General features: G+C 67.6%; 406 protein-coding genes, 4 tRNA genes, 3 rRNA genes, 23 pseudogenes and 1 riboswitch (2 of these 437 running past the window's edge). Of the genes and pseudogenes, 165 read left to right on the plus strand and 271 right to left on the minus strand.

Going from position 1 to position 461,373, the window contains the following annotated elements; translation table 11 throughout:
* A pseudogene (locus F1D05_RS06135) lies at window positions 1–531 on the plus strand (carbohydrate ABC transporter permease) (it extends 298 nt beyond the left edge of the window).
* Here F1D05_RS06135 and F1D05_RS06140 read toward each other — a convergent pair.
* Together F1D05_RS06140 and F1D05_RS06145 are read right to left on the minus strand one after the other, a co-directional pair.
* Entirely contained in the window at window positions 497–3,724 is a 3,228-nt protein-coding gene (locus F1D05_RS06140) for a caspase family protein (RefSeq protein WP_185446390.1), read from the minus strand. The pseudogene F1D05_RS06135 and the gene F1D05_RS06140 sit on opposite strands and share 35 nt — an antisense overlap.
* 1 nt (window position 3,725) lies before the next feature.
* Window positions 3,726–4,103, minus strand: coding sequence for a hypothetical protein (locus tag F1D05_RS06145; RefSeq protein WP_185446391.1), 378 nt, complete (start codon window positions 4,101–4,103; stop codon window positions 3,726–3,728).
* Between the two features lie 131 nt (window positions 4,104–4,234).
* On the opposite strand from F1D05_RS06145, the gene F1D05_RS06150 reads away from it, so the two are divergent.
* From F1D05_RS06150 to F1D05_RS06160, 3 genes are all read left to right on the plus strand, one after another.
* A complete protein-coding gene (locus F1D05_RS06150) occupies window positions 4,235–4,429 on the plus strand; it encodes a hypothetical protein (protein WP_185446392.1) in 195 nt (64 codons plus the stop codon).
* Between the two features lie 41 nt (window positions 4,430–4,470).
* On the plus strand, window positions 4,471–5,820 hold the full coding sequence (locus F1D05_RS06155) for a flotillin family protein (RefSeq protein ID WP_185446393.1): 1,350 nt from the start codon (window positions 4,471–4,473) through the stop codon (window positions 5,818–5,820).
* 140 nt (window positions 5,821–5,960) lie between these two features.
* Window positions 5,961–6,746: a M23 family metallopeptidase gene (locus tag F1D05_RS06160; protein WP_246486461.1), complete on the plus strand. Its 786-nt coding sequence runs from the start codon at window positions 5,961–5,963 to the stop codon at window positions 6,744–6,746.
* 65 nt (window positions 6,747–6,811) lie between these two features.
* On the opposite strand, the gene F1D05_RS39820 is transcribed toward F1D05_RS06160, so the two are convergent.
* From F1D05_RS39820 to ffh, 9 genes and pseudogenes are all read right to left on the minus strand, one after another.
* A complete protein-coding gene (locus F1D05_RS39820) occupies window positions 6,812–7,318 on the minus strand; it encodes a S1 family peptidase (RefSeq protein ID WP_246486462.1) in 507 nt (168 codons plus the stop codon).
* Window positions 7,206–7,943 (minus strand): alpha-lytic protease prodomain-containing protein, encoded by a 738-nt coding sequence (locus tag F1D05_RS39825; protein ID WP_343066574.1) that lies wholly within the window; start codon window positions 7,941–7,943, stop codon window positions 7,206–7,208. Before F1D05_RS39825 ends, F1D05_RS39820 begins: the two co-directional genes overlap by 113 nt.
* A 160-nt stretch (window positions 7,944–8,103) precedes the next feature.
* Complete coding sequence (locus tag F1D05_RS06170) at window positions 8,104–8,742, minus strand: response regulator (RefSeq protein ID WP_185446394.1); 639 nt, start codon at window positions 8,740–8,742, stop codon at window positions 8,104–8,106.
* Window positions 8,733–9,965, minus strand: coding sequence for a sensor histidine kinase (locus tag F1D05_RS06175; protein ID WP_185446395.1), 1,233 nt, complete (start codon window positions 9,963–9,965; stop codon window positions 8,733–8,735). Before F1D05_RS06175 ends, F1D05_RS06170 begins: the two co-directional genes overlap by 10 nt.
* A 159-nt stretch (window positions 9,966–10,124) precedes the next feature.
* Window positions 10,125–11,501 carry an N-acetylmuramoyl-L-alanine amidase gene (locus tag F1D05_RS06180; protein WP_185446396.1) on the minus strand — a complete coding sequence of 459 codons (1,377 nt, stop codon included), beginning with the start codon at window positions 11,499–11,501 and terminating at the stop codon, window positions 10,125–10,127.
* A 187-nt stretch (window positions 11,502–11,688) separates the two neighbouring features.
* Window positions 11,689–12,783: an amidohydrolase family protein gene (locus tag F1D05_RS06185; protein ID WP_185446397.1), complete on the minus strand. Its 1,095-nt coding sequence runs from the start codon at window positions 12,781–12,783 to the stop codon at window positions 11,689–11,691.
* 25 nt (window positions 12,784–12,808) lie between these two features.
* The gene (locus F1D05_RS06190; protein WP_246486463.1) at window positions 12,809–13,948 is read right to left on the minus strand and encodes a lytic transglycosylase domain-containing protein; all 1,140 of its coding nucleotides are present in this window, start codon (window positions 13,946–13,948) and stop codon (window positions 12,809–12,811) included.
* A 297-nt stretch (window positions 13,949–14,245) separates the two neighbouring features.
* On the minus strand, window positions 14,246–15,619 hold the full coding sequence (locus F1D05_RS06195; protein WP_185446399.1) for a lytic transglycosylase domain-containing protein: 1,374 nt from the start codon (window positions 15,617–15,619) through the stop codon (window positions 14,246–14,248).
* 183 nt (window positions 15,620–15,802) lie between these two features.
* Window positions 15,803–17,366: pseudogene (gene ffh / locus F1D05_RS06200) on the minus strand (signal recognition particle protein).
* A 166-nt stretch (window positions 17,367–17,532) separates the two neighbouring features.
* Here ffh and F1D05_RS06205 point away from each other — a divergent pair.
* The 9 genes from F1D05_RS06205 (at window position 17,533) to F1D05_RS06245 (ending at window position 24,667) form a co-directional block, all read left to right on the plus strand.
* On the plus strand, window positions 17,533–17,973 hold the full coding sequence (locus tag F1D05_RS06205) for a hypothetical protein (protein ID WP_185446400.1): 441 nt from the start codon (window positions 17,533–17,535) through the stop codon (window positions 17,971–17,973).
* A gap of 3 nt (window positions 17,974–17,976) precedes the next feature.
* Window positions 17,977–19,224 (plus strand): hypothetical protein, encoded by a 1,248-nt coding sequence (locus F1D05_RS06210; RefSeq protein ID WP_185446401.1) that lies wholly within the window; start codon window positions 17,977–17,979, stop codon window positions 19,222–19,224.
* Window positions 19,225–19,409: 185 nt separating this feature from the next.
* A complete protein-coding gene (locus F1D05_RS06215) occupies window positions 19,410–19,859 on the plus strand; it encodes a hypothetical protein (RefSeq protein WP_185446402.1) in 450 nt (149 codons plus the stop codon).
* Between the two features lie 3 nt (window positions 19,860–19,862).
* Window positions 19,863–20,915, plus strand: coding sequence for a hypothetical protein (locus F1D05_RS06220; protein ID WP_185446403.1), 1,053 nt, complete (start codon window positions 19,863–19,865; stop codon window positions 20,913–20,915).
* Window positions 20,916–21,031: 116 nt separating this feature from the next.
* Window positions 21,032–21,472: a hypothetical protein gene (locus F1D05_RS06225; protein ID WP_185446404.1), complete on the plus strand. Its 441-nt coding sequence runs from the start codon at window positions 21,032–21,034 to the stop codon at window positions 21,470–21,472.
* A 730-nt stretch (window positions 21,473–22,202) separates the two neighbouring features.
* A complete protein-coding gene (locus F1D05_RS06230) occupies window positions 22,203–22,652 on the plus strand; it encodes a hypothetical protein (protein WP_185446405.1) in 450 nt (149 codons plus the stop codon).
* Between the two features lie 3 nt (window positions 22,653–22,655).
* Complete coding sequence (locus F1D05_RS06235; RefSeq protein ID WP_185446406.1) at window positions 22,656–22,793, plus strand: hypothetical protein; 138 nt, start codon at window positions 22,656–22,658, stop codon at window positions 22,791–22,793.
* Between the two features lie 129 nt (window positions 22,794–22,922).
* Complete coding sequence (locus F1D05_RS06240; protein WP_185446407.1) at window positions 22,923–23,705, plus strand: hypothetical protein; 783 nt, start codon at window positions 22,923–22,925, stop codon at window positions 23,703–23,705.
* A gap of 266 nt (window positions 23,706–23,971) precedes the next feature.
* Window positions 23,972–24,667: an arginase family protein gene (locus tag F1D05_RS06245; RefSeq protein ID WP_246486464.1), complete on the plus strand. Its 696-nt coding sequence runs from the start codon at window positions 23,972–23,974 to the stop codon at window positions 24,665–24,667.
* A 58-nt stretch (window positions 24,668–24,725) separates the two neighbouring features.
* On the opposite strand, the gene F1D05_RS06250 is transcribed toward F1D05_RS06245, so the two are convergent.
* From F1D05_RS06250 to F1D05_RS42840, 4 genes and pseudogenes are all read right to left on the minus strand, one after another.
* Window positions 24,726–25,760 carry a DUF2332 domain-containing protein gene (locus tag F1D05_RS06250; protein ID WP_185446408.1) on the minus strand — a complete coding sequence of 345 codons (1,035 nt, stop codon included), beginning with the start codon at window positions 25,758–25,760 and terminating at the stop codon, window positions 24,726–24,728.
* A gap of 9 nt (window positions 25,761–25,769) precedes the next feature.
* A complete protein-coding gene (locus tag F1D05_RS06255) occupies window positions 25,770–28,025 on the minus strand; it encodes a [protein-PII] uridylyltransferase (protein ID WP_185446409.1) in 2,256 nt (751 codons plus the stop codon).
* Window positions 28,026–28,364: a P-II family nitrogen regulator gene (locus F1D05_RS06260; RefSeq protein ID WP_185446410.1), complete on the minus strand. Its 339-nt coding sequence runs from the start codon at window positions 28,362–28,364 to the stop codon at window positions 28,026–28,028.
* Window positions 28,361–29,714: pseudogene (locus tag F1D05_RS42840) on the minus strand (ammonium transporter). Before F1D05_RS42840 ends, F1D05_RS06260 begins: the two are co-directional and overlap by 4 nt.
* Window positions 29,715–29,967: 253 nt before the next feature.
* Between F1D05_RS42840 and F1D05_RS06270 the strand changes: the two are divergent.
* Window positions 29,968–30,564, plus strand: a complete 597-nt coding sequence (locus F1D05_RS06270; protein WP_185446411.1) for a TetR/AcrR family transcriptional regulator — start codon at window positions 29,968–29,970, stop codon at window positions 30,562–30,564.
* Window position 30,565: 1 nt separating this feature from the next.
* Here F1D05_RS06270 and F1D05_RS06275 read toward each other — a convergent pair whose 3' ends face one another.
* From F1D05_RS06275 to F1D05_RS06285, 3 genes are read right to left on the minus strand one after another with little or no spacing between them, the layout of a single operon-like run.
* Window positions 30,566–31,813, minus strand: coding sequence for a hypothetical protein (locus F1D05_RS06275; RefSeq protein ID WP_185446412.1), 1,248 nt, complete (start codon window positions 31,811–31,813; stop codon window positions 30,566–30,568).
* Window positions 31,810–32,277, minus strand: coding sequence for an RNA polymerase sigma factor (locus F1D05_RS06280; RefSeq protein WP_185446413.1), 468 nt, complete (start codon window positions 32,275–32,277; stop codon window positions 31,810–31,812). The genes F1D05_RS06275 and F1D05_RS06280 overlap by 4 nt, the downstream gene beginning before the upstream one ends.
* A 26-nt stretch (window positions 32,278–32,303) precedes the next feature.
* Window positions 32,304–33,251 carry an NAD(P)/FAD-dependent oxidoreductase gene (locus F1D05_RS06285; RefSeq protein WP_185446414.1) on the minus strand — a complete coding sequence of 316 codons (948 nt, stop codon included), beginning with the start codon at window positions 33,249–33,251 and terminating at the stop codon, window positions 32,304–32,306.
* Window positions 33,252–33,331: 80 nt separating this feature from the next.
* On the opposite strand from F1D05_RS06285, the gene F1D05_RS06290 reads away from it, so the two are divergent.
* Together F1D05_RS06290 and F1D05_RS06295 are read left to right on the plus strand one after the other, a co-directional pair.
* Window positions 33,332–33,910, plus strand: a complete 579-nt coding sequence (locus tag F1D05_RS06290) for a helix-turn-helix domain-containing protein (protein ID WP_185446415.1) — start codon at window positions 33,332–33,334, stop codon at window positions 33,908–33,910.
* 44 nt (window positions 33,911–33,954) lie between these two features.
* Window positions 33,955–34,938, plus strand: coding sequence for an asparaginase (locus F1D05_RS06295; protein ID WP_185446416.1), 984 nt, complete (start codon window positions 33,955–33,957; stop codon window positions 34,936–34,938).
* 17 nt (window positions 34,939–34,955) lie between these two features.
* On the opposite strand, the gene ftsY is transcribed toward F1D05_RS06295, so the two are convergent.
* From ftsY to F1D05_RS06320, 5 genes are all read right to left on the minus strand, one after another.
* Window positions 34,956–36,143, minus strand: coding sequence for a signal recognition particle-docking protein FtsY (gene ftsY, locus F1D05_RS06300; protein ID WP_185446417.1), 1,188 nt, complete (start codon window positions 36,141–36,143; stop codon window positions 34,956–34,958).
* A 174-nt stretch (window positions 36,144–36,317) separates the two neighbouring features.
* Entirely contained in the window at window positions 36,318–37,994 is a 1,677-nt protein-coding gene (gene cydC, locus F1D05_RS06305) for a thiol reductant ABC exporter subunit CydC (protein WP_246486465.1), read from the minus strand.
* Window positions 37,991–39,616, minus strand: coding sequence for a thiol reductant ABC exporter subunit CydD (gene cydD, locus F1D05_RS06310; RefSeq protein ID WP_185446418.1), 1,626 nt, complete (start codon window positions 39,614–39,616; stop codon window positions 37,991–37,993). Before cydD ends, cydC begins: the two co-directional genes overlap by 4 nt.
* Complete coding sequence (gene cydB, locus F1D05_RS06315; RefSeq protein WP_185446419.1) at window positions 39,613–40,605, minus strand: cytochrome d ubiquinol oxidase subunit II; 993 nt, start codon at window positions 40,603–40,605, stop codon at window positions 39,613–39,615. Before cydB ends, cydD begins: the two co-directional genes overlap by 4 nt.
* A gap of 13 nt (window positions 40,606–40,618) precedes the next feature.
* Window positions 40,619–42,025 carry a cytochrome ubiquinol oxidase subunit I gene (locus F1D05_RS06320; protein ID WP_185446420.1) on the minus strand — a complete coding sequence of 469 codons (1,407 nt, stop codon included), beginning with the start codon at window positions 42,023–42,025 and terminating at the stop codon, window positions 40,619–40,621.
* An 80-nt stretch (window positions 42,026–42,105) separates the two neighbouring features.
* Between F1D05_RS06320 and F1D05_RS41835 the strand changes: the two genes are divergently transcribed.
* Genes F1D05_RS41835 through F1D05_RS06330 form a run of 3 tightly spaced genes read left to right on the plus strand, consistent with a single transcriptional unit; the run spans window position 42,106 to window position 43,413 of the window.
* Window positions 42,106–42,231, plus strand: a complete 126-nt coding sequence (locus F1D05_RS41835; RefSeq protein WP_281388916.1) for a hypothetical protein — start codon at window positions 42,106–42,108, stop codon at window positions 42,229–42,231.
* Window positions 42,224–42,511: a BlaI/MecI/CopY family transcriptional regulator gene (locus F1D05_RS06325; RefSeq protein WP_281388917.1), complete on the plus strand. Its 288-nt coding sequence runs from the start codon at window positions 42,224–42,226 to the stop codon at window positions 42,509–42,511. The genes F1D05_RS41835 and F1D05_RS06325 overlap by 8 nt, the downstream gene beginning before the upstream one ends.
* Window positions 42,508–43,413, plus strand: a complete 906-nt coding sequence (locus tag F1D05_RS06330) for a M56 family metallopeptidase (RefSeq protein ID WP_185446421.1) — start codon at window positions 42,508–42,510, stop codon at window positions 43,411–43,413. Before F1D05_RS06325 ends, F1D05_RS06330 begins: the two co-directional genes overlap by 4 nt.
* 172 nt (window positions 43,414–43,585) lie before the next feature.
* Here the strand turns inward: F1D05_RS06330 and F1D05_RS06335 are convergent, their stop codons facing one another.
* From F1D05_RS06335 to F1D05_RS42495, 8 genes and pseudogenes are all read right to left on the minus strand, one after another.
* The gene (locus F1D05_RS06335; protein WP_246486466.1) at window positions 43,586–44,680 is read right to left on the minus strand and encodes a threonine aldolase family protein; all 1,095 of its coding nucleotides are present in this window, start codon (window positions 44,678–44,680) and stop codon (window positions 43,586–43,588) included.
* A gap of 44 nt (window positions 44,681–44,724) precedes the next feature.
* Window positions 44,725–45,054 (minus strand): hypothetical protein, encoded by a 330-nt coding sequence (locus F1D05_RS39830; RefSeq protein ID WP_246486467.1) that lies wholly within the window; start codon window positions 45,052–45,054, stop codon window positions 44,725–44,727.
* Between the two features lie 313 nt (window positions 45,055–45,367).
* A pseudogene (locus F1D05_RS42845) lies at window positions 45,368–45,436 on the minus strand (anti-sigma factor); the annotation flags it as partial.
* Window positions 45,433–45,963 (minus strand): sigma-70 family RNA polymerase sigma factor, encoded by a 531-nt coding sequence (locus F1D05_RS06350; protein WP_185446425.1) that lies wholly within the window; start codon window positions 45,961–45,963, stop codon window positions 45,433–45,435. The pseudogene F1D05_RS42845 and the gene F1D05_RS06350, both read right to left, overlap by 4 nt.
* Window positions 45,964–46,084: 121 nt before the next feature.
* On the minus strand, window positions 46,085–46,606 hold the full coding sequence (locus tag F1D05_RS06355) for a hypothetical protein (protein ID WP_185446426.1): 522 nt from the start codon (window positions 46,604–46,606) through the stop codon (window positions 46,085–46,087).
* Window positions 46,607–47,052: 446 nt separating this feature from the next.
* Window positions 47,053–47,595, minus strand: coding sequence for a GNAT family N-acetyltransferase (locus F1D05_RS06360; protein WP_185446427.1), 543 nt, complete (start codon window positions 47,593–47,595; stop codon window positions 47,053–47,055).
* A 480-nt stretch (window positions 47,596–48,075) separates the two neighbouring features.
* On the minus strand, window positions 48,076–50,460 hold the full coding sequence (locus F1D05_RS06365) for an AAA family ATPase (RefSeq protein WP_343066576.1): 2,385 nt from the start codon (window positions 50,458–50,460) through the stop codon (window positions 48,076–48,078).
* Complete coding sequence (locus tag F1D05_RS42495) at window positions 50,384–51,634, minus strand: chromosome segregation SMC family protein (RefSeq protein ID WP_343066577.1); 1,251 nt, start codon at window positions 51,632–51,634, stop codon at window positions 50,384–50,386. The genes F1D05_RS06365 and F1D05_RS42495 overlap by 77 nt, the downstream gene beginning before the upstream one ends.
* 181 nt (window positions 51,635–51,815) lie before the next feature.
* Between F1D05_RS42495 and F1D05_RS06370 the strand changes: the two genes are divergently transcribed.
* Window positions 51,816–52,067 carry a hypothetical protein gene (locus F1D05_RS06370; RefSeq protein WP_185446428.1) on the plus strand — a complete coding sequence of 84 codons (252 nt, stop codon included), beginning with the start codon at window positions 51,816–51,818 and terminating at the stop codon, window positions 52,065–52,067.
* A 158-nt stretch (window positions 52,068–52,225) separates the two neighbouring features.
* On the opposite strand, the gene mutM is transcribed toward F1D05_RS06370, so the two are convergent.
* The 8 genes from mutM to F1D05_RS06410 form a co-directional block, all read right to left on the minus strand.
* On the minus strand, window positions 52,226–53,080 hold the full coding sequence (gene mutM, locus F1D05_RS06375) for a bifunctional DNA-formamidopyrimidine glycosylase/DNA-(apurinic or apyrimidinic site) lyase (protein ID WP_185446429.1): 855 nt from the start codon (window positions 53,078–53,080) through the stop codon (window positions 52,226–52,228).
* A gap of 3 nt (window positions 53,081–53,083) precedes the next feature.
* Window positions 53,084–53,830, minus strand: coding sequence for a ribonuclease III (rnc, locus tag F1D05_RS06380; RefSeq protein ID WP_185446430.1), 747 nt, complete (start codon window positions 53,828–53,830; stop codon window positions 53,084–53,086).
* A 15-nt stretch (window positions 53,831–53,845) separates the two neighbouring features.
* Window positions 53,846–54,037 carry a 50S ribosomal protein L32 gene (gene rpmF / locus F1D05_RS06385; protein ID WP_164600366.1) on the minus strand — a complete coding sequence of 64 codons (192 nt, stop codon included), beginning with the start codon at window positions 54,035–54,037 and terminating at the stop codon, window positions 53,846–53,848.
* 69 nt (window positions 54,038–54,106) lie between these two features.
* Entirely contained in the window at window positions 54,107–54,619 is a 513-nt protein-coding gene (locus F1D05_RS06390; protein WP_206686098.1) for a YceD family protein, read from the minus strand.
* Between the two features lie 138 nt (window positions 54,620–54,757).
* Complete coding sequence (gene coaD, locus F1D05_RS06395) at window positions 54,758–55,246, minus strand: pantetheine-phosphate adenylyltransferase (RefSeq protein ID WP_185446432.1); 489 nt, start codon at window positions 55,244–55,246, stop codon at window positions 54,758–54,760.
* Window positions 55,243–55,836, minus strand: a complete 594-nt coding sequence (rsmD, locus tag F1D05_RS06400; protein WP_185446433.1) for a 16S rRNA (guanine(966)-N(2))-methyltransferase RsmD — start codon at window positions 55,834–55,836, stop codon at window positions 55,243–55,245. Before rsmD ends, coaD begins: the two co-directional genes overlap by 4 nt.
* Entirely contained in the window at window positions 55,833–58,073 is a 2,241-nt protein-coding gene (gene recG, locus F1D05_RS06405; RefSeq protein WP_185446434.1) for an ATP-dependent DNA helicase RecG, read from the minus strand. The genes rsmD and recG overlap by 4 nt, the downstream gene beginning before the upstream one ends.
* Window positions 58,070–59,791 carry a DAK2 domain-containing protein gene (locus F1D05_RS06410; protein ID WP_185446435.1) on the minus strand — a complete coding sequence of 574 codons (1,722 nt, stop codon included), beginning with the start codon at window positions 59,789–59,791 and terminating at the stop codon, window positions 58,070–58,072. The genes recG and F1D05_RS06410 overlap by 4 nt, the downstream gene beginning before the upstream one ends.
* A 213-nt stretch (window positions 59,792–60,004) precedes the next feature.
* Here F1D05_RS06410 and F1D05_RS06415 point away from each other — a divergent pair, with 213 nt between their 5' ends.
* Window positions 60,005–61,006 (plus strand): SAM-dependent methyltransferase, encoded by a 1,002-nt coding sequence (locus F1D05_RS06415; protein WP_246486469.1) that lies wholly within the window; start codon window positions 60,005–60,007, stop codon window positions 61,004–61,006.
* A gap of 89 nt (window positions 61,007–61,095) precedes the next feature.
* Here the strand turns inward: F1D05_RS06415 and rpmB are convergent, their stop codons facing one another.
* The 5 genes from rpmB to F1D05_RS06440 form a co-directional block, all read right to left on the minus strand.
* On the minus strand, window positions 61,096–61,317 hold the full coding sequence (gene rpmB / locus F1D05_RS06420) for a 50S ribosomal protein L28 (protein ID WP_185446436.1): 222 nt from the start codon (window positions 61,315–61,317) through the stop codon (window positions 61,096–61,098).
* An 82-nt stretch (window positions 61,318–61,399) separates the two neighbouring features.
* Window positions 61,400–63,385, minus strand: a complete 1,986-nt coding sequence (locus tag F1D05_RS06425) for an aldo/keto reductase (RefSeq protein ID WP_185446437.1) — start codon at window positions 63,383–63,385, stop codon at window positions 61,400–61,402.
* A 46-nt stretch (window positions 63,386–63,431) separates the two neighbouring features.
* A complete protein-coding gene (locus F1D05_RS06430; protein WP_185446438.1) occupies window positions 63,432–64,259 on the minus strand; it encodes a carbohydrate ABC transporter permease in 828 nt (275 codons plus the stop codon).
* Complete coding sequence (locus F1D05_RS06435) at window positions 64,249–65,262, minus strand: carbohydrate ABC transporter permease (RefSeq protein ID WP_246486470.1); 1,014 nt, start codon at window positions 65,260–65,262, stop codon at window positions 64,249–64,251. Before F1D05_RS06435 ends, F1D05_RS06430 begins: the two co-directional genes overlap by 11 nt.
* Window positions 65,263–65,302: 40 nt before the next feature.
* Complete coding sequence (locus tag F1D05_RS06440; protein WP_185446440.1) at window positions 65,303–66,583, minus strand: extracellular solute-binding protein; 1,281 nt, start codon at window positions 66,581–66,583, stop codon at window positions 65,303–65,305.
* Between the two features lie 200 nt (window positions 66,584–66,783).
* Between F1D05_RS06440 and F1D05_RS06445 the strand changes: the two genes are divergently transcribed.
* On the plus strand, window positions 66,784–67,410 hold the full coding sequence (locus F1D05_RS06445; protein ID WP_185446441.1) for an HAD family hydrolase: 627 nt from the start codon (window positions 66,784–66,786) through the stop codon (window positions 67,408–67,410).
* Here the strand turns inward: F1D05_RS06445 and F1D05_RS06450 are convergent.
* Together F1D05_RS06450 and F1D05_RS06455 are read right to left on the minus strand one after the other, a co-directional pair.
* Window positions 67,402–68,541, minus strand: coding sequence for a hypothetical protein (locus F1D05_RS06450; protein WP_246486471.1), 1,140 nt, complete (start codon window positions 68,539–68,541; stop codon window positions 67,402–67,404). The two genes, F1D05_RS06445 and F1D05_RS06450, sit on opposite strands and share 9 nt — an antisense overlap.
* On the minus strand, window positions 68,534–69,160 hold the full coding sequence (locus tag F1D05_RS06455; RefSeq protein WP_185446442.1) for an HAD-IA family hydrolase: 627 nt from the start codon (window positions 69,158–69,160) through the stop codon (window positions 68,534–68,536). The genes F1D05_RS06450 and F1D05_RS06455 overlap by 8 nt, the downstream gene beginning before the upstream one ends.
* Before the next feature lie 312 nt (window positions 69,161–69,472).
* Between F1D05_RS06455 and F1D05_RS06460 the strand changes: the two genes are divergently transcribed.
* Entirely contained in the window at window positions 69,473–70,387 is a 915-nt protein-coding gene (locus F1D05_RS06460) for an ROK family protein (RefSeq protein WP_246486472.1), read from the plus strand.
* Between the two features lie 7 nt (window positions 70,388–70,394).
* On the opposite strand, the gene F1D05_RS41840 is transcribed toward F1D05_RS06460, so the two are convergent.
* The 3 genes from F1D05_RS41840 to F1D05_RS06475 all read right to left on the minus strand — a co-directional run bounded on the left by F1D05_RS41840 (window position 70,395) and on the right by F1D05_RS06475 (window position 73,025).
* Window positions 70,395–71,198, minus strand: coding sequence for a DinB family protein (locus F1D05_RS41840; RefSeq protein WP_281388918.1), 804 nt, complete (start codon window positions 71,196–71,198; stop codon window positions 70,395–70,397).
* Window positions 71,195–72,001 (minus strand): bifunctional hydroxymethylpyrimidine kinase/phosphomethylpyrimidine kinase, encoded by an 807-nt coding sequence (gene thiD / locus F1D05_RS06470; RefSeq protein WP_185446444.1) that lies wholly within the window; start codon window positions 71,999–72,001, stop codon window positions 71,195–71,197. The genes F1D05_RS41840 and thiD overlap by 4 nt, the downstream gene beginning before the upstream one ends.
* A 61-nt stretch (window positions 72,002–72,062) precedes the next feature.
* Entirely contained in the window at window positions 72,063–73,025 is a 963-nt protein-coding gene (locus tag F1D05_RS06475; RefSeq protein WP_185446445.1) for a thiamine-phosphate kinase, read from the minus strand.
* Window positions 73,026–73,152: 127 nt separating this feature from the next.
* Between F1D05_RS06475 and F1D05_RS06480 the strand changes: the two genes are divergently transcribed.
* The 4 genes from F1D05_RS06480 to F1D05_RS06495 all read left to right on the plus strand — a co-directional run bounded on the left by F1D05_RS06480 (window position 73,153) and on the right by F1D05_RS06495 (window position 75,680).
* Window positions 73,153–73,389, plus strand: coding sequence for an Lrp/AsnC family transcriptional regulator (locus F1D05_RS06480; RefSeq protein WP_246486833.1), 237 nt, complete (start codon window positions 73,153–73,155; stop codon window positions 73,387–73,389).
* A gap of 59 nt (window positions 73,390–73,448) precedes the next feature.
* Window positions 73,449–73,904, plus strand: coding sequence for a DUF3515 domain-containing protein (locus F1D05_RS06485; RefSeq protein WP_246486473.1), 456 nt, complete (start codon window positions 73,449–73,451; stop codon window positions 73,902–73,904).
* Window positions 73,905–74,040: 136 nt separating this feature from the next.
* Window positions 74,041–74,457 carry a YciI family protein gene (locus F1D05_RS06490; RefSeq protein WP_185446447.1) on the plus strand — a complete coding sequence of 139 codons (417 nt, stop codon included), beginning with the start codon at window positions 74,041–74,043 and terminating at the stop codon, window positions 74,455–74,457.
* On the plus strand, window positions 74,457–75,680 hold the full coding sequence (locus F1D05_RS06495) for an RNA polymerase sigma factor (protein WP_185446448.1): 1,224 nt from the start codon (window positions 74,457–74,459) through the stop codon (window positions 75,678–75,680). The genes F1D05_RS06490 and F1D05_RS06495 overlap by 1 nt, the downstream gene beginning before the upstream one ends.
* 55 nt (window positions 75,681–75,735) lie before the next feature.
* On the opposite strand, the gene F1D05_RS06500 is transcribed toward F1D05_RS06495, so the two are convergent.
* Window positions 75,736–76,857 (minus strand): D-alanine--D-alanine ligase family protein, encoded by a 1,122-nt coding sequence (locus F1D05_RS06500; protein WP_185446449.1) that lies wholly within the window; start codon window positions 76,855–76,857, stop codon window positions 75,736–75,738.
* 45 nt (window positions 76,858–76,902) lie between these two features.
* On the minus strand, window positions 76,903–77,046 hold the full coding sequence (locus F1D05_RS06505; protein ID WP_246486474.1) for a ferredoxin: 144 nt from the start codon (window positions 77,044–77,046) through the stop codon (window positions 76,903–76,905).
* 62 nt (window positions 77,047–77,108) lie between these two features.
* Between F1D05_RS06505 and F1D05_RS06510 the strand changes: the two genes are divergently transcribed.
* The 3 genes and pseudogenes from F1D05_RS06510 to F1D05_RS06520 form a co-directional block, all read left to right on the plus strand.
* Window positions 77,109–77,321, plus strand: coding sequence for a hypothetical protein (locus F1D05_RS06510; RefSeq protein ID WP_185449870.1), 213 nt, complete (start codon window positions 77,109–77,111; stop codon window positions 77,319–77,321).
* Complete coding sequence (locus F1D05_RS06515; protein ID WP_185446450.1) at window positions 77,311–78,417, plus strand: trans-sulfuration enzyme family protein; 1,107 nt, start codon at window positions 77,311–77,313, stop codon at window positions 78,415–78,417. The genes F1D05_RS06510 and F1D05_RS06515 overlap by 11 nt, the downstream gene beginning before the upstream one ends.
* A gap of 26 nt (window positions 78,418–78,443) precedes the next feature.
* Window positions 78,444–79,004, plus strand: a pseudogene (locus F1D05_RS06520) (nucleoside deaminase); the annotation flags it as partial.
* Here the strand turns inward: F1D05_RS06520 and F1D05_RS06525 are convergent.
* The 3 genes and pseudogenes from F1D05_RS06525 to F1D05_RS41850 all read right to left on the minus strand — a co-directional run.
* Window positions 78,977–80,191, minus strand: coding sequence for an MFS transporter (locus tag F1D05_RS06525; RefSeq protein ID WP_185446451.1), 1,215 nt, complete (start codon window positions 80,189–80,191; stop codon window positions 78,977–78,979). The pseudogene F1D05_RS06520 and the gene F1D05_RS06525 overlap by 28 nt on opposite strands.
* The gene (locus F1D05_RS41845) at window positions 80,188–80,571 is read right to left on the minus strand and encodes a hypothetical protein (RefSeq protein WP_281388965.1); all 384 of its coding nucleotides are present in this window, start codon (window positions 80,569–80,571) and stop codon (window positions 80,188–80,190) included. Before F1D05_RS41845 ends, F1D05_RS06525 begins: the two co-directional genes overlap by 4 nt.
* A 76-nt stretch (window positions 80,572–80,647) precedes the next feature.
* Window positions 80,648–81,022 (minus strand): annotated as a pseudogene (locus F1D05_RS41850) (DeoR family transcriptional regulator); the annotation flags it as partial.
* Window positions 81,023–81,112: 90 nt separating this feature from the next.
* Here F1D05_RS41850 and F1D05_RS06535 point away from each other — a divergent pair.
* The gene (locus F1D05_RS06535; RefSeq protein WP_246486476.1) at window positions 81,113–82,306 is read left to right on the plus strand and encodes an MFS transporter; all 1,194 of its coding nucleotides are present in this window, start codon (window positions 81,113–81,115) and stop codon (window positions 82,304–82,306) included.
* 67 nt (window positions 82,307–82,373) lie between these two features.
* Here the strand turns inward: F1D05_RS06535 and F1D05_RS06540 are convergent, their stop codons facing one another.
* From F1D05_RS06540 to F1D05_RS06555, 4 genes are all read right to left on the minus strand, one after another.
* Window positions 82,374–83,201, minus strand: coding sequence for an SMP-30/gluconolactonase/LRE family protein (locus tag F1D05_RS06540; protein ID WP_185446452.1), 828 nt, complete (start codon window positions 83,199–83,201; stop codon window positions 82,374–82,376).
* A gap of 185 nt (window positions 83,202–83,386) precedes the next feature.
* Window positions 83,387–84,241: a class I SAM-dependent methyltransferase gene (locus tag F1D05_RS06545; protein WP_343066578.1), complete on the minus strand. Its 855-nt coding sequence runs from the start codon at window positions 84,239–84,241 to the stop codon at window positions 83,387–83,389.
* Between the two features lie 458 nt (window positions 84,242–84,699).
* Window positions 84,700–85,839 carry a sugar phosphate isomerase/epimerase family protein gene (locus tag F1D05_RS42850; RefSeq protein ID WP_428995002.1) on the minus strand — a complete coding sequence of 380 codons (1,140 nt, stop codon included), beginning with the start codon at window positions 85,837–85,839 and terminating at the stop codon, window positions 84,700–84,702.
* Between the two features lie 10 nt (window positions 85,840–85,849).
* Window positions 85,850–86,944, minus strand: coding sequence for a Gfo/Idh/MocA family protein (locus tag F1D05_RS06555; RefSeq protein ID WP_185446454.1), 1,095 nt, complete (start codon window positions 86,942–86,944; stop codon window positions 85,850–85,852).
* A gap of 70 nt (window positions 86,945–87,014) precedes the next feature.
* On the opposite strand from F1D05_RS06555, the gene F1D05_RS06560 reads away from it, so the two are divergent.
* On the plus strand, window positions 87,015–88,145 hold the full coding sequence (locus tag F1D05_RS06560; RefSeq protein WP_185446455.1) for an ROK family protein: 1,131 nt from the start codon (window positions 87,015–87,017) through the stop codon (window positions 88,143–88,145).
* Window positions 88,146–88,159: 14 nt separating this feature from the next.
* Here the strand turns inward: F1D05_RS06560 and F1D05_RS06565 are convergent.
* A pseudogene (locus F1D05_RS06565) lies at window positions 88,160–89,165 on the minus strand (NAD(P)H-dependent glycerol-3-phosphate dehydrogenase).
* Window positions 89,162–89,950 (minus strand): lysophospholipid acyltransferase family protein, encoded by a 789-nt coding sequence (locus F1D05_RS06570; protein WP_185446456.1) that lies wholly within the window; start codon window positions 89,948–89,950, stop codon window positions 89,162–89,164. Before F1D05_RS06570 ends, F1D05_RS06565 begins: the two are co-directional and overlap by 4 nt.
* A gap of 16 nt (window positions 89,951–89,966) precedes the next feature.
* On the opposite strand from F1D05_RS06570, the gene cofC reads away from it, so the two are divergent.
* On the plus strand, window positions 89,967–90,638 hold the full coding sequence (gene cofC, locus F1D05_RS06575; RefSeq protein ID WP_185446457.1) for a 2-phospho-L-lactate guanylyltransferase: 672 nt from the start codon (window positions 89,967–89,969) through the stop codon (window positions 90,636–90,638).
* Between the two features lie 14 nt (window positions 90,639–90,652).
* The gene (locus F1D05_RS06580) at window positions 90,653–90,859 is read left to right on the plus strand and encodes a hypothetical protein (protein ID WP_185446458.1); all 207 of its coding nucleotides are present in this window, start codon (window positions 90,653–90,655) and stop codon (window positions 90,857–90,859) included.
* A 78-nt stretch (window positions 90,860–90,937) separates the two neighbouring features.
* Here F1D05_RS06580 and F1D05_RS06585 read toward each other — a convergent pair whose 3' ends face one another.
* The 5 genes from F1D05_RS06585 to leuC form a co-directional block, all read right to left on the minus strand.
* Window positions 90,938–91,516: an HU family DNA-binding protein gene (locus F1D05_RS06585; protein WP_185446459.1), complete on the minus strand. Its 579-nt coding sequence runs from the start codon at window positions 91,514–91,516 to the stop codon at window positions 90,938–90,940.
* A gap of 224 nt (window positions 91,517–91,740) precedes the next feature.
* The gene (locus tag F1D05_RS06590; RefSeq protein WP_185446460.1) at window positions 91,741–91,926 is read right to left on the minus strand and encodes a hypothetical protein; all 186 of its coding nucleotides are present in this window, start codon (window positions 91,924–91,926) and stop codon (window positions 91,741–91,743) included.
* Between the two features lie 59 nt (window positions 91,927–91,985).
* Window positions 91,986–93,152, minus strand: coding sequence for a magnesium/cobalt transporter CorA (corA, locus tag F1D05_RS06595; protein WP_185446461.1), 1,167 nt, complete (start codon window positions 93,150–93,152; stop codon window positions 91,986–91,988).
* A 454-nt stretch (window positions 93,153–93,606) separates the two neighbouring features.
* Window positions 93,607–94,206, minus strand: a complete 600-nt coding sequence (gene leuD, locus F1D05_RS06600) for a 3-isopropylmalate dehydratase small subunit (protein WP_185446462.1) — start codon at window positions 94,204–94,206, stop codon at window positions 93,607–93,609.
* 13 nt (window positions 94,207–94,219) lie between these two features.
* Window positions 94,220–95,650: a 3-isopropylmalate dehydratase large subunit gene (leuC, locus tag F1D05_RS06605; RefSeq protein WP_185446463.1), complete on the minus strand. Its 1,431-nt coding sequence runs from the start codon at window positions 95,648–95,650 to the stop codon at window positions 94,220–94,222.
* A 110-nt stretch (window positions 95,651–95,760) separates the two neighbouring features.
* On the opposite strand from leuC, the pseudogene F1D05_RS06610 reads away from it, so the two are divergent.
* Together F1D05_RS06610 and F1D05_RS06615 are read left to right on the plus strand one after the other, a co-directional pair.
* A pseudogene (locus F1D05_RS06610) lies at window positions 95,761–96,481 on the plus strand (IclR family transcriptional regulator).
* A 48-nt stretch (window positions 96,482–96,529) separates the two neighbouring features.
* Complete coding sequence (locus tag F1D05_RS06615) at window positions 96,530–96,778, plus strand: hypothetical protein (protein ID WP_185446464.1); 249 nt, start codon at window positions 96,530–96,532, stop codon at window positions 96,776–96,778.
* Window positions 96,779–96,852: 74 nt separating this feature from the next.
* On the opposite strand, the gene F1D05_RS06620 is transcribed toward F1D05_RS06615, so the two are convergent.
* From F1D05_RS06620 to F1D05_RS06640, 5 genes are all read right to left on the minus strand, one after another.
* Window positions 96,853–96,928: transfer RNA gene (locus F1D05_RS06620), tRNA-Glu, on the minus strand.
* A 79-nt stretch (window positions 96,929–97,007) separates the two neighbouring features.
* Window positions 97,008–97,079: transfer RNA gene (locus tag F1D05_RS06625), tRNA-Gln, on the minus strand.
* Between the two features lie 116 nt (window positions 97,080–97,195).
* Entirely contained in the window at window positions 97,196–98,143 is a 948-nt protein-coding gene (locus tag F1D05_RS06630; protein ID WP_185446465.1) for a CPBP family intramembrane glutamic endopeptidase, read from the minus strand.
* A 4-nt stretch (window positions 98,144–98,147) separates the two neighbouring features.
* On the minus strand, window positions 98,148–99,686 hold the full coding sequence (gltX, locus tag F1D05_RS06635; RefSeq protein ID WP_185446466.1) for a glutamate--tRNA ligase: 1,539 nt from the start codon (window positions 99,684–99,686) through the stop codon (window positions 98,148–98,150).
* Window positions 99,679–100,467 (minus strand): fumarylacetoacetate hydrolase family protein, encoded by a 789-nt coding sequence (locus tag F1D05_RS06640; protein ID WP_185446467.1) that lies wholly within the window; start codon window positions 100,465–100,467, stop codon window positions 99,679–99,681. Before F1D05_RS06640 ends, gltX begins: the two co-directional genes overlap by 8 nt.
* 76 nt (window positions 100,468–100,543) lie before the next feature.
* Between F1D05_RS06640 and F1D05_RS06645 the strand changes: the two genes are divergently transcribed.
* On the plus strand, window positions 100,544–101,083 hold the full coding sequence (locus F1D05_RS06645) for a GNAT family N-acetyltransferase (RefSeq protein WP_185446468.1): 540 nt from the start codon (window positions 100,544–100,546) through the stop codon (window positions 101,081–101,083).
* The gene (locus F1D05_RS06650; RefSeq protein WP_185446469.1) at window positions 101,080–101,931 is read left to right on the plus strand and encodes a 3-methyladenine DNA glycosylase; all 852 of its coding nucleotides are present in this window, start codon (window positions 101,080–101,082) and stop codon (window positions 101,929–101,931) included. Before F1D05_RS06645 ends, F1D05_RS06650 begins: the two co-directional genes overlap by 4 nt.
* A gap of 122 nt (window positions 101,932–102,053) precedes the next feature.
* On the opposite strand, the gene F1D05_RS06655 is transcribed toward F1D05_RS06650, so the two are convergent.
* Both F1D05_RS06655 and F1D05_RS06660 read right to left on the minus strand, forming a co-directional pair.
* On the minus strand, window positions 102,054–102,881 hold the full coding sequence (locus tag F1D05_RS06655) for a class I SAM-dependent methyltransferase (protein ID WP_206686100.1): 828 nt from the start codon (window positions 102,879–102,881) through the stop codon (window positions 102,054–102,056).
* Window positions 102,882–103,001: 120 nt separating this feature from the next.
* On the minus strand, window positions 103,002–103,505 hold the full coding sequence (locus F1D05_RS06660) for an FxLYD domain-containing protein (RefSeq protein ID WP_185446470.1): 504 nt from the start codon (window positions 103,503–103,505) through the stop codon (window positions 103,002–103,004).
* A 254-nt stretch (window positions 103,506–103,759) separates the two neighbouring features.
* On the opposite strand from F1D05_RS06660, the gene F1D05_RS38675 reads away from it, so the two are divergent.
* From F1D05_RS38675 to F1D05_RS06685, 6 genes and pseudogenes are all read left to right on the plus strand, one after another.
* Window positions 103,760–104,077, plus strand: a complete 318-nt coding sequence (locus tag F1D05_RS38675) for a Fic/DOC family N-terminal domain-containing protein (protein WP_206686101.1) — start codon at window positions 103,760–103,762, stop codon at window positions 104,075–104,077.
* A 61-nt stretch (window positions 104,078–104,138) separates the two neighbouring features.
* Window positions 104,139–105,029 (plus strand): Fic family protein, encoded by an 891-nt coding sequence (locus tag F1D05_RS06665; protein WP_206686102.1) that lies wholly within the window; start codon window positions 104,139–104,141, stop codon window positions 105,027–105,029.
* Window positions 105,030–105,295: 266 nt separating this feature from the next.
* Window positions 105,296–105,797, plus strand: a pseudogene (locus F1D05_RS06670) (DinB family protein).
* A gap of 309 nt (window positions 105,798–106,106) precedes the next feature.
* Window positions 106,107–106,244: riboswitch (cobalamin riboswitch) on the plus strand.
* A gap of 234 nt (window positions 106,245–106,478) precedes the next feature.
* Window positions 106,479–106,805, plus strand: a pseudogene (locus tag F1D05_RS39845) (ATP cone domain-containing protein); the annotation flags it as partial.
* 418 nt (window positions 106,806–107,223) lie between these two features.
* Window positions 107,224–109,461, plus strand: coding sequence for a ribonucleoside-diphosphate reductase subunit alpha (locus F1D05_RS06680; RefSeq protein ID WP_246486477.1), 2,238 nt, complete (start codon window positions 107,224–107,226; stop codon window positions 109,459–109,461).
* Window positions 109,458–110,537 (plus strand): ribonucleotide-diphosphate reductase subunit beta, encoded by a 1,080-nt coding sequence (locus F1D05_RS06685; protein WP_185446471.1) that lies wholly within the window; start codon window positions 109,458–109,460, stop codon window positions 110,535–110,537. The genes F1D05_RS06680 and F1D05_RS06685 overlap by 4 nt, the downstream gene beginning before the upstream one ends.
* A 251-nt stretch (window positions 110,538–110,788) precedes the next feature.
* Here the strand turns inward: F1D05_RS06685 and F1D05_RS06690 are convergent, their stop codons facing one another.
* The 3 genes from F1D05_RS06690 to F1D05_RS06700 all read right to left on the minus strand — a co-directional run bounded on the left by F1D05_RS06690 (window position 110,789) and on the right by F1D05_RS06700 (window position 113,942).
* Window positions 110,789–111,061: a hypothetical protein gene (locus F1D05_RS06690; RefSeq protein WP_185446472.1), complete on the minus strand. Its 273-nt coding sequence runs from the start codon at window positions 111,059–111,061 to the stop codon at window positions 110,789–110,791.
* Complete coding sequence (gene cimA, locus F1D05_RS06695; protein WP_185446473.1) at window positions 111,058–112,656, minus strand: citramalate synthase; 1,599 nt, start codon at window positions 112,654–112,656, stop codon at window positions 111,058–111,060. The genes F1D05_RS06690 and cimA overlap by 4 nt, the downstream gene beginning before the upstream one ends.
* 236 nt (window positions 112,657–112,892) lie before the next feature.
* Window positions 112,893–113,942 (minus strand): LacI family DNA-binding transcriptional regulator, encoded by a 1,050-nt coding sequence (locus tag F1D05_RS06700; RefSeq protein ID WP_185446474.1) that lies wholly within the window; start codon window positions 113,940–113,942, stop codon window positions 112,893–112,895.
* A gap of 147 nt (window positions 113,943–114,089) precedes the next feature.
* Between F1D05_RS06700 and F1D05_RS06705 the strand changes: the two genes are divergently transcribed.
* The 9 genes from F1D05_RS06705 to F1D05_RS06745 all read left to right on the plus strand — a co-directional run bounded on the left by F1D05_RS06705 (window position 114,090) and on the right by F1D05_RS06745 (window position 124,384).
* The gene (locus F1D05_RS06705; protein ID WP_206686103.1) at window positions 114,090–115,403 is read left to right on the plus strand and encodes an ABC transporter substrate-binding protein; all 1,314 of its coding nucleotides are present in this window, start codon (window positions 114,090–114,092) and stop codon (window positions 115,401–115,403) included.
* Window positions 115,400–116,371: a carbohydrate ABC transporter permease gene (locus F1D05_RS06710; protein ID WP_206686104.1), complete on the plus strand. Its 972-nt coding sequence runs from the start codon at window positions 115,400–115,402 to the stop codon at window positions 116,369–116,371. Before F1D05_RS06705 ends, F1D05_RS06710 begins: the two co-directional genes overlap by 4 nt.
* Window positions 116,358–117,218 carry a carbohydrate ABC transporter permease gene (locus F1D05_RS06715; RefSeq protein ID WP_185446475.1) on the plus strand — a complete coding sequence of 287 codons (861 nt, stop codon included), beginning with the start codon at window positions 116,358–116,360 and terminating at the stop codon, window positions 117,216–117,218. Before F1D05_RS06710 ends, F1D05_RS06715 begins: the two co-directional genes overlap by 14 nt.
* 10 nt (window positions 117,219–117,228) lie before the next feature.
* Window positions 117,229–117,996 (plus strand): SDR family NAD(P)-dependent oxidoreductase, encoded by a 768-nt coding sequence (locus tag F1D05_RS06720; RefSeq protein ID WP_185446476.1) that lies wholly within the window; start codon window positions 117,229–117,231, stop codon window positions 117,994–117,996.
* Window positions 117,996–119,462, plus strand: coding sequence for a heparinase II/III domain-containing protein (locus F1D05_RS06725; protein WP_246486835.1), 1,467 nt, complete (start codon window positions 117,996–117,998; stop codon window positions 119,460–119,462). The genes F1D05_RS06720 and F1D05_RS06725 overlap by 1 nt, the downstream gene beginning before the upstream one ends.
* Window positions 119,453–121,444, plus strand: a complete 1,992-nt coding sequence (locus tag F1D05_RS06730; protein ID WP_185446478.1) for a DUF4962 domain-containing protein — start codon at window positions 119,453–119,455, stop codon at window positions 121,442–121,444. The genes F1D05_RS06725 and F1D05_RS06730 overlap by 10 nt, the downstream gene beginning before the upstream one ends.
* Window positions 121,445–121,539: 95 nt before the next feature.
* Window positions 121,540–122,130: a DUF624 domain-containing protein gene (locus tag F1D05_RS06735; RefSeq protein ID WP_185446479.1), complete on the plus strand. Its 591-nt coding sequence runs from the start codon at window positions 121,540–121,542 to the stop codon at window positions 122,128–122,130.
* 7 nt (window positions 122,131–122,137) lie between these two features.
* On the plus strand, window positions 122,138–123,196 hold the full coding sequence (locus tag F1D05_RS06740) for a DUF1565 domain-containing protein (protein WP_185446480.1): 1,059 nt from the start codon (window positions 122,138–122,140) through the stop codon (window positions 123,194–123,196).
* Between the two features lie 9 nt (window positions 123,197–123,205).
* A complete protein-coding gene (locus F1D05_RS06745) occupies window positions 123,206–124,384 on the plus strand; it encodes a polysaccharide lyase family 7 protein (protein WP_185446481.1) in 1,179 nt (392 codons plus the stop codon).
* 70 nt (window positions 124,385–124,454) lie between these two features.
* Here the strand turns inward: F1D05_RS06745 and F1D05_RS06750 are convergent, their stop codons facing one another.
* The 3 genes from F1D05_RS06750 to F1D05_RS06760 form a co-directional block, all read right to left on the minus strand.
* Complete coding sequence (locus tag F1D05_RS06750) at window positions 124,455–125,546, minus strand: branched-chain amino acid aminotransferase (RefSeq protein ID WP_185446482.1); 1,092 nt, start codon at window positions 125,544–125,546, stop codon at window positions 124,455–124,457.
* A 206-nt stretch (window positions 125,547–125,752) separates the two neighbouring features.
* The gene (locus F1D05_RS06755; protein WP_185446483.1) at window positions 125,753–126,817 is read right to left on the minus strand and encodes a 3-isopropylmalate dehydrogenase; all 1,065 of its coding nucleotides are present in this window, start codon (window positions 126,815–126,817) and stop codon (window positions 125,753–125,755) included.
* On the minus strand, window positions 126,814–126,966 hold the full coding sequence (locus F1D05_RS06760; protein ID WP_020392829.1) for a hypothetical protein: 153 nt from the start codon (window positions 126,964–126,966) through the stop codon (window positions 126,814–126,816). The genes F1D05_RS06755 and F1D05_RS06760 overlap by 4 nt, the downstream gene beginning before the upstream one ends.
* 273 nt (window positions 126,967–127,239) lie before the next feature.
* Between F1D05_RS06760 and F1D05_RS06765 the strand changes: the two genes are divergently transcribed.
* Window positions 127,240–127,806, plus strand: a complete 567-nt coding sequence (locus F1D05_RS06765) for an O-methyltransferase (protein ID WP_246486478.1) — start codon at window positions 127,240–127,242, stop codon at window positions 127,804–127,806.
* A 192-nt stretch (window positions 127,807–127,998) separates the two neighbouring features.
* Here the strand turns inward: F1D05_RS06765 and F1D05_RS06770 are convergent, their stop codons facing one another.
* Genes F1D05_RS06770 through F1D05_RS06785 form a run of 4 tightly spaced genes read right to left on the minus strand, consistent with a single transcriptional unit; the run spans window position 127,999 to window position 130,619 of the window.
* Window positions 127,999–128,949, minus strand: coding sequence for a YihY/virulence factor BrkB family protein (locus tag F1D05_RS06770; protein WP_185446485.1), 951 nt, complete (start codon window positions 128,947–128,949; stop codon window positions 127,999–128,001).
* Entirely contained in the window at window positions 128,949–129,569 is a 621-nt protein-coding gene (locus F1D05_RS06775; protein ID WP_185446486.1) for a DUF3618 domain-containing protein, read from the minus strand. The genes F1D05_RS06770 and F1D05_RS06775 overlap by 1 nt, the downstream gene beginning before the upstream one ends.
* Entirely contained in the window at window positions 129,545–129,970 is a 426-nt protein-coding gene (locus F1D05_RS06780; RefSeq protein ID WP_185446487.1) for a phage holin family protein, read from the minus strand. The genes F1D05_RS06775 and F1D05_RS06780 overlap by 25 nt, the downstream gene beginning before the upstream one ends.
* Window position 129,971: 1 nt before the next feature.
* Entirely contained in the window at window positions 129,972–130,619 is a 648-nt protein-coding gene (locus F1D05_RS06785; protein WP_185446488.1) for a hypothetical protein, read from the minus strand.
* Window positions 130,620–131,018: 399 nt separating this feature from the next.
* On the opposite strand from F1D05_RS06785, the gene F1D05_RS06790 reads away from it, so the two are divergent.
* Window positions 131,019–131,846 (plus strand): aldo/keto reductase, encoded by an 828-nt coding sequence (locus F1D05_RS06790; protein WP_185446489.1) that lies wholly within the window; start codon window positions 131,019–131,021, stop codon window positions 131,844–131,846.
* Window positions 131,847–131,964: 118 nt separating this feature from the next.
* On the opposite strand, the gene F1D05_RS06795 is transcribed toward F1D05_RS06790, so the two are convergent.
* From F1D05_RS06795 to F1D05_RS06840, 11 genes and pseudogenes are all read right to left on the minus strand, one after another.
* On the minus strand, window positions 131,965–133,521 hold the full coding sequence (locus tag F1D05_RS06795) for an alpha-L-arabinofuranosidase B (RefSeq protein ID WP_185446490.1): 1,557 nt from the start codon (window positions 133,519–133,521) through the stop codon (window positions 131,965–131,967).
* 609 nt (window positions 133,522–134,130) lie between these two features.
* Window positions 134,131–135,177, minus strand: a complete 1,047-nt coding sequence (locus tag F1D05_RS06800; protein ID WP_246486479.1) for an NAD(P)-dependent oxidoreductase — start codon at window positions 135,175–135,177, stop codon at window positions 134,131–134,133.
* A gap of 76 nt (window positions 135,178–135,253) precedes the next feature.
* Window positions 135,254–135,730, minus strand: a pseudogene (locus F1D05_RS39850) (NAD(P)-dependent oxidoreductase); the annotation flags it as partial.
* Window positions 135,731–135,880: 150 nt separating this feature from the next.
* Window positions 135,881–137,110: a S1 family peptidase gene (locus tag F1D05_RS06805; protein ID WP_185446491.1), complete on the minus strand. Its 1,230-nt coding sequence runs from the start codon at window positions 137,108–137,110 to the stop codon at window positions 135,881–135,883.
* A gap of 136 nt (window positions 137,111–137,246) precedes the next feature.
* Window positions 137,247–138,267 (minus strand): annotated as a pseudogene (gene ilvC / locus F1D05_RS06810) (ketol-acid reductoisomerase).
* 95 nt (window positions 138,268–138,362) lie between these two features.
* A complete protein-coding gene (gene ilvN, locus F1D05_RS06815) occupies window positions 138,363–139,025 on the minus strand; it encodes an acetolactate synthase small subunit (protein WP_185446492.1) in 663 nt (220 codons plus the stop codon).
* A 79-nt stretch (window positions 139,026–139,104) separates the two neighbouring features.
* Complete coding sequence (locus F1D05_RS06820; protein ID WP_219732995.1) at window positions 139,105–140,853, minus strand: acetolactate synthase large subunit; 1,749 nt, start codon at window positions 140,851–140,853, stop codon at window positions 139,105–139,107.
* A 460-nt stretch (window positions 140,854–141,313) separates the two neighbouring features.
* A complete protein-coding gene (gene ilvD / locus F1D05_RS06825) occupies window positions 141,314–143,002 on the minus strand; it encodes a dihydroxy-acid dehydratase (RefSeq protein WP_185446493.1) in 1,689 nt (562 codons plus the stop codon).
* Window positions 143,003–143,227: 225 nt separating this feature from the next.
* Window positions 143,228–143,509: a ubiquitin-like small modifier protein 1 gene (locus tag F1D05_RS06830; RefSeq protein ID WP_185446494.1), complete on the minus strand. Its 282-nt coding sequence runs from the start codon at window positions 143,507–143,509 to the stop codon at window positions 143,228–143,230.
* 4 nt (window positions 143,510–143,513) lie between these two features.
* Complete coding sequence (locus tag F1D05_RS06835) at window positions 143,514–144,605, minus strand: WD40/YVTN/BNR-like repeat-containing protein (RefSeq protein ID WP_185446495.1); 1,092 nt, start codon at window positions 144,603–144,605, stop codon at window positions 143,514–143,516.
* Between the two features lie 63 nt (window positions 144,606–144,668).
* Window positions 144,669–145,601 carry a 2-hydroxyacid dehydrogenase gene (locus F1D05_RS06840; RefSeq protein WP_185446496.1) on the minus strand — a complete coding sequence of 311 codons (933 nt, stop codon included), beginning with the start codon at window positions 145,599–145,601 and terminating at the stop codon, window positions 144,669–144,671.
* A gap of 357 nt (window positions 145,602–145,958) precedes the next feature.
* Here F1D05_RS06840 and F1D05_RS06845 point away from each other — a divergent pair, with 357 nt between their 5' ends.
* Both F1D05_RS06845 and F1D05_RS06850 read left to right on the plus strand, forming a co-directional pair.
* Window positions 145,959–147,338, plus strand: coding sequence for an FAD-binding protein (locus tag F1D05_RS06845; protein WP_246486480.1), 1,380 nt, complete (start codon window positions 145,959–145,961; stop codon window positions 147,336–147,338).
* Window positions 147,335–148,624 carry an SAM-dependent methyltransferase gene (locus F1D05_RS06850; protein WP_185446497.1) on the plus strand — a complete coding sequence of 430 codons (1,290 nt, stop codon included), beginning with the start codon at window positions 147,335–147,337 and terminating at the stop codon, window positions 148,622–148,624. Before F1D05_RS06845 ends, F1D05_RS06850 begins: the two co-directional genes overlap by 4 nt.
* A 94-nt stretch (window positions 148,625–148,718) precedes the next feature.
* Here the strand turns inward: F1D05_RS06850 and F1D05_RS06855 are convergent, their stop codons facing one another.
* Complete coding sequence (locus F1D05_RS06855; RefSeq protein ID WP_185446498.1) at window positions 148,719–149,240, minus strand: hypothetical protein; 522 nt, start codon at window positions 149,238–149,240, stop codon at window positions 148,719–148,721.
* A gap of 349 nt (window positions 149,241–149,589) precedes the next feature.
* Here F1D05_RS06855 and F1D05_RS06860 point away from each other — a divergent pair, with 349 nt between their 5' ends.
* Window positions 149,590–150,720 (plus strand): PQQ-dependent sugar dehydrogenase, encoded by a 1,131-nt coding sequence (locus tag F1D05_RS06860; protein WP_428995003.1) that lies wholly within the window; start codon window positions 149,590–149,592, stop codon window positions 150,718–150,720.
* Between the two features lie 619 nt (window positions 150,721–151,339).
* Here the strand turns inward: F1D05_RS06860 and F1D05_RS06865 are convergent.
* Both F1D05_RS06865 and F1D05_RS06870 read right to left on the minus strand, forming a co-directional pair.
* A pseudogene (locus F1D05_RS06865) lies at window positions 151,340–152,727 on the minus strand (IS1380 family transposase); the annotation flags it as partial.
* A gap of 266 nt (window positions 152,728–152,993) precedes the next feature.
* Window positions 152,994–153,479 carry a general stress protein gene (locus tag F1D05_RS06870; protein WP_185446500.1) on the minus strand — a complete coding sequence of 162 codons (486 nt, stop codon included), beginning with the start codon at window positions 153,477–153,479 and terminating at the stop codon, window positions 152,994–152,996.
* 735 nt (window positions 153,480–154,214) lie between these two features.
* On the opposite strand from F1D05_RS06870, the gene F1D05_RS06875 reads away from it, so the two are divergent.
* Entirely contained in the window at window positions 154,215–154,505 is a 291-nt protein-coding gene (locus F1D05_RS06875; protein WP_185446501.1) for a hypothetical protein, read from the plus strand.
* Between the two features lie 670 nt (window positions 154,506–155,175).
* Here the strand turns inward: F1D05_RS06875 and gatB are convergent.
* From gatB to gatC, 3 genes are all read right to left on the minus strand, one after another.
* Window positions 155,176–156,678, minus strand: a complete 1,503-nt coding sequence (gatB, locus tag F1D05_RS06880; protein ID WP_185446502.1) for an Asp-tRNA(Asn)/Glu-tRNA(Gln) amidotransferase subunit GatB — start codon at window positions 156,676–156,678, stop codon at window positions 155,176–155,178.
* The gene (gene gatA / locus F1D05_RS06885) at window positions 156,675–158,180 is read right to left on the minus strand and encodes an Asp-tRNA(Asn)/Glu-tRNA(Gln) amidotransferase subunit GatA (protein WP_185446503.1); all 1,506 of its coding nucleotides are present in this window, start codon (window positions 158,178–158,180) and stop codon (window positions 156,675–156,677) included. Before gatA ends, gatB begins: the two co-directional genes overlap by 4 nt.
* Before the next feature lie 82 nt (window positions 158,181–158,262).
* Window positions 158,263–158,562, minus strand: a complete 300-nt coding sequence (gene gatC / locus F1D05_RS06890; protein ID WP_185446504.1) for an Asp-tRNA(Asn)/Glu-tRNA(Gln) amidotransferase subunit GatC — start codon at window positions 158,560–158,562, stop codon at window positions 158,263–158,265.
* A 226-nt stretch (window positions 158,563–158,788) separates the two neighbouring features.
* On the opposite strand from gatC, the gene F1D05_RS06895 reads away from it, so the two are divergent.
* On the plus strand, window positions 158,789–159,433 hold the full coding sequence (locus tag F1D05_RS06895; RefSeq protein WP_185446505.1) for an ACT domain-containing protein: 645 nt from the start codon (window positions 158,789–158,791) through the stop codon (window positions 159,431–159,433).
* A gap of 81 nt (window positions 159,434–159,514) precedes the next feature.
* Here F1D05_RS06895 and F1D05_RS06900 read toward each other — a convergent pair whose 3' ends face one another.
* The 7 genes from F1D05_RS06900 to F1D05_RS06930 form a co-directional block, all read right to left on the minus strand.
* The gene (locus F1D05_RS06900; RefSeq protein WP_185446506.1) at window positions 159,515–159,739 is read right to left on the minus strand and encodes a hypothetical protein; all 225 of its coding nucleotides are present in this window, start codon (window positions 159,737–159,739) and stop codon (window positions 159,515–159,517) included.
* A gap of 40 nt (window positions 159,740–159,779) precedes the next feature.
* Window positions 159,780–161,252, minus strand: coding sequence for a hypothetical protein (locus F1D05_RS06905; protein WP_185446507.1), 1,473 nt, complete (start codon window positions 161,250–161,252; stop codon window positions 159,780–159,782).
* A 111-nt stretch (window positions 161,253–161,363) separates the two neighbouring features.
* Complete coding sequence (gene ligA / locus F1D05_RS06910) at window positions 161,364–163,493, minus strand: NAD-dependent DNA ligase LigA (RefSeq protein ID WP_185446508.1); 2,130 nt, start codon at window positions 163,491–163,493, stop codon at window positions 161,364–161,366.
* 121 nt (window positions 163,494–163,614) lie between these two features.
* Entirely contained in the window at window positions 163,615–164,622 is a 1,008-nt protein-coding gene (locus tag F1D05_RS06915; protein ID WP_246486481.1) for a methionine synthase vitamin-B12 independent, read from the minus strand.
* Between the two features lie 10 nt (window positions 164,623–164,632).
* Window positions 164,633–165,727 (minus strand): tRNA 2-thiouridine(34) synthase MnmA, encoded by a 1,095-nt coding sequence (gene mnmA, locus F1D05_RS06920; RefSeq protein ID WP_185446509.1) that lies wholly within the window; start codon window positions 165,725–165,727, stop codon window positions 164,633–164,635.
* Window positions 165,727–166,929 (minus strand): cysteine desulfurase family protein, encoded by a 1,203-nt coding sequence (locus F1D05_RS06925; RefSeq protein WP_185446510.1) that lies wholly within the window; start codon window positions 166,927–166,929, stop codon window positions 165,727–165,729. Before F1D05_RS06925 ends, mnmA begins: the two co-directional genes overlap by 1 nt.
* A gap of 753 nt (window positions 166,930–167,682) precedes the next feature.
* Entirely contained in the window at window positions 167,683–168,345 is a 663-nt protein-coding gene (locus F1D05_RS06930) for a nucleotidyltransferase domain-containing protein (RefSeq protein WP_185446511.1), read from the minus strand.
* Between the two features lie 142 nt (window positions 168,346–168,487).
* Here F1D05_RS06930 and F1D05_RS06935 point away from each other — a divergent pair, with 142 nt between their 5' ends.
* The 10 genes from F1D05_RS06935 (at window position 168,488) to F1D05_RS06980 (ending at window position 183,667) form a co-directional block, all read left to right on the plus strand.
* A complete protein-coding gene (locus F1D05_RS06935; protein ID WP_185446512.1) occupies window positions 168,488–169,876 on the plus strand; it encodes a serine hydrolase domain-containing protein in 1,389 nt (462 codons plus the stop codon).
* 25 nt (window positions 169,877–169,901) lie between these two features.
* Window positions 169,902–171,488: an ABC transporter substrate-binding protein gene (locus tag F1D05_RS06940; RefSeq protein WP_185446513.1), complete on the plus strand. Its 1,587-nt coding sequence runs from the start codon at window positions 169,902–169,904 to the stop codon at window positions 171,486–171,488.
* A complete protein-coding gene (locus F1D05_RS06945; RefSeq protein ID WP_185446514.1) occupies window positions 171,488–172,480 on the plus strand; it encodes an ABC transporter permease in 993 nt (330 codons plus the stop codon). The genes F1D05_RS06940 and F1D05_RS06945 overlap by 1 nt, the downstream gene beginning before the upstream one ends.
* On the plus strand, window positions 172,480–174,393 hold the full coding sequence (locus tag F1D05_RS06950) for a dipeptide/oligopeptide/nickel ABC transporter permease/ATP-binding protein (protein ID WP_185446515.1): 1,914 nt from the start codon (window positions 172,480–172,482) through the stop codon (window positions 174,391–174,393). Before F1D05_RS06945 ends, F1D05_RS06950 begins: the two co-directional genes overlap by 1 nt.
* Complete coding sequence (locus F1D05_RS06955) at window positions 174,390–175,178, plus strand: ABC transporter ATP-binding protein (RefSeq protein ID WP_185446516.1); 789 nt, start codon at window positions 174,390–174,392, stop codon at window positions 175,176–175,178. Before F1D05_RS06950 ends, F1D05_RS06955 begins: the two co-directional genes overlap by 4 nt.
* Entirely contained in the window at window positions 175,175–178,507 is a 3,333-nt protein-coding gene (locus tag F1D05_RS06960) for an LpqB family beta-propeller domain-containing protein (RefSeq protein ID WP_185446517.1), read from the plus strand. The genes F1D05_RS06955 and F1D05_RS06960 overlap by 4 nt, the downstream gene beginning before the upstream one ends.
* Window positions 178,507–179,628 carry a M20/M25/M40 family metallo-hydrolase gene (locus F1D05_RS06965; RefSeq protein WP_185446518.1) on the plus strand — a complete coding sequence of 374 codons (1,122 nt, stop codon included), beginning with the start codon at window positions 178,507–178,509 and terminating at the stop codon, window positions 179,626–179,628. The genes F1D05_RS06960 and F1D05_RS06965 overlap by 1 nt, the downstream gene beginning before the upstream one ends.
* A gap of 111 nt (window positions 179,629–179,739) precedes the next feature.
* On the plus strand, window positions 179,740–180,513 hold the full coding sequence (locus F1D05_RS06970) for a GNAT family N-acetyltransferase (RefSeq protein ID WP_428995023.1): 774 nt from the start codon (window positions 179,740–179,742) through the stop codon (window positions 180,511–180,513).
* Window positions 180,513–181,616: an o-succinylbenzoate synthase gene (gene menC / locus F1D05_RS06975; RefSeq protein WP_185446519.1), complete on the plus strand. Its 1,104-nt coding sequence runs from the start codon at window positions 180,513–180,515 to the stop codon at window positions 181,614–181,616. The genes F1D05_RS06970 and menC overlap by 1 nt, the downstream gene beginning before the upstream one ends.
* A 386-nt stretch (window positions 181,617–182,002) precedes the next feature.
* Complete coding sequence (locus tag F1D05_RS06980) at window positions 182,003–183,667, plus strand: PucR family transcriptional regulator (protein ID WP_246486482.1); 1,665 nt, start codon at window positions 182,003–182,005, stop codon at window positions 183,665–183,667.
* 163 nt (window positions 183,668–183,830) lie between these two features.
* Here the strand turns inward: F1D05_RS06980 and F1D05_RS06985 are convergent, their stop codons facing one another.
* Both F1D05_RS06985 and F1D05_RS06990 read right to left on the minus strand, forming a co-directional pair.
* Window positions 183,831–184,778: an electron transfer flavoprotein subunit alpha/FixB family protein gene (locus tag F1D05_RS06985; protein WP_185446521.1), complete on the minus strand. Its 948-nt coding sequence runs from the start codon at window positions 184,776–184,778 to the stop codon at window positions 183,831–183,833.
* Window positions 184,779–184,792: 14 nt separating this feature from the next.
* A complete protein-coding gene (locus F1D05_RS06990) occupies window positions 184,793–185,554 on the minus strand; it encodes an electron transfer flavoprotein subunit beta/FixA family protein (RefSeq protein WP_246486483.1) in 762 nt (253 codons plus the stop codon).
* 173 nt (window positions 185,555–185,727) lie between these two features.
* Here F1D05_RS06990 and F1D05_RS06995 point away from each other — a divergent pair, with 173 nt between their 5' ends.
* Together F1D05_RS06995 and F1D05_RS07000 are read left to right on the plus strand one after the other, a co-directional pair.
* Window positions 185,728–186,462, plus strand: coding sequence for a class I SAM-dependent methyltransferase (locus tag F1D05_RS06995; protein ID WP_185446522.1), 735 nt, complete (start codon window positions 185,728–185,730; stop codon window positions 186,460–186,462).
* Window positions 186,463–186,645: 183 nt separating this feature from the next.
* Window positions 186,646–187,908, plus strand: a complete 1,263-nt coding sequence (locus tag F1D05_RS07000; protein WP_185446523.1) for a hypothetical protein — start codon at window positions 186,646–186,648, stop codon at window positions 187,906–187,908.
* Window positions 187,909–187,988: 80 nt separating this feature from the next.
* On the opposite strand, the gene F1D05_RS07005 is transcribed toward F1D05_RS07000, so the two are convergent.
* The 9 genes from F1D05_RS07005 to F1D05_RS07045 all read right to left on the minus strand — a co-directional run bounded on the left by F1D05_RS07005 (window position 187,989) and on the right by F1D05_RS07045 (window position 197,205).
* Window positions 187,989–188,954, minus strand: a complete 966-nt coding sequence (locus F1D05_RS07005) for a hypothetical protein (protein ID WP_246486484.1) — start codon at window positions 188,952–188,954, stop codon at window positions 187,989–187,991.
* A complete protein-coding gene (locus tag F1D05_RS07010) occupies window positions 188,947–189,861 on the minus strand; it encodes an acyltransferase (RefSeq protein WP_185446525.1) in 915 nt (304 codons plus the stop codon). Before F1D05_RS07010 ends, F1D05_RS07005 begins: the two co-directional genes overlap by 8 nt.
* A gap of 20 nt (window positions 189,862–189,881) precedes the next feature.
* Complete coding sequence (locus F1D05_RS07015; RefSeq protein ID WP_185446526.1) at window positions 189,882–190,829, minus strand: class I SAM-dependent methyltransferase; 948 nt, start codon at window positions 190,827–190,829, stop codon at window positions 189,882–189,884.
* On the minus strand, window positions 190,829–191,608 hold the full coding sequence (locus tag F1D05_RS07020; protein ID WP_185446527.1) for an enoyl-CoA hydratase/isomerase family protein: 780 nt from the start codon (window positions 191,606–191,608) through the stop codon (window positions 190,829–190,831). Before F1D05_RS07020 ends, F1D05_RS07015 begins: the two co-directional genes overlap by 1 nt.
* Window positions 191,609–192,070: 462 nt before the next feature.
* Window positions 192,071–193,108, minus strand: coding sequence for a Gfo/Idh/MocA family protein (locus F1D05_RS07025; RefSeq protein WP_185446528.1), 1,038 nt, complete (start codon window positions 193,106–193,108; stop codon window positions 192,071–192,073).
* Window positions 193,105–194,163, minus strand: a complete 1,059-nt coding sequence (locus F1D05_RS07030) for a Gfo/Idh/MocA family protein (protein ID WP_185446529.1) — start codon at window positions 194,161–194,163, stop codon at window positions 193,105–193,107. Before F1D05_RS07030 ends, F1D05_RS07025 begins: the two co-directional genes overlap by 4 nt.
* Before the next feature lie 24 nt (window positions 194,164–194,187).
* Window positions 194,188–195,027 (minus strand): carbohydrate ABC transporter permease, encoded by an 840-nt coding sequence (locus F1D05_RS07035; protein WP_185446530.1) that lies wholly within the window; start codon window positions 195,025–195,027, stop codon window positions 194,188–194,190.
* Window positions 195,020–195,904 (minus strand): carbohydrate ABC transporter permease, encoded by an 885-nt coding sequence (locus F1D05_RS07040; RefSeq protein WP_185446531.1) that lies wholly within the window; start codon window positions 195,902–195,904, stop codon window positions 195,020–195,022. The genes F1D05_RS07035 and F1D05_RS07040 overlap by 8 nt, the downstream gene beginning before the upstream one ends.
* Window positions 195,901–197,205 carry an ABC transporter substrate-binding protein gene (locus F1D05_RS07045; RefSeq protein WP_185446532.1) on the minus strand — a complete coding sequence of 435 codons (1,305 nt, stop codon included), beginning with the start codon at window positions 197,203–197,205 and terminating at the stop codon, window positions 195,901–195,903. The genes F1D05_RS07040 and F1D05_RS07045 overlap by 4 nt, the downstream gene beginning before the upstream one ends.
* Window positions 197,206–197,421: 216 nt before the next feature.
* Here F1D05_RS07045 and glgX point away from each other — a divergent pair, with 216 nt between their 5' ends.
* The gene (glgX, locus tag F1D05_RS07050) at window positions 197,422–199,518 is read left to right on the plus strand and encodes a glycogen debranching protein GlgX (protein WP_428995004.1); all 2,097 of its coding nucleotides are present in this window, start codon (window positions 197,422–197,424) and stop codon (window positions 199,516–199,518) included.
* A gap of 142 nt (window positions 199,519–199,660) precedes the next feature.
* Window positions 199,661–200,461, plus strand: coding sequence for an SGNH/GDSL hydrolase family protein (locus F1D05_RS07055; RefSeq protein WP_185446534.1), 801 nt, complete (start codon window positions 199,661–199,663; stop codon window positions 200,459–200,461).
* Between the two features lie 263 nt (window positions 200,462–200,724).
* On the opposite strand, the gene F1D05_RS07060 is transcribed toward F1D05_RS07055, so the two are convergent.
* The 4 genes from F1D05_RS07060 to F1D05_RS07075 form a co-directional block, all read right to left on the minus strand.
* Entirely contained in the window at window positions 200,725–201,198 is a 474-nt protein-coding gene (locus F1D05_RS07060) for a hypothetical protein (RefSeq protein ID WP_185446535.1), read from the minus strand.
* Entirely contained in the window at window positions 201,195–201,692 is a 498-nt protein-coding gene (locus F1D05_RS07065) for an RNA polymerase sigma factor (protein WP_246486485.1), read from the minus strand. The genes F1D05_RS07060 and F1D05_RS07065 overlap by 4 nt, the downstream gene beginning before the upstream one ends.
* Window positions 201,693–201,726: 34 nt before the next feature.
* Window positions 201,727–202,173 carry a DUF3995 domain-containing protein gene (locus tag F1D05_RS07070; RefSeq protein WP_185446536.1) on the minus strand — a complete coding sequence of 149 codons (447 nt, stop codon included), beginning with the start codon at window positions 202,171–202,173 and terminating at the stop codon, window positions 201,727–201,729.
* A 79-nt stretch (window positions 202,174–202,252) separates the two neighbouring features.
* Window positions 202,253–202,672, minus strand: coding sequence for a PadR family transcriptional regulator (locus F1D05_RS07075; protein ID WP_206686105.1), 420 nt, complete (start codon window positions 202,670–202,672; stop codon window positions 202,253–202,255).
* 331 nt (window positions 202,673–203,003) lie between these two features.
* On the opposite strand from F1D05_RS07075, the gene F1D05_RS07080 reads away from it, so the two are divergent.
* Window positions 203,004–203,855 (plus strand): MerR family transcriptional regulator, encoded by an 852-nt coding sequence (locus tag F1D05_RS07080; RefSeq protein ID WP_185446538.1) that lies wholly within the window; start codon window positions 203,004–203,006, stop codon window positions 203,853–203,855.
* Entirely contained in the window at window positions 203,852–204,739 is an 888-nt protein-coding gene (locus tag F1D05_RS07085) for a transglutaminase-like domain-containing protein (protein WP_185446539.1), read from the plus strand. The genes F1D05_RS07080 and F1D05_RS07085 overlap by 4 nt, the downstream gene beginning before the upstream one ends.
* 193 nt (window positions 204,740–204,932) lie before the next feature.
* Here the strand turns inward: F1D05_RS07085 and F1D05_RS07090 are convergent, their stop codons facing one another.
* From F1D05_RS07090 to glgP, 3 genes are all read right to left on the minus strand, one after another.
* On the minus strand, window positions 204,933–205,868 hold the full coding sequence (locus tag F1D05_RS07090) for a DMT family transporter (protein ID WP_185446540.1): 936 nt from the start codon (window positions 205,866–205,868) through the stop codon (window positions 204,933–204,935).
* A 34-nt stretch (window positions 205,869–205,902) separates the two neighbouring features.
* Window positions 205,903–206,226 (minus strand): dihydrofolate reductase family protein, encoded by a 324-nt coding sequence (locus F1D05_RS41865; RefSeq protein WP_281388920.1) that lies wholly within the window; start codon window positions 206,224–206,226, stop codon window positions 205,903–205,905.
* 224 nt (window positions 206,227–206,450) lie between these two features.
* Window positions 206,451–209,048, minus strand: coding sequence for an alpha-glucan family phosphorylase (gene glgP, locus F1D05_RS07100; protein ID WP_185446541.1), 2,598 nt, complete (start codon window positions 209,046–209,048; stop codon window positions 206,451–206,453).
* 261 nt (window positions 209,049–209,309) lie between these two features.
* On the opposite strand from glgP, the gene F1D05_RS07105 reads away from it, so the two are divergent.
* Window positions 209,310–211,298, plus strand: coding sequence for an alpha-1,4-glucan--maltose-1-phosphate maltosyltransferase (locus F1D05_RS07105; protein WP_185446542.1), 1,989 nt, complete (start codon window positions 209,310–209,312; stop codon window positions 211,296–211,298).
* A gap of 61 nt (window positions 211,299–211,359) precedes the next feature.
* Here the strand turns inward: F1D05_RS07105 and F1D05_RS07110 are convergent, their stop codons facing one another.
* Window positions 211,360–212,535, minus strand: a complete 1,176-nt coding sequence (locus tag F1D05_RS07110; protein ID WP_185446543.1) for a threonine synthase — start codon at window positions 212,533–212,535, stop codon at window positions 211,360–211,362.
* 83 nt (window positions 212,536–212,618) lie between these two features.
* The gene (locus tag F1D05_RS07115; protein WP_185446544.1) at window positions 212,619–213,239 is read right to left on the minus strand and encodes a winged helix-turn-helix domain-containing protein; all 621 of its coding nucleotides are present in this window, start codon (window positions 213,237–213,239) and stop codon (window positions 212,619–212,621) included.
* A 330-nt stretch (window positions 213,240–213,569) separates the two neighbouring features.
* Between F1D05_RS07115 and F1D05_RS07120 the strand changes: the two genes are divergently transcribed.
* Window positions 213,570–217,943, plus strand: coding sequence for a S8 family serine peptidase (locus tag F1D05_RS07120; RefSeq protein WP_246486487.1), 4,374 nt, complete (start codon window positions 213,570–213,572; stop codon window positions 217,941–217,943).
* 264 nt (window positions 217,944–218,207) lie between these two features.
* Here the strand turns inward: F1D05_RS07120 and F1D05_RS07125 are convergent, their stop codons facing one another.
* The 3 genes from F1D05_RS07125 to F1D05_RS07135 all read right to left on the minus strand — a co-directional run bounded on the left by F1D05_RS07125 (window position 218,208) and on the right by F1D05_RS07135 (window position 221,417).
* Window positions 218,208–219,074, minus strand: coding sequence for a phosphotransferase family protein (locus tag F1D05_RS07125; RefSeq protein WP_185446546.1), 867 nt, complete (start codon window positions 219,072–219,074; stop codon window positions 218,208–218,210).
* Between the two features lie 38 nt (window positions 219,075–219,112).
* Window positions 219,113–219,790, minus strand: a complete 678-nt coding sequence (locus tag F1D05_RS07130; protein ID WP_185446547.1) for a winged helix-turn-helix domain-containing protein — start codon at window positions 219,788–219,790, stop codon at window positions 219,113–219,115.
* Window positions 219,791–220,124: 334 nt separating this feature from the next.
* Entirely contained in the window at window positions 220,125–221,417 is a 1,293-nt protein-coding gene (locus tag F1D05_RS07135; protein WP_185446548.1) for a glycoside hydrolase family 18 protein, read from the minus strand.
* 233 nt (window positions 221,418–221,650) lie between these two features.
* On the opposite strand from F1D05_RS07135, the gene F1D05_RS07140 reads away from it, so the two are divergent.
* Both F1D05_RS07140 and F1D05_RS39860 read left to right on the plus strand, forming a co-directional pair.
* Window positions 221,651–222,655 (plus strand): hypothetical protein, encoded by a 1,005-nt coding sequence (locus F1D05_RS07140; protein WP_246486488.1) that lies wholly within the window; start codon window positions 221,651–221,653, stop codon window positions 222,653–222,655.
* Entirely contained in the window at window positions 222,597–222,884 is a 288-nt protein-coding gene (locus tag F1D05_RS39860; protein WP_246486489.1) for an OmpA family protein, read from the plus strand. Before F1D05_RS07140 ends, F1D05_RS39860 begins: the two co-directional genes overlap by 59 nt.
* Window positions 222,885–222,893: 9 nt before the next feature.
* Here the strand turns inward: F1D05_RS39860 and F1D05_RS07145 are convergent, their stop codons facing one another.
* Window positions 222,894–224,426 carry an ArnT family glycosyltransferase gene (locus F1D05_RS07145; protein WP_185446549.1) on the minus strand — a complete coding sequence of 511 codons (1,533 nt, stop codon included), beginning with the start codon at window positions 224,424–224,426 and terminating at the stop codon, window positions 222,894–222,896.
* A gap of 545 nt (window positions 224,427–224,971) precedes the next feature.
* On the opposite strand from F1D05_RS07145, the gene F1D05_RS42855 reads away from it, so the two are divergent.
* From F1D05_RS42855 to F1D05_RS07170, 5 genes are all read left to right on the plus strand, one after another.
* Window positions 224,972–225,286 (plus strand): hypothetical protein, encoded by a 315-nt coding sequence (locus F1D05_RS42855; RefSeq protein WP_185446550.1) that lies wholly within the window; start codon window positions 224,972–224,974, stop codon window positions 225,284–225,286.
* 368 nt (window positions 225,287–225,654) lie between these two features.
* Window positions 225,655–227,355: a maltose alpha-D-glucosyltransferase gene (gene treS, locus F1D05_RS07155; RefSeq protein WP_185449030.1), complete on the plus strand. Its 1,701-nt coding sequence runs from the start codon at window positions 225,655–225,657 to the stop codon at window positions 227,353–227,355.
* Entirely contained in the window at window positions 227,352–228,764 is a 1,413-nt protein-coding gene (locus F1D05_RS07160; RefSeq protein WP_185446551.1) for a maltokinase N-terminal cap-like domain-containing protein, read from the plus strand. The genes treS and F1D05_RS07160 overlap by 4 nt, the downstream gene beginning before the upstream one ends.
* A 157-nt stretch (window positions 228,765–228,921) precedes the next feature.
* Entirely contained in the window at window positions 228,922–231,216 is a 2,295-nt protein-coding gene (gene glgB, locus F1D05_RS07165; protein WP_185446552.1) for a 1,4-alpha-glucan branching protein GlgB, read from the plus strand.
* Between the two features lie 264 nt (window positions 231,217–231,480).
* Entirely contained in the window at window positions 231,481–232,509 is a 1,029-nt protein-coding gene (locus F1D05_RS07170; RefSeq protein ID WP_246486490.1) for an NUDIX hydrolase, read from the plus strand.
* Window positions 232,510–232,524: 15 nt separating this feature from the next.
* Here the strand turns inward: F1D05_RS07170 and F1D05_RS07175 are convergent, their stop codons facing one another.
* The 4 genes from F1D05_RS07175 to F1D05_RS07190 all read right to left on the minus strand — a co-directional run bounded on the left by F1D05_RS07175 (window position 232,525) and on the right by F1D05_RS07190 (window position 236,137).
* Entirely contained in the window at window positions 232,525–233,619 is a 1,095-nt protein-coding gene (locus F1D05_RS07175) for a phosphotransferase family protein (protein WP_185446553.1), read from the minus strand.
* Window positions 233,620–233,622: 3 nt separating this feature from the next.
* Complete coding sequence (locus F1D05_RS07180; protein ID WP_185446554.1) at window positions 233,623–234,174, minus strand: GNAT family N-acetyltransferase; 552 nt, start codon at window positions 234,172–234,174, stop codon at window positions 233,623–233,625.
* A 200-nt stretch (window positions 234,175–234,374) separates the two neighbouring features.
* Window positions 234,375–235,616, minus strand: a complete 1,242-nt coding sequence (locus F1D05_RS07185) for an RNA polymerase sigma factor (protein WP_185446555.1) — start codon at window positions 235,614–235,616, stop codon at window positions 234,375–234,377.
* 152 nt (window positions 235,617–235,768) lie between these two features.
* On the minus strand, window positions 235,769–236,137 hold the full coding sequence (locus F1D05_RS07190; protein ID WP_185446556.1) for a YciI family protein: 369 nt from the start codon (window positions 236,135–236,137) through the stop codon (window positions 235,769–235,771).
* 235 nt (window positions 236,138–236,372) lie between these two features.
* Between F1D05_RS07190 and F1D05_RS07195 the strand changes: the two genes are divergently transcribed.
* Complete coding sequence (locus F1D05_RS07195; RefSeq protein ID WP_246486491.1) at window positions 236,373–237,788, plus strand: flavin-containing monooxygenase; 1,416 nt, start codon at window positions 236,373–236,375, stop codon at window positions 237,786–237,788.
* 180 nt (window positions 237,789–237,968) lie between these two features.
* On the opposite strand, the gene F1D05_RS07200 is transcribed toward F1D05_RS07195, so the two are convergent.
* A complete protein-coding gene (locus tag F1D05_RS07200; protein ID WP_185446557.1) occupies window positions 237,969–239,135 on the minus strand; it encodes a citrate/2-methylcitrate synthase in 1,167 nt (388 codons plus the stop codon).
* 75 nt (window positions 239,136–239,210) lie between these two features.
* Here F1D05_RS07200 and F1D05_RS07205 point away from each other — a divergent pair, with 75 nt between their 5' ends.
* Window positions 239,211–240,374, plus strand: a complete 1,164-nt coding sequence (locus F1D05_RS07205) for a citrate/2-methylcitrate synthase (RefSeq protein ID WP_185446558.1) — start codon at window positions 239,211–239,213, stop codon at window positions 240,372–240,374.
* 1 nt (window position 240,375) lies between these two features.
* Here F1D05_RS07205 and F1D05_RS07210 read toward each other — a convergent pair whose 3' ends face one another.
* Window positions 240,376–241,245 (minus strand): MurR/RpiR family transcriptional regulator, encoded by an 870-nt coding sequence (locus tag F1D05_RS07210; RefSeq protein WP_185446559.1) that lies wholly within the window; start codon window positions 241,243–241,245, stop codon window positions 240,376–240,378.
* Window positions 241,246–241,337: 92 nt separating this feature from the next.
* Window positions 241,338–242,336: an SMP-30/gluconolactonase/LRE family protein gene (locus F1D05_RS07215; RefSeq protein WP_185446560.1), complete on the minus strand. Its 999-nt coding sequence runs from the start codon at window positions 242,334–242,336 to the stop codon at window positions 241,338–241,340.
* 95 nt (window positions 242,337–242,431) lie between these two features.
* Here F1D05_RS07215 and F1D05_RS07220 point away from each other — a divergent pair, with 95 nt between their 5' ends.
* The gene (locus tag F1D05_RS07220; protein WP_206686106.1) at window positions 242,432–242,878 is read left to right on the plus strand and encodes a MarR family winged helix-turn-helix transcriptional regulator; all 447 of its coding nucleotides are present in this window, start codon (window positions 242,432–242,434) and stop codon (window positions 242,876–242,878) included.
* Window positions 242,879–242,927: 49 nt separating this feature from the next.
* Here the strand turns inward: F1D05_RS07220 and F1D05_RS07225 are convergent, their stop codons facing one another.
* The 3 genes from F1D05_RS07225 to F1D05_RS07235 form a co-directional block, all read right to left on the minus strand.
* The gene (locus tag F1D05_RS07225) at window positions 242,928–243,875 is read right to left on the minus strand and encodes a tetratricopeptide repeat protein (protein WP_185446561.1); all 948 of its coding nucleotides are present in this window, start codon (window positions 243,873–243,875) and stop codon (window positions 242,928–242,930) included.
* Window positions 243,876–243,912: 37 nt separating this feature from the next.
* A complete protein-coding gene (locus F1D05_RS07230) occupies window positions 243,913–245,577 on the minus strand; it encodes an NAD-binding protein (RefSeq protein WP_246486492.1) in 1,665 nt (554 codons plus the stop codon).
* A gap of 88 nt (window positions 245,578–245,665) precedes the next feature.
* Window positions 245,666–247,339, minus strand: a complete 1,674-nt coding sequence (locus tag F1D05_RS07235; protein WP_185446563.1) for an acyl-CoA mutase large subunit family protein — start codon at window positions 247,337–247,339, stop codon at window positions 245,666–245,668.
* A 107-nt stretch (window positions 247,340–247,446) separates the two neighbouring features.
* Between F1D05_RS07235 and F1D05_RS07240 the strand changes: the two genes are divergently transcribed.
* Window positions 247,447–247,950, plus strand: coding sequence for a MarR family winged helix-turn-helix transcriptional regulator (locus F1D05_RS07240; protein WP_185446564.1), 504 nt, complete (start codon window positions 247,447–247,449; stop codon window positions 247,948–247,950).
* A 69-nt stretch (window positions 247,951–248,019) separates the two neighbouring features.
* A complete protein-coding gene (locus tag F1D05_RS07245; RefSeq protein WP_185446565.1) occupies window positions 248,020–248,766 on the plus strand; it encodes a maleylpyruvate isomerase family mycothiol-dependent enzyme in 747 nt (248 codons plus the stop codon).
* Between the two features lie 62 nt (window positions 248,767–248,828).
* Here F1D05_RS07245 and F1D05_RS07250 read toward each other — a convergent pair whose 3' ends face one another.
* The 5 genes from F1D05_RS07250 to F1D05_RS07270 form a co-directional block, all read right to left on the minus strand.
* On the minus strand, window positions 248,829–249,431 hold the full coding sequence (locus F1D05_RS07250) for a dienelactone hydrolase family protein (protein WP_281388921.1): 603 nt from the start codon (window positions 249,429–249,431) through the stop codon (window positions 248,829–248,831).
* 119 nt (window positions 249,432–249,550) lie between these two features.
* A complete protein-coding gene (locus F1D05_RS07255; RefSeq protein WP_185446567.1) occupies window positions 249,551–250,279 on the minus strand; it encodes a PH domain-containing protein in 729 nt (242 codons plus the stop codon).
* Between the two features lie 120 nt (window positions 250,280–250,399).
* Complete coding sequence (locus tag F1D05_RS07260; RefSeq protein ID WP_166678885.1) at window positions 250,400–250,558, minus strand: hypothetical protein; 159 nt, start codon at window positions 250,556–250,558, stop codon at window positions 250,400–250,402.
* Window positions 250,559–250,836: 278 nt separating this feature from the next.
* On the minus strand, window positions 250,837–251,793 hold the full coding sequence (gene meaB, locus F1D05_RS07265) for a methylmalonyl Co-A mutase-associated GTPase MeaB (protein ID WP_185446568.1): 957 nt from the start codon (window positions 251,791–251,793) through the stop codon (window positions 250,837–250,839).
* Window positions 251,794–251,823: 30 nt separating this feature from the next.
* Window positions 251,824–253,038, minus strand: coding sequence for an acetyl-CoA C-acetyltransferase (locus F1D05_RS07270; protein ID WP_185446569.1), 1,215 nt, complete (start codon window positions 253,036–253,038; stop codon window positions 251,824–251,826).
* A gap of 93 nt (window positions 253,039–253,131) precedes the next feature.
* Between F1D05_RS07270 and mce the strand changes: the two genes are divergently transcribed.
* From mce to F1D05_RS39870, 7 genes and pseudogenes are all read left to right on the plus strand, one after another.
* A complete protein-coding gene (gene mce / locus F1D05_RS07275) occupies window positions 253,132–253,581 on the plus strand; it encodes a methylmalonyl-CoA epimerase (protein WP_185446570.1) in 450 nt (149 codons plus the stop codon).
* A 135-nt stretch (window positions 253,582–253,716) separates the two neighbouring features.
* Window positions 253,717–254,628, plus strand: coding sequence for a sensor histidine kinase (locus tag F1D05_RS07280; protein WP_185446571.1), 912 nt, complete (start codon window positions 253,717–253,719; stop codon window positions 254,626–254,628).
* Between the two features lie 175 nt (window positions 254,629–254,803).
* The gene (ccrA, locus tag F1D05_RS07285) at window positions 254,804–256,135 is read left to right on the plus strand and encodes a crotonyl-CoA carboxylase/reductase (RefSeq protein WP_185446572.1); all 1,332 of its coding nucleotides are present in this window, start codon (window positions 254,804–254,806) and stop codon (window positions 256,133–256,135) included.
* 179 nt (window positions 256,136–256,314) lie between these two features.
* Window positions 256,315–257,550 carry a hypothetical protein gene (locus F1D05_RS07290; protein ID WP_246486493.1) on the plus strand — a complete coding sequence of 412 codons (1,236 nt, stop codon included), beginning with the start codon at window positions 256,315–256,317 and terminating at the stop codon, window positions 257,548–257,550.
* Between the two features lie 813 nt (window positions 257,551–258,363).
* A pseudogene (locus tag F1D05_RS41870) lies at window positions 258,364–258,897 on the plus strand (AI-2E family transporter); the annotation flags it as partial.
* Window positions 258,898–258,955: 58 nt separating this feature from the next.
* Window positions 258,956–259,414 carry an AI-2E family transporter gene (locus tag F1D05_RS41875; protein ID WP_281388969.1) on the plus strand — a complete coding sequence of 153 codons (459 nt, stop codon included), beginning with the start codon at window positions 258,956–258,958 and terminating at the stop codon, window positions 259,412–259,414.
* A 67-nt stretch (window positions 259,415–259,481) separates the two neighbouring features.
* Window positions 259,482–260,585, plus strand: a complete 1,104-nt coding sequence (locus tag F1D05_RS39870) for a GNAT family N-acetyltransferase (RefSeq protein WP_246486495.1) — start codon at window positions 259,482–259,484, stop codon at window positions 260,583–260,585.
* Window positions 260,586–260,700: 115 nt separating this feature from the next.
* Here F1D05_RS39870 and F1D05_RS07305 read toward each other — a convergent pair whose 3' ends face one another.
* The 3 genes from F1D05_RS07305 to F1D05_RS07315 form a co-directional block, all read right to left on the minus strand.
* On the minus strand, window positions 260,701–261,465 hold the full coding sequence (locus F1D05_RS07305; RefSeq protein ID WP_185446573.1) for an alpha/beta fold hydrolase: 765 nt from the start codon (window positions 261,463–261,465) through the stop codon (window positions 260,701–260,703).
* Window positions 261,466–261,641: 176 nt separating this feature from the next.
* On the minus strand, window positions 261,642–261,824 hold the full coding sequence (locus F1D05_RS39875; RefSeq protein WP_246486496.1) for a hypothetical protein: 183 nt from the start codon (window positions 261,822–261,824) through the stop codon (window positions 261,642–261,644).
* A gap of 329 nt (window positions 261,825–262,153) precedes the next feature.
* Window positions 262,154–263,224 carry a fatty acid desaturase family protein gene (locus F1D05_RS07315; RefSeq protein WP_185446575.1) on the minus strand — a complete coding sequence of 357 codons (1,071 nt, stop codon included), beginning with the start codon at window positions 263,222–263,224 and terminating at the stop codon, window positions 262,154–262,156.
* Between the two features lie 248 nt (window positions 263,225–263,472).
* Between F1D05_RS07315 and F1D05_RS07320 the strand changes: the two genes are divergently transcribed.
* Window positions 263,473–264,771 carry a sensor histidine kinase gene (locus F1D05_RS07320; RefSeq protein ID WP_185446576.1) on the plus strand — a complete coding sequence of 433 codons (1,299 nt, stop codon included), beginning with the start codon at window positions 263,473–263,475 and terminating at the stop codon, window positions 264,769–264,771.
* Entirely contained in the window at window positions 264,723–265,370 is a 648-nt protein-coding gene (locus F1D05_RS07325; RefSeq protein ID WP_185446577.1) for a response regulator, read from the plus strand. Before F1D05_RS07320 ends, F1D05_RS07325 begins: the two co-directional genes overlap by 49 nt.
* 6 nt (window positions 265,371–265,376) lie before the next feature.
* Here the strand turns inward: F1D05_RS07325 and F1D05_RS07330 are convergent, their stop codons facing one another.
* Window positions 265,377–266,147 carry a hypothetical protein gene (locus F1D05_RS07330; RefSeq protein ID WP_185446578.1) on the minus strand — a complete coding sequence of 257 codons (771 nt, stop codon included), beginning with the start codon at window positions 266,145–266,147 and terminating at the stop codon, window positions 265,377–265,379.
* Window positions 266,148–266,330: 183 nt separating this feature from the next.
* Here F1D05_RS07330 and F1D05_RS07335 point away from each other — a divergent pair, with 183 nt between their 5' ends.
* Window positions 266,331–267,215, plus strand: a complete 885-nt coding sequence (locus F1D05_RS07335) for a DUF559 domain-containing protein (RefSeq protein ID WP_246486497.1) — start codon at window positions 266,331–266,333, stop codon at window positions 267,213–267,215.
* An 83-nt stretch (window positions 267,216–267,298) separates the two neighbouring features.
* Here F1D05_RS07335 and F1D05_RS07340 read toward each other — a convergent pair whose 3' ends face one another.
* The 4 genes from F1D05_RS07340 to F1D05_RS07355 form a co-directional block, all read right to left on the minus strand.
* Window positions 267,299–268,030 carry an amino acid ABC transporter ATP-binding protein gene (locus F1D05_RS07340; RefSeq protein WP_185446579.1) on the minus strand — a complete coding sequence of 244 codons (732 nt, stop codon included), beginning with the start codon at window positions 268,028–268,030 and terminating at the stop codon, window positions 267,299–267,301.
* Window positions 268,027–268,890, minus strand: a complete 864-nt coding sequence (locus tag F1D05_RS07345; RefSeq protein WP_185446580.1) for an amino acid ABC transporter permease — start codon at window positions 268,888–268,890, stop codon at window positions 268,027–268,029. Before F1D05_RS07345 ends, F1D05_RS07340 begins: the two co-directional genes overlap by 4 nt.
* Complete coding sequence (locus F1D05_RS07350) at window positions 268,887–269,747, minus strand: ABC transporter substrate-binding protein (protein WP_185446581.1); 861 nt, start codon at window positions 269,745–269,747, stop codon at window positions 268,887–268,889. Before F1D05_RS07350 ends, F1D05_RS07345 begins: the two co-directional genes overlap by 4 nt.
* Before the next feature lie 125 nt (window positions 269,748–269,872).
* The gene (locus F1D05_RS07355) at window positions 269,873–270,691 is read right to left on the minus strand and encodes a helix-turn-helix domain-containing protein (protein WP_185446582.1); all 819 of its coding nucleotides are present in this window, start codon (window positions 270,689–270,691) and stop codon (window positions 269,873–269,875) included.
* A gap of 49 nt (window positions 270,692–270,740) precedes the next feature.
* Here F1D05_RS07355 and F1D05_RS07360 point away from each other — a divergent pair, with 49 nt between their 5' ends.
* Window positions 270,741–271,529 (plus strand): phytanoyl-CoA dioxygenase family protein, encoded by a 789-nt coding sequence (locus F1D05_RS07360; protein WP_185446583.1) that lies wholly within the window; start codon window positions 270,741–270,743, stop codon window positions 271,527–271,529.
* Here the strand turns inward: F1D05_RS07360 and F1D05_RS07365 are convergent.
* The 7 genes from F1D05_RS07365 to F1D05_RS07395 form a co-directional block, all read right to left on the minus strand.
* A complete protein-coding gene (locus F1D05_RS07365) occupies window positions 271,508–272,689 on the minus strand; it encodes a hypothetical protein (protein WP_185446584.1) in 1,182 nt (393 codons plus the stop codon). The genes F1D05_RS07360 and F1D05_RS07365 overlap by 22 nt on opposite strands.
* 20 nt (window positions 272,690–272,709) lie before the next feature.
* Window positions 272,710–273,336, minus strand: a complete 627-nt coding sequence (locus F1D05_RS07370; RefSeq protein ID WP_185446585.1) for a dihydrofolate reductase family protein — start codon at window positions 273,334–273,336, stop codon at window positions 272,710–272,712.
* A complete protein-coding gene (locus tag F1D05_RS07375; RefSeq protein ID WP_219732996.1) occupies window positions 273,333–273,770 on the minus strand; it encodes an SRPBCC domain-containing protein in 438 nt (145 codons plus the stop codon). The genes F1D05_RS07370 and F1D05_RS07375 overlap by 4 nt, the downstream gene beginning before the upstream one ends.
* 36 nt (window positions 273,771–273,806) lie before the next feature.
* Window positions 273,807–274,145: an ArsR/SmtB family transcription factor gene (locus F1D05_RS07380; RefSeq protein ID WP_185446586.1), complete on the minus strand. Its 339-nt coding sequence runs from the start codon at window positions 274,143–274,145 to the stop codon at window positions 273,807–273,809.
* 57 nt (window positions 274,146–274,202) lie between these two features.
* A complete protein-coding gene (locus F1D05_RS07385) occupies window positions 274,203–275,981 on the minus strand; it encodes a 3-hydroxyacyl-CoA dehydrogenase family protein (protein WP_185446587.1) in 1,779 nt (592 codons plus the stop codon).
* A gap of 308 nt (window positions 275,982–276,289) precedes the next feature.
* Window positions 276,290–277,183, minus strand: coding sequence for a class I SAM-dependent methyltransferase (locus F1D05_RS07390; RefSeq protein ID WP_185446588.1), 894 nt, complete (start codon window positions 277,181–277,183; stop codon window positions 276,290–276,292).
* Entirely contained in the window at window positions 277,180–277,503 is a 324-nt protein-coding gene (locus F1D05_RS07395) for a hypothetical protein (RefSeq protein ID WP_185446589.1), read from the minus strand. Before F1D05_RS07395 ends, F1D05_RS07390 begins: the two co-directional genes overlap by 4 nt.
* Before the next feature lie 73 nt (window positions 277,504–277,576).
* Between F1D05_RS07395 and nucS the strand changes: the two genes are divergently transcribed.
* The 4 genes from nucS to F1D05_RS07415 all read left to right on the plus strand — a co-directional run bounded on the left by nucS (window position 277,577) and on the right by F1D05_RS07415 (window position 281,279).
* Complete coding sequence (gene nucS, locus F1D05_RS07400) at window positions 277,577–278,236, plus strand: endonuclease NucS (protein ID WP_185446590.1); 660 nt, start codon at window positions 277,577–277,579, stop codon at window positions 278,234–278,236.
* A 90-nt stretch (window positions 278,237–278,326) separates the two neighbouring features.
* Window positions 278,327–278,602: a hypothetical protein gene (locus tag F1D05_RS07405; protein ID WP_185446591.1), complete on the plus strand. Its 276-nt coding sequence runs from the start codon at window positions 278,327–278,329 to the stop codon at window positions 278,600–278,602.
* Between the two features lie 43 nt (window positions 278,603–278,645).
* On the plus strand, window positions 278,646–280,466 hold the full coding sequence (gene glmS, locus F1D05_RS07410) for a glutamine--fructose-6-phosphate transaminase (isomerizing) (RefSeq protein ID WP_185446592.1): 1,821 nt from the start codon (window positions 278,646–278,648) through the stop codon (window positions 280,464–280,466).
* A 27-nt stretch (window positions 280,467–280,493) separates the two neighbouring features.
* On the plus strand, window positions 280,494–281,279 hold the full coding sequence (locus tag F1D05_RS07415) for a class I SAM-dependent methyltransferase (protein WP_185446593.1): 786 nt from the start codon (window positions 280,494–280,496) through the stop codon (window positions 281,277–281,279).
* 90 nt (window positions 281,280–281,369) lie between these two features.
* Here the strand turns inward: F1D05_RS07415 and glsA are convergent, their stop codons facing one another.
* Window positions 281,370–282,755: a glutaminase A gene (gene glsA, locus F1D05_RS07420; RefSeq protein ID WP_185446594.1), complete on the minus strand. Its 1,386-nt coding sequence runs from the start codon at window positions 282,753–282,755 to the stop codon at window positions 281,370–281,372.
* 240 nt (window positions 282,756–282,995) lie between these two features.
* On the opposite strand from glsA, the gene F1D05_RS07425 reads away from it, so the two are divergent.
* Both F1D05_RS07425 and mmuM read left to right on the plus strand, forming a co-directional pair.
* A complete protein-coding gene (locus F1D05_RS07425; RefSeq protein ID WP_185446595.1) occupies window positions 282,996–283,922 on the plus strand; it encodes an FAD-dependent oxidoreductase in 927 nt (308 codons plus the stop codon).
* Window positions 283,923–283,925: 3 nt separating this feature from the next.
* Window positions 283,926–284,798: a homocysteine S-methyltransferase gene (gene mmuM / locus F1D05_RS07430; protein WP_185446596.1), complete on the plus strand. Its 873-nt coding sequence runs from the start codon at window positions 283,926–283,928 to the stop codon at window positions 284,796–284,798.
* 13 nt (window positions 284,799–284,811) lie between these two features.
* Here mmuM and F1D05_RS07435 read toward each other — a convergent pair whose 3' ends face one another.
* Complete coding sequence (locus tag F1D05_RS07435) at window positions 284,812–286,215, minus strand: PLP-dependent aminotransferase family protein (protein WP_185446597.1); 1,404 nt, start codon at window positions 286,213–286,215, stop codon at window positions 284,812–284,814.
* 47 nt (window positions 286,216–286,262) lie between these two features.
* Here F1D05_RS07435 and F1D05_RS39880 point away from each other — a divergent pair, with 47 nt between their 5' ends.
* Window positions 286,263–287,576: an isocitrate lyase/phosphoenolpyruvate mutase family protein gene (locus F1D05_RS39880; RefSeq protein WP_246486498.1), complete on the plus strand. Its 1,314-nt coding sequence runs from the start codon at window positions 286,263–286,265 to the stop codon at window positions 287,574–287,576.
* 10 nt (window positions 287,577–287,586) lie between these two features.
* Here F1D05_RS39880 and F1D05_RS07450 read toward each other — a convergent pair whose 3' ends face one another.
* On the minus strand, window positions 287,587–288,288 hold the full coding sequence (locus tag F1D05_RS07450; RefSeq protein ID WP_185446599.1) for a TetR/AcrR family transcriptional regulator: 702 nt from the start codon (window positions 288,286–288,288) through the stop codon (window positions 287,587–287,589).
* A 104-nt stretch (window positions 288,289–288,392) separates the two neighbouring features.
* On the opposite strand from F1D05_RS07450, the gene F1D05_RS07455 reads away from it, so the two are divergent.
* Entirely contained in the window at window positions 288,393–289,796 is a 1,404-nt protein-coding gene (locus F1D05_RS07455) for an MFS transporter (protein ID WP_185446600.1), read from the plus strand.
* Here F1D05_RS07455 and F1D05_RS07460 read toward each other — a convergent pair.
* Entirely contained in the window at window positions 289,779–290,645 is an 867-nt protein-coding gene (locus tag F1D05_RS07460) for an alpha/beta hydrolase family protein (protein WP_185446601.1), read from the minus strand. The two genes, F1D05_RS07455 and F1D05_RS07460, sit on opposite strands and share 18 nt — an antisense overlap.
* 50 nt (window positions 290,646–290,695) lie before the next feature.
* Between F1D05_RS07460 and F1D05_RS07465 the strand changes: the two genes are divergently transcribed.
* On the plus strand, window positions 290,696–291,604 hold the full coding sequence (locus F1D05_RS07465) for a cyclase family protein (RefSeq protein ID WP_185446602.1): 909 nt from the start codon (window positions 290,696–290,698) through the stop codon (window positions 291,602–291,604).
* A gap of 43 nt (window positions 291,605–291,647) precedes the next feature.
* Here the strand turns inward: F1D05_RS07465 and F1D05_RS07470 are convergent, their stop codons facing one another.
* The 3 genes from F1D05_RS07470 to F1D05_RS07480 form a co-directional block, all read right to left on the minus strand.
* Entirely contained in the window at window positions 291,648–297,713 is a 6,066-nt protein-coding gene (locus F1D05_RS07470) for a DNRLRE domain-containing protein (RefSeq protein ID WP_185446603.1), read from the minus strand.
* A gap of 217 nt (window positions 297,714–297,930) precedes the next feature.
* The gene (locus tag F1D05_RS07475) at window positions 297,931–298,929 is read right to left on the minus strand and encodes a helix-turn-helix domain-containing protein (protein ID WP_185446604.1); all 999 of its coding nucleotides are present in this window, start codon (window positions 298,927–298,929) and stop codon (window positions 297,931–297,933) included.
* A gap of 120 nt (window positions 298,930–299,049) precedes the next feature.
* Window positions 299,050–300,954 carry a hypothetical protein gene (locus tag F1D05_RS07480; RefSeq protein ID WP_185446605.1) on the minus strand — a complete coding sequence of 635 codons (1,905 nt, stop codon included), beginning with the start codon at window positions 300,952–300,954 and terminating at the stop codon, window positions 299,050–299,052.
* A gap of 105 nt (window positions 300,955–301,059) precedes the next feature.
* Between F1D05_RS07480 and F1D05_RS07485 the strand changes: the two genes are divergently transcribed.
* Window positions 301,060–301,542, plus strand: coding sequence for a pyridoxamine 5'-phosphate oxidase family protein (locus tag F1D05_RS07485; RefSeq protein WP_185446606.1), 483 nt, complete (start codon window positions 301,060–301,062; stop codon window positions 301,540–301,542).
* Here the strand turns inward: F1D05_RS07485 and F1D05_RS07490 are convergent.
* Both F1D05_RS07490 and F1D05_RS07495 read right to left on the minus strand, forming a co-directional pair.
* On the minus strand, window positions 301,539–303,548 hold the full coding sequence (locus tag F1D05_RS07490; protein ID WP_185446607.1) for a protein meaA: 2,010 nt from the start codon (window positions 303,546–303,548) through the stop codon (window positions 301,539–301,541). The two genes, F1D05_RS07485 and F1D05_RS07490, sit on opposite strands and share 4 nt — an antisense overlap.
* A 100-nt stretch (window positions 303,549–303,648) precedes the next feature.
* Complete coding sequence (locus F1D05_RS07495) at window positions 303,649–303,981, minus strand: STAS domain-containing protein (protein ID WP_185446608.1); 333 nt, start codon at window positions 303,979–303,981, stop codon at window positions 303,649–303,651.
* A 148-nt stretch (window positions 303,982–304,129) separates the two neighbouring features.
* Between F1D05_RS07495 and F1D05_RS07500 the strand changes: the two genes are divergently transcribed.
* From F1D05_RS07500 to F1D05_RS07535, 8 genes and pseudogenes are all read left to right on the plus strand, one after another.
* Complete coding sequence (locus F1D05_RS07500) at window positions 304,130–304,462, plus strand: hypothetical protein (RefSeq protein ID WP_185449035.1); 333 nt, start codon at window positions 304,130–304,132, stop codon at window positions 304,460–304,462.
* 234 nt (window positions 304,463–304,696) lie between these two features.
* Entirely contained in the window at window positions 304,697–305,365 is a 669-nt protein-coding gene (locus tag F1D05_RS07505) for an RNA polymerase sigma factor (RefSeq protein WP_185446609.1), read from the plus strand.
* Entirely contained in the window at window positions 305,358–306,527 is a 1,170-nt protein-coding gene (locus tag F1D05_RS07510) for a CU044_5270 family protein (RefSeq protein ID WP_185446610.1), read from the plus strand. Before F1D05_RS07505 ends, F1D05_RS07510 begins: the two co-directional genes overlap by 8 nt.
* 94 nt (window positions 306,528–306,621) lie before the next feature.
* Window positions 306,622–307,089, plus strand: a complete 468-nt coding sequence (locus F1D05_RS07515) for a hypothetical protein (RefSeq protein ID WP_185446611.1) — start codon at window positions 306,622–306,624, stop codon at window positions 307,087–307,089.
* Between the two features lie 227 nt (window positions 307,090–307,316).
* A pseudogene (locus F1D05_RS07520) lies at window positions 307,317–307,879 on the plus strand (S8 family serine peptidase); the annotation flags it as partial.
* 233 nt (window positions 307,880–308,112) lie between these two features.
* A complete protein-coding gene (locus F1D05_RS07525) occupies window positions 308,113–309,066 on the plus strand; it encodes a hypothetical protein (protein WP_185446613.1) in 954 nt (317 codons plus the stop codon).
* Between the two features lie 491 nt (window positions 309,067–309,557).
* Complete coding sequence (locus tag F1D05_RS07530; protein ID WP_185446614.1) at window positions 309,558–311,558, plus strand: hypothetical protein; 2,001 nt, start codon at window positions 309,558–309,560, stop codon at window positions 311,556–311,558.
* 87 nt (window positions 311,559–311,645) lie between these two features.
* A pseudogene (locus tag F1D05_RS07535) lies at window positions 311,646–314,148 on the plus strand (DEAD/DEAH box helicase).
* 56 nt (window positions 314,149–314,204) lie between these two features.
* On the opposite strand, the gene fabV reads toward F1D05_RS07535, so the two are convergent.
* The gene (gene fabV / locus F1D05_RS07540; protein WP_185446615.1) at window positions 314,205–315,383 is read right to left on the minus strand and encodes an enoyl-[acyl-carrier-protein] reductase FabV; all 1,179 of its coding nucleotides are present in this window, start codon (window positions 315,381–315,383) and stop codon (window positions 314,205–314,207) included.
* 118 nt (window positions 315,384–315,501) lie between these two features.
* Window positions 315,502–316,788 (minus strand): UDP-N-acetylglucosamine 1-carboxyvinyltransferase, encoded by a 1,287-nt coding sequence (gene murA, locus F1D05_RS07545; protein WP_185446616.1) that lies wholly within the window; start codon window positions 316,786–316,788, stop codon window positions 315,502–315,504.
* A gap of 137 nt (window positions 316,789–316,925) precedes the next feature.
* Here murA and F1D05_RS07550 point away from each other — a divergent pair, with 137 nt between their 5' ends.
* Window positions 316,926–317,510 carry a cob(I)yrinic acid a,c-diamide adenosyltransferase gene (locus F1D05_RS07550; protein ID WP_185446617.1) on the plus strand — a complete coding sequence of 195 codons (585 nt, stop codon included), beginning with the start codon at window positions 316,926–316,928 and terminating at the stop codon, window positions 317,508–317,510.
* Here F1D05_RS07550 and F1D05_RS07555 read toward each other — a convergent pair.
* Window positions 317,505–318,404 (minus strand): AraC family transcriptional regulator, encoded by a 900-nt coding sequence (locus F1D05_RS07555; RefSeq protein ID WP_185446618.1) that lies wholly within the window; start codon window positions 318,402–318,404, stop codon window positions 317,505–317,507. The genes F1D05_RS07550 and F1D05_RS07555 overlap by 6 nt on opposite strands.
* A gap of 70 nt (window positions 318,405–318,474) precedes the next feature.
* Here F1D05_RS07555 and F1D05_RS07560 point away from each other — a divergent pair, with 70 nt between their 5' ends.
* Complete coding sequence (locus F1D05_RS07560) at window positions 318,475–319,236, plus strand: phytanoyl-CoA dioxygenase family protein (RefSeq protein ID WP_185446619.1); 762 nt, start codon at window positions 318,475–318,477, stop codon at window positions 319,234–319,236.
* Between the two features lie 56 nt (window positions 319,237–319,292).
* On the opposite strand, the gene sppA is transcribed toward F1D05_RS07560, so the two are convergent.
* The 16 genes and pseudogenes from sppA to F1D05_RS07635 all read right to left on the minus strand — a co-directional run bounded on the left by sppA (window position 319,293) and on the right by F1D05_RS07635 (window position 335,148).
* Window positions 319,293–320,984, minus strand: coding sequence for a signal peptide peptidase SppA (gene sppA, locus F1D05_RS07565; RefSeq protein ID WP_185446620.1), 1,692 nt, complete (start codon window positions 320,982–320,984; stop codon window positions 319,293–319,295).
* A 30-nt stretch (window positions 320,985–321,014) separates the two neighbouring features.
* A complete protein-coding gene (locus tag F1D05_RS07570; RefSeq protein ID WP_206686108.1) occupies window positions 321,015–324,323 on the minus strand; it encodes an SNF2-related protein in 3,309 nt (1,102 codons plus the stop codon).
* Between the two features lie 45 nt (window positions 324,324–324,368).
* Window positions 324,369–324,800 (minus strand): DUF2550 domain-containing protein, encoded by a 432-nt coding sequence (locus F1D05_RS07575; protein ID WP_185446621.1) that lies wholly within the window; start codon window positions 324,798–324,800, stop codon window positions 324,369–324,371.
* Window positions 324,801–324,910: 110 nt separating this feature from the next.
* Entirely contained in the window at window positions 324,911–325,315 is a 405-nt protein-coding gene (locus F1D05_RS07580; RefSeq protein WP_185446622.1) for a F0F1 ATP synthase subunit epsilon, read from the minus strand.
* A gap of 1 nt (window position 325,316) precedes the next feature.
* The gene (gene atpD / locus F1D05_RS07585) at window positions 325,317–326,771 is read right to left on the minus strand and encodes a F0F1 ATP synthase subunit beta (RefSeq protein WP_185446623.1); all 1,455 of its coding nucleotides are present in this window, start codon (window positions 326,769–326,771) and stop codon (window positions 325,317–325,319) included.
* A 5-nt stretch (window positions 326,772–326,776) separates the two neighbouring features.
* Window positions 326,777–327,688 carry a F0F1 ATP synthase subunit gamma gene (locus F1D05_RS07590; protein WP_185446624.1) on the minus strand — a complete coding sequence of 304 codons (912 nt, stop codon included), beginning with the start codon at window positions 327,686–327,688 and terminating at the stop codon, window positions 326,777–326,779.
* 6 nt (window positions 327,689–327,694) lie between these two features.
* A pseudogene (atpA, locus tag F1D05_RS07595) lies at window positions 327,695–329,333 on the minus strand (F0F1 ATP synthase subunit alpha).
* 91 nt (window positions 329,334–329,424) lie between these two features.
* On the minus strand, window positions 329,425–330,222 hold the full coding sequence (locus F1D05_RS07600; protein WP_185446625.1) for a F0F1 ATP synthase subunit delta: 798 nt from the start codon (window positions 330,220–330,222) through the stop codon (window positions 329,425–329,427).
* Complete coding sequence (locus tag F1D05_RS07605; RefSeq protein ID WP_185446626.1) at window positions 330,222–330,794, minus strand: F0F1 ATP synthase subunit B; 573 nt, start codon at window positions 330,792–330,794, stop codon at window positions 330,222–330,224. Before F1D05_RS07605 ends, F1D05_RS07600 begins: the two co-directional genes overlap by 1 nt.
* A gap of 29 nt (window positions 330,795–330,823) precedes the next feature.
* A complete protein-coding gene (gene atpE, locus F1D05_RS07610) occupies window positions 330,824–331,051 on the minus strand; it encodes an ATP synthase F0 subunit C (protein ID WP_185446627.1) in 228 nt (75 codons plus the stop codon).
* 82 nt (window positions 331,052–331,133) lie between these two features.
* Window positions 331,134–331,448 carry a F0F1 ATP synthase subunit A gene (locus tag F1D05_RS41880; RefSeq protein ID WP_281388922.1) on the minus strand — a complete coding sequence of 105 codons (315 nt, stop codon included), beginning with the start codon at window positions 331,446–331,448 and terminating at the stop codon, window positions 331,134–331,136.
* Window positions 331,449–331,515: 67 nt separating this feature from the next.
* Window positions 331,516–331,914 (minus strand): annotated as a pseudogene (locus tag F1D05_RS41885) (F0F1 ATP synthase subunit A); the annotation flags it as partial.
* Window positions 331,915–332,011: 97 nt separating this feature from the next.
* A complete protein-coding gene (locus F1D05_RS07620; protein WP_185446628.1) occupies window positions 332,012–332,227 on the minus strand; it encodes an AtpZ/AtpI family protein in 216 nt (71 codons plus the stop codon).
* Between the two features lie 114 nt (window positions 332,228–332,341).
* A complete protein-coding gene (locus F1D05_RS07625; RefSeq protein ID WP_185446629.1) occupies window positions 332,342–332,806 on the minus strand; it encodes a hypothetical protein in 465 nt (154 codons plus the stop codon).
* 252 nt (window positions 332,807–333,058) lie between these two features.
* Window positions 333,059–334,177, minus strand: coding sequence for a glycosyltransferase family 4 protein (locus tag F1D05_RS07630; protein ID WP_185446630.1), 1,119 nt, complete (start codon window positions 334,175–334,177; stop codon window positions 333,059–333,061).
* Window positions 334,177–335,148 carry an L-threonylcarbamoyladenylate synthase gene (locus F1D05_RS07635; RefSeq protein WP_246486499.1) on the minus strand — a complete coding sequence of 324 codons (972 nt, stop codon included), beginning with the start codon at window positions 335,146–335,148 and terminating at the stop codon, window positions 334,177–334,179. The genes F1D05_RS07630 and F1D05_RS07635 overlap by 1 nt, the downstream gene beginning before the upstream one ends.
* Before the next feature lie 130 nt (window positions 335,149–335,278).
* Here F1D05_RS07635 and F1D05_RS07640 point away from each other — a divergent pair, with 130 nt between their 5' ends.
* From F1D05_RS07640 to F1D05_RS07650, 3 genes are all read left to right on the plus strand, one after another.
* Complete coding sequence (locus F1D05_RS07640) at window positions 335,279–336,298, plus strand: adenosine deaminase (RefSeq protein WP_185446631.1); 1,020 nt, start codon at window positions 335,279–335,281, stop codon at window positions 336,296–336,298.
* 181 nt (window positions 336,299–336,479) lie between these two features.
* Window positions 336,480–336,662, plus strand: coding sequence for a hypothetical protein (locus tag F1D05_RS07645; protein ID WP_185446632.1), 183 nt, complete (start codon window positions 336,480–336,482; stop codon window positions 336,660–336,662).
* 140 nt (window positions 336,663–336,802) lie between these two features.
* The gene (locus F1D05_RS07650; RefSeq protein WP_246486500.1) at window positions 336,803–337,834 is read left to right on the plus strand and encodes a hypothetical protein; all 1,032 of its coding nucleotides are present in this window, start codon (window positions 336,803–336,805) and stop codon (window positions 337,832–337,834) included.
* Here the strand turns inward: F1D05_RS07650 and prmC are convergent.
* The 15 genes and pseudogenes from prmC to F1D05_RS07720 all read right to left on the minus strand — a co-directional run bounded on the left by prmC (window position 337,825) and on the right by F1D05_RS07720 (window position 351,313).
* Entirely contained in the window at window positions 337,825–338,664 is an 840-nt protein-coding gene (gene prmC, locus F1D05_RS07655; protein WP_185446633.1) for a peptide chain release factor N(5)-glutamine methyltransferase, read from the minus strand. The two genes, F1D05_RS07650 and prmC, sit on opposite strands and share 10 nt — an antisense overlap.
* Entirely contained in the window at window positions 338,661–339,737 is a 1,077-nt protein-coding gene (prfA, locus tag F1D05_RS07660) for a peptide chain release factor 1 (RefSeq protein WP_185446634.1), read from the minus strand. Before prfA ends, prmC begins: the two co-directional genes overlap by 4 nt.
* A 151-nt stretch (window positions 339,738–339,888) precedes the next feature.
* Entirely contained in the window at window positions 339,889–340,095 is a 207-nt protein-coding gene (rpmE, locus tag F1D05_RS07665; RefSeq protein WP_185446635.1) for a 50S ribosomal protein L31, read from the minus strand.
* A gap of 149 nt (window positions 340,096–340,244) precedes the next feature.
* Complete coding sequence (gene rho, locus F1D05_RS42860) at window positions 340,245–341,651, minus strand: transcription termination factor Rho (RefSeq protein ID WP_428995005.1); 1,407 nt, start codon at window positions 341,649–341,651, stop codon at window positions 340,245–340,247.
* Window positions 341,652–342,345: 694 nt separating this feature from the next.
* Window positions 342,346–342,513: pseudogene (locus F1D05_RS42865) on the minus strand (hypothetical protein); the annotation flags it as partial.
* A 304-nt stretch (window positions 342,514–342,817) separates the two neighbouring features.
* Entirely contained in the window at window positions 342,818–343,732 is a 915-nt protein-coding gene (thrB, locus tag F1D05_RS07675; protein ID WP_246486501.1) for a homoserine kinase, read from the minus strand.
* A 26-nt stretch (window positions 343,733–343,758) separates the two neighbouring features.
* Entirely contained in the window at window positions 343,759–344,841 is a 1,083-nt protein-coding gene (gene thrC / locus F1D05_RS07680; RefSeq protein WP_185446637.1) for a threonine synthase, read from the minus strand.
* Window positions 344,842–344,843: 2 nt separating this feature from the next.
* The gene (locus F1D05_RS07685; protein ID WP_185446638.1) at window positions 344,844–346,133 is read right to left on the minus strand and encodes a homoserine dehydrogenase; all 1,290 of its coding nucleotides are present in this window, start codon (window positions 346,131–346,133) and stop codon (window positions 344,844–344,846) included.
* Complete coding sequence (gene lysA / locus F1D05_RS07690) at window positions 346,130–347,536, minus strand: diaminopimelate decarboxylase (protein ID WP_185446639.1); 1,407 nt, start codon at window positions 347,534–347,536, stop codon at window positions 346,130–346,132. The genes F1D05_RS07685 and lysA overlap by 4 nt, the downstream gene beginning before the upstream one ends.
* Complete coding sequence (argS, locus tag F1D05_RS07695) at window positions 347,533–349,194, minus strand: arginine--tRNA ligase (RefSeq protein WP_185446640.1); 1,662 nt, start codon at window positions 349,192–349,194, stop codon at window positions 347,533–347,535. The genes lysA and argS overlap by 4 nt, the downstream gene beginning before the upstream one ends.
* A 63-nt stretch (window positions 349,195–349,257) precedes the next feature.
* The gene (locus F1D05_RS07700) at window positions 349,258–349,674 is read right to left on the minus strand and encodes a type II toxin-antitoxin system VapC family toxin (RefSeq protein WP_246486502.1); all 417 of its coding nucleotides are present in this window, start codon (window positions 349,672–349,674) and stop codon (window positions 349,258–349,260) included.
* Window positions 349,671–349,934, minus strand: coding sequence for a FitA-like ribbon-helix-helix domain-containing protein (locus F1D05_RS42870; RefSeq protein ID WP_428995006.1), 264 nt, complete (start codon window positions 349,932–349,934; stop codon window positions 349,671–349,673). Before F1D05_RS42870 ends, F1D05_RS07700 begins: the two co-directional genes overlap by 4 nt.
* Window positions 349,935–349,961: 27 nt before the next feature.
* Entirely contained in the window at window positions 349,962–350,381 is a 420-nt protein-coding gene (locus F1D05_RS07710) for a hypothetical protein (protein ID WP_185446641.1), read from the minus strand.
* A 180-nt stretch (window positions 350,382–350,561) separates the two neighbouring features.
* A complete protein-coding gene (locus F1D05_RS07715) occupies window positions 350,562–351,077 on the minus strand; it encodes a hypothetical protein (protein ID WP_185446642.1) in 516 nt (171 codons plus the stop codon).
* Between the two features lie 50 nt (window positions 351,078–351,127).
* The gene (locus F1D05_RS07720) at window positions 351,128–351,313 is read right to left on the minus strand and encodes a PspC domain-containing protein (RefSeq protein ID WP_185446643.1); all 186 of its coding nucleotides are present in this window, start codon (window positions 351,311–351,313) and stop codon (window positions 351,128–351,130) included.
* Between the two features lie 247 nt (window positions 351,314–351,560).
* On the opposite strand from F1D05_RS07720, the gene F1D05_RS07725 reads away from it, so the two are divergent.
* Window positions 351,561–351,632: transfer RNA gene (locus tag F1D05_RS07725), tRNA-Arg, on the plus strand.
* 112 nt (window positions 351,633–351,744) lie between these two features.
* On the opposite strand, the gene F1D05_RS38680 is transcribed toward F1D05_RS07725, so the two are convergent.
* A complete protein-coding gene (locus tag F1D05_RS38680; protein WP_206686110.1) occupies window positions 351,745–352,047 on the minus strand; it encodes a hypothetical protein in 303 nt (100 codons plus the stop codon).
* A 91-nt stretch (window positions 352,048–352,138) separates the two neighbouring features.
* Here F1D05_RS38680 and F1D05_RS42875 point away from each other — a divergent pair, with 91 nt between their 5' ends.
* The 3 genes and pseudogenes from F1D05_RS42875 to F1D05_RS07740 all read left to right on the plus strand — a co-directional run.
* Window positions 352,139–352,861 carry a DUF1932 domain-containing protein gene (locus tag F1D05_RS42875; protein WP_428995007.1) on the plus strand — a complete coding sequence of 241 codons (723 nt, stop codon included), beginning with the start codon at window positions 352,139–352,141 and terminating at the stop codon, window positions 352,859–352,861.
* 160 nt (window positions 352,862–353,021) lie between these two features.
* Window positions 353,022–353,762, plus strand: a complete 741-nt coding sequence (locus tag F1D05_RS07735; protein WP_185446644.1) for a hypothetical protein — start codon at window positions 353,022–353,024, stop codon at window positions 353,760–353,762.
* A gap of 225 nt (window positions 353,763–353,987) precedes the next feature.
* Window positions 353,988–354,700, plus strand: a pseudogene (locus F1D05_RS07740) (IS701 family transposase); the annotation flags it as partial.
* A gap of 46 nt (window positions 354,701–354,746) precedes the next feature.
* On the opposite strand, the gene F1D05_RS07745 reads toward F1D05_RS07740, so the two are convergent.
* The 3 genes from F1D05_RS07745 to F1D05_RS07755 all read right to left on the minus strand — a co-directional run bounded on the left by F1D05_RS07745 (window position 354,747) and on the right by F1D05_RS07755 (window position 357,196).
* The gene (locus tag F1D05_RS07745) at window positions 354,747–355,412 is read right to left on the minus strand and encodes a Pr6Pr family membrane protein (RefSeq protein WP_185446646.1); all 666 of its coding nucleotides are present in this window, start codon (window positions 355,410–355,412) and stop codon (window positions 354,747–354,749) included.
* Between the two features lie 651 nt (window positions 355,413–356,063).
* On the minus strand, window positions 356,064–356,234 hold the full coding sequence (locus F1D05_RS07750) for a hypothetical protein (protein WP_185446647.1): 171 nt from the start codon (window positions 356,232–356,234) through the stop codon (window positions 356,064–356,066).
* A gap of 605 nt (window positions 356,235–356,839) precedes the next feature.
* Window positions 356,840–357,196 (minus strand): DUF7668 domain-containing protein, encoded by a 357-nt coding sequence (locus F1D05_RS07755; protein WP_185446648.1) that lies wholly within the window; start codon window positions 357,194–357,196, stop codon window positions 356,840–356,842.
* A 221-nt stretch (window positions 357,197–357,417) separates the two neighbouring features.
* On the opposite strand from F1D05_RS07755, the gene F1D05_RS07760 reads away from it, so the two are divergent.
* A tRNA-OTHER gene (locus F1D05_RS07760) sits at window positions 357,418–357,479 on the plus strand.
* A 228-nt stretch (window positions 357,480–357,707) separates the two neighbouring features.
* Here F1D05_RS07760 and F1D05_RS07765 read toward each other — a convergent pair.
* Both F1D05_RS07765 and F1D05_RS07770 read right to left on the minus strand, forming a co-directional pair.
* Window positions 357,708–358,541 (minus strand): hypothetical protein, encoded by an 834-nt coding sequence (locus F1D05_RS07765; RefSeq protein ID WP_185446649.1) that lies wholly within the window; start codon window positions 358,539–358,541, stop codon window positions 357,708–357,710.
* Window positions 358,542–358,616: 75 nt separating this feature from the next.
* On the minus strand, window positions 358,617–359,165 hold the full coding sequence (locus tag F1D05_RS07770) for a helix-turn-helix domain-containing protein (RefSeq protein WP_185446650.1): 549 nt from the start codon (window positions 359,163–359,165) through the stop codon (window positions 358,617–358,619).
* A 107-nt stretch (window positions 359,166–359,272) separates the two neighbouring features.
* On the opposite strand from F1D05_RS07770, the gene F1D05_RS38685 reads away from it, so the two are divergent.
* Both F1D05_RS38685 and F1D05_RS38690 read left to right on the plus strand, forming a co-directional pair.
* The gene (locus F1D05_RS38685) at window positions 359,273–360,235 is read left to right on the plus strand and encodes a serine hydrolase domain-containing protein (protein WP_206686111.1); all 963 of its coding nucleotides are present in this window, start codon (window positions 359,273–359,275) and stop codon (window positions 360,233–360,235) included.
* Window positions 360,190–360,828 carry a hypothetical protein gene (locus F1D05_RS38690; RefSeq protein WP_206686112.1) on the plus strand — a complete coding sequence of 213 codons (639 nt, stop codon included), beginning with the start codon at window positions 360,190–360,192 and terminating at the stop codon, window positions 360,826–360,828. The genes F1D05_RS38685 and F1D05_RS38690 overlap by 46 nt, the downstream gene beginning before the upstream one ends.
* Window positions 360,829–360,934: 106 nt before the next feature.
* On the opposite strand, the gene F1D05_RS07780 is transcribed toward F1D05_RS38690, so the two are convergent.
* From F1D05_RS07780 to F1D05_RS07790, 3 genes are read right to left on the minus strand one after another with little or no spacing between them, the layout of a single operon-like run.
* Entirely contained in the window at window positions 360,935–361,570 is a 636-nt protein-coding gene (locus tag F1D05_RS07780; RefSeq protein ID WP_185446651.1) for a maleylpyruvate isomerase family mycothiol-dependent enzyme, read from the minus strand.
* A 36-nt stretch (window positions 361,571–361,606) separates the two neighbouring features.
* A complete protein-coding gene (locus tag F1D05_RS07785) occupies window positions 361,607–362,809 on the minus strand; it encodes an RNA polymerase sigma factor (RefSeq protein WP_206686113.1) in 1,203 nt (400 codons plus the stop codon).
* Window positions 362,806–363,246, minus strand: a complete 441-nt coding sequence (locus F1D05_RS07790) for a YciI family protein (protein WP_185446652.1) — start codon at window positions 363,244–363,246, stop codon at window positions 362,806–362,808. Before F1D05_RS07790 ends, F1D05_RS07785 begins: the two co-directional genes overlap by 4 nt.
* Window positions 363,247–363,393: 147 nt before the next feature.
* Here F1D05_RS07790 and F1D05_RS07795 point away from each other — a divergent pair, with 147 nt between their 5' ends.
* The 3 genes and pseudogenes from F1D05_RS07795 (at window position 363,394) to F1D05_RS42505 (ending at window position 366,077) form a co-directional block, all read left to right on the plus strand.
* Entirely contained in the window at window positions 363,394–364,488 is a 1,095-nt protein-coding gene (locus F1D05_RS07795; protein ID WP_185446653.1) for a serine hydrolase domain-containing protein, read from the plus strand.
* Window positions 364,489–364,573: 85 nt separating this feature from the next.
* Window positions 364,574–365,129 (plus strand): annotated as a pseudogene (locus tag F1D05_RS42500) (glucose-6-phosphate dehydrogenase); the annotation flags it as partial.
* A gap of 117 nt (window positions 365,130–365,246) precedes the next feature.
* Window positions 365,247–366,077: a hypothetical protein gene (locus F1D05_RS42505; protein WP_343066625.1), complete on the plus strand. Its 831-nt coding sequence runs from the start codon at window positions 365,247–365,249 to the stop codon at window positions 366,075–366,077.
* Window positions 366,078–366,126: 49 nt separating this feature from the next.
* Here the strand turns inward: F1D05_RS42505 and F1D05_RS07805 are convergent, their stop codons facing one another.
* From F1D05_RS07805 to F1D05_RS07815, 3 genes are all read right to left on the minus strand, one after another.
* A complete protein-coding gene (locus F1D05_RS07805) occupies window positions 366,127–366,507 on the minus strand; it encodes a VOC family protein (RefSeq protein WP_185446654.1) in 381 nt (126 codons plus the stop codon).
* A gap of 49 nt (window positions 366,508–366,556) precedes the next feature.
* Window positions 366,557–367,429 carry an LLM class F420-dependent oxidoreductase gene (locus F1D05_RS07810; protein ID WP_185446655.1) on the minus strand — a complete coding sequence of 291 codons (873 nt, stop codon included), beginning with the start codon at window positions 367,427–367,429 and terminating at the stop codon, window positions 366,557–366,559.
* 99 nt (window positions 367,430–367,528) lie between these two features.
* Window positions 367,529–368,149 carry a TetR/AcrR family transcriptional regulator gene (locus F1D05_RS07815; protein WP_185446656.1) on the minus strand — a complete coding sequence of 207 codons (621 nt, stop codon included), beginning with the start codon at window positions 368,147–368,149 and terminating at the stop codon, window positions 367,529–367,531.
* Window positions 368,150–368,238: 89 nt separating this feature from the next.
* On the opposite strand from F1D05_RS07815, the pseudogene F1D05_RS39885 reads away from it, so the two are divergent.
* Window positions 368,239–368,902, plus strand: a pseudogene (locus tag F1D05_RS39885) (SDR family NAD(P)-dependent oxidoreductase).
* Between the two features lie 47 nt (window positions 368,903–368,949).
* On the opposite strand, the gene F1D05_RS07825 reads toward F1D05_RS39885, so the two are convergent.
* Window positions 368,950–369,831, minus strand: coding sequence for an aminoglycoside phosphotransferase family protein (locus F1D05_RS07825; protein ID WP_246486504.1), 882 nt, complete (start codon window positions 369,829–369,831; stop codon window positions 368,950–368,952).
* A gap of 66 nt (window positions 369,832–369,897) precedes the next feature.
* A complete protein-coding gene (locus F1D05_RS07830; RefSeq protein ID WP_185446657.1) occupies window positions 369,898–370,281 on the minus strand; it encodes a nuclear transport factor 2 family protein in 384 nt (127 codons plus the stop codon).
* Window positions 370,282–370,367: 86 nt separating this feature from the next.
* On the opposite strand from F1D05_RS07830, the gene cobF reads away from it, so the two are divergent.
* The 3 genes from cobF to F1D05_RS07845 all read left to right on the plus strand — a co-directional run bounded on the left by cobF (window position 370,368) and on the right by F1D05_RS07845 (window position 373,963).
* On the plus strand, window positions 370,368–371,120 hold the full coding sequence (cobF, locus tag F1D05_RS07835) for a precorrin-6A synthase (deacetylating) (protein ID WP_185446658.1): 753 nt from the start codon (window positions 370,368–370,370) through the stop codon (window positions 371,118–371,120).
* Window positions 371,121–371,348: 228 nt separating this feature from the next.
* Window positions 371,349–372,257 carry a chitinase gene (locus tag F1D05_RS07840; RefSeq protein WP_206686117.1) on the plus strand — a complete coding sequence of 303 codons (909 nt, stop codon included), beginning with the start codon at window positions 371,349–371,351 and terminating at the stop codon, window positions 372,255–372,257.
* An 83-nt stretch (window positions 372,258–372,340) separates the two neighbouring features.
* Window positions 372,341–373,963 (plus strand): carboxylesterase/lipase family protein, encoded by a 1,623-nt coding sequence (locus tag F1D05_RS07845; protein WP_185446659.1) that lies wholly within the window; start codon window positions 372,341–372,343, stop codon window positions 373,961–373,963.
* On the opposite strand, the gene F1D05_RS07850 is transcribed toward F1D05_RS07845, so the two are convergent.
* The 3 genes from F1D05_RS07850 to F1D05_RS07860 form a co-directional block, all read right to left on the minus strand.
* On the minus strand, window positions 373,952–374,569 hold the full coding sequence (locus F1D05_RS07850) for a TMEM175 family protein (RefSeq protein ID WP_246486839.1): 618 nt from the start codon (window positions 374,567–374,569) through the stop codon (window positions 373,952–373,954). The genes F1D05_RS07845 and F1D05_RS07850 overlap by 12 nt on opposite strands.
* 67 nt (window positions 374,570–374,636) lie before the next feature.
* Window positions 374,637–376,064, minus strand: a complete 1,428-nt coding sequence (locus tag F1D05_RS07855) for an MFS transporter (protein ID WP_185446661.1) — start codon at window positions 376,062–376,064, stop codon at window positions 374,637–374,639.
* A gap of 48 nt (window positions 376,065–376,112) precedes the next feature.
* A complete protein-coding gene (locus tag F1D05_RS07860) occupies window positions 376,113–376,595 on the minus strand; it encodes a MarR family winged helix-turn-helix transcriptional regulator (RefSeq protein ID WP_185446662.1) in 483 nt (160 codons plus the stop codon).
* A gap of 156 nt (window positions 376,596–376,751) precedes the next feature.
* On the opposite strand from F1D05_RS07860, the gene F1D05_RS07865 reads away from it, so the two are divergent.
* The 9 genes from F1D05_RS07865 to F1D05_RS07900 all read left to right on the plus strand — a co-directional run bounded on the left by F1D05_RS07865 (window position 376,752) and on the right by F1D05_RS07900 (window position 385,147).
* Window positions 376,752–377,927: an MFS transporter gene (locus F1D05_RS07865; protein ID WP_185446663.1), complete on the plus strand. Its 1,176-nt coding sequence runs from the start codon at window positions 376,752–376,754 to the stop codon at window positions 377,925–377,927.
* Between the two features lie 25 nt (window positions 377,928–377,952).
* Window positions 377,953–379,113 carry a N(5)-(carboxyethyl)ornithine synthase gene (locus F1D05_RS07870; protein WP_185446664.1) on the plus strand — a complete coding sequence of 387 codons (1,161 nt, stop codon included), beginning with the start codon at window positions 377,953–377,955 and terminating at the stop codon, window positions 379,111–379,113.
* Window positions 379,114–379,162: 49 nt separating this feature from the next.
* Window positions 379,163–380,446, plus strand: a complete 1,284-nt coding sequence (cobG, locus tag F1D05_RS07875; RefSeq protein WP_185446665.1) for a precorrin-3B synthase — start codon at window positions 379,163–379,165, stop codon at window positions 380,444–380,446.
* Window positions 380,443–381,075: a precorrin-8X methylmutase gene (locus F1D05_RS07880; RefSeq protein ID WP_185446666.1), complete on the plus strand. Its 633-nt coding sequence runs from the start codon at window positions 380,443–380,445 to the stop codon at window positions 381,073–381,075. The genes cobG and F1D05_RS07880 overlap by 4 nt, the downstream gene beginning before the upstream one ends.
* The gene (locus tag F1D05_RS42510; RefSeq protein ID WP_343066580.1) at window positions 381,072–381,521 is read left to right on the plus strand and encodes an SAM-dependent methyltransferase; all 450 of its coding nucleotides are present in this window, start codon (window positions 381,072–381,074) and stop codon (window positions 381,519–381,521) included. Before F1D05_RS07880 ends, F1D05_RS42510 begins: the two co-directional genes overlap by 4 nt.
* A 22-nt stretch (window positions 381,522–381,543) precedes the next feature.
* Window positions 381,544–382,587, plus strand: a complete 1,044-nt coding sequence (gene cobJ / locus F1D05_RS07885) for a precorrin-3B C(17)-methyltransferase (RefSeq protein ID WP_343066581.1) — start codon at window positions 381,544–381,546, stop codon at window positions 382,585–382,587.
* Between the two features lie 72 nt (window positions 382,588–382,659).
* Window positions 382,660–383,325 carry a hypothetical protein gene (locus tag F1D05_RS07890; protein WP_185446667.1) on the plus strand — a complete coding sequence of 222 codons (666 nt, stop codon included), beginning with the start codon at window positions 382,660–382,662 and terminating at the stop codon, window positions 383,323–383,325.
* Window positions 383,326–383,395: 70 nt separating this feature from the next.
* On the plus strand, window positions 383,396–384,046 hold the full coding sequence (locus F1D05_RS07895) for a hypothetical protein (RefSeq protein WP_185446668.1): 651 nt from the start codon (window positions 383,396–383,398) through the stop codon (window positions 384,044–384,046).
* A gap of 42 nt (window positions 384,047–384,088) precedes the next feature.
* Entirely contained in the window at window positions 384,089–385,147 is a 1,059-nt protein-coding gene (locus F1D05_RS07900; RefSeq protein WP_185446669.1) for an FAD-dependent oxidoreductase, read from the plus strand.
* A gap of 13 nt (window positions 385,148–385,160) precedes the next feature.
* Here F1D05_RS07900 and F1D05_RS07905 read toward each other — a convergent pair whose 3' ends face one another.
* Window positions 385,161–385,775 (minus strand): RBBP9/YdeN family alpha/beta hydrolase, encoded by a 615-nt coding sequence (locus tag F1D05_RS07905; RefSeq protein ID WP_185446670.1) that lies wholly within the window; start codon window positions 385,773–385,775, stop codon window positions 385,161–385,163.
* A gap of 61 nt (window positions 385,776–385,836) precedes the next feature.
* Between F1D05_RS07905 and F1D05_RS07910 the strand changes: the two genes are divergently transcribed.
* Both F1D05_RS07910 and F1D05_RS07915 read left to right on the plus strand, forming a co-directional pair.
* The gene (locus F1D05_RS07910; RefSeq protein ID WP_185446671.1) at window positions 385,837–386,187 is read left to right on the plus strand and encodes a MerR family transcriptional regulator; all 351 of its coding nucleotides are present in this window, start codon (window positions 385,837–385,839) and stop codon (window positions 386,185–386,187) included.
* 9 nt (window positions 386,188–386,196) lie between these two features.
* Window positions 386,197–386,568, plus strand: a complete 372-nt coding sequence (locus tag F1D05_RS07915; RefSeq protein WP_185446672.1) for a nuclear transport factor 2 family protein — start codon at window positions 386,197–386,199, stop codon at window positions 386,566–386,568.
* Between the two features lie 24 nt (window positions 386,569–386,592).
* On the opposite strand, the gene F1D05_RS07920 is transcribed toward F1D05_RS07915, so the two are convergent.
* The 3 genes from F1D05_RS07920 to F1D05_RS07930 all read right to left on the minus strand — a co-directional run bounded on the left by F1D05_RS07920 (window position 386,593) and on the right by F1D05_RS07930 (window position 390,221).
* A complete protein-coding gene (locus F1D05_RS07920) occupies window positions 386,593–387,801 on the minus strand; it encodes an MFS transporter (RefSeq protein ID WP_185446673.1) in 1,209 nt (402 codons plus the stop codon).
* An 864-nt stretch (window positions 387,802–388,665) separates the two neighbouring features.
* A complete protein-coding gene (locus tag F1D05_RS07925; protein WP_246486506.1) occupies window positions 388,666–389,736 on the minus strand; it encodes an ArsR/SmtB family transcription factor in 1,071 nt (356 codons plus the stop codon).
* Window positions 389,737–389,741: 5 nt separating this feature from the next.
* On the minus strand, window positions 389,742–390,221 hold the full coding sequence (locus tag F1D05_RS07930; protein WP_185446674.1) for a GyrI-like domain-containing protein: 480 nt from the start codon (window positions 390,219–390,221) through the stop codon (window positions 389,742–389,744).
* Window positions 390,222–390,328: 107 nt separating this feature from the next.
* Between F1D05_RS07930 and F1D05_RS07935 the strand changes: the two genes are divergently transcribed.
* The 3 genes from F1D05_RS07935 to F1D05_RS07945 are packed head-to-tail and all read left to right on the plus strand — an operon-like array spanning window position 390,329 to window position 392,551.
* Complete coding sequence (locus F1D05_RS07935) at window positions 390,329–391,615, plus strand: glycoside hydrolase domain-containing protein (RefSeq protein ID WP_246486507.1); 1,287 nt, start codon at window positions 390,329–390,331, stop codon at window positions 391,613–391,615.
* Between the two features lie 57 nt (window positions 391,616–391,672).
* On the plus strand, window positions 391,673–392,044 hold the full coding sequence (locus F1D05_RS07940; RefSeq protein ID WP_185446675.1) for a hypothetical protein: 372 nt from the start codon (window positions 391,673–391,675) through the stop codon (window positions 392,042–392,044).
* A 42-nt stretch (window positions 392,045–392,086) separates the two neighbouring features.
* On the plus strand, window positions 392,087–392,551 hold the full coding sequence (locus tag F1D05_RS07945) for a MarR family winged helix-turn-helix transcriptional regulator (protein ID WP_185446676.1): 465 nt from the start codon (window positions 392,087–392,089) through the stop codon (window positions 392,549–392,551).
* 182 nt (window positions 392,552–392,733) lie between these two features.
* On the opposite strand, the gene F1D05_RS07950 is transcribed toward F1D05_RS07945, so the two are convergent.
* From F1D05_RS07950 to F1D05_RS07965, 4 genes are all read right to left on the minus strand, one after another.
* Window positions 392,734–394,005, minus strand: coding sequence for a serine hydrolase domain-containing protein (locus tag F1D05_RS07950; RefSeq protein ID WP_206686118.1), 1,272 nt, complete (start codon window positions 394,003–394,005; stop codon window positions 392,734–392,736).
* A gap of 71 nt (window positions 394,006–394,076) precedes the next feature.
* The gene (locus F1D05_RS07955; protein ID WP_185446677.1) at window positions 394,077–396,926 is read right to left on the minus strand and encodes a DEAD/DEAH box helicase; all 2,850 of its coding nucleotides are present in this window, start codon (window positions 396,924–396,926) and stop codon (window positions 394,077–394,079) included.
* A 106-nt stretch (window positions 396,927–397,032) separates the two neighbouring features.
* Entirely contained in the window at window positions 397,033–397,686 is a 654-nt protein-coding gene (locus tag F1D05_RS07960) for a response regulator (RefSeq protein WP_185446678.1), read from the minus strand.
* Window positions 397,683–398,822, minus strand: coding sequence for a sensor histidine kinase (locus F1D05_RS07965; protein ID WP_185446679.1), 1,140 nt, complete (start codon window positions 398,820–398,822; stop codon window positions 397,683–397,685). The genes F1D05_RS07960 and F1D05_RS07965 overlap by 4 nt, the downstream gene beginning before the upstream one ends.
* A gap of 166 nt (window positions 398,823–398,988) precedes the next feature.
* Here F1D05_RS07965 and F1D05_RS07970 point away from each other — a divergent pair, with 166 nt between their 5' ends.
* On the plus strand, window positions 398,989–401,166 hold the full coding sequence (locus F1D05_RS07970) for an MMPL family transporter (protein WP_185446680.1): 2,178 nt from the start codon (window positions 398,989–398,991) through the stop codon (window positions 401,164–401,166).
* Here the strand turns inward: F1D05_RS07970 and F1D05_RS07975 are convergent.
* Complete coding sequence (locus tag F1D05_RS07975) at window positions 401,068–402,207, minus strand: winged helix-turn-helix domain-containing protein (RefSeq protein ID WP_206686120.1); 1,140 nt, start codon at window positions 402,205–402,207, stop codon at window positions 401,068–401,070. The two genes, F1D05_RS07970 and F1D05_RS07975, sit on opposite strands and share 99 nt — an antisense overlap.
* 360 nt (window positions 402,208–402,567) lie before the next feature.
* Between F1D05_RS07975 and F1D05_RS07980 the strand changes: the two genes are divergently transcribed.
* Window positions 402,568–402,867 (plus strand): hypothetical protein, encoded by a 300-nt coding sequence (locus F1D05_RS07980; RefSeq protein ID WP_206686121.1) that lies wholly within the window; start codon window positions 402,568–402,570, stop codon window positions 402,865–402,867.
* Between the two features lie 39 nt (window positions 402,868–402,906).
* Here F1D05_RS07980 and F1D05_RS07985 read toward each other — a convergent pair.
* Window positions 402,907–404,105 (minus strand): IS3 family transposase gene (locus tag F1D05_RS07985; RefSeq protein ID WP_185449045.1). Its coding sequence is split into 2 segments (ribosomal slippage): window positions 402,907–403,841 and window positions 403,841–404,105, totalling 1,200 coding nucleotides; the frame shifts between segments, so codons are not numbered across the junction.
* Between the two features lie 126 nt (window positions 404,106–404,231).
* On the opposite strand from F1D05_RS07985, the gene F1D05_RS07990 reads away from it, so the two are divergent.
* Entirely contained in the window at window positions 404,232–404,600 is a 369-nt protein-coding gene (locus F1D05_RS07990; protein WP_246486508.1) for a helix-turn-helix domain-containing protein, read from the plus strand.
* A 655-nt stretch (window positions 404,601–405,255) separates the two neighbouring features.
* On the opposite strand, the gene F1D05_RS07995 is transcribed toward F1D05_RS07990, so the two are convergent.
* From F1D05_RS07995 to F1D05_RS08015, 5 genes are all read right to left on the minus strand, one after another.
* Window positions 405,256–406,107, minus strand: a complete 852-nt coding sequence (locus tag F1D05_RS07995; RefSeq protein WP_281388925.1) for a chitosanase — start codon at window positions 406,105–406,107, stop codon at window positions 405,256–405,258.
* Between the two features lie 122 nt (window positions 406,108–406,229).
* Window positions 406,230–407,102: a diacylglycerol/lipid kinase family protein gene (locus F1D05_RS08000; protein WP_185446681.1), complete on the minus strand. Its 873-nt coding sequence runs from the start codon at window positions 407,100–407,102 to the stop codon at window positions 406,230–406,232.
* Window positions 407,102–407,860 carry a twin-arginine translocase subunit TatC gene (gene tatC, locus F1D05_RS08005; RefSeq protein ID WP_185446682.1) on the minus strand — a complete coding sequence of 253 codons (759 nt, stop codon included), beginning with the start codon at window positions 407,858–407,860 and terminating at the stop codon, window positions 407,102–407,104. The genes F1D05_RS08000 and tatC overlap by 1 nt, the downstream gene beginning before the upstream one ends.
* A gap of 76 nt (window positions 407,861–407,936) precedes the next feature.
* Entirely contained in the window at window positions 407,937–408,245 is a 309-nt protein-coding gene (locus F1D05_RS08010; RefSeq protein ID WP_185446683.1) for a twin-arginine translocase TatA/TatE family subunit, read from the minus strand.
* Window positions 408,246–408,297: 52 nt separating this feature from the next.
* Window positions 408,298–408,489: a hypothetical protein gene (locus F1D05_RS08015; protein WP_185446684.1), complete on the minus strand. Its 192-nt coding sequence runs from the start codon at window positions 408,487–408,489 to the stop codon at window positions 408,298–408,300.
* Window positions 408,490–408,640: 151 nt separating this feature from the next.
* Between F1D05_RS08015 and F1D05_RS08020 the strand changes: the two genes are divergently transcribed.
* Entirely contained in the window at window positions 408,641–409,831 is a 1,191-nt protein-coding gene (locus tag F1D05_RS08020; protein WP_185446685.1) for a winged helix DNA-binding domain-containing protein, read from the plus strand.
* On the opposite strand, the gene F1D05_RS08025 is transcribed toward F1D05_RS08020, so the two are convergent.
* A complete protein-coding gene (locus tag F1D05_RS08025) occupies window positions 409,828–410,805 on the minus strand; it encodes a helix-turn-helix transcriptional regulator (RefSeq protein ID WP_185446686.1) in 978 nt (325 codons plus the stop codon). The two genes, F1D05_RS08020 and F1D05_RS08025, sit on opposite strands and share 4 nt — an antisense overlap.
* On the minus strand, window positions 410,802–411,764 hold the full coding sequence (locus F1D05_RS08030; RefSeq protein WP_185446687.1) for a helix-turn-helix transcriptional regulator: 963 nt from the start codon (window positions 411,762–411,764) through the stop codon (window positions 410,802–410,804). Before F1D05_RS08030 ends, F1D05_RS08025 begins: the two co-directional genes overlap by 4 nt.
* Before the next feature lie 112 nt (window positions 411,765–411,876).
* On the opposite strand from F1D05_RS08030, the gene F1D05_RS08035 reads away from it, so the two are divergent.
* On the plus strand, window positions 411,877–412,974 hold the full coding sequence (locus F1D05_RS08035; RefSeq protein WP_206686320.1) for a DUF3866 family protein: 1,098 nt from the start codon (window positions 411,877–411,879) through the stop codon (window positions 412,972–412,974).
* A gap of 131 nt (window positions 412,975–413,105) precedes the next feature.
* Here the strand turns inward: F1D05_RS08035 and F1D05_RS08040 are convergent, their stop codons facing one another.
* Both F1D05_RS08040 and pafA read right to left on the minus strand, forming a co-directional pair.
* The gene (locus F1D05_RS08040) at window positions 413,106–414,101 is read right to left on the minus strand and encodes an FKBP-type peptidyl-prolyl cis-trans isomerase (RefSeq protein WP_185446689.1); all 996 of its coding nucleotides are present in this window, start codon (window positions 414,099–414,101) and stop codon (window positions 413,106–413,108) included.
* Window positions 414,102–414,406: 305 nt separating this feature from the next.
* Window positions 414,407–415,768: a Pup--protein ligase gene (pafA, locus tag F1D05_RS08045; RefSeq protein WP_020386528.1), complete on the minus strand. Its 1,362-nt coding sequence runs from the start codon at window positions 415,766–415,768 to the stop codon at window positions 414,407–414,409.
* Between the two features lie 474 nt (window positions 415,769–416,242).
* Between pafA and F1D05_RS08050 the strand changes: the two genes are divergently transcribed.
* Window positions 416,243–416,446, plus strand: a complete 204-nt coding sequence (locus F1D05_RS08050) for a hypothetical protein (protein WP_185446690.1) — start codon at window positions 416,243–416,245, stop codon at window positions 416,444–416,446.
* On the opposite strand, the gene F1D05_RS08055 is transcribed toward F1D05_RS08050, so the two are convergent.
* From F1D05_RS08055 to ald, 7 genes are all read right to left on the minus strand, one after another.
* Window positions 416,443–417,183, minus strand: a complete 741-nt coding sequence (locus F1D05_RS08055; RefSeq protein ID WP_185446691.1) for a pseudouridine synthase — start codon at window positions 417,181–417,183, stop codon at window positions 416,443–416,445. The two genes, F1D05_RS08050 and F1D05_RS08055, sit on opposite strands and share 4 nt — an antisense overlap.
* Window positions 417,176–418,732 carry an SMC-Scp complex subunit ScpB gene (gene scpB, locus F1D05_RS08060; protein WP_246486509.1) on the minus strand — a complete coding sequence of 519 codons (1,557 nt, stop codon included), beginning with the start codon at window positions 418,730–418,732 and terminating at the stop codon, window positions 417,176–417,178. The genes F1D05_RS08055 and scpB overlap by 8 nt, the downstream gene beginning before the upstream one ends.
* Window positions 418,729–419,730 (minus strand): segregation and condensation protein A, encoded by a 1,002-nt coding sequence (locus F1D05_RS08065; protein WP_185446692.1) that lies wholly within the window; start codon window positions 419,728–419,730, stop codon window positions 418,729–418,731. The genes scpB and F1D05_RS08065 overlap by 4 nt, the downstream gene beginning before the upstream one ends.
* A complete protein-coding gene (locus tag F1D05_RS08070) occupies window positions 419,727–420,131 on the minus strand; it encodes a hypothetical protein (RefSeq protein WP_185446693.1) in 405 nt (134 codons plus the stop codon). The genes F1D05_RS08065 and F1D05_RS08070 overlap by 4 nt, the downstream gene beginning before the upstream one ends.
* Complete coding sequence (locus tag F1D05_RS08075; RefSeq protein ID WP_246486840.1) at window positions 420,116–420,991, minus strand: ParA family protein; 876 nt, start codon at window positions 420,989–420,991, stop codon at window positions 420,116–420,118. Before F1D05_RS08075 ends, F1D05_RS08070 begins: the two co-directional genes overlap by 16 nt.
* Before the next feature lie 509 nt (window positions 420,992–421,500).
* On the minus strand, window positions 421,501–422,439 hold the full coding sequence (xerD, locus tag F1D05_RS08080; protein ID WP_185446694.1) for a site-specific tyrosine recombinase XerD: 939 nt from the start codon (window positions 422,437–422,439) through the stop codon (window positions 421,501–421,503).
* Between the two features lie 19 nt (window positions 422,440–422,458).
* Window positions 422,459–423,574 carry an alanine dehydrogenase gene (ald, locus tag F1D05_RS08085; protein WP_185446695.1) on the minus strand — a complete coding sequence of 372 codons (1,116 nt, stop codon included), beginning with the start codon at window positions 423,572–423,574 and terminating at the stop codon, window positions 422,459–422,461.
* Between the two features lie 754 nt (window positions 423,575–424,328).
* Here ald and F1D05_RS08090 point away from each other — a divergent pair.
* A complete protein-coding gene (locus F1D05_RS08090; RefSeq protein ID WP_185446696.1) occupies window positions 424,329–425,159 on the plus strand; it encodes an LLM class F420-dependent oxidoreductase in 831 nt (276 codons plus the stop codon).
* A gap of 16 nt (window positions 425,160–425,175) precedes the next feature.
* On the opposite strand, the gene F1D05_RS08095 is transcribed toward F1D05_RS08090, so the two are convergent.
* Together F1D05_RS08095 and F1D05_RS08100 are read right to left on the minus strand one after the other, a co-directional pair.
* Entirely contained in the window at window positions 425,176–425,619 is a 444-nt protein-coding gene (locus F1D05_RS08095) for a cupin domain-containing protein (protein ID WP_185446697.1), read from the minus strand.
* 63 nt (window positions 425,620–425,682) lie between these two features.
* Complete coding sequence (locus tag F1D05_RS08100) at window positions 425,683–427,134, minus strand: amidase (RefSeq protein ID WP_185446698.1); 1,452 nt, start codon at window positions 427,132–427,134, stop codon at window positions 425,683–425,685.
* A gap of 186 nt (window positions 427,135–427,320) precedes the next feature.
* Here F1D05_RS08100 and F1D05_RS08105 point away from each other — a divergent pair, with 186 nt between their 5' ends.
* The 5 genes from F1D05_RS08105 (at window position 427,321) to F1D05_RS08125 (ending at window position 433,282) form a co-directional block, all read left to right on the plus strand.
* Window positions 427,321–427,932 (plus strand): hypothetical protein, encoded by a 612-nt coding sequence (locus tag F1D05_RS08105; RefSeq protein ID WP_185446699.1) that lies wholly within the window; start codon window positions 427,321–427,323, stop codon window positions 427,930–427,932.
* 48 nt (window positions 427,933–427,980) lie between these two features.
* A complete protein-coding gene (locus F1D05_RS08110; protein ID WP_185446700.1) occupies window positions 427,981–428,331 on the plus strand; it encodes a VOC family protein in 351 nt (116 codons plus the stop codon).
* 298 nt (window positions 428,332–428,629) lie between these two features.
* On the plus strand, window positions 428,630–432,025 hold the full coding sequence (locus F1D05_RS08115; RefSeq protein WP_246486510.1) for a GH92 family glycosyl hydrolase: 3,396 nt from the start codon (window positions 428,630–428,632) through the stop codon (window positions 432,023–432,025).
* Window positions 432,026–432,061: 36 nt separating this feature from the next.
* Entirely contained in the window at window positions 432,062–432,859 is a 798-nt protein-coding gene (locus F1D05_RS08120; RefSeq protein ID WP_185446701.1) for a peptidylprolyl isomerase, read from the plus strand.
* A gap of 78 nt (window positions 432,860–432,937) precedes the next feature.
* On the plus strand, window positions 432,938–433,282 hold the full coding sequence (locus tag F1D05_RS08125) for a VOC family protein (RefSeq protein WP_206686122.1): 345 nt from the start codon (window positions 432,938–432,940) through the stop codon (window positions 433,280–433,282).
* Window positions 433,283–433,527: 245 nt separating this feature from the next.
* Here the strand turns inward: F1D05_RS08125 and F1D05_RS08130 are convergent, their stop codons facing one another.
* From F1D05_RS08130 to F1D05_RS08190, 13 genes and pseudogenes are all read right to left on the minus strand, one after another.
* Window positions 433,528–434,178 carry an NUDIX domain-containing protein gene (locus F1D05_RS08130; RefSeq protein WP_185446702.1) on the minus strand — a complete coding sequence of 217 codons (651 nt, stop codon included), beginning with the start codon at window positions 434,176–434,178 and terminating at the stop codon, window positions 433,528–433,530.
* Window positions 434,175–435,959: a CTP synthase gene (locus F1D05_RS08135; protein WP_185446703.1), complete on the minus strand. Its 1,785-nt coding sequence runs from the start codon at window positions 435,957–435,959 to the stop codon at window positions 434,175–434,177. Before F1D05_RS08135 ends, F1D05_RS08130 begins: the two co-directional genes overlap by 4 nt.
* Before the next feature lie 21 nt (window positions 435,960–435,980).
* Window positions 435,981–437,006 carry a glycosyltransferase family 4 protein gene (locus F1D05_RS08140; protein ID WP_185446704.1) on the minus strand — a complete coding sequence of 342 codons (1,026 nt, stop codon included), beginning with the start codon at window positions 437,004–437,006 and terminating at the stop codon, window positions 435,981–435,983.
* Window positions 437,003–438,628, minus strand: a complete 1,626-nt coding sequence (gene murJ, locus F1D05_RS08145) for a murein biosynthesis integral membrane protein MurJ (RefSeq protein WP_246486511.1) — start codon at window positions 438,626–438,628, stop codon at window positions 437,003–437,005. The genes F1D05_RS08140 and murJ overlap by 4 nt, the downstream gene beginning before the upstream one ends.
* Window positions 438,607–439,422, minus strand: a complete 816-nt coding sequence (locus F1D05_RS08150; protein WP_246486512.1) for a hypothetical protein — start codon at window positions 439,420–439,422, stop codon at window positions 438,607–438,609. The genes murJ and F1D05_RS08150 overlap by 22 nt, the downstream gene beginning before the upstream one ends.
* Before the next feature lie 23 nt (window positions 439,423–439,445).
* Window positions 439,446–440,387, minus strand: a complete 942-nt coding sequence (locus F1D05_RS08155) for a copper transporter (protein ID WP_185446705.1) — start codon at window positions 440,385–440,387, stop codon at window positions 439,446–439,448.
* Complete coding sequence (gene steA, locus F1D05_RS08160; protein ID WP_185446706.1) at window positions 440,384–441,565, minus strand: putative cytokinetic ring protein SteA; 1,182 nt, start codon at window positions 441,563–441,565, stop codon at window positions 440,384–440,386. The genes F1D05_RS08155 and steA overlap by 4 nt, the downstream gene beginning before the upstream one ends.
* Window positions 441,566–441,715: 150 nt before the next feature.
* Entirely contained in the window at window positions 441,716–443,443 is a 1,728-nt protein-coding gene (gene recN, locus F1D05_RS08165) for a DNA repair protein RecN (protein ID WP_185446707.1), read from the minus strand.
* The gene (locus tag F1D05_RS08170) at window positions 443,440–444,432 is read right to left on the minus strand and encodes an NAD kinase (RefSeq protein WP_185446708.1); all 993 of its coding nucleotides are present in this window, start codon (window positions 444,430–444,432) and stop codon (window positions 443,440–443,442) included. The genes recN and F1D05_RS08170 overlap by 4 nt, the downstream gene beginning before the upstream one ends.
* Window positions 444,429–445,242 (minus strand): annotated as a pseudogene (locus tag F1D05_RS08175) (TlyA family RNA methyltransferase). The gene F1D05_RS08170 and the pseudogene F1D05_RS08175 overlap by 4 nt, the downstream one beginning before the upstream one ends.
* Window positions 445,243–445,273: 31 nt before the next feature.
* Window positions 445,274–445,879: a hypothetical protein gene (locus F1D05_RS08180; protein WP_185446709.1), complete on the minus strand. Its 606-nt coding sequence runs from the start codon at window positions 445,877–445,879 to the stop codon at window positions 445,274–445,276.
* Window position 445,880: 1 nt separating this feature from the next.
* On the minus strand, window positions 445,881–446,609 hold the full coding sequence (locus F1D05_RS08185; RefSeq protein ID WP_246486513.1) for a polyhydroxyalkanoate synthesis protein PhaF: 729 nt from the start codon (window positions 446,607–446,609) through the stop codon (window positions 445,881–445,883).
* Window positions 446,610–446,834: 225 nt separating this feature from the next.
* On the minus strand, window positions 446,835–447,947 hold the full coding sequence (locus tag F1D05_RS08190) for an HAD-IIA family hydrolase (RefSeq protein WP_185446710.1): 1,113 nt from the start codon (window positions 447,945–447,947) through the stop codon (window positions 446,835–446,837).
* A 24-nt stretch (window positions 447,948–447,971) separates the two neighbouring features.
* Between F1D05_RS08190 and F1D05_RS08195 the strand changes: the two genes are divergently transcribed.
* Window positions 447,972–449,135, plus strand: a complete 1,164-nt coding sequence (locus tag F1D05_RS08195; RefSeq protein ID WP_185446711.1) for a DUF1015 family protein — start codon at window positions 447,972–447,974, stop codon at window positions 449,133–449,135.
* 89 nt (window positions 449,136–449,224) lie between these two features.
* On the opposite strand, the gene F1D05_RS08200 is transcribed toward F1D05_RS08195, so the two are convergent.
* The 10 genes from F1D05_RS08200 to F1D05_RS08235 form a co-directional block, all read right to left on the minus strand.
* Complete coding sequence (locus F1D05_RS08200) at window positions 449,225–450,091, minus strand: CHAD domain-containing protein (RefSeq protein WP_185446712.1); 867 nt, start codon at window positions 450,089–450,091, stop codon at window positions 449,225–449,227.
* 126 nt (window positions 450,092–450,217) lie between these two features.
* Window positions 450,218–450,922 (minus strand): hypothetical protein, encoded by a 705-nt coding sequence (locus F1D05_RS39890; RefSeq protein ID WP_246486514.1) that lies wholly within the window; start codon window positions 450,920–450,922, stop codon window positions 450,218–450,220.
* The gene (locus tag F1D05_RS39895) at window positions 450,810–451,358 is read right to left on the minus strand and encodes a hypothetical protein (RefSeq protein ID WP_246486515.1); all 549 of its coding nucleotides are present in this window, start codon (window positions 451,356–451,358) and stop codon (window positions 450,810–450,812) included. The genes F1D05_RS39890 and F1D05_RS39895 overlap by 113 nt, the downstream gene beginning before the upstream one ends.
* Window positions 451,359–451,402: 44 nt before the next feature.
* Window positions 451,403–451,525 carry a hypothetical protein gene (locus F1D05_RS41890; protein WP_281388927.1) on the minus strand — a complete coding sequence of 41 codons (123 nt, stop codon included), beginning with the start codon at window positions 451,523–451,525 and terminating at the stop codon, window positions 451,403–451,405.
* 42 nt (window positions 451,526–451,567) lie between these two features.
* Window positions 451,568–452,632 carry a hypothetical protein gene (locus F1D05_RS08210; RefSeq protein ID WP_185446713.1) on the minus strand — a complete coding sequence of 355 codons (1,065 nt, stop codon included), beginning with the start codon at window positions 452,630–452,632 and terminating at the stop codon, window positions 451,568–451,570.
* Window positions 452,633–453,232: 600 nt separating this feature from the next.
* Window positions 453,233–453,350 (minus strand): 5S ribosomal RNA (gene rrf / locus F1D05_RS08215).
* A gap of 165 nt (window positions 453,351–453,515) precedes the next feature.
* Window positions 453,516–456,642: ribosomal RNA gene (locus tag F1D05_RS08220) — 23S ribosomal RNA — on the minus strand.
* A 479-nt stretch (window positions 456,643–457,121) separates the two neighbouring features.
* Window positions 457,122–458,639, minus strand: a 16S ribosomal RNA gene (locus tag F1D05_RS08225).
* Together the 16S, 23S and 5S rRNA genes form the textbook arrangement of a ribosomal RNA operon.
* 657 nt (window positions 458,640–459,296) lie before the next feature.
* Complete coding sequence (tyrS, locus tag F1D05_RS08230; protein ID WP_185446714.1) at window positions 459,297–460,601, minus strand: tyrosine--tRNA ligase; 1,305 nt, start codon at window positions 460,599–460,601, stop codon at window positions 459,297–459,299.
* Between the two features lie 133 nt (window positions 460,602–460,734).
* Window positions 460,735–461,373, minus strand: the 3' portion of a protein-coding gene (locus tag F1D05_RS08235) for an App1 family protein (protein WP_185446715.1). It continues 399 nt past the right edge of the window; 639 of the gene's 1,038 nt are visible here — the last part of the coding sequence; its start codon lies beyond the right edge, outside the window; it ends in the stop codon at window positions 460,735–460,737.

Below are 461,373 nucleotides of genomic sequence, written 5' to 3' on the forward strand. Positions count from 1 at the left end.
TCCCGGGGCGGAACGCGTTGTTCGTGATCCTGCTGGCGACGATGCTGCTGCCCGCCCAACTAGGCGCGGTACCGCAGTTCCAGACGATGGCGGCGTTCGGGTGGGTCGGGTCGTTGAAGGCGCTGATCATCCCCGCCTCGGCGAACGCCTTCGGGATCTTCTGGTTGCGGCAGTACTTCCAGAACTCGATCCATGACGAGTTGGTCGAGGCAGCCACGCTGGACGGTTGTGGCTTCCTCGGCGTCTATCGGCACGTGGCACTGCCGTCGGCGCGGGCCGGCGCTGGCGTTCCTCGGCATCTTCACGTTCGTGGGGTCCTGGAACGACTACTTCTGGCCGCTGATCGTGCTGACCAACCCGGATCACCTGACGCTGCAGGTGGCGCTGTCGTCGCTGAACCGCAGTCACGGTGTCGACTACAGCATGGTGATGACGGGCGCGCTGATGGCGATGATCCCGCTGATCATCGTCTTCACCGTCTTCGCCCGCCAGTTCATCAAGGGCGCGACGGAAGGGGCGATTCGAGGCTGACGGTTGATCCGCGCCCTCGGACCCCCAATACGAGGGCGGCGAGGAGGACCAGGTGACCGCACAACGCGGCAGCGAAGTACGTGGGAGCCTGGTTCTCGACCATTGGATAGAGCGCGGCCACTGCGAAGAGCACCAGGTACGACGCGGCTGCCCCGGCCACCGTTCGGTCGCCTGTCGTCGTACTGGCTAGCACCAGCGCCGCTGCGACGATCGGCAGCAGGAGGCCTAGTCCCCCTGTGTAGGTCGCTGCGGACGGACCGCTCTCGTTAGGTAGCAACTGGACTGTCATCAACAGGATGAATCCCGCGGCGAGCACGATGGTCGTCACGCGGTCGAGCCGCTGGTACGACGAGGTGTGCGGGCCTGCTAGTACGAGAGCGAGCAGGAGGCCGGCGATCACCAGTGAGATCGACCAGATGTACACGTTGTCCTGGTAGGAGATCTGCCCGCCGAGAATGACCACTCCTGCGGTCGCGAACAGTGTTGCTGCACCGGCTGCCGCGCCCAGTGCGTAGGCGCCGAGTCGTCCGCGCCGGAAGGCGAGTACTGCCCCGAGCAGGATGACGATCGATGCTGCGAGGGTGCCGTCGGCCTGGTGTCGGTTGAGGTCTGGCGAGCCGAATTCCGTGTTGTACCAAAGCCTCAGGTCTGCATCGAGGGCGCTCTGGTTCACCAGCAGCAGGAGCAGGCCGCCGATGCCGACTGCCACGGCGGTCAGCCACCTGTGCTGACCGAGCCATTGTCTGAGGTTCGGACCCGTCGACTCTACTGCCGCGTTTGCCGGCGGCCGCTGAACCGCTAGGGCCATTCCTGCAGCTACCAACACGTTGCCGACCAACGAAGTGAGGAAGGCGGGTTTTGAATTGCCATCGGTCAGGGCGGGGATGCTCGCGACGATGCTGATCACCACGTACGTCGAGGTGGTCGCGCTCAGCCACAGTCTTGTCTTCGGCTCCACTGCCGCCAGGGCAAGCCAGCCGAGCGTGAGGACGACGAAGGCTTCCAGCAGCGCCAGCTTGGTGACTGAGAGGAAGGAGATGCCGTCGGGGTGCCGAACCCCCGCGTTGATCACGAGCAGGACGGCACCGGCGACGACCAAGGCGGCGGCCGGGAGGTGGACGGGCCACAGTCGCAGGCCGCGCGGTCTCAGGACGGCGAGCAGGACACCGACCATCCCAGCGGAGACCGTCGTCGCGGCGACCCAGACGCCGACTTCCTGCGAGGCGATGCCGCCGCCGAGGATCAGGACACCATCCTCGAGTACCGAGACAGCGCAGCCGGCGACGATGCCGAGCGCGAGAGCGGCCCAACGCCTCGACCACCCCGCGACCAGGCTCGCCACGAACGCGACGATCGAGGCCAGGATCTCCGGGTCATGCCAGGTCCGGAACACCCGCCAGCCGGTATTCGCCTCGTCCGACCAGATCCGGCGAGACTCAGGAGCCCCCGGCAAACTCATCAAGAACAAGACGCACGCACCAACAGCCAACCCTCCAACCACCCACCGGGAAACAACCCCCGCGAGCCTTCCGGTCGTCGCCACTCGTCGGGTCGCCGCCGGCCGCTCGGTCGCCGGCCGCTCGGTCGCCGCCGGCCGCTCGGTCGCCGCCGGCCGCTCCCCCACCGGCGCAGCAACCGCGACTGGCGTCGCTTCCCGCGGCAGCTCGGCTTCTTGCGGTGTCGCGAGAGCGGGAGCGGGGCCGGCCTGCGCGGGAGCGGGCCCGTCCTGCGCGGGCGCAGGCGTCGCCTCCGGCAACCGGGTGGGAGCTTCCGGCGCTGTCGCCGGCCCAGCGAGGGCGCTCCCTGGAGCGGCCGTCGCCGCGAGCGTTGCCTCCGGCAACTGTGCAGCGGCCTCGGGCCGAGCCTCCGGTTCCAGCTCCGGCTCGGACTCCGACTCGGACTCCGGCTCTGGCTCTGGTTCTGGCTCTGGCTCTCGGGTGGGTTCGGGGACTTGGGTGCGGAGGGGGATGGTGGATTCGCCGGTGGGGCCGGTCAGGGTGATGGTTGTTTCGTGGAGGCCGGGGCCGGGCGGGGTGAGGGTGATTCGTACGTTGGGGCCGTCTTGTTCCACGCGTAGCCAGGGGGCGGTCGACGAGGCGACCGCGGTCAAGGCGATGGGTGGTCCGGTCAGCTGGAGTTGGGCCTCGGCAGCGCCCTCGGTGGTGGCGACCAGATCCACCTCAGGTGGCGTCGCCCGGGGTACGGCGTGGGCGATTGCCTTGCGGGCGGTTTCGGAGACCTTGCGGCTGTCGTCGTTGATCATCTGCTGGAGCGCCTGCCACGCGGCGTACGCCTGCCCTAGGTCTGTCCCGTTCACCTGGTCCCGCAAGTAGTCGACGACACCGAACCTTGTCGCCGGCAACGGACTGTCCATCGCCTCGAGCAGCTCCGGGGCGAGCGGTGTGGGAGTAATGCGGCGGACTCGGCTGCGGGCGATCAAGAGTTCGCCCTGGGCGCCGAAGGTCCACATCTGGGGGTTCTGGTTCGGGGTGACGCGGTGGACCCGGTCGGTGACGAAGCCGACCAGTTCGGTGAGTCCCACCCACCCGTCGCCGTCGCGATCAGCCTCGCCGGTCGTCAGCCCGTCAACCACCGCGCTGGTGAAGACCGACGGCGTCGGCTTCGACGCATCCGTCGCCAGATGACCACCCTCGAACGCGTACTCCATCGCACTGGAAGCCGTCACGATCACCCGGCCGCGCCCACCACCCACGCCCTCCTGCCCAGCGAAGGCGTCCCGCACCTGCGCTTCACCCGTCGCACGCACAACCATGCCGCGCGGGAAAGCGCCGCCGTAGCAACAATCGAGGAACAAGGCGATCCGCTGCGCGCGACTGTCCGCCATCTGCCGATTGACGAAGTCGGCCGCCACCGCCGTCGAGGCGAGCCGCGTCGGCTTCGTATCGGCCACCGCCAGAAACAACTCTCCGGCCGCGTTCTTCAAACCATGGCAGGAGAAATGCAGCAACAGCAGGTCCTCCGGCGCCCGGTCCGCGAAGAAGTCCTCGACGGCCAGCCGGATCGCCTGCGCAGACTCGTTCTGCAGCACTGTGACCTCGAAGCCGCCGACCGACGGGTCGCCCAGCGCGTCGGCCAACGCGGCCGCGTCCTGCGCGGGCGCCACCAGCCGGCGCAGCCCCGGATCGGTGTACTCGTCGTTCGCTATGACGAGCGCGACTCGCGTGCCGTCCATCTCATGCTTCCGAGTGCTTCTTCACCCAGGCATCCACGAGCTGTTGCTGCACCTCGTCGCTGGCTCCGGTCAGCTCGATCACGTCCCCGTCGATCGCGATCTTCACCGTCCGCCCCGATCCGGATCTGCGCAGCCAGTCACGCACGACAGCGACAACCGCGCCCATCACCTGCAGCCCGGGTTGCAGCGAGACAGTCAGTACGCCGGCGATCGCCGCCAGAGCGGATCGCGATCCCTCCGGCGCCTCGCCCTCGGCGTACGGCTCGACGGAACGCACGTTGAGCGCCAGCAACTCCTGCCGCAGCATCAACGCCAGTTCTTCCAGCCGCGCCTCGTCCGACCCCGCTTCGACGACCCCGACCCGAACCTCTGCGCCCACAGTCCCTCCCCCGCCCCAGGCCGCACTCCAACCATGCGCCCGTGCGCCGCCGATCACAAGGCGTGACACGACTCTCGGGGCCACTAGGCTTCGGGAACTGAAGTGGTCGGGTTTGCGTCGGAGGGGGCGTCATGGTCGGGAAGCGGGGACGCGTGATCGGGCGGGTCGGGCCGGGGATCGTCGGCGAGGTGATGCTGCCGGTCCGTGGTGCCACCGAAGCCTTCTACGCTTATCCGGCAACCGACGAGGTGATCGAGGTCGGCACGCCGATCGTCGTGGTGGATTTCGATCCGCCCCGCACCGTCTACGTCTCCCGCGCCTTCTGATCCATCTCGAGATCCAAGAACTTCGCAGCCCTGGAGGGGCAATGCTCTGGACATACCTGATCACCGGCGCCATCGCGCTGGTGGTTCTGCTGATCCTGTTCCGGATGGTCTGGCGGGTGGCCGAGCCGAACGAGGCACTGATCATCTCCGGCCTCGGCGCGCACGCCACCGAGGTGCAGGCCAACAACACCCTCGCCTTCAAGATCGTGGTCGGCCGCGGTACCGCGGTACTGCCGGGCTTCCAGACCGTACGGCGGCTGCCGCTGGACATCCGCGCGACGCCGCTGACCGTCACCTGCGTTTCCAGCCAGGGCATCCCGCTGCACATCAAGGGCGTCACGGCGTACAAGGTCGGTGACGACTTCGGCTCGATCGCGAACGCCGCCCGGCGGTTCCTGGACCAGAGTGACGAGCAGGTGATGAGCACGATCCACGAGCTGTTCGCGGGTCACCTCCGCGCGATCGTCGGTTCCACCACGGTCGAGGAGATGCTGCACGACCGGGAGACGCTGACCACGAACATCCGCGGCTCGCTGGCCGGCGACATGGAGAAGCTCGGCCTGGTGGTCGACTCGCTGCAGATCCAGGAGATCGACGACGAGTCCGGCTACATCCGCAACCTGGGGCGCCCGCAGGCCGCTGCCGTCGAGGCGCAGGCCCGGATCGCCCAGGCCGAGCGGGACCAGGAGGCGACCGAGCGCGAGCAGGTCGCGGCCGCGGCGAAGGCCGCCGCGGTACGGCAGAGCTCGATCGCCCAGGCCGGTTACCAGGCCGAGGTCGATCAGGCGAACTCGAAGGCCCAGCAGTCCGGCCCGCTGGCCGAGGCGCTGGCCCGTCAGCAGGTTGTGGTCGCCGAGACCGAGACCGCGAAGCTGAACGCGTCGCTGGCCGAGAAGCAGCTGGAGTCGTCGGTGCTGAAGCCGGCCGACGCCGAGGCGTACAGGCAGCGCACGCTGGCCACGGCCGCGCGTGACGCGCAGATCGCCGCCGCCGAGGCGAATGCCCGCGAGGTCACCCTGCGCGGTGAGGCGCAGGCGAAGGCGACCGAGCTGAACGGTAAGGCCGAGGCGCTGGCCGTGCAGGCGAAGGCGATGGCTGAGGCGGCCGGTATCAAGGCGCGCGCCGAGGCGCTGGCCACGAACACCGACGCGGTTGTCGCCCAGCAACTGGCCGAGGCCTACCCGGAGATCGTCCGCGCGGCCGCGAGCTCGTTCGAGAAGGTCGGCAACATGGTCGTCCTGAACGGCGCCCAGGGCATCGAGGACACCTTGGTGAAGACCATCACGATGGGCGGCTCCGGCTTCGCGCTGGCCAAGCAGCTGATCGAATCGCTCAGCACCAAGCCCGAGCAGCCGCCGACCCTCGAGCCGGTCCAGAACCAAACCGCCTGACCCAGCAGTACTCGTTAGATATTTACCGAATGAAAATCTGAACGGTTCCTAACTGACTGACCGTGCGCTAGCTTGACTTTCATCACTCCAAGCGTCACAGGCGCCACCGCCCGTGACCGGTCGCGTAGGGACTGATCATCGTGCCGCTCAGACGATTCCTCGCTGTCCTCGCATCCCTCCTGGTCGGTGCCGCCACGCTGGTGGCGGTGCCGAGCCAGGCGCAAGCCGCGCCGAACTTCAAGGCCCCGTTTCCTTGTGGTCAACGCTGGACCTACAGCCACCACGACGGCGAGGTCCGCCGCGCTCTCGACTTCATTCGCTCCGACGGCGGCACCACCAACGGCACCCCGGTGCTCGCCTCCGCCGCCGGTACGGCCCACCGCTTCTCCCAGCCCAGTGGCGCCGGCAACTACATCGCCGTCGAGCACGGCGGCGGCTGGAAGACCTACTACTTCCACCTCTCGGCGTACTCCGTGGCAGAAGGCGCCCAGGTCTCCCAGGGCCAGCAGATCGGGGTGACCGGCAGCACCGGCAACTCGACCGGCCCGCACATCCACTACGAGCAACTGCTCAACGGCGTCGGCCAGAACATCGTGATCAACGGCGGCGGGCTGTCGTACCCCGGTTCGTACGGATCCGCCTTCCTGACCAGCGACAACGGCTGCGGCAGTCAGCCCGGCAAGCCGTTCATGACCTGGGGTTCCGGCGTCCGGGTCCACTCCGACGCGCGACTGGCCGCCTCGGTCGTAGCCACTCTGGGCGGTCCCACCTCGGTCCGGGTCCTGTGCCAGAAGCAAGGCGACACCGTGACCGCCGAGGGCTACACCAACAACTGGTGGGCCAAGCTCAGCAGCCCGGCAGGCTTCATCAGCAACATCTACATCGACGATCCGAACGCGGTACTGCCAGGGGTCCCAACCTGCTGAAAACCACATTGCGTCCGAAGAACTGTGGGGCCAGCCCCTCGGTTCTTCGGACGCAACGCAGTGGGTCAAGCGGTGTGCAGCGTCAGACCGTAGGTACTGAGGATCTCGTTCACGGGCTGGAACCAGGTCTCCCCACCACTGCTGCAGTTGCCCCAGCCACCGGACGTGACGCCCTGCGCCTGGTCGCCGGTGATGAACGAGCCGCCCGAGTCACCGGGCTCGGCACAAACGCTGGTCTTGGTAGCGCCGTAGAACAGCGCGCCGTTGCCGTAGTTCACCGTCTCGTTCATGCCGGTCACCTGACCGCAGTGCCAGTGACTGGTCGAGCCGCTGCGACAGACCGATGTACCGATCGGCGCCACCCAGGAGCCGCGGACCAGCGCATCGCTGACCTGACCCCAGCCGAGCACTACCGGCACGGTCCACCAGCCGCTGTCGATCGCGACCCAGGAGTAGTCGTTACCGGGGAACGACGAGCCGCGGAAGGCTCCCTGCGCCGAACGGTCCCAGCCGAACGTCCGGGCACCTACACCAGGAGAGCAGTGGCCGGCGGAGACGAATCCGCCGTACACGGAGAAGCCGATGGAGCAACGGACGTTGCCCGTGTAGTAGGGATCTCCACCGACAGTGCCGGGCCGCGAAGGTCCGTGGCGCCTGAGCGACGACCTCCCGGACCGTGACCGCGCCAGCCGTGGAAACCTTGGTAACAAACGCGTCGACGGCCGCAGAACGCTTACCTGCTTGGACATTGACCACAACGGCGCCCGTCCGCGGGTCCGCGGTCCAGCCGCTCACTGCAGCCGGGACAGCCTTACCAGCCAGCTTGTCGACCGCAGCCTTACGCTGGTCCAACTGCTTGGCAGTCAGCGATACTAGGGCGACGTCAGCACCAGTAGCCCATACTGCGGAAGCCGTGGCTGAGCTGGTCAGTCCCACGACGAGCCTCTGCTTGGCGGAGTCGTACCAGACACCACCGAAGGCAGCTCCTGCTGCGCGCTGTGCGGTCGGGACGAGCTTGGTGGCGGCAGACTCGACCTTGAGCCGGTCCTTGACCTGTTGCTCGGTCAGGCCCAGATCTCTCTGCATGGCGATCGTTTGGTTCGGTACGGCCAACGGCTGGTCGGGCGTTGCCGCGACAGCCTGGCCTGGAACTGCTACCACGCTCACTGCCAGCGCGGCGGCGACTAGAACCTTCATACGGACTCTCCTCACCTAGGGGGCGGTTTCGGTGCGGTGAGAGCGCTCTCTGCACTGAGAGTGGCTCAGCACCTACGAACCGTCAAGAGGTGATGGCCGACGTTGTCAGCTCGCTCAGATCGGGTAACCGCTATCCCCGCTCAGAAGTGACCGGAAGCGGTCAGAGACCGAGGTGAGCAAGTACTGCGAGGACCCGGCGATGACCCGAGTCGGTCGGCGGCAGGTCGAGTTTGAGGAAGACGTTGCCGACGTGTTTGTGGACAGCGCCCTCGCTGATCACCAGGCGCTCGGCGATCGCGAGGTTGCCCATCCCCTCGGCCATCAACGCGAGCACCTCGCGTTCGCGCGGCGTCAGCCGTTCCAGCGGATCGATCCGCTTCACCATCAACTGGCTGACGACCTCGGGGTCGAGCACGGTCCCGCCGGCCGCGACCCGGCGTACGGCTTCGAGGAACTCGTCGACCCGCGAGACCCGGTCCTTCAGCAAGTATCCGACGCCCTCGCTGCCGGCGGCGAGAAGCTCCGCGGCGTACACCTCTTCGACGTACTGCGAGAAGACGAGCACCGGCAATCCGGGCCGCACCCGGCGGGCCTCGATCGCGGCGCGCAGGCCCTCGTCGGTGAAGGTGGGTGGCAGCCGCACGTCGACCACGGTCATCTGCGGGTCGTGCTCGGCGACCGCCTTGGCGAACTCGTCGGCATCCCCGGCCACGGCGACGACCTCGAAGCCGGAGTTGTTCAGCAGCAGCCCGAGCCCTTCGGCCAGGATCGCGTTGTCCTCGAGGATCACTACCCGCACGAGAGGATCACCTCGACCACGGTCGGCCCACCGATCGGGCTGGTCAGCTCTATCCGTCCGTCGATCGCTTCCACGCGGTGCACCATGCCACGCAGCCCGCTCCCCCGGCCGAGCAGGTCCTGCTGCTCGTTGACGCGTGCACCCCCGATGCCGTCGTCCGTGATCGCCAGGTAGAGCTCGTGACCGCGCCGCTCGAGCAGTACGTCGACGTGACCTGCCGCCGAGTGCTTGGTGATGTTCGTGAGCGATTCCGCGACCACGAAGTACGCCGCGGCTTCCACCGGAGCAGGGACATTGCCGAGCTCGCCGAGCCGTAGCTGGACCGGGATCGGGCAGCGGGCGCACAGGGCGGACACGGCACCGTCCAGGCCACGGTCAGCCAGGATCGGCGGGTACATGCTTCGCAGTACGCCGCGCAACTCTGTCATGGCCTGCTCTGCGCCATCACGGGCGTCGTCGAGGATCTGGGCCGCTTTCTCGGGATCGTTGGCCATCGTCTGCTTCGCTACGCCGATCCGCAGGGCCAGCGAGACCAGCTGTGCCTGCGTACCGTCGTGCAGGTCGCGCTCGATCCGGCGTAGCTCGGCACCATGCGAATCGACAGCCCCTGCCCGCGTCCTGGTGAGCTCCTCGACGCGCTGTGCGAGCCGGGCCGTCTCCAGCTCGGTGGCGCTCGGTGCCAGCAGGTTGCGAGTCGCATGGGCATGTCTGCGCGCTACTGCCGGTGCTACCCAGCCGAGCAGGAAGAGCCCGAACGCGAGCTGCAGCGGCCCGAGTATGAGCGCCTCAGGCCAGTTCTCGACCTGTACGCCGAGCAGACTGAACTGGCCCGGGGCGAGTGGCCCCAACAGCGTCGAGAGCACGGCGGCAGGCGCTGCTGTGAGCGCCATCACCGCGAGGACGAACTCCGGGATGGCCACCAGGGACAGCAGCAGGACCCGCAGGCTACGGACGAACGTCTTGTCCTTGACCAATGCGACGACGTCGCCGGGCCTGCGCGGTGCGGCAAGGGGCAGCGGCGGTTCTTCCGGCAGACCCAGGTACTTGCCTGCCCGGTAGACCTCGCTGTTGCCGAGCCGGACCAGGCCGCCGGTGACACCGGGGATCGCCCAGCCCAACAGGATGCTGATGGGTACTGCGGACAGCAGGGTGATGCCCTTGAGGTACCTGATGATCAGGTAGAGGCACGCAGGCCCACCGCGGGTCAGGATCTTCGAGAGCATTGCCTTGCCCTTCCGTTGTCGTCAGTCACGATCCTGAGGCAACGGGCAGGTGTCAGTCGGTACAGCAGGCTCTACTCTTCACCCGGGCATCTGCTGGAAGCCTACCGAGCTGACAGCGGGCCGGGGGCCACCGCGAAAGACCCCCGGACCCGCTGGGCACTAGCAGACAGGAACGCCCGGGAGCTTCGGGTTGGGATCCGAGATGTAGATGTTGCTCATGTAGCCGCCCTGGTCACGCAGCTTGGCCCACCAGTTGTTGGTGGTGCCCTCGGCGGTCACGCTGTCGCCCTGCTTCTGGCAAGTGACGAACACCTGCGTCGGACCGGCCAGCGTGGTGACGATCGAGGCGGTCAGCTTCGCGTCCGAGCGGACCCGGACACCGCTGCCGTAGGTGGTGAAGTTGTACTGCGGCGGGTTGCCGCCGTTGACCAGCTGCATGTAGTAAGTCCAGTTCCAGTTCGGCCCTGGGTCGGTGTGGTCGTTGTTGGGCATCTCGCTGTGGCCCTTGATGTGGGCGCGATCCTTCGGGATGCCACGACGCTCGGCGATGTTCTTGGTCAGCGCGGCCGACGCCCGGTACATCGCGTCGGTGAACCAGGACGGCTGGTCCACGAAGCCCTCGTGCTCGATGCCGATCGTGTACGGGTTCTCGGTGCGCACGTGCCAGGCGGTGTCCTTCTCGGCCACCATCTGGGTGATCTGCCCGTCGCTGGAGCGGATCACGTAGTGCGCGCTTACCTGAGCCGCCGGGTCCTTGAACCAGCTGATCGTGCCGGCGTACGAGCCCTGGGTGACGTGGATGACGATGGTGGTGATGGCTGCCGTCCGGCCGACCCGGTAGTTGCAGGTGCAGGCAGGGTTCCAGATGGCGCCCGGGTAGTCGGCCGCCTGGAGCGACGCCGGCGTACGCGTGCCGAGTGGTGCCACCTTCGCGTAGCGGCCGCGGTCGGGCGTCACCCGCTTCGCAGCCAAGGTGACGCCTGCTGCGCCGACGCCCTGGCCGATAATCCGGTAAACCTCGTCGGTGTAGAGACGGGCAGTCGGGGCGTCAGCGGAGTGCGGGTACTGCGCGACGACCTCGTACCACTTGGCCACGTCCTTGCGGGCGGCGCCTTGGAGGCCGGCCTTGTCGGCGTACGAGTCCAGGACCGCGGCGGCACCCTGGATGTTGGCGGCAGCGTCCTTGGCGAGCTTGTCGGCCGGCAGACCGGTCAGCTTCTTCGCCTCGGACATCGTGGGGTTGGTGGGGTTGCTGGCCAGGTGCATCACGCCGAAGCCGTTGTCCTGACTCGGCAGGCCGTCGTGGCCGTCCAGGTGGGACTCGGCGTAACCGATACCGACCAGGACCTCACGCGGTACGTCGTACTGCGTGGATGCGGTCTGGAAGGCCTTGGCGAGATCGCCTGGCACGGCCGAGACGGCCGGTTCGGGGTATTGGGCGGCGTTGCTCGGCAGCGTTCCGCTGAACGCGATCGCGCCGGCGGCCGCGGCGGCCAGTACTGCGGTCAATCTGGGCACTCGGGCGGTCTTACCCATCGGGGTTGTTCCTTCCCTTGCGACGTTCACCGCGCCTCCCGCGGCGGACGTCCCACCGAGGGGCGTCGGCGGGTGTCAGTCACGGTAGGGCAATATCTTCCGAAAATGCCAGTACTTACGTGAATATTTCCCGTCACTCGGTGAAATTGCCTGCTCACCGACCGGTGATCCTGCCAGACCGCCCCGGTCAGCAGATCCGGCCACGCAGGACGATCAGCCGCGGATGTTCCAGTACCGCGGGGTTGGCGCGCGGGTCCTCGTCGTAGACGACCAGATCGGCCGGATTCCCAGGGACCAACGTGCCGGGCACTCCCAGCCACTCGCGCGCCGCCCACGACCCGGCGGCCAGGGCCTGCTCACCGGTCAAGCCGATCGTCGTCAGGGCGCGGATCTCGGCCGCCACCAATCCATGACCCAGTACGCCGCCCGCGTCGGTCCCGGCGTACACGGGGACTCCGGCTTCGACCGCCGAGCGCAGGGTGTCCAGGCGCCGGTCGTACAGGTCATGCATGTGCGCGGCGTAGGTGGGGAACTTGCCGGCCGCCTGATCGGCGTACTCGGGGAAGTTCTCGAGCTGGATCATCGTCGGCACTACGGCGACGCCGGCCGCGGCCATCTGGTCGAGCATGCCGGGGAGCAGTCCGGTGCCGTGCTCGATGCAGTCGATGCCTGCGGCCAGCAGATCGGGGAGCGCGTGCTCGCCGAACACATGCGCGGTGACGCGTGCTCCCAGTTCGTGGGCCCGGGCGATCGCGGCGTTCAGCGCCTCGGCCGGCCAGCAGGGAGTGAGATCACCGGCCTCGCGGTCGATCCAGTCGCCGACCAGCTTGACCCAGCCGTCGCTCTTGAGCGCCTCCTGCTCGACGTACGCGACCAGCTCCGCCGGCTCGATCTCCCAGCCGTAGTTGCGGATGTAGCGCTTCGAGCGGGCGATGTGCCGACCGGCCCGGATGATCTTCGGCAGGTCCTCGCGGTCGTCGATCCAGCGGGTGTCCGCGGCCGAACCGGCGTCGCGGACCAGCAGGGCGCCGGCGTCGCGATCGGCGTACGCCTGCCGCTCCTGCGTCTCCTGGTCGACCGCGCCGCGCTGATCCAGGCCGATATGGCAGTGCGCGTCGACCAGGCCGGGCACGATCCAGCCGCCGGTGGAGACGGTCGTGACGTCAACTGTGCTGATAACGGACGGGGCGGGCCGGTCGACGACCAGCCCGCCACTGAGATGGATCTCCTGCTGCTCACCGGCCGGCAGGACCGTGCCGGTGAGCCTGATTACGTCGGCCATACCGCCGACCGTAACCGCAGAGGTGTCAGCCGTGCGACCCGCTGCCCTGGGTGCAGGGAGTGGGGTTCGCCTCGACCGCGCACGGCGAGCCGCTGGGCGTCTCCGAAGGCGTCGGGGTCGGGGTGTCCGTCGGCGGGTCCGTCGGCGTCGGCGTCGGGGTCGGGGTCGGAGTCGGCGTGTCTGTCGGCGGGTTGGTCGGCCGGTCCGTCGGCGGGCGCGTCGGCTTGGTCGGGTGACCGGTCGGCGTGTCGATCGGGTCCGGGATCGACGGCTTGCCGGTCGGCTTCGCCGTCGGCTTGGGGGTGGCCTTCGGGTCGTCCGGCACGTCCGGAACCTCCCGCGGGTCGACCTTGCGATCGGCGTTACCGGTCGGCTTCGGCGTCGACAGGTTGCCCTTGGCATTCGGCACCAGGACGGCGTTCTTGCTGTAGACCCGCATCCAGCGCAGCACGGTGGCCACGAAGTCCTTGGAGTGCTGGTACCGCAGGAGGGCGGAGACCAGGTCCATCGGGCGCTTCAGGTCGTCGCCCTCGGAGCACAGGTAGACCGCGACGGTGGTGACCGCGTCGTACACGTTGTTCGGGTTGCGGAAGCCGTCACCGTTGCCGTCGGCGCCGAACTCGCTCCACACGCCCGGGATGATCTGCATCGGGCCCACGGCCCGGTCGAACACCTTGTCGCTGTCGTAGCGACCCTTGTCGGTGTCGACGATCCGGCCGGTGCCGCCCTTGCCGTTCAGCGTCGGGCCGAGGAGTTTGCCGCGGGTGGTGCCGGCCACGTCGACCCGGCCGCTGCTGGCGTGGTTCGACTCGACCTTGCCGATACCGGCCAGGAGCGGCCAGGTGAGACCGCAGTTGGGCCGGACCACGGCGAGATTCGCGGTGGCGCGGCGGTACGCGGGGAAGACCCCGCGCGGGATGCCGTTGACGGCATCGGGCCGGCCCGGCCGGACGACGGACGAGCCGTCGGTCGCACCCTGAACGGGCACATCGGCACGGGCGGGCTTGTCAGATCCGATCCTGCCGTCCACTCCTGGACGTTGCGGGACGATCATCGTCAGTTCGTCGAATTCACCGCTGTTCAGCCCGGCCCCAGGCGATGGGGCGACCGGACTGTCCGCCGCGAAGTCGCCGGAGGCACCGGCACCCCCCGAGGCGACTGTCACGATGGCCCCTACCAGGAGAGGGGCCGTGCACAGTGAAGCGATGATTACTTTGACCCGACGGTTACCACTACGGGTTAGGCGCATAGTTCCCCCAACGATCCATGCGCCAGAAAGTTACCGAAGGGCGACGGAAAGTTACCTGAGCCGATAGCTCATGGTCAGAAGGCACCCGATTTCAGGCGTGAAAACCACTTCTGAGGGGCCGATGGCAACGGATTTCGCCTTGGCCCGCTTCTTACATGCGGCGGCTGCCAGAGTACGCGGTACCGGCTGCTTCGCCAACGTACGCAGTACGGATCAGGGCGTGGTCGGCGTCTCGTCGGGCGTCGAGTTGTTGCTCGGGGCCTCGGAAGTCGTACCGGCCGGCTGGGACACCGGCGTACAGGTCGGCGTCTCGGTCGGGGCCTGCGTGGGGGCGTTGGCGTCGCACGGCGGCAGCGGCGTCGGCGTCGGGGTGTCGGCCGTCGGCGTCGGGGTCGGGGTCGGGGTCTCCGTCGTCGGCGGCGGCGTCGGGGTCGTGGGCGGCGTCGACGGGGTCTGCTCGGTCGGGGTCGGTGTCGGCCGGGGCGTCGGCGAGACGGTCCACGGCGGTGTCGGCGTGGTCGGCCGTGTGCTGGTCGGCAGCGTCTTGGTCGGCGTTACCGTCGGGGTCACGGTCGGCGTCCCGGTCGGGTGCGTCGCCGGCTTGGTCGCCTGCTGGGTCGCGTGCGTGGCCGGCTTCGTGGTCGCGGGGTGCGAGGTCGTGTCGTCGTCGCCGGGCACGTGGGTCGGGTCGGAGTCGCGCTGGACGTTGCCGTCGTCACCGATCGTCGGGTCGATCACGCCGTCGGTGTCCGGGATGGTCGTGGTGGACTTGCTGTACGACTGCATCCAGCGCAGCACCGTGTTCACGTAGTCCATCGAGTGGTTGTACCGAAGGACTGCCTGGACCAGGCCCGTCGGAGTACTCAGGTTGGAGCCGTTCGAGCAGAGGTAGTCAGCGGCTGCCCGGGACGCGTCGAAGACGTTGTGCGGGTCCTTCACGCCGTCCCCGTTGCCGTCGGCACCGAAGGCGTTCCAGCTGCCGGGGATGAACTGCATCGGGCCGACCGCGCGGTCCCAGCGGGTGTTGCCGTCGTACTTACCCTGATCGGTGTCGCTGATGGCCGCCATCCCGGGACCGCCGTCGAGCACCGGGCCGAGGATCTTGCCGCGGGTGTTGCCGGCCGCGTCGACCCGGCCGCCGCTCGCGTGCGAGGACTCGACCTTCCCGATCCCGGCCAGCAGTGGCCAGGTGATGTGGCAGTTGGGCTGCGCGAGCGCGAGGTCGTTGGCCGCCTTCTGGTACGCCGCGAGCACGGTGCCGGGGATGCCGGAGGTATCGCCGATGACGCCGGGGATCACCGGCTGCTTGTTGTCCGTCGCACCGGTCACCGGGACGTCGATCGAGGACCGCTTCTCCGTGCCGACTCCGCCGTCGACGCCGGGCTGGGCCGGTACGTCGCTCACCAGGTCGTCGAAGACCGAGTCCTGCCGGGGCAGGCCCAGCGCGTGCGAATCGACCACAAACGAGTTCGACGGCACGCCGCCGGCGACGAAGACGGCCACCATTGCGGCGGGCGGGGCAAGGCAGATCCACGTCGCGGTCAGCTTGCCGCGCCACGTGTCCAGGTTCTTGAACTGCTGCCTCATCCGAACCGTCCCCCAGGTTCTGCAGTCTCTCGTTGCTTCGGGCGTAGCCACGATCTTAGCCGTCGGTCGGGTTCCGGCAACCGTCCACGACCGGGCGTGAGTTCATGACCGAGCGAGGACTTGTGCCCGGCGGATGATCCGTGATGCTGACCTCAGCCGACCACGGTACGTAGTACTAGGCAGCTATTTTCCGCCGAGCATGTTCTTCAGTTCGTCCGGCAGCTCGAAGCCGCCGGCGCCGGCGCCGGCGCCGCCACCGAACGCGGCCGGGAGCTGACCCGGCTGGGGCTCGGCCGCCTCGCTCGGACCCGTGTTCGCCCGCTTGGCCGGGTTGCCCGAGCCGCGCTTGGCCTTGCCCTTCTTCGCCTGCTGCTTGGCCTTCTTGCCGCCGGTCCCCGGCATCCCGGGCATTCCCGGCATTCCGGGCATGCCCTTGCCGGACGCCATCGCCGACATCATCTTGCGGGCCTCGAAGAAGCGCTCGACCAGGCCGCTGACGGTGGCCACCTCGGTGCCCGAACCCTTCGCGATCCGGGCCCGGCGGGAGCCGTTGATGATGTTCGGGTCGGTCCGCTCGGCCGGCGTCATCGAGTGGATGACAGCCTCGATCCGGTCGATCTCGCGCTCGTCGAAGTTCTCCAGCTGGTCCTTGAACTGGGACGCGCCGGGCAGCATGCCGAAGATCTTGGTCAGCGGGCCCATCTTGCGGACCGACTGCATCTGGGCGAGGAAGTCGTCCAGGGTGAAGTCTTTGCCGCCCCGCTTCTGCAGCTTGGCGGCCGTCTTCGCGGCCTCGTCGGCGTCGAACGACTTCTCCGCCTGCTCGATCAGGCTCATCACGTCGCCCATACCGAGGATGCGCGACGCCATCCGGTCGGGGTGGAAGACGTCGAAGTCCTCGAGCTTCTCGCCGTTGCTGGCGAACATCACCTGGCGCCCGGTGACCTGCGCGATCGACAGCGCCGCACCACCGCGGGCGTCACCGTCCAGCTTGGACAGCACCACGCCGTCGAAACCGACGCCGTCCAGGAAGGCCTGCGCGGTGGTGACCGCGTCCTGGCCGATCATCGCGTCGACGACGAAAAGGATCTCGTCAGGCGTGACCGCGTCGCGGATGTCCGCGGCCTGCTTCATCAGTTCCTCGTCGACACCGAGGCGGGCCGGCCGTGTCGACGATGACCACGGAGTACTGCTTGGTCCTGGCCTCCTCCATCGCCTGCCGCGCGACCTGGACCGGGTCGCCGACGCCGTTGCCCGGTTCGGGCGCATACACCGGTACGCCGGCGCGCTCGCCGACCACCTGGAGCTGGGTGACCGCGTTCGGCCGCTGTAGGTCGGCCGCGACCAGCATCGGGGTCTGGTGCTTGCTCTCCTTCAGCCACTTCGCGAGCTTTCCGGCCAGGGTGGTCTTACCCGCACCCTGCAGACCGGCAAGCATGATCACCGTCGGCGGCCGCTTGGCCATCCGCAGCTCACGCGTCTGGCCACCGAGGATGGTGACCAGTTCCTCGTTGACGATCTTGATGACCTGCTGGGCGGGGTTGAGCCCGCCGCGTACGTCGGCCCCGCCGGCCCGCTCCTTCACCGCCGCGATGAAGTCCTTCACCACCGGCAGCGCGACATCCGCCTCCAGCAGCGCGATCCGGATCTCCCGCGCGGTCGCGTCGATGTCGGCATCGGTCAGCTTGCCCTTGCCGCGCAGATTCTTGAACGCGGCGGAAAGGCGATCAGAAAGCGTGTCGAACACGAGGCCACAATCCGTTTCTTCAGGTGGAGCAGACAACCCAGGGCAACTCGACGAGTCTACCGGCCGCCAAGAACCACCCCGCCCTGTGGATGACCGCAGCCGCCCAACCCCTCCCCGCCGGTAAAGTCTTGGTCACCACCGAACCGGGCCGAAGCGGAAGGCATCAATGGACTTCAACGAGTTCAACCGACAGTACAAACTGTCCCGCGCGAGCCTGATCGCCGGCGAAACCACCGACCTCCCCGCCGTACAGACCCACCTCCGCGAGTTGGCCGACGAGGTAAGCGGCAGCGATCGGCAGATCGCCCGCAAGCTGATCGACGGCCTGCCCGCCCTGGTGGCCGCTGTCCAGGAGTCGTCTTCGTCGTCGTCCGCAGAGATGGCCGAAGCACAACAAGTCCTCAACGACGGCAAGTTCGACGAAGGCACCCGCGAAGAACGCCTCGCGGCCTTCGCCGACGCACGGAAGAAGATCTGGGCGATCGCCGACCGCGCCGGCGCGGACAGCGACCGGATCCGCTACCTCACCCGCCGGTTCGAGTCCACCGAGCTCTACCTCGAAGAGGGCTATCCGTGGGAGTCACCGCCGGACAGCCCCGGCGCCTGACCTATGGCCGGCTACGAGGGCATGACCCGGATCGATCCGGAGTCACCGGTCTACCAGGAGTTCGCCCGGCTCTACCGCATCGCCCAGGAGATGCATCCCGGCGGACTGGACCGCTGGAACGGCGAACTCTACTCGCGGACCGATGACAAGTACGGCGGGTTGACCCGTGATGGCACCTTCCGCCTGAACCAGACGCTCGTCCTCGATCAGCTGACCGGCGGCGAGGGAACCGGCGACCCCGTCCGGCAAGGCCAAGCGCTGGCCACGGTGCTGCACGAATCCCTGCATGCCAGGGTCGAGATGGACGCCAAGCTCGAGCCCAACGCTCTGCGTCGGCCGCAGTCCATCGGGCTGGACGAGGGACTCACGGAACTCGCCACGATGGAGGACTACGAACAGTTCGCTCAGCTAGCCGGCTACGAGGACACCCAGACGCCGGATCCCGAGTACCCGGGTGCCGTCCACGCCGCGGGCGAACTGCTGGATCGGGCCAGCACATCCGGCGCCGAGCGCGCCGACCTGTTGTCGGCGGCGATCGATCAACCCGTGATGATGCGCTGGGACACCATCGCCGGCAGCATCGTGCAGAACGAACTGGCCGACACGGTCCCACCGGACGCCGACCACCAGCAGGCAGCCCGGGCCCACCTCGTCAACCAGATGGCCGTCGACGAGTGGGCCGTGGTCCACGACCTCGACGGCCTCGGCCCGGCGACCGCCGAACTCACGAACGAGGCCGTGGACAACGGCGTTGCCCAGCTCCGCGAGCACTACCAGAACACCCCGGACGAGCCGTACCCCGCCAGAACCCCGAACCCGGCCGCCGAAGTAGCCACCCAAACCACCCAGCCGACCGAACAACAGCGCGCGACCACCACCCCCGCCCGCGACCACCCCGTCGACCTGACCAAACTCCCCCCACCAGACGCCACCACCCGGGTCGCCGACCCCTCCCCCAGCAACCCGCACCCAGCAACACCGGGACTGCCCAGCCGACGCCCGGCAACACCAGCACTGCCCAGCCCACACCCGGCAACACCGGCACTGCCCAGCCGGCACCCGCCAGCGCCCAGCAATCCCCCGCCGGCAACGCCGAGGGCCCACAACCCGGCAACACACAGCCCGCCTCCCCCGCCCGCGCCAACGGCACACAGCCCGCAGCTCACGCTGCCGGTCAGCAGGGCGACCCCATGCGCTTCCTCAACAACCAGGCCCCCGCCACCCACGCCACCCGCCCAGGCCCTTCCCTAGGCAACGGCGCCCGCGGCGCCGGCACCCCCGCCGGCCCTTCAATCGATCGCCCCACCCGTACCACCACCCCAGACCGCGGTGGCCGGGACTGACTTCGCTGCGCCCTGTGGATATCTCCCGTCGGGCACCCGACGAACTCGATAGGTTGACCGGTGAGGGCAGGAATCCGCGACAGAGGAGAATCAATGGGCGACGCCAAGGTCAACTTCGGCGAGTTCAACGGCGCCTTCGTTCGCGCCAGGGACAGGGTGCGCAGTGAAGAGGGCACTGACATCGAAGCCGAGCAGGCGGCACTGCGGGCCCTCGTGCCCGAGAACGCCTCCGAGCACGACAAAGGCTGGACCGGACGCCTGATCGCCTCCCTCGCCGAACCGCCCGCCCCGCCTCGCCAATGGAGCGCGTTCTACCACGAGGCCGGCCAGGTCCACGCCTCCGCCTACCAGGCAAACGGCAGCACAGAAGACAAGATCGCCGCCCTCGAAGCAGCCCGCAAAAAAATCTGGCAAATCGCCGACCAAGCCCCCGAAGACGAGCAGATTCACATCAAGGCGATGACTCGAGTGCTGGAGCATCTGGAGAACGAACTGCGGGATCCCACCTGGCCGATCGAGGAGCCGCCCGGACAGACCGGTTAGCCGATGGCGGACGGAGACCGGTTGGTACCGCGCGACTCCGCCCTCTACCGCGAATTCGCGCGGTTGCATCAGATGGCTCACGAAGCACGCTCAACTGGCGTCAACCGCTGGAGTGGCGACCTCTATGCGACCAGCGACGGCCTTTGGGGCGGCTTCGATCCCAAGACCGGCAGCATTCGCCTGTCTCAGGACCTAGTGCTGCGGCATCTCACCGGCAAGAGCGCTGACAGAGAGCAGGGCAAGCAGGCCGAGGCACTGGCCACCGTCCTTCATGAGTCAACCCATTCGGCGATGGAGACCGATGCCCCGGGCCAACCGAACGCTGTCCGGTCCCAACATTCAAAGGGGATCATGGAGGGTGTCGCCGAACTCCGTACGACAACGGACTTCGATGCCTTCGCGGATGCGGCCGGCTACACCGGCATCGCCCTCCCGGGGCCGCAGTACCCAGGCCCTCACGCGGCGGTCGACAACTTGATCACCCAGGCGGCAGGTCCGGTCGTCAGCCGCCAGGCCCTGATCGACAAGATGGCGCAGGGACCAGGCGTCATGCATTTCGACCAATTGGCCGACGGCGTACTGCGAAACAGGTTGGCCCACGTCGTCCCGAATCGAGTGGACGACCAGCTCGCCGTACGAGCGGCCTTGATCCAAACGATGATGCATCCGCACTGGCCCACACTCCCCCACAGATCAGCAGATGCCGGAGAACTCGTTGCCAAGGACATCCGTCCCGGCCTGAACGCCAAGGTCGACGAGATTCGGCATCACTACCAAGTTAAACCTCAGCAGCCCTTTCCCGCCGACTCCCCCAACCAGTACGCCGTACGCCTAGCCGCCGAGGACTCAACTCGAGCAGAACAATCGACTGCGCCTTCCGAACCGGACCCGCGACAAGTGACGACCTCGCGCTTCCTCACCGGACAAGCACCAGCGGCCCATGCCACCCGCCCAAGCCCCTACCTAGGCAACGGCGCCCGCGGCGCCGGCATCCCCGCCGGCCGGTCTATCGATCGGCCCACCCGCACCAACACCCCGGACCGCGGCCGAGACTGACCGCACGCAGTACCGATGGCTCTGCACTCACGGCCCTTGTGGATAACTTCCGGCACCTCGGCGAGAGCCCAGATATCGTTACGGTCAGTAGAGGACGTCGTTACCGTGGAGGGCCAATGCCGCTGAATGTTCCTGAGTTCAACGACGCGCTCTACCGTGCTCGCGACAAGGTCAGCAATGAGGACGGCACGGACGTCGCCACCGTGCAGGCGGAGCTCCGCTCGCTCGTTCCCGCCGACGCATCCGTCCACGACCGCTCGTGGACCGACATCCTCATCAACGGCCTCGCCGACCCACCTGAGCCGCCCACGCAGTGGAGCGAGCTTTACCACCAGGCCAGTGAGATCCACGCTTCGGCGTACCGGGCCGCCGGCAGCGTCGAGGAACAGATCGCGGCACTGGAGAAGGCCCGCCAGACGATCTGGGACATCGCCGACCGGGCCGCCAAGGAGGAAGCGCCGCACATCCGCGCGATGACCAGGGTGCTGGAGCACCTCGAGGACGAACTCCGCGATCCGACCTGGCCGCGAGACGGTTCCGAGCCACCAACGACCTGACCGATGGGTGACGATCGGCTCGCCCCCCGCGATTCCGCTGTCTACCAGGAGTTCCTACGGCTTCAGTTGGTGGCTCGCAGCATGCGACCGACCAGCGTCGACCGCTGGAACGGGGATCTTTACGCCACGGACACCAGGCGCTGGGGCGGTTTCGATCCGCAGACCGGCAGCATCAGACTTTCCGAAGATGGCGTCCTACGACATCTCACCGGCTCGGTGTCGAAGACCGAGGCAGATGATCAGGCGCAGGCGTTGGCTACCGTGTTTCACGAGTTGACTCACGCTGGGATGGCGACGGACGCTCCCACAGAGCCGAACGCCGTACGCAGCCTGCATTCGCAGGTGGCGATGGAGGGCATCGCCGAACTGCGAGCGCTGAACGACTTCACCCCCTTCTCCGTCAGCGCCGGCTACCCCGGGCTGAAGCTCCCGCCTCAGGCCCGTCCTGGTGCGTACGCGGCGAGGGAGAGCCTGGTCACCCAGGTGTCCGGGCCTGCGAAGGACAGATATGTAGTGATCGCCGAGGCCGTTCAAGGCCCCGGAGTAATGCAGTTCGATCAGTTGGCAGATGCGGTTGTACGGAACCGGTGTGCCCTGTGGATATCTGCGGACGGGTGGCGCGCGTTTTCACTAGCCTTATGTCAGCGAGGATCTTGTTCGATCAGGACAGCTGAATCGCACTTATACAGCACCGTCATCGGCAGTTCCACACGGTCAAGAAGGAGGAGTAATGCCACTGGACCTGGCCGAGTTCAACTCGGCGTTTTCCAGAGCGAGGGACAAGGTCCGCGGCGAGGAAGACGTGGACGTGGCAGCGGTGCAGGCCGAGCTGCGCGCGCTGGTTCCCGCGGACGCCTCTGAGCACGACCGGACCTGGACCAAGACACTGATCGACCGCCTCGCCGAGCCGCCGCCCCCGCCCAGACAGTGGAGCGCGCTCTACCACGAGGCCGGCGAAGTGGCCGGCTCCGCGTACCACGCCAATGGCACCGTCGATGAACAGATCGCTGCGATCGAACAAGCCCGTCGCAAGATCTGGGAAATCGCCGACCGGGCGGACGAGGACGAGGAGTCCGACATCCGCGCGATGACCAGAGTCCTCGAACATCTCGAGAACGAATTGCGCGACCCGACCTGGCCGCTGGCAGACCCGCCTGAGAACGCGGACAAGACCGACTGATCGATGAGCGACGGCGACGTACTGGTCCCCCGCGACTCCGCCGTCTATCGAGAGTTCGCGCGGCTGTACCAGCTTGCTCGTGACCTCCGCCCGACCAACGTCGATCGTTGGAGTGGAAACCTCTATGCCACCGCCGAGTGAGGCAGCTTCGATCCGAAGACCGGCGATCTGCGGATGTCCGAGAGGCTCGTACTGCGCCACTTGACCGGCTCTTCAGCAGAAACCACGCCCAGGCGAAAGGCGCAAGCTCTCGCCACGATCCTCCATGAGGTGACCCATACAGGCATGGAGACCGACGCACCGACGGAGCCGAACGCGGTCCGCTCGCTCCAGACGCGAGGTGTGATGGAAGGTTTCGCCGAACTTCGGACGGTGAACGACTTCGAACTGTTCAGCGCTTACGCGGGCTATCCAGGTTTGGAGCTCCGCGAACCGCAGTACCCAGGTGCCTATACGACGGTCGACAATCTGGTCGAGCAAGTCTCAGGGCCGGCGAAGGATCGCGCCGCCTTCATCACCCAGGCCACCCACGGCCCTGCCGCGATGCACTTCGATCAATTGGCGGACAGCGTCGTCCGGAACCGACTCGCAGCAGTCGTCCCGGCCCGGTCGCAAGATCAGCAGGCCGTCCGAGCGGCGTTGATAGCAACGTTGATGCATCCGGAGTGGCCATCGTTACCGGAGGCATCGGCGCACGCGGGCAATACCGTCGCCGAGAAGATCCGCCCGGTCCTCAACGCGAAGGTCGATGAGTTTCGCCACCACTACCGGGCGAACCCTCATCAGCCCTTTCCTGCAGACTCCCCCAACCAGTACGCCGTACGCCTGATGGCTGAGGGCCCGGGGCAACCACCGCAGGTGAGTGATGGTGAGCGGGAGCAAGGGGGAACGGCTCGGGGCGTGGGCGGCCTAGAGGCGGGGATGCGACGGTTCTTGAGTGGGCTGGCGCGTGCCACTCGGCCAGGTCCGGCTCTTGGCGATGGTTCCCGGGGTGCTGGAGCACCTGTTGTGCCCGCTATTGGCCGCAGCAGCGGGACTCCCGAGCGTGGGTAGGTGTTGACACGGGTGGTGGGGGTCGGGAGGATCTAACCAATTGTCGGGTGGTTAGTGGTTAGGGGTGGGTGGGTGATGGGTCGGGTTGTGGTGGATGGGCCTTCTAACTTGGGGTTGCGGCCGCCGGTGGTTGGGGGTGTGCCGGGGTGTTACAAGTTGGCGGGGGCGGTGCGGGATCAGGGGTTTTTGGGGCGGATCGGGGCTGAGGATGCGGGGTGTGTGACGCCGCCGCGGTATGACCGGGGGATTGGAAGCCTGGGGATGGGGTGTTCAATGCCGCCGCGATGGCGGAGTACAGCAAGAGGCTGGCCGATCGGGTGGGGAAGTTGGTTGGTGAGGGGAAGTTCGTTGTGCTGTTGGGTGGGGAGTGCAGCAATTTGCTGGGGCCGGCGCTCGCGCTGAAGCGGCGAGGGCGGTACGGCGTGGTGTATCTCGATGGGCATTCCGATATGCGCACTGTCGACAACGATGAGTACGTCGGGGCTGCCGGAGGGGAGGCACTCGCGTTGGTGACTGGGCGCGGGCAGGGTGATCTCACCGATCTGGAAGGGCTTGGGCCGTACGTGCTCGATGCCGACGCGGCCATGCTTGGCTATCGCGAGGACGAGGCGTATCTCGACACGGTGCAGGCGGCCGGGATCCTCGATCGGTCGGCGCTCGCGGTCATCGCGGACCCGGGCGGCGCGGCTGCCGATGTGCTGGCGCGGTTGGAGCGGGACGAGCTGGATGGATTCTGGGTGCATCTCGACGTGGACATTCTCGATGCCGAGGTGATGCCGGCGGTGGACAGTCCCGATCCGGGCGGCCTTCAGCATGTTCACCTCAAAGAGCTGCTGCAGTCGCTCCTTGCGTCGCCGAAGTGCGTCGGGCTCGATGTCGGCATCTTCGATCCGGATCTGGATCCCGACGGCCAATTCGCCGCCGAGCTCACGGACACCTTGGTTGCCGCTCTCAATCCCTAAAGCCGCGAGGTCCAGGGCCGGTAGCCCCGGCGGAACTCCCGGCACGGGCTCTAGCTAGCTACTCCCAGGTCGTTTGCCGACCGTGGGGTGAAGCGTGGCCGAGGATGCGGGATTCGCCGGTCGGCCAGAGCTGGAGTGTGATCAGGTACTCCGGCTCAGCGTCCGGCGTACGGCGGCCTTGCTCGAGGGAGAGCCGGGCCAGCGGCGCCGAGGCGGTCGCCCGTGCACCCAGCGCGGCGATCGCCGCGTCGGCCGCCGCCTGTTCCGACGGCGTGAGGTAATACCACATCACCGAGTGCCAGACGGCCGTCACGTGGCCCTCCGACAACTCCAGCCCGCGCAGGAACGACACGGCATCCTCACGCCGTACGTCGGCCGGCACCGACCGGGCGATCTCGATCGCGCCGCGAAGCCGTTCGAGGCGGTCCGCCATGTCCGGCCAGATGTACGACGTCAGAAGCAGTTCGCCATCGCGGCTGAACGGGTTCACCGGCGAGACATCGCTGCCGACCCGCTCGGCGATCCGGAGCCCCGGCTGCGGCGCAAGAGCACGGCCGGACCACGCCGCCGGGATCTGCACCGGGCTGTCGACCGGCCCGAATCCGCTCCCGTCGGCAAGGTTGAAGCGGAAGTGGTCAGCGCGCAGGTTGAGCCCTGCACTCGACCCGATCTCGAGCAGCCGCACTGGCAGCGGTACGGCCTCAAAGAGCTGCAGCAACCCGCCGTACAAGGCAGTAGAGCGCCCCACTTCGTTCGTCTGGGGCGGCTGAGCCAGTAGCGCCCGCAGCGAAGCGCCGCGCGACTGCAGCACCTGCTCGAACGCCTCCCAGCCCAGCACCGCGTCCCACTCACCGCCGACGCTCGGGTAGAACGCCGCAAGCTCCGGCGCCTCCCCTGCAAGCACCAGTCGATGTACGGCGCCCAGCAGCGGCAGAGCGAGCCCGAAGTTCGGGTCGTACCCGGCCAAGACCTTCGTAGACACACCACCCAGCTCGATGTCGTCCACGATGTGCCGCAGCAGCTCCGCGTACATGGGCGAGCCGAGCTCCTCGCACTCCCCCACCTGCTCCTGGAACGCTTCTACTAGATCCACAGCAAGAGACTAGGACAGGCGATCCAGTACTGACTTGGCTGTCGTCTCCGCGTCTTCTTCCTCCAGCGGCGCGCCGGTGCGGTCCGTCAGGTAGAAGACGTCGACGCACTCGGCACCGAGGGTGCTCACGTGCGCCGAGCGGATGTCCGCGCCGGTCGAGGCGATCGCCGCAGTCACGTCGTAGAGCAGCCCGGGCCGGTCATGGGCACGCACCTGCAGGACGGTCGCTGTCTCCGATGCCCCTGGCAACAAATCCACCCTGCTCGCCACGCCCTGCCTGCCAGAGTCCCGCGCCGCCAACCGGCGTACGAGATCGGCGTCGTCGCGCAGCGCCACAGCAAGCCGGTCCCGCAACCGCACCGGATCAGGCACTGACCCAGCAACCGACCACTGAGAGATCCCCAGCCCGTCGACAGACGTGATCACAGCAGACCGTACTGCGAGCCGCTCGACCGCCAGTACGCCAGCAACCGTGGACAGCGTCCCCACCTGATCGGGCACAGCCACGCTGACCCGCAGATCGCCGACGTGGTTCGACACGGTCACGCCGACCCGCCCGATACCGACCACCTGGTGCAAATCGGGAACAGGGATGGTCGGAGCCTCGGTCCACAGCCCGGCACCTCCTCCGGACAGCTCACCTCGCACCCGACGGGACAGCTCCCCCACCAACCGCATCCGCCAGGGCGACGAAGCGGCAGGCCCAGCAGCCCGAGCATCGGCGTACGTCAGCGCCTCCAGCAGATCCAGCGTCTCCGTGTCACCGACGATCCCCGAGACCAGCTCTACCGTCATCGGATCGTCCAGGTCTCGCCGAGTGGCCACCTGCGCAAGCACTAGGTGCTGCCTGACCAGCAGCGTGATCGTAGCGACGTCCGCAGCGGAGAACCCCAGTCGCTGCGCTACGTCCGAAGCGATGACCGCACCGGTCACGCTGTGATCGCCTTCGACGGCTTTGCCCAGGTCGTGCAGCAACGCAGCAACGAGGAGCAGGTCCGGACGGCGTACGTCGCGCACCATCTTCGAAGCCTCGACACAGGTCTCCAGCAGATGCCGGTCGACCGTGTAGCGATGCACGGCCGACTGCGGCGGCCGGAACCGGACGCTGTCCCACTCGGGTAGCAAGCGCGACACATACCCAGCCTGGTCCATCGCTTCCCACACCTCGAGCAGCCCTGGGCCAGCACCGAGCAAGGCACACAGCAACCGCCGCGCCTCTCCAGGCCAAGGTGTAGGCACTTCAGCCGCCGCAGTGGCCAACCGGCCGCACACCGCAGGCGACAGCACGAGCTCGCGATCGGCAGCAACGGCCGCTGCCCGCAGTCCAAGCGCAGGATCACGCTCAGGCCGAGCGTCAGGCATCAGTACGACTTCGCCCTCGTGCTGCCCGACCCCTTCGTCAAGGGCCAACAGCAACGGACCACCAGTCCGCCCCCGACGCCGTGACCGAGGCGGCCGCGTGGCCAGGCTCTCAACCCGTCGCCAGGACACGTCGCACACGTGCGCAAGGGTCCGTCCGGTGGAGTAGACGTGACGCAGCAGCTCATCGCGGTCTGCCATCCCCAGCCCGGCAGCGACCTCACCGGCGACGTCCGCGATCAACCTGTCGGTGGCCCGACCCGCAACGGTGTGCAGCTCATCCCTGATGTTCAGCAGGTCCAGCCGGGCCCGTTCCACCACCGGATGCGGTACGTCGACCAACCACGACGCCACCAATGCCCGCAGTACGACGGCGTCACGCAACCCGCCGTACGCCTCCTTCAGGTCCGGCTCGGCCAGATGAGCCATCTCACCAACGGTGTTGGCACGGTCGCGGCAGGCAGCAGCGAGCGCGGGCAGCCGCGTCTTCGCAGTACGGCGCCAGTCGGCCATCAGCACCGACCGCAGTTGCAGTGTGAGGTGCGAGTCGCCCGCGACGTGCCGCGCATCCAGCAACCCCAGTGCGACCCGTACGTCGTCAGCAGCGGCGCTCTGGGCCTCCGCGATGGTCCGGACGCTGTGGTCCAGCTTGGTCCGCGAGTCCCACAGCGGGTACCAGATCTGAGCGGCCAGTTCGCCGATCCGTGGGTATCCCTCGGTGTGCAGCAGCATCACGTCGAGATCGCTGTACGGCGAAAGCTCCTCCCGGCCGTAGCCGCCGACGGCTACCAGGGCAACGCCCTCGGTCGGCAGACCGAGGGCGTCACAGGCCTTGGAGAGGAGCAGGTACAGCAGCGCGTCCGCCTCTTGCGCCCGAACGCGCCGCTGTTCTGCTCTGTTCACCATCTAGAGGGCGTCTCCGTCGACTTCACCGGTACGGACCCGGACGATCGTCTCGACCGGGGTGACCCAGACCTTGCCGTCGCCGATCTTGCCGGTCTGCGCGGCCTTGACGATCACGTCCACCACATCGGCGCCGTCACTGTCCTCGACGACCACCTCGAGCCGGACCTTCGGGACCAGGTCCACCTCGTACTCCGCGCCCCGGTAGACCTCGGTGTGGCCCTTCTGCCGGCCGTAGCCGCTCGCCTCGGTGACCGTCATCCCGGTCACCCCGAACGTCTCGAGCGCGGCCCGGACGTCTTCCAGCTTGTGCGGCTTGACCACCGCGGTGATCAGCTTCATGCGTTCGCGCCTTCCTTGGAGTCTGCGTCAGCGGGAGCGTCCTCGACGGTCACGGGGGCCGTCGTACGGGCCAGCGGGTTGTGTCCCCGCAGACCGGAAGCGCCCAGGAAGTCGTACGCCGTCTCGGCGTGCTCGACCTGGTCGACACCGGTGACCTCGTCGTCCTCGGTGAGCCGGAAGCCGATCGTCTTGTCGATCAGCTTGCCGAGCCCGAAGGCGACCACGAACGAGTAGACCCCGACCACCAGGTTCGCCAGTGCCTGCCGCCCGAGCTGTCCCGCACCGCCACCGTAGAACAGACCGTCCACCGCCGACGGAGCGGCCGCCGAACCGAGGAAACCGATCGCCAGCGAGCCGAACAGACCGCCGACCAGGTGCACACCGACCACGTCGAGGGAGTCGTCGAAGCCGAGCTTGTACTTCAGCGAGACCGCGAAGGCGCAGATCGCACCGGCCAGTACGCCGAGGATGATCGCGCCGACCGGCGTGACCGCACCACACGAGGGGGTGATCGCGACCAGACCGGCTACCGCACCGGAGGCCATTCCCAGCGTGGTGGCCTTGCCGTGCCGGATCCGCTCCACGACCAGCCAGCCGACCACCGCGGCCGCGGTGGCGACCTGGGTGTTCACGAAGGTGACCGCGGCGGTGGTGCCGGCGCTCAGCGCGGAGCCCGCGTTGAAGCCGAACCAGCCGAACCACAGCAGGGCCGGCACCGAGGATGACCAGCGGAAGGCTGTGCGGCCGCATCGGATCCTTGCGCCACCCCACCCGGCGCCCGAGCACGAGGGCCAGTGCGAGCGCTGCCGCACCGGCGTTCACGTGCACCGCGGTACCACCGGCGAAGTCGATCGCCTTCAGCTTGTCGCCGATCCAGCCGCCGTTGCCGTCGTCCAGGAACCACACCGAGTGCGCGACCGGGAAGTACACCAGGCAGGTCCAGCCCGCCACGAACGCGATCCAGCCACGGAAGGTGGCCCGGTCGGCGATGGCGCCCGAGATGAGCGCCGGGGTGATGATCGCGAACATCAACTGGAAGGCGACGTAGGCGAGGGTCGGAATCGTGCCCGTGACCGCCTCCGGCGCGATCAGGCCCTTCAGGCCCGCCGCCGAGAAGTCACCGATCACGTGCCCGCTGTCACCGCCGAACGTCAGCGTGTAGCCGACCACCACCCACAAGATGGTGACCACGGCGATGGTGATGGCGCTCATCATCATCATGTTGAGCACGCTCTTCACGCGCACCATGCCGCCATAGAAGAAAGCCAGGCCCGGTGTCATCAAGAACACCAGAGCGGCACTTACCAAAACCCAGGCGGTATCGCCGGCGTTGATCTCCATCAACGTCATCCCTTCCATCGATCTGGGGGGTGGCCCGCGTCCTCATCAGGGGGAACTCCACAACGCCGGGAAGCCCGCGCACGGCCACACCGCAAACGGTGTCGGCGCGCCGTTTCAGAAGATCGGTCCGGATGTTTCAGGGATGTGACAAAGCGCCTTCTTAGGTGACATCGGCGTGACATCGGCCGACCTGTGGCACTCTGGCCTGATCACACAGGGCCGCAGCCGCGCCACTGCGCCTGTCCTAACCGGGGACTATGAAATGGGGACCACAAGCGGGGAAAGGCCGCGCCGCGGCAGGCCGCGCGATCCGGAGGCTGAGCCGAGGATCCGCCGCTACGCCGTACAGCTGCTGCTGGAGCGTGGGTTCGACGGGATGACAGTGGACGACGTGGCCGAGGCGGCGGGCGTGGGCAAAGCCACGATCTACCGCCGCTGGGCCAGCAAGGAGGAGCTGGCCAACGACGCCCTGACCGAGCTGTTCGACATCGAGATCCCCGATGCGGACACCGGCTCGATCGAGGGCGACCTGCAGCACGTCTATCGCAATGCCTTGCTGTTCGTGAACACCAAGGAAGGGATCGCATGGATCCGGCTGGCGATCACCGAGATGAACCGCGACGAGCAGTTCGCCGTGCTCTACCGGTCCTTCCTGGGGCGCCGGGTCGCGTTGACGGCGGCCGCTCTGGAGCGGGCCCGGCAGCGCGGTGAACCCATCCGGGCGAATGCCGACCCGGTGATGATGGTGCAGTGGCTCGCGGGCGTACTGGTCGTCCGGGCGCTCACCGGTGAACCGATGCCGGCAGTGGAGGACGCCGACCATCTGGTCAGCGTGACGATGCGCGCCATCGCCGAGTAGTTCAGCCGCGGACGCCGGGCCCGAGGGCGACTCCACTCACCTCGAGCTCGGTGACCCGGCGTACGTGGCCGCTCCGAACGCCCCAGGCGATCACCCAGCTCTGCACCTGGATGAGGACGGTGTTGTCGTCGTACCAGCCGAGGACCAGGCAGCAGCCGGGCGCCCGGGCAACATCCGGGGCGAGGGTTCCCGCCGTGGGCGGCGGAGACGGGCCGAGCACGAGCAGCCGGTCCGGCAGGGACCGCTGCCCGGAGATAGCCGCCACGACCTGCGGTGGGGCGTCCGCCTTGGTTATCTGCGGTAGCTCGTCAGCGATGAACAGTCGAGCAGCCGTAGGTCCGCCGCCGAAGGTCTGCCCGACCCAGGACGCCACCGGCAGCTGCACCGCAGCGCTGGGAGCCCAGCCGCCGTCGACGGAGTATTGCGACAGAGCCACCCGCCCTGCGGCGTCATCCAACCGGTACGGCGCGGTCGCCGCGTCCGGGTCGCTACTGGGCTCTACCGGGGTGACATCGCGCTCTCCGTAGCCGCCGCTACCGATCACGACGCGGTAGGCAGCATCCGGGCCGCTGACGAGCAGCCGGTTGCCATCGGGCAGCCAACTGACACTGCGTAGGTCCTGTGTCGGCACGTCGATCTGCCGAACCTTCGCATTCAAGGCACTCAGCACCAGCACTTGCCCGGGCTGCGGGAAGGCAACCAGGGCACCGTTCGGCGACACAGCGCCAGAGCTGAGGGGGGCGCCGGTACCGATCGCGCTCAGTCGTACGTCGGCACGCGACCACTTCCCGTCATTGCCGAGCAGGAGCGGATCGTAGGACCCACTGTGGCTCGCGAGCACCACTGCCGCGATCTGCTTGACCGGCGAGTCGCCGAGGTTCGCCGGCGAGTCCGGCAGCTTCAGCGCCTCCCCCATCGGGGTGTCGAGGTGGTCGAGGTACCGCTCGCTGCCGCTCGGTGGAGCGACCCAGAAGTCCATCCCGCTAATCTGCCCGGCCGGCTGCACGGCACCTGGCGGCCCGGGCGGCGGTGTGGTCGGCGGCGCGATCCCTGCCTTGCCCCCTCCGAGCGTGGCGATCAGTGCGATCACCGCACCGATCACCAGGATCGCTACCAGGGCGATGACCCTACTGCGCCTGCGTCGGCGGCGGATCCCGACCGCGGCGGTCCAGGCGGCGTCGGCAAGGTCCGGCTCGAACATGCCGTCGACAGCCTGGACCAGAAGCGGGTTGACGTCTTCCCGCCTCATCGCCAATCCCTCCGCCGGGTATCGCGGTCGTCACCGGCACCAAGCGCGGTCCGGAACTGACTCAGCGCGGCCAGCCCATGCCCGTGCACGGTGGTGTGCGACAGGTTGAGCACGTCGGCCACCTCGAACTCAGTGAGCTCTTCGAGGTACAGCAGGACGAACACAGCACGCTGGACCGGGCTGAGCGTTGCCAGCGCCGACCGGACCGGGCTGTCGTCATCCTCCTCCAGCACTGGCGGCTTGGCCCGCGACCAGCGGGACAGCGCCGCGTCGTACAGGATCCGCTGCACGAAGACATCGGGGTCGTCGACTCTCCCCCAGCGCAGCGCCAACCGCGTGAAGGCGTGTCGCAGCTGCTCCTCGGCCCGATCCAGGTCGGCATACACCAGGTAAGCCGCCCGAAGCCATTTCCCCTGCCGCGCATCGACGTACGAGGCGAATTCTGGGTCGACAATGTCGCGCATCCACCCTCCCGCCCCTATTCAACTCCTCAACTACTCCGCGCGGCCACTGCCAGCCGGATCTCTTCTTCGATCAGATCGAAATTGATGACTGCCCCGGCGGCCAGACCGGCCGCCGCGGAGGTGATCACCTGGGCTCGTGGGTCGGCGACGTTGCCAGCAACCCACACGCCGGGAACCGTGGTCTTGCCGCCGGGCTCGGACGGGATGACGGTGCCCATCGAGACTCCCTCGGCCCCTACTTCGGCCGGTACGAGGCCCAGCTCTTCCAGGAACGCAGCGCGAGCAATGGCGTGCGGCTGCACTACCAGCGCCTGACAGGGAATGACCTTGCCGCTCTCCAGCCGTACGCCGGACAGCTTGTCGTCCGTTACCTCTACTTCCACGACCTTGCCCTGTACTACGGAGATGCCGCGCGCGGCCAGCTCCTCCCATTCCTGCTCTGTCGGCTCCTGCCCGTCGTTGAGGAACAGCGTGACGTTGTCGCTCAGCTGCCGGAACATCATCGTCTGGTGAATCGCCATCCCGCCGGTAGCCAGTACGCCGATCGCCTGGTCGCGCACCTCCCAACCGTGGCAGTACGGGCAGTGAAGCACGTCCCGACCAAACCGCTCAGCAAGTCCCTGTACGTCGGGAAGCTCATCAGCCAGCCCGGTGGTCACCAGCAACCGCCGGGCGCGAACCACGGTCCCGTCGGCAGACTCGACCTCGAACCCATCGTCTCGCGGCGAGACCGCCGTGACGGTGCCGGTGCGTACCTCTGCGCCGTAGCCGGCCACCTCGGCACGGCCTAGCGCGTAGAGCTCGGCCGGCGGCACCCCGTCCCGGGTCAGGAAGTTGTGGACGTGCTCGGCCGGTGCGTTACGGGGCGTGCCCTCGTCGATCACCAGCACCGAGCGGCGGGACCGGGCCAGAGCGAGCGCGCCTGAGAGCCCTGCCGCTCCACCACCGATGACCACTACGTCGTACTCGTTCATCGTGACTCCTTCTCGAAAGCTTTGATCCGAGAGTCGATCGGAATCGCCAAAACGACAAGAAAGTTTGCCAAGATGGCAACATGGAATCGTTCGAGAACGTGCTGGACGGCGTCGGCCCGAGGTTGCGGAGGCTCCGGCAGGAGCGCGGTACGACGCTGGCGGAGCTCGCGGCGAGCACGGGGATCTCCGTCAGCACCCTGTCGCGCCTGGAGGCCGGCCAGCGACGGCCGACGCTGGAGCTACTACTGCCGCTGGCCCACGCGCACCAGGTCCAGCTGGACGAACTGGTCGACGCTCCACCGACAGGCGACCCGCGGATCCACGCCCGGCCGATCAAGCGGGAGGACGGTGCCGTGATGATCCCCCTGACCCGGCGACCCGGTGGACTGCAGGCGTACAAGCAGATCGTCCCTGCCGGCTGGCCGGGCCGCGAACCCGACCCGAGGACGCACGAGGGCTACGACTGGATGTACGTGCTCTCCGGCCGGATCCGATTGCTGCTGGGCGACAAGGACCTCCTGCTGGCCGAAGGCGAGGTCGCTGAGTTCGACACCCGGATCCCGCACTGGTTCAGCAACCCCGGTCCGGGCTCTGCCGAGATGCTGTGTCTCTACGGCCCACAGGGCGAACGACTGCACGTGCGAGCGCGATCCAAGTAGGGAGTAATCTTCCCGGGCTTGTCACGAACGAGAGGACTTGCCCTGTGAGCGTCGCACTGTTCACCCTTGGCGGCACGATCGGCATGGCCGGCCGCAGTACGGCGGGGGTCACCCGGCTGACTGGAGCCGAACTGGCCGCCGCAGTACCGGGCCTGGCCGAGCTGGGCTGTCCGGTCGAGGTGCAGGACATCGAGGCAGTGCCCAGCGCGAACCTGACGCTGGCCGGGATGCTCGACGTGGTCGACGCCGCCTCCAAGGCGATCAGCAACGGCGCGACCGGCATCGTCGTCCTGCAAGGCTCGGACACTCTCGAGGAGACCACCTTCTTGGTGGACCAGGTCTGGCCGCACTCCAATCCCTTCGTGCTCACCGGTGCGATGCGGAACCCCACGCTGGCGGGCCCCGACGGCCCGGCGAACCTCCTGGCCGCCGCACGGGTCGCCTGCTCCCCCGCAGCTCGCGACCTGGGCGCGCTGGTGGTCTTCAACGACCAGATCCACGCCGCCCGCTGGGTACGGAAGACCCACAGCACCAGTACTGCGACCTTCGCGTCCCCCAACACCGGGCCGATCGGCCACCTGGTGGAGGACCAGGTGCGGATCCTGACCCGCCCCGCCCGGCAGGACGGCGTACATGGTCGGGCTACGCCAGAAGACCTTGATGCGAACAAGGTGGCGCTCTACACCGTCACGCTGGACGACGACGGCCTGCTGCTCGAAGGACTCGCCGATAAGTACCAGGGCCTGGTCGTGGCCGGCTACGGCGTCGGCCACGTGCCCGCTGCGCTCGCTCCCGTACTCGCCGAGCTCGCCCAGCGCATCCCCGTCGTCCTCACGTCGCGCACCGGCGGCGGCTCCGTACTACGGAACACCTACAGCTCGGTCGGCTCCGAGTCCGACCTGTTGCAGCGCGGCCTGATCGACGCGGGCTTCCTCGACCCGTACAAATCGCGAATCCTCCTACGGTTGCTCTTGGCAACGAATGAGGGTCCGGACGAGATCACCGCAGCCTTCGCACAACACCACTGACCCGGCCCCTGAGCTGATCAGTCGAGCAGGGCGTCGACGAACTCCTCCGCGTCGAACGGGGCGAGGTCGTCGGCGCCTTCACCGAGGCCGACCAGCTTCACCGGTACGCCGAGCTCGCGCTGGACTGCGATCACGATGCCACCCTTCGCCGTACCGTCCAGCTTGGTCAGCACCAGGCCGGTCACGTTGATCACCTCGGCGAACACGCGGGCCTGGGTCAGCCCGTTCTGCCCGGTGGTGGCGTCGATGACGAGCAGCACCTCGTCCACCTCGGCGGCCTTCTCGATCACCCGCTTCACCTTGCCGAGCTCGTCCATCAGACCGGTCTTGGTGTGCAGCCGGCCGGCCGTGTCGACCAGTACGACGTCGGCCGACTCCTCGATCCCCTGCTTGACCGCGTCGAACGCGATGCTCGCCGGGTCGCCGCCCTCGGGCCCACGCACGGTCCGTACGCCGACACGCTCGCCCCAGGTCTGCAGCTGATCGGCGGCAGCGGCCCGGAACGTGTCAGCCGCGCCGAGCACCACGTGCTTGTTCTCAGCGACCAGGACGCGGGCCAGCTTGCCGACCGTGGTGGTCTTGCCGGTGCCGTTCACACCGACCACCAGCACGACAGCCGGCTGGCCTTCCTTGCCTTCCAGCTTCAGTGTGCGGTCCAGCCCCGGGTTCACCAGGGCGACCAGCTCCTCACGCAGGATGGTCCGGGCCTTGTCGCCGGAGACGCCCTCGACGCGGACCCGGGTGCGCAGCTTCTCGACCAGCTCCTGGGTCGGCGCGACACCCACGTCGGCCGTGATCAGCGTGGTCTCGATGTCCTCCCACGCTTCCTCGTCCAGCGTGTCCCGCGACAGCAGCGCGAGCAGCCCCTTGCCCAGGGAGCCCTGCGACCGGGCCAGCCGGGCCCGCAGCCGGACCAGCCGGCCCTGTGCCGACTCAGGCTTGTCGAGCGTCGCAGTCGCTCCCGACTCGGGCAGCTCGGCGTCCTCGAGTGTCCAGGTCGGCGTGTCCCGCGGCTCCTCCGCGTCGTCGCCGACCTTGGGCTCGGTCAGCTCGGGCGCCGGCTTGGCGGCGGGCAGCTCGGCCTTGCGGCGGCGGGAGGAGACGACCAGGCCGGCGGTACCGCCGACCAGCAGGACGGCGACCACCGCGATGATGGCGATCAGTGCCTGGTCCGTGAGCAGAGTGACAAGCTGAGTGTTCAACACGCCCCCATCTTTACAGACCCCCTGATCCACTCCCGCGATCACCGCAGGAGGACCCGCTGTGCAGGTCGTCCTGCTGGGGGACAACGGCGTGGTCAACCGGCCGTATTCGATCACCGTCTCCTGCTGAACCGGGATCTCCCTTGGCGTCCGAGATCGCAGCACGGATCTCGGACGCTAAGGGAGTACGAGAGTGCGGGTCGCGGACGGAGCCTGAGCGGGGTGGTGAGTGAGCAGCAGGACGGTCCGGTCACCCGCCGCGGCGTACAGGTCTGCCAACAGAGCTCTACCGGTCTCCTCGTCCAGATGCTCCGTGGGCTCGTCCAGCACCAGTACGTCGTGGTCCGCGAGCAGCAGTCGCGCGAAGGCGAGCCGCTGTCGCTCCCCACCCGACAGGCGAGCGCCGTGCTCCCCCACCATCGTGTCCAGCCCGTCCGGCAGGCTGTCGACGAATTCGCCGAGCCGAGCGCGGTACAGCGCCTTCCACAGCCTCAGGTCACTCGAACCGGGCCTGGCCAGCAGCAGGTTCTCCCGGATGCTCGTGTCGAACACATGGCTCTCCTGAGTCAGCAACCCGATCACCGATCGCACCTGGTCGCCTTGCAACCGCAGCAGGTCCACTCCATCGAGCAGCACCTCTCCGCCACGCGGATCCAGGAAACGGAGCAGTACTGCGGCCAGCGTGCTCTTCCCCGAACCGCTAGAACCAGTCACCACTACGCGGCTTCCTGCGGGTAAGTCCAGGTCTACCTTGCGCAGCACGTCCGGCCCGTCGCCGTACCCAGCTCGCAGACCGCGGATCCGCAGGTGCCGACCGATCGGCAACGGCTCAGCCACGACGGGTTCGGTCACTGGAATCGGAGCGGCCAGGATCTCCTGCAGCCGGGCCAGCGAAGCCCGGACCCGGATCCCCAACTGGGCCGCAACCGGGATGCCACCGAGCACGTCCGCGAGGGCGAGCGGAGTCAGGACCAGGACTGCCAGCACAGGCCCCGACACGTCTGATTCGCTGCCGAGCACCAACCCAGCCACACTCGCGCCGCCGACACACAGCACGAGCAGCGCGTTCCCCAGGCCGGCACTCCACGCAGACCGACGTTCTGCTTGAGCCAGCCGCGCATCGGCTGCGGCAAACCCGGCCAGCACGTTGTCGACCGCGTTGAAGGCGACTACATCGGCCGCAGTCAGCAGTGCCTCGGTAGCACCTGCGGCGACGTCTCCCCTAGCTCCAGCGATCGTCCGCTCGGCTATTGCTGCCGAAGCCCCAGTCACCCACGGCACCACCGTGCAAGCCGTCACAACAGCGAGCGCGACCACGCCACCAGCGACCGGAAGCAGGATGACCAGTAGGGCAACCGTCGCAGCAGCCGTCACTGAAGCAACCAACACCGGCAGCGCTACCCGCAACCAGAGGTCCAGCACTGCGTCGACGTCCAGCACCAACCGCGCCAACAGATCACCGCTGCGCAGCAACAACCCCGACGGCGCCAACTCCTCCAGCCGCCCAGCAACCCGCGACCGCACCTCCCCCAACACCCTGTACGCCGCGTCGTGCGCCGCAAGCCGCTCGACGTACCGGAACACCCCGCGCCCCACGCCGAACGCCCGAACAGCCACGATCGCGACCATCAACGTCAGCACCGGCGGCTGCGCGGCGGCGGTCGTGATCAACCAGGCAGAAGTAGCCAGCAACGCCACCGCGGACCCCGACGCCAACACACCGGCAACCACAGCAAGCACCAACCGCCCAGCAACCCGCCGATCTGGCAGAGCAAGCACACCCAGCCCGCCGCCACCCTGCCCTGCAGCCACGGCCTTGCTTACGATCTCTCCCTCGCCGAGCAGGATGCTCATGCCGTCACCAGTTCTCGGGCGCCAACCTCGACCACACGATCTGCTGCGGCTATCAGCGCTGGGCGGTGTGCCACCAGCAGCGCCGTCCTACCGGTCGCCCGCAGACTTGCAACAACTGCTGCTTCTGCATCCGCATCCAGCCCAGCCGTCGGCTCGTCCAGCAACAGCACTGGCGCGTCGGTGATCAGTGCCCGAGCAAGCGCCACCCGACGCCGCTGACCACCCGACAGCAGCTTCCCCTGCTCGCCTACCGCGGTCTCCAGCTCCAACTCGGCAGCACCTGCGGTATCCAATGCCTGCCGCACCTGCAAATCGGAAGCCGCCGGCCGACCAAGCCGCACGTTGTCCGCGATGCTCCCCACCAGCAGACCTGGGCGCTGTGGCACCCATGCGAACTGCTGCCGCCAGAGCACCGGATCGAACTCGTCCGCTGCAGTCCCGGCCGCAACGATCACCCCGCGCTCCGGAACGACGAACCCGAGCAACGCAGCCAACACCGTCGACTTGCCCGCCCCACTAGGCCCTGTCAACGCGACCACCTCCCCCGGCCACAGCTCCAGGTCGAACCCTTCCAGCGCCGGCGTCGACCGACCGGCGTACGCCACAGTCACGTCATGCAGGTGCAGCGGCGTCACCCGCAGATCCGGTACGTCGGTCCGGTCGCCCAGCACCGGCAACGGTGTCTCCAGCACCCGGAACACTTCTTCGCTAGCCGCAACCCCGTCCGCGCTCGCGTGGAACTGAGCACCGACCTGCCGCAGCGGCAAGTACGCCTCGGGCGCCAGGATCAACACCAGCAGCGCGGTCTCCAGCCCGAGCTTCCCGTCGACCAGCCGCAGCCCGACGCCGACCGCGACCAGCGCCACCGAGATGCTGGCCAGCAGTTCCAGGACAAGCGACGACAAGAAGGCCAGCCGCAGACTCCCCATCGAAGCCACCCGATGCCGATCGGTCACCCGCTCGACCGCGACAGCCTGAGACTTGGCCCGGCCGAACAGCTTGAGCGTCGGCAGCCCGGAGACGACATCAGCGAAGTGGTGAGCGAGCACAGCAAGCGCGTGCTGCCTGCGCCTGCTGTGCGCCTGGGTAACCCAGCCGATCAGCGCCATGAAGATCGGGATCAGCGGCAGCGTCACCAGCACCGTCCCCGCCGCCAGCAGATCACCGGTCGCCATCCAGCCGATCACCCCGGCCGGCACTGTCGACGCCAGCACCAACTGCGGCAGGTACCGCGCGAAGTACGGGTCCAGATCGTCCAGGCCCTTGGTCAGCAACGTGGTGAGCGCGCTGCTGCGCTCCCCACTCAGCCAGGCGGGCCCGAGCTTCAGCGAGTGGTCCAGCACCTGCCTGCGCAGCGTCGACTTCACCGCAGCTGCAGTCCGCTGCGCGACAACCTCCTGCAACCACAGCAACAGGGCTCGCGCGACGATCACCGCCGCGAGCGACCAGACAACCGCGGCGGCCAACTCGCCTCGCAGTACGACGCCTGCAATCCCGTGCGCCAACAGCACGGCCTGTACGACGATCAGCAGGCCGGTGGCGACGCCGATCAGCACGGATCCGGCCAGGAACGTCCGGGCCGCCTTGGCCCGGCGCAGCAGTCGCGGATCCAAAGGCTTCACGGGGCCACCTCCACCGTGATCCGCTGGCGGAAGACCCAGTAGGTCCAGCCCTGGTACAGCATCACCAGCGGCGTGAAGATTGCGGCGATGACCGTCAGCAACTTCAGCGTGTACGCCGTCGACGCCGCGTTGGTCGTCGTAAGGCTCCAAGCCGAGTCAAGGCTAGACGGCATCACCATCGGGAACAGAGCCAGGAACAGCGACGCCACAGCGAACACCACCGCCACTGCCGTCCCGACAAAGGCCCAGCCCTCCCGGCCTCGCTTGTTCGCCACTAGCCCGGCCAGCAGTGCCACAGCCGCCAGACCAGCGACTACTACCGAGACGGCATCTCCCCTGATCCCCTGCGCCCAGCCGAGGAAGCCCACAGCCAACACAGCCGCAGCCAACCCACACAGCGAAGCAAGCCGGTTCGCCCGTCTCCGCAACTCCCCGGTCGTCTTCAAGGCCAGGAAGATCGCGCCGTGCGCCACGAACAGCACCGTGACCGTCGCAGCACCCAGCAGCGCGAACGGACTGAACAGGGACCCGAGGCTCCCCACGAACTCGTGCGAAGTGTCCAGCGGTACGCCGCGGACCAGGTTCGCGAAGATGAGCCCCCACAACACAGCCGGCAGCATCGACCCGATGGTGATCAGCCAGTCCATCCGCGAACGCCAGACCAGGTCGTCCCGCTTACCGCGGTACTCCAGCGCCACCCCGCGCAGGATCAGCGCCACCAGGATCACGAACAGCGGCAGGTAGAACCCGCTGAACAGAGTCGCGTACCACTCCGGGAACGCCGCGAACGTCATCGCACCCGCGACGATCAGCCAGACCTCGTTCCCGTCCCAGACCGGCCCGATCGTGGTGATCACCGCCCGCCGTTCCGGCTCGTCCCGGCCGAGCACCCGAAGCAGGATGCCCACCCCGAAGTCGAAGCCCTCCAACACGAAGTACCCGATCCACAGGCCCGCGATGATCACGAACCACACCGTCGTCAGTTCCATCCCGATCCTCTCCTCAGTACGCGAACGACAGCGGCTTGTCGGCGTTGTCCGGCCCGTCCGGTTCAGGCTCGGGCGAAGTACCGGCCAGACCGCCCCGGATCGTGCGGAACATCAGCTTCGACTCGACCACCGCGAGTACGCCGTACAGAACCGTGAAGCCGATCAGCGAGGTGAGGACTTCGCTGGACGTGGTCCCGGGCGAGACCCCGGCCGAGGTCGGCAGCAGGCCGAACACCAGCCACGGTTGCCTCCCGGTCTCGGTGAAGACCCAGCCGAAGACGTTGGCGAACAGCGGCAGCAACGGGAGCGGCAGCGCCAGCCAGACCAGCAGCCGGTTCGGCGCCCGTCCCCGCCTGGTTGCCCAGAGCAACAACACGGCGAGCCCGGCCGAGGCCATCCCGACGCCGATCATCAGCCGGAAGGTCCAGTACGTGAGCGGGATGTTCGGCTTGTACGAGCCGGGTCCGTAGAGCTGTTCGTACGCGTGCTGCAGTGGGTTGATGCCCTGCACCTCACCCTCGAAGTGCCCGGTGGCCAGGAAGGAGAGCAGGTACGGCACCTTGACCGAGTAGATCTCGCGCGATCCGTCCAGCGTGCCGACGGTGAAGATCGAGAACGAGGCCGGCTTCTCGGATTCGTAGAGCGCCTCGGCCGCCGCCATCTTCATCGGCTGCACCTCGGTCATCACCTTGCCCTGCTGGTCGCCGCTCAGGGCGACGCCGGCGCCGGCCGCGATCACGATCACGGCGCCCAGGCGGAGCGCAGTACGGAATGCTCCCGTGTCCACGCCGGGCCGGCGGACCAGGTGCCAGATCGCGACCCCGGCGACGAACGCTCCGCCGACCATGAACGCCGCGAAGATCGTGTGCGGGTAGGTGACCAGGACGACCTTGTTGGTCAGCACCGCCCAGATGTCGGTCAGCTCGGCGCGGCCGCGGTCGGCGTTGTAGCGGAAGCCGACCGGGTTCTGCATCCACGAGTTCGCGGCCAGGATGAAGTACGCCGAGAGCTGCGTGCCGAGCACCACCATCCAGATGCAGGCCAGGTGGATCCGCTTCGGCAGCCGGTCCCAGCCGAAGATCCACAACCCGATGAAGGTGGACTCGAGGAAGAACGCGAGCAGCCCCTCCAGCGCCAGCGGGGCGCCGAAGACGTCGCCGACGAAGCGCGAGTAGTCGCTCCAGTTCATCCCGAACTGGAACTCCTGGACCAGGCCGGTGACGACGCCCATCGCGATGTTGATCAGGAACAACTTGCCGTAGAACTTCGTCAGCCGCAGGTACTTGTCCTTGCCGGTCCGGTACCAGGCGGTCTGCAGGCCGGCCGTGATCGCGACCAGCGAGATCGTCACCGGGACGAAGAAGAAGTGGTAAACGGTGGTGATCGCGAACTGCCAGCGGGCCAGATCCAAGGTGTCCATCAGAACCTTCCGTGCGATCTACGACGTTACGTAGTAGATGCTACCGCCGATCTACTACGTCGTGTAGTTATACTCGTCACGTGACCGCCGAAGAGATCGTCCCCAGCACGCCGAAGGGCCCCCGTCCGCTCGGCGATCTCGAGCGGACGGTGATGGAGCAGCTGTGGTCGGCCGACGGGGGCCCTGACCGTCCGCGAGGTGCATGAGCGACTCGCAGAGACCAGAGAACTCGCCTACACGACCGTGATGACGGTGCTCGACAGGCTGGCCAAGAAGAAGCTGACCGAGCGCGAGCGTGACGGTAAGGCCTGGCGCTACAAGGCCGCAGCGCCGCGCGAGGAGCTGGCGGCCGATCTGATGCGGGACGCACTCGACCGGGCGGGCGATCGGCGGGAGGCACTGGTCCGCTTCGTCGGCCAGGTCAGCGACGAGGAAGCGGCACTGCTCCGCGACGCGCTGGCGCGACTGGAGGCTCGGGACGGGTGATCACCCCGATCCTGCTCGCCGCGCTCGCTCTGGTGCTGGCCGGACCGGCACCGGCGCTACTGGCTCGCTCTAGCTGGCCGTACCGGATCCCCCGAGCTGCGGTGGCTCTGTGGCAATCGGTCGCGCTGGCCGCAGTACTGGCTGCCTTCGGTGCCGGGATCGCATTGTCGTACTCGACCGCGGGGCAGCCCGGCGAACCCCGGTTCGATCCGTCGTCGTCGCGGGACCTTGCTGCGGCCGCAGTACTCGCCCTGACCGCTCTGGTCGGTGTCAGGCTGCTGTGGGCCGTGGGAAGGGTTGCTGTCGGGACCAGGGCCCGCCGGAGGCGACACCGCGACTTGGTCGACGTCCTGGCTACACCGGACGGGCTGATCCCCGGACTGCGCGTGCTTGCTGAGCAGACGCCGCTGGCCTACTGTCTGCCCGCACTGCGCGGGGCGCGGGTGGTGGTGTCGGTCGGTGCCCTCGACCGGTTGGACGACGGCGAACTGCGAGCCGTGCTGGCCCACGAGCAGGCTCACCTGCGAGCTCGGCACGACCTGGTGCTCGAAGCATTCACAGCGCTCCACACCGCGTTCCCGAGATGGGTCCGCAGTGACGTCGCGCTGGAGCAGACTCGCACGCTGGTCGAACTGCTGGCCGACGACGAGGCACGACGGCGCAACGGACCACTACCGCTAGCCCGCGCCCTGGTCGCCCTCGCCGGCTCCCCCGCACCCGAAGCAGCAATGGCTGCAGCCAAGTCGTCGACGGTCCTCCGCGTCCAAAGACTGAGCGACCCCGAGCCCCGCTATCCACTGCAGTCCGCCGCCACCTACACCGCGGCGGTGCTGCTCCTGGTCGTGCCGACCTTCACCGTCGCCGCCCCGATCGTCAAGGCAGTCGTCAACGCCCTTAGCTAGAAGGACTTTTCAGCTAACCGAAATTCTTGCCCTCGCCCCGGGCGACCGCGAGCAGGACGAGTCCTGACAGGACCAGCAGAATGATCATGGTGACCACGAACGTCAACACAGCTTGACTTCTCTCCCCGATTGTTGCCCCACACAGAACCTCACGTCAGTGCTAGTGACGCGTTCATTCTTCCAGAAGTTCGCCGAACGCCTTACCAACCTCGTCGACGTCCCACCGCAACGTGTCCGGTGTCACCACCAGCTCGACCCACGACCAGCCCGGTACGTCGGCCGGCTGCCAGATGTAGCTGATCGACTCGCGGGTCGCCTCCATCCGGCGTACGGCGGCCAGCTCGATCTGCTCGGCCGGTCGCGGCGCGTACACCCGGAAGGAGTTGCTGTGCGGCGGCTCCGGGAAGACGCGGAAGCCGGCGGTCCGCAGTGCGTCGGCCAGCTCGATCGCCCGCTGGTGAAGGTCTCCCATCAACGGCAGTACGTCGCGGAGTCCGGCGCGCGCCGACACGGCGTACGGGAAGAGTGTGTACGGCGTGCCGCCCAGCCGCCGCTGCCAACGACGTACTTCGGCGACGATGTCCTCCGGTCCGGCAAGAGCTGCACCGCTCAGCCCACCGAGGCCTTTGTAGAACGAGACGTAGACGGTAGTAGCGAGCGCAGCCACTTCGGCGAGGCTGTGTCCGAGGTACGGCGTGCTCTCCCACAACCGGGCGCCGTCCAGGTGCAGCGGTACGCCGCGCTCCGCACAAGCCTCCGAGAACAACACGAGCTCGTCCCAGGTCGGCAGCACGAACCCGGCATCGCGCAGCGGTAGCTCCAGCGCCACAGCAGCCAGGTGACCGGGGATCGCGGCGAGCTCGTCCGGACGTGGTTGCCGCGGTTCTGAGGTCAGCCGCTCGATGCGTAGGTGATGCACTTCCTCCAGCGCGTTCAGCTCGTGCTGCAGGAAGTGCGACAGACCGTGCAGCGCGACCCGCTGGGTGCCGGCACGGTCCGCGTAGACCCGGAGCGCGCTCTGCTGGGCCAGGATCCCGGTCGGCACGAAAACGGCCGCCGGCTTGCCCAGTAGCTCGGCCACCTCCTTCTCCAGCAGTTCGACCTCGCCACCACTGCCGTACGCGTCCTGCTCGTCCTCGGTCGCGGCGTCGGCGAGGGCCCGCAACAAGTCGGGAGCAGGCACCTTCTGGCGGGACAGCCAGCGGTTACAGGCAGCCCCTGCAGCTTTACGCCGGGCCTTGAGGTCTTCCGAAGTAGTAGTCGCCACCACTCCATCCTCTCGCCCCCCGCAACCGAGATTGGCGGCGGCCTTCAGACGGAAGCAGTCACCACGTGCTGGCCCTGCGCGGTCTTGATCTCGACCGACCGGACCTGGCCGATCGGCACCAGCACACCGCCGCCGAAGCGGCTGCCCTCCCGCGCTGCCTTCTCGGAGATCACCCAGCTACCAGCGACATACGTCTTGCCGGACTTGTCGGTGACCAACATCTGGCACTGGGCTCCGGCCTTGAGACCCGCGATGTTGACGGTGATCCAGCTCCAGCCCGCCCGTGGTTCGACAGTGGCTGCCATCGTCGTACCGGTGCTCGCGTCGGTCACCATCACCTGCTTGGACCCCTCGGGGGTGGTATCGACCGCCACCGGGGTGTCGACCGTCTGCCGCCCGATCAGTACGCCGCCACCGACAGCACCGGCGATCACGACTACGGGCCGCGGCCACCGCCAGCCACCGTGCGGGCTTCTTGGGAGCACCGGGTGTAGCAGCGACCACCGGACTTGGAGCAGACTCGGAGCGCACCTGGCGCAGGGTCCGCTGCAGCAGCAGATCGCCATCGGTCGGCGGACCGTCCAGGAACGCCTCCGGCGGGACCTCGCCGAGGAACTCCTTCATCTCCTCCAGCTCGACCAGCTCGGCCCGGCACTCGGCGCAGCCGGCCAGGTGCTCGTCGACCTCGCGGACCCCGTCCGGCTCCAGCGCGCCCAGGGCATAGGCGCCCAGCTGTGAGTGATCGTGCTCGCTCATCTGGCCACCTCCCCTTGCGGGCCCATCACGGTGCGCAGCGCACGGAGGGCGTAATACGATCTCGATTTCACGGTACCGGGCGGAACACCCAGTTCCTTGGCCGCCTCGGTCACGGACCGGCCGCGGTAGTACAGCTCGACCAGTACTTCGCGGTGCTCGGGCGACACCTGGTCCAGCGCGTCCAGCACCACCATGGTGTTCACGACCGCCTCGGAGTGGTCACCCTCGACCGGCGGGCGGTCCGCCACCTCTGCCACCTCGGCAGGCCGGACTGCTCGCGCCCTGGCCCGGTCGGTGACGATGTTGCGAGCCACAGTCAGCAGCCAGCCGCGAACCGAGCCCTTGCCGCTGGTGAGGTCGTCGGCATGCTTCCATGCCCGGACCAGAGTCTCCTGTACGACGTCCTCGGCGGCCGCCCGATCACCGGTCAACCTGGTCGCGTAGGCCAGCACGCTGCGCCCGTGTTCGGCGTACAACGACCGGATCAACACCTCTGCCGAGTCCAGACGGCGGTCCACGTCACCCACCGCAGTCCTCCCGGCCTCGATCGTCACGGTGGTTCGTACGATAGGCGATGTGTCAACACTGCACACTGCAGGGCCCCGAGCGGGACCCTGCAGAACGCAACCGGCCGGATCCATCGGTGACTCAGTAGCCCGAGTTGCCGCTGTCGGAGGCCTGCGTGGTGACCTTCTTGCCGTCCGCGCCGACAACCCACCAGACCTCGCCGAAGGCCTGGCCCTTGGCGTCGCCGACCTTGGTGTCCTTGGCGAACTGGTACAGCGGCAGACCGGCCAGCGTGACCTGCTTACTGCCGTCGGTCCTGGCCACTGTGCCGACCAGAGAGGCGTCCACCCCGTCCAGTTGCGGTGCAGCGTCCCCGGCCATCACCGGCGGCCACATCGCGGCGCACTTCCCGTCGCAGTTGGACTTCGACGGGCCGGCGGCGTCCTTGTCGAACACGTAGAGGGTGCGACCGGTGCCGTCGACAACTACTTTCCCGAAGCTCGCGACGTCAGCAGTGGCGAGCTTCGCGCCGGCGGACTGCCCGCTGCCCGACTGGCTGGTGCTGTTCTGCGGTGCGGCCGGGGTGTCGTTGCCGCCACCGCAGGCGGTCAGCGCGGACAGACCGAGTACGGCCGTTCCGGCGATGAGGGCGTAGCGCTTCATGGTGGATCTCCTTGGCTGGATGGTGATCGACTGTTCGACACCACCCACACGGACGATCCGGCCGATCGGTTCATCCGATCGGCCGGGCTATCGTCTCGTCCTGACCGCACCAGCGGGAATTCCCCGTGCTCATCTGGGGCACAAGGCACCCGGTCTCGCGTTGTGTCAGGTGCTACCGGTCGAACGCCGCTCAGCCTGCTCGACGAGGGCGGGTTCGGGTCGTCGGCTGCCGGGTTTTTCGTCCGCTGCCGGACTTATAGCGCGCTATCGGCCGAACATCGCGTCAGCGGACCCGATCCCAGGGTCCACCCGCACCCCGGGAACCAGGTGGCGGCGAACCATGGTGGGCAGCACCAACCAGCGCCCTACGGAGGAGCCGCGTGGGGCCTCTACCAGCCGGCGACGGAGGTGCTGCATGGGCGCGGTACCAGGTCAGGCGTCAGGTCTCAACGGTCTGACATGAGTCGCGAGGCGTCGGGCCAGACCATGCGGAGGCAACTCGGAGTGCCGTTCAGCCGGGTCGGGTCACCACTGGGTGGCGGTACGGCGGCCTTCTCCACGTTCACGCCGCCGATCGCCTGGTAGAAGCCCTGTGCAGCGACGTTCTGCTCAAGCACCCACAGGTACATCGCGTCACTACCCGCTTCGTCGACGACCGCCCGAGCTGCACGAACCATCAACTCTCTACCGATGCCGCCGCCCTGCCGGCCGTGGTGAACGTGAAGGTTGTCAACCAGACTCCCCCACCCGGGGTCGCGATCGAAGTCCACGTGAACGAACCCGAGCAGCTCCCCGCCCTCCTCCGCAAGAACCGTCGCACTCCCGCCCGACGCAGCAAGTCTCCCGGCCCACACCGCATCCCGCTCGGTCACCACATCCCCATCAAGAAACGAGTCGGCATAAGCCCCCCGATAATGCCGCCGCCAACTATCCGCATGCAGCAATGCGACCTGGTGTGCGTCCTCAACACCAGCAGCCCGAAACCTCATCCACTCCTCCGAACCAATCAGTCCTCAAGCCCCGCCCCCCCAACCTAGCGACCACCGCCCGCCCCGAACCCCCTTATTCGCGGACCGAGACACCGCCATCTGAGCGCACGGTCGCCAGCTCTGCGGGGGATGAAGCCAAGCCGACTGGCTGGCTTCGCCAACTCCAGCCCCCAAGTACGGCGGCTTTGTGCACCGGCTGAGCGTTCCGCCGCCGAAAAATGCTCACCGGATGCACAGAGGCCGGCAACCGACGCCGGCGTACCGCGCCTTTGGGCACGACCTGAGCAACGCGACCGGCCGAGAACACTCAGCCGATGCACAAAGACGTCCACACCGCAGGCAACGGGGCTTCCCAGACGCGGCTGGGCCTCGGTGCTAGCCGACCTGCTCAAGCATGCTCGCCGACTTGACCAACCCATAGGGCCCCCCCCCGACACACCAGTCCACGAACGGCGACGCAGGAGCTGCGTGGGCGTAGTACTAGGCGGGCTCGGCTTCTCGGATTCGTTGGGAGATGACCGCGGAGACGCCGTCGCCTCGCATGGTGACGCCGTAGAGGGCGTCGGCTACCTCCATGGTGCGCTTCTGGTGGGTGATGACCAGGAGCTGGCTGTTCTCGCGGAGTTCTTCGTAGATCTCCAGCAGTCGGCCGAGGTTGGTGTCGTCCAGCGCGGCTTCGACCTCGTCGAGGATGTAGAACGGCGACGGGCGGGCCTTGAACAGCGCGACCAGGAACGCCACCGCTACCAGCGAGCGCTCACCACCGGACAGCAGCGACAGCCGCTTGACCTTCTTGCCCGGCGGGCGGGCCTCGACGTCGATGCCGGTGCTGAGCATGTCGCTCGGGTCGGTCAGGACCAGGCGGCCCTCACCACCGGGGAACAGCCGGCTGAAGACGTGTTCGAAGGCGACCTCGACATCGCGGTACGCCTCGGTGAAGACCTGTTCGACCCGGTCGTCGACCTCTTTGACGATGTCCATCAGGTCGCGCCGGGACTTCTTCAGGTCCTCGAGCTGCTCGGACAGGAAGCGGTGCCGCTCCTCCATCGCGTCGAACTCCTCCAGCGCGAGCGGGTTGATCCGCCCCAGCTGACCGAGCGCGCGTTCGGCCGTCTTCAGCCGTTTGGCGACCTTGACCCGGTCGAACGGCTCGCCCTCGACCTCGAGCTCCGGCTGTGCGGCGTCGGCGTCGGTCGCGGGCAGCGGCGGGACCAGCTGGTCCGGTCCGTACTCCGCGATCAGCGTCTCCACCTCGGTCCCGAGCTCGCCGAGCGCCTTCTCGTACAGCGCTTCGAGCCGCATCTTCTGCTCGGCGCGAGCCAGTGCGTCCCGGTGCACGGTGTTGGTCAGCTGCTCCAGCTCGCTGCTCAGGTTCCGTGTCGCCGATCGGGCCTGCGCCAGGTTCTGCTCACGGTCCGCCCGCTCAGCCTGGATGGCCGACCGCTCGGTGGCGGCCAGCTGCAACGAGTTCTCCAGCCGCGCCAGCACGTGTCCAGCCGCCAGATGCACGGCCTGCGCCGCCTCGGACTGACGTGCACGCCGGGAAGCCCGAGCGATCGCACGAGCCCGCGCCTCCCGCTCCTGCCGGGCCGCGCGCTCCAGCGAGTCGGCCCGCCCGGACAACGCCCGGGCCCGCTCCTCGGTGGTCCGCAGCGCCAGCCGCGCCTCCATCTCGGCGGCCCGGCCGTTCTTGGCCGCCTCGGCCAGCCGGTCGCGCTCGTCCGCGTCGGGCTCGTCGCCGTCGTCGTCGCCGTAGGTCTCGGCGTCGTTCAGCCGCTGTTCGAGATCGGCCAGGCCGGAGAGGTTCTTGTCGCGCTCCTCCGCCGCGGCCGCGATCGCCTCGGCCATCCGGGAAGCCTCGCCACGGGACGCCTTCGCCAGCGACCCGAACTGCGCCAACTGCTCAGCCACCGCGGCCATTGCCGCGTCCGACTCGTGCAACCGGGCCAGAGTGATCTCAACAGACTGCTTCTGCTGCTCCCGCTCGCGCTCCAGCGCCGCCAGCTCGAACCGCAGCCGCTCGCTCCGCGCGGTGGCCTCGATCAGCTTCTCGGCGGCCTCGTCGACCGCGGACTGCACCTCGATCAGGCTCGGTGCGGCGTCCGATCCGCCGTACGCGAAGTGCGCACCCAGTACGTCGCCGACGCGGGTGGTCGCGGTGATGTCGGGCAGGTGCTGGATCAGCGACCTGGCCGCAGGAATGTCCTCGACGACGGCGACCTTGCGGAGCAGCCGGCGCAACGCCGGGCGCAGGGTCTCCGGGCACTCGACAACCTCGACCGCGTACTTCGCGCCGTACGGCAGCTGCGGCCAGGACGCGTAGTCCTCGGCCGGCGCATCGCCGAGCAGCATCCCGGCGCGGCCGAGATCGTGCTCCTTCAGATGCCCGACGGCCTCGACAGCCGCGGAGGTATGTGTCACCGCGACAGCGTCGGCGGCTTCGCCCAGCGCGGCGGCGATAGCGGTCTCGTATCCGGGCCGCACGCTCAGCAAGGCGGCGACCGAGCCCATCAGGCCGGTCACCTGCTCCGAGGCGGCCAGAAGTGCACCGGCCCCGTCCTTGCGGTTCAGCCCGATCTCCAGGGCCTCCTTGCGGGCGGCCAGGCCGGTCCGCTCCCGCTCGGCGTCGCGTTCCTCGGCGCGGAGCTTGGTGAGCCGCTCTTCCAGCTCGTCCAGCACGCTCTGCGCGGCCTCGAACTGGTCGTCCAGACCCTTCTCACCGGCATCGAGGCCGGCGACCTGCGTCTCCAGCGCGGTGAAGTCGTGCTGCGCCTTCGCGGCCCGCTGCTCAGCTTCGCGCTGGTTCGCGGCGAGACGGCCGATCTCGGACTCGGCTGCGGACGCACGGCTCTTCAGCGCGTTCACCTGCCCGGTCAGCCGGGCAAGTCCTTCGCGACGATCCGCGGCGGGCCCGGATCAGCGCCGCGATCCGGCGCTCCTCCTCGGCGTGCTGCGCTTCCAGCTGTTGGCGGCGCTCGACGGCCTCGGCCAGCAGCTCGGAGTGGGCCTCGACCTCGGCCTCGATCTGCGCCTCGGTCTCACGGACCCGGGCAGCCTCCAGCTCGAGCTCGTCGGGATCGCGCCCCGCGCGGGGCTCGTCGGCCTCGTCGTTGAGCGAGCGGATCCGGTCCGCGGCGATCCGCGCGGTGCCCTTGATCTTCTCGCCGAAGCCGGACAGCTGGTACCAGGTGTCCTGCGCGGCCTGCAGCGCCGGAGCATCCGTGCGCAGCGCGTCTTCCAGCGTCGCCTCGAGATCGCGGGCCTCGCGCAGCGCTGCCTCGATCTGGGCACGCTTCTCGGTCAGCGCCGCTTCGTCCTTGAGCTCGGCCTCCAGCGCGGACTGCGCCTGGACGATGTCGTCGGCGAGCAGCCGCGACCGCCCGTCCCGGACCTCCGCCTGGATCGTCACGGCCCGGCGCGCCACCTCCGCTTGGCGCCCGAGCGGCTTCAACTGCCGGCGGATCTCGGCGATCAGGTCGCCGAGCCGGTGCACGTTGCCCTCGGTCGACTCCAGCTTCCGCAGCGCCTTCTCCTTGCGCTTGCGGTGCTTCAGTACGCCGGCGGCCTCCTCGACGAAGCCGCGGCGCCCTTCGGGCGTGGCACGCAGGATCGAGTCGAGCTGGCCCTGGCCGACGATGACATGCATCTCCCGGCCGATTCCGGAGTCACTGAGCAGTTCCTGTACGTCGAGGAGCCGGCAGTTCTGGCCGTTGATCTGGTAGTCGGAGCCACCGTTGCGGAACATCGTCCGCGAAATCGTGACCTCGGCATAGTCGATCGGGAGCGCGCCGTCGGTGTTGTCGATGGTCAGCACGACCTCGGCGCGGCCCAGCGGGGCGCGACCCGACGTACCGGCGAAGATGACGTCTTCCATCTTGCCGCCACGCAGCGACTTGACGCCCTGCTCGCCCATCACCCAGGCGAGACCGTCGACGACATTGGACTTACCGGAACCGTTGGGACCGACGATGCAGGTGATCCCCGGCTCGAAGTTCATCGTCGTGGCCGACGCGAATGACTTGAATCCTCGGAGCGTCATGCTCTTGAGGTACAAAGCGAGGCTCCCAACCCGTGAGTGGACAGACGGTACCGACAGGAACCGTCGTAACTGCTGGTGATGCTGCCGCTACCCGGGGGAAGAGTTCCAATTCGTCATTCTACCGACAGCACAGCTGCCGTTCGGGCATCAGACATGCTCCGCTGCCCGAAAAGACGCGGCGGTGGCCCGGACGGGGGCCGCCGCCGTGGGTGGTGCGGACGGTGATGTGGTGCGGCTTCGGCTGAACTCAGACCGAAGCGGGGGCGCGCAGAGCCTCGTCTACCGTGAGCAGTCGTTCCTCGTGAACGGCTGCGACCAGATGGTCGTTCTCTGCCTGCAAGCGCATCACGTGCGCTTCCAGATCGGCGACACGCCTATTGAGCAGACGAACCTGCTCGAGCATGCGCGGGTCAGTGCCTCCAAGGTGCCCTAAAAGAGCCTTGGCCATTGTGCTGTCCTCCGGAAGGGTTCTGGCAGTTGGCGCCCCTGGGCCCGGTGATGGCATGGAGCGCAGAAAAGTGTGCCGTCTTTTAGAGTGACACCGGCTAAGCCAAGGGTCAACCTGGGGTACGTCATTTAACGATATCTCGCTCACCACCGGGCGTGTCGCGGCACGGGCTGACACTTCGGGCAACGGAACGAGGAACGGTTCATGAACGGTTCGCGGCGGATCGGGCGGCCGTCGCGCGGGCACGGCGAACCTTCCTGCCCGTACACCGCCAGACCGCGCTCGAAGTAGCCGGATTCCCCGTTCACGTTGACATAAAGGGCATCGAAGCTGGTCCCGCCGACGTCCAGCGCGGCACCCATCACTTCCCGGGCATGCTGGAGTATTTCCCTTGCCTGCAAGGGTTTCAGCGTCTCGGTGGCCTTGGCGTAGTGCAGCTTGGCGCGCCACAAAGCCTCGTCGGCATAGATATTCCCGACTCCGCTGATCAGCGTCTGGTCCAGCAGTGCCCGCTTCAGCCCGGTCTTGCGGCGCCGGATCGAGGCGACGAAAAGGTCGTCGTCGAAGAGCGGATCGAACGGGTCGCGGGCGATGTGCGCGATCTCCGCGGGCAGTTCGGCGCCACCCTCGGAGTACGACAGACCACCGAACATCCGCTGGTCCACAAAACGGACCTCTCCGCCGTCGTCGGCGAACCGGAACCTGACCCGCAGATGCTTCTCGTCCTCGGCTCCGACGGGCTGGACCCGGAACTGGCCGCTCATGCCCAGATGGGTCAGCACCGCGTCACCGGATGCCAGCGGCAGCCACAGGTACTTGCCCCGGCGGGCGGGCGCGGCGAAGACCTGACCCTTCAGCCGGGCGACGAAATCGTCCGGCCCGAGCAGGTGCCGTCGGACCGGACGCGGATGCAGGACGTCGACAGCGTCGATCGTCCTGCCGGTGGTGAATTCCGCGAGCCCGCGGCGTACGACCTCTACCTCCGGGAGCTCAGGCACCGTTCAAGGCTGTTGCGAAGGGTCGATGCTGTCCGGATGCGCGGCGCGCAGGGCCTTCCAGGCGGTCTCGGCGGCCTGCTGCTCGGCTTCCTTCTTGCTCCGGCCGATCCCGTGCCCGTAGGTGTCGGCACCGATCCGGACCCGCGCCTCGAACGTCTTGGCGTGGTCCGGCCCGGACTCGGCGATCACGTACTCCGGCACGCCGACGCCGAGCTGGGCGACCAGCTCTTGCAAGCTCGTCTTCCAGTCCAGGCCGGCACCGAGCCGCGCCGACGACTCCATCAGCTCGTCGAACAGGGTGTGCACCACCCGGCCGGCGACCTCGAACCCGCGGTCCAGGTAGACGGCGCCGATCAGCGCCTCCACACAGTCCGCCAGGATCGACGACTTGTCGCGGCCGCCGGTGGCTTCCTCGCCCCGGCCGAGCCGAAGGTACTTGCCCAGCTTCAGGTCACGGGCTACGCCGGCCAGCGCACGCATGTTGACGACGGCCGCACGCAGCTTGGCCAGCCGGCCCTCGGAGAGGTCCGGATGGTTGCGGAACAGCGACTCCGTGACGATGACGCCGAGCACGGAGTCCCCGAGGAACTCCAGCCGCTCATTGGTCGGCAACCCACCGTTCTCGTACGCGAAAGAACGGTGGGTGAAGGCGTGCTCCAGTAAGGGGTCAGCCAGCGATACGCCGAGCCGCTGGTTCAGCTCGGCGTAGAGCCCCCCGCTGGGGATCGACTCAGTGTTGGCAGAGTTCACTGGGAGGGTTGCCGTTTAGCTCTCGACGACCTGGCGACGCTCGCCCTTGGCGCCGTACTGGCCGCAGGTCGGGCAGACGGTGTGCTGCAGGTGCTTGGCGCGGCAGGCGGGGTTCACGCAGGTGACCAGCGAGGGGGCAGTGGCCTTCCACTGCGCCCGGCGGCTCCGGGTGTTGCTGCGCGACATCTTCCGCTTCGGAACGGCCACGGTTATGACTCCTCGGTTCGGCCGGGGGCTTGCGACCCGGCCGGCTGGCTGGAAATTGGGTGTGCGGTCTTACGGTTTTTCATCCTGCGGGAGCAGGCCACTCAGTGCGGACCAACGCGGGTCGACCCCGTCCTCGTGCTTGTGACCGGGCTCCTCCACCAGGCGCACCCCACACTCGGGGCACAGTCCCGGACAGTCGTCCGCACACAAGGGCTGGAACGGCAGCGCGAGCACCACCTGGTCCCTCAACGCCGGCTCGAGGTCGATCAGATCGCCCTCCATCCGGCTGGCCTCGTCAGGCTCGGCGTCGCTCTCCGGGTAGACGTACAGCTCCTGGACATCGGCGAGGAAATCGTCCTCGACATCGACCAGGCACCGCGCGCACTCCCCGACCAGCCGGCCACTGGCCGTCCCGGTCACGAGCACCCCTTCGACCACCGCTTCCAGTCGAAGATCGAACTGGATCGGGTCGCCCTCGGGGACGCCGATCACGTCGATTCCGAGATCAGCCGGTGCCGCTGCCGTGAAGGAGACTTCGCGCTGGGACCCGGCGCGGCGTGACAGCTCGTGGGTTTCGATCACGAGTGGGGACCGCGGGTCCAAGGCGCTCAGGACATCCCTTTCAGGCGTGGGCAGGCAAAATCTCGGCCTCGTCGAGACCGAGGGATAACATTACCAACTTACCGGCCGGTCGCCCAATCCGGGGCCGACAGTTGTGTCTCAACCGAGCTTGGCGAGCAGTCGGGCATGCACCGAAGGTGGCAGGAAAGCGGATACCTCGCCGCCGAGCTTGGCGATCTCCTTCACCAGGCTGGACGAGATGTAACCGTTCTCCGGAGCGGCCGGCACGAAAAGCGTATCGACCCCGGACAACTTCCGGTTCATCTGCGCCATCTGCAGTTCGTAGTCGTAATCGCCACCGGAGCGCAGCCCTTTGATGATCACTCCCGCGCCCTCGGCCCGGCAGTAGTCGACCAGCAGCCCTTCGAAGGTGCCGACCCGGACAGTGCCGCCGGTGCTCGCGGAGACGGCAGCGGCGAGCTCGGTCAGCATCTCGACCCGCTCTTCGACGCTGAACAGCCGCTGCTTGGACTGGTTCACCCCGGCGGCCACGATCACCTCGTCGAAGGCTGCCGCGGCCCGGGTGATCACGTCGAGATGCCCGTTCGTGGGCGGGTCGAAGGAACCCGGAAACACGGCTGTACTCACGAAGACGCCCCGTTCACGCCGGTGCCTTGATCATGGCGGTGACCGTACCAAATCCGGGCCTCGCCGTACTTGCGATCGCGCAGCGCGGAGAACCCCTCCGGCCACTCCCACGGCTCGCGTTTGCCCCGCTCGACCACCACGACGGCGTCCTCGGTCAGCCACCCGTTGTCCCGCAACGAGGTGAGAACCTCCTGCAGTTCAAGGGTTTCCAGCTTGTACGGCGGATCGGCGAAGACCAGGTCGAAGGGCCCCGCCGAATTGTCGCCGGAGGCAACTTTCTCGGCCGGCCTGGTGAGCACGGTGGCGCCCGGCAGGCCGACCACCTTGACGTTCGCGGCGACCACGTCGGCCGCCGTCCGGTCCGATTCCACCAGCACCACCCGAGCGGCTCCGCGCGACAACGCCTCCAGGCCGATCGCCCCGCTGCCGGCGTACAGGTCCATCACGGCGAGGCCGTCGAAACTGCCGAACTCGGCCTCCAGGGACGAGAACATCGCCTCGCGAAGCCGGTCCGTGGTCGGTCTCGTCCCGCTCCCAGGCGGTACTACGATGCGCCGGCCGCCGGCCGCACCGCCGATGATCCGAGTCACGTCTTCTCCAAGTAGTCGGTGGCCTCGGACGCGAGCACGCTGTCCAGGTACGAACGCAGTGACGGGTACGTCGTCAGCTCGGGGTCGACGGAGACGATCGAGTTGGCCACATGCCGGGCACTGACGATGATCTCCTCGTCGCGCAGCACGCTCAGCAACTTCAGGCTGCTCCGCTTGCCGGACTGCGCGACCCCCAAGACGTCGCCCTCGCGACGGGTCTCCAGGTCGATCCGGGACAGCTCGAAGCCGTCCGTTGTCGCGGCCACAGCATCCAGCCGTGCCCGCGCACTGCTGGCGTCCCAGCTGTCCGTCACCAGCAGGCAGAGACCCTGCACCTTGCCCCGGCCGACCCGGCCGCGGAGCTGGTGGAGCTGGGAGATGCCGAAGCGGTCCGCGTCCATCACCACCATGGTCGAGGCGTTCGGCACGTCCACGCCGACCTCGATCACCGTGGTCGCGACCAGGACGTCGATCTCGCCGGCCGCGAACCGGGTCATCACCGAGTCCTTCTCGTCGGCCGGCAGCCGCCCGTGCAGGATCTCCAGCCGCAGCCCGGCCAGCGGTTGCGCGAGCAGCTCAGCGGTCTCCAGCACCGACTTGGCCGGCGGCGGCTTGCCCTTCGCATCCGCCTGGTCGGCGGCCGTGGCGAACTCGCCCTCCTCGTCCGCGGCGTTCTTCACCTCGTCGCCGATCCGCGGGCAGACGACGTACGCCTGATGGCCCTTGGCGACCTCTTCGCGGACCCGCTCCCAGGCGCGGACGAGCCAGGCCGGCTTGTCTTTGGCCGGCACCACGGAGCTCATGATCGGCGACCGTCCGGCCGGCAGCTCGGTCAGCGTCGAGACAGACAGGTCCCCGAAGACGGTCATCGCGACGGTCCGCGGGATCGGGGTCGCCGTCATCACCAGCACGTGCGGGGTGTTCTCGCCCGACTTCTGGCTCAGCGCCGCCCGCTGCTCCACCCCGAACCGGTGCTGCTCGTCGACCACGACCAGGCCGAGATCCGCGAACTGCACCTTGTCCTCGAGCAACGCGTGCGTGCCGACGACGATCCCGGCGGCGCCACTGGCCGCGTCCAACATCGCCGTACGCCGGGCTGCCGCGTTCAGCGAGCCGGTGAGCAGTCCCACCCGGGTCGCTCGGTCGGCGCCGCCGAGCATGCCCGCCTCGGCCAGCTCGCCGAGCATCTTGGTCAGGGTCTTGTGGTGCTGAGTGGCGAGCACCTCGGTCGGGGCCAGCAGGGCCGCCTGACCGCCGGCATCCACCACGGCGAGCATCGCCCGGAGCGCCACGATCGTCTTGCCGGAACCGACCTCACCCTGCAGCAGCCGGTGCATCGGATGCGGCCGGGCAATGTCGGCGAAGATCTCGTCGCCGACCTCGGTCTGCCCGGCGGTGAGCTTGAACGGCAGCCGGGCGTCGAAGTCGTCCAGCAGGCCGCCGCCGGTCCTGGCCCGCGGGATCGCCTTCAGCGCGTCGGTGACGGCCCGGCGCTGGGCCAGGATCGTCTGCATCACCAGGGCTTCCTCGAACCGGAATCGCTTCTGCGCGGCCAGCCAGTCCTGCTCGGTGTCCGGAAGATGCACCTTCTGTAGCGCCTCCCGCAGGCCGATCAGCTTCTCCTGGCCGAGGATCAGCTCCGGCAGCGGGTCCTCGACGTCGTCCAGGTTGTCGAGCACGATCTTGATGCTGCGCTCGATCGTCGCGGTCGGCAGCTTCGCGGTGGCCGGGTAGAGCGGCCGGAACGGCTTGGCCCGGCGTTCGATCTCCGCCTCGCTCAGGTCCTCCTCGTCGAGGATCTCGGTGCCCGGACCTTTGAGCTGCATGATGTCGCGGAACATCGTCACCTCGCCCCAGAACAGGGCGGCGGTCCCGACGGTCAGCTTGTTCGTCAGCCAGGGCTGGTTGAAGAAGGCGAGCTCGAGATCGTTGCGGCCGTCGCTGACGACCACCTTGGTGATCGTCTTGTGCCGCCGGTACTTGTTGACGTCCTCGGGCTTGATCTCCAGCTTGGAGTCGAGCGAGCGGACGGTGACCCGCTTGACCCGCCCGCTGACGGTCGCCTGGTCGCCGACCTCGAGCTCGTCGAACGGCGTCAGCTCACCCTTCTTCAGATACCGCCGCGGGTAGTACCGCAGCAGTTCGCCGACGGTCTCGATCCCGAGCACCTCGGTGAACGTCTTGGCCGTCTTCGCGCCGACGAAGTCGCGAAGCTTCCGGTCGATGTCCGTCTTCATTCCACCCCGATCAGCAACGGGTATCTCTCCTGACCACCGTCGTACACCACGACGTCGACATCTTTGCGGTTCCGGCGTACGTGCCGGACCAGCGCGTCGACCAGTTCGGGGCTCGCGTGCTCGCCGCGGACCACCGTCATCAGCTCGCCGCCGCCACCCAGCAGCCGGTCGGCCACGCCGGTCGCGGCCGCGGCCAGATCCTCGGTGATCAAGGCGAAATCGCCGTCCACCACGCCCAGCGCGTCGCCGATCCTGCAGGTGCCGGCCATCGTCCAGGCGTCCTTGACGGCGATCGTGACGGCGCCGTGCCGGGTCTGGCCGGCGGCCGCGGAGAGCTGGTTGACGGCATCGTCGAAGCTTCGCCCGGGGTCGTGGACGGCGATCGCCGCCAGCCCCTGGACCTGCGCGCGGGTCCGGATCACCGCCACCCGGATGCCATCCTGGCGGGCCGCGGTCGCGGCTGCCTCGGCGACGGCGATGGAGTCCTTGTCGTTGGGGAGGATCACGATCTCCGGCGCGCCCGACTGCTCGATCGCGGCCAGCAGCTCACCGGTCGAGCACCGCCTTCCCGGGCCGCCTTTCACCACCACCGCACCGGCCTCCACGAACAGTTTCGCCAGCCCGTCTCCCGCGGCCACTGCGATCACCGCCCGGCTCGCGATCGGCGGATGCGGAACCATGTCCGCGAAGTGCGTCACCCGGATCCGGTGCGGTCGCCCGGTCCCGATCCCCTGCTCGATCGCGGCACCCACGTCGTCGGTGTGCACATGCACATTCCACAACTCGTCGCCGCCCACGACCACCACAGAGTCCCCCAGCCCGGCCAGCGCCCGCCGGAAGTCCCCGATCCGATCGTCCGGCGCATCCAGCAGATACATCACCTCGTACGCCGGTCCGTCGGGCTCCAGGTCGCCTCCCTGCGCCTCACCACCGGCGCCCTCGGCAAGACCCACCCGACCACTCCCGGACTCGCCACTCGCTTCCACTCCAGGTCCGCTCGCTCCCCTGGCACTTGCGGTCGCCGGGACTCGCCGGGGGACGCCAGTGTGTTCACCCGGTGGGCGGCCGGACAGGACCGACTCCATGGCGCCGAGGATGACGACGAGACCAGCTCCACCTGCATCGACGACACCGGCGCGGCGGAGTACGGCCAGTTGCTCTGTGGTTTTGGTGAGAGCCAGGCGGGCGGCGGCGACGGCGGCCAGACAAACCTCGGCGAGGGCCTTGCCCTCATTGGCAGCCGCCAGAGCCCCGTTCGCCGCCGCGCGGGCGACCGTGAGCATGGTGCCCTCGACGGGCTTGGCGACCGCGCCGTACGCGGCATCAGCGGCGAACACGAGCGCATCGGCGAACGCCGCCGCCTCGCTCATCCGCGGATCGGCCAGGACCGAGCCGGCGTCGGCCTCCTGGTCCCGCGGCAGGTTCTCCGCGAGCCGCAGGCCACAGGCCCGGACGAGCTGGGAGGTGATCACCCCGGAGTTGCCCCGCGCGCCGAGCAACGCACCCCGGCCGAACGCCTGGACCGCCTCCGCAAAGGTCAGCTCCCCCTCGGGCAACGCGTCGCACGCGGCTTCCCAGGTCAGGTACAGGTTGGTGCCGGTGTCGCCGTCCGGCACCGGGTACACGTTGAGCTCGTCGATCTCCGCCCGCGCCCGCCCCAGCTCCGCCAGCGCCACCCGGGCCCAGCTCCGCAGCACCCCAACCGTCAACTCTTCCACGCCCGGAAGGCTAACCGGTCCCCGCCCAACCGCTCCACGTCCGGGACCGCCGGCACCACCGCCCTCCACCACACACACCGGACCGCCAGCCCATCAGTACAGCCCGCATTCACGGCTGGCACCCACCCGCCCCGCTCAGCCACCTACCGCGCTCCCCACCACTGATGGCCTGCAGGTCCGCCACCACCCACCACGCGCGGCTTAGGGTGGGGTGTGGAGATCTTGTTCTCGGTGGCGACCGACAGTTACGACCTGGCGGTTCGCGAGATCCGCGGTGAGTTCGGCGGCGGGGTCAGGATCGAACGGGTCAGTGCGGACCTGGGCCGGATCGTCAGCGGTGGGCCGTCGGTCGAGGAGCTGGCGAGCGCCTGCGACAGCGGCCGGATCATCTTCGTGCGGCATCTGACGGTGGAGCTGGCGAGTTTCAAGCCGGGCGACGTGCCGGAGCCGCACGAGCTGGCCGACCTCGTGCTGGAAGCTTTGCCGCGGCACCCACAGGCGCTGGCCGTTCAGACCTGGACCGACGGCCCCGGGAGCGGCGGGTCGTACTACCACCGGCTCGACGAGGCCCTGGGCGCCCGCGGAGTCACGGTCAGCCGGGCCGGCCAGGACGTGGTGGTGTCGTGCTTCGTCTCCGCCAAGACGGTGATCTTCGGCCTGAACCGGCTGGAGTACAGCCTGTCGGACTGGCCGGGTGGGCGGATGCGGCTGGCTCGGTCGGACGAGCGGGTGTCGCGGTCGGAGTTCAAGCTCGAAGAGGCGATCCAGACGTTCGGGCTCGACCTGCCGCCCGGCGGCAAGGGGCTGGATCTCGGCGCGAGTCCGGGTGGCTGGACGCGGATCCTGCGTCAGCACGGGCAGGAGATGTGGTCGGTCGATCCGGGTGAGCTCGATCCGCGGGTGACGGCCGATCGGAAGGTCCACCACGTGGCGACGACCGCCGGAGAGTTCTTCCGGCAGAACCGGATCTACTTCGACATCGTGGTGAACGACATGCGGATGGACCAGGTGCTGAGCGCCCGGGTGATGCTGGACGCCGTACCGCACCTGAGCCGCGGCGCCCTGGCCGTCGTCACCCTCAAGGGCGGCGGTAAGAACCCCCTCGACGCGGCCCGCCGCGGCATCGAGCTCCTCAGCAAGCAGTACGACGTACTGCACGCCCGCCAACTCCACCACAACCGCCGAGAAATCACCGTCATCGCCGAGTGCCCGTAGCACGGGGAACGCGACGAGGCGCCCGGGAGAATCCCGGGCGCCTGGTCAGGCCCTACACGGAGGTGTGCCCCGTCAAGGGGCAGGAAGTCCTAGCCGACTACGCGCTGGACCTTGCCCGCCTTGATGCAGGACGTGCAGACCTTGAGCTTCGTGGGCGTGCCCTTGATGACCGCGCGCATCGTCTGGATGTTCGGGTCGAACCGCCGCGACGTGCGCTTCTTGACCCGACGGATCATCGCGCCCTTACCCAGCCGCGCAACACTGTTGCCGAACATCGGCTTCTTGTCACAAACATCGCACTTCTTAGACATGATTCTCCGTGTTTAGGGTCGAGACACCGACAGACCATGTTACATAGGAGACGCTGCTCGACCAATTCCGTCCCACCATGGACTACACCTGTGTAAGCCACGCCACTTCTTCGGCAGACAGCTCGACCGACAGGCCCGGCATCGAGGTCCGCGTCTCCGAGATCTGCCGCGGCCCGATCAGCGGGAACACCGGGTACGACTGGTGCAGCAGCCAGGCGAGCGCGATCGCCGTGGGTTCCACCCCACGGGCCTCCGCAAGCTCCCGGGCCCGGCGCAGCCGCTCGAAGTTCTCGTCCGAGTAGAAACAGCGGACCAGTTCCTCGTCCGAGCGGTCCTCCGGCTTCGCACGCCCGGTGAAGAACCCGCGAGCCTGACTCGACCACGGGAACAACGCCACCTGCCGCTCACGCAGCCACGCCTGCGACTCGTCGTCGCTGACATGACGGCAACCAGCCCAGGGTACGTCGTACGCCCGTGCCAGGCTCAGGTGGTTGCTCAGCAGCGTCAACGGCTGCTTGCCGTGCGTCGCCGCGTACTCGTTGGCCTCGTCGAACCGCTCCAGCGACCAGTTCGACCCGCCGTACGCCTTGATCCGGCCGGCCTGGAAGTGCGAGTCCATCACGTCGACGAACTCTCCGACCGGGATCTCCTCGTTGTCCCGGTGCATCAGGTAGAGGTCGACGTGGTCGGTCTGCAGCCGCTCGAGCGACTCGCCGAGCTGCCGCGTGATCGACTCCGGGTCGCAGTGCGGCGTGTGCGCACCCTTGCCGATGACCACGACGTCGTCCCGGTTGCCGCGCGACGTCATCCACTGGCCGAGCAGCTTCTCGCCACGTCCACCGCTGTAGATGTACGCCGTGTCGAAGGTGGTTCCGCCGCGCTCGAAGAAGTCGTCGAAGATCATCGCGGCATGCGGCAGCGTCGGCTGGTTGTCGACGCCCATCACCAGCCGCGACACCGGCTTGGCCAGCCCGGGCACCTGGCCGTACGTCATCGGCGCGTCGGCGCGCTTCGCGAGCGGCCGGCCGGTCGCGGTCGGGATCAGTACGTCGTCCCGCTCGCTGGCGTACTGCTGCCCGATCGCCTCGCGCCACTTGTCCTGGACGGTCAGGTTCCCGAGTGAGTCGTCCCAGCTCATCTCCGGCGCCTGCCGCGCCTCGATCGCGGCCGCGACGGCCTCGGCCTCGGCCTGGTAGATGAAGGCAGGATCCGCGGAGATGTCCCGCGGCTCCTCCCCCACCTTGTGCACGGTGACGTGGGTGGGCTTGCCGTCGCCGGCGAACCACGGGTCCTCGATCACGAGGTAACCCTCGCTGCCGAGCACCCGGACCCGGTTCTCGTCGTTCAGGCGGACGCCGGTACTCACCTGGGCGGTCAATCCGGAGTCGAAGAACAGCGTCGCGACCGACCATTCGTCCACCCCGGTCTCGCCGACCTGACCGACCGCGGTCACCGCCGCCGGATCGGCGTACGGCGCTCCGATGGCCGCGCCCGCGATCAGGCGCGCGAACGAGACGGGGTAGCCGCCGACGTCGAGGATGCCGCCGCCGGCCAGGTCGTCGGCGAAGATCCGGCTCCCGGCGTTGAAAGACGCCTGGAACGCGAACGACGCCTGGATCTGGTGCACCTTGCCGATCGCGCCGTCGCGGATCAGTTGCGCGACCAGCTTGGTCTGTGGCAGGCAGCGGTACATGTACGCCTCCATCAGGAAGACGTCGTTGCGCACCGCGGCCTCGATGATCGCCGCGGCCCAGGCCCGGTTGATCGCGAGCGGCTTCTCGCACAGCACGTGCTTACCCGCCTCGGCGGCCTTGATCGCCCACTCCGGGTGGAGCGGATGTGGAGTGGCGATGTAGACCGCGTCGACGGTCTCGTCGGCCAGCAGGGCGTCGTACGACGCATGCCTGTTGGCGATGCCGAACTTGTCGGCGAAGGTGGTGGCGGAGTCCATGCTTCGGCTGCCGACCGCGACCACCTCGTTGGTGGTCGAGGACGGAACCTGACCTGCGAACCGGGAAGCGATGTTGCCGGTGCCGAGGATTCCCCAGCGGAGCTTGGTGGAAGACAAGAGGTTGTTCCCCTAAAAGAAGGCGCGGGCAGGGTCAGAACTGCGGTCAGAACTTCATGGCGCCGGCGGCGATGTCGGCGATGAAGTGGCGGCCACCGATGATGAAGACACCGATCAAGGGGATCACGCTCATCAGCGCTCCCGCCATCACCATGCTGTAGTCGGTGCCGTACACACCGTTCAGCTGCTGCAGGGCGACCTGCAGGGTGAGCTTGTTCGGGTCCGTCATCACTATCAACGGCCACAGGTAGTCGTTCCAGACGTTGATGAAGGTGAAGATGCCCAGGAACGCCAGCCCGGGCCGCAGTACGGGGAGTCCGACGGTGAGGTACTGCCGGAAGAAGCCGGCGCCGTCGACCTTGGCGGCGGAGATGAGCTCGTCGGGGATCGCGCCCTTGGCGTACTGGCGCATCCAGAAGATGCCGAACGCGTTCGCGGCGCCCGGGATGATGAGCGCCTTCAGCGACCCGATCCAGCCGAACTCGGCCAGTGTCACGAACTGCGGCACCAGCGCCAGCTGGGTCGGGATCATGAACGTCGCCAGCAGCACCCCGAAGAGCATGTCGCGGCCGGGGAACTCGTACTTCGCGAACGCGAACGCCGCGAGCGAGTCGAAGAAGAGCACCAGCACGGTCACGCCCAGGGACGCGACCAACGTGATCAGCATCGCGCCGAAGAAGTCGATGTTGTCCAGCACGTGCCCCATGTTCTCGAACAGGTGCGAGCCGACCACCAGCTTCGGCGGGTAGGCGAAGATGTCCGGCGTGGTGTTCGAGGCCATCACCAGCATCCAGTAGAACGGGAAGATCGAGACGACCACCCCGAACATCAGTACGACATGACCGACGACGGTCCGGACTCGTTCAGTGCGCATCGGCGTGCTCCTTCCCGGCGGTCTGACTGTCGGCTGCGGCTTTCTCGGCGGCGATCTTGCGGTTCGCGCGGCGGCGGACCCGGCTGGTGATCCGGTCGTCGTCGCCGCCCCCGATCAGTCGCCAGTTGATCACCGAGAACAGCACGATCAGGATGAACAGCGCCCAGCCGATCGCGGCCCCGTAGCCGAACTGGTTCTTGCCGAACGCGCTGTCGTACAGGTAGGAGACGATCGTCAGTCCACCGTCACCGGGCCCGCCGATCGCGCCGCTGCTGCCGAACAGCACCTGCGACTCGGTGAAGATCTGCAGACCGCCGATCGTCGAGGTGACCGCGGTGAACAGGATCACCGGCCGCAGCAACGGCACGGTGATCCGCCAGAACATCTGCCGCGACGAGGCGCCGTCGACCTTGGCCGCCTCGTAGATGTCGGACGAGATGGCCTGCAGCCCGGCCAGGAAGATGATCGCGTTGTAGCCGGTCCAGCGCCACGCGACGATGCTGGCGATCGCGATCTTGATCCCCCACGGCTGGCTGAGCCATTCGATCTTGTCCAGCCCGATCGACTGCAGGAACGCGTTCAGCAGGCCGAAGTTGTTGCTGAAGATCGAACCGAAGACCATCGTGACGGCGACCACCGAGGTGATGTTCGGGATGAAGTACGCGATCCGGTAGAAGCTGCGGAACCGCGTCGCGTTGTGCAACGCGTTCGCGATCACCAGGGCCAGCAGCAGCATCGGAACGGTCGAGATCACCCAGATGAGCAGGGTGTTGGTGATCGACTTCCAGAAGCTCGGGTCGGTGAGCAGGTAGCTGTACTGCTCCAGCCCGACCCACTTCAGCTGGCCGATCCCGTCCCACGAATGGAGCGACAGCCAGATCGAGAACAGCACCGGGAAGGCGCCGAAGATCGCGAACAGGATGAAGAACGGCGAGACGGCGGCGTACTGCGGCATCGCCTGCCGGAACCGGTTCGGCGGTCCGTCGGGAGTGTTCGCGCTCACATCCGTCGCCGGCCGACCAACTGTCTGACTGACGGCCATCTCAGATCGCCCCTGCCCTGGTGAGTTCGCGGGTGATCTGGTGCTGCGCGTCCTTCCAGGCCTGATCGGACGACTTGCTGCCGATCTCGACGTTGACCAGTTCGTTCGACAACGGGTTACCGATGATCGTGTCGTAGGGGCTGAAGTAGGCCCCCGGGTACTTCTTCGCCGACTCGGCGAAGACGTCGACGATCCGCTGGCCGCCGAAGAACGGGTCGGGCGCGGTCAGCCGGGAGTCTGTGTAGCTGGCCGGGGTGGAGGGGAAGAGCACCGGGTCGAGGAAGGACTCCGCCTGGTTCTTCGCCGACTCCAGCCAGGTGATGAAAGCGAACGCGGCCTCGGGATCCTTGCAGTACTTGGTGATCGCGAGGAAGGAACCCCCGCGGTTACCGGGACCGCCGGGCGCCGGCGTGACCCGCCACAGGCCTTTCGTCTTCGGTGCGGCGTTCTTCGGACCCAACTGGGCCCACCAGACCGCCCCGATGAAGGCGACCAGCTTGCCGTTGGTGACGACGGCGTTGGCGTCGGTGCTGCCCGACTGGGCGTTGGCCGACAGGCCTTCCTTGACGACCCGGACGGCCAGGTCCCAGGCCTGCCTGATGTGGTCGGCGTCGCCGATGTACTGCCCTGCCGCGGTCATGTAGCGCTTCGGCAACTGGGCCAGCGCGTAGCTGAAGATCGAGGTGATGTTGTCGGTGATGGCCGAGCCGGGCACCGCCTGCTTGAGCTTCTTGCCGAGCTGGATGTAGCTGTCCCAGTCCGGCGCCGCGGCCGCCACGTCGGCCGGCTCGGTGGGCAGGCCGGCCTTCTCGAAGATGTCGCGCCGGTAGAACAGCGCGGTCGGGCCGGTGTCCATCGGGAAGGCCAACATCTTGTTCTCGGGGGTGATGCCGAGCTTCCACTTCCAGGGCAGGAAGTCGGCCTCCACCTTGTCGGCGCCCAGCTCGCGCAGATCGTGGAACTGGTCCGCGTTCGGGAAGTAGGTGGCGACGTCGTCGTTGATCCCGATGATGTCCGGCACCAGCGACTTGCCGGCCAGCGAGGTCAGCACCTTCGTCTTGTAGTCGCCGCCGATCCGGGTCATCGCCAGCTTCTTGCCGGCGCCCGGGATGCCCTTCTCCGCCGTCGCGATCAGCGAGTCGTTCACCGATCCGGTCCAGCACCACATGCTCAGCTCGTCGGCAGCGCCGAGCGAGCTGCGCGAGCCGCACCCGGTCAGACCGGCGGCCGCGGCCGCACCTCCTGCGCCGAGGGCCAGGAACTTTCGTCTGCTCACTGCCATGGACTGCCTCACCTACACCTTCGCACTGCTACCGGGAGGGGCATTTCGCGATGTTCGTTTGCGCGAAAACTTGTCTACAAATGTTCAGACATAGATAAGGTAAGCGCATACCAACTGAACCGGTCAAGGGCTCGTCTTGCGACCTGACCGCTTCTGGACCATCCCGGTACCTACCAGAGTTCGCCTGATTGGATAGCTGCATGCCGACCCCCGTGATCGACACCGTCCTGTTCGATGCCGATGGAGTGATCCAGCGGCCCACGGTCGACTGGCGCATCGAGCTGGCGACCTTCATCCGGCCCGACCAGTCGGCCGAGGAGTTCATCCTCGACCTGATGGCCGCCGAGCAGCCGTCGATCCGTGGCGAAGGCGACTTCCGCGTGGCAGTGGCCGAAGTACTGGCGCGCTGGGGATCGGCCACCCCGATCGAGGACGCCATGCAGCCATGGCGCTGGTTCGAGGCCGAGCCGGTCGTGGTCGACCTGATCCAGCAGCTCCGTAAGGCGGGGATCGGTTGCCACCTGGCGACGAACCAGCAGGCCTACCGCCGGATGATCATGCACGACGAGCGGCACTACGGCGACTGGTTCGACCAGACCTTCTACTCCTGCGATCTCGGCGTGGCCAAGCCGGACCCGGCGTACTTCCACGCGATCCTGGACACCGTCGGCAAGCAGGGCTCGTCCACGCTCTTCATCGACGACAACGAGCGCAACATCAAAGGCGCCCTGACCGCGGGCCTGCATGCCGAGCTCTACGACCTGTCCGAAGGCACGGACGCCTTGCGTGACCTGTTGGCCCGCTACGGACTCCCGACCTCAGCCTGAGCTCGTACGGCGGTCTGCGGGCGGGCCGGTCGTAGTGGCCGGCTGATCAGGAACAGCACGAGCAGCAGCGGAAGCGTGATCAGGAAGGCCTTGCTGAGGTCGACCACCGTTGCCAGCGCGGCCAGGATGGTCGGCGCGGCGAGAATCGCGGTCGCCGAGGCGAGCGCACCCAAGGCCGCCAGCCGGACCGGCCGGATGCCAGGCGTGGCGACGAGCGCGGCGATGGTCAGCGGGTAGAGCGGCGCGACGCCCAGGCCGGCCAGCAGCAGTCCGGTGACGACAAGTGCGGGCGAGCCGAACAAGCTCACCAAGAGGCAACCGCTGAGTGCCAGCAACCCGGGCCGGGACCAACGGAGCCCAGCCGCGGAAGTGGATCGGCCCGATCGACCGTCCGACCGCCATCCCGATCGGGAACGCACTACCCAGCAGGGCCGCGATCGCGATTGCCAGGCCGGCGTCCACCAGCCGGGCCACGGACCACACCACGAAACAGAACTCGACCGCCACGGCCAGCACCACTCGCGACCAGCCGCGGAACGCACTGAGCCACGGTGACCCCTCCCCCGCCGGGGTCGAATCCAGGCTCTGCCCAGCTCTCGCCGGGGCCGCGATCACGATCAGAACGAGGAAAGCGGGTACCGCGAGCAGCATCGCCAGACGACCGGTAGGACCGAGCGAGTCGAGCCCGCCGATGGCCAGCGGCGCCAGGATGCCCGTCGCACTGCCGACCGCGTTCACCTTCGTCAGCCGAGCCGCTGCTGTCGGCCCACTCAGCAGCAGGGGTGCGAGCAAGACCAGCAGCGCTCCACCAAGACCGATCAGCAGTCCACCGGTCACCGCAGTGATGAAGCTGGGCGCCACAGCGACCAGGACCGCTCCCAGCGCGCAGACTAGGGCGCCACCTCGTAGTACGGCCGTGATCGCGCCGGTGCGGAGCAGGATCGGTCCGAGGAAGGCGATGATCAGCAGACCGAGGGCGAAGGCAGAGGGCAGCAGGGCGAGCCGGCCGGCTGGCTCGTCGAGGTCACGAGCCAGTACGGCGACGCAGGCGCCGAGGCCGCCCAGTAGGAAGCCCAAGGCCGCTAGCGCCAGGCCGACCTCCAGCTCGACCCGGCGGGCGCTGCTACTCATGGGCTCGTTGGTCGAGCAGTGCGGCGAGTTGGTGCAGGTCGGTGAGATTCACGTCGCCGGACAAGCCCTTCAAGGCGGCCGTGATCGCACCTGCGGCCCGTCCCGCCTGCAGTCCGACCTCGGCGTCCTCCACGACCAGACACGAGGTGGGCGAGGTCTCCAGCAACTCGGCCGCGCGCAGGTAGCCCTCGGGATCGGGCTTGCCCTTGCTGATGTCCTCGACGGTCACCAGGACAGGTGGGTCGATCCCAGCCGCACCGAGGCGGGCCTTGGCCAACTGGCGGTCCGCGCTGGTCACCACCGCCCAGGGCAGTCCCAGCTGCTTGATGGTGGCGAGCACTTCGGCGGCGCCGGGCGCGGCGGAGACGTCCGAGAGATCGTCGTACTGGAGTTCCAGTTGGCGGTTCGCGGCCTTGCTGCGGGCGGGCTCCTCGATACCGGGGAGCATCCGGTCGACGGTGGACTCGGCCGGGCTGCCGTGCGCGATGGCGAGCACTGCCGTCGCGTCGACGCCGTACTCATGAGCCCAGGTCGTCCAGGCCCGCTCGACCGCCTCGTCCGACGTGACCAGCGTGCCGTCCATGTCGAACAACACGGCCCGCACCTGTAGCAGCTCCATCGACTCCTCCATTAAACTCGTTCTCCGAGCATAAGGGAGAAGGTCCCCATGACGGCAAGAGGCAGCGCTATCTCTTCGCGGCGCGGTCGGTGGCAGACAGCAGCCGAGGTACTGAGCTTAGTGGGACGGCAGCCCGGCATTACCCGGGCAGCCGTCGCCCGGGAACTGCGGCTGAGCACCAGTTCGGCGACAGAGGTCACTGCGCGACTCCGGGATCTCCGGTTGCTCACTGAGACACCGGCACCGAGCCGTGGCCGCGGTAGGCCGACCACTGTGTTGCTGCCGCACCCAGAAGGTCCTCTGGTTCTGGCAGTGAACCTGCGACAGGGCACATGGCGCTCTGCGGTCGTCTCGCTCGACGGCGCGCTCCACGAGGTAGTGACGACACCGCACCGGAGTAGACAACCGCAGGCGGTGCTGGCGAGCATCCAAGCAGCCGTGGAGAACACCAAGACGCAGTACGGCGATCGGCTGCGGGTGGTGAGCCTTGCTGTGGCCGGGACCGTCCGGGAGAACCGCCTGATGCAGGCGTCGACGCTGGGCTGGGACGAGGTGGAGCTGAGCCCGGTGGTCGGCGAGACCGGGCTGACCCTGCTCGCCGGGAACGACGCGACCCTCAGTGGAGTGGCCGAATCGCGCACCGGCGCTGCTGCAGGCGCCCGTACTGCGTTGCACCTGATCGTCGAGGTCGGCCTGGGCGGCACGCTCATCCTGGACGGGAATCCGGCCAGTGGGGCGACCGGGGTGGCCGGCGAATACGGTCACATGCCTTTTGGGGACCGATCTTTGCGGTGTCCGTGCGGCGCCAGCGGTTGCTGGGATCTCGACGTCGACGGTCGAGCCCTGGCACGGCGACTCGGGGAGGACGAGCCCGACGATCCGTTCACCTATGCCGAGTCCGTGTTGCAGCGCACCGATTCCGCTGCCTCGGCCGCCATTGCGCTCTCGGCGACCGCGCTCGGGTCGGGGATCGCCGGGCTGGTCAACGCGCACGACCCCGACGTCATCACCCTCGGCGGACTGGCCGTCCCCCTCCGCAAGAGCGCGCCGGATGCCTTCGACACGGCGTACCGGGATGGCCTGATGAGGTTCCATCGCGGCTCTCCCCCACCGATCCTCGACTCCGCCCACGAAGCCGACGGCGCCCTCCTCGGGGCCGCCGCCCTAGGCCTCGACCACATCACCACCGAGCCGGCCATCGCCACCTGGGCCGAACCCACCCTCTAGCAAAGGGTCAGGCGGGCGGCGCGCCGCCGGAAGCTCGCGCGGTATCGCTGCCGCTCGCCCCGGCCGAAGGAGCGGGATCGCCCGCCACTCCTCCGTCACCCGCACCAGCGCTCCCGGCCGGAAGGCCGGCTTCGCCCGCGGCGCCGGTTGCCCCGCCACCGTCCGAGGGGGCGGAATCACCGACCACGCCTTCCCTGAGCTCGCCGTCTGCGGCCTCGCTGTCAGTTGTTTCGGGCTCGACGGGCTTCGGGGCGGGGATGATCGGGGGTTCCAGTTTTGCCAGGATGGTGATGATGTCCTGGCGGTGGTGCTGGATCTCGTGGGCGGTGTGGCGGATCACCCAGCCGAGTGAGCGGGGCGCGCGGACCGGGTAGTTGTAGAGGCCCAGCTTGCCGAGCTCGACCGGCTTCAGGACCCGGGCCGCGGCACCGAAGTCCTTGGCGTTCTTCATCAGCGCGGCCGCGACCACCATCGGGTCCTGCTGCTCGTACTTCAGCTCCTTCAGCCGCCCGGTCCGGTCCATCGGCGCGTACACCGGCCGGTCCTCGGCCAGGCACTGCGCGATCCGCGCCCGCTGCGTCTCGAGCACGTCGCGGACGTGGCAGGCGTACTCGATCGCCGACCACACCTCCGGCTCCGGCCGCAGCCGGACCACGTTCACGTCCGGCCCGGCCGCCGCCTTCGTCAGCGCCATGCTGCTCTCCGCCGACTGACGGATCAGCGTCGTCACGGTGCCCTGTAGGTCACCCGTGTCGTAGTTGAAGCCGCATTCCTGGCACAGTCCGTCCACCGGTGGGCGGCTCGCGTTCACTGATCACTCCTGGTTCGAAACTGCCATCCATGGTCCACCGGCCCGATTCCCCCGCCGAGCGCGAACCCGGCGGCAACCGCCCCGCTGATGTAGTCCTTGGCCGCGCCGACAGCAGCCGGTACGTCGTACCCGCGGGCCAGGTACGCCGCGATCGCACTGGCCAGCGTGCACCCCGTGCCGTGCGTATGGCGGTTGTCGGCCCGCGGCGCGCTGTACTCGCGACGCACGCCAGGCCCATGCAGTACGTCGACAGCGACCGGCCCGTCGTCATGCCCGCCCTTCACCAGCACCCAGTCGGCGCCAGCGTCGAGCAAGAGCTTCGCTGCCAACTCCCGATCCTCACCGTTCGTCCCCGCCACCGGGCCGAGCTCGGTGAGGTTGGGCGTCAGCACGGTCGCGAGCGGCACGATCTCCTCCCGGACAGCCGCCATCGCATCGGCGGCCAGCAGTGCATCGCCGTGCTTGGAAACCGACACCGGATCGACCACGATCGGTACGCCGGGCGGCAGCGTCCGCAGCAAGGACGCAACGACTCGCACCATCGCGGTGGAGGCGAGCATCCCCGTCTTCACCGCGTCGACGCCGATGTCGTCCACCACACTGCGGAACTGGGCCCGCACCTGCTCCTCGGGCAACTCCCAGGCACCCTGTACGCCGAGGCTGTTCTGCGCGGTGATCGCGGTCAGCACGCTCATCCCGTGGACGCCGTTGGCCAGCATCGACTTCAGATCAGCCTGGATCCCGGCTCCCCCGCCGGAATCCGATCCGGCAATCGTCAGCACCCGCGGCGGCGCGGCGTTCATGTCAGCTCCTCACGTCGGCCTGTCACAGCCATTTCCTCACATCGGCCGGGCACGGCCACGGTCAGCTCCCGAAGTGGGCGTGCCCCGCGGCGCCGGTGTAGGCCGTACCGTCCACGGTCACCGTCCCGGCGGGCAGGTTCTCGTTGCCCTCGGCAACCGAACCGATCACGGTCCAGCCCTCCGGTACGTCGGCCGGCTCGAACGTCCCGACCAGCGCGTGATCCTCGCCGCCACCGAGCACGAACGTCAGCGCGTCCACCCCGGTCGCGGCCGCGACGGCCTGCAGCGGCTCGGGGATCGCCAGCGCCTGCGAGCGGATGTCGATCACCACGGCGCTGGCTTCCGCGATATGGCCGAGGTCGGCGATCAGGCCGTCGCTCACATCGCACATCGAGGAGGCGCCTGCGATCGCGGCGCGCGGGCCCTCGGCGTACGGGGGTTGGGGGCGGCGGTGCGCGTCCACGACGGTCCGGGGCGACCGGAAACCACGGTTCAGTACGGCGACGCCGGCTTCGGCCCAGCCGAGCCGGCCGATGAAGGCCACCTCGTCGCCGGGGCGCGCGCCGGACCGCAGTACGGGCGGTCGGCCGTCGAGCGAACCGAAGGCGGTGACCGAGACGACGATCTTGTCGGACTGGACCACGTCACCGCCGACGATGCTGACGCCGAGCAGCTCGGCCTCGTCGGCCAGCCCCTGGTTCAGCTCGATCGCCCAGGCGGTCGACAGCTCCGCCGGCGCGCCGAAACCGACCACCATCGCGGTCGCCCGGGCGCCCATCGCGACGATGTCGGCCAGGTTCTGCGCGGCGGCCTTGCGGCCCACGTCGTACGCCGACGACCAGTCCTGCCGGAAGTGCCGGCCTTCGACCAGCATGTCGGTCGTGATCACCATCCGGCCGTCCGGCACCGCCAGCACGGCCGCGTCGTCGCCGGGCCCGACCAGGACGTCCTCACCCAGGGGCAGTCCTTTGGTGATGGCTTCGATCAAGCCGAACTCACCAGTACCACCCAACGTCTCTGTCACGTCAGCAGACCTCCCATATCGCTCCGGCGAGTCTAGGCGGTACGGTGACCGGGCAACGAAGAGTACGCCGGGCCGCTCTGCAGTACCGTGGCCGGATCCAGCTGAGGACGACTGAGTGGAGAACGACGTGGTGGTCCAGGCCTACATCCTGATCCAGACCGAGGTCGGCAAGGCGGCCGATGTCGCACAGCAGATCGCCGAGGTCCAGGGCGTCACCCTGGCGGAAGATGTCACAGGTCCGTACGACGTGATCGTGCGCGCCGAGGCCCGCAACGTCGACGAGCTGGGCAAGCTGGTCGTGGCGAAGGTCCAGAACGTGCCCGGCATCACCCGCACGCTGACGTGCCCCGTCGTCCACATCTGACCCCGATCAACCGTTCGTCTGCGGCCACGCGCCAATCAGCGGAGCGGGCCGCTCTCGTGATGCGGGCAGCGATCGCGCTTGGCGGCGCGACGCTGCTGATGGCCGGCTGCGGCCCGGACCCGGTCAAGATCGCCGTGCCGGAGCCTGCGCCGGAGGTCGCGCAGGTGTGTACCGGGTTGATCCAGGCGATGCCTGCCAAGGTGCTCGACGGCAAACGGCGCAAGACAGAGCCGTCGAGCGCCTTGACCACGGCGTACGGGGATCCGCCCATCGAGGTGACCTGTGGAGTCACGCCGCCGGCCGGGATGGCCGAGGCGCAGTCGCAGTGCTTCGAGGTGAACGGCGTGGGCTGGTTCGCCAAGGAGGTCACCAACGGCGTCATCTTCACCACCATCGGCCGCGAGGTCTACCTGGAGGTGGCGGTGCCCGCGAAGTACACCCCGGAAGCCAACGCCCTCACCGATGTCTCGGACGCCGTCAAGGCCCACAACACCTTGATCACCCCGTGCACCTGACGCGCTCGCCCGGCACCTGACGCGCGTCCCTGCTGCATCGAAAGTTCCTGGTGAGTGCGTGTCCGGTTCCGCGCGGGGTCATCGACGTACCCGGTGAGAGGCACCAGAGTTGGTGCCCTGACGACGGGAGCATCAGATGAAGTACATGATCCTGACCTACGCCTCGCAGCAGGACTACGACGGGATGGCCGGGAAGGACACCGGCAAACCCGCGTGGACCGGCGAGGACTTCGCCGCGATGGGCGCCTTCATGCAGAAGTTCAACGACGACCTGGCCGAGTCCGGTGAGCTCGTCGAGACCAGGGCACTGGCCGCGCCGGTGCTGACCAGGCGGCTCGGCTCGAAGGACGGCGCGGCGGTGGTGACGGACGGCCCGTACGCGGAGACGCAAGAGGTGCTGGCCGGCTACTGGATCGTCGAGTGTGACAGCTTCGACCGGGCCACCGAGATCGCCGCCAGACTCGCCGACACCCCCGCTCCCGAGTTCGTCCGGGCCACCGCCTACGCCGACATCCGGCCGCTCGCGGAAGGCCAGGAGGATCTGGTGGGCTGATGTCCGAGCCGACGCTGGAGGATCTGCTGCGGGAGCTGGCGCCGCAGGTCCTCGGCGCGCTGGTCCGCCGGTACGGGCACTTCGACACCGCCGAGGACGCAGTACAAGAGGCGCTGCTTGCTGCGACTCGGCAGTGGCCTTCGCAAGGACGCCCAGATGACCCGCGAGCCTGGTTGATCACGGTCGCCTCCCGGCGGCTGACCGACCTGCTCCGCAGTGAGCAGGCTCGGCAGCGCCGCGAGGACAAGGTCTCGCGGTGGCCGCTGGTGCCGACGGAGCCGGTCGGCGACTCCGACGACACCTTGGTCCTGCTCTTCATGTGCTGTCATCCGGCGCTGTCTGCCGCGTCCCAGATCGCGCTCACCCTCCGAGCGGTAGGCGGTCTCACGACAGCAGAGATCAGCCGTGCCTTCCTGGTGCCGGAGGCGACGATGACGCGCCGGATCAGCCGTGCCAAGCAGAGTGTGAAGGCAGCCGGGGCCCGGTTCTCGCTGCCGCCTGATCAGGCCGAGCGGCTGGAAGCGGTCCTGAAGGTCAGCTACCTGATCTTCAACGAGGGCTACGCCAGTACGACGGGGCCCAGCCTGCAGCGGGTCGAGTTGGCCTCCGAGGGGATCCGGTTGGCCCGGATGCTGCACCGGCTGTTGCCCGACGACAGCGAGGTGGCAGGGCTGCTCGCCTTGATGCTGTTGACCGATGCGCGGCGCCCGGCACGGACCGGTCCGGGTGGGGAGCTGATCCCGATGGCCGAGCAGGACCGTGGATCGTGGATCACGGCCGAGATCGCCGAAGGCGTCGAGCTGATCACCAAGGCACTGCCGCAGGGACCGGTCGGGCCGTACCAGTTGCAGGCGGCGATCGCTGCCGTGCACGACGAAGCGCCTTCCGCCGAGGAGACGGACTGGCCGCAGATCAAGGCGTTGTACGAAGTGCTGCTGCAGCTCACCGACAACCCGATGGTCGCGCTGAACCACGTGGTGGCCGTCGCGATGGCTTGCGGTCCGGCCGAGGGGTTGCAGTTGCTCGGGCGGATCGAGGGCGACGAGCGGATCGTGGCCGACCACAGGCTGTTCGCAGTACGGGCTCATCTGTTGGAGATGTCGGGTGACCGGATCGCGGCACGGGCTGCGTATGTCGAGGCGGCGACGCGGACGACGAGTTTGCAGCAGCAGCGCTACCTCAACGCCAAGGCCGCCACGATCGCGCAGACGTCGTCGCCGTGAGTTCGTCGCGGAGCTGAGTCGGGGCGACGCGGATCAGCGCGGCGCGGACGGGGTGTCAGCGCAGGCCGGTGGGGCGGGTCAGGGCTAGGGCGAGGAGGTGGTCGACGAGGTCGCTGTAGTTGATGCCGGTGGCGGCCCAGACTCGCGGGAACATGCTGTACGGCGTGAAGCCGGGCATCGTGTTGATCTCGTTGATGACGATCCGGCCGTCCTCCTCCAGGAAGAAGTCGACGCGCGCCAGCCCTTCGCCCTCGATCGCCTCGAACGCGGTGAGCGCCTTGGCCCGGATCTCGTTGGCGACCTCGTCCGGCAGGTCGGCCGGCACGCTCAGCGTGGCGAACTCGACCTCGTCCGGCAGGTACTTGGCCTCGAAGTCGTAGAAGTCGTGGCCGCCGCCGATCAGTGCGACCTCTCCACAGACACTCGCCGTCGGATCGGCTCCGTCGAGCCCGCCGAGAATGCCGACCTCGATCTCGCGCGGGTTCTTCGCGGCCGCCTCGACGATCACCTTGGGATCGTGTGAGCGGGCCTCGGCGACGGCACCGTCCAGCTCGTCGAGGGAGTTCACCTTGCTGATGCCGAGGCTCGAACCACCCCGCGAAGGCTTCACGAACACCGGGAAGCCGAGCCGGCCCACCGCCTCCCGGCACGCCTGCGGGTCGCGGGACCAGTCCCGCTCGCGGATCACGACGTACGGCGTGACCTCGAGCCCGGCCGCTGCCAGGACGACCTTCATGTAGTGCTTGTCCATCCCGACAGCGCTGGCCAGTACGCCGGAGCCGACGTACCGGATGTCCGACATCTCCAGCAGCCCCTGCAGCGTGCCGTCCTCGCCGAACGGTCCGTGCAGCAACGGGAAGACCACGTCGACCTCGCCCAGCGTGCTCGGCACCTGGTCGGGTGCCTGCACGATCAGTTCGCGGCCGGCGCCGAACAGCACCGGCAGCGCGGTCGCGTCCACCTCCGGCAGTTTGCCGTCGGTGATGGAGAGCCGGTCCGGGTCACCGCTCTCCAGCACCCAGTGGCCGCTGGTGTCGATGCCGATCGGGACCACGTCGTACTTGTCCCGGTCGATCACCTTCAGGACATTTGCCGCGGTGATGCACGAGACCGCGTGCTCGCTGGACCGGCCGCCGAAGACGATGGCGACGCGAGGTTTGCGCTGTTCTTCACTCACCGCCTCGACGATAGCGGTGTCCGCAGCAGCCGGGCCTGCAGGGTTTCACTCCGTCAGCAGGATGGCCCGGGCCGGGCAGGGCAACGCTGCCTCACGCGTGGCGTCGTACTGGTCGGCCGACGGGTTCTGCAGCAGTACTGCGCCGCTGTCCTCGTCTCGCTGGTCGAAGACCTCCGGAGCAGCCAGCACGCACTGCCCCGAACGGCTCGTCCTGGAGTTCGTCGAGAGCAGCCTGTTCGGCGCGCTCGACTGTGCAGACCTGGGTCGACAACCCGGCCGGCATCGACGCCAAAGAACTGGCCCGCGAGGCGATGTGCCTGCTGCGAGGCGGCGGCATCCCCCTCCCCACCGCCGACCCGAGCGGTCCCGGCAACCCGAGCTGGTCCCCGAGGCTGCCGGCGGATCACCGAGCCCTGCGCTCGCGGCCGGAAGCTGGGTTGGGAGAATCCAGGTATGAGCCCTGACCTGGATCCCTCGACCGTCGTCGTGCACGCCGGGCGGCCCGCCCGTGTTCCGGATGCGCCGCTCGGTGAGTCGCCCGTCTTCAGCTCGACCTACATCGCCGGGGGGAACCGTGGCTACGGCCGGTTCGACAACGACGCGTGGGCGGCGCTCGAGACGACCCTGGGTCAGCTGGAAGGCGGTCGCGGGCTGACCTTCGCCTCCGGGATGGCTGCCGCCGCGGCCGTCATCGACCTCGTACCGGTCGGCGGCCGGGTCGTCGCACCCGCGCACGCCTACAGCGGAGTACTGGCTCTGCTCGATCAGCAAGCCGCGACCGGACGCCTCACGGTCGAACGGGTCGACATCGCCGACAACGACGCCGTGGCCGCCGCGGTCGCCGGCGCGGACATGTTGTGGATCGAGTCGCCGACCAACCCGGCGATGGAGGTCGCGGACCTCCCCGCGATCTGCGCCGCCGCCCACGCGGCCGGCGCCACCGCGGTCGTCGACAACACCTTCGCGACGCCGCTACTCCAGCAGCCGTTGAGCTTGGGCGCGGACATCGTGATGCATTCGGCCACCAAGTTCATCGCGGGCCACTCGGACGTCCTGCTCGGTGCGGTGATCACCGCGGACGACTCGCTCTGGACGGCCCTCGAACTCAGGCGTCGCAGCCTCGGCGCGATCCCCGGCCCGATGGAAGCGTGGCTGGCTTTGCGCGGTTTACGAACCCTGGCCCTGCGACTTGACCGCGCCCAGTCGAACGCGGCCTTCCTCGCCACTCGATTGCTCGACCACCCGCGAGTCAGCCGGGTCCGCTACCCAGGCCTGCCCGACGATCCCGGTCACTCTCGCGCGGCCGCCCAGATGTCCGGCTTCGGCGCGATCCTCTCGATCGAGCTCGGTGGCGACGCGGAAGGCGCCCAGCGAGTCTGCGAAAGCACCTCGCTCTGGGTCCACGCCACCAGCCTCGGCGGCGTCGAGTCGATGCTGGAACGCCGCCGCCGCTGGGCGATCGAAGTACCCACCATTCCCGACGATCTGATCCGCCTGTCGGTCGGCATCGAGCACCCGGACGACCTCTGGAACGACCTCTCCGAAGCCCTCAAAGCATGATCTGACCCCAGGTTTTCGAACTCGCCCGGGAGTCGCTGCAGGCAAAGAGCTACCCGGTCGGCGCCGTCCTGGTGGACCCGGCCGGCTCGATCGCGTACTCCGGCCGCAACCGGGCCGCCGATGAATCCGCGCCGCCTGGCCGCCTCGTCGGTACTACGCTCGCCCACGCCGAACTCGACGTCCTCGGTCAACTGGCGCCCTCGGAGTACGACGACTGGACTCTCCACACGTCGCTGCAGCCGTGCTTGTTCTGCCTCAGCGCGATCCGGCTGGCTCGCGTGGGGCACGTCGTCTATGCGGGCGCGGATCCGGTCTGGGATGCCTCCGCGCGGGTCCCTTCGATATTACCGGCGGCGATCTCGGCTCGCTGGCCCCGCAGTACCGGACCGGCCGCTGGATTCGACGGCGTGTGGGGGTCGTTGCTGCCGGCGATGTGGCTGGTCGTCTATCAGCCCGAGTCGGTCGCGGAGCCGTCGGAGTTGATGCCTTGGGCAACGGTTGAACGCGCGCGGCGGTGCGTTGCGGGCGGCGTCCTGGAGTGCGGATCGATGGCCGAGGCCTACGAGCTTGCGTCTTCCTTGTCCTGACCGGGTTTCAGCACGTCGGCGGCCAGGACGGTAACGATGCAGAGGAGGACCGGGAGGGCGAAGGCGACGTTGAGGGGGACCCAGTGGGTCAGGCCGCCGATCACGGCTGGACCGGCGAGCAGTCCGACGTAGCCGAGGCCGACCACCTTCGCCATCAGGGCGCCTGACGCTCGGCGGTCGAGGTTGCCGGCGGCGGTGAAGAGCTGCGGTACGCCGCCCGACAAGCCGAGTCCGAACAGTGCCCAGCCGATCAGGCCGACCGGGACCCATGGCACGAAGATCACCGTGGTCAGGCCGATCGCGGCGAGCGCCGCGCCGTACCGGACGATCGCCGCCGGGCCGATCAGCGCCGCGACCCGGTCGGTCGCGAACCGCCCGACCGTCATGGCGACTGCGAACGCGCCGTACGCGTAGGCAGCCGTGCTGGTCGAAGTACCGATGACGTCCCGGAACTGCAGGGCGGCCCAGTCGTTGGCGACCCCTTCGGCGAGCATCAGGCCGAACGCGAGCGCGCCGAGCTGCCAGACCAGCTTCGCCGGCGGCTTCTGGGCCGGGACCTCAGCCATTGCCTCGACCGGCTCCTCGGTGCCGGCTTCGATCAGGAAGCGGGCGGCAAGGAGAGAGACGACGATGCAGAGGAGGCCACAGGCGCTGAGGGTGATCGCGGTGTCGACACCGCCCCGGAGCGCCGCGGCGCCGATCAACGCCGCGAAGGCGCCGCCGATCGACCACATCGCGTGGAACGCGGCCATGATCGGCCGCGGGTAGGCGCGTTCGACCACGACGGCATGCGAGTTCATCGCGACGTCGATCGAACCGTTGCCGAAACCGAAGAGCATCAGCGTGAGGCCGAGCGTCCACCAGTTGCCGGCCAGGCCGGGGCCGAACAGCGACAGGCCGAGGAAGATGCCGGCGGCAGGCAGCAGGCGACGTTGGCCGATACGGTCGGCCAGCGGGCCCGCGACCTGCATACCGAGGAAGGCGGCGCCGCCGAGGATCAGCAGCAGGAGGCCGAGGGTGGTGTGCGAGATGTTGGTCGCCCGCTCGACGTTCGGGATGTGGACGACCCACATGCCGACCGCGAAGCCGTTCAGGCCGAAGTAGACCCAGGTCGCGATCCGCGCGGCACGCGGTGGTCCCTGCTGGGTGGTGGAGTTTGCGTTCGCGGTCGCGGGCGCGGCGGTCAAGAGAGAGACTCCTGAAGATCGTTGGCCTTCGTGCTGTTGATTTCGACGCGGTCGCCTTCGGTACTGTTCGTTTCGGCGACCTGGATGAGCACGCCGCGTTGGGCCAGTACGGCGCGGTCGGCCTCGGGCGCGGTCGCGTCGGTGATGATCAGGTCGGGCCGATCGGCCGGGCAGATGTAGGCGAGCGCAGCGCGATCCCACTTGGCGCCGTCGACCAGCACCATCGACCGCGTGGACACCGCCAGCGCCTGCAGCTTCACCTCGGCATCCCCCAGATCGAACGCGGTCATCCCGGCTTCCAGGCTGAACGCGCAGGGGCTGAGCACGGCAACGTCGAATCGCAGCGAACGAAGCGAGGCCAGCGTCAGCGGACCCACCATCGCCAACTCCCCCGGCCCGTGGCTCACCACCCGGCAGCAGCAACCGGACGCCAGGCGCGCCGATCAACTCCTGCGCGACGTGGAGCGACAGCGGCATCACCGTCACCACGCGATCTCTGAGCAGCCGGGCGACCTCCAACGCCGTGGTACCGCTGTCCAGTACGACGGTTTCGCCATCGCGGATCTGGGCCACAGCCGCAGCCGCGATTGCCTGCTTCGCCTCGGTCTCGGCGATGGAGCGCGTGGCGTACGGCGGCTCGACTCCGGACTGCATCGCGGACACAGCGCCGCCATGGACGCGCTTGAGCACGCCCTGTGCCGCGAGATAGTCGAGATCGCGGCGAACGGTCATGTCCGAGGCACCGGTGGCCGTCACCAATTCGGCGACCGCGACCCGGCCGGACCCCTGGAGTTGGTCGATGATGACCCGTTGACGCTCTGAGCTTCGCACTGTGAAAAGCTAACACTGTCCTGAGTGATCAAACAAATTTCTTGTTGATTTGTTTACTCAGGGTGTTCAATTGCACAGGTCAGCTAGGGCTTGAGTGAGGGGTTTCTGTTCGTGGTCGACGACATGCAAGCGATCCAGGATCGCCAGCTGGTCCGCCGGTCCCGGATCGCGGTGGCGGCGATCTTCTGTGTCCACGGCTCGGTGACCGGCTCCTTCGCGACCCGGGTGCCGTGGATCCAGGAGCACGCCTCCGTCAGCGCCGGGCAGCTCGGGCTCGCGCTGGCCTTCCCGGCGATCGGCGCCTCGCTGTCGATGCCGCTCGCCGCCCGGATCAGCCATCGCTTCGGCACTCGCGCCGCCCAGCGATTCCTGATCGCCCTCTGGACCCTCGCGCTGATCCTCCCGTCGCTCGCCACCAACCTGCTGACGCTTTGCGCCGCCTTGTTCGTTTACGGCGCGACCGCGGGAATGGCGGATGTGGCGATGAACGCGCTCGGCGTCGAGATCGAACATCGGCTGGGCAAATCGATCATGTCCGGCCTGCACGGGATGTGGAGCGTCGGTGCGCTGCTCGGTTCCGGCGTCGGCACCATCGCGGCGCACCTCGACATCAGCGCCCAACTCCACCACCTGGTAGCCGCGGGTGTCTTGACGGTGCTCGGGGCGGTTGCCTCGCAGTACGTGCTGAACCTCCATCCGGCCGAGGACGAGGAAGCGCCGCCACGGTTCGCGCTGCCGCCGAAGTCCGCCTTGCTGATCGGTGCGGTCGGGTTCTGCGCGGTGTTCGCCGAGGGCGCCAGCCTCGACTGGTCGGCTGTCTATCTGCGCGACATCCTGACCACCTCGGCCGGCGTCGCCGCGGGTGCGACCACCGGGTTCGCGCTGACGATGGCGATCGCGCGCATCGCCGGCGATGCGGTCGTGAACCGCTGGGGCCCGGTCCGTACTGTGCGCGTGAGCGGGATCATCGCGACCCTCGGCGGCATCCTGGTCGTGATCGCGTCGAACCCGCTCGTGGCGATGGTGGGGTTCGGCCTGCTCGGGCTGGGCATCGCGGTCGTAGTACCGCTGGCTTTCGCCGCCGCGGGGCACGCCGGCCCGAACAAGAGCCAGGCCATCGCCGGCGTGGCAACCGTCACCTACGCCTCCGGCCTGGTCGCCCCGTCCATCATCGGAGGCATCGCCCAGGCCTCCAACCTCACCATCTCCTTCATCGTCGTCACAGCGCTAACGGTCGGCCTCGCGATCTTCGCCCCCGTACTACGCCCACGCGCGTCGCTCTAGCCGGCACGCCACCTTCAGCGCCGTACTACGCCCGCGTACCGCGGGGTCTGAGGGCGACCCGGCGCCCTCAGGGGCGGCCCGCGTGTGGGGCTGGGGCGGGAGTGGTGAGGAGTTGGCCGGTGCGAGCCGGGGTGAACATGTTCTCGAAGCCACTCCACTCGGCCGCGAGGATGTAGAGCGCGGCGCCGTCCTCGCCACCCAGCATGCAGGCGAAAGCACCCCGGTCGAGTTCGACCTTCTGCAACACCTCACCGCCCTCCCGCACCCGGACGCACTGCTGATTGGGCACATCGGCGTACCAGACAGCTCCCTCGGCATCCAGACAGATCCCATCCGGATGCTGCCCCTCGCCGAGGTCCGCCCACACCCGCCGATTCGCAAGGCTGCCGTCCGCGCCGATGTCGAAGGCGCTCAACCGGCACCCGTACGACTCCGCGACGATCAGCGTCGTCCCGTCCTCGCTCACCGCCATCCCGTTCCCGAACGCGATCCCATCGGCGACCTGCCGGACCTCCCCTTCGGGAGTGACGACAACGATCACCCCCGGCTTCGAGAAGTCGAACCACCCACCGTTGACGAAGGTGTACCCGCGCCGATCGACCACGATCTCGTTGAACATGTCCGCGACCCCACTCAGGTCGGCATGCTCGACCAGCGCCCCGTCCCGCTCTTGCCGCAACAACCGCACCCCCGCGACGACGATCAACCGCCCATCCGGCAACCAGTCGATCGAGAACGGCAACGTCTCCGGCGGAACGCTCGCCATCAGCTCGCTCTTGCCCTCGGCATCAACCGCGAGAATCTCGCCGGTCCCCCAGTTCGAGAACCACAACCGCCCCTCCCGCCACCGCGGCGACTCCCCGAACGCCAACCCGCCCAGCACCAACTCCACCATCACAACTCCCAACCTCCGGCGTCCCCTCTGAACGCCCTCACCCGTAGTACGAACCCACCCCCACCTTTTCGACACCCACCAACAAACCGCTGTCGCGGGCCGTGAGGCTGGCCGGACGGGAGGTTGGCGCGGGCGATGAGGCTGGGCTGGGAGCTTGGGCGCGGGTGGTGAGGGTGGGCGGGAGGTTAGGCGCGGCGGGCGGTGGCGACGGTGTAGTGGGCGGTGATGCGGTAGCCCTCGGGGTCTTCGTTGACCGACTGGGCGGCTGCGAGTAGCCGGGACTTGAGTTCGGCGCGCAACTCTGCGGCATCGGGCCGCTGGGAGAGTGCCGCATCGGCGCTGACCGCCATCGGGTGCTGTGCCGAGTGCGCCAGATACTCCTCCGCAGACGCATTGTCGAATACCAAGCTCTTACGAAGTACTTCGACGGTGAACCCGTACGGCGCAAACGCCGCGTGCAAAGCCTCCGGATCATGCCAGGCAAGCGACTTCGGCTTGTCAGCAGCGTCACGCGGTTGAGCCGGCCCATCTCCTCCGCCGAAGACCTCACCCATGAACTTGGCGGCGGTCCCGTTCACAACCGTCAACGGCCCACCAGGAAGCCAATCCGTGACGACAATCCGCCCGTCCGGCGCAACCACTCGCACCATCTCCGCGACCGCAGCCGCCGGGTCCGGCGAGAAGATCACCCCGAACACCGACATCACCAGCTCAACGGACTGATCCTTCACCGGAATCCCCGCCGCATCCCCAACGACGAACTCGGCATCAAGCCCCTGCGCAGCAGCCCGACCCCGAGCAACCTCCAGCAACCTGCCCGCCGGATCCACCCCAGTCACCACCGCACCCCGAGCCGCAGCAGCCAATGCGGCGTTCCCGGTCCCACACCCCAGATCCAATACGGGCCGCCCCGCCAACGGCCCAACCAACCCGACCACAACCTCAGACACCGGCGCGAGCAACTCCCCCGTCGCCTCATACCTACCAACACCCCAGTCGATCCCCACGCCAAAACCTCCCACTCGCCGGAGGCCCATCATCACCCCAACGGACCCCAGCGACCACCCCGCCAGATTCCGACCCGACGTCGACGCGATCGCGCGACCTTGTGCACGAGATCAGCAATCTGCGGCCCGGAAGCACTCAAGCCATGCACAAAGTCGCCCCAAACCGACCGACGCCGCGTACCACTCCGCCGACACGCTGCTTAGCCTGCTCGGCGAGTGCGGGTCTGGGAAGTCGAGCTGCCGGGTTTTTCGTCCGCTGCCGGGTTTTTCGTCCGCTGCCGGGTTTATAGCGCGCTATCGGCCGAGCATCGTGCCAGCGGACCCGATCCCTGGCCCACCCGCACCCCGGGGAACCAGGCGGCGGCGAACCATGGTGGGCAGCACCAACCAGCGCCCGACGTAGGAGCCGCGTGGGCGCCTTGACCAGCCGGCACCGTAGGAGCCGCGTGGGCGCCTTTACCAGCCGGCGCCGTAGGAGCCGCGTGGGCGCCTTACCAGCCGGCGCCGTAGGAGCCGCGTGGGCGCCTTACCAGCCGGCGACGCAGGAGCCGCGTGGGCGCCTTGACCAGCCGGCGACGCAGGAGCGGCGCCCCGGCGTGGGCGGGACGAGCGGAGTACGGAGCTACTTGTCCGTGGCGAAGGCGTCGTCGAAGGAGCCTTCTGGTTTGTCGAAGGCGAGGGCTCGGATGGTGTTGACGGCTTCGGCGGCGCCGACCTTGCGCTCCATGCCTGCGTCTTCCCATTCGACCGAGATCGGGCCGTCGTAGCCGATCGAGTTGAGGACGCGGAAGCAGTCCTCCCAGTTCACGTCGCCGTGGCCGGTCGAGTAGAAGTCCCAGCCGCGGCGCGGGTCGCCCCACGGCAGGTGGGAGCCGAGGCGGCCGTTGCGTCCGCCGCCGACCCGCATCCGGGTGTCCTTGCAGTCGACGTGGTAGATCCGGTCCTTGAAGTCCCAGAGGAACGCGGGCCGGGTCGATGTCCTGCCAGACCATGTGGCTGGGGTCCCAGTTCAGCCCGAAGGCCTCGCGGTGCCCGATCGCCTCCAGCGTCAGCACGGTGGTCCAGTAGTCGTACGCGATCTCCGACGGGTGCACCTCGTGCGCGAACCGCACACCGACCTCGTCGAAGACGTCCAGGATCGGGTTCCACCGATCCGCGAAGTCCTTGTACCCCGCTTCGATCGCCGAAGCCGGCACCGGCGGGAACATCGCGACGTACTGCCAGATCGACGACCCGGTGAAGCCGATCACCGTCTTCACGCCGAGCTTCGCGGCAGCCCGCGCGGTGTTCTTCATGTCCTCGGCGGCCCGCTGCCGCACGCCTTCCGGCGTACCGTCGCCCCACACCCGCGACGGCAGGATCGCCTGGTGCCGGAAGTCGATCGGGTTGTCGCAGATCGCCTGGCCGACGAGGTGGTTCGAGATCGCGAAGACCTGAAGCCCGTGCCGCTCGAGGATCTCCTTGCGGCCGGCGATGTAGTTCTCGTCGTCGATGGCCTGCTGTACGTCGAAGTGATCCCCCGAGCAGGCGATCTCGACGCCGTCGTACCCCCAGGAAGCAGCGAGACCGCAGACCTCTTCGAACGGCAGGTCGGCCCACTGGCCGGTGAACAGAGTGATCGGGCGTGGCATGCGCTGGCTCCTAAAGAGAATCGACGGTGGTCCAGGCGCCGTCGGCTGCGGCTGACCGCAGTACGGCGTCGACGATGCGGGTGGAACGTGCGCCGGCGGCGAAGTCGGGCAAGCCGTCCGGGCGATCGCCCTGGGCTGCCGCGTAGCTGTCGGCGACGAACGAGTCGAAGGCGTCCTGGTAGCCCTGGGCATGACCGGCCGGCAGCCGGTTCACCCTCGCGGCGGGCGGGCTCAGGGTGTCGGGATCGCGGGTCAGCAACTCACTGGCGACCCGGCGACCGACCCACAGCCGATCCGGGTCTTCCTGGTCGAAACCGAAGCTCGACTCGGTCCCGGAGACTTCGAGGTACAGCCTGTTCTTCCGGCCGGCGGCGACCTGGCTGACCACGACCGTGCCCACGACGCCGGCGGCGGTCCGGAACTGGGCCGTCGCAAGATCCTCGGTCCGTACTTCGACGCCGCCGCGGGTGCCCCTGATCGTCCGCGTCTGCGCGCTGATCTCGGCGATCCGGTCGCCGGTGACGAATTCGGTCAGGTCGCACCAGTGCGACCCGATGTCGGCGAACGCCCGCGACGGACCGCCGGCCTGGTCGTCCACCCGCCAGTTGTCGTCGTCGGCCTCGGCCAGCCAGTCCTGCAGGTAGCTCCCGTGCAGGCTGGTGATCTGACCCGCGTCACCGGCGGCGATCCTGGTCCGCAACTCGCGGACCATCGGGTGGTACCGGTAGACGAACGGGACCGTCCCGATCCGGCCCGCCTCCTCGGCTGCGGCGAGCAACCCGGTGGCGTCCTTCGCGGAGGTGGCCAGCGGCTTCTCGCAGATGACGTGCTTGCCCGCGTCGAGCGCTCGCAGGGCCACCGGCAGATGCGTGTTGTTCGGCGTACAGACGTGAATCAGATCGACGTCGGAGGCTAAAAGCTCATCGAGAGTCGCGAAACCCTGGTCGGCGCCAGTGGCCTCGGCCGCGGCCCCCGCGCGATCCGGGCCGGAGCCGACCGCGCCGACCACCTGCGCGCCTGAGACCAACGCGGACCGACCGTGCACCCGACCCATGAAGCCGCCGCCGACGATCCCGACTCTGAGCTTGCGCGCACCGGTGGACATGCCTGCGACGCTATGTGAAGCTTTTGTTCCCCGTCAAGCAAAAGTCCACCGACGAACGGCGGAAGTCCCGATGGCCAACGAAAGCGCACCAGCCGCGGAGCCGGATCCGCTGCTGCGGTTGCTGCTGGACGGCGAGCCCCGGACCCGCAACCAGCTGATGGATCTCACCGGCCTGGCCCGGTCGACCGTGACCGGGCGACTGGAGGTCCTGCTCGCCCAGGAGTACGTCGCGCCCTACGAAGCGGCCGAGTCGACCGGCGGCCGGCCGCCGGCGCGCTTCAGGTTCAACCCGTCGGCCCGGCAGGTGCTCGCCGCGGATGTCGGCGCGACCCACCTGACCGTCGCGCTCACCGACCTCAGCGGGCTGATCATCGACAGCGTCACGACTCCCCACAACATCGCCGAGGGCCCGGAGACCGTGCTGGCCGAGCTCGCCGCACACGGGCACCGACTGCTCGGCAACGGGCGACTGGCCGGTACCGGCGTCGGGCTGCCGGGACCGGTCGAGCACCTCACCGGCCGGCCGAACCATCCACCGATCATGCCGGGCTGGGACTCGTACGACGTCGTCGGCCGGCTGTCCCGCGAATTCGCCGGCCCCGTGCTCGTCGACAACGACGTCAACCTGATGGCCCTCGGCGAGCACACCGGCCGGTACGCCGAGGTCGAGCACCTGTTGTTCGTCAAAGTTGCCACCGGCATCGGCGCCGGCGTGATCAGCGGCGGCCGGCTGCACCGCGGCGCACAAGGCGCGGCCGGCGACATCGGGCACATCCAGGCCCCCGGCCACACCGAGCTGTGTCGCTGCGGCAATACCGGTTGCCTGGAAGCGATCGCCTCCGCGGCGGCCATCGCAGCCCGACTCCGCGCAGCGGGCCTCCCTGCGGAGACCAGCCAGGACGTGGTGGAACTCATCCGCGCCGGCAACCCCATCGCGACCCAGGCGGTTCGTCAGGCAGGCCGCGAGATCGGGACCGTCCTGGCCGCCTGCGTCAGCCTACTGAACCCGTCCGTCATCGTGATCGGCGGCTCGTTGTCCCAGGCCGGCGACAGCCTGCTGGCCGGGATCCGCGAAGCGATCTATGCCAGATCCTTGCCCTTGGCCACTACCGCGCTCCAGGTCGTTGCTTCCGGCACCGGCCGGGACGCCCCGCTACGAGGCGCCGCGGCAATGGTCCAGCAGTACGTCCTCGGGCTGTGAAGCCGAGACGCCGGTCAGCCCCAGCGTTCGGACTTCGCTGACCTCGAGACCAGGCTGAAGAGCATGTCCTTGGGTGTCATCTCACCGGCGACGACCTTGGTGACATGCTCCGCGATCGGCATCTCGACGTCGTGGTGATGCGCCAACTCGGAGATGGACGAGCAGGACTTCACGCCCTCAGCCACCTGGCGGGTAGCGCCGGCGATCTCGGCCACGGTCATCCCCTGGCCGAGCTTCTCGCCGAAGGTCCGGTTCCGCGACAACGGCGACGAACAGGTCGCCACCAAGTCACCAAGACCGGCCAGGCCGGAGAACGTGTGCTCGTCCGCGCCCAACGCAGTACCGAGCCGGGCTGTCTCCACCAACCCGCGCGTGATCACCGAGGCCCGGGCGTTGTCCCCGAAGCCGAGACCGACAGCCATCCCGACGGCCAACGCGATCACGTTCTTGGTCGCGCCGCCGAGCTCGCAGCCGATCACGTCGTTGTTCGTGTACGGGCGGAACGTCGGCGAGTGGCACAGCTTCTGCAGCCGCGCCGCCGTCCCTTCATCAGCACACGCCACCACGGCAGCGGCCGGTTGCCCTTCAGCGATCTCGCGAGCAAGGTTCGGCCCCGACACCACGGCGATCCGCTCGGGACCGGCCCCGGTGAGCTCGGCGATCACCTCGCTCATCCGCTTCGTCGTACCGACCTCGACGCCCTTCATAAGACTGACCAGCGGTACTGCGGCCGGCAGCACGTCGGCCCAGTCGCGCAGGTTGTCCCGCAACGACTGCGAAGGAACGGCGAGCACGATCGCCTCGGAACCCTCGGCCGCCTGTGCCGGGTCATGCGTTGCGGTGATGGCGTCCGGCAGCCGCAGCCCGGGCAGGTAGTCCGGGTTCTCGTGCCGGCTGTTGATCGCCTCGCAGAGCGATTCGCGGCGACCCCACAGCGACACCTGGTTCCCGGGCCTGCGCGAGCACAATGGCGAAGGCCGTCCCCCACGAGCCGGCACCGAACACCGCGACTTTGGTCATCGAGTCTCCTCATCCTCAGGCTGGTTCCGCGGGTCGAACAATTCCTTGGGCGGGGTCTCACCGCGCAGTACGCCGAGCTCGCCGGCGACCCGGTTCATGATCGCCTCGGTTGCCTCGTGCAACAGCTCGGTGGTGATCGGGCGGCCCTGGAACGCGCTCAGGTCGACCGGCTCGCCGGCCAGCACCCGCATCGTCTTGCGAGGCAGCAGCCGGATCCGCATGCTGCCGTACGACGCGAACACCTCTTGCGCGCCCCAGTTCGCGATCGGGATCACCGGGCAGCCGGTCAGCAACGCGATCCTTGCGGCACCGGTCTTGCCGGTCATCGGCCACAGCTCCTGGTCGCGCGTGATCGTGCCCTCGGGATAGACGCCGACGCACTCGCCCTTCTCCACCGCCGCAACCGCCGCGCGGAACGCATCCGCGGCCTCGGCAGAATCGCGATAGACGGGGATCTGCCCGGCGCTGGTGATGATCCGGCCGGCGATCGGCAGCTTGAACAGCGACGCCTTGCCGAGCAGCCGCGGGATCCGCCGGCACTCCCAGATATAGAGGCCGAGGACGAACGGGTCGAAGTGCGAGATGTGGTTCGTCACGAACACCATGCCGCCGGTCCGGGGCAGGTTCTGCATGCCGCGGAAGTCCCGCTTGGTCCAGAACAGCATGAACGGTTTGACGATGACGACCACCAGGCCGAACCAGAAACCACGGCGCGGCCGGGGTCCCTCGGTCCTGCGCTGGCCGTTCACTTCGGCCTCCTGGTCGTCGTACGAGCCGTCGGTCATGGGAGAATCCTGCCTGATGTCAGACGTAGAGGTCGCGTCCTGGATCCTGGTGATCCCGGTGAAGCGTACGGCGATCGCGAAGAGCCGGCTCGCTGCCGCCTACCCGCAGCACCGTCCGGAGCTGGCGCATGCCTTCGCTGTCGACACTACTGCCGCTGCGCTCGACTCTCCCCTGGTGCACGCCGTCCTGGTCGTCACCGATGATCCAGTGGTCGCAGCGGACGTCACAGCGGTCGGCGCGCGCGTAGTACCGGACCTGCCTGGAGTGGGACTCAACGAGGCGCTGGAGCATGGCGCAGCGATCGCTGCCGCGGACTACCCAGGCATGGGTGTCGCTGCGCTCTCGGCGGATCTACCAGCGCTACGGCCAGCTGAGCTGTCTGCTGCGCTGGCTGCTTCCACAGCAGACCGCAGCTTCGTGATCGACCAGCCAGGAACCGGTACGACGATGCTTGCCGCCGGCCCCGGCGTTCCGCTCGACCCGCGCTTCGGCGTCGGTTCCGCACTAGCCCACCAGGCATCCGGTGCGCACCCGATCGAACTGACGTCCATCGACTCGGTACGCCGCGACGTCGACACCGCAGCGGACCTGGCGCACGCAGTACAGCTAGGCGTCGGACCGCGGACTGCTGACGTGATGTCACTTGTCCTCGGCGCTGCCACAGGGTCCGAAGGACTGGCTTGCTGAGCTAGTGTCCTCACATGCAAGCGACTGTGAGCCGCTACGACGCTGCGACAGGATCCGGCGCAGTGTTGACCGATGCCGGTGTCGAACTGTCCTTTGCCGCCGACGCCTTGGCCCGTACTCCGGTGCGCCTGCTACGCCTCGGTCAGCGCGTCCGCCTCGACACCACCGGCTCCGGCGCCGACCTCGCGATCACCGCGGTGCATTTCATCACCATCAACTAGTACCCCGGCACGGCGAAGGCCGGTCGCCCCTGGAGTGGGGTGACCGGCCTTCGCTGGTGTAGCTGCAGGTACCGAAGGTCAGCGTGCTGCTGCGCGCTTCGCCGGTGCCTTCTTGGCGGGGGCCTTCTTGGCCGGCGCCTTCTTGGCAACGACGGCCTTCTTTGCCGGAGCCTTCTTGGCAACGGCCTTGGTGGCCGGAGCCTTCTTGGCCGGGGCCTTCTTGGCAACCGTCTTGGTGGCGGATGCCTTCTTGGCCGGGGCCTTCTTGGCGGCGGCGGCCGTCTTGGTCGCGGCGGCCTTCACCGGCGCGGCCTTCTTGGCCGGGGCTGCTGCCTTGGTGGCGGCCGGCTTCGGCGCGACCAGCTTCGGCAGCTTCTTCGCACCGGCGACGACGGCCTTCAGCTCCGCACCAGCGCGGAACTTCGGCACGACCGTCTTCTTGGCCCGCTTGACCTCACCGGTCCGCGGGTTGCGGACCATCCGGGCCCCGCGCTCGATGGCCTCGAAGGCACCGAACCCGGTAATGGCAACCTTGCCGCCCTTCTTGGTCAGCTCGCGCTGGACGGTGTCGATCACCGACTCCAGGGCGTGCTGGGCCGAACGGCGATTTCCGTCGAAGTGCACTGCGAGCGCTTCGACCAACTGGCTCTTGTTCACTGTCTTCCCTCCGTGAACTCCTGCGTCGAGCACAGCGCTCGATCTTCCGTGAACGTTATGGACTCCGCACGCTATGCACAAACACCAACGCGGCAATTCGGCCTTGTTTTAGGCGATTTGGGCCACTTTTCTTCCCGAACCACCCCTAAAGGCCACTTCGAATCCCTTCAGAGCAACGATCCGGCGACCATCGGTGACACCCGCCAGAGCCGCCCGAGCCGGGTTCAGCGCCGCTTTCCGCGCAGTGTCCGGACGCCCGACCGGGCCGTATCGAGGCCTCTGGTGACGGCCGATTCGCCCTTCCGGGCCCGGAGCTCCTGGCTCACCTTGCCCAACAGCCACTCCAGCAAGGGCACAGCGATCGCCAGCACGACCCACATGATCAGTCGTCGCCGCAGGAACAACCACATAGTCTTCCGCCTCCTTGGTTCGTTGCCGGAAGACTAGTTCCCGTAGCCCAAACCAGCCCTCAGAGCCAGCCGCGACGCTTGAAGATCAGGTGCAGACCGCCACAGACCAAGGCCATCATCCCGACCGCGAACGGGTAGCCGAACTGCCAGTGCAGCTCCGGCATCTTGTCGAAGTTCATCCCGTAGACGGTGCCGATCAGGGTCGGCGCGAACAGGATCGCCGCCCATGCGGAGATCCGCTTCACCTCTTCGTTCTGCGCGTTGCTGGCAACGGTGAGGGACTTCATCTCCTCGTTCTGCTGCTGCGCGACCAGCGTCGCGTTCACCGTCAGGATGTCGCGGAGCAGTTCGCGGAAAGCGTCCACCCGCTCCACCACCTGGGTGACGTGGTCGGCCACATCGCGCAGCGAGCGCTGCAGTTCCTCGTCCACGCCGTACTTGTCGAAGCCGGCCCGCAGCGAGTCGAGGATGCCGATCAGCGGCCGGGTCGCGCGCTGGAACTCGATCACCTCACGGGACAACTCGTAGATGCGCCGCGACACCTTCGGGTCGCCGCGGAACACCTCGGTCTCGATCTCGTCGATGTCGTTCTCGAGGCCGGCGACCACCGGCGCGTAGCCGTCGACGACCTTGTCCATGATCGCGTAGAGAACAGCCTCGGTCCCCCGCCGCAGCAACTCGGGATCGCGTTCCACCCGGCGGCGGACGGCGGCCAGGTTCGGCGCCTCGGCGTGCCGGACCGTCACCACGAAGTCCGGGCCGACGAACAGGTGCACCTCGCCGAACTCGACCTCCTCGGTCTCGTCCCGGTAGCGTGCGGCCTTCAGTACGACGAACAGCGTGTCGCCGTACCGCTCGAGCTTCGGCCGCTGATGGGCCTGGATGGCGTCCTCGATCGCCAGCTCGTGCAGGTCGAACTCCTTGGCCAGCGAGTTCAGTTCACGCCGGTCCGGCCGGTACAGGCCGATCCAGGCAAGGCTGTGCGGCGACTCGTGCAGCTCCTGATAGGTGTCTGCCAACGATTCCGGCGAAGCGACCCTGCTGCCGTTGCAGTAGATCGCGCTGTCCACAACGCTGTGCCCCTTGGGCTTGGCGCCCGGCGACGGGGCCGGCTTCTGCTCCAGCGGAGCAGGCTCGACCACACCGGCGGCGTACCGGCGGGCGGCGGCGCGGAGCGAAGGGGTGCGGCTGAACGCACGAAGGGTACGGATGCGCAGGTCGGACATGAGTCCTCCAGGAAAAGCCAGAAGCGGAAGTGTGCGGCAGCTTCTGCCCGACCTCCGCGGCCCCGTTGCCGCGCGCCACAACACACCCCTGGCGATCGCGCCGGGGTGTGACCTGGAAGAGGATTCAGTCCCTCAAGGCCGAGCGAGATCGATATGTCTGGAGGGTTCGCTGCTCATGGCGCCCCACCTCCAAAATCTCGCAAGCCTTGTTCTGACAACCCCGGCTGTCCTTGTTCTGAACAACCCCGTCAGCCTAACACCGGGTGTATCGGCATAAGTGTGCGATTCGTTACGCCGAAGTTTCCGGCAACTGTCTGGTGGGTACTGCGAACGCTCCGCACCCACGAAAAAGCGGCCGCGACCGGGGACACCACCCCAGCCACAGCCGCTTCGAAGTACCCACCCTCTCGCTTTTCCCTGACCTCAGCCACCCACGGCCTTGGTGCGGAGCTTTTTACGCCTTTACCGGAAGGGTTGCGGGCTTGAAGGCGGGCCGGGTGGCCTCGTACGCCGTGATGTCGGCCTCGTGGGACAAGGTGATGCCGACGTCGTCGAGCCCGTTCAGCAGCCGGTAACGCGTGTAGTCGTCGATCTCGAACGGAGCCGACACCTCACCGGCCGAGATCGTCTTGTTCTCCAGGTCGACCGTGACCTTGGTGCCCGGGTCCGTCTCGATCGTTGCCCACAGCTGCTCGACCACGTCCTGCTCGACGAGGGCCGCGAGCAGCCCGGCCTTGCCGGAGTTGCCCCGGAAGATGTCGCCGAACCGCGAACACACGACGACCCGGAACCCGTAGTCCATCAGGGCCCAGACCGCGTGCTCACGCGACGATCCGGTGCCGAAGTCCGGCCCGGCGACGAGCACCGAGACGCCGTCGTACTCCGGCTGGTTCAGCACGAACGAAGGATCGTTGCGCCAGGCAGCGAACAGCCCGTCCTCGAACCCGGTCCGGGTGACCCGCTTCAGGTAGACGGCCGGGATGATCTGGTCGGTGTCGACATTGCTGCGCCGCAGCGGGACCGCGGTGCCGATGTGCTGGGTGAAGGCTTCCATGATTCCTTTGTCCTCAGACGTTCTCGGTTATGGCGACATCCAGCGGCTCCAGGTCCGCAGGAGCGGCCAGAGTTCCGGTGACGGCGGTGGCGGCGGCAACCAACGGCGAGACCAGGTGCGTCCGGCCGCCCTTGCCCTGGCGTCCTTCGAAGTTGCGGTTGGAGGTCGAGGCGCTGCGCTCGCCCGGTGCCAGCTGGTCCGGGTTCATCCCCAGACACATCGAGCAGCCCGCGCCACGCCATTCGGCGCCGGCGTCCTTGAAGATCTGGTCCAGACCCTCGGACTCGGCCTGCAGCCGGACCCGGCCGGATCCCGGTACCACGAGCATGCGGGTGCCGTCGGCAACCTTCCGGCCGGCCAGTACGCCGGCGGCCGCGCGGAGATCCTCGATCCGGCCGTTCGTGCACGACCCCAGGAAGACGGTGTCCACCTTGACCTCGCGCAGCGGCGTACCGGCGGTGAGGCCCATGTAGGTCAGTGCGCGCTCGGCGGCGATCTTGTCGTTCTCGTTGTCGAAGTCGTCCGGCGAGGGCACGTTGGCCGACAGCGGGACGCCCTGGCCCGGGTTGGTTCCCCAGGTGACGAACGGGGCGATGTCCTCGGCCCGCAGTACGAGCTCGCGGTCGAACTTCGCGTCGTCGTCGGTGGCCAGGCTGTTCCAGTACTCGACCGCGGCTTCCCAGTCGACGCCCTGCGGAGCGTGCGGCTTGTCCTTCAGGTACGCGTACGTCGTCTCGTCCGGCGCGATCATGCCGGCCTTCGCGCCCCACTCGATCGACATGTTGCAGATCGTCATCCGGGCTTCCATCGTCAGCGCGCGGATCGCCTCACCGCGGTACTCGACGATGTAGCCCTGGCCGCCGCCGGTGCCGACCTGCGCGATCAGCGCGAGCACCAGGTCCTTGGCGGAGACGCCATCGGGCAGTACGCCGTCGACGGTGACCGCCATCGTCTTCGGGCGGGCCTGCATCAGGGTCTGGGTGGCGAGCACGTGCTCGACCTCGCTGGTCCCGATGCCGAAGGCGATCGCGCCGAACGCGCCGTGCGTGGAGGTGTGGCTGTCACCACAGACCACGGTCATCGCCGGCTGGGTCAGGCCGAGCTGCGGGCCGATGACGTGGACGACGCCCTGGTCGGGATCGCCGAGGGTGTGGATCCGGACGCCGAACTCCTTGGCGTTCTTGCGCAGCGTGTCCACCTGGGTACGCGACACCAGGTCGGCGATCGGCTTGTCCACGTCCAGCGTCGGGACGTTGTGGTCCTCGGTGGCGATCGTCAGATCCGGGCGGCGGACCGGCCGGCCGGCCAGCCGGAGGCCGTCGAAGGCCTGCGGACTGGTCACCTCGTGCACCAGGTGGAGGTCGATGTAAAGGAGGTCGGGCTCTCCGTCGGCATGGCGCACAACATGCGCATCCCAGACCTTTTCCGACAGCGTCCTACCCATCAGACTTCTCCTTAGAGGTTTGCTGGTTGTGTGCCGCAACAGCCACAGTGCTCCGGTGGTGACCTGTTCTGCGACTTGCGTTCCACGATTCGAGACGGCAATATCGTCTCATGGACAACTCTAGCGGAGTCGGCGTTCTCGACAAAGCAGCTCTCGTTCTGTCCGCACTCGAGTCCGGACCGGCGACCCTGGCCGGACTCGTAGCGGCCACGGGGCTGGCCCGGCCGACGGCACACCGGCTCGCGGTCGCGCTCGAACACCACCGGCTGGTGGGCCGCGACATGCAGGGACGGTTCGTGCTCGGGCCGCGACTCAGCGAGTTGGCCTCCGCCGCCGGTGAGGACCGGCTGCTGGCGACGGCCCGGACCGGTGCTGGCGCGACTGCGCGACATCACCGGCGAATCGGCCCAGCTGTTCCGGCGCCAGGGCGAGTACCGCGTCTGCGTCGCCGCCGCCGAGCGCCCGTCCGGTCTGCGCGACACCGTGCCGGTCGGCAGTCAGCTGACGATGGCCGCTGGATCCGCCGCTCAAATACTGCTTGCCTGGGAGGACCCGGAGCGGATGCACCGCGGCCTCCACAACGCGACCTTCAACGCGGCGGCACTGGCCGGCGTACGGCGTCGCGGCTGGGCGCACTCGGTCGGCGAGCGCGAGCAAGGGGTCGCGTCGGTCTCCGCCCCGGTCCGCTCCCCCTCCGGCAAGGTGATCGCCGCGGTGTCGGTCTCCGGCCCGATCGAGCGCCTCTCCCGTCAGCCCGGCCGGATGCACGCCCCCGCCGTGATGGCCGCCGCCGAACGCCTCTCCGAAGCCCTCCGCCGCGCCTCCGAGTAGTCCCCTACTTCTTCACCGAAGAGCCCGTCGCCGCTGATCCTTGGCACCGTGGGCAACGCGGCTTTCACCATGGTGATGTTGATGGTCCTCGTCGCCAGCGGCGGACGCTGGCCCCTGACCGCACTCTGGCACGCGACCCTTAACGCCATCGGTAGCGCATTCCTCTTCACGATGGTGACCGGCCCGGACGACGCCCGGCTCGGCTACCTGCTCGCCGCCGCCTACGCGGTTGTCGCCGTCGTCAGGTACTTCGTCGTGCGGTCGCGGCACCCGAAGGCCGGCCGGATCACCTTGTAAAGAAGGGGCCTGCTGGTCGAGAGAGTCCGGAAACGACGAGCGCCTCTCACCTGACGGTGAGAGGCGCTTTTCTCTGGTAGCCCCGACGGGATTCGAACCCGCGCTACCGCCTTGAGAGGGCGGCGTGCTAGGCCGCTACACAACGGGGCCAGAGGTTGTCACTCGATCTTTCGGACCGGGCAACGAGGAAGAACTCTACCGATTTTCACCGGGCGGGTCCAATCACTCGCTGGGGTACTAGGACTCGAACCTAGACTAACTGGACCAGAACCAGTCGGGCTGCCAATTACCCCATACCCCAAAGCTTTTACTGCGATTGTGAGAGTGTTTTGCGCCCTCACAACCTGGCCCGCTGAGCCTACCTGAGCACTGCCCCAGAAACCAAAACGGGATCGGTCGCAGCGATTGTCACTCGCGTCACACCAGTCTCTTCCCCGGTTCGACGGGCGGTGCGACCAGCGGCAGGTTGCAGGTGGTCGCCAGCTTCTGCCGACGGGCCAGCAGCACGGCCACGACGCCGAACGCGACGAACTTCGCGACGTCGAGAAGGACCAGCGACCAGGGCGCGTCCTTGGCCCCCAGGCTGTCCCCCACGCTGTTGGTCAGCGCCGCATAGATGAACGTCACCACGTTGTTCGCAGCATGCGCAGCGATCGACGCCTCCAGCCCACCGGTCCGTACGACGAGCAGCCCGGCCACCACACCGAACGCGAACCGGTCGAGGAACAACGCCGGGCTCTCCCAGGGCCAGATCCCGTGCGCCATCGTGAAGATCACCGCGGTCACCAGTACTGCGACCACCCGGCTCCGCACCAGCGCGCCGACCGTCTGCATCAGGTACCCGCGGAAGAAGTACTCCTCCCCCGCGGCCTGGAACGTCGACGTCAGCAACGTCACCGCGATCACCGCGGCGGCGTCCTTCGCGACCCCGCTGTGCTCCGAGCTGAGGACGTCGACGCCGCCGAACTCGACGAAGACCAGCGCGACCAACTCCAGCGCGACAGCGGCAATCGAGAACCACACCAACGGCCGCCAGCGGATCCTGCCCGCCACCGAGGACAGCAGCCCCGGCGTCTGCTGGTTCAGCCGGGTCGCGACCAGCATGCAGAGCGGGATCAGCACGATCAGCGACAGGTTCGTCGCGAGCAGCCCGAGCCACGAGACGGTGCCCTCGGGGTCCTTCCGGATCGACTGCTGGATGCTCAGGATGATCAGGCTGGCGAACATCCAGCCGGCCAGGACTGCGAAGGCACCGACGAGCACGGTCCACGACTGAGTGACCTGGTTCCGCAGCAAGCGGTGATAGGGCTGCGGACCCGCGTCCCGGACCTCGTCTCCGGGACGCGGCGCAACGTCGTACGGCATCAGTTCAGTCCGTGGCGACGGCCGCCCGGGCCGCCGCGACCCGGCCGAGCGAACGGTCCCGGCCGAGCAGCTCCAGCGACTCGAACAGCGGCGGCGAGATCCGGCGACCGGAGATCGCCACCCGGACCGGGCCGAACGCGTTCTTCGGCTTCAGCCCGAGCCCCTCGATCAGCGATGCGCGCATCGCCTGCTCGATCGCCTCGGTGGTCCAGTCGGACACCTCCGCGAGCGCCTTCGAGGTGGCCTCCAGTACTGCGCCGGCGTCGCCGGTCAGCACCTTGGCGCCCGCGTCCGGGTCGATCGAGAACTCCGACTCGTCGACGAACAGGAAGCCGAGCATCTCCGGCGCCTCGGAGAACGTGTTCATCCGCTCCTGCACGTGCGGCACGGCCGCGTTCAGCAGTGCGAGCTGCTCCTCCGAAGGCTCGGCCGGCAGCACGCCCGCCTTCGCCAGGAAGGGCAGCGCGCGCCTCGCCCAGTCGGCCGGCTCGAGCAGCCGCATGTGCGAAGCGTTGATCGCCTCACACTTCTTCGGGTCGAAGCGGGCCGCGTTCGCGTTCACCTTGCGGATGTCGAACGCCTTGATCATCTCGTCCATGGTGAAGACGTCGCGATCGTCGGCGATCGACCAGCCGAGCAGGGCCAGATAGTTCAGCAGGCCCTCGGGCAGGAAGCCGCGCTCCATGTACTCGCCGAGCCCGGCGCCCGGGTCGCGCTTGGACAGCTTCTTGTTGCCCTCGCCCATCACGAACGGCAGGTGCCCGAACTTCGGCGTCCGGCCGGCGCCGATACCGATCTCGGCCAGCGCCTCGTAGAGCGCGATCTGCCGTGGCGTCGACGGCAGCAGGTCCTCGCCACGCAGTACGTGGGTGATCTCCATCAGCGCGTCGTCGACCGGGTTCACCAGCGGGTAGAGCGGGTAGCCGTTCGCCCGGACCAGCACGTAGTCGCCCAGGTTCTCCGGCAGGAAGGTGATCTCGCCGCGGACCAGGTCGTCGAACGTGATCGGCCGGTCGGGCATCCGCAGCCGTACGACGGGACGCCGGCCGTCGTCGAGGTAGGCCTGCACCTGCTCCGGCGTCAGCGCGCGGCAGTGGCCGTCGTACCCGCTGTGCTGACCGGCGGAACGAGCTGCCTCGCGGCGCTGGTCTAGCTCCTCCTGCGAGCAGTAGCAGTGGTACGCCTTCCCTGCGGCGAGCAGCTTCGCCACCACATCGGCGTAGATGTCCATCCGCTCGGACTGCAGGTACGGACCGAACTCGCCGCCGACCTCGGGGCCCTCGTCCCAGTTCAGGCCGAGCCAGCTCAGCGAGTCCAGCGTGTACTGCAGCGCCTCGGGGGTGTTCCGCGCCTTGTCGGTGTCCTCGATCCGCAGTACCAGCTTGCCGCCGTAGTGCCGGGCGAAGGCCCAGTTGAACAGCGCGCTGCGGATGTTGCCGACCGTCAGCAGCCCGGTGGGCGACGGTGGGAAGCGGACCCGCACCTGGTTCGGCTCCAAGCCGCCGAGGACGCTTTCGTCGGTCGGGGCAGGCTTGTCAGTCACGCACGATCACCTTGTTCGTCAGAGTTCCGAGTCCTTCGATGCTGATCGCGACCTCGTCGCCGGGCAGCATCGGGCCGACCCCCGCAGGGGTGCCCGTGAGCACCACGTCGCCAGGCAGCAGCGTGGTGAACGAGGTGATGTAGGCCAGCACCTCGGGAATGTCGAAGATGAACTGCGAGGTCCGGCCGTCCTGCTTCGGCTCGCCGTTCAGCGTGGTGGAGACGCGCAGATCGGACACGTCGAGCTCGGTGCTGATCCACGGGCCGAGCGGGCAGAACGTGTCGTACCCCTTCGCCCGGGCCCACTGGCCGTCGCTCTTCTGCAGGTCGCGCGCGGTCACGTCGTTGGCGATCGTGTAGCCGAAGATCACCTCGTTGACGCGTTCCTTCGGCAGGTCGCGGCAGATCCGGCCGATCACGATCGCCAGCTCGCCCTCGAAGTGCAGATCGTTGGTCTGCTCGGGGTAGACGATGCCGTCCCGCGGGCCGACCACGCTCGTGTTCGGCTTGAGGAAGATCAGCGGCTCCTTCGGCACCTCGTTGCCGAGCTCCTCCGCGTGGGCTTGGTAGTTCCGCCCGACGCAGACCACCTTGCTGCGCGGGATCACCGGGGCCAGCAGCCGGACGTCCGCCAGTTGCAGTTGCTCGCCGGTGAACTGGACGGGCCGGTACAGCGGGTCCGAGTCGAGTACGGCGACGGTGCCGACGAGCCCCTCGGGGTCATCGGTCTCGACGACGCCGTACTTCGGCTCGTCGTCGACGGAGAATCTGGCGATACGCACGGGTTGTAGCCTTCGCGGTGGTTCCGGGAATGAATGGCCCGAGCCTACCGCCGGGCCGGGGTGAGACAGTTATCCGGTGACGACTGACATCCGGCTGGCGCTTCCCGCCGAGTACGACGCGGTCGGCGAACTCACCGCCACGGCGTACGCGAGCGACGGCTTCATCCCCGAAGGCTCCGACTACGGCCGGACGCTACAAGCCGCCGCGGACCGTGCGGCCAAGGCGGAACTCTGGGTCGCGGTACGCAACGGCACCGACCTCGCCGGGGGCGGAACGGCCACGGAGTCGCGGGAGTTTGCAGCGGAGTTGCTGGGCACGGTGACGTTCTGTCCTGTCGGGTCCGTCTATCGCGAGATCGGCCGCGACGACGAGGGCGAGTTCCGGATGCTCGGCGTCTCCCCCGAGGCCCGCGGTCTCGGCATCGGCACCTTGCTCACGGAGCACTGCATCCAGCGCTCCCGCGACCTCGGCTTCACCCGGGTAGTGATGAGCAGCGCCCGACCCATGAAACCGGCACACCGCATCTACGAACGCCTCGGCTTCACCCGCCTCCCCGAACGCGACTGGTCCCCCCGCCCCGGCGTCGACCTGTTCGCCTTCACCTTGGACCTGTGACCACTCTCTTCGAGCGTGCTGACTGGGAACCGCTGGCGGCCGCCCACGCGGCGCGCGTCGACACCCTCCTCGCCGATCACCTGGCCCGCCGCCAACGCCGCGAGAAACACCCGGTAGAGGACTTCCTCTTCACCTACTACCCAACGCGCCCCAACCAACTCCGCGTCTGGCACCCCGGCCCCGGCATCCGGCTACGCGGCGGCACGCAGTACAAGGAAAAGAAGGGCTACCGGTACTCCGAGGACGTCGCCGACCTGGACCCGGACGAGATCGCCCGCCGCACGGACTCCATCACCTGGATCCACCAGTTGCTATCAGCAACGGCCGGCCGCCAGCCCCAATTCGGCTGCTTCGGCCTCCACGAATGGGCCATGGTCTACCGCACCGCGGACATCCGCCACGACTGGCCCCTCCGCCTGGGCTCGACAGGCACCGACCAGGTAGTCGAATCCCACAAGATCGCCTGCTCCCACTACGACGCCTTCCGCTTCTTCACCACCCCCGCGCGCCCCTTGAACCTCCTGCAACCCACCCGCGAGGCTCAACCCTCGCTCGAGCAGGGCGGCTGCCTACACGCCAACATGGACCTCTACAAATGGTCCACCAAGCTGATGCCCTTCACCCCAAGCTCGCTGGTCCTCGACTGCTTCGAACTGGCCCGAGACATCCGCACCCTAGACATGCGCGCATCGCCGTACGACTTCACCGCGTTGGGCTACTCCCCCATCGAAATCGAGACCCCCACCGGCAAAGCGACCTACGCCGCAGCCCAACGAGCCTTCGCCGACCGCGCCGGTCCCCTCCGCCTCCAACTCGCCACCCTCTGCGAGCAGCTCCTCACCACCTGACCCTCGTACGCCGCCCCGAATCGAGCCGGTGATCGGTAGCCAGGCAGCCAATTCCCCAGGGCCTTGCAATCTGGGCGAAGGCCTCGTGCCGGTCGGCAGGCCTTCTTCCCGACCAGTAGTGACTAGTCCGGCCTGGTCGCCTTGAGGGCGAAGAGGAGCGGGATTCGTGGGGCGTCGGCTGGGAGGCGGTACCAGCCTTCGGGGGTTTGGTCCATGGTGGGCCAGCGAGGCCATTGGAGTACTTCGGATTCGCGGAGGCTGGTGAGGTGGAAGCCGGTGGTGGCGAGGGTGGTGATGAGTTCGCCTAGGCCGTGCATCCACTCGTAGCTGCGTTGGCGGCCCGGGACCTGGTCGCCGGTGTAGGTGAAGGTGGAGTCGAGGGCGATCGAGCCGCGGCCTTCGAGGTAGTCCTTGCGAATGGTCAGGGCGCCGGTGTCGCCGGGTTGCGCGACCGGGCCGAGTGCGTTCAGCAGCGGGTGAAATTCGACGATGTAGAGCGATCCGCCTGGCTTCAGCAGAGCGTGGACGACCTCGGCCCACGAGCGGAGATCCGGGAGGTAGCAGAGCGCGCCCTTGCCGGTGTAGACGACGTCGAACTGCCTTCCCTGCAGCGCCTCCGCCGCGTCGTACACGTTGGCGTACACATACTCGACGTCCACCTCCGCAGCAGCCGCGATCCGGCGAGCTTCTTCCAGCGACTTCGCCGACAGATCGAGGCCCACGGTCCGCGCGCCTCGTCGAGCGAAGGCGATCGTCTCGGTGCCGAGATGACACTGCAGGTGTACTATGTCGCGCCCCTCCAGCTCGCCGAGGTCTTCCCACTCGTACTCGGCGAACCAGAAGTCCGCCGGCCGGTCGTAGAACTCACTGGCCGCGTGCAACGCCGCCCGCGCGTCCCAGTCCGCCTCGTTGGCCGCCACCATCCGCAGTACATCCGCTTCCAGTCCCACCGAACCGCCTCCTCGTCACGCTGAGAAACCAGTCTCTCCAGCGCGGGGTGCAGCGGCCGGAGTTCTCACTGCCTGTGAGCGAGCCGGCGGGAGACCCTGCTACCGATCTCCCGCCCGCTGTCAGAAGGTCGCTTCGGCGGTGATCTTCGCGTACGCCGTACTGAATTTCCCATCCGGAACGCAGTTCATGACAGCTGTCTGCCCTGGCTCCAGGTCGCTGCTATTGCAGTCGACATTCCCCAGGACTTCACCGTCCTTGGTCAGGAACTTGAAATGCAGGAAGGCCGTGGACGTCGCGTCGCTGACGTTCTTCACCTTGCCGGTGATCGAGAACATGCCGAGCTCGTTCTTGACCGCCCAGCCGGCCAGCGTCTCGTGCTTGCCGATCGAGAAGGCCTGGCCGGCCTTCACATCGCGCGGTGCGTTGCGGGCCGTGGTGTCGTCGATCCCCTTCGAGATGTCATCCGCGGCCTTCCCCAGGAAGGCCACACAGCCGCCGACTCCGAGCACCGCCAAAGTCAGCAGCACCAGGAACACGTTCCTGACGGTGTGCTTCTTCTTCGGCGGCTGGAAATATGGCGGCTGAAACTGCCCCGGCTGCTGGTATTGACCAGGCGGTGGCATTTGTCCAGGCGGCTGGAATTGGGCAGGCTGCTGCTGCGAGTCATGCGTCACGAGTTCCCCCTCATGCAATGGACAGTGCGCTCCGGGCCGCGACCAGAAGTCGTTCCCCCGGCCCGTTCACTGCAGGCGACCATACGCCTGATCGCCACGCTGGGTAATCACGATTCGGTCTCACTGATTGAGTGCACAGCATTTGCCGAGGTACTTCTTGTTCAAGGTTGCCACTTAACCTTGAACAACGGATACTCGGGTTCATGGCTCGGGTGGAGTTGCATCGGTGGCCGGGGCACCCGGATGGGTTCACCCGGGCTGAACGGCTGGGCGGGTCGTACGAGTTGTACTTTCCGGATCCGCTGGTTGGGCGGGAGTTCGATCTCGACGACGAGGTGCTGGCAGCGTTGGAGGATGCGGCCGGGGATCTTGCGCGGCTGGATGCGACGGCCGCGGTACTGACCAATAGTGAAGCGTTGGCGCGGTTGTTGTTGCGGGCCGAGGCGGTTGGGTCGTCGCAGATCGAAGGGCTTGTGGTTGGGGCGCGGCGGTTGCTCAAGGGCCGAGGCGCTGAGGGGTGATGCTCGGCATCACGATGTCACCGCCGACGAGGTGCTCGGCGCAGTCGATGCGATGACCTGGGTGACCGAGTCCGTGGAGACCGGCGACAAGCTCGAGGTGGAGCATCTGCTCGAAGCGCATCGGCGATTGATGGCGCATTCGCCGACGCCGGAGTACGGCGGTGAGGTGCGTTTCCTGCAGAACTGGATCGGTGGCCGCTCCCCCGCCGAGGCGTACTACGTTCCACCGCCCGCGCAGCTGGTACCTGAACTGCTGGCGGACCTGATGGCGTTCATCCGCGAGTCGCGGTTGCCCGTGCTGGCGAAGGCGGGGATCGCGCATGCCCAGTTCGAGACGATCCATCCCTTTGCCGATGGCAACGGTCGTACCGGGCGCGCGCTGATCCACCTGATCCTGCGCGCCGAGGGACTCGTCGAACGGACCGTTCCACCGGTCTCACTATCGCTGGCGACCCACGCCACGCAGTACGTCGAAGCGCTCACCGCGTTCCGGCACACGGGAAAGGCGACAAATCCACGAGCCCGTACTGCGGCCAACCGGTGGCTACTCATGTTCGCCATCGCGTGCAGTCATGCGACAGCCGAGGCTGCCCGCTTCGAGCGAACCGCCTCGGAGCTCAAGTCCGCTTGGCGGGAGAGAGCAGCTCCGGTACGAGCCGGGTCCGCCGCTGACCTGCTCATCAACACGTTGCCGGCAGCCCCTGTTCTCACCCTCGCGGCAGCAGCCCGGCTGATCGACAGATCTCAGCAGGCCGCCAACCAGGCCCTCACCCGATTGACCGCCGCCGGCGTACTGCGCGAGGTCACCGACGCGCGCCGCAACCGCGTCTACGAAGCCCCCGAACTCATCGATGCATTCACCCTCCTGGAACGCCGTTTCGCCAGCCCCGCCGCCGACACCCGCATCGAACCTCCGAACCGTCCAGTGCCATCAAGCCCCAACCGGCCCTGACCCGCGTGGACCGGCCCATCGCCGCCTCCTCTTCGCACAGCAAACTGCCGCGCGATCGACTAGCAGATCGCGTGGCCGGGCGCCACGACCGACACACCTTCGTGAGTTGACTTCCGCTCGTCGGTCGAGGTTCAATTCGAACATACGTTCGAAGCTCGATCAAACGGGGAGTGTGAGGAACTGTGATGCCGGAGCCGTTCGACTGGGACATCCTGCAGCGACCGTCCGCGATGGCGATGGTGCGGGGACAGCTCGGCTTCAGCTGGATGGTGTTGTCCGGGCGGCTCGCCGCGCTGACCGACGAGCAGTACTTCTGGCGCCCGAGCAGCCAGGCATTGACCGTCGTACGACGGCAGTACGCCGGGCGCTTCAGATCGATGGGGTCCGGCGAGTGGGTCGCGCAGTGGCCGGACGAGCCGGATCACCGCGGACCGCGGACCATCGCCTGGCTGATCGCCCATCTGACCGAGACCTTCTTCGAGCGCTGGGAGTGGACCTTCGGCGCCAGCAGGCAGGGGCCGGGCCGACATCACCCTGCACGGCAACGCCCAGGACGCGGTCGCCTGGCTCGCGCACTGGGTCGATGCCTGGCAGGAGTCGATTGCCGGACTGGACGAGGAGCAGGCGATGACGGTCGGCATCAGCCAGGCAACCGAACTCGACGCTTCCGAGCCGTTCGGCCATGTCGTCCTACGCCTCAACCGCGAACTCATCCACCACGGCTCCGAGATCATGACCCTGCAGGACCTCCATGCCCTCGCCGCCTAACCAGCGCCGGACCAACCAGCACGGGACCGACCATCGCCGACCTGAGCTACCTCGGCGACTTGACCTGCCCCGGCAGCCTGACCTGCACCGCTTGTCCGACCCGTCCCGGCGATCTGAGCCGCCTCGACAGTCCCACTCGTTCCGGCAGCCCGATCCGCTCGGGCTTCCGGACCAGAACGCCTGGCCGCCAGGGCGCGGATTCTCCAACCACCGCTCAGGAGAGCGTCTTGGTGGCCAGGTCCCATCTTGACATCGCGGCGTGCTGAGATGATTTCCACAAGATGTGCGACACGCGGCGCGTCGCGGCACTACATGTGGGGGTTCTGTGGCTAAAGTCTCTACTACTGGCGAACAGGGGAATCCGGTGGAAATCCGAAGCTGCCCCGCAGCGGTAAGCGGGGAATGTGCTCCGTGAGCCCGAATACCTGTCGCCGGTGCGTGTGCCGCCGGCGCACGCTGTCCGAGGCCTCGAGGGCGGGCCGCAGGGCGTGACAGCAGAAGATCAGCAAGATGGTGGGCAGCAGCCCCGGACCGGGTCGTAAGACGCGGGTCGGCACCTAGCACCCCATCGGGTCGTGAGCACCCCAGGCCGGGGTGCCGCGCGCGCTGATCGACCCTGTCCCGTCGTGCGCTCCACTCCCGGGTCCCGGTCGTCAAAAGACTCGCGTGGAGAGAGCGCTTGTGACCATCGTTTCGCCATCCCAACCGACCATCGGCCAACCGGCCAGCGGCCAGCCGACCAATGGCGCACCCGGTCAGTCGGCACCGAACCAGCTGACCGTCGTACGCCGTGACGGCAGCAGCGCCGCGTTCGACCCGACCAAGATCTCGGTCGCCCTGAGCAAAGCCTTCCTGGCCGTCGAGGGCACCGAGGCCGGCAGCAGCCATCGGGTCCGCGATCTCGTCACCGACCTGACCGACCGCGTTGTCACCACCCTCACCAGCCGCGGCGACGCGCGGCGCAGCGTGCAGGTCGAGGACATCCAGGACCAGGTCGAGCTCGCCCTGATGCGGGCCGGCGAGCACCAGGTCGCCCGCGCCTACGTGCTGTACCGCGAGGAGCGCACCAAAGCCCGGACGCCCGACACAGCGGCCGAGCTCAGCACCAAGCCGGTCATCAACGTCCGCGCGGCCGACGGCACCAGCGCACCGCTCGACGTCGAGCGCCTGCGCGTGATCGTCGCCGAGGCAGCGGCGGGTCTCGGATCGGTCGACGCCGAGCTGATCCTGAACGAGACGCTCGGCTCTTGCTACGACGGCATCGCCCAGCACGAGGTCGAGCTCGCCCTGGTGATGGCGGCCCGCGGCTACGTCGAGACCGAGCCGGAGTACAGCTTCGCCGCCTCCCGGTTGCTGCTCGACCAGATTCGTCGCGAGACGCTCGGCCGCGTGCACGGTGAGCCGCGGCAGGCGAGCCAGGCCCGACATGGCCACGGCGTACGTCGACTACTTCCCGCTCTACATCCAGACCGGGATCGAGGCCGGGCTGCTCGACCCCGAGCTGGCCACCTTCGATCTGGCCAGGCTGGCCGCGGCGATCAAGCCGGAGCGCGACCTCGACTTCGCCTTCCTCGGCCTGCAGACCCTCTACGACCGCTATCTCCTGCACATCGACAAAACAAGGTTCGAGCTGCCGCAGGCCTTCTTCCTCCGGGTCGCGATGGGGATCTCCTTGAAGGAAGAGAACCGCGAGGAGCGCGCGCTCGAGTTCTATGAGCTGCTCAGCTCGTTCCGGTTCATGTCCTCGACGCCGACCCTGTTCAACTCCGGAACGACGCGGCCGCAACTGTCGTCCTGCTTCCTGACCACGGTCGACGACGACCTGTCCGGCATCTTCGCCGGCATCCGCAACAACGCGCTGCTCGCCAAGTACTCCGGTGGACTCGGCAACGACTGGACCCCGGTCCGCGGCATCGGCGCCAAGATCCGCGGCACCAACGGCGAGTCGCAGGGCGTCGTACCGTTCCTCAAGATCGCCAACGACACCGCCGTCGCGGTCAACCAGGGAGGTAAGCGCAAGGGTGCGGTCTGCGCGTACCTCGAAACCTGGCACATGGACATCGAGGAGTTCCTCGACCTCCGCAAGAACACCGGCGACGAGCGCCGTCGTACCCATGACATGAACACCGCGAACTGGGTGCCCGACCTGTTCCTGCAGCGGGTCGAGGCCGGTGGCGACTGGACCCTGTTCTCCCCCGACGAGGTCCCGGACCTGCACGACCTGTACGGCGCGGCCTTCGCCACGGCGTACGAGAGCTACGAGCGGGCAGCGGATCGCGGCGAGATCCGGGTGTTCCGCCGGGTCAAGGCCGTCGACCTGTGGCGCCGGATGCTGACCGTGCTGTTCGAGACCGGTCACCCGTGGATCACCTTCAAGGACGCGTGCAACCTGCGCTCGCCGCAGCAGCACGACGGCGTGGTCCACTCGTCGAACCTGTGCACCGAGATCACCCTGAACACCACCGTCGACGAGACCGCGGTCTGCAACCTGGGCTCGGTCAACCTGGTCGCGCACCTGACCGGGACCGGCCTCACAGCCGCTGGTTTGGATGGCGAACTCCTCCGCGACACCGTGAAGACGGCAGTCCGGATGCTCGACAACGTGATCGACGTGAACTTCTACACCACGCCGGAGTCGGAGCGCGCGAACCAGCGGCACCGTCCGGTCGGCCTCGGCCTGATGGGCTTCGCCGACGCGCTCTTCGCGCTGCGCATCCCCTACAGCTCCGACGCCGCCGTCGCGTTCGCCGACAGCTCGATGGAGCAGATCAGCTACCACGCGATCGAGGCCTCGAGCGACCTGGCCGCCGAGCGCGGCCGATACCAGACGTACGACGGATCACTGTGGAGCCAGGGCATCCTGCCGATCGACTCGCTGGAGCTGCTGCGGCAGGCCCGCAACGGCGATCTGACCGTCGACACCGGCAAGGAGCTCGATTGGGACGTACTGCGGGTGAAGGTGCTCCGCGACGGCATGCGCAACTCGAACGTGCTGGCGATCGCGCCGACCGCGACGATCTCCAACATCTGCGGCGTGAGCCAGTCGATCGAGCCGATCTACCGCAACCTGTTCGTCAAGTCGAACATGTCGGGCGAGTTCACCGTCGCCAACCCGTACCTGGTCGCCGACCTGAAGGCGCGGGGGTTGTGGGACGCGGTGATGGTGTCGGACCTGAAGTACCACGACGGCATCCTGTCCCAGATCGATCGCGTCCCGGCCGATCTGCGGGAGCTGTACGCGACGGCCTTCGAGATGGACCCGATGTGGCTGATCAAGGCGGCATCGCGTCGGCAGAAGTGGCTCGACCAAGCCCAGTCGCTGAACCTCTACATGTCGGCTCCGTCCGGCAAGGCGCTCGACGAGCTCTACCGTTCAGCCTGGCGCTACGGGCTGAAGACGACCTACTACCTGCGCTCGCAGTCGGCCACCCACGTGGAGAAGTCCACCCTGCAAGGGACGGACGGCCGGCTCAACGCAGTACCGGTCGCAGCCGCACCGGTCGCGGCAACTCCAACGCCGGCTCCCGTCGCATCGCCGATCACGACCAGCGCAGTACCGGCCACTCCCCCGGCGCCGGCGCCCGAAGTACCGATGGACGATTCATTGCTCGATGCACCTGCCGTCTGCCTGATCGACGACCCCGACTGCGAGGCCTGCCAATGACCACCACCAGCAACGTGACCGGACTCGGTTCGATCGCCGTCGGCGCTTCCCGGATCGAGGTCGCCGACAAGGCGATGATCAACGCCCGCGCGGACGTGAATCAACTGCTGCCGTTGAAGTACCAGTGGGCCTGGGAAAAATATCTTGCCGGGTGCAACAACCACTGGATGCCGACCGAGGTCTCGATGCAGGCCGACATCGCGCTGTGGCAGCGTCCGACAGGGGCCAAGGACGGCCTGACCGAGGACGAGCGGCTGATGCTGAAGCGCAACCTCGGCTTCTTCGCCACCGCGGAGTCGCTGGTCGCGAACAACATCGTGCTCGCGGTCTACCGCCAGCTCACCAACCCCGAATGCCGTCAGTACCTGCTCCGCCAGGCGTTCGAAGAGGCCGTGCACACGCACACCTTCCAGTACATCTGCACGTCGCTCGGGCTGGACGAGGGTGAGCTGTTCAACATGTACCGCGAGGTGCCGTCGATCTCCGACAAGGATGCCTGGGCGCTCAAGTACACCCAGCACCTGGAGGATCCCGACTTCAAGACCGGTACGCCGGAGACCGACACCGACTTCCTCCGCGATCTGATCGCGTTCTACGTGGTCTTCGAGGGGATGTGGTTCTACACCGGCTTCGCGCAGATCCTGTCGCTCGGCCGGCGGAACAAGATGGTCGGTATCGCCGAGCAGTACCAGTACATCCTGCGCGATGAGTCGATCCATCTGAACTTCGGCATCGACTGCATCAACCAGATCAAGCTGGAGAACCCGCACCTGTGGACCGAGGCGTTCCAGGCCGAGGTGCGCCAGATGCTCACCGAGGCCTGCGAACTCGAGGTCGCCTACGGCCGCGCCACGATGCCGAACGGCATGCTCGGCCTCACCGCCGACCTGTGCGAGCAGTACATGCACTTCGTCACCGATCGCCGCGCCGAGCAGATCGGCATCAAGCCCATCTTCGGCGAAACCCGCAACCCCTTCGGCTGGATGTCCGAAGTGATGGACCTCAAGAAGGAGAAGAACTTCTTCGAGACCCGAGTCATCGAATACCAATCCGGCGGCGGCCTCAGCTGGGACTGAAGTAGCTGCCGAAGGACTCAGTTGCGTCCGAAGGGCCGGGGGTCCTGCCCCTCGGTCCTTCGGACGCAAGTGCGCCGGTTGGTTCTCGCGTTAGCTGGAGACCTCTTGTCAACATCGAGGCCCGATCCCACCCCGGACCACTGCCTGGCTGAACGTCCGGTCTCCCCGCCCGAGGCCGGCAGACCCAGCTGACCAACCGCGTCCAGGCGTCCGTCCTCGCGCAGCACGCCGGCCACACCTGAGCGCAGGGGTCAGCTGTAGGTGACGTCCAGGACTCCGATGACCTTGTCCAGGCGGGCGGCGACTCGGCCGGCGTCGAAGCCGGCGCCTTCGACGACGATGTGGAGGGTGCAGGTTTCCAGGCAGAGTTTGAGTTCGCGGACGTCGTAGGGGTTCAGCTGGACGGCGATTCGGGCCAGTAGGCCGCGCGTCTCTACTACATCTGCGGTGAACGTGGTCAGGACGCGCTCCGGTACTGCGTACGTAGGCGCAGCCTCCGCCGTACGACTGTCGACCATCGTCATCGGACGTCCTCCTTGTGGCGAAGCAGGCCGAAGGTGACGCCGTCGACCAGCGCCTCCCAGGAAGCCTCGACGATGTTGTGCCCGACCCCGACCGTCACCCAGGAACCTTCCCCGTCGGCCGTCTCGATCAGAACTCTGATGACCGCGTCCGTGCCATGACCCTGGTCGAGGATCCGGACCTTGTAGTCACGCAGGTCGAACTTGTTCACCACCGGGTAGGCGCGTTCGATCGCGGACCGCAAGGCGTGGTCGAGCGCATTCACGGGGCCATTCCCCTCGCCGGTGACGATCTCGCGATCCCCACCCGCCACCAGCTTCACCGTCGCCTCGGAGACGGCTTCACCCTCGGCGCGCGATTCGGTGATCACCCGCCACGACTCGACATCGAAGAAGCTCGGCCGGGCACCGGCGACCTCCTCGGTCAGCAGCAGTTCGAACGACGCGTCGGCGGCCTCGAACGTGTACCCGCGCGACTCCATCTCTTTCACCCGGTCCGTCACCCGGCTGACCAGTTCACGGTCGTTGCCGAGGTCGAAGCCGAGTTCGCGGCCCTTCAACTCGACACTCGCCCGGCCGGCCATCTCCGAGACGAGCATCCTCATGTCGTTGCCCACCAAGGCCGGATCCGTGTGCTGGTAGAGATCGGGATCCACCTTGATGGCGCTGGCGTGCAGGCCCGCCTTGTGGGCAAACGCTGACACCCCGACGTACGGCTGCCGGTTCGACGGCGGCACGTTCGTCACTTCGGCGATCGCATGCGCGATCCGATACGACTCGGCCAGCCGGCCGGGCGGAAGGAGTTGCATCCCGCGCTTGAGTTCGAGGTTGGCGACGACCGCGAGCAGGTCCGCGTTGCCGGTGCGTTCGCCGTACCCGTTGATCGTGCCCTGGACGTGCGTGCAGCCGGCCTCGACCGCGGCGATCGAGTTCGCGACCGCGCAGCCGCCGTCGTTGTGGGCGTGGATGCCGAGCCGGGCACCCGTCGACTCCAGTACGTCGCGGACGATGTCCTGCAGTTCGCGCGGCAGCGTGCCACCGTTCGTGTCGCACAAAGCGACCACATCGGCGCCCGCCTCGGCCGCGACCCGTACTACTTCCAGCGCGTACGCCCGGTTGGCCCGATACCCGTCGAAGAAGTGCTCTGTGTCGAGAAAGACCCGCTGCCCACTCGACCGCAGGTGCCGCACGGTCTCGCCGACCATCCGCAGGTTCTCGTCCAAGGTTGTCCGCAGCGCCCGCTCGACATGCGCATCGTGGCTCTTGGCAACCAATGTGACCACCGACGCACCGGACTCGCGAAGGGCCGCGACCTGAGCGTCGTCGGCGGCTACCGAACCCGGCTTGCAGGTCGCACCGAAGGCAGCGAAGGTCGCGTGCCGCAGGTGCAATTCAGTCCTCGCCCGGGAGAAGAACTCGGTGTCCTTCGGTACTGCGCCTGGCCACCCGCCCTCGATGAAGCCCACTCCGAGGTCGTCCAGGTGCTGCGCAATGGCGATCTTGTCCGCCACGGACAGCGCCAGACCCTCCTGCTGCGCACCGTCGCGCAGAGTCGTGTCATAGACGTGGAACTCATCGGCCTCGGCGGGTGTGCTCACGATGTCGCCTTCCGTGGACAAAAAGGTCGGTGCTGCAGGCAAACAAAAAACCTCCCGCAGGGTGCGAGAGGTTTGCGCGCTCAGGTACTGCCTGCTGAGCGCGCTCAAGTAATAATGTTCTGGGTCTTCATAACGATTTGAGTGTGCCACAGCTCGTCCGAGGTACGGCGGATTGTCTCGGAAAGCGGACATCCGGTACGCCGATCAGTACTGCGGCGCTGCCCCCAGTCCAGATTTCAGGTGGAGTAAGGGCCGGTTGACTCTCTGATGACCAATTCCGGGCGCATCAGCAGGGATTGGCCGTGCATCGGGGTGCCGCTTTCGATTCCGGTCCGGAGGTTGGCGAAGGCGGCTGCGGCCATCTCTGCCAGTGGCTGGCGGATCGTGGTGAGGGGCGGGGAGGCCAGGTCGGCCAGGACGATGTCGTCGAAGCCGATGACCGATACGTCCGAGGCGATCCGTAGGCCGGCGTCGCGGATGCCGGCGCAGACACCGAGGGCGCACATGTCGTTGATGGCGACGATCGCGGTGGGCGGGTCCGGCTCGGCGAGCAGCTCCGCCGCGGCGGTCCGGCCGAGGCCGGCCACGTCGAGGTCGCCGTAGCTGTGGTCTGCCCCGCCGGACCACACCAGCGCATCGGCCGGATCGAGCCCGGCATCCTCCAGTGCGTCCGAGAAGCCGCGGAAGCGTTCGCGGCGGTTCACGCTGCCGAGCGCTCCCGAGACGAAGGCGAGCCGTCGGTGCCCAAGTTCGATCAGATGACGAGCCGCCAACCGGGCGCCCAGAACGTTGTCCAGGCTGATGTTGACCAGGCTCTCGTGGTCGCCGACCTGCGCAGTGCGGTCAAAGGCGACCAGGCTGAGGCCTTCGCCGACCATCGGCATCATGTGCTCCAGCGAAGGCAGCGAGGAGCACAGCACCACGCCGCCGATCCCGTCCGACCAGAGCTCTTCGACATACCTGCGCTCGCGCTCCGGATCACGCTCGGAGTTGCAGAGCAGCACGTGGTACCCGGCTTCCAGCGCGGCTGCCTCCAGGTGCCGGGCGAAAGTCCCCCAGAACGGGTTCGCGACCGATGGAACCACCAGGCCGATCACCTGGTTGCGCCCGGTGCGGAGCTGGCGGGCGGCGCGGTTCGGCCGGTAACCGAGCTGCTCGATGGCGGTCTCGACCCGGCGCCGGGTGGCCGGCAGCATCCGGCCCGCGCGGCCGTTGAGCAGGTTCGACACCGTGCTCGGCGACACCCCCGCCTCCGCGGCAACCTGGTAGATCGTCACACCAGCCATTCCGTACCCCTCCCGGTCATCCCCTGAGCGTAGCGGCCAAGCCCACCGAGGGCCAGCCATTGACAATCCGGAAGTGTCCCCTCGATTATCGCTAGATCGATGCACCGGTAAATCGATGCATCACTACTCCCGGAGGGGATGAGGTCGATGGACCGGCAGCCAGCGGGCAGCACAAGGCGACAATTCGGTCAGCGGGCAGGCCTGGCGATGCTCGGGCTGGTGGCGGTCGGCTGCGGTGGGCCCGCACCGGCCAAGCCCGGCCAGAGCGACAAGGTGACCGGCGAGATCCGGATGATCACCCCGATCTTCGAAGGCTCGGACGGCGCCAAGGTGCTGTCGGGCCTGATGGCCGACTTCACCAAGCAGTACCCGGACGTGAAGATCGTCCCGGACTACACGACGTACGCGAAGCTCAACGAGAAGCTGACCACCTCGCTGGCCAGCGGACGCCCGTACGACGTGATGCTGATGGGCGTCGGCTGGATTCCCCCGTTCGCGGCGAAGGGGGTGCTCGCCGACCTCGGTGAGAGCGAGAGCGCGCTGACCAGTCTGTACAGCGAGCGCGTGGTCGCACCAGGCGTGTACGACGGCAAGGTCTACGCCCGGCCGATCATGCTGGACACCCGGTACGGCTACTACCGCAAGGATCTGTTCAAGCAGGCCGGGCTCGATCCGGAGAAGCCGCCGACGACCTTCGCGGAGATCCGCGACTACGCGCGCAAGCTGACCGTCCGCGACGGCAGCGGCAAACTGACCCGGGCCGGGATCGACATCCTCGGCATCGATCTGCGGCAGGGGTTCGAGACGCTGATGTGGGCGGCCGGTGGTGATCTGTTCACGCCGGACGGAAAGGTGGCGTTCAACTCCCCCAAGGCGGTCAGCGCGCTGCAGTTGATGACGGACATCATCCGCACCGACAAGTCCGAGGACTTCGGCTTCACCGAGCCGGGCGCGGCGACCGGCGTACCGATCGTGCAGGGTCGCGCCGCGATGATGCTCGGCCACAACAACACCTGGCAGGAGTTCGAGCAGAACGCGCCGAACCTGGTCAAGGACGGCCAGGTCGGGTTCTTCGTGGTCACCGGCGAGCGGCCGGCGCTGTTCCAGGGCGGCACGATCGGCGCGGTGTCGGCGAAGTCCAAGCAGCAGGCGGCAGCCAAGGAATGGGTCAAGTACCTCGCCTCCGCACAGCCGTCGTTGCGGGCGAACCAGCAACGCGGCAATGTGCCGGCGCTGAAGAGCCTCGTGTCGTCGGAGTACGTGCAGAAGAACCCGGCGGTCCAGTTCGCGATGAAGAACCTCGATCACGCGTACTCCGAGGGTGGCGTGCCAGCCTGGCTCCAGATTCGGGGCGATTTCAAGGCGGCGATCGAGTCGGCGCTGCTGGGCAAGACGACCCCGCAGCAGGCGCTGGACGACCTGGCCAAGAAGGCCGAAGCCGCGATCGCCTCCGGTAAATGACCGGTCCCATGACGACAACCGCAGTACGCCGTACCGAGACCGCCGTTGCCGAGGCTGCCCCGGCCAAGCCGCCTCGGAGGGGCAGGCGACTCGGTTGGGAGCGGCGGCGGGCCGCAGTACTGATGGTGGCACCGGCCGTGATCCTCCTGACCTGGTGGATCGGCATCCCGACGATCGCCAGCCTGGTGCTCGCCTTCACCCATTACGACGTCCTGGCCGGGACCATCTCCTGGGCCGGGCTGGGCAACTTCCGCGACATCTTCGCCGACCCGATCTGGAACCGCTCGATCTGGCACACGGTGGTCTACACCTTCTTCACCGTGCCGGTCGCGATGGCCATCGCCGTCGCGATCGCGGTCCTGCTGAACAGCAAGCTGCGCGGGCGGGCGTGGTACCGGGCGGCGTACTTCCTGCCCCACATCACCGCCACGGTGGCGATCGCGCTGGTCTGGATGTGGATGTTCGAGCCGAACATCGGACTCTTCAACGCCGTACTCGGTCAGGTCGGGATCCAAGGCCCGGCTTGGCTGTCCGATCCGGCCTGGGCGATGCCCGCGGTGATCGTCGTCAGCGTCTGGAAGGGCATCGGCCTGAAGATGCTGATCTACCTGGCCGCGCTGCAGTCGATCCCGCCCGAGCTGTACGAAGCTGCCGATGTGGACGGCGCAACTCCCAGGCGGAAGTTCTTCGCGATCACGCTTCCGTTGTTGCGGCCGGCAACGTTCTTTGTGTTCATCGTGTCGCTGATCGACTCGTTCCAGGTATTCGAGCAGGTCTACGTGCTGACGCCGGACGGCGGTCCGGCGAACGCCACCACAGTGATGACGCTGGAGATCTATCGCAGCGCGTTCGGCAAGTTCGACATGAGCCGGGCCTGCGCGCAGAGCATGGTGCTGTTCGTCTTCCTGCTCGTACTCACGGTGATCAGCCGGCGGCTGACCGGAAAGGACAGCGATGCGGAGCTCTAAGAGCGAAGTCGTCCTGCACCTCGTACTGGCGATCGGCGCGCTGTTGATGATCGTGCCGTTCGTCTGGATGGTGCTCTCGTCACTGAAGAGCCACACCGAGATCACCTCTTATCCGCCGACCTGGCTGCCCCGGCACTGGGACTTCGGCAACTACCCCGAGGCGCTCAAGTTCGCGCCGTTCGGGACCTACTTCCGCAACAGCCTGATCATCGCGACCGGCCATACCGTGCTGAACGTGGCACTGGCCTCGATGGCCGGCTACTCGCTGGCCCGGGTCCCGTTCCGCGGCCGGAGCGCGCTGTTCGTCGCGATGCTGGCCACGATGATGATCCCGACGTACACCAAGATCGTTCCGCAGTACCTGATCGCCAAGGCGATGCCGTTCTTCGGCGGCAACGACTACCTCGGCCGCGGCGGCTCCGGCTGGCTGGACTCCTGGTGGGCGCTGATCGTGCCCGGTGCGCTGACCCCGCTCGCGATCTTCCTGTTCCGCCAGTTCTACCTGTCGCTGCCGCGGGAACTCGAGGAGGCGGCCCGGATCGACGGGATGGGTGAGTTCGGGATCTACGCCAAGGTGATGACGCCGCTGATCAAGCCGGCCATCGCGACCGTCGCGCTGATCACCTTCGAGAACAGCTGGAACAACTTCCTCTGGCCGCTGATCGTGACCACCCGCGACGACCTGCGGGTGATCCAGGTCGGCCTCGCCGCGTTCCAGCAGAGCGAGCGCACCTACTGGGAGTACCTGATGGCCGGTACGACGCTCGCGACGCTGCCGATGATCGTGTTGTTCCTGCTCACCCAGCGGTACTTCGTTCAGGGATTCGCCAACAGTGGCATCAAGTGAAGGAGCCGAGATGACGTACGAACTCACCGGTCGCCGTGCCCTCGTCACCGGTGCCGGCGCCGGAATCGGGGCCGCGATCGCGGTCGCTCTGGCCGGCGCGGGCGCCGATGTGGCCGTCCACTACGCGCACTCCGCCGACGGAGCGGCCGAGGTGACGCGGCGGATCGAGCGGGCCGGTCGCAAAGCCGTTGCCATCGGCGCCGATCTGAGAGTCAGCGCGGACGCGGACCGGCTGGTAGCCGAGTCGGTCGCGTTCTTGGGTGGGCTGGACATCGTGGTCTGCAACGCCGGTCACCTGGTCGGGCGTTCCTCGGTCGCCGAGATGTCCGACGAGCACTTCGAGCAGGTTCTCGACCTCAACCTCGGGACGACGTTCCGCACCATCCGGGCCGCCATCCCGCAGCTACGCCAAGCCGGTACGAACGGTCGCGTGGTGACGATGTCCTCGCTGGCCGCGCACAACGGCGGCGGCGCTGGTTCAGCCGTGTACTCCGCCGCGAAGGCAGGTATCCGCGGCCTCACCAAGGGCCTGGCCAAGGAACTCGCCGACACCGGTACGACGGTCAACGCGCTCGCGCCGGGCTTCATCGGGCAGACCGCGTTCCACGACACTTTTACTCCCCCGGAGGTCCAGCAGAACATCGTCGCCGGTACACCGTTGAAGCGCGCCGGGACCGTCGAGGAGGTCGCGGCCGCCGCGGTCTGGCTCTGCTCGGACGGCGCCGGCTACATCACCGGCTCGACCATCGACATCGACGGTGGAGCCTGGTTCCGGTGATGATTCCCAGCGAGCGGGGCGGCTGGTGGCACGCCTACGTGTGCCCCACCCACGGCGTCGAACTCGACCACGTCGACCTGCTCACCGGTCACTTCCCTGCCGAAGGTGCACCTTGCCGGTACGGCTGCCGTCTCGACACCCCAGCTGTCCGTGGTGCCTGGACGGTCCTCGCCCATCAGGCCTGCGCGGCCGACCTCCTGCGGATGGCTCGGGGCGGTGAGGACATCACTCCTCAGTTGGAGGAGTACGCGTCTTTGTACGCCACTGGCGGAGCTGATCCGGAGCCGTGGATGCTCGGCGGTGTCCTGTTCCAGCAAGCGCTGACCGAGGCGATCTGGGCGGTCACGATCGCCCGGGCAGCCTGGGCAATGCCAACCCGCAGTACTGCTGTTGCCGGGTTGCTCGACGCCTTGGCCTCGGCTGCTGGCAGGGCTCGCGGCAAACTGCTTGCTGAGGGCAAGTTCACCTCGAACTACGTCGCCTGGCTAGACGCCGCCGGTTACCTCTGCTCGCGCGACCCGGAGTGGCTCGAAGGCGAGCACGGCCTCTACGAGCACCTGCTGGCCGCGACCTACGATGACGGCTGGCAGTGGGAGGCGAGCACCTACTACCACTCCTTCGTACTCCGTGCCGCCGTGCTCGCGACGGAAGGTTTGTCCGTGCCCGCGAAGGTTGCCGAGCGCATGCATTCCATGGCCGGTGTGCTCACCAACCTGCGCTTCGGCCCACATCTGGCCGCTCTCCACGATGGTCCGTACAGCCGAGTGCCGTACGACGCGGAGCTTGCCGAGCTGGCTGAGTTCCCCGCTCCCCCGGCACGCCTCGGCGTCACGGTCTACGAGCACGCCGGGTACGCCGTACTGCGGTCCGCCGAGTTGCTCGCGATCGTCGACTTCGGGCCGCACGGCGGGTCGCACGGTCATCGGGACAAACTCGCGCTCTACCTCTACGGCCAGGACGCGTGGCAGCCGGATCCGGGGCAGGTCCCCTACGGCCACCAAGGCTGGCGCCGGTACTACGCGAGCACGGCCGCGCATCCCGCGTTCCGCATCGACGATTCGGAGCAGGCCGAGTGCAGTGGTCGGCTGGTCTCGGCGGACAGCAAATCGGTCGTCGTTGCCTGCGACACTGCCTACCCAGGCGTGACCGCCAGGAGGCAGGTGACGCTGCACAATGATGGGCAGCTGACTGATGAGCTGGTTGTCGAGTGCAACGAACCATACAAGATCACGGCGCAACTGCGACCCGCAGTACCGGTGTCTGTGCGTGGAACCACCAGCTATTGGGACAAGTCGCTCGTCGGATCGCATGTCGGGCCGGCTGAGTTCTTGCTTCGGCCCGGGCCTGGTCCCGCTGACGATCCGCAGCGAGTTGCCGATCAGGTCGACTGGTCGGCCTACGACGCGACCAGCGCCACCTTCCGTTCGACGTACCGTGCGATCCCGGAGGTGCAGGCATGCTCCTGATCAACGATCTCGATGCTTTGCGAGCCTCGCTGTCCACTACCCATCAGGCACAGTGGCGCCGGTTGTACGAGCAGTGCGAGACGTATCGACAGCGGGTGCCGCCGGCTGAGCACCCGACCGCCAGCATCACGTACTTCGGGCCGGCCGCCGCGAATCTCGCCCTCGCATTCCGGCTGACCGGCCAGCGGCACTACCTGGAAGAGGCGTGGCGCTGGATCTCGACCTGCATCGCCTATCCGCACTGGGGCAAGGCGAAGCTGCCCGACCATGACCTGGATGCCGGGTGGTTGTTGCACGGATTGTCCTTGGCCTACAGCTGGCTGGGTTCGGATCTCGAGCCACACCGGGCCGCCGAGTTGCGAGCGAAGCTGGAGCTACAAGGGCAGCGCTTGTACGACTTCGCCGTCGAAACCGAGGGGCGATGGTGGTCGTCGAGCTACTGGCAGAACCACAACTGGATTTGCTACGCCGGACTCGCGACCGCCGGCTATGCGCTAAATCAGCCGGACTGGACGAAGCGGGCCCGCGAAAACTTCGAGACGGTCCTGTCGCTGCTCCCGGCTGACGGGTCGGATGCCGAGGGCGTCGTCTACTGGCGGTACGGCGTACCGTGGCTGGCCGTTTATGCAGACCTGCTGCAGCGCACCGAAGGCGTCGATCTGTGGGCGGGCTGCGACTTCCTCGCCAACACCTTCCGGTGGCGGCTGCATCAGTCGGCGCCGGGCTTCGAGGAGAACATCGACCATGGCGACTGCCACGATCGGCGCAGCGGGCACTCGGTTGCCCTCTATTACCGATTGGCTTCGGCCTATCGCCATGGGCAGGCGCAGTGGTTGGCTCAGCGGGTCGCGGATCGCTACTTCTGGCGGGAGGCCTACGCGTCGGGGGTGAAGCCGGGCGTGATGCCGGAGGCGTTCTACGAGCTGCTCTGGTTCGATCCGTCGGTGCAGCCCGTCGAGCCCGATGCCGAGCCGACTACCGCGTACTTCCCCGATCTCGGCCAGGTGGTGAGTCGCACCTCCTGGGCGGACGGCGCGACGACGGTGTCGTTCAAGTCGGCTCCCGGTGGCGGCAACGGCGCCTGGGATGCCGCCGAACGGCATCGCCGCGAACTGGGCTGGGACACCTTGAACGCCGGCCACCATCACCCCGACGCCGGCAGCTTCGTGCTGATCTCGCACGGCGCGTTCCTCGCGGTCGACGACGGCTACTGCAATCGCAAACGCGCTCGCTACCACAACCTCATCCTCGTCGACGGCCAAGGCTGGAAGGGCGAAGATCGCTATCACGGCTACAAGGACCTCCCGTACGACGCTCGTCCGACCATGAGCGACGTCCTTGCCGAGGAGGGGTTCGTGCATGCGATCGCGTCGACGGCGGCGATGTTCGACGCGGACCTCGGCGTACGGCAGGTCGATCGGACGATGGTCGTCACGCCACGCGGGCGGCTGGTGATCCGGGACTCGCTGGCCGCCGCCCAGCCGCGAACGTGGACCTGGCTATTGCACTCCGACTGGCCGTCCGAACAGGTCTCCAGTCGCCTGCACGTACTCCGATCCGGCCCGGCCCAGGCGTGGGTGACCCGACTCGGCCCCAACGGCATCGCGGCGACGACAGCCCGAAGCACCATCGAGGCCAACCCGACCGCGTCGACCCCCGCCCTGTCGATCACCAAGAACCTCGAAGCCCTGCAATGGACCACGCCTCGTTTGATCAGCACCGAGTTCCTCGCCGCGATCGAACCGACCTCGGCACTCGACCCGACACCACCAACAGCCACCAAGATGCCTGGCACCGGGGTCGCCTTCGACGACGAACAGGTCCACTTCGGCCCGCTCATCGAGGCACCGGGCCTCTCGGCCGACGCCCTCGCAGTAATCCGCAGCGGCAACCGGGTGGCAGTGGTCGGCGCAACCCGCGTCACCGTGTCCGGCCGCACCCTGCACGAGTCGGCTACTCCCTTCACCGGCGTACTGCGATGAGCTGGCGGATCGACCGAAAGCAGGCGGTGCTGCCGGGGCGGTTGGCAGGGGGTGCTGTCACGCCGCGGGGGCGGTCGGGAGCGGGCGGTGCTGCGATGAGCTCCAGGGTTGGTTGGGAGCAGGTCGCCTTGCGGTGGTTGCAGTGGATCTCTGTTCCTGCGTCGGCTGGGCTTGCCTTCTGTTGCTTGAGCCTCGGGGCGGTCACGTGGTTGCCAGCCCTCGCCGCGACCGCCCAGGTCCTTCACCGCTGGCGTGAAGACGGTGACGAACGCGCCTTCCTCGGCGTCTTCGCCGACTTCCGCAACCACTGGCGCCGGCTCTGGCGACACAGCCTCATCTCCACCGCGATCGGCGCGGTCCTCACGGCCAACCTGGTCTTCCTGCTCGGTAGAGGCGCAGTTGGCTTCGTGCTCCTGGCAGTCCAACTCGGCCTTGCTGCCGCGTTCATCGTCTACCACTTGGCTTTTGCGGCGGCCATCGGCCACCGGCCCACCGCCTCACTGTCCAGCCGCCGGCACGCGGCGATCCACCTCGCGTTCGGCTCCTGGCGCGGCGCATTGTTGCTCCTGGCAACTGTTCTCGTCATAGCCCTGACCGCCCCCCTCGGCATCGGTCCCCTGCTCTTCGGCCCCTCAGTCCCTCTCCTGGCAGCCCTGTCCCTCCAGTCCCGCCTCGAACAATCGTGAGGACACCATGCGCACCCCAACCATCTTGTTCGCCACCTGCCTACTGGGCGCCGCCATCGCCCTCCCCGCGCAGGCCAACCCCAGCCAGTACTACGTAAGCCCGGTCGGCAGCGACTCCAGCACCGGCAGCACCCCATCGGCCCCCTTCGCCACGCTGCAGAAGGCACTCGACGTCGCACCGACCGGCTCAACCATCCACCTTGCCGCCGGCCGCTATCTCCAAGACGCCATCACCCGCCAGGACGGCGTCACCGTCACCGGACCGGCCGACGCCGTCCTGCTCGGTGCAGGCGGCAGCCGCATCCTCCAGGTCCGCAACGACCACGTGACGCTGACCGGCTTCACCGTCGACGGTCTGGCCGGTTCGCCCGACAGCCCAGACGGCTATCGCGGCAAGTTGGTCTACGTCATGAGCACCACCCCAGGCGACGGCGTGACCGGCCTGCGGATCCGTGGCATGCACTTACGCAATGCCGGCGACGAGTGCGTCCGGCTGCGCTACCTGATCACCGACGCGGACCTCTCGGCAAACCAGATCGGCCCCTGCGGCGTACACGACTTCGTCTTCGGAGGCGGCGGCAAGAACGGCGAAGGCATCTATCTCGGCACCGCACCCGAGCAGCAAGGCGCCAACGGCGCACCCGACGCACGGCCGGACGTCAGCACCGGCAACCGCATCCACGACAACCTGATCAACACCCGCGGCAACGAGTGCGTCGACATCAAGGAGAACTCGACTGCGAACGTCGTCGAACGCAACGTCTGTACCGGCCAGCAGGACCCGCGATCGGCCGGGTTCGACTCACGAGGTAGCGGCAACGTGGTCCGGTACAACGTTGCCGTCGACAACGTCGGAGCGGGCATCCGCTTCGGCGGCGACACTCCTGCTGATGGCGTGAATAACGATGCCTACAGCAACGTCATCGCGCGCAACGCCGGTGGCGGGATCAAGTTCCAGGCGACGCCGCAGGGACGCCTCTGCGGCAACGCGATGACCGGCAACACCGGCGGCGATGCAGTCGGCACCTACGCCGCGCAGTACCAACCGTCCCAACCCTGTCAATGAGAGGCCCTCATGAAGAAGCTCAGAATTCTGCTGGTGACAGCCCTTGCCGCGGCGGCGGCAGGGATCGCGGCCGCGGCGATCGCGGCCGCGCCCGCCAGCGCCGCGAACGTGGAGATCACCCCGGGCGCGAGCTCGGTCACCGCGAGCACGAGCGACAGCAACGTCGCGGCCAATGCGGTCGACAAGAACTACTCCACCCGCTGGTCCGGTGATGGTGACGGCGCCAGCTTGCAACTCGACCTGGGCAGTTCCAAGACCGTCAGCCACATCAAGGTGGCTGTTTACAAGGGCAACGAGCGGCGCAACGACTTCGAGCTGCAACTGTGGAACGGCTCCGCCTGGGCGACCGTGTTCGACGGCCTGAGCAGCGGCAGCACGACCGGGTTGCAGACCTTCGACTTCACCGACCAGGCCGCTTCCAAGGTCCGGTACGTCGGGCACGGGTACCAGGTGAACGCCGGTGGAACGGGCACCTGGAACAGCATCACCGAGGTGGAGGTCTGGGGCCCCGACGGCGGGTCGCCGGGCGGCGGCGTACCGGCTGATGTTCTCGACCTGACCAACTGGAAGGTCACCCTGCCGACCGGTTCGGCCGGTAGCCCGACCGAGATCAAGCAGCCGGCCCTCGCCACCTTCTCGGTCGACCCGTACTTCACCGTGGTCGGGGACGCGGTCCAGTTCCGCGCTCCGGTCAACGGGGTCACCACCAGCGGATCGAGCTACCCGCGGTCCGAACTGCGCGAGATGACCAGCAACGGCAGCGCCAACGCGAGCTGGTCGTCGACGTCAGGAACCCACACGTTGGTGGTGAGCGAGTCCTTCGACCACCTGCCGGCCGGCAAACCGCAGCTGGTCGGCGCGCAGATTCACGACGCCGCTGACGACATCACCGTGTTCCGGCTGGAGGGCAGCAGCCTCTACATCACCAACGGGAACACCACTCACTACAAGCTGGTCACCAGCTCGTACACGCTCGGCACTGTCTACGAAGCCAAGTTCGTGGTGAGTGGCGGGCAGGTGAAGGCCTACTACAACGGTGTCCTGCAGACCACGATCAGCAAGAGCTTCTCCGGCGCCTACTTCAAGGCCGGCGCCTACACCCAGGCCAACTGCACCAACTCGTCACCCTGCGCGGAGTCGAACTACGGCCAGACCACAATCCACAACGTGACGGTCACCCACTCCTAAAACAGTTACGTCCGAAGAACCGGAGTACACGTACCTCCGGTTCTTCGGACGTAAGGAGTTGTTGGGACCCTCAGCAGACCTTTGTCATCCAGTTATGTGTGTCTTTGGTACGGCCGTACTGGACGTCGAGGAGAGCCGACCGGATTGCGCCGGTGATGGGGCCCCCGTTGCCGTCGGCCACCTGGACCTCGCCGTCCTTCCACTTCAGCGACGCGACCGGGGTGATCACCGCGGCCGTACCGCAGGCGAAGACCTCGCGGATCTTGCCGGAGGCGGCACCGTCGCGCCACTCGTCGATCGAGATCTTCCGCTCGGCGACGGAGTAGCCGAGGTCGGTGACCAGCTTCAGGATCGAGTCACGGGTGATCCCCTCGAGGATCGTGCCGGACAGCTCCGGCGTGACCACCGAGTTGTCGTCGAGGACGAAGTACAGGTTCATCCCGCCGAGCTCTTCGATCCACTTCTTCTCGACCGCGTCGAGGAAGGCGACCTGGTCGCAACCCTGCTCGGTCGCCTCGGCCTGGGCCAGCAGCGACGAGGCGTAGTTGCCACCCGTCTTGGCCGCGCCGGTGCCACCGGGGGCCGCGCGGGTGTACTCCTCGCTCAGCCAGATCCGGACCGGCTTGACGCCCTTGGCGAAGTACGAGCCGGCGGGCGACGCGATCGCGCAGTACGTGACCTGGGCCGACGGGCGGACGCCGAGGAACGGGTCCGAGCCGAACATGAACGGTCGCAGGTACAGCGAGGTCTCGCCACCGGCGGGCACCCAGGCCTTGTCGAGCTCGACCAGCTTGTGCAACGAGTCCAGGAACGCGGCCTCGGGCAGCTCCGGCAGCGCGAGCCGGTGCGCGGAGCGGTTGAACCGCGCCGCGTTGGCCTCGGGCCGGAACAGGTGGATCGAGTCGTCGGGGTGCCGGTAGGCCTTCATCCCCTCGAAGATGGTCTGGGCGTAGTGGAACACCGAGGTCGCCGGAGAAAGCTCCAGCGGCCCGAAGGCGGTGATCCTCGCGTCGTGCCAGCCGTTGTCCCGGGTCCACGTGGCGATCGCCATGTGGTCGGAGAACTGTTGCCCGAATCCTGGGTTCGCCAGGATCTGGGCGCGCTGGTCGTCGCTGGCCGGTTGGGTGTTTGGCTCAACGGAGAACTGCAGATCGGCGCTCATGCCGGCACCTCGCTGGCGCTCGGTTTCGGCATGAGCGCAGAGGCGGCAGTGTTGTCTGATCGCTCGCTACGCTCACTCATAGCGGCACCGTACCTCTAGGCGAACTGGTCAGGCGAGCAAACGAGCGCCCCGCCACCCGGCCACGGGCAGCGTGGCTCCCGCGCCCGGCCGTGCAGGCCGGGCGAGCGGAGTACGGAAACATCGGATCACCCGGCCGCGCGCTTGGCGATCGCGTCACCGATCTCCGAGGTGGTCCGTGCGTCGCCGGTGCGCTCCTCGATATCCGCGGTCACGGCCGCCTCGATCGCTGCCGCAGCCTCGGTCAGGCCGAGGTGGTCGCAGAGCAGTGCGGTGGACAGGATCGCCGCCGTCGGGTCGGCTTTCTGCTGGCCGGCGATGTCCGGAGCGGAGCCGTGCACCGGCTCGAACATGCTCGGCGCGGTCTTGTCTGGGTTGATGTTGCCGCTCGCGGCCAGCCCGATCCCACCGCTGATCGCGGCGGCCAGGTCGGTGATGATGTCGCCGAACAGGTTGTCGGTGACGATCACGTCGAACCGGGCCGGGTCGGTGACCATGAAGATGGTCGCCGCGTCCACGTGCAGGTAGTCGACGGTGATGTCGGGGAAGTCCTTCTTCACCGCGTCGACGGTCCGGGTCCAGAGGTGACCGGCGTACACGAGCACGTTGTTCTTGTGCACCAGGGTCAGCTTCTTGCGCGGCCGCGCCTGCGCCCGGGCGAACGCGTCGCGGACGACCCGCTCCACGCCGTACGCCGTGTTGACGCTGACCTCGGTCGCGATCTCGGCCGGGGTGCCGACGCGGAGGGCGCCGCCGTTGCCGACGTACGGGCCTTCGGTGCCTTCCCGGACGACGACGAAGTCGACCTGGCCCGGGTTCGCCAGCGGCGAGCCGACCGACGGGTAGACCTTCGAGGGGCGCAGGTTCACGTAGTGGTCGAGGGCGAAGCGGAGCTTGAGGAGCAGGCCACGCTCCAGTACGCCGGACGGGACCGTCGGGTCGCCGACCGCGCCGAGCAGGATCGCGTCGTGCTTGCGGATCTCCTCGAGCTCGGCATCCGGCAGGGTCTCCCCGGTCGCGTGCCAGCGCTTCGCGCCGAGGTCGTACTCCGTGCGCTCGAACGTGACGCCGTAGTTCGCGCTGACCGCGTCGAGGACCTTGAGCGCCTCGGCGGTGACCTCGGGACCGATCCCGTCGCCACCTACCACTGCCAGCTTGAACGCCGTCTTGGCTGGGCGCTGTTGCGTGCTCACTTCTTGGGTTCTCCCCCGTTGTCGCGGCGGTTCATGGCCTCTTGGACTGGCTGGGTCTCGGCCTGGCGTGGTGCGGGGCGGCGACGGCGGGCGGCCTTGCGCTCGCGTCCGTCGACGACCTTCCAGTTGGCCGGATACATGTCGTACATGCTGCTCTCCCGTTTGGTCTCGTGCTTGTCACAAACGGCCGACGACTGGCACTACCGGGCGGGAAGTACGCCGAAACCCGCGCCCGATAGCTTCACCGCGGTCGACCTTAGCGGACCCCGGTGCGGCAGCGGTCCCATGCGGTGTACCACGAACTGCATGATGGGTCCGAAGATACTCTGGCGTCCGACTAATTCGCCACCATGCGGGCAGACTGTCCCGAGATGTGAGATGCCAGTGACACGACTGGACCGATGCTGTGCAACTCTCAACCGGTGAGTGCTCCTCCAGAACTGCCACCGCTGGTTTCAGCGGCCCTCAGCCTGTCCGGCCGGCGCGGATTCGTCAGCGCCACCCGCAACGAGACGGGCCGGTTGCTCGCGACCTTGGCCGCGTCGCGGACGGGGACGCTCGGCGAGGTCGGCACCGGCTGCGGCGTCGGCTCGGCCTGGCTGCGCAGCGGCGCGACCGACGACACCAAGATCGTTACCGCCGAGAGCGATCCGCAGCTGGCGAAGGTGGTCGCTGAGCTCTTCGCCGAAGACGGCCGGATCGAGGTGCTGTCGGCGGACTGGTCGGCGCTGATCGAGCGCGGGCCGTTCTCCTTGCTCTTCGTGGACGCGCGCGAGGCGAAGCTCTCCGCCCGCGACGTGATCGCCGAGGCCGTCGAGCCGGGCGGCTTCGTAGTACTGGACGACTTCACCCCGTCGGCAGTCTGGCCCCCCATGTACGGAGGCCGGGTCGACACCCTCCGCCAAGAATGGCTGATGGACGAACGCTTCACCACAGTAGAAGTAATGGTCGCGCCGGACGCGGCCGTCCTGCTGGCAACCAAGCGCTGAGTACTACGGGAAAGCCCGCCCCTGCGTGCTATTCCGACGACGGGGCGGCTTGTCGTGGCCTGTCCTCTCCCGGACCGCCAGGCCATCAGTACTGCCTGCAGACCGGCGTCATCCCGCCGCCGTACGCTCACTATCGCGCCCTGGGCTCGGCGGACCGCTCCTACTAATGGCCTGGCGGTCCGGTCCACCTCCTCAGTGGGGCAGGGAGTCGGCCTTTACCGCGCCGCGTTGGCCTAGGGGCTGAGGAGCGCCCTTGGTGGTGTCGTGGGCGGTTTGTTCCTCGGATTCGGCGTTGATTTCGGCGCCCAGCAGTACGGCGTACGCGGTGAGCCATAGCCAGAGCATCAGGATCACCACTGCTGCCAGGCTGCCGTAGGTCTTGGCGTAGTTGCCGAAAGTCTCCACGTACAAGGAGAAGCCGATCGACGCGGCCAGCCAGATGAGCGTGGCGACGGCCGCGCCGACGGAGACCCATCGGAGGCGGGGCGCGTCTCGGTCGGGGCCGAGGCGGTAGACGACGGCCAGCGTCACGGTGATCAGGCCGATCGCCAGCAGCAATCGCACGACTATCAGCAGAATCCGCAGCGGCCCCGGCAGGTTGGCGCCGATCGCCGCGCCGGCTGCGAAGAGCACCAACGCGAGGACGATGAAGACGATCGCGCCCAGGGTCATCAGCAGGGCAAGGCCCTTGCGTCGCACGAAACCGCGCGTCTCGTCCTCGTCGTACGCGAGGTTCACCGCGGTCAGCAGGTTCCCGATCCCGCCCGAGGCGCTCCAAAATGCCGCCACGACAGCGATGGCCAAGCCGATTCCCAGACTCTGCCGTGGGGCCGAGGTCAGCGTATCGATCTGCTGCAGAACGAGATCGCGTCCCGACGCCGGCATTGCCTCGGTCACATCCTTGACCTGGTTGCGTATTTGGGCCGGGTCCGCGACCAGTCCGTAGGTCAGGACCGCGGCGACGACGGCTGGGAAGAGGGACAGGAAGCCGAAGAACGCGACCCCGGCCGCGAGCAGCGGCACCTGGTCGGCCTTGGCTTCCGACCAGGCCCGTTTGAGCACCTGCCACCAACCCGCCGCCGGAATCTCGGTGGGCCGGTCCGCCTCTACTCCCGGCACGTCGCGCCGCTGATCCTTGGCCATCAGCTCGACGAACCTGCCTGCCGCACGCTGTCCGCGGACTGCTTCGTCTCGTGCGCGACGTCCTGAGCCGCCGCCCGGCCTTCGTCGGCCACGTCCGTCGCCGCCTGCGAAGCGGATTCCTTGACGTGCTCGACCGCCTCCTGCGCCGGCGCCTGAAGGTTCTCCTTCAGCTCCTGAGCCGCCTGCGCAGCGTGCTCCTTGACCGGACCGGCAGCCTCAATCGCCTTGTCCTTGGTCTCCTGCGCCAGTTCGCGCTCACGGGTCGAAGGCGGTATCGCCGCGGCTACCACCCAGCCCGCGGCGAAAGCGATCAGGCCGGTGGCGAGCGGCGTACCACGAGTCCGCGCCCGCGCCATATCAGGCGCGGAGCCAACAGCGTCGCCGAGTTGACCGCCCGCGTCCCGAACCGACGACATCGCCGAGCCTGCCGTATCGGCCGCAGCTCCCGAAGAACCCATCACGTGCTCCTTCAACCGATGCACACCGCCCTTGGCCCGATCCACTCGCCGGCCGACGACGCGACTCGGACTCACCTTCTCGGTCAACGCGTCGACATCGCGGCCGACGTTCCGCCGGGTCTGTTCGATGTCTCGTCTCAGCTCTTCCGGGTCTTCAGCCATCGTGCGTCCTCCTTCAGGGATTCGACCGTCTGGTCGGGTTTGGGATCGACCTGCTGCAGTTGTTTGCGTCCGGACGTCGCCAGGACAGCGGCGGCCACGCCCCAGAGTGCGGCGACGATGAGGGCGGCCCAGATGAGATCCATCGCCTCGTCCAGGGCCCACATCACCGTCAGCGACAGGAACAACGCGACCATCCAGCCCGCCACGGCCGCGCCGCCGAGCATTCCCGCGCCCTTGCCCGCCTTCTTCGCCTCGGCCTGCAGTTCCGCCTTCGCCAGCGCGAGCTCCTGCCGGGTCAGCTGGCCGAGGTCGGTGGTCAGCTTGGAGACCATCTCTCCTACCGACTCGTCCATCGACAACCGGTCCGGCCGGCCGTCCGGCGACGATCCGCCTATCGTCATCTCACTGCCCCGATCCCGGCCCGAACCTCGGCTCGACCGGAGCTCCTGGATCCAGATCCGGCACCGTCGGTGTCGGGAACTGAGTCCCTTCGGGCGGCCGCATCGTGGAGCCGGGCGGCGGTTCCATGGGGGCGGCAGGCGGGGGCGTCGTGTGTGGGACGGGCGGCGCCGATGGTGCACCCGCAGGCGGTGGCACGAGGTAGTCGTCGTCCGGCGCCATTCCCGTCCTACGCCCGCCGGCCACGCCGCCCGGCGTACGGCTGATTCCGTTGCCTGAACCGCCGCTCGAGCCGCTCGGCGTACCGGCGGCCAAGGCTCGCGTCAGCCGGCCCGCGACCACACCAGCGGTCGCGGCGACGAGCAAGAACATGCCGGGCCGACGGCGCGCGAGTCCGCGAACCTCTTCCAGCAAGTCGCCCGGCTCGTGCTTCTGCAGGAAGTCAGCGGCTTGATCGGTGTACTCCGCGCCGTGCTGCGCCAACTGCGCGCCCCAGCCGGACTGACCGTGCTCGGCCATTCCACGCAGCTCGTCGCCGACGGAACGAAGGCTGCGGGCAGCCTGCTCCTTCTGGTGTGTTGCCTGCTCGACGAGCTGATCTCTGGTCTGACCAGCAAGCAACCGGGTCTGCTCGCGAACGTCTGACGTCACGTCAGCAGCCTTCTGGCCAACGGTTCCCGCGACCTGACGGACGGCGTCGGCGGAGGTGTCCTTCAGATGCCCGGCTTCTTCTCGGACCTGACCCGTGGCACTGTCCCCGGTGGTGCTTTGCGCAGCCGGCGGACCTTCTCTGTCCGTTTGATGATTCGTACTGGGACCCATTGGAACTTCTCCTTCCCAGGAGAGATCGAAGCGGTGAGATCGGTGAGCGGCCCGGCGTACAAGGCCCTCCGCGGGGCGGCTCGGGTGAATGAGGTCGGCGCGAAATGGCACACTTCCGTACCACTGCCGATCGAAGCCGCCGGTACCCAGCAGCAAACCGATAATGCGCGGGTACACAAGGGCCATTGGTGGCGCTGGGCCGCTGACCTGAAAATGGGAGAAGACACGATGACGAAGGACGCTCAACCGACCCTGAGACTCTTGAACGGCGCCGAGATGCCGGTGCTCGGGCTGGGCGTCTGGCAAGTGCCCGACGGTCCGGCTTGCGAAGGTGCGGTCACCGCGGCGCTGGAGACCGGCTACCGGTTGATCGACACGGCTCAGGCGTACGGGAACGAGTCGAGCGTCGGGCGGGCGATTCGCAGCAGCGGCATTCCCCGCGAGGAGATCTTCCTGACGACGAAGTTCCACCCCGGCCGCCGCGATCCGCTGGCCGAGATGGAGAAGAGCCTCGAACGACTCGGCACCGACTACGTCGACCTCTACCTCGTGCACTGGCCCGAGGGCGGACCGACGCGGGCCTGGCCCGGGATGGAGGCGGCCAACGTGGCCGGTCTGGCCAAGGGCATCGGGGTCTCGAACTACAGCGCCGCTGAGCTCGAAGAGTTGTCCAAGGTCAGCCAGATCACCCCGGCGGCCAACCAATTCCAGTTCAGCCCGTTCCTGTACCGCCGCTCTCTGGTCGAGGCCTGCACGGATGCCGGGATAGTCGCGCAGGCCTACAGCCCGCTGGGAACCGGAGAACACCTCGACGACCCGGTGGTCGAGCAGATCGCAACTGCCACCGACCGCACGCCCGCCCAGATCCTGATCAGATGGGCGGTCCAGAAGGGGTTGTCGGTAATCCCGAAGTCCACTCACCGAGGCCGCATCGAAGAGAATTTCGATGTCCTCGGATTCGAACTCGACGAAGCATCGGTCGAAGCGCTGGACGCTCTCGACACGACCGGTGAGACCTCCGACGCGAAGGCGCCGAGCCAGAAGTGGTGGTCCTGACCAGGAACCAGCCCGGACGTGGGTCTACCAAGCCCTCGACCCCGCGTAGCGAATTTGTCGTCGGCCGGACCGTGCAATGCCACGGTCCGGCCGAGCGATTGTTGAGCGAGTGCTCGAATCAGGAGGCCCAGGGCGAGCTGACGAGCCAGCTCACGTCGTCGGCGTAGGCGTTGCTGTTGTCAAAGGTGTTGGTACCGCCGTTGGCGGCGATGTAGACGCTGTTGTTGTAGTGGCGCACGAATCGGTCGGAGAAGTTGAGCGATCTGAGCGAGACGCCTTGCGCGTTGTGGCCGGCCTCCGGGCAGAACGTCGCGTCCTGAGCGAACAGAGAACTCCCGTCGTTGGCCTGTAGGTGGAGCTGGTAGTTCTGGTGCCGCAGGTACTGCCCGGACGTGTTCCTGGACTCGAAAGACACGCAAGAACTGTTACCCAGCCCGGCCCGCACGGTCCAGGACGCGTTGCCCTTTTCAGTGGCGGAACTACCGCTGCCGACGACCGCAGTGTCCACCGTGGACCCACTGTGGTGGATGTAGCGATCGGTGCAGCAAGCAGTGGTGGCGCGCAGGGAGACGGCCGTGCCGGGCGTCAGGCCGGTCCCGCCGGAGCCGGTGGCGTAGCCGGCCGCGGTAATGTTGGCCTGTACTGCGTTCTCGGTCGCGTCCGACGGGTAGCCCGACGTCATCACGCCTTCGTAGAAGGTGCCGCGGGCACCGACACTGTTGTCGCCACCGATGCCCAGGATGATGGCTCCCTCCTTCTTCATCGGGTTGTAGCCCGGGGCATTGGGGCGAACTCCGTTGTAGAAGGTCGACACGCCACCGGACTGCGCGTTGCCGCCACGAATCGCCCAACGGTTCTGGCCGCCCTTGACGATGGCGGTCAGGAAGCGGTGGCTGATGCTCGGGTCGTTGCCGTTGTAGCCCGTGTTCACCCCGGAGAAGAGGCCGTTCTCGAGGTCGGCCATGATCCACGGACCGTTTCCGGCTCCGGAGCCCCAGGACTTGCTGTTGCCGAAGTAGATGGCCTCCATCGTGCCGTTGCCGTTGTCGCGGCTGTTGGTCTCGGCATTGCCGTAGTCGAAGCAGCAACCGCCGTTGTAGTGGGTGCCGTCGAAGACGGCGTACATGCCCTCCGACTGGTCACCGGTCGCGACGCCGTTGGTGTTGTTGTTGCGATAGCCGGTGCCGGGAGCCACGTAGACGCCGTACGCCTTGTGGCCGCCGACTGTGATCGGCGCCGCGGTGGCGTTGGCGAGGTTGTCGTACCCGCCCGCGGCCGGCCCGCTGAAGCCGCCCGGAGGCGCCTGCGTGAGTCGGTTGTTCCGGCCGGACTGGTCGTAGATGACCGTGATCAGACAGGTGGTTCCGGCGCAGAACGAATCCTGCGTCGTGGCGTTCGCGACCCCGCCGGCGTTCAGCGGGGCGATGTCCCGGGTGGCATTGTCCGATGCCCGCCTGACCTGGTAGAGCGGGCCGTTGTAGGAGCCGTACAACGCCCTGGTTGTGCTGTGCGCGGCCACGCACGGCGTGCTTCCGGCCGCGTAGATGTCACACGGTCCCTGGGTAGCGGCCTGCGACGTGCCGCCGCCGACCACCAGGCTCGCGGCGATGACGGCGGCGGCGATGACGGCCGCAAAGGCCGCCCGCGGGTGCGAAAACCTCGACTGTGGTGCCATTGATGATCCTTCCGTTGCGTCCGGATGCCACAGCCGAGCTCTCGGCCGGGCATGACGCACCGGCACGCGACGCGTAACCGGGGCGGGATAGCGGAGCGATTGTTAGCGCTAACATAGCGCTCGGCTCAACGGAGCGCAATGGTCCGCTTCCACCTGATCAGCCGCCCGGTGTTCCAACCATTGGTGTCGCGGCAGTTCTCGAAGCGCTGACCCAGCGATCGAGGCCTCGACGATCGCCTAGCAATGCCCATGGCTCAGCGTTCCCCGGCCGCGAGCCCTGGTTAGTGAGGTAGACGCGTGTGGCTAAGGCGTGCATCCACGCTCCGACGACACCTCTGGGCAAGGCAGCGGAGGCGCCGTAGCTGGGGGGGGTGGGGAGCATGCGACGGAGGAGCATGCGCGGGCGGCTCACCCGTAGTGCCAGCAAAAGGTGGGCCCAGGCGCTCCCGGTGGGAGAGCCTGGGCCCTGGCCGGCCGCCATGCGCCTGCGGGCGGCAGGCCGGTCCTTGGTAGGACTAGTAAAACCTACTGGCCGGTCACATGGCCAGTTGAGTGCGCGTTGGGGCCCGGCGGGCTGGTGGTCCGCCGGGCTCTCGACGAGCGGTGAGGTCAGACCTCGAGGTCTACGGTACGGGCTGTGTCGGTCTGGACTGCGGTGGAGATTTCGTCGAGGACTGCGGTGGGGATGGAGGAGTCGACGCTGAGGGCTACGAGGGCCTTGCCGCCCTTGCGGTCGCGGCTGACCTGCATGCCGGCGATGTTGATGTCGGACTTGCCGAGGATGCCGCCGACCTGGCCGACGATGCCCGGGCGGTCCTCGTAGCTGAGGAACGCGAGGTGGGCAGCCAGCTCAACCTCCAGGTCGAAGCCGTCGATCTCGACGAGGCGCTCGGACTGCTTCACGCCGACGAGCGTGCCGGAAACCGAGACCTGGCCGCCGTCGGCGAGGGTGCCGCGGAGGGTGATCAGGTTGCGGTGTTCCGGGGACTCGTGGTCCGTGAGCAGCCGTACTTCGAGGCCGCGCTCGGCCGCGAGCAGCGGTGCGTTCACGTACGAGACGTTGTCCTCGACGACATCCGCGAAGACGCCCTTCAGCGCCGCGAGCTCGAGCACCTTCACGTCGAACTCGGTGATCTCGCCACGGACCTCGACATCGAGCTGCTGCGCGACGCCGCCGGCCAGCGCGGTAAAGATCCGGCCGAGCTTCTCGGTCAGCGCGATGCCAGGCCGAACCTCCTCGGCGATGACGCCGCCCTGGACGTTGACCGCGTCCGGCACGAGTTCACCGGACAGGGCGAGCCGGACAGACTTCGCGACGGCGATACCGGCCTTCTCCTGCGCTTCCTCGGTGGAGGCGCCCAGGTGCGGAGTCGCGACGACGTTCTCGAACTCGAACAGCGGGGAGTCGGTGCACGGCTCCTTGGCGAAGACATCCAGCCCGGCGGCCGCGACCCGGCCCTCCTTGAGAGCGGAGTACAGGGCGGCCTCGTCGACGATGCCACCACGGGCCGCGTTGACGATGATGACCTCGGGCTTGACCTTGTGCAGCTGCTCGTCGCCGATCAGGCCGATGGTCTCCGGGGTCTTCGGCAGGTGCACGGAGATGAAGTCCGAGGCTGCAAGCAGCTCGTCCAGGGACGCGAGCCGGACCCCCATCTGGGCGGCGCGGGCCGGCCTGGACGTACGGGTCGTACGCGATCACGTTCATGCCGAAGGCGGCCAGCCGCTGGGCGACCAGGACGCCGATCTTGCCGAGGCCGACAATGCCGACGGTCTTCTCGAACAGCTCGACGCCGGAGAACTTCGACCGCTTCCACTCGCCGTTCTTCAGCGAGAGGTCGGCAGCCGGGACCCGGCGGGCGGCGGCGAGCAGCAGCGCGACGGCGAGCTCGGCGGCGCTGACGATGTTGGAGGTCGGCGCGTTGACGACCATCACACCGGCCTGGGTCGCGGCCTTCACGTCGACGTTGTCGAGGCCGACGCCGGCGCGGGCGACGACCTTGAGCTTCTTCGCCGCGGCGAGCGCCTCGGCGTCCACCTTGGTGGCGCTGCGGATCAGGATGGCGTCGACATCGGCGATGGCCGGCAGCAGTTCGGCGCGGTCGGCGCCGTTCGCGTGCCGGATCTCGAAGTCGGGGCCGAGCGCCTCGACGGTGGCCGGGGACAGTTCTTCGGCGATCAGGACGACGGGCCGTTGAGCGTCAGTCATGGGAGATGTCTCCTGCAGAAGCGGTTGGGGGCTCGAAAGATCAGAGCACCGCGCTGTGCCCGCTGGAAACGATGCTACCAGCCGTTCAGTTCACCACTCCGGGGGTATCAAACCGCGTAAGACGGGCAGCCCGACCCGTACTGCGGAAGCTCAGTCGGTGTCGCAGCTCTGGTTGGAAGCGACGCTGGTGGCCGAATCGATCCCGAGCCGGCCCTGCTCGCGGACCAGCCGGTAGCGCAGGTCCAGCCGGCTGCAGGTCGTCCCCTTCGCCCCAGTGCTCTTCGGTGAGAAAAGCACCGTGAAAGTCACCCGCGCAGTCGCGTTCTTCTCCCCCGTGCCAACCACCTCGGTGATCACCGGGCGGAACGCGTACGACGTCCCGTGCGCCCGGACGAAGTCGGCGTCGGTACTGGTCAAGGCGAGCTCGTGTGAATAGGTGTCCCGCATCGCCAGGAAGTCGTGCTGATTCAGCGCTCTGAAGTACGCCGCGAACAGCCGCTGGATCTCGGTGGCCAACGGACTGGCGGCGACGTCGAGCGAAGGCTGGACCGCCGTTCGCGGCCCATGGGCGAGGCAGTTCCCAGTCGGCTCGGCGGTGACGGCGGGCTCCAAGCCGGCGTACCGGCGGACTTCGTCCAGGCCGATGATCTTGCCGGAGGCAACGGTGTTGCCAGTCACCAAACCGGTGACGTGGCCGTTCCGGTTGAGCACTGGCGCGCCGACCGAGGCAGGGTCGAGGAACTCGGGCAGCGCGCGCGGCTCCTGCGTAGTCCCGGCCCGCTGGATCGACTGTTTGCCCGTCTGGTCGTACGCGATGATCGCGCGCTCGGCCTTGGCATCCGGAGCCTCCGACGCGAGCGTGGCGGTCGAGATGTCGAAGCTGCCCTGCATCTGCAGCACTGCGACTCCGTCGGCGCTGGTGCCGACCACAGTGGCTCTGCGAATCCGGCCGTCCACTGTCATCGCGGCGATCGACACCGGCTGCCGGATGGCCGACGCGGCGGTGAGCACTCGCCCATCGTCGAACAACACGCCGGTCGCTTCACCCGTCCCCGCACAAGTACTGGCCAGCACTCGTACGACGCTTGGCCCGGTCGCCCTCAGCACCGTGCCTGTGTCCAGGCTCAGATCTCCGGAACTCTGGCCCTGCGACCGGAGCACCCAGCCGGCTCCAAGGCCGACGGCCAGCACGATCACCACTAACGGGATGATCGCCAGCACGCCCGGCCCGCGGGGCGGTTTCGCCTGCCTGGAAGGCTGGACCGGCGCGGTCCGGGGCTGGATCGTCGTCCGGCTCCCGGCCGTCACCTCGTCGTCGACGACCGCCCAGCTCGGGATACGCCGGGGTGGCTTCGGCAGCTCGCGCCGGCCGTCTTCCATCCCCAACCTCCCGGTGACTGGTGTCGGCTCCGATTCTGTCAGAGAGCTGTCCCGATTTCTTTCTGACAAAGCCACAACGCCCGGGTCGCCACAAATGTGGCGGCCCGGGCGTCCCTAGTGCCCCGTCAGCGGGAGGTCAGCGCGCGGCGCTGCCCTCGACGTAGTCGTCGTCGTGCGACTTGACCCACGCCATCAGGCCACGCAGCTCCTTGCCGACGGCCTCGATCGGGTGCTCCTGGCTCTTCTTGCGGAACTCCGCGAACTCCGGCGCGCCGGCGTCCTGGTCGGCGATGAAGCGGGCAGCGAAGGTGCCGTCGGTGATGTCACCGAGCACCTCGACCATCCGCTGCTTGACCGACGCGTCGATGATCCGCGGGCCGGACACGTAGTCGCCGTACTCGGCGGTGTCGGACACCGACCAGCGCTGCTTGGCGATGCCGCCTTCGTAGATCAGGTCGACGATGAGCTTGAGCTCGTGCAGGCACTCGAAGTACGCGACCTCGGGCTGGTAGCCGGCCTCGGTCAGTACCTCGAAGCCGGACTGGATCAGCTGCGAGACGCCACCGCAGAGGACAGCCTGCTCACCGAACAGGTCGGTCTCGGTCTCCTCGGTGAAGGTGGTCTTGATCCCGCCGGCGCGGAGGCCGCCGATGCCCTTGGCGTAGGCGAGGGCCAGGTCCCAGGCCTTACCGGACGCGTCCTGCTCGACGGCGACGAGCACGGGGACGCCGCGGCCTTCGCTGAACTCACGGCGTACGAGGTGGCCGGGGCCCTTCGGGGCGACCATGAAGACGTCCACGCCGGCCCGGGGGCAAGATGTAGCCGAAGCGGATGTTGAAGCCGTGCCCGAAGACGAGCGCGTCGCCGTCGACCAGGTTCGGCTCGATGGCCTCCTTGTAGAGGCTGCGCTGGGCCGGGTCCGGCGCGAGCACGACGATCACGTCGGCCTCCTCGCACGCCTCGAACGGGCTCAGCACCCGCAGGCCCTGCGCCTCGGCCTTGGCCCGGCTCTTCGAGCCCTCCGGCAGTCCGACCCGGACGTCGACGCCCGAGTCGCGCAGCGACAGCGCGTGGGCGTGGCCCTGGCTGCCGAAGCCGAGCACGGCCACGTTGCGGCCCTGGATCACCGACAGGTCGGCGTTGTCGTCATAGAACATTTCTGCTGCCACTTGGAGCTCGTCTCCTTGATTTTCTTGAAGGTCTACCGGCCTGTACTTCGGCGCCGGCGCGGGTAATTCCGGCCTGCTGCGGGTCAGCTGTGCCTGACGGGAGCAGCGGGACGGTGGCCCGGCGGCGGCGCCGGCACCGGGTGGTTCGGGTGTACGCCGGCCGCGGTGGCCGGTGCGTTCGCAGGCCGGGCCTGCAAGGTCGGAGCCCTGGACGCCACGTGTGGCGGCGGCACCGGGACGGGGCGGAGGGTGCGGTCGGAGATGGAGCGGCTGCCCCGGCCGATCGCGACCATGCCGGACTGCACCAGCTCCCGGACGCCGAAGGGTTCCAGCACCCGGAGCATGGCCTCGAGCTTCTCGGGATTGCCGGTCGCCTCGATCGTGATCGCGTCCGGAGCCACGTCGACAACCTTCGCACGGAACAGCTGGACGGTCTCCAGCACCTGCCCGCGGCTCAGAGTGTCCGCCTTCACCTTCACCAGCAGCAGTTCACGCTGCACGGTGGCGGTCGGCTCGAGTTCGACGATCTTGATCACGTTCACCAGCTTGTTCAGCTGCTTGGTGATCTGCTCCAAAGGCTGCTCGTCCACGCTGACCGCGATGGTCATCCGGGAAACTTCCGGGTGCTCGGTCGGGCCGACGGCCAGTGAGTCGATGTTGAACCCGCGCCGCGAGATCAGCGCCGCCACCCGGGCCAGCACACCATGCTTGTTCTCGACCAGGATGCTCAATGTGTGCTTGCTCATCGACGTCCTCGCTTCGCTCCGGGCGCCGATGAGGCACAAGTTGGGCTGTGCTGGACTGTTCCCTCGCGTTGCTCGGTCATTACAGCTCCTCCCCGTCCCACTTGGGGGCCATGTCGCGGGCGATCTGGATGTCGTCGTTGCTGGCACCCGCGGCGACCATGGGCCACACCATCGCGTCGCGGTGGACGACGAAGTCGACCACGACCGGCTGGTCCGTGACCGACATCGCCTTGTCGATGGTGGCGTCGACCGACTCCCGGTCCGAGCAGCGCAGCCCGACGCAGCCCATCGCTTCGGCGAGCTTGGCGAAGTCCGGGATCCGCGCGGAGTGCAGGTCGGTGTTGGAGTAGCGCTTGTCGTAGAACATCGTCTGCCACTGCCGGACCATGCCGAGCGACTGGTTGTTGATCACCGCGACCTTGATCGGGATGCCCTCCAGCGCGCAGGTGACGAGCTCCTGGTTCGTCATCTGGAAGCAGCCGTCGCCGTCGATCGCCCAGACGGTCTTGTCGGGCCGCGCGACCTTCGCCCCCATCGCGGCCGGCACGGAGTACCCCATGGTGCCGAGGCCGCCGGAGTTGAGCCAGTGCAGCGGCTTCTCGAACGGCAGGTAGTGCGCGGCCCACATCTGGTGCTGGCCGACCCCGCTGGTGTAGATCGCGTCCGGCCCGGCGATCTGGCCGATCCGCTGGATCACGTACTGCGGGGACAGGCTGCCGTCCTCCGGCTCGTCGTACCCGACCGGGTACTTCGCCTTGACCGAGTCGAGCAGCCCCCGCCAGGCGGAGTAGTCCGGCGTCCGGCCGTTGCTGGCGATCTCGGTCTGCAGAGCGGTGATCAGGTCGGCGATGACCTCCTTGCAGTCACCCACGATCGGCACGTCGGCGGCGCGGTTCTTGCCGATCTCGGCCGGGTCGATGTCGGCGTGGATGACCTTCGCCTCGGGCGCGAACGAGCTCAGCTTGCCGGTCACCCGGTCGTCGAACCGCGCGCCGAGACAGATCAGCAGATCGGACCTCTGCAGCGCGCCGACGGCCGAGACCGAGCCGTGCATACCGGGCATCCCGAAATGCAGCTCGTGCGAGTCCGGCAGTGCGCCGCGCGCCATCAGGGTGGTGACCACCGGGATGCCGAGCAGCTCGGCGAGCTGCTTCAGCTCCTCGCTCGCCTTCGCCCGGATCACGCCGCCCCCGACGTACAGGACGGGCTTCTCGGCGGCGGCGATCAGCCGGGCCGCCTCACGCACCTGCTTGGGGTGCGGGCGGGTGACGGGACGGTACCCGGGCAGCGACAGCTCGGTCGGCCAGTGGAAGTCGACGGTCGCCTGCATCGCGTCCTTGGTGACGTCGACCAGGACCGGGCCGGGGCGACCGGTGGAGGCGATGTGGAAGGCCTCCGCGATCGTGCTGGCGATCTCGTTCGGGTCGTTGACGAGGAAGTTGTGCTTGGTGATCGGCATCGTGATGCCGCGGATGTCCGCCTCCTGGAAGGCGTCCGTCCCGATCGAGGCGCTGGCGACCTGGCCGGTGATCGCGACCAGCGGCACCGAGTCCATGTACGCGTCGGCGATCGGCGTGACCAGGTTGGTGGCGCCGGGGCCCGAGGTCGCCATACAGACGCCGGTCTTACCGGTCGCCGAGGCGTAGCCCTGGGCGGCGTGGCCGGCGCCCTGCTCGTGACGTACCAGGATGTGGCGGATCTGGGTCGAGTCGAGCATCGGGTCGTACGCCGGGAGGATCGCCCCGCCCGGAATGCCGAAGACGGTGTCGACGCCGGCGTGTTCCAGTGCGCGGATCAGAGCCTGTGCCCCGGTCAGCTGCTCACTCATGAGTGCCTTCCCTTGGTTGTCACGGTGTGTCTTTGCTGCGATCGATCGTCCTCGGCTCCTGGCCGCCAGGCGAGCCCTCGGATCGCGAGAATCCGCCTTGGCGAGACAGCTGAGTCAACAAAAAACGCCCCCTCCGCCGGGTGGGCTGAAGGGGGCGCGCTCGACTCGATGGTCGCGTCAGTCGGCGCGCCGCACAAGTACGAGGAGAATCGATCGCATGCAGTCACTTTTGCCGACTCCCCTCGATCCGGTCAAGCCTGCCGCCTGAGTGTCTCATTAGGTGAGATGCCCGTCTTACTTCTGGTCAGTCTAGAACCGCCCCCAGCAGCTGACGCGCCCGGGGGCCACGAGGTCACTCCTGGTGCCCTTGCACACCAACCGGGGACCTTGGTCACGAAATAACGTGTCCGAGCCCCCCACAACCTGTCCGAGGTCCCCACCTCTGTCCACGGTTTCCGGGCTAGATGCAGACGGCACCTTCGGAGGCGGAGCCGACCAGGCGGACGTACTTGCCGAGGACGCCCTTGGTGATGGCCGGGGTCTTCGGGGTCCAGCCTTCGCGGCGGCGATCCAGCTCCTCGGGCTCGACGTGCAGCTCGAGGGTGCGGTTCTTCACGTCCAGGGTGATCCGGTCGCCGTCGCGGACGAACGCGATCGGACCACCGTCCATCGCCTCCGGGGCGACGTGGCCGACGCACAACCCCGTCGTACCGCCGGAGAAGCGCCCGTCGGTGAGCAGCAGGACGTCCTTGCCGAGGCCGGCGCCCTTGATCGCTCCGGTGACGGCGAGCATCTCGCGCATCCCCGGACCGCCTTTCGGGCCTTCGTACCGGATCACAACGACGTCGCCGGCCTTCATCGAGCCGTCCTCGACCGCGTCCATCGCGCCCCGCTCGCCGTCGAACACCCGCGCGGTGCCCTCGAACACGTCGGAGTCGAAGCCCGCGCTCTTCACGACCGCACCGTCCGGCGCCAGCGTGCCCTTGAGGATCGTGATGCCGCCGGTGCCGTGGATCGGCTTGTCCAGCGCCCGGATGATCGTGCCGTCGACATCCGGCGGGGCGATGTCGGCCAGGTTCTCCGCCATCGTCTTGCCGGTCACGGTGAGGCAGTCGCCGTGCAGCAGCCCAGCGTCGAGCAGCGCCCGCAGGACCACCGGGATGCCGCCGACCCGGTCGACATCCGTCATCACGTACCGGCCGAACGGCTTCAGGTCGCCCAGGTGCGGGACCTTGTCGCCGACCCGGTTGAAGTCGTCGAGGGTCAGGTCGACCTCGGCCTCGCGCGCGATCGCGAGCAGATGCAGTACTGCGTTGGTGGAACCGCCGAGCGCCATCACCACGGCGATCGCGTTCTCGAACGCCTCGCGGGTGAGGATCTGGCGGGCGGTGATGCCCTTGGCCAGCAGGTTCACGACGGCCTCGCCGGACTTGCGGGCGAACCCGTCGCGACGCCGGTCCACCGCGGGCGGCGCGGCCGAGCCCGGCAGCGACATACCCAGTGCTTCCGCAGCCGAAGCCATCGTGTTGGCGGTGTACATACCGCCGCAGGCTCCCTCCCCCGGGCAGATCGCGCGCTCGACGGCGTCGACCTGCTCGCGAGTGATCAGGCCGCGAGCGCAGGCTCCGACCGCCTCGAACGCGTCGATGATGGTGACGTCCTTGTCGCCCAGACGGCCCGGCATGATCGACCCGGCGTACAGGAAGACGCTCGCCAGATCGAGCCGCGCGGCGGCCATCAACATGCCTGGCAGCGATTTGTCGCAGCCGGCCAGCAGCACCGAGCCGTCGAGGCGCTCGGCCTCCATCACCGTCTCCACCGAGTCGGCGATGATCTCGCGGCTCACCAGCGAGTAGTGCATCCCGACATGGCCCATCGAGATCCCGTCGGAGACGCTGATCGTGCCGAACTCCAGCGGGTAGCCGTTCGCCGCGTGCACGCCGTCCTTGACCGCCTTCGCCAGCCGGTCGAGCGACAGATTGCACGGGGTGATCTCGTTCCAGCTCGACGCCACCCCGATCTGTGGCTTGACCCAGTCGTCGTCCCCCATCCCGACGGCCCGGAGCATCCCGCGCGAAGCGGTCGCCTCCAGCCCATCGGTGACAGTCCGACTCCGCGGCTTGATATCCGGCCCGCCATCAGTACCCATACAGCTCACTGTAGGAGCGCCGGCCCGACAAGACTCCCGACCCCCACTCCAGTACTACGACACGTCGCCCCGCGCGGCCGATCACGGACTCGCCGGACGCGGCGCCGACGCCTCGAGCCCCGCCGCCCCACCTTCACCGGCGAACAACCTTCGCGATGTCATACGACCCATACGCAGCCAGAGCCCGCTCGGATCCAGCGTCTGCGTAGCCCGAGCCGATTCGGATCAGCCGCCGGCGACGCTGGGGAGGATGAGGAGCTCGTCGCCGTCGGTCAGGGTCGTGTCGAGACCGTTCAGGTCGCGGATGTTGTCGTTGCCGAGGAAGACGTTGACGTGCCGGCGGAGGGCGCCTTGTTCGTCGGTCAGCCTGCGCCGCAACGCTGGATGATCGCCTTCCAGCGTTGCGAACACAGCACCGACGGTCGCCTCCGCCGGCTCGACCTCTAGCCGTTCCAGGTCTCCCGCGAAGGGCCGCAGCACCGTCGGGAGCTTCACTCCGATCTTCATCGCGTCAGTCGATGACCGCTGCGCGGACGGTCAGTACGTCGGGCAGGTGGCGGGCCACCTCGGTCCAGCTGTCGCCGGAGTCGGCGCTGGCGTAGACGCAGCCGTCCCGGGTGCCGACATACACCCCGGCCGGCGAACCCTCGTCGGTACAGAGCGCGTCCCGCAGGACCGGCGCGTACGACGGGACGTCGGGCAGCCCGTTCGTCAGGGCTTCCCAGCTGGAGCCCGCGTCGCGGGACCGGTAGACCCGGCACTTCGCGTCGGTGGGGATCCTGTTCCCGTCGGCGATCAGCGGGAAGACGTAGACCGTGTCCGGCTCGTGCGGATGCACCACGATCGGGAAGCCGAAGTCCGACGGCAGGCCGTCCGCGATCGACTTCCAGATCGCGCCGCCGTCGTCGGAGCGGTAGACGCCGTGGTGGTTCTGCGCGAACATCCGGTCCGGCCGGTCCGGGTGCGCGGCGAGCTTGTGCACGCACTGGCCGAACTCGGGATAAGGATCGGGGAAGAAGTACGCCTTGATGCCCTGGTTCGCCGGCTTCCAGGTCTCGCCACCGTCGGTCGTCTGGTAGACCCCGCCGGTGGACATCGCCACGCTCAGCCGCGCGGGATCCGCCGAATCCGGCAGCACGGTGTGGATCGCCTGGCCGCCGAAACCGGCGCCCCAGTCCTTGCGATGGGGGTGGTCCCACAGGGCGCGGACCAGCTCGAACGTCACTCCCCCGTCGGCCGACTTCCACAACGAGGACGGCTGCGCACCGGCGTACACGACTCCTGGCTGACTGGCGGGCGCGGGCTGGATCTGCCAGACGCGCTCGACCGAGGCATCCGCGTCGGCGGGGAAGCCGATCGAGCCCTCCGGTGGCTCGGCCCAGCTCCGGCCGAGGTCGTCGGAGTGGAACACGGCCGGGCCCCAGTGCTCGCTGGTCCCGCCCGCGAACAGGCGTGGCCGGTCGCCACGGGTGTCGATCCCCACCGAGTAGACGCCCTGCATCTCGAAGGACGGCCCCTCCAGGGTCCACTCCCGGCGCCCGGCATCACTCCGGCCGACCCAGAGTCCCTTCTTGGTCCCGATCAGCAGTACAGCCTCGGACATCGTCGTCCTCCCTTACCAGAAACGGCCCTTGGTCAGATCCAAGCGGCCGCCACCGACAGTTTTTTATCTGGGCGGACCCGCCACCACGTTGATCAGCGGTACGCCGGTTGTATAGCGCTCCAACTGAGCGCGGACCAGGCGGGCGACCCGGGGCTCGAAGGCCGTCGAGGCGCCGCCGCGGTGTGGGTTCACCAGTACGTTCGGAGCAGACCACAACGGATGACCGGCGGGCAACGGTTCGGGATCCGTGACGTCCAGCGCGGCGCGGATCCGGCCCGAGGTCAGCGCGGCGAGCAACGCCTCGGTGTCCACGACGACACCGCGAGCGACATTCACCAGCAGGGCGCCGTCCTTCATCCGGGCGAGGAACTTCTCGTCGACCAGACCGCGGGTCTCCGCCGTGGCCGGGGTCAGCAGCACGACCACGTCGGCCTCCGGCAGCAGCGCCGGCAGATCGGTGATCGGGGAGACGCCCTCCCGCGCGCGGCGGGCCACCCGGAGTACGGAGCACTCGAACCCGGCCAGCCGGCGTTCCAGCGCCTCGCCGATCGAGCCGTAGCCGAGGATCAGCACGGTCCGGTCGGCAAGCGAGTCGTCCATCTCCGCGTACGACGTGGGCCAGATCCCTTGCTCCTGGTCGCGCACCGCCCGCGGGAGATTCCGGTACGACGCCAGGATCAGCCCGACCGCGAGCTCGGCCGTGGAAGCGTCATGGACGCCACGCGCGTTGCACAAGGTCACACCTTCACCGAGATGCGGCAGGAAGTTCTCGAACCCGGCCGTCTGGGTCTGCACGACCTTCAGCGCGGGCATCTCGCCGACGATCTCGGCCAGCGCCGGGCCGCCCATGTAACTGGGCACGTAGAACTCGACCGAGTCCAGCGAGGGCGGCCGCTCACCACCCGCGAAGTACTCGACGTCGAATCCCGCCGGCAGCCCACCGAGGAAGCTGTCCGCGTCTTTCCACGGCAGCAACGCCTTCACCGCATCAGCCATGTCCCGAACCTACCCGCCCGCACGCCCTCTTCGGGCAGCTCGAACGGCCGGCCGGTGGCCTTGGCGAGGTCCCACCCGTGCACCACGACCTCGGCGAGCGCGATCTTGCCCCAGGCCTGGTCACAAGTTCGGACAGCTCGCGACAGGCGGGTGCCAGATCGATCATGTTTCCTCCTCGTCGCCGACGGCACCGGCGCCGCCGCTCTACCAGAACGTCGGAGCCGCTCGGGCGAAGATGACATCCCGGCCCGGAATTCTTTCCCCGGTTGCGGACCACTGGACCGAGTGGTCCTAAAGGGGACTCGAGCCCGGTGAGAATTCCGTGCCCGGCAGGGTTTCTGGTCGTACTCTGGATCGGTGCCTTCGACATCGGATCTGGCCTCTACCCTCGATCACGATCAGGCCGTAGGACGGCTGCGAGCGTCCTACCAGCGCATCCCGGCGGGGCAACCCGTCCGGCTGGCCAAGCGCAGCTCCAACCTGTTCCGTCCCCGAACGGCGGTCGAGACACCAGGGCTCGACGTCTCCGGCCTGACCGGCGTGATCAGCGTCGATCCGGTCGGGCGCACCGCCGACGTACAGGGCATGTGCACCTACGAGGACCTGGTCGCCGCGACCCTGCCGCACGGACTGATGCCGCTGGTGGTGCCGCAGTTGCGCACGATCACGCTGGGCGGCGCGGTCACCGGCCTCGGGATCGAGTCGACGTCGTTCCGCAACGGCCTGCCGCACGAGTCCGTGCTCGAGCTCGACATCCTCACCGGCTCCGGCGAGCTCGTCACCGCCCGGCCCGAGGGTGAGCACGCCGCCCTGTTCCGGACCTTCCCGAACTCGTACGGCTCGCTCGGCTACGCGACCCGGCTGCGGATCGAGCTCGAGCTGATCTCCCCCTACGTCGCGCTCCGGCATGTCCGGCTCGGTCTCGACGAGCTCGGGCCCGCGATCGAGTCGATCGTTGCCTCCGGCACGTACGACGACCAGCCGGTGCACTTCGTCGACGGCGTCGCCTTCACCCCGGACGAGGCCTATCTCACCCTCGGGCGGAACAGCGACGCCGCAGTACGGACGAGTGACTACACCGGTCAGGAGATCTTCTACAAGTCGATCCAGCAACGATCGACCGACTTCCTCACCGCCGAGGACTACCTGTGGCGCTGGGACACCGACTGGTTCTGGTGCTCGGCCGCCTTCGGTGCCCAGAACCCTTACGTACGGCGGATCTGGCCGCGCCGGCTGCGGCGCAGCGACGTCTACCACAAGATCATCGGGTTCGAGAACCGTCATCAAGTTGCCGCCCGCATCAATCGGCGACGCGGCAACGCCGACCGCGAGCGCGTCGTACAGGATGTCGAGATCCCGGCTTCGCAACTGGCCGGGTTCCTGCGCTGGTTCGATGCCGAGGTGGGGATGCGGCCGGTCTGGCTGTGCCCGCTGCGCTTGCGCGGCGATGAGTCGTGGCCGTTGTACCCGCTGAAGCCTGCCGAGACATACGTCAACGTGGGCTTCTGGGGCACCGTCGCGATCGCCCCTGGCGCCGCCGACGGCGACATGAACCGGCGGATCGAGGCGGCCGTCGCCAACTTCGACGGACACAAGTCCTTGTACTCCGATGCGTACTACGACCGAGACACCTTCAACCAGCTGTACAACGTCCCGGCCCTGACCGAAGTGAAAGATCGCTACGACCCCGATGCCCGGCTAACCGGGCTCTACGAGAAGGCGGTGACGCGTCGATGACGGCAACACTTCCGACACAGGTTTCGATCGCAGCAGCGCTCACAGCGGTGGCGCCTGAGGGCCTGCCTTTCCGCTTCACGGCGTACGACGGAAGCTCGACCGGCCCCGAGGACTCCCCGGTCCACATGCACCTGGCCACCGAGCGCGGGCTCTCCTACGTGCTGACCGCACCGGGCGATCTCGGGATGGTGCGGGCTTATGTGCAAGGCGATCTGGAGATCACCGGCTCCCATCCGGGCAATCCGTACGACCTGATGCGGCTGATGCTCAACGAGCTGCACTTCCAGCGGCCGTCGCCGTCGGAAGCGTTGCGGATCGTCCGCGGCCTCGGCTGGAGCCACCTGAAGCCGCCGCCCCCGCCGCCCCAGGAGCACCTGCCGAAGTGGCGTCGGACGTTCGAGGGCCTGCGTCACTCGCGGACCAGGGACAAGGTCGCGATCCACCACCACTACGACGTGTCGAACAAGTTCTACGAGTACGTCCTCGGCCCGTCGATGACCTACACCTGCGCGGTCTACCCGTCGCTGGACGCGACGCTGGAGCAGGCGCAGCACGAGAAGTACGACCTGGTCGCGCGGAAGCTGGATCTCAAGCCCGGTCAACGGCTGCTCGACGTGGGTTGCGGCTGGGGCGGGATGGTCCGGCACGCGGCTCGCGAGTACGGCGTGAAGACGATCGGCGTGACGCTGTCGGCCGCGCAGGCGGAGTGGGCTCAGGAGGCGATCAAGCGCGAGGGCCTCGAAGACCTCGCCGAGGTGCGGTTCTCCGACTACCGCGACGTGCCCGAACGCGACTTCGACGCGATCAGCTCGATCGGCCTGACCGAACACATCGGCGTCCGCAACTACCCGTCGTACTTCGGGTTCCTGCTCGACCGGCTTCGCCCGGGCGGACGGCTGCTCAACCACACCATCACCCGGCCTGACAACCGCTACCGCCCGACCGGCGCTTTCATCGACCGCTACATCTTCCCGGACGGCGAGCTGATCGGGTCCGGGCGGATCATCGCGGAGGCCCAGGATGCCGGGTTCGAGGTCCGGCACGAGGAGAACCTGCGCGAGCACTACGCACTCACCCTGGCCGGCTGGTCCGACAACCTGGTCGCGCACTGGGACGAGGCGGTCGCCGAGGTCGGTTACCCGACCGCGAAGATCTGGGGCCTCTACCTGGCCGCCTGCCGGGTCGGCTTCGAACGCAACAACACCCAGCTCCACCAGATCCTCGCCGTCAAGCTCCACGACGACGCGGCCTCGGACTTCCCGCTCCGCCCGACCTGGCTCAGCTGAACTGTCGCTTCAGCGCCGGTCCTCATCGAGGGCCGGCGCCCTGGTGCCCCGTGCCTGGGCGCCGGTAGCGCAACGGAACTTCCGAGACGGGGCGCTAGCTCGGTCCCTTGGGCGGCTCGTCACGGTTGGCCGGTGCCTTGGCGAGTTGGCGGATCCGGGTGGTCCGGCCCCGCTCCTCGATCATCGCGCGCGCTTCGGCCTCGACGTACGGGCTTATCCGCAGCTGCAACCAATCGGTCCAGCCATCGAGCCCGGCCTCGACCTCCTCGCGGCACAACGCCTCTTCGCGCGCCCGCAACAACACCCGCCACTCCGTACTGCGCCGCTCCGCGAACTCCCGCTCGTCTTCCTGCAACCTCTCGATCCACCGCGGATGCTCATCGGGGCTCACCACCTCGAGCATGTAGACGACCACCGCCCGGGCCAGCACCCGATCCGGCTCTTCCTCAACAACCTCCAGCAACACCCCATGCAGACACTTGTCCCGGGCCGCAACCCGATACAGCTGCCACCGTCCATAGTCCGCATGCAGATCCGGCGCCTCCCCCACCGCCGCGACCAGCTTCGTCAGCAACGCGGCAAACTGCTCCCGCAACGGCAACCTGATCGACTTCACACCGAGACTCTACGAACAACCGGCCCCACCGCCCACCCAATCTCCCCAACAATCCACAGTCCTCCAAACACCCGGAGCTCCCCGGCGCCAACGTGGATCTCACAACACTCGGCCGGCGCCGTGCGCACAGCCCGGTCGAGCGCCGTGCGCGCAGCTCGGCCCAGCGGCCGTGCGCGCAGCTCGGCCCAGCACGGCAGTTCGCAGTACAGGGCAGCACCCTCGGGTGCGGGGTTTGGGCTGGCGAGTAACCGGGGTGGGTACTGGTTGGTTACAAGTTTCAGAGAGTGCAGCGGCTCGCTGGGGGGCGCGGCTAGGTTTGGGTGGCAGATGGGCTAGTTAGGAGACGATGGTGCTGAAGGCAAGTGGCGCAGCTCGTACTGCGGGGGCGGTGGTGGCTTTGGCCGCTCTGCTGGCGGCGTGCGGCGATGGCGGTGGGGATGCGGAGCCATCGGTGTCCACCGCTTCGACGACGAGCGGGCCGACGAGTCCCAGCGGCACCGCGAAGCCGCGGGCAGTGAAGTTGACCGTCGCCGGGACGGTGGCGACCGGGGTCGAGGTGCCGTGGGGATTGGCCTTCCTGCCGGACAAGTCCGCGTTGGTGGCGGAACGGGATTCGGGCAAGGTGAAGCTGATCGCGGGCGACAAGGTCACCGAGGTGGGGACTGTGCCCGGGGTGGACTCGTCGAGCGAGGGCGGGCTGCTCGGGCTGGCGGTCGATCCGAAGTACCCGGCCAGGCCTTATGTGTATGCCTACTACTCCACCGGCAACGACAACCGGATCGCGCGGTTCACCTACCAGGACGGCCGGATCGCCAGCCCGGAGGTGATCCTGGACGGGATCCCGATGTCCGCGATCCACAACGGCGGACGGTTGCGGTTCGGCCCGGACGGATTCCTGTACGCCGGTACGGGTGACGGCAGCGATCGGCCGAACTCGCAGAACGACGACTCGCTCGGCGGCAAGATCCTGCGCATCACCACCGAGGGCAAGGCGGCACCCGACAACCCCGGCGGAAGGCTGTGGATCTCCAAGGGCCATCGCAACGTGCAGGGGCTCGCCTTCGCCGGGAGTCAGCTGTACGCGGCCGAGTTCGGGCAGGACACCTGGGACGAACTGAACGCGATCACCCCCGGCGCCAACTACGGCTGGCCCGCCGTCGAGGGCATCAGCCAACTCGACGGCATGGCCGACCCGATCGCCCAATGGCGCACCAGCGACGCGTCGCCGTCCGGAATAACATTTGCCCAGGGCTACATCTTCATGGCCGGCCTCCGAGGCGAACGCCTCTGGGCGATCCCGGTAGCCGAAGGCCGCCGTACGGGCAAACCAGTCGCCTTCTTCACCAAACAATTCGGCCGCCTCCGCACAGTAGAAGCCGCCCCCGACGGCTCCTTGTGGCTAACCACCTCAAACACCGACGGCCGAGCCACCCCCAAACCCGGCGACGACCGCATCCTCCGAGTAACCATCACCCACTAGCCCGACGTACGACGCCCACGCAGCTCCTCCGTCGGGCCCTGGTTGGCCTCTGCCCACATGGTTCGCCGCCACCTGGTTCCCGGGGTCCGGGTGGCCCGGGATCGGGTCCGCTGACGCGATGTTCGGCCGATAGCGCGCTATAAGTCCGGCAGCGGACGAAAAACCCGGCAGCTCGACTTCCCGAACCCGCCCTCGCCGAGCAGGCTAAGCAGCGTTCAACCAGTAGCACCTGACACACCGCGAAACCGGAGGCCCTTGTGCACCAGATGAGCACGGCCACCGGAGGGAATACTCAACCGATGCTCAAAGACGCCGAATCGGGGGCCGATCGGTCGGGACACCCCCGGACCGGGGCCAGCCTCACCAAGGCCGGCACGAACCCGGGCCGGCCTCGCCGACCACACCCGGCGGGTCACACCTCCCCGCGGGATCCGCGTAGCTGTGTCCCCACAGCTTGACTCCCTTAGCCTCGATCCACCGATCGGGCTGATGTGGATTGATGGCGTTGCTGGGCTGTTTGTGGCGTGGTGGGGAGTCCCGCCTCGCTGCGGGGGGTGTTCCGCTTCGGGTTTCCGGTCGGGCCGATGTTCGGAGTGGTGGTCAGGGCATGGTGGTTGCGTGGCCCGCAGACGTGAGCGAACAGGCGGGTCCATGGTGTCTGCCATGGCCAGTTGCGGGGTAGGTGCAGGGTGATCCGCCGTGCGGACGGGGCGATCCGGGTGGCGACGTTGATGAGTTTGCGTCGGATCGTGGCGGTGACGGCCTTGGCGAGGTTGCCGCCGGTGAGGGTGGCGGCGGCGCGGGTGAGGTTGAACGCATCACGGCGGCACCAGCCAGGCGGCGTTCGCGGCGAATATCCCGGACGGCAGGTGCGCGAGTGGTGAGTTCTTCAGGTCGGCGTTGACTTGTTCGATGATCGCGTGACCGCGGTGAGTCTTGTCCGCGGTGACGGTGTCCATCACGTCGGTGGTGACGGTGGTGAAGAAGGCATGGAACCGCCAGGTGTCGAACAGGGCCTCCTGCCCGGCGGCCTTGTTCTTGTCGGTGTTGAGGTCGGGGATGCGGCGGACCACGAGCCGGCCAGGGACCTGCTCGGCCAACTTGGCGGCCGCGAACGCTGTGAACGAGATCTCGGCGACCTCGGCGCGGGAGGTCCATCGGCCGGTTTGCTCGTCGTAGATCGCGTCTTTGTACTCGATCGTGGTCCAGGCGTCGTCGGCGATGCGCGCGATCGCGGCCTTGACCCGCAAGTCCTGGCGCACGGTGACCGACACCTCGGCACCGGCACGGACCGCGGCCAGCACCAGACCACGCCCGTAGAAGGCCGAGTCGGCCCGCACCAGCGGCGTGCGGCCCGATAGCCCACGCACGGTCTTCAACGCATCGGTGACCAGGCGGTTGGCGCCGCCTGGCGACCCGCACGCCCCCTTCCGCAGCCGCTGGGCCACGATCACCGGCGCGGTACTGGTGGTGGTGACCGTGGCCAGCAGCGCGTTCAGGCCCCGCACCCCCGCAATAGCCGAACCCGGCGCCCTGCTTGGCATAGCCGTGCACCTCGACGATCGTGTCATCGACATCGACCAGCACGAACTCGCCGCCACCGTCGCCGACCGGGCCGACCAGCGGCGTCTTGGCGGCCGGCGCGACCACGAACCGCGACGCGACCGCGTCGAGTTGCCGGACATGCCCGAAGGTGAAGGCACGCAGGAACGACCCCAGCGTCGACGGTGCGTAGGCGTGATCGAACACCCGGCCCATGCCGCCATGGCGCAGCAAAGCCATGTCGTCGATCGAGTCCGCGCCGGCCACCATCCCCGCAACCAGCGAGCAGACCTTCAGGCCCGCGTTCGCGCCCTTGTCCGTCGGCACACTCAACCGCTGATCGGCCAGGACCAGAAGGCCTGCCGACTCCGCCAGCGCCATCACCGCAACCAGCCCGGCCGACGACACGAGATTCGGATCGTCGAACACCGCCGACCTCACCCGCAGCGTGTGAGAAAGTCGCATCTACGAGATGCCCTTCGTTCTGGTACGAATTGGACCCTAGAGAAGTCAAATTCTTCCAGCACGTAAGGGCACTCTCACGTTCCGACCCGCTCCCTCAAACACCCTCATCGGTGGATCGAGGCTTAGCCCCTGGGATGTCTCCGTCGCGGCTCGCGCGCGGGTTGCTTCCGGCGGGCGCTTGGTCAGCCAGGCATGGGTAAAGCTGCTCTCCACCTCATGCCAGGTGAGGGGCGAGGCGTCAGGCCGCAACGAGCGACGCCGTCATCTCAGGCGGCGTCGGTGAGGGTTGTGGTGCTGAGGTTGGTCTGTTGGTCCAGGAGGGCTCGGGCGACTGAGGCGTCCGCGGCTGCGCAGCGGACCTCGTAGCGTGACGGGAGCGGGTCGGTGAAGACCGCGTCTGGGCGGTTGTGCACCAGGCCGCGGAAGAGACCCACGAGAGCGCCGACCAGCACGCCGTACACCAGGCCCCAGAGCATCACGGCGAGGCCGCTCAAGTTCGTGTCCGCGACCAGCGTCACGAAGACGGCTGCCAGCAACCCGAGGCCGAGCCCGGTGCTCGCGCTCTTGGCCGCGAGCCGCGCAGTCGAAGTACGGGGTCTCTCGGTCAGGACGAGTTCGGCTCCGACGATGGCCAGGCTGTGACGGCCCATCCCGGACGATCGCAGAAAGCCGACCGTCTCTTGTGCCTCCGGGTAACTCTTCGCGGAGACGATCACCGTGTCGTGAACCAGAACCTCAACCCCAGGCCGCAAGACATTCCCTTCCAACGCAGACCGAACCGGACCCCTCCACTAGTACCAGCCCCTGACAAAGCGAAACCCCACCAACGAATGAACTGTGAGAGGCCGCACCAACATCTCGCGGAAGAAGCCGGCATCGGGCGCTGTTGCGGCGATCGCCATTCTTGGCTCGCGCTAGCATCGACAACAGGCAACTCCCGGCAGCCGTCCGCTCCCGTTCCGCCCTCGACCGGGGACCGGACAGTTGGAGTGGGACCGATGAACAGCACCTGGCAACACTTGATTGTTCGTCCCGGCGACAAGGTGCAGGCGACTGGAAAATTCGTGGTCTCCAGCGCCTCCTCAGCCATCATGTGCGCGGAGGTTGCCCTAGCACTGGGTGGTGATCGAACCGCCTGCTCCGAGAACCTGCAGGTCCCTGTCGTCGGCCTTGACCCCAATAGACTTGTCTACGGCGGCAGGTACGAGGGCCGCCGGTACGGCAGTGCCACGGTCATCGGGACATGGTCTGCTGGACGAATCCAGATCGAGCAGCAATTCGCACCTCAACCCGGCGAGGACCCGCCTAGCCTCGGCGTGCCGGGTCCACCCCCTGCTGAAGGCTGGCAATCGGGTGCCCTGCCTAGCCTTGACCAATTGCAGGATCACCTGGTCAGCAACGCGACTCGATACGGACCTCTCCGGGTCGCAACGGCGAGTGATGTTCCAGGCTCGGCTTGTCCCAGGAGCGACCCCCAGATCGCCGTCGTGCCTGTCGTCGGCGACCTCGAATCCGCCCGCACAGAGCTGGCCGGAGTCTTCACCGGCAACCTCTGTCTGGTCCCCGCCAGCCACAGCATCTACGACTGGGCGACGGCCCAGAACGCCTTGCTGGATCTGATGAACGACACCGATAACGGGATCTCCTTGATCGCCAGCGGAGGCGACCGGCCGATCGACTTGCACATGCTCCTTCTCTCCGAGGAGCTGTATCGCAAACTGCAGGCGATCGGTATCGAGCTCATTGCCCCTCGACCAAGCATCTTCCCGGTCGGCTAGGGCCTGCCCACGAGTTCCGTCCATGACTGCAGGTTGATCCAATTAGCGCGTCAACTGTCGCCCTGCCGTCCGCCTGGAGCTTGACTGCTGGCAACCCGCACCTGGCCTCGAGCGGCGACGTAGACATCCCAGGAGCTTGGAGGTCAAGCTGTGGGGACGCAGCTGCGCGGCTCCCGCGGGGAGGTGACCCGCCGGGTGTGGTCGGCGAGGCCAGCCCGGATTCGTGCCGGGGGCTTGGTGAGTCCAGCCCCGGACCGGGCGTGTCCCGACCGATCGGCCCCCGATTCGGCGTCTTTGAGCACCGGTTGAGCATTCCCCGCGGTGGCCGTGCTCATCTGGTGCACAAGGATCGCCCCGGGTGTCGCGTTGTGGAAGGGGTGTCAGGTGCTGCCGGCTGAACGCTGCTTAGCCTGCTCGACGAGGCGGGTTTGGGTCGTCGGCTGTCAGGCTTTCGTCCGCTGCCGGACTTATAGCGCGCTATCGGCCGAACATCGCGTCAGCGGACCCCGATCCCAGGGTCCACCCGCACCCCGGGAACCAGGTGTCGGCGAACCATGGTCGGCAGCGCCCGACGGCGGAGCGGCGGTCCGGGCGGGCGGGAGCGCCGATGGAGGGGCGTGGTGTAGTACGTGGGCCCGGGGGTGTGCGGCCCCGGGCCCCGGTGTGGGTGTTAGATGCCGAGTTTGGTGTTGAGGAGTTCTCGGACCTTTGCTGCGTCTGCCTGGCCTCGCATGTCTTTCATGACGGCGCCGATGAGGGCGCCGGCTGCTGCGGGTTTGCCGGAGTTGACCTTTTCGACGACGTCCGGATTGGCGGCGATGGCGCGGTCGATTGCTTCGATCAGGGCGGAGTCGTCCGAGACCAGGGCGAGGCCGCGGGACTCCATGATTTCGGCGGGGGTGCCTTCGCCCTTGACCAGGCCGTCGAAGACCTGGCGGGCGAGTTTGTCGTTCAGGGCACCGGAGTCGACCAGCTTCTGCACCTCGGCCACCTCGGCCGGGCCGACACCCAGGTCGCCGAGGTCCTTGCCGCTCTCGTTGGCCGCGCGGGCGAGCTCGCCCAGCCACCACTTCTTCGCGGCCGGCGCCTCGACGCCGAGCTCGACGGTCTTCACGATGTACTCGAGTGCGCCGCCGTTGATGACGTCGCGCATCTCCAGGTCGGTGAAGCCCCACTCGCTCTGCAACCGGGCCCGCCGCAAGGAAGGTGCCTCGGGCAACGTTGCGCGGATCTCCTCGACCCATTCGCGCGACGGTGCGATCGGGACCAGGTCCGGCTCGGGGAAGTACCGGTAGTCGTCCGCGTCGGACTTCTCCCGGCCCGAGGTGGTGATGCCGGTGTCCTCGTGCCAGTGCCGGGTCTCCTGCAGGATCTTCCCGCCGGTCGACAGGATCGCCGCCTGCCGGGTGATCTCGTAGGTGATGGCGCGCTCGACCGAACGGAACGAGTTCACGTTCTTGGTCTCGGTCCGGGTGCCCAGCGTCGAGGAGCCGGTCGGCTTCAGCGACACGTTGGCGTCGCAGCGCATCGAGCCCTGGTCCATTCGGACGTCGGAAACGCCGAGCGCGAGCAGCAGATCGCGCAGCTGGCTCACCAGCGCCTTCGCGACCGCCGCGGCCTTGTCGCCCGGGACCTCGATCGTCTTGGTGACGATCTCGATCAGCGGGATACCGGCCCGGTTGTAGTCGACCAGCGAGTGCGACGCGCCCTGGATCCGGCCGGTCGCGCCACCGACGTGGAGAGACTTGCCGGTGTCCTCCTCCATGTGCGCGCGCTCGATCTCGATCCGGTACGTCTCGCCGTCGACGACCACCTCGGTCCACCCGTTGAAGGCGATCGGCTCGTCGTACTGCGAGGTCTGGAAGTTCTTCGGCATGTCCGGGTAGAAGTAGTTCTTCCGGGCGAACCGGCACCACTCGGCGATCTCGCAGTTCAGCGCGAGACCGATCTTGATCGCGGACTCGACGCCGACCGCGTTCACCACCGGCAGCGCGCCGGGCAGGCCGAGGCAGACCGGGCAGGTCTGCGTGTTCGGCTCGGCGCCGAACTCGGTCGGGCAACCGCAGAACATCTTCGACTTCGTGTTCAGCTCGACGTGGATCTCGAGCCCCATCACCGGGTCGTACTGCGCGAGCGCGTCCTCGATCGGCATCACATCGGCAACGACAGTCATCGGGTGACCTCCAGCTCCGGAGCCTTCGACATCAGCACGCCACCCCACTGGTCGGCCAGCGCGGACTCCAACGCGGCACCGACCTGGTAAAGCAGGTCGTCGCGCATCACCGGAGCCATCACGTGGAAGCCGACCGGCAGCCCGTCCTCGTCGGCCAGGCCGACCGGGAACGAGGCCGCGGCGTTGCCGGCCAGGTTCGACGGGATCGTGCAGAGGTCGTTCTTGTACATGGCGATCGGGTCGTTCACCCGGTCGCCGATCGCGAACGCGGTGGTCGGCGTCGCGGGCGAGACCAGCACGTCGACCTGCTCGAAGGCGTTGGTGAAGTCGCGCGCGATCAACGTGCGGACCTTCTGCGCCTGGCCGTAGTACGCGTCGTAGTAACCGCTGGACAGGGCGTGCGTGCCGAGCATGATGCGGCGCTTGACCTCATCGCCGAAGCCCGCCTCGCGGGTGAGCCTCATCACCTGCTCCGCGTCGTTCTCGCCGTCGTCGCCGACCCGCAGGCCGAACCGCATCGCGTCGAACTTGGCCAGGTTGGACGAGGCCTCGCTCGGCAGGATCAGGTAGTAGGCCGGGAGGGCGTACTGGAAGTGCGGGCAGGACACCTCGACCACCTCGGCGCCGAGCTTGGTGAGCAGCTCGACCGCCTCGTGGAAGCGGGCCTCGACACCGGGCTGGTACCCCTCGCCGCCGAGCTCCTTCACCACGCCGACCCGCAGGCCGTTGACGTCACCGCGCCGGGCGGCCTCGACGATCGGCGGGATCGGCTGGTCGATCGAGGTGGAGTCCATCGGGTCGTGGCCGGCGATCACCTCGTGCAGCAGTGCCGCGTCGAGGGTGGTCCGGGCACACGGGCCGGGAGTGTCCAGGCTGGAGGCCAGCGCGATCAGCCCGTACCGCGAGGTGCCGCCGTACGTCGGCTTCACACCGACCGTGCCGGTGAACGCGGCCGGCTGACGGATCGAGCCACCGGTGTCGGTGCCGATCGCCAGCGGCGCCTGGTAAGCCGAGATGGCCGCTGACGAGCCGCCGCCGGAACCGCCGGGGATCCGGGCCAGGTCCCACGGGTTGTGGGTCGGTCCGTACGCCGAGTTCTCGGTGGAAGAGCCCATCGCGAACTCGTCCATGTTGGTCTTGCCGAGTATCACGATGCCGGCCGCCTTCAGCCGCTTCACCACGGTCGAGTCGTACGGCGGCTTCCAGCCCTCGAGGATCCGCGAGCCGGCCGTGGTCGGAACGCCGTCCTGGGTCAGCACGTCCTTCAGCGCGAGCGGAACGCCGGCCAGCGGGCCGAGCTCCTCGCCCTTGGCCCGGCGCGCGTCGACCGCGGCCGCCTGGGCCAATGCGCCCTCGGTGTCGACGTGCAGGAACGCGTGCACGGCGGTATCGGTCGCGGAGATCCGGTCCAGGTGAGCCTGGGTGATCTCGACCGAGCTCGTCTCGCCGGACGTCATCAGCTCCGACAGCTCGACCGCTGTCTTACGAGTGAGGTCGCTCATCCGCGGACCTCGCTTCGCTCGGAACCGCCGAAGAACGAGGCGCGCTGTGTTAGTTGGTTCATTCGCATGCGCTCTTTCACGGCTAGCCCTCCTCGGTCAGGATCCGCGGTACCCGGAAACGCTGCTGCTCGGAAGCCGGGGCGCCGGACAGCGCCTGCTCCGGCGTGAGGCACGCCACGTTCTCGTCCTTGCGCATCACGTTGCTCAGCGGCAACGCGTGCGAGGTCGGCGGGATGTCCTCCGCGGCCACGTCGCTGACCTGCGCGACCAGGCCGATGATCTGGTCGAGCTGCGGAGCGAGGTGGTCGAGCTCGTCGTCGGAGAGCTCGATCCGCGCCAGTCGCGCCAGGTGGGCGACCTCTTCGCGGGTAATCGATGGCATGAAAGGGATCCAATGGTCTCGCGGGATGGCCGGACCGCTGGTTCAGTCCGACCGGGCCATCCTAGTGGGCCACCACGGCCTCCTTGCGCGCTATATACGACGGGCTGTGGACAACCTAGTTCGGACCAGAAAGTGAGAGGCCGGGCGTGTCTCTGGGTTCCGCTCTGTAGCATTGGCCGCGACAGGGCGTAACTTGCGTGGTAATCGGCTGGGAGATGATCGTTCGGTGTTCTTGCTGCGATTGATCATCCCGGACCGACCCGGTTCGCTGGGCACCGTGGCAACCGCCCTCGGTGAGGTGAACGCCGACATCCATGCCATCGAGATCGTCGAGCACCGCCGCGAGAACGGCACCGCCGTCGACGACATCGTGGTCGACCTGCCACCGGGCGTGCTGCCCGACCGGCTGGTCTCGGCCTGCAACAGCGTCGACGACGTCGAGGTGATCTGGTTCTCCCGCTACGGCGCGGGTGGCGGCCTGCACATGGATCTCGAGGCCGTCGAGCAGATGACGTCGGCGCCGGCCGAGGCGGTCGACATCCTGGTCGAGCAGGCGCCCTCGGTGCTGCACGCCGACTGGGCCGCGTTGCTGGACGGCACCGGCGGCGAGATCAAGGTCGTCCTGGAGACGAGCGCGACACCGGAGTTCGGCGACCTGGTGAACCAGTGGCTCCCACTGGAGAAGGCGACCACGCTGGTCGCCCCGAGCCACCAGGGTCTGTCGGAGTCCGTGCTGGTGGCCGCGCCGCTGGAGTCCGACCGCCGGGTGCTGGTGATCGGCCGCCGCGGTGGACCGGAGTTCCTCGGCTCGGAGGTCGCGCGGCTGAGCTACCTGGCCAACCTCGCCGTCACCATCCACGCCACCGCCTGAGCTTCTCAGGACAGCAAACTTCCAGACAGCAAAGAGCCGCCCTCCCCCGCAAGGGAGAGGGCGGTTCTTTCGTTCGGTGGATCAGAAGAACTTGAAGTACGCCAGCGTCCACAGGCCGGCGAGGACGAGCAGGATCACGACGCCGATCAGGACGACGATGGTGATCGCCTGGCCGTTCTTGTCGCCGCGCTCCGGCAGGTCGAACTGGGTCGGCCCCCAGGCGCCGCCGCCGTCCACCCGCTGCAACGCCTCGGGTGGCGGCTTCGACACCTGCCGGGCTTCCCGCTTCTCCGGCTCGAACTTCATCGCACCTCAGGTCTGTTCGTCTACTGACCTTCCACAGTACCTACACGTAGAAGGACTCGTACCGGATGGAGACCGTCCGCGACCCGTAGTCCGAGTCGGAGGTGTCGCCGGTGATCTCGACCCGCCAGCCGGACACGTACCCGGCGTACGACTTGCCGTCGCTGTGCGACGTCACGTACGACTTCAGCGCCTCGACGTCCGGGCCCCTCAGGATGCCGAACCCGTCCGCGATCGCACCCGGCATCGCTGCCTTCACGTCGTTGGGGTCGCCACTGACCCGGATGTTGAACGAGCTGAGGCCGCCGCTGCTGCTGCCGTAGCCGTTGATGAGCTGCGAGCCGTACTTGCCGACGGTCTTCTTGCACAGCGAGGTGCAGGTGTACTTCTTCGCCTTCAGGCCCGCGTTCAGCTGCGCCTCGGTGATCTGGAACTGCTTGCGCGGCATCTCGAACGAGTCCGAGCCGGACTTGCCGCCGGACATCTGCAGGTCGTCGCCGTAGTTGGTGAGCTCGAACTCGCCCCAGGTACTGCCGACCTTGGTCCGCTTCTGGCCGGTCTTCACCGCCTGCTGGACCTTCGCCACCTCGCTACCACCGAAGGTGTCGTTGCCGATCGCCTGCAGCGCCGCGTCGAAGGTGACGGCCGCGTTGTTGACGTTGTCGTTGTCCTCGGACCGGACCTTGACACCGATGATCGTGCCGTCGGACTGGAACTGGAAGATGACCTCGGCCGACTTCGTGCCGTCGTACTTGAAGCAGCCGCGATGCGCACCCTGCGGTCCGTTGAACAGATCGCTGCAGCCGAAGCCGGCGGCCTGCAACTTCTCGGTCGCGGTCTTGGCCTGGCCGGTCGCGTTGCCGAGCTCGCCGTTGGTCGGCGCGGTCGTCTCCTCGCCACCAGGAGTCGTCGGCGCGTCGGTCGGCTGCGTGTTGGTCGGCTGCGTGTTGGTGGTGACCGGCGGGTTGTCGGCTTCCTTCTTGTCGTCGCCGCCGAGCGCCTTGACGCCGAGGAAGACGAGCAGTCCGATCAGCACGACACCGACCACGCCACCGCCGATGTACAGCGGCATCTTGTCCTTGCCGAAGCCGCCGCCACCCGAGCCTTTACCGCCCGGTCCGCCGGGCTGCCAAGGCTGCTGGGCGTGCTGCTGCTGCCAGCCGGGCTGCTGGCCAGGCTTGTTCTGGCTCCACGGCTGCTGCTGGTAGCCGCCCTGCTGCGGAGGCTGCTGCTCGCCCGGACGCTGACCCCAGCCACCCGGCGCGGTCTGTCCGGGCTGCTGTCCCGGCTGGCCTTGTCCGGGCTGGCCCCAACCTTGCTGCGGAGGCTGACCCTGCTGCGGCGGTGCCGGAGGCTGCTGGGGTGGCTGCTGCGCGGGCGGACGTTGTCCCCAGCCGCCGCCCTGCGGAGGCTGCTGCTGGCCCCACCCGCCTTGACCCGGCTGTCCCCCTTGCTGCCCGCCGGGCTGGCCCCCCGGCTGCCCAGGACCCCCCGGTCCTTGTGGCGGCGTCGTCATATTCGCTCCTTTGAACCCTGTATAGACGGTGCAAACTAACAGTCCGACGGATCAGGACGTCGTTCGGCTCCATCAGATGCCGAGTTGTGTCCACAGTCAGGACACCGGGTACTACGCGTCGCCCGGCTCCGGGTTGGCCGCCATCGCCGCCGCGGCCTCCGGGCCCTGGTCCAGCAGCACCTGGAATCCGGCCGCGGCCAGGATCGGCACCCCGAGCTGAACAGCCTTGTCGTACTTGGATCCGGGCGAATCGCCGACCACCACGAACGACGTCTTCTTCGACACCGAACCGGCCACCTTGCCGCCGCGGGACACGATCGCCTCGGTCGCCTCGTCCCGGCTGTACCCCTCGACGGTGCCGGTGACCACGACCGACTGCCCGGTCAGCGTCTGCTCGACGACGGGCCCGGTCCGCTCCTGGCGCATCACAACACCGGCGGCCTTCCACTTGCGCACGATCTCCTGGTGCCAGTCCACCTCGAACCACTCGATCACGGCGTGCGCGATGGTCGGCCCGACGCCCTCGATCTCGGACAGCTCCTCCTCGGTGGCCGCCTCGATCGCGTCGATATCGTCGTACGCCGCCGCCAGCGCGGCCGCCGCGGTCGGGCCGACGTGCCGGATCGACAGCGCGACCAGGCCGCGGGACAGCTGCTGCGTCTTGGCCTGCTCGAGGTTGGTGAGCAGCTTCTGCGCGTTCGCGGACAGGGCGCCGGCCTTGGTGGTGAAGAAGGAGCTGCTGACCAGGTCTTCCTCGGTCAGCCCGAACAGGTCGCCCTCGTCGGCGATCAGGTCGCTGCTGATCAGCGCGTCCGCGGCCTTGAAGCCGAGCACCTCGATGTCGAACGCGGACCGCCCGGCGATGTGGAACAACCGCTCGCGCAACTGGGCCGGGCACGACTGGGAATTGGGGCAGCGGATGTCCACGTCCCCTTCCTTCATCGGCCGCAGCGTCGTCCCGCAGGACGGGCATTCGGTCGGCATCACCCAGGGCTTCGCGTCGTCCGGACGCAGCTCGATCACCGGCCCGAGGATCTCCGGGATCACGTCGCCGGCCTTCCGCAGTACGACGGTGTCGCCCGGGTAGACGCCCTTGCGCTCCACTTCCTGCGCGTTGTGCAGGGTCGCGAACTCGACCGTCGACCCGGCGACCCGGACCGGCTCCATTACCCCGTACGGCGTGACGCGGCCGGTGCGGCCGACATTCACCTCGATTGCGAGCAGCTTGGTGGTGACTTCTTCCGGCGGGTACTTGTACGCGACCGCCCAGCGCGGGGCGCTCGACGTCGAGCCGAGCGCGCGCTGCAGGTCGACCTCGTCCACCTTCACCACGACACCGTCGATCTCATGGTCGACGGAGTGCCGGTTCTCGCCGTAGTACGCGATGAACTCGTTCACCTCGTCGAGCGTGCCGACCCTGCGGGCCCGGTCGCTGACTGGAAGACCCCACGCCTGCAGCTGCTCGTACGCCTCCGACAGCCGGGCGATGTGGTGGCCCTCGACCTTGCCGAGTCCATGCACGACGAACCGCAGCGGACGGCTCGCGGAGACTCGCGGGTCCTTCTGCCGCAGCGATCCCGCCGCGCTGTTGCGGGGGTTGGAGAAGGGGTCCTTGCCGGCGGCGACGAGTTGTGCGTTCAGCTCGGTGAAGTCCTCCACGCGGAAGTAGACCTCACCGCGGACCTCCAGGAACGCGGGGGGCTTGTCGGTGGCCAGCTCGTTCGGGATGGAGTCGATGGTGCGGGCGTTCAACGTGATGTCCTCACCGGTGCGGCCGTCGCCGCGGGTGGCGCCGCTGACCAGCCGGCCGTTCTCGTAGACCAGGTCGAGCGCCAGGCCGTCCACCTTCAGCTCGCAGAGGAAGCCGCTGTCGTGGATCTGCTTGACGGTGACCTCGCGCTCGAGCCGCTTCGCCCAGGCCTCCATCTGCTCGGCGGAGAAGGCGTTGCCCAGGCTCTCCATCCGCTGCGGGTGGTCGACCGCGGTGAACAGCGTGGAGATCGGTACGCCGACCTTCTGGGTCGGTGAGTCTGGGGTGCGCAGCTCGGCGTACTGCTCTTCGATCCCCTGCAGCTCGTGCATCAACGCGTCGAAGTCGGCGTCGGAGATGGTCGAGGTGGCCATGTAGTAGCGGAACCGGTGCTCCTCGATCTCCCGGCTCAACTCGGCATGCCGCTCCCTCATCTCAGGAGGCGCGGCGGGCTGATCGGCAGCTGTTGTGTCGGGAATCTCCGTGCTCATAAGCAAAACCTACTGCCACCCACCGACAGATCCCGGCAAGCCGGAAGGGAAGGAAAGGCGAGTGCGAGGAGGGCGGCGCCACCCGAAGGGTGTGGGCGGAGAACAGCGGCCGGGCCGGTGATTACTCCTCTGCTTTTTCGCCTATTAGGTCGGCGGTCTTGCGGAGTAGGGCTAGGCGGGAGCGGGCGTCGGCGCCTGAGGTGGCACCGGAGAGGCCGCAGGCGGGGGTGATTACGACCTGCTTCATGAGTTCTGGGTCGAGGCCTAGTTCGCGCCAGCGGCGGACGAGGAGCATCGCGGCCTGTTCCTGGTTCGGAAGAGGGCCCGTGGTGGGGACTACGCCGGCGTACAGGGTCGTACCGGCCTCTACTGCGATGGCGATCTGCTCCCAGGCGGCTTCGGTGAGTAGGGCGACGTCTACCGCCACTCCCCCGGCGCCGGCCTTGCGGAACACCTCGATAGGCGGCCTAGCTGCGCAGCAGTGAACCAGAGTGATCGCGGGCGCTACTGCCTCGATCACCTGACTCAGTAGCTCGACAGCACCTGGCCCGTCGACCGAGCGGTGCTTGCCCCACCCACTGGCCGTCGGAACAGCACCAGCCAGTACTGCGGGGAGCCCGGGCTCGTCCAGTTGCACAACGAGGTCCGCACCGGGCACACGGCGGCGTACCTCGGCCACGTGTTGTTGCAGGCCGTGTGCGAGTCCCTCGGCAATATCGCGGCGGGCACCGTAGTCAGCCAGGACCTTGTCGCCACGAGGAAGCTCCACTGTGGCGGCCAGAGTCCACGGGCCGGTGCTCTGGATCTTCAGCGGGCCTGTGTACCCGTCTGCGACCTCTTCCAGCGTGTCCAAGTCCTGCTGCAGCAGAGACCGCGCCCGCCGCTGGTCCATGCTCGCGCGCGGATCGCTGCCACCGGTCAGCCGCCAGCCCGCTGGCTGGAGGTCCCCAGCCAGCTCGATCAGCAAGGCCACCGAGCGGCTGAGCATGTCGCCGTACGGGCGGGCAGGGAGCTCTGGGACGAACGGGATCGTGACAGCGTCCAGCACGTACTTCGTCCACTCGGTGAAGTCCTCACCAGGCAGCGAGCCCATCCCGGTGGTCGCTGCAGGGCCGAAGGGACTTGTCACTTAGTACCTCTCATGTGGAGACAGTCTGGGCAGCGCGCTCGACGGTGTCGATGGTGGCCGAACCAATCACCCGCGTGCCGTCGTACAGGACCACGGCCTGGCCGGGCGCGACTGCGTCCGCGGGCTCGTCGAACTCCACCAGCACCTGCTCATCGACGAGCCGCGCGGTGACAGCGATCTCCTCGCCGTGCGCGCGCAGTTGCGCCTTGACGTGCAGCGTCTCGGTCGGCGCCGGACCACACCAGCGCGGCTTGGACGCGGTCAACCGCTCGACCGCCAGCTCCGCGCGCGATCCGACCGTGACCGTGCGATCGACCGGCGAGATGTCCAGGACGAACCTGGGCTTGCCGTCGGCGGCCGGCGTACCGATCTTCAGGCCCTTGCGCTGGCCGACCGTGAACCCGTGCGTGCCCTTGTGCTCACCCAGCTTGGTGCCGGACGAGTCGACGATGTCGCCGGGGGCCTCGCCGAGCTGCTTGCTGAGGAAGCCCTCGGTGTTGCCGTCGGCGATGAAGCAGATGTCGTGGCTGTCCGGCTTGGCCGCGACCGACAGGCCACGCCGCTCGGCCTCGGCCCGGATCTCGGTCTTCGGGGTGTCACCGAGCGGGAAGAACGCGTGCTTCAGCTGCGCCTGCGTGAGCACGCCGAGCACGTACGACTGGTCCTTGGCCGGGTCCACCGCGCGATGCAGCTCCCGACCCGTTGGGGTGTCCACGATCTGCGCGTAGTGCCCGGTCGCGACAGCGTCGAAGTCGAGCCCGAGGGCGCGCTCCAGGACGGCGCTGAACTTGATCTTCTCGTTGCAGCGCAGACACGGGTTCGGCGTCCGGCCGGCCGCGTACTCCGCGACGAAGTCGTCCACCACGTCGGCCGCGAACCGCTCGGCCATGTCCCAGATGTAGAACGGGATGCCGATCACGTCCGCGGCCCGGCGGGCGTCGCGCGAGTCCTCGATCGTGCAGCAGCCGCGAGCGCCACTGCGGTACGACTGCGGGTTCCGGCTCAGGGCGAGGTGTACGCCGACCACGTCGTGCCCGGCCTCGACCATCCGCGCCGCCGCGACGGCGGAGTCGACCCCGCCGGACATGGCTGCGAGTACCCGCATCAGTTGTTCCTTCCCACGTTCTGCAGACCTGCGGACTTCGCCCGCTCCACTACCGGTCCGATGTTGTCCAGTACGGCGTCGATGTCGGCCCGGGTGCTGGTGTGCCCCAGCGTGAACCGGAGCGAGCCGCGCGCCCGCTGGTCGTCGTACCCCATCGCCAGCAACACATGACTCGGCTCGGCGACACCGGAGTTGCACGCGGACCCGGTCGAGACCTCGATCCCGCGTGCGTCGAGCAGGAGCAGCAGCGAGTCACCCTCGCAGCCACTGAACGACAGGTGTGCATTGTTGGGCAAACGCCCGACCGGGTCACCCGACAGCTTCGCGCCCGGCGCGGCGTCGACGACACCGCGGATCAGCGCGTCCCGCAGCTCCGTGAGCCGCCGGGCCTCGTCTTCCTGGTGCTTGATCGAATACTCCAGCGCCACGGCGAACCCAGCGGTCGCGGGCGCATCCAGCGTGCCGGACCGTACGTCGCGCTCCTGCCCGCCGCCGTGCAGGATCGGCGCAAGCTTGGTCTCCTTGCGGACCACCAGCGCGCCGATCCCGTACGGTCCGCCGAGCTTGTGCGCCGATACGGTCATCGCGTCCGCGCCGAGGCTGACGAAGTCCACCGGGACCTGGCCGATCGCCTGCACCGCGTCGGTGTGCACGGGAATGTCGTGGGTCGCCGCGATCGCCGCGATCTCCTGGATCGGCTGCAGTGTACCGACCTCGTTGTTCGCCATCATCAACGTGACGAAGGACACGCTCTCCGGATCCTTCGCGATCGCCTCGGCGACGCTGTCGGGCTGCACCCGGCCAAGCTCATCCACAGGCAGCCACTCGATCTCAGCGCCCTCGTGCTGAGCCAGCCAGATCGCCGGATCCAATACTGCGTGATGCTCGATCCCGCCCAGCAGGATCCGTCTGCGCGCCGGATTGTCGGCGAGGCGGGCCCACCACAGCCCCTTGAGCGCCAGATTGTCCGCCTCGGTGCCGCCCGAAGTGAAGACCACCTCGCTCGGCTGAGCGTTCAGCGCCTCGGCGATCGTCTCCCGGGACTCCTCGACCGTCCGCCTCGCCGCCCGCCCGGAGCCGTGCAACGAAGAAGCGTTACCGGTACGCCCGAGGTGCGAGGTCATCGCCTCGATCGCCGCCGGCAGCATCGGAGTCGTCGCGGCATGATCCAGGTAGACCGTACGGCGCGCAGTTGTGGTCATAACAGTCATAAGGGTAAGTCCCGCGCGGATGTTCCCGTTTCAGCCGGCACTTCAGGAATGATTCCTCCACCACTCGTCCGTCGGCACACCGGCCCGGCACGTCGAGCCCGCTTCGCACCTCCTCCGTCGATTACTCGACCCACCGCTCCGGTCCAACGCAACTACGTCGCGGCTGAGCTGACGCCGAGGCTGGCCGGGGTGATGCTCGGCGAAGAGGCGGCTCAAGTCCTCCTGAAGGGGGTTGCCCCACTGCTCTAGCAGTGGGGTAACCCCCACAGGAGGAGTGGACCCCTCGAAGGAGGGGCCAACCCCACCGCAACGGGTCCTTGTCCCGACCGACAGATAATGGCCGGTCCCCCGCCAGGGTGCCACGCTCAGCCCGACGACGCCCAGGGCGGTAGAGGCAGCCATTACCTGTCGATCGGGACACAGGGGCGGGGATCCGGGCACGGGCCCGGCCGTTTCGGGCCGAACGGGCCAGGTCCCGGCCGGCCGAGGGCCACGGTCACCCAACCAGGCAGTGATCGGGCTGATCGGGCTGAACCCGGCAGCGGTGGCGCCCAACTCGACATCGGCGGCAAGGATTTCGGAATGCACTGCCTGGCTGGCGATCCCGAACACCCGAATCGGCCCGGCTCAGGCGATCCCGAACACCCGAATCGGCCCGGCTCAGGCGATCCCGAACACCCGAATCGGCAGGAGCCGCGTGACCGGGTGGCTGCGAGCGGCAAGTTAGGAGCGGCGTGAGGCGGGTCAAGTGCGGATCTGCTCCAGCCAGGCGTGGTCGGGGTGCAGGTGGTGGACCATGTCGGCGAGCCAGCCGCGCTGGGGCGCCGAAAGCAGCGGGAGGGTGACCTCCAGGTCCCGGCGGTCCTTGGGGCGGTCGTGTTTGGCCTTGTAGGCGAGTGTCATCTCCGGGTTGAGGTAGCGGATGCCGTCGTCGGCGATCCAGGTGATCTCGTCGAGGTCGTAGTCGAGGGTGGGATCACGGCGGAAGACCCAGCGGCCGTCCCGGTCCGGATTCAGGACCACGTCGTACTTCCACGGGGCGAGGGCGTGCTCGCGGAGCCAGACCTGGTCGGCGGTGTCCGGCATCTCCGGCTTGTCGACGGTGAGCGGGAAGATCGAAGCGCTCCCCGCCGACCACACGTCGTACCGGCCCTCGGCGTATTGGACCAGCGCCGGCACCTCGCGCCGCCAGAACGACACGTCGAGGTCGTCGTGGTGCCGCGGTACGCCGGTGAACGCCTCGATCGACCAGCCGCCGGCCACCCACCAGGGCAGCCCGAGTCCACCGAAGAACTCCTTCGCCTCGTCCCGGGTCGCGGCCTCGACCGGCCCGTACAGCCGCTGGAACTTCAGCTCTTCCGGATCGAGCCCGTCCGCATACCAGTACCGCTTCTCCGCTGCGCCCATCTTCAGATCCTCACACCGACCCGGGCCCGGAGAGCCATCGCAGTACCCGGCCAGGCGGACTTCATCGGATCGGACGAAAAACGTCCCGGCACTCGTCACCGCCGACGAATACTCCCCCTCCGGACGGTCCTAGCGTCGGTACATGGCGACCCTGAGCGAGATCGAGACGTGGCTACAAGACCGGCTGCCGGCGCTGATTACCGAGCACGAGGTCCCCGGTACGGCGGTCGGAGTGCTGTTCGGCGGCGAGGTGATCGACCACGCGGCCGGCGTACTGAGTACGGCGACCGGTGTCGAGACGAACGCCGACAGCGTGTTCCAGATCGGCTCGATCACGAAGGTCTGGACGACGACGCTGGTGATGCAGCTCGTCGACGAGGGCAAGGTCGACCTGGACAAACCGTTGCGTGACTACCTCCCCGAGTTCGTCCTCGGCGACGACGAGGCGGCGGCCGCGATCACCATCCGTCAGCTGCTGAGCCACACGTCGGGCTTCGAAGGCGACATCTTCAGCGAGACCGGCAAGGGCGACGACGCCGTCGAGAAGTTCGTCCCCACGCTGGCCAAGGTCGGCCAGCTCTTCAGCCCCGGCGAGATGTTCTCCTACAACAACGCCGGCTTCGCCGTCCTCGGCCGATTGATCGAGGTACTGCGCGGAAAGCGGTTCGACGCCGCCCTCCGCGAGCACCTCTTCACCCCGCTCGGCCTGGCCCACGCGGCCACCGACCCGTACGAGGCGATCCTGTATCGCGCCGCGGTCGGGCACCTCCGCCCCGCTCCCGATGCGGCACCCGTACCAGCTCCGTTCTGGGGGATGACCCGGGGCATGGCGCCCGCCGGCGCGATGCTCGCGATGCGGCCGCGCGACCTGCTCACCTTCGCCAAGCTGCACCTCGACTCAGGAACAGCGGCAGACGGTACGTCGGTACTGAGTCCGGCGAGCGTCGAGGCGATGCAGACCGCGCAGGTGAAGGTGCCCGCGCTCGGCCTGATGGGCGACTCATGGGGACTCGGCTGGGAGATCTTCGACTGGGACGGCACCACGGTGATCGGCCACGACGGCGGGACCATCGGCCAGAACGCCTTCCTGCGCATCGTCCCCGAGCACGGTCTGGCCGTCACGGTGCTGACCAACGGCGGTGATGTCATCGGGCTCTACGAGACCATCGTCAGCCACATCGTCAAGGAACTGGCCGGCCTGGAGCTGCCCGCGCTGCCCAAGCCGCCGGCCACCGCCGTACCGATCGACGCGGAGCGGATGCTCGGCACCTACAGCTGCGAGGTCGCCGACATCACCGTTCGTCAGGACGACGACGGCAGGGTCTGGCTCGACCAGACACCGAAGGGCATCTTCGCCGACCTGGGCCCCGCCCCCGAGCCGGTCGAGCTGGTCGGCCGCAACGCGGAGAGCCTGATCGCCCTGAAGGCCGACAACGGGGTGCACATGCCGCAGGTCTTCCTCGGCGACGACGGCAACGGCCACGCGCTCTACCTGCACAACGGCCGGGCCATCCGCCGCGCCCATGCCTGATCCCGTCCGACCCCTTGGAGAAACCATGAGACATACCGTCGCGATCGCCGGCGTGCTGGTCGCCGGACTCGCCTTGTCCGCCTGCAGTTCGGGTCAGGAGACCACCGGTGCGGGCAAGCCGGTGGCGGGCCAGACGCTGACCATGGCGCTGGGCGCCGACCCGGGCAACCTCGACCCGCAGTTCACCTCGCTGTCGATCACGAAGCAGGTCGACGCGTTCCTCTACGACTCCCTGGTCAACGTCGACGGGACCGGGAAGCAGGTGGCGGGTCTCGCGGAGAAGTGGGAAGGCACGACGACCACCGCGAAGTACACGCTGCGCAAGGGCATCACCTGTCAGGACGGCAGCCCGTTGACCGCGAGCACCGTCGCCGAGAACATCAACTTCGTCGGCAACCCGGCCAGCAAGTCGACCCGGATCGGCGTCTTCGTCGCACCGGGCGCCAAGGCCATCGGCGACGACGCGGCGGGCACGGTCACCGTGACAGCGCCTGCTCCCGACGCCTTCCTGGTCCGCAACATCGGCGGTCTGCACATCGTCTGCAGCGAGGGCATGAAGGACCGCACCCTGCTCAAGCAGGGCTCGGACGGCACCGGCCAGTTCAAGGTCACCGAGGCTGTCCCCGGCGACCACTTCACGCTGACCCGCCGCAAGGAGTACGCGTGGGGCGCGGGCGACTTCAAGGCCGAGCAGCCAGGGATGCCGGACAAGGTGATCCTCAAGGTGGTGGCGAACGAGACCACCGCGGCGAACCTACTGCTCGCCGGGCAGGTCAACATCGTCGCCATCGCCGGTCCCGACAAGCAGCGGCTGGAAGCGCAGAAGCTCTTCACGCGCACGCTGGGTACTCCGTTGGGTGAGCTCTGGTTCAACCAGAAGGCAGGCCTGCCGACCGCTGACGTCGCCGTGCGCAAAGCGTTGACGCAAGCCCTCGACCTGGCTCAGCTCGGCAAAGTGCTGACCAGCGGAACCGGTAAGCCGACCACCAGTCTGACCGTTCCCGGTACGGGTCCCTGCAACGACGACACCGTCACCGGCAACCTGCCCGGCCACGATCTCGACGCGGCCAAGGCAGGCCTCGACGCGGCCGGCTGGAAGGCGGCCGCCGACGGCATCCGGGCGAAGGACGGCGCCAAGCTCACCTTGGTCTTCTACTACCCGACCACCCTTGGCCCGACCATGCAGTCGGGTGCGGAACTGCTGCAGAAGGCGTGGAAGGACCTCGGCGTCGACATCTCGCTCAAAGCCATCTCGACCGCCGAGCTCAGCACCATCGTCCTCGGCGGCCAAGGCACCTGGCACGCCGGCCTGATCCCGCTGACGACCAACTTGCCCAGCCAGCTCGTCAGCTTCCTGTCCGGCACCGGGCCGCCGAACGGCAGCAACTTCTCCTCGATCAAGAACCCCCAGTACGACGCGGGGGTCGCCAAGGCGGCCAAGATCGCCGGAGCGGACGGCTGCGCCGAGTGGGCGGGCGCGGAGCGCGCGCTGTTCGAGCAGGTCAACGTGGTGCCGTTCGTCAACTCCACCGTGCCGATCTTCGCCAAGGGCGCGACCTTCGAACTGAACGACGGCGTCGACCCCGGATCGATCCGGATGCTGGCGAGCTAGTGGCGACGACAGTCAACGTCTCCGGTACGGCGGCGAACTTCACCACCCATCCGTGGGTGCGGTTCGCCGCCCGCCGGCTCGGGCGCCTCGTCGGGTCCGTGCTGGTGCTGGTCAGCGCGGCATTCCTGATGATCCACCTGATCCCCGGCGACCCCGTACGAGGAGCGCTCGGACCGGCGACGGCGCAGAGCGTTGTCGACGCCCAGCGCGAGTCGCTCGGCCTCAACGACCCGCTGTGGCAGCAGTACCTGCATTTCCTGCAACACCTCTTCACCGGCAACCTCGGTACGTCAATCACCACGGGCCTCCCGGTCTCCGACGTGATCCGGGATCGCCTCCCGGCCACGCTCCAGTTGGCCGTCGCTGCCTTCCTTGTCGCCGTACTCATCGCGCTGCCGGTCGGCCTGGCCATGGGTGTACTCACCCGGGCCGGGCGCCGGCCACGCACCGAGCTGACCTTCACATCGGTCACAGTGGTGATGGCCGCGATCCCTGAGTTCCTGCTGGCCGTCGGGCTCGTCTACCTCTTCGCCGTGAAGCTGCACTGGCTGCCAGTAGCCGGACGCGGCAACTTCTCGTCGTACCTGCTGCCTGTTCTTTCACTCTCAGTCGGACCGGCAGCGGTGCTTGCACGCATCTGTCGCGTGGAGCTGCTCGCAGTACTGCAGACGGACTATCTGCGGACTGCGCGGGCCAAGCGACTTCCTGCTGTGGCTGTTTACCTGCGGCACGCGCTGCCTAATGCAGTGACGGCCACGATCACCTTGGGCGGTCTCCTGCTGGGCGGGATGGTTGCCGGGACCGTACTGGTCGAGAACGTCTTCAGCTGGCCGGGACTGGGCAGCACGATCGTGTCCTCGATCCTGGCCAAGGACTACCCGCTGGTGCAGGGCGTAGTACTCATCTATGGCGCAGGCGTCCTGCTGGTGAACCTGACGGTCGATGTAGTCCTCGCCCTGCTGGATCCGCGATCGACCATCCGGGAGAGCTGATGAAGAAGACAGCTCGATGGATTGCAGTACTACGTACGCCGGTCGGCGCCGGCGCGGGAGTGCTCCTACTCGCAGTACTGCTGCTCGCTCTCGTCGCTCCCCTGCTGTGGACTCACCAGGCGACCGCGATCGACACCGAGCACTTGCTGGAAGGCAGCTCCGCACAGCACTTGCTCGGCACCGACAGTCTCGGCCGTGACATCTTCTACCGGGTCCTCGTCGCCTCCCGTACTTCGATCCTGCTTGCCTTGGTAGCGACCTTGATCGCGGTCGTCTGCGGACTAGCGCTCGGCTGTGCACCGACAGTGCTGGGTCGGCGCGGTGGCCGCCTGGCCACGGCCGTGGTGAACATCGCGGTCGCGTTCCCAGGCCTGCTGCTCGCGCTGTTCTTCGCGGTCATCTTCGGAGTGGGCGCGAAAGGCGCAGTACTGGCCATCGGTTTCGCTGGAGCACCGTCGTTCGCGCGACTGACGCAGACCCTGGTGGCCGGTGTCGCGCAGCGGGACTTCGTCGCGGCCGCGCGGATCGCGGGGGTCGGGCGGTTCCGGATGCTGCCGCTGCACATCCTCCCGAACATCGCCGAACCGCTCGTGGTGAACGCGACGATCGGTGCCGGCGGCGCCTTGCTCGCCTTTGCCGGCCTGTCGTTCCTCGGCCTGGGCGTCCAGGCACCGGCGTACGACTGGGGCCGGTTGATGGGCGAGAGCCTCAACAGCATCTACGTGCATCCGGCCGCCGCGCTGGCGCCTGGTCTGGCCGTAGTCATCGCCGGCCTGGCGTTCAACCTGTTCGGAGAGGCTGTCGCGAAGGGCTTCGGCGTACCGGTCCTGAAAGGGTTGCCGGACAGAGCGCCGGAGACCAGGCCGGCTGCGCCGGTTCACGACGATGACGTCCTGGTCGTCAAAGACCTGTACGTCAGCTTCCCAGGGCCGGTCACACCGGTCCGCGGGATCAGCTTCACGATCGGCAAGGGCGAGATCGTCGGCGTGGTCGGTGAGTCCGGCTCGGGCAAGAGTCTGACCGCGCTCGCCGTCGCCCAGCTGATCGAGTCGCCCGGGCAGGTGCGGGCGTCCGAGCTGTCGTTCCTCGGTGCGCCTCTGCTCGGCCGGGCCGCCGTTCGGAGTACTGCGGCCGCTCGGCGACGCCTGCTGGGTACGTCGTTCGCGATGGTGTTCCAGGATCCGATGACGTCGTTCAACCCGACGAAGCGGATCGGGGTCCAGCTCACCGAAGGCGTTCGAGAGCATCAAGGATTGTCCCGGCGGCAGGCGATGAGCCGGGCGATCCACCGGCTCCGGGCCGTCCGGATCCCTGAGCCCGAACGGCGAGCGCGGCAGTATCCCCATGAATTCTCGGGCGGGATGCGGCAGCGGGCGATGATCGGGATGGGCCTGATGGGCACGCCCGCGCTGATCGTCGCCGATGAGCCGACCACCGCGCTCGACGTCACCGTGCAACAGCAGGTGCTTCAGCTGCTCGAGCAGATCCGGACGGAGAACGAGGTCGCCATACTGCTGATCAGCCACGACATCACGGTCGTCGCACAGGTCTGCGATCGCGTCCTGGTGATGTACGCCGGACGCATCGTCGAGGACCTGCCTGCGAGCGACCTCGTGACCGGGGCCCGCCATCCGTACACGCGGGCGCTGCTGGCCGCGGTACCGGATCTGGACACGCCGCTCGACGAGCCGCTGGCCGTGATCCCGGGGCGGCCGGTGGATCCGGCTCACTTCCCGACCGGGTGCGCGTTCGCGGCGCGGTGTGAGTTCGCCGAGGATCGGTGCCGCAGCGAGGACCCTTCGCTGGTCGGGCACGGTCCGGTACATCAGGTGGCCTGCTGGAACCCGCAGGGTTCGGCGGCCTGGCAAGCTCGGTATCCAGGCACCGAGTCGATCCGGACGGGGCAGCTATGAGCGAACTGCGTTTCGACCAGGTGTCGGTCCGGTTCGGCACGGGCAGCCGCGCGATGACCGCGGTCGACGGGGTCGACCTGACCGTCCCGTCCGGCCAGGTGGTCGGACTGGTGGGCGAATCTGGGTCGGGCAAGACGACACTGGCCCGTACGGCGGTCGGGCTGGCCGAGCCGTCGTCGGGGCGGATCCTGCTGGACGGCGTACCGATCGACCATCGGGCCCGGCCGAATCGGGCCGCGGGCAGACCGCTGCAGATGGTGTTCCAGGATCCCTACTCGTCACTCGATCCGCGGATGACGATCGGCGACTCGATCGCCGAAGCCATCCCCCGGTCGCCGAGGAAGCATCAACGCGAGGAGGTCGACCGGCTGCTCGAGCTGGTCGGGCTCGATGCCGGCCGGGCGACCGCCTACCCGGGCGCGTTGTCCGGCGGTCAGCGGCAACGGGTCGCCATCGCCCGCGCGCTGGCCGGGCAGCCCGACGTGATCATCGCCGACGAGATCACCTCGGCCCTGGACGTCTCTGTTCAGGGCACCGTGCTCAACCTGGTCCGCTCGTTGCAGCGGGAACTCCAGCTGTCGATGCTGTTCATCTCGCACAACCTGGCCGTCGTCCGCTACGTGAGCGACCTGATCGCCGTGATGTACCTCGGGCGGATCGTGGAATTCGGGGCCGCCCACGAGGTCCTCGGCAACCCCCAGCACGCCTATACCCAAGAGCTTCTCGCGGCCGCACCTCGCCGCACGACTTCGCTACCGCCGCATTCAAGGAGGACTTCCCCGTGACCCGACGTCTGCGCATCGACGATCTGACCGAACTCGTAGTACCGGAGCAGCCGGCTCTGTCGCCCGACGCGACCCAGATCGCTTACGTACTGCGGACCGCTGACCTGGAAGGCGACCGGATGCTGCGCAGCCTGTGGCGCGTACCAGCGTCCGGTGGCGAGCCGCAGCAGCTGACCAGAGGCGATGCCGACAGCACTCCAGTCTGGTCGCCCGATGGGACGCAGCTGGCGTTCCTGCGCGCCAAGGACGGCCCTGCACAGCTCTGGCTGCTTCCGATCGGCGGTGGTGAGCCCGAGCAGGTGACCACGCTGCCGCTCGGTGCAGGGGCGCCGCAGTGGAGTCCGGACGGGACCCGCATCGCCTTCAGTGCACCAGTGGACATTGCCGGTCTGGACGACAAGGCGCGTGGCCATACGCCGATCGTCACCGAGCGGCTGGACTACCAGGCCGACGGCGCCGGCTGGCTGCGTACGATCCGCAAGCACCTCCATCTGCTCGACGTCGGTACGAAGAAATGCAGGCAGGCCACCGAGGGTGACTGGCACGCCGGTGCCCCGGCTTGGTCGCCAGATGGCACCAAGCTGGCCTTCGGAGCCATGACCGCTCCCGACGCCGACCTCAGCCCGACAGCACCGGCGTACGTGCTCGACGCGACCGACGAGAAGGCACAGCCTCAGCTGGCCGGCCTCGCCGAAGGCCTGGCCGGTCCGGTGCTCTGGACAGCTGACAGCGAGTCGCTGCTGATCGTCGGCAACCTCGCCGGTCCGGTCGGACACGCGGGCTTGCTACGACTGACGCTCGGCGCCGGCCAGGTGGAGAATCTTGCAGCGCCGCTCGATCGCAACGTGATGCCCGGCGGACCGGCCTACCCGGGTGCACTGCCGGTCCTCATCGACGACGGCCAAACGGTCCTCTTCGCCGTCCGCGAGCGCGGCTGCAGTCACCTGTACTCCGTACCGGTCGCCGGCGGCGCGCCAGAGCTGGTGCTGGGCCGGGCAGGTCAGAACGTTTCCGGCCTCACGGTCGCGGGCGGGACCGCTGCGCTCGTGCTGACCACCGAGACGTCGTACGGCGAGATCGTCACACTGGACCTGTCGAGCAGCACGGTCACCCCACGCACGTCGTACGGCGAGAAGCTGGCCGACGTGGAGCACTTCGCCAGGGAGGAACGCGAGTTCACCGTCTCCGACGGCACGGTGGTGGCCGGCTACCTGATCCGCGATCCTGCGGCGACCGGGCCGCAGCCGCTGCTGCTCGACATCCACGGCGGTCCGCACAACGCGTGGAACGCGGTGGCCGACGAGGTGCACCTCTACCACCAGGAGCTCGCGGCCCGGGGCTGGACCGTCCTGCTGATGAATCCGCGCGGCAGCGACGGCTACGGCGAGGCGTTCTTCAACGCCGCGCTCGGCGCCTGGGGCACCGCGGACGCGAAGGACTTTCTCGAGCCGCTCGACGAATTGGTTGCCGAGGGCATCGCTGACGGCGACCGCCTCGCCGTGGCGGGGTACAGCTACGGCGGCTACCTGACCTGCTATCTGACGAGTCGCGACAACAGGTTCGCGGCGGCCGTCACCGGTGGCGTGGTCAGCGACCTGACCAGCATGGCCGGTACGTCGGACAGCGGCCATTTCCTCAGCGCCTACGAGCTGAACGGCCCTGGTGACTTCAGCGCGATGTCTCCGTTCAGTCAGGTCGACAAGGTGAAGACGCCGACTCTGGTGCTGCACGGCGACGCTGATGTGCGTTGCCCGGTGGGCCAGGCCCAGCAGTGGCACACCGCGCTGCGCGAGCAAGGTGTGCCAACGCAACTCGTGCTGTATCCGGACGCGAGTCACCTCTTCATCGTCGAGGGCAGGTTGTCGCACCGGCTCGACTTCAACCGACGGATCCTCCAGTGGGTCGAGCAGTACGCCGGTGACGCGGCCGGTCCGCGTCGCGCCCGGATCGACGTCGCGCACTGGCAGCACCGGCTGGACACGCTCGCGGCGAAGCATGGCGTACCGGGTGCGACTCTCGGCATCCTGCGTCTGCGGTCCGGGGTGGATGACGAGTTGGTCGAGGCCGCGACCGGAGTCGTCTTCAAGGACACAGGTCTGGCGACGACCGCCGATTCGGTCTTCCAGATCGGGTCGGTCTCGAAGGTCTGGACGGCGACGCTGGCGATGCAACTCGTCGACGAGGGGCTGCTCGACCTGGACGCGCCGATCATCGAGGTACTGCCGGAGCTCCGGCTGGGTGATCCCGATGTCGCCAAGCAGGTGACGATGCGGCATCTGCTGACGCACACCAGCGGGATCGACGGCGACGTCTTCACCGACACGGGGCGCGGTGACGACTGCCTGGAGAAGTACGTCGACGGGCTGGCCGAGGTCGCCCAGAACCATCCGCTCGGCGCCACCTGGTCCTACTGCAACTCCGGCTTCTCACTGGCCGGCCGGGTGATCGAGAAGCTCACCGGCAAGACCTGGGACCAGGTACTGCGAGAGCGGATCATCGTGCCGCTCGGGCTCGACCACACGGGCACGCTGCCGGAGGAGGCGCTGCTGCATCGAGTCGCGGTCGGGCATGTCGGCGAGCCCGGCGAGGAGCCGACGCGGGCGCCGGTCTGGAGTCTGCCCCGGTCGGTGGGACCGGCGGGCACGATCCACTCGACGGTTGCCGACACCTTGGCCTTTGCCCGACTCCATCTGAATGGCGGAAAGGCCCCGGACGGCACTCAACTGCTGCGCGAGGAGACCGCGACGCTGATGGCCGCGAAGCACGCTGACCTGCCGGACAAGTACATCCTCGGTGACTCGTGGGGACTCGGCTGGATCAGGTTCGGCTGGGACGGTCAGCGGTTGCTCGGGCACGACGGCAACACGATCGGCCAGGCCGCCTTCCTGCGAGTGCTCCCCTCCGAAGGGCTCGCCGTGGCGCTACTGACCAACGGCGGCAACACGCGTGATCTGTATCAGGAGCTGTACCGCGAGATCTTCGCCGAGCTCGCCGACGTGTCCATGCCGGCGCCGCTTGCCCCGCCGGCCGAGCCGCCGGTGGTCGATCTGCACCGGCACGTCGGCCGCTACGAGCGGGCGAGCACTCTGGAAGAGGTGCTGGTCCGGGACGGGCAGGCGATTCTGCGGACGACGACGACCGGGCCGCTTGCCGAGCTGATGCCGGAGCCGACGCACGAGTTCGACCTGATCCCGGTCGACGAGAGCGGTGACTTGTTCGCCGTCCGGCCGCCGGGGTCGCTGACCTGGATGCCGGTGACGTTCTACTCGCTGCCCACCGGCGAGAAGTACCTGCACGCCGGGGTCCGAGCCACGCCGAAGGTGAGCTGATGGGCTCGCTGGTCGAGCAGCTGCGGGCTGCGTTGCCGGCGTTGCTGGCCGATCTGGAGACGTTGGTGACCTGCGAGTCGCCGTCTTCGGATCTGCCGGCGGTGGCTCGGAGCGCGGACGTGGTTGCCGAGCTCGGGAGCCGCCTGCTCGGCAGCGCACCGGAGTACGTGGTCGTCGATGGCCGGACGCATCTGCGCTGGCGGCTCGGCGACGCGCCGTCGCGCGTGCTGGTGCTCGGGCATCACGACACGGTCTGGCCGATCGGCTCGCTGGCGACGCATCCGTTCGTGATCGAGGACGGCGTACTGCGTGGGCCTGGGTGCTTCGACATGAAGACCGGTCTGGTGATGGCCTTCCATGCGATCGCCGCATTGCCTTCTTCTTCAGGCGTGACGCTGCTGGTGACGGGCGACGAGGAGTTGGGATCGCCGACGTCTCGCGCGCTCATCGAGGAGGAGGCGGCGGGTTGCGTCGCCGCGCTCGTTCTGGAGGCGTCGGCGGACGGTGCTTTGAAGTTGGAGCGCAAGGGTGTGTCCACCTACGAGATCAGGATCCTCGGTCGCGCCTCGCACGCAGGACTCGAACCGGAACTCGGGATCAACGCCAGCATCGAGGCCGCGCATCAGATCCTCGCCGTCAGCCAGCTCGGCGATGCTTCGCTCGGGACGACCGTGACGCCGACTTCCTCGACCTCCGGTACGACGAGGAACACGGTGCCCGCCGCTGCGGCCTTCCAGGTCGATGGGCGGGCCCGAGAGGTGGCGGAGCAGCTTCGGGTGGATGAGGCGATGCATGCGTTGACGCCCGTGCTCGCCGGAGCGTCGTTGGAGATTCTCGGTGGCCCGAACCGGCCGCCGCTGGAGCGGAAGATGTCCGAAAGCCTTTATCTGCGGGCTTCCGGTCTCGCTGCGGACCTCGGGCTCGAGCCGCTGCGGGAGATCTCCGTCGGTGGTGGATCCGACGGCAACTTCACGGCCGGCATCGGTACTCCGACCCTGGACGGCTTGGGTGCTGTCGGTGGCGGTGCCCACGCCGATGACGAGCATGTCGTCGTGGCCGAGATCGCGCCGAGGACGGCCTTGCTGACCGCGCTGATCGCCGACTTGCTGGACAGACCGTGAGCGCCCCCGACAGCACCGGCCTGGTGGAGATCGGCCTGTCCGACGCTGCCGCCCGGGACAGCTTGGCGGCGGCCCGCCTCCGCCGGAGTACAGGTCCGGGAGCTTCGGGAGCTGGCGGAGCTCGACGAGGTCTATCGGTTGTACGACTCGATCTGGCGTCCGGATCCGAAGAACCCGCCGGTGACGACGGAGCTGCTGCGGGCGTTGACGAAGGCGGGCAACTACGTCGGCGGGGCCTACGACGGCGACGAGTTGATCGGGGCCTGCGTGGGCTTCTTCGAAGCACCGGCCGAGGTGGCGATGCACAGCCACGTCGCCGGGGTGTCCGGGGCTGCTCGCGGGCGCAATGTCGGGTTCGCGTTGAAGCTGCATCAGCGGGCGTGGGCGTTGCAGCGGGGCGTGCGCGCGATCTCGTGGACGTTCGATCCGCTGATCCGGCGGAACGCGTACTTCAACATCGTGAAGCTCGCGGCGCGACCGACGGAGTACCTGACGAACTTCTACGGGTTGATGGACGACGGGATCAACAACGGGGACGACAGCGATCGGCTGCTGGTCCGGTGGCAGCTCGATACGCCCGAGGTCGCGGCAGCGGCCGGACGGCGACCGGCCGCGGGGCTCGAGTTGTCCGAGGCAACGATTGTGCTGGCGCGGGCGGAGGACGGGCGGCCGTTGATGGGTTCTACGCCGGACGGCGGGACGCTGCTGGTCGCAGTACCGGTTGATGTCGAAGGGTTGCGCGGTACCGATCCCGCGGCGGCGAAGGACTGGCGGGCGGCGACGCGTGAGGTGCTCGGTGGATTGCTGGCGGACGGTGCCCAGGTGACCGGCTTCGACCGGTCCGGCTGGTACGTACTCGAACTTCCTGGAAAGGGACTGGTGTGATGAAGCTGACCGGAGTCGAGTTGCGGCGGATCTCGTTGCCGTTGGTGGCGCCGTTCCGGACCTCGTTCGGGACCGAGACGACGCGCGACGCGGTGCTGGTCCGGGTCGTCAGCACCGAGGCGGAGGGGTGGGGCGAGTGCGTCGCGATGAGCGGGCCGCTCTACTCCTCGGAGTACGTGGACGGGGCCGTCGACGTACTGCGGCGGTTCTTCGTCCCCGCGCTGGGTGCGGTGGAACGGCTTTCGGCGGTTGGGGTCGCGCCGGCGCTGGCCAAGTTCCATGGGCATCGGATGGCGAAGGCGGCGCTGGAGACCGCGGTACTGGATGCTGAGTTGCGCGCCGAGGGACGACCGTTGGCTCGTGAACTCGGGGCTGTGCACGACCGGGTGCCGTGTGGAGTGTCGGTCGGGATCATGGATTCGATCGGCGAGCTGCTGGACGCGGTCGGTGGGTATTTGGATGAGGGGTATCTGCGGATCAAGCTGAAGATCCAGCCCGGCTGGGATCTCGAACCGGTCGCCGCTGTGCGGGAACGCTTCGGGGATGTGTTGCTGCAGGTCGACGCCAATACGGCGTACTCGGTGGCGGATGCCCGGCACCTGGCGCGGCTCGACCCCTTCGACCTGCTGCTGATCGAGCAACCGCTGGACGAGGAGGACATCCTTGGGCACGCGGAACTGGCTCGGCTGATCAAGACTCCGGTCTGTCTGGACGAGTCGATCACCTCGGCGCGTTCGGCGGCCGCTGCGATCTCGCTGGGCGCCTGCTCGATCGTCAACGTGAAGCCTGGCCGGGTTGGCGGTTACTTGGAATCGCGTCGGATCCACGACGTCTGCGTCGCCAACGGGATCCCGGTTTGGTGCGGGGGGATGCTCGAGACCGGCCTCGGCCGAGCCGCCAACGTCGCCCTGGCAGCCCTCCCCGGCTTCACCCTCCCCGGCGACACGTCTGCCTCCAGCCGCTACTACAAGACCGACATCACCACCCCCTTCACCCTCCAGGACGGCCACCTTCCTGTCCCCACCGCGCCTGGCATCGGGGTAGTCCCCCTCCCGGACGAACTGGCTGCCGTCACCACCTCCACCGAATGGCTCCCGCTCTAAGCCGGGCCCCACCACCTCGCGCGATCCCCCTTCCCAGCGGGATGCCTCCCACCCCCCGCAGGGTTGGCCCACCCCCCACGGGGTTCGCCCACCCCCCACGGGGTTCGCCCACCCCCCACGGGGTTCGCCCACCCCCCACGGGGTTCGCTCCTCGTGTGGGGGTTCCCCCACTGGTCTAGCAGTGGGCGAACCCCACGAGGGGCGGGCTAACCCCGCGGGCAGGGGGGAAAGCAGACGGAGGCGGGTTGGCTGGGCGCGGTGGCAAGGGTGGCCGACTAGCTTCTGCACGAAGTTGTTGGATCGGACAAGCTGGAGCGCCAAAACTGTGGGTCCGGACGAACTAGAGTGATGGTTCTGCTTCTAGGTTCGGAAGGGTGCTGCTTTCCGTGACGAATCGGCCTCGTGCCAGCCTCGGCCGGGTCCTCGACGACCTCGGCGACACCCTGCTGGAACTGATCCACGGCGATCCCGACCAGACGGCGGACATCGGTGGGGTGGTGATCCACGATCCCGTCGACGAGACCGTGCTCCCCCGGCACGCCCTTGTTCTGGGCGTCGGGCTGCAGGAACCGTCACTCATCGCCTGGCTGCTGCACGATCTCGGTCGCCAGCAGGCAGCCGGTCTGGTCGTCCGCTCCCCCATCATCCCCGACGCGACGATCACCAAAGCGGTCGCCGAGTCAGGGGTCGCGCTGCTCGGTCTGACCCGCGGCGCGACCTGGGACCAACTCGCCGTACTGCTTCGCTCGGTCCTTGCCGAAGGCGACGTAGGTGTCGCGGAGCGGGAGACTCTCGGCGGCATGCCCTCCGGCGACCTCTTCGCCCTGGCCAACGCGGCCGCCGCGCTGCTCGATGCGCCGGTCACCATCGAGGACCGCAGCTCCCGCGTGCTCGCCTTCTCCGGCAGACAGGACGAGGCCGACAACGCCCGCGTCGAGACCGTACTCGGCCGCCAGGTGCCGCAGCGCTACTCCCGCTTGCTCAACGAGCTCGGGGTGTTCCGCGAGTTGTACCGCACCGATCAGCCGGTACACGTCCCGCCGCTGCCGATCGGCAAGGACGAGTTCACCATCCCCCGGATGGCGGTCGCGGTCCGCGCCGGCGACGAGATCCTCGGGTCGATCTGGGTCGTCGTCCGTACACCGCTCACCGAGGAACGCACCCAGGCCCTCTGCGACGCCGCCAAACTCGTCGCCCTCCACATGCTCCGGATCCGCGCCGGCGCCGACGTCGAACGCCGGCTCCGCGCCGACCTGGTCAGTACTGCGCTCGAAGGCGGCGCCGGAGCCCGCGATGCTCTCGATCGCCTCGGGCTGGCAGATCAGCCCGTCGTGGTACTGGCTCTCTCCCTGCTCCCTGCCCACCACGCCAGTCAGTCCGCAGCGTCTGACTCCATCGGTGGGGTAGCCGGGCTCGCCACCGAACGCCAGCGCCTGGCCGATGCCTTCGCGATGCACCTCGGCGCTGTGCACCCCCGCTCAGCCGCCGCGCTGGTCGGCGACGTCGCGTACGGGTTGGTACCGGTGCGTGCCGATCGCGCCGACGGCGAGGAGAACGCAGTACGGATCGCGAAGGACTTCCTCGACCGGATCGGCGATCGCGTCACCGCCACGATCGGCGTTGGGCCCGTCGTACGGGAGAACTCGCGCCTCCCGCACGCCCGCGCTGGAGCCGACCGCGCTCTCCGTGTACTGCGAACCGGCCGCGGTTCTCAACGCGTAGCCCGGCTGGCCGATGTCCACGTCGAGACCTTGCTACTCGAACTACGCGACCTGATCGAAGCCCGCGGGGACCAGCCGACCGGCCCGATCGCGCGCCTGATCGCGTACGACCGCGAGCACAAGTCCAACCTGGTCGAAACCCTCCGAGCCTGGCTGGACGCCTTCGGCGACGTCATCGCCGCAGCTGCCTCCGTCTACGTCCACCCCAACACCTTCCGCTACCGCCTCCGCCGCCTAGCCGATGTAGGCGCCCTGAACCTGGACGACCCAGAGGCCCGCTTCGCCGCCATGCTCCAACTCCGGGTCATCCCGCCACCCCGCAACCGCTAGCTCGTCCCGAGCGACAGGTAATAGCACCCGAAACGCCGCGGGTGGCACCCGCCCTGAGCGTGGCGCCCGCGCGCGTCGCCAACCATTACCTGTCGCTCGGGACGCCCCGCCCCCAACGCGATCAGGCCCGGCACACAGCGTGTGCCGGGCCTGATACAAAATTTCAGGACTTGCGCTTGGCTACTTCTTCGGTGGCGGCGGGGAGGACCTTGTGGAGGTCTCCTACGACGCCGAAGTCGACCAGTTCGAAGATCGGGGCTTCTTCGTCCTTGTTGACGGCCACAATGGTCTTCGAGGTCTGCATGCCGGCGCGGTGCTGGATCGCGCCCGAGATGCCTGCCGCCACGTAGAGCTGCGGTGAGACCGTCTTGCCGGTCTGGCCGACCTGGTAGGCGTGCGGGTACCAACCCGAGTCCACCGCGGCACGCGAGGCACCGACAGCGGCGCCCAGCGAGTCCGCGAAGCCCTCGATCGGCCCGAAGTCGCCACCGGTACCGCGACCACCGGACACGATGATCGCCGCCTCGGTGAGCTCCGGCCGGCCGGTGGCCTCGCGCGGCTTCGACTCGGTGATCCGCGCGGTCTTGGCGGCGTCGGAGATCGTCACGTCGAACTCCTCTACCTCCGGCGAGGTCTGGGCCGCCTCCGGCGTCGCCGCGTTCGGCTTCACCGTGATGATCGGCGTCCCGTGCGTGATCTTCGACTGGACCGAGTAGTTCCCCGCGAACACCGACTGTGTGGTGACAGGACCGGCCTGTACGTCGACGGCGTCGGTGATCAGCCCGGACTCGAGCTTGACCGCCAAGCGGGCGGCGATCTCCTTGCCCTCGGCGCTCGAGGAGATCAGGATCGCGACCGGCTCGATCTTGGCCGCGACCTGCTGCAGCGCTTCCGCCTTCGGAGCGACCAGGTACTGCGTCAGCTCAGGGTTGGTCAGCGCGATCACCTTCGTGGCGCCGTACTGGCCGAGCGCGGGCAGCGCGTCCTGGACACCTTCGCCGATGTAGACGGCAACCGGCTCGCCCAGACGGCGCGCGATGGTGAGGAGTTCCGCGGTCGTCTTACGGACCTTGCCACCGGTGTGGTCAACGAGAACGAGAACGTTCGACATGCTCTGGTCGCCCCTCAGAGGAACTTGTTGGTGGACAGGAACTCGACGAGCTGGGTAGCGCCGCTACCGTCCTCGTCGGTGACGATCGTGCCGGCGGACCGCGGCGGCCGGGCGGTGACCTCGGTGACCTCGGTCCAGGACGAGGCCGCCCCGACCTGGTCGGCGGAGATCTCCAGGTCGGCCAGCGACCAGGTCTCTACCGGCTTCTTCTTCGCGGCCATGATGCCCTTGAAGGACGGGTAGCGCGGCTCACCGGACTGGTCGGACACCGAGAGCACGAGCGGCAGGGTGCCCTCGATCGTGTCGCTGGCGGTGTCGCCGTCGCGGCGGATCGTCACGGTGTTGCCGTCGACGGTCACCGACGAGCCGAGCGTGACACCGGGCAGCCCGAGCCGCTCCGACACCATCGCCGGTACGACGCCCATCGAGCCGTCGGTGGAGGCCATCCCGAACACGACCAGGTCGGCCTCGAGCTTGCCCAGCGCCTTGGCCAGGATCAGCGAGGTCGCCACGGCGTCGGAGCCGTGGATCCCGTCGTCGTTCACGTGGACGCCGGCGTCGGCGCCCATCTGGAGACCCTTCTTGATGGCGTCCGCGGCCTGCTCCGGCCCGACCGTGAGGATGGTCACGGTGCCCTCGGAGCCTTCACCGACTGTGTCCTTCACGGTCAGAGCGGTCTCGACGGCGTACTCGTCCAGTTCGGACAGCAGCCCGTCGACACCGGCCCCGGTCCACCGTGTTGTCCTCGGAGCGGAAGCGGCGGTCCGCGGTGGCATCCGGCACGAACTTCGCGCAGACGACGATCTTCATAGCGTGTGGGACCCCTTCTGGTTAACGGTCACTCCCAGCCTGCCACGGATGTTACCCGCGAGAAACATATGCTCCGTGCGAGTCCCATCACAGTCACCAGTGGCGCCAGGGCCCTGAGTCGGGCCATTAGGCTCACCTGGTGACCGAGACGTTACCGCTCACCGGGGAGAGGACCGCCCCCGGGATCTGGCACGAGAACTATTGGTACGCCCGGCACCTGGCGGCGTACCAGTGGCTGACCGGGCTGATCCCGCCGGCCGGTCGCGTCCTCGACGCCGGCTGCGGCGAGGGGTACGGAGCAGAACTCCTCCGTACTGCGGGCGCCAGGTCGGTGGTCGGCCTCGACTACGACCCTACTGCGTTGCATCACATCGGGAAGGCTTATCCACAGCTCAGAACCCTGCAGGGGAATCTCGTCCAGCAAGGCCTCGCCGACGACTCGTTCGACCTGGTGGTGTCGATGCAGACGATCGAGCACCTCTGGGACCAGCCGGCCTTCGTCGCGGAGTGCGCGCGAGTGGTCCGGCCCGGCGGCGCCGTAGTACTGGCGACGCCCAACCGGCTCACCTTCCCACCGGGGAACTGGTACCACACCAGGGAGTTGAGCGGCCCGGAATTTGTCGACCTGGTGGCCGCCAAAATGGAAGTCACCACCGTTGCAGGCCTCCAGCACGGACCCCGGTTGCGCGCCTGGGAAGCGCAGTACGGAAAGATTGTCGACGCTCAGCTGGCGGATGATCACCAGGAGTGGAGCCAATCTCTGATAGACCTTGTTCGATCAGTGCGAGCCACCGACTTCGCAGTCGAGGAGTCCACCCCCACCGGGACCGCGGACTCGCTCGACCTCTTGGTCGTCGCTCGGTCGACCCGTTGACCAGCTCCCGACCAGCCTCCGGAGATAACCATCCGGCCAAGGCTTGAAGAAATTGACCCCAGGTGACTTCTATTACACCGGCTGGGTATGTCAGAGTCGTCCGCGTCCTTCGCGACCTGTCTGGCTGCCGCCCCGGTTGCCACGTCACAGTCGGACCCTGACCATGGTTTGGATTCCTTGAGAATGAAAAAGCTTGTTCTAGCGATCGGCGTCGCACTGACCGCCGTCGCCGCCGCCGTCGTGGTGTTCCTCGGTGGACCGTCGAACGCGTCGCCGATCTCCCAGGACGCCGTCGTCTCCCCCAACCCGTCGGACAAGACGCCGCGGGTCCAGGACGGCGCCGTGTACAAGATGCTCTACACCGGCGGCGTCACGTTCGTCGGTGGCCAGTTCACCCAGGTGAAGACGTACACCAACACCGGCACCTTCAACCGCAACCGGTTGTTCGCGTTCAACGCCAGCACCGGTGGCGTGACCGGACTGCACGCCACCTTCAACTCCGAGGTGTGGGCACTCGCGACCGACGGCACCAACCTCTGGGTCGGCGGCTACTTCAACACGGTCAACGGCGTGAAGCGGACCGGTGTGGTCAAGCTCAACCCGGCGACGGGTGCCGTCGACACCAAGTTCAACGCGAACCTGAACGGCTCGGTCACCGACATGGCTTACGTGAAGGGCCGGCTCATCCTGGGCGGCAGCTTCAGCAAGCACCTGGCCGCGGTCAACCCGGCCACCGGCGGCGACACCGGCTACATCAACATCGCGTTCGCCGGCGCGCCGAACTACGGCGACCCGGGCCCGACCAAGGTGTTCCGGTTCGCGGTCAACCCAGCCGGCACCCGGATCGCGCTGGTCGGCACCTTCACCTCGGTCGGCGGTCAGGCCCGTCAGCGCGCCGCGATGATCAACCTGGGCACCAGTTCCGCCTCGGTCAGCGGCTGGTACTCGTCGCTGTGGAACAACACGTGCAGCACGGCGGCCCCGTCGTACACCCGTGACGTCGACTTCTCGCCGGACGGTTCCTTCTTCGTGATCGTCACCACCGGCGCGGGCTTCCCGGACGAAAAGAACCGGCTGTGCGACTCCGCGAGCCGCTGGAACACCAACGACCAGAAAACCACCTACCCGATCTGGGTGAACTACACCGGTGGCGACACGTTGCTCTCGGTCCAGGTGACCCGCGCGGCCGTCTACGTCCAGGGCCACCAGCGCTGGCTGAACAACCCGCACGGCGATAACTTCCCCGGCGACGGCGCGGTCGACCGGCCGGGCATCGGTGCGCTGAACCCGAGCACCGGTAACGCCTACTCCTGGAACCCGACCAAGGAACGGGGAGTCGGCGGCTACGACCTGCTGCTCAGCCCGGGCGGCCTCTGGGTCGGCTCCGACACCACCCACATCGGTGGCGAGGTGCACGAGCGGCTGGCCTTCCTCCCGCTCCCGTAATTGCCCTCAGCAACCAATAGCGACGGCCCCGGATCCTGGTGATCCGGGGCCGTTCTGCGTCCGCTGCTACAGCAGACCTGCTACGGACGGACGAAGCGCTCGATGATCTTGCCGGCGATCAGGTAGACCAGCGCCGCGATCCCCCAGTTCACCAGCAGGGTGTTCTTGGCGGTCTCCAGCCGGAACAGGTCCTTGAACGGGCCGACGATCTCGCGACCGCGATCCAGCACGAACCGGACGATCTCGTTGCTCTGGTTCGCCTGGTCGAGCGCGGTGAAGAGCGCACCAAGAGCCAGTACCGCAGCCGCCAGTACGGCGATCAGCCAGATCGCCGAGGCGATCACGTTCCGGGTTCGCTTCACCCCGGAGCCGACGGTCGACATCGCCGCCTTGCCCTTGCCGCCGGCCACGCCGGTCGAGGCCGACTTCGCCACCGGGTTGCCGGGCTTCTTGGCGGCCGCCGGCTTGTTACCGACGACACCGGTAGTCGGCGTACTGGCCACTGCCGGCTGACGAGTGAGCGGTTTCGTCACCGAGGTGTCGTCCTTCTTCCCGTCGACAGCCCCCGCGGCAGCCTCCTCAGCGGCTTTCTCGCGGGCCCTTTGCGCCGCGACGATCTCCGCGGCGGTCTTGGGCTTGGCCGCTTTCGTCGCCGTGGCGGTCGAGCCACGAGCGCCGGTCGAAGTCTCCTCGGCCTTCGCGTCCGGCGGTGTCACCGCCTTCTCGGCATCGGCGGCGTCGGCCGCTTTGTCGTCGTGAGTACCCACGTCGTCCATCTCCTCAGCCGGGGTCGGTTCCTCGTCCGCCACCGGTCCCAGCACCGGCGGCTTCTTCCGCTTGTTGCCCGGGACCGGACGCGGCGTCAATCTCCGCCGCACGCCTGGCACCGGGGCCGGCAAGACGTCGTCCACACTGTCCAACGTAGCGACGTCCGCACTCTCGGCCACAATCGGCACCGGTTCGACCGCCCGGTGCCGTGCGCCCGTGATCGAGCCGTCGGCAGCAGCCTGGTCAAGACTCGACCGCTGGCCGTTGGCGTCAGCCACGCTGCTTCTCCTCTCCGACGGCGTCCGGGACATAGTGCCCGACTGGCGAGTAACTTGAGAACCCCTGGGTCACATCTGCTTTATCACCACTCGTAGGTGATCCGTTACCGGGCGGCGCGCCGCCCTCCCCCACCGGAAGCCCAGCCGGTCCGACGGGCGCAGGCTCAGCCGGTCCGACGGGCGCAGGCTCAGCCGGTCCGACGGGCGCAGACTCCTCCGGTACTGCGGGCGCTCCCGCGCGCAGCCGGGCGGCGGTCTCGTCGTTCTCGCGCGCCAGCTTCTCCAGGTACGCCCGGCGCTCCGCCTCGGCCTCGTACCGGCTGACCCGGTCGCGGACCACCACGGCCGGGATGCCGGCCGCCACGGAGTACTCCGGAATGTTGCCTCGGGCAACACTGTTCGCCCCGATCACCACCCCGCGGCCGATATCGGTCCCGCGCGTCACGGTCACCTTGGTGGCCAGCCAGCAGTCCGGGCCGATCCGGACCGGCGACTTGACCAGCCCCTGGTCCTTGATCGGCAGCCCGAGGTCCTCGGTCTTGTGGTCGAAGTCGCAGATGTAGGTCCAGTCGGCGATCAGGGTGGAGGCGCCGATCTCGATGTCCAGGTAGCAGTTCACCGTGACGTCGCGGGCGAACACCACCTTGTCGCCGATCCGCAGCGTGCCTTCGTGCGCGCGCAGCCGGGTCTCGTCGCCCAGATGAACCCACTTGCCCAGGATCAGCCGGCCGTGGCCGGGTCTGGCAACGATCTCCAGCTTCTTGCCGAGGAAGACGAATCCCTCGGTGATCACCTGCCGGTGCCGCATCTTGAACACCGCGAAGCGCCAGTACCGCTTCAGGTAGTACGGCGTCCACGCCCGGTGGCGCACCACCCAGCGCAGATTCGCCGCGGTCAGCAAGCGCATCCGTCCATTATGCGCATGCCTTACGGGGCTACCCCGGTGATCGACACGTTGTAGTAGAGCTCGTCGGGAACTACCTGCGAGAGCACCTTGTCGATCTTGGAGAGCTGCAGCCACGACTTGTAGGCGAACATCCGCCAGCCGAAGCCGAGCTTGCTCTCCGGTACGGCGGCCTCGAACGTCCGGATCGGCCAGCCGACCCAGGCCGCGAGCAGCTCTTCGGTGACAGTCCGCACGCCGGTCGCGCCAGCGCGCTCGGCCATCCGGACCAGCGTGTCCGGGTCGAAGGTGTGCAGGTCCACCACGGCTTCGAGCGCGGCCGCGCGGGAGGACTCGTCGAGTTCGGACTGCGGACGGCGCCAGTGGCTCAGGGCCGGCAGCTTGGTCACGTTGGTGGTCGCCCACCAGGTGAGCCGGGAGAGCCGGCGCGCCACGTAGTCGCCGTACCGGGTCGGTTCGCCGCAGATGACGAAGCGGCCGCCCGGCTTGAGCACGCGGAGCATCTCGCGGAAGGCCAGTTCGACGTCCGGGATGTGGTGGATCACGGCGTGCCCGATGACGAGGTCGAAGGTGTCGTCGTCGTACGGGAGCTTCTCCGCGTCGGCGACCTTGCCCTCGATCGCGAAGCCGAGGGTGTCGGCGTTCCGCTTGGCGGCCTCGACCATGCCGGGCGACAGGTCGGTCACGTGCGCCTCGGCCAGTACGCCGGCGAGCTTGAGGTTCAGGGTGAAGAACCCGGTACCGGCGCCGATCTCGAGCGACTTGCCGTACGGCCAGCCTTCCGATCCGGCAACGTCGGTGAACCTGTCGCGGGCGTAATCGACGCAGCGTTCGTCGTACGAGATCGACCACTTCTCGTCATACGTGGACGCTTCCCAGTCGTGGTAGAGCACCTGGGCGAGCTTGTTGTCGTTCCACGCGGCTTCGACCTCTTCGGCGGAGGCAGCGGGCTTCGGTCCGGCAGTGGTCATCAGATTCCCTTGAACTCGGCTTTGCCGGGGCCGTTCTCGACGAAAGACTTCATCCCGATCGAACGGTCTTCGGTAGCGAAGAGGCCCGCGAACTGCTGACGCTCGATCTCCAGCCCGGTGTGCAGGTCCACGCCGAGGCCGGCGTCGATCGCTTCCTTGGCGGCCCGGAGCGCGAGCGAGGCACCCTTGGAGAACTGCGAGGCCCAGGCGACGGCGGCGGTGTACACCTCGGCGGCAGGGACGACCTTGTCGACGAGCCCGATCTGAAGCGACTCGGCGGCGTCGACGAAACGGCCGGTGAAGATGATGTCCTTGGCCTTCGAGGGGCCGATCAGCCTGGAGAGGCGCTGCGTGCCACCTGCGCCGGGGATGACACCGAGCAGGATCTCGGGCTGGCCGAGCTTCGCGTCGTCGGCGGCGATCCGGTAGTCGGTGCACAGAGCGAGCTCACAGCCGCCACCGAGCGCGTAGCCGGTGATCGCGGCAACGGTCGGCTTCGGGATCGCGGCGACCGCCGACAGCGAGGCCTGCAGCGGCCCGGAGCGCTTGACCATGTCGGCGTACGACATGTCGGCCATCTCCTTGATGTCCGCGCCGGCCGCGAACACCCGCTCACCGCCGTAGACGACGACAGCCCGTACTGCGTCGTCCGCACCGGCCGCTTCCGCCGCCTCACGGATCTCGTCCTGGACCTGAACGTTGAGCGCGTTCATCTTCGGCCGGTCCAACCGGATCGTCCCGACCCCGTCACTCACCGTCAGGTTGACGAACTCACCCATCGCTTGGCTCCTCCAGTCCAGGATTACCCACCGGTCACATCCCCGGGCACGCTACCGGACCACCCACCAAACAGATCAGCATCCCCCTACACCAAGCGTGCGCTCCCCTCCTCCTCTCGGGCTTACCCCACCCGCATACCAATGGGCCAACCCCAACCCCAAGGGCGAACCCCCACACCAGTGGGGTAACCCCAACCGTCGGCAGCGAACCCTCACCTCAGGGCAACAAAGCGTGCGCTCCGCCCCTCCAATTGGGGTTACCCCACGGGACAAAGCGTGCGCTCCGCCCCTCCAATTGGGGTTACCCCACTGGTATGCCGATGGGGTAACCCCAACTGCAGGGGCGAACCCCCACGGGGGTGGGGTGAGGACACGGTGGGGTGAGGACACGGGGGGGTGAGGACACGGGGGTGAGGACACGGGGGGTGAGGACACGGGGGTGAGGACACGGGGGGGAATCGGTTACAGGTCGACGGGTTGGCCGGAGGTGGCGGAGCGGCGGGCCGCGTCGACTATGCGGAGGGTGCGGAGGCCGACTTCGCCGTCGGGTTGCGGGACCGACGCCGGTGGCTTGCCGGGGACGGCAGGGCCGCTGGAACGGACGGCGGTGAGGAACTCGGCGAGCATCATGCCGTCGAGGTCGCCGCCGATCGAGAGGAAGACCTCGCCGTCGGCGTTGGTGCCACCGACGTGCGGGAGGAACGGCGCGATCTCGACCGAGCCGTTCGTGCCGGTGACCTGCATCGTCACCCCACCCCAGGTCGGCCCGTTGTCCGGCACGCTCCACGAGCAGTCGATCGTGGCCAACAGCCCGTTCGCGTAGGTGATAGTCACCAACCCACCGGTCTCGACCTCCACCCCCTTGTCCTGGTGCAGCACCCGGTTGGCCACCGCGTAGACACGAGTCGCCTCCACGCCACCGGTGAGACCGTCGATTAGGTCTGCGCAGTGCACGGTGTGATCCACCAGTGCTCCCCCACCGGCGTACGCGGCATCGGTGAACCACTGCCGCTGCGCGTACGGGATCTTGCCGTTGTTCGTCCCGATCACCGCGAACACGTCACCGAGCCGGCCGGCTTCGACCATCGCCCGGAGCCGCCCGTACGACGGCGCGAAGCGCACCGGGTACGCCGTCATCAGGATCACACCGGCCGCCTCGCAGGCCGCGAGCATGGCCTCGCCATCGACGACCTCGGTCGCGAGCGGCTTCTCACAGAGCACGTGCGCCCCAACCGCTGCGGCTCGCTCCACCAGACCTCGATGCAGTGAGTTCTCGCTCGTCACCACGACCGCGTCCGGCCCCCAGGCGAAGAGTTCGTCGTACGAGTCGACGTACGGCACGCCGAGCTTCGCGGCGAACTCGGCACCGCGCGGACAAGCATCGGGTGCCGCGGCGCCGTCCGGGTCGGCCGTCAGAACCTCGACGTCCGGCATCGCCCCGAGCAGTCTCGCGTACGACGACGCGTGGGTGTGGGCGAACGACGCGATCGCGACCTTCATGCGGAAACTCCAGACGGGACGTAGCGACCCGGGTGGTGGGGCGGGGAAGGAATGAATACAGCCATGTCGATCGCGCGGCCAGTCGCCATCGATTCGCGCGCGGCCTCGGCGAGGTAGACGGCCGCGATGCCGTCATCGGCCACCACCCGCGGCTCGTCGCCACCGCGCAGCGCGCTCGCGAGCTCCCTCAACTGCGTCAGATAAGGACTCTCGTAGAGCGTCGACGACGGAATCAGCAGATCGCCCGCAGAAGCGTTGTCCTGCAGTTCTTCGGCAAACCCGGTGTCCTCAGCCGACGAGTACTCCAGTACGCCGGACGCGCCCGCGATCGAGAAGCCTGACCGGAACTGGGTACCGACAGCTCCCCAGGTCGCCCGCAGATGGCTGATCGCGCCGCCCTCGTGGGTCAGTGTCACGTGGGCCGCCACATTGACCGGACTGATCCCATCCACCGTCGGCGGGCTCTGCACGGCGTACACGCTGGTGACCTCGCCGCAGATCCAGCGGGCCTGGTCGAGGTCGTGCACCATCAGGTCCATGATGACGCCGCCCGAGCGGGCGACATCGCGGTACCAGCCGGCTCCGGCGGGCGAGCTGGCCACCCGGAAGAACCGAGCCACCGCGACCTGCCCGATGCGGCCTTCCCGTACGGCGGCATGCGCAGCGGCGTACGCCGGGAAGAACCGCACGACGTGCGCCGGATAGATCCGTACGCCGGCCGCGGCAGCCGCCTCGGCCAGCTCGCGCGAGTCGGCAGCGGTCAGCGTCAGCGGCTTCTCGCAGATCACGTCGCGGCCGGCCTTGATCGCGGCCAGGGTGATCTCCTTGTGCGTCGCCGAGGGCGTGACGATGTCGACGAAGTCCACCTCGGCGAACAACGCGTCCATCGACTCGGCGACCTCCAGCCCGTACTGCGCGGCCAACTCGGCGGCACCCGCGTGTGAATGCACCAGCACCCGCGCCTCCAGCGCCTTCCAGGCCTGGACGTGTACGTGCGCGATGTTGCCCGCGCCGATCAGGCCGACCGTGAGGCCGGCCAGTTGTGGTTCACCCATGACGTCCCTAAATTTGGTCCGGCTCTACTTGAGTCCGGAGAATGCGATGCCTTCGACGACCCGGCGCTGCAGGACGACGAAGAGGATCAGGATCGGCGCCATTGCCATCAGTGCCGCAGCCATCATGACGCCTGGCGAAATGCTGCCTTCATAGCCGCTCAAAGTGGCAAGCCCGACCGCGAGCGGCATCTCCTCCGGCGACGAGGTGACGACCAGCGGCCAGAGCAGGTCGGCCCACGAGGTGAGCACGGTGATGATGGCCAGCGAGGTCAGTCCCGGCTTGGCGACCGGCAGGACGACCTTCCAGAACGTCTGCCACGGATTGCAGCCGTCCAGCCGGGCGGCCTCCTCCAGCTCGACCGGGATCGTCTTGAAGAACTGCATCATCAGGAAGGTGCCGAACGCACTGAAGATGCCGGGGGCAATGATTCCCTGGATGCTGTCCAGCCAGCCGAGCCGCTGGACGATCTGGTACTGCGGGATCAGGTACACCTGGCTCGGCACCATCAGGATGGACAGGATCAAGGCGAGCATCACCGCCTTGAACCGGAAGGACATCCGGGCGAACGCGTAGCCGGCCAGTGAGCACAGCAGCAACTGGCCGACCGTCCGGCCGAGCGTCACCGCGACCGAGACCCAGAACTGGCTGAGGAACGGCAACCGCTGGAACACCTCGCTGAAGTTGCTCCACTCCAGGCCCTTCGGCAACAGGTCCGGCGGGATCGCCTGGATCTCGGCCTGGCTGGAGAACGCCATCTTCAGCTGCCACAGGAACGGGAACATCATCACCAGGCTGCCGATGGTCAGGACGACATGCGCGAGCCGGTTGCTGCCGAGCCGCTCTCGATCGGATCGTCTAGTCATAGTTCACCCACCTGCGTTGGAGCCGGAACTGGAACAGGGTCAGCAGCCCGACCACGAGCAGGATCAGTACCGCGACGGCCGCGGCGTACCCGCGTTCGTTGCCGACGAAGGCCGCGTCGTAGAACAGGAACACCAGCGACTGCGTCTTCGGCATCACCGGGTTGGCCGGACCGAGCAACGCGAACAACTGGTCGAAGAGCTGGAAGCCGGCGATCGTGGTGATCACCGACAGGAAAAAGATCGACGGCGTCAGCAGCGGGACCGTGATGGACCGGAACTGCTGCGCCCGGCTCGCGCCGTCCAGGGCCGCGGCCTCGTACAGCTCGGCCGGGATGCCCTTCAACCCGGCCGAGAGCACGATCATGTTGAACCCGATCACCAGCCACAACCCGAGCAACGCGACCGCGACCAGCGCGAACCAAGGCTGGGTGATCCACGACGGTCCGTCGATGCCGATCACCCCGAGCGCCTGGTTCAGTACGCCGTAGTCGCCGTTGTAGATGATCCGCCACACCAACGAGATGGCCGTCGGCATCGCGACGTACGGGAGGAAGAACAGCGTCCGGTAGACCATCGCGCCCCTGAGCCCAGGGCGGTTCAGCAGGCTGGCGATCAGCACTGCGATCGGGATGCCGAGCAGCACGATCGCGGTGTAGACGATCGTGTTCAGGATCGCCCGGTAGACCTCGGAGTCGCCGACCAGCTGGCTGTAGTTCGCCGCCCCGACCCACGTCGCGCCACCGAACGGCCCGGTCTCCGTGAAGCTGTCGTACAGCGTCTTGACCAACGGCCAGAGGTAGAACACCAGCACCCCGAGGAACGTCGGCAACACAAACAACCACGGCCACTTGCCGTCCGCTGAGCGGGAGCTGCTCACCTTTCTTTGCCCAGGGCCTCGTTCATCTTGGTGGCGACGTCCGCGCCGACCTCGGACATCGGCTTGTCACCGCCGAACGCGGGCCCGAGTTCGTCGGTCTCGAGCTTGTTCCAGACGCCGGTGTCCTTGGAGACCGGGTACGGCTCGGCGTACTGCTCGGCCGCGTCGATGTAGGTCTTCAGGTCGTACTGCGGGGCGCTGTTCACGAAGTCGGTCTGGGTGCCGGTGAACGCCGGGTTGGCGGCGCCGGCCTTGGCCTGGATCAGCGCGGCGTCCTTGCCGCCGAGGAAGGCCAGGAACGCGGCCGCCGCGGTCGGGTTCTTCGACTTGGCACTCATCACGTTCGCGATGCCGTGGATGACGGTCTTGCGCTCACCGTTCGGGGCCTTCGGCAACGCAACGACGGCGAAGTCGTCCTTGTACCGCGACTTGAGCGCGACCGAGACGACCCAGTTGCCGTTCCACATCATCGCGGCCTTGCCGTCGAAGAAGCGGTCCTGGCTCTTGGTCTCGGCGTTCTGCGCGGCCGACGGGGTGTAGCCGCCCTTGACCATGTCGGACCAGAACTGGAGCGCCTCGACCGACTTCGGATCGCCGTACCCGGACTTGCCGTCCTTGACCACGAAGCCGCCGTTGCTGAGCATCGCCGGGTAGTAGTTGGCCTGGTTGCCGAGGGTGTCACCGGTGGCGAAGATGCCCTTCGGTCCGAGCGCGGCCTTGAGCTTGACCGCGGCGGCCTGGTAGTCGTTCCAGGTCCAGTCGGCGGTCGGCGGGGCGACCTTGGCATCGGCCAGAAGGCGCTTGTTGTACCAGAGCGCGATCGTGTCGAAGTCCTTCGGTACGCCGTACTGCTTGCCGTCCAGCGAGTAGAGATCGTCCAGCGCCTTCGGGTAGTTGGCGGGGTCGATCTGCTTGGCGCCGGTCAGCCCGTCGAGGGTGGCTAGCTGCTTGTTCGAGGCGAACAGCTGGAAGTTCGGGCCGTTCATCCAGAACACGTCGGGCAGGTTGTCCGACGAGCCCTGCGTCTTCAGCTTGGTGAAGTACTGGTCGAAGGCGGCCAGCGAGATGGACACCTTCACGTTCGGGTACTTGTCGTTGAACGCCTTCACGATCTGCTGCATCGCGGGCTGCTGGTTCACGTCCCAGATCGCGTAGGTGAGGTCGCCCTTCACCTGCGCCGGATCGTCCGGGACCTTCGCGTCGCCGCCGGAGCCCGAGTTGCCTCCGCAGGCCGCCAGCGCGGTGACGGCGAGTGCGGTGGCGACCAGGGACAGGCCGTACTTCAGAGGGGGGATTCGCATGGTCATCTCCTCGGCTAGAGAGCACGAGAGTTTGTCAGGACCGGGCAAGGTCTTACCTGGCAGGGATGGCGTCAGGTAACTTAGTAACGGTTCTTACGTTTGTATCATTGCGCGTCTGTGTTCGCAACTACCCACTCACGCGCATTACCAACATCGTTACCGACATCTCACTGCTCTTTTGGACCGTCTTAGTCCTGTCATGGGCACAATGTGCCGGTGACCGAAGCCACCGCCGCCCCGAACGAGCTCGGCCCCGCCCTGGACCAGGACCTGCGGCTGGGCGCGGTGGTGCAATCCGACGGCACCACCTTCACGTTGTGGGCGCCGGCCGCCGAGCGCGTGGAGCTCGCCCTGGTCGCTCCGGACGGCAGCCAGCGCAACCTCGATCTGGTCCACACCGGCGAGTGCTGGACCGGCTTCGTCCCCGACGTCGGCCCCGGCCAGCGCTACGGGTACCGGGTGCACGGGCCGTTCGACCCGACGCATGGGCTGCGGTTCAACCCGGCGAAGTTGCTGCTCGACCCCTACGCGCGGGCGGTCGACGGATCGCTCGACTTCGCCAGCCCGCTGATCTACGACTCCTCCGAGGGGGACTCGGCCGGGCACGTCCCGGTCGGCGTGGTCGTCGCCCCGTCCGAGCCACCGCCGCCGATCAGCCGGCCGGTGCCGTGGACCGAGACCGTCATCTACGAACTGCACACCAAGGGCTTCACCAAGCTGCACCCCGACGTACCGGAGCACCAGCGCGGCACGTACGCCGGGCTGGCGCATCCCTCGGTGATCAACTACCTGGTCGAACTCGGGGTCACCTCGGTCGAGTTGCTGCCCATCCACCACTTCCTGACCGAGCCCGCGATCGCGGCGCGTGGGCTGCCCAACTACTGGGGCTACAACACGCTGAACTTCTTCGCCCCACACGCGCCGTACTCGTCGTCGGGTTCGTTGGGTGAGCAGGTCGCGGAGTTCAAGGCGATGGTGGCCGCGTTCCATGCCGCCGGGATCGAGGTGATCCTCGACGTGGTCTACAACCACACGGCCGAGGGCGGCTTCGACGGGCCGACGCTGAGCTTCCGCGGCATCGAGAACCGCGCGTACTACCGGCTCACGCAGGGCGGCGCGATGTACGACGTGACGGGCACTGGCAACTCCGTCGACACGTCGCACCCGCAGGTCCGCCGGCTGGTGATGGACTCGCTGCGCTACTGGGTCGAGGAGATGGGCATCGACGGGTTCCGCTTCGACCTCGCGGTGACACTGATCCGCAACGAACGCCATGAGGTCGACACGGTCGGGCACCCGTTCCTCGCCGAGGTCGCCGCAGATCCGGTGCTCGGCCGGGTCAAGCTGATCTCCGAGCCGTGGGACGTCGGCAACTTCGGCTACCAGGTCGGCAACTTCGGTACGCCGTGGTCGGAGTGGAACGGCAAGTACCGCGACTCGGTGCGCGATGTCTGGCGCACTTCGTCGTACGGCGTACAGGACCTCGCCTACCGGCTGTCCGGCTCCAGCGACCTGTACGGCGACGACGGGCGCTACCCGTACGCGTCGATCAACTTCGTCACCGCGCACGACGGGTTCACCTTGCGCGACCTGGTCTCGTACGACTACAAGCACAACGAGCAGAACCACGAGGACAACCGCGACGGCACCGACGACAACAGGTCCTGGAACTGCGGCGTCGAAGGCGAGACGGACGACGCCGGTGTCATCGCGCTGCGCAAACGGCAGATGGCGAACCTGATGGCGACGATGGTGCTGTCGACCGGCGTACCGATGATCACCGCGGGCGACGAGTGCGGACGGACGCAGCACGGGAACAACAATCCGTACTGCCAGGACAACGAGACCTCGTGGTTCGACTGGTCGCTGCCGTCATCGTGGCCGGACCAGCTGGAGCTGACCAAGAAGCTACTGGCGCTGCGGGCGGCTCATCCGACGCTGCGTCAGTGGCACTATTTCTCGGGTCAGCCGGTGGTTCCCGGTGGGCGCAAGGATCTGTCGTGGATCGCGCCGCACGGCGGAGAGATGACCGAGGCCGACTGGCACGACGGGAATCTGCGCACGATCGGGATGTTCCTGGCCGGCGACGCCATCCGCGGAACCGATGCCGAGGGCAACGTTCCGGTGGACAACTCGTTCCTGCTCGCGCTGAACGCGACGGCGGAGACGCGTGATGTCGTCGTACCGGACGAGTCGTGGGCGCCGGCGTACGAGGTCGTTCTGGACACCAGCAACAGCGGCGCGACCGAGGTCGCGGCCGGCGCCGTGGTTCCGCTGGCGCCGCGCTGCCTGGTGCTGTTGCGCGCGCTCTGAGCTGCCTTCTCGCGAGCTCTGAGATTGCTTTTGGTGTGGGCCGGGTTGTTCATCTTGGCGGGGTACCTTCGGTCATCAACTGTTCATCTGCGGGTCACCTTCGGTGCTCCGGCAGTGGGGTGATGTCCGGAGGGGGTCTGCGATGGCTTTACTGCGAGCGGCGGAGCGGCACTACGAGCGCAGCGAACACGACCACACGACGCCGATCGGCGTCCTTCACCAACTCGTCGTACGCTGGGGCGACGCCGACCGAACGACCTCGCGGCGCGCCTTCCGCCGCTGGTGTGACGGCGTCGCGTTCGTCGACGTACAGGCTAGGACCTTCGCCGACTACTGGACCGAGCAGAACTCGGTCGCCCTCGCCGGCGACGGCCCGCTGTGGATCGTGCTCGGCGACTCGACGGCGCAAGGCATCGGCGCCAGCTCGCCATTGCACGGGTACGTCGGTCAGACCCTGACGGCGTTGAACAGCAGGTCCCGTCGCCCGTGGCGCATCCTGAACCTCTCCCGCGCCGGCGCCCAGGCCGCCCATGTCCTCAACGACCAACTCCCGCTTCTCAAGAAGCTAGGCGCCGAACCGGACCTGGTCACCTGCGGCATCGGCAGCAACGACATCCTCGGCACGGTGCCGAAGAAGGTGCACAGCAACCTTCGCCAGTTGATCCGCCGCCTGCCGTCGTCGTCGGTCGTGATGGACCTGCTGCTGCCGGACAGATTCTGGACCGTCGGCGGCCTCTGCACCCCGTACGTCGCCGGCATCAACCGGACCATCCACTCGGCCGCCGCAGAACGCGGTCTCCCGGTAGCCGAACTCTCCCGCCACGTCCGCCCACCCTGGCGCGGCAAACTGGCTCCCGACCTCTTCCACCCCAACGACCACGGCTACCAGCAGCTGACGAACGCCCTCCTGGCCGCCCTCCCCGTCCCAGCCCCCCAGCACTAACCCACCCGAATGGGGTGCTTCGCTCCTGCTGTGGGGGTTACCCCGTCGGCATGCCACTGGGGTAACCCCCACAGCAGGAGCGAACCCCCACACCGGTGGGTTGAGCACACCGCGTCCGCCGGCGCGGTGGAGGGTCGTCAGGGGCGCTGGCGGCTTGCAAAGGGGGGATCGGACGAGGAACCCGCCAGCCGACCCACCTCGGGCAGGTCTGGGGTCCGGAATGCGGGGCGCCGGCCGGAGGAGCCTGGCCTGAGGAGTAGAGGTCAGGGGTGGGGTGGGGATTGGAGCATTACTTCTAGGCGGTTCAGGGACTTGGTGCTTTCTCGGCGGACTCCGATGGGGACCAGCGCGGCGCGGCCGGGGATTCGGACTCCGCCGGTCAGGGCTACCCGGGTTCCGCCGCCGGGCTCCGGGGCCGCGGCCATGCCGATCAGTAGGAAGCGGCTTTGGAGCCAGCACCAGCCGAAGCGGAACGTCCCTTGTAGGTAGGCTCGCATGCCCCAGCGACTGCGGACGAGCATCCGTAGCTGATCCTCGTTGCGTTCCATCCAGTCGATCGAGGTCATGTCGGTCTGGAACACGGCGAAGTCCCTTCCGTCGCCCCACATGAAATCCCACACTTGCGAAAGCGGAACGTCGAAGACGCGCTCGGTCACCGCGGCGCCTGGGATGCCGGCTGCGAGGACGCGCAACCGGCGTACGGTGTCGAGTTCTGCGGTCGGCCAATAGTCGGTCATGATCCCCACGCCTTCCGGAAGCTTGCCCGGGCTCGGTGCAGCCGGGACTTCGCCGTTCCTGCCGGTACCTCGAGCAGCGCCGCGGCATCCCGCTCGTCCAGCCCTTCGAGATCACGCAGCACCAGCAGCGCGCGATGCTCAGGAGACAACCTCGCCAAGGTGTCCCGTACGTCGACCGCCAACTGCGGATCGCCGCGAGCCGGCAGCTCGGCGAGATCGGCGGCCACCTGCCGCTCGTCCTGACGCGCTACCCGGACCGCCTCGCGCACCGCGATCGCGCGAACCCACCCGAAGAGCGCTGCCGGTTCCTTCAAGGTCTTCAGCGATCGGAAGACCGCGACCAGCGCTTCCTGGGTCGCATCCGGCCCGTTGCGCAAGGCGATCGGCCCGCAGATGCGCCCGACGTACGGCGTGAGCTGGTCGAGCAGGTCGTTCATCGCGAGCGTGTCACCACCCTGCGCCGCCCGCACGAGCCGCTCCGGTTCCTCGATCACGCCAGGAATTCTTCCAGCAACGCCGCGCCCCGGCTCACCGGCGCCGACTCCCCTTGATCGGGGAGATGCGCGACGTACCTCGCTTGAACCATTTGGCTTGGAGCAGGCTGACGTCTATCGCCAGGAGTGCCATGCAGGCGGGGGTGTAGAGGAACAGGTTGAGCCAGTAGAACGCAGTACCGGTGTCGGCGAAGGCCCAGAACAAGCCGAGAGTGGCTCGGGCTGCCAGGCCTGCGGCGAGGCCGGCTACTACGAGTCTGGCGACCGCGGACCGGTCGGACCGGAGTACCGCGAAGGCCAGCAGGAGGTGCAACGCTGCCAGGGGCAGCACTACCTGGGGAGCGAAGGACACCTCCGCGCCGAGGACCGCTCGGGAGAGTGATCGCTCGTCGGCCGCGGGCCAAGTTGCGCCCGTTGCCCAGTAGATGTGCACTGCCGCAAGCAGGATGTGCGCGCCGGCGGCGATTCTTCGAGACCGCATCCCGACCCCTCCTCAGATGTTTGTGGACATCCGGGAAGAGGAGCCGTTCGGCCGAAACGTTCCCTGCGTGACGCAGGTCTCAGGCTTCGGGGGTCTGCGGGCCGTCGGCCAGCAGGAGGTAGAGCGAGCGGCGGGCGTCGGTCAGGATCTTGGCTGCCGCCGCGCGCTGCTCCTCCGAGCCGCTGCGGGCGACCTGTCGAGTAGCGGAGTGCAGCTCCTCGAGAAGTCCACGCAGGTCGGTGGCGGGCTCATCGCTCGCGAAGTTGGCGAACGGGTCGATCGACGTCTCGCGACGCCCCTCGACATACTCGCGTCCCGCGTCGGTGAGCGTGACGAGCTTGCGGCCGGCTTCCGCGGTCACGGTGACCAGGCCCTCGTCTTCCAGTTGGTTGATGGTCGGGTAGATCGCGCCGGGGCTGGGGGTCCAGCGTCCGCCGCTACGGTCGGCGATGGCCTGCATCAGCTGGTAGCCGTGCATCGGCTCCTCGGTGAGCAGCATCAGGACGGCCGTTCGGACATCGCCGCGCGGGGCGCGACCGCGGCCTGAGCCACGTCCGGGGCCCCTGCCACCGCGTCCGCGGTGCATCGGCATGCCTTCTCCCATCCGCGGTCCACCGCGGCGGGGGTGACGATGACCGCGTCCGCGGCCTCTGAGTTCGTCTGTTGGGGTGTTCATAATATCCTCCTCGATATTCTTCATGACACTAACGATATATCGTTACCGTCTCCAACACAACCCCTTTGAAAAACTTCCCTCTCCCCTGAGGGCTGGGGAAGGCGTGAGCGAGGGACTTCCCTCTGCCCCAGGGGCAGGGTGTTCACTTCTCTGCATGGGCGGCGCACGAGACACAGCTGTTGAGCTGACGATCAGCGAGTTCGGGCGGCGGGCCGGGCTCTCGCACAAGGCACTTCGCCTGTACGACGTATCGGGGCTGCTCGCCCCGGCCAGGGTCGACCCGGTCAACGGCTTCCGCTTCTACTCACCGACCCAGCTCGAACGCGCCCGCCGGATCAGCGTGATGCGCCAACTCGGCATGCCGCTCGCCACGATCACCGAAGTACTGGCCGGCACCGACGCCGACAGCCTGATCCGACTGGACCGGTGGTGGGCCGCCGAGCAGGCGACCAATGACGCCCGCAAGGCGACGCTGGAGTATCTGCGCGACCGGCTGCTCCGGCCGACCAGCCCCGGGTTGCCGCCGCGCGCAGTACTGACTCGTGAGGTACCGGAGACCAAGATCGCGTCCATCCGCGCCGACGCGGACCAGCAGTCGCTGATCGGCGTGATCATCTCGTCGACGATGGAGATCCGCGCGCACCTCGGTCAGGCCGGAGCCGAGCTGACCGGCGGCTCGTGGGTGATCTACCACGGGGCGGTGACGCCGGAGAGCGAGGCGACCGTCGAGGTGTGCGTGCCGTTTACCGGGCTGGTCGATCCGGCCGGGCAGATCGCGATCCGGGTCGAGCCGCCGCATACCGAGGCCTACTGCACGATCACCAAGGACGAGTGCGCGTATCCACGGATCATGCTCGCCTACGACCTGGTCGTCGACTGGGTCCGGCGGACCGGCGTACCGACCATCGGCGCGCCCCGCGAGATCTACCACCCCAACTTCCCGACCGCCGCCGGACCGGACCTGGCCGTCGACATCGCCCAACCGATCGAAGGACAAGCTCGATGAACTACGCAGACCAGACTCCTTACAGCGACCCCGGCGAGTACGCGGCACTGTTCGACGCGCTGCCCTCCGACATCCCGGGGCTGACCGCGGTGATCCGCAACCTCGTCATCCACTACCGCGGCGGCGGCATCGAGTTCACCGGTGACCGCTACGAGGAGATCAACCATCGCTGGGTCTCGGCGATGCTGGCTACCGACCAGAAGCGGAACGGTACTGCGCTCGCCGTACCGCGGGAGCCGGTGGATCGCCTCGTCGGATGCTGCCGCGACTACACCTTGCTGACGGTCTCCGCCCTACGACACAAGGGGATTCCGGCGCGCAGCCGGATCGGGTTCGCGTCGTACTTCGCGGATGGGTTCAACCACGATCATGTCGTCGCGGAGTACTGGGACGGTGATCGCTGGGTGATGGTCGACGCGCAACTGGATCCGGCGGGCGACTTCGGCTTCGACCCGCGGGACATGGAGCCTGGGTGGTTCCGGTCGGCCGCTGAGGTGTGGCTGGGGTTCCGCGCCGGGACCTTGGATGGCGATGACTTCGGGGTGGATCCGTCGGCGCCGATTCGCGGTGGCTGGTTCATTCGCAACTATGTGTTCTTCCAGCTGGCGCATCTGCAAGGTGACGAACTGCTGCTGTGGGACGGCTGGGGCGCGCAGTCGGGTTCGCTCGACGGATCTGATCTCGAGCTGTCGGACGAGATCGCGACGCTGTTGGTTGCCTCTGACAACGGAGATGCCGCGGCCACCTCGGCACTGGCCGCTCGTTATGCCGAGGACCCGGAGCTACACCCGGGCGACCGGATCCTGCAGCTGTCCCCCGCCGGCCACCCGCCGGTGCCCGTCGACCTCAAGACGCGCGTGCCAGTTCCCTCCGCACCCCAGTGACCACGATCGCGCCGATCCACGTCCGGTGATCGTCGGGCTCACGGCGTGCGCGTCGGTTTGATCACCGTGATCGCCACCGCTGCGGGAGTGATCCACCTCCGGTGATCGTCGGGCTCAGGGCGTGCGCGTCGGTTTGATCACCGTGATCGCCACCGCTGCGCCATCCGTGATCCACGTCCGGTGATCGTCGGGCTCAGGGCGTGCGCGTTGGTCTGATCACCGTGATCGCTACCGCTGCGAGGGTGATGGCGATCGCGATCCAGGTCGTCGCGGGTGGGCGGTGGGCGCCGAAGGTGTCGAGGAGTACCGCGCCGAGTAGCTGACCCGCGATGCTGGTCAGGCCGAAGACGAGTACGCCGAGCCGGTGGACGACCGAGGTCGCGATAGCGATCACGCCGACGCCGACGAAGCCGCCGCAGTACAGCCAAAGTTCTGTCGGGAGCGACCCGGGCGTCTTGCCGCGCAGGAGGAACTCGATCGGCAGCGCGATGCAAAGGGTGCATCCGGCAACAACGAAGTTGACCAGCGCGGCGGCCCAGGGAAACCCGGCGACCGCGCCGACTCGTCCATTGAGGGCGGATTGCACAGACAGCCCAAGCCCGGCGACCGCAGGAAGCGCGAGCAACCACAGAGAACCGTTGCCGGTCAACCGATCATGACCGGCAACGGCCACCGCACTGACACCAGCGGCCGCACCGATCACCCGACGCGTGGTGATCGCGCGGATCCCACCCGGCCCAAGCCCCGCCCGATCCACAGCAAGGCTGCCGGCCGACGTACCGCCAACTACCGCAACAGTGAAAACCCCGACGCCGAGCGACCCGACGCTGACACCTTGACTCACGACATACAAGGCCCCCGCAACCCCACCCAAACACTGCCACCACCGAAGCCCCTGAACCCTTAGAGCCTCCCGAATCTGACGCATCGCCCGACGACCCACACGCGAACCAGGCACGATCGCGAGCAGCACCAAAATCCCGGTCCCGGTGGAGATCATCGAGCCAACGACCCCATCCCCAAGGCTCGCCCCAAGCCCGCCATTGAGCCGCGCCTGCACCGCCAACCCCACTCCCCCAACGGCCGCCAACCCCACCGCCGGCAACTCCCGAATCCCAACACCCGTCACCCGTCAGATCCTGCCACCCGCGACGCGATCTGCTTCAGTGGCGTACTTGATAGCGGATGTGAGTGTCGACCACGCGGAGGATGTCCAGCTCGATGCTGCTCGGGAGGACGTCGACCAGGCCCCTGCCGTTTCCGAACAGCACCGGTAGCTGGTGGATCTGAAGCTCATCGAGCACGCCGGCCTCCAACGCGCGTTGTGCGGTGCAGGCACCGTGAACGGTTACCCGCTTGCCGCCGACAGCCTCTTCGCGGGCGCCATCGCACTCGGCATCACCACCAATCGGCCAAACCTGTCCCGACCGACAGGTAGTGCACCACTTGTACGCCGTACGCGGGAGGTTGATTGCGCCTGAGTGCACTAGATGCCGCCAGCCATTACCTGTCCGTCGGGACAGACCTACCCCCTGGCGAACAGAACCGCCACAGCTTCCGCCGAGTGAGCGACGTAGAGCTCCCGACCGGGTGGGTGGGAGCTCAGCGCCAAGCGAGCGACGCAGGAGGGGGGTGAGGGGTGAGGCGCCAGCGTGAGGAAAACACGCGAGCCCCGCCTAGTGAGGTAGGCGGGGCTCGCGGTGGTGAGAACTCAGAACTCAGAACCTGCTGGGAGGTCCGGGGTTTCTGGGTCTTCGGGGTCCGACGGCCCCGCGGCGAGACCCAGCTCGGCCGGGCTCGCCAGCATCGCGTTCTTCGGAAGAACCCGGACCGTGTAACCGAACGGCCCGGTGCGGTCGAGTTTGAGTTCGCCCTCGAAGCGGTGCCGGTTGCCCTCGTACGTCTCCGCCAGCGACAGCGACACCCGAACGGGTTCGGTGATCTCGTCGTCCGAGTTCACCCGCCCGTGCAGCGCCTCGACGTCGATGTCGGAAGAAGTCAGATCCCCCAACGTCACATACGCGCGGATCCCGACCGTGGTGCCGAGCTGCGGCACATCACCAAGACCCTGCAGCTCCACATGGTCGACGCGGATCTGCGGCCACGCGGCCCGCACGCGCTTCTTCCACGCGGCCAGCTCGCGCGCTCCGTCGTACGTCGAGTTGAGCTCGCGCGACGAGTGCGCCGCCGGTACATAGAGCCGCTCGACGTAGTCGCGGACCATCCGGGTGGCGAGCACCTTCGGGCCGAGCTCCTTGATCGTGTGCCGGAGCATCTCGATCCAGCGACCCGGCACCTCACCGTCGTAGAACCGTGGCGCGACCTGCTTCTCGATCAGGTCGTACAAAGCATGCGCCTCGAGGTCATCGCGACGATCGGTGTCCTCGATCCCCTCAGCCGAAGGAATCGCCCAGCCGAACTCGTCGTCGTACCACTCGTCCCACCACCCGTCGCGGATGGACAGGTTGAGCGCACCGTTCAGCGCCGCCTTCATGCCCGACGTGCCACACGCCTCGTACGGCCGGAGCGGGTTGTTCAGCCAGACATCGCAGCCCGGGTACATCGGCTGCGCGAGCGCGATGTCGTAGTCGGGCACGAACACGATGCGGTGCCGGACCTCGGGGTCGTCGGCGAACCGAACCATCTCCTGGATCAGCTTCTTGCCACCCTCGTCGGCCGGGTGCGCCTTGCCCGCGATGACGATCTGGATCGGCCGCTGCGGGTGCAGCAGCATCGCCTTCAGCCGCGCGGGGTCACGCAGCATCAGCGTGAGCCGCTTGTACGACGGAACGCGGCGGGCGAAGCCCATCGTCAGTACGTCGGGGTCCAGGATCGAGTCGACCCATCCCAGCTCGGCTTCCGAAGCACCCCGGTTCACCCAGGACGCGCGGACGCGGGCCCGGGTGTCGTCGATGAAGCGCTGCCGAAGCATCCGCTTCGTCTCCCACAGCTGCGCGTCGGTGGTCTTGTCCAGACCCTCGAACATGCCCTCGGAGTCACCCTGGTCGGCATTCGCGTAGGTGAGCGCCGAGATCTCCCGGGCCACCCACGTCGGAGCGTGCACGCCGTTGGTGATCGACGTGATCGGCACGTCGGACGGGTCGAAGCTCGGCCACAGGCCGGCGAACATGCCCCGGCTGACGACACCGTGCAGCTTGGAGACACCGTTGGCGCGCTGGGCCAGTCGCAGCCCCATGATCGCCATGTTGAAGATGCTCGGGTCGCCGTTCTCGAAGTCCTCCGCGCCGAGCGCGAGGATCCGGTCGATCGGGACGCCTTCGCCGAACACGTCCGGCGAGAAGTGCTGCTGGATCAGCTCGACCGGGAACCGGTCGATACCGGCCGGGACCGGCGTGTGGGTGGTGAAGACGGTGCCACCGCGAGCGACCTCGAGCGCGGTGTCGAAGTCGAGGCTCTGGTCGGTGGCGAGCTCGCGGATCCGCTCGATGCCGAGGAAGCCGGCGTGACCCTCGTTGGTGTGGAACACCTCCGGCGCCGCGTGGCCGGTGATCCTGCAGTACGCCCGTACTGCGCGGACGCCGCCGACGCCGAGCAGGAGTTCCTGCAGCAGCCGGTGCTCGGTCGTACCGCCGTACAGCCGGTCGGTGACCTCGCGCTCGGCGGCCTCGTTCTCCTCGATGTCGGAGTCGAGCATCAGCAGCGGCACCCGGCCGACCTGGGCGACCCAGATCTGCGCGTGCAACTCGCGGCCGTCCGGCAGCGCGACCGTCACGACGGCAGGCGCGTCGCCGTCGCGGAGCAGGCTGATCGGCAGCCCGTCCGGGTCGACCAGCGGGTAGCGCTCCTGCTGCCAGCCCTCGCGGTTCAGCGACTGCACGAAGTACCCGTGCCGGTAGAGAAGGCCGACACCGATCAGCGGCACACCGAGGTCGCTGGCCGCCTTCAGGTGGTCACCGGCCAGGATGCCGAGACCACCGGAGTACTGCGGCAGCACGTGGGTGATGCCGAATTCCGGGGAGAAGTAGGCGACCGAGTTGACCGGCGTACCGGCCTCGGCCTGGAACCACCGCTCGTCGGTCACGTATCCGGTCAGGTCGGCCACAGCCAGCTCGAGCCGGCGCAGGAAGGCATGGTCGTTCGCCAGCTCGTCGAGCCGGGCCGCCGGGACCTCACCGAGGAGCCGGACCGGATCACCACCGGTGGACCGCCAAAGCTGGGGGTCGACAGCCTCGAACACATCTTGTGTCTCGGGGTGCCAGGCCCAGCGAAGGTTGTTCACCAGGGTGCCGAGACCGGTCAGCGGCTCGGGCAGGACAGGGCGGACGGAGAATCGTCGTATCGCTCGCACCGGGACACCGTACCGGCCCCGGACGGTCAGAACACCCTCGGGATGCATCAATCTTGCAACGCGAGCAAGATCTTGCAGGACCAGACCAGTTGCCCGGCATGACCGGCCGGTGAGACACAAGGTCCGAACTGTGATCACTGCCCGGACCGGGCGGTGGGGTGGGACCGCGTGTGAATGGTGCGTCGGACTATGGGGAACCGATAACGTCAGTGCTGTACTTCTCTGTCCCCGCTAGCCGGAAAGCGAAGGTTGGACAACTCCATGACTGGGCGCATCCCGATCACCGACGTCAGCCCGACCGTCGACGCCGGAGCGTATCCGGCCAAGTCGTCGGTCGGCGAGACATTCACCATCGCGGCCAACGTGTTCCGCGAAGGCCACGACGCGGTGAACGCGAACGTCGTACTGACCTCGCCGACGGGACAGACCAGACGGATGCTGATGGCCCCTGTCGGACAGGGCAGCGATCAGTGGACCGTCGACGTCACCCTGCAGGAGCAGGGCGCGTGGACGTTCGCGGTCGAGGGCTGGAGCGACCCGTACGGGACGTGGCGGCACAACGCCGAGATCAAGATCCCGGCCGGCATGGACGTCGACCTGATGTTCGCCGAGGGCGCCGCCTTCTTCGACCGGGCCGCGGCCGGTGTGCCGCCGGCGGTGCGCGTGGACCGCAGCACGTTGAGCGACGCCGCGCAGGCGCTGGCCAACGGATCGTTGCCGCCCGAGGCACGGTTGGCCGCCGGGATCTCGCCGCAGGTCCGCGCCGCGCTCGGGCGGTACCCGGTGCGCGAGCTGATCACGTCGTCGGAGACCTTCCCGGTCTGGGTCGACCGCCGGCTCGCGCTGTACGGCAGCTGGTACGAATTCTTCCCGCGCTCCGAAGGCGCGAAGTACGACGAAGGCACCGGGGAATGGCAGTCCGGCACCTTCCGTACTGCGGCGGAGCGGCTCGACGCCGTCGCCAAGATGGGGTTCGACGTCCTCTATGTCCCGCCGGTGCACCCGGTCGGCCAGTCGTACCGCAAGGGCCCGAACAACACGCTCGACCCGAAGCCGGGTGACCCGGGTTCGCCGTGGGCGATCGGGTCGGCCGACGGCGGGCACGACGCGATCCACCCGGAGCTCGGCACCTTCGAGGACTTCGACTACTTCGTCGGGCGTGCCCGCGAGCTCGGTCTCGAGGTGGCGATCGACTTCGCGCTGCAGGCCTCGCCGGACCACCCGTGGGTGACCGAGCACCCGAAGTGGTTCTCGGTCCGCGCCGACGGCTCGATCGCGTACGCCGAGAACCCGCCGAAGAAGTACCAGGACATCTACCCGATCAACTTCGACAACGATCCCGAGGGGATCTACGCCGAGGTCCTGAGGATCGTGAAGCTGTGGATCTCGCACGGCGTCACCGTGTTCCGGGTCGACAACCCGCACACCAAGCCGGTGAATTTCTGGGAATGGCTGCTCGGCGAGGTCCGCAAGACCGACCCGGACGTGATCTTCCTGTCCGAGGCCTTCACCCGGCGGCCGATGATGCAGGAGCTGGCGAAGGTCGGCTTCCACCAGTCCTACACCTACTTCACCTGGCGCAACGAGAAGTGGGAGCTGGAGGAGTACCTGCAGGAGCTGACCCAGGAGACCGGGCACTTCCTGCGGCCGAACTTCTTCGTGAACACGCCGGACATCCTGACGGCCTACCTGCAGTACGGCGGTCCGGGCGCGTTCAAGATCCGTGCCGCGATCGCCGCGACCTCCGCGCCCGCGTGGGGTGTGTACGCAGGCTTCGAGTTGTTCGAGCACGTCGCGCTCCGGCCGGGATCCGAGGAGTATCTGGACACCGAGAAGTTCCAGCTCCGGCCGCGCGACTGGGAGGCGGCTGCCGACGAGGGTCGCACGCTGGCGCCGTACATCACGCTGCTGAACAACATCCGCCGCCGGCACCCCGCGTTGCAGCAACTGCGCAACCTGAGCCTGCACAAGGTCGATGACGAGCAGATCATGTGCTACTCCAAGCGGATCACCGGCCCCGACGGGCACAGTGACACCGTCATCGTCGTGGTGAACACCGACCCGCACGCGGTCCGCGAGTCGATGGTCCACCTGGACATGGCCGCGCTCGGGATGCGTCCCGAGGACACCTTCACCGTGTACGACGAGATCAGCGGCGCCACCTGGCGCTGGGGTCAGCAGAACTACATCAAGCTCGACCCCAACGGCGAGCCCTGCCACATCCTCGCCGTCCGCCGCGGCCAAGCCTGAGGACACCGGTTGCGTCCGAAGAGGCGAGGGTCAGGCCCCACGGTTCTTCGGACACAAGCGGTCAGAGCGGGACGGTCTCCGGGTACTTCAAGCCCGTGCCGGTGTTCAAGGCCACGACCTGGTCGTCGGCCTTGATCCAGCCGGACTCACGGAGCTGCTTCACGGCGGCGAAGTTGGCGGCGCCTTCGGGGCAGATGAAGGAGCCTTCGAGCTCGGCGCAGCGGCGCTGAGCGGCGAGGATCTCCTCGTCGTCGACCGCGATCGCACAGCCGTCGGTCTCCGCGATCGCTCGCAGGACAAGGAAATCGCCGAGCGCCTTCGGCACGGTGATGCCGAAGGCAACGGTCTTCGCATCGACCCAGGGCTCGCTCTCGGGCAGGCCTTTCTCCCACGCCTGCACGATCGGCGCGCACCCGGTGGCCTGTACCGCGACCAGCCGCGGCATCGGACCCTCGACCCAGCCGAGCTCGGCCAGCTCCGCGAGCGCCTTCCAGATCCCGATCAGCCCGACGCCACCACCGGTCGGGTAGAGGATCACGTCCGGCAGCTTCCAGCCCAGCTGCTCCGCGATCTCCAGACCCATCGTCTTCTTGCCCTCGATCCGGTAGGGCTCCTTCAACGTCGACACGTCCTGGTAGCCCTCGCGGATCGCCAACTGCTCGCGGATCCACGCACCGGCATCACCGATCAACCCGTCGATCAGCTTCAGCTCGGCCCCGACGACCTTCACCTCGCGCCGGCAGATCTCGGGTGCCGCGATCGGCATCGCGATCAGCGCCTCCATCCCGGCCCGGGCCGCGTACGTCGCCCAGGCCGACCCGGCGTTCCCGTTCGTCGGCATCGCGATCTTCCGTACGCCGACCTCGAAGCCGCGCGAGACTCCGACCGCCGCACCGCGCGCCTTGAAGGTGCCGGTCGGGATCAGACCCTCGTCCTTCATCAGCAGGTCCGGTACGCCGAGCTCGCGCCCGTACCTCGGTAAGCCGAGCAGCGGGGTCATCCCCTCCCCCAGGCTGACCACGTTCGCCACGTCCCGGACCGGGAGCAGCTCGTGGTACCGCCAGAGATCGGGGCCGCGAGAGGCGACCTTTTCCTTGGTCAGGCCCGCACGCACCTCGTCGAGGTCGTAGCGGGCCAGTAGAGGCGAGCCGCAGTCGCAGAGCCCGATCACCTGATCGGGGTCGTAGACCAGACCGCACTTGGGACATTCGAGCTGACGCAAGGCTGAGAAGCGCACGATTTCAGAGGCTACCCCGCTACGAATCCGTTGCGTCCGAAGGAGTGAGGGTCCTGCCCCTCACTCCTTCGGACGCAACGGGATCAGCCGGCGCGCAACCCCGTAATCGAAGGACGTTGGTGATCCGTGAGCCGGAAGCCGGTACCCCGGACGGAGTCGATGGTGACCGTGGTGCCGAGTTCGTCGAGCTTGCGCCGCAGCCGCTTCACCAGCGAATGCACATCCGCCGTACCGCGCAGGTGCCGATTCCGCCAGACCGCTTGATGCAATGCCTCGTAGGTCCACGTCCGCAACGGCTCGATCGTCAACTGGAGCATCAGATCGTGCTCCAGATCGGTCAGCGGAACCTCCTGGTCCCGCCACTGCGCGACCGATCGGGCCGAATCGATGGTCAGTACGTCGGCCGGCCGCGGTATCCGCTCCGGCCCCGACCGGGCGACGGGTTCGACCACCGGCTCGGGCGGTTCGGGTTGCTCGGGAGGAACCGGCTGCTGCGCGGGCGTGAGCAGTTTGCGGAGTTCGTCCAGGCTGGAGACGAGCAGCAGCGGGGCCACGTCGTCGACCAGTTCGGCCAGCCGGACCCGCTCCTCCAGCGAGGCGGCCACGGCGATGAGCAAGGGGAACGGCTGCAGGACGGACTCGGTGAGATCGATCGCTCCGTCGTCAGCTCGGTTCCCTGGGGCGGGGACACGGGCGGTGACCATCCGGCTACGGTGTCAACCTCTGCCCTTAATCGTCAACGGATTGACAAATAATGGCGAGCTTTGCCTCGAAGCAGCCAACCGCTAGTGACATCTTGCTCACCAAGTGTGCTTGTTCCGGCGTTCTCGTGACACATAAGGTCCTCGGCAGGCTCGCTGCGTAACACGTCGCGACCTGGGGGGCACGGAGCGTTCGCAAAACCGGTTCACCACCCTGGACCCTGCGATGCCCTGCACCTGAAGCAAGTTGGCTCGGGGGCCGACTCGGGGAAGTACAAGTGAGGGGCTGCAGAGATGTCACATCAACGAAGAAGGGGACTCGCCAGGTCGCTGGTGAGTGCTCTGGCGGCGGTCGCCGTCGTCACGACGGGACTGGCCGCCGCCGGTTCCGCGCAGGCGGCACCACCCACCAAGCCCAGCGGAACGCCCGCACCGGCTGCCAAGATCAAGCCTGATCTTCTGTCGAAGCTGCAGGGCAACGACGCCAAGGAGGCGACCGACTTCTGGATCCGCTTCAGCGCCAAGGCCGACCTGGGCAAGGCCGGCGCCATCAGCGACTGGAACCAGCGCGGTACCGCGGTCGCCGCGGCGCTGAAGAAGGCCGCCACCGAGAGCCAGGCAGGAGTCAAGGCAGAACTGGACGCGGCGCACGCGTCGTACAAGACCTACTGGGCCACGAACGCGATCGTCGTCAAGGGCGGTTCGCTGGAGATGGCCCAGAGCCTGGCCGGGCACACCGAGGTCGAGGGGATCTACAACCCGGTCAAATATGAGATTCCGAAGACCACGGCCGGCACCAACGAGCGCCAGATCAACGCGGTCGAGTGGGGCATCGCGAACGTCAAGGCCGACCAGGTCTGGTCGCAGTACGGTGACAAGGGCGCCGGCATCACGGTGGCCAGCATCGACACCGGCGTCCAGTACGACCACCCGGCGCTGGTGAACCAGTACCGCGGCAACCTGGGCAACGGCCAGTTCGACCACAACTACAACTGGTTCGACGCGGCCGGCACCTCGCCGAACGCGCCGGCCGACGGCAACGGCCACGGCACCCACACGATGGGCACGATGGCCGGCGACGACGGCGCGGGCAACCAGGTCGGCGTCGCACCGGGCGTCAAGTGGATCGCGGCCAACGGCTGCTGCCCGAGCGACGACGCACTGATCAGCTCCGGTCAGTGGATGCTCGAGCCGACCAACCTCGCCGGCCAGAACCCGGACGCGAGCAAGCGGCCGAACGTCATCAACAACTCGTGGGGCAGCACGCTGCCGTCCAACGACCCGTTCATGGAGGACGTCACCAACGCCTGGACCGCGTCCGGCATCTTCGGTGTGTTCGCCAACGGCAACAGCGGTTCGGCGTGTAACAGCAGCGGCTCGCCGGGCAGCGAGGAGAGCACCTACTCCGCCGGCGCCTACGACATCAACAACAACATCGCCTCCTTCTCCGGCCGTGGCGCCGGACAGAACGGCGTCATCAAGCCGAACATCTCGGCACCGGGCGTCAACATCCGCTCCAGCCTGCCCGGCAACACCTACGGCTCCTTCAACGGCACCTCGATGGCCACCCCGCACCTCGCGGGCGTCATCGCGCTGCTGTGGTCGGGTGCACCGAGCCTGAAGGGCGACGTCGCGGCCACCCGCGCGCTGCTCGACAACACCGCGGTCGACAAGGCCGACGCCCAGTGTGGCGGCACCACGGACGACAACAACGTCTACGGTGAAGGCCGGCTCGACGCGCTCGCACTGCTGAACGCGGCCCCGGTCGGCGACACCGGCACCCTCAAGGGCAAGGTCACCGCAACCGGTGGCGCCGCCATCTCGGGCGCCTCGGTGAAGGTCAGCCAGACCGGTGCCCAGGACAAGGTCCTGACCACCTCGGCGGACGGCAGCTACAACGCCATCCTGCCGGCCGGTGACTACTCCCTCGCCGTGGCCGCCTTCGGCTACGTCGGCCAGAGCGGCACCGCGACTGTCGCGGTCAACACGACCACGACGAAGGATTTCACGCTCGCGTCCGCTCCGACGGTCAACGTCGGTGGCACCATCACGGACGGCTCCGGCCACGGCTGGCCGCTGTACGCGAAGGTGAGCGTCGAGGGTCCCGGTGGCGTCTTCGACTACACCACCCCGACCAACGGCCGGTACAGCCTCAAGGTGCCGTCCAGCGCGTCGTACTCGCTGAAGGTCGAGTCGCAGTACCCGGGCTACCAGACCGTCAGCCAGCCGATCACGGTCGGCGCGGGCAACGTCACCAAGAATGTCGCCGTCCCGGTTCGCGGCGACAGCTGCCTGACCGCACCCGGCTACCGCAACGGCTCGGACGGGGTCTACGAGACCTTCGACGGCACCGCGGCGCCGAGTGGCTGGACCGTCGTCGACAACAAGAACAACGGCCAGACCTGGAAGTTCACCGACGTCGGCAACCGCGGCAACCTGACCGGTGGCACCGGTGGCTTCGCGATCATCGACAGCGACAAGTACGGCTCCGGTCAGACCCAGGACACCTCCTTGGTCAGTCCGGTCGTCGACCTCAGCGCGGTCACCACTCCGGTGGTCCGCTTCAACCAGGACCTCAACTGGCTCAGTGGCGAGAAGGCCGATGTCGATCTGTCGATCGACGGTGGCGCCACCTGGACCACTCTGGTCACCCAGATCGCCGACGCCCGCGGTGTCAAGGAGATCGCGATCCCGCAGGCGGCCGGCAAGTCCGCGGTACAGGTTCGTTTCCACTACTGGGACGCCTCGTACGAGTGGTGGTGGGAGGTCGACAACGTCCTGATCGGCAGCACCGTCACCTGTGAGCCGACCGGCGGCGGTCTCGTCGTCGGCAACGTCAAGGACGCCAACACCGGCGGCTTCGTGAACGGCGCCGTCGTCACCCGTGACGACAAGCCGGCCGAGACCGCGACCACCGTCGCCACGCCGGAGGACACCGGTCTGGCCGACGGCTTCTACTGGCTGTACTCGTCGGACTCCGGCGCGCACGGCTTCACCGCCAAGGCCGGCAACTACGTCACCGCGAACCAGTCGGTCGACGTCGAAGCCGACTGGGTCACCCCGGCCGACTTCACGCTCGCGGCCGGCCGGATCAGTGTCACCCCGTCGGCGATCTCGGCCAACCTGAAGATGCCGGACGGCAAGGTCACCAAGTCGTTCACTGTCACCAACACCGGCGGCGCGCCGGTCGACCTGAAGTTCGGTGAGCGCGACGGTGGCTTCGTACTGCAGAACGCGAACGGCAGCACCACCACCAAGGCGCAGGTGCTGACCGGCACCGGTGCCCCGCTGCAGCGGCTGCAGGTGCCGACCTCGTTCGGCAGCAAACTGGCCGGCAAGACGAACGGCGCCGCCGCTCCGGTCAAGCCGCTCGCGGCCCCGTGGCAGAACATCGCCGACTACCCGGCGGTCGTGATGGACAACCGGACGGTCAACGTCGACGGCAAGATCTACTCCATTGCCGGTGGCAACGGATCGGCCTCGTCGGCGAACAACTACGGCTACGATCCGGCCACGTTGGCCTGGACCGCCATCGCCCCGCTGCCGGGTGCCCGCAACGCGGTCAGCGTCGGTGCTGTCGGTGGCAAGATCATCGCCAGCAGCGGCTGGGGCACCTCCGGTCCGGACGCCGCGACCTGGTCCTTCGACCCGGCCACGAACGCCTGGTCCGCAGTGGCCGCCAACCCGGCTCCCCGGGCGGCCGCAGGCACCGCTGTCCTCGACGGCAAGCTGTACGCCGTCGGTGGCTGCACCTCCGCCAACTGCACCCCGATGTCCAACTCGGTCGTCGCGTACGACGCGGCAGCCAACAGCTGGTCGACGGTTGCCAACTACCCGAAGTCGGTGGCGTTCCTGGCCTGCGGCGCGATCGACGGCAAGGTCTACTGCTCCGGCGGTAACGACGGAGCAGCGGCGCAGAAGGGCGGCTACGTCTTCGACCCGTCGGCCAACGCCTGGTCCCCGATCGCGGACGCTCCGGCCGACCACTGGGCCTCGTCCAACTCGGTTGCCGGCGGCAAGCTGATCGTCGTCGGCGGCGTCCAGGCCGGCGCCATCACCAACGCCGGTTTCGCCTACGACGCGGCCGCCAACACCTGGGCCGCCACGCCGAACGCCAACCAGCCGCGGTACCGCGGTGGCGCGGCGTGCGGCTTCTACAAGATCGGTGGTTCGTCCGGATCGTTCAACGCGACCGCCAGCAGCGAAGTACTGCCCGGTCTCGAGGACTGCTCCGAATCCTCCGCCGACGTCAGCTGGCTGACCGTCGACCGGACCGAGGCCACCTTGGCACCGGGCGAGAAGGTCGTCGTCAAGGTCGGCCTGAGCGCGACGGTCGACCAGCCGGGCACCTACACGGCCACGGTCACCATCGGCGAGAACACGCCGTACACCGTGAACCCGGTCGACGTGAAGATGAACGTCACGCCGCCGACCACCTGGAGCAAGCTGCTCGGCACCGTAACGGGTGTCAGCATCTCCGGCGTCACCGCTCCCCTGCCGGGCGCGACCGTCGAGGTCGACTCCTGGGCGTCGTCGTACACCTTCATCACCGACAAGGACGGCAACTACGCCTACTGGCTGGACCGTCGCAACAACCCGCTCACGCTGATCGCCGCCAAGGACGGCTACAAGCCCCAAACCCGCACCACGAAGTTGGTAGCCGGCACCCCGGTCATCGAGAACTTCGCTCTGAAGGCCACCAAGTAGTCCCGGCCCAGCACTCCCCCGGCCCCGCCCAGTTCTTCTGGGCGGGGCCGGTTTCTTGGTACTACGCGCCGCGGGCCTGGGCTGGTGGCGACGCGACGAGCTCGCTGGTAGCCGGCGCTGAGCCCGGGGACGGACTCCCAGCCAGGCAGTGGTTCTGGGGCCACCGATCGGTGACGCTCAATGGCACGATCTCTCACGGGAGTCGCGACCACTGCCCGGCTGGCGGTCCGCTCGGCTGGCGCTGAACTGGTGAGATCGCGGCCATCAGGGATCGGCTCTCCAGATATCCAGCGACGACTCGAGGCGGGTGGACAGGCGGGTGCGGGCGACGTCGCCGAGGTGGCCGAGGAAGTGGGGCCAGGAGAGCAGTAGGAGTTGGAGCTCGGCTGCCGTGGTCGCGCGGCGTAGCCGTGTGTCGTTCGGGATGCCACGGGCTTTGGCGTACGTCGTGAGCATCGTGTCTCGGGGTGGCGTCAGGCCGGCTGCTTCGGCGCGTTGCCAGAGGAGGGCTAGGTCTTCTGGGCCGTGGCCGGGGCCGGTCTCCTGCCAGTCGATCCAGACGAAGTCGCCGGCTGGGTCGACCAGGAGGTTGCCCAGGTGGAAGTCGCCGTGACACAGGCAGGTGGGCAGCTCCGCGAGCGCGGAGTCCATTCGCGGTAGGTCCGCCAAGACGTCCGCTACGTCATGGCCAAGCTCTGCCCAGATCTGGGCAGAGCGAGCAAGCGAGCCAGGTCGGGGGATGTGCGTTGGGGGCACGAGGGCGTGACAGGTGGTGGGGGCTAGCAGGTGGCCGAGTTGGATTGCGAGGGTTTTCCAGTCGGCTGTGGAGAAGCGGGCTGCGTCCGCCGGCGTACCGGCTGATTTGAGGAGTAGGCAGTGGTCGGCTTCGGCGATCAAGGTCGGCAGGCGTACTGGTAGCAGTGCGGCGAGATCGCGGTAGACGATCAGCTCGCGGTTGGCCTGCTCAGGGTTTCGATTGACCTTCAGGACGAATTCGTCGCCCTGGCTGGTTTTCAGTTGGTACACGGCCGATCCGGATGCACCGCCGGCAAGCGTGCGCACCTCTACCAACTCGCCGTACTCCGTGCGTCTCAACGAGCCCCAACACCGATCAGCCTCCGCGTCACTCATCCCCCACACCTACCAGCGCCCACCGACAGCGCGTGAGGTCAGGCGGGGAGGAGGTGGAAGCCGACGCCTCGTACTGCGTGGATGGTGACGGCGGCGCCTAGTTCGGTGAGTTTTTGACGGAGGCGTTTGACCACCGAGTGGATGTGCGAGCCGTGGCCGAGGTGTTCGTTGCCCCAAACGGCCAGATGGAGGCGTTGGTAGGTCCAGACGCGGCCGGGTTCGGTGACCAGGCAGTGCAGGAAGTCATGCTCCAGCCGGGTCAGGGAGATCTCCCGGTCCTTCCAGCGGACGACCCGCCGATGTACGTCGAGGCTGAGCTCCTCCACCGCAGCAGGAGCCCCGAGCACGACCTGCTCTCCCACCGGAGCCGTCGTACGCGACAGAGCCTCGCGAGAAGCCTGCACTCCGACCGGCCCACCAACTAGAGAGCCGAGCAGGGCTGGGCGGAGGTCGGGGGTGGGTGAGGACGCGGGCAGGGGTACTGACTCGATCTGAGCCGTGACGGTGCCGCGGGGTGCTGCGGCTACTAATGCGGGAGTAAGTACTACGGGAGTGGTCTCGGCCGCCGTCGTCAGGTCGAGGAAGGCTCTGGCCTGTTCGGCACTGGAGACCAGTAGCAGCGAGTCGGCGTCGGCGAGCAGGCGGGCGAGGTTCACCCGCTCGGCTGTGGACGTGGCCACGCCGATGATCAAGGACGAGTCCGGCAGCCTCTCCATGGAGCCCCTCCTGTCAACGCTTGCCGGGTCGGGCGAAGGGACCAGTACGGCCAACCGCGAAGGTTAAGTCAAGGGATTTCCTGCGCACCGACGTGGCACATCTGCGCCCTGTCCGACACAGGACAGCGGCGGGCCCGATCGGTCTACGTAGCGCCACGGAAAGGGCCTTCCCCGTCGCACACAGTCGCACCACCTCCTAACGTCCGAAGAAGCGCAGCGCAGGTCCCTCCGCTTCTTCGGACGCAAGAGGCGAGCGGGGGCGCGTGGCGGGGCGTCCGGAACCTGCTGCCGGACGGGGCAGGAGGTTCCGGACGCCGGGGAATCGGCTTCCGGATCAGCCGATGGTCTTGACCGCGGTGATCAGCGCACCGGCGGTGGTGTCCCCGGACGGCTCCCAGAAGAAGGCGCCGCCGAGACCCTGGTTGTTCGCGTACGTCATCTTGTTGCGGATCGTCGCCGGGGTGTCGTACCCCCACCACTGCCCGTTGCAGAACGCGTACGCCGTACCGCCGACCGTCCCGTTCGATGGGCAACGGGTGGAGATCAGCTTGTAGTCCTCGATCCCGGCCTCGTACTTACCGGGCGCCGCACCGGTCGCACGCCCACCGGGAGCGGCCTGCGTGACCCCGCTCCAGCCGCGGCCGTAGAAGCCGATGCCGAGCAGGATCTTCGACGACGGGATGCCCCTCGTCTTGAGCTTCTGGATCGCCGCGTCGCTGTAGAAACCGGCGGTCGGGATCCCGGAGTACGAGGTCAGCGGCGAGTGCGGTGCGGTCGGGCCCTGTGCCGCGAAGGCGCCGAAGTAGTCGTACGTCATTGGCATGATCCAGTCGAGCTTCTGCGCCGCGGTGGCGTAGTTGGTCGCGTCGATCTTGCCGCCGCTGGTGCCGTCGGCCGTGATCGCCGCCGTGACGAGCGCGGACGAGCCGAAGCGGTTCCGGAGTGCCGTGATGATGTTGTTGAAGGCGTTCGGGCCGGAGGTGTCGCAGCTCAGGCCGCAGGCGTTCGGGTACTCCCAGTCGATGTCGATGCCGTCGAAGACATCGGCCCAGCGCGGGTCCTTGATCAGGCTGTAGCAGGAGTCGGCGAACGCCGTCGGGTTCTGCGCGGCCTGGGTGAAGCCGCCCGACCAGGTCCAGCCGCCGAACGACCAGACCACCTTGATGTTCGGGAACTGCTTCTTGAGCTTGCGCAACTGGTTGAAGTTGCCGCGCAGCGCACCGGTGTCCCAGGTGTCGGCGACGCCGTCGACGGAGCCGGCCGCGTCGTAGTACTTGTCGTACGCCGCGTAGGCGTCACCCATCGTGCAGCGGCCGCCGGTGGTGTTGCCGAAGGCGTAGACGATGTTGGTCAGCTTCGCGGCGGAACCGCTCGTCTTGACGTTCTTCACGTGGTAGTTGCGGTCGTAGACACCCCACTCGGTGAAGTAGCCGACGACCTTCTTGCCGGCCGCGACGGCATTGCCGTCCTGCTGGCCGACGACATCCTGCTGAGGCCGTACTACGGGCGCCTGCGCCGCGGTGGGCACGGCCGTCTCGCGTGGTTCGGCAGCGACGGCGGCCGGGACGGCACCTGCGCCGAGCAGCGCGATCGTGGCCAGAAAAGTTGGTACGGGGCGGATTCTCATCTGTTCCTCCTGGGGGGCGGAGAGGGACTGAGCGCACCCTATCGAGTACAAGGAGTTAATAAAAGAAGAAACCGAAATAAAAATGACCACGCGATCACTCCCCCGGACGCGGCGGCGCCGGCAGCGGGGTCGGTGATGGCCGATGTCGAGGGGTGGGCGGGCGTGCGCGCGAGGCGCGGTACGGAGTAATCTCTGCGCGCACGGTCTGCATGACCGCAGTCGACGGAGGAACAGTGCCCGGAGCCTCGGACGAGAACCGGTCCGATCCCATTCCGGCAGTCGCGACGAGTACCGGACTCGCCCGCCGACGGCCTGGTTTCGTCTGGCTGCTCGCGGCCGTACTCGTCCCCGCGATACTCGCGGCCGTCCTGCTCGTGACGAGGACCGGCCCCACCGAGGACGACCTGCGCGACCGCTCGCTGGCCGCTCTGCAAGCCCAGGGAATCAACGGGGTTCAGGTCACCATGGACGGCCGGGACGCGACCGTCGTGGTACCGGCCGGTGCTGACGCGCAGCAGGCTCGTGACGTGGTCGCAAGGGTCGACGGCGTCCGCGCCGCCACCACGACCGGCGGCACCCTCGACACTGCCAGCGGCACCGCGACGACCACCGAGACCCCGGCCGCGACGCCCGGCGATGCTCCCGGCACGACACCCAGCGAGACCACGGCCGACTCCAGCGCGACGGTGGCTCCGACGCCTCAGGTCACCGAGGGCAACATCGCGCCGTTCAGTCTGAACCGGACGGACACGTCGTTCACCGTCACTGTCGCGGTCCAGGACCAGGCGACCAAGGACACGATCGTCGCCGAGGTGAAGTCGCTGCTCAAGGATGGCAGCGATTTCGACGACAAGATCACCGTCGACCCAAGCTCGGGCCTCTCGAACGCGACGGCAGTGACCGCCCTCCTCCGCGCTCTCTCCACTGCGACCGGCGACGCCTCGGTCAGCTACGACGGCTCGACCGTGAAGCTGACCGGCCGGGTCACCGACCAGGCGACAAAGGCGACGGCCGCACGCGCCGCGGCGACGGCAGTGCCGGGTGCGGTCATCGCGAACCAGCTAACCGTCCCGCAGATCGCGAAGCCGCCGATCAGCGAGGCCCTGCCAGACCTTCGAGGCGCGGCTGGCCCAGCTCGCCACCCAGAACAAGATCGTCTTCCTGTCCGGGACCGCGATCGTGAACGACGCGTCCCGTCCGTCCGTACTGCGGGCTGCCGCGTTGCTGAAGAGCTGTGACACCGCCAGGGTCGAGGTCGCCGGATACACCGACAATCTCGGCAGTACGGCGACCAGCCTGCCGTTGTCGCAGCAGCGAGCCGACGCGGTGAAGGCGGCACTGGTCCGGCTCGGCGTACCGGCCGATCGCATCACCAGCCGCGGCTACGGCGAATCCCACCCGATCGCCTCGAACAGCACCGGCGCCGGCCGCGTCGCCAACCGCCGCGTCGAACTCCGCGTCCCCTAGCCGACAGGTTCAGCCCAGCCAGGTGAGCGTCGGCCAGATCTCACCCCAGCTGTGATTGAGACCGCGGCAGAGCCAGATCGGACGATCCTGTTCGGCGTTCTTGATGCCCGTGGTGTTGCCGGTATAGCCGACGATGCTCGTGGAGACGCAGTTCGCCTGCACCCAGTCGAGCGGCCGCCCGTCCCGCTGACTGCCCAGCACGATCACCACATCGGCACCTTCCGGCGGCCGTCCCCAACCGGCGTACGCGTTGTGACCGCTGTAAGCCTTCGGCAGTCCGTACTCCGGGCCGAAGCGGTCGAGCGCGCCGGCCTCGCCGTAGTTGCGCGTGACGATCACCGCCCGAGCACGGTCATCAGCCGACAACCCGTCGTACACAGCAGCCACCTGCGACGTGAGCTCCGGCCACCCGAGCTGCTCGCGGGTGCCACCGAAGTCGAGGTAGCGAACCAGCGGCACATCGGCCAGTGCGGTCGCCGGAACGATTGGCAGGCTTGCCAGACCAACGAGGACCGCTGATCCGGAGAAAGCGCCGACCAGCACCCGACGGCGTACACCGGTAGTGAGCCACCGGTCGGTGGCGATAGCGCCTGCCGCCATCAGAGCCGGATAAGCCCCCGCAAGGTAGAAGCCGTTGCCGCCCACGACCAGCAGCTCGACGGCAAGCGCCAAGTAGGCGACACCGAACGCCTGGAAGGTGTTGTCGCGGCGGAGTAACCGCACCAGACCCGCGATCCAGATCGGCACCAGGAACGGGCTGATCAGGACCAGCTGGAACGGGATGATCCCGATGCGTCCGCCGGCTACCACCCGACCTTGGATCGCGTTGGCCATGTCCAGTTGCGGGAAGCCGTTCGTGGCCTGCCAGATCAGGTTCGGCGCGACGATGACCAGGGCGGCGAGTGCACCGGCGAGCAGCCACTTGCTGCGCAGGGCGGATCGCGGGCCGGCCACCAGCAGGCCGATCACGAACGCCAATGCAAGCAGCGCGAGCAGGGTCTTGTTGAGCAGGCCGATCCCCAGTACGACACCGATGAGCAGCAGGAGCCACGCAGTACGGGTCCGGATGTACATGGCCAGCAGCCAGCTCATCAGAGCTGCGAAGAAGAAGTCGGTGGTGTTGGTCATCAGCAGATGACCGGCCATCAATACGACGGCCGAGGTGGCCATGGTGAGGGCGGCGATCACCCGAGCGCGGCGCGAGGCACCCATCTCCGCGGCGATGAGGATGACGAAGACGACAGACGCCGCGGACACGATCGTGGCCGGCAGGCGGAACGCCCAGAGCGAGCCGGGTGAGATCGCGTCACCCAGTACGGCCAGTAGCGGCGTCAGCGGTGGTTGGTCGGGATAGCCCCAGGCGAGGTGCTTACCGCAGGCCAGGAAGTACAGCTCGTCGCGGTGGTAGCCGTACGCGTTGCTGGTCGCGGCCAGCACCACCAGTACGGCGATGACGACGGTCGCTTCCGGCCAATGCCGTCGCCACCAACTTCTGGTGGGAGCTCGGTTCTCCACCGGCCTGGTCGTCACCTGGGACGTCATGCGGTCACCTGCTCTCGCCTGCTTGGGCGGTGTTGCCAGTTGGGCCGAGTCTGGTGGCAGGACCTATACGCCCGCTGTATCGGCCGGCGGGTTGAAGTGCGGGACCGAGACAGGACGGAGTAAGGTCCTCGCGCACGGTCCATAGATTCGTAGGGGAATCCATGAGTTGGCTGATCGCGCAGGTCTGGATCTTGCTGCTGGTCGCGTTCGTACTCGGTAGCGCCGCCGCCTGGCTGGTCTTCCGGGTCGCACCGGCCCGGTTGAAGGGCGTCCGCCGATGAGCTGGCTCTTCCGCAACAACTGGCCGTGGTCCCTGCTGGCCTTTCTGCTCGGCGCGATCATCACCTGGTTCCTGCTGGCCCGCCGACGGCAACCCCAGGTCGCACCAGCATCCGCCGGCCGGCCCGCCGAGCAGAAAACGGAAGTCCTGGTCGGCGCCGGCGCAAGAACAGCCAGTACGCCGGAAGCCGCACCCCGCCGCTCCCCCGAGCCCGTGGTGCGACCCGAGCCGACGCCGGCCCCCCGTAGTACAAGCAGAGCCTGTTGTGCCGCAGGCGCTGTTCTCGCAACGGATGGATGCCGGCGAATCCCACGAGCCGACGTTGTTCGACGAACAGCTGGACGACGTGCCCCCCGGGCGGTACGGCGAAGGATCGGCCGAAGCGGTCCAGCATCAAGGCCCGCCGGACGGCTTCACCATCAAGGGCAACGCGCAGTCGATGCTCTTCCACACCCCCGAATCGCCGTACTACGGCCGGACCAGACCCGAGGTCTGGTTCCGCACCGAGGCCGACGCCGAACGCGCCGGTTTCACCAAATACGTCCGCCGGCCGCGCAGGTCACCGGGTGCCGGAAAGTAACCTCCGCGGACCGCGGAAGCAACGCACGACACGTCACGAATCGGCCCGTAGATAGGGCGATCAGGCCCCCATTTGCATGTACTGGCAAACGCCCGGCACACTGAGCGCAACGCCGGCCAGGGCGACTGGGGCGGTGGGGTGGGGCTCGAATTGGGCACCGCCATCCCACGGCGTCATCACAGCACCCGGGCGCGACCGGATCAGCACCGTTCCTTTTGAGAAACCGTCTGACGGGTAAGGGAAACAGATGCAGCCCGGAGAAAGCGTGTCCACCCGCGCGTCGCCGGATCGAACTGGGCGACCGCAAACCTTTGTAGAGCTAGGTTTGGACCGAGGGATGACACCCATTGGAGGTGAGCGTGACCGACATGCTGCCGGAGCAGCACCACGGACTGACGAAGAGTGACCCGCTGTGGTTCAAGCGGGCTGTCTTCTACGAAGTTCTGGTGCGGTCCTTCAAGGACTCGAACGCCGACGGCATCGGCGACCTGCAAGGCCTGACCGAGAAACTCGACTATCTCGAGTGGCTCGGTGTCGACTGTCTGTGGTTACCGCCGTTCTACCCCTCACCTCTGCGTGACGGCGGCTACGACATCTCCGACTACACGAACGTGATGCCGGAGGTCGGCACGATCGCCGACTTCGCCGCGTTCATGGAAGCCGCGCACGCGCGCGGCATGCGCGTCATCGTCGACTTCGTGATGAACCACACCTCGGACCAGCACCCCTGGTTCCAGGAGTCCCGCACCAACCCGGACGGCCCGTACGGCGACTTCTACGTCTGGTCGGACACCGACACGGCGTACAGCGACGCGAGGATCATCTTCGTCGACACCGAGACGTCGAACTGGACCTGGGACCCGGTCCGCCAGCAGTACTTCTGGCACCGGTTCTACTCCAACCAGCCGGACCTGAACTTCGAGAACCCGGCCGTCGGCGACGCGATGATCGAGGCGCTGAAGTTCTGGCTCGACCTCGGCGTCGACGGTTTCCGGCTGGACGCGGTGCCGTACCTGTTCGAGGAGGAGGGCACCAACTGCGAGAACCTGCCCAGGACGCACGAGTTCCTGAAGCGGGTCCGCAAGGAGGTCGACGCGAACTACACCGATCGCGTCATGCTCTGCGAGGCGAACCAGTGGCCCGGCGACGTGGTGGAGTACTTCGGCGACCGCGAGTCCGGCGGCGACGAGTGCCAGATGGCGTTCCACTTCCCGGTGATGCCGCGGATCTTCATGGGCGTGCGGCGTGAGTCGCGGTTCCCGATCTCGGAGATCCTGGCCCAGACCCCGCAGATCCCGGAGACCTGTCAGTGGGGCATCTTCCTGCGCAACCACGACGAGCTCACCCTCGAGATGGTCACCGACGAAGAGCGCGACTACATGTGGGGCGAGTACGCCCAGGACCCGCGGATGAAGGCCAACATCGGCATCCGCCGCCGGCTCGCGCCGTTGCTCGACAACGACGTGAACCGGATGGAACTGTTCACCGCGATGCTGCTGTCGCTGCCCGGCTCGCCGATCCTGTACTACGGCGACGAGATCGGCATGGGCGACAACATCTGGCTCGGTGACCGCGACGGCGTCCGGACGCCGATGCAGTGGTCGCCGGACCGGAACGCGTCGTTCTCGACGGCCACGCCGGGCAAGCTCAACCTGCCCGTCATCATGGACCCGGTCTACGGGTTCCAGGCCGTCAACGTCGAGGCGGAGATGGAGAACGCGTCGAGTCTGCTGCACTGGACCCGGCGGATGATCCAGACCCGCAAGCAGCACCCGTGTTTCGGGATGGGTACCTTCACTGACCTAGGCGGTTCCAACCCGAGCGTGCTGTCGTACGTCCGTGAGTTCGGTGACGACGTCGTGCTGTGCGTGAACAACCTGTCACGCTTCCCGCAGCCGATCGAACTGGATCTCCGGCAGTGGCAAGGAGTGGAGCCGGTCGAGTTGCTCGGCGGGGTGCACTTCCCGACCATCGGCGAGCTGCCGTACCTGCTCACTTTGGGTGCGCACGGCTTCTACTGGTTCCGGCTGCCGGTCTCCCAGGCCAATCGTGAGGAGAGCTCTTCGTGAATTTCCATCTGGACCAGGTCCAGTCCTTCTGTGCCAACCAGCGATGGTTCTCAGAGAAGGGACACGACGTCCATGTCGATGCGATGGCCACCTCGGCCTGGTTGTCGGACGAGGGCGTCTGGCCTGCGGTCCGGATCGGATTCGTCTACTGCGCCGGGCCTCCCGGCGCGGAGAACGCGATCCGGGTCTACCAGCTGCCGCTCAGTTACCGCCGCACGCCGCCCGAGAACCTGGGCCACGCGCTGGTCGGTGACTGGGAGGAGCCGGACCTGGGTGACACCAAGGTCTGGGTGTACGACGCGCTGCACGACAAGGAAGCGACGCCGTACTGGCTGGACGCGCTCACCCACGGCCGCACGCTGACCGGGCTGGAGTTCCACCCGGTGCACGCGCCGGAGCGCACGATCGTCGTACCGGAGAACGCGCAGTCGCTCGTCCTCACGGTCGAACAGAGCAACACGTCGCTGGTCTTCGGCGACACCGCCCTGCTGAAGGTGTTCCGCCGGCTCGAGCCCGGGAGCAATCCCGGCGTCGAGATCGAGTCGGCGCTCACCGAGGCGGGTTCCGAGTTGGTGCCCGAGGTGCTCGGTACGGCGCGTGGCTCCTGGCCGCGCGCCGGCGGCGGCACCGATTCGGGCGACCTGGGCATGATGACGGCGTTCCAGAAGAACGCGACCGACGGCTGGTCGTACGCGACCACCTCGGTCCGGGACCTGTACGCCGAGGCGGATCTGCACGCCGAGGAGGTCGGTGGCGATTTCGCGGGTGAGTCGCACCGACTCGGCGCGGCCACCGCACAGGTGCATGCCGAGCTGGCCAAGGCCCTCGGCACCGACATCTGGGAACCGACGCAGATGGTCGAGCATGCGGCCGCGATGAAGCGCCGCCTCGACAAGGCGGTCGCGGCGATCCCCGAGCTCGGCGAGTTCGCCGTGGGGCTGACCCGCGCGTTCGACGCGCTCGCCGCGTACGACGTACCGGTGACTGTGCAGCGGATCCATGGTGACTTCCACCTGGGTCAGGTGCTGCGCACGATCACCGGCTGGAAGCTGATCGACTTCGAGGGCGAGCCGGCCAAGTCGCTGATCGAGCGGCGCGCGCTGGACACCCCGATCAAGGACATCGCCGGGATGCTGCGGTCGTTCGACTACGCGGCACGATCGCTGCTGGCCGACCACCGGGGCGACCAGCAGATCGCCTACCGGGCAGCGGAATGGGCGAACAGGAACAGGAACGCCTTCTGCGACGGGTATGCAGAGGTGGCCGGGACGGATCCACGGGACCAAGGCGTGCTGTTGAGCGCGTTCCTGGCCGACAAGGTGATCTACGAGACGCTCTACGAGGCCCGCAACCGGCCGACCTGGTTGCCGATCCCGCTGGCCGCCGCCGCACAACTGAGTTCCAGCTAATACCCGGCAATCCGAACCAATAATCTCATCTGGCGCGGCCGGCGTGGAGCAGTCTCACAACGCCTGACCTGCGGTGAATCCGACGCGGCTGTGTAGTTGTGGGGGGTTCGGGTACGGGGTGCAGAAGATGTGCTGATGATCGGGCAGGATGGGGTGTATGGATTCGAGTGAGCAGGACACCGAAGTGGGCGAGGTGGCCGGGGCGCCGATGTCTGAGGCGATGAGTGAACCCGAGCACGCCGCCGCGGCTGTGGATGCTCCGGCCAAGCCCGTCGGGCTGGTGGCCGTGCCGGTCGAACGTCAGGTGCTGGAACAACTGGTGAGCGGGACGTATCACGACCCGCACCAGGTGCTCGGTCCGCATCTCGGCGACGGCGCCGTGACGTTGCGGGCATTGCGGCCGTTCGCGCAGTCGGTGACCGCGGTGTTCGACGACGAGCGGATCGAGTTGGTGCACGAGTTCGAAGGCGTCTGGGTCGGCGTGCTCGAGGTCGACAAGGTGCCGGACTACCGGCTCGAGGTCACTTACACCGACGGCCCCGCGGCCGAGGTCGACGACCCGTACCGGTACCTGCCGTCACTCGGCGAGATGGACCTGCACCTGATCGGCGAAGGCCGGCACGAGCAGCTGTGGACGGTGCTCGGCGCGCACGTCCGCCGGTACGACGGACCGACCGGCTCGGTGACCGGGACGTCGTTCGCCGTCTGGGCACCGAACGCGCAGGGCATCCGGCTGACCGCCGACTTCAACTTCTGGGACGGCCGCGCGCATCCGATGCGCACGATGGGTTCGTCCGGTGTCTGGGAACTCTTCATCCCCGGCGTCGGTCCCGGCACGAGGTACAAGTTCGACATCTGTGGTCGCGACGGAGTATGGCGGCAGAAGGCCGACCCGATGGCGAACCTGGCCGAGACGCCGCCCGCGAACGCCTCCGTCGTGCACGAGTCGACGTACGAGTGGCAGGACGCCGCCTGGATCGATCGCCGCGCCGCCTCCCAGGCGTACGCCGAGCCGATGAGCGTCTACGAGGTCCACCTCGGCTCCTGGCGCAAGGGCAAGTCGTACCGCGAACTCGCCGACGAACTCGTTGCCTACGTCACCGAAATGGGCTTCACCCACGTCGAGCTGATGCCGGTGATGGAGCACCCGTTCGGTGGGTCGTGGGGCTATCAGGTCACCTCGTACTTCGCGCCGACGTCGCGCTTCGGCGATCCGGACGACTTCCGCTTCCTGGTCGACGCGTTGCACCAGGCCGGTATCGGCGTGATGGTCGACTGGGTGCCGGCGCACTTCCCCAAGGATGCTTGGGCTCTGGCCCGCTTCGACGGCACGCCGCTGTACGAGCACCCGGATCCGCGCCGCGGCGAGCAGCCCGACTGGGGCACGCTGGTGTTCGACTTCGGCCGGCCGCAGGTGCGGAACTTCCTGGTCGCGAACGCGGTCTACTGGGCCGAGGAGTTCCACATCGACGGCCTCCGGGTCGACGCGGTCGCCTCGATGCTCTACCTGGACTACTCCCGCGAAGAGGGTCAGTGGGTGCCGAACCAGTACGGCGGCCGCGAGAACCTCGAGGCGGTGTCGTTCCTGCAGGAGATGAACGCGACGCTCTACAAGCGCGTTCCCGGCGTGATCACCGTCGCCGAGGAGTCCACCTCGTGGCCGGGCGTCACCCGCGCGACGCATCTGGGCGGACTCGGCTTCGGCTTCAAGTGGAACATGGGCTGGATGAACGACGCGCTCAGCTACCTGGAGCACGCGCCGGTGCACCGCCAGTACCACCACCACGAGCTGACGTTCTCGATGATGTACGCGTACTCCGAGAACTTCGTGCTGCCGATCTCTCACGACGAGGTCGTGCACGGCAAGGGCTCCCTGCTGCGCAAGATGCCGGGCGATCGGTGGCAGCAGCTCGCCAACGTGCGGGCGTTCCTGGCGATGCAGTGGGCGCATCCCGGCAAGCAGTTGCTGTTCATGGGCTGCGAGTTCGGGCAGGAGTCCGAGTGGTCCGAGAAGGGCGAACTCGACTGGTGGCTGCTCGACCACTCCGACCACCGGGGTCTGCAGCAGTTGGTCAAGGACCTGAACGGCAACTACCGCGACACGAAGGCGCTCTGGGCCACCGATCACGCGTCGGAGCGGTTCTCCTGGATCGACGCGAACGACGCAAGCAACAACGTCTTCTCCTTCGTCCGGTACGGCGACGAGGGGCAACCCACGCTCGCTTGCGTCGCCAACTTCTCGTCGGTCCCGCACCACGGCTACCGGCTCGGCCTCCCGTACGCCGGTCACTGGGACGAGCTGGTCAACACCGACGCGGGCGACTACGGCGGCTCGGGCGTCGGCAACTTCGGCGGCGTCGACGCGAACGGCGAAGGCTGGCACGGAATGGCGAGCAGCGCCGAGATCTCCGTCCCGCCGCTCGGCACGATCTGGTTCCGCCACAACGCGTAGTACAACGGCTGGGCGGTGTTGCCTCAGGCAACACCGCCCAGCTGTCTTTCAGGTCAGTTGACCGTCAGGCTGAAGGTCGGCGTGTAGGTCGGGTCAACCGGCAGGTTGGTCGCGGTGGTGACACCAGCGACCCACCAGCGGAACTGCGTATGGAAGTGTCGCCCCGAGGAGGTAAAGGTTGCGGGCGCGGGGCGACGTTGTCACCTTCGCGCAAAGGTCCACCAGGCGGTTGGACGCTAGGGGGCAGCGGGTAGCGTTCATCGGGTGACTGGTGTGCCGCCGCAGCCGACGTTGAGTGATGGTGAGTTGACGCTGCGCCCGTGGCGGGGCGACGACATCGAGGTCGCGCATGGGCTGACCGACGAAGAGATCGTCCGCTGGTTCGACCTCGACGGGGTCACGCCGCAGGACGGGCTAGCTGCGGCCGTCGAGCGCTGGCATCAGTTGTATGCCGAGGATCGGTCGCTCGTGGCCTTCGTCGTGGAATTGGCCGGAGTCTCCGGGCCGGTCGGGACAGTCGCGGCGCGCCGTACCGCGGACGGCGTCGGCACCATCACCTGGTCGACCTTCAAGCCGTACCGGGGACGCCGCATCGCGCGTCGTGCCGTGCAGCTCATCGTCGTCTATGCCTTCAGTGAGCTCGGGCTGGAACGTCTGCAGGTCGAGGTGGATCCGGAGAACCGGGCGTCGGCGCGGGTCGCGATCCGCTCCGGGTTCCGGCGCGAGGGGCTGCTCCGGGGCGGCGCCACGCTGCAAGGTGAACGCCGGGATCTGGCGATCTACGGTCTGCGCCGGGACGATCCGCGCGCGGACACAGTGACCGGGTGGACCGCGTTGATGGACTCGGTGCTGCCGAAGAAGCGGGTGATCGCGCACGTGGTGATCCGCGATACCGGCGGCCGGGTGCTGTTGTGCAAGGTCAGCTACAAGAGCGATCTCGAACTGCCCGGTGGCGTGGTCGAGCCGGACGAGGACCCCGCGACCGGCGCGCTCCGGGAGATGGAAGAGGAACTCGGCGTCTCGCTCCCGCTGTCCGGCGTGATCGCGATCGACTGGCTGCCCCGCTGGGAGGGCTGGGGCGACGCGATCGAGATCTTGTACGACGGCGGCGTGCACGACCCGTCACTCATCGACACCCTGCACCCTGACGGCTTCGAGATCCTCGGCCTCGGCTGGTACGCCGCCGACGAACTCGCCGGCCTCGTCAGTCCCCTCAATCAACGCCGTCTCCCTGCCGTCCTCAGCTCCCCCACCACCCTCCACCACCTCCGCGACGGCAACCCCATCCCCTGACCACACCGGCCCCCGTCAGGTGAGGATGTGGCGGAGGGTGGTGAGGTTGCGGAGGCACCAGCGGTAGTGGCCGTCGCGCGTGGTGGGGCTGTAGATCGTGGCGGTGATGAGCGCATAGGCGACTCGGTAGAGGTGCATGCGGTCCCGCGAGTGCCCCAGTTTCTCGAAGCGCTCCAGCAGTTCGGCGTCGAGCGCTTCGGCATCAGGCCCGTACATGTCGAAGAACCCGGCGGCAGTGGCAGCGTCGAAGGTGTTGTCGCCGGCCGTGGTGAGGAAACCCCAATCGAGAACAGCAGTCGCCCCTGCCCGGCGACCACCCGCGGCTCCGCCCAGCGCCGGATCGACGAGGATATTCGGCTGACAGATGTCGCCGTGCACGATGCTCGCCTTCGCCAGCACAACCTCACGAAGGCGCGTCACGACCACCTCGACCAGCTCGTCGAACCCGGTCAGGTCCTCCGAAAGCAACTGCCGAGACGCGACCGCACGTCGCAGTACGAGATCCGCCAGCGCCTCCCCCCAGGACGGCCCAGAAGACGCGTCCGACGGTAGGCGGCTACTCGTGGAGGTTACAGAAGACGCGTCCGACGGTAGGTGGCTACTCGTGGAGGTTACAGAAGGCGCGTCCTGCCGGAGGCGCCCGTTCCGGGAGAGGTCCGGCGGCAGGTGGGGAGTGTAGAACGGTGTTTGCTCCTCGGCCGCCGGTAGCGCCCTGCTCGCGGACCCGGCAGACGTGCCGCCGAGGGCGGTAACCACCTCGACGAACAGCTCGAGCGCGTCGTCTCGGCTGACCAAGCCCGACTCGACGGCTTCACGCAGCGGTGTACCGGGCAGCTTGCGTTCGATGCTGACAGCCCGACCATCCACCTCGTCCACCACGCGGATCTCCGGCGTACGGAAAGACAGCCGCTGACTGCTCAGCTCGTTCAAGAACGCCTGCAGTGGCCAGACCTCCGCAGCCGACCTGTTGAACCAGGTCTTGCCGACGAGGTCACCACCGAGATCGAAGACGGCTCCCTCCATGCCCTGCCCGATCAGCTCGATCGGCCCCTCGGCCTGCAAGCCCTCCAACTCCTGGTACTGCCGGAAGAACTCATTCGCTGACTGCACCGGTCACTTCTCCGTTGCCGGCCGGCTGAGCTCACGGGTCATCCAGATCGAGTCGCCGCGTTCGCGATCCGCGGTCACCCGGCCGCTGTGGTGGAAGTCGAGCTTCTCCAGCACGCGGAACGACGCGGTGTCCCACTCGCGCACCGTCGCCCACAACCGCTGCCGTCCTGTCTGTACCGCCGCCTCGACAACAGCCCGGGCAGCCTCGGTGGCATACCCCTGCCCGTGCGCCCGGTTGGCCAACTCGTACGCGATCTCCGGTTCGTCGAACGATGCGTGGCCGACAGTGAGTCCGCAATACCCGATGAACTCGCCGTTGTCCCGCCGCTCGATCGGTAGCAACCCCAACCCGTGCTCAGCCGCCAGCGGATTGTCCATCAGCCGCTCGCGGATCTCCTCCACCGTCGGATGCCCGTCCGCGTCGATCCGGCGCACCGACCGCGGATCCCGCTCGGTCCACAACCCGCGGTACTCCTCCGCGTCCGACGGAAGCCAGCGCCGCAGCCGCAAGCGCTCGGTCAGCAAACCGGCCGGGAACCCCGCAAAACTCGCCACACCCTCAACCTACGCTGTCCGCCGGGCCCGATCTCCGCGATCACCTGGTCGTCGGCCACCCTCGCGGTCGCTTGGTCTCGGCCACCTCCGCGGTCACCTGGTAGTCGGCGACCAGCAGACGGTGCACGATCCGGCAGACCTTCGCGAGACTGCAGTTCCGGGTGAGCCGACCTGTGGGTGCAGGCGGCCGGTCGGCGGGTTCAGTCTTCGGTCAGGGCTGCGCGGCGGCGACGGAGGAAGCGTTGCTCGGCGCCGTTGACTGTCAGGCCGATGGCTTCGTCGTACGCCTGGACAGCGGCCTCCTTTCGGCCCAGTCGAGCGAGCACATCGGCACGCGCGGCAGACAGGTACGCATACGACTTCAGGGCCACTTCATTGCTCAGGGCATCGAGCTCGGCGAGTACGGCGATCAGGTCGGCGCCGGGGACGAGGCTGTGCGCGGCGGCGCGGTTCAGCGCGACGATCGGCGACGGCCAGCTGATCAGCATCGCGTCGTACATCCGCACCACCTGATGCCAGTCCGTCTCGTCCCAGGACGACGCGGTCACATGCAACCCGGACACCGCGGCCTGCAACGCGAACCGGCCGTGTCCCTGCCCTTGCCCCTGTTGCAACGCGGTCGTCGCCCGCGAAACGCCCTCGGCCAGCAGCCGCACGTCCCACCGCGAGCGATCCTGATCGGCCAGCAGCACCAACTCGCCGTCCTCGCTGACCCGGGCATCGCCGCGCGCCTGGGTCATCTGCAGCAACCCCAGCAGGGCTTGGGGCTCCGGCTCGGCCGGCATCAACCTCACCAGCAACCCCGCCAGCTCGAGCGCCCGCCCGGTCAGGTCGGCCCTGGTCAGCTCCGGCCCCGCCGCCACATGCCCGGCCGTGTAAACCAGCTGCACCACGGTCAGTACGACGTCGAGGCGCTCCGGCAGCTCCTCGTCGGCCGGGATCCGGTACGGAATACCCGCGGCCGCGATCTTTTTCTTCGCCCTGGTGATCCGCGCGGCCGCCGTCGCCTCACTGATCAGCAGTCCGGCCGCCACCTCGCGGGTGGTCAGACCGCAGATCAGCCGCAGCGTCAATGCCACCTGAGAGTCACGAGCCAGCGCCGGGTGACAGCAGGTGAACACCAGCCGCAGCGGATCGGTCGGCTGCTCGACCTCCCCCGGCGAGATCGGATCCTCGATCAGCAGCGGCAGCTTCCGCCACAGGGTCGTCTCCCGCCGGAGCCGGTCGAGCGCCAGCCGTCGGGCGACCGTGGTGAGCCAGCCAGCTTGGTTGTCCGGGATCCCGTCCGGCCAGGTCTTCAGCGCCTGGACGAACGCGTCCTGGGTGCAGTCCTCGGCCAGATCGAGATCCCGGGTCAGCCGGACGGTCGAGGCCAGCACCGTGGACCAATGCCCACGGTGCGCCTCGTCCACCACCCGCGCAATCTCCCGCGCAGACGTCACCCGCGACTCCCCCGCTCCCGAATCTCCCCGAACTCCATCAGCCGAACTCGCTCACCCGACCTCGCTGATCAGCCCGGCGAGCTCGTCCAGCTCCAGGTCAGCAAGCCTCGATCCACAAATTTCGACCGCAGACCTCGATCGGCAGATCTCGATCAGGCCGGTGGGGTCGATCCCTCGCCGGTGTCCATCACCGGACGGACCTCGACGTTGCCCGCCGGGCAGAGCTTCGCCAGCGCGAGCGCCTGATCAAGGTCCTTGGCCTCGACCAGGTAGAAGCCGCCGAGCGCCTCCTTGGTCTCGATGAACGGCCCGTCGGTCACCAACGGCTCGCCACTGGCCTGCCGCACCGTGCTCGCGGTGGTCGACTTCTCCAGCGCCGCGCCACCGAAAAGGCTCGCACCGGCCGCCTCGACCGCCTCCGCGAAGGCGTTGTGCAGCTTCATCGTCGCCTGCCAGTCCTCCGCCGTGATGTTGTCGTAGAACTCTTCGGTGTCGTACAGCAGGAACATGTACTGCGCCATCTCTGGCTCCCTTGTCTGGGGTTTGTACTGGACATCTTGCTGACGAACGGGCGGCAGCGGAATCGACAAGGCCGACCAGGAAGTTCTCGATCATGAGAAGAGATCACCCCAGGTGAGATAGCGGACACCGACAGCTCCACCCTCGCCCGATCGCCTACCGTTGACCATGTACTCAACAGGACCTCAACCGGCACCCAGGAGGAACTCGTGGAGCACCTGGACGTACTGATCGTCGGTGCCGGCCCTGTCCGGGATCGGCGCCGCCTACCGGCTGCAGACCCAGGCGCTGAGCCGGTCGTACGCCGTCCTCGAGGGTCGTGAGAACCTCGGCGGCACCTGGGACCTGTTCCGCTACCCCGGCATCCGGTCCGACTCGGACATGTTCACGCTCGGCTTCCCGTTCCATCCGTGGACCGCGGCGAAGGCGATCGCCGACGGCCCGTCGATCCTGGAGTACCTCCACGAGACCGCAGAGACGTACGGGATCGACAAACACATCCGGTTCGGGCGGCACGTAGTACAGGCGTCTTGGTCGTCGACCGACGCGCTCTGGACTGTGGAGACGAACGAGGAGTCCTACACCTGCTCCTTCCTCTATGTCTGCACCGGCTACTACAACTACGACTCCGGCTACGAGGTGCCCTTCCCCGGCCTCGACACCTTCGGCGGCACGGTCGTCCATCCGCAGCACTGGCCGAAGGATCTCGACTACGCCGGGAAGCGAGTGGTGGTGATCGGCAGCGGCGCGACCGCGGTGACGCTGGTCCCGGCGATGGCTCCGGAGGCAGCCCACGTCACGATGCTGCAGCGCACGCCTAGCTACGTCGCCTCGCGGCCGGCACATGACGCCTTCTCGGACCGGCTCCGCGAGGTGCTCCCGGAGAAGCTGGCGCACCGGCTGATCCGCACCAAGAACGTCGCTGTCAGTTCGGCCGTCTACGCCGCATTCAGGAGGTGGCCCGCCCACGCCGCCTGGTTGCTCAACAGCACAGCCGCCAAGCAACTCCCACCGCACATCCCGGCCGATCCGCACTTCACCCCGAAGTACAAGCCGTGGGACCAGCGGCTCTGCCTCGTCCCGGACGCGGACCTGTTCGAGGCGCTTCGGGCCGGTACGGCGTCGGTGGTCACGGACGAGATCGAGACCTTCACCCCGACCGGGATCCGGCTCCGCTCCGGCGACGAACTGCAGGCCGACCTGGTGGTGACCGCGACCGGCCTGCAGATGGTTGCCCTGGGCAAGATCAAACTGACCGTGGACGGCCACTCGATCGACCCGCACGACACCTTCGTCTACAAAGGCATGATGCTCAGCGGCGTACCGAACCTGGCCTGGTGCATCGGCTACACCAACAACTCCTGGACGCTGCGCTCCGACCTCACCTCGCAGTACGTCTGCCGGCTGCTGAACCACCTGGACCGCACCGGCACCAGCATCTGCGTCCCGGAGATCGACCCGGCCGAGTACGACGCCCCCGCGCGACCGGTGGTCGACCTGTCCTCGGGCTACATCCGCCGCGCCGCGAACCTCCTGCCCCGCCAGGGCTCCTACGGCCCCTGGCGACTCCGGCAGAACTACCCGCGCGACTTCCTCTCCCTCCGCTACACCTCGCTCGCCGACGGCGCCATGCACTTCAAACCAGCCACCTAGTACTCCGGGCGGCGAAGGCGCGGCTTAGCCCTCGCTGTAAGGGTTCCCCCATTGGTCTAGCAATGGGGGAACCACCACAAGAGGGGCGAACCCCAACAAAGGGGGGCGAACCCACCGGCGGGCGGCCAACCACGTCGGCAGAGTGGGGTCGGGGCAGGTGGCGGGCGGCCGCAGTCGTGGTCAACAAGGCACGGGGACCGGGGGTGCTTCGCCTACGTAGCGGGCTGAGGGGCGGATGATTTTCGAGGTGCCGGCCTGTTCGAGGATGTTGGCGGTCCAGCCGATAACTCGGCTGGTGGCGAAGGTGGGGGTGAACATCGCCCGGGGCAGGTCGCAGATCGACATCACCACGCCGGCGTAGAACTCGACGTTCGCGTAGAGGTTGCGGCCGGGTTTGAGTTCGGCCAGGACCTCGACGATGCGCTGTTCGACCGTGGTGGCGAAGTCGACCAGGTCGCCGCCGAGTTCGCGGGCGATGTCGCGGAGCATCAGCGATCGCGGGTCCTCGGTGCGGTAGACCGCGTGCCCGAAGCCCATGATCCGGTCGCCCGAGCCGACCTTCGCGCGGACCCACGCGTCGATCCGGTCCGGCGTACCGATCTCGTCCAAGCTGGCCAATGCGCGATCCGGCGCCCCACCATGCAGCGGACCCGAGAAGGCCCCGATCGCACCGGCAACAGCCGACACCACATCGGCGCCCGTCGAGGCGATCACCCGCGCGGTGAAGGTCGACGCGTTGAAACCGTGGTCGATCGTCGAGATCAGGTAGTGCTCGATCGCCCGGGCCTTCGCCTCGTCCGGCACCTCGCCGGTGACGAGGTACAGCCAATGAGCCGCGGCACCCAGATCCTCTCTGGGCTCCAACGGCTCGAGATCCTCCCGCAACCGGTACAGCGCGGCCAGGATCGTCGGCGTCACCGCGCAGACCAGCATCGCGTCGGCCTTCCGCCGAGCCGGATCCGCATCCCAGAGCGGCGGCAGCTGACGAGCCGCGGCCAGCAACGACAAGGCAGTCCGCAACCCGGCAAGCGGATTGAAAGACGATCCGGCCGCCGCCACGGCAGGCAATACAGCCCGTACTTCGGGCGGCAGGACGCGCAAGGGCGCGAGTTCCGCTACGAAGGCAGCCCGCTCGGCCGCGTCGGGCAGCCGCCCCTCGAACAGCAGGAACCAGACATCCTCGACGGTCTTCGAGCGAGCCAGGTCGATCGCGGAGTACTGCCGGTAGTGGTAGAAGCCCTCGTCACCGCGGACATCGCCGAGCCGGGTCTCGGTCACGACGACGTTGCGCAGTCCGGCGGGTACCTCGATCGGTCCTTCGACGGTTCCTTCGACAATGGTTGACATAAGTCTCAGACTTGAACTGGAATCAAGTATTGTCAATGTTGATCCAGTCAATATGAGCGCCTCCCGGAGCGGTGGATGACGCAGCAGCGTGACGAGAATTACCTGACCACGGCCGAGGTCGCCCGCCGGCTGAACGTGAAGCCGGAGACGATCTACGCCTACGTCAGCCGCGGACAGCTCACCAGCGTCCGTGCTCGCGGCCAGCGCAGCAGCCTGTTCGCGGCTGCCGACGTGGAGCGTCTTGCCAGCCGGAGCGTTGAGCACACCGGCGTGGTCGAACGGATCGAGACAGAGCTCAGTCTGCTCCAGGACGACGAGCTCTACTACCGCGGTCGGCCTGCGCGCGAACTGGCGACGACCAGCACGGTCGAGTCGGTTGCACACCTGCTGTGGACCGGCGAGCTGGCCGAGCAGGACCCCTTCCCCGCTCCCCCGGCACAGGTGGAGCTGGCCAGCGCTGCGATGGCTGTAGCGCCGCCGACTGCACGAATGACGGACCAGCTGCGCATAGCCGTCGCAGTACTAGGTGCTGGCGACCCGCTGCGGTTCGACCTCGCGCCGGAGTCAGTGGTGGCGGCCGCAAGCCGTCTCCTCGGAGTACTGGTGGATGCTCTTCCAGGTGAGACCACACAAGGCACCCTGGGCACCAGGCTCTGGCCGAAGCTGACCACGCAAGCCTCACACCCCAAGCCTGCATCGCTCGACGCCGTACTGATCCTGCTGGCGGACCACGGGCTGGCCGTCTCCACGATCGCTGCACGCGTCGCCGCGAGCGCACGCGCCAACCTGTACTCCGTGGTGTCGGCCGGGCTCGGCGCACTTGATGGGCACTACCACGGTGCGGCGACCACACTCGCCTACAAGTTCCTCGACCGGGCGCTGCAGGATCCCGTCGAGGCGCTGTCGGATCAGCTGCGGTCGGGCGAGCCTGTGCCGGGGTTCGGGCATCGCATCTACCAGCAGCGCGATCCGCGCGCCGAGGCGCTGTTCGAACTGCTTGCCAATGAGCCGGTTGAAGCAACAGTCCGAGAGCTCATTGACAAGGTCCCCGCGTTCCCGAACAGCGACCTGGCCATCGCCGCGATGATGCACGCCTACGGCTTCCGCCCGGACGCCGGCGAGGCGCTGTTCGCGATCGCGCGCATCATCGGCTGGACGGCACACGCACTGGAGGAGTACGCCGAACCAGGCCTGCGTTTCCGCACAGCCGGCATCTACACTGGCCCGCCGGTCGATTGAGTCAACGCGGCACGCGATGCCCGGCAACAGCCTCGGCAGTGACGTCAAAAGCCTGCTCAGCCAGGGAGTAGTCGCGCTGCGCCACACCGATGTACAGCGCGTCGAGCACGATCATCTGCGCGTGCCGCCCAGCCAGACCGCCAGTGCGGAAGGTGACATCGCGTGCAGCGGTGACCAGTACTACGTCCGCCTCCCGTGCCACCGGTGATCTCGGGTAGTTGGTGATGGCAACAGTGCGCGCACCCTGACTCCGGGCTCGCGCTAGCGGCTCCAGCACTTCGACAGTCTCGCCGCTGTGCGACAGCCCGATCGCGACATCACCAGCACCGAGCAGCGCCGCACTGGTCAGCGCGTTGTGGACATCGCTCCAGCAGTTCGCGCCACGACCGATCCGATGCAGCCGCAACCGCAGGTCTTCGGCAACAGTGGCCGATCCACCCACGGCGTACAGGTCGACCCGCCGGGCATCGGAGATCGCCCGGACTGCCTCCCCGAGGGCACGTAGGTCCAACTCGGACACTGTGTCCTCCAGAGCACGTGTGTCCGCCCGCAGCAACGTACGCAGTACGTCGCCCAGACTATCGTCGGCACCGACTTCGCCGCCGGTTCCAAGCTCCCAGCTCGCACTGGTTCGTCCGCTTTCGGCCGCCAGCGCCAGCCGAAGCTCGGCGTACCCACTCAGGCCGAGGGCCAGGCAGAAGCGGGTGACACTCGGCAGCGAGGTCGCGCAACGAGCAGCCAACTCCCCGATCGTCGACGACGCCGCAGCGGCAGGATCCCGCAGTACTTCGTCCGCGACCTGGCGCTGAGCCGGACTCAATGCCGGCAACAACCCATGGATCCGGACCTCCAACGACTCCCCAGCACTCATGTGAATGATTCTCAAAATCTTCTACGCGAGCTGTCAACAGTTCACACCAATGGAAAGGCCGCCCCTTTCACAGGGGCGGCCTTCCCAAGACCTCAGAAGCGATGCAGGTCGAACTCGTCCGACTGGCCGCCGGCGAGCAGGACGTCGAGCCGTCCGCTCAGCACGTACATCCCGTGCGGACTCAACGCCACCGTGGTCGGACCGCCGACAGGCCAGGCCTTCGCCACCACGACTCGCGCCGAGCGGTAGTTGTCCGTACTCCGCAGCACGGTCACCTCTTCGACACCCGGCGCCCCGAGCTTGTTGGTGACGGCAACCAGCTTGCGATCGGCCGTCAGTGCAAGCCCATCGCCACCGACCAGCGCCTTCGGCAACTTCACCTCGGAGATCGCACCGGTCGGCGAGATCCGTAACAACAAGCCGGTGTCGTACCGGACGGCCAGCAGGTAGCCGGCCGGATCCCAGACGATCCCGTTCATCCCGATCGTCGGCGACGCCAGCCGCGCGTCCCGGACCAGCACTGACGCCTTTCCACCAGGGGTGATCCGGTAGATCGCATCCCCCGCGGGATCCGTGACGTACGCATTGCCGCGACCATCGACCGCGAGGTCATTCGCACCATGCTTGCCACCCGCCGGATTCAACGCCGGCGTATTGAGATCGACCCGGTGCTCCAAGTGCCCGGTCCTCAGGTTGTAGATCGCGACACCGGACTGCTTGCCCGCCGTCGCATCCGAAGACCGCTCACCACTGCCGATATCCGCATACGTCACCAGGAACCGGTTCCGCGCCACATCCACATGCAGCCCGAAGGTCGAGATCCCCGGTGCCGCACCGACCAACTGCTTCGACCGACCATGACGGTCGACCACATCTACCCGCCCGGTCGCGATCGACCCGACCAGGAACGCCTGCCGGCTCGGGTCCCAGGTCACCCCCTCCGGATACCGATCAGCGGTCTGCCCGCTGATCGTCCCCGGCCACGCACCGGCCCGTACCGCCGGCGCCTCAGCACTGACCTGTACTGCGGACGCGGGCGCCGCGGCGGCGAGCGTGAGCAGAGCGACGACTGCCGCTGTGCGTCGGAACATCATTGCCTCCCTTGATGGATACGAACACAGAGACTAATCAGAGCACTGATGCCTGTCAATGCACATATCACAGCCCGGGTTCGTACCATGAGGACATGCGGATGTCATTCGAAGAGCGGCTGGGCAGCCACCTCAAGCGGGTCGAGCAGGAACTCACCACGGTGAAGTCGGCCGCGGTGAAGCCGGCCGGGCTGACCGTCCCGCAGTACGCGGCGCTCTTCGTCCTGGACGAACAACCCGGGATCTCGGCCGCCGAGCTGGCCCGGCGCTGCCTGGTGACGCCTCAGACGATGACCACGATTCTGCGCAACCTGGAGTCGGCCGAGCTGATCGAGCGCACCCCGCATCCGCTGCACAGGCACGTGATCGAGACGCGCACGACCCCGGCCGGCCGGAAAGCCCTCGACCAGGCAGACGAGCGGGCCGCCGGGGTGGAACGCCGCCTGGCCGCCGCCTTCACCACAGAAGAGCTGGACACCCTCCGCGCCTTGCTGGCGCGGGTGTCGGAACAGCTGACAACCGACCCGATCCTCAACAGCTAAACAAAAAGCGGGTGGCGCCGTTCGGCACCACCCGCTGGCAAAAACTATTTCAGAACAGGGCGGCCATCAGGCGACGGCGGGCCTTGATCACGCGTTCGTCGTCGGCTCCGACCACCTCGAAGAGCTCGAGCAGGTGCTTGCGGACCTCGTCGCGCTCGTCGCCCGCGGTCAGCTGGATCGTCTTGATCAGCCGGGCGAAAGCGTCCTCGACGTGCCCGCCCATCAGGTCCACATCGGCGACCAACTGCTGCGCCTCGATGTCGGCCGGGTTCTCGGCGGCCCTGGTCCGGACCTCGGCCGGGACGTCCCTGGTCCGCTGCACCAGCTGGACGCGGGCCAGGCCGGCCTTGGCCTCGGCGTCGTTCGGGGTCTCCTTGAGCAACAGCTCGTACGCCGCGATCGCGCCGTCGAGGTCACCGGCGGCAACAGCGTTGTCAGCTGCCTCGTACCGCGGGTCCGGCTCGGGCTCGGCGGCCTCTTCTTCGGCACCGGCCGGACCGACCGGATCCGTGCGGCCCGTGATGCCATTGGCAACAGCGACGGTGAGCAACTGCTCGACGTACTGACGAGCCTCGGGCTCACCGACGGGCCCCTGGAACAGCGGGACCACCTGCCCGCGCAGTACGGCGATCACCAGCGGCACGGTCTGCACGCCGACGGCCTGCGCCAACTGCGGGTTCGCGTCGATGTCGATCCGGGTGAGCAGGAACTTTCCGGCGTACTCCGTGGACAGCCGGACCAGGATCGGGCTGAGCGCGAGCGACGCCTCCGAGCGCGGCGAGTGGAACTCGACGATCACCGGCACCTGGACCGAGCGCTCGATCACGTCGGCCTGGAAGGTCGGCTCACTCACGTTCAGGACGTACGAGCCGCCGCCCGCCGCTGGGGCTCCGGCTCCGGGAGCGGCTCCGGGTGCGGCGCCCGGACGGGGTGCGGCGGGCTTGCGCAGGGACGACAGGTCGATCGCCCCGGGACGGGAGAAGTTCGGCTGGCTCACCGCTGGCCTCCGGTCGGCAGTCGGTCGGTACGTACGGTCATAGGCCTATCCTCTCCGACGGCCCCGAACGGTGTGGAGCGCGGGTCGCCAGCAGCAGCCGCGCGAGCCCGCTCCGGGTGCCCGCGACGGCCAGCCTGCTGCCGGCTTTGAGGGTCCGGTCGAACGCCGGATCCCAGTCCCAGTCGCCATTGTCCTGCCGCGCCAGCACCCGCAGACCGCCCGCCTCGTCGAGCTCGCCGAGCCGCCGGCCGACGGCCACCGAGTCGCGCTCCACGGTGACCTCGGTGAGCAGCAGGACGCGACGTCCGGCCGGGACGGTCGCCTGACTGCGCCTGTTCGCGACCGCGGCCGCGACGGCCGGTGCGACCAGCATCGACACCGACCGGCTGTGGCCGAGCTCCAACTGGCGCTCGACCCGCTGGGCCAGGTCGTGGTCGAACATCCGCATCGTGATCCGGGCGGTGGGGTTCAGCTCGCGGACCACCATCGCCGACTCGAGATTGGTGATGTCGCCGTTGGTGATCGCGAGCACCGAATCGGCCCGCTGGACACCGGCCAACCGCAGCGTCTCCTCGTTGCTGCTGTCCCCGATCACCACCGGGATCCGTAATCGATGAGCGGTCTGTACGCCGGGGGCGTCGTCGTCATGCTCCACCCCGACCACCGCGACGCCTCGCTCGTTCAGGATCTCGAGCACCCGGGCGCCGACCGTGCCCAGCCCGCAGACGATCACGTGGTTGCGCGGCCGGCCGCGAACGCCGCCGATCACCCGGGACAGGCGGGCGCCGATCAGCGAGTCGACGATCACCGCGGTCAGCAGTGCCATCAGCACGATCCCGGTGAGCTGGACGACGACCGCGGCCACCTTCGCCCAGGGCTTGGCATTCGAGAAGGTGTTGTCCTCGATCCCGGCAGACGTCACCGCGCCGGCTGCCAGGTAGAGCGCCCGGAGCCACTCGACGTGGGCGATCCAGTGCGTGAGCGCCGTACCGGTCAGGATCAGCCCGGCCATCACCCCCGCGATGATCCGGACCCGCCGGTCGATCACGTCCCGGGTCGCCATCAGCCAGCCGGCCCGGCGGACGTCCTTGGTACGCCAGATGTTGCGCAGGCCGGTCCCCACCACGATGTCACCGGCCGGGTCCGCGCTCGCCGACGGCAGCAGCTCGGGAGTCGCGGACGACGTGGTGTCGGCGAGCACGGTCAAGTGAGGTGCCTGGATGAGTTTGGCCGGCCCGGCGACCAGCCGGCGCCCGCCGACCTCGAACCAGGTCAGTTCGTCGTCCTCCAGCGCGTCGGCGACGAAGGCAGGCGCCGCGAGCGAAGGCCCGGAGATGACCACGCAGTCGCCGAGCAGGTTGTGCAACTGGCCGCCCAGTCGCGGATTGACCATCTGGATGACGATCTTGAGGTTCGGGTCCATGTCCCGGGCGGTCAGCGCCGTGTGCACGTTGTGGACGTCGTCGGCATCGAGCAGCACCAGCGCTCGCGCGGCCGACGGCTTGCCGGCTGCGGAATCGATGCCAGCGCGGCGTAGTACGGACTCGCTGACGACCCGGACGCCCAGCACCTGGGCGCCGAGCTCGCTGATCCGTTCGAAGTGCCGCGACGCCGGATTGACCACCGCGGTCACGTGTTCGCCCGAGCTGACCAGCTCGGTGATCACCCGGAGCATCGTCCGGTCGGATCCGCAGACGACCACGCCGCGACCGTCCGGCGATTGAACGGCGGTACGAGCCTGGGTCCGGGCACGGCGGCGCCCCTGGGTGGCGGGCTCTGCCGCTTCGGTCTCAGAAGCGGGCGGGTTCTCTGTACTCGCCCCATTCGATCCGAAGAACGTGACAGATCTCCCCCATCGTGGCCTCGGCACGCGCAGCCTCCAGCATCGGCTCGATCAGACTGCCGGTCCCGCGGGATGCCTCGACCAGCGCCGATAGCGTACGACGTACGAGGTCCTCGTCGCGTTGCGTCTTGCGTGCCGCCAGCACCCGGCACTGCTCGATCTCGACCTCGTGGCTGACCCGGAGGATCTCCAGTCCGCCGGACACCGTGTCGGTCTGGGTATTCACCCCGACGATCTTCTTCTCGCCCTTCTCGAGCTTCTGCTGGTACTCGAAGGCGGCGTCGGCGATCTCGGCCATGAACCAGCCGTCCTCGATGCCGCGCAGGATGCCGCCGGTCATCGTGCCGTCCGGACTCATCTCCTTGATCCGGGCAAATATCTCTTCGGCCTCCGCCTCGATCCTGTCCGTCAGCGCCTCGACGTACCAGGAACCACCGAGCGGGTCGGCGACGTTGGTGACGCCGATCTCCTCCATCAGCACCGACTGGGTCCGCAGCGCGATCTCGGCCGACTGGTCGGTCGGCAGCGCGAGCGTCTCGTCGAGTGCGTTGGTGTGCAGGGAGTTCGTGCCACCGAGCACCGCGGCGAGCGCCTCCACCGCGGTACGGACGACGTTGAGTGTCGGCTGCTGGGCGGTCAGCGAGACACCGGCGGTCTGGGTGTGGAAGCGCAGCCACTGGGCCTTGTCGGTCTTGGCGCCGTAGACGTCGCGCAGCCAGCGGGCCCAGATCCGGCGGCTGGCGCGGAACTTGGCGATCTCCTCGAAGAAGTCCAAGTGGCTGTCGAAGAAGAACGACAACCCGGAGGCGAAGGTGTCGATGTCGAGGCCCCTGCTGAGGCCGAGCTCGACGTACCCGAAGCCGTCGGCCAGCGTGTACGCGAGCTCCTGCGCGGCCGTCGAACCGGCCTCGCGGATGTGATAGCCGGAGACACTGAGTGGCTTGTACGCCGGGATGTTGGCGGCGCAATACTCCATCAGGTCACCGATCAGGCGCAGGTGCGGCTCCGGCGGGAACAGCCACTCCTTCTGGGCGATGTACTCCTTGAAGATGTCGGTCTGCAGCGTGCCGTTGAGCTTGGTGATGTCGGCGCCCTGGCGCTCGGCCGCGACCAGGTACATCACAAAGGCCGGTACGGCGGGTCCGGAGATCGTCATCGACGTGGTGACGTCCTGCAGCGGGATGTCCTTGAACAACCGGTCCATGTCAGCCGCGGAATCGATCGCGACGCCGCAGTGGCCGACCTCGCCGAGAGCCTTCGGATCGTCGGAGTCGCGGCCCATCAACGTCGGCATGTCGAACGCGACCGAGAGGCCGCCGCCGCCGGAGTTGAGGATCATCTTGTACCGCGCGTTGGTGTCCTCGGCGTTGCCGAAGCCGGCGAACTGGCGGATCGTCCAGGTCCGGCCGCGATATCCGGTCGGATAGAGCCCGCGGGTGAACGGGAACTCGCCCGGCCAGCCGATCCGCTCCATCCGGGGATCGTCGTACCCCTCCGGCGGCCCGTAGACCGGCTCCACCTCGGTGCCGGACAGGGTGGTGAAATCCGCCTCCCGGCGGCGCGACGCGTCGTACCGCTGTTGCCACCGGCTCCGTCCGTCGGCGATGCGTTCGGCGTCCATCACGACCTCCATGGGGTTGTTACCCACCAAAGTACTTGGACGTCCTACTAAATACCACTACGCGGGGTGTCGCCACCGCGCGGTGGTTCACGGTTAATCTTCCGGGCATGGTCAGGAAGAAGCCGCTGCCGTTCGATCCGATCGACGAGGCGTCACGGCAGTGGGGCCGGCGCTGGGGTGCCGTCGAGCAGATGCGGGCGGTCACGTCGCTGATGCGGGCCCAGCAGATCGTGATCGGTGAACTCGACGACATCCTGAAGAACCACGGCCTGACGTTCGCCCGCTTCGAGGCGCTCGTGCTGCTCACCTTCTCCCGCCGCGGCTCGCTCCCCCTCGGCAAGATGGGCGAACGCCTCCAGGTCCACCCGACCTCGGTGACGTCGATCGTCCGCCGCCTCGAAGCCGCCGGACTGGTCACCCGCACGCCCCACCCGGACGACGGCCGAGCCGTCCTCTGCGAGATCACCCCCAAGGGCCGCGACCTGGTGGAGGCCGCCACCGCCGACCTGGTGGCCGCGGACTTCGCCCTCCGAGGCCTGACCGACCAGCAACTCCAAATGCTCTGGTCCGTCCTGGAACCCCTCCGCCACACCGCCGGCGACTTCACCTGATCGCGTTCGCCGCGGCGTCGATTGTCCGCGAAACCGACAGTGTCCCTGCGGTCTGCCATGATCTGCGGCATGTCTATGCCGCCTGAGCGTGCCGCGTTCTATCTGTCCTGTCTACGTGCTGATTCGGAGCGCTTCGCCGAAGTTGCCCGGCTAGGGCTCGCGGCCGATGTGCCGGCTTGCCCCGGCTGGACCGTCGAGGATGTCGTGCGACACCTCGCGACCGTCTACCTGCACAAGGTCGAGATCCTTCGCCTCGGCGCGCTACCGGATCCGTGGCCGCCGGAGTTCGGCGACCGGGATCTGCTCGACCTGTACGACGAGGCACGCGCCTCGGTGGTCACCGCTTTGGAGCAAGCCGGTACCGACCTGACCACCTGGACGTTCTCGCCGTACGACAGCACGTCAGCCTTCTGGTATCGCCGGATGGCGCTGGAGACAGCGGTCCACCGCGTCGACATCGAGCAGGCGCACGGCGTCCCCACCCCGATCGACAGCGAACTCGCCGTCGACGGCATCGACGAGATCCTCACGCTGATGCTGGGCGGACCGTGGTGGGCGGAAGGCGACACCAAGTACCCCGTCGACGCGACCATCCGCATCACCACCGAAGGCCGCTCCTGGACGATCCGCCTGGACGCGACCAGCGCGACGGTCACCCCGGGCTCCGACGGCGACGTCGACGCGGAGGTCTTCGGCGACCCCAACGAGATCTATCTGTGGCTCTGGGGCCGAGGCAAGCTGAACCTCACCCAGGCCGCCGGCGACGACCAGGCAGTCGAAGCCTTCCGCTCCCGGATGGCAGAAACCACCACCTGAGCCACCACCCTCGCCTTGCGCGCGTGAACCGCCCACCGGCCAGATGGGCGGTCCGGCTCGAGTCAGAGGTTCTTGAGGAACGTGAGGGTTCGGGTGGTGAGGAGTTCGGCGGCGGTCGCGTCGTACGACGGGAGGGTGCTGTCGGCGAAGTAGTGCTGGTCGCCGGGATAGGTGAAGAGTTCCGCGTCGGAGGTTCCCGCGACCAACTCGCGGGCGGCGTCGATATCGCCCTCGTCGACGAAGTACGGGTCGGCGTCCATGCCGTGGATCTGCACCGGCACGCCCTTCGGCCAGGCGGATCCGAACTCGGATACCGGCACGCAGGAGTAGTACAGCAGGGCGCCCTTCGCGCCGGGGCGGGTCTGAGCCAGCTTCTGCGCGGAGACGACACCGAGCGAGAATCCGGCGTACACCAACTCGGCCGGCAACTTGTCGGCCGACCGGGTACCGCGCTCGAGGATCTCGCCGAAGCCGACCTCCTTCGCGTGCCCGACACCGTCCTCGATGGTCTCGAAGGTGCGGCCTTTGAACAGATCGGGCGTGTGCACGGTGTGCCCCGCCGCCCGCAACTCGTCCGCGAACGCGGTGATGCCGGACGTGAGCCCCAGCGCGTGGTGGAACAACAGAACCTCAGCCATTGGTGACCTTTCACTGATCGCAACCACGAATGATCCGTAACTTTAGTACGTTCCACCACACTCGATCAATAGCCGGCGACCCGCGGCTGACATGCGAATCGCCCCGCGCGTGGGCGCAGGGCGATTCGTAGTACGGGGGGAGTCGGTCAGTCGCGGTCCGGGTCGTCCGTCCAGTTGCCGCGCTCGGAGTTGAAGATCGACTTGGAGGCGTTGCCTGCGACCCGGGTGTGCTGGTGCGCCGGGGCGGGAGCCGTCTTGGTCGAGGTGGTGACGATCTCCTGGGCGGTATCCATCCCGATCGGGCCCGTACCGTCGTCGTCGGAATCGTCGTCGTCTCCCTGGACGACATCGACGCTGGCAGAGGCTCGCAGTCCGGTTCGCTGGATGACTCGCTGGATGGTCAGATCGCGGTCGTCGGGCCGGCTGACGTACTTGATCTCGCGGAAACCCTGGTCCTGCGCGGCGGACTCGAAGACGAAGTGGCCGTAGCCGAACATCCGCCCGATGAGCGGCTTCTGCAGGGTGATGTCGAGGATTCGCGCGATCGGGGTGGTCGCGACGGTCTGCGAGAAGACGCCACGGATCCGCATCACCCGCATGTTCGTGACCACGAACCGGTCCCGGTGCTCGGTCAGGAATCGCCAGAACGAGTGCGAGAGCAGGACCAGCACGAGCACCAGCAGGACGCCGGCACCCTTCAGCGGGAGCCACAGCATCGTGATCAGCAACGCGGTCGCGAGGGCTACCTCGAGCATCGGCACGGCGAACACCACCCAGTGGTGGCGCACCTCGTCGATGACGACCTCGCCCTCGTCCGAGATCAGATGGCGCCTGACCTTCGGATCGAAGATCCTGAAGAGGCCTATTCCGGCCATCCGCTCACTCCCCTGTCCACCCCGCTGTCGGCCGTTCGGCCCTCACCGATGCCGTCATCACACCCTTCACCACCAAGTGTCCCGCACGAATGCTCGTCACGGGACACTTGAAGTGAAGGATCAGTTGAACAGCGCGGACAGGAAAACGATCACGCTCCCGAACGCATCGCCGACGGCCGAGAACGCACCTCCCACGGCATCTGCGGCACCTCTGGGCTGTGTGAACAGGTAGAACGCCGCAAAGGCGATGACCAGCCAGATCAGCAGCTTCTTCGGCATGTCACCACTCCTCGTTCGCAACCAACTCGGTCGACTGTGTTGTATCACGGATAGTCACCAAATGTCACTGACTGAACACAGCCCACCGCACAATGCTCACCAGCTACAAGATCTATTCTGTAACGGATCGGGGGGCATGGCAGCCACCGGCGCGCCGCTTGAGACGAACCCATCCCCCGCGCGCCGAAAACCTCCTCCCGCCTGCCCGAATTCGGATGTGACAGAGAGTCGCCAAGTGTTCCACTGCTCGACCAAAACTGTACCCCCGACCGGTGGGATCAGAGGGCGGCGATGAGTTCGTCGGCGGCGGTGTAGGGATCGGTGTTGCCGTTGGCGACCTTGGTGGCGAGGACGTCGAGGCGGGCGTCGCCGTGGAGGTGGGCGAAGCGGTTGCGGAGCGCCGTCATCGCGATCGCCTCGATCTCGTCGCGGGCGCGGGCCCGGCGGCGTTCGGTGAGGACGCCGTTGGCGCTCATCCAGCTCAGCCGGTCCTCGATCGCGGCGACCACCTCGGCGACGCCTTCGTTGCGGGATGCAACGGTTTTGAGGATCGGCGGGGTCCAGTCGCCGGCCTTGCGTTCGGCCAGGCCGAGCATCGAGCGCAGGTCGCGGGTGAGGTTCTGGACGCCGTCGCGATCCGCCTTGTTCACAACGTAAATATCGCCGACCTCGAGGATGCCGGCCTTGGCCGCCTGGATCCCGTCGCCCATCCCCGGCGCGAGCAGGATCAGCGTCGTATCGGCCATCCCGGCGATCTCCACCTCGGACTGACCGACCCCGACGGTCTCGACCAGGACGACGTCGAACCCGGCCGCGTCGAGCACCCGCAACGCCTGCGGAGTCGTCCAGGCCAGCCCGCCGAGATGCCCGCGCGAAGCCATCGAGCGGATGAACACACCGGCGTCGGTGGCGTGGTCCTGCATCCGCACGCGGTCGCCGAGCAGCGCGCCGCCGGAGAACGGCGACGACGGGTCGACAGCCAGTACGCCGACGCGCTTGCCGGCTTCGCGGTACGCCGTGACCAGCGCCGAGGTGGACGTGGATTTCCCGACGCCGGGCGACCCCGTGATGCCGATGATGTGCGCGTGCCCCGCATGCGGGGCCAGCGCGGCCATCACCTCGCGCAGTAACGGTGATTCGTCCTCGACCAGCGAGATCAGCCGGGCGACCGAGCGCGATTCACCTTCCCGGGCACGCTCGACAAGTTCGGCGACCGGGTCTGTCCGTCGGGGCATCAGATCAGTGTGTCAGCTACTGGGACTGTGTCAGCTACGGGGGACGTGAACGATCAGGGCGTCGCCCTGGCCACCGCCGCCACACAGGGCGGCCGCACCGGTGCCGCCGCCGCGACGCTGGAGTTCGAGCGCCAGGTGCAGCACCAGCCGCGCGCCGGACATGCCGATCGGGTGGCCGACGGCGATCGCGCCGCCGTTGACGTTCACCTTGTCGACGCCGACGTTCAGCTCGCGGGCGCTGGCGATCCCGACCGAGGCGAAGGCCTCGTTGATCTCGATCAGGTCCAGCGACGTCGGCTCGATGCCTTCCTTCGAGCACGCCTTCGCGATCGCGTTCGCCGGCTGGCTCTGCAGCGACGAGTCCGGACCCGCCACCGACCCGTGCGCGCCGATCTCGGCCAGCCAGGTCAGCCCGAGCTCCTCGGCCTTCGCCTTGCTCATCACGACCACGGCGCAGCCGCCGTCGGAGATCGGCGAGGACGAACCGGCGGTGATGGTCCCGTCCTTGCCGAAGGCCGGCCGCAAGCGCCCCAGCACCTCGAGCGAGGTGTCCGCCCGGACGCCTTCATCGGAGTCGACGACGATCGGGTCGCCCTTGCGCTGCGGCACCTCCACCGGCACCACCTCGTCGGCGTACAGGCCGTTCTTCCAGGCCTCCGCGGCCCGCTGGTGCGACCGGACGGCGAACTCGTCCTGCTCCTCGCGGGTCAGCTTCAGTCCGGAGTTGTTGACGTCATCGGTGAGCGCGCCCATCGCCTGGTCGGTAAAGGCATCCCAGAGTCCGTCGAACGCCATCGAGTCGACCATCGTCACCTCGCCGTACTTGAAGCCCTCGCGGGACTTCGGCAGCAGGTGCGGCGCGTTCGTCATCGACTCCATCCCGCCGGCCACCACCACGTCGTACTCGCCGGCGCGGATCAGCTGGTCGGCCAGCGCGATCGCGTTCAGGCCGGACAGGCAGACCTTGTTGATGGTGATCGCGGGCACGTTCATCGGGATGCCACCCAAGACCCCGGCCTGGCGAGCGGCGATCTGGCCCGCGCCGGCCTGCAGCACCTGGCCCATGATCACGTACTCGACCTGGTCCGGCGCGACGCCGGCCTTCTCCAGCGCGCCCTTGATCGCGAAGCCACCGAGCTCGGCGCCGGTGAAGCCTTTGAGGCCGCCCAGCAAGCGCCCGATCGGGGTGCGTGCGCCGGCGACGATGACACTGGAGTTCTGCGAGCTGCGAGTGGCGTCAGACATGTTTGTCACGATACCTGCGAGCACACTGGTACGTGGTTGTCGATCGGGTCACACTCGTTGGATTCGAGGCCCGAACTGGTCCAATCTGGGCCCATGGACACTGGGCGACTGGAGAGCGGCATCGGGACTTTGACCCTGTTCGAGGCGATCGACCACGTCGGCATCGCCGTGGCGGACTTCGACGAGGCCGTCCGGTACTACGCGGACGTCTTCGGGATGACCGTCACGCACGAGGAGATCAACGAGGGGCAGGGCGTTCGCGAGGCGATGCTGTCGGTCGGCGACTCCGGTTCGTCGATCCAGCTGCTCGCACCGCTGTCCGACGACTCCCCGATCGCCAAGTTCCTGAACCAGCGCGGCCCCGGCATCCAGCAGATCGCGTACCGGGTCCGCGACCTCGACGCCGTCTCCGCGACCCTGCGTGAGCGCGGCGCCCAACTCCTGTACGACGAGCCGCGGCGCGGCACCGCGAACTCGCGGGTGAACTTCGTCCACCCCCGGTCCGGCGGCGGCGTCCTGATCGAACTGGTCGAACCGGCCTGATTCAGTCGGGTGGTAGCGGGGTTGACGTGATCTCCGGAGCCGGATTCTCAGCGGCGCCCCCGATTGCGGCGGCGCGCCCGGTATTGCACGCGCTGTCGCGAAGCCGACCGGCCAGTACGGGACTAAGCTGTTGGAGTGCTGATCGACAGCGCCCCTGATCCCGTGCCGCCCGTCCTCGCTGGGTTCCTGCACGACGCCTTCGTCTACCGCGGCGACGACGAATTCCTGCTGCACACGGCCTCCTTCGTCCATGACGGGGTGACCAACGACGAAGCAGTTCTGGTGGCGCTCCCACCGGCCGGGATCGCCAACCTCCGTTCGGCTCTCGGCTCCGCCGCTGACCAGGTCACCTTCATCGACATCACCTCCGCGGGGCGCAATCCGGCGCGGATCATCCCGCTCTGGCGCAACCTGCTCGACCAGCATCCCGGCCGACCGGTCCGCGGCATCGGCGAACCCGCCTATCCAGGGCGGTCCGAAGCCGAGTTCGAAGAGGCGACCTTCCACGAGGCCTTGCTGAACGTGGCGTTCGAGCACGACGGCCCGTTCCGGCTGCGCTGCCCGTACGACGTGTCGATGGCCGGCCCGGCGGTCGCGGCGACCCATCCGCCTTCGTTCTCCCGGTCGAGCGCCGAGGAGACCTTCCGGACCGCACTCCCCGGCGTACCGGCGTACGCGGAAAGGCTCGAATTCGGGCTCGCCGAGCTGACCGCGGTACGGCATTGGTTTACTACCCGGGCCAGGTTGCGCGGATTGTCCGGCTCGCGGCTCGACGACGTCGCGCTGGCGTTGCAAGAGATCTGTACGAACAGCATCCGCTTCGGCGGTGGGCGCGGGACGCTGTCGCTGTGGTCCGAGGACGGCGGTTTGGTGCTCGAGGTGGCGGATCGCGGCCGGATCGACGATCTGCTGATCGGGCGGGTCCTGCCGCCGGTCGAGGGGTTCGGCGGGCGGGGCGTCTGGCTGGCCAATCAGCTCTGCGACCTGGTCCAGATCCGGTCCGGCGCCGGCTTCACCCAGGTCCGCCTGCACGCCCGGCCGTCCTGACATCGAAGGCCAGCCCCGCGATAAGACCACCGGCAGCACTGGACTGAGAAAGTGACAGTCGTCTCAACGGCTGCGAACTAGGTCACAGACCACTGTCGCGGAGGCATACTCGTCGGTAGTGTCCGGTCCACCCTGACACTCGGTCCGCTCACACGCCACCTATTGGAGGTACGACGTGAAGCAGATTCTTGACGCGATCCTGGCCGGCGAGACCGCGGCCATCGGCGAACTGGACGTCCCCGAGCACTATCGCGGGATCACCGTGCACGCCGACGAGGCGACCATGTTCGAGGGCCTGGACAGCCGCGAGAAGGATCCGCGCAAGAGCCTGCACCTGGACGACATACCGACGCCGGAGCTCGGCCCGGGCGAGGCGCTGGTCGCGGTGATGGCGAGCGCGATCAACTACAACACGGTCTGGACGTCGATCTTCGAGCCGGTCTCCACCTTCAGTTTCCTCAAGCGGTACGGGAAGTTGTCGCCGCTGACGGCCCGCCACGACCTGCCGTACCACGTGGTCGGCTCCGACCTGTCCGGCGTCGTACTGCGGACCGGGCCGGGCGTGAACGCGTGGAAGCCGGGCGACGAGGTGGTCGCGCACTGCCTGTCGGTCGAGCTGGAGAGCCCCGACGGGCACAACGACACGATGCTCGACTCCGAACAGCGGATCTGGGGCTTCGAGACCAACTTCGGCGGCCTGGCCGAGATCGCGCTGGTGAAGTCGAACCAGCTGATGCCGAAGCCGGCCCACCTCACCTGGGAGGAAGCCGCTTCGCCTGGACTGGTGAACTCCACGGCGTACCGGCAGCTGGTGTCGTCGAACGGCGCGAACATGAAGCAGGGCGACGTCGTCCTGGTCTGGGGCGCGTCGGGTGGCCTCGGTTCGTACGCGACCCAGTTCGCGCTGAACGGCGGGGCGATCCCCGTCTGCGTGGTCTCGTCGCCGGAGAAGGCGGAGATCTGCCGGGCGATGGGCGCGGAGCTGATCATCGACCGGTCGGCCGAGGGGTACAAGTTCTGGGCCGACGAGAACACCCAGGACCCGAAGGAATGGAAGCGGCTCGGCGCCCGGATCAGGGAGCTGACCGGTGGGGACGATCCGGACATCGTCTTCGAGCACCCCGGGCGGGAGACGTTCGGTGCTTCGGTCTACGTCGCGCGGCGCGGCGGCACGATCGTCACCTGCGCGTCGACGACCGGGTTCATGCACGAGTACGACAACAGGTATCTGTGGATGAACCTGAAGCGGCTCATCGGCTCCCACTTCGCCAACTACCGCGAGGCCTGGGAGGCAAACCGGCTGATCGCGAAGGGCATGGTCCACCCGACCGTGTCGAAGGTCTACCCGCTGGAGGAGACCGCCCAGGCGGCGTACGACGTCCACCGCAACCTCCACCAGGGCAAGGTCGGCGTACTCACCCTCGCCCCCGCCGAAGGCCTGGGCGTCACCAACCCGGACCTCCGAGCCCAGCACCTGGAAAAAATCAACCGCTTCCGCAACCGCTGATCCCGTACGCCACCCTTACGTCCGAAGAAGCGAGGGGCAGCACCCTCACCTCTTCGGACGTAAGCGCGTGCCTCGGACCCGGTTAGGTGTTGGGGGGTGGGTTCTGACAGGCTCGTGTCCTTCCTACTCCGGACACTAGGGTGGGGATCTCATCCGAGCCGCCAGAAGGGACCTTGGGGATGGCTGACGAGTCGAGCCTGCCGTTCTTCGACCGTACGGCGACCGCTGCCGGGGGCTTCCCCGTCGGTCGGCGCGGGTACGACAAGCAGGCAGTGGACGACTACGTCCGCGCGCTGGAGGCGCAGCTTGCCGAAGCACGCAACCGCGCGGACGAGTTCCAGAACAATTCCGCGCCGCTGCAACGCCAGCTCGACGAGGCCAAGCGCCAACTCGAAGCCAGCGCCAACCCGTCGTACGCGGGGCTCGGTGACCGCGCCGCGCAGATCCTCCGGCTGGCCCAGGACCAGGCGTCCGAGGCGCTGGAAGAGGCCAAGCGCGAGGCCGACGACCTAAGGGCCGCGGCCGCCAAGGAAGCCGCTTCGGCCCGGGCGACCGGCGAGCGCGAGGCGCAGGACATCCGCACTGTCGCGCTGAACGAGTCCGACAGCATGCGCCGCACCGCCGAGGGCGACGCGGCCGAGATCCGGCGTACGGCCGAGACCGAGGCCGGCGAGGTCCTCGCCGCCGCCCGCCGCAAGGCGGAGCAGCTGCAGCTGACGGCCGAGTCCCAGTCCAGCACGCTGAAGAACGGCGCGCTGCACGAAGCGGAGAAGATCCGTACGGCGATCCAGCGCGAGTCCGCCGCACTGCGGGCCCGGCTCGCCGACGAGCGCGAGCAGCAGGCGAAGGAGCTGGCCGACAAGCACTCGCAGATCGCCAACGACACCGAGAACCTGACTACTCAGATGCGCGAGGCGGCCGAGCAGTCGGAGCGCCGCGTCGCCGAGGCGACCGCACAGGCGGCCAAGATCCGCGCCCAGGCCGAGGAGTCGGCCGAGCGCACGCTGGCCCGCTCCCGCCGCGAGTCCGAACAGCTGCTCACCACCGCCCGGACCAGGTCGGAGGCCGAGCTGGCCAACGCGGGCCGACGAGGCGGAGCGGTCCCGGACGATCGTCGCCCGCGAGACCGAGCGGCTCGCCAAGCGCCGCGACGGCATCCTGGCCCAGATCGCCGGGCTGAACGACATCGCCAGCAACATCGCGCGCCAGGCAGCCGAGCTGGACTCGGAGACCGCCGCCCCGGCGTACACGCCGTTCAACGCCGGCAGCACCCCGCCGGCCGCGCCCGCGAGCACCAGCACCGACAGCCCGTTCGGCCGCGGGGAGAGCCCTTTCGGCGCCCCGGCCACGGACACCCCGTCGTACCCGAACATCAGCTCGTACTCCGCGCCGAGCAGCTCGGACAGCTCCGGTAACGACAGCTCGTACGGCGGCTCGAGCGCCTCGGCGAGCGACAGCTCGTACGGCAGTTCGACGAAGGACAGCTCGTACGGCAGCTCGACCGCTTCGGCGAGCGACAGCTCGTACGGCAGCACGTCGGCAAAGGGGGCGTCGAGCGGGTTCAGCGCGACGTCGGCAGCCAGCCCGTACGCCGGCAGCAGCCCGTTCACCGGGACCGACGCGGGCGGTGCCCGGGTCGACGAGACCCGGATCGACACGAACCTGCGGGTCGACGTATCGACGTTCGACCTGTCCGGCCAGAACCCAGCGCCGATCGAAGGGTCGCGCGACGGGACCCGGGTCGACGAGTTCCGGCTCGACGGCCTGGCGAACGGCAAGGCGGCCGACGACAAGCTGACCGCCGACGACGCCGACGCGAAATCTGACACCGACGACGATGTCGAGGCGGCGGACGACACCGTCGAGCCGGCCGGCAAGGTCGCGGAGGAGGGTGACTCCAAGGCCGCGAAGGACGACAGGTGACACCATCCGGCGACGACAAGTCGACCGGCAACGTCGCGGCACTGGAAGCAGCGACCAGGGAAGCGAAAGCCGCCGCAGCCGAGGCTGAGGCCGCTGCCGACGACGCCGGGAAGTCCGCCGAGAACGCCGAAACCTCCGCCGAGCAGGCCGAAGACTCCGCCGCCCAGGCGAAGGACTCGGCCCGCTCCGCCGACGCGGACGCCGATCGGGCGGACGCCGATGCCGACCGAGCTGATGCCGGCGTCGGCGAGGCGAACGGCGTGGTGGGCGAGCTACTGATCGAGGATCGGCATCCGTCGGTCGGGATGGGCTCACCCGGTCCCCCGCTGCGCCGGTCGAACCCGTTCGTCTTCGGCTTCTCCGCGGCGCTCGGCGTCCTGGTCGCCTGGGGTCTGTGGCACGCGCTCGGCCAGGCGAAGTCGGTCCTGATCCTGCTGATCGTGTCGATGTTCATCGCCGTCGGCTTGAACCCGTTGGTCGAGTGGTTCATGCGCCGCGGACTGAAGCGCGGCCTGTCGGTCGGTGTGGTGTTCCTGCTCGTGCTCCTCGCCTTCGCCGGCGTCGGCTTCGCGATCGTGCCGGTGGTGACGGACCAGATCAATGGGCTGATCAAAAGCGCGCCGGACTGGCTCGATCTGCTGACGAAGTCGAAAACACTGACTGAACTCAACAACCGGTACCACTTCATCCAGAAGGCTCAGGACTACATCCAGGACCCGGCGCTGGCACAGAAGGCTTTCGGCGGCGTCCTCGGTGTCGGCAAGGTGGTCGCGAACGCGCTGTTCTCCGCGTTCACGATCCTGATCCTGACGTTGTACTTCCTCGCCTCACTGCCGACGGTCAAGCGGGCGGCGTACAGCCTGGTCCCGGCCACCCGGCGGCAGCGGGTCTCGATCCTTGGCGACGAGGTGCTCGGGCCGGGTCGGCGGGTACGTCTCCGGTCAGTTCCTGGTCGCGATCACCGCCGGCTTCTGCTCGTTCATCTTCCTGGAGATCGTCGGCCTCGGTCAGTACGCCGTCGCGCTGGCGATCGTGATCGTCTTCACCGACTTCATCCCGATGGTCGGCGGTCTGATCGGTTGCGTGATCATCACGCTGATCGGTCTGACCGACAACGTCTGGACCGGCGTCGCCTGCCTGGTGTACGGCGTGGTCTACCAGCAGATCGAGAACTACGTGGTCGCACCGCGAATCATGCGCCGCGCAGTCGACATCCCCGGCGCGGTCACAGTGATCGCCGCACTGCTGGGCGGCGCACTGCTCGGCGTCGTCGGCGCCCTGCTCGCGATCCCGACCGCCGCGGCGATCCTGCTGATCATCCGTGAGGTCTGGGTCCGCAAGGCCGACACTTCCTGACCCACCGCCCTGCCCCGTACCCGCAAATCCCATTGACGGCTGCGGGGCAGTCGCGTTTCCTCACCAAGTGACAAACTCTTCGGCCCCGCCCCCACCGCCCGCTCCCGAGGCCCGCACCACACCACCTTCCAACCCGCCGCCGGCCGACCCCGCATCCCCTCCCGACGCGCAGCCCGCGCAGGTTGCGTCGCCTTCGCAGGCGCAGGTCGCTTCGGGGAGTGGGCTGCCGACCGCGCGGGAGCTGGCCGAGTTCAGCTTGGCTGCGCAGCATCCGGTCAGCCGCGGCTGGGTGCCCGACGATCTCCGGCTCGAACTGCTGACCAACCAGCACGAACTCGACATCGACCTGCTGGCAGATCCGGAGATCGCCGCGATGCGGACCGAGCGGTTCGCCCCCGGGCAACCGATCGAGATCATGTTCAACCAGTGGGTCCCAATCTCCGCCGATCAGCACGTGATGCTGAGCATGCGCTACGAGGACGGCGACCCGACCAAACCCTTCGTGGATGCCTCGGCCCTACGCCGACCGCTGCAGCAAGCCGATCTGCGGCCAGCAGCCGACGCGGCCTCGAAGCACTTCGGCTCACTCAGCCCGACGTACCTACGCCTCTGGAGTTCCGAACCAGCGGACTCATTCCCGGAAACCCTTCCAGACAAGCGTTTCCTCGCCGCTCCCCTCGACGTACTGCGTGCTGCGCACACGCCCGTACCGGCAGAGTTGACCCTGGTCCGAGCCAGGTCTTTGAGCAACTATCCACTCGCCCAAGCGGCGTACGACGCCGTGGACGCGGCGCACCCAGACCACTCAGAGCAGGCGCATCTCCAGCACCGAGACAAACTCGAGGACACCGTCGAGGAGGGCTTGCTCTTCGAGGTGATGGTCGACGGCACGTGGGCCGGCTACATCGCGGCCATGCGAGACAGCCAGAATCTCGGCATCCCGGCGTACACAGTCCAAGAGGTGATCCTCGCAGCCGAGTACCGCGGCCGCGGCTACGGAAGACACATCACAACCCTGTTCGCCCGCGCGTTGCCGATCGACCTGGATTTCCTCATCGGCACAATCCACGCCAACAACCGAGGCGCCATCACCGCCGCCCTGACCTCCGGCCGCACCGACATCGGCGGCTGGCTCCAACTCCCCCTCCCCACCCCCAAACCTCCCGCATAGCCGACCCCTGCAGCCTGACCACAGCCGGACTGCCGGTACGCAGGAGCGGCCGAACCGGGTGGTGGGAGCGGCGACGAAGGGGTGCGTGGGTGGTGGTCCCCGGCGTGCGAGGAGGTCAGGGGAGGAAGGGGGTGATGGTGGTTAGGAAGTCGTCCAGGCGTTCGGCGTGGACCCAGTGGCCGGCTTCGGGGATTTCGGCGTACTGGACGTGGGGGAAGTAGGCGGCGATGGTCGAGCGGTGGTCTTGCTGGACGTAGTCGGACTTGCCGCCATAGACGAACAGAGTCGGGCCGTCGTACGAGCCGGTGATGTCGCCGGGCCAGCCGGAGATTTCGGGGAGGGCCGCTTCGATGACGGCGAGGTTCGGGCGCCAGCGGGCGCCTTCGTTGTCGAGGATCAGGTTCTGCAGGAGGAAGGCGCGGGTGCCGGGCGAGTCGACGGCGTCGACCAGTTGGGCTTCCACGTCGGAGCGGCGCTGGACCTGCGACAGGTCGGCTGTACGCATCGCCTTGGCGTACTCGACGAAAGCCGGCGGGTAGCTCACGGGCGCCGCGTCGACGACGATCAGGCGGTCCACCACCTCGGGGTAGCGCAGCGCGGTGACCATCGCGGTCTTGCCGCCCATCGAGTGGCCGATCAACGTGACCGGGCCGACGCCGAGATCAGCGATCGTCTCCTGTACGTCGGCTGCCATCTCCGGATAGCTCATCGTGTCGACGTGCGGAGAAGTCCCGTGGTTGCGCAGGTCGAACGCGTACACCCGATGCGCGGAAGCCAGCCGCCGAGCAGCCGTCATCCAGTTCCGGCCGGAGCCGAACAGTCCGTGCATCACCACGACCGGCGAACCACTCTCGCCGTACGCCGTCACCGGGAGTTTCATCGACACCTTCCTCGAAGAATCAGAGCCATTCGCACCGTAAGAATCAGAGCGGGTTCACATCACAAGAATCAGAGCGGTTCGCATCGCGAAATCAGAGCTGTCGCATCGAAAGTTCCGAGCGATCCGAGGGAACCACCTCAAGTCGCCCCATCGGCTGCCAGTCGCGCCATCGACCACTACCGGTGGCGTTGCCAGCAGGCGGTGTGCCAGTGGCGGCGCTCGTCCAGGGACTGGCCGCCGCCGATCGCCGCTAGCAGACTCGGGTTCTCCGGCCAGACCACCACGTGCGGGGTCGCGGGCAAGATCTGCTGGTCGCAACCGGGACACCGGTACGCCTTGGTGGACGCCGATCCGGTCACTTGCCGAACCATCCAGTCGCCGTCGGGGCGGGACTCCCGGAGCTGGGTACCACCCATCAACGGCCGGTCGCTGACCGGTCGCGTGTGTTTCGAGGGTCTTCTCTTCCGGGGCGACACACCAGCGAGCTTATCCGTCGGTGCCACACCTCCGGGCCCACCCCAGCCGGCCCGTCACCGATCCGGGCGAGGAACTTGTCGGCCACCGGGAACGGCTCCAGCCGGGTCCGGTAGCCGAACAGGTCGACCTGGTCGGCGAGGTAGTTCGCCGCTCACTGGCCGTGCCACTGTCCGGGGTCGCCTCCCTAAGCGGAGCGCCGAAGGGGCATCGCTCAGATACCCCGCGCGGCGTACTCGGAGCGGAGTTCGCTGCCGACCTCGTGCATGTGACCGAGACCCATCCGGTACGACTCGATCACGCCCGTGCTCACGTACGGCATCCCGATGCGCTCGCAGTACGACTCGACGATCGGTTGGGCGAAGCGCAGATTGGCGCGCGGCATGCTCGGGAACAGGTGGTGCTCGATCTGGTAGTTCAGCCCGCCCATCATCCAGTCGACGACCAGGCCGCCGCGCACGTTGCGGGACGTCAGCACCTGCTTCTCCAGGTGACCCCAGTCCGAGTCGGCGTCGGGCATCTCCATGCCCTTGTGGTTCGGCGCGAAGACGCTGCCCAGGTGCAGCCCGAACAGCGCGTGGTGCAACGCGGCGAAGGCGATCGCCTTGCCCGGCGACATGATCAGGAACAGCGCGCTGAAATAGATCACCAGGTGCGCCACGATCAGGCCGAACTCGATCCGCGCCTGCCGGCAGCTCCGCTTGCCGAGCAGGAAGGTCACGCTCGACACCTTCAGGTTCAGGCCTTCGAGGGTGAGCAGCGGGAAGAAGATCCGGGCCTGGTTACGCGTGAGCCAGCCGTGCAGACCGGTCCGGCCCTCGGCCTGCTCGAGCGTCCAGACCAGCACGCCCTCGCCGACGTCCGGGTCCTTGTCGGTGTGGTTCGGATTGGCGTGATGCCGGTTGTGCTTGTCGTTCCACCAGCCGTAGCTCATCCCGCAGAGGAAGTCGCCGTGCAGCATGCCGAGCCAGTCGTGCCACTGACGGGACTTGCTGATCTGCTGGTGTCCGGCGTCGTGACCGAAGAAGGCAGCCCTGGTGGTGAAGATCGCCAGCGGTACGGCGAGCAGCAGTTGCAGCCACGAGTTGCCGAGCAGGATGATCCCGGCCCAGGTCGCGGCCAGCAGGACGACGTTCAGGGAGATGGCGATCACGTACGACGCGGTACGCCGCTCGAGCAGCCCGGCTTCCTTGACCTCCCGCAGCAACGGGGAGAAATCGCTTCCCCTGGCACCGGCACGCGGACCGGTTTTTGGGCGGACGGTAGCAATGTCGGGCTGTGCCATCTAGGGCCTCATCTCAGAGCGGTGGGTAGGCCTAGGCGAACAGCCTCGGCCAGCGTAATGCATCCAGCCTCGACGCGACGCGACACGAAAACAGCGGTCCTAGCACCCGAAGGCGGTGGGTGGAGGGCCCCCGGGAGACAGTGGACTTAGCACCACTGAGTACGAGCTGACGCTCCGTCATGATGGTGGGGCCGGGCCGGAACGACCGCAGGTCCCAGGAAGTCAGCAGCGCACGGGAGAGAGAAGCAATGACGATCATCCAAGCGACGAGCAACGCGCCGATGCGGTTTCCGCGCCTGGCGCAGCCGTTCATCGCGCTGTTCCTGGCCGTCCTGGCCGAGGTCGGCATCGCCTTCTTCGTCCTCAACGTGGTGGCCGTGCCGCTGATCGCCGTCTGGGTCGGCATCCCCCTGCTGCTCGCGTTCGTGCCCTGCACCCGCTGGTTCGCGAACTGCCACCGGACGATGTTCGCCGGCATCACCGGCGAGCAGATCCCCCGGCCGTACAAGAAGCCGCCGCTGCCCGGCATCCTGATGTGGCTCCGCACCACGCTGACCGACCCGGCCACCTGGCGTGACGTCGCCTGGCTGCTGGTCAACGCCGTGGTCGGCTTCACGCTGACGCTGCTGTCCGCGGTGCTGTTCCTCGCCACCGCCTTCTACCTGGTCTACCCGCTGCTGGTCGGTGTGACGCCGGCCGGTGTGTTCGACCGGCCGTTCGGAGGCTTGGTCACGCTCAACTTCTGGGAGAGCTTCGCGATGACGCCGCTCGGGCTGCTCGCCTTCCTGATCTGGTATTCCGTCGGCGAGCGGCTGCTCAAGGCGGACGCTTACCTGGGCCGGTCGCTGCTCGGGCCGACCGAGAGCGCCAAGCTGGCGATCCGGGTCCGCGAACTGGCCGACTCCCGCGCCGAGACCGTCGACACCCAGGCCGCCGAGCTGCGCCGGATCGAACGCGACCTGCACGACGGGGCCCAGGCCAGACTGGCCGCCCTGAGCATGAACCTGGGCATGGCCGAGGAGATGGTCAGCCGTGACCCGGCGCAGGCCGCCGCGCTGCTGACCGAGGCTCGCGAGTCGGCGAGTACGGCGCTGTCGGAGCTGCGCGACCTCGTCCGCGGCATCCACCCGCCGGTACTGGCGGACCGGGGGCTGGAGGGTGCAGTGAAGGCGCTCGCGCTGAGCTGCCCGTTCAAGGTCGACGTCACCATCGAACTGCCGGGGCGCCCGCCGGCGCCGGTGGAGTCCGCGGCGTACTTCGCGGTCGCCGAGGCGCTCGCCAACATCGTCAAGCACTCGGCCGCGACGACTGCCTGGATCCAGATCACGCACGAGCGGGAGCGGCTGCACATCCTCGTCGGCGACGACGGTGTGGGCGGCGCCACGGTACGACCCGGCGGCGGTTTGTACGGGATCGAGCGACGGCTGAACGCCTTCGACGGTACGTTGACCGTGGCCAGCCCGACCGGCGGGCCGACCACCGTGATCATGGAGTTGCCTTGCGAGTCGTCATCGCTGAAGATCACGCCCTCCTCCGGGACGGCCTGATCCGCCTGCTGGAAGCCCACGACTTCGAGGTCGTGGAAGCCGTCGACAACGGCCCCCGGCTGGTCCCGGCGCTCGTCGAGCACCGGCCGGATGTGGCCGTTGTCGACGTCCGGCTGCCACCGACCTTCACCGACGAGGGCCTGAAGTCCGCGATCGAGGCCCGCCGCCAGGTGCCCGGGCTGCCGATCCTCGTCCTCTCGCAGTACGTCGAACAGCTCTACGCCCGCGAGCTCCTCACCGGAGGCGGCGGCGCCGTCGGCTACCTGCTCAAGGACCGCGTCTCAAACGTGGCCGACTTCCTGGACTCCGTACGCCGGGTGGCCGGCGGCGGCACCGCGATGGACCCCGACGTGATCGGCCAGCTCCTCGCCCGCAACACCCGCGACGAGCCCATCAGCCGCCTCACCCCGCGCGAGTCCGAAGTACTGGGCCTGATGGCCGAAGGCCGCTCCAACGCCGCCATCGCCGCCGCCCTCTTCGTCACCGAGAAGGCAGTCTCCAAACACACCAACAACATCTTCGCCAAGCTGGACCTGCCGCCCTCGGAGGACGACAACCGCCGAGTGATGGCCGTCCTTACCTACCTGTCGTCGCGCTGACCGGACTCAGCTCGGGTTTTCGCAGTGGGTGTTGAAGGCTTTGGTGGTGCCGGGCTTCTTGTCGTTGGTGGGGTGTTGCTCGAAGGCGATGGCCTTCCAGGGTCCGGTCTTGTTGCTGACGGTCCAGACGCGGACTACCGGGGAGCGGCCGTCCGGGTTTCTGGGCGCCTCCGGGTAGGCGCTGTGGATGTCGACGCACATCAGGACCTGGACCTTGCCGGCTGACCCGATGGCCGGGGAGACGAGGTAGTGCAGCGGGCCTGCCAATGCCGGCGACTTCTTGGAGTTGCTCCATTTGGCAACCGTGCCCGCGTCCAGGACGCCGGGGGCGGTCAGGGCGGCCAGGGCGCTGTCGAGCTTGGCGCGGTTCGTCCACGGCGCCTGGGTCGAGCTTCGGCCGAGCAAGGTGAGGGCTTCAGCCCTGCGGGCGACGGTGACGGCCGGGTCATCGGCAGCTTCCGGATCCTCCAGGTTCCAGACGAGCTGGGCATCCGAGGTCCCGTTCAGCGGTACGACGGTCCCGGCCGGTTCCACCTTGCCGGTCGAGTGCGCCGGCGTCGTCGCAGTACCAGATGGAGCGGTCGTCGCGGAGGCGCCGGTGGATGGAGCCGTCGCGGAAGCACCAGGGGACGGAGCGGTCGCGGAAGGCGTGCCGACCGAGGCTGTGCCGGAGGGTGCGGAGGATGGACCCGGCGACGAGCCGTCCTTGTCCTTCGAACACGCACTGACCGCGAGCACCAGTACGACGGCCGTGGCCAATCCCCGAGTCAGCAGCATTCGCCGATCCTAGACCTCGGCGGTCGAAGCGTCCCGAGCGACAGGTAATAGTGCCCGTACTGCGGCCGCCCGCCGCTTCCGTGAGCGTGGCGACCGGCTTGATGGGCGACCATTACCTGTCGCTCGGGACAGCCTGTGGATGAACCTCAGCGCAGAGGTGGCATCAACCGGCAAGCTCGGCCGGTGGAATCCGTAGAGCCGGTTGAAACCGTGCCCCAGGTCCTGGCGAGACTGCGTGGGCGGGCCACCTTTGCCGAGCTGAGCCAAGTCACCTCGAAGCGAGAGCTGATGGCAGCGGTGGGCTCCGGCGAGGTCGTGCGGCTGGCGCGAGGGGTCTACACGCTCCCCGGCCCGTCGACCGATCAGCGCGTCGCCATCGCCTACGACGGGGTCGTCTCGCACCAGAGTGCGGCGATCGCATGGCACCTGCCTCTGCTTGCGCCACCCGAGAAGCCGCACATCACCCTGCCGCCGAAGCGTCGCCTTCGATCAGGACCAGAGGCGGTGCTGCATTGGGCGCCGATCGCCGCAACGGATAGGCCCCGTCGACTGACCTCGCTCCTTCGAACGGTGCTGGACTGCGCTCGGACTCTGCCCTTCGGTCAGGCGCTTGCGGTCGCCGATGCTGCTCTGGCCGGCCAACTCACCCGTCCGCTACTGATCTCGGCGACCACCGCGATGCGGGGACCAGGCTCGAAGAAGGCGCGTCAGGTGGCGGCGGTTGCCACCGGCGCATCGGGAAGCTTTCTCGAGTCGATGCTCCGCGCGCTCGTCGTACAGGCTGGCATAGAGGGGTTCGAACCGCAGGTGGTGGTCAGGAGGGGGCTCTTTCGCGCTCGGGTCGATCTCGGTCATCGGCAGGCCAAGATCGCGGTGGAGGCCGAGGGGTATGAGTTTCACGGGTCGAGCGGGGACTTCGCTGCCGACTGCCGCCGGTACGACGAACTGGTCGCGGCTGGGTGGCTTGTGCTGCGGTTCACCTACCAGCAAGTGGTGTTCGAGCCGGAGTGGGTGATTGCCACCATCCGAGAAGCGCTGAAGCAGCGGGGCGTCCCGAGCGACAGGTAATAGTGCCTGTACTGCGGCCGTCCGCCGCTTCGGTGAGCGTGGCGACCGGCTGGACCGGCGACTATTACCTGTCGCTCGGGACGCTACAACCGAATTCGGCGCAGGAACTCCTGCGTTCGGGGTTCGGCCGGATGCTCCAGGACCTGAGCCGGCGGGCCGGTTTCCAAGGGGCGGCCTTTGTCCAGGAAGCAGACCTGGTCGGCTACCTCACGGGCGAAGGTCATCTCATGGGTGCAGACGAGCATCGTCATGCCGTCGTTCTTGAGCTCACGCAGCAGGTCCAGGACCTCGCCGATCAACTCGGGGTCCAGTGCCGAGGTGACCTCGTCCAGGAGCATGAGTTTGGGCGAGTTGACCAAAGCTCGGGCGATGGCGGCGCGTTGTTGCTGGCCGCCTGAGAGTTCATCTGGTTTCGCCGAAGCCTTTGCTGCCAGCCCTACTCGGTCGAGCATTTCCAGGCCGCGCGTCCGGGCAGCATCACGAGGTACGCCGTGGACGCGGATCGGGGCGAGCGTGACGTTGTCGAGGACCGAGAGATGCGGGAACAGGTTGTAGGCCTGGAAGACGATGCCGATTCCGGACCGGACCCGGTCGGCGTCGACGCGCGGGTCGGTGATGTCGCGACCATCCAGCTCGATCACGCCATCGTCGACGGTCTCCAGCAGGTTGACGCAGCGGAGCAGGGTCGACTTGCCGGAGCCGGAAGCACCGATCAGTACGACGCACTCCCCCGCCTCGACCTCGAGGCTGAACCGATCGAGCACCACATTCGTCCCGAAGGTCTTCCGCACGTCGCGGATGGACAGCAAACTCACACCACACCTCCCCCGCCGCCGTACCAACCTTGCCTGCGGGCGACCCAGTCCGTCAGCCGCGTCAGCGGGATGGTCAGAGCGACGAAGAGCAGCCCCGCCACGACGTACGGGGTGAAGTTGAAGTCCTCAGCGGTCTCCAGTTGCGCCGCTCGGATCGCGTCGATGACTCCGAGCACGGCGATCAGACCAGAGTCCTTCTGCAGCGACACGAAGTCGTTGAGCAACGGTGGCATCACTCGTCGGACGGCTTGAGGCAGTACGACGAAGCGCAGCGTCTGCCGGTACGACAACCCGAGCGACCGAGCCGCAGCCCGCTGAGATGGGTGGATCGACTCGATGCCGGCGCGGAACACCTCCGCGACATACGACGAGTAGGTGAGCACCAGCGCGGCGCCACCCCAGATCACCGCCTGATTCGGCAACCCACGCAACTGCAACGCCGGTACGCCGAAGCCCAGCAAGAAGATCACCAACAGCAACGGCAGCCCGCGGAACACGTCGGTGTACGCCGCGGCGAACACCCTCAGCGGGAAGAAGATCGGCCCACGCAACGTGCGCATGATCGCCAGCGTCAGCCCGAAGATGACGATCAGCACTGCGCAGATCAGCATCACCCGGACATTCAGCCAGAGCCCTTGCGCGACGACCGGCAACGCCTCCCAGCCGCGATGGAAGTTGAAGAACGTCTCCCGCACCCGCGGCCATCCCGGCGTCGACCCGACCCCGATCACCACCAGGGCAAGCAGCACCAGCGAGCTGATCCCGGCGATCGCCGTGGACCGCCGGGCCCGCCCCCGCCGGTACGCCGTCCGCTCCAACTGCAGCGCGGACGGCTGCCATTCGCCTGTTGCCTCGCTCACGACAGCTCCGGCGCGCCTTCCGAGGTCAGGAACTGATCCTGCAACTGAGTCAGGGTGCCGTCACTGCGCAGCGCGTCGACGGCCTTCGACACGCACGCGGTCAGCTGCGAGCCCTTCTCCAGCACGAACCCGAACTGCTCGGCCTGGCCACCACCCGGAAGCTGACCGACGATCTTGCCGTTGTCGAGCTGCGCCGCCGTCATGTAGAAGCCGGTCGGCAGATCCACCACGATCCCGTCGAGCTGCTTGTTCTTCAGCGCTTGCACGGCCAGGTCGTTGCTGTCGTACACACCGGGCTTCTGCTTCGGCTTGATGACGTCCCGCAGCGCGGTGTAGCTCGTCGTACCGACCTGGGCTCCGAGCTTGGCGTCGGCGAGATCCGCGATGGACTTGGCATTCGCGATCTTGCTGCCGTCCGTGGTGATCACCGTCTGCCGGACGTCGTAGTACCCGGTCGAGAAGTCGACGGCCTTGCGCCGGTCCTCCGAGATCGACACCTGGTTCACGTCGAGGTCGAACTTCTTCGGCCCGGGTGCGAAGGCGGCGTTGAACTGCACGGTCTGCCACTTCACCTCGGCGGTCTCGAACCCGAGCTTCTTCGCGACGGCATACGTCACGGCCGACTCGTAGCCCTTGCCGTTCGCCGGGTCGTTCGCAGAGAACCACGGCTCGTACGCCGGCTTGTCCGTCGCGACACTGAAAGTCCCTGGGGCCTTGAGCGCCAGCTTGTCCTTGCTGCAGGCATCGGCCGCGGGCGGAGTCGTGGCGCCGCTGGTCGCTTTGTCCTCCGGAGCACAGGCAGCGAGTCCGACAACAGCAAGCACCGCGAGCACGGCCAGGCCAGAACGTGGAGTCATGGCAGCAGCGTAAAGCCACCGGCCGACAATCCCCACGCAGGTACCAACATTCGGCTGCCCTGCTTACGTCCGAAGAAGTGAAGTACACGTCCCTCCGCTTCTTCGGACGTAAGGCAGATCGCGGGTCAGCGGTGGCGGTAGGTGGTTGGGGGCAGGCCGGTGTGGTGACGGAAGCGGGTGGAGAAGTAGAGCGGGTTGGTGAAGCCGACCTCGGTGGCGATCGTGGCGATCGGGCGGGTGGTGAGTTCGAGGAGGCGGCAGGCGGCGTCGAGGCGGCGGCGTTCGACGAAGCGCTGCGGGGTGACGCCGAGTTGCTCCCGGAAAAGGTGGGCGAACCGGGAGACCGACAGGTTCGCGGCTCGGGCCAGGACGGCGACGTCGAGTTCGGCGCGGAGATCGCGGTCGACGAGCTCGATGGCGCGGAGCAGGCGGTCGTCGATCTGGGCGGCGGACGGGTTCTGGGTGTCGCACCAGAGCAGGGCAGCTTCGAGGGCGTTGAGACTCAACAAATCGCCCTGCGGCAGAACGCTGCCCTGGAAGCGGACGCAGGCCTGCAGGCTTTCGGTGATCCGCTCGAAGGCCTGGTCACCTGACCGGAGCTGATGGATGCCCGGGGCAACTTCCGGCCAGTCGAGCAACGGTAGCCAGTCCGGCTTGGGGTGGAAGTGCACGAACAAGAAGTGCCAGTGCCGCAGCTCCGGCTCCACGCCGTAGTCGTGCAGGGTCCCGGGCCGTACCAACGTGGTGAGGCCCTCGTCGGCCAGCACCTCTCGTGAAGCCTCGCGTACGCCGTACCGCCCGCGGCCGCCGAGGGTGTGCGTGAGCAGGAAGTCGGTGGTGCCATTCGACCGGTACGTCGCATATCCGGCGTGCTCGTCGAACTCGCCGGCCAGCAACCGGCGTACCGTCGGTGTGAAGGACTCAGCAGGATCTCGAAGGTTCACAGCTCGATAGGCTATCTACTCCAGAGCCTGAAGTCTCCAGACTGGAGGCATGACAAGCACTGTCGAAGAGGTGTACGAGCGGGACGGCATCGTCCAGGTCCCTGGTGTCCTCGGCCCGGCCGAGATCGAGCAACTCAAGGCTGCCTACATGGACCAGGTCGAGAAGGACCACTCACTGGCGATCGATGACGGCGTCCCGGCCGACGATCCGCTGGCCCGGTATCCGCGCTTCGTCCACCCGCACCGGCGGACCGGGGCCGAAGCCGGCCGGCTCGCGCTGGAGCTGATGCTGGACAGCCGGATCCTCAATGTCGTCAACGCCCTGATCGGTCCGGCGCTCGGAGCCCAGTCGATGTTCTACTTCAAGCCGCCGGGCGCCCGCGGGCAGGCGATGCATCAGGACAACACGTTCCTCCGGGCGCATCCGGAGACCTGCCTGGCCGCCTGGATCGCGGTCGACGACGTCGACGCGGAAAACGGCGGGCTGGCCGTCGTACCGGGATCGCACCGGGTCGAACTGGTCTGCCCGGAGGAAGCCGATCTGACCGAGTCCTTCACCAACGTCGAAGTACCGATTCCCGATGGTCTCAGCAAGGTGCAGACCCGGATGAAGGCGGGCGATGTGCTCTTCTTCCACGGCAGTGTCGTGCACGGGTCGCGCCCGAACACGAGCATCGACCGCTTCCGCCGCTCGCTGATCTTCCACTACATCCCCGAGGAAAGCACCGAGATCGCCTCGTTCTACAACCCGCTGGTCCGCCCCGACCGGCGCCCGCTCACCATCGCGGAAGCCATCGGCGGCGGCCCCTGCGGCGACTACGCCAACGCGGAGCCGTGAGGCCGGGCAGCCAGCGCGCCGATGATCGAGAGAACCGCCAGAGCTGCAATCGACATCAGCAGTGCGGAGACAGATCGCGGCGGATCGAACGGCACGCCGTCGGCCCGGCTCTCCACGGCGGCTGCGGCGAGACAGGCAGCCAGGGTGACCGCCAGCAAACCGCTGCCCAGGCTGAGGAATCGCCCCAGGACGGCCGCCGGTGAGAGGTTGAACCTCGCGCCGGTGAAGCGGAGTCCCCGCGAAGGCTGAGCCGCGCGGTGCCCGAACTCGGCGAACACGTGGCCGGGGAGCTGGATCCGCTCGATCGTCGACAGCCCGCGCACCAGGGACTCCGGGGTCAACTCCGCCGCGTCGTACAGCACCAGCGCGTCCTCGGCGATGGCCAGGCCGATCGGGCGAGCGTCGAGGAGGGCCTGCATCGCGCGCGGGTGCAGCACCGACATCACATACCGCGGGTCCTCGCCGATCACGTCGAAGGACCGATTGAACTCACCGCTCTCCAGCGTCAGATCTGACCTGGTCAGACCACTCCCCGGCCGCACCTCCATCGGCGGCAACGCTGCCTGCAGACGAGTTGCGACGAACACCGACAACCGCCGACGGCGGCACAGCAACCCATGCCACTCCAGCCACCTGACCTCGAACGCGGTACCAGCAGGAGCCTGTACGACGTTGCGCGCGACCCAGGTCCTTCCGACTGGCAACGGCAGCACGGGCAACGCCAGTTCGACCTCCTTCGAGACTCGCCAGCCTCGACTGTGGGCAACGTCCCGCAATGCCCAACTGGTTGCTCTAGGCCACGAGTAGACGAGAAGGAGCACGGCCAGCCCGGTGAGCGCGAGCACCGGAACGGCCGCGATCAGCAGCACCGGGCCCACGTCGTACAGGCTCCACAACAGCCGCACCAGAAGGGCGCCGACAGCAACGACCGCGACCCAGCGAGCTACCCGGCTTGCTCCTGGCGACACCACGAGCAGCACGGACGCCGTCGGCAGGGCGAGCAGCACCACCAACACCATCGTGGCAGTCCACCCGGGCCAGTCGGCACCGACCAGCCCTGGCATCAGGATCAGCCCGATGGCCACCCAGACCAGGATCAGCTGGTAAGCCACCGACAACAGCGACTGCTTGAGCGGTACTCCGTACCGTACGTAAGCCACGCCGTGGAGTCTCCCACGGCTCAGACGAAGGCCGTGACCCCCTGGTACTCCGCCACCTGGGCCGCGCCGGCGGCTTCGTAGTGGAGCAGCAACAAGCCACTCGGCGTCGCTTCGTGGTCGACGAGCCGAAGGCCGACTGGTCCGCTCGGGTGGTCGACCAGCCGTCGCCCGGACCCGATCACGGTCGGAGCAACCACGAGCCGGACCAGGTCGACTAGGCCGGCACCGAGCAGGGCACCGCCGAGTCGCGCGCTGCCGTGGATCTGGAGTTCCCGGCCCGGCTGCGCCTTGAGTTCCGCGACGGTTTTGATCGGATCGCCCTGGAGCACCGTGGTCGGTCGCCAACTCCCCTCGGTGAGAGTGTTGGTCACCACGTACTTCGGCAGCGAGTTCATCCGCTCGGTGAAGGGGTCGTCGGGGTCGGTGATCTGGGGCCAGTCCCGGGCGAACGCCTGGTAGGTCCGCCGCCCGAGCAGCAGGCCGTCGGCGAGATCCAGCCATTCGGAAGTACGCCGTACGAAGGTCTCGTCCAGGTACGGCACCAGCCAGCCGCCTCGGGTGAAACCGTCGCTGGTGTCCTCCGTCGACGAGCCGGGACCTTGGCTGACCCCGTCGAGGGTGACGAACTCGGTGAGGACGATTTTCATCGCGCGGCCTCGCTCTCGGCGACGGCGGCGAGCTGCCCGGCCACCGAAACCCACCCGTCGGCGAAACCGAGCTCCTGGTGGCGGGCCCGAGTGGCCGGATCGCCGTGCCGGACGACGACCTTGTACTCCGTACCGTCCGGATGATCGGCCAGCGTGATCTCCGCCGTCATCAGGATCGGCGAGTCACCCACCGGACGCCAGGAACTGTCGATCGCGTTCGTGTAGACGAGCCGCTCGAGCTCGTCGACGACGAGGAAGGTCGCGTCGAGATGCGGGACGAACTCCGCCCCGTCATCACTCATCCTGGTCACCAGCGCGCCGCCGGGCCGGACGTCCAGACGGTCGACCCGGCAGACGGTCGGAGCCGGAACCCACCACCGCTCGAACAGGGGCCGGTACGGTCCAGGCGCTCCACACCACGGCGCGCGGGGCACGGATCACCCGTTCAAGGGTCAGGTCGAGCTCGGGATTCATCGCTGCTCCTCCATCAGGTCGGTGACGAGACCTTCGAGCCGATCAGTTCGCTCCGACCAGATCGTGCGTTGCTCCGCGAGCCAGTCGTCGACCAGAGCAAGGCGGTCCCGATCGAGGACACAGGTGCGCACCCGGCCGGTCTTGACGGTCCGGATCAGACCGTTCGACTCCAGCGTCCGGACATGCTTCATGAAGGAGGGAAGGGTCATCGGGAACTCGCCGGCGAGATCGCCGACACTCGTCGGCCCACGGCCGAGCCGCCGGATCACGCCGCGCCGGGTCGGATCGGCCAGCGCGACGAACACGCCGTCCAGCTCCGTCGAATACTGTGCCATGAGGCTAAGTATTACCGGATACTAAGCTCAAAAGCAAAGTGTTGCTGTCGAGAGAGTTCAGCTCGTGTAGTCGCGGAAACCGCGGCCGGTCTTGCGGCCGAGGTAGCCGGCGGTGACCAGGTGCTCCAGGAGTGGGGCGGGTGCGAAGCCGGGCTCGCGGAACTCCAGGTACAGGGTGCGCTGGATCGCGAGCGAGACGTCCAGGCCGACCACGTCGAGGAGTTCGAACGGGCCCATCGGCAGGCGGCAGCCGAGCTTCATCGCGGCGTCGATGTCGTCGACTCCCGCGTAGTGCGCCTCGAGCATCCGGACCGCGTCGTTCAGGTACGGGAAGAGCAGTCCGTTCACGATGAAGCCGGCCCGGTCCCCGCACCGCACCGGATGCTTGCCAGCGGCAACAGCTACGGCGGCGACCGCGTCCGCGACCTCCGGCGAGGTGCTGACGGTGCTGACCACCTCGACCAGCTTCATCACCGGAGCCGGGTTGAAGAAATGCAGCCCGACCACGTCCGCGGGCCGCTTCGTCGCCATCGCCAGGTCGATCACCGGCAGGCTGGACGTGGTGGTCGCCAGGATCGCGCCCTGCTTGCAGATCTCGTCGAACGTCTCGAACAGCGCCTGCTTCACGCTGAGTTCCTCGACGACGGCCTCGATCACGAGGTCCGCCGAGGCCAGGTCGTCGAGCTTGGCGCTGCCGACGATCCGGCGGAGCGCCGCGTCCCGGTCCTCCGACGACAGCTTGCCGCGCTGCACGCCCTTCTCCAGCGAGCGCTCCAGCGCCGCCCGGACCCGGTCGACCTTCTCGGTCCCGCGCGCGACGTACAGAACGTCGTACCCCGCCTTGGCGCAGACCTCGATGATGCCGACGGCCATCGTGCCCGAGCCGACCACGCCGACCTGCTGCACCCGGCGTACGGGCGCGGTGTCCTCGGAGCGGGTCGGGGTCAGGTCGTCGTCGACCACGACCGGCGAGTCCGGCGACTCGTAGGTGTAGAAGCCGCGGCCGGTCTTGCGGCCGAGCAGGCCCGCGGTCACCATCTGCTTGAGGATCGGAGCCGGCGCGTGCAGCCGGTTGCGACCCTGCTTGTACATCGTGTCGAGGATCTCGTACGCCGTGTCGAGGCCGATCAGGTCGAGCAGGGCCAGCGGCCCCATCGGGTAGCCGCAGCCGAGCCGCATCGCGGCATCGACGTCCTCGCGGGTCGCGTAGCGCGACTCGACCATCGAGACGGCGTGGTTCAGGTAGCCGAACAGCAGCGCGTTCGCGATGAAACCGGCCCGGTCGGCCGCGACCACCGGGACCTTGTCCAGCCGGCGGGCGAGCTCGGAGACGTCGTCGACCACGTCGGGCTCGGTGACGACTGTCTTGATCACCTCGACGAACTCCTGCACCGGCGCCGGATTGAAGAAGTGCATCCCGACCACGCGGCGCGGGCGCTGGGTGGCCACGGAGATCTCGGTAACCGACAGCGAGGAGGTGTTGGTGGCGAGGATCGCGTCCTCGCGGACCACCTTGTCGAGCGCGGAGAAGATCTCGCGCTTCAGGTCGAGCCGCTCGATGACCGCCTCGATCACCAGGTCGCAGTCGGCCAGTGCCTCCAGCTCGGTGGCGAAGGTGACCCGGTCGAAGAGGGCCTGCTGGTCCTCGACGGACAGCTTGCCGCGCTTCACCGCCCGGTCGGTCGAGTGCTGGATGTGCCCGCGCCCACGCTCGACCGCCTGCTCGTCGCGTTCGACACCGACCACGCTCAGCCCGTGCCGGGCGAACACCTCCGCGATACCGGCACCCATCGTGCCGAGACCGACCACTCCCACCGTCTTCAGTTCGCGAGCCATGGCTCGAAGTGTGCCAGTCACCACACTGGTCCGCACATGAGCTGCATCACGACAGAGGTCAACCTCACACCAAACCCGGACCCATTCGCATGCAACTCAGCCCACCCCGGGGCCCAACCCACTCGCATGCGGGTTAGACCACTCGTGTGGGGGTTGCCCCACTTGCATACCAGTGGGGTAACCGTCATTGGAGGGGGGAACCACCCGGTCTGCAGCGCGGTTTGGGGTGAGGGCAACGCCGCGAATCCGCTCGATCGCGGCGAAGCCTTCCTGCGACCGCAGTAGGACGCCTGCCCGGATCCAGCTGCCTACGAATGCTTGGCCAGGACGTGGAACCAGGTGTTGCCGAAGCGGGTTCGGCCGCGGTCGAAGTGGATGACGGTCCAGCCGGTCTCGGTGAGGAGGTCGCGTAGCGGTTGTTCCTGCCAGCTGTTGAAGCGTCTGGGCAGGTCGAGGAAGCGGTTGGACCATTCACCGCCTTCGCCCTCGCGGGTGGTGAAGGCCAGATTGGTGGCCGCGCGATGAGCTTTTCGCAGTACGGTCGTCAGCTCGGCGTGGTCGAAGTGGAGAAAGACGGCGTCCGCGAAGACCAGGTCGTACGGTCCGCCGAGTTCGTCGGTGATCGCGTTCAAGTGGTCGGCCGCAAAGCCTTCGGCGCGCATCATCTCGACGAAGGACACCGCCGCGTCAGTACGCCGTACTCGATAGCCGCGCTCCTCCAGCGCCACCGCGTCCTCACCCGTCCCGCTGCCGATCTCCAGCACGCTCGCGCCAGGCTGCAACGCCTCGCCGATCGCGTCGAGCCACCAGTCCGCCGATTCGCTCGATCCGTGCGAGAGCGAGTCGCGGAACTTGTCCGCCGCCTGCTCGTACGCCGCCAGCGTGAGCTCGTTGTCGGTCGGCACCCGGGTCCAGCCGTCACCGGTGTGCTCCACCAGCGCGGGCAACCGCAGCCCGAGATCCAGGCCGAGCACGATCACGGTCTCGCCCCGGTGGAGGTCCGCGATCGCCTGCAACTCCTCGTCGGGGCGCTCCACCAGCTCCGGTACGACGGTCAGCCGCACGCCGAGCTGATCGGCCAACCGAGTCCCGGCCGCCACTTCGAACGTCCCGGCGTACACCTGTGCGATCCGCTCTCCCACCGCTGGCTCCAGCACGTCGCCAGGCAGCAACAGGATGCGCGCGGGGCACATCAAATTCATTCGGTGACGAACCTCAGGGCGAGCTCCGCGTACTTCGGCCAGCTGGCGCTGTGCTCGAGCGGAACCACCACCCACTCCTTCATCGGCCGGCCCATCCCCGGGTCGAAGTGCTCGGCGCCGGCGAGCGCGAGGGCCTCCTCCCGCGGTTCCGGCGGCAATTTGAAGGTCATCGCGTCGCCGAACAGCCCACCGAGCATCTTCTTCTCGATCTTCAGGCAGGGCATGCCGAACATGCTGCCCTCGACCACTCCGGCGTCGGCCAGGCCTTTGGCCACCTCGTCGTACGCGAGTCGTGCCCGCAGGCTGATCTTCGGCTTCATCTGGTCAGCTTCTCACCGCCACACCGCCGGGCGCCATGAAGAAGAGATCTCCGGTGCACTACGGTGCTTTCTCGTGCGCCTGGTGATTGCTCGTTGCTCCGTGGACTACTCCGGCCGGCTGACCGCCCATCTTCCGATGGCGCCCCGGCTGCTGATGGTGAAGGCGGACGGATCCGTCCTGATCCACGCCGACGGCGGTTCGTACAAGCCGCTGAACTGGATGTCTCCCCCGTGCAAGCTGACGGAGGAGGACGGCGTCTGGAGCGTGACGAACAAGGCCGGCGAGGAGCTGCGGATCACCTTCGAGGAGGTGCTCAGCGATTCGTCGTACGAGCTGGGCCTGGACCCCGGGCTGATCAAGGACGGCGTCGAGGCGCACCTGCAGGAACTGCTGGCCGAGCACGTCACCACCTTCGGCGACGGATTCACGCTGGTACGGCGTGAGTACCCGACCGCGATCGGACCGGTCGACCTGCTCTGCCGCGACGCGGACGGCAAGCACGTCGCGGTCGAGATCAAGCGCCGCGGCGAGATCGACGGCGTCGAACAGCTCACCCGGTACATCGAACTGCTGAACCGCGACCCGCTGCTCGCCCCGGTCCGCGGCATCTTCGCGGCCCAGCTGATCAAGCCGCAGGCCCAGTTCCTGGCCACCGACCGCGGCCTGGAATGCGTCACCGTCGACTACGACGCCCTCCGCGGGATGGAATCGGACGTCCTGCGGCTCTTCTGACCCGCGATTGTCGTCGCGGCAGTAAACCTTGCCCGATTTCGGGCAGATTCTTGGCTTTGAACCCTGAATGACCGCAAAGTAGACCGGGTGATGACCGAGGTAGGCGTCCCGAGTGACGAGCTGGTCGAGCAGGTCAGCCGGACCACCGGACTGACTCCGGACGACGCCCGCCGCGTCGTCGCCGATGTACTGGCCTACTTCACCGAGACGACCGAGGAGTACGTCCGGCGCCGGCACCGCGAGTTGCAGACGTACGGCGCCCGCAACGACGAGATCTTCGCCCGCCTCGGCGTCGAGCTCCGGCACTGGCCGGTCCGCTCCCCCGAACTCTCCGCCCGCCAGCTGCGACGCATCGTCTACGGCTGATCTCCGGGCCTGCTCAAACCTTCTGCTGAAAGGACCACCACCCATGTGCGGAATCGTCGGGTATGTCGGCACCAAGCCGGCCGCGCCCATCCTGGTCGACGGACTGGCCAGGCTGGAGTACCGCGGCTACGACTCGGCCGGCATCGCGGTGGTCGGCTCCAGCGAGCTGCGGGTACACAAGGACGCCGGCCGGGTCCGTGAGCTGGAGGCGTCGCTGCCGAAGCGGTTCGGCGGCAAGCTCGGCATCGGCCACACCCGCTGGGCCACCCACGGCGGTCCGAGCAAGGACAACGCCCACCCGCACGCCAGTGGCAACGAGCGGATCGCGGTCGTCCACAACGGCATCTTCGACAACGCCGGCGTACTGCGGGCGCAGCTCGAAGAAGCCGGCGTCAAGCTGCGCTCGGAGACCGACACCGAGGTGCTCGCGCATCTGATCGAGCAGGCCGAGGGCGACACGCTCGAGGAGAAGGTGATGGCCGCCCTGCGCCGGATCGAGGGCACCTACGGCATCGCCGTGGTCGACCTGGACTTCCCGGACCGGATCGTCGTCGCCCGCAACGGCAGCCCGCTGATCCTCGGCGTCGGCGACGGTGAGATGCACGTCGCGTCCGACGCGGCCGCGCTGATCCGCTACACCCGCCAGGTCGTCTACTTGGACGACGGCGAGATGGCCACGGTTCGCGCCGACGGCTACCGCACCTTCACCCAGGACGCCCGGGCCACCACCAAGACCGAGAAGACGGTCGAGTGGACCGCCGACGAGTACGAGCGCGGCGCGCACGAGCACTTCATGGTCAAGGAGATCCACGAGCAGCCCGAGGCGGTCCAGCGCGCGACCCGCGGCCGGCTCGACGAGCGCTTCCACACCGTCCACCTCGGCGGTCTGAACATGGACGCGCGGGAGGCCCGGGAGATCAAGCGGGTCAAGATCCTCGGCTGCGGTTCGGCGTACTACGCGGGCCAGCTCGGCGCGCAGTTCATCGAGGAAGTGGCCCGGATCCCCGCCGACGCCGAGCCGGCGTCCGAGTTCCGGTACCGCAACCCGGTCGTCGAGCGCGACACCTTGTACGTCGCGGTCAGCCAGTCGGGCGAGACCCTGGACACGCTGGTGGCTGTCCAGGAGCTCAAGCGCAAGGGCGGCCGGGTGATCGGGCTCGTCAACGCGGTCGGCTCCAGCATCGCCCGTGAGGTGGACGGCGGTGTCTACCTGCACGCCGGCCCCGAGGTCTCGGTCGCGTCGACCAAGGCGCTCACCAACATGGCCGTCGCGTTCGCGATGCTCGGCATCCACCTCGGCCGGATCCGCGACGTCTCCCCCGCCGACGGACGGCGGCTGATCGAGGGCCTGAAGAAGCTGCCCGCGCAGATCCAGGAGATCGTCGACACCGAGCAGGAGCTGGCCGAGATAGCGGGCCGGCTCGCGAAGCACGAGAGCATCTTCTTCGTCGGGCGGACGCGTGGTTACCCGGTCGCTCGCGAGGGTGCGCAGAAGCTGAAGGAGATCTCGTACCGCCACGCCGAGGCGTACCAGACCTCCGAGCTGAAGCACGGCCCGCTCGCGCTCATCTCCCCCGACGTACCGACGGTCGCGATCGTCCCCCAGGACGAACTGCTCGACCGCAACATCGGCGCCCTGCACGAGATCGCGGCCCGCTCCGGCCCTCTGTACGTCGTGACGCACGAGTCGGTCGACGTACCGGCCGGCGCAGCCGCCGTCATCCGCGTCCCGAAGAACGAGCCCGAACTCGACCCGATCCTCCTCACCATCCCCCTCCAGCTCCTGGCGTACCACGCGTCCGTCGCCCTGGGCCACGACGTAGACAAGCCCCGCAACCTGGCCAAGTCCGTCACGGTCGAGTAACTCGGTACTTCGCTCTAGGCTGTGCGGATGGACGAGCATGAGCTGAACAAAGCGGTCTGGGCGGCCGGTGAATGGGAGCCGATCGCGGCACTCATCGCCGGTGCCGGGCCGAGGCTGCTGGACGACGTACCGGTGGGTCCCGGCCTCGAAGTACTGGACGTCGCCACCGGGTCGGGCAGTTCGATCGCGATCCCGGCGGCGCAACGCGGGGCGACGGTGGTCGGCTGCGATCTGACGCCGGGCAATCTCGTCGCGGCCCAGCGGGGAGCCGAGGCGGCGGACGTCGGGGTCGAGTGGGTGGAGGCGAACGCGCAGGATCTGCCGTTCGACGACGATCGCTTCGACCGGGTGTTCTCCACCTTCGGCCACATGTTCGCCCCCGATCAGGTGAAGGCCGGGGCCGAGCTGATCCGGGTCTGCAAACCGGGCGGCACGATCGCCATCGCCGCCTGGACGCCGGACGGCGCGGCCGGCGGGCTGCTCGAGGTGATCGGTCGGTACCTGCCAGTCCGGCCGGGTAGTCCCTCGGCGGACCGGTGGGGTGATCCGGACGAGGTACGCCGGCTGCTGCCCGGAATCGAGCTCCGCTTCCACACCGATGCCGTAGTCATCGAGTTCCCGACCGTCGAGGAGTACGCCGAGTTCTACGCCGAGAAGTTCGGCCCGATGGTGGTCGCCCGGCGGGCCGTCGGCGACCGCTGGCAGGCCTTGTACGACGACGTGCTGGAGTTCTACCGGCAGACCAACACCGCCACCGACGGCACCTCGCGAGCCTCGATCGAGTACCTCGTGACCATCGGCACCAAGTCTTAGGGCGTGTCTCCAAACCCCGTGCAGTCGCGGAGGTGCCGTGCCGAGTGCCGCGCAGCACGCACAGGGTTTGCAGACACGCCCTAGTCCTGCCTAGCTGATTTCGGGACCGGTACTGCGCTGTCCGCCCGACGACAACGCCGCTCTGGCAGCGCTCTCGGTGCCAGCCGGCCTGGCGGCAGCGCCACCGGCCCTTGCCACTCCATCGAGGGCGAGCCGCCCCGCGGTAACAGCCTCCCGCGCGCGCTCTGCGCCCAGACCCTTGTAGGGGTGCAGGCCGAAGTCGTTGACCAGCCTGCGGCAGACCTCGACCCCGCGCACCGAATTGCCGGCCTCGTCCAGCCGCGGCGAGAACGTCACCACAGCGAGCCGCTTCTCCGGCACCACCATCATCACGTTGCCCGAGACACCGCTCTTGGCCGGCAGCCCGACCAGGCCGGAGAACTTGCCCGAGTCGTTGTACATCCCGCTGTGCCCCATCACGGACAACACCCGGCCGGCCGTCTCCTGAGAGAACACCCGCTCCCCCGTGTACGGCGCGACGCCGCCGTTCGCCAGGGTGGCACCAGCCGCCGCGAGCCGCCGTGCGTCCACCTCGAGCGAACACACCGCGAAGTAGAACTCGGCCGTCTTCTGCGGGGCGTCCCGATCCCTCGGGTCCACCTTGAGCATGTCCTTGGCCGCCATCAGGTTGGCCAGTCCCCGGTTCCCGTGCCCGGTGTCCCGTTCGGCCAGGAAGGTCCGGTGATCGAACCCCGGCTGGCTGCCCATCATCTTGGCCCAGGTCTGCTCGACCTTGGCGAACCGCTCGGACACGTCGGACTCCGGCTCGACCAGCGCGAGCGTGGCCATCGCCCCGGCGTTGATCATCGGGTTCTGCGGCTTGCCGGCCGCGTCCAGGGACAGCCTGGGATCGTTGAAGGTCCCGCCGCTCTGCTCCTGACCGACCCATCGGTGGACGTCCTCCGCGCCGGACTGCTCCAGCGCCATGGCGTAGCTGAACGGCTTCGAGGTCGACTGCACGCTGAACCCGAGCTCGGCGTCGCCGACCTGGTACACCTGACCGTCCGCCGTACAGATCGCGATTCCGAACCGGTCCGGGTCGGCGTTGCGAAGGGTCGGGATGTACTGTGCCACCTCGCCGGACCGCTCGTCCTGGAGATCGGCGTAGATCTGCTCGATGCCCCGGCTGAGCTCAGCGAACTCCGCTGCGGGCACCGCGAGCTCGCCCTGCAGCGCCCGGTAGATCACCGGCTCGCGGGCGACCATCCGGAATTGCTCGAGATCCAGCCATTCGGGTTGTCCGGGCTGGAAGGGAGTGCCGTTGCTGAGCGTCCAGTTCAGCGCGCGCTCGATCCGTGGATCGTCACCGCGCAGCCCGGACTGTTGCAGCTCCTCCTGGAGCTTCCATTTCCAAACCATGTTCGCCCGGTCGGTGTCGAGCGAACGGAACACGCTCTCGAGGTCGAGTTGAGCCATGCCTGGAGCTCTCCGATCGGTTCGGGTTCCTGCCACCGACCGGCAGCCGGAGAGCAAGCCTTTCCCGCGAATGTTTCCGAACAGGGTCTCCGTTGTTACACAGATATCAAGGCAAGCTCCCGCCGCGCGCACTGATGGGCAGGCGGACCGGGGGCCGGAGCCGCTGTGGGCGGGACGTGGCCGAGAGCAACCAACCCGCGTGTGGTGGCGGGTTGGAGCCAGGCGGGACACAATGCGGGCATGCGCGTGATCGTGGTGGGTGCCGGCGTGATCGGGCTCAGTTGTGCGATACGGCTGGCCGAGTCGGGGTACGAGGTGGCCGTTCTGGCGCGGGATCTCCCGCTGGAAACGACCTCGGCCGTGGCCGCCGCGATCTGGTATCCGTACCTGTCGGCCCCGGTGGATCGCGTCGCCGCCTGGTCGCGGGCGTCGTACGAGGAGTTCGCCAAGCTCGCGGAGAGCGAGCCGTCGGTGCAACTGCGGCACGGGCAGCAGTTCCTGACCGCGACCACCCCGGATCCGGTCTGGTCCGACGTCCTCGGTGATCTGCGCCGGGTCGGGTCACCGCCACGCGGGTTCAAGGACGGCCTCTCGTTCACCCTTCCGATCATCGAGATGCCCAGCTACCTGCCGTACTTGGTGAAGCGCCTCGAAGCGGCCGGCGGAACCGTCACCCGGGCCGCGCTGTCCGCCCTTCCCAGCAACGCCGATGTCGTCATCAACTGCGCCGGACTCGGTGCACGACTGACCGCCGGCGATCCGACCGTCACGCCCGTCCGCGGCCAGGTGCTGACGGTCGAGCAGTTCGGTCTGACCGAATGGCTGATGGCTGATCACGGACCGGAAGACCTCACGTACGTCGTACCGCGTGCCAAGGACGTCGTGGTCGGCGGCACGAGCCAACCCGACAACTGGGACCTGGCCGTCGATCCGAAGACCGCGACGGCGATCCTGGACCGGGCTGCCGAACTCGTCCCTGGGCTGCGCAAGGCGAAGGTTCTCCGTCAACGCGTCGGTCTGCGGCCCGCGCGCCCCGCAGTACGGTGTGAGTCTGTTCGTACTGCGAGCGGCCAGCGAGTCATCCACTGCTACGGCCACGGCGGCTCCGGCGTCACCTTGTCGTGGGGCTGTGCGGACGAGGTCCTCGAACTGGTCCGCCAGAGCTGAACCATGCAGATCCTTGACGGTGGGATGTCGAACGCGCTGGAGGATCGCGGCCACGACCTGTCGGACGCGCTCTGGTCGGCGCGGCTACTGCGGGACGCGCCTGGCGAGATCGCTGCCGTCCATCGCGCGTACTACGAAGCCGGCGCGACCTTCGCGACGACGGCCAGCTATCAGGCGAGTGTGTCCGGCTTCGGCGAGGCGGGCGTGCCTCGCGACGAAGCTGAGCGGCTGATCGCGTCCAGCGTTGCGATCGCCAGGCAGGTGCGCGACGAGTTGGCCGGTGACGGGGTTCAGCGGTTTGTCGCGGCTTCGGTCGGTCCGTACGGCGCGGTGCTCGCCGACGGATCGGAGTACCGGGGGCGGTACGGCGTGAGCAAGGCGTTCCTGCGCGATTTCCATCTGCCGAGGCTGGAGTTGTTGGTTGCCGCAGGCCCTGATCTGCTGGCCGTCGAGACGATCCCCGATCTCGAAGAGGCGGAGGCGCTGATCGAGTTGATCGACGAAATCGGCTTCCCTGCTTGGGTTTCGTACTCCGTGGCAGGGTCTCTGACTCGCGCCGAGCAGCCTCTTGCCGACGCGTTCGCGCTTGCTGGTCGGAGTACGAATGTTGTTGCTGTTGGCGTCAACTGTTGCGCGCCGGAAGACGTGCAGGCCGCCGTCGAACTCGCCGCCGCGGTGACCGGGAAGCCTGTCGTCGCCTACCCCAACAGTGGCGAGGGCTGGGATGCCGGAGGTCGCCGCTGGACCGGCGGCTCGTCGGACTCCGCCCCACTCGCCTCGGGCTGGTCGGCCGCAGGAGCCGAGTACATCGGCGGGTGCTGCCGGGTAGGCACCGAAGACATCCGCACCTTGGCCCGCGCGATCACCCCCGCCTGAACGGCAGCGGGAGTTAGACGGCGAGGACCTGGCAGAGGAGGTCCAGTGCGCCGCTGTAGGCGTGATCGGGTGGGGTGCCGTAGCCGACGATGACGGCCTGCCGGCTGTCCGGATCGGGGACGAAGCGATACCGGTCGAGTGCCGCGATCGCCAACCCTTGCCTGGCTGCGCGGTCGACCATCTCCCGCGCCTGACCTGGTACGTCGAGGAGCACATGGAGACCGGCCGAGATCCCGGCGACCTTGACGTCCGGAGCGCGTACGGCGAGCAACTCGACCAGCTTGTCCCGGCGACGACGGTAGTGCAATCTGGACCGCCGCACGTGCCGGTCATAGTGGCCGGAGGCAATCAGTTCGGCGAGGATCAGCTGGTCCAGCGTGGCCGTCAGGAGATCGGTCGTCCGCTTGGCGGCGAGCACCGGCTCCATCAGATGCTGCGGCAACACCATCCAGGCAAGGCGCAGCCCGGGCGCGAGACTCTTGCTCGCAGTACCGGTGTAGACGACCCGCTCGGGATCCAAGGCCTGCAAGGCGCCGACCGGCTGCCGGTCGTACCGGAACTCGCCGTCGTAGTCGTCCTCGATCAGCAGCGCACCGGTCTCGCGCGCCCACTCGATCGCCGCCGCCCGGCGGTCCGGCGCGAGCGGCACGCCGGTCGGCATCTGGTGCGCCGGGGTGAGGAACGCGGCCTGACCGGTGAGCAGATCCGCGCGAACGCCGTACTCGTCAACGGGGATCGGCACCGGTTCGAGTCCGCGCGAGCGGATCACATCCCAGTGCAGGTCGTACCCGAACTCCTCCACCGACATCGTCGTCGTGCCTTGCACCCGCAGTACGTCGCTGAGCAGGTTCAGCGCCTGGATGTAGCCGGAGCAGACCAGGATCCGTTCGGGATCAGCCCGTACGCCGCGCGCCCGGGCGAGGTAGTCGGCCAGGGTCTGCCGCAACTCGATCCGGCCGCGGGCATCGCCGTACCCGAAGGCGTCGTTAGGTGCCGAAGGCAACGCTTTGCGGGCGGCCGCCAGCCACTCGGTGCGCGGGAAGGTGGAGACGTCCGGGGAACCGGGCGTGAGGTCGTACCGGTAGTCGTCGGCGACCTTCGTGGGGATGAATTTCGTGACCGAAGACGTCACCGCGCGGCTCGCGACCACGGTGCCGGAGCCCTGCCGGGCGGTCAGCCAGCCTTCGGCGACGAGTTGGCCGTACGCGTCGGCGACCGTGTTGCGGGCGATGCCGAGGTCCTTCGCGAGTGTGCGGGACGACGGCAGCCTGCTCCCGGCCGCCAGCCGGCCGGTCCGGATCGACTCGTGCAGCGCCTCCACCAGGTCGGCGCGACCGCGCCGACGGGCCAGATCCAGGTGCAGATCAGCACCGGTTCCGGGCCCACCGACTACCGAATTGGCCCCTGTATCTTCCATGGAAGTGGACCATACACCTGGGCCGATCCCGGCCTAACGTTGTCGTCATGAGCACAACGACACAACGCCGAGTCAAGATCGCCTCGCTGGCACCCGACTTCTACAAGGCCCTGATCGACCTGGACGCGCAGTCCGCCACCGGGCTCGACCCGCGGCTGGCCGACCTGGTCCGGATCCGCTCCTCGCAGCTGAACGGGTGCGCGTACTGCCTCGACATGCATACCCTCGACGCCAAGCACGCCGGCGACTCCGAGCAGCGGCTGCACCTGGTCGCCGCCTGGCGGGAGGCTCGCAGGTTCTACAGCGAGCAGGAGCAGGCGGCGCTCGCGCTGACCGAGGCGATCACCCTGATCAGCGTCGACCACGTCCCGGACGACGTGTACGCCGTCGCCGCCGCGGCCTTCGACGACAAGGAACTGGCCCAGCTGATCGGCCTGATCATCACCATCAACGCCTGGAACCGCGTCGGTGTCACCGGGCCGCCTCGAGCCCGGCCACTACGACCCGAGCTGAAGAGAAGCCCGCACCCCGGCAACAGCAACCTGGTAACGCGAACGGTCCGGCCGCCCACCAGGGCGTGCCGGACCGCGTGGCTTCCCGGACAACGATCGCGCTGGTCCCGAACGACTGATGAGGGTGACTTGATGACTACTGCACCGAGCAAGGCTGAACTGTTCCGGGCCATGCACCATGGGACGCAGCCGTTGGTCCTGCCGAACGCGTGGGATCCGGTGAGCGCCCGGGTGATGGCTGAAGCCGGCTACCCGGCGATCGCCACGAGCAGCGGTGCGATGGCGCGGGTCCTCGGGTACGACGACGGCCAGTTGACGCCGGCGGCCGAGATGCTCGAGGCGGTCGCGCGGATCGTGCGAGCGGTCGACGTACCGGTCACCGCCGACTTGGAAGCCGGCTACGGCCTTGACCCGAAGGAGTTCGCCGAGCGGCTCCTCGCCACCGGCGCCATCGGCTGCAACTTGGAGGACTCGGTCGACGGCAAACTCGTGGATCCTGCCGAGCAGGCCGACTACCTCTGCGCAGTACGAGCAGCCGCCGGCGCCGACCTCGTCATCAACGCACGCATCGACAACTTCCTGTACGGCGGCGACGTCGCCGACGCGATCGCCCGCGGCCGCGCCTACCGCCGAGCCGGCGCCGACTGCGTCTACCCGATCTTCGCCCCCCTCGACATCTTCCAGCACCTCGCCAACGAGATCGGCGGCCCCCTCAACGCCCACGCCAGCCCGAACGGCCCGACGGCATCAGCCTTGATCGCCCTCGGCGCCACCCGAATCTCCTACGGCACCAGCCTCCAGGCCTTCACCACCGACGTACTACGGGAGCTCCTGCCGGAGCTGATCTGACCCGACGGCCCTACCAGGCGAGCGACCTGGTCAGGGCCGTCACGTCATTTCCGTAGAGCTTGCCCGGATCGACCGTCAGGTTCGACAGCTGACCGTAGATCTCCAGCGTCACCATCCCGTGCAGCCGACCCCAGATCTGGATCGAGACAGCCACCGCTTCGGGCGGCAATCCCGGATGGGACTGCTGGACCAGCCTGGCCAGCGTGGGATCGAAGTCGGACCACGACGCACTGTTGACCTGTTGGGCCGCCGCCGCGGCGGGCCATCCCAAGGCCACGATGTCCGTGAGCAGAGCGCACGCCCGATGGGCCGCCTCGCGAGCAGGACCCTCCGAAGGCACCTCGTACCCCGGCACCGCATCGCCGTAGATCAGCCGGAACTCCTCCGCGTTGCCGACTGCCCACTCCCGGTAGGCAAGGGCGATCGCTTGAAGCCGGGCGCCGGGATCGTCAGCCGGAACACCCTCCAGAGCGACCGTCTCCGCATCGGCGAGCGAGTTGTGGATATCGACCATCAGCGCGGTGATGAGCGCGTCCCTGGTGTCGAAGTAGCTGTAGATCGCGCCGGCGGTCATGCCCATGTCCCGGGCGATCGCCCGCAGCGAGATCGCCGCCGCTCCGCCGGTCGTCAGCGCCTTCAGCGCGGTCGCCTTGATCTCGTCTGCTGTCTCCGCTCGCAGCCGGGCCCGTCTGCTGGTCGTCGCTTCACTCACGCTTGACACTCTACACCGACCATGTTTTATGCTGCGTTCAGTTTCTACACACCGTTCAATAGTTCATCGGCGTATAGCTCTCGACGCAAGCTGAGGAATCCACCGTGAGAAAAGCTCCCGCGCTCCAGTTGACCGTGCTCGCGCTCGGTCAGTTCCTGGTCGCTCTCGACTACAACATCGTGTACGTCGCGCTGCCGGACGTCGGCCGCGCTCTCCAGTTCAGCCCGCGGAACCTGCAGTGGGTGGTCACCGCGTACGCCGTCGGCTTCGGCGGTTTCCTGCTCTTCGGCGGCCGGGCTGCCGATCTGCTCGGTGCCCGCCGGATGTTCACGCTCGGCCTGGGCTTGTTCAGCCTGGGCTCACTCGTCGCCGGGTTCTCCCTCAACGACACGCTGCTCATCGCGAGCCGCGCAGTACAAGGGCTGGGGGCAGCTCTGCTCAGCCCTGCTTCGCTGTCCTTGATCAGCAGTACGTTCACAGAAGGTGCCGCCCGCAACAAAGCGTTCGCGGTCTGGGGCAGTGCAGGCAGCGGCGGACTCGCCGCCGGCGCACTGCTGGGTGGCGTGCTCACCGACACCTGGGGCTGGCGTTGGGTGTTCTTCGTGATGGTGCCGATCGGTGTGGCGGTGGCACTCGCGACCCAGCGAGCGATCCCTGCCGCCGGGGTACGCCCGCGCGAGGGCAGCTTCGACATACTGGGCGCAGTGGTGGTGACGGCCGGTTCGTCGCTGGTGGTGCTCGGTCTGGTGAACGGTCCAGCGGTCGGCTGGGGTACGAGCCGGGGCGGCGGCTCCCTGCTCGTCGGGGCGTTCCTGCTGGCGCTGTTCGTACTCGTGGAGAAGCGGACCAAGTCCCCACTGGTGCCGCCCCGGCTCTGGCGCTCTCGCAACCTGGTGGCGTCGATGCTGGTGATCCTGCTGTTCCAGACCTCGCTCGGCGGCGCCTATTACCTCTTCACCACCTATTTGCAGAACGTCTTGGACTACAGCCCGCTCGCGGCCGGCCTGGCCTTCCTGCCACTGACGGCGGTTTCGACGACAGCCTCACTCCGCGGTACTGCCCCACTGATCGCCCGCTGGGGAATCCATCGCGCACTGTTGCTCGGCATGGTCGTCAACGGTCTCGGCCTGGCGATCTTGGCGCTGGGCATGATCCGCGACGGCTCGCTGTGGACCGTGCTGCCCGGCCTGATCATCTGGGGCATCGGCGGCGGGCTGACGTTCCCTGCGATGTTCGCGGCCGCCGCTGCCGGGGTCGCACCCGGCGAACAGGGCACGGCGTCCGCGATGGCGTCGACCGCGCAGCAGATCGGCGGAGCACTTGGCCTCGCAGTACTGGTCGCCATCTCCGCAGTACCGGCCATCATCACCGATGGCCTCCGGTCCGCTCTCTGGACCGCCGCGGTCCTCTCCGCGCTCGGCGGCCTGATCGCTCTCTTCACCAAAACCCGGTCCCCGAAAGGAAATCCCGTGCCAGAGGTCGTCACAAGGTCATCCACGTCCGAGTAGGCGTTGGGTTTCGGTGCGGCAGGTTTGCCAGGCCTGGTGGTGGGGATCGATCAGTTCGAAGTGGCCGACGTGCTGGAGTTCGGTCAGCTTGACGTCGTCGCCGGCCTTGAGGGCGGCGGCGGCGTAGCGGCGGCTTTGGTCGATCGGTACCTGGCCGTCGCGGGTGCCGTGGACGAGGGCGACCGGGACCTTCAACGGCAATCGCTCGGATGGTGATGCCACCTTGTAGCGTCCCGGATCCTTCTCCGGCAACGCGCCCAGGAACTGTGCGACCGCGTCGCCGCCGATCTGGGCATTGGACGCGTTGACGAGATCGAGTACGCCGGCTTGCGACACGGCGCCCGTGATCCGTACGACGGGGCCGGCTCCCGGGGCGTCTGCGGGAAGGCCGGGGCGACCGGCGGCCCAAACGGCTAGGTGGCCGCCTGCGGAGTGGCCGATGGTGACTACCTTGGTTAGGTCGAGGCGTGGGTCCGCCGAGGCGAGTTTGTCGATCGCGGCGGCGATGTCCTCGAAGGTGGTTGGCCAGCCGCCGCCGTTGCCGATCCGGCGGTACTCGATCGCGTAGCCGGCGATGCCGTTGCGGGCCAGGTCCTCCGCGAGGGGCGTGGCGAGCTCCTTGCCGTAGCCGCTCATCCAGAACCCGCCGTGGATCACCACGGCGACGGGGACCTTCGCAGTACCCGGTGGCAGGTACAGGTCCGCCACTTGGGACTCGTCGTCTCCATACCTGATCGTCTTCACTCCCCCGTCGTTATCCGCCGAGGAGGAGTCTGAGCACCCTGCCAAGGCGTTCGCGCCCGCGGCGGTGCCGAGCCCGGCCGCGAGCAGGCGTCGTCTGCTGATCATGAGCTGGTATTCGGGACCGGTAGGCAGCGGGATGGGTGAAGATGACAGGTATGACCACCTATCGCGCTCGCTTCGACGCCGCCGTCACCTTCACGAACGGAGGCGGCCTGCAAGTGCAGGGGTTCTTCGTCGATGTGCCTTCGGCGGACGCGACGGCCGCGACGGTCGGCGACCTGTTCCTCGACTCGCTCGGCTTGCTGATGGCAGGCGACGTCGCCCTCACGAACCTCGAGATCGTCGAGGCACCCCACAAAGGCACTCGCGGCGGCCCGAGCGCCGACGGTACGCCGAGCAGCGGGCGCCCGCAGTACGTCGAACTGAACCACGTGATCCGCGAAGGCATGATCACCCTGCCGAACCTGCCGGGCCCCGAACTCAGCAAGCACCTGACCCGCGAGGCATCGCGAGGGGTCTACGCGCCGGGCACGGAGTTCGAGATCGGCCGAATCTCGATGGTGGCGAACACCGGCACCTATCTGGACAGCCCGTTCCACCGCTACCCCGACGGCCACGACCTCACCGGCTACCCGCTCGACCGGCTCGTGGACGTGCCCGCGATCGTGGTGCGCCTCGACGACAGCGGCCGACTCGGCATCGACGCCAAGGCGCTCACCCCGTACGACGTACAAGGCAAGGCCGTCTTGCTGCAGACCGGCGACGACGCGCGCTTCGACACCCCGCAGTACGTCGAGAACGCGCACTTCCTGACCCGTGACGGCGCCGAACTCCTGATCCGCAAGGGCGCGGCGCTGGTCGGGATCGACGCGGCGAATATCGACGACATGACCGACGGCAGCCGCCCGGCCCACACGCTGCTCCTCGGCGCCGGTATCCCGATCGTCGAACACCTCACCAGCCTCGCACAGCTCCCACCGGCCGGCGCCACCTTCACCGCCACCCCGCCAAGAGTCGAGGACTTCGGTACCTTCCCGGTCCGGGCCTTCGCCCGGCTGCCGTAAGGGGCCGCCTCCAAGAGCAGAGACGGCCCCCACGATCAGTGGCTTACCACCAGTGGTTTCGGCGGGCGTGATACATGATCACGCCGCCAGCGCAGCCGGCGGGGCCCCAGCGGAACCACTTCAGACGGAGGGCCTTCCAGCCGTTCTTGATGGTGTCGACGGTCAGGACGCCGAGGGCGCCGCCGGCACAGGCCCGGACGTAGCGGTTCTTGTAGACCTTCTTGCTGAACCGCCAGACCTTGCGGACGTACTTGTTCTTGCGGATCTTCTTCTTGGCCGCCTTCCACTTCTTCGCGGCGTACTTGAGCGCGCATTTCTTACTCCAGCACATCCACTTGCCGTTCAGGTCGTACTTGTCGACCGGGTCGGCGCAGGTGTACTCGTAGGCGTTGCAGCTACCGCCGTACACCGGGTCCGTCTGCAGGAACCGCCCAGTGGTCGGGTTGTAGAGCCGCACGCCCATCAGCACGATCCCAGACGGCGCGTCGGCAGCACGCTGCTCCGCACCGAGCCAGCCGTACCGCTGTTTGCCTACCGCCTCGCTATTGCTCAGTACGCCGTATTCCCCGGCTTCGCTGGTCGTCGACAAGCCCTCGTCACCATCGTGGATGGTGGCCACGATGTCGCCGGACAGATCGGAGAGCTGCCACTCGGGTACGCCGGAGTCGCTGTCCAGCACGGCCGACATACCGGCCAGGCCTGGTACTACCCGCGTCCACCGGTCCGGACCCTCCTGGGTCCACACGGGCGAGTCCTCGTCGCCGTCATAGTGCTGCACGTTCTGCACGGCCTCGCCGGTGGAGTTGTCTGTCCAGGAACGGACCCGTTCACCGGTGACGTCGATCGTGTAGTCAGTGCTGCGACCACCCTGGCTGATCGTGTCGACCAGGTCGTTCGCGTGGTAAGTGGCTGTCACGTCTCCACCGGCCGGGGCACCCGTGTCGATCGCGGGGACCTTCGTAGTCCGGCCGAGCGCGTCGTAGACGTAGCCGGTGGTGTTGACCCGGTTCGCCGTGTCGTACGTCCAGGTCCGTCCGGCTGCCGGACTCGCTGTCTGGCAACTGCCATCAGCAGCCGGCCCGTACTCCGTGCTGCTCGTCCTGTCAGTCGCGGTGCTGAATCCGTAGACGCGGGTAACGCACTTCTCCCCCACAGTCTCCTCGACTGTGGAGACGCGTCCGGCCTTGTCCTGCAGGTAGACCTGGCTCGACAAGGTCGACACTCGACGGGCTGTCTGTCCCTGCGCCGCCTGCGTCTTCACCTCGCGGAACAACGTGCAGTCGCCACTGGCACAGCCTGGCCTGCTGTAGGTGATGCCGGATTCCTGCCCTGCCTCGTCGTAGCTGCTGTCGACCTTCACGCCGTTCGGCCAGGTCTCGCTGACAAGCTTGCCGTCCGCGTCATACGCGCCTGTGTACGTGCCGGTCTGCCCATCCGTGACGGAGTTGAGCAACCCACGGAAGTCGTACCCGTAGCTGCGACTACTCCTGCCGTCGTTGGTGGTCGCCGCCCTCCCCAACATGTCGTAGGCGGTGGTGGAGAGGTTGCCATCAGCATCCTTGTACGACATGACCCGGCCGAGCGTGTCGTACGTGCGGACGATCTCCGCCGTGACCGTGCCACCCGACACCGACTGGTTCCGGAGCAGGTCGCCGGTCACCGGGTCGTACACGTTCCGCTGGATCGGCAGCGGTGTACCAAGCCCGACCACGCCGCTGTCGAGCACACGTCCGGCAGCGTCGTACGTCGTGGTGGTGGTCCGCAACGTGCCGGCGCTGGTCTTCTCGGTCTCGACGCGTTCCTGGTTGTAGATGTCATACGTCGTGACGGTGGCTGCCAGTTCCGGACCGCTGGCCGCTTGACCACCCGGCTGGACCCGGCAAGGCAGGTTCGCCCATTCGGGATGCAGGTCGCACTCTGCGAAACCAGAGCCGGCCGAGGCCCGGTAGTTGATGGTCTTCCGTGTCGCTGGAGTGTTGGTGGTGCTTCCACCGGCCACTTGCGTAGTGGACGTCTCCAGCCCGGTCACCGGGTCCAGCGTCGATCGAACCGTCTGCCCGAGTCCACCTGGGTCGGTGGTGGTCACCGTCGGCTGCCGGAGGGTCCAGTTGTACCCGGTGGTGGTGGTCCTGCGGTCGGCCTCGACAGTGGTGCCGCCGGATCCCCAGACCCTGACCTGCACGTCCTCTGTCGTGACCAGGTTGTACGGACCGCCACTGGTCGGAGCGCCCTGGTCGTAGGTCTTGCGGTTGAGTTGGCGACCTCTGGTGGTGGTGCCGTCGGTGAGCCGTACTTCGGTCTCGGGATCGAGGATGGTCTCGACCCGCATGCCGTCCAGCGAGTAACTGGTGACAGTGGAGTAGTTCTGGGCCAACGTCTGCTCGGCCACCTCGTTGTCCGACGGCGACTGGTTCAGCGCGCGGTTCCGGTTCTCCGCGGTCAGGCTGCGGATCTCGTTGCTGAACCCGTCGTACCAGGTGGTGGTGAGGTTGCCGCCTGGTTTGGCCTCGTTGGTCTGGCGGCCGTTCGCGTCCAGGTAGCTGACGGTGGCTCGTTCCCAGCTGCTGCCGTTCGGCACCTGGTCGGCCGGGAAGATGGCGGTGGCGTCAGTGGGGGCTTCCGGCTGACCCCAGCGCCTGGTCTGGGCAGGCGACAGGTCGTTGGGAGCTCCCGCACCTGACAGTGGCACCTTGTAGACAACGGTCTCGACCGCAGTACCCGCGGTGAGAGCAGAACGGGTCACCTTCAGCAGACGGCCGATACCGGGGTCACCGGCGACCGTGGTGTAGCTGAGCAGCCACGGCTCTTCACCAGCCGGTTTGACGGTCGACAGCACGCCGTCGGCCTGGTAGTCGTACGTCTCCTTGCCGTTGGTTGCGATCCGCGGGTCCCAGGTGGACCGGAGACGCCCGGCGCTGTCGTAGCCGTACCGGGCCATCGGTACGGTCCTCATGGCGGGGGTGGCGAGGTCCGGATCCCAAGCGGTGAAGGAGATCTCCTTGACCCGTCCGGCGTAGTCGCCTTCCGCAGTGCCTGTTGCTGTGGTCGTAGTGGCGTAGGTGAAGTTCAGCGCGCGGCAGCCGCGGGCCATCGTCGAGCAGCTCACGCCGTCGGGCACCGGCGCGAGTACGCGCGTCGGCCGCACCACCTCGGCACCTCCGACCGTCACCCGCTCCCACACGTACGTCGTGGTCTGGTTGCTGCCGGGCAGCGTGGTCGCCGTCGGGAAGTACTTGCCGGCAGCCGAACCGGTGACCCGGCCGAACATGACGATCGTGCCCTGGTCGTCGGTCAGCTTGTAGGTGTCCGTCGCGCTGGCATAGGTCAGCCTGAGCGTCTCCTGGCCGACCTCGGGGTCGAAGTTGACGCCGTCGCGAGCGGTGAAGCCGACAACATCGCCGTCCGGAGTGCCGACCTGCAGGAGCGAGCCGTAGACGTCCAGTGAGGTGTAGGGCGTCTCCGCCTCGTCCACGATCGCCCCGGAGATCCATCCCGGGCCGAACATGCCGGACGGATCCGTCTTGGCCGACTGCCGGCTGTTGTACGTCCGGCTGACGGTCAGGTCGCTGCCGTACGAGTTCACCGACACATCGGTGTCGGACAGCGTGACGTTGCCGGTCAGCAGGTTGACATCACCCGGGCCGATCTCCTGGGAGGCCGCGCTGGCGAGGTTCCGGTCGAAGGTGAGCTTCACCGCGCCCGACGAAGCCGCAGTACCGCCGGTGAAGCTGCCGCGGAGCTGCAACGGACCGTCCCGAGGGACAGACTGGGCGTCGACAGCCGCTAGGGTCGCCTCGATGTTCCAGTTCAGCTTGGGGAACAGGCCACCGCCGGTAGTCGGCAGTGGCCAGCTGACGGCTCCACCGCCGGCAGCGAGCTGCACGTGGGCCGCGGGGATGTTCACCCACGCATCGGTGTCGCCGCGACGCCACTGGTACGTGACGCCCGTGGCCGTAGTACGACCGGCTCCCGTGATGGCCGTCTTGGCCGCGCTGATGTCGCCCGCCTTCGGCGTGAGTACCGCGCCGCCACCGACGGCGAACTCGTACGCGGTCAGTGGGGACCTGTTGCCCGCACGGTCGCGAGTGCGGACCCACAGAGTGTGCGGGCCGTCAGCGGTCGGGGTGATGGTGACCGTGGTGGTCGCGCCCGGGCTGGACGCGTTCGCGACCTGGTCCGGCGGGTTCGAGTCCACGCCGTACTCGTACGCCGCGGCATCGCTCACCCCGGATGCCCCGAACGTGAAGATGCCTGCCGTACCGGCACCGCCCGACCACTGCGACACCGGATAGGTCGTCGACGAGACAGTGGGCGCGACCGCCGGGGAGATGGTGTCCACGGTGAACTCACACCACTGCGACCAGGCGCCAGGCGTCGTACCGTCGGAGCCCTGGACTCGCCAGGCGTAGCTGCCGCCTTCGGCGAAGGCGCCGTCCGCGATTGTGGTCCCCAGCCAGGAGCCGGAAGCACCAGGGCCCTCGGTGGCCGTAGTACTGGTCGTGCCACCGACGGTCTTCCACTCGAAGTTGGCGTAGACCTGCGCGCTGAGGCCGTCGCTGATCTGTGCGCGCAGCTGCGGCGTCAGGCTGGAGATGTACGGCCTGGTCGCGCCGCTCCCGCACACGGTGTCCGGCGCGGTCGCCTGGGCGTTCACGGCGGTCTTGGTCTGGTAGGTGAGCGTCACCGACGGCGGGTTGGCCGCTGCCTCCCGGGACGCGAACCGTTTCCACCCGTAGTTGTCCGTCTCGCTGGCAGCCTTGATGCCGAGGTTGGTCTTCGCCAGGTGGTTGGTGGCCGTGTACTGGAACGCCGCTGTGACCGGGATGGTCACCCAGCCGTCTCCGCAGGCGGTCGAGAAGCCCTTGGTCTGGGTGGACGTACCGACCCGCTCGTACTCTGTCGGCTGCTTCGTCCAGCGAGCCGTATTGGTCACGTCCGCCGTACGCCACGCCTCCCAGCCGCGCGCAGCGCAGGAGAACGAGTGGTGCTCCCACAGGTTCAGTGTGGCGGCCTGGATCTGCTTGTCCCACAACCACTCCTGGTTGTCGAACCGCAGGTAGGACTTGGCTTTGTTGCCGCCACCGTCGTAGGTGCCGAGCTTCAGCTCTGTCGCCGCGGACTGGTCGGTGGTGTAGGTGTTCTGCACGAAGGCGTCGAAGTTCGCGCCCGAGCTCTGCGACGGGTCGATGGTGACCGGATAGACGGTCTTCGGGTCGTTCAGGAAGCTCCTGCTCGGGGTGAGCAGGAGCGCGTCCTTGGCCAGGCCCAGGCCGACCTGGGCCCGGCGGGTGTGCTCGCCCGATGCCTGGTCGACGGTCGAGTCCCACATCAGCGGAGCCGGTACGTCGAGGCTCTGGCCGTCCTTGCGCACGGCGAGGCCGCCCGAGCCGTCGAGCTTCGCCGTGACGCCGTCGGCCTTCCAGGGCATCCGGATCTGCTGCAGTCGCGCGGCTGCTGCCCGGTTCTTCACCAGCAGGTGTTGCTGATAGCCGGTCCGGGTCGCCTCGACGATCAGGTCGACCCCTGGCTTCACCTCGCGATACGTCGCGGTGGTTCCGGACAGTACCGGCGCCCGCAGCGGTCCGGACCAGCCGAGGGCCGAACGGTTGCCGGGGGCACCTAACGCGACGAGGGTGTGGTCGCCCGGTCCGGCGGCACCGGACAGTTCGAGGCCGTAAGGATGCGCCTTCGAGACGATCGAGCCGTCCGGCCGCCGGACCAGCGACACGTCGACCTCGATCCAGTCGCCGTCCGTGCCACGCATCCGGACCGGACCGGCGGCGATGGTCGCCTCGATCTTGCCCGACGGCATCGCGCGGTACTCGGTGGTGTCGGTCGTCCTGCTGGTAATCAGGACGGGCTTACCAGTGGTCCGCGACGTGATGGCGGCCGATGCTTCATCAGGACGCTCCAGAGGTACCGCGTTCACCGCCTGGTCTATGGCGGCCCGCTCTGCCGCGGCTTCCGCGGCCTGCACCGCGGCTGCATCGGCTTCAGGTGGCTCGGACAACAACCCGGCGACCAGGGCCAGAACGACGGCGGCGCCGATCCAGCGCGCCGATCGTGGACCCGGATAGACGCGGAGTAGACGCGATCTCGGATAGGACATGCGGGTGACCTCTCTGCGAAGCCGTTCCCGTGCACGACGAAGCACATCGCCGGCCGAACCGGCGACGTGAGGGGACGATCGTGGCTGGGAACTCAGGGGCGGAAGGGCGGATATCCTCAGCTCCAGCTTGGGACCCGGCCTGCCCGCACCGACAGGTAAGAAGTGGACAACTTCCTCAACTGGCCAAGGGCATTACGTCACACCCGACCGGGAGCGGTCAGCCGAGGAGCCCGAGACGCTGGGCCGCGGCGCCGGCGGCGAAGCGGGTCGGCGCGTCCACGAAGTCCATCACGGTGGCGATATGGCGGCGGACGGTGCGGACCGAGAGGCTGAGGTGACGGGCGATCGCCTCGTCCTTCAAGCCGTGCACGAGCAGGGCCAGCACCTCTCGTTCGGTGCCGCCGAGTTGCTTCACCAACCGCCGCGACCGCGAGAGGGACGCGACGCCCGCAAGGACGACCGGTGTCGCGGCTGCCCACAGCCGGTCGTAGAAGTTCGCGAGCGCCGACACCACGACCACGGACCGCACCACCAGGGCGGCCGTGGTTCCCTCCGGGTCGAGACCGACGACGGCCAGGTGGTCGTCGACCACGATCATCCGCAGCGGCAACGTCTGTGCCGTCCGCACCTCGCCGCCCGCCTCGATCACGATCCTGATCGTCTCGGCGCCTTGCGGGTCAGCCACCAGGTCCGGCGAACAGAGCTGGCGGTGCACGGCGATGCCGGAGCCGGAGCGGGTCGAGCCGAGCGGACCGACGCTGATCGAGCGATAGCTGGACCGGGCAGTGTGGATCGACGTCATCCAGCGGTCGGCGATCTCATCGGCATCAGTCAGGACCTGGACCAGCAGCGACGGCACCGCCTCCCGGCGGAGCTGACGGTCGTGCAGCTCCGCGGCTGCCGCGTACCCCGTCAGCAGGCGTTTCTGCTGGATCGACAGCTCGCGATGCACCTCGGTGAGCAGTCCATTGATCGCGACGAGCGGGTCGATCGCCCGCAGTACCGGGCCCGGCTGGAACTGGAGGTAGCACAGGTGCCTGGAGACCAGCTCTTCGTCGGCCGGATCGCCTTCACACATCGGCCGGGCGCCCTGTTCCAGCAGGTCCAGGTAGGCATCAACTACCGGTCCGGGCAGCAGCTCGCGGAAGAGTTGTTCGGGAGCGGCCCGTTCGGGCTCGCGCAACCGGCGGACGGAACCAAGGTGTGCAGTGTCCACGGCGTCCCCTACCACGGTCGGCCACCGACCGGTGGCGCTCAGTCGTGAAGGAAAGAAGCTACCATTGGACAACGGCTTCTGGGAGTAACTTTCATCAAAACCGCCAACGATCGACCGCGGTCAGGTCAATCCGTACCGTAGGGCGTAGACGAGTGCCCAGTCCTGGTCGTTGGCGAGTGGGTCGGCGAGATGCGCCGGGCGCCCGTTGACGGAACTCGGGTAGACGAAGGCACAGGTCGCTGAGCCGTCGGCCGAGAAGTTGACCAGGTTCGCGCGCAGGATCGCTTGGCCGGCCGCGGTGAGCCGGTCCGCCTCGCCGCGCGGGAGAAGGTCGCGCGGCCAGGAGAGGTACACGGCCGCGCTGAGCACGGACCAGTAGTGCGGGAACACGTCACCCCACAGGCGAAGCAGGCCGAACCAGTAGCCGTCCCAGTGCCGGATCGGGATGTGCCGGAGCCGTACGTCGGGCTGGTCCGCGGCGAAGGAGGTCAACCACGGCAGCCGCGAACTTAGCTCGTCAGGAGAGACGAAACCAACGCGATGGGCTGCTACCAACAGTTCCAGCAGCGGAGCGACCATCGACTGCTCGTAGTTCACCTCGTGCGGCGGCAGGTTGTCGCCGTACTCGATGAAGCTGCGCGCATGACGCTCCAGGTGCTCCAGCATCCGCGGCGCCTGCTTGGACAGGGCCAGGAGCAACGGGCCGAGGTCGAAGGCGAGGAAGTGGTCGCCGCCGAGTTCGTAGTACCGGTCGATGATCTGTATGGCGCGGTCGGAGTCGCCCTGTCCTAGGAAGAAGCGGGCGAACCAAGGGAAGTTGTAGAGCCGCGTGGAGGTCTCGCGCAGGCTGTCGTCGGCCACCGTGCCGTCTGCCGATACGAGGTGCTCCACTACGAACGCCGAGTACCCCGCAAGAGCCGCATCGAGCTCGGCTCGATCACCCCAACCACGGTCGCGTGCTTCCTGCAGCAGCAAGGCAGTGCCGATTCGCTCGCGACCGTCCGACCAGTCGCGCCAGGCAGCCGACAGCACGGTCAGCCCGGTCTCATTGTCGTACGGCACGAAGGAGAACCGCCGGCTGCCGTCCCGCTCGACAGGACGCTGCTTGTCGAGTACGAACCGCACCCGGCTCTCGACCAGCTCGCGCAACGGCTGGTGGAACAGCACCTGGATCCGAGAGCTCACCTTGCCGTCAGTGGCTTCCACGTACTGCGTGCCTGCCACCGCCGAAGACACAGAAGCCGGACCGGTCGCACCGTCGGCCAGCTGCACGGCCAACGTCTCCCCCACCTCAGCAACCAAATCAGTTGCCTCCAGCAACGGCTGTCGGGTCGCGTGGAAGTCGGCAAGGCTGTCGTGCCAGGCGAGCTGCCAGGTCCATCGGTAGGTCTCACCAGGCGCCAGTACGAGCTCAGGCTGGCCGCCCATCGCCTGCGGTGCCCGGGCGTGATCGGTGACGTGCAGGTAGATGTGCCCCCTGCTGTTGCTGCTGCTACCGCCGTCCCGCGACTCGACCGAGTACGCCCAGAGCTCGCCTTCGGTGAGCTGCATCCCGAGACCGGGTCCGCTACCGTCCATCGGCACCGCCCAGACCCACGAGTCCGCGCCGCCGGTCCAGACGTGAGCGTGGACCGCGCGGTTGAGGCTGTCCCGACTCGACTCGTACAGGTCGCGCCACGGCGTACTGACTGCCAGCGAGCCGACAGCAACAGCCTCAGCCGAGCTGTTCCGTACTTCGTAGGTCTCGGTCCACTGCTCCCCGAACCGACGGCCGACCCGCAACTCCAGGTCGCCCAGTTGGTAGAGCAGGTCGATGCCGGAAGAACGCCACCGCTGGCTGACCGGCGTATCCCACCGGTAGCTGCCGCGATCCGTGATCGCGAAACCCTTGCCCCAGTACCGCGTCGAGTCGTGCAGCACCCCGTCCTCGAGCAACACCGAGCACCCTCGCACCGGATGTGTCACCGCCGCGACGGCCCCGTCGTCCGTCACCTCGACCTGCCCGGCCCCGAACCCGAATTTCACGGCTCCAACCTAGCCGCCGAAGACTTTTTGCCGCGAGGATGTCGAGAACGTCGCGGCGGCTCCGCCTACAGGGTGAGAGCACCTCACCGACCGAAAGGCACGATCGTGAACCAGCAGGAGATCGCGGAGATCCTGGCCAAGCCCTACTCGCAGGACCTCCTGAGCGGGAAGATCCCGGCCCGTTTCGCCTATGTCGGCCTCGACGGCGACCCGCGCGTCATCCCGATGGGCTTCCACTGGGACGGCAGCGGAATCCAGTTCTTCACGGTCCCGAAGGCGGCCAAGGTTCGCGCGCTCGAACAGAACCCACGGGTCGCGATCACCATCGACACCGAAGGCTTCCCGCCCAAGGTGCTGCTGCTGCGCGGCTCGGTCGAGGTCGATCTGGTCGACGGCGTACCCGATGAGTACCTCGCGAGCGGCAAGAACGTCGCCGCCGACCAGTTCGAGGAGTGGAAGGCAGGCGTGCTTGCCCTCTACGAGCAGATGGTCGTCCTCACCTTCACGCCCGACTGGGTGAAGCTCCTCGACTTCGAAACCACCATCCCGAAGGCCGTCCAGGACCTCGTCGACGCCAAGCAGAACTAGAGGTGGTTGGCCGCGCGGATGACGTCGACGACGTTCGCCATCATGCCGGTGAGGTCGTAGTCCTTCGGGGTGTAGACGGCGGCGACGCCTGAGCCGAGGAGGGCTCGGGCGTCCGCGTCGGGGACGATGCCGCCGACGACGACGGGGACGTCTTCGAGGCCGGCCTCGCACAGGCCGGCGACGACCTGCGGGACGAGTTCCATGTGCGAGCCGGACAGGATCGACAGGCCGACGCAATGCACGTCCTCGGCGACCGCGGCCGCGACGATCTGCTCGGGCGTCAACCGGATGCCCTGGTAGATCACCTCGAACCCGACATCACGAGCCCGTACCGCGACCTGCTCGGCACCGTTCGAATGCCCGTCGAGCCCCGGCTTGCCGACCAGGAACCGCAGCCGGCCGCCGAGTTCCGCCGAGGTCGACGCCACCTTCGCGCGCACCGTGGCGATCGCCTCGCCACCGCCCGAGGTCCCGACCGAGCCGGACACTCCGGTGGGAGCGCGGTACTCGCCGAACACCTCCCGCAGTACGCCGGACCACTCCCCCGTCGTCGCGCCCGCCCGGACGCAGCGCAGGGTGGCGTTCATCAAGTTGCCGGTGCCCTTCGCGGCCTCGCGCAAGGAGGCCAGCGCGTCCTCGACCGCCTTATTGTCGCGCTCGGCACGCCAAATCAGCAGCGACTCCAGCGCGGCACTTTCAGCAGCCGGGTCGACCGTCTGGATCGCGGTGTCGAGGTTCTCGATCAGCGGCGACGGCTCTGTGTTCTCGAACTTGTTCACGCCGACCACGACCTGCTCGCCAGACTCGATCCGCTGCCGCCGTTCGGCATGCGACGCGACCAGCGCCTGCTTGAGGTACCCGCTCTCCACCGCGACGACCGCACCGCCCATCGCCTGGACCCGGTCGATCTCCTCCCGCGCCCCGGCGACCAGCTCGTCGACCTTGGCCTCGATCACGTGCGACCCGTCGAAAATGTCCTCGTACTCGAGCAGGTCCGACTCGTACGCGAGCACCTGCTGCATCCGCAACGACCACTGCTGGTCCCAGGGCCGCGGCAGGCCGAGTGCCTCGTTCCAGGCCGGCAACTGCACCGCCCGCGCTCGCGCGTTCTTGGACAGCGTCACGCCGAGCATCTCCAGCACGATCCGCTGCACGTTGTTCTCGGGTTGCGCCTCCGTCAGCCCCAGCGAGTTGACCTGTACGCCGTAGCGCAGCCGACGCGCCTTGGCATCCGTCACGCCGTACCGGTTGAGGCACACGTCGTCCCAGAGCCGGACGAACGCGCGCATCTTGCAGGTCTCCTCGATGAACCGCACGCCCGCATTGACGAAGAACGAGATCCGCTGGACCACATCGCCGAACTTGTCGGCCGGCACCTGACCGCCGTCGCGGACCCTATCCAGCACCGCGATCGCCGTCGACAGCGCGAACGCCAGCTCCTGTACCGGCGTCGCGCCCGCCTCCTGCAGGTGGTAGCTGCAGATGTTGATCGGGTTCCACTTCGGCACGTTCGAGACCGTGTACGCGATCAGGTCGGTCGCCAGCCGCAGCGACGCGTCCGGCGGGAAGGCGTACGTACCGCGGGACAGGTACTCCTTGACGATGTCGTTCTGGGTCGTCCCGGTCAGCTCGTCGGGCAGCGCGCCCTGCTCCTGGGCGGCGACCTGGTAAAGCGCGAGCAACCACATCGCGGTCGCGTTGATCGTCATCGACGTGTTCATCTGCGCGAGCGGGATCTGGTCGAACAACGCCCGTACGTCGCCCAGGTGCGCGACCGGTACGCCGACCTTGCCGACCTCGCCCTTGGCCAGCGGGTGATCCGCGTCGTACCCGGTCTGGGTGGGCAGGTCGAAGGCGACCGACAGTCCGGTCTGGCCCTTCTCGAGGTTGCGCCGGAAGAGCGCGTTCGACTCCGCCGCCGACGAGTGCCCGGCGTACGTCCGCATCACCCAGGGGCGGTCAGAGGGCTTCCCCGCCCCATCGCCCCGGTCCTTCTCGGTCGTCATATACCCGAGAGTAGGACTGTGTGCCCTTGTGAGTCCGCCGCTCGTGACGGGTGTCACCAGCGGCTTACATCACAACTCCGACTACGCGGAACAGTGCCGATCAGGCAGAGATGGGCAACGGCGTGCGCTCGACATGCAGGATCCGGTGCAGCCGGGTGACCGCGAGGATGCGGACCACCGACGGGACCGGATGCCGCAGGACGAGCTGGCGGCCGAGCAGTTGGGTTCTTCGATGGGTGGCCACCAGCAGGCCGAGGCCGGTGGCGTCCAGCGCGTCGAGTGCCTCCAGATCGACGATCACGTCGCCCTCGGAGCTGTCGATCAGCCGGTTGATCTCCTCGCGGACGTCGCCCACCGAGCGGACGTCGAGCAGCCCGGAGAGGTGGACCACGTTCTCTTTGTACCTGGTCGCTTCGTGGGTCGGTGCGAGCATGTCCGTGCCCTCCGCTCTTCGGGCGGCCCCCGAGTATCGGCCGCACTCCGGCGTTGTAGTGGTACAGACTCCCCGGAGACACGAAAGGTTGCCAAGGTCTCGAGATCTTCCATTTCGGGAGAAAATAAGATCTCGAAAATTGGGCATGATGGTGTCCGTGTTCGCCGAGCACTACTTCCTCTTTCCCATCGTCGCCCTCGTGCTCGCCGGGGTGATGGTGCTGCTCACCCGCTGGGCGTTCTCCAAGCCCAAGGGCGGGTCGCTGGTGCGCAGGGTTGATCACTCCCCCGCCGAGTCGGACGCTTTCGGGCTGTTGATCGACGTCCGGACCGTCCGCAGCTACAACGAGGCGCGGGTGAAGGTCTCGATGCTGAAGGACCTCGGGATCAAGGCCACCGCGGCCCGGACCAAGGACGGCTGGTCCGTCTACGTCTGGCCGGCCGATGAGGCCGCGGCCCGCGGATTCCTCGACGCTTCCTGACAGTTCGCTGGGCCCTTCCTGGCCGTTCGCTGCCCGTTTCCTGACTGGGTCCCGGCTCCGGTGTCATCCGGATCCACTGCCCGCGCGTCATCGTCGCGGACGGTTGGCGGGGTCGAGAAGGGTTCTGGGGACATCGGACAAGAACAGAGTGAGCCGACCGGCAGCGCCGCTGCCACGGGACCGGAACCGCCTGCCGCGACGGGTCCCGATCAGGCCGGCCGCGTGAGGAGCCCGATGACGCCCGACATCGCCCTGGCGACGCTTGCGTTGCCCGGCCGGCCGATGGCGCCCCGAGTCGTACTGACCCCGGCCAGACCGACCGCTCAGGAAGAGGCCGCCGAGGAGGACGGCCGGATCCTGGAGTCGTCGGTCCGCGAGCCCGACCGGTTCACGGTGATCTTCGACCGGTACTTCCCGCAGGTGCACTCGTACGTCGCGCGCCGGCTCGGCACCGATCTGGCCGACGACCTGTCCTCCGAGACGTTCCTGATCGCCTTCCGCCAGCGGGACCGGTTCGACCACCGCAGCGGAGTCGTCCGCGCCTGGCTGTACGGGATCGCCACCAACCTGATCCGCCGGCATCGGCGCGACGAGCTCCGGGCCTGGCGGGCAACGGCCAAGCTGCCGCTACCCACTCCGGCCGCCGGCCACGAGGAGCGGGTGGCCGCCCAGGTCACGGCGCAGGGTGCGAGCCGCCAGCTCGCCGCTGCACTGGCGAAGGTGTCCGCGAAGGACCGCGAAGTACTGATGCTGGTCGCACTCGGCGAGCTCACCTACGACGAGGTCGCGGCCGCGCTGGGAATCAAGTACGGGACGGTCTGCTCACGCCTGTCCCGGGCCCGGCGCGTCGTCCGCGAGAGCCTCGGCAACCTCGATCCGACCAGAGGTCCCGACCATGACTGATCGCAAGGACGAGTTCGAGACGATCCGGTCCGCCTTTCCCGAGCAGCCCGGCCCGTCGCCGGAGGTGACCGCGCAGGCCCGCCGCCAGGTCCAGGACCTGGTCCGTGAGGAGCTGAACGGCCACCGCCGCGCTCGCTTGCGCAAGGCCGCCCGCTCCGGCCGGATCGGGATCGCCCTCACCGCGACGACCGCCGTCGTGGCGCTGACCGCGCTGTCCGTTCCCCTGCTGCGCTCGACCGGACCGGGCTCGGGTCCGGACGCGGTTCCCGTGCCTGGAACGAGTACGCCGATCCCGCGGCTGACCGCCGCCAGCAGGGCGCTGCTCGACGCCGCGGTCCGGCAGGAGAACGACGAGAAGATCGCGGGCAAGTACTTCCGGGTCCGCAGCCTGCTGCTCAACTCCAGCGCGGCGGTCGGCAATCCGAAGTACCGGCTGCAGCGGCGGCAGATCACCGAGAGCTGGATGCCGATGAAGCGTGGCGTCCAGTCCTGGTTCGGCTGGGTCGGTCTGGGCTCGCGGCCGGAGACCGCCGCCGACGTGGCGAAATGGCGGGCCCAGGGGGCGCCGACGTCATGGCAACTGCCGTATGAGGAGACCCCGACCACGATGGCGGCGGGTGAGGCGGTGGTGAACAAGATGTCGTTCCGCGACGTACCGCCCGGCTACTACCTGAACGACGAGAAGCCGCTGACCGCCCAGCAGATCGAGGCGCTGCCGACAGATCCGGACAAGCTCCGCGCGGTACTCGGCCACAGTGCCCGGCCGGGGGCCGGCCCGGAGGAGATCGAGTACGCCGTCTTCAGTGCGGCCGGCCGGTTGCTCTTCGAGATGCCGTCGCCACCGAAATTGCGGGGCGCCGCGCTGCGGGTGCTGTCCGAACTACCGGGCACGACGCTCAAGGAGAACGCCAAGGACCCGATCGGCCGGGTGGGCACCCAGATCAAGATCGACCTGCCCTGGACGGACAGCGGGAAACCGTCGGCCCCGCCGGCCTTCGGCGGCGCCGGTAGTCCCGGCAGCAGCTTCATCATCGATCCCAGGACCGGACGGTTGCTCAGCTCCGAGTTCAACTCTGGCCGCAAGGGCATCGGCATCACCGTCGTGCTCGAGTCCGGCTGGACCGACGAGTACCCGAAACCGCCTAGCAAGAAGACCCGCTGACCAGCTCTCCCTTTCCAGGCCGACGGCCCCGACGTAAGCGGGCCGTCGCCTTGTTTCACCCTGCCCGGAACCGCCCATTTCTGAGAGGTGAACCTTGTCCCGACTCCGCAACCGCGGGCTCGCCGCAGCGACCGCATCCGCCCTGGTGGCCGTGATCGCCTGGGGACTGCCGGCCGCCGGCGACCAACTGAGCACACCCGGTACTTCGGCACGCACGGCCGCCGCGACCTCCGCGAAGCCACTCGTCGTCACCCTTGTCACCGGCGACAAGGTGATCTCCGGCCGCGATGCAGGCGGCGTCTTCACGACCGAGGTGAAGGCCGGTCCCGGCCGGGCCGGGATGGCGTTCCACAAGATTGCCCTCGGCAACCAGCAGTCGGTCGTCCCGCTCGACGCCATTCCACTGATCGCCTCGGGCGTTCTCGACCCGCGCCTGTTCGACGTCGCGCTGCTCGCGGATCTCGGCCTCGACGACGCGTCCGCACCCCGCTGCCGCTGCTGGTCCAGTACTCCGGTCAGGCGCGCGCCGTCCGGTCAGCCCTTCCCGAAGGCACCGAGGTGAAGCGCGAGCTGCCCCTGGTCGATGCCGTCGCGATCGGCCAGGAGCGTTCGCAGGCAGGCGATCTCTGGTGGAGCCGGACGAACAGCCCGCGGGCGAAGCGGGGTACGGGACTGGCCGGGACGGTGAAGAAGGGCTGGCTGGACGGCGGGATCAAGCCGAACCTCGATCGCAGTGTGCCGCAGATCGGCGCACCCGCCGCCGGGACGATAGGGGCCACCGGCAAGGGGGTGAAGGTCGCCATCCTGGACAGCGGGTACGACGCGACGCATCCCGATCTCAACGGCCGGGTGATCGCGACCAAGGGCTTCACCGACGACGACGACGTGGTCGCCCGGATCGGGCACGGCACGCATGTCGCCTCCACCGTCGCCGGCAGCGGCGCCGCTTCAGGTGGGCGCTATCGCGGCGTCGCCCCGGACGCGGACCTGCTGATCGGCAAGGTCTGCGGTGATCGCAACTGCGAACTGTCGGACATCATCGAGGGCATGCAATGGGCGGCCTCGGAGGGCGCCCGGGTCGCGAACCTCAGCATCGGCGGCGGTCCCACCGACGGCACGGACATCGTCGCCCAGGCCGTCAACGAACTGACCGCGAGCTCCGGCACCCTGTTCGTCGCCTCGCCGGGAAGCCCGACATCGCGGCGCCGGGCGACCATATCGTCGCGGCGCGGGCGGCCGGCGTACCGCTCGATCCGTTCGCCGTCAACTCGTCGTACGCCGAGCTGCCCGGTACTTCGATGGCCGCTCCGCGGGTGACCGGAGCCGCCGCGTTGCTCGCTCAGCTGCACCCGACGTGGAAGGCGGCCGAGCTGAAGTCGGCGCTGATGGGGTCGGCCCTCGAGCTCGAAGGCGTCGGCGTGTTCGCCCAGGGCGCCGGCCGGGTCGATGTCAGCCGGGCGATCAAGCAGCCCGTGACGGCGTACCCGAGCAGTCTCAATCTCGGGCTGCGGAGCTACCCGCACACCGACGACAAGCCGATCACCAAGCAGGTGACGTATCGCAACGACAGCTCGAAGCTGTCACCTTGGCGCTGGAACTGCAGTCGTCCCGAATCTTCAAGCTCAGCAAGACCTCGCTGCGAGTCCCGGCTCATGGCACCGCGACGGTCGATGTCACCGCCGACACCTCCAGCCACACCCCGGAAGGCCCGTACGGCGGCTGGCTGATTGCTCTCGGCAACGGAACCAGCGTGCGGACGACGATCGGTGTCGGCGTCGAGGTGGCGAGCTACGAGCAGAAGATCGAGATGCTCGACCGCTCCGGCAAGCCGGGGGTGAACGACGAGAACAACGTCGCTGCTGCATACCTGCTCGACGTCGACCATCTCCAGCTCTATCTGATGGAGGCCGGCGGCACTGTCCGGTTGCCGCACGGGCGCTATCTGGTCGACGCCTTCAACGCGAAGTCCAACCCGGGCGGGTTCGGCTTCGACGACGTCACCTACTTCGGCGAGCCCGACCTGATCGTCGACCACGCCGGCTCGATCGTGCTGGACGGGCGCGAGGCTCACCAGGTCGCGATCAAGGCACCTGTCACCGACGCGGCAGCGGCCGCCGGCGGGGTCGGCTTCGCCCGGCCGATCGGCGAGCTGACCTACATCGGTGGCGTCGGCGTGAACAACTCGTTCGAGCCCGGCTTCTCCCCCGCGATGTACGTCGTACCGAACCGGACCGGGTCGGCCAAGAACTTCACCGGTTTCGCTCATCTCGCCTGGGCCGGGATGCCCGACGGGCAGTCCCCCGACGGCGACATCTATCTGGACAGTCCCTACCTGTACCACGATGTCGCCGTCTGGCCCGGACGCTTCCCGGTCAAGCCGTCGCTGATCACCAAGCCGGGCGACTACGCCCATCTCGACGCGTCGTACGCGGGAGAACCGGGGACGCGCGCGAACAACTACGGGTATCCGACGCTGCCGAAGCCGGATGCGGGTGGGCACTGGGTCGGGCTGTTCTGTTCACCCCGGCGGTCGAGATGAATCTCCCTTTCCATCGCGACGAGTACTACTCGGCGAAGGGCGTGTCCTGGGCCTTCGAGATCGGAGGCGTTCCGGCGGCTGCCCAACCAGGACCTCGAGTACACGGCACTGGTCGACTCCCAGCACATCGCCTACCCGGCAGGCCGTAGTACGCCGATCCGTTGGCAGCAAGGCGTTTTCGGGCCGAGCCTGCCCGACTCGCGAGGCGGACTGTCCGCGGCTGGGTCGCCACGGTCGACCAGCCGGACAGTTGGTTCGTATCGCTGCGAGCCACCGCGAAGGACGTCGTTGGCAACCAGGTGAGACAGACGATCTTGCGTGCCTACGAACTGAAGTAGGGCATCACTGTCTGGTGGACAGAGCTCACTCCCCGTCGGTCGCGGCGGGCGCTCCGGGCAAGCATTTGCATTGCCCGGGGCGGTTGGCCGATCCGCCCTGGACGGATGTGTCCGCTCCCAGGTACAACGGTCCGCAAGGGGAGGGGACGCACTATGAAGCTGCGTTGGGGGATTTTCGCTGCCGGCTGCCTGCTTGCGGGCGGGCTGCATCCGATCGAGGCGGTGGCCGTCGATCCAGGGGCCGCCTGGACGTGGGGCGGCAACGGGACAGGTCAGCTGGGCAACGGGACGACAACCACCCGATCATCCGCGGCGGCGCTCAACTCGCTGACCGACGTGATCGAGGTCGAGGCGGGACGCGAGCATTCCATCGCGTTGCGCTCGGACGGCACGGTCTGGACCTGGGGCTTCAACGAGATGGGCCAACTGGGTGACGGCACGACCACGAACAGACTGAGTCCCGTGCAGGTCGGCGGGCTCAGCAACGTGGTCGACATCGCCGGTGGGCACTATCACAGCCTCGCGCTGCTGGCGGACGGAACGGTTCGCGGCTGGGGCTACAACTCGTTCGGCCAGCTGGGCAACGGCGCCACGACGAGCGCCCAGCGGACACCGGTCGCGGTGAGTCCGCTCACCGACGTGATCGCGATCGCGGGCGGCCGCGACATGAGCTACGCGCTCCGCTCCGACGGCACGGTCTGGGGTTGGGGACTGAATGACACCGGGCAGATGGGCGACGGCACGACCACGATGCGCACGCGTCCGGTCCGGGTCGGTTCGCTGGCCAACATCACCGCGATCACCGGCGGGCGCGACCACGGTCTGGCGGTCCGCTCCGACGGGACCGTCTGGGGCTGGGGTGACAACACCCAGGGCGAGATCGGCGACGGAACGCAGACGAACCGGCTGTCACCGGTCCAGGTGAGCGGCCTGACCGGCGTGGTGGAAGTTGCCGCCGGCGCCTACCACTCCCTGGCCCGCTTGAGTTCCGGGCTCGTCCGGTCCTGGGGCTCGAACACCAACGGCCAGCTGGGTGACGGTACGACGACCCGCCGTACGACGTCTGTCGCTGTGCCAGGCGTGACCGGCGCGACGGCGATCGCGGCCGGCCGGCAGCACAGCCTCGCGGTGATCGCGGGCGGCGCAGTACGGGCGTGGGGATCGAACGCCACCGGCCAGCTCGGCGACGGAACCCTCGTCGATCGGACCAGCGCGATCACGGTCGGCGGGCTTTCCGGCGTCACCGATATCTCGGCAGGGCGCGACCACACGATCGCGATGGTTCCTGCCGTGGTGGGGCAGCCTGACACGACGCCTCCATCCGCGCCGGGTGTTCCGACGGGAGTGAGCACGTCCAGCTCGACGATCGACCTGACCTGGGCTGGATCCACGGACGACGTCAGTACTTCGTTGCGCTACCGGCTCTTCGAGGACTCTCCCACGAACCAGGTGGCGGAGGTGACGAGTTCGGCCTCGTCGGTCAGCTACCAGCGGACCGGGCTCGCGGCCGCATCGACGCATACCTACTGGGTCAGCGCAGTGGATGCCGTGGGCAACATCTCCGGCCAGAGCGAGCCGTCGGCACCGATCACCGTCCAGGAGGCTTCGTCGGCGATCTATTCGACGGACTTCTCGGGCGGCCTCACCGGCTGGACGAACTCCGGGCTCACTATCGACTCGACCCAGGGAGCGGCCGCGCCACCGAGTGCCCGCGGCAATCCCACCGCGGCCCGCGCCTCGGCGTACCGCAGCCTCGGCGCCGGCTACTCGAACGTCTGCATCAGCACGCAGCTCCGGGTTACCTCGCTCGGGGCGAGCGTCGACCTCATCCGGCTGCGGACCGCCACGGACGTCGGCGTCATCCGCGTCTACATCGACACCAACCGCATCCTCTGGCTCCGCTCCGACGCGGTCGGCACCCAGCGCTCCTCGGGCGTCGCCGTACCTCTCAACAGCTGGCAGAACCTCGAACTCTGCGGCACCGTCGGTACCGCCACTACCTGGACCCTCTACCTCAACGGCGCCCCCCGAGGCACCCCCTGGTCGGCAAACACCGGCACCACCCCCATCGGCCGGCTCCAGCTGGGCGACACCGCCGCCAAAACCTGGACCATCAACTTCGACGACGTAGTCCTGGACCAGACCCCGGGCTAACTCGCGGCGACCCACCACCCCACCAGCCGACCGCCCGTAAGGACGGGCTGGTGGGGTGGGCGGTGGGGATGCGGGACACTAGGGGGGATGACGCTTACTGAGATGTTGCCGGGGACTGCTGACGCCGATGGGTTGTACGACGCTTTCGCGTCGTGGGTGGGTGAGCAGGGGATCTCGTTGTACCCGGCGCAGGAGGAAGCGCTCATCGAGGTGATGACGGGGGCGAACGTGATCCTGTCGACGCCGACCGGGTCCGGGAAGTCGCTGGTGGCGACCGGGTCGCACTTCGCGGCGCTGGCGAACGGGGTGCGGACGTTCTACACCGCCCCGATCAAGGCGCTGGTCTCGGAGAAGTTCTTCGCGCTCTGTGACATCTTCGGCGCCGAGAAGGTCGGCATGCTCACCGGCGACGCGGGCCGTGAACGCCGGCGCGCCGATCATCTGCTGTACGGCCGAGGTGCTGGCGAACATCGCGCTCCGCGAAGGCTCCGACGCCGATGTCGGCCAGGTGGTGATGGACGAGTTCCACTTCTACTCCGAGCCCGATCGCGGCTGGGCCTGGCAGGTGCCGCTGCTGGAGCTGCCGAAAGCGCAGTTCATCCTGATGTCCGCGACGCTCGGCGACGTCGAGCGGTTCAAGATCGACCTGAACCGCCGGACCGGTCGCCCGACCTCCATCGTGTCCTCGGCTGAGCGGCCGGTGCCGCTGATCTACAAGTACGTCACCACGCCGCTGCACGAGACGCTCACCGAGCTCCTGGTGACGCACCAGTCCCCCGTGTACGTCGTCCACTTCACGCAGGCCTCTGCGCTGGAACGCGCCCAGGCGCTGACCAGCATCAACGTCTGTACGAAGGAAGAGAAAGAGAAGATCAAGGAGCTGATCGGGCACTTCCGCTTCAGCTCGGGCTTCGGCAAGACGCTGCAGCGCCTGATCATGCACGGCATCGGCGTCCACCACGCCGGCATGCTGCCGAAGTACCGGCGGCTGGTCGAGCAGCTCGCGCAGGCCGGTCTGCTGAAGGTCATCTGCGGCACGGACACCCTCGGCGTCGGGATCAACGTGCCGATCCGCACCGTCCTGCTGACCGCTCTGAGCAAGTACGACGGACGTCGGCAACGCATCCTCAAGGCGCGCGAGTTCCACCAGATCGCCGGTCGCGCGGGCCGCGCCGGGTACGACACGTCCGGCACCGTCGTCGTCCAGGCGCCGGACCATGTCGTGGAGAACGTCAGGCTGCTCGCCAAGGCCGGCGACGACCCGAAGAAGCAGCGCAGGGTGCAGAAGAAGAAGCCGCCGGAGGGGTTCGTCACCTGGGGTGAGGACACCTTCGACCGCCTGGTCGCGGCCGAGCCGGAGGCGCTGCAATCGCGGATGCGGGTCAGCCACGCGATGCTGCTGAACGTGATCGCCCGTGACGGCGACGCCTTCGGGAGCATGCGGCACCTGTTGCAGGACAACCACGAGGACGCGCGGGCGCAGATCCGGCTGATCCGCCGCGCGATCCAGATCTACCGGACGCTGCTCACCGCCGGCGTTGTCGAGCGCCTGGACCAGCCCGACGAGAACGGCCGGTCGCTGCGGCTCACCGTGGATCTGCAGAAGGACTTCAGCCTCAACCAGCCCTTGTCCACCTTCGCGCTGGCCGCGCTGGACCTGCTCGATCCCGAAGACCCGCTGTACGCGCTCGATGTCGTCTCGATCATCGAGGCGACCCTGGAAGACCCGCGCCCGGTGCTGCTCGCGCAACTGCACCACGCCAAGGGCGAGGCCGTGAACGAGATGAAGTCCGACGGGATCGAGTACGAGGAGCGGATGGAGCTGCTCGAAGACATCAGCTGGCCGAAGCCGTTGGAAGAGTTGCTCGAGGCAACGTTCGAGATGTACCGGCAGACGCATCCGTGGGTCGCGGACACCGGGTTGTCACCGAAGGCCGTCGTCCGGGACATGTTCGAGCGGGCGATGACGTTCGGCGAGTTCATCCAGTACTACGGGCTGGCGCGCTCCGAGGGCGTCGTACTGCGCTATCTGTCCGACACCTACAAGGCGCTCAGGCAGACCGTGCCGCCGGACAAGGTGAACGAGGACCTCACCGACCTGGTCGAGTGGCTCGGCGAAGTCGTCCGGCAGACCGACTCCAGCCTGCTCGACGAGTGGGAGGAGCTGACCAACCCGACCACCAACGAGGTCGTGGCGCCCGTACCGGTCGGACCGCGCCGGATCACCTTGAACAGCAGGGCTTTCCGCGTCCTGGTCCGCAACGCCCTGTTCCGCCGAGTCGAGCTCGTCTCCCTGCACCGCTGGGCCGAGCTCGGCCAGCTCGACCGGGAAGCCGGCTGGGACGCAGGCCGCTGGGCAGAAGCCGGTACTGCGTACTACGCGGAGCACGACAGCCTCGGCACCGGCCCAGCCGCTCGCGGGCCGGCCCTGTTCATGGTCGAGGAGCACCCCGGCTACTGGGAGGTGCAGCAGATCATCGACGACCCCGAGGGCAACCACGACTGGCGCATCACCGCCACCGTTGATCTGGACGCCTCCGACGAAGCCGGCGACCTCGTCCTCGAACTCGTCTCCTTCAAGCCCCTCTAACTCCTTGCGTCCGAAGAGACGTGGGTCCTGCCCCACGGTGCTTCGGACGCAAGAGATCAGCTAGGCCAGTCGACGTCGACCTCGGTGGTTGCGTCGTAGTCGACGTCGGCTACGTCGAAGCCGTAGAGGCGGCGGATCTCTGAGTAGAACCAGGCCGCGTCGGCGACCTCGCCGATGTTGTCGACGGTGGCCGAGTCCCACTGCGCCTTGACCGCTGCCTGCACGGTCGGGTCGAGCTCCCAGCGGTCCAGGCGGATGCGGCCGTCCTCGTCGAGGTCGAGCGCCTTCTCGCCGGTGAGCTGGTCCCACAGCGCGATCGACTGCTGCATCGGGGTCTGCAGCTTGTCGCCGAGCACCTTGTGCAAGAGGCTCACGTACAGCCCGATCCCCGGGATCGCGGACGACGCCTGCGTCACGGCTGCGCCGTTGACCGACGTACGGGCTTCTACGCCGTCACGCTCTCGCAGCGATTGCGCAGTCGACTCCAGGTGCGCCTTGGCTGCACCGATCGAGCCCTGCCGGTAGATCGGTCCGGTCAGCTCCGAGCCGATGTAGGTCAGTGCGACCGTGCTGAACCCGTCCTTGAGCAGCTTCCGCTCCTCCAGCGCGTCCACCCAGCGGATCCAGTCCTCGCCGCCCATCACCTGCACGGTCTCGGCGACCTCTTCGTCGGTCGCGACCTCGATCGCCACCTCCTGCAGCACGGGCTCGCCGTCCTCGAAGGCAAGGCTCTTGGTCTGCGCGGCCTGCCCGATGGCCTTGATCACCGACTGGTACGTCGTTTCCGTGCGCGGGTCGACCCGGCGCGGTGCGGCGACGCTGTAGATCAGGTAGTCCACTCCCCCGAAGCGCTCGGCGATCAGGTCGAGGACGTCCGACTTTGTGGTGTCCGCGAAAGCGTCCGCGTTGACGAAGTGGAACTCGCTGCCCTGGTCAGCCGCATACGCCGCGGTGGCCGCCGTCCGGTACCAGCCCGCGGTCGCCGTACGCCGATGGGTCGGCGCCTTCTCGAAGGAGATCCCGACCCCGTCGATCCCGTACCGAGCGAGCCCGGCAATGGTCGCGGCCAGCCCGTATCCGGAACTCGAGCCGACCACCAACGCGACCGGCCGCGAGTCCGTCGTACGGGCCTCGACCTGTCCGGTCAGGTCCCGGACCAGCCGGGCGCACCCGGCCGGATGCGAGTCGAGGAACAGGAAACCACGGCCGACAGGTTTGATCAGGCGGTCAGTCATGGCCCCGACCCTAACCTGACCGGTCCCCCTCCCGCTCCCGAGCGATCCCCGCCCGCTCCTGAGCGATCCCCTTCCGCTCCTGAGCGGCGCCCCTTCCGCTTTCCTTCCCTTGCTTTCCCTAGTTCCAGTACAGCTCGGTATCTTCCGGCTCGACGGTGACGTCCGCGCCGAGGCGGCGGAGATTGCCGGCGAAGTCGGTGTAGCCGCGGTGGACGTGATGCGCGGCCGACACCAGGGTCTCCCCCTCGGCCGCCAGCCCGGCGATCACGAGGGCGGCTCCGGCGCGGATGTCGCTGGCCACCACCGGCGCTCCGGACAGGCGCGGAACACCCCGTACGACCGCGTGGTGGCCGTCGGTCTGGATCTGCGCGCCGAGCCGGGTCAGCTCCTGGGCGAAGGTGAACCGGCCCTCGAACAGGTTCTCGGTGACCATCGCGGCGCCGTCGCTGATCGCGTTCATCGCGATCACGAAGGCCTGCAGATCGGTCGCGAAGCCCGGGTACGGCAGCGTGACGACGTCCACCGGCTTGGGGCGGTCGCGCATCACGACGCGGAAGCCCGGGTTCAGCACGCTGATCTCGGCGCCGGCCTTGTGCAGCTTGTCCAACGGCAGTTCGAGGTGCTCGGCGTGACCGTTCGAGATGGTGATGTCACCCTTGGTGATCGCGGCGGCGAACGCCCAACTGCCGCTGACGATCCGGTCCGGCACCACCACGTGGTCGACCGGCTTCAGCAGGCCGTCGACGCCGGAGATCTCGATCCGCGGCGAACCGGCGCCGTCGATCTGGGCGCCCATCTCGTTCAGCATCGCGGCGATGTCCTGGATCTCCGGCTCGCGCGCCGCGTTCTCGATCACCGTGGTGCCCTTGGCCAGTACCGCGGCCATCATGATCGTCTCGGTCGCGCCGACGCTCGGGAAGTCCAGCCACACCTCGGCGCCGTGCAGACCCTGCGGCGCCTCGGCGATCACGAAACCGTGCTCGATGTGGACCTTCGCGCCCATCGACTCCAGGCCCGCGACATGCATGTTCAGCCCACGCGAGCCGATGTTGTCGCCGCCGGGCAGCGCCACTTCGGCCTGACCACAGCGGCCGAGCAGCGGCCCGAGCACCGAGATCGAGGCCCGCAGCTTGCGGACCAGCTCGTAGTCGCACTGGTGACCGATCTCGGCCGGCACCGCGATCGTCGCCGTACTGGCGTCCGCGTCGACCTTCACCGAGCACCCGAGCGTGTCCAGCAACTGGGCCATGAAGGTGACGTCCAGGATGCTCGGCACCTGCCTGAGCGTCGTCGTCCCCTCGGCCAGCAATGCCGCCGCCATCAGCTTCAGCACGCTGTTCTTCGCGCCTGCCACCTCGACAGCACCCTCGAGCCGTGCCTCACCCGCGATCCGAAACCGTTCCACCTGATGACTGTAGGACATGCCTCGTCATTCTGCGCAGTCGCGAGCAGGTGCCCGCCGGGTGCCGCGCAGCACGCGCAGAATGGCGAGGCATGTCCTAGATCTGTTGACGATCTCGACCCTGCGTAGAGTGCCGTGACATGGCTGTGAACTTGACGCGGATCTATACCCGGACCGGCGACGCCGGCGAAACCCGCCTGGGTGACATGAGCAAGACCACCAAGACCGATCCGCGGCTGGCGGCGTACGGCGAAGTCGACGAGGCGAACTCCTCGATCGGCGTCGCGATCGCGGCCGGGCACCTGAACAGCTCACTGGTGCTGCTGCTCACCCGGATCCAGAACGACCTGTTCGACGTGGGCGCGGACCTGTGCAACCCGATCACCCCGGACCCGGAGTACCCGCCGCTGCGGATCACCCAGGAGTACATCGACCGGCTGGAAGGCTGGTGCGACGAGTACAACAACCGGCTCACCAAACTCCGCTCGTTCATCCTTCCCGGCGGCTCGGTCGGCGCCGCCTACCTGAACGTGGCTCGCACCGTGACCAGGCGGGCCGAACGCGCCGGCTGGGTCGCCGTCGACGCCCACGGCCCGACCGTGAACCTGCTCGCCATCACCTACCTCAACCGCCTCTCCGACCTGCTCTTCATCCTCGGCCGGGTAGCCAACCTCTCCTCCGGCGGCGACGTCCTCTGGGTCCCCGGCGGCGACCAGCAGTCATGACCGCGCACTGCGGGCGCGGTACTGCGTAGGGGTGGAACCGGCCAGACTGCGGAACCGGCGCGCGAAGTAGGTCGGGTCGGACCAGCCGACGGCCGCTCCTACCCGGGCGACGGGGAGAGTTGTCCGAACCAGGAGCGTGGCTGCTTGCTCCGCGCGGAGCCGGGCCAGGAAACCGAGTGGGCTCAGGCCCGTGTGCCGCCGGAAAAGCCTGCTGAGGTAGGCCGGATCGAGGTTGACGGCAGCTGCGAGGTCATCGAGCCTCCATGGCTCGGCGAGGGCCGCTTCCAATCGTGCGATCGTCGCGGCGACGGCCGGGTGCACGACTTGCGCGGGCGTTGCCGGCCGGTCGAGGAGGCCGTCGGCGAGGATCCCGAGCACAGTCACCAACCGCCCAAGCAACCGCCCGCGACCGGCCTGGCCGCTGCCCGCCGGCCCACTGCCCGCTCGCTTGTCGCTCTCGCGGGCCAGGGCGCGTTCCAGCGCGGCGAGTTCTTCGATTGCCTCATCCGCGGCCGCTGGAGCGACTTGGACGACCGCCAGCCCGTGCGGTCCGCGGGCAACCGGCGCTGTCCACAAGAGATCCCGCAGCGCAGGGATTTGCTGGAGTGCCGACAGTTCGGTACTGAGTCCCTGTGCCGAGATGCAGCAGTTGGCCACTACGAGCTCCGAGCAGTCCTCGAACGCGTGCCACGCGCCCGGCCGCAGTACGACGACCTCGCCGTGCCGCACCCGTCGTACGCCCTGACTTGACCGATGCCGGCCGGCGCCCGACCCGACCACGGCGATCTCGACGAAGTCGTGGGTGTGCGGCGCCACGTCCGTGTCCAGTCGGTGAACCCCACCCCAGACCGGCCCACCGAGGAACAGCTCCGCCTCGTGCAATGTCGTCGGCATGTCCGAATCGTACGACTTCCGGCCGGTATCGACCTGTCCTCGACAGCCTGGAACCGCGAAGGTTGAAGGCATGGAAAACCTAGTCAACGCCTACCGCAAAGACGGATTCGTCCGAGTCCCCGCAGTCCTCACGCCGACCGAGGTCAAGCGCTACCGCGACCGCGCCGGCGGCTACCTGGAGGAGCACCGCGCCGACCGCCTCCAGCAAGACGCCATCTTCAGCCAACTCGTCAACGTCTGGCAGAAAGACCCCGTACTACGGGAGCTCACGCTCCACCCCGGTATCGCCGCGATCGCCGAACAACTGGCCGGATTCCCGATCCGGCTCTGGCACGACCAGATGCTCGTCAAGGAGCCGAACAGCAACGCGGCCACCCACTTCCACCAGGACCGCCCCTACTGGCCCCACGCAGGCGATCGACTCCCCTTGTCAGCCTGGATCGCCCTGGTCGACGTACCGCCGGAGCGCGGTTGCATGACCTTCCTCCCCGGCTCACAGGACCGCACAGACCTCAAACCCCAGAACCTTGCCGACGAGGAAGACCTCTTCACCCGGGCGCCTGAACTCCGCTACTCGCCCCGGGTCACAGTCCCTCTCCGCGCGGGCGACTGCACCTTCCACTCCGGCTACACGGGTCACATGGCCCTCCCCAACACCACAGACACCTCCCGCTTCGCCCACATCAACATCTACATGGACGCAGCCACCACCTACGCCGGCACCCCGCACGTCGTCACAGACCCGCTGAACCTGACCGCGGGAGACCCGCTCGACACGGATGCCTTCCCGCGCACTTGGGGCTCGGACAGTAAGTGGGGCCCTCGGACATGAAATGACGTGTCCACACCCCCTGGAAAGTGTCCGAGGTCCCCAGAGACGGACCGTCGCTAGGAGATCCGCCAGGTCAGGGGCATTGTGAGGGTGCCGGCGGGTGGGAGGCCAAGTGCTGTGTAGACGGCGGTGGTCAGGCCGTCTGTCGAGAAGGTGGCTGCGGTGAGGCCGTCGGTACTGAAGGGCGACTTGCTGCTGGCCGCCAGGTCTTCGGTGGTGGTGGGTGGGCGCAGGCGGTCCAGGAGGTTGCGATGCGGTGCCGCGACGACGGAGATGTGGTCCCGGTCGAGGCCCGCTCGGCTGCAGGCGAGGCGGAGGGCGTGTTCGAAGCCGCCTAGTTCGTCCACGAGCTTATGGGCGTGAGCGTCGGCACCGGTCCAGACCCGGCCGCGGGCGAGCGCCTCCAGCTCGGCCTCGGGCAGGCCACGGTCGTGGGCGGCCTTGGCGACGAAGTCGGCGTAGATGCGGTCCAGGGTCTCCTCCAGGCTCTCCCACTGCTCCGGGGAGAACTCCTCCTGGGCAGAGTTCATCCTGGCGTTCTTGCCCTGCGACACGGCTTGCTGGGAGATGCCGATGCGGCCTAGCGCATCCCGGACTACCCCCTTGCCGGAGAGGACGCCGATAGAGCCGGTGATGGTCCCTGGTTGAGCTACGACGACATCGGCAGGCATGGCGACGAAGTACCCGCCCGAAGCTGCCACTGTGCCCATCGACGCGATCACTGGGCGCCCGGTCGCACGCAACCGCAGTACTTCGTGGCGGATGGCGTCAGACGCGACGTACGAGCCGCCGGGGCTGTCGACCCGTAGTACGACGGCTTTGACGTTGTCGTCGTCGGCTACAGCCCGCAGAGCCGCGCCGATGGTGTCCGACCCCGAGCCGGGACCACCTAGCGGTCCACCGCCCGAGTTGCGGCCGACACTGATGCCACCGCTGATCCGGATGACCGCTACGACAGGCTTCTGCGGCCACGGCAGGTTCTTGCGCACCTCCTGCAAGGTCCGCGGCCCACGGCGTATGTACCGCTCGGCCAGCAAGGGCGTGGTCTCCCCCAGGCTCTTCCGGAGCGCGTCATACACGTCCGACCGGTATCCGAGGCTGTCCACCAACCCGGCCGCATGACCGGCGTCGGCGGACAGCGGCGCATTGTCGACGAGTTCGCGGACGTGCGCCGGCTCCAGCCCACGCCGTACGGCGATGCCCTCGACGATCTGCTCGTACGACGACTCCGCCAGCCGCGACGCCATCTCGCGGGCCGGGCCGGTCATCTCCTTCTCGGTGAACGTGTCGACGGCGGTCTTGTATTCACGTCGCTTGCCGAACTGCGGAATCACCCCGGCCTTGTCCAGCGCACCCCGGATGAAAGTCGCCTGCACAGAGACGCCGGTGATCCCGAGATCGCCCGACGGCTGCACCCAGATCTCGTCGAACGCGGTCGCCAGGTAGTACGGCACGGTCCCGCCACCGACCTCGCCGAACGACTCGCTCCACGCGACAGCCCGCTTGCCCGAGGCGCGGAAGTCCGCCACCGCCTCCCGCAGATCCTGCACCTGCGCCAGCGACAACCCGGGCCCACCGAGATGCGCGACCAGGCCGACGACCGTGTCGTCGCGCGAACCCTTCCGCAGCGCCGACACCAGCTCCCGCAACGTCGGCAGATGCCGGGCCCTGAACGCGGCCAGCGGCGAAGCGGGCGGCGTCTCCAGCACACCCCGAGTCAGATCCAGCTCAAGCAGAACACCCGTCATAGCTCGACTCTAGGCAGCCCGGTCAACAGATCAGCTGAACAGGCCCCTGATGTCGTCGGCATCCAGGCCGGTACCGAACGCGTTGCCCTCGTCCATCACACTGGCGAACAGGGCTGCCTTGCGTTCCTTCAGCTCCATCACCTTCTGCTCGATGGTGTCCTTGGCGATCAACCGGTAGACCATCACCGTGCGGCTCTGCCCGATCCGGTGGATCCGGTCCACAGCCTGCGCCTCCGTCGCCGGGTTCCACCAAGGATCGAGCAAGAAGCAGTAATCGGCCTCGGTCAGGTTCAGGCCGACTCCGCCGGCCTTGAGACTGATCAGGAACAGCGGCGCCCCGCCGTCCTTGAATCTCTTCAGCACAGCGGGCCGATTGCGGGTGCTTCCGTCGAGATAGCAGTACTCCACGCCGTCCGCGTCCAGACGCTGACGGACCAGGTCGAGGAAACCGGTGAACTGGCTGAAGATCAGAGCCCGGTGTCCGCTGCCGATGATGTCGGGGATCTGCTCCAGGAGGGCTTCGATCTTCGCGCTGGGCAGCGCGCTGTGCGTCTCGTCGACCAACCCCGCGTGCAGGCTCAGCTGCCGCAGAATGGTGAGCGAGCGGAAGATGGTGAACCGGTTCTTGTCGAGGTCCCCGACCAGGCCGAGGACCTTCTGACGTTCACGCTGCAGGTGCGTCTGGTAGAGCTTGCGGTGCCGCGGATGAAGCTCCACCTCGATCACCTGCTCCTGCTTGGCAGGGAGATCGGCCGCTACCTGCTCCTTCGTTCTGCGCTTGACCAGCGGTTTGATCCGGCGGCGCAGCTGAGCCAGCCGCTCGGAGTCACCCTGCTTCTCGATCGGGCGGGCGTAGTACTGGTCGAAACGGGTCGGGCTGGGGAACAGCCCGGGTGAGGTGATCGACAGCAGCGACCACAGCTCCATCAGGTTGTTCTCCATCGGCGTGCCGGTGATGGCCAGCTTGAACGGCGCGGGCAGACGTCGGCAGCACTGGTAGACCTTCGACTGATGGTTCTTGGTGAACTGTGCTTCATCGAGGATCAACCCGGCCCAGGACCGGTCGGCGTACGCATCGATATCCAGACGGAGCAACGTGTACGACGTCACCACGACGTCGGCATCCCCGATCACCTCGTCGAGAGTCTGGCCGCGACGACGCAAGGTGTCCGCGATGGACACCACCTTCATCCCCGGGGCGAACCGCGCCGCCTCGGACGGCCAGTTCGACACGACACTGGTGGGAGCGACGATCAGGAATGGAGCGAGGTCCGCACCCGTCTCCTTGGTGTGGGCGATCAAGGCCAGCGTCTGCAGGGTCTTACCGAGCCCCATGTCGTCGGCCAGGATGCCACCCAGCCCGAACTTCCAGAGGAACGCCAGCCAACGGAATCCCTCGAGCTGGTAGGGCCGCAACGAGGCGTCGATCATGGCGGGCAACTCTGTTTGATCAGTCGAACCCACGGACCGTAGCGCGGTCAGCTGTTGCTTCCAGGCCTTGGCCTGGCGCCCCACCACGCCCAGCGCTTCCAGCTCGTCCCACAGGCCGACCTGGAAGCGGCTGATCTTCAGGTCGCCGCTGGGTGAATCCTGAAGGGCACGTGCTTCCTCGATCAGGGTCCGCAACGCTTGCAGTTCCGGCTTCTCCAGGCTGAAGTAGGCGCCGCTGGCCAACAGGACATACGACTCGCCGGCGGTCAGCGCCCGGAACAGGTCGACGAACGGAACCTTCTGTCCTTCCACTGTGATGGTGATACCGAGGTCGAACCAGTCCGTCTCGCCGGCCGGGGCCGAGGTCGAGACCCCGATGGAGAGCGAATCACCTGCCTCGCGATAGTCGACCGGCGTGCCGCTCACCACGACGTCCACCTCCGGCAGCGCGGTCAATTGCGGAAGCAACTCGGTGCTGAACCGCACAGTCTCAAGTCCCCGCAGTGTTGGCCCGGTCAGCAGCTCCTGGCGCAGGTCGAGACCTGCGAGGATCTCGCGTTCCTGGTCCAGGTCGCGATAGCTGTCGTCCCCTGAGGGAACCAGAGCCAGCGGAACCTGTAGTTGCAAGTCGTCGACCTGGTAGACCCAGCTCCAGCTGAGATCAAGGACATGGTCGGCGCCATAGTCGGCCCGCAGGCTCAACTCCGGACCGGAGATCGTCGGCGGAGTGAACGAACCGTCCGAGGAGATGACGGCGGCGACCTGGCGAAGCTTCGGATAGTACTCCGCGCGGAAGCGAGCTCCGTCGGTCGGCGGGATCCGCAATTCCTGCCCGGCCAGGGTCAGCTGCTGGAGTTCTGCCGGCACGGATCGGGTGAATCGCGCCAGCCGGAACCGCAGTTCGTCGGGGTCGGCGGAGGCACTGAGATCCGGTCGATCGACCCATACCAGCCCATGCCCCTCGGCACCGATGAACTCGACCGGCACCACGTCCGGCTGCGGATCCTGCTGCTCGCGGTCTACCCGGATGACTGGCCGCACGAGTAGGGAGCTCGTCGCCTCGTCTTGGGTGACGTCCAAACAGAACTCGGCAACGTCGTACGGATCGAGATCCCCCGGTCGCTTCTTGCTGCGCACCAATCGGACACCGGCGGCCAACGCCTCGTCCAGGAGGGGCCACAGCTGCCGGCTGTCGAAGGCCGACAGCTCGATGGTCTTCTCATCGCCGCTGTAGTAGTACGACCGCGATCTGCGCGAGTTGTAGGAGGCGTACAACTCCTGGAGCGCCTGCGAATGCGACTTGACCAGCTCGCCGTAGTGATTGTCCAGCGCGACCCAGCTCAAGGTGCCTCGGACCCAGCCCTTCTTGCCTTGCTTCACCACTCGGGCGACCAGCACAGGCCGGCTCGACGCTGCCCGGTGCCTGCTCGAATACTGGCTGGGCTCAACCAGGGACAACTCGATCGCGAGCGGCGCGGCCTTCGACTTGTTCCCCACGGCGGGTGTCGCCTGGCCGAGCAGCGAGCCCAGCGACGTTTCCCAGCCGGGCGCTCGCACAACCGGGTGGGCTGCCGCCGTGATGGTTGAGGTAGGCGGTCCCGAGGGGGTCAGGATCGCTTTCAATGCCAGCGCGGCGACGTGCTTGCAGTCGAGCCCGACCGGGCAAGTGCACTCACCCTCGAAGTACTCCACCCGGCCCTCGGTGGAGAACGAGAGGTAAAGCACCACTTCGTAAATGTCCTCCAGTTGCCCCCGGACCTCGCCGCGCAGCGCGCCCGCCGTGGAGTCCCACCAGATCGAGCGGACAGCCCCGCTCTGGGTGTACATCAGCCCCCTGGCATAGGAGGCAGCCCCGACGGCGTTCTTCACCACCGCAGGATCAAGTCCGGTCACGCGCACCGATTGCACCCGATCACGTTATCCAGGATCTCCGACAAAACCGGGAACCGGGGTTCAGAGGTAGGTCTGGGTGTTGGGGGGTGCGGATTCCATCCAGGCGAGGACGCCGGTAAGCGCTTCTTCGGTCATCGCGAAGTGGACGGTGCGGTCGCGGAGCTCGGCGTCGACTATTACGTGGCCGGCGTAGGTGACCAAGGGCTCGTTGCCCATCGGGCGGCGGGTGGTGACGCCCTGCAACTGACCGCGGTTCACCGTGAGCTTCGGCCACCAGGCCAGGCTGAAGACGCGGAACCACTGGAGATCGTCACCGATGTACCGGGCCAGGCCGAGCGCCCAGCCGCGGCCGTGGTCCTTCTCGGCCAACTGCAGGCTGCAATCGAACGTTCCGCCGTCCTTGGTGAGCCAACGACGGCGGAACGCGAAAAAAATGATCAGCAGTACGGCGGCAGCAAGACAGACCCCGACCACATCGAGGACTGTCCTCATAAGCTGCCGACCTCATTCCTGATGCCGACGACCTGGCGGCACCTACCCCGAACCGTACTGACTAAGACTGCCAAGCAAAAATGCACTCTTTTGAATTATGGCAGGTGGGTTCAGGACGCCTTCTCGGCGGCCCTCACCCTGGCCTCGGCGACCCGGACCTGCTCCTGCTCGTCCTCGGAGTCGGTCCCGGTCGCCTGAGCCTGCTCCAGAGCGCGCTTGGCCTCTTCCAGGTCGATGTCGTGACCCATCTCGGCGTTCTCGGCCAGGATCGAGACCCGGTCGTTCGCCACCGAGATGAAGCCGTCCGGCGCGGCCGCGACGAAGTACTCGTCGTCGACGGTCCGCACCTGGACGGTGCCACCCTGCAACAGCCCCAGCAGCGGCGCGTGACCCGGCAGGATACCGACGTCACCGTCGGTGGTGCGGGCGATCACGATCTTCGCCTGCCCCTGCCAGACCGTCCGCTCCGCCGCGACGAGGGCTACCTCGAGGTGCTTCGCGGAATCGTCGGCCATGTCAGTTTTCCTTCTGCAGCTCGGCCCACTTGCGCTCGACGTCCTCGAGGCTGCCGGTGTTGAAGAACGCCTGCTCGGCGATGTGGTCGCACTCGCCCTCGGTGATCTTCTTGAAGGACTCGATGGTGTCCTTCAGCGGCACGGTGGAACCCGGGATGTTGGTGAACTTCTCCGCCATGTAGGTGTTCTGCGACAGGAACTGCTCGATCCGGCGCGCCCGGGCGACGACGATCTTGTCCTCTTCGGACAGCTCGTCGACACCGAGGATGGCGATGATGTCCTGCAGTTCCTTGTTCTTCTGAAGGATCTGCTTCACCCGGACAGCCACGTCGTAGTGCTCCTGGCCGATGTACTGCGGGTCGAGGATCCGCGACGTGGAGCTCAGCGGGTCGACGGCCGGGTACAGACCACGCGACGCGATGTCACGCGACAGTTCGGTGGTCGCGTCCAGGTGGGCGAAGGTGGTCGCCGGTGCCGGGTCGGTGTAGTCGTCGGCCGGCACGTAGATCGCCTGCATCGAGGTGATCGAGTGACCGCGGGTCGACGTGATCCGCTCCTGCAGTACGCCCATCTCGTCGGCCAGGTTCGGCTGGTAACCCACCGCGGACGGCATCCGGCCGAGCAGCGTGGAGACCTCGGAACCGGCCTGGGTGAACCGGAAGATGTTGTCGATGAACAGCAGCACGTCCTGGCCGGCGACGTCGCGGAAGTACTCCGCCATCGTCAGTGCCGACAGGGCGACCCGCAGCCGGGTGCCCGGCGGCTCGTCCATCTGACCGAAGACCAGCGCGGTGTCCTTGAAGACGCCGGCCTCTTCCATCTCGTTGATCAGGTCGTTGCCCTCACGGGTGCGCTCACCCACACCGGCGAACACCGAGGTGCCACCGAAGTTGTGCGCGATCCGGTAGATCATCTCCTGGATCATGACGGTCTTGCCGACGCCCGCACCGCCGAACAGGCCGATCTTGCCGCCCTGCACGTACGGCGTGAGCAGGTCCAGCACCTTGATGCCGGTCTCCAGCATCTCGGTCTTGGACTCGAGCTGGTCGAAGGCCGGCGCCTTACGGTGGATCGGCCAGCGCTCGGTGATCTCGAACTCGGACTCGTCCTGGCTCAGGCACTTACCCGTCACGGACCAGACCCGGCCCTTGGTGACGTCGCCGACCGGGACGGAGATCGCCGCACCGGTGTCGCGCACCTCGGTACCGCGGACCAGGCCGTCGGTGGGCTTCATCGAGATCGCCCGGACGATGTTGTCGCCGACGTGCAGCGCGACCTCGAGGGTGATCGTCTGGGTGTTGTCGGCCAAGGTGATGTCCACCTCGAGCGCGTTGTACATGTCGGGCATCGCGTCGGCCGCGAACTCGACATCGACGACCGGGCCGATCACCCGGACAACGCGTCCAGCCGAGCCGGCCGCGTTGTTATCGTTTTTCTCGGTAACCGTGGCAGTCATCTCTCTCACTCGCTCCCGGCGTTGGCATCGGCCAGCGCGCTGGCGCCACCGACGATCTCGCTGATTTCTTGGGTAATTTGCGCTTGACGCGCCTGGTTGAACTGACGTGTCAGCGATTCGATCAGGTCCTGCGCGTTGTCGGTCGCCGACTTCATCGCCCGCTGCCGGCTGGCCAGCTCGGACGCCGCCGCCTGCAACATGCACCAGTGGATCCGGCTGGCGACGTACTTCGGCAGCAGACCGTCCAGTACCTCTTCGGCAGAGGGCTCGAACTCGTACAGCGGCAGTACTTCGTCCTCGGACGGCGCTTCTTCGCCCTCGACGACCTCCAACGGCAGCAGCCGGATGACATCCGCGCGCTGGGTCAGCATCGACACGAACCGGGTGAAGACGATGTGGATCTCGTCCACGCCGCCCTCCTCGGTCGGGGTCAGGAACGCCTCGATCAGGGCGTCGGCGATCTCCCGGGCCCGGGCGAACGACGGCGCGTCGGAATCGCCGCTCCACGACTGCGCGACCTCGCGCTGCCGGAAGGTGTAGTAGGCGATGCCCTTACGGCCGCTCAGGTACGGAACGACCTCCTTGGAGTCCTCGCGAAGCAGCTGGTTCAGCCGCTCGCCCTCGCGGATCACGGAGGAGGAGTACGCCCCGGCCTGGCCACGGTCCGAGGTGATCAGCAGAACGGCGGCCCGCTTGGGGTTCGGCTTCTCGGTGGTCAGCGGGTGGTCGACGTTCGAGAACGTCGCCACCGCCGACACGGCACGGGTGAGCTCACGCGCGTACGGACCGGCCGCCGCGGCGCGTTGCTGCGCCTTGACGATCCGGGACGCCGCGATGAGCTCCATCGCGCGGGTCAGCTTCTTGATCGTCGAGACCGAGGCCCGGCGCTCACGAAGCTGCCGCAGACTGGCTGGCATGGGTGATCAGCCCCGCTTCTGCTTGGTGATCTGCTCCTGCTCGACGTCCTCGGAGTCCATCGCCTTGGTCTCCTCCTTGCCGGCCAGCAGCTCGCCGTCGGAGGTCTGGAAGGTCTGCTTGAACTCGTCCAGCGCCGCCGACACGGCCTGCGCGGAGTCGTCGGTGAACAGGCCCGACTCACGGATCGCGTCGAGCACCTTGCCGTCGCGACGCAGGAAGTCGAGGAACTCGCGCTCGAACCGCAGCACGTCGGACACCGGCACGTCGTCGAACTTGCCGTTGGTCCCCGACCAGATCGAGACGATCTGGTCCTCGACCGCGTACGGCGAGTACTGCGGCTGGCGCAGCAGCTCGACGAGGCGCTGACCACGGTCCAGCTGACGGCGCGACGTCGCGTCCAGGTCGGAGGCGAACATCGCGAACGCCTCCATCGCGCGGAACTGGGCCAGGTCCAGCTTCAGCGAGCCGGACACGTTCTTCATGCCCTTGACCTGGGCGGCCCCACCGACGCGCGACACCGAGACACCGACGTCGATCGCCGGGCGGATGTTGGCGTTGAACAGGTCCGACTGGAGGAAGATCTGGCCGTCGGTGATCGAGATGACGTTGGTCGGGATGAAGGCCGACACGTCGTTGGCCTTGGTCTCGATGATCGGCAGACCGGTCATCGAGCCCGCGCCCAGCTCGTTCGACAGCTTCGCGCAACGCTCGAGCAGCCGGCTGTGCAGGTAGAAGACGTCACCCGGGTAGGCCTCGCGGCCCGGCGGGCGGCGCAGCAGCAGCGACATCGAGCGGTACGCCTCGGCCTGCTTGGTCAGGTCGTCGAAGACGATCAGGACGTGCTTGCCCTGGTACATCCAGTGCTGGCCGATGGCCGAACCGGTGTACGGCGCGACGTACTTGAAGCCGGCCGCGTCGGACGCCGGGGAGGCGACGATGGTGGTGTACGCCATCGCGCCGGCCCTCTTCGAGCGCGCCGCGCACGGAGGCGATCGTCGAGCCCTTCTGGCCGATCGCGACGTAGATGCAGCGGACCTGCTTCTTCGGGTCGCCGGAGTCCCAGTTGGCCTTCTGGTTGATGATCGTGTCGATCGCGATCGCCGTCTTGCCGGTCTTGCGGTCGCCGATGATCAGCTGACGCTGACCGCGGCCGACCGGGATCATGCCGTCGATCGCCTTGATGCCGGTCTGCAGCGGCTCGCGGACCTCCTGGCGGTCCATCACGCCTGCCGCCTGCAGCTCCAGCGCGCGGGTGCCTTCGAGGTCCTTGATCTCGCCCAGACCGTCGATCGGCTTGCCCAGCGGGTCGACGACCCGGCCCAGGTAGCCCTCGCCGACCGGTACGGACAGAACCTGCCCGGTCCGGCGGACCTGCTGGCCTTCCTCGATACCGCTGAACTCACCGAGGATGGCGACACCGATGTCGCGGACGTCGAGGTTCAGGGCGATGCCCTGGCTGCCGTCCTCGAAGACCAGCAGCTCGTTCGTCATCACCGAGGGCAGACCCTCGACGTGCGCGATACCGTCACCGGCGTCGACAACGGTGCCGACCTCTTCGCGGTTCGCCGTCGTCGGTTCGTAGCTGGTGACGAACTGATCCAGGGCGTCCCGGATTTCCTCCGGCCTGATCGTGAGCTCAGCCATTATCTTCCGTCCCTGCTTCCTTGACCTTGCCGGCCAGTGGGTTGGCTCTAGAGGTTTGCTGACCGCTAGCGCCGCAAAATGTCGTTAGGGGTCAGCCCGCGATGCGCCGTTGCGCCTCTTCGAGCCGTGCCGCGATGGTTCCGTCGATCACTTCGTCGCCGATGTCCACCCGGACGCCGCCGACCACTGCCGGGTCGACGATCACGTTCAGCTGGATCTGCCGACCGTACTGCCGGCCGAGTGCCTCGGCGAGCCTCGAGCGCTCGCCCTCGGTCAGATCCGTGGCCACCCGCACCGTCGCGATGCTTGCGTCGCGCCGAGCGGCGGCCGCGACCTGGTAGGACCGCATCGCAGTGGCGAAGTGCAGGCCCCGGCCGTCCACAGCGCGCTCGGCCAGCCGCACGGTGACGGGATCGGCCTTGCCCTGCAGCAATCCGCGCAGCAGTTCCTGGCGAGCCGCGACCGGGATGGTGCGATCGCTCAACTTGTCGGCGAGAGCCCGCTCGGCCACGACCACCCGGTCGAGACGGAACAGCTCGTCCTCCAGCTCGTCGAGCTTGCGCTGCCCGTCGGCGTACGCGACCTCGGCCTCGACGCTCAACTGGTCGAGCGCGTCGGCCAGGTCCCGGGCGCTGACCCAGCGCCCGTCGACCGCGGCGGTCAGGATCTCCAGCGCCTGGGCGGAGATCTTGCCGCCGAACAACTGCCCGGCGAGTCCGGTCCGGGCCGCGCCGGGCCGCGCCGGATCGGTCATGGCCCGCCGCAGCGAACCGTTGCCGTCGAGCACCTTGGCGACCGAGAACAGCTCGCCACCAAGGCTTTCGGAGACGGTGACACCCGCCAGGGCCTGCTGGGCCCGGGCGAGTGACTCCCTCGATGCGCCGCGCATCAGCCGTCCGTTCCGACAGCCTGCCGGGCCGACTCCGACGACTCCAGCTCGGCCAGGAAGCGCTCGACCGTACGACGCTGGCGCGCCTCGTCCTCGAGCGACTCACCGACGATCCGGCCCGCCAGCGAGGTGGCCAGCGTGCCCACCTCACCGCGCAGCGAGGCCACGGCCTGGGTCCGCTCCGCGTCGATCTGGGTGCGGGCGTGGGTCACGATGCGGTCAGCTTCGGCGTTCGCCTGCTCACGCAGCTCCGCGATGATGAGCGCACCCTGCTCGCGGGCGTCCTCGCGGATCTTCGCAGCTTCCTGGCGGGCTTCGGCCAACTGCGCGTTGTACTTGTCGAGGGCCGCCTTCGCCTCGGCCTGGGCCTGCTTGGCCTCGTTCATCCCGCCTTCGATCGCCGCGGTCCGATCGGCATAAGCCTTTTCGAACTTCGGTACGACGACCTTGGCGAAGGCGATGGCCAGCAGGATCAGGAAGACGAAACCGAAGATGATCTCGGCGTTGTGCGGCAGCAGCGGGTTCGGCTCTTCGGCCGCGGCCTCGCTGAGTGGTAGCACGATCGTCAACATGTCTGAGTCCTGTCAGTCAGAGAAGTCGGTCAGCCGGTCTTGAACACGAAGGCAAGCGCGATACCGATGATCGCGAGCACCTCGGTGACGCCGAAGCCGATCCACGCGATCGACTGCAGCTTGCTCTGTGCCTCGGGCTGACGCGCGGTGCCGTTGATGACGGCAGCGAAGATCAGGCCGACGCCCACACCCGGTCCGATCGCGGCCAGGCCATAGCCGAGGACGGCGATGTTGCCGGTGATCTCGAGAGCGCTCATTACGATGTGTTCCTTTCGGTACGGATAAGAACTATCCGGGTTTCCGTTAGTACGGGTCTGTGGGTAATACCGGTGGTACGGATCAGTGCTCGTCGGAGATCGCGCTGCCGATGTACTGCGCGGTCAGAACGACGAAGATGTAGGCCTGGATGCACTGGACGAACAGCTCCAGTCCGGCGATCGCGAGGCCCATCAGCAAGGTGACGATGCCGACGCCGCCGAGCGCGATGCTGCCGGAGTGCAGGATCATGTACTCGCCACCGGTGACGAAGACCAGCAGCAGGATGTGGCCGGCGAACATGTTGGCGAACAACCGCAGGCTCAGCGAGACCGGGCGGACCAGGATGTTCGAGATGAACTCGATCGGGATCATCAGCGGCATCAGCCAGATCGGCACACCGGCCCGGCATCGTCTGGTGCTTGAAGTAGCCCCAGAGGCCCTTCTTCTTGATGCCCACCGCGTTGTAGATGACCCAGCTCATGATCGCGGCCACATACGCCCAGCCGATGTGGCTGAAGGTCGGGAACTGGATCAGCGGGATCGTCGCCGCGACGTTGTTCAGCAGGATGAAGTAGAACAGGCCGCACAGGTACGGCACGTACTTCATGTACTCCTGGCTGCCGATCGCGTCGCGCGCCATCGAGTTGCGGACGAAGTTGTAGCCGAGCTCACCGGCGAACTGCAGCTTCGACGGCACGATCGCGGCCTTGCGGGAAGCTCCCCAGTAGAACCAGACGATCACCACCACCGACAGCGCGGCGACCAGGACGGGCTTCGTCAACCAGTCGACGCCGAGGATTCCCGGGGTGTCGAAACTTTGTGGACCGGGTGAAATGAACTCGGTCGAAACGCCGGCGCTCACCGGGTCTCCTCTCGCGTCGTGCTCAAGTCGTTCGCCATATGGCTAAGGGCAGGGCGGCTCAGGGCAAGGCGGTCAACTACGTCAGACCCGGTACGGCTCAGGACCGCTGCCTGTACCGGAAGTTCAGCAACAAGATCGTCAGGCCGGCACCGAGAACGATGCCCACCGGAAGCAGAAACTGGGTGCCCAGCCAGCGATCCAACCCGAACCCGATGCCCCCGTAGACGAGGACTCCGCCGATCAAGTAGGAAAAGACCCGCCAGCCATCGCCGGAAGTATTCGGTGTCGGCTTCGGATCCTCGTGCTGGCTCATTGGCACCCGAAAGGTACCAGTCGGCGACACGCCCGGTCACATCGACAGTCGTGCACTTCGCCACACCCCTTGTCACGGTTGGGAAACGGCTTGCCGTGGCACTACCGCCGGTGATCACGCGGTCACCTCTTTGTCCAGGTCGTAGATCGGCACCCGAAGGTGCGACCAGGCCCAGATCTCGCCGGCCATCCAGCCCATCACGACCACGACGGCACTGATCCCCAGCGCGGTCAGGTTGACGTTGCGGGCCAGGCTGTCGGAGTTCAGCGCGATGGCGAGCAGGCCGCCGAAGATCGCGATCCGGCCTGTGTAGGAAGCCATCGCGAGGGCGAGCTGCATGGTCGGCGAAGTACGGCGCGACAGGTGCAGCATCAGCAGGCCGGCGCCGGAGAAGACGATCACCATCAGCAGACCAAGCAACGCGCCCCACAGACCCTTGAGCCCGGCGGCGACCGCAGAAACGGCGGCAGCATTCACACCGACGACCACGCCGGCCACGAGTGCGCCGCGCAGCATCGCCAACGCCGGGTGCCTGGTGGCCTGGCCGGGGACTTTCGGACCTCTGTCTGAGGGAGCCATCTGGTGGTTCCGTCCTGCTGGCGACCGGGATTCTTGCCCGCGGTCGTCGGGTGGGCGGGGTCAGGGGTGAAACTCTTCTTGGCTGGTGCTTGTGAAAACTAGCACAAACTCTGCGGTGCTAGCAAAACGGTCAGCAAAACGAGCGTCCCTGCCGCTGTACACGAACACCCTATCGGTAGGCCAGGACACCCACTGGTCTGGTCCTTGGTCCCGTACTCCGGGCCGCGCGGCAGGCTGGCCCGCCGCTAGGGCTCAGACCTTCGCCAGCGGCTTCGCGGAGCGGCGCGGGAGGCCGGTGGTCAGCAGGATGGCGGTGACCGCGACGGCCAGCACGAGGATCACTGTCCAGACCGAGAGGAGCAGGCCGAGGACCACCACACCGAAGGCGATCAAGGCGGTCCACAGGTACATCAGCAGCACCGCGCGACGGTGCGAATGGCCGCGCTGCATCAGGCGGTGGTGCAGGTGCAGCTTGTCCGCCGCGAACGGCGATCGGCCTGCCTTCGTACGGCGGATGTAGGCCAGCGTCAGGTCCAGCGCCGGGATCGCGAGCACGGCGATCGGCAGGATCAGCGGGAGCAGCGCGGGCAGCAGGCTCGAGCCGCCGACCTCGTACGGCACCGCGTTCGGGTCCATCTGGCCGGTCAGGCTGATCGTCGACGCGGCCAGCATCAACCCGATCAGCAAGGCACCCGAGTCGCCCATGAAAACTCTTGCTGGAAAGAAATTGTGGGGCAGGAAGCCCAGACAGGCACCGGCCAGCGCGACGGTGATCATCGTCGAGGTGGTCGCGCGGTCGAGGTTCTGCTCGACGTTCAGCACGTACGAGTAGGTGAAGAACGCGGTCGCGCCGATCGCGGTGACGCCGGCGGCCAGACCGTCGAGGCCGTCGACGAAGTTCACCGCGTTGGTCGACACCAGCAGGATGCCGGCGGTCAGCACGGCGAGTTGCGAGGGCGGCGGCGAGAAGATGCCGCCGGGCAGCGGGAGCCAGTACAGCTGGATGCCCTGCACGATCATCACGCCGACGGCCAGCACCATGCCGGCCAGCTTGGTGATCGGGTCGAGCTCGACCAGGTCGTCGATCACCCCGACCGCGCAGATCACCGCGCCGCCGACCAGGATCGCCCGTGCGTCGTGCGCGATCTGCAGGCTGTCACCGAGGAACGGCAGGCTGGAGGCGACGGCGAACCCGGCGATCAGGCCGCCGAAGATCGAGACGCCGCCGAAGTACGGGATCGGGACCTTGTGGACGTCGCGAGAGCGGACCTTCGCGACGGCGCCGTACCGGAGGGCGACCTTGCGGGCGATACCGGTCAGCAGGAAGGTCGTGGCCATCGCCACGAACAGGACGAGCAGATACTCACGCACTAGTCCGCCGGCCTCACATCAGCCGCCTTGCCGTCCACGGTGGTCTCTCCTTCGGCCTCGGCCCCGGCCACGACGCTCTCGTCCGGCTTCGGCTCCTCGGCCTGCTCCTCCTTGGACGCCACCACCGGCCCATCGGTTGGCACATCCTCAACCGACACTTCGGTGGGCACGTCCTGCACCGATTCCTCGGCCGGCACGTCCTGCACCGGCTTGTCCTCGGCCTTGTCCTGCACCGGCTCGTCGGTGGGTACGTCCTGCACCGGCTTGTCCTCGGCCTTGTCCTGCACCGGCTCGTCGGTGGGTACGTCCTCGACGACGGCGTCGGGCTCCAGGTCGGTGGTGGCTTCGGGGACGATCTCGCGGATCTGCGCCATCGTCAGCGCGCCGATCCGGACGACGTGCGGCACGTCGCCGGTCAGGTCGACGATCGTCGACGGCTGACCGCCGGTGACCTCGTCGCCGTCCAGGTAGACCGCGACCGAGTCGCCCAGTTGCGCCTCCGCGTCGTACACGTCCAGGGCCGCCGCCTGCCCGCTCTTGTTCGCCGAGCTGACCGCCAGCGGTCCCGTCCGCGACAACAGCTCACGGGTGTTCTCGTGGTCCGGCACCCGCAGCGCGACGGTTCCCTGGGTGTCCCCCAGGTCCCACATCAGCGAGCCCTGGGCGTGACAGATCACCGTCAGCGGCCCGGGCCAGTACGCCTCGCACAGCTTCCGCCCGGCGTCGGGAACATCGGTCGCAAGAGCGTCCAGCGACTCGACCACCGAGATCAGCACCGGCGGCGGCATGTCCCGGCCACGGCCCTTGGCATCCAGCAGCCGCTGCACGGCGTCGGCCTTGAAGGCGTCCGCCGCGATCCCGTACACGGTGTCGGTCGGCAACACGACCAGATCACCCGCCTCGATGGCGTCGACGGCCGCACGGTAGGCCCCCACCAAATCATCACCGGTGAATTCAAAGCGCTCGCTCACGGAGTGAATCGTGCCACTCACCTGCTCAAGCGTTCCAGCCGGGCCGCCCGCGACGGCCGAACGGCGACTCCTGACAAATGATTGTCAGCTTCCGGGCGGACCCGGCGGTCCCGTGCATAAGATCCCGGCCATGACCGTGTCACGTGAATTCCTTGCTGGGCTGCCCAAGGCCGAACTGCACGTCCACCACGTCGGATCGGCGACGCCGCGGATCGTGGCCGAGCTCGCCGCCCGGCATCCGAACTCACCGGTGCCGGCCGATCCGGTCGCACTGGCGGAGTACTTCACCTTCACCGACTTCGCGAAGTTCATCGAGGTCTACCTGACCGTGGTCGACCTGGTCAGTACGCCGGACGACGTCCGCCTGCTCACCTACGAGGTGGCCCGCGAGATGGCCGCGCAGAACATCCGGTACTCCGAGCTGACCGTCACGCCGTACACGTCGGCCCAGCGCGGGATCGCGCCGGAGGCGTTCTGCGAGGCGATCGAGGACGCCCGGACCGCCGCGGAGAAGGAACTCGGCGTCACGCTGCGCTGGATCTTCGACATCCCCGGCGAGTCCGGCATCCCGGCCGCCGTCGAGACCGCCCGGATCGCCACCGAGATCCGTCCGGACGGCCTGGTCGGGTTCGGCCTCGGCGGCCCGGAGATCGGCGTACCGCGGCCGCAGTTCGCGCCGTACTTCGATGCCGCGCGCGCCGTCGGTCTGCACAGCGTCCCGCACGCGGGTGAGACCACCGGGCCGGCGACGATCTGGGACTCGCTGCGCGATCTGAAGGCGGAGCGGATCGGCCACGGCACCTCGGCGACCCAGGACCCCGCGCTGGTCGACTACCTCGGCGAGCACCGGATCCCGCTCGAGGTCAGCCCGACCTCGAACCTCGCCACCCAGGCGGTCCGCTCGTACGACGAACACCCGATCCGCGCGATGGTCGACGCCGGCCTGGTCGTCACGATCAACTCCGACGACCCGCCGATGTTCGGCACCACCCTGGTCAACGAGTACGCCGTCGTCGCCGACCTGCTCGGCCTGGACGCCCAGGGCATCGCCGAGTACGCCCGCACCGCCGTCCGGGTCTCGTTCGCGGACGACAGCACCAAGACCACCCTCCTCACCGAGATCGACGACTACGTCACCAACAACGCCTGACCGCCTGCAGTTGCACGGGCACACGTCCGGCCAGGAACTGCCGGCACACAATCAGCGCTGGATCGCTTGCCGACCAACTGTGCGCGGGGCGGGGCGGACGTAATACCGGGTCAGATGTGGTGACCTCGGACACTTTGTGGGGACCGTGAACAGGAAATTTCATGTCCAAGGCCCCCATTGGGTGTTCAAGGTCGCCACAACTCGACCACGGCGGCCGGGGCGGGTGGGCTGCGCGGAAGCCGAGGGCACGTGCGATGAGGCTGCGGCGCTGCTGGACGAGGCACTCGAACGGCTCGGGCCGATGACGCCACTGCCCGCTGCCGATCTCCGGCAGCGGCGTAACGCGATCCCGCAGTCGGCATGACGGTGTCATCCCGCGAGCTGGCCGGTCGAGGCGTGAGACTGCCCCGCTGACGGAAACCCTCCGGCTCGATCTACTCGGCCGTCTGCGCGGCTGGTACGGCGATCAGCCGCTCGACCTCGGCCCAACTGGTCCGTGCTGCGATGAAGCGGCTGGGAGCCAGTGACACGCCGCGGCGTGGGTCTGTCGGTGCGGCGTGGTTGGCTGGTGCCGTGGTTCCACCCCGCAAGGTTTCCGTCGCCCTCGCGGCGCTGACGATGGTGCTCGGCCTGCTCGCCGGGTGCACCGACACCAAGGCCGACACCAAGACAGACAAGCCCGCTGCGTCGGTTGACAAGTCGGCCGGCCCGACCAGTACACCGATACCCGACCCGCCCGCCGACGGTGAACTGCCTCGCGGCGGCCGGCAGATCTTCCCGCGGTACCAACTGGTCGGGTATGTCGGTCTGCCGGGCTCGCCCGCGCTCGGGCCGCTCGACAAGGACCTCGAGACCAAGGCGAACCGGCTCGAGACGCTGGCCAAGGCGTACGCCGGTGGGCGGACGCCGCAGCCGGTGATGGAGCTCATCGTGGTGGTCGCGAACGGGCATGCCGGCAAGGACGGCAAGTACCGCAGCCGGTTGCCCGACGCCAAGATCCAGAACTACCTGACGGTCGCCCGCAAGCACCGGATGCTGCTGTTGCTGGACATCCAGCCGGGCCGGGCGGACATCCTCAGCGAGATCAAGGTGCTGCAGCGCTGGCTCAAGGAGCCGGACGTCGGACTCGCCTTCGACCCCGAATGGGCGGTCGGTCCCGGACAGGTGCCCGGCAAGGTCTTCGGCCGGACCACCGGCGCCCAACTCGACTCGATCGCGGGCTACCTGTCCGATCTGGTCGCGCAGTACGACCTGCCGGAGAAGGTGTTCGTCTTCCACCAACTCTCGGCGCGGATCGTCAGCAACGAGAAGGCGCTGAAACAGCATCCGGGCGTGGTGACGGTGAAATCGGTCGACGGCATCGGCGGCCGCACGGACAAGGAATCGACCTGGCAGAAGCTCACCACGACTCTGGCGCCCGGAGTGCGCGCGGGTTTCAAACTCTTCTACAAGGAAGACACCCGGCACGGCGCCTTGATGACACCCACCCAGGTGATGGCGCTGAAGCCCCGCCCGGAGTTCGTCGTCTACGAATAGACGCGGCGGCCGGTGGCGAAACGGTGCCGCCCGGCCAGGTCCAATTGGTCGCGGACCTCGGTAAAGAGGCCGGTCGCGGCGAAGACCGCCGGAGCGGATTCACCCTGGACATCCGCGTGCTCACAGCCGAACCAGCCACCCGGCTTCAGCAGCCGGCCCGCGGTCGCGGCGACCACCTTGATCTCGTCCAGCCCGTCCTCACCCGACCACAACGCCAGCGCCGGATCGTGGTCCCGCACCTCGGCCGTGACGGATTCCCAAGCGGTCAAGGGAATGTACGGCGGGTTGGCGATCACCGCGTCGACGCGGCCGTCGAGTTCCGGCAGGCAGCCGTCGATATCGCCTTCGGCCAAGGTCGCCCCGGTGCCGGCCAGATTGCGGCGGGCCCAGACGCATGCTTCCGGCGACAACTCCACGGCGTGCACCGTGCTGTCGGGCCGCTCCGTCGCCACCGCGCCGGCGATCGCACCCGACCCGCTGCACAGGTCGACAACCACCGGCGACTCCACCTTCGCGAGTCGGTCCAGGATCCAGCCGACCAGTACTTCGGTCTCGGGGCGCGGCACGAACACGCCTGGTCCGACGACCAGCTCGCGGTACCGGAAGGCCGCAGTACCGGTGAGGTGTTGCAGCGGTTCACGAGCTGCCCGGCGAGCCACCAACTCGTCGTACTGCGCGGCCTGGCCGGCAGTGACCTCGACCAAGCCGAGTTGGAGCCGGCTGGTCCCCGCTACGAACGCGAGCAGCTCAGCAGCGTCGTACTCCGGTGAGGCGACGCCCGCGTCGCGCAGGGCGCTCGTCGCGGTCGCGAGCAGACTCTTCGTGCTCACTGGGATTCGACGGCCTCGAGGCGTGCGGTCAGGTCGGCCTCGGTGAGCGCCTGGATCACCGGGGCGAGCTCGCCGCCGAGGACCTGGTCCAGGTTGTGCGTCTTGTAGCCGACCCGGTGGTCGGAGAACCGGTTCTCCGGGTAGTTGTAGGTGCGGACCCGCTCGGAGCGGTCGACCGTGCGGATCTGCGACCGGCGGGCGATCGAGGCCTCCTGGGCGGCCGCTTCCTGGGCCGCGGCGAGCAGCCGGGACCGCAGTACGCGCATCGCCTGCTCGCGGTTCTGCAGCTGGGACTTCTCGTTCTGCATCGAGACCACGATGCCGGTCGGCAGGTGGGTGATCCGGACCGCCGAGTCGGTCGTGTTGACGCTCTGCCCACCCGGGCCGGACGACCGGAAGACGTCGATCCGCAGGTCGTTCTGGTCGATCTCGACGTCCACGTCCTCCGCCTCGGGCAGCACCAGGACACCGGCCGCCGAGGTGTGGATCCGGCCCTGCGACTCGGTCACCGGCACCCGCTGGACCCGATGCACGCCACCTTCGAACTTCAGCTTCGCGTACGGCGCCTCACCGGGCCCGGGCGTTCCCTTCGCCTTCACCGCGACGGTGATCGACTTGTAGCCACCCAGATCCGAGTCGGCCGCGTCGAGGATCTCGGTCTTCCAGTTCTGCGACTCGGCGTACTTCAGGTACATCTTCAGCAGGTCGCCGGCGAACAGCGCCGACTCGTCGCCACCCTCGCCGGCCTTGATCTCGAGGATCGCGTCCTTGTCGTCGCTCGGGTCCCGCGGCACGAGCAGCACCTGCAGCTTCTCGGCCAGCTCCTCGCGCCGGTGCTCGATCTTGGTGGCCTCTTCGGCGAAGGCTGGGTCCTCGTGCGCGAGCTCCTTGGCCACCTCGATGTCGTCGGCGGTCGTCAGCCACTCGTCGTACGCGCGGACCACGGGCGCCAGGGCGGCGTACCGCTTGCCGACCTTGCGGGCGTTGGCCTGGTCGGAATGCAGGGCGGGATCCGCCATCTGCCGTTCCAGCTCGGCGTACTCCGCCTTCAGCGACTGCACCGCCTCGAACATGGCTGCACTCCTCTCGGGTACGAACAAGCACCAGCCCCGCGCAAGGGGGGGTGCGGGTGGCGAAGCCCCCGCTCGCGGCGAAGCCGCACAACACACGAAAGCGAGGTGGCCCGCGCTGTCCGCAGGCACACCTCGCCCAGAGCTTTCGTCGCTACTTCTTCGCGTACCGCTTCTCGAAGCGGGCGACGCGGCCACCGGTGTCGAGAATCTTCTGCTTGCCGGTGTAGAACGGGTGGCACTGCGAGCACACGTCGGCGTGGATGGAACCGCTCTCCGCGGTCGAGTGCGTGTCGAACTGGGCACCGCAGGTGCAGGTCACCTTGGTCGCCACGTAGTTCGGGTGGATGTCGCTCTTCATGGATCTCCTCGAGTCAAGGCGGCCCGGGTCGTCCACTTGGTGCGAACGTGAACCGGAACCAACGAGCAATTCTGCCATCTGAGGGCTCAACCTGACGAATCGCCCCGGTATTCCGGGGCGATCCGGTCAGCTTGCGGGTGGTACCGGACTCAGTTGCCGTCGTCGGTACTGCGTCCGCCGTTGCCGGTGGACGGGGTGGTCTTGTTGACCTGGAGCAGGAACTCGATGTTCGACTTGCTCTCCTTGAGCTTGCCGATCAGGAGCTCCAGGGCGGCCTGGCCGTCGAGTGCGGACAGCACCCGGCGGAGCTTCCAGACGACCTGGGTCTCGTCCTTGCTCATCAGCAGTTCCTCGCGGCGGGTACCGGAGGCGACCACGTCGATGGCCGGGAAGATCCGGCGATCGGCGAACTCGCGGCGGAGCCGGAGCTCCATGTTTCCGGTGCCCTTGAACTCCTCGAAGATGACCTCGTCCATCTTGGAGCCGGTCTCGATCAGCGCCGTCGCGAGGATGGTCAGCGAGCCACCGTCCTCAATGTTGCGGGCCGCGCCGAAGAACCGCTTCGGCGGGTACAGCGCCGACGAGTCGACACCACCGGACAGGATCCGGCCGCTGGCGGGCGCCGCGATGTTGTAGGCACGACCCAGCCGGGTGATCGAGTCGAGCAGGACGACCACGTCGTGGCCGAGCTCGACCAGCCGCTTGGCCCGCTCGATCGCCAGTTCCGCGACCGTGGTGTGGTCGTCGGCCGGGCGGTCGAAGGTCGAGGCGATGACCTCACCCTTGACCGTGCGCTGCATGTCGGTGACCTCTTCAGGCCGCTCGTCCACCAGCACGACCATCAGGTGTACTTCGGGGTTGTTCGTGGTGATCGCGTTCGCGAGCGCCTGCAGCACCATCGTCTTACCGGCCTTCGGCGGCGACACGATCAGGCCACGCTGGCCCTTGCCGATCGGGCTGACGATGTCGACGATCCGGGTGGTGAGGATGTTCTGCTCGGTCTCGAGGCGAAGCCGCTCGGTCGCGTACAGCGGGGTCAGCTTGTTGAAGTCCTGACGCTGCTTGGCGACCTCGGGGTCCGACCCGTTGACGGTGTCGATCCGGACCAGCGGGTTGAACTTCTCCTTGCGCTCACCGTCCGACGGCTGCTTCACCGCACCGGTGATCGCGTCACCCTTGCGCAGGCCGTAGCGCTTGACCATCGACAGCGCGACGTACACGTCGTTCGGGCCGGGCAGGTAGCCGCTGGTCCGGACGAAGGCGTAGTTGTCGAGCACGTCGAGGATGCCGGCGGCCGGCACCAGGACGTCGTCCTCGTTGATGGTCGGCTCCGGGTCGAACCGCTCGCCACGGCCGCGGTTGTTGCGGCTGTTGTCGCGCCCGGTGATGTCCCGGCCGGTGGTGGCCGGACCGCGCTCGCGGTCGCGACCACGACGGCGGCGACGACGTCCGTCGCCGTCCTCGCCCCGGTCGCTCTGACCCCGGTCGGTCTGGTTGCGCTGGTCGGTCTGGTTGCGCTGGTCGTTGCGGGCCGGCGTCGGCGGCGCGCTGGTCACCGCGGCTGTCGCGGTTCTGCTCGCCCCGGCCGTCGCTGCGCAGGCTCTCGTTGCGCTGACCCTCGTTGCGCTGACCCTCGTTGCGCTGAGCGTCGCGGTTCTGAGCGCCGTCGCGGTTCTCGCCACGGTTCTCGTTCCGGTCGCGGGTCTGGCCTTCGCGATTCTGAGCGTCGCGGTTCTGGCCGTCCCGGCTCTCGCGGTTCTGGCTTTCCCGGTTCTGGCTTTCCCGGCTCTGGCTTTCCCGGCTCTGGCTGTCCCGGGTCAGGGCGCCTTCGCGGTCGGTGCGCTGGTTGTCGCGACCGCGGCTGCGGTCCCGGCCACCCTCGCGGCTACCGGAGCGATCGTCGCGGCTCTCGGCGTCGGTGCTCGGCTCCGCCTGCTTCTCGACGACCGGTGCGGCGACTGCCTCGACCGGAGCAGCGCCGGTCTTCGCGGCCCCGTTCTGGGCGGCGGTCTTCGCAACCGGCGCCTCGGCGGCGGGAGTCTTCTCGGCCGCGCCGGTGTCGGCGGCGGCAGCACGGGCCCGGCGGGTGCCGGCCCGAGCCGGAGCTTCGACCTTGACGGCCGTCGGCTCCGCGGCTGCCTCGTCCAGGGTCGGCTGGCTCGCACGGGAACGCGAAGCGCCCGCCGAACCGCCACCCGACTGGGCAGCCTTGATCGCCTCGATCAGCTGGCCCTTGCGCAGCGCGCCGGTGCCCTTGATGCCGAGCGTCCCGGCGAGCTGCTTGAGCTCGGGGAGCAGCAAGCCTTCGAGGCCGCCTCCGGCCTTGCGGCGGCGCGTGGTAGCGCCCGCGTCGGCCGACGAGGTGCCGGCTGCGCTGGAGGCTTCAACAATTTCTGTCACGTGAGGTCCTTCCCACACGGATGGACGATGTCCTCAGGTTCATCGCCCGGAATCATCACCCACGACGGACGCTGTCTCGATCGAACGAGCAGGCGACGTGGGTATAAGAGGCTCTCGCTGAATCCGGTTCCCCCCGGAGTTATCCGACGCAGGCGGCGCAAGTCCTTCACAGGGAGGTCGCCACATACATCAGGATGTCGGGAGCTAAGCCCGGAAGCGACGAGAGTTCGCCGATCACCTGGAGGGGATCGGGTGAGTCGAGACTAGCACCACTGAGGGGCCAGCTGGGGACTCGGTAGGTGCAACGCGTGTCCGCGTCTGTTCATTCCCGCTCGACCGGTTGACTCCCCGACCAGACCTGTACACCCAGTGGCTCTATCCCCAACTCGTACCGCTCCCACCCATCCGGCGCCGCCGCCAATCCCCCGCTAACGTCCGAAGAACCGAGGGGCAGGACCCTCACTTCTTCGGACGCAACGGTTAGCACCAGCACGGTCGGACCGGCACCACTCACGACCGCGGGCAGGCCACTGCCCCGGAGCTTGTGCACGAGGGCAAGGCTCTCCGGCATCGCCGGCTCGCGGTAGGCCTGATGCAGCCGATCCTCGGTCGCCGTCATCAGCAACTCCGGCCGCGAGGTCAAAGCGGCGACGAGCAACGCCGCGCGACCCGCATTCGCGGCAGCATCACCATGCGGTACCGCGGCCGGCAGCAACCCGCGTGCCTCTCTCGTCAGCACCCGCGTCCCCGGCACGTACGCGATCGCGGCCAACCCGGCTTCCGGTTCGAGCCGGATCGCGCGGCCTGTCTCGCCATCGGTCCACGCGATCGTGAATCCTCCGAGCGCAGCGGCCGCGACGTTGTCGGGATGCCCCTCGATCTCGTTCGCCAGTTCGACGACCCGGTCGCGGTCGAGCGGCGTACCGGTCAGTCCGTACGCCGCTGCGATGCCGCCCACGATCGCTGCGGACGACGACCCCAGACCGCGGCCGTGCGGGATCCGGTTCTCACAACGCAGCCTGAACCCCGGTACGACGGCGCCGAGCGACTCCAGCCCGGCCCGGATCGCCCGGACCACCAGATGCGACTCGTCCAGCGCCACCTCGCCCGCGCCCGATCCGACCACCTCGACGGTCACGCCGGAACCCCCCGGCGTCACCGTCAACTCGTCGTACAAGCTCAGCGCGAGCCCGAAGGCGTCGAACCCAGGCCCCAGATTCGCACTCGTAGCCGGCACCCGAACCCGAACAACCGGGTTCAAATTCACACCAACCCGGCAACGCGGGCGACCGCGTCGGTGTCGGCCGGCGTTACCGGAGTCTCGTGCGGGAGGGCGTGGGCGAGGGCGGTGTCGATGTCCTTCAGGCCGTGCCCGGTGACGGTGATCACGACGGTCTGGCCACCGTCCAACCGGCCGGCCGCCTTCGTCGCAAGCAGACCGGCGACACCGGCGGCGGACGCAGGCTCGACGAAAACGCCTTCACGAGCAGCCAGGTCACGCTGTGCGGTGAGGATCTGCTCGTCGCTGACGGCCTCGATCCGGCCGCCCGATTCGTCCCGGGCGTTCTCGGCCAGGATCCAGGACGCCGGGTTGCCGACCCGGATCGCGGTCGCCGCGGTGTCCGGCTTCTCGACGATCGCGCCACGCACGATCGGCGCGGCACCTTCGGCCTGGAAACCCCACATCTGCGGGGCTTTCGAGGAGATCTTGTCCTTCTCGTACTCCAGGTAGCCCTTCCAGTAGGCCGCGATGTTGCCCGCGTTGCCGACCGGTAGGACATGCAGATCCGGCGCGTCGCCGAGCGCGTCACAGACCTCGAAGGCAGCCGTCTTCTGGCCTTCGAGCCGGACCGGGTTCACCGAGTTCACCAGCGCGACCGGGTAGTGCTTGCCGAGCTCACGGACGATCCGCAGGCAGTCGTCGAAGCTGCCGTCGACCGTCACCAGTTGCGCGCCGTGCACGATCGCCTGCGCGAGCTTGCCCTTCGCGATCCGCCCGGCCGGGATCAGCACGAGCGGCAACAGCCCGGCCCGTACGGCGTACGCGGCGGCCGAGGCGGACGTGTTGCCGGTCGAGGCGCAGACCACGGCCTTGTCCCCCGCCTGTGCGGCCAGCGAGATCGCGACCGTCATGCCGCGGTCCTTGAACGAACCGGTCGGGTTGCTGCCCTCGACCTTGAGCCACACCTCGCAATTCGTCTGCTCGCTGAGCCACTGCGCGGCCACCAGCGGCGTTCCGCCTTCGCCGAGCGTGACCACCGGAGTGTCCGCCGAAACCGGTAGCCGGTCGCGGTATTCCTCGATCACGCCCCGCCATTGGTGGGGGCGCTGCTGGTGCTGACTCATCTCTAGTCCCCTTCGACCCGCATCACACTGCTGACTTCTCGCACGATGTCCATCTCGCGCAGGGCCTCCACGGTCGCGGAGAGGGCGGCATCGGTGGCGGTGTGGGTGACCACGACAAGCTGCGCCTCGCCACCCCGGCCCTCCTGCCGGACGGTCTGGATGGACACGCCGTGGTCGGAGAACGCGGTCGCCACCGCCGCCAGGACGCCGGCCTTGTCGGCCACGTCCAGCGACACGTGATAGCGAGTCAGCGCATCCCCCACCGGCCGGACGGCCCGCTGGGTGTACGACGACTCGCCGACCCCCGGCACACCCTTGAGCCGGTTGCGCGCGGCGGACACCAGATCCCCGAGGACAGCACTGGCCGTCGGGGCGCCGCCGGCACCACGACCATAGAACATCAGCTCGCCGGCCGCTTTGGATTCCACGAAAACGGCGTTGTAGGCGTCCCGGACCGAGGCCAGCGGATGGCTCAGCGGGATCATCGCCGGATACACCCGGGCGCTGACCGAATCGGTCGCCTCGTCCAGCTCGCAGATCGCCAGCGACTTCACCACGCAGCCCATCTCGCGAGCCGACGCGATGTCGGTCGCGGACACCTCGGTGATGCCCTCGCGGTGCACGTCGGCGATGGAAACCCTGGTGTGGAAGGCCAGACTCGCCAGCAGGGCAGCCTTCGCGGCCGCGTCGAAGCCCTCGATGTCGGCGGTCGGATCGGCCTCGGCGTACCCGAGTGCCTGCGCCTCCTCGAGTGCCTCGTCGAAGCCGGCGCCGGTGGAGTCCATCTTGTCGAGGATGTAGTTCGTGGTGCCGTTGACGATCCCCATCACCCGGGTCACGTCGTCACCGGCCAGCGACTCGCGCAGCGGGCGCAGGATCGGGATCGCCCCGGCGACGGCCGCCTCGAAGTACAGGTCCCGCTCGTACTTCTCGGCGGCGGCGAACAGGGTCGGGCCGTCCTCGGCGAGCAGCGCCTTGTTCGCGGTGATGACCGAGGCGCCGTTCTCGAGCGCGGTGAGGATGAGGCCGCGGGCCGGTTCGAGCCCGCCGATCACCTCGATCACCAGGTCGATGTCACCACGGGAGACCAGCGCCTGGGCGTCGGTCGTGACGAGGGCAGGGTCGACCGCGATGTCCCGCTCGCGACCGGCCCGGCGGACGGCGATGCCGGCGATCTCCAGCGGCGCACCGACCCGCGCGGCCAGGTCGTCGGCCCGCTCGGTAAGTATCCGGACCACTTCGGTGCCGACGACGCCGCAGCCCAGCAGCGCGACCTTCAAAGGCTTGCTCACTGGGCGGCTCCCATGTCGAGAATCAGCATGTCGTCCTCGGTCTCCCGGCGGATGACCACCCGGGTCTGACCGTCCTTGACCGCGATCACGGGCGGCCGCGGTACGTGGTTGTAGTTGCTCGCCATCGAGCGGCAGTACGCACCCGTGCCCGGTACTGCGACCAGGTCGCCGGGCTTCACGTCCGACGGCAGGAACTCGTCCTTCACCACGATGTCTCCGGACTCGCAGTGCTTGCCGACCACCCTGGCCAGCGTGGGCTCCGCGTCGGAGTGCCGATTGGCGAGCGTGCAGGAGTAGTCCGCGTCGTACAGGGCGGTCCGGATGTTGTCGCTCATCCCGCCGTCGACGGAGACGTACGTCCGGGAGGCGCCCGCGTCGAGTGCGACGTCCTTCACCGTGCCGACCGAGTAGACCGTGCACATGGCCGGCCCGACGATCGCGCGGCCCGGCTCGATCGACACCTTCGGCACGTCGACACCGAACGCGCGGCACTCGTGCTCGACGATCTTGCCCATCTCGGTCGCGAGCTGCGCGGGGTCGGCCGGATCGTCCTGGGTGGTGTAGGCGATCCCGAAGCCGCCACCGAGGTCGAGCTCCGGCATGTCCACACCGAGCTCCTCGGAAACCCTTGCGTGCAAGGCGATCACGCGCCTGGCGGCGACCTCGAACCCGGATGAGTCGAAGATCTGCGAACCGATGTGCGAGTGCAGCCCGAGCAGCCGCAGCTCCGGCGATTCGTTGACCCGGGCAACGGCTTCGTACGCCGCCCCCGAGGTGATCGAGAAGCCGAACTTCTGGTCCTCGTGCGCGGTCGCGATGTACTCGTGCGTGTGCGCCTCGACGCCGGCGGTGACCCGGACCATCACCGGGGCGACCAGGTCGCGCTCCGCGGCCAGCTCGATCAGCCGGGAGATCTCGTCGTGGGAGTCGACGATGATCCGGCCGACGCCGGCTTCGAGAGCCCGGGTGAGCTCGGAGACGGACTTGTTGTTGCCGTGGAACCCGAGCCGGGCCGGATCCGCACCGGCGCGCAGGGCGACGGCGAGCTCACCGCCCGAGCAGATGTCGAGGTTGAGCCCTTCCTCCATCACCCAGCGGACGACCGTAGTACAGAGGAACGCCTTGCCCGCGTAGTAGACGTCGAAGTCCTTGAAGCCTTCCTTGAACGCCCGGGCCCGGGCGCGGAAGTCGGCCTCGTCCAGCACGTACGCCGGGCTGCCGTGCTCCGCGAGCAGGTCGCGGACGTCGACGCCACCGACCTCGAGCGCGCCCTCGGCGTTCTTCTTCGAGTTCGTCGACCAGAGCTGGGTGACCAGGTCGTTCGCGTTGCCCGGCGCCCGCAGCCACGGCGGCGCCCGGTGCCCGATGTCGGCGTGCAGGGTGCCCGCCTCGTGCGCCCTCACATCCGCTCCGGGGCGGAGACGCCGAGCAGGTCGAGCCCATTGGCGAGCACGGTCTTGGTGGCACTGACCAGGGTCAGCCGGGCCTTGTGCACCGGCTCGACCTCCTCGTCGCCGCGCGGGAGCACCCGGCAACTGTCGTAGAACTTGTGGAACGCCGACGCGGTGTCTTCGAGGTACCGCGCGATCCGGTGCGGCTCGCGCAACTCGGCGGCGGTCGCGACCACGCGGGGGAACTCGGCCAGCGCGCGGAGCAGGTCGCCCTCGCGGTCGTGGCTGAGCAGGCCGGGCTCGAACTCGTCCAGCTTGATACCCAGGTCGCCCGCGTTGCGCAGGATCGAGGCGAGCCGGGCGTGCGCGTACTGCACGTAGTACACCGGGTTCTCGCTGACCTGCCGGGTCATCTCCTCGATGTCCAGCGTCAGCGGGGAGTCGACCGGGTAGCGGCACAGCGTGTACCGCAGCGGGTCGACACCGCCTTCCTCAACCAGCTCGGCGAGCGTGACGATGGTGCCGGCCCGCTTGGACAGCTTCATCTCCTCACCGTTCTTGAGGATCTTCACCAGCTGGCCGATCAGGATCTCGATGTTGTGCTCGGGGTCGTCGCCCGCGCAGGCCGCGATCGCCTTGAGGCGATTCACGTAGCCGTGGTGGTCGGCGCCGAGCAGGTAGATACAGACCTCGAAGCCACGCTCACGCTTGTTCACGTAGTACGCCGCGTCGGAGGCGAAGTACGTCGGCTCGCCGGTGGTCCGGATCAGCACCCGGTCCTTGTCGTCGGTGAAGTCGGTCGTCCGCATCCAGAGCGCGCCGGCCGCCTCGTACAGGTGACCTTGCTCACGGAGCTTCTCGACCGCGTGGCCGACGCCGTCCTGCTCGTGCAGGCTGCGCTCGGACATCCACACGTCGAACTTGGTCCGGAAGTGCTCGAGCTGACTCTGCTGTTCCTTGAGCTGCCGCTCGTAGCCGGCTTCGCGGAAGGCGACGCTCTGCTCGTCGTCCGGCAGCATCATGATCGACGGGATCTCTTCGACGATCTGCTTCGCGAGGTCGTTGATGTACTCGCCGTGGTAGCCGTCCTCCGGGACCGGCAGACCGTGGGCGGACGCCTTCAGCGAGAGGCCGAACTTGTCCATCTGGGCGCCGCGGTCGTTCACGTAGAACTCCCGGGTCACCTTCGCGCCGGCCGCGATCAGCACCCGGGCCAGCGCGTCACCGACGGCGGCCCAGCGGGTGTGGCCCAGATGCAGCGGGCCGGTCGGGTTGGCGGAGATGAACTCCAGGTTGATCGGCTGACCCTTGAGCGAGTCGCTCCCGCCGTACGCCGGGCCCGCCTCGAGGATCTGGGCCGCGATCTTGCCCTGGGCATCGGCCGCGACCCGGATGTTGATGAATCCCGGTCCGGCGATCTCGACGGCGGTGATCGCCTCGTCGTCCTGCAACTTGGCGGCCAGCAGCTCCGCGAGCTTGCGCGGATTGCCCAGGCTCGAGCGCTTCCCGAGCTGCATGGCGACGTTCGTGGCGTAGTCCCCATGCTCGGGGTTCTTGGGCCGCTCCACCTTCAGCTCACCCGGCAGTCCGCCGTCAACGGTGATGGTGCCGTCGTCGACGAGCGCGGTCAGGGCCTGCAGGATCTTCTCAGCGAGCTGTTCCGGAGTCACCGCCTCAGCCTAATGGCCCCCGCCCCAAACCCTTGCCCCACCATCCACAGCCCGGTACGGCCCTCACTCCCAGGGATTCACCAACTCGACACCAGTCTCGGCAAAGTCCTTGGTGTCGCGGGTCGCGAGAGTGGCGTCCACCAGCCGGCAGATCGCCGCAATCATCGCGTCGGCGGGCCCGATCGGCCGGCCTGCGCGCTCACGCCCAACAACAATCTCCGCGTACATCGCCGCGGCGTAGGCGTCGAACGGCAGGATCGCGTCGACGCATTCCGTGAAGATCTCAACGACCGCTTCGGACATCCGCTCCTGGCGCCGTCCGGCCGGCAGCCGTCCGATGCCACGCCGGATCTCGGCCACGGTGATAGCCGTTGTGTACAAACCGTCCGGGCGCCGCCCGGCGTACCAGCGCCGGACGGTTTCATCCGGCTTCGCCTTCATCAGTTCAGAAGCGACATTGGTGTCGAACACGACGATCATTCGTCGAACTCCACCACCCGGTGCTGGCCGGTCCGCGGCGGAATGTCCAGATCGACGCCCCCGAGGTCGGCGAAGGCCTCATGCAATCTCGTCAGGATGTTCTTGGGCTCATCCTCGGCGCCGACGGCCTCGACAAGGATCGCCCGCGCCTCCGCTTCCATCGATCGACCATGGCGTGCAGCCCGGACTCGTAGTCGCTGCTTTACGTGATCATCCAAGTTACGTACAGTAATTGCGGCCATCGCGACCACCTCCTGCATGCAATGCTAGCACTGCCAGCGGTGATATCAGGCGGGGTGGAGGCGGAGGATGGCGGTGGGGGCGGTGATGGTGACGGTGGTGATGGTGAGTTTGTTGAGGCGGACGGTTTTGCCGGCTTGTTGCTGGGTGGCGCTGACGCTGCAGCAGGCGCTCTTGCCGCCGTAGTCGACGCCGGCGGCGCTCACCTTGCTGACGATCAGGGTGGAGGAGCCGAAGACGCTGGCCTTGACGGGGATCCGGGTGCCGGTCTTCACGTACACCTCGCAAGTCCCGTCCGCGCAGGCCTTCAGGTTGTTCCCGTCGGCGGCCTTGTGCGCAGGCGGTGCGGGGGTCTTGCTGGCGACAGTCGGCGCCTTGACCGGTGGCGCTGTGTCGTTGCCATCCTTACCGGAACACCCGGCCATCAGAGTGCCGACTACAGCGACGGCCGCGCCCGTGCGAATCATGCGCCGACCTACGTGCTTTCCCATTGCTCTCCCCAACCCCAAATGTGCGCAGCACCGCACTACCGCGGCCCGCCCTGCTTGTCCCACCCCAGCCCCGTACTCCGGATGAAGTGTGACCGCCCCAAGCCCATCTACCTAGCGCAACCGCCCCGCTGTTTCAGCGGGCTTGCCCTGTTGCTGTCAGCGCTTCGCCGTCACCTGGATCTTGCTGTCGCGCTGCAACGGGGTGTCCCAGGCGGCTGGTTGGGTGTTCACGAGGACCATGACTCCCCCGCACGCGTCGCCGACGCACTTACCGTCGTACCGGACTCCCCAGAGCTCGAAGAACTGCTTCAGGGTCGGCCGCTCGGCGGTGGTTTTCGCCTCGACGTACACGGTCCCGTCGGACGTGTGCGTGTGGATGGCAGCCTGCTCGGCGCGGCGCCGGTCGACGCCGATGTCCGGCGGTAGCTGGACCGGCTGACCGGCGATGTCGACGGCGAGCTTGAACGTGTACGGCGCCGGGCCGCTGAAGTCGAGCGGCAACCGCTCGAAGCCGGCCTTGTCGATATAGGAGACAGCGTCGCGAGGGGCATCCCATGGCGGCGGCCCGGACCGGATCACCGCGGGCCCGGGCGGCGCCGGACCGACCTGACAGCCGCCAACCACGGGCAGCAGGCTCAGTACGGCGGCGACCGCCAGCACCCGGACTCTCATGCGGAGCAGGTTTTCACGCCCGCTCCCGGCCCCGGCGAGCCGGGTGCAGGTCAGTCCTCGGACGGCATCAGGGCCCAGAGGCCGATGTAGATCAGGAACTGCGGGCCCGGCAACAGGCAACTGACGACGAAGATCAGCCGCATGGTGTTCGGCGTCGTGCCGAAGCGACGCGCCAAGCCGGAGCAGACACCACCGATCCAGCGGTTGCTCTTCGGACGAACGAGTGCGCTTGCCATGATGAGATTTCCTTTCGGCTGTTGGGTTTACGACCACTATGACGCCCAACCTCACCCGCCAGATCCCGACGCGCGCAGGAGCCAGGGCCCGTTCAGGGTCTCCCCGGCAGGAGCCCCAGCCCCCGAACTCCCTCTGCGCCAGGAGCGCACGATCGCGATCGCCGTCCTCGATCTGACCGGGCCGCCGACACAGACCCCGATGGTCAGCACGGCTCGGAATTCCTGCTAATGTTCTGCTCGTTCCTGAGCCCCCGTAGCTCAGGGGATAGAGCACCGCCCTCCGGAGGCGGGTGCGCAGGTTCGAATCCTGCCGGGGGCGCCCCTAACTGACCTGCATCATTGAGCCGCTGACCAGCCAAAACGCGGTCAGCTGCTCATCGCGTCAGTCCGGCTGTGTCCGGCCAACACCAGCCGTTTACTAGCCTTCACGCTCAGGGCGCGCTCAAGTTCGCGCCCAGGGCGCGCTCAAGTTTTGGCACCGTCCCGGCGGCCGGCATCCCCAGCGCCTCCTCCATCCGCCGTCGCATCGCCACTGCTCCCCCGTCTAAGCACTTGGCGTAGATCTTGAGCAGCACCTCGACCGAGTGACCAGCCCACTCGGCGACCTGGGTCGGCGGCACCCCACCGTTGAGCCAGGTCGAGACTGCGGCGTGCCGCAGGTCGTACGGTGTGCCCGCCAACGGCGACGCCACCACCGCCCCGCTGAAGACGGCGACCCTCGTCCAGGTCCACACCCGCTGAATGGTTCCCTTCGGAAGTTCGTTCTTGTTCCGCTCGTCATAGAACAGCCGACCTCCGGGGGCCGGTACCAAAGGTGTCGATGTGATGGTGATAGACCCGCGTCAACGGCGGCGGGACAGGCACAATGCGTGTTTCACCGCGCGGGCGCTGCTTGAGTTGCCGCTTGTCGCGGTTCTCCCGCTGTTGGTCCACTGCTTGCCTGCGTACAGCTCGGCTGATTCGAGGGTCATAGACCCCCCAGACCCCACGACTAGCTCCCAACTGGGGCGGATCGTGACGTCCCTAGCGAGGGCAACCACGGTCGACGGGTCCATCATCGGATCAGTGCCTGGCGAAGGTAAACGTCCTGCGCTCTACGTTGCGGGCGAAAGAGGTGCAATCTCTCAGGTCGAAGCTCTCTTCGCCGGAACAGACGTTCTTGTGCGAAACCTGGGTCCGGAGGTTGGGCGGGCATCGTCACTGAAGCTGGCCTATTCGGCCTTCCAAAAAGGGTCACGCGTACTGGCTGCTCTCGCTCAGGCACTTGCCGACAACCACGGCGTCGGTGCCGAGTTGCTGTTGTTGGCCGATCAGCGGAGTGGTAGTTACCTAAGCGAGCCGGAGTATGTGGCAGAGACAGCAGCGCTTGGGTGGCGGTGGGCGCCCGAGCTCGCAGCGGCGGCCGATGAACTGAACTCCGTTGGTCTCCCGGGCCAGGCAATCGCAGGGCTAGGCGAAGTGCTCGATATGTGGAGTGGCAGCCGCGACAACTGGGGCACACCTCAGGAAGCGATCGAGGCGCTACGGAGCGAAGACCGGAGGGGCTGACCGACAAGCCTTCCCGATGAAGGACAAGAATTGAGAACAAATCTCTACTGTCTGGAAATGACTTCTTTCAGTAGTGCTCAAAATCTTCGCGGTCGGATTTTATGGGCAGGATAGGTAGCGGTGTTCTTGCGCATCATTGCAAGGATACGCAGGAAAAGAGGTGCCGATCAAGGGAGCATCAATGTCGGACAAGGTTGAAACAGAACTTGAATTCAAAATGGGTCTGGAGATGCTTCCACTGCAATTTCCGAAGATCGATTCGTGGCGCTCGAACCCTCTCTCGCAAGCTCCTCCCAGATCGGCTCTATTTGGTGACGATCGCAGAACCGATCCATACCAGTCATCACATTTGGCTATAAGATTATTAAGTATCTCTGTCGACAACCTTCATTGCTTGAAGACCGTCATTAGCGAAGGTAAATCGTTGCATATGTATGCCCCGTTCGGAATGCTGCGGGCGGCGATCGAATCTTCGGCGACTGTGCTGTGGCAACTATCCCCTTCTCGGCGCAAAGAGCGAGTCTGCCGATCACTGGGCCTTCAATACCGGGACGCCAAGGAGGAAAGAAATGCTGAGAACGTAGCCACGGCGCGACTCCACTCAAGCAATCAAGCGTCGAGCAATAGAATGAGGCGGATCGAGGGTTTGGCGGCGGCGGCAGACCTCTCTGAGGCAGAACTAAGGCAATGGGTCTCCACGCGCACACGTCAAGTACGTGAAGGAGGAAAGCATGCGCAGATAGGGTCGCAGCTTACTGAGCTAACTTGGCAGATATGTAGCGGTATGGCGCATGGTCAAAATTGGTCGACCCTGAGCATGTTAGATCGTCAAGAGGTAGCGTCTTTTGGTGAAACTGTGGCCACTTATAAACTTACAGCGAATGCAATGAAGATAGGATGACTTACGAGTACTGCAGTCTCCTTGACGGACAATGCCCGCGCACTTTTTATTACAAGATCTACACCTAGTACGGCAGCCGTAGTTCGTGACCTGGCGGTGTGGCGGTCCGGGACGAGAGGCGGCCACCGTTCGATGATCTCGGGTTGTGTGGACTCAAGAGGATCTCGCGGTGGCCGCGGGGCAAAGCACAGACCGTGGTCGTTTGGCGGGTGGAGTTCGATGGTTTGCTGGGTCGCTGGCGACGAGGTCTACGGTGCCGACCCCAAACTGCGTAAGGCCTTGGAAGATCGCGGCGTCGGGTATGTGCTCGCGGTCGCCTGCAGCCACCAGGTCCGCACCGGCGTCGGCAAGATCCGCACCGATCAACTCGCCGTGAGCGTGCCACGCAAGGCCTGGCAGCGGCTGTCGGCCGGTAACGGCTCGAAGGGGCTGCGGTTCTACGACTGGGCCTGGATCAGCATCGAACCCGGACACGGCGAGGCTCAAGGGCAGCGGTGGCTGCTGGTTCGCCGCAACAACGCCACCGGCGAGCTGGCCTACTACCGCTGCTGGTCACCGGCACCGGTGCCGCTGCGCGAACTGGTCCACGTCGCCGGCCGCCGCTGGACGGTCGAGGAATCGTTCCAGGCCAGCAAGACCCTCACCGGCCTCGACCAGCACCAGGTCCGCCGCTGGGACAGCTGGCACCGCTGGACCATCCTCGCGATGCTCGCCTACGCCTTCCTCGCGATCCTCACCGCGACCGAACGAGCCGAAACCACCACCCACCAGGCCTGATCGCGTTGACCTGCAACGAGATCCACCGCCTGTTCAACACACTCATCGTCGAACCGATACAAGACCTGCGACACCGGCTGCGCTGGTCGACCTGGAGACGCCGACACCAACACCGCGCCCGAACCAGCCACTACCACCGCCGACAAGCCCCGCCAGCATGAACATCACAAACTACGGCTGCCGTACTAGGCCCGCACCGGAGTCTGGTCACCCTGATTCCCGCGTTCGGGCGGGCTGGGCGGGTGTGTTCACGGTTCGGCCGCCGGGCAGCCGCTTGTCTAGCCAGGTCGCCGCAGCAGAAAATCCCAGGAACATGGACACGATCAGGAGGCCGTTGATCACCACACGAAAGTAGCCCAGGGAACTGACATCGGCGAAGGGATACGGATACCAGTTTGAGGCCAGCGGACCCCGTATGACGGTGAAAGTCATGTAAGCGATCGGGAAAATGACTGCCAAGATCGCGATCCGCCTCGAAGTCAATCCTCGCGGGCCGAAGACTAGCCAACCCACGACGGACATAATGGGCACGACGATGTGCTGCAGTAAATTCGCTACGAATATCCACGAATGCAAATGAAGGTGCCGACCCAGGATTGCGTTGAAGATTATGAACGTCACGGTAATGCCGACAAGGCCAGTCAGCCGGAATACAGAAAACGTCACAGAAGGCCGGTCCAGTCTCACAGCCAGCAGCAGACTCGTCGCACCCACAATCAGATTCGACTGAATCGTAAAAAAAGCGAACTGGTTCAGCGCCCGATTGGCCGGGCTGCCACCAAAACCCTCGGAACGGGCGGCCAAGATCAGCGTGATAACAACTCCAGTGACCATCGCCACGGCCGTCACAGCGAACCACAGCCGAGCCCACATTTGGTGCATTCCCTGACGCTAGCAGACCGACTGCAGCAGGGGTCTCTGCGTTCTCGAGGAGCGGGACGGCGCGTTCTCGAGGAGCGGGACGGACTGGCATAATTTGACCGGTTTTGCTGCGTGTTGTGGGTGGAGAACGAGGTGAAAGAGCACGGTTCGTGGTGATCGTCGGGTTGTTGACGCCTGACCATCGCCCAGGAGCCGTGCCTGATGTCATCTTCTCTTGCTCTGGACCTCGACCGCTACCGTGTCGCCGCCGTGGTCGGCCTTGCGGTGCCACAGGATCCACGGCTGCAGCACTGGCCACCGCGAACCCGCTGACGCCCCATCCACCGCCCCCAGGCACGACCGCAGGACAGCACCATGGAAAAGCCGGGCAGACCGGCGGCCCAACCACGCCCAGCAACCGATCACCACCAGCGAAGATCAACAAATCAGAGAAAGTGGATCACCAGAATTCAATCGGTGGATCCGGGCTGAGTGACAACCGCGCTCACCCGCCGTGGACCGTCAGAAACTTTGCCAGACGATTCGGGTGTGTTCTGTAACGTTTCGGGCACCTCACATCGAGTATTGAGGTGCCTGACACGGAACAAGTTGGACAGCGCGATCGGGCCGCCTGACACCCAGCCGGTGGCCGATTCTGCTGGGCTATCGACCCGGCCTGAGGTGCTGGCCAGAGATCCAGGTGTCTGTCACGGTGAGGCCGTGGATGTAGTAGGCCCCGGCGAGCAGACAACGTCCCCACCAGGCTCCGGCGTCGTCCTGGCGCCACTCGATCACCAGGGCCGGCCATTCGCCGGGCCATCGTTTCTCGTCCACGATCCAGCAGTGTCGTCCCACCGCTCCGGAGGACGCGGCTTCCGGGCTTTGACTCGGGATCGGCCCACGCGCTCGACCGTCGGCAGCCTGTTCCGAGGCCCCGGAACGTTCGAGGCGGGCTCGCCCTCGCGGTGCCTTGTCATCCATGGTCGGCCGGATGTGAGGAGGGTTCTGACCGCCAGCCATGCAGATACGACCGCACAGGTGTTCGATCATTTGAAGGGTGGTCTTGCTTGCCGAGCGAGACCGGTCGGCGTGAGGCCATACCGATCCCTAAGTCTGGCTTGGGAGAATCCCGGGAGATGATCTTGGTTCACGAGCCAACAATCACTGTCGCCGAGCTACGCGGACCAACGCGCTGACCTGCGGCTTTATAGTTTGCCCTGGTGGCATCCGGCACCTAACAGTGTTCGGGACGACGAGGCCGCAGGTTCAAATCTTGGCCACCCCCGACCTGCCGGCCCGGAGAAGACCCAGTCGACCAGCTGTATCGAAACTGGCGAACGGCTCCTGACCCAACTGACCAGCGCCACCGTGAACACGGCTATGCGCAGGGATGTAGCTGGGCGACCCTGACCACAGCGCAGCTCTCAGGTTGCGCGGCATTACCAGACGTGAATGTTCTCCACCTCGATCACCAGCCCGTCACGGTGTTGCCGCACCTCCGCCTCCAAGATGAGATCGCTCCGTCCCTCCTCTGCGGTCCAGAGATCGACCGCCACAGACCAAGTCACACCGTCGTCTCTGGCAATGATGACTTCGGCAAATTCCCAAGCTTCCTCGGGAAGCTTGACCACAGTGCCGGGGTACTCGCGCACCCAGTAGAGCGGGTCATCTGGATCAGACAGGGCGATCCGTGGATCACGACGGAGGCCATCGAGGTCACCCGCCGCCACCAGGTCGATCACATGCGCCAGCAGCGGCCTGAAGCGCTCCGGTACCGGCACAGAGTGATGCGACACGACAACAGAATAGGCGCAAGTGAACACTGCCCCCGGGCGCAACGGTGACCGCCCGCAGATGAGGGCCTGCCAACGCTCCCTGGCGGCTCCAGCTCGGGACCAGTAATGAGGTCATATTCGGGCTTGATTTCTGACCCGAACGGTGCAGCGCGCTCAGGGCGCGCCCAAGTAGCCGCCCGATCCCGGCATCATCCGGCGTTATCGCAGTTCAGAGGCATATCGCCCCCGTGCTGGCACCCGCCCTCCGGAGGCGGGTGCGCAGGTTCGAATCCTGCCGGGGGCGCAAGATGATCCGGGCGGTCTGTACTCGCGGAGAGCGAGTAGGGATCGCCCGATGTCTTTGTGGGACCGCCGAGTGGTTGTGCCTCGGCCCGTGTCGAGCTCTTCGTGTGGTGCCGGGCTGTTCGTTCACTGGCGGGCTATTTTCGCGGTAGCGGGCGAAAATCCCGTCAGCCGACCCTGAGCTGCGCGCATCCTCTGCAGGCCGAGAGGCCCGGCGTCGGTCAGGCGATCAGCGCTGGAAGCGGTAGGTCTTGCTGTCGATGGCGATGCAGGCGCCTGGTGACATCACGATGACGCGGAGGGTGCCGTCGGGCTCGTGGTAGTCGATGCCTTCGACCTCGAAGTTGCCGGAACAGCCGCTCTGCAAGGGCAGTTGACCAAGTGACGTGACCCGGCCGGTGACATCGGCGCTTCCGACCGGATCGGACAGATCGACCCGCAGCAGCGGCTTCGTCGTACCGAACAAGGTGCCGGCCGGGTCGTCGGAGGCGCAGAGCAGCTGGGTCGCGGTGACGAAGTCGCAGCCCTGGATGTCGCGGACCTGGTGGTTCAGCCGGATCGCCGAGGCGTAGGGCAGGTTCTTGGAAGGATCGGTCGCGCCGACCCCGGGCATCGGCATCACCAGCAGCCGGTCCATCGTGCCCCACTCACCGCTGACCATCCAGCGCAGATCCGGCGAGACCGCGGCGAAGCTGTTGTTGTTGGCCTCCCACGACTCCAGCGCGTGCGTGTAGTTGGCCCATTTGCCGTCCGGCGACTGCGTCCGGAACAACTTCGCACCCCGGTCGTCACGCTGATACGGCTCCACGTACCAACCGCCTGCGGAGCCCGGATCGCCGACGTGGTTCCAGCCGCGGGCCAACAGATCGAACGGAATCGTCCCGACCCCGGTGTAGCGGTACGACGTACTGCCGCCGCGAGTCACGGTCGCGAGTCCTTGGCTCTCGTCCAGCGGCCGGGCATTGTCGGAGCCGACGATCCGCCAGCCGGTGACAGCTTGGGCCTGAAGCGGAATGAGCAGGGCGGTCAGAGCCGCCGCGAAGATGATCCCCAGTTTGCGCATTCACCGGTTGTAGCAGGTTCGAGACGCTCTGCCACCGGCTGAGAGATGAAATTCTTTCGCTAATCCGGCGAACTGTCAGACGTCCGGCACGGCGATCATGGACAGGACGACTCTGTCCTTGCGTGCCGACTCCTGGAGATAAGGCTCGATGACGGCATTGATGCCTTCGCGGATGGAGTCCATCTCCTCGGGGTCGACGTACAAGGCCAGTTGGCTGTAGCCGAGTTGGGTCAGCCGCGGGTAGAGGTCACCGCGTTCGACGAGGCGGTCGAAGTCGGCGGCCAGGCGGGTCAGCATCAGCAAGAAGCCCTGGCGATGCTGCGCGGGCGTCATCGCGCGCGCCTCGGCTTCGTCGATGCGGCCGGTCTTGGTCTGGTCGAGCGTCAACGTGCGTTCCGTCGTACCGCGGACGCGGCGCTCGCGGACGACGATGAGATAGCCCGCGTCGATCAGTACTGCGACGTGCCGGTAGAGCGAGGTGGTCGGTACGTCGGGAAGATCGCGCTTGAGTTCGGTCGTGGTCAATTCGCGGCCGAGCACGCGCTGCGCGATCCGCCAGCGAACCGGGTGCAGCAGCACATCCGACACCGGCCTGGCCGAGACCTCGAGCGGCGATTCGGTCATCAGGGACGCTCCATCAGGGGCTTTCCAGGGTCCTCATTGTTCCCAATTTTGGTAATAATAGCGTGAACGGAAGCATTTCCCCCCGCCCTCCCCGAGGAGAAGTCGCTGTGTCGCTCACTCGGCGTACCGTGCTCCGCGCCGCGGCCGCCGCAGTACCGGTCGCCGCCCTGCCCGCAACCGCCCTGACCGCAACCGCTCAGCCCACCACCACCCGTCCAACAGCCAAGACCACCGGTCGTGAACCAGCGTCGATCGGCCGGCTGGCCGAGAAGATCGAGGCCGGGATGGCGAAGTACGCGATCCCCGGCGTCGGTCTCGGCGTCTGGTATCGCGGCCGCGAGTACGTCCGCGGCTTCGGCGTCACGAACGTCGACCAGCCGACGCCGGTCACCGCCGACACGGTGTTCCGGATCGGCTCGACCACCAAGACCTTCACCGGCACCGTGATCATGCACCTGGTCGAGTGCGGCCGGATCAGCCTCGACCGGCCGGTCCGCGCCTACCTGCCCGACTTCCAGACCAATGATCCATCCGTAGCCGCCCGGATCACCGTCCGGCAACTGCTGAACCACTCGGCCGGCTGGCAGGGCGACTATTTCGAGGACTTCGGCGACGGCGACGACGCCCTGGCCCGGTACGTCGCCGGCGTCCAGAAGCTGCCGCAGCTCACCCCATTGGGCAAGGTCTTCGCGTACAACAACGCCGCGATCGGGGTTGCCGCGCGGATCATCGAGGTCGTCACCGGCAAGCCGTACGAGACCGCCGCCCGCGAGCTCGTCGTCGACCCGCTCGGCCTGCGGCACACCCGGTACTTCCCGAGCGAGCTCGGCGGATTCAGCGTCGCCGCCTCGCACAACGTGGTGGACGGCAAGGCAGTCGTCGAGCCGTCCTTCTACCCGATGCCGCGGGCCCTGCACTCGATCGGCGGCCTGATCTCAAGCGCCCGCGACCAGCTCCGGTACGCGCCTTCGACCTGGGCCACCGGGGCCTCCCGCACCTGCTCACCGACCACACCCGAAGGTCCATGCAGTCGCGCCCCGGCCCGGGCGGCACCTTGTTCGTCGAGGTGAACGGCGTCGGGGTCACCTGGATGCTCCGCCCGACCGCCGAAGGCCCGACGGTCGTTCAGCACGGTGGCGACTGGGCCGGTCAGCACTCGGGCTTCCTGATGGTGCCGAAGCGCGACTTCGCCATCACCCTGCTCACCAACTCCGAGAGCGGTCCGTCCCTGACGGCCGAGTTGTTCGGCGACGACTGGGCGTTGCGCGAGTTCGCCGGTGTCAGCAACCTTTCCGCCGTACCGCGTGACCTGCCGCCGAAGAAGCTGGCCGCGTACGAGGGCACGTATGTCGCCAACCAGATCGGCATCGACGGCAAATCGAGCGGGTTCGGCCTCGAGCTGACCGCCGGCGACGGCGAACTGGTGGCCGGCCTCGACGGCCAGACCGTGCTCCGGCTGCCCTTCTATCGCAAGGATTACGTCCTCGCCAACGACCCGTCCGGTCAGCCGACCGGCAGCCGCGCGAACTTCGTCAGAGGCTCCGACGGACAGGTCGAATGGTTCCGGTACGGCGGCCGCCTCTTCCGCCACCAGCCCACCGGCGCCAGCGCGAGCAGGACCACCTTGCGTCCCGCGAACCGCCACTTGCTCCGAGGCTTCTAAGCGGTATCGACCATCCACAGGTGGCCGTCGGGGTCAGTGAAGGTGGCGGTGTAGGCCCACGGTTTGCGGATCGGCGCACTGACCAGCTTGGCCCCGAGGCTGATCATCATCGGGTCGCTCGACCTCCGGCCGTGAAACGCGGGGCGTCGCGACCGGTCAAGTATCCGGCCGGCAGGCGACGGCCGCTGATGACGAGCAGCAGGTCCTGAGCTGTGCCGGTGAGTGGTTCACCGGCACCGTAGGTCCAGTCCAGGTCGGTGGCGCGAAGCTGGATGCCGGTGAGGTCGACCCCGAAGTATTTGACCCCTCGTGGGTCCATGTCGTCGAGGATGAATCGCAGCCGCTCCAACGGCACCCTTCGGTCGAGGCCCAGGGCAACGGTTAGGTCGAGACCATGGATCACGTCGTGCGACAGGGCGCCCTGGTCGCCGCCACCCGGCGGCTTCCAGGGATTGTCGGCGTTCTGCCGCAACGTCTCGGTCAACTCAGCCGCTGACAGCGCGGCCGCCTCACTCCGGGCATGCCTGTCGGCGAACCGGTTGAACCTGCCACCGGCCCGCGCCATCCCGAGCAGGAACCCCGCCCTCGACAGCCGGTACGGCATCACGATGTGGGCCACCAGTTCCCGTACCCGCCACCCTTCGCACAGCGTCGGCTCGTCCCAGTCCGCAGCGAGCAGTTCGTCCAGCAGTACGGCGAGGTCGGCCCGCTCCCCCGTCACCGCAGTTCTGATATCCGTCATACTCCACCGACGAACGACTTTCGCCCGGACGGACACCTACCGCGAGACTTCTTTCAGCCGCCGGGCCAGGTAGAGCCGCGCTGCCTGGGTTTCGGCCAGGTCGAGTGCCTCCTGGTAGGCCGATGCGGCCTCGGAGCGCCGCCCGAGTCGCCGGAGGAAGTCGGCTCGGGTGGCTGGTAGTAGGTGATAACCGGCTAGTGGGCCGGCAGCGAGGTTGTCTACCAGGCGCAGCCCTACCGCGGGGCCGTCGGCCATGCCGATCGCTACAGCGCGGTTCAGTGCGACCACCGGAGTCTGTGTCAGCTGTCCGTAGAGGCCGGCGATCTGGGGCCAGTCGGTGTCGGCCGCAGTGCGAGCTGTCGCGTGACAGGCGGCTATAGCGGCCTGCACCTGGTACGGGCCCGGCATACCGCGACGCAGCGTCGCGTCGAGCAGCTCCTCGCCTTCGGTGATCAGCGTGTGGTCCCAGCGCGTGCGGTCCTGGTCTTCCAGGGTGACTAGTACGCCGTCCGCGCTCAGCCGAGTGTCACGCCGTGCGTCGTGCAGCAGCATGAGCGCGAGCAGCCCGGCCGCCTCTGGCTCGTCCGGCATGAGCTGCACCAGCATTCTGGCCAGTCGGATCGCCTCACCGCTCAGACTGCTCCGTACGACGTCCGTGTATCCCTCGTTGAACAGCAGATACAACACAGCCAGTACTGCGGGCGTCCGCTCCGGCAGGAGATGCGCAGGTGGGACGCGGTACGGGATACCGGCGTACCGGATCTTCTGCTTGGCCCTGGTCAGCCGCTTGGACATGGTCGCCTCCGGGACCAGGAATGCCCGGGCGATGTCCGCCGTACTCAGTCCGGCCAGCGTCCGCAGGGTGAGTGCGACCCGTGCCTCCATCGCCAGCGCAGGGTGACAGCAGGTGAACATCAGTCGGAGGCGATCATCCTGTACGTCGTACGCCGGTGCGGGCTCACCGCTCATCACAGTCACCTCCTGGAGCTTGGCAGCGCCGACCGCCTCCCGGCGCAGCCAGTCGATCGCCCGGTTGCGTGCCGTCGTGGTCAGCCAGGCGCCCGGCCGATCAGGGATCCCGTCGACCGGCCAGTGCTTCAGCGCAGATACGAAGGCCTCCTGCGCGCACTCCTCGGCCAGGTCCCAGTCCCCCGTGATCCGGATCAAGGTGGCGACCACCTGCCCCCACTCCTCGGCGAAGGCGTGGGCGACCTCGTCCGCCACTGACCCGCTCGTCACGCGCCCGATTCGCCCGGTGCCACGGAGACCGGTTCGCCCGACGGTACGGAGCCAGGCGCACCCGACGGCACGGAGACCGATTCGCTCGACGTCACCGAGACCGGTTCGCTCGGTGGCCCGAAGACCGGGCGGATCTCGATGGTTCCGTACTTCGCGGCCGGGTGCTTCGCGGCGATCTCGATCGCCTCGTCCAGGTCGGCGCAGCTGATCAGCACGAACCCGCCGATCTGCTCCTTCGTCTCCGCGAACGGCCCATCGGTGATCCGCAGCTCGTCGTCGCGGACCCGCACGGTGGTCGCCTCATGCGGCGGCCGGAGCCCGACGCCGTCGCCTTCCAGAACCCCGCGCTCAGCCATCTCCTCCGACCAGCCGCCACAACCGGCATCGGCGTACGCCGCAGCGCTCTCGTCGCCGCAGATCATCAGCAGATACTTCACCCGGTCACTCCTCCAAGTCGCGGTCCGCCTCGTCCGGGCTGACCTCTTGTCCACCCGACGAACGGGAACCACCGATCCGGACACCACCCACAGTACGAGTCAACAAATCGGTTGGCCACGTCCGGGAGTCGGGGTTTGATGTGGCGTATGGGCGACCTCCACGGCAGCTGTGACGACCAGTTCGAAGCAGTACGCGACTTGCTGGCGACCTCCTTGGACGCCAAGGACGTCGGCGCGTCGGTCGCCGTGTACGTCGGGGACGAGCCGGTGGTCGATCTTTGGGGCGGGTACGCCGATGCGGCGCGCAGCCGGCCGTGGGAGCGGGACACGATCACCTGCGTCTGGTCCACCACGAAGACGATGAGCGCGCTGACCGTGTTGGTCCTCGCCGATCGTGGTCTGCTCGACCTGGATGCGCCGGTCTCGACCTACTGGCCCGAATTCGGTGCCGCAGGCAAGGAAAAGGTCCTGCTGAGGCACGTTCTCGGGCACACTGCGGGCCTGCCGACCTGGAGCGAGCCGCTGAGGACCGAACAGCTCTACGACTGGTCGACCATGACGACGCTGCTGGCCGAGCAGGCGCCGAGCTCCGAGCCTGGTGCAGTTGGTGCCTATCACTCAATCACCCAAGGCTTTCTGATCGGTGAGGTCGTCCGCCGCGCCACCGGCCACAGCCTCTCGACCTTCTTCGCCGAGGAGGTCGCCGGCCCCCTCGGTGCCGACTTCCAGCTGGTGGTGCGACCCGAGGACGATCACCGGGTCGCCGAGACCATTCCGGCGCCGATCAGGGCACCCGAGCTGCTGACGCGAGGCGATGGAAACCCGCCCGTCCCGGCCGAGGTCGCCAATACCGAAGCCTGGCGGCGGGCCGACATCCCTTCTGTCAGTGGGTTCGGGAACGCCCGGTCGGTTGCCGCCGTGCAGTCGGTGCTGGCGTGCGGCGGGCAGGCGCGAGGGGTCCGGCTGCTCTCGAAGGCCGGAGCCGAGCGGGTGCTGGAGCAGCAGTTCTTGGGGGTGGACGAGGTCCTTGGCCGGCAGATCCGCTTCGGAATGGGCTACAGCGTGCAAGGACGCACTTGTTCGTGGGGCGGCTGGGGCGGTTCGCTCGTCCTCGTCGACCTGGACACCCAGCTCACTGTCGCCTACGTGATGAACCAGATGCTCGAGGAAAGCACGCTCGGCGACGACCGCGGCCTGGAGATCGTGATGGCCGCGTATGAAGGGCTCATGAACGCAGGTTGAGTCCTTGCCCCGCGGGGGATGCCACATGCCTACACTGAAGCCGTTTGTGCCTGTGGTGTGAGCGTCATCCGTAGGAGGACCGAGAATGCCCGACTCCCGTACCCAGACGATCGCCTATCCCGCTCCCGGCGCGCGACCGTCGCGGCGGGACCTGGAGCCGCTCGCGCCGCACGTGATCGTGCTGTTCGGTGCGACCGGTGACCTTGCCAAGCGCAAGTTGTTGCCGGGGCTGGCGTATCTGCAGCAGTCGCGGTTCGCGCCCGACGTACGGATCATCGGTACGGCGACGGAGGAACTGACCACCGACGAGTTCCGGGCCCGGGCCCGGAAGGCGGTCGACACCTACGGCACGCACAAGATCACCGAGGAGGAGTGGGAGCAGTTCTGCGGCCGCCTCACCTATGTGGCGACGACGGCCGGGCCGGAGGCGCTCGCGGCCGCGGTGAGCGAGGCCGAGACGCTGCTCGGCCCCGACACCCGGCGGCTGCACTACCTGTCGGTGCCGCCGAAGGCCGCGCACTCGGTGATCCAGATGCTGCGCGACGCGAAGCTGGTCGAGCAGGCCCCGGGTGGTGATGGAGAAGCCGTTCGGTGACAACCTGCAGACCGCGATCGAGCTGAACGACTTCGTCCACGAGACGTTCGACGAGTCGCAGATCTTCCGGATCGACCACTTCCTGGGCAAGGAGGCGGCCCAGAACATCCTCGCGTTCCGGTTCGCCAACGGCCTGTTCGAGCCGATCTGGAACCGCAACTTCATCGACCACATCCAGATCGACATCCCCGAGTCGCTCGGGCTCGACCAGCGCGCCACCTTCTACGAACCGACCGGCGCGTTCAAGGACATGGTCGTCACGCACGTCCTGCAGGTGCTGGCGTTCGTCGCGATGGAGCCGCCGACCGCGCTGGAGCCGCGGGCGATCTCGGAGGAGAAGAACAAGGTCTTCCGCTCGATGCTGCCGATCCGTCCGGAGGACGTCGTCCGGGGTCAGTACGGCGGGTATCGCGCCGAGGAGGGGGTCGCGCGGGACTCCGACACCGAAACCTTCATCGCGATGAAGGTCGGGATCGACAACTGGCGCTGGGCCGGCGTGCCGTTCTACCTGCGCACGGGCAAGAAGATGGCGGAGGGGATGCGGATCATCTCCATCGCCTTCAAGGAGGCGCCGAAGACGATGTTCCCGGCCGGCTCCGGCGTCGGGTCGCAAGGACCGGACCACCTGACGTTCGACCTGGCCGACTCGTCGCGGGTGTCGCTGTCCTTCTACGGCAAACGGCCGGGGCCGGGGATGCGGCTGGAGAAGCTGTCGATGCAGTTCTCCACGCAGGAGACCTCGACGGCGGGCGACGTGCTGGAGGCGTACGAGCGGCTGATCCTGGACGCGATGCGCGGTGACCACACGCTCTTCACCACCGCGGAAGGCATCGAGTCGTTGTGGGAGAACTCGACGCTTCTGTTGGAGGACCCGCCGCCAGTGAAGCCTTATGCGCCGGGGACCTGGGGACCCAACGCGATCCACCAGCTGATCGCACCCCGCGCCTGGCGGCTGCCCTTCGAACGCGAGTGGCGCCAGGGCAAACCCAGCTAGCGGACTCGGGTCACTAGTACGGCGGGGGCTTGGCGTACGCCGTACCGGGTCAGCCGACGCAGAACTCGTTGCCTTCGGGGTCGAGCATGACGATATGGCCAAGCTGGTCGTCGTAGTACTCGTCGCGGACCTGGGTCGCGCCGAGGGCGAGCAGTTCGGCCTCTTTCGCGCGGAGGCGTTTCTCGGACTCCGCGCTACGGAAGCCGGGGCCGGCCACTCGGATGTCGATGTGGAAGCGGTTCTTGGATGTCTTCGGCTCGGCCACCCGGAGGAAGCCGATCGGCGGCCCCACGTCGTCCGGGTCGACGAGCGAGGCGCAGTCCTCGGACTCGAACCCCGCTTCCGGCACATAACCCAGCGCCGCCGCCCAGAACTCGGCCAGCCGCTGCGGATCGGCGGCATCGCCACCTAACGTCCATTTAGTCGCCATAGCACCGACACTAGGCGGCTAAACGGACGATCGGCTTCCGGAATCCAGGTCAGAAAGCGGCGGCGACCGGGATCACGTCGGCGCCGATGCGCTCCAGGCCTTCCAGCTTCGGGAGCCCCGGGGCGCCACCGATGGCCGCGTCGAACCCGAGTCCGTGCAGCCGGCCGAGTTCGTCGATCAACTCCGCGGTCTTCTCACCGTTCTCGCCGGTGTCCATCACGTGGTAGACGGTCTTGGTGATCTCGTCGTAGTCGCGCCCCTCGTTCTCGCAGTGCTGCTTCAGCACCTCGAGTTTGTGCTCCAGGTCCGGCGTGTTGAAGAGGTTGCAGGCGTCGCCGTACTTCGCGACGAACCGCAAGGTCTTCTTCTCGCCGCCACCGCCGATCATGATCGGCGGATGTGGCTTGGTCAGTGCCTGCGGAACGTTGAGCAGACGCTCAGCCTGGTAGTGCTTGCCTTCGAACGGCTCATCGCCGTCGGACCACATCTGGAGTACGTACTGCAGCGTCTCCTCCAGCCGCTCGAACCGCTCGGCCAGCGGTGGGAACGGGAAGCCGAGACCACGCGACTCCTCCTCGTTCCAGCCCGCGCCGATGCCGAGCATCGCGCGGCCACCGGACAGCACGTCCAGCGTGGTGACCGCCTTCGCGAGCAGTGCGGGCTCGCGGTAGTGCACGCCGGTGATGACGGTGAGCAGCTTCGCTCGCTCCGTGTTCGCCGCCAGGAAACCGAGCGTCGTGTACGCCTCGAGCATGTCGTTCTCGGCGGGGCCGACGCCGCGGATCTGGAAGAAGTGGTCCATCACCGCGAGGTAGCCGAAGCCGACCCGATCGGCGGTCCGGGCCACCGCCGCGAGTTCGGCTCCCAGCGCGGGCGCGCCGTTCGGCCAGGTGAAGTCAGGAACCTGCAGACCGAGTTCCATCAGGAATGCCCTCCAAGAAATTGTTAGTCGCCTAACGACATTCAACCCCCGGCGCCGACGATCTAATCCCGCCCACCGGATTATTTCTTGCGGAGTGCCTCAGGCTGACTTGCGGCGGGTCCGGGCGGTCGGGCGGCGGAGGCCCTCGATCGTGTCGGTGAGCGCGATGTCCAGGTAGCTGATCCGGTCGGTCGCCTGCAGCATGCCGGCGCCGCCAGTGATCGCGGTCAGGATCGATGTCGCCGCCACCAGCGGATCTATGCCCGGATCCGCCTCCCCGGAGTCCTTGAGCGCCTGCACCCCTGCCACGAGATACCCCTGCCAGCGATCGAGCAGAGTGGTGACGATCTCCCGGGTCGCCGGATCCCCGGTGCCCAGTTGCGCGGTCAGCGCGGACAGCGTGCAGCGCTGGCGCTGCGCGTCGTAGATCTGGACCACGCGCCGCCGCCACGCCTGCCACTTCCGCCAGCTGGTCAGGTCACCCAGGTGCGGCATCTGCTCGGCGATCACCAGCTCTGCCTCATGCGCGGCGACCGAGAGCATCAGATCTGCCTTGCCTGCCGGGAAGTAGTGGAACAGCTGACTCTTGCTGGTCGCGGTGGCCATCCGGATGTCTTCGAGCCCGACATTCGGCACACCCTGCTCGCGGATCAGCAACGCGGCACCCTCGACGATCCGCTGCCGGGTCGCCGCGCCTTTCGCCGTCAGGGCTCGCTCCATACAGCCCAGCGTACCGCTGGACCGGCCGGTCCATTCTGCGTGCCACTTTGGACTCATCGGTCCATTCTGGAAAAATCTGAGGAGTAATCATGCGTTTGGCAGGCAAGACAGCCCTGGTCACCGGGGCTACCAGCAACATCGGCAAGGCGATCGCGACCGGCTTCGCGGCCGAAGGCGCCAACGTGATCGTTGCCGGCCGCAACAAGGAGCGTTGGCCGAGCAGGCGACCCGGCTACTCGGTGGCCGGATCGACATCCTGGTGAACAACGCCGGCGCGATCGACGGAACGCCGACGACCGAGACGGACGAGGAGACGTTCGACCTGGTCTACAAGGTGAACGTGAAGTCGCCGTACTTCCTGATGGCCGCGATCGCCCCGGCGATGACGAAGGCCGGTGGTGGCGTGGTGATCAACCTCGGATCCTGGGTCGCCCGGCTCGGTATCCCCATCGGCGCGGTGTACGCCGCGAGCAAGGGCGCACTGGAGACCTTGACCCGCGCCTGGTCGGCTGAGTTCGGCCCTTCCGGCATCCGCGTCAACGCGTCTCGCCGGGCGTGGTGCATGGCGGGATCGCCTCCGAGGACCATCCCGCCGCCGCGATGACGAGCGGCACGCCGTACGGGCGGATCGGTACGCCGGACGCGATCGCCCACGCCGCCGTTTATCTCGCCAGTGACGAATCAACCTTCGTCCACGGCACCGTCCTCGACGTGGACGGCGGCCGAATCGGCGCCGCCGTCATCGCGAAGTAGTTGCTGGGACGTTGGAGCGAGGTAGTGCTGCTGTGGTCGCGGGGTGGTTAGTGGGTTGAGAGGAGGCGGGCCAGGGCCGCTTCCCCGGCGGGGCGCCAGGTCGGTTTGCCGCCGGGGAGGCCCCGGTCGCCGGCTACGCCGATGCTGATGAGGCCGATCGCGCGGTAGACGGCCCAGCCTCGGGCTCGGCGGACGGTGGCCTCGTCGGATGGATAGGCGGCGAAGAAGCGGGCGGCGGCGCCCTCGGGGAGGAGGAGCCAGGCGGCCATCAGGTCTGTGGCCGGGTCGCCGGAGCAGAGGTCACCGAAGTCGATGACGCCCGCCAGCGAGCCGTTGGCTGTGACGACGTTGGCGGGATGCAGGTCAGCATGAAGCCAGACCGGCGGGCCGTCCCAGTCCGGAGCCTCCAGAGCGTCCGCCCAGATCGTGCGGAGGTCCTCGACGGTGCCCTCGGGGGCGTATCGGAGACCACGTTCGAAGCCCTCGCCGAAAGACCTGAGCGTTACGCCGCGGTCGCCGCTGATCGGGGCGTCAGCAGGCGCTTCCTGGTGGAGGGCGGTGAGGAAGCCCGCCAGCACCTCCGCGTCGCCGTGGTCGCTGATCGGAGCGAGATCGGCCGGCTCGCCCTCGACCCAGGTCGCGACGGTCCACGGGCGCGGGAAGCGGTCGGACGGCTCACCGATCCGGACCGGGGTCGGGATCGGCAGCGGTAGGCGTGGCGCCAGGACCGGCAGCCATCGCTGCTCGGTACGGAGGAGATCAGGCGCACGCGGCGTACGCGGCATTCGCACTGCCAACTCGTCCCCGAGCCGCCACTGCTGGTTGTCCCAGCCACCGTCCACCAGCCGGAGCTCCAGTACTGCGAGGTCGGGATGCTGCTCGCTCAGCAGGGACCGCACCAGGCTCTCATCGATCTCGAGGATGTCCACCCGAGCGACGATCTCACAGCCGAGAAGCAGGCAGCGAGGTAGCTGACAGGCTCCGAGGGCGTTGGCCTAAGGGGCGATCTCCAGATTGGCGATCAGGTCGTCCTCACCGAGGGTGAAGCGGTAGAGAAGGTCGACCACACCGCCGGGGAAATCGCCTTCGAGGTGGCTCGTGACCACAAAGTGGGTCTCGTCCAGCTTCTCTGCGTGGGTGATCTCGACCGTGTAGGTGAACTGGCTCGAGACGCCCTCGCGCCACCGATGGATCTCGTCGTGCCCCTTGTACGTCTTCTCCTCGTCGACGACGGTCGCGTCCGGCGCGAAGGCGGAGAGCAGATCGTGGGCGTTCGCCTTGTGCTGCGGATCGGCCTCCCGCAGGTACGTCGTGATCGCGTGCGGCAGATGCTTCACCGTCTCGGCGGCGGCCGGGTCGGGCGGGGTCGGAATCGTCATCAGGCACGCCTTCCATCCAGAGGTACTTCGAACGTAGCAAAGGCCGCCGACAAGGCCGGCCGGTGCCGGTCATTAAGCTCGCGGCCATGGAGATCTTGGTGATCGGGATCGGGGCCGGCGATCCGGACCACCTGACCCTGCAGGCGGCGAAGGCGATCGAGCGGGCCGACGTCTTCTTCGTGCTCGACAAGGGTGAGGTCAAGCAGGAGCTGGTCGACCTGCGCGAGGAGATCCTGCGCCGGCACGCCACGCAGTACAGGGTGGTCGTCGGACGGGACCCGGAGCGGGACCGCAGCAGCGAGGCGTACGTCGAGTCCGTGGACGACTGGCGGCGGCGCCGGGCAGATGTCTGCGCCGGCCTGATCGCCACCGAGCTCGGCGCGGACCAGGTCGGCGCCTTCCTCGTCTGGGGCGATCCGTCCCTGTACGACAGCACGCTGGCGATCCTCGACGACATCCAGGATCGGGGCGAGCTGACCTTCTCCGTCGACGTGATTCCCGGCATCAGCAGCGTCTCGGCGCTGGCCGCGCGGCACCGGGTCGGGCTGAACCAGGTCGGCAGGCCGATCCAGATCACCACCGGGCGGCGGCTGGCGAAGAGCTGGCCGGACGACGTCGACGACGTGGTGGTGATGCTCGACGCGCAGACGGCATTCACTGCTCACACCGACCAGGACGCAGAGATCTACTGGGGCGCCTATCTCGGTACGCCGGACGAGATCCTGGTCGCCGGAAAACTGGCCGAGGTGTCCGAACAGATCACCGAGGTGCGCGCCGACGCGCGCAAGCGCAAGGGCTGGATCATGGACACCTATCTGTTGCGCCGGAATCGGCACTGACACATCAATTCTGGCAGCAGGCGCCGATCCAGCCAATTCTCCAGAATGCGCAATACTGCACCACCAGATTAAGCACCGAGCTTACCAAAAGTTCTTTTGAAAGTAAATGGTGCAAACTCTTCACCTCCTCGCCGGGCCGTCCTAATCTGGCCCGGAACCACTTGTCCACCGCCCCCACGATCGTGTCGCCGCCCCCTTTGCGACCGGTCGGGACAGAGGAGTCACCGCATGAAGATGCCTCGTTTCATCCGCGTACTGCCGTTCCTGGCGGCGCTCGGCGTCGCCTGCGCGATGCTGATCGTCGCCCCCGCCGACGCCCGGGAATCAGCCCCGAGTTCGACCCAGGCCTGCAACTACCCGAACTGGGTCGCCGGCAACTGGTACGGCGTCGGCAGCATCGTGAAGTACACCGACGGGCTGTATTACATCGCCGTCAACGAGAATCCCGGCTACGACCCGACGATCAGTACCTGGTTCTGGGATCCCTACTCCTGCGACGGCGGTAATGCCGGCACCGGCGCATTCCCGGTCAGCGAATCGCAATTCAATTCGATGTTCCCGAACCGGAATCCGTTCTACACCTATTCCGGGCTGATCGACGCGCTCGGCGCCTATCCGGGGTTCGCCGACACCGGCGACGACGCCACCAAGAAGCGCGAGGCCGCAGCTTTCCTCGCCAACGTGAATCACGAGACCGGCGGGCTGGTCTACGTCAAGGAGATCAACGAGGCCAACTACCCGAGTTACTGCCACCCGGAGTTGCCCTACGGCTGCCCGGCCGGCCAGTCCGCGTACTACTTTCGCGGCCCGATCCAGTTGAGCCACAACTTCAACTACAAGGCAGCCGGTGACCCGCTCGGCATCGACCTGCTGGGCAACCCGTGGCAGGTCGAGCAGAACTCCGCGATCGCCTGGAAGACCGGTCTCTGGTATTGGAACACCCAGTCCGGGCCGGGCACGATGACGCCGCACAACGCGATGGTGAACGGCGCCGGCTTCGGCGAGACCATCCGCAGCATCAACGGCTCGATCGAGTGCAACGGCGGCAACCCGGGCCAGGTGCAGAGCCGGGTGGACGCCTACCAGCGGTTCACCCAGACGCTGGGCGTCGACCCGGGCGGCAACCTCTACTGCTGATAACGGTACTTCGACCAAAGGTGTAGGCGAAGTGGCCATCGGACCGAAGCGGGGCCACCCGGTCTCGGCCCAGGCTGCTGGGCATGACAACTACCCGAATCACCCGTAGCAAGCTGCGGCTGGCAGTAGCACTCGCGCTGCTGCCAGCCGCACTGCTGGTCAACAGTGCGGCTGCCGCTCAATCAGAGAGCGCTCCGCCCACAGACGCGAACGTAGTACGGACAGATGCCGGCGTACTGCGTGGTGCCACGTCCGGCGGCGCTCGGGTCTTCAACGGCGTCCCGTACGCCGCTCCCCCGGTCGGCGGATTGCGCTGGAAGGCTCCGCAGCCGGTGAAGCCGTGGCAGGGCGAGCGCGAGGCAGTGAAGCTCTCCAGCGCGTGTCCGCAGTCAGCCAACCCCGAGGTACCCGATGGGTCCACCGACGAGGACTGCCTCTACTTGAACATCACCACTCCCGCGGCGCAGGCGACACATCCCCGCGCCATAGTGGTGTGGATCCCCGGTGGCGGGTTCTTCTCGGGGGCCGGCAACAGCTACGGCGCAGCGAAGCTGGCGACCCGCGGAGACGTCGTCGTGGTCACGATGAACTACCGCCTCGGGATCTTCGGGTTCTTCGGCTATCCGGGTCTGGCGGGTTCCGGCACGTACGGCATCCAGGACCAGCAGGCAGCGCTGCGCTGGGTGCAGCGGAACGCCCGGGCCTTCGGTGGTGACCCGCGGAACGTGACCGTGGCCGGGGAGTCGGCGGGTGGCATGAGCGTTTGCGCCCAGCTCACCTCACCGACTGCGACCGGGCTGTTCTCCAAGGCTGTCATGCAGAGCGGCTCCTGCGCGTTCAACTGGGCCGACAACAGCCAGTACCCGGGTCAGGCCGCCGACTCGCCATGGGTATCGCAGAGCACGGTTCAGAACAACGGCAAGGAGTGGGCTGCCGCCAGCAAGAAGGACCTGGGCTGCAAGCCTGGTCAGGCGGTGCTGTCGTGCTTGCGCGCCGCAAACCCCGCAGTACTGGTCGACAGCACTCTCAACTTCACTCAGGTGGCGTACGGCGGTACTGCGGTGCTGCCGCTGAGTCCGGCGAAGGCGATGAAGGCCGGGCTGTTCCACCGGGTGCCGGTGCTCTCCGGGAACAACCACGACGAGGCGTCGGCCTGGATGGCGGCGTTCAACGGCGGCAAGATCACCGATGCGGACTACCCGCGACTGGTGACCGACATGGTCGGTGCGGCTGACGCGAAGAAGGTGCTGCGCGAATACCCGCTGGCGAAGTACGAGTCGGCCAAGGCTGCCTGGACCGTGGTCACGACGGATCGGATCTGGTCGTGCACACAGATCGCCAATGATCAGCAAGCCGCTCGGAAGGTGCCTGTGTACGCATACGAGTTTGCGGACAAGCACTCGCCGATCACCCAACCAGGGAACGGCGCTGCTCACGCAGTGGAGCTGCCGTACCTGTTCAGCCTTGGCGGATACGACTTCCCGATGACCGACGGCCAGCAGCGGCTGTCGGAGCAGATGCTCGACTACTGGACTGCGTTCGCCCGCACCGGGAACCCGAACGGGCCGGACCGGCCGCAGTGGGCTCCTGCGAGCAAGCACGCAATCACCGGGCTCTCACTCGCACCAGCCGAGCAAGGCGGTATCAAGAAGGTCGCCCTGCAGACCGAGCACCACTGCGACTTCTGGGCCGGCCTAAGCAGCTGACGCGGGACTCTTGCGCAGCCGCAGGATGAGCTGCGCCGCGGGGCCGGACAGGATCAGGACCAGGAGAGCGTAGAAGCGCACGTCGGGGACGAGGGCCGCGAGGAGGAAGGCGATCAGCGCGGAGGCCGTGAAGGTGATCGAGCCGGCCACCTCGGGGTCGGTGATCGGGTTGTCGTCGACCTCGAGTTTCCGGTGACCGCGGACGAGCAGTGTGAGTCCGGTCTGGCAGGCGCTGAGAACGAGCAGGTTGGCGGCATACAAGCCCGCGATGAACCGGCTGTCGCCGTCGAAGTGCCCGATCATCTCGGTCGGGAACGGCAGCACCACGATGCAGAGCAGCCAGAGCATGTTCAGCTGGATCATCACGGTGTTGTAGGCCTTGACGTGCTCGAAGACACGGTGATGTACCAGCCAGAATCTCGCGATCACCGCGAAACTCAGCAGGAACGAGAAGATCGCACTCTTCTCCTCGTGGATCATCGTCCAGGGGTCGCTGTCCTTCGGCACGTCCTGGACCGCTTCCACCAGGGGCAGGATCAGCAGCGTGACAGCGATCGCGACGACCGCGTCGGTGAACAGGACGAGCCGGTCGGGATCCCTAGTCATACTCACGGCGGACACGTTAGCGCCCCCGAGGTCTTCGTTGCCGAAGGCACCGGGGGCGCTTGTCGGCTTATCGGCGGGGCCGGAGCAGTGTCGCGGCCAGGACCAGGGCAAGCAGGACGAAACCGGCGGCAGCCACGAACGCCGCGCTGTAGCCGTCCCTGAGCGCAGTGACCGATCCGGCGCCTTCACTGAGCCGTGCTGCGCTGTGCGACGCGGCCAAGCTGGCGAGCACCGCAGTACCGACAGCCGCGCCTGCTTGCTGGGCTGTGTTGTTGAGGCCTGATGCCAGTCCGGCATCGCTCGGATCCGCACCGGACATTGCCAGCATGATCGCCGCCGGGATGCCTACGCCGGTACCAGCGCCGACTAGGAGCAGGGCCGGGGCAACGTTGAGCAAGTACGAGCCGCCGACGGGCGCCTGGCTCAGGATCAGCTGTGCACCAAGGAACGCGGCCAGGCCGGCCAGCAGGATCGTACGACTGCCGAAGCGCACAGTGAGTCGCGGCCCGACCGACAGGGACATCACCGCACCGAGGATCGGCGCAGGGAGGAAGGCAAGGCCGGTCTGTAGCGAGTCGTAGCCGAGTACACGCTGCAAGTACAGCGCGGTCATGAACTGGAACCCGAAGCCTGCGGCGAAGAGCAGTACGACGACGACGTTTGAGACGGTCACCTGGCGCTTGCGGAAGACGTGCAGTGAGAGCAGAGGCTGCGCGGCGCGAGCTTGCCGTAGTACGAAGCCTGCAAGGAGAAGCACCGAGACCACAGCGAGCAAGATCGTGCGAGGAAGCTCTGCAGTGGGCTCGGCCGTCTGGACGATCGTGTAGACGGACAGCGAGAGCCCAGCAGTCACCAGCACGGCACCAGCGACGTCCGCACCCTTGCCGAGGCCCAGGCCTTTGTTGCGAGCAAGGAGGCGTACTGCGAAGAGGAGCGAGACCAGGCCGATCGGGACGTTGATCAGGAACGACCAGTGCCAACCGACGGTCTGGGTGATCACGCCGCCGAGGATCAGGCCGATCGAGGCGCCACTGGCGGAGGTGAAGCCGTACACGCCAAGGGCGCGGGCCTGCTCCCCCGGCGCCGGGTACAGCCCGATGATCATGCCGAGGATCACCGCGGAGGCAAGCGCACCGCCGACTCCTTGCAGGAAGCGGCCGGCGATCAGTAGCTCGGCGCTGGTGGCGAGACCGCAGAGCAGCGAGGCGGAGGTGAACACCGCGAGCCCGGCGAGGAAGACCGACTTACTGCCGATCAGGTCGCCGATCCGGCCGGCCAGTAACAGCAGGCCGGCGAATGCGATCAGGTAGGAGTTCATCACCCAGGCGAGGCCGGCCTGGGAGAAGCCGAGATCGCCCTGGATCGTCGGCAACGCGACGGTCACCACCGTCCCGTCCAGGATGATCATCAGCTGCATGATGCAGAGCACCGCGAGCGCTTTGGCCCGGTGTGCTCCTGTCGTGGGCTCGGAGTCCTGCAATTGGTCGGTCAACATGAAAACGACCTTAGCAGATAGTTCCGTAATAGACGATCTTTTATTGGATCAGTTTGCGCGCTGCCTGGTACGCCGTACGGGTTGCGCCTCGACCGGCGTCGCGAGATGGCCGGCGACCAGGTGGGCGAGCGACTCGGCGAACGGTTTGCGCTGCGCGGCGGCCAGCGCCGCCAGGGCGTCGGCGTGCACCTTGTCGACGATCCGCTGACCTTCGGCGACGATCTCGGCGCCGGCCTCGGTGACCGCGATGATCCGCGCCCGGCGGTCGGTGGCGGACGGCTTCCGCTCGGCGAAGCCGGCCTTCTCCAACGCGTCGACCGTGACGACCATGGTGGTCTTGTCGAGATACGCGAGCTCGGCGAGCTGGATCTGGGTGCGCTCCTCCCCCAGCGCGTTCAGCAACACGCACTGCATCCGCGGCGTCAGGCCGATCTCCGCGAGGGCGGCGGTGAGCTGGGTCTCGAGCACATGCCCGGCATGGTTGAGCAGTCCGGTCAGATCCGGAACCGTCCGGAGCGGAGTCTTCGCCATGAACTCATCCTAGCTCGGGATCATCTGCTCCAAGATAATCCCAACCCAAACCAACAGCGTCGCACCGGCAAGCGGGAAAACGACGTCGCGGTCTGGTCGGACCGGGGTGGCGTATTTTCGCGAGTTCTTGCGCGGGTGGGCGGCTGGACTGGGCGCATGCTTGTTTCGGAGACCACTCGTACGTCGTACCGGCGCTGGTTCGGTGTGATCGCGGTGACGCTCGGGATCTTCTCGATCGTCACGACGGAGATCCTGCCGATCGGCCTGCTGAGCCCGATCGGCACCAGTTTTGGCCTCTCCCCCGGCCGGACCGGGTGGATGATGACCGCGCCCGGGCTGGTCGCGGCTGTCGCGGCTCCGGTGATCACGGTGCTGACCGCGCGGCTCGATCGCCGGCTGATGCTGGCCGCGCTGATGGTCCTGCTCGCGGGGTCGGACATCCTGGCCGCGGCGGCGCCGTCGTACTGGCTGGAACTGGTTTCCAGGGTGATGGTCGGGATGACGATTGGCGGATTCTGGTCGATCGGCGCCGGTCTCGCGGTGCGGCTGGTGCCGGAGCGCTGGGTGGTCCGCGCGACGGCGGTGATCTTCTCGGCGGTCCCGCTCGGCTCGGTGCTCGGGGTGCCGGCCGGGACGTTCCTCGGGGAGCAGGCGGGTTGGCGGACGGCGTTCGTAGTACTGGGCTTCCTGACAGCGGGAGTGCTTGCCGCACTGCTGTGGTCCGTGCCGCCCTTGCCGCCGCTGCAAGTGACCCGGTTGGCAGTGTTGCGCAGGCTGCTTACCTTGCGAGGAACACGCACTGGGTTGCTGGTGACCTGCCTAATAGTGACCGCGCACTTCAGCACCTATACCTACGTGGGCCCGTTCCTGCGGGACGTCAGTGGGGTGCCCGCAGACCGGATCAGCGGACTACTGCTCGTCTACGGTGTCGCCGGGCTCGTCGGCAACCTGATAGCCGGTACTACGGTGGCGCGGCACCTGCGGGCCACCTTCGCCACCAGCGCCGCCCTGCTGGCCGCTGCCACCTTGCTGCTGCCAGTCGCGGGACGTAGTACGGCTGGAGCTGGTGTCCTGCTGGTGGTCTGGGGCCTCGCGTACGGCGCGGTGCCGGTTTGCTCGATGACCTGGTTCGCAGCTGCAGCACCGGAGGCGCGGGAGGCGGCAACTGTGGTGTTCACGTCCTCTTTCCAGGCCACCTTGTCAGCCGGAGCCCTGGTGGGCGGGCTGCTAGTCGACAGCACTTCCGTCTCCACCACGATGCTCTTCGGCGGCTCGGTCGCGGCCCTGGTCGCCATAGCGCTGTGTCGGTTGGGAAGACACGGTCTGTGCTAAACAGGGGGCAACCAAGGGGGCCCTCGTGGACCAGCTCACCCTCGGCGTCGTCGGTCGTTCTCGCAAAGAGAACGAGCATCGGCTGCCGATCCATCCAAACCACTTCGACCGGATCGACGAGGAGCTGCGCCAACGCATCTTCCTCGAATCCGGGTACGGTAAACAGTTCGGGATCTCCGACGCGCAACTGTCGTCATCGGTGGCCGGCATCCTGGACCGCGACGAACTGATCGCGAAGACCGACATCGTGCTGCTGCCGAAGCCGCAGATCGAGGACGTCGCCGGGCTGCGCCAGGGCCAGGTGCTCTGGGGCTGGCCGCACTGCGTGCAGGACGAGAAGCTCACCCAGCTGGCGATCGACCGCGAGCTGACCCTGATCGCGTTCGAGGCGATGAACCACTGGCACTCGGACGGCAGCTACAACCTGCACGTGTTCCACAAGAACAACGAGCTGGCCGGCTACTGCTCGGTGCTGCACGCACTGGAGCTGATCGGCTCGACCGGCGACTACGGCCGCAGGCTGCGCGCTGTCGTGATCGGGTTCGGCGCGACCGCGCGAGGTGCCGTCACGGCCCTCAACGCCCACGGTGTCCACGACGTCAACGTCCTCACCGGCCGTGACGTCGCCGCCGTCGGCTCACCGATCCACTCGGCGCGGATCGTCCAGTACGACCAGGACGAGGACGACACCGACGGTCCGCTCGATCCCCGCCGCAGCCACGCGCTGCTGGAGGACGGCCGGGTGCCGCTGGCCGGGTTCCTGGCCGAGCACGACATCATCGTCAACTGCGTGCTGCAGGATCCGGACGCGCCACTGACCTTCCTGATCGAGGAGGACCTGGCCCTGCTCGAGCCGGGCAGCCTGATCATCGACGTCTCCTGCGACCTGGGGATGGGGTTCAGCTGGGCCAAGCCGACCGGGTTCGACGAGCCGACGTTCGTGGTCGGCGACAACATCACGTACTACGGTGTCGACCACACCCCGTCGTACCTGTGGAACTCGGCGAGCTGGGAGATCAGCGAGGCCCTGCTGCCGTACCTCGGAACGGTCCTGGACGGCGCCGAGGCCTGGCACGCCGACGAGACGATCCGCCGGGCGATCGAGATCGAGCGTGGCCGGATCAAGAACCCGGGCATCCTCTCCTTCCAGAACCGCTCCCCGGAACACCCGCACCCGCACCTCTGAGCTCCGTGACCCAGACCACACCAGGTGGGCGGGACGTAGCATCACGGCTGTGAACAGCTCGCCAAGGACCCAACCGGACAGTTGTCCGGGGGTTCTTGCCGTGCATCAGGCGGCTGACGGCGGGTTGGCACGGGTGCGCCTGCCTGGCGGGTTGCTGAGCGCCGCGCAACTGCGGGTGCTCGCTGCGGCCTCCGGTGAGCTGGGCGACGGCCACCTGGAGCTGACCTCGCGCGGGAACATCCAGATCAGGGCTCTCCGCCCCGGAGCGCCACAGACGCTCTCTGACCGCCTGTACTCCGCTGGGCTGCTGCCATCGATCTCCCACGAGCGGGTGCGGAACATCCTCGCCTCGCCGCTCTCCGGCCTCGACCAGGACAGCCTGTACGACGTACTGCCGCTCGCCGCCGAGCTGGACCGTCTCCTGTGCGCGCAGCCCGCGCTCGCCGAGTTGCCGGGGCGGTTCCTGTTCGCCCTGGACGACGGGCGGGGTGATCTAGGTGCGGTCGGAGCGGATGTAGCTGTGCGAGTGCTTGCAGGTGGCAAGGGGTTGCTGGTGCTCGGTGGAGTGTCGCGTGGGGCAGAGGTTCCGCTGGAAGACGCGCCTGCGGTCATGATTGCCGCTGCGGAGGCGTTCTTGACTGAGCGCGCTGCACAGGACTCGGAGGCTTGGCGGATCGCCGAGCTGGCAGACGGTGCGGCAGAGGTCTACGAGCGACTGGGCCTCGAGCCGCGGGGGCTTGATCCGCGGGGGCTTGATCCGCGGGGGCTTGATCCGCTGGGGCTTGATCCTCTAGGGCTTGAGCCGCTGGTCGCCGCCGAGGCGGCGGGCACGGCTGTCGTGGTTGCTGGACGGCGTGAGCAGGTGGATGGGCGGGTCGCCGTGGTGGTCACCGTGCCGCTCGGGAGCTTGTCGGCCGAGCAGGCAGCGGTCCTGTCGGACTTGGCCGAACTGGGCAACGGGCAGATCAGGGTGACGCCCTGGCGGTCCGTAGTACTGGGTGGGTTTGACGCTGTCGACGATGCGGTCGCGCAACTGGAGGCAGTCGGCCTGGTGGTGGAGCCGGAATCACCTTGGAACGGGGTGACGGCCTGCGCTGGGAAGCCTGGCTGCGCGAAGGCGTTGGCTGATGTCCGGGCGGACGCGCGAGACGTCACGCCCCGGATTCGCCGCGGACGGCAGCCGGTGCACTGGTCGGGTTGTGAACGGCGCTGTGGCCGGCCGGCCGGCCGGTTCGTCGACATCATTGCCCTCGGCAATGGTTATGCGATCGACGGCGAGCCGGTCGATGTGGAGTTGGTTGAGGCCGTTGCGGCCGCGAGAGGAGCACGGTGAGCAAGTACGAGTACGTGACTGACGGGGCCGAGATCTACCGGCAGTCGTTCGCGACGATCCGCGCGGAGGCGGCGCTCGACGAGCTGCCCGCCGACGTGGCACAGGTCGCCGTACGGATGATCCATGCCTGCGGGATGACCGACCTGGCGGCGGATCTGGCGTACTCGACAGGCGTGGTCAAGTCGGCTCGGGCGGCGCTGCAGGCAGGTGCACCGATCCTGTGCGACGCGTCGATGGTCGCTGCCGGTGTGACCCGACGGCGATTGCCGGCCGACAACGAGGTGATCTGCACACTGAGTGATCCTTCGGTACCAGAGCTGGCGGCGAACCACAGCACCACCAGAAGTGCAGCAGCGCTCGACCTATGGATGGACCGGCTCGAAGGTTCGGTCGTTGCTATCGGCAATGCGCCGACCGCGCTGTTCCGGTTGCTCGAGCTGATCCGCGACGGCGCGCCGCGACCGGCCGCAGTACTGGGTATTCCGGTCGGTTTCATCGGCGCGGCCGAGTCGAAGCAGGCACTGGCAGACAACGACCTCGGGCTGGAGTACCTGGTCGTCAGGGGCCGACGGGGCGGCAGCGCGATCACCGCGGCCGCCATCAACGCGATCGCGAGCGAGGAAGAATGACCGGACGGCTGTGGGGCGTCGGGCTCGGCCCGGGCGACCCCGAACTGATGACGGTGAAGGCCGCCCGGCTGATCGGCGCCGCGGACGTGATCGCCTTCCACAGCGCGCGGCACGGCCGGAGCATCGCCCGCTCAGTGGCGGCGCCGTACCTGCGTGACGGGCAGCTCGAGGAACACCTGATCTACCCGCTGACCACCGAGACCACGGACCACCCCGGTGGCTACCAGGGCGCGATGGACGACTTCTACGCCGATTGCGCGGCTCGGCTCGCCGCTCACCTCGACGCCGGGCGCGACGTCGTCGTCCTGGCGGAAGGGGATCCGCTGTTCTACGGCTCGTACATGCACATGCACAAGCGGCTCGCCGACCGGTACGAGTGCGAGGTGGTGCCTGGCGTGACCTCGGTGAGCGCGGCCCGCCGCAGTACTGGGCCGTCCGCTGTGTGAGCGCGACGAGGTCCTGACGGTCTTGCCGGGGACGCTGCCTCCCGACGTACTGGCTGAGCGGCTGCGGACCACCGACGCTGCCGCGGTGATGAAACTCGGGCGCACCTTCGCGAATGTCCGGGAGGCTTTCGAGCTCTCCGGCCGGCTGGACGAGGCCTGGTACGTCGAGCGGGCGACGACCTCGGAGCAGCGGACCGCTCCGCTGGCCGACGTCGACCCCGACTCGGTGCCGTACTTCTCGCTCGCCTTGCTGCCCAGCCCGATCAACAACTTCGTTGCCCCGGCCGCCGCACCACGGGTCGACGGCGAAGGTTCAGTGACCGTGGTCGGCCTCGGACCGGCCGGACCGCAGTGGATGACGCCCGAGGTCCGGGCCGCGATCGCCGCCGCGGACGACCTGATCGGCTACGGCCCGTACGTCGACCGGCTGCCGGATCGCGCCCGGCAGCGCAAACACGGCTCGGACAACCAGGTCGAGTCCGAGCGGGCCGCGTTCGCGCTCGACCTCGCCCGGAAGGGTTCCCGGGTGGTTGTGGTGTCGTCCGGTGACCCGGGCGTGTTCGCGATGGCGAGCGCTGTCGCCGAAGTGGCCGGCGAGCCGGAGTACGCGGACGTAGTACTGAACGTGCTCCCCGGGATGACCGCTGCGCAAGCGGTCGCGAGCCGGGTCGGCGCTCCGCTCGGACACGACTACTGCGTGCTGTCCCTGTCGGATCGCCTGAAGCCGTGGGAGGTGATCGCCGCTCGGCTGACCGCGGCTGCGACGGCCGACCTGGCCATTGCGATCTACAACCCTGCATCGAAGTCCCGGACCTGGCAGGTCGCCGCGACCAAGGAACTCTTGCTCCAGCACCGGGAACCCACCACTCCGGTCGTCATCGGCCGCAACGTCGGGGGCAGCAGCGAGTCGATCACCGTGACCACACTGGCCGAGCTGGACCCCGACCAGGTCGACATGCGCTGCCTGCTCCTGATCGGCTCGTCGCAGACCCAGACCGTGCAGCGCCCCTCCGGCCCGCTCGTCTACACGCCTCGGCGCTACCCGGCTGGGCAAAGCGACAGTTAATTCTCCAGCCGGGCCCGCATGAGAAACCGCCTCTCCGGGTAGGGCCCTCCCGGACCGTGAGGAGAAACGACAGTGAATCAGTACGGCGACAGCGACACCTTGACCCAACCGGTGGCCAGCCCAACCACCCAGCGTTACGAGGAGGCGCGAGCCGCCGCCCATCGGGCCATGACCAGCGTCACCGCGGTCCCGGACAAGCCGCTGCCTCCCACTGAGGCGGAGCGGCTCGCCTACCGGGGCTTCAAGTTCGGTGCGGCGTTCTTCGGCTGGCTGATCATGCTGTCGATGATCGTGCTGCTCACCGCTGTGGTGACTGGCGCCGGAGCGGGCGCCAGTTACGTTCTCGACTACACCAGGGCAGACGCCAAGGAGCAGGCCGGTACCGCGGCCATCACTGCCGCAGCCCTCTTCGTGCTGGTGCTGAGCCTGGCGTTCTACATCGGCGGGTACGTTGCCGGCCGCCTTGCGCGGTTCGACGGAGCTCGGCAGGGTTTTGGCGTCTGGATGATCTCGCTGCTACTCATCGTGGTCGCGGCCGGTACCGGGGCGTTCCTGAACGACCAGTACGACCTGGTCGGCCGGATCGATCGGCCGGACGTGCCGCTCACGAACGACAGCCTGCTCACCGGTGGACTCCTCACCGCGGCGGCGATCCTGATGCTGCCGCTCCTCGCGGCCCTTCTCGGCGGCAAGACCGGCCAGCGCTACCACGACAAGATCGACGCCCTCCTCGGCTGAGCGCATGAGTGGCCGGAGCACTGGGTACCAGGAGTTACCAGACGGGGCCGTCTTGTAAGGAGAACGCGTCATGGTTGACCGGACATCAGTTCAGGAGCCCGTAGCGGCCGCACCGGGAGTCGAAGCACCTGACCCGGTCGCGACCGAGGACGAGCGGCGCGCGACACATCGCGCGAACATCAAGACGTCCACCGCGGCCGAGGTCGATCCGGCGTACCGCGGATTCAAGTCGGGTGCCGCGTTCTTCGGCTGGCTGATCGCGGTCGGGCTGACCGTGCTGATCACCGGGATCATCGTCGCTGTCGTCGCAGCCGTCGACTATGCGGTGACGTTCGAGCAGAGCACCTTCGACAGACACGCCGGCACTATCGCGATCGCGACCGCCGCAGTGGTCATCGTGATGCTCACGATCGCCTTCTACAACGGCGGGTACGTCGCGGGACGGCTCGCGCGCTTCGACGGTGCCCGGCAGGCGTTCGGCGTCTGGGCGATCGGGCTCGTCGTCGTACTGATCGCGATCGGACTCGGCGCGCTGGCCGATTCGCAGTACGACCTCGTGAATCGCCTGGATCTGCCGTCCGTACCGATCGCTGACGAGACACTCGCAACCGGCAGTGTGATCGCGGCAGGTGCCCTGCTGCTGGTGACGCTGCTCGCCGCCATCGTCGGCGGCAAGGCCGGCCAGCGGTACCACCGGCGGATCGACAACAGCTGGGACTGACTCCCGGGAAGAACCTGGGTCGCCGGGCGCGTTGCACACGACGTGAAGACGACCCAGGTGGTGGTGATCGGAGCCGGCCAGGCGGGGCTGTCAGCGGCGTATCACCTGGTCAGGATGGGGTTCAGCCCGTACGACGGGGTGGTGGTCCTCGATCGCAATCCAGCACCTGGTGGAGCGTGGCAGCATCGGTGGGACTCGCTCACCATGCACGACGTGCACCGGATCGCGAACCTGCCGGGCGTCGCAGTACCGGAGAGTGCGGGCGACGAACGCGCCAACGAGTTCGTCCCGCGTTACTTCGCGGACTACGAGTCGGAGTACGAGCTTCCAGTGGTTCGCCCGGTCGGCGTCGAGAGCGTACGGCGTGACGGCGAGCGCTACCTGGTGAACACGGACCGCGGCAGCTACCAGGCCGAGGCGATCGTGAACGCGACCGGCACCTGGGACCGCCCGTTCATCCCCTGGTATCCGGGGATCGAGACGTTCCAGGGCGGCCAACTGCATACGGCCGACTACAGCGGCACCGGTGAGTTCGCGGGCAAGCACGTTCTGGTGGTGGGCGGCGGCGCGTCCGCAGTCCAGTTGCTCGCTGAGATCTCCGAAGTCGCCAGTACTACGTGGGTGACGCGCCGGCCGCCCGAGTGGCGGACGGATGGCGAGTTCGGGCCCGAACTCGGGCGCAAGATCATCGCCAAGGTCGAGGAACGCGTGCGCGCCGGACTGCCGCCGAAGAGCGTGGTGAGCGTGACGGGGCTACAACTGCGCGAACAGGAGCAAGCGGCGTACCGGCATGGCGTTTACACCCGGTTGCCGATGTTCGAGCGGATCACGCCTGCGGGTGTGCAGTGGGCGGACGGACGCCTCGAACGAGTGGATGCGATCCTATGGGCGACCGGCTTCCGCGCCGACCTCGGCCACCTGGCGCCGCTCCACCTGCGCGAGACCTCCGGCGGAATCCGGATGGACGGCACCCACACAGTCCTGGACCCGCGAATCCACCTGATCGGCTACGGCCCCTCAGCCAGCACCATCGGCGGTAACCGTGCCGGCTTCACCGCCGCCCGCCAACTCCGCAACCTCCTCCTACCCATCGCCGCCTAGCTTTCGGTTCCTTCTAGCCGCGGGCTCGCTGGCCGCCAGCGTCCGGTAGCAGACGTCCTGAGTGCGTTGCGATCGCTGCGAGAGCTTCGGGTAGTGCCACGACGCCGTCGGAGGCGAGGAAGTGACCGGCTCCGGGGACGACCTTTGCGGATGCCCCGAGCAGGCCGGCGAGGCGATCGGTGTGCCCAGGAGGAACGTACGGATCTGCGTCCGACCGGATAATCGTCAGCCTGTCGACGTGGTTGCTGAGACCTTCCGCGTCGCAGCCGTCTCCGATGAAGGTGTCCAGTTCCGGAAACGCGGGCAGGTGGTCGAGGAATCCGGAGACCAGCACGAGGGTGCCGAGGCGCCAAGGGCCGGGAAGTGAGCGCAGATGGCGAAGGACGGTCAGGCAGCCCAGGCTGTGCGCGACGACGATCGAGTTCTCGTCAGGGGTCCCCACCTCCGTGCGTACGACTTCGGCCCACCGGGTGGGATCCGGGGCCTGCGAGTCTGGGAGAAGCGGGATCGTGGTCGGGATTCCGTCCGCGTCGAGTTGTCCGCCCAGCCAGCCGAACCAGTGATCTTCGGGAGATGCCCCGTAGCCATGGAAGATCGAGGCACGCCGCTGGGTTGTTCCTGATGTCATACCGCAGGACGGTAGGGGTTCACGTCAGCGTGAAGGTCAAGTCGACGAGGAGGAAGCGACAGTGCTGATCAGCGAACTCGCTGAGCGGACTGGGGTCAGCGCACGCGCGCTACGGCACTACGAGGACCGACGGCTGTTGGTCCCGGTGCGCAACAGCAACGGCTACCGGAACTACTCCGAGTCCGATGTCGTCCGCGTGGCGCAGATCAGGACGATGATCTCTGCCGGCCTGGGCGCCTCGACTATCCAGCAGTACCTCGACTGCGCTCGCACGGACGATCACGGCACGACCCTGGAGATGTGCCCGCGCCTGCGAGCCGAGGTGGATTCCTTGGCCGTGCGGCTCGACGCCAGCCAAGCCGAACTCCGTGATACCCAACGACGACTGAGTGGCCTCACACCAGGACCGTAGGCTGCGCTGATGAATCAGTTGCTGGCATACATCGACGGATGGCGTCGCCACGACATCCCGGCCGTTCTCGCAACTCTCACCGACGACTGCGTCGTGATCGAGTCCTACGGGCCGGTCTATCGCGGCAAGGAGAGCGTCGAGAAATGGATGCACGCTTGGTTCGGGGCCGGCGGCTCTGTCGACGGGTGGGAGGTCACCGCCGAGTCGGCGGCCGGCGAGTCGCTGGTCGCGGAGTGGCACTTCGAGTGCACCTGGAAGGGCAGCCCTGGTGCATTCGACGGCTCCACAGTGGCCAGGCTCGATGACGGGCGGATCAGCTACCTCAGGGAGTACGCGACCACCGCGCCGCTGTACGACTGGACCGGCACCTGGCGCGACTGAGCCGCTCCTTCTGCCTTTGGCCGCCTAGCCGGGGACGGGCACCGGCTCCCACTGCCGGTGTTTGCGAACCGCGACGGGGATGAGGGAACCGGCGATCAGGAAGATCGTGGCTGTGAGCAACCATCCTGGCCAGCCCCAGCTGACCGCCACCACCGTCAGGACGAACGGGGCGATCAGGTCACCGACCTGGTGCCCCATCGCGTAGGCGCCCTGGTACTGACCCTGCGCGCCGGGCGGCGCGAGTTCGAAGCTGATTCCCCAGCCGCCGGCCGATTGCAGCATCTCGCCCAGCACGTGCACGATCGCGGCGACCAGCAGCAACCCCACGGTGACCGCGCCGGACGTCACGTCCGTCAACGCCAGCACCCCGCACGCCAGCGCGAGCAGCAACCCGGCACGCCGCCCCGCTCTTGCCGCCCCAGCGACCTGCTCTGTCCCTCGCGCCACCCGAATCTGCAGCAGGATCACGGCGATCGCGTTGGTCACCAGCAACACCGAGATCAGCCAGGTCGGCGCATCCGTCGCCGTCGCGACCCACAGCGGGATGGCCACCTGCGCCATCGCGTTGTGCATGCTGAGCAGCCCGTCCAGCGCGATGAACGCCAGGTACGGCCGGTCCTTCAGCGCCGTCAACCCGGACGGACCGGCCGAGGCCGGCACCGGCGCGAGCCGTGGCATCCCCCACTGCACCAGCCCTGCTGTGACCAGATACGTCAAGGCGTTCGCGAACAGCGCGATCAGGTAGACCTCCCGGCGGTCGACTGCCAGCACGATGCCCGCCAGAGCCATCCCGATCCCCATGCCGATGTTCGTCGTCACCCGCAGCATCGCCCGGGTCCGGACCCGCTGCTCGGCCGGCACCAGCCCCGCGATCAACGCACCCTTCGCACCCGACTGCCCCGAGTTCGCGACCGCGGCCACCGCCGCGACGCCGACGAACCCCGCGAGCGAGTGGACCTGGGTGAGCGCCGCCATCGTGATCGCCTCGATCAGCAGGAACCCGACGTACGAACGATTTGGGCCGAGCCGGTCGGCGACCACCCCGAGCGGCGTACTGGCCACCAGCCCGAAGAGCCCGGCGATCGTCAGACCGATGCCGACCTGGCCGACGGACAGCCCGGCGACCCGCGTCAGGTACAGCGCACCGACCGCGGCGTACACACCGTTGCCGAACGTGTTGACCACAGTCGCGGCAACCATCCGGCGGACCTCAGGCGAAAAGGAAGCACTCATGCCACCCAGCCAACAGCCCGGCGACCGCCTGCTCCGGTCGATTGACGGATTCCGTCAACGCATCACCAGATCAACCAGATCCATGCCGAAGCTAGACCCGTCGAACCCACGCCGCCCCCACGGCCACTCCTGCGTCGCCCACTCAGTCCGTGCCGAAGACCGGCCGGGGGTGGGTGCCTGGTGTAGCTCGCCTCGCGGGTACAGGTCGGGCGGCCGCGTACTCCGATCGATCGAGATCAAAGTCCAGTGGAGTGGTGTACGAGATCGACCTACCGGCTCGCCCCGCGGCGACCACTTCGACCTACCGGCTCGACTGGCCGCGTTTGCTCGACCTACCGGCTCGACCCGCCGATTTCGTCGCGGCAAACCCGCGAGTCGAGCCGGGGAGACAGGCGAAACCGGCGGGTCGAGCCGGTAGGTCGGCCAGCGGATCGCGAGTTGTGCCGGGCGTGGCCTCGATCGCGGGTCAGCGGGCTCCGCCGGACCGCCAGGCCATCAATACTCGCCAGCGCCCGCTATTCGCCCGCCACGGCGAGCGTGGCAACACCCCAACTCGGCGAGTATTGATGGCGTGGCGGTCCGCCGTCCCGACGGATACGGCGACGCCGGCGTCGACCGAGACCGAGCAGTGCTCGCCGTCGCTGATCCCGGCTCAACCCGTCCAACAGCCGCCTTCGGGCATCGGAGAACTACCCGTGGCGGGACGAAAGTGGCGCCTGGCGCACGAGTCGTTCGGTGATCAAGCGGATCTCGTGCACCACTCCATTGGACTTGATCTACCCGGTCAGCCGATCGAGCGGAGGGCGCGGTACGCGACGCAGAGCGCCGGGGGTCAGCGGGTCAGCGGGTCAGCGGGTCAGCGGGTCAGCGGGTCAGCGCATTATCAGGTTGAGGAGGTCTGTGCCGAGGGTGCGGAAGGCTTGTTCGTCGAGGCGGTAGGCGACGAACCTGCCTTGCCGCCCGGCCCGGACCAGGCCGGGCCCGGGTCAGCGCGCGGAGGTGGCGGGTCACCTGGCTCGGGTTCAGACCCCAGAGCGTCGCGATCTCCCCGGCGGTCCGGGGCTCGCTCGCGACCGCCCGGCAGATCTGCAGCCGGTCCGGGCCTGCCAGTGCTTCCAACCGCGCCCGGATGGCCTGAGCGGTCGGTACCGCGGCGCCGCGACCGGTTGCCGGGTAGATCACCGTCAACGGCTCCCCCGCAATCTCACCGACGAACAGATGCGGTGCGATGAAGTTGCTCGGCACCAGCAGCAGGGACCGGCCAGCCAGGTCGATCCGCTTGTTCTGCACCTTCTGCACCAGCGCGCTGTCGGCATCGCGGAGCTCGATCGAGCCGTCCAGCGAACGCAGCATCACGCCCAGTCCGTCCCGCACGGCAAGATCGCGGTCCTGCCTGCCGCGCGCGGCCAACTGGTCCCGAGACTGCGCCCACAGCCCTTCGAACCATTCCTGCCAGCACGAGTCGAGCAGATCGAGGAACTGTTTGACCGGCTCAGCCGGCTCGGTCAGCAGACTCTCCACCAGTACGGCGACCTCGCGGCCCCGGCTCCGCGCCCAGCGGCGGACCGTGTCGGTGTCGGTCCGGTGCATGTTCAGAGGCCGGCCCCGGAGCGGGCGAACCAGTTCGGCGGCCAACTCCTCCGGCGGCCGCGCACGCAGTACGGCGAGTTCGTCGGCCCAGGTCGGCATCCCGGTCGCGGAACTCGTCGCGAAGAAGCGCGCCCGCACCGCGCGGACCGTCCAGGTCCAGTCGGCCAACTCTCGCTGCAGGGTGGCGGGAATCGACTTGCGTAGCTCGGCCGCCCATTCGGTGCGGCCGTGGTGGGACGGCTCCGCGAGCACGTGCAGGGCACAGCCGAGCTCGATCAAGGGTGAGGCCACGTGCCGGACCCGCTCGGGATCGAGCCGGCTCAGTCCGGCCAGTACTGTCGGCAAGCCCGTCAGCCGCGGAGCCGGAAGAGGAGTTCGGTCTCCCAGTCGTTCAGGTCCGGGACCTCGCGGGGGTCCGACTTGTAGACCTCGAGCCGGCAGCCCCACTTGTTGCCGTCGGCATCCCACTCGAGGCCCTTCTCGTCGGCCCAGGCAAGCAGGTCCCCGGTTGCGCCGAGGAGGCCGTCCGGGTGGCCGAGGTGGGTGACGCTGACGTAGCGTCCGGCCGGCAGCAGGCCGCCGACGATCTGCTCCTCACCGCTGTGCCGTTCCTCGACCGGGAAGCCGATCTCCATCACCAGGCCTTCCTCCATGTCGACCACGTCGTACTTGAAGAACGGCGCTCCCACCGGCTCGATGTTGCGCGCGGCGATCCAGCCGATCACCTCGTGCATCCGGTCCGCGAACCGGGCGATCTCGTTCATCGCGACCTTCCCCCGCAACGCGACGTACGGCTGCTCGTCACGCTCGACGATCGTGGGCTCCGGCATGGCTCCTCCTTCGGGGACTGCTGTCGCCCACATCCTGCCTCAAGCTCGCCCGGTCTGCTCTAGGCAAGCCGACCCAACCGGCGTCTACTGGGTTGAGGGGTGGGGTCATGTTCAAGCTTGTTGCAGGGATGGCGATCGGGGCGTTGGGGCTGGCTGGGGTGGTGCCGGCCGCGGCAGAGCCGGCGACGAATGTCGTGTATCCAGGTGGGTCGATCGCAACGCGCTACGTCGGGTTGGCGTTCGACACCTGCACGGCGCCGACGCTGGCGCAGATGACTGCGTGGAAATCGTCGCCGTACAAGGCGATGGGGATCTACATCGGCGGAGTGAACCGCAGTTGCGCACAGCCACAGCTGACCGCGAGTTGGGTGAGCAGCGTGACCAGGATGGGTTGGCGGTTGATCCCGATCTACCTGGGTCTGCAGGCGCCTTGCAGTAACAGGACGACGTCGCAGAAGATCTCGGCGAGCGCTCCGGGCACCCAGGGCACGGCTGCGGCGACCGATGCCTTCAACAAGGCCAGGGCGCTCGGACTGCTGGCCGGTGGTGCGATCTATGGCGACATGGAGCACTACGACGTCAACAACACGAACTGCGGTGCGACTGTGCTCAGCTTCCTGTCTGCGTGGACGAAGGAGCTGCACCGGCGCGGGTTCCTGTCCGGCGTGTACGTCCACCAGGACTCGGGTGCGCTACAACTCGCACAGGTCTACAACTCGACTTCCTACGCGCGACCGGACGCAGTGTGGATCGCCCGGTGGGACCAGAGCTCGTCACTGATCAACTGGCCGACTGTCTCCAACAACTATTGGACTGTGGGCCAGCGAGCCAAGCAGTACAACGGGGATCACAACGAGACGTATGGCGGCGTCACGTTGAACATCGACAACGACCGGTTCGATGCACCGGTCGGCTCGGTGGGGTACGCCTACCAGACAACGACCGCTGTGAGCGCCAGGAGCGGACCGACCACGGCGTACCCGGTAGTGGCCACGTATCCGAGCGGAACCACCGTGCAGGTGTCCTGTCAGACCTACGGGACCAAGGTGGGCACCACGACGGTCTGGAACAAGCTGATCAACGGCAGCTACCTCACGGACTACTACGTAAACACTCCGTCCAATACGACGTACAGCTCACCGCTGCCTGGTTGCAGCCTGCCGTTCCAGACCACCACCAGCGGTTTGAGCAGGCGGAGTGGACCCGGTACGTCGTACGCCGTAGTGGGCTCGCTCGGCGCCGGCGCACTGGCGTGGGTCACCTGTCAACTACCCGGGAGCAAGGTGGGCACTACGTCGGTGTGGAACAGGTTGACCGACGGCAGCTACGTGACGGACTACTACGTAGCCACCGCCAGCAACACCACCTACACCGCTCCCCTACGACGCTGCTGACGGACTACTGGGCCTTTGCTGGGCTTCTTGGGCTTCTATTGGGCCCACGGTGGCTGGATGGTCGTGCCGTCGGCCATCGTGCCGGTGACGCCTGCAGTGATCGCGACGTACAGCTCGGCCTCGGTCTCGCCGAGATTGGAGAGCTGGATCGGCTCGCCGGCCCCGTACGACGACAGCGTCGCCCGGGCCGAGCTTGTCGCCGTCCGCGGTCACCTGGACGGTGCCCGACAGCACCATGAACACCTCGTCACGGTCGAGCGTGTGCGGCTCGTCGTTGTGAAGCCCTGCGTCGACGGTAAGTCGCCAGGTGCAGAGGCCTTCCGAGCCACGGCTGGGCGCGGCCAGTCCGATGAACCTCACCCCTGGCAGCTGGAACTGCGGCGCCTCGGTCGCACGGATGATGTGCATTCGTCCCCCTCAAGAATTTAGACAAGCTGACTTGTTCAACTTGACTTGTCTATCATGAGTGACATGAGTGCCTCACGCAAGCCTGATTTCGGCATCCTGCTGCTGCTGGCCGACCAGGAGTTCGTCCGCGAACTCCGGGCCTCACTGGCCGCCCAGGGCTTCGACGAACAGGGCCGCTCGGACGGATTCGTCCTGCGCTCGGTCGGCGCGAACCCGATGACGATCAGCGCACTGGCCGAGCGCCTGGAGATCAGCAAACAAGGCGCCGGCCAGATCGTCGACGACATGGAGAGCCGGGGCTATGTCGAACGCCACCCCGACCCCACCGACGGCCGGGCCCGCCTGATCCACCTGTCCGAGCGCGGCCAGGCGGCCCTCGCGGCAGCCCGAAAGTTCCACCAAACCTACGAACGCCACCTCCGCAAGGAACACGGCGACGCCGCGATCGACGCAGTACGAGCGGTACTCACTTCAATGGCCGGCGAACCACAGACCACCGACCCTCACTTCAGGGCGCTGATGTTCTAGTACTGCACTGCCAGGACAGGGACTTGCGACACCTCGTGGGGACCTTGAACAAGAAATTTCCTGTTCACGATCCCCACGAGGTGTTCAAGGACCCGGTTCGTGGCCGGCGAAACCGCCGAAGTTCATCCGGAGCGGCCGGGTGAGACCGGCCATGTCGATCGCCTCGAACCAGGGCCGTAGTACTAGGCGGGGAAGTACTGGGGGAAGAGGTCGTTTGTGGGCCATTTGGTGACGCTGTTGGCGGCGGTCCACATTGCCTGGTCGATGTCGCCGTAGGACTTGCCGCTGGCGTCGTCGCGGCGGTTGAACAGGGCCGCCCAGCTCATCCCGTTGTAGGTACGGACGAGCAGGGTGAACGTGCCGGGCAGGCTGCCTGTGTGCCAGGTGTTGCGGCCGGTGCCGCCGGTTGTCGGTCGCACCTGCCAGCCGAGGCCGTAGTACCAGCCGTCGGGCTGGAGACCGGTCTCGGGCTTCGCCCAGACGCTCGACAGCGAGGTGCTGTTCAGGACCGTGGACGGCGCGTCGAACATCTTCGCCCAGCGGACCAGGTCCGGCGCGCTGGCGATCCAGCCGCCGTTGGCGTCGTGGATGCGCATGCTGAACGACCCGTACGGCGCGGGGACGACGGTGCCCGAGTTATCCAGCACGGTCTTCGCGGTGTACTGCGACTCGTACGGCACCTCGCCGGCGTGCTTGGCGATGGTGTAGCCCTGCTGCATCCGGGTGATCTTCAACGGGGTCAGCAACTTCTGCTGCACGTACGTCGCGTAGGGCAGACCGCTGACCTTCTCGATCACGCGCCCCGCGAGCAGGAACCCGTAGTTGGAGTAGGCAACCTTCGTACCCGGCGCGTTGTCGAGCTTCCGCCCGGCCATGAACTTGATGACGTCCGCGTGCCGCAGCTCCATCGGGACGCCGAGCGCCTTCGAGATGGTCGCGTCCATGCCGGTCGGGTCGCCGGACAATTCGCGGTCCCAGCCGCCGAGGTGCTGCAGGAGGCGCTTGATCGTGACCGTCTTCAGCCGTGGGTCGACCGTCTGTCCGGTCGGCGGGGTGAAGGTGAGGATCGAGGTCACCGGCGTGGACAGGCTCAGCTTGCCGTCCTGGACGAGCTTCAGGATCGCGGCCGAAGTGAACGACTTGGTCAGGCTGGCCACCCGGAACAGCGAGGTGGGCTGAACAGTCAGCGTGCTGGAGGTGCTGTAGCCGCGGGCAAGGACCAGCCGGCCCTTGTAGGTGACCGCGACCTGCCCGCCCGTGATGCCGCGCGCCTGCATGAAGGTCTTCAGCTGGTTGTCGAACCCGGCGAGCGCCGGTACCGCGGTACCCGTCGCAAGCCAGGTCGCCGCGGCATCGGCCGGCCTTCCCGCCGCGGTACCGACTGCCGTACCGACGGCTGCCGCCGCTCCCGTTGCCACTACAAGCTTGCCGAGATTGCGGCGTGTCAGTTCCACTGACCAGATCTCCTTAGTACAGACGGTTTTGTCCTGTCCTACAGGAGAATCGGGTCAGTTGCGGTTCTCGTCTAACTGTCCGGCTCGTCGACCACAGACGCGTACGCGATGACGCCGCGGCGGATCTGCTCGGTGACCGCGCGTGCCGTTTTGCGCAGCGGCGTCGGGCCGGCCGCGTCGGCGACCTGCTCGGTCAGGTCGATGAGCTGCTTGACCCAGCGGACGAAGTCGCCGGCGGCCAGATCCGACTCGTACAGGACCTCGGCCAGCGATGCACCCGAGGCCCAGCGGAACGCCGCCCAGCAGAAGCCGAGGTCCATCTGGCGAAGGAAATCGACCCGCATGTCCCGCTCCAGCGCGGACAGCTCCCGCCAGATCACGCCCATCTTCTCCAGCGCAGGCCGTACTTCGCCTCGCGGCAGCCGCGGCGAGGTCGGCTCGTCCTTCGACCGCGACTCGAAGACCAGCGCCGCCAACGCCGCGGCCAGCTCCGGTACGTCGAGGTCGTCGAAGACGCCTACCCGCAGGCACTCGGCCGCGACCAGATCGAGCTCGGTGTAGATCCGCGACAATCGGTCACCGGCCTCGGTGGTCTTGTCGCCGTCCAGGTAGTGCAGCGCGTCCAGCACCTGGCAGACCCGGTCGAACTGGCGGGCGATGGTGTTCGTCCGCTGCTCGATCTTTCGCTGCACGTCACGGTTCTCCCGGTCGAGCCGGAAGTACCGCTCGGCCCAGCGGGCGTGATCCTCGCGATCGGAGCAGCCGTGACAGGGGTGCGCACGCAGTTCCGCCCGCATCTGCTGCAACTCCGGGTCGTCCGCGTGCGTGACAACGTCGCCGTTGCGGCTGCGTGACGACGGCGGCCCTTCCTCACCGAGCAGGTCGGTGCGACCCCGCAGTACGTGGGCAAGCTCGCGCCGCTGTTGCGGGTTGCGCGCGTTGAACTTCTTCGGCACTCGCAGCGTGCTGATCGCCCCGACCGGGGTCGGGAAGTCGATCATCGACAGCTTCCGCACCTGCCGGTCCAGCGTGAGCACGGTCGGCCGCGGCCCTTCCCGCTCCGATCGGACGCCCGGATCCAGCACCAGCGCCCAACCGGCACTCCGGCCGGCCGGGATCCGGATGATGTCGCCGATCCGCAGCTTCTCCAGCGACTCCTGCGCCTCGACCCTTCGGTCGAGTTTGCGCGCCTTCGAGCCGGACGACTCGCGGTCCCCGATCCGGCGGCGGAGCGCGGCGTACTCGAGGAAGTCGCCGAGGTGGCAGTTGATGGACTCCTTGTACCCCTCGAGCGCCTCGGTGTTGCGCTGCACCTGCCGGGCCAGCCCGACGACGGCCTGGTCCGACTGGAACTGCGCGAACGACAGCTCCAGCATGTCCCGCGCCCTGCTGCGACCCACCTGGCGGACCAGGTTCACCGCCATGTTGTACGACGGGGCGAACGACGAGCGGAGCGGATACGTACGGGTGCTCGCGAGACCGGCGACGGCGCGTGGGTCGAAGCCCGGCTGCCACAGGACGACCGCGTGGCCTTCGACGTCGATGCCGCGGCGACCCGCCCGACCGGTCAGCTGGGTGTACTCCCCCGGCGTGATGTCGACGTGCGCCTCGCCGTTCCACTTGCTCAGCTTCTCCAGCACCACCGTGCGGGCCGGCATGTTGATGCCGAGGGCAAGCGTCTCGGTGGCGAACACGACCTTGATCAGGCCGCGCGCGAACAGCTCCTCGACAACCTCCTTGAACGCGGCCAGCAGGCCGGCGTGGTGCGCCGCGATCCCACGGCTGAGCGCCTCGCTGAAGTCGTGGTACCCGAGGACGCCGAGGTCCTCGTCCGGCAGGTCCACCATGCGTTCGGCGAGCACCCGCTTGATCTCGTCCCGCTCACTCGGCTTGGTCAGCCGCAGGCCGGAACGCAGACACTGCAGCATCGCGTCCTCGCAGCCCTTGCGCGAGAAGATGAAGTAGATCGCGGGCAGCAGCGCGCCCGCGTCGAGCTCCTCCACCACGTCCGACCGGAACGGTGTGAAGTGCGACCGGGCCGGCCGCTGCTTGGGCAGATCGCGGCGGCGACGTGGTTTGCGCGAGTCGTCCCGGAAGATCCGGTTGTCGTCCCGGGCGATCCGGACGAGTTGCGGGTTGACCAGATCCTTGAGGTCGGTCGTGTTCTTCGCGTCGTTGGCCTTGGCCGGATTGCCGGACCTGCTCTGGGGCCCGTACTGCGCCTGGCCGGCCCGGGCGGTCGGCGCCTCGCCTGCGAACAGGTCGTGCAGCCGCTTCCCGACCATCACGTGCTGAAACAGCGGCACCGGCCGCTTCTCCTCCAGCACCACCACCGTGTTACCCCGGACGGTCTCCAGCCAGTCGCCGAACTCCTCGGCGTTGCTCACCGTGGCGGACAGCGACACCACCGCTACCGAGTCCGGCAGGTGGATGATCACTTCTTCCCAGACCGCGCCCCGGGCCCGGTCTGCGAGGTAGTGGACCTCGTCCATCACGACGTACGAGAGGCCGAGCAGGGTCTGCGAGGCGGCGTACAGCATGTTCCGCAGCACCTCGGTCGTCATCACGACGATCGGCGCCTCGGAGTTGATCGAGTTGTCGCCGGTGAGCAGACCCACGTTCTCGCTGCCGTACCGGCGGACGAGATCGCTGTACTTCTGGTTGCTCAGCGCCTTGATCGGGGTGGTGTAAAAGCACTTCTGCCCCCGCTGGAGCGCGAGGTGGACGGCGAACTCGCCGACGAGCGTCTTCCCGGATCCGGTCGGCGCGGCAACGAGCACCTGGTGACCGTCCTCGAGCGCGGCACACGCCCGCAACTGGAACTCGTCCAGCCGGAAGTCATACAGCTCCCGGAACTCCTTGACCGCCGGATGCGCCTGGTCCGAGCGGAAAACGGCATACTTCTCGGACGGGGTGCTCATGCCCCCCAGGCTATCTGCCCCCACCCCCAGAACCCCGCCACCCATCCCGTACGGCGAACAAGCCGCCCACCCGGCCGGACGCGTCGCGCGTCGACGTACGCGAGCGTCAGCGGTGGACTCGGTGGGTTTCGTAGGCCCACATGACGAGTTCTACGCGGTTTCGGGCGTTTAGTTTGGTCATGATGCTGGTGAGGTGGGTTTTCACCGTGCTGAGGCTGATGTGGAGGTCGGTGGCGATCTCGGAGTTGGTTCGGCCCTGGGCGACGGTTCGGAGGATTTCTTCCTCTCGGGTGGTGAGGGGTTCGACGGGTTGGGCGGGTGGGCGGCCGAGGCGGGTGTCGGAGAAGGCCGCGAGCAGGCGAGCCGTGATGTTGGGGGCGATCAGGGCGTCGCCGTTCGCGGCTGCCTCGATGGCCTGGACCAGGAGTTCGGGGCCGGCGCCTTTGAGGAGGAAGCCGCGGGCGCCTGCCTTGAGGGCGCCGTGGACGTACTCGTCGACGTCGAAGGTGGTGATCACCACGATCGCGAGCGGGTGCTCGACCTGGGGGCCGGCCAGTTCGCGGGTGGCGGCGATGCCGTCCATGCCGGGCATCCGGATGTCGAACAGGCAGACGTCGGGGCGGAGCCGGCGGGCGAGTTCGACCGCCTCGCGGCCGTCCGCGGCCTGACCGACCACCTCGATGCCGGGTTGTGCGTCGAGGATCATCGACAGGCCCGTACGGACGAGTTCCTGGTCGTCGGCGACGAGCACCCGGATCATCGAGCCCCCTTCGGCAGCACGGCTTCGACGGTCCAGCCGCGGTCCGGACCGGGCCCCGCCTCGAAGGAGCCGCCGAGGAGGGTGGCTCGCTCCGTCATCCCGACCAGGCCGTAGCCGACCGGCCCGGCCGAGCCCGCCGAGCCGTCGTCTCGGATCGTGAGCCGCACGCAACCCTCGTCCGCGGCGACCCGGACCTCGACGCGGGTCGCGTCTCGGGCATGCCGTACGGCGTTGGTGATCGACTCCTGCGCGATCCGGTAGATGGCGGCCCCGACCGAAGGCGCGAGGTCGTCGAGATCGCCCGACAACCCGACGTCGACCAGCAACCGGTCCCCCGTCGTACCGCGGGCCAGTCGCTCGAGGTCAGCCACACCCGGCTGGGGAGCCAGCGCGGCCGCTTCGTCCGCGCGAAGTCCGGCGACCATCGTGCGCATCTCCGCCAGCGTGCGCGATGCCTCTGCCTCGATCACCGACAACGCGTCGACCGCCGCCCCGGGATCGGAGCCGGCGACGACCCGGCCCGCCTGCGCCCGGATCAAGATCGCCGAGACGTGGTGGGCGACGGTGTCGTGCAACTCGCGGGCCAACTGCTCGCGCTCCCGCAGCCGAACCTGGTCCAGCTCCCTGGTCCGCGCCGAGGTCCGGAAGCGAACCGCGGCACCGAGCGCGGCCGGGAAGAGCAGGAACATGCTCCCGGCCACCGCATTGCCGACCCCGGTGTAGTCGACGGCCAGCCCGACGGCCAACGCGGTCAGGACGAACATCAGGCCGACCCCGATCTCCCGGCCGGATCCCCACCGAAACAGCGAATAGGGCAGCAGCACCACGCACACCATCGTGTACAGCCCCACCGACGAGTGGACGTTGATCAGGCTCACGATGTCCAGCACGATCAGGGCCCCGAATGCGACCGCCACCACCGCGAAGGGATGCGTACGCCGCCAGAGCAGAAGGATCACTCCGCAGACCCCGAACGCCAGCGCGACCGGCCTCCAGATCAGGTGTTCGCGAAAGATGCCCTCCAGGATCGCCGTCGGCACCAGCAGACCGACCAGCACCCAGTCCCGCCAGACGCGCACTGGCGGCTGCGGCGCTCGCGGCTCGGCCCACAGCGAGCGGACCGCGTTTCTCAGCATGGGCTCACAGTAGACAACCGGAACGCGCCGCGGATCGGCCACAAGTACGGCTTCGCCCTCAGCCGATCGGCCGACCGAACTCCGGCCCTTCCGCCGAGGTGCCCACCGGCTGATCTCGCCACGCTGGGTCCACCCGTTCCTGGGCCGCCGAAGGAGATCACCGATGATGTCGAACGCTCTGTACAAACTAGGCCGGTACGCCGCCCGTCGCCCCTGGACGGTGATCGGGACCTGGCTCGTGGTCGCACTGCTCGTGGTCGCGGCCGCGAGCGCCTTCGGTCAGAAGCTCGAGGACTCGATGGGAGCGCCGGGACTCGACTCGCAGCGGGCCACCGACCTGCTCGCCCGGTCGAACCAGGCCGGCCTGACGGCGCAAGTGGTGGTGACGCCCACAGACCGCAGTACGACGTTCCTCAACTCGGCCGAGGCACGAGCCGCTTTGTCCAAGGTCCAAGTTGCGGCAACCCAGTTGCCCAAAGTCCTCACCGCGACCGATCCGGCAGCAGCGATCTCGCCGGACGGCCGAGTCGCCGTCATCCGGATTCAGTACCCCGTGCAGAACCAGCTCGCCCCGAGCGACCTCGAGAATCTCAAGGAGTTCGCGGCGAAGACGCAGAGTTCCCAGCTCCAGCTCGAACTGGGTGGCGATCTCTTCTTCGCCTTCGAACAGCCCGGGACCGGTGTGGGCGAGGCGCTGGGGCTGGTCGTCGCCGTGGTCATTCTGCTGGTGACATTCGGGTCGCTGATCGCGATGGGGTTGCCGATCGGGCTGGCGCTGTTCGGCCTCGCACTCGGCGTCAGTTCGATGTCGTTGCTCACCTACCTGATCGACGTACCCAGCTGGGCCCCGGTGATCGGCAGTATGGTCGGCCTCGGCGTCGGAATCGACTACGCCTTGTTCCTCGTCACGCGCCACCGCGAATACCTCTCCCAAGGTCTGACAGTCGAGGAATCGGCCGGACGCGCTGTCGCCACCGCCGGCCAGGCCGTCGTCTTCGCCGGTGGCACCGTGGTCATCGCGATCCTCGGCCTGGCCGTTGCCGGTGTCCCGTTCATGACGGCCGGCGGGATCGCCGTCTCGATCATCGTGCTGATCATGGTCGTTGCCTCGATCACCTTGTTGCCCGCGTTCCTGGGTCTCGCCGGGTCGTGGATCAACCGCCTCGCAGTACGGCGCGTCGAGGTTCGGACGGCAGGGTGGCAGCGTTGGGCCCGGCACGTGTCCAGGCACGCCGTCGCCTATCTCGTCGGGGGGACGGTCGCGCTCCTGGCCGTTGCCGCACCTGTCCTGGCGCTTCGGGTCGGCACCCCCGATGAAGGAGCGCTTCCCGAGAGCAGGACGGAGCGCCGCGCGTACGATCTCGTCGCCAAGGGATTCGGCCCCGGCATCAACGGGCCGTTGGTGATCGCCGTGGACATCTCGAAGGATGCGAGCGTCGTCCAGCCGCTCGTCGACGCCGTCAAGGCCGACAAGGGCATCGCCGCCGCCGCGCCCGCCGAGGTGAACACCACAGCCGGCCTGGCAACACTCGTTGCCTTCCCGACCACCGGACCGCAGGACAGCGCCACGCTGGAAACGGTCAAGCGGCTCCGCACCGACGTCTTTCCTTCCGTACTGCGAGGCAGCGTGGCGACGGCACATGTCGGCGGTCAGACGGCGAGCTTCGCCGACGTCGGTGCCAGGGTCAACGATCGCCTCCCGTACTTCGTGGGCGCGGTGATCCTGCTGTCCGTCCTGCTGCTGACCCTCGTCTTCCGATCGATCGTCGTACCGCTCAAGGCTGCGGCGCTGAACCTGCTGAGCATCGGCGCCTCGTTCGGTGTGATGGTGATGGTGTTCCAGTGGGGCTGGGGCGCGGACCTGATCGGCCTGGAGTCGACGGTGCCGATCGTGCCCTTCATCCCGATGTTCATGTTCGCGATCTTGTTCGGTCTGTCGATGGACTACGAGGTGTTCCTGCTGTCCCGGGTGCGTGAGGAGTACCTCGTGACCGGCGACAGCGACGCTTCCGTCGTGCACGGCATCGCCACGACTGGGCGGCTCATCACCTCGGCCGCGCTGATCATGGTCGCGGTCTTCCTCGGCTTCGTGATGAGCAATGACCCGTCGGCCAAGATGTTCGGCCTCGGCCTGGCCGTCGCGATCTTCATCGACGCGACCGTCGTACGGATGATCTTGGTGCCGGCGGCAATGAAGTTGCTGGGCCACGCCAACTGGTGGCTCCCTCGCCGGCTTGCACGTCTGCTACCGGTGGTCGACGGCCTGGGAGAGGGAACGACCGAGAGCGCCTTGAGCGGTTACGAGGACGCTGTCGAGGTTCAGCCAGTGGGCCATCAGGTCTAGCTCGGCTGCCAGTGGATCGATGAGGTCGCTGTCGGGTATGCCGTTTTCAGCCGTGACTGTCGGGACGAGGAGGGTGGAGTTTCGGCGGTCGGCTTTCAGGTCGACTCGGGCTACGAGTCGGTCGCCGAGAAGGAACGGCAGCACGTAGTACCCGTGGACTCGTTGGGCGGCGGGCGTGTAGATGCTGATTCGGTAGAAGAAGTCGAAGAGCCGGTGGGTGCGGTCGCGGTTCCAGATCAGGGTGTCGAAGGGCGAGAGCAGGGCACGCGCGGCGACCGGCCGGTCCTCGGCGGTTGCGGACAGGTAGCTCTGCTGCTCGACTCCTTCTATGCGAACCGGGATCAGCTCACCGGCCTCGACGAGCTCGTTGATCACCTGCTTGGCGGTTGCCATTGGCAAGGGAAAATGGCCGCTGGTCGAGCCGGTGAGTTCACGCATGGTGGCGACGCCGAGCGCGCGGGCCGATTGTTTGACGAGTTCACGGCGGGCTTCTTCCGCGGTGGGCTCGGGCGCCCGAAGTACGGAGGCTGGGATGACTCGCTCGGTGAGGTCGTAGAGGCGCTCGAAGTTGCGCCGGCCGGCGATCGCGACACGCCCCGCGCAGAACAGGTACTCGATCGCGATCTTGGCGTCCTGCCAGTTCCACATCTTGCCGGTGCTCGGATCCGGATCCGGGTCGCTCGACTTACGCCGTACGCCGCCAGGGTCGGCCTCGCCTGCAGTGAGTGGGCCGCGCTCGGTGACGTTGGCGAGCACCTCATCCACGAAACCGGGACGTTCCTCGGCCAGCCGCTGCATTCCAACGACTACGGACCAGGGAGCGGTGACATCGGGGTCTTTCCAGTCCTGCCTCTCGGCGGCACGCATCCGCCAGCGATGCAGCGGATAACTGCTCAACGGCAACAGGCTCGCCTTATGACCCCAGAAGTACTCGAACAACTGCCGGTCATCGCTCCAGGAGATCCGGTCCAACGTCTCCCGCTGATACGCCCCCAACCGCGCGAACAACGGCAAATAGTGCGACCGACACAAGACATTCACCGAATCAACCTGCAACACCCCAAGCCGCTCAACCCCCTGCCTGACATGCCGCACATCAACCCGCCCACCCGGCCCGGGCATCCCCAAACCCTTGCGCCGCCAACGCGACCCGCCGCGCACCCGCCAGCGAAACCGCCTCCCCCACCACCACCCGCGCCATACCCCGAACCTATCCCCCAACCGCACCCCCAACCCCAAACCACCCACACCCACCACCCCACCTCCAGCCCCACGCCGCACACGAAATCGTTGCCGGGGCAGCCAATACCAGATATGTCACCGGAGTCATATGACTCCGGTGACATAGTGTCGCCGTGCAGATCGACTGGCCGGCCGAGTTCGGCGTTCGGCTCGACGGGCGTGGAAACACGGGCGGACAAGGGAGACGCGCATGCGCAGCAGGTCCTCATCTTGGTCACCGCCGCCCTCAAACGTCTCCAAGACCTCGATGAACCGCCGACCCGAGACATGGAGACAGCCACCCTCCGGTGGATCCGGCAGTCCAAGCGCTACCCGCTCTGGCGGGTGTCCCATCCGTATCGCGAAGGCATTGCGATCCGGCTCATCTGCTGGTTTCCACCCGCCTCAGGCACTGTCGTCGTCACACTCTTTGCGGGAGACAAAGCCCGGATCGGCGACGTCTTCTACAACTCCGTTTGAGGTGCCACGCGCTTTCCGGACAGCTTTTTGATGGCTGATTCAGGCGGCGGATTGTGTTTCCAGGTAGTCGTCGTGGGCTTGCTGTGGGGTCCGGTAGCCGAGCCCTGAGTGACGGCGTTTAGTATTGTAGCGCAATTCGATGTAGCGGGCGATATCGCGGCGTGCATGGTCGCGGGTCGGGTACTCGGTTCGGTGGGTACGCTCGTTCTTGAGAGCGCCGAAGAACGATTCGGCCATCGCATTGTCGTAACAGATACCGGTCCGCCCGACTGATTGGCGAAGATTATTGTTCTTCAAAGTCGCGGCGAACTGGGCGGAAGTGTAGTTGCTGCCCCGGTCGGAGTGAAAGATTGCGCCGTCGACAAGATCGTGATTCCGCACCGCCATGTCGATCGCGGCTTCGATCAGCGGGGTTTTGTAATTGTCGTCCATGGCCCACCCGATCACAGCTTTGGTGTGGCAATCGAGCACGGTCGCCAGATAAAGCCACCCTTCCCAGGTCGAGACATAGGTAATGTCTCCGACCATCTTGTGCCCCGGAGCATCAGCGGTGAAGTCCCGATCTACCAGATCCGGGATCGGGCCGGCCTGGCCATCCTGCTCGGTCAGACAGTGCCGCCACGGCCGCGGCTGGCACGGCTCCAAACCCAACTCACGCATGAGCTTGCGCACCAACTCCAGCCCACAGGTCACACCCCAGGCCACCAGGTCGGCATGCACCCGCCGGTACCCGTAGGTCTCGTCGGACTCTTCGAACGACTTGACGATGATCAGCTTGAGTTCGCCTTGGCGGCGCGCAGTCGCCGACATCGGACGGCTCCGCCAATCATTGAAACTGGACCGTTTCACCTCGAGCCACCGGCACATCTTCACAATCGACGGCGCATTTCCGTTCTCTCGGGTCAACCTGTTGGCATACTCCGCATCGATGAACTCGAACTTTTCGCTCAACGATGATCCTTGGCAAAGTATGCTGCGGCTTTTTTTAGGAACTCGTTTTCCATCCGGAGTTCTCGCGTCTCCCGCTCCAGCTCGCGGAGCCGCGCACGCTCGTCCATGCTCAATGCCGGTTCCTCGCCGGCATGGTCTCGCTTAAAGGCGCTCACCCAGTTACTGAGGGTTCCCGGGTTGATGCCGAGCTCTCTCGCGACCTGAGTGACAGAACGTGAAGTCTCAATCACCGACTTCACAGCTTCCTCCCGATACTCAGGAGTGAAATTCTTCTTCGGACGCGGCAACATCTTCCCTTTCCGGACAGCTCAATCTTAGTTGAGCCGCTGTCCGGAAGGTTCGTGGCACCTCAGTTGGTGCTCGTGCCGACGGGGTGATTGATCAATGGAAGCGAGAGGCGAGGAAGGACGGCCGTGAGTGAGAAGAGCAGAGCGACGTTTGTGCGTGGCAATGACCGTCTCGATCAGTTGCTGGCGCGGCCGGACATCGCTGCTGGTGTCGCCGTGGTGGAAGCCGAGTCGGGTGAGATGGATCGCGTCTACGCCGAGAATCTGGCGATGATCCGGCGGGCTGGTGGCCTCACCCAGGTGGAGGTGGCTGAGCGACTCGGCGTGGGGCAAGCAGTCGTCTCGCGCCTCGAGCGGCGGAGCGACATGCTGCTGTCCACCCTCGCGGAGTACCTGCACGCGACCGGCGCGGAGCAGCCGCGGATCGTCGTTCTCCTGAACGGAATGGAGATGGAGATCGACCTCGACCGCTTCCGCGACCCGAACCAGGTCTAGCCCCGCAGCCGAGCGGCGGTTCCGGCGAGAGGTCAGCTTCGGCGACACCTGCTCACATCGTCACCAAGCTGCGACGGAGGAGCAGCGGCGCGGGCGGAGGGCGGTTTCGCGTGATCTAGGTCGTCTTGCTATTAGCCGCGACGTAGACATCCCAGGGGTTAAGGGTGTCAAGCTGTGGGGACGCAGCTCCGCGGATCCCGCGGGGAGGGGTGACCCGCGGGGTGTGGTTGGTGAGGCCGGCCCCGCCCCCCCCCGATTCGGCGTCTTTGAGCACTGGTTGAGCATTCCCCTGCGGTGCCGTGCTCATCTGGTGCACAAGGCTCCCGGTTTCGCGGTGTGTCAGGTGCTACCGGTCGAACGCTGCTTAGCCTGCTCGGCGAGGGCGGGTTCGGGAAGTCGAGCTGCCGGGTTTTTCGTCCGCTGCCGGACTTATAGCGCGCTATCGGCCGAACATCGCGTCAGCGGACCCGATCCCGGGCCACCCGGACCCCGGGAACCAGGTGGCGGCGAACAATGGTGGGCAGCACCAACCGGCCCCCATTAGGAGCGGCGTACTGGGTGGGAGCGGCGACGGAGGAGGTGCCTGGGGGTGTAGTACGAGAAGACCCCCGCACCCCCGGGACTTGGGGTGCGAGGGTCTTGGGGGGGTGTGGGGTCAGCTGATGTGGAAGCTGTCGCCGTAGACCTTCCAGTCGAGGGGGGTGTTGAGGTTGAGGTTGCCGTTGCGGAGGAAGACGCGTTGGGCGGTGTCGACCCGGCTGGTGTCGCTGTGGGCCTCCTCTTGCTTCATCGCCCAGACGCGGGCGTCGAGGAAGGCGTTGAGCCAGGTGGTCTCGTTACCGCCCTGCGACGGCGGCTTGGCCTTGGTCAGGGCACGCTTGCGGATGCCGCCGAAGCTGGTGGAGTCGTTGCCGCCACCGTGCATGACGATCGCGTCGTAGTACATGAACTGGCCGAGTACGCCGACGCCGTCGGACTTGCCCTGCCTCACGGACGGGTTGAAGTACACCCGGTCGCGCTCGCTGTCCTGGGCAGCCTTGAAAACAGAGTCGTTGGCGGCGGTCTTCCAGTCCCTGGTGTAGTTCGGGTCAAGACCCGAGTGCGAGTCGCTGCCGTCGACGTTGCGCAGCGCCGGCAGGTACTTCTCCAGCACGTTGCCGGGCTTGCGGGTCTTGTAGAGCTCCACCAGGTCCAGCATGTCGCCGGTACCGGAGCAGAACCCGATGATGCCGGCCGTGTAACCGCGGCCGTCGTCGATGTCCTCGATGTACTTGTACTGCGCCTTCCAATCCAGCGAGGAGTTCTCCGCGCTGGAGACGATCTTCATCGCGATTTCCTTCTTGGCCGGGTCGTCCAGCCCGGTCGCCGTGACCTTGGTGACGTGCGAAGCGGCTTCCGAGTGCGGCTGGAACGGCGAGGCCATCGCGTACGCCGGGGTGGCGGCAACGGCGAAGCCGATCAGGATCGCGGCCAATTTCGTGCTGGTCCTACGGGGGCGGTTGAGCACGATCTCTCCTTCGAGGGGCGTCGAGCGGTATCTGTTAGGAAGCTTTCCTATCAGATAAATCCGGTGACGAACAGAGATCGGTGAAATTCGTTCCGTGATTGCCCCAGTCTTAACGACCAGAGCTAGGCGAAGACGGTCAAGGCTCCTGGTGCGATCCCGATGTCGACCGGCAGCTCGCCGAGGATCTCGCCGTCGGCGTACGCCGTGACGGTCGGGGACTCCAGCCGGACCGAGCTGCCGCGGAGCGTGTGCAGCATCGGATGGCCGACATGCGTGCCCTTGGCCAGCTTGGGGAACATCTGCAGCAGCGTGAGCCGCGAGACCGGCTTGATGATGGTGATGTCGAGCAGCCCGTCGTCGATCTCGGCACCCGCGCAGATCTGCAGCCCACCGCCGTACGTCGGACCGGTGCCGACCGCGACCAGCATCGCCTCGGTCTCGATCACCTCGCCATCGACCGTGATGACGTACGAGAGCGGCTTGAACGTGCGCAGCTCCGCCAGCGTAGCCAGGGTGTACCGCGAGTTGCCCTTCGGCCAGGTCATCGCGTTGGCGCGCTTGTTCACCAGCGAATCGAAGCCGCCGGCCACGACCGTGGTGATGAACTCGTCCTTCGCCACCGCCAGGTCGACCGCCCGGGTCCTGCCCGCGACGATCAGGTCGGCCGCGGCCGCCGGGTCCTTCATCGGTATGCCGACGCCGCGGGCGAAGTCGTTGCCGGTGCCGGCCGGGATCACGCCGAACGGCATCCCGGACTTCGCCAGCACCTGGGCGCCGAGGTGGATCGTGCCGTCGCCGCCGACCAGCGCGACCGCGTCGGCACCCGAGGCGATCACCTCGGCGGAGATCCGGCCGACGTCCTCCGCGCAGGTCGTCGCGTACTCCGAGACCGTCAGCCCGGCGGACTTCAGCCGCTGCCGGACGACGGGCGCGACCCGGGCACCCAGGCCCCGACCGCTGGTGGGGTTGACCACCAGGGCGATGTGTCGGCTCATCAGTCGGCCAGCATTTTCTCGGTCTTGCGCGAGCGGCGCCTGTCGTTGATCCGGCAGATCACCTCGGCGACAAAGAACAGCAGGCACATCGGGATAGCCAGCAGACACATCGTGAACGGATCACCAGACGGAGTCGCGACCGCGGCGAAAACGAAAATCACCAAGATGATGTACGGCCGGAACTTACTCAACGCCGACGCCGGCACCAACCCGACCATATTCAGCAAAACCACCACCAACGGGATCAAAAACGCGATCCCGAACACCAGCATCGTCCGGATCACGAAATCCAGATAATGCGGCACCTCAACCAGGTTCTGCACCGCATCCGGAGTGAAGCTGATCAGAATCGCGATGCCCTTCGGCAGCGTCCAGTACGCGACCGCCATCCCGCCGGCGAACAACGGCGCGGCGATCGCCGCGAACAGGATCGCCCACTTCTTCTCACTCCGATGCAACCCAGGCGCGATGAACGCCCACAACTGATAAAGCCAGATCGGCCCCGACAACACCAGACCGATCAACGCCGACACCTTGATCTGGAACGTCAACGCATCGCCGACCCCCGCCAAAGTCAGGATCGGCTTGGTCTCACCGGCCCCAGGATTCAGCTGCCGGACGCTCTCGTAGAACGGATCGGTCAGGAAGATGAAGGCCCGGTGATAGATGAACCAGGCGCCGACGGTGCACACGACGATGGCGAGCACACTGATGAGCAACCGGTTCCGGAGCTCGATGATGTGCTCACGCAGGGTCATCCGACCCTCTTCGTCTTTCGGGCGGCGCTCTTTCCGCCGTCCGATCTTCACCACTGTCACAGATGGAGCGCGAGGCTCAGTTGGCCGTGTGCGTCGGCGGCAGACCGTCGCCCGGCGCCTGGCCGTTCACCTGGTTCGGCTGCTGAACCGGCTGCTGACTGGGGGCCTGCACCTGCGGGTTCACCTGCTGGGTCGGCGCCTGGACGCCCTGGGTCAGCTCGTCGTCCTTCTTGCGACCCGGGCCGACCTCTTCTTCCCAGATCTTCTTCGACTTGCCGAGCTGCTTGACCAATGCCGGCAGCTTGGCCGAGCCGAAAAGCAAAACGACGATCGCGAGGATGACGAGCCACTCCGCGCCCTGGGGCATACCGAGTTCCGAAACCATGACGAACTCCCTCTACCGACTTCTACTCGTGGCTCAACAGTGAGCGCCGATACTACGCCCGGGCCCGCACATCTTCGGCGGTCCGTCCGGACCTGGCCTCCGACTGCGCGGCATCGAGCTTGGACTGGGCGGCGACCAACTCACGTGTCAGTGCCTTGCTTTGGCCCCACAGTTTCTTGGCGAGCAGGGCGAGGACCAGAAGCCACACCGCCAGCACGCCGAGGAACAGCAGAAACCAGTACATGTCCCCGAGCCTATCCGGTTCCCGGGCACCAACGCGGCTCGCGGGCAGTCCCAGGGCCCAACGCTCGCGGAACGTGGTCGGAACGTAATGATAAGAACTAGTGTCCCGGGTCGGGACACTTGGTATCACCAGGGAGAAACGGGGCAATTCGATGGAGCGGATCGAGGTCGGCGAGCGGCGGGCCAGGATCGGCCGGCGGCACCGGCTGGCACCCTCTTGCCAGGCGGCGGACCCCGTCCAGGCAGCCGAGTCCGTGGTGGTGCTGCACGCGACCGACCCGGCGACGGTTCACCTCTCCGTAGCCGCCAGGGTGCCTGGGAGTGAGGTCGCTGGCACAGAGCGTGCCCTGTACGACGATCGCACGCTGATCCGGATGCTCGGCATGCGGCGTACGGTCTTCGTCGCGCCGACCAAGTTCGCGCCGGTGATCCAGGCTGCTTGCACCGACGACATCGCGGTGAAACAGCGGAAACTGCTGGTCAAGCACCTCACCGAGGCGGGCATCGGCGGCGATCCGGACGCCTCCGGCAAGTGGCTGCGGGCCGTCGAGGAGTCCACCGCGACCGCCCTCACGCTGCGCGGTTCCGCCACCGCCAACGAACTCTCCGCCGACGAACCAAGGCTGCGGAGCCGCCTCGCGATGGCAGCGGGCAAGTCGTACGCCGCTCAGCCCTATGTCACCAGCCGGGTCCTCTTCCAACTGGCCGCGGAAGGCCGGATCGTCCGGGGCCGCCCGCTCGGGACCTGGCTGAGCGGCCAGCACCAGTGGGCCCCCGCCGAGAAGTGGGTGCCAGGCGGACTCGGCGACAAGTTGCCTGTGGACGACGCCCGAGCCGAGCTGGCCAAGGCCTGGTTGGGCTCGTTCGGGCCCGGGACGGCCGTGGATCTGCAGTGGTGGTCCGGCTGGACGCTGGGCCAGACGAGGAAGGCACTCAAAGCGGTCGAAGCGGTCGAGGTGGATCTGAACGGCGCGATCGGCTACGTGCTGCCAGGCGACGAGGAGCCCACCGAAGAGCTCGGACCATGGGTCGCGCTGCTGCCGGCGTTGGACCCGACACCGATGGGCTGGAAGGACCGCGACTGGTACCTGGGCGAGTACAAGCCCCAGCTCTTCGACAACACCGGCAACGTCGGCCCGACGATCTGGGTGAACGGCCGGATCGTGGGCGGCTGGGGCCAGCCCGAGTCGGGTGAGGTCCGGTTCAGGCTGCTGGAGGACGTCGGCGCCGAGGCCACCGCCGCGATCGAGATCGAGGCAGCCAAGTGGACCAGCTGGCTGGCCGGCGTACGGGTGACTCCTCGCTTCCGGTCACCCCTGGAGAAGACGCTGTCCCAGGGCTAGAGATAGTCGTCGTACGCCGAGAGTGCCTCGCGGGCGGTGGCGGCGATCTGGTCGCTCAGGTCGGCCGGTTCCAGGACGGTCGCGGAGCCGCCCAAGCGGAGTACGAGGCGTTGGAGCCAGGCCGTGTCCGCGACCCGCAGCTTCACGATCAGGGAACCCTCTGGGCCTTCGTCCACCGACTCGGTCGGGTAGTACTCCGCGACCCAGCGGGCGGGCGGAGCCAGTTGGACGGTCGCGAGCAGGTCGAACTCCGACGGCTGGAACATGCCGTTCGACAGGTCCCGAGGCGTCGCCTGCGGAGGTGGCTCGCTCGGCAGGTCCAGCACCTTGGCGCCGGCGATCCGGTCGAGGCGGAAAAGACGGACATCCTCGGCCAGCCGGCACCACGCCTCCAGGTACGTGCGGCCCTCGGACACGACCAGTCGCATCGGGTCGACGTCCCGCTCGGTGGTCTCGTCGCGGGACGGTACGTCGTACGTGAGGTGCATCCGGCGGTGCTCGGCCAGCGCGCGGTTCACCATGTCGGCGATCTCCGGCGCGGCCGGCTCCACGTGGACGTGCGCCGCGGAGCCTTCGATGGCCGCAGCGCCCTCCCCCGCGGCTCGCTCCAGCTTGGCGATCGCACGGTCGACCGCGTCCCGGTCGTGCCCGGCAGTGACCTCGCGGAGCGTACGCAGCGCGGTCAGCAGCGCCAGCGCCTCGTCCGCGGCCAGCCGCAACGGCCGGGCCAGGTAGTCCGCGTTGTTCAGATGGATGACGCCGTCGCCCTCGGCCGCGTCGATGTCGATCTCGATCAGATCGCCCATCTGCGCGCCGGGCAGCCCGCAGAACCAGAGCACCTTCAGGTCGGCGATGATCTGCTTCGGCCGGACGCCGAACTCCGCCGCGACGTCGTCCACCCGCGCGCCGTCGTTCTCCCGCAGGTACGGCACCAGCGCGAGCAGCCGCTGCACCTGGTCCCGCGCGTTACTCATACAGCCACCCCGGCGACCGTCCGCAGGCGACGCAGTACGCCGTCCAGCACGTCACCAGGTCCTTCGACAACCGCATCAGGCCCGTACGACGCGATCTCCTCGGCGAGAACCCCCGAGTCGGCGTACGGGACGTGCAGCAGGTCCCAGCCCTCCTCGTACGGCTCGATCGCGTTCGCGCGGCGACGCAGGCTGACGCACGAGCCGGTCCGGGCCCGCACCTTCGCCTCGGACGTCGGCCGCGGCGGAGCCAGCTCGGAGACCAGTGACCGCAGATCGGTGCCTTCCGGTACGACGAACGCGCCGGCCTCGCCGACCGTCTTGACGTCGCCACCGATCCGGGACATCCGGAACATCCGGGTCGCCTCCCGGTCGCGGTCGCGGCCCACGACGTACCAGCGGCCGTGCCAGGACACGATCCCCCACGGCTCGAGGGTCCGCTGGGTCGGCTCGGCCAGACCGCTGCGGCGGTGCTCGAACCGGACCACGCTGCGGCTGACCACGGCCGACCAGAGCGGGTCGAAGGCCGGCTCGGAGGCTCCGACGTGCGGCTCGATCGCGCTCAGCGCGGACTGGTCGGTCTGGATCCCGGCGGCCTTCAGCTTGAGCACAGCCGAGGTGGTCGCCTCGGCGAGGCTGGCGTGCTGCCAGACCCGGGCGGCGACACCGAGCACGGCGGCCTCGTCCGGCTCCAGGTGCACCTCGGGCAGCTCGAAGACGTCCCGGCGGATCCGGTAGCCGACGTCGTCGGAGAAGAACTTGTCGATGGTGCCCATCTCGATCGGGATGCCGAGGTCGCGCAACTCGTCCTTGTCGCGCTCGAACATCTTCTCGAAGGCGTCGTCGGTCTGCCCGGCGTAGCCCTCGACCACCTCGCGGATCCGCTCCTTGGTCACATAGGTGCGCGCGACCAGCAGGCAGATCACCAAATTGAGCAGCCGCTCACTCTTCCGCGCCGACACCCGACCACCTTACGGCGTCCATGGTGCAGGGTCGTAGCCCCGCGCCGAACAGGTGTTCTAATCGGCCGCTCCGCTCACATCTGGTCGGCCGGTTGACTACAGTCAGTCCGTGATGCGGTGGCGCGAGGGTGTAGTCAGCGAACTCGGCCGAGGGTGGCCTGGAGCGCAGGAACTGGCAGTGGTGATCGGGGACCGTGCCGTGCGGGCACTGGCCTACCCGGACCTGGTCGGGTCGCCCGCTGTGGGCGACCGGGTGCTGCTGAACGTCGGCGCGCTCGACCGTGGCCTCGGGACCGGCGGCTACGCCCTGGTGGTGGCGATCCCCGACCGGCTGCCTCCGGACCCGCCAGAGACCGGCCACCTGGTCAAGGCGCGCTATACGCCCCTGCAGTCGATGGTGCTGGGCGCTGATGAGCAGGACTCCCCCGACCACGCCGTACTGCGTGACGCCGATGACCTGTTCGGTACACCGGTCGTCGTGGCGGACCTGCACTCGGCGCTGCCCGCCGTACTGGCCGGGGTGTTCGAGGCAAGGCCCGGTACGCGGGTGGTCTACGTTATGACTGACGGCGGCGCCTTGCCTTTGGCTTTCTCGCGCACTGTGCCTGCTCTGAAGGACGCGGGCTGGCTAGGCGGGACAGTGACCGTCGGGCAGGCCTTTGGTGGAGACCGTGAGGCCGTGACCGTCCACACCGGCCTACTGACCGCAGTACACGTCCTGGCGGCTGAGGTCGTCGTGATCACGCAGGGCCCCGGCAACCTCGGCACTGGTACGCGCTGGGGCTTCTCGGGGGTGCAGTCGGGTGAGGCGGTCAACGCGATCGGCACGCTCGGCGGACGAGCCGTGGCGTCGCTGCGGATCTCCGAGGCCGATCCGCGACCTCGGCACCGGGGCATCTCGCACCACAGCCTGACGGCGTACGGGCGGGTCGCGCTGCAGCCTGCCGACGTCGTCGTACCGGACCTGGAGGGTGAATTCGGCGACCTCGTCCGGGATGCCGCCGAACCTCTCAAGGCGCGTCACCACGTAGTACGGGTGTCTGTGGACGGCCTGTACGACGCGTTGGCGGCCGCTCCGGTCAAGCTGTCGACGATGGGCCGCAACCTGGACGCCGATCGCTCGTACTTCGAGGCAGCGGCCGCCGCCGGACGGTTCGCGGCCGGGCTGGTGGACGTACCACCACCGGGTTCGGGGTCCCAGTACTCCTGATCCGCGGGCTTCCACGGCTGACAGTGGAAGCATGGCACTCAAGGAACGCATTCTCTCGATCCACGACAGCAAAAGCGGCCTGTGGCCCAGGTAACTGCCTGAGCCACAGACCGCTTACGCAGTACGGGAGATCAGTTCGACGGCGTCGCCGACGGGGTGGCCGGCTTCGGGGCCGGGAACGAGTTCAGGATGTCGATCACGGCGAACGCGTTGACCGTCTTGCCCTTGTCGTCCTTGCTGGCCGGGAGCTCGATCAGGACCCGGCTGCCGATCGGGATACCGGCGAGGCCGTCCAGCGCACCGGTCTGGCCGCTCGGGCCAGGGCCGACCTGGAGCTGATCGGTCGGGGCGCCGGGCTGCGCGGGCGCGGACGCCGAGGCCGGCGTGCCGTCCCAGGTGCTGGCCTGCTTCTTGCCGGTGTAGTCGAAGACGACGTAGCGGCCGACGATCTGGCTGGCCTTCTCGACCGGCTTGCCCTTGCCGAGCGCGAAGACGACCGGCTTGCCCGGCTTCGCCGGCGGCTTGGTCCCGGCCGGGACGGTCACCTTCGGCTCGGCGTTCAGCTCGCCGGTGACCTTGAACGGGCTGGCCACCGAGGTGACCGGCTCCGCGTCCAGCTTGGTGTCGTTCGCGGCCGAACTGACCAGGTCGACGACGAAGATCAGCGTGTCGTCGCCCTTGATACCGGCGTCGGTGTTGCCCCGCTCCTTGTAGCCCTTGTCGGCCGGGATCGACAGCAGCACGCGGCTACCGAGCTTCTTGCCGACCAGTCCTTCGTCCCAGCCGGTGATGACGCCACCGACACCGATCGGGAACGACGACGGCGCACCGCGGTCGTAGGAGTTGTCGAACACCTTGCCGTCGCGCCAGATCTGGCCGAGGTAGTTCGCGGTGAGCAGCTCGCCCTTCTTGACCTCGGCCCCGTCGCCCTCCTTGAGCACCTCGGTGACCAGGGCCTTGTCGGGGTCACCGTCGCGGTGCGTCACGGTCGGCTTCTTGCCGAACTCCTCGGTCACCTTGATCCCGGACTTGCCGAAGTCGCCTCCGGCTTTGGAATCGTCCGAGCCACAGGCGACCAGGGTGGACCCCATGGCCAGCACAGCGACCAGACTCAACAGCTTGCGCACGAAACGAGCACCTCGAAATCTCACGGCGGGGGCCCTGAGAGACCGGGCCTGCCTGGATACGGCCAGATGAACGCCGCCCACCCTAGCCTGCACGGGCAAGCGGCGGAGCACTCACCTCAGTCACCGTTCGATCACGTCACGCAGCGTCGCACAGCAGACTCCCAGCCCCCTCCCAGCAACGTCACACACTCGCGATGAGCTTCTCTACGCGCTCGTCGTGGACCCCACCACAACTCTTTCCCTTACATACTCGCGATGAGCTTCTCGACGCGCTCGTCGTGGACCCCCACCACAACTCTTTCCCTTTACATACTCGCGATGAGCTTCTCTACGCGCTCGTCGTGGGACTTGAACGGGTCCTTGCACAGCACCGTCCGCTGGGCCTGGTCGTTCAGCTTCAGGTGCACCCAGTCGACGGTGAAGTCGCGGCGACGCTCCTGAGCCCGCTTGATGAACTCGCCACGCAGCCGGGCCCGCGTCGTCTGCGGCGGCACCGACTTCGCCTCGAACACCCGCAGGTCGTCTACCACGCGAGTGACGGCACCCTTGCGCTCGAGCAGGTAATACAGCCCGCGCGGCCGGTGGATGTCGTGGTACGCCAGATCGAGCTGGGCCACCCGCGGGCTGGCCAGACCGAGGTTGTTCTGCTGGCGGTAGCGCTCGATCAGCCGGTACTTGATCACCCAGTCGATCTCGCGCTCGATCCCGGACAGGTCGCCGGACTCGATCGCCTTCAGACAGCGCTCCCACAGGTTCAGCGCCCGCTCCACCGCCGGCGTCCCGAGCTCACGACGGTCGACGAAGTCGCGCGCCTTGGTCAGGTACTCGCCTTGGATGTCGAGCGCGCTCGCCTCGCGGCCGTTGGCCAGCCGCACCTCGCGCCGCCCGGTCATGTCGTGGCTGATCTCGCGGATCGCCCGGATCGGGTTGTCCAGCGTCAGGTCGCGCATGACGATGCCGGCCTCGATCATCCGCAGTACGAGATCCGTACTGGCGACCTTGAGCAGCATCGTGGTCTCGGACATGTTCGAGTCGCCGACGATCACGTGCAGCCGGCGGAACCGCTCGGCGTCCGCGTGCGGCTCGTCGCGGGTGTTGATGATCGGGCGGGACCGCGTCGTCGCGCTGGAGACGCCTTCCCAGATGTGCTCGGCCCGCTGGCTCACGGAGTACACAGCGCCTCGCGGCGTCTGCAGCACCTTGCCGGCGCCGCAGATCAGCTGCCGGGTGACCAGGAACGGGATCAGCACGTCGGCCAGCTTGGCGAAGTCGCCGTGCCTGCTGACCAGGTAGTTCTCGTGGCAACCATAGGAGTTGCCGGCCGAGTCGGTGTTGTTCTTGAACAGGTAGACGTCGCCGAAGATGCCCTCGTCGTGCAGCCGCTTCTGGGCGTCGACGAGCAACCCTTCGAGGATCCGCTCGCCGGCCTTGTCGTGCGCGATCAGGTCGGTGACCGAATCGCACTCACCAGTCGCGTACTCCGGGTGGGAGCCCACGTCGAGATAGAGGCGGGCCCCGTTGCGGAGGAAGACGTTACTGCTCCGCCCCCAGGACACGACTCGCCGAAACAGGTACCTTGCCACCTCATCGGGGGTCAGTCGGCGCTGACCGCGAAAAGTGCAGGTGACTCCGTACTCGTTCTCCAGGCCGAAGATTCGCCGGTTCACATCCCCCACCCTACGGCGCAGCTCCGACATCCGTGCCTCGTCTCAGGCGCGCCGTTTCGTGGCGTTACCCCTTTGATGTCAACCACCCCAGGTCAGAGACCACCTCGTACGCCGTTCCGCCGCGGGGTGGATCCTCGGGTGGAGATCCGCCCGTACCGCGGACGACAGCCGCCAACCACTGCCACAGCTCTCACCGGTCGCGGCTGACATCTTCAAAGGTCTCGACGCCGGACTGCTCCATCCGGACCTGCCTGTCAGTGGAGTCGACTGGGCGACCACCATGACGCATTCGTACGTCGATGCGCCGGCTCTCCCTGGACGTCGTCCGGTCCTGCTCTACAGCCCGGGCGGCACCGACCCGCGGACTATCGGGACGTCGTTGGCCGAGGACCTGGCCAGCGATGGGTACGTGGTGGTGACGATCGATCACCCGGGTGAGACCAGCGAGGTCGACTTCGCACTTGGTCGGCCGTCATGTCACACGGCGGCCGCGTACGGCGTACGGAACTCCCCAACGCCAACCACTGGATCTTCACCGACTACGCCGCCCTGACCCCACAACTGGTCGCGGCCGGCCTCACCACCCCAGTCGCCCAACGCCACCTCACCGGCGACAGCCCGCACGCGATCCCCGCGGTACGACGGCTGGTTCGCGGGTTCTTCGACCGCTCGCTCTAGAGGTCTACGAGGTCGAGGAGTTGACCCAGTTCCTTGTGGTCGAGGTCGCGGAGTTCGCCGGTGTGGAGGTTGCCGCGGCGGACCGGGCCGATCGCCGTACGTGTGAGTCGCTTGACCGGGTGACCGATCGCGTCGAACATCCGGCGGACGATCCGGTTGCGGCCTTCGTGCAGGGTGATCTGGACGAGGGTGCGGCCGCGGATGCTGGAGATCTCCTTGACCGTGTCGGCCTGGGCCGGGCCGTCCTCGAGGTTGACGCCGTCGAGCAGCCGGCGGAGCGTTCCCAGCTTGACGTTGCCGTCGACCTCGGCGACGTACGTCTTGGAGACCTCGTACGACGGGTGGGCGAGCCGATGCGCGAACTCACCGTGGTTGGTGAGCAGCAGCAGGCCCTCGGTGTCGGTGTCGAGGCGGCCGATGTGGAACAGCCGCTCGGGGCGATCGAGCACGTAGTCGGCGACGCACGGGCGGCCCTGGGGATCCGACATCGTCGTCACCACACCACGCGGCTTGTTCAGCACCAGGTACGCGTGGTCGGTGAGCGGGGGGATGCGTTCGCCGTCGACCCGGATCACCGACACGGCAGGATCAACCCGGGTGCCGAACTCCGTCACCACGGCGCCGTCCACCTCGACCCGCCCCTGCTCGATCAGGAGTTCAGAATTCCGTCGGCTGGCGATCCCTGCCTGCGCCAGCGCCTTCTGCAGGCGGATGCCGGTCTCTTCGGTGTCACTCATCGCGATCGTTCGCCTCTGTCCCGTACTGCGAAGTGCCGCCTACCGACTCCCCGTCACCGTCGAACCCACTCGGCGCCCCCGCCGCCTCCAACTCCTCAGCAGCCTCAAGCCGCTCATCCGCAGACTCGTCATCCTCGTCAAACCCGTCGACCGCGTCTTCGGCCTCGTCGTTGGTCACCTCGGCGGTGTCCGACTCTCCATCACTCGCAGTATCGTCCGACTCGGCGGAATCACCTTCAGCAGCGTCGGAATCCGCGGGCCCACCTTCTTCATCGTTGCCATCGGCATCTTCTTCGACGGACGGGATCTCGGCAGGGTCGACGTCGGTCCCGATCTCGTCCCCGCCGGCCTCCAGCTCCTCAGCCGACTCCAACTCTTCCCCGTCCCCCGCATCCTCAGCCACCCACTCCCCCACGCCGGACTGAACGACCTCGTCGCCGGGAAGATCGCTCTCCTCGGCGTCGTCGACTATGGCGCTGGCGGTGTCGGCCTCGTCGATCTCGGCTTCGGAGTCAGTTGCCTCCGACGCATCAGTCGGCGCGGACGCCTCGGTTGGCGCAGACGCCCCGGTTGGCGCAGACGCCTCGGTTGGCTCGGCGGCCTCAGCCGACTCGCCTTCCGCCGGTGCCTGGGCGTTCTGGGCGGCGAGTTCTTCTTCCATGTCGTCCATATCGGGGAGGTAAGGCGCGAGTTCGGGCAGGTCGTCCAGGCTCTGCATGCCCATCCGTTCCAGGAAGTACGAGGTGGTCCGGTACAGGGTCGCCTGCGATTCCGTGTCCGAGCCGGCCTCCTCGACCAGGCCGCGGCTGATCAGCGTGCGCATCACGCCGTCGACGTTGACGCCACGGATCGCCGAGACCCGCGCGCGACTGACCGGCTGCTTGTACGAGACCACGGCCAGCGTCTCCAGAGCCGCCTGGGTCAATCTCGACTGCTGCCCGTCCAGGACAAAGCGTTCGACGTACTGCGCGGTGTCGGCGCGCGTGTAGAACCGCCAGCCGCCGCCGACCTCACGCAGGTCGAACCCACGTCCCTGCTCGGTGTACTCACCCGCAAGCTCGTTCAGCGCATTCGCGACGTCCCCGGTCGGGCGCCCGACGGTCCGCGCCAACGCCAGCGCCGGCAACGGCTCGTCCGTCACCATCAAAATAGCTTCCAGCGCCCGTCGCATCGTCGCGTCATCAACAACAACCTCAGCCCCCGACAACACCCCTTCGTCATCCCCGAACGGCGCACCCTCACCCTCGGCAACCACAGAGGCGGAGGCGAGGTCGATCTCGTCGCCCTCATCCTCGGCGACCGCTGAGGCGGGGTCGACCTCGCCCTCACCCTCGGCGACCGCCGAGGCGGCCGCGTCGTCGACCGCGATGTCGGGCTCGGGCTCGCGGTCGACAACCTGCTCGGTCCCGGTTACCGACTCCAGCGCATCCGCGGTCGCGGCGTCCGCTCCTTCGACCGCGCTGCCGGCGTCGGGCGTCTCCACTGCGCCTTCCTCGGTTTCCACCTCGGGCGAGGTGTCGAGGTCGGTTGTGGTTTGGTTTTCGGTCACTGGTCCACCGTCTCGTTCTGGACTGCTGTGTTCTCGGGGTCGGGCGGATCGTCGACGGTCACCGGGGTGCCGGACTCGAACCACTCCGGCGTCTCCTCCGGTACCAGCGGCGCTTCGCCTTCACCCGACTCCGCTTCCGCCACCTCGTCGAACTCGTCGCTGACATCGATCTCACCGTCGTCGGCACCGGTCCACCGGATCGTCAGCTCCCCCAACGGCGTCACTTGGTCGAACGACACCGCCGCCTCACGGAACAACTCGAGCAACGCCAAAAACCGGCAAACCGTCGTGACCGTGTCCGGCGAGTCGGCGACCAGCGCACGGAACGTAGTACTGCGTTGCCGGCGCAACCGATCCACGATCACCAGCGCCTGCTCGCGAACCGTCACAGCCGGTGCGTGCAAGTGCGCCAGCGACACCCCCTCAGGAATGATGTCCTTCGGCGCCATCGCGCGAGCAGCCAGCGCGGCAAGCCCGGCCGGATCAATCCCGAGCAGTACTTCGGGAAGCAGATCGGCGAACCGCGGCTCCATCCCGACAGCACGCGGGAAGCGCTTGGCTTCCTCCGCCATCCGCGTCTGCATCAACGCCGCGATCTGCTTGAACGCGCGGTACTGCAACAACCGCGCGAACAACAGGTCGCGCGCCTCCAGCAGCGCCAGATCCTCGTGGTCCTCGACATCGCCCTGCGGCAGCAGCCGGGCCGCCTTCAGATCCAGCAATGTCGCCGCGATCAGCAAGAACTCCGAGGTCTGGTCCAGGTCCCACTCCGACCCGAGCGCCTTGATGTGCGCGATGAAGTCGTCGGTGACCTGGGACAGCGAGATCTCGGTGATGTCGAGCTTGTGCTTGCTGATCAGCTGCAGCAACAGGTCGAACGGACCCTCGAAGTTGACCAGGTGAACGCTGAAGCCCTTGCCCTCGGCAGCCGTCGGCAGCTCCGGGTCGGTAGCGCCCGGCAGCTCGATCGGCAGTTCCGAGGTGGGGGCGTCGCTCATGACGAGGCAGGCTCCGCGGCTGACTCAGCGGCCCGCAGGCGCTGGACCAGGACCGAGTCCGGGCCGTGGTCGACGAAATCGGCCAGCAGTACGTCGATCGCCTCGCGGACGATCCGGCCGCGGTCCGCGGTCAGGCCGTGCTCGGCTCGCAACGCGAGTCTGGTCTGTTCCAGGCCGAGCAGCTCTTCCTCGGTCACGTACACGGTGATCTTCGTGTCGTGCCGGATCCGGCCACTGGACTTGCGATCCTCGACGACAGCCGTCCGGGACCGCCCGTTGGAACCGGGGCGGTCGTCGAACGACGATCCGTCAGTGGCTGTGCGCTTCTCGGGTCTGGTCTGCTGAGGTGCCGCACCCCCGAACAGCTCGCTGGCACCTGGCAGGCTCACCCGGCGGGACAACGCGCCAGCACCTCCTTGGCAAGGTCGCGGTACTGGGTAGCCGCTTGGGACGATGGCGCGTACGTCGTGATCGGCTCGCCGACGACCGTGGTCTCGGGGAACTTGACGGTACGCCGGATGACGGTGTGGAAGACACGCTCGTCGAAGGCCTGGACGACCCGGTCGAGCACCTCCCGGGCATGCGTGGTGCGGCCGTCGAACATGGTGCCGAGGATGCCGACGATCTCCAGCTTCGGGTTCAGCCGGTCCTGCACCTTGCCGATCGTGTCGGTCAGCATCGCCAGCCCGCGGAGCGCGAAGAACTCGCACTCCAGCGGTACGACGATGCCGTTGGACGCGGTCAGCGCGTTCACGGTGAGCAGGCCCAGGGACGGCGCGCAGTCGATCAGGATCACGTCGTACAGCGGGATGATCGGCTCCAGCACCCGCTGCAGCGTGTACTCGCGGGCGACCTCCTGGACCAGTTGCACCTCGGCCGCGGACAGGTCGATGTTGGCCGGCAGCAGGTCGAGGTTCTCCACCCGGGTCGCCTGGATCACCTCGGCGGGGGTGATGTCGCGCTGCATCAGCAGGTTGTAGACCGACAGCTCGAGGTCGTGCGGCTGCACGCCGAGCCCGATCGAGGCCGAGCCCTGCGGGTCGAAGTCGATCAGCAGCACCTTGCGCCCGGTCTCGGCGATCGCGGCGCCAAGGTTGATGGTCGTCGTGGTCTTGCCGACGCCACCCTTCTGGTTACACATCGCGATCACCACGGCGGGTCCGCGCCTGGTCGGCGGCTTCACCTCCGGCAGATCGGGAAGCGGCCGTCCGGTCGGTCCGATCTTGTTCCTCGGCCCGTGCGGGTCATTCACAGGTGCCATGTCCTCCGCGGTGAGCTTGGCCGTCGGCCGGGGCATCTCCGCATAGTTGCTGGGTGGGGTGACGGCCCGTACCGGTGCCGGAGGCGCGGCGGGTGCGGGCTGGCTCGGGGCCTGTTCTGCTGGCGTGGCGGGCGCCGGGTCCGGGGTCGACGGGATCGGCTCCATCGACGGCGGCAGGTGCTGGGTGCCCGGGAATGTCGACTCGTTCATGACTCGTCAAACCTTTCAACCGATACGGGCGATCCCAGCGACTGTAAGCGTGCATTCAAGCACTCTCAACCAGCCACTCCGCAGCGGGGTCGGTCGGCCTTCCGGACGCGGCCGATCACACCGCCAGAATGACCAACCGTGACCGAATGATTGCACACCGCTTCGTACTACGCCCTTTCGGGTCCCCTCGCCGCGGCAACGACGGTCAGGTCGAAGAACAGCTCCAGCCAGCTCGCGTGCCGCTCTTCCGCCGTCGCCGGTGCCTTCGCCACCCGCGCCACGGTAGGCGCGCGGTCCGATCAGCCGGAGAGGGCGCGCGGATGCGAGGTCGCGTAGACCTCGCGGAGCTTGTCGACCGTGACGAGTGTGTAGACCTGCGTAGTGGTGACGGAGGCGTGGCCGAGCAGTTCCTGGACCACCCGCACGTCGGCGCCGCCGTCGAGCAGATGCGTGGCGAACGAGTGCCGGAGCGTGTGCGGCGAGATCTCCTTGGCGATCCCGGCCCGCTCGGCCGCGCGCCGCAGTACGGTCCAGGCGCTTTGCCGGGAGAGCCGGCCGCCGCGGGCGTTCAGGAACAACGCGTGCGAGCCGCGACCCCGGCCGACCAGATCGGGACGACCGCGGACCTGATACGCCGAGAGCGCGACGCGGGCGTAGGAGCCGACCGGTACGACGCGCTCCTTGCTGCCCTTGCCGCGGAGCAGAACCGTGCCGGTCTCCAGGTCGACCTCGTCCACGTCGAGACCGACCGCCTCCGAGATGCGCGCGCCCGTTCCGTAGAGGAACTCCAGCAACGCGGCGTCACGGGTCGCCAGTACTGCGGGCTCCGCCTCGGCGCCGGCCGCGGCGGTCAGGATCCGGCTGATCTCGTCCACGGAAAGGGCCTTCGGCAACCGTTGCGGCGGAGTCGGCGGCTTCACCGCGGCGGCTGGGTCGACCGCGGTCAGACCCTCGCGCAGGCAGAACTTGTGGAACCCGCGAACGGCGACCACGGTCCGCCCGGCACTCGACGCGGTCAGCGGCGGATGATCGGCGTCGCCCTCGCGCAGCCGCATCAGGAAGTCGCCGATGACGGTCTCGGTGACGCGACCCAGGCTGTCGATCCCGGTGCTGCCGAGATACCCGTCGTACCGGCGCAGGTCCCGCCGGTACGACGCCAGGGTGTTGGCGGCCAGCCCGCGTTCGACCGTCAGATGGTCGAGATACGAACTGACCGCCCTACCCACCTCACTGCTCATGCGGGACAGTCTTGCCGATTCAGACCAGGACCTCGTCGAGCTTCAGCTGGTCCAGGCCGTGTGCCTCGGCGACCGGGCCGTAGGTGACGTGGCCGTCGAAGGTGTTCAGGCCGAGCGCGAGGCTGTGGTCGTTCTTCAGCGCCTCCCGCCATCCCAGGTTCGCCAGCTCCACGGCGTACGGAAGGGTCACGTTGGTGAGCGCGTACGTCGAGGTGTTCGGCACCGCGCCAGGCATGTTGGCGACGCAGTAGAACAGCGAGTTGTGCACCTTGTAGACCGGGTCGGCGTGCGTGGTCGGGTGCGAGTCCTCGAAGCAGCCGCCCTGGTCGATGGCGATGTCGACGAGCACGCTGCCCGGCTTCATCTGCCTCACCAGGTCGTTGCTGACCAGCTTCGGCGCCTTCGCCCCGGTGACCAGGACCGCACCGATGACCAGGTCGGCCTCGAGGACGGCGCGCTCGATCTCGAAGGCGTTCGAGGCGACCGTCCGCAGGTGACCCTGGTACGTCCGGTCGGCGTCGCGGAGGCGGGCGATGTTGCGGTCGAACAGCTGCACCTCGGCCTGCATGCCGAGCGCGATCGCCGCCGCGTTCATCCCGGCGACACCGGCGCCGATGACGACCACGCGAGCCGCGTGCACGCCGGAGACGCCACCCATCAGGACGCCGCGGCCGCCGCCGTTGGCCATCAGGTGGTACGAGCCCGCCTGCGGCGCCAGCCGGCCCGCGACCTCGCTCATCGGGGCGAGCAGCGGGAGCGATCCGTCCGGAAGCTGGACCGTCTCGTACGCGATCCCGGTGATGCCGGACCTCGTCAGCGCCGTGGTGGTCTCGGGGCTGGCGGCCAGGTGCAGGTAGGTGAACAGCACCTGGTCCTTGCGCATCCGGTGGTACTCCTCCGGCACCGGCTCCTTGACCTTCAGCACCAGCTCGGCGTCGGCCCAGACGTCATCGGCCGTCGGCACGATCCGCGCACCGGCCGCGACGAACTCCTCATCGGGGAGCAGCGAACCGCTGCCGGCGCCCTGCTCGATCAGAACCTCGTGCCCGTTGCGCACGAACTCGTGCACACCGGCCGGGGTGATCGCCACCCGGTACTCGTGGTTCTTGACTTCCTTCGGAACTCCGACCTTCACAACTTGCCCTTCTTCCGTTTCCAGGGTGTGCGGCTCACCTCGCTGTGGTCCGCGGCCCGGCCGTTACGAGGGGTTGGGAACGCCAGGTCGATGCCGAGTGTAAGCCCGCGAGGTTCATACCACCCGACCGGTTGGTCTTGTCCGGTCCCGACGCGCCAACGACTGGCACGGCAGTCCGGTTACACTCTCGTAAGACGTCGTGGCACGACGTGAGGTTGGCACCCGGATCCACGCTCTGGAAGGCCCCTCGGCGCGTTCGCGCATTATTGACGCAAATCTTTCCTTCGCCTTAACCAGTGCTTTGCACAAGGCAGCACAAGTGCTTTGCACAAGGCAGTACCCGTGCTTTGCACAAGGCAGTACCCGTGCTTTGCACAAGGCAGCACCAGTGCTTTGCACTCCCGGGAGAGCTCTGTCCTGGAGACCTTCCGGTACCCCATCCTGAAACGATCGGGGAGGACGTCCGATGTCCGAAGAGGCAGCGGTGGCCCGGCGATCCGGATCCCGTCGATTGCCGCGCATCGCTGAACCTGGCATCGTTGCCGGTCGGGTGCTGCTCCGCCGGTGAGTTTGAGCACTTGCCCGGCCTGGGCGGATCATTGCCCTCGCAACGATCGTTGACGTACCTGCGGGGGCGTCAGGGATGCTTGCCTATGTCGCCTTTCTCCGCCCGGCGAATTTCCGGCGCGGGGGAATGACCGGCCCTCCGCCCAGGGTTGCCATGAACGGAAGTTCTTGACGAGAGGGGTAGGACGTGGCGGTCGATCTGGGACGCGTCGGGGTCTGGCACCAGACCCACAAATGGGGGCCCGAGCTCGCGGTCGGACTCGAGCAACTCGGCTACGGCACGCTCTGGCTGGGCGCTTCGCCGACGGCCGACCTGCGGGACGCCGAAGTACTGCTGGCCGCGACGAGTTCGGTTGTCGTCGGCACCAGCATCGTGAACGCGTGGAAAGCCGACGCGGCGACGGTGGCGGAGTCGTACCACCGGCTGGAGGAGGAGTCCCCCGGGCGCTTCATGCTCGGCGTGGGGATCGGCCACCGCGAGCAAACAGGCGAGTACAAGGCGCCGTACGAGACGCTTGTCGACTATCTCGACACGCTCGACGACGGCAAGGTCCCGATGGAACGGCGGATGCTCGCGGCACTCGGCCCGCGCGTACTCAAGTTGTCAGCTGCCCGTACTGCGGGCGCAGTGCCGTACCTGACGACGCCGGAGCACACTCGTCAGGCGCGATCGACGCTCGGCGACGGAGTACTGCTGGTGCCGGAGCAGAAGGTCGTGCTGGAGACCGACAAGGAGATCGCGCGCGCAGTCGCACGCGACTACCTGGCGACCTACTTCAAGCTGTCGAACTACGTGACCAACCTGAAGCGCCTCGGCTACACCGACGACGACCTCGCCGACGGCGGCAGCGACGACCTGGTCGACGCACTGGTCCTCCACGGCACCGCGGTCGAGATCGCCGACGGCCTCACCGCCCACCTGGAAGCCGGCGCCGACCAGATCGCCATCCAGCAAATCGGCAAGGAAGGCCCCGACCTGCTCCCCGGCTACGAAGCCCTGGCCGCCGTATTGCTCTAGTTTTCCTGCTTCGCCTTCAGCGCAGGGTGAAGTCGGCGAAGTCGAACCCGGGCGAGACGATGCAGGAGACCAGCACCGGCTGGTCTCCTGCCGGCCTCGCCGCCTGCCACGCACCCGCCGGTACGACGACCTGCGGCTGCTGCCCGCCTTTCACATCCGGCCCCAGCGTGACCGGCTCGGCCTCACCTGGCTCATCACCGGTTCCCCCGAGATCGAGCGTCAACGGCCCACCCGAGTGCCACAACCAGATCTCGGCCGACCGCACCCGATGCCACCGCGACTCCTCCCCCGGCGCGAGCATGAAGTAGATCGCCGTAGCACTGGCCCGCTCCCCGCCGTACCCCGCAGGCTCGAACGCCACCTCCGACCGCCACGTCTCCCGAAACCACCCACCCTCGGGATGCGCCACCAGCCCGAGCACCTCAGCCAACTCCGGCCGCTCCACCTCATCAGTAGCCATACCCGAACGCTACCGACACGCCCCCACGCATCTCGTCCTCGACGGACACCCGGTAGTACGCCCCTACTCCGGGACCTGGAACCCGCCGATCCTCTGCTCGAGCAGTTCGGCCAGCCGCAGCGGGGTGCGGTCCTCGAACATCGGACCGATGAGCTGCACTCCCACCGGCAGGCCCTCGGGGGACCTGCCCGCCGGTACGGCGGTGGCGGGCAGGCCGGGCATGGTCGCCAGACCGGCCCAGACGAGCTGGTCGAAGTACGGGTACTCGACGCCGTCGATGTCGATCCGGCGTTCCAGCAGATTCGGGTGGTGGTCGTGCGGGAACGCGGGAGTCGGCGTGATCGGACACACCACGGCATCGAACTCGGCGAAAAGCTGGCGCCAGCCGTGGCGGTGGAGTTCGCGACGGTTGTTCGCCTCGATCCAGTCGAGGTGGCTGAACACCATGCCGCGCAGCCGCGCCGCATCGAGACTCTGGTCGTCCGGGCTCAGTCCGGCGACGCTGGCCCGCAGCTGCTCGTGCGCTTCGACGGGAAAACGTGCAACGGTGCCCGAAACCAGCAACTGCATGTAGAGCGTCGCGGCTTCGATCAGATCGGGCAGCAACCGACTGTGCCGTTCGACGCGGGCGCCGCCGGCGACGAGCGCGTCGGCCACTCGGTTCACGCCCGCCCGCACAGCGGACCCGGTCGGAATGAGCGGATGCTCGTCGAGGACCAAGACCCGGAAGCCGGACAGCCGCTCGTGACGCGCGGGCGGCAGCGTCACGTCGTGCGCGACGCCGAGCGTCAGCGGGTCCGGCCCGGCCATGACGTCGAGCAGCAGCGTGAGGTCGCGGGCGGTGCGCGCCATCGGCCCGACGACAGCGAGGTCGAGATCGACCGGCAATGCCGGCGCGGGCGGCGGGACCATTCCGCGGTTCGCCGCCAGCCCGAGCGTCGGCTTGTGCGCGTAGACACCGCAGAAATGCGCGGGCGTGCGCAACGAACCGCCGATGTCGGAGCCGATGGACAGCGCGCCGAATCCGGACGCAAGGGCCGCCGCTGATCCGCCGGAGGATCCACCCGGGGTGCGATCGTGATCCCACGGGTTGTTGGTGGTGCCGTAGATCTCGTTGAAGCTCTGCAAATCTTGCAGCCCCAACGGCACATTGGTCTTACCGAGCACCACCGCGCCGGCGGCCTTCAATCGCGCCACCGCTACCGCGTCCTCGGCCGGCACATAGTTCGCGTAGTGCGGCATGCCCCAGGTCGTGGGCAGCCCGGCCATGTTGTAGGACTCTTTGACCGTCACCGGAATACCGAGCAGCGGCCCGTCCTCGCCGCGGGCGCGCGCCTGGTCGGCACGGCGCGCGCCGTGCCGCGCATGGTCGAAGTCCGGCACACAGATTGCGTTGATCACCTTGTCGTCGCGCTCGATCCGGGCGATCGCCTCGTCGGTCAGTTCCACCGAGGTCACCTCGCCGGCACGCAACGCGGTAGCGATTTCTTCGGCCGATCGAAAAATGTATTCCATGAATCGACGCTATCGACCTGCCACAGCAGCCACGAAATGCTGCTTCACGCAACGGGAAAGCCGAATAGGCACAGTGTCAGCAGTGGGCCAACTCCATTGACATAGGCCATGAAATGACGCTTCGCGCAACTGCAGGTCAGTGCAATGTAGTGGCGTAGCCGGGGCGGACTGGGCAGAGTTCGGGGTATGAGTGATGTTGAGTTGCCGTCCGACTACCACCGCAGGCTTCCGTATGGGGAGCGGGTGGCGGTGGAACCCCTGCTGGAGGATCCGTTCTTTCCGTTCGAGGGTGAGATCCAGGTGGCGCCGCTGGCCGAGCCGGTGGTGCCTGAGCCGCCTCGGGTCGGTGAAGCCGGCGGAAAGCCCTGTATGACCTGCGCCGATCCCGAGCACAGTGCGATGTGGGGCGACGAGCAGTGGGTGCTCAAGGGCGGGTTCCAGACCGGGCTGCAGATGGTGGCGTTGCTGGTGCCGCGGGAGCATTACCGGCTCGACAATCTGCCGCCTGAGCTGACGGCGACGCTCGGTCCGATGATTCAGCGCGTGGCCGGGGCGATCCGCCGGATCGAAGGGGTCGGCCGGACCCACTTCAACCGCTGGGGCGACGGCAGCGAGCACTTCCACATCTGGTTCCTCGCCCGCCCGCTCGGCATGATGCAGCTCCGCGGCGCGATGATCGCCGCCTGGGACGACATCCTCCCCGCGATGCCCGACGCGGAAGCCCGGTCCAACGCTCGCACCGTCGCCTACGCCTTGGCCGAGATCTCCGGAACCCCACTGGGCATCGCCGCCGGCTGACTCCCGCCGCACCGTCTCCGAGGCCAACGCGGGTCTATCGTCGGCAGGGTGATCAATGGCGCGCACGTCATCATCTACAGCCAGGACGCCGAGGCCGACCGGGCCTTCCTCAAGGACGTGCTCGGGTATCGGCACGTCGACGCCGGCCACGGCTGGCTGATCTTCAAGCTGCCGCCGGCCGAGGTCGCCGTCCACCCGACCGGCGACGCGGAGTCGCACGAGTTGTTCCTGATGTGCGACGACCTCGAGCAGACGGTCGCGGAGCTGACCGCGAGCGGTGTCGAGTTCGTTCGTCCGGTCGAGGACCAGCGCTGGGGCATCCTGACCTCGATCCGCCTCCCCGGCGGCGGCGAACTCGGCCTCTACCAGCCGCGCCACCCACCGGCGTACGACCTCTGACCCACCAACCTTCGCCGAGCTCTGACCACCAGGCCTTCGAGCTCTGGCCAACCTCCGACTGCCAGGCCTTCGAGCTCTGGCCAACCTCCGGCTGCCAGGCCTTCGAGCTCTGACCGTCGGCGCCGCGACTGCGGCCGGTCCCTCTGTGGTCAGCAGTAGTTGCGGAACGTGCAGGAACCCTTGACGCGCCGTGACGGCGTCGGCTATTTATTGCTGACAACGATGTCACGCCGCCCGTGACCCCGTCACTGCGCTTTGCGTAGCGACGTTGTCTCGACGTCGAAGGTGGGGAACCCCCGTGAAGAACCGCAGCAGCCGCCGTGCGACCGCAGTACTCGCCGGATCGGTGATCTCAGCCCTTGCCCTGGCCGCCACCGCGCAAGCCGGCCCCGGCCCGGCACCACCCGGCGCAGCTCCAGGTCAGCATCAACCAACGACAGCGACACCTCTGGATCCGACCCTGCGCAACCTCAAGGCGCCTGATTCCGCCGGGCAGAGCAGTATCACCACCAGCTCCGCCGATCCGACCGAGCAGGTCGACCCGCTGATCGGGACGACCAACGCCGGCAACGTCTTCCCGGGCGCGGTCACCCCGTTCGGGATGTTCTCGTTCAGCCCCGAGACCAGCCGCGGCAACGCCTACCGCACGGCCGCGCCCGGCGGCTACCTGTACTCCGCCCCGAAGATCCGCGGCTTCAGCCTGACCCACATGTCGGGCACGGGCTGTGCCGGCGGCTCGGGCGACATCCCCATCCTCCCGTACGCCGGTGACGTCACCTCGTCGCCGCAGGCGGACGCCAAGGACGAGGTCTACGCGAGCACGTTCTCGCACGCGAACGAGATCGCCAAGCCCGGGTACTACAAGGTCGGCCTCGACTCCGGTGCCTCCGCCGAACTCGCCGCGACCACCAGGACCGGCTCGGCCAAGTTCACCTTCCCGCAGGACAAGCCGGCGACGGTCATGTTCCGTACGTCGAACTCCGAGGTCGGCTCCAGCGACGCGCAGGTGTCGATCGACCCGGCCAGGCAGACTGTCACCGGCTCCGTGACGAGCGGCAACTTCTGCGGGTACCTCGCGTCGGTCGGCCAGCGGAGCTACTACACGCTGCACTTCGTCGCCGAGTTCGACCAGCCGTTCGCGAAGACCGGCACCTGGCAGGACACCACCGTCACTCCCGGATCAACCAGCGCACACGGCGGTACGACGTACGGGACCGACGGGTGGATGCCTGCGAACAAGGGCTCCGGCGGGTACGTCGGGTTCGACGCCAAGACGGTCAACATGCGCATCGGCATCTCGTATGTCAGCGAGGCCAACGCTGCTGCCAACCTGAAGGCCGAGAACCCACGTGGCACCTCACTGGACAAGACAGCGTCACGTGCGAAGCAGGCCTGGCGTGATCAGCTCAACAGCATCGAGATCGGCGGTGGCACGGCCGACCGGCGCACCACCTTCTACACCGCGCTCTACCACGCGCTGCTGCACCCGAACGTGTTCAGCGACGTCAACGGCCAGTACTGGGGCTTCGACCAGAAGCCACACCGCGTGCAGCACGGACAGACTGCGCAGTACGCGACCTTCTCGGGCTGGGACGTCTACAGGTCGCAGCTGCAACTCCTGACCCTGCTGGAACCACGCAAGGCCGGTGACATCGCGCAGTCGTTGCTCAACCAAGCCCAGCAGAACAACGGCATCTGGGACCGTTGGACGCACGCCTCCGGCAGTACTGCGGTCATGACAGGCGACCCGTCCGCCCCTGCCGTTGCAGGTATCTACGCCTTCGGCGGTACGAACTTCGACGCCCGTACTGCGCTGAAGTCGTTGGTCAAAGCCGCCACTGTCCCGACCGAGAAGGACCTCAGCTCGGCAGGCAAGCCGGTGATGTCGATCGGCCAGCGCCCGTCGCTCGACAAGTACCTGGCGCTGCACTACCTCCCCACCAAGTCAAACGCCTGGGGCGGTGCCGTCGAGACGCTGGAGGACACCACTGACGACTTCGCGCTCGCTCAACTCGCTGCGCGGGTCGGGGACAAGTCGACGTACGACCAGTTCCTCAGGCGGTCGCAGTACTGGCAGAACGTGTTCAACCCCGAGAACGGCGGCTACATCCAGAACCGCGACGACAACGGCGCCTGGCCCGGGTTCGACCCGGCGACCGGCGACGGCTTCGCGGAGGGCAGCAGCGCGCAGTACACGTGGATGATTCCACACAACCGCGCCGGGCTGTTCGATGCGATGGGCGGTACCGCGAAGGCGGCCGATCGGCTGGACGCGTTCTTCAAGGATGCCGACGGCAACTGGGCACTGACGGGTTCCGGCGACCTGCACGCCGAGATGGACAACGAGCCGTCCATCAACACGCCCTGGATCTACAACTACGTCGGGCAGCCGTACAAGACGCAGGAGACGCTGCGGCAGGCGATGACCCAGCTGTGGAACACCACGACCGGTGGCATCCCTGGCAATGACGACCTGGGCGCCATGTCGTCCTGGTTCGTGTGGACCGCGCTTGGGCTCTACCCGGACGTACCTAGTCGTGCGGACCTGCAGGTAGGTGCGCCCCTGTTTCCGAGCGCAGTGATCCACCGCGACAAGGGCCGCACGATCCGGATCAACGCTGCGGGCGCCCCGGCGACGTACGTCCAATCGCTGAAGGTGGACGGACGTAGTACGAGCAAGGCATGGCTGTCCGAGTCGTTCGCCAACCGGGGCGGCACGCTCGACTTCAAGCTCGGCACTACGGCCAACACGGCTTGGGGCGCCGCTGCTGCCGATGCACCGCCCTCCTGGCGGACTGGTGAGATCCCGTTCCAGACCGCTACCGACAAAAGCCGAGTAGTCGTTGCCCCCGGCACCACTAGCGAACCGGTCACGATCAAGGCGCACCGGTTGAGTGGGGACGCCAGTACCGTGCAGTACTCGGTCACAACCCCCGCCGGCCTTACTGCGTCTCCTGCAAGTGGTTCCTTCACAGTGGATCAGGCCAGTGGCGTCGGTGGAGCTCCAGTACGAATCAGTGCGGCTGCTGGTACTCCGGACGGCCGCTACCAGGTGACCGTTGCACTTAAGGCAGGAGACGGTACTGCGCTCCCCCGGCTCGGGTTCACGGTCGTTGTCGGCCTGCCGAACACCTTCTCCGTACTACGCGAAGGTGTAGCCGCTTCTGATGACGCTGGCGATCACAACGAGGCGGACTACGACGGTGGTGGAGTCAGCTACTCGCGGCAGGCTCTTACAGCCGCAGGACTCGCGCCGGGCGGCACTGTCACCAAGGACGGCCTCACACTCACCTGGCCGGACGTACCGGTCGGTGATCCCGACAACGTGCCGGCCGACGGGCAACTGCTCAACCTGGACCTCCCTGCCGGCGCCACCAAGCTGTCGTTCGTCGGCAGCGCGGTGAACGGCAACCAGCAGACGACAGCCACGTTGATGTACTCCGACGGGAGCACCGCCCCGATCGACCTGTCCTTCAGCGACTGGACCTTGGGTGGCGGCGGCGACACCGTCCACTACGGCAACCTGGTCCTCGCGACCACGCCGTACCGGAATGAAGCAGGTGGCGGCCGCGACAACGTAGCCACCAACATCTTCGCCACAGCACCAGTGACCTTCCCGGCGGGCAAGGCGCCGGTTAGCGTGACGCTGCCGAAGAACCGCGACCTGCGGATCTTCACGCTGGCCACCGGCTGATCCCGACCGCCCAGGGCACATAGAGGAGATACATCGATGAGAGCCACGAGTGTCATCGCGTGTACCGCGTTGACCATCGCAGGACTGCTGACCACGACCGGTACGGCGCTGGCAGCGACCCAGCCGGCACCTGCTCTGTTGACAGTGCCGCAGTCGACCCCGCAGCTCGCAGAGACGGGTCAACTACTGAACCCGGCGACCGGAACTACCAACGGCCCTTGCAAGTACACGGCCACACCCGACGACCCGTCGCCGCGCCCTGTCTCCTTGCCGCCGGACCCTGCGAAGACTCCGAACAAGGGCATCGTCAAGCTCCTGCTCGCCACCAACCAGGGCCCGATGCTGCTGTCGCTGGACCGCGCCAAGGCACCTTGCACAGTGCAAAGTTTCCTGCACCTGGCTCGCAGTCGCTTCTACGACTTCACCACCTGCCACCGCCTGACCCTGTACTCCACCCTCAAGGTCCTCCAGTGCGGTGACCCCACGGCCACCGGAGAACGCGGCCCCGGCTACTCCTACAAGGACGAGCTCCCCACGGACCTTCCGAACTGGCCGACAGACCCCACCGGCACTAGCAAGGTCTACGCCCGAGGCACCCTGGCCATGGCCAACGCAGGCCCCAACACCAACGGCAGCCAGTTCTTCCTGGTCTTCGCCGACTCCCGCCTCCGCCCCGACTACACAGTCTTCGGCACCATCGACCGCCTGGGCCTCAAGGCCCTGGACCGAGTAGCCGCAGCAGGCGTACAACCCACCCCCGAAGACCCGGCCCCGGTCGACGGCACCCCCAACCGCACCACCAAGATCCTGATCGCCCGCCAGTTCACCTTCTGACAACAAACCGATGGTGCCCTCAGTCTCTTGAGGGGACCATCGGTGTGTTCAGGCACCGCAAGACTTGGAGGCAATCGGATGGGTGTGAAGGAACTTCGGCTGGTGGTCACGGCACCGGACTACGACGAGGCGGTGGCGTTCTACCGCGACGTACTCGGCCTCACGGAACGCGAGTCGTACTCGTCCGAGGACGGCCGCGTGATGATCCTGGAGGCGGGCCGGGCCACCCTGGAGATCGCCGACCCGAACCAAGCAGACTTCATCGACCGGGTCGAAGTCGGCCAACGCGTCGCAGGCAAGTTCCGCGTCGCACTGGAAGTCGACGACTCCGCCGCCACCACAGCCCAACTCGCCAAGGGCCGGCGCCACCGTCATCGCCGAACCCACCCGAAACCCCGTGGAACTCCCTCAACGCCCGCCTAGAAACCCCCGGCGGCATCCAGCTGACCCTCTTCACCGAACTCGCCGACGAATAACCCCACGAAGCCGCGCCCCTAGTAGTTCGTGATGTCCGGCCTCGATCCTGGCGCCGGAGCAATCTCGGGTGCCCGGAGCCAGCCAGAAATGGGGACCTTGAACACCAAATCGGGACGGTGAACAGGTCATTTCATGTCCGCAGTCCCGGTTTGGTGTTCAAGCCCCCAACTTCTAGCCGACCGCGGGCGGGGTCAGTCTTTGGCGGGCCAGGGGGCGTCTGCTGGGCGGAGGGAGTCGAAGCCGGGGCCGTTGAGGGCTGTCCAGGCGGCGAGTGAGCCCATGACGAGGATGGGGTTGTGGAGGTCGCCGGCCAGGGCGGCTCCTACTACGTCGACCAGAGGGGCCCAGACCGTTTCCATGTCCGCTTCTTCGTGCAGGCGGTCGTAGGTCTCGGTGGCCTCGGACAGGTCTCGAGCCAGGAAGATCCGGACCGCCTCGTTGGTCAGGCCGGGTGAGGTGAAGGCGTCGACCAGGACTCGCCAGTCGGCGGCCTTGGTGGCGGCCTCTTCCCAGAGTTCGCGCTCGGCGCCGATCCGGTAGTCCTCGCCTGCGACGTCGAGCAGGCCGGCCGGCGGCTCCAGCAGGCGGTAGCCGACGGGGTGGCGGTACTGGCGGACCAACAGCATCCGGTTCTGCGAGTCCAGTGCGACGACACCCACCGCACCCGGATGGACCACGACATCCCGTACGAAAGGCTCACCGCCGGCGGGCGGGACCACCTGGTCCCGCCGTACGAAGATCACGCGGCCGGTCGAATGCACGACCTCGGACGACGAGACCGCCCAGGATTCCCGCGAATCGGCCAGCCCGGCGCCGAAGCGCAGTACCGGGTGGTCCTTCACCGCGCCTTCACCGGCTCGGCACCCGAAGCACCCGAGGCCTTGGAGACGTCCGAGGCCTCAGAAGAAGCAGCGTCAGCCTTCTTGGCGGCCGCAGCAGCGGACTTCTTCAAAGCGACCTCTTCCACCGGCAACCGCGATTCACGCTGCCGCACCAACGCGGCACCGATCAGCCCAGAGAACAACGGATGCGGCTTGGTCGGCCGCGACCGCAGCTCCGGGTGCGCCTGGGTGGCAACGAAGTACGGGTGCAACGACCGATCCAGCTCGATGAACTCGACCAGCTCGTTGTCCGGCGAAACCCCGCTGAACACCAGCCCAGCCGTCTCCAGCTTGTCCCGGTAAGCGTTGTTGACCTCATAACGGTGCCGGTGCCGCTCCTGCACCGACGGCGCCCCATACAGACCACGCACAATCGACCCATCAGCCAAATTGGCCGGATAAAGCCCCAGCCGCATCGTCCCACCAAGATCACCGGCGCCGTCGACGATGTGCTTCTGCTCCTCCATCGTCGCCACCACCGGCTGCTCGGCATCCGGATCGAACTCGGAAGAATTCGCCTCCACCAGCCCGGCCAGATCGCGCGCCACCTCGATCACCATGCACTGCAACCCAAGACACAACCCAAGAATCGGTACGCCGTTCTCGCGCGCATACCGAATCGCGCCGATCTTCCCCTCGATCCCGCGTACCCCGAACCCACCCGGGATGCAGACCGCGTCCACATCCCCGAGCAGCCGGGCCGCGGCCTCAGGCGTAGCGCACTCGTCCGAAGCGATCCAGCGCAGATTCACCTTCGCATCGTTGTGGAATCCACCAGCCCGCAGCGCTTCGGCAACCGACAGATACGCGTCCGGCAGGTCGATGTACTTCCCGACCAGCGCGACGGTGACCTCGTCAGCAGGGTGGTGCACAACGCGCAGCAGCTCGTCCCAGCGAGTCCAGTCGACGTCACGGAACGGCAGGTTCAGCCGCCGTACGACGAACGCGTCCAGCCCCTCGGCGTGCAGCACCTTCGGGATGTCGTAGATCGAAGGCGCGTCCGGCGCGGCCACCACGGCCTCGACGTCGACGTCGCACATCAGCGAGATCTTGCGCTTCACGCCGTCCGGGATCGGCCGGTCCGCGCGGCACACGATCGCGTCGGGCTGGATACCGATCGAGCGCAGCGCGGCGACCGAGTGCTGCGTCGGCTTGGTCTTCAGCTCACCGCTGGGACCCATGTACGGCACCAGTGAGATGTGCAGGAAGAACACGTTGTCGCGGCCGACGTCGTGGCGGACCTGCCGCGCGGCCTCGAGGAACGGCAGCGACTCGATGTCGCCGACGGTGCCGCCGATCTCGTGCAGCACCACGTCCACGTCGGGGCCGGCCATCGCCAGCATCCGTTCCTTGATCTCGTTGGTGATGTGCGGGATCACCTGGACGGTGTCGCCCAAGTACTCGCCGCGGCGCTCCTTCGCGATCACCGACGAGTAGACCTGGCCGGTGGTGACGTTGGCGACCTGGGAGAGATCCCGGTCGAGGAAGCGCTCGTAGTGCCCGATGTCCAGGTCGGTCTCGGCGCCGTCGTTGGTGACGAACACCTCGCCGTGCTGGAACGGGTTCATGGTGCCGGGATCCACATTGAGATACGGATCCAGCTTCTGCATGGTGACCCGGATGCCCCGCGCCGTCAGCAGGCTGCCGAGGCTGGAAGCCGTCAGCCCCTTACCGAGACTGGAGGCCACGCCACCGGTGACGAATACGTGCTTGGTCTGCTGCCCGAACGAAGCTCTGTCCACGGGCTTTAAGGCTACCTCGTGTCAAGCAGTGGTCGCGACGAGATCCGCGTAGATGTCCATCAGATTCTTTGCAACCTCGTCTTCATCCGGCCATCCGGCGGCCAACTTCAGGCCTTCTGTCCGCATAGCGGCCGCCGCGGCCGGATCATCGAGAACTTTCCGTATGCCGTCCGCCAGCCCCCGCGAGTCGCCGGCGAACGCCAGTACCGCGCTGTCGCCGACCAACTCCGGTACGCCGCCGACCGCCGTCGCCACCACCGGTACACCGACCTGCAGCGCCTCCTGGAGCACCAGAGCCCGGGCCTCCCAGTGCGAGGTCAGCAGGAAGGCGTCGGAAGCCCCCAGGAGGTCCGCCACGTCGCTCCGGTGGCCCAGTAGACGTACCGGGAGCCCCTCAGCGTCGATCCGCGCTTGCAGATTGTCCCGGAGCGGTCCGTCCCCAACCACGGCGAACACCACGTCAGGCCGGTCCTTCGCCACGTCGGCAGCTACGGACAGTAGCGTCGGGTAGTCCTTCTGCGGCGCCAGGCGACCCACAGTGAGCACCAGCGGCCCGTCACCAATCCCCAACGACTCCCGTACTGCGGCAGACGGCGTACGGACCTCCGGGATAGCTGGAGCGGCCACCGGAGCGAGCCGGGCCTGCCGGGCACCTAGCGATCGCGCGAGCTCCACCAGGTCGCTAGACGCTCCTAGAGTCAGATCCGCTCCACGAGCGACCAACCGCTGCCCGAGCCGCATCACCACACCACGCGGTCCAGGAGCCAGTACTGCGTTGTGCCAGGTCACCACGAGCGGCCTGAGTCGCGACCGGTCGCGCAGAGCGGTCATCCCGGCCCTGTATCCGTGAGCGTGGATCACGTCGCAACCACGCAGGCCGGGAGCCTGAGCAACGACCACAGCCGCGTCGAAGTCGAAGTGGTCCGTAGTACCAGGTGGGGCGCAGACCACCACCTCGTGACCGGCCTTGAGGTAGCGGGGCACCAGTGAGGCGACGTGCTGGCCGATCCCGCCCCGAGACTCCGCCAGCAGCAGGCCGATCCTCATTGCTTCTCCTCCGCACCGGTTGGGACGACACCACGCCGCAAGAGCACACGAGTGTCCGAACGATCCACAGCCACCACAACACCGCCATACACCAGTACTACGGCCAGCCCGGACAGCACCGAGAACACCAAGGCGCTCCCCCAGCCGCCGTCACCAGCAGGCAGCGCCACCAGCCAGCCAACGGCACCGGCGAGCACTGCACCCAGCAGGGATGCCACGGTCGCTCGCGGCAATCCGCTGAGCACACCAGGTCCGGCGAGCCGCCGCAACACCGCAAGCAGCACCACAGCACCCACGACCATGCCGACCGACATCGAAGCCGCTAGAGCGCCTACTGCGTCGAGGCCGTCCCACTGCAAAGTCAAAACCAAACCTGCGACGGCCACGATCAGCCAAGCGCCACCGGTGACCAGCGCAACCTGGCGACCGGCATGCCGCGCATAGAGCACCCGGCCGAGATGCATCAGAACGGAGAACCCGATGATCGCCGGAGCGAACGCGACCAGACCGGCGCCGAGCGACGACGCCTGCGACTCCACAACCCGGCCGTCGTCATAGGCGAAGATGCGCGCGACCGGCACCGCAGTACCGACCAGCAGCGCAGTACCGGCTCCCCCTGCGAGCATGACCGCCCTGGTAGAGCCACCGGCGTACAGGTCGAAGGCTGCGAAGTCCCGCGACTCGAATGCAGCCGCCAGCCGAGGGAAGACCGCAGTGGTGATCGGAACCGCCAGTACTGCGTATGGCAGCAGGTAGACCGCGTTGGCCCAGGTGTAGACCGCGATGCTCCCGGCTGCCCCACGGTGGTTCGCCAAGTAGGTGGTGACAAGAAATGCCGCCTGCTGAGCAACCAGTACTGCGAGGCCGGCCGCAGCGAGCTTCCGTAGTACTGGGCCTACTCCAGGGTCGAGGCGGAAGGTCGGCTTGATCGGCAGACGCAAGAACAGCATCGGCACGAGCACAGTGACGGCCAGCGCTAAGACACCGGCCGTAGTACCCCACGCTAGTAAGTCAGACGCTCCTCGCGAAGCCTGATCGGCAACAGGAGCAATCGAAGCAAAGGCGAAGTAGGTCGCCACCACGACCAAGCTGGACACCAGCGGAGCCACAGCGCCGGCCGCAAATCGCTTGTGCGACTGCAGTACAGCCGTAGCCACGACAGTCACGGCATAGCCGAACACCTGCGGCACGAAGATCAACAGCATCCGGGTCGCCGTCGCGGACGAACCACCGCACTCAGGCCCGGCATCCAGCATCGCGTCCGTGTAGCGCGAGGCCAACAGCCAAGCCAGCAAGGCGAACGGCGTCAGCAACACCAGGGACCAGCTCAGCAGCGCGCCGATGATGCGGCCTTGCGCGGCACGATCGCCGCGAGCTACCGGACCGGCCAGCACCGGGATCACCGCACCGGCGAGCGCACCGCCGACCACGATCTCGAACAGTACGTTCGGCAACTGGTTCGCCGTCGCATACGCGTCCGCGAGGCAGCCGGCGCCAACCGTCTTCGAGAAGACCAGCCATCGTCCGAACCCGACCACGCGAGCCAGGACGGTGACGCCCGCGACGAGCAGCGCGGCCCGGGCGATCCGTCCACCCGCGGTCACCGGGGTCGTCGGCCCCACTGGTCGATCTTGTCCAGCACCGGCGTCTCGGCGATCACCTTCGTGAAGCTGACCTTCTCACTGGCCAGGTTGAGCGCGAAGACCAGGCCCAGCGCAAGCACCTTGAGCTGACGCGGAAGTGAAGCAGCCAAGGCCGTTCCGGTGATCGCGCCGAGGCCGTTGGCTCCACAGTCGCCCAGCATCGACCGCTCGCCCAGATCCGCGGGAGCCGCCGCGGCAGCCGCACCGACAACCGCTGCCGCCGGACCGCTGACCAGCGCCACCGGGGCACTCAACGCGGTCACCGCCTTCAGCGCGCGTCCCGGCCGGAGATCCATCAGGTTGGTGAGATTCGCCGTACCAGCGATCAAGGCGCTGTCAGCAACGATCTCGACGGCAGCGCCGAAGCCCTTCGACCGACGCGGCAGCAGAGCCGCGGCGACGAGGGCGGCCGCGCCGACACCGAGGATCTTCACCGATCCGCTGGTCACCTCACCGCGCCGTAACGCGCTCAGGTGGCCGCGAAATCCCTTGGTGGTCGTGGTTCCGGCCAGATCGTCGTACGCGCCGACTGCGCCGGACACCGAACCGGCGATCAGCGCAGCAGTCCGCTCACGACCCGAGGTCGCCACTGCTACACCTGCCAGAGCGCCGAGGACCGCGATCGGCCCTTCCAGCAACGTGACCGTCTCACCGCGATGGTTCGTGCGCTCGAACGGCGCACGATTCTCCTTCGGCAGTTTCGCGGTGGCCCGCTCGATCGCGGCAGTGGCCGCAGCGGACGCCACAGCGGCGCCCAGCTTCCCCAAGCCCATCTGTGTTTCCAGTCTCTAGAGGGTCAGTTCTTGGCCTGGACCGCGGTCGGCGCGACACCGTTCTTGGCGTCCACACCGCCGTACTGCCCGGCCTTGCCGCCGGTCTGCTCGACCAGCGCGAACACGATCGTCGCCTGACCGCTCGGCATGTTCGCCACATCCACGGACGAGACGTTCTTGGTCGCGTCGGCGTCGCCGCGCAGCGACTTCAGCAGGCCGCCGTTCTGCGCGGTCTCCGGCGTACCGGCGACGACCGCACCCGCGCTCCCCGCGTCGAGGCCCACGGCGAAGTCCACGGCGTCGTTGTACGACGAGTTGTCCGGGGTCGGCGTCGGCGGCTTCGCGGCAACGACGACCACCAGGCTGCAGCGGTCCTTCGGGGTCGGCTTCAGCGACAGCAGCTTCGAGCCGGTCAGGCCACTGATGATCTTGGTGGCTTCGGAATCGACCAGCTTGTTCTCTTCCTTGGCGGCGATGCCGCGGGCAAGGATCATGCCGGCCCGCTCATACGTCGTACTGTCGGCCGGGAAGGTCAGGTCGGCGGTGACGAGCTCGTTCACCAGCGGCTCGACCAGCTGGCGCTGACCCGGGTCGAACAGCTTGCTGTCCAGCGCCACCCGGGTGGTCACCTGGCTGCCGGCCTGCTCGAGGGTGCCCTGGATCTGGTTCGTCAGGTCGCCGTCGGCCGACGGCATCGTCACGACGCAGACCTTCTTGCCGAGCAGCTTGCCGGTGGTCAGACCGGTGGTCACCTTGGCGACGTAGTCGTCGCGGTACCTGTCCAGCGCCTCGGCCTGGATCAGCTGGGTCCGGGCATCCTCCAACGCGGCGCGGTCCTTCTTGGCCTGCGCCTGGACAACGTCGGCGCCAGTGCCTTTCAGCGGCCCGGCACCCAGCACCACACCGGCGCCCAGGGCGAAGAAGATCGCCACGATCGAGACGATGTGGTAGCGAAAGTCGATCACGTGAACAGCTCCCGGATCCAGTAAACGAAGTCGTTCCAGCGCGCCTTCATGATCGACCAGAGCACCTCGTCCGCACCGATGGCCACCATCGCCACGCCCAGTGCGAACAACCCGGCCACGATCAGCGCTATCACTTGGAAGGTAGACACCCTGCTGCGGTACAGCCGGCCGACACCCTTGGCGTCCACCAACTTGGCACCGACCCGCAATCGGGTGATGAAGGTACTCGCCATCCCGGAGCGCCCCTTGTCGAGGAACTCCACCAGCGAGTTGTGGGTGCCGACCGCGACGATCAGCGACGCGCCCTTGGAGTCGGCCAGCAGCATCGCGACGTCCTCGCTGGTGCCGGTGGCCGGGAACTCGATCGAGTCCACCCCGAGCCGCTCCAGCCGCTCCGCGCCCGGCGCCCGGCCGTCGCGGTACGCGTGCACGACCACCTCGGCGCCACACTTGAGTGTCTCGTCCTTGACCGAGTCCATGTCGCCGACGATCAGGTCGGGCACATAACCGTTCTCGACCAGCGCGTCCGCTCCGCCGTCGACGCCGATCAGGACCGGCCGGTACTCGCGGATGTACGGCCGGAGCGCGACCAGGTCCTCGCGGTAGTCGTACCCGCGGACCACGATCAGCACGTGCTTGCCGTCCATCGGCGTGTGGATCGCCGGTACGCCGACGCCGTCCAGCAGCAGGTCGCGCTCGCGGCGCAAGTACTCCAGGGTGTTCGCGGTGAACGCCTCGAGCTGGGTCGACAGGCCCGCGCGGGCATCGTCCATCGACTCGGCGACGGTCTTGGTGTCCTGCGAAAGGCCCTTCGCGACGACCTCTTCACCGCGGTACACGACGCCGTCGTGGACCCGGATCCGCTCGCCCTCGTGCAGCACCGAGAAGACCTCGCGGCCGATCCCGTCGACCAGCGGGATGCCGGCCTCGACGAGGATCTCGGGACCCAGGTTCGGATACCGCCCGGAGATCGAGTCGGCCACGTTCAGCACGGCGCCGACCCGGCAGTCCACCAGCGCCTCAGCGCTGACCCGGTCCAGGTCGACATGGTCGATCACCGCGATCTCGCCCGGCTTCAGCCTTTTGGTGAGATTCTTGGTACGGCGGTCCAGCCGGACCACTCCGGCGATCCCGGGCAGTTCAGGTGGGCGTGCTCGACGCAGACTGGGCAGTTTCATCGCGCTCTCATCCTGCCATGTCAAGAGCCCTCCGCCCGCCTTTTAAACCCTCGGCAGGCTCATTCGCCTTCTGGTACCCGGTCACTGCGCGTTAAATCATCCTTTTGATCTACCCGCACCGTGTGAAACGCCCAGGACAGCCTGTGACGGTCAGCGCTTCTTCTTTCGCGGTTTCGTATGGCGCTCGGCCGCGAGGGCGAGCAACTCTTCCGCGTGAGCCTGGGCCGCATCGGAGTTCTCCAGGCCGGCCATCATCCGGGAAAGCTCCTTCAGCCGGGCGTCGTCGTCGAGCGCGACCAGCCCACTCGTGGTGACAGAGCCGTCGTCGCTCTTCAGCACCACGGCATGCCGATCGGCGAACGCGGCCACCTGCGGCAGGTGCGTCACGACGATCACCTGCGCCTTCTCCGCCAGCCGGGCCAGCCGCTTGCCGACCTCGACCGCGGCCCGGCCGCCGATTCCCGCGTCGATCTCGTCGAAGACCAGCGTCGGCACCGGATGCGTGTCGGACAGGATCACCTCGAGCGCGAGCATCACCCGGGAGAGCTCGCCGCCGGAAGCCGCCTTCTGCAGCGGCCGCGACGGACTCCCCGGGTTCGCCGCGAAGCAGAACTCGATCTCGTCGGCCCCGGACGGACCAGCGGTCGTCTCGTGCACCTCGACCGTCAGGGTCGCGTGCGGCATCGCCAGCCCGCTCAACTCCGCCGTCACCGCGACACCGAGCCGCGCGGCCGCTTCCTTCCGAGCCGCGCTGACCTGCTCGCCGAGGTCCTTCAGCTGCGCCTGCAGCTCGGCCAGTTCGGTGCTCAACAGCTCAACCCGCTCGTCGCTGCCGTCCAGCTCCGCAAGCCGGGCGGCTGACCGCTTGGCCCACTCGAGCACCTCGTCAACAGTGCCGTCCTGGTCGCCATACTTGCGAACCAACCCAGTCAGCTGACTCCGCCGCTCACTGACAACGGCCAGCCTGGCCGGGTCCGTGTCGATATCAGCCGCGTACGACGAAAGCTCACCGGCCAGGTCGGCCGCGAGATACCCGAGCTCGCCGACCCGGTCGGCCAGCTCGGCAAGTTTGGTGTCGTGGCCCCGTTCGCCGTCGAGCACCTGCTTCGCCAGTCCGAGAAGTCCCAGTACGTCGTTCGGCCGGCTCGAGTCCAGGTCGTCCGACGCCACTGCGTCTCCCGCGGTAGTTGCCGCCGTACGCAGCCCATCGGCGTACGCGAGTCTCTGCTCCTCGGCCGCCAGCTCGCTGTCCTCGCCCGGCAACGGCTCGGCCTTGGCGATCTCCTCGAGCCCGAAGCGGAGCAGATCCGCCTCGGCCAGGCGATCACGCTGCCGGGTGGTCAGCTCGGTCAGCTCTGCCTCGACCTCACGATGCCGCCTGTACGCCGAGGTGTAGTCGCCCAGCGGCACCAGCACCGCCTGACCCGCGAACGTGTCCAGCGTCTCGCGCTGCCGCGCGGGCTGGAGCAGCCGCCACTGGTCGGCCTGACCGTGGATCGCGACCAGATCGCCGGACACCTCGGCAAGCACCGACACCGGCACGGAAGCGCCACCCAGGAAGGCACGCGACCGGCCCTCGGACGACAGCTCCCGGGCGATCAGCAACTCACCGTCGTCGTCCAGCTCGCCGCCGCGATCCTCGGCCTCCCGAACGATCGACTTCGGCACATTGGTGGCCCGGCCCTCGACCCGCGCGCGGCGGACGCCGTGCCGGACCAGGCCGCTGTCGGCCCGGCCACCGAGCAGCATGTTCACCCCCGTGACCACCATCGTCTTGCCCGCGCCGGTCTCACCGGTGACCGCGGTGAAGCCGGGATCGAGCTCCAGGGTGGCGTCCTCGATCACGCCCAGCCCGGTGATGCGGATCTCGGAAATCATGGTGTCTGAGACTCCTCTTGTGCGCTTCGATTGCGCCGGTTCAGCTCTGCCGTGCCCCGCCAGCCGAGCACCGGCAGGTCGAACTTGGCCACCAGCCGGTCGGTGAAGGAGGCCGCGTGCGCCCGCGCCAGCCGGACCGGCATCTTGCCGCGCCGGACCTCGATCCGCGCCCCCGGCGGGACCTCGACCATCCGCCGGCCGTCGCACCACAGCACCCCGCGACCGTGCCAGGCCGCGACCAGCTCGACCGAGAGCCGCGACGTCGGCGCCACCACGATCGGCCGGGAGAACAACGCGTGCGCGCTCAACGGCACCATCAGGATCGCCTCGACCTCCGGCCAGACGATCGGGCCGCCGGCAGAGAACGCGTACGCCGTACTGCCGGTCGGCGTCGCGACCACCACGCCGTCACAACCCCAGCGGGACAGCGGACGGCCGTCCACCGTGACCAGCACCTCGAGCATCTTCTCCCGGGCGGCCTTTTCCACGCTCGCCTCGTTCAGCGCCCAGGTGTCGAAGACCAGCTCGTCGTCGACCCAGACGTCGACCGCGAGCGTCATCCGCTCCTCAACCGTGTAGCTGCGGTCCACCACGACCTGGACGATCCGCTCCAGGTCGTCGACCTCGGCCTCGGCCAGGAACCCGACATGGCCCAGATTCACCCCGAGCACCGGCGTACCGTGCGGGCGGGCCAGCTCGGCGCCGCGCAGGATCGACCCGTCGCCGCCGAGCACGATGATCAGCTCGACGTCCTGGGCCGCCTTCTCCGCGTCGTACGCGATCTCGACCGGGTCCAGCTCCAGCGCCTCGGCCTCGTGGCCGACCAGCCGGACCACCATGCCCGCGTCGGTCAGCAGCCGGTGCGCCTCGCGAGCCACCTCGACAGCGAACTCGCGGCCGGTGTGCGCGACCAGCAGCACCCGCCGCGGATCGGACGCCTGCTCGACCACGGGGCTCCCCACCTCTTCTACGTTCAGCTGTCCGGTCATTGCGGACCGCTTTCGATGGCAGTCCGGAGCATCGTCTCATCGAGAGGTGGTGCGGAACGGCGTATCCACAGGAAGTATTCGACATTTCCTGACGGGCCGGGCAGCGGACTGGCCGCGACCCCCTCGACACCCCAGCCCAGGCCGGCCGCTTTCGCCGCCACCCCGCGCACCGCGTCGGCCCGCAGTTCCGGGTCCCGTACTACGCCGCCCTTGCCCAGCCGCTCCTTGCCGACCTCGAACTGCGGCTTCACCATCAGCACCAGGTCGCCGTCCGGAGTCACGACTCCGAGAAGTGCGGGCAGCACCAGTGTGAGCGAGATGAAGCTCAGGTCGCTGACCACCAGGTCGACCGGTTCACCGATGTCCTCCAGCGTCAGCGTCCGGACGTTCGTACGGTCCATCACGGTGACCCGGTCGTCGGTCTGCAGCGCCCAGACGAGCTGGCCGTAACCGACATCGACGGCGATCACGCTGGCCGCTTCGTTGCGCAGCAGTACGTCGGTGAAGCCGCCCGTGGACGCGCCGGCGTCGAGGCACCTCCGGCCCTTCACCTGTACGCCGGTGAACGCCTCGAGCGCACCGACAAGCTTGTGCGCTCCCCGCGACGCGTAGCCGGGGTCGTCGGTCTCGGAAGTGTCCACGAGGATCGGCGCATCGGCACCGACGCCGGTGGCAGGCTTGCTCGCGACCGTGCCCGAGACCTTCACCTTGCCGGCGGCGATCAGCTCGCTGGCGTGCTCGCGGGACCGGGCCAGGGCCGCGCCGGACCAGCTCAGCATCGAGCCGGGACCGTCTCACTGCCTTGGCCACTCAGCCTGCCCTACTCATTCAGGTCTACTCATCAGCGACGGTCCTCGGCGTCCGCCTCGACCAGCGCGGTCTGCAGCCGCTCGTGCAGGTCCGCATACACCTCGGCATGCTCACCCACCGGCCGCTCGCGCAACTCGTCCAGCCGAGCCATCGTCTCCTCCACCAACGGATGCGGAGCATCCTCGTCCCTCTCCGCGTACTGCGGGGCCTGCCGGGCCTGCGGTGCAGGCGTAGGCGCAGGTACCGGCGGGCGAGGCTGGAACGAAGCAGGAGAGGGAAGAGAAGGCCGAGGAGCAACCGCAACTACTGGAGTCGCTTCCTCTATCTCTTCTACCTGCTCTTCGACTGCAGCTGGTTCGTCTGTTTCGAGGGAGGCCTCGAACGCAGCTTCGGTGTCCTCGTCCGCGACGGGAGGCTCTTCCTGCTCAGGCGGCAGTTCGCCGTACATCGTGAAGCCGGCCAACAGCGGGTCCGAGTGCGGAATACCCTGCTGGGACGGCTTCAGCCCGTACGACGACTGGGCGCCGGGCTCGGAGTCGTAGTCGGGCTCGGCGCTCTCGTCGGGCTCTGGTTCGTAACCGGGCTCGACGTCGGGGTCGACCTCCGAAGGGAACTGCTCGCCGGGATGGTCGGTCACGTCAGGCCTTCTTCGCCGGGGCCTTCTCGGCCGCCTTCTTCGCCGCGGTCCTCTCGACCGCGGTCTTCTTCGCCGGCGCCCTCTTGGCCGCGGTCTTCTCGACCGCGGTCTTCTTCGCCGGCGCCCTCTTGGCCGCGGTCTTCTCGACCGCGGTCTTCTTCGCCGGCGCCCTCTTGGCCGCGGTCTTCTCGACCGCGGTCTTCTTCGCCGGCGCCCTCTTGGCCGCCGCGGCCTTGTTCGCAGAAGCCGTCGCCGGGGACTTCTTCACCGGAGCCTTCTTCGCAGGTGCCTTCCGCGGACCCGAAGCCGCCGCGGCAACCGGAGCCGAAGTGGAAACCGGAGCCGAAGTGGAAACCGGAGCCGAAGCCGGTGCTGCGGCCGATGCCGCCAGCGCCTCGATCGCGTCGGCGAGCTCGTGCTCGAGCCCCTCGACCCGCCGGGTCAGCGCCGCGACCTCCTCGGACCGGGCGAAGCCCAGCCGCGCGACCGCGCCCTCGACCTCGTTCGCCACGATCGCCTGCAGCAGCTGTCGGTTGCTCTTGCTGGTGGCAACGATCTCGTCGGCGAGGTCGGTCACCTTGCCGGTCAGGCCGGAGGTCAGCGCGTCCGCGCCGGTCTGCTGCAGCAGCGCCTTGGCGGCCTGCTGGGCCCGCTGTCTCGTCACCTCGGTCAGACCGTTCGCCAGCTGTACATAGCCGCGCAGTGCATCCATCACCATGACTGCCTCCATGCTAGATCTCCGCCTACCTACCCCGATCCGGGTGAGTCAAAAGCGGTGGTTCACTCCTCCAATGGGGGTTACCCCACTGCCATACCAGTGGGGTAACCCCCACCCGGAGGGGCGAACCCCAACTTGATCGGGGTGAGCACACCGTTGGCTGCCACGGTATCGCGCCTGCCCGGCGACACCAGGTCACCCATGCCCTCCGCCGGCCCGGTTTCCGGGGCACGAGGCCTATTTCGCCAGCCCGACCTTCCGCAGTGCCGCGTCGATGCTGATGGACGCCGCTGCCGGCGCCGGTTTCGGCAACGGCCTCCGCGCCCGCGAACCACCTTTCGCGGCCGGCTTCGGCTCGCTCTTCGGCGTACCGTCCGCCGCGGCCCACACTGCCGACAAGATCGCCCGCAACCCGTCGTACGGCGCTCCCTCGCCAGTCACCGTGACCGCGCTGTCGACTACCTCGGCCGTCCAGCCCGCGCTGGTGTGCTTGGTCCCGTCGACCGTCACGCCTGCCTGCTTCTCAGCCAGCGCGCCCAATCCAGCAGCGATGTACGTCGGCCGCTGGTCCTTCGGCGCCACAGCGAGGTCACGGGCGTCGTTCACGCCGGTGGCAACCCACAAGCTGGCGATGCCGACGGCGTGCGCGCCGGCGATGTCGGAGTCGAGCCGGTCGCCGATCATCAACGGCCGCTTGGCTTCGAGCCGTTCGATGCTCGTCTCCAGCAGCGGCGGTTCGGGCTTGCCCGCGACGATCGGGTCGACCTCGACGGCAGCGCGGACCGCTTGCACCAGCGTCCCGTTCCCGGGCGCCTTGCCGCCGGCCGTCGGGATGGTCAGGTCGAGGTTGGTCGCATACCAGCGAGCGCCTTCGTTGATCGCGTGCGCGCCGTCCGCGAGCATCACCCAGTTCACATCCGGGTGGAAGCCCTGGACGACCGCGACCGGATCCGCGTCGCTGCTGCGAACCGGCTTCAGCCCGTACTCCTCCAGCGCGGCGTACAGCCCTTCACCACCGACGACCAGCACCGGCGATCCCTTGGGGAACTCACTCGCGATCAGCTTGGCCGCGGCCTGCGCCGAGGTGACCACGTCCTCCGCGATCACGTCCAGCCCGAACGACGCGAGGTGCTCGGCGACCGCCGAAGCGGGCCGGCTGGCGTTGTTGGTGACGTACCCGATCCGCATCCCGTCCTTGGCCACCTTGCGCAGGTGATCGGGCGCGTCCGGGACCGGATCCGGCCCGACATACACGACGCCGTCGAGGTCCAGCAGCGCCACGTCGTACCGGCTGGAGAGCGGTTCGTCACATGCGGACAGCGGCGGTGGCGCTTCCTGTGTTCGAGTCACCCTTCCCCCCGTACGATGCCGCCCATGTCAGAAGCCACCGGAAGCGTGCTGCGGCTGGATCCTCTGCGCGCCTGGCGGTTCGTCGCCGGCAAGGTGAGCGCTCTCGGCGCGGTGACGTCGCCGCCGTACGACGTCCTGGAACCCGCCCTGGTACGGCGGCTGAATGATTCTGATCTGCACAACATGGTGAGGCTCATCCTTCCACGCGATCCCGACCTCGGCAGCGGCCGGTACGACGAGCCCGCCCGCCGGCTGGTCGGCTGGCAGCGCGACGGCATCGTGATCCAGGACCGCAGGCCCGCCCTCTACGTGTACGAACAGCAGTTCGGCGGCGCCACCCTGTGCGGTCTGGTCGGCTCGCTCGGCCTCGATCCGGCCCGCCAGGTCGTCCTGCCACACGAGAACGTGATGCAGCACTGGGTCGACGACCGGTTCGAGCTGATGGAGGCGACAGACGCCGATCTGGAGCCCATCCTGCTCGCGTACGGCGGTGGCGGTACGGCGAGTGACGCGGTCGACGAAGCCCGGGCCGGGGTGCCGTGGCTGGTCGCGGACACCGAGGACGGCGCGCACCACCGGATCTGGCGGATCGAGGACCCGGAGAAGCTGGCCGCGATCGCGGCCGAACTCGCCAACCGCGAGGCCCTGATCGCCGACGGCCACCACCGCTACGCGGCGTACCTGGAACGCTCCCGCCGCTCACCGCAGCGCGCCGGTACCGACACCGGCCTCGCCATGCTGGTCGACAACGAGCGGCACCCGCTCACGCTGGACCCGATCCACCGCGTCGTCCCAGGCCTGACCCTCGACGTGGTCAAGGCCCGTACGCCCGACGGCTGGGAGGTGCTGCCCGGCCGGGTGGAGGGCGTCCCCGACCGGATCGCGGTCTTCGACGGCACTTCGTGGGTGACAGTGCGCTCGACCCAGGGCCAGGTGACGCCGACGGTCTCCCTGCTGCACGAGGAGCTGCTGCCCGCCTGGGGGATCGCTGTGGACGACATCAGCTTCCACCACGCCCTCAGCGACGCTACTGCCCTCGCAGGGCCCACACAGGCCGCTGTGGAGCTCGTAGCGCCCCGGATGGACCAGGTACTGCGCTCAGCTCTGCGCGGCGCCGTACTGCCTCAGAAGGCGACGTCGTTCGGCCCGAAGCCCCGGGTCGGACTGCTCTTCCGCATGCTGACCTGATTCTTGGCCGCCCCCGAGCAGTAGGGCGGGTCCGACGGCTGCCGACCGCCTGGCCCGCGAGCGCGCCGAACCCGGCTGACTTTCGCCGCTCAGGGCCGGTGGTAGAGGGTCAGGAACTCCTCGCGAAGCGGCTTGCGGGCCGCTCGATGGCGCTCGATCAGCCGGCCGAGCGAGAACGACAGGCTCGCATCAGCCTGTCCGGCGGCGTCCTTCGCCAGCAGGTTGAGCGCATCCGCTGCCGCGCAGTGATCCTGGTGCTGGCCCAGCAACTCCTGGTACCTCGCGGCCTGGATCGCGATCTCCTTCGCTTCGTCACCGAGCACCGAGGCGGAGGTGTCCGCGGCGTACCGGACTCGCTTTGCCAGCAACCTCGTCTCGTGCCAGTCGTCGTCGGGAGTCCACGGCTTCAACTGCTCAGCCGCCTCGTTGAACGCACTCCGGGCGACGTCCAGTAGCTGCGGGAGAATCTCCGCACAGGGCTGGGAGGCTTTGGGGCGCAGGTCTGGTGCGACCGCGACAGTCTTCAGATCGTCCACCAGCAAGCGGGTCCGGTCGCTCGTGACGACCTCGGCCGATCGCGCGGCAGCCCGCTCCAGGTCGACGGTCAGGGTCGTCAGGATCGCCGCCAGATGGTCGGGATCGTCCTCGGTGGTCGCGTGGTCGCGGACCAGTGCGGCGATCACCTCGAGGTCGCGAGCCTCACCGCAACTGACGGCGAGCCAGGAAAGGTCCAGCCGTAGGTCCTTGGCCCAGTTGCCGGCGAGAAGCTTGCGGAACAGTTTCAGGTCGCTGCGCAGCCGTCGGCAGGAAACCCGCACCTGATGGATCGCGTCGTCCTCGGAGTTCTCCACCATCACAATCGCCCGCTGGAGCCGATCCGTGCCCTTCACCAGGGCGGCGGCGACCAGCGCACTCACCGGCGAATCGGGCGTCAGCTTCTCCTGGGTCTCCACCATCGCCCCATTCTCGCCGACCGCTCCAACACCCGCTCCCTCGCCATGCGCGCCCTGGGTTCCCGGACACAGCAAACGGCCCGGGCAAGCAGTGATCCCTCACCACCCACCCGGGCCGTTCACCCTTATTCAGTCCTTCTCGTCATCCTTCACAACACCCTCAACGCCGCCCTGAGCCTCGTAATCCTGAGCCTCGTCGGCGTCGTCTTCATCGGCGTCGTCTTCGTCCGAGTCGCCTTCGTCATCCGCGTCGTCCTCGTCCGCGTCGCCTTCGTCACCCGCGACGTCGGCCTCATCGGACTCGGGCCTGAGCTCGTCGACGCCCTCGCCTTCGAAGTCGCCCTCATCGTCATGGTCAGACTCGTCGGTCGCGTCGTCAGACACATCGACGTCGGCTTCGTCGACAGCATTCTCGTCGGCGTCCTCGGCGTCGTCATCAGACTCGTCGGCGTCGTCATCAGACTCGTCGTCGTCGTCGTTTGCGTCGTCATCGGCGTCGGCGAACTCGTCCTGGTCGTCGGCCGACTCTTCCTCGTCGACGTCCTCGGACTCGGGCTTGCGGTCGTCGACGTCCTCGTCCTCGCGGCCGTCCTCTTCGTCCAGGTCCGTGAACTGGAGGCCTTCGAGCTCGGCGGCACGTTCGGCCGCACCCGTGGAGCCGTCCTGGTCCGCACCCGCCGCGCGGTGGAACCACACCAGCGCCTCCTCGGTGCGGCCGCCCTCAGCCAGCGCATCGGCGTACGCGTAACGCAGTCGCGGCAACCAGTCCGCCCGCGTCCGCTTCGACAGTTCGGGCACGTCGAGCGTCTGGATCGCCGCGGCGGTCTGCCCCATGTCGCGACGCGCGCCGGCCCGCGACGATCAGCATCTCCATCTGCGAACCCTCTTCGAGCAGCAGCACCTGCTTCTCCCGCGACAGCGCGAGCGCCTTCTCCGGCCGCCCGAGCGCACGCTCGCAGTCGGCCATCATCGGCAGCACCTCGTGGTTGCCCGTCATCCGCCGAACCGCACGGAACTCGGTCAACGCCTCGTCGAAGTGCTCAGCCAGGTACGCCGTGATCGCCACAGCCTCCCGTACGCCGCCCAGCCGCGCCGCGAGCCGCCGCGCGACCTTCGCGTGCTTGTAGGCGAGTTCCGGATCGGCGTCCAGCAGTTGCCCGGAGGCGACCAGGTGCTGCGCGACCAGGTCCGCCAGGCTGCGTGGCAACGACCGCAGTTCCGCCTTCGCGCCACGGTCGAGCTCAGCACCGGTAATACCTTCCGGAATCACCGGGTCGTCCCGACGCGGACCGACCCTCTCTTCGTCCGGACGGTCTACGCCACCACGACGGTCGTCACGCCGGCCACCGCGCTCCGGACGGTCGCCACGACGAGGACCTCCACGTTGATCGCGGCCGGCACCGCCACGGTCGTCACGACGCGGCGCCGAACGCTCACCCTGGTACCCGGTGCGGTCGTCCCGACGCGGCTTGTCCGCACCTACGCGGTCATCGCCACGCGGCCCGGTCCGCTCACCACCGCGGAACCCGGTCGGCCGATCATCCCGACGCGGCCCACTCCGGTCATCACGTCGCGGGGCCCCACGCCCTGCAGCCCCACGGTCATCGCGCCGAGGCGCCCCACGGTCATCCCCACGCGAGCCATCGCTAGCCGGTCGGCTAGGCCGCTCATCGCGCCCAACACCACGCTCATCCCGCCGCGGAGCACTCCCCCACCGCGAACCGCCACGGTCGTCCCCACGAGCAGCACCACGGTCGTCGCGGCCGGCACCCCGATCGTCCCGCTGCGGAGCAGTCCCCCACCGCGAACCGCCACGGTCATCCCCGCGGGCAGCGCCACGGTCGGCACCCCGATCGTCCCGCTGCGGGGCACTCCCCCAGCGCGAACCGCCACGGTCATCCCCACGAGCGCCGCCGCGATCATCGCGACGCGGGGCACCACGGTCTTCACGACTGGCACCCCGGTCGTCCCCGCGTGATGCCCCACGGTCTTCCCAACGGGAACCGCCACGGTCGTCACGGCGAGGCGCACCACGGTCATCGCCGCGCGAGGCGCCACGGTCATCGCCGCGCGAGGCGCCACGGTCGTCGCCGCGCGAGGCGCCACGGTCGTCGCCACGTGAAGCGCCGCGGTCTTCCCAGCGTGAACCGCCGCGGTCGCCGCCACGAGCGGCACCGCGATCGTCACCACGCGACGCTCCGCGGTCTTCCCAGCGGGAGCCACCACTGTCATCGCGGCGCGGAGCGCCACGGTCGGGGGCAGACCTGTCGTCGCGACGCGGTCCACGATCGTCACCATCGAGCTGACCACGGAACGGGTCACGCCCAGGAGCACCCTTGTCGTCCCACCGGGTGTTCCGCTTCGGCGCCGGCCGGTCGTCGCGCCTCGGTCCGGAACGGTCATCACGCGAAGAACTCGGGCCACGGGCTCCACCGGTACTACGCGGCGCTCCCCCACGAGGCCCAGAACCGCCAGCTCCTCCAGATCCAGCGCGGTATCCGCCACCAGACCCACCAGAACCGCCGGCTCCGCCACGGTATCCACCGCCAGAGCTCCCAGTACCATCCGAGCCGCCGCGGTACCCGCCGCCAGAACCGCCAGAACCGCCGGAACCACCAGAACCGCCGCGGTATCCACCGCCCGAGCTGCCGGAACCGCTGGAACCGCTGGAACCACCGCGGTATCCACCGCCCGAGCTGCCGGAACCGCTGGAACCGCTGGAACCACCGCGGTATCCACCGCCCGAGCTGCCGGAACCGCTGGAACCGCTGGAACCACCGCGGTATCCACCGCCCGAGCTGCCGGAACCGCTGGAACCGCTGGAACCACCGCGGTATCCACCGCCCGAGCTGCCGGAACCGCTGGATCCTCCGGACCCACCACGGAACCCGCCACCGCTGGAGCCGCCGGATCCGCGACCAGCGGAGCCCGAACGTCCACCACCAGCACCACCAGCACGGCCTGAACCGCCGGACGAACCTCGGCCAGAGCGGTCGCCCGGGCCAGAACGGGGGCTGCGAGGTGGCGTAGCCACGATGACTCCTATCGATCGTACGACGTGTTGCGCTCAGACAAAGCTACCGGTAGGACTACCGGCACAAATGTTAAGGGCCACCCGTGTGGGTGGCCCTTAACAGTGTGAATGTCCGGCGACGTCCTACTCTCCCACGACCTCCCGGTCGCAGTACCATCGGCGCTGAAGGGCTTAACTTCCAGGTTCGGAATGGAGACTGGGTGTTTCCCCGACGCTATGGTCACCGTAACTCTATAGAAATATCGACCAACCACCTGCGGGTCACCATCAAGGGCCGTTCACGCACTTTCGTGTGTGTCTGGTCTTGTGGGCTGGGGGTTGACCGTATTCCGGGAACCGTATAGTGGACGCGATGCATAAACGCAGAGGTTTGTTGACCACACGTGGTGGTGTTGAGACAAGCCCTCGGCCTATTAGTACCAGTCAGCTCCACACCTTGCGGTGCTTCCACCTCTGGCCTATCAACCCAGTGGTCTACTGGGGGCCTTACCCGATTAACTCGGTGGGAGACCTCATCTTGAAGCGTGCTTCCCGCTTAGATGCTTTCAGCGGTTATCACTCCCGAACGTAGCCAACCAGCCGTGCTCCTGGCGGAACAACTGGCACACCAGAGGTTCGTCCACCCCGGTCCTCTCGTACTAGGGGCAGCCCTTCTCAAGTCTCCTGCGCGCGCAGCGGATAGGGACCGAACTGTCTCACGACGTTCTAAACCCAGCTCGCGTGCCGCTTTAATGGGCGAACAGCCCAACCCTTGGGACCTACTCCAGCCCCAGGATGCGACGAGCCGACATCGAGGTGCCAAACCATCCCGTCGATATGGACTCTTGGGGAAGATCAGCCTGTTATCCCCGGGGTACCTTTTATCCGTTGAGCGACGGTGCTCCCACATGCCACCGCCGGATCACTAGTTCCGACTTTCGTCCCTGCTCGACATGTCTGTCTCACAGTCAAGCTCCCTTGTGCACTTACACTCGACACCTGATTGCCAACCAGGCTGAGGGAACCTTTGAGCGCCTCCGTTACCTTTTAGGAGGCGACCGCCCCAGTCAAACTACCCACCAGGCACTGTCCCTGATCCAGATAATGGACCGAAGTTAGACAGCCAGAACAACCAGAGTGGTATTTCAACGATGACTCCACCCGAACTGGCGTCCAGGTTTCACAGTCTCCCACCTATCCTACACAAGTTGTACCGACCACCAATACCAAGTTGTAGTAAAGGTCCCGGGGTCTTTCCGTCCTGCTGCGCGTAACGAGCATCTTTACTCGTAATGCAATTTCGCCGAGTCCATGGTTGAGACAGCGCCCAAGTCGTTACGCCATTCGTGCAGGTCGGAACTTACCCGACAAGGAATTTCGCTACCTTAGGATGGTTATAGTTACCACCGCCGTTTACTGGCGCTTAAGTTCAAAGCTTCGCCGGCCTAAACCAGCTAACCTGTCCCCTTAACGTTCCAGCACCGGGCAGGCGTCAGTCCGTATACATCGAATTACTTCTTCGCACGGACCTGTGTTTTTAGTAAACAGTCGCTTGGGCCTGGTCTCTGCGGCCATCAACGCTTCCCCCAGCAAGTGAGGTAACGTATCCGGCCCCCCTTCTCCCGAAGTTACGGGGGCATTTTGCCGAGTTCCTTAACCATGGTTCACTCGATCGCCTTGGTATTCTCTACCTGATCACCTGTGTCGGTTTGGGGTACGGGCGGCTCTAACACTCACTACGAAGTTTTTCTCGGCAGCATGGGATCATCCACTTCCCCTGAACGGGTCCGCCTCGGTTCTCAGGCTGTATGAGACACGGATTTGCCTATGCCTCGCCCTACCACCTTGCCCGCGGATCAGCTTGCGCCTACCATCGCCGCGGTTGGACTGCCCTCCTGCGTCACTCCTCAGTGCACCTAATACCAGTTCGGGTCAAAACCTCCATACCTCAACCCGAAGGTCTCAATACTTCAGTTTCTTAGCATCACCAGGTTCGGTCGGGTCGTGTTAATGCCGGTACGGGAATATCAACCCGTTGTCCATCGACTACGCCTGTCGGCCTCGCCTTAGGTCCCGACTTACCCAGGGCAGATTAGCTTGACCCTGGAACCCTTGATCATTCGGCGGACGGGTTTCTCACCCGTCATTCGCTACTCATGCCTGCATTCTCACTCGTGCAGCATCCACAACTAGATCACTCTGCTGCTTCACACGCTGCACGACGCTCCCCTACCCATCCACACACCTGGACACCAATCAAGTCGGTGCCGGGTACAAGTATGAATGCCACAGCTTCGGCGGCTTGCTTGAGCCCCGCTACATTGTCGGCGCGGAATCACTTGACCAGTGAGCTATTACGCACTCTTTCAAGGGTGGCTGCTTCTAAGCCAACCTCCTGGTTGTCTGGGCAACTCCACATCCTTTTCCACTTAGCAAGCGCTTAGGGGCCTTAGCTGGTGATCTGGGCTGTTTCCCTCTCGACTACGGAGCTTATCCCCCGCAGTCTCACTGCCGCGCTCTCACTTACCGGCATTCGGAGTTTGGCTGATTTCGGTAAGCCGGTAAGCCCCCTAGACCATCCAGTGCTCTACCTCCGGTAAGAAACACGCGACGCTGCACCTATATGCATTTCGGGGAGAACCAGCTATCACGGAGTTTGATTGGCCTTTCACCCCTATCCACAGGTCATCCCCCAGGTTTTCAACCCTGGTGGGTTCGGTCCTCCACGCGGTCTTACCCGCGCTTCAACCTGCCCATGGATAGATCACTCCGCTTCGGGTCTAGAGCATGCGACTAAAGCGCCCTATTCAGACTCGCTTTCGCTACGGCTACCCCACACGGGTTAACCTCGCCACACACCACTAACTCGCAGGCTCATTCTTCAAAAGGCACGCCGTCACACCCACACAAGGTGAGCGCTCCGACGGATTGTAGGCAACCGGTTTCAGGTACTATTTCACTCCCCTCCCGGGGTACTTTTCATCTTTCCCTCACGGTACTAGTCCGCTATCGGTCACCAAGAAGTATTTAGGCTTAGCGGGTGGTCCCGCCAGATTCACACGGGATTTCAAGAGTCCCGTGCTACTTGGGAAAACACTCGGAAGTCACTGTCTTACATCTACGGGACTATTACCCACTACGGTCCAACATTCCAGCTGGTTCGACTTCAACAATGATTTATAACTCCCTGACCCCACGGCATTAAGGTCTGAATGCTCCCACAACCCCACATACGCAACGCACGCCGGCTATCACACGCACATGGTTTAGCCTCATCCGCTTTCGCTCGCCACTACTCACGGAATCACTATTGTTTTCTCTTCCTGCGGGTACTGAGATGTTTCACTTCCCCGCGTTCCCTCCAGAACCCTATGTGTTCAGGCACTGGTAACTGGCTTTAGAATGCCAGCTGGGTTTCCCCATTCGGACACCCCCGGATCACAGCTTGGTTGCCAACTCCCCGGGGCTTATCGCAGGCTCCAACGTCCTTCATCGGCTCTTGGTGCCAAGACATCCACCGATTGCCCTTAGTAGCTTGTCACACAACAACAACTACAAAGATGCTCGCGTCCACTATACAGTTCTCAAAATACGGGCAGGAAAACCAGCCCCAACCACCACCTACCTCGAACAACCCCACCCCCAGGGAAAACTCACCCAGAAGAAGAATCATCACCAGCGGTTTGGTGAAGACTGGCCCCAGCCACACAACCACACCGCAGCGATCCGCAAAGATCCACCAACGGTGTAGCAAGTGACCCAGAAAAACCGATCCAACCTGTTACCAGGATGGCCCGATTCCTCAGGACCCAACAGCGCGCCTCGGCACTCCACTCGACTCCACACACGTTCCACGCTCCCGATTCCGAAGAATCGTTCGCAGTACTAGCCTGCTCGGTTCCGTTTCATGCCTAATGGTCAATGTTCCACATTCCGAAGCACCGTCGCCTAAGAACGGATGTCTTAGAAACGACGAGTAGACACCAGCCTCTTACGAGCCCTGGCGTCAATGCTCCTTAGAAAGGAGGTGATCCAGCCGCACCTTCCGGTACGGCTACCTTGTTACGACTTCGTCCTAATCGCCAGCCCCACCTTCGACGGCTCCCTCCACAAGGGTTAGGCCACCGGCTTCGGGTGTTGCCGACTTTCATGACGTGACGGGCGGTGTGTACAAGGCCCGGGAACGTATTCACCGCAGCGTTGCTGATCTGCGATTACTAGCGACTCCGACTTCATGGGGTCGAGTTGCAGACCCCAATCCGAACTGAGACCGGCTTTTTGGGATTCGCTCCACCTTGCGGTATCGCAGCCCTTTGTACCGGCCATTGTAGCATGCGTGAAGCCCTGGACATAAGGGGCATGATGACTTGACGTCATCCCCACCTTCCTCCGAGTTGACCCCGGCAGTCTCCTATGAGTCCCCACCATAACGTGCTGGCAACATAGGACGAGGGTTGCGCTCGTTGCGGGACTTAACCCAACATCTCACGACACGAGCTGACGACAGCCATGCACCACCTGTATAGGACCCTTACGGACCCCCCATCTCTGGAGGATTTCCCTATATGTCAAACCCAGGTAAGGTTCTTCGCGTTGCATCGAATTAATCCGCATGCTCCGCCGCTTGTGCGGGCCCCCGTCAATTCCTTTGAGTTTTAGCCTTGCGGCCGTACTCCCCAGGCGGGGCGCTTAATGCGTTAGCTGCGGCACGGAGGACGTGGAATGTCCCCCACACCTAGCGCCCAACGTTTACGGCGTGGACTACCAGGGTATCTAATCCTGTTCGCTACCCACGCTTTCGCTCCTCAGCGTCAGGTAAGGCCCAGAGAGCCGCCTTCGCCACCGGTGTTCTTCCTGATATCTGCGCATTCCACCGCTACACCAGGAGTTCCGCTCTCCCCTGCCTACCTCTAGTCTGCCCGTATCGGAAGCAGGCTCGGAGTTGAGCTCCGAGTTTTCACTCCCGACGTGACGAACCGCCTACGAGCCCTTTACGCCCAATAATTCCGGACAACGCTCGGACCCTACGTATTACCGCGGCTGCTGGCACGTAGTTGGCCGGTCCTTCTTCTGCAGGTACCGTCACTCTCGCTTCGTCCCTGCTGAAAGAGGTTTACAACCCGAAGGCCGTCATCCCTCACGCGGCGTTGCTGCGTCAGACTTTCGTCCATTGCGCAATATTCCCCACTGCTGCCTCCCGTAGGAGTCTGGGCCGTGTCTCAGTCCCAGTGTGGCCGGTCGCCCTCTCAGGCCGGCTACCCGTCGACGCCTTGGTAGGCCATTACCCCACCAACAAGCTGATAGGCCGCGAGCCCATCCCCAACCGCCAGAACTTTCAACCCCCCGCCATGAAGCAGGAAGTGATATCCGGTATTAGACCCCGTTTCCGAGGCTTATCCCGAAGTTGAGGGTAGGTTGCTCACGTGTTACTCACCCGTTCGCCGCTCGTGTACTCCCGAAAGAGCCTTACCGCTCGACTTGCATGTGTTAAGCACGCCGCCAGCGTTCGTCCTGAGCCAGGATCAAACTCTCCGTTGAAATCTATATGTCAACCACACCGAAGTGTGGATAACAGACAAAACGAAAAACGATCCGATGCAATCAGAGACAATCAAACTGACTTGAATCTCAATAAAAATTACAAAGGAATCCAACACGAATCCACGACGACACCAGACCATCCAAACCTCGAAGAGGCCAGACAGACCTGCTACCACCGAGACCCGTGAAGGGGGTTAATGCTAAATTTCGGCATTGACTTTCGGCACGCTGTTGAGTTCTCAAGAATCGGGCGCACACCGCGTCTGTGACCTTTCGGCCAGGACTCCGGGGCAACCTGCGCTACCTTACCGGACCAGAGACGCCCGGTCAAGCCGGGCTTTTCCGATCCACCACCCATGCTTCAGCTTCCGCCCCGAGTCCGGAGACGCGGTTCGGCTCAGCTAGCCTTTGGGGGGTTCGAAGCGACCGGCCGCTTTCGCGTCCCGCACTCGCTCCAACAAGAAGAACACTACGTGGCTTGCGGGTGACCGGTCAAATCCATTCCCGGTGGGTCGAATCACACGGCTGTAATTTGCCCTCGGCATCCAGTTTGTGGGATGGCCTCGCCGGCACTTTGTGGGATAGCCTCGCCGGCACTTTGAGGGGTAGCTCCCAGCTCACGCCGGGAGCCTCCCGCCACTCGTCGACCGGGCGTCAGCTTCCTGCGGCAGAGGCCAGGACCCCTGCAAAGGAACGCTTTCCGCGCCGCAGTACCAGCGCGCCACCCGGAAGCAGGTCGTCACTGCCAGGCACGTACTCGGCATCGCTGACCTTCACGTTGTTGAGGTATCCCCCGCCCTCCGCGACAGTCCGCCGCGCAGCGGACTTGCTGGCCACCAGGCCGGCCTTCACCAACAGGTCGCCGTACGTTGGCATTGGCTCGCCCGCAGCAAGCTCTACATGCGGTGCTTCCCGCAGTGCGGCTACCAGCGTTTCGCCGTTCAGCGCAGCGAGCTCGCCCTGCCCGAACAGTGCCTTCGAGGCTTCTTGCACCCGGCGGGTCTCGTCCTCGCCGTGCACAAGGGTCGTGACGTCCTCGGCGAGCACCCGCTGAGCCTCACGCGCATGTGGTCGCTCTGCGGTCGCCTCTTCCAGCGCGGCGATCTCCTCCGCGGTACGGAACGTGTAGAAGCGCACCAGCTGCATCACGTCGCGGTCGTCGGTGTTGAACCAGAACTGGTAGAACGCGTACGGCGAAGTCAGCTCGCGGTCGAGCCAGACAGACCCCGACTCGGTCTTTCCGAACTTGGTCCCGTCTGCCTTCGTCACCAGTGGCGTGGCCAGCGCGTGCGCCTTGCCGCCTTCCGTACGCCGGATCAGCTCGACGCCGGCGGTCAGGTTGCCCCACTGGTCGCTTCCACCGGTCTGCAGTGTGCAGCCGTGCCGGCGGTAGAGCTCCAGGTAGTCCAGCGACTGCAGCAGCACATAGCTGAACTCGGTGTAGCTGATCCCCTGCTCGAGTCGGGCCTTCACGACCTCACGGCCAAGCATCCGGTTCACGGGGAAGTGCTTGCCGATGTCCCGGAGGAAGTCGAGCGTGTTGAGGTCCTTGGTCCAGTCGTAGTTGTTCACCATCCGCGCCGGGTTCGGCAGCGACGGATCGAAGTCGATGAACCGCTCCACCTGGCTACGGACCCGCTCCACCCACTGCTGGACGACGTCCTTGGGGTTCAGCACCCGCTCGGAGGATTCCTTGGGGTCACCGATCAGACCGGTGGCTCCACCGACCAGACCGATCGGGTTGTGACCGGCCAACTGCAGCCGCCGCAGCGTCAACAGCTGGAGCAGGTTGCCCATGTGCAGGCTGGGCGCAGTCGGGTCGAAGCCCACATAGGAGGTGATCGGCCCGGCCGCCATAGCGGCCCGCAGTACGTCGGGATCGGTCGAGTGCGCGATCAGGCCGCGGCTGTCCAGGTCGTCGAGTACCTGCGTGCGGCTTGCGGTCCCGCTGTCGGTCACTTGGTCTCCTTGTGTACGTCGTGTCGGCAACCAGTGTCTCGTGTCGGTCTTCCGTGCGTTGGCTCCGGTGTCCAGATGGCGCCGGAGACGACGTGCGGAAGACTGACACGAGACACCGGGGTGCCAGGAACGGTCAGGTAGCTTCCGGGCGGGACAGGACTGCGCGTAGTTGCGCCACCAGGGCGTGGCCGTCGGGGCCGTGCACTGTGGCGGCCGTCGGGCGGTGTGGGTCGTGGGCACCCGGGTCCTGGTTCGGCACGGGGAGACCGTGGGACAGCACCTGCTCGGCAGGAGTCAGCTGGCGGATACCGATCGCCCTGACGTGGTCCGAGTGCGTCTGCGCGAAGTCGCCGTACAGCTGTGGGTCGTGCTGCCCGTCGTCGCCGACCAGGACCCACCGGACGTTCGGGAACTCCGAGGCCAGCCGCCGTAGGGCGGTGCGCTTGTGCTCCTGACCGCTGCGGAACCAGCCGGTGTTGGTGGGTCCCCAGTCAGTCATCAGCATCGGCCCGGCCGGAAAACCGTGCCGAGCGAGGAACTTGGTCAGCGTGGGAGCCGTGTTCCAGGCCCCGGTCGAGAGGTAGAAAATCGGCGCACCGGGGTGGTCCGCCAGCAGTTCGCGGTACATCTCGGCCATGCCCGGTACTACGCGTCGCGCCTGCTCATCACGAACGAAGGTGTTCCAGGCGGCGATCAGGGGACGCGGCAGCATCGTCAGCATCACCGTGTCGTCGATGTCGCTCACCAGCCCGAACGTCGCGTCCGGATCCGG

This window comes from Kribbella qitaiheensis, from assembly GCF_014217565.1.
Taxonomy (GTDB): domain Bacteria; phylum Actinomycetota; class Actinomycetes; order Propionibacteriales; family Kribbellaceae; genus Kribbella; species Kribbella qitaiheensis_A.

Excerpts from the sequence above, each read along its gene's own strand:
- cobF (WP_185446658.1), top strand. The coding sequence starts at position 370,368 with ATGGAGATCTTGGTGATCGGGATCGGGGCCGGCGATCCGGACCACCTG.
- F1D05_RS07930 (WP_185446674.1), bottom strand. The coding sequence starts at position 390,221 with ATGCCGGAGCCCACGATCGTCGAGCGTGACGAGCAGCCGTACGTCGCG.
- F1D05_RS06445 (WP_185446441.1), top strand. The coding sequence starts at position 66,784 with ATGCCGACCCCCGTGATCGACACCGTCCTGTTCGATGCCGATGGAGTG.
- F1D05_RS08010 (WP_185446683.1), bottom strand. The coding sequence starts at position 408,245 with ATGGTTTCGGAACTCGGTATGCCCCAGGGCGCGGAGTGGCTCGTCATC.
- F1D05_RS06940 (WP_185446513.1), top strand. The coding sequence starts at position 169,902 with ATGAGACATACCGTCGCGATCGCCGGCGTGCTGGTCGCCGGACTCGCC.
- F1D05_RS06705 (WP_206686103.1), top strand. The coding sequence starts at position 114,090 with ATGGACCGGCAGCCAGCGGGCAGCACAAGGCGACAATTCGGTCAGCGG.
- F1D05_RS07720 (WP_185446643.1), bottom strand. The coding sequence starts at position 351,313 with ATGGCAAGCGCACTCGTTCGTCCGAAGAGCAACCGCTGGATCGGTGGT.
- F1D05_RS07625 (WP_185446629.1), bottom strand. The coding sequence starts at position 332,806 with ATGGCTCCCTCAGACAGAGGTCCGAAAGTCCCCGGCCAGGCCACCAGG.
- F1D05_RS07145 (WP_185446549.1), bottom strand. The coding sequence starts at position 224,426 with ATGACGTCCCAGGTGACGACCAGGCCGGTGGAGAACCGAGCTCCCACC.
- F1D05_RS06155 (WP_185446393.1), top strand. The coding sequence starts at position 4,471 with ATGCTCTGGACATACCTGATCACCGGCGCCATCGCGCTGGTGGTTCTG.
- F1D05_RS06790 (WP_185446489.1), top strand. The coding sequence starts at position 131,019 with ATGACGAAGGACGCTCAACCGACCCTGAGACTCTTGAACGGCGCCGAG.
- F1D05_RS07200 (WP_185446557.1), bottom strand. The coding sequence starts at position 239,135 with ATGTCAACCATTGTCGAAGGAACCGTCGAAGGACCGATCGAGGTACCC.
- F1D05_RS07035 (WP_185446530.1), bottom strand. The coding sequence starts at position 195,027 with ATGACTAGACGATCCGATCGAGAGCGGCTCGGCAGCAACCGGCTCGCG.
- F1D05_RS07905 (WP_185446670.1), bottom strand. The coding sequence starts at position 385,775 with ATGACATCAGGAACAACCCAGCGGCGTGCCTCGATCTTCCATGGCTAC.
- fabV (WP_185446615.1), bottom strand. The coding sequence starts at position 315,383 with ATGACTGACCGCCTGATCAAACCTGTCGGCCGTGGTTTCCTGTTCCTC.
- F1D05_RS07125 (WP_185446546.1), bottom strand. The coding sequence starts at position 219,074 with ATGAGTGACGCGGAGGCTGATCGGTGTTGGGGCTCGTTGAGACGCACG.
- F1D05_RS07765 (WP_185446649.1), bottom strand. The coding sequence starts at position 358,541 with ATGCGCAAACTGGGGATCATCTTCGCGGCGGCTCTGACCGCCCTGCTC.
- thiD (WP_185446444.1), bottom strand. The coding sequence starts at position 72,001 with ATGAACGCCGCGCCGCCGCGGGTGCTGACGATTGCCGGATCGGATTCC.
- F1D05_RS06590 (WP_185446460.1), bottom strand. The coding sequence starts at position 91,926 with ATGTGGTTGTTCCTGCGGCGACGACTGATCATGTGGGTCGTGCTGGCG.
- F1D05_RS07290 (WP_246486493.1), top strand. The coding sequence starts at position 256,315 with ATGGCTGACGAGTCGAGCCTGCCGTTCTTCGACCGTACGGCGACCGCT.
- F1D05_RS06630 (WP_185446465.1), bottom strand. The coding sequence starts at position 98,143 with ATGCCGTACGACGTTGCGCCGCGTCCCGGAGACGAGGTCCGGGACGCG.
- leuC (WP_185446463.1), bottom strand. The coding sequence starts at position 95,650 with ATGGGTAGGACGCTGTCGGAAAAGGTCTGGGATGCGCATGTTGTGCGC.
- F1D05_RS08150 (WP_246486512.1), bottom strand. The coding sequence starts at position 439,422 with ATGGGCTTGGGGAAGCTGGGCGCCGCTGTGGCGTCCGCTGCGGCCACT.
- F1D05_RS07405 (WP_185446591.1), top strand. The coding sequence starts at position 278,327 with ATGACCGAGGTAGGCGTCCCGAGTGACGAGCTGGTCGAGCAGGTCAGC.
- F1D05_RS07935 (WP_246486507.1), top strand. The coding sequence starts at position 390,329 with ATGTTCAAGCTTGTTGCAGGGATGGCGATCGGGGCGTTGGGGCTGGCT.
- F1D05_RS07715 (WP_185446642.1), bottom strand. The coding sequence starts at position 351,077 with ATGAGAGTCCGGGTGCTGGCGGTCGCCGCCGTACTGAGCCTGCTGCCC.
- F1D05_RS06450 (WP_246486471.1), bottom strand. The coding sequence starts at position 68,541 with ATGAGTAGCAGCGCCCGCCGGGTCGAGCTGGAGGTCGGCCTGGCGCTA.
- meaB (WP_185446568.1), bottom strand. The coding sequence starts at position 251,793 with ATGCCCCGACGGACAGACCCGGTCGCCGAACTTGTCGAGCGTGCCCGG.
- F1D05_RS06830 (WP_185446494.1), bottom strand. The coding sequence starts at position 143,509 with ATGAAGATCGGAGTGAAGCTCCCGACGGTGCTGCGGCCCTTCGCGGGA.
- F1D05_RS07220 (WP_206686106.1), top strand. The coding sequence starts at position 242,432 with ATGCGGATGTCATTCGAAGAGCGGCTGGGCAGCCACCTCAAGCGGGTC.
- F1D05_RS06745 (WP_185446481.1), top strand. The coding sequence starts at position 123,206 with ATGAAGAAGCTCAGAATTCTGCTGGTGACAGCCCTTGCCGCGGCGGCG.
- F1D05_RS06195 (WP_185446399.1), bottom strand. The coding sequence starts at position 15,619 with ATGAGGCAGCAGTTCAAGAACCTGGACACGTGGCGCGGCAAGCTGACC.
- F1D05_RS07060 (WP_185446535.1), bottom strand. The coding sequence starts at position 201,198 with ATGACCGACTATTGGCCGACCGCAGAACTCGACACCGTACGCCGGTTG.
- F1D05_RS06210 (WP_185446401.1), top strand. The coding sequence starts at position 17,977 with ATGGCCGGCTACGAGGGCATGACCCGGATCGATCCGGAGTCACCGGTC.
- F1D05_RS07245 (WP_185446565.1), top strand. The coding sequence starts at position 248,020 with ATGTCTATGCCGCCTGAGCGTGCCGCGTTCTATCTGTCCTGTCTACGT.
- F1D05_RS07085 (WP_185446539.1), top strand. The coding sequence starts at position 203,852 with ATGAACTACGCAGACCAGACTCCTTACAGCGACCCCGGCGAGTACGCG.
- F1D05_RS07555 (WP_185446618.1), bottom strand. The coding sequence starts at position 318,404 with ATGCCGACGACATTGCACGAGGCGGAGCTGTTCCTCGGTGGGCCGGTC.
- F1D05_RS07830 (WP_185446657.1), bottom strand. The coding sequence starts at position 370,281 with ATGACGATTCCGACCCCGCCCGACCCGGCCGCCGCCGAGACGGTGAAG.
- F1D05_RS06270 (WP_185446411.1), top strand. The coding sequence starts at position 29,968 with ATGGGGACCACAAGCGGGGAAAGGCCGCGCCGCGGCAGGCCGCGCGAT.
- F1D05_RS07115 (WP_185446544.1), bottom strand. The coding sequence starts at position 213,239 with ATGGTCACCGCCCGTGTCCCCGCCCCAGGGAACCGAGCTGACGACGGA.
- F1D05_RS07940 (WP_185446675.1), top strand. The coding sequence starts at position 391,673 with ATGGTCGTGCCGTCGGCCATCGTGCCGGTGACGCCTGCAGTGATCGCG.
- F1D05_RS08195 (WP_185446711.1), top strand. The coding sequence starts at position 447,972 with ATGTCAGAAGCCACCGGAAGCGTGCTGCGGCTGGATCCTCTGCGCGCC.
- F1D05_RS07970 (WP_185446680.1), top strand. The coding sequence starts at position 398,989 with ATGTCGAACGCTCTGTACAAACTAGGCCGGTACGCCGCCCGTCGCCCC.
- F1D05_RS07550 (WP_185446617.1), top strand. The coding sequence starts at position 316,926 with ATGGCTGTGAACTTGACGCGGATCTATACCCGGACCGGCGACGCCGGC.
- F1D05_RS06455 (WP_185446442.1), bottom strand. The coding sequence starts at position 69,160 with ATGGAGCTGCTACAGGTGCGGGCCGTGTTGTTCGACATGGACGGCACG.
- F1D05_RS06235 (WP_185446406.1), top strand. The coding sequence starts at position 22,656 with ATGAGCGACGGCGACGTACTGGTCCCCCGCGACTCCGCCGTCTATCGA.
- F1D05_RS07575 (WP_185446621.1), bottom strand. The coding sequence starts at position 324,800 with ATGAGGACAGTCCTCGATGTGGTCGGGGTCTGTCTTGCTGCCGCCGTA.
- F1D05_RS42875 (WP_428995007.1), top strand. The coding sequence starts at position 352,139 with ATGGTGATAGACCCGCGTCAACGGCGGCGGGACAGGCACAATGCGTGT.
- F1D05_RS07070 (WP_185446536.1), bottom strand. The coding sequence starts at position 202,173 with ATGCGGTCTCGAAGAATCGCCGCCGGCGCGCACATCCTGCTTGCGGCA.
- F1D05_RS38690 (WP_206686112.1), top strand. The coding sequence starts at position 360,190 with ATGCAGTCGCGCCCCGGCCCGGGCGGCACCTTGTTCGTCGAGGTGAAC.
- F1D05_RS08015 (WP_185446684.1), bottom strand. The coding sequence starts at position 408,489 with ATGTACTGGTTTCTGCTGTTCCTCGGCGTGCTGGCGGTGTGGCTTCTG.
- recN (WP_185446707.1), bottom strand. The coding sequence starts at position 443,443 with ATGATTTCCGAGATCCGCATCACCGGGCTGGGCGTGATCGAGGACGCC.
- F1D05_RS07580 (WP_185446622.1), bottom strand. The coding sequence starts at position 325,315 with ATGGCCGACGATTCCGCGAAGCACCTCGAGGTAGCCCTCGTCGCGGCG.
- F1D05_RS07190 (WP_185446556.1), bottom strand. The coding sequence starts at position 236,137 with ATGGCGCAGTACATGTTCCTGCTGTACGACACCGAAGAGTTCTACGAC.
- F1D05_RS08105 (WP_185446699.1), top strand. The coding sequence starts at position 427,321 with ATGAGTGATGTTGAGTTGCCGTCCGACTACCACCGCAGGCTTCCGTAT.
- F1D05_RS07385 (WP_185446587.1), bottom strand. The coding sequence starts at position 275,981 with ATGGCTCGCGAACTGAAGACGGTGGGAGTGGTCGGTCTCGGCACGATG.
- F1D05_RS07370 (WP_185446585.1), bottom strand. The coding sequence starts at position 273,336 with ATGAAAATCGTCCTCACCGAGTTCGTCACCCTCGACGGGGTCAGCCAA.
- F1D05_RS07020 (WP_185446527.1), bottom strand. The coding sequence starts at position 191,608 with ATGGGTGAGTTCGTCAACCTGACGGTGAGTGACGGGGTCGGGACGATC.
- F1D05_RS06780 (WP_185446487.1), bottom strand. The coding sequence starts at position 129,970 with ATGACGATAGGCGGATCGTCGCCGGACGGCCGGCCGGACCGGTTGTCG.
- F1D05_RS06795 (WP_185446490.1), bottom strand. The coding sequence starts at position 133,521 with ATGGCACCACAGTCGAGGTTTTCGCACCCGCGGGCGGCCTTTGCGGCC.
- F1D05_RS07055 (WP_185446534.1), top strand. The coding sequence starts at position 199,661 with ATGGCTTTACTGCGAGCGGCGGAGCGGCACTACGAGCGCAGCGAACAC.
- F1D05_RS06775 (WP_185446486.1), bottom strand. The coding sequence starts at position 129,569 with ATGGCTGAAGACCCGGAAGAGCTGAGACGAGACATCGAACAGACCCGG.
- F1D05_RS07560 (WP_185446619.1), top strand. The coding sequence starts at position 318,475 with ATGGAAAACCTAGTCAACGCCTACCGCAAAGACGGATTCGTCCGAGTC.
- F1D05_RS06690 (WP_185446472.1), bottom strand. The coding sequence starts at position 111,061 with ATGACGATGGTCGACAGTCGTACGGCGGAGGCTGCGCCTACGTACGCA.
- F1D05_RS07135 (WP_185446548.1), bottom strand. The coding sequence starts at position 221,417 with ATGAGAATCCGCCCCGTACCAACTTTTCTGGCCACGATCGCGCTGCTC.
- F1D05_RS06900 (WP_185446506.1), bottom strand. The coding sequence starts at position 159,739 with ATGAAGTTCGAGCCGGAGAAGCGGGAAGCCCGGCAGGTGTCGAAGCCG.
- F1D05_RS07845 (WP_185446659.1), top strand. The coding sequence starts at position 372,341 with ATGACAACTACCCGAATCACCCGTAGCAAGCTGCGGCTGGCAGTAGCA.
- F1D05_RS08000 (WP_185446681.1), bottom strand. The coding sequence starts at position 407,102 with ATGAGCCGACACATCGCCCTGGTGGTCAACCCCACCAGCGGTCGGGGC.
- F1D05_RS06840 (WP_185446496.1), bottom strand. The coding sequence starts at position 145,601 with ATGGCTGATGCGGTGAAGGCGTTGCTGCCGTGGAAAGACGCGGACAGC.
- gatC (WP_185446504.1), bottom strand. The coding sequence starts at position 158,562 with ATGCCATCGATTACCCGCGAAGAGGTCGCCCACCTGGCGCGACTGGCG.
- F1D05_RS06990 (WP_246486483.1), bottom strand. The coding sequence starts at position 185,554 with ATGCCACCGCGGACCGCCGCTTCCGCTCCGAGGACAACACGGTGGACC.
- F1D05_RS07590 (WP_185446624.1), bottom strand. The coding sequence starts at position 327,688 with ATGCCAGCCAGTCTGCGGCAGCTTCGTGAGCGCCGGGCCTCGGTCTCG.
- steA (WP_185446706.1), bottom strand. The coding sequence starts at position 441,565 with ATGAAACTGCCCAGTCTGCGTCGAGCACGCCCACCTGAACTGCCCGGG.
- F1D05_RS07710 (WP_185446641.1), bottom strand. The coding sequence starts at position 350,381 with ATGATTCGCACGGGCGCGGCCGTCGCTGTAGTCGGCACTCTGATGGCC.
- F1D05_RS07650 (WP_246486500.1), top strand. The coding sequence starts at position 336,803 with ATGAAGCGGCTGGGAGCCAGTGACACGCCGCGGCGTGGGTCTGTCGGT.
- prfA (WP_185446634.1), bottom strand. The coding sequence starts at position 339,737 with ATGTTCGAGGCGGTGCAGTCGCTGAAGGCGGAGTACGCCGAGCTGGAA.
- F1D05_RS07530 (WP_185446614.1), top strand. The coding sequence starts at position 309,558 with ATGAAGCTGCGTTGGGGGATTTTCGCTGCCGGCTGCCTGCTTGCGGGC.
- sppA (WP_185446620.1), bottom strand. The coding sequence starts at position 320,984 with ATGACGGGTGTTCTGCTTGAGCTGGATCTGACTCGGGGTGTGCTGGAG.
- F1D05_RS06685 (WP_185446471.1), top strand. The coding sequence starts at position 109,458 with ATGACCACCACCAGCAACGTGACCGGACTCGGTTCGATCGCCGTCGGC.
- F1D05_RS08095 (WP_185446697.1), bottom strand. The coding sequence starts at position 425,619 with ATGGCTACTGATGAGGTGGAGCGGCCGGAGTTGGCTGAGGTGCTCGGG.
- F1D05_RS06720 (WP_185446476.1), top strand. The coding sequence starts at position 117,229 with ATGACGTACGAACTCACCGGTCGCCGTGCCCTCGTCACCGGTGCCGGC.
- F1D05_RS06730 (WP_185446478.1), top strand. The coding sequence starts at position 119,453 with ATGCTCCTGATCAACGATCTCGATGCTTTGCGAGCCTCGCTGTCCACT.
- F1D05_RS07460 (WP_185446601.1), bottom strand. The coding sequence starts at position 290,645 with ATGATCAGCAGACGACGCCTGCTCGCGGCCGGGCTCGGCACCGCCGCG.
- F1D05_RS07360 (WP_185446583.1), top strand. The coding sequence starts at position 270,741 with ATGACAAGCACTGTCGAAGAGGTGTACGAGCGGGACGGCATCGTCCAG.
- F1D05_RS07130 (WP_185446547.1), bottom strand. The coding sequence starts at position 219,790 with ATGGAGAGGCTGCCGGACTCGTCCTTGATCATCGGCGTGGCCACGTCC.
- F1D05_RS07435 (WP_185446597.1), bottom strand. The coding sequence starts at position 286,215 with ATGGAAGATACAGGGGCCAATTCGGTAGTCGGTGGGCCCGGAACCGGT.
- F1D05_RS06495 (WP_185446448.1), top strand. The coding sequence starts at position 74,457 with ATGTCCGAGCCGACGCTGGAGGATCTGCTGCGGGAGCTGGCGCCGCAG.
- F1D05_RS08125 (WP_206686122.1), top strand. The coding sequence starts at position 432,938 with ATGGGTGTGAAGGAACTTCGGCTGGTGGTCACGGCACCGGACTACGAC.
- F1D05_RS06715 (WP_185446475.1), top strand. The coding sequence starts at position 116,358 with ATGCGGAGCTCTAAGAGCGAAGTCGTCCTGCACCTCGTACTGGCGATC.
- F1D05_RS07500 (WP_185449035.1), top strand. The coding sequence starts at position 304,130 with ATGGTGTCCGTGTTCGCCGAGCACTACTTCCTCTTTCCCATCGTCGCC.
- F1D05_RS07780 (WP_185446651.1), bottom strand. The coding sequence starts at position 361,570 with ATGACGGATATCAGAACTGCGGTGACGGGGGAGCGGGCCGACCTCGCC.
- F1D05_RS06545 (WP_343066578.1), bottom strand. The coding sequence starts at position 84,241 with ATGATGGGCCTCCGGCGAGTGGGAGGTTTTGGCGTGGGGATCGACTGG.
- F1D05_RS06260 (WP_185446410.1), bottom strand. The coding sequence starts at position 28,364 with ATGAAGCTGATCACCGCGGTGGTCAAGCCGCACAAGCTGGAAGACGTC.
- F1D05_RS06225 (WP_185446404.1), top strand. The coding sequence starts at position 21,032 with ATGCCGCTGAATGTTCCTGAGTTCAACGACGCGCTCTACCGTGCTCGC.
- F1D05_RS07865 (WP_185446663.1), top strand. The coding sequence starts at position 376,752 with ATGCTTGTTTCGGAGACCACTCGTACGTCGTACCGGCGCTGGTTCGGT.
- F1D05_RS07330 (WP_185446578.1), bottom strand. The coding sequence starts at position 266,147 with ATGCTGCTGACTCGGGGATTGGCCACGGCCGTCGTACTGGTGCTCGCG.
- F1D05_RS06285 (WP_185446414.1), bottom strand. The coding sequence starts at position 33,251 with ATGAACGAGTACGACGTAGTGGTCATCGGTGGTGGAGCGGCAGGGCTC.
- F1D05_RS06150 (WP_185446392.1), top strand. The coding sequence starts at position 4,235 with ATGGTCGGGAAGCGGGGACGCGTGATCGGGCGGGTCGGGCCGGGGATC.
- F1D05_RS07010 (WP_185446525.1), bottom strand. The coding sequence starts at position 189,861 with ATGCGCTTGCTGACCGCGGCGAATCTGCGCTGGGTGGTGCGCCACCGG.
- F1D05_RS41845 (WP_281388965.1), bottom strand. The coding sequence starts at position 80,571 with ATGGTGGGTCCGCTGACGCTGGCCTCGCTTCGTTCGCTGCGATTCGAC.
- F1D05_RS06835 (WP_185446495.1), bottom strand. The coding sequence starts at position 144,605 with ATGTCCGAGGCTGTACTGCTGATCGGGACCAAGAAGGGACTCTGGGTC.
- F1D05_RS07495 (WP_185446608.1), bottom strand. The coding sequence starts at position 303,981 with ATGCTCGCACCGACCCACGAAGCGACCAGGTACAAAGAGAACGTGGTC.
- F1D05_RS07815 (WP_185446656.1), bottom strand. The coding sequence starts at position 368,149 with ATGGAGCGAGCCCTGACGGCGAAAGGCGCGGCGACCCGGCAGCGGATC.
- F1D05_RS07850 (WP_246486839.1), bottom strand. The coding sequence starts at position 374,569 with ATGACTAGGGATCCCGACCGGCTCGTCCTGTTCACCGACGCGGTCGTC.
- ilvN (WP_185446492.1), bottom strand. The coding sequence starts at position 139,025 with ATGAGCAAGCACACATTGAGCATCCTGGTCGAGAACAAGCATGGTGTG.
- F1D05_RS06175 (WP_185446395.1), bottom strand. The coding sequence starts at position 9,965 with ATGCTCTCGAAGATCCTGACCCGCGGTGGGCCTGCGTGCCTCTACCTG.
- F1D05_RS06935 (WP_185446512.1), top strand. The coding sequence starts at position 168,488 with ATGGCGACCCTGAGCGAGATCGAGACGTGGCTACAAGACCGGCTGCCG.
- F1D05_RS06355 (WP_185446426.1), bottom strand. The coding sequence starts at position 46,606 with ATGAAGCGCTACGCCCTCATCGCCGGAACGGCCGTACTCGGTCTGTCC.
- F1D05_RS06820 (WP_219732995.1), bottom strand. The coding sequence starts at position 140,853 with ATGAGTGAGCAGCTGACCGGGGCACAGGCTCTGATCCGCGCACTGGAA.
- F1D05_RS07270 (WP_185446569.1), bottom strand. The coding sequence starts at position 253,038 with ATGTCTGACGCCACTCGCAGCTCGCAGAACTCCAGTGTCATCGTCGCC.
- F1D05_RS08140 (WP_185446704.1), bottom strand. The coding sequence starts at position 437,006 with ATGAGGATCGGCCTGCTGCTGGCGGAGTCTCGGGGCGGGATCGGCCAG.
- F1D05_RS07470 (WP_185446603.1), bottom strand. The coding sequence starts at position 297,713 with ATGTCCTATCCGAGATCGCGTCTACTCCGCGTCTATCCGGGTCCACGA.
- ligA (WP_185446508.1), bottom strand. The coding sequence starts at position 163,493 with ATGAGCACGGAGATTCCCGACACAACAGCTGCCGATCAGCCCGCCGCG.
- F1D05_RS06290 (WP_185446415.1), top strand. The coding sequence starts at position 33,332 with ATGGAATCGTTCGAGAACGTGCTGGACGGCGTCGGCCCGAGGTTGCGG.
- gatA (WP_185446503.1), bottom strand. The coding sequence starts at position 158,180 with ATGAGCGACCTCACTCGTAAGACAGCGGTCGAGCTGTCGGAGCTGATG.
- corA (WP_185446461.1), bottom strand. The coding sequence starts at position 93,152 with ATGTCCGACCTGCGCATCCGTACCCTTCGTGCGTTCAGCCGCACCCCT.
- F1D05_RS06205 (WP_185446400.1), top strand. The coding sequence starts at position 17,533 with ATGGACTTCAACGAGTTCAACCGACAGTACAAACTGTCCCGCGCGAGC.
- F1D05_RS06490 (WP_185446447.1), top strand. The coding sequence starts at position 74,041 with ATGAAGTACATGATCCTGACCTACGCCTCGCAGCAGGACTACGACGGG.
- thrC (WP_185446637.1), bottom strand. The coding sequence starts at position 344,841 with ATGAGTCAGCACCAGCAGCGCCCCCACCAATGGCGGGGCGTGATCGAG.
- F1D05_RS06320 (WP_185446420.1), bottom strand. The coding sequence starts at position 42,025 with ATGGACACCTTGGATCTGGCCCGCTGGCAGTTCGCGATCACCACCGTT.
- F1D05_RS08020 (WP_185446685.1), top strand. The coding sequence starts at position 408,641 with ATGGAGCGGATCGAGGTCGGCGAGCGGCGGGCCAGGATCGGCCGGCGG.
- F1D05_RS07510 (WP_185446610.1), top strand. The coding sequence starts at position 305,358 with ATGACTGATCGCAAGGACGAGTTCGAGACGATCCGGTCCGCCTTTCCC.
- F1D05_RS06140 (WP_185446390.1), bottom strand. The coding sequence starts at position 3,724 with ATGGACGGCACGCGAGTCGCGCTCGTCATAGCGAACGACGAGTACACC.
- atpE (WP_185446627.1), bottom strand. The coding sequence starts at position 331,051 with ATGAGCGCTCTCGAGATCACCGGCAACATCGCCGTCCTCGGCTATGGC.
- F1D05_RS08050 (WP_185446690.1), top strand. The coding sequence starts at position 416,243 with ATGTCACACGGCGGCCGCGTACGGCGTACGGAACTCCCCAACGCCAAC.
- F1D05_RS07105 (WP_185446542.1), top strand. The coding sequence starts at position 209,310 with ATGACTGGGCGCATCCCGATCACCGACGTCAGCCCGACCGTCGACGCC.
- F1D05_RS07075 (WP_206686105.1), bottom strand. The coding sequence starts at position 202,672 with ATGCTGCTCACCGAGGAGCCGATGCACGGCTACCAGCTGATGCAGGCC.
- F1D05_RS06925 (WP_185446510.1), bottom strand. The coding sequence starts at position 166,929 with ATGACCACAACTGCGCGCCGTACGGTCTACCTGGATCATGCCGCGACG.
- ilvD (WP_185446493.1), bottom strand. The coding sequence starts at position 143,002 with ATGGGTACTGATGGCGGGCCGGATATCAAGCCGCGGAGTCGGACTGTC.
- F1D05_RS06540 (WP_185446452.1), bottom strand. The coding sequence starts at position 83,201 with ATGGTGGAGTTGGTGCTGGGCGGGTTGGCGTTCGGGGAGTCGCCGCGG.
- F1D05_RS07465 (WP_185446602.1), top strand. The coding sequence starts at position 290,696 with ATGACCACCTATCGCGCTCGCTTCGACGCCGCCGTCACCTTCACGAAC.
- F1D05_RS07960 (WP_185446678.1), bottom strand. The coding sequence starts at position 397,686 with ATGATCCGGGTGCTCGTCGCCGACGACCAGGAACTCGTCCGTACGGGC.
- F1D05_RS07205 (WP_185446558.1), top strand. The coding sequence starts at position 239,211 with ATGACGCAGCAGCGTGACGAGAATTACCTGACCACGGCCGAGGTCGCC.
- F1D05_RS06735 (WP_185446479.1), top strand. The coding sequence starts at position 121,540 with ATGAGCTCCAGGGTTGGTTGGGAGCAGGTCGCCTTGCGGTGGTTGCAG.
- F1D05_RS07745 (WP_185446646.1), bottom strand. The coding sequence starts at position 355,412 with ATGTGGGCTCGGCTGTGGTTCGCTGTGACGGCCGTGGCGATGGTCACT.
- atpD (WP_185446623.1), bottom strand. The coding sequence starts at position 326,771 with ATGACTGCCACGGTTACCGAGAAAAACGATAACAACGCGGCCGGCTCG.
- F1D05_RS06230 (WP_185446405.1), top strand. The coding sequence starts at position 22,203 with ATGCCACTGGACCTGGCCGAGTTCAACTCGGCGTTTTCCAGAGCGAGG.
- F1D05_RS06570 (WP_185446456.1), bottom strand. The coding sequence starts at position 89,950 with ATGACCGACGGCTCGTACGACGACCAGGAGGCCGAAGTGAACGGCCAG.
- F1D05_RS07390 (WP_185446588.1), bottom strand. The coding sequence starts at position 277,183 with ATGAATTTGATGTGCCCCGCGCGCATCCTGTTGCTGCCTGGCGACGTG.
- glgB (WP_185446552.1), top strand. The coding sequence starts at position 228,922 with ATGGATTCGAGTGAGCAGGACACCGAAGTGGGCGAGGTGGCCGGGGCG.
- mnmA (WP_185446509.1), bottom strand. The coding sequence starts at position 165,727 with ATGCGGGTACTCGCAGCCATGTCCGGCGGGGTCGACTCCGCCGTCGCG.
- F1D05_RS06280 (WP_185446413.1), bottom strand. The coding sequence starts at position 32,277 with ATGCGCGACATTGTCGACCCAGAATTCGCCTCGTACGTCGATGCGCGG.
- cydC (WP_246486465.1), bottom strand. The coding sequence starts at position 37,994 with ATGAGCATCCTGCTCGGCGAGGGAGAGATCGTAAGCAAGGCCGTGGCT.
- F1D05_RS06750 (WP_185446482.1), bottom strand. The coding sequence starts at position 125,546 with ATGAGCGCCGATCTGCAGTTCTCCGTTGAGCCAAACACCCAACCGGCC.
- F1D05_RS06805 (WP_185446491.1), bottom strand. The coding sequence starts at position 137,110 with ATGGAAGACGGCCGGCGCGAGCTGCCGAAGCCACCCCGGCGTATCCCG.
- xerD (WP_185446694.1), bottom strand. The coding sequence starts at position 422,439 with ATGAGCAGTGAGGTGGGTAGGGCGGTCAGTTCGTATCTCGACCATCTG.
- rpmB (WP_185446436.1), bottom strand. The coding sequence starts at position 61,317 with ATGTCTAAGAAGTGCGATGTTTGTGACAAGAAGCCGATGTTCGGCAAC.
- F1D05_RS07025 (WP_185446528.1), bottom strand. The coding sequence starts at position 193,108 with ATGAAGGTCGCGATCGCGTCGTTCGCCCACACCCACGCGTCGTCGTAC.
- cydB (WP_185446419.1), bottom strand. The coding sequence starts at position 40,605 with ATGGAACTGACGACGGTGTGGTTCGTGATCATCGCGGGCCTGTGGATC.
- F1D05_RS07315 (WP_185446575.1), bottom strand. The coding sequence starts at position 263,224 with ATGGCACAGCCCGACATTGCTACCGTCCGCCCAAAAACCGGTCCGCGT.
- F1D05_RS07620 (WP_185446628.1), bottom strand. The coding sequence starts at position 332,227 with ATGAGCCAGCACGAGGATCCGAAGCCGACACCGAATACTTCCGGCGAT.
- F1D05_RS07260 (WP_166678885.1), bottom strand. The coding sequence starts at position 250,558 with ATGCCGAAGAAGCTGCTGATCTGGCTGGTCATCGCCTTTGCGGCGTTC.
- F1D05_RS07215 (WP_185446560.1), bottom strand. The coding sequence starts at position 242,336 with ATGTTCCGACGCACAGCGGCAGTCGTCGCTCTGCTCACGCTCGCCGCC.
- cofC (WP_185446457.1), top strand. The coding sequence starts at position 89,967 with ATGTCAGACGTAGAGGTCGCGTCCTGGATCCTGGTGATCCCGGTGAAG.
- F1D05_RS07920 (WP_185446673.1), bottom strand. The coding sequence starts at position 387,801 with ATGAGTGCTTCCTTTTCGCCTGAGGTCCGCCGGATGGTTGCCGCGACT.
- glsA (WP_185446594.1), bottom strand. The coding sequence starts at position 282,755 with ATGGCTCAACTCGACCTCGAGAGCGTGTTCCGTTCGCTCGACACCGAC.
- F1D05_RS08200 (WP_185446712.1), bottom strand. The coding sequence starts at position 450,091 with ATGGTGGAGACCCAGGAGAAGCTGACGCCCGATTCGCCGGTGAGTGCG.
- F1D05_RS08120 (WP_185446701.1), top strand. The coding sequence starts at position 432,062 with ATGAGAGCCACGAGTGTCATCGCGTGTACCGCGTTGACCATCGCAGGA.
- F1D05_RS06850 (WP_185446497.1), top strand. The coding sequence starts at position 147,335 with ATGACGGCAACACTTCCGACACAGGTTTCGATCGCAGCAGCGCTCACA.
- F1D05_RS06440 (WP_185446440.1), bottom strand. The coding sequence starts at position 66,583 with ATGGCAGTGAGCAGACGAAAGTTCCTGGCCCTCGGCGCAGGAGGTGCG.
- F1D05_RS08100 (WP_185446698.1), bottom strand. The coding sequence starts at position 427,134 with ATGGAATACATTTTTCGATCGGCCGAAGAAATCGCTACCGCGTTGCGT.
- F1D05_RS06555 (WP_185446454.1), bottom strand. The coding sequence starts at position 86,944 with ATGTCCACCGGTGCGCGCAAGCTCAGAGTCGGGATCGTCGGCGGCGGC.
- glmS (WP_185446592.1), top strand. The coding sequence starts at position 278,646 with ATGTGCGGAATCGTCGGGTATGTCGGCACCAAGCCGGCCGCGCCCATC.
- F1D05_RS06710 (WP_206686104.1), top strand. The coding sequence starts at position 115,400 with ATGACCGGTCCCATGACGACAACCGCAGTACGCCGTACCGAGACCGCC.
- F1D05_RS07640 (WP_185446631.1), top strand. The coding sequence starts at position 335,279 with ATGACCGTGTCACGTGAATTCCTTGCTGGGCTGCCCAAGGCCGAACTG.
- F1D05_RS07795 (WP_185446653.1), top strand. The coding sequence starts at position 363,394 with ATGGGCGACCTCCACGGCAGCTGTGACGACCAGTTCGAAGCAGTACGC.
- F1D05_RS06930 (WP_185446511.1), bottom strand. The coding sequence starts at position 168,345 with ATGGGCGCAGCGGAGAAGCGGTACTGGTATGCGGACGGGCTCGATCCG.
- F1D05_RS06985 (WP_185446521.1), bottom strand. The coding sequence starts at position 184,778 with ATGTCGAACGTTCTCGTTCTCGTTGACCACACCGGTGGCAAGGTCCGT.
- F1D05_RS07965 (WP_185446679.1), bottom strand. The coding sequence starts at position 398,822 with ATGCTGAGAAACGCGGTCCGCTCGCTGTGGGCCGAGCCGCGAGCGCCG.
- F1D05_RS07955 (WP_185446677.1), bottom strand. The coding sequence starts at position 396,926 with ATGAGCACCCCGTCCGAGAAGTATGCCGTTTTCCGCTCGGACCAGGCG.
- menC (WP_185446519.1), top strand. The coding sequence starts at position 180,513 with ATGAAGCTGACCGGAGTCGAGTTGCGGCGGATCTCGTTGCCGTTGGTG.
- tatC (WP_185446682.1), bottom strand. The coding sequence starts at position 407,860 with ATGACCCTGCGTGAGCACATCATCGAGCTCCGGAACCGGTTGCTCATC.
- F1D05_RS07415 (WP_185446593.1), top strand. The coding sequence starts at position 280,494 with ATGGACGAGCATGAGCTGAACAAAGCGGTCTGGGCGGCCGGTGAATGG.
- F1D05_RS06485 (WP_246486473.1), top strand. The coding sequence starts at position 73,449 with ATGCGGGCAGCGATCGCGCTTGGCGGCGCGACGCTGCTGATGGCCGGC.
- F1D05_RS06905 (WP_185446507.1), bottom strand. The coding sequence starts at position 161,252 with ATGACGACGCCGCCACAAGGACCGGGGGGTCCTGGGCAGCCGGGGGGC.
- F1D05_RS07305 (WP_185446573.1), bottom strand. The coding sequence starts at position 261,465 with ATGAAACTCCCGGTGACGGCGTACGGCGAGAGTGGTTCGCCGGTCGTG.
- F1D05_RS07320 (WP_185446576.1), top strand. The coding sequence starts at position 263,473 with ATGACGATCATCCAAGCGACGAGCAACGCGCCGATGCGGTTTCCGCGC.
- F1D05_RS42850 (WP_428995002.1), bottom strand. The coding sequence starts at position 85,839 with ATGCCACGCCCGATCACTCTGTTCACCGGCCAGTGGGCCGACCTGCCG.
- F1D05_RS07425 (WP_185446595.1), top strand. The coding sequence starts at position 282,996 with ATGCGCGTGATCGTGGTGGGTGCCGGCGTGATCGGGCTCAGTTGTGCG.
- F1D05_RS06955 (WP_185446516.1), top strand. The coding sequence starts at position 174,390 with ATGAGCGAACTGCGTTTCGACCAGGTGTCGGTCCGGTTCGGCACGGGC.
- F1D05_RS07700 (WP_246486502.1), bottom strand. The coding sequence starts at position 349,674 with ATGATCGTCGTGTTCGACACCAATGTCGCTTCTGAACTGATGAAGGCG.
- F1D05_RS06770 (WP_185446485.1), bottom strand. The coding sequence starts at position 128,949 with ATGGCCAAGGATCAGCGGCGCGACGTGCCGGGAGTAGAGGCGGACCGG.
- F1D05_RS07235 (WP_185446563.1), bottom strand. The coding sequence starts at position 247,339 with ATGGACGCCGAACGCATCGCCGACGGACGGAGCCGGTGGCAACAGCGG.
- F1D05_RS06700 (WP_185446474.1), bottom strand. The coding sequence starts at position 113,942 with ATGGCTGGTGTGACGATCTACCAGGTTGCCGCGGAGGCGGGGGTGTCG.
- F1D05_RS07000 (WP_185446523.1), top strand. The coding sequence starts at position 186,646 with ATGAAAAAGCTTGTTCTAGCGATCGGCGTCGCACTGACCGCCGTCGCC.
- F1D05_RS07395 (WP_185446589.1), bottom strand. The coding sequence starts at position 277,503 with ATGAAGCCGAAGATCAGCCTGCGGGCACGACTCGCGTACGACGAGGTG.
- gatB (WP_185446502.1), bottom strand. The coding sequence starts at position 156,678 with ATGACTGTCGTTGCCGATGTGATGCCGATCGAGGACGCGCTCGCGCAG.
- F1D05_RS07895 (WP_185446668.1), top strand. The coding sequence starts at position 383,396 with ATGGTTGACCGGACATCAGTTCAGGAGCCCGTAGCGGCCGCACCGGGA.
- F1D05_RS07350 (WP_185446581.1), bottom strand. The coding sequence starts at position 269,747 with ATGACTCCACGTTCTGGCCTGGCCGTGCTCGCGGTGCTTGCTGTTGTC.
- recG (WP_185446434.1), bottom strand. The coding sequence starts at position 58,073 with ATGAAGACGGACATCGACCGGAAGCTTCGCGACTTCGTCGGCGCGAAG.
- F1D05_RS06950 (WP_185446515.1), top strand. The coding sequence starts at position 172,480 with ATGAAGAAGACAGCTCGATGGATTGCAGTACTACGTACGCCGGTCGGC.
- F1D05_RS06680 (WP_246486477.1), top strand. The coding sequence starts at position 107,224 with ATGGCCACGGCGTACGTCGACTACTTCCCGCTCTACATCCAGACCGGG.
- F1D05_RS07945 (WP_185446676.1), top strand. The coding sequence starts at position 392,087 with ATGAGTGCCTCACGCAAGCCTGATTTCGGCATCCTGCTGCTGCTGGCC.
- F1D05_RS07210 (WP_185446559.1), bottom strand. The coding sequence starts at position 241,245 with ATGAGTGCTGGGGAGTCGTTGGAGGTCCGGATCCATGGGTTGTTGCCG.
- treS (WP_185449030.1), top strand. The coding sequence starts at position 225,655 with ATGCTGCCGGAGCAGCACCACGGACTGACGAAGAGTGACCCGCTGTGG.
- F1D05_RS07240 (WP_185446564.1), top strand. The coding sequence starts at position 247,447 with ATGGTCAGGAAGAAGCCGCTGCCGTTCGATCCGATCGACGAGGCGTCA.
- F1D05_RS08055 (WP_185446691.1), bottom strand. The coding sequence starts at position 417,183 with ATGAGTGACACCGAAGAGACCGGCATCCGCCTGCAGAAGGCGCTGGCG.
- rpmE (WP_185446635.1), bottom strand. The coding sequence starts at position 340,095 with ATGAAGAGCGACATCCACCCGAACTACGTGGCGACCAAGGTGACCTGC.
- mce (WP_185446570.1), top strand. The coding sequence starts at position 253,132 with ATGGACACTGGGCGACTGGAGAGCGGCATCGGGACTTTGACCCTGTTC.
- F1D05_RS06515 (WP_185446450.1), top strand. The coding sequence starts at position 77,311 with ATGAGCCCTGACCTGGATCCCTCGACCGTCGTCGTGCACGCCGGGCGG.
- F1D05_RS08185 (WP_246486513.1), bottom strand. The coding sequence starts at position 446,609 with ATGGAGGCAGTCATGGTGATGGATGCACTGCGCGGCTATGTACAGCTG.
- F1D05_RS08075 (WP_246486840.1), bottom strand. The coding sequence starts at position 420,991 with ATGGCACCTGTGAATGACCCGCACGGGCCGAGGAACAAGATCGGACCG.
- F1D05_RS07080 (WP_185446538.1), top strand. The coding sequence starts at position 203,004 with ATGGGCGGCGCACGAGACACAGCTGTTGAGCTGACGATCAGCGAGTTC.
- mmuM (WP_185446596.1), top strand. The coding sequence starts at position 283,926 with ATGCAGATCCTTGACGGTGGGATGTCGAACGCGCTGGAGGATCGCGGC.
- F1D05_RS07605 (WP_185446626.1), bottom strand. The coding sequence starts at position 330,794 with ATGTTGACGATCGTGCTACCACTCAGCGAGGCCGCGGCCGAAGAGCCG.
- F1D05_RS06725 (WP_246486835.1), top strand. The coding sequence starts at position 117,996 with ATGATTCCCAGCGAGCGGGGCGGCTGGTGGCACGCCTACGTGTGCCCC.
- F1D05_RS06965 (WP_185446518.1), top strand. The coding sequence starts at position 178,507 with ATGGGCTCGCTGGTCGAGCAGCTGCGGGCTGCGTTGCCGGCGTTGCTG.
- F1D05_RS07915 (WP_185446672.1), top strand. The coding sequence starts at position 386,197 with ATGAATCAGTTGCTGGCATACATCGACGGATGGCGTCGCCACGACATC.
- F1D05_RS42870 (WP_428995006.1), bottom strand. The coding sequence starts at position 349,934 with ATGCAGGAGGTGGTCGCGATGGCCGCAATTACTGTACGTAACTTGGAT.
- F1D05_RS07770 (WP_185446650.1), bottom strand. The coding sequence starts at position 359,165 with ATGACCGAATCGCCGCTCGAGGTCTCGGCCAGGCCGGTGTCGGATGTG.
- F1D05_RS07045 (WP_185446532.1), bottom strand. The coding sequence starts at position 197,205 with ATGCGAATCCCCCCTCTGAAGTACGGCCTGTCCCTGGTCGCCACCGCA.
- F1D05_RS06255 (WP_185446409.1), bottom strand. The coding sequence starts at position 28,025 with ATGGTGAACAGAGCAGAACAGCGGCGCGTTCGGGCGCAAGAGGCGGAC.
- F1D05_RS08035 (WP_206686320.1), top strand. The coding sequence starts at position 411,877 with ATGCGGTGGCGCGAGGGTGTAGTCAGCGAACTCGGCCGAGGGTGGCCT.
- F1D05_RS07505 (WP_185446609.1), top strand. The coding sequence starts at position 304,697 with ATGACGCCCGACATCGCCCTGGCGACGCTTGCGTTGCCCGGCCGGCCG.
- F1D05_RS39890 (WP_246486514.1), bottom strand. The coding sequence starts at position 450,922 with ATGGGGCAGACCGCCGCGGCGATCCAGACGCTCGACGTGCCCGAACTG.
- F1D05_RS06220 (WP_185446403.1), top strand. The coding sequence starts at position 19,863 with ATGGCGGACGGAGACCGGTTGGTACCGCGCGACTCCGCCCTCTACCGC.
- F1D05_RS39880 (WP_246486498.1), top strand. The coding sequence starts at position 286,263 with ATGAGCACAACGACACAACGCCGAGTCAAGATCGCCTCGCTGGCACCC.
- F1D05_RS07380 (WP_185446586.1), bottom strand. The coding sequence starts at position 274,145 with ATGGCACAGTATTCGACGGAGCTGGACGGCGTGTTCGTCGCGCTGGCC.
- F1D05_RS06275 (WP_185446412.1), bottom strand. The coding sequence starts at position 31,813 with ATGAGGCGGGAAGACGTCAACCCGCTTCTGGTCCAGGCTGTCGACGGC.
- F1D05_RS07600 (WP_185446625.1), bottom strand. The coding sequence starts at position 330,222 with ATGCGCGGCGCATCGAGGGAGTCACTCGCCCGGGCCCAGCAGGCCCTG.
- F1D05_RS07860 (WP_185446662.1), bottom strand. The coding sequence starts at position 376,595 with ATGGCGAAGACTCCGCTCCGGACGGTTCCGGATCTGACCGGACTGCTC.
- F1D05_RS06180 (WP_185446396.1), bottom strand. The coding sequence starts at position 11,501 with ATGGGTAAGACCGCCCGAGTGCCCAGATTGACCGCAGTACTGGCCGCC.
- F1D05_RS06760 (WP_020392829.1), bottom strand. The coding sequence starts at position 126,966 with ATGTACGACATGTATCCGGCCAACTGGAAGGTCGTCGACGGACGCGAG.
- F1D05_RS07840 (WP_206686117.1), top strand. The coding sequence starts at position 371,349 with ATGAAGATGCCTCGTTTCATCCGCGTACTGCCGTTCCTGGCGGCGCTC.
- F1D05_RS07855 (WP_185446661.1), bottom strand. The coding sequence starts at position 376,064 with ATGTTGACCGACCAATTGCAGGACTCCGAGCCCACGACAGGAGCACAC.
- F1D05_RS06580 (WP_185446458.1), top strand. The coding sequence starts at position 90,653 with ATGCAAGCGACTGTGAGCCGCTACGACGCTGCGACAGGATCCGGCGCA.
- F1D05_RS39825 (WP_343066574.1), bottom strand. The coding sequence starts at position 7,943 with ATGAAGGTTCTAGTCGCCGCCGCGCTGGCAGTGAGCGTGGTAGCAGTT.
- F1D05_RS06560 (WP_185446455.1), top strand. The coding sequence starts at position 87,015 with ATGGCCAACGAAAGCGCACCAGCCGCGGAGCCGGATCCGCTGCTGCGG.
- F1D05_RS07490 (WP_185446607.1), bottom strand. The coding sequence starts at position 303,548 with ATGACGACCGAGAAGGACCGGGGCGATGGGGCGGGGAAGCCCTCTGAC.
- F1D05_RS07255 (WP_185446567.1), bottom strand. The coding sequence starts at position 250,279 with ATGGCCGGAATAGGCCTCTTCAGGATCTTCGATCCGAAGGTCAGGCGC.
- F1D05_RS06360 (WP_185446427.1), bottom strand. The coding sequence starts at position 47,595 with ATGAGGTTTCGGGCTGCTGGTGTTGAGGACGCACACCAGGTCGCATTG.
- F1D05_RS07805 (WP_185446654.1), bottom strand. The coding sequence starts at position 366,507 with ATGGCGACTAAATGGACGTTAGGTGGCGATGCCGCCGATCCGCAGCGG.
- F1D05_RS07015 (WP_185446526.1), bottom strand. The coding sequence starts at position 190,829 with ATGACCACTGCCGGACCGAAGCCCGCTGCCTCCGCCGAAGAGGTCGAA.
- F1D05_RS08170 (WP_185446708.1), bottom strand. The coding sequence starts at position 444,432 with ATGACCGGACAGCTGAACGTAGAAGAGGTGGGGAGCCCCGTGGTCGAG.
- F1D05_RS07810 (WP_185446655.1), bottom strand. The coding sequence starts at position 367,429 with ATGGAACTCGGTCTGCAGGTTCCTGACTTCACCTGGCCGAACGGCGCG.
- F1D05_RS08065 (WP_185446692.1), bottom strand. The coding sequence starts at position 419,730 with ATGAGCGACGCCCCCACCTCGGAACTGCCGATCGAGCTGCCGGGCGCT.
- F1D05_RS06430 (WP_185446438.1), bottom strand. The coding sequence starts at position 64,259 with ATGCGCACTGAACGAGTCCGGACCGTCGTCGGTCATGTCGTACTGATG.
- F1D05_RS42510 (WP_343066580.1), top strand. The coding sequence starts at position 381,072 with ATGACCGGACGGCTGTGGGGCGTCGGGCTCGGCCCGGGCGACCCCGAA.
- F1D05_RS42495 (WP_343066577.1), bottom strand. The coding sequence starts at position 51,634 with ATGACGCTCCGAGGATTCAAGTCATTCGCGTCGGCCACGACGATGAAC.
- F1D05_RS06800 (WP_246486479.1), bottom strand. The coding sequence starts at position 135,177 with ATGGGGGTCCGGCTCGCGTCCCTGGACGAGCTGCTTGCAGCCTCGGAC.
- leuD (WP_185446462.1), bottom strand. The coding sequence starts at position 94,206 with ATGGAAGCCTTCACCCAGCACATCGGCACCGCGGTCCCGCTGCGGCGC.
- F1D05_RS38675 (WP_206686101.1), top strand. The coding sequence starts at position 103,760 with ATGGCTCGGGTGGAGTTGCATCGGTGGCCGGGGCACCCGGATGGGTTC.
- F1D05_RS06215 (WP_185446402.1), top strand. The coding sequence starts at position 19,410 with ATGGGCGACGCCAAGGTCAACTTCGGCGAGTTCAACGGCGCCTTCGTT.
- F1D05_RS08025 (WP_185446686.1), bottom strand. The coding sequence starts at position 410,805 with ATGAGTAACGCGCGGGACCAGGTGCAGCGGCTGCTCGCGCTGGTGCCG.
- F1D05_RS06660 (WP_185446470.1), bottom strand. The coding sequence starts at position 103,505 with ATGCCACCGCCTGGTCAATACCAGCAGCCGGGGCAGTTTCAGCCGCCA.
- F1D05_RS06740 (WP_185446480.1), top strand. The coding sequence starts at position 122,138 with ATGCGCACCCCAACCATCTTGTTCGCCACCTGCCTACTGGGCGCCGCC.
- F1D05_RS07030 (WP_185446529.1), bottom strand. The coding sequence starts at position 194,163 with ATGGGTGAACCACAACTGGCCGGCCTCACGGTCGGCCTGATCGGCGCG.
- F1D05_RS06185 (WP_185446397.1), bottom strand. The coding sequence starts at position 12,783 with ATGGCCGACGTAATCAGGCTCACCGGCACGGTCCTGCCGGCCGGTGAG.